The sequence below is a fragment of the Rhodococcus sp. FH8 genome, from assembly GCF_019266085.1.
Taxonomy (GTDB): Bacteria; Actinomycetota; Actinomycetes; order Mycobacteriales; family Mycobacteriaceae; genus Rhodococcus_F; species Rhodococcus_F qingshengii.
Genome location: NZ_LPNQ01000057.1, coordinates 685,418 through 1,141,837, shown reverse-complemented (window position 1 = coordinate 1,141,837; position 456,420 = coordinate 685,418). Strand labels below are relative to the sequence as shown.

Here is a 456,420-nt window from a genome sequence, read left to right as displayed (position 1 = left end):
CGTCGCTACGAACCGAGGCAGGGGTGAATTCGGTGGGTAGATCGGCGATGAAGGAGTCGAATGCGACGACCGACTCCGGTGTGTCGAGCGCGCCCTCGGTGTCCTGGACCATCACGATCGTACGCACGGAGGTTCCTGAAGCGGCCGCGAGCAGTACGTGCAGCTGCGAACTCTGAGTCACTGCAGCAACGGCGGACGTCTCCTCGATCTGCTTGCGCAGGCCGAGCTCTGGCTGCAGTGGGTTGACCAATGTGACTGTCGCCCCGGCCTGTAGGCATCCGTAGTAAGCCTGGAGGAACTCGACGCAGTTCCCGAGGTGCATCAACACCACGTCGCCGACGCCCACCCCGGCTTGCCGCAGTGCGCCGGCGAATTGCGCACTGCGCTGGCCGAGTTCGCGGAAGGTGCACGTACGCTCGCCGTCCACGACGGCGAGGCGGTCACCGTAGAGCGCCGCCATGCTGGGCGCCCAGTACGCCATGGTGGTATCCGGGTATTGCATGTTGTGCCGCAGTTGTGGATTGGCGATCACGCTGGTGCCCGTCACCGGGGAGCCATTCGGATAGCGCCGTCGAGTCTGATGGTCTCGCCGTTGAGGTAGCCGTTCTCGAGCATCGAGACGGCGAGCTGGCCGAACTCGTCCGGACGACCCAGTCGTGAGGGATTGGGAACAGAGGCTTCGAGGGCCGTGCGCACGTCTTCGCGTAGGCGCGCCAGCAGGGGAGTGTCCATGATGCCGGGAGCAATGGTGTTTACGCGGATTCCGCGGCTGGCGAGATCGCGGGCAGCGGTGACCGTCATACCGACGATGCCGGCTTTGGACGCTGTGTAGTTGATCTGACCGATCTGACCTTCGAATGCTGCGACCGACGCCGTCATGACGATGGCACCTCGCTCACCGTCCACGGCGTCGAGTTCCGCCATCCGCTCGGCGCCGAGACGGAGTGCGTTGAACGAACCGACAAGATTCAGCTTGACGACGAACTCGAAATCTTCGACCGATCCGGCTTTTCCGTCCTTGTCGAGAATGCGCATACGACGCCCGGCACCCGCGCAGTGGACGACGCCGCGGAGGCCGCCGCGCTCGTGCGCCGCGTCGAGTGCTTCGGCGAATTGTTCGCTGTCGGTGACGTCGGCCGGGGCGAATTGTGCGGCAGCACCGAGATCGGCCGCCACCTGCTTACCGTCGGACGAAGGCAGATCGATCAACGTGACCTGCGCTCCGGCGTCGAGCAGCCGTCGAGCGGTTGCCAGGCCGAGGCCTGAAGCGCCGCCGGTGATCGCGGTGGAAAGTCCCTCGAGTTTCATGGATCAATTCTTCTTTCCTGCTGGATGACGTGTCGGCCCGAAAGCGTTGTCGGGTCAGATCAATTCGAGAATGGTCGCATTGGCCATGCCGCCGGCCTCGCACATCGACTGGAGACCGTAGCGAATTCCGTTGTCGCGCATGTGATGTGCCAGGCGAGTCATCAAGATCGCACCTGATCCGCCGAGTGGGTGGCCGACCGCGATAGCGCCGCCGAGCGGATTCACACGATCGATGGCTGCGCCGGTTTCAGCCTGCCAGGCAAGCGGGACGGGGGCGAATGCCTCGTTGATCTCGAAGGCGCCGATGTCGTCGATGGACAATCCGGAGCGGTCCAATGCCTTTGCGGTGGCGGCAATCGGACCGGTGAGCATGATGACCGGGTCGTCGGCTGCGACCACTGCGGTGTGAATACGAACGAGCGGCTTCCACCCGCGTGCCCGGGCGTACTCGCTGGTCGTGACGAGTGTGGCGCCCGCCCCGTCGGAGATCTGAGAAGAGTTGCCGGCGTGGATGGCACCGTCGGTGTCGAAGGCCGGGGGCAACTTCGCGAGCGACTCCACACTTCCGCCTCGCCGAATGCCTTCGTCCTGGGACAAGCCCGCGATCGGAGTGATCTGCCCGGTGAATGCCCCTTCATCGGTGGCACGGGCCGCGAGTTCGTGTGAGCGGAGGGAGTATTCGTCCAGAGCTGTTCGTGTGAGTGCCCATTTCCGGGCCATCATCTCGGCGCCGGTCCCCTGGCTGAAACCGTCCACCCCGTAGCGTTCGAGTACCGAAGCCGGAAAATGCTCACCGTTCTTGCTGGCGGTACCCATCGGTACTCGTGACATCGATTCGACGCCTCCGGCTACGACCACGTCGTTCTGACCGGAGATGACGGTGGCCGCAGCAAAGGAAACTGCCTGCTGGCTCGATCCGCAGGCCCGGGTCAGTGTGACGCCGGGAACGCTGTCGGGCCAGCCGGCAGCGAGTGCCGCTGTGCGGGCGATGCTTCCGGCCTGCTCGCCGACCTGACTGACGCAACCCCAGATCACGTCGTCGACCGTCGCCGCGTCGAGTCCGGTCCGTTCAGCGAGCGCACGCAGTACACGGGCGGACAACTCGGCCGGATGGATCTCCGAGAGGGCGCGGCCGCGACGGCCGATCGGTGTACGTACTGCGTCGACGATGACGGCATCTCGCATGTATCTCTCCTGCTGTTCGTGCCCGGTTCTGCGACTGTGCGGTCGGGGCGTGTCTCGAGTCGATCACGAGCGGGTCGACCCGGCAATGTCTTTCGGTGAATGGCTTTGTTAGCGAATGGCTATACGTGGAGTACTCAGCCTCGGATGAGCTTGCGATCGCGCTCGGGATTGGCGAAGACGAGGACCAGAACCGCGGCGATCACTCCGATGACGCCGATTGCCTGGAAGGACTGGGCGTAACCGTCGGCCGGGGTTGCAGCGTTGTCCACGATGACTCCCGTTGCGTAAGGAGCAATCAGGCCACCGATCGACATGATGGCGAGGAAGAATCCCATCGTTCCGGCAGTCTGCTGCGGCGGGCACAGCTCCGAGATCGCAGCGTTGATGAGCGGGAAGGTGATTGCCGAGAACCCGTAGCCGATCGAGACCATGGCGACAGCGACGATGGGGGTGGAGATCTGTGGCAGGAACAGGAGAATCGATCCGCAGATCAGAACGCCGACACAGGGAACGATGACGCGAACCGTACGAGAGGTGAAGCCGCGGCCGATCAACTTGTCCGTGACGGAACCGGAGGTGATCATGAGGACGAGACCGACGATCGAGGGCAGCGCGAACATCGAACCGGCCTGCATCGCACTGTATCCGAGGCCGACCTCGAAGTACGACGGCAACCAGGTGAGAACGACGGTGGTCAGCGCGTAGATGGTCGCGATGAGGAAGCAGCAGCTGACGAAGGTGCGGGAGAGCAGGATCTTGCGCCACGGAACATTGGGCTCGGTGACCGCCTTCGTGGCTGTCCCGGCTGCCTCGGTTGCTTCTGTATCTGCAGTCTTGGTCGCCTTGACGGCCTTGCTCGTGTACGGGCCCTCGGACCAACCGGCCAGCCAGCAACCCATCCACACGAGACCGAGAACGGAGAGCGAGAGAACCGCTGCGCGCCAGCCGTAATGAACGGCGATGAAGGTCAGTACCGGCGCGAGGGCGATCTTTGCGACAGAGGCGGATCCGGCGAGCATTGCGCCGGGAAGGCCGCGCTTGGCCGGCGGGTGCCACGAGTACGCCGCGGTGTGCATCAGCGCCGAACTGGGGCCTTCGGCAAATCCGAGGAGCATGCGCGAGACGATCAACATCGCGAGGCTGGCGCCGAGAACGAGGGGGAGCATGACCACGGACCAGATTGCGGCCAGGATCAACAGCGCCCAACGCAGGGTCAGGTACTTGTTGAGCGGTCCGGCGAGGAATCCACCGATGCAGAACATCAGGAAGAAGAGCGAGCCGACCATGCCGATTTGCGAAGACTTCAGTCCGAGCTCACGAGCGAGGGGCTGAGCGATGATTCCGAGGACTGCCTTGTCCGCGTAGTTGACGATGTAGAGGAAAACGACGAGCCCGGTCATCGTCCACGCACGCTTGCGGGTACCGAAGACGGGAACTGCTGACGAATCTGGCGTTGCTGTTGCTTCGGGCTGGACGTCGTTACGCTGTGGCGCGATGGGGGTCACGTGGCGTCCCTTCGAGACTGGTGGGCGGATGCGATCGTGCTCGAAGCGCGGCCTCGAAGCGATCGATGGTGGTGTGTTTGCCGGCTGACTCATTCAACGTGTTCTGGATCACTTTGAGCAATGTCGCGTCGATGATCGGAACGATAGCGGTTGCCTATGTATCGCAGGTCAGGCCATATTGGTACGCCCTATCGGACGCATAGCCGATGAGTGTTGGATCGAATGCGGAACATTGAGGCAAGGTGAGATCAGGATCACCCTGTCCCCTTGACCGACTGGAGTTCATACATGCAGCGCACCGTGTTCAACGAGGATCACGAGGCATTCCGGGCAACCGTTCGCGATTTCATCGCGAAGGAAGTAACCCCGGTCCACGAGAAGTGGGAAGAGGACGGTCACCCGCCCCGTGACTTCTACCGACGACTCGGAGAGCTGGGCGTACTCGGAATTCAGGTGCCGGAGGAATACGGCGGAGGCGGCGAGAAGTCGCTCAAGTTCAACGTCGTCGTCGCCGAGGAAGTTGCTGCCGCCGGGGCGTCGTTCGGCTCGCAGTCGGTGCATACGAACCTGATCCTGCCCTACCTACTCGAGTACGCGAACGAAGAACAGAAGAGCCGCTGGTTGCCGGGCTTCGCTTCCGGAGATCTGATGTTCGCGATTGCGATGACCGAACCGGGAACAGGATCGGATCTGGCGAACATCGCGACCACGGCCAAGCTGTCGGAGGACGGTACGCACTACGTGGTCAATGGTTCCAAGACGTTCATCACCGGTGGAGTACTTGCCGACCGCGTCCTGGTGGTGTGCCGTACCGCGCCCAGCACAGCGGAGAACCGGCGCACGGGGTTGTCGATTCTGGTGATCGATACGTCGTCGCCCGGATACTCGGTGGGGCGCAAGATCAACAAGATCGGGCTCAAGACCTCCGACACTGCGGAGCTTTCGTTTGTCGACGTCAAGGTGCCCGTCGAGGACCGACTCGGAGAAGAGGGCGACGGCTTCAGCTATCTGACCCACAACCTGGCTCAGGAGCGGTTGACCATCGCGTTCGGAGCGGCCGCCACTGCCAGTGCAGCGCTTCGCTTTGCCATCGACTACGTCAAGGACCGCAAGGTGTTCGGCAAGCCGGTCGCGGCCTTCCAGAACACCAAATTCGTTCTGGCCGAATGCGCTACCGAGGTTGATGCCATTCAGCTGGTGTCCGACAACGCACTCGAATGTCATGACCGCGGCACTCTGACGATTCCCGACGCAGCGAAGGCGAAACTGTTCTGCACCGAGGCGGCAGGTCGAGTGATCGACAAGTGCCTCCAATTGCACGGCGGGTACGGCTACATCACCGAGTATCCCATCGCGCGTCTTTACGCAGACACGCGTGTCACACGAATCTACGGTGGCACAAGTGAAGTCATGAAGACCATCATCGCGAAGGATCTTGGTCTCTGACGCACTCTCGACATGTTGTCGGCCTCGGAACAAGTGTTCCGAGGCCGAAAACATCTTCCGGGTAGGTCAGTTCGCCGGAACCCCGACCACGCCGTCCGCGATCAGCGTCGAGGCGTGATCGGCGTTGGTTCCGAGGATGTCGGCGAGCACCGCGATCGAATCGCCGCCGACCTCGGAGGCGGGTCCGGTACCCAGGTGTGCGCCGTCGAACGAGGCAGGATTGGCGGCAGCCAGGTAGCTTCCGATTCGAGGTTGATCGAGTGCGGAGAACATCGGGTTGTTCTCCAGTTCGCCAGATTTCACCACTTCCTCGAAACTGCGGTACCTCTCGAACAGAACCGACGATGTGTCCAGCGCTGCAGCGATCTCGGCGCCGCTGTGTTCCCGGAACCAATGTGAGAACAGAGCAGTGAGTACCTCTCGATGACGGTAGCGATCCGCTTCGGTGGAGAAGTCGGCTCCGAGCGCAGCTTCGACAGCGTCGACAGCCGCCGTGGTGCCGGTGACCGACGCAAGGTCGCGGAAATGGCGGGTAGTGAGTGCAACGATCATGAACCGTTCGTTGTCGCTGGAGACGAAATCGATTCCGTACGTGCCGTAGACGGCGTTTCCGCCGGACTCGCGACTGCGACCGTTCACTTGTACCTCGGTGAGGTAACCGAGGGTTCCCGCGGTGGCCAATGCGACGTCTTCGAGTGGGAGCGTGATCCGAGATCCATGTCCGGTCGAGTCACGTTGGCGCACTGCGGCAGTGATCGACAGGGCGGCGTAGAGCCCGCATGCGACGTCCCAGGCGGGCAGTGCGTGGTTGACAACTCCGGCGTAGTCGGCGGGGCCGGTGATCTGTGGAAATCCCAAGGCGGCGTTGACCGTGTAGTCGACTCCGGGGCTGCCGTCGCGGCGTCCGAGGATCTCGAGGGTGATGACGTCGCTACGCAACTGGGCCAGGGAGTCGTGGCTCATCCACTTACGGCCGCCGGCGTTGGTGACCAGGATTCCGCCGCCAGGTCCCGGCGCCGTGACCAGTTGGCGTATCAGTTCTTGGCCGCGTTCGGCGCGCATGTCCACTGACAGTGACCGTTTGCCTTTGTTGAGTCCGGTCCAGTAGATGCTCTCGCCCTTGTCTGTGACGGGCCAGCGATTGTAATCGGAGGCACCTCCGATCGGGTCGATCCGGATCACCTCGGCGCCGAGTTGGGAGAGCGTCAGTCCGCACAGCGGCGCGGCGACAAAGCTCGAGACCTCGACGATGCGAAGCCCGGACAGCGGGCCTGGGCTCTGAGTCATGTGTGGTCCTCCGTGATAGAAAAGTGTGTGCTCATGCCATCAACACGGTGAAACGCCAGTCGAGAACCGGAGTTTGTGTTGCAGAAGCATTGTGGGAGAACACGAGCGAACGCAGTTGCACTGCGGTTCCGTGTTCGAGGGGCGACGAGTTTTCGACGTGCAGTTCGCTCGTGAGGGTATCGCCCTCGTGAACGGGTCCGGTGTGATCGCACGAGTGCCACCCGAGAACCGTCACCACGTTGGGCAGAGTGCGAGTCGCCTGGGCGAGTGCGATCCCGATGGTGTGGCCGCCGTAGACGAGGCGACCGTGGGCGCCGACGCGATCGTCGTGGTGCGTCGCTGCGATGTTCAAGCTCAGCCGGGCAAGTTCGGGTGCGCTGGAGACGACGTCGCCGCTGCTGTGGAAGACGGAGCCCACCAAATCGGAATCGAAGTGCCTGCCGGGTACCCGCTCTCGATACGTGTCGAGGTCCCAACCGTCAGGTGATACGTACGGAGCCGGTTCGGACGGACCGATCGCCCCGAGGTCGTCGGCGTGGCGAGTTCTCGCCTCGATCGGGTCGGGGCTCAGGGGGAGCATGGCGCAGCGGTAGAAGTCGAGGACCGTGTTGCCGTTCTGATCAGCAGACGTCATCCGTAGCGCGGCAAGTCCGGTGGCGCCGCGTCCCGGCTTGGCCGAGTTCTCGCGTAGACCGACAACCTCGGTGCGCGTGTACAGGGTGTCGCCGAGTACCGGGAAACGGTGGAATCGCAGTCCACGGTAGAAGAGGTTCGCCTTGACGTGGTGTGTGACCACGGTTGACTGACCGATGGCGATGTCGGTGACCAGTCCTGGATTCGCCACTGGTGCAACGGAACCCGTGACGCTCGACGACAAGTGTGCGTCGAGAGGCAAGCGCATGCGGTCACCGAGGATCGCCTGATGGGAGGCGGCGAGTCCACTGGTCAACGTCACCGCGGGGGCTTCGTCGAAGATCTGACCATGGGTGAGCTCGTCGAAGTACGGGCCTCCCACGTAGTGCTCGCTCATACGGTGACTCCTTCGGCTCGGGCAAGCGTACGACGCGCTGCCACGGCCACAGCTTCGTCGAGCATCTGGCCGTCGAGTTGGGCGGCACCCGAACCCAGGGTTTCGGCTTCTTCGAGTGCGGTCAGTACCCGTCGGGCGTCATTGACGGCGTCGTCCGAAGGAGTGAATGCGGTAGTGGCCGAGTCGATCTGCGCCGGGTGGATGACCCATTTGCCGTCGAACCCGAGAGCGCTGGTCCAGTGCGCGGCGCGGCGGAAAGCGTCGTCGTCGGTGATGCCGAGAAAGGGCCCGTCGATGGCTGCGACGCCGGCTGCGCGGCAGGCGATCAGGATTCTGTCCTGGACGGCAAGCCAGTGTTCAGGCAGTGCCGAGCGTGAACGGCCGAGCGCTGCACCGAGATCGGCGTATCCGATGATCGCGGCTTGGAGACGAGGAGTCGCGCGGGCGATGGAGTCGGCATTCTGGACGCCGAGCGGAGTTTCGATCAGGGCTTGCAGGGTGGTGTGGTGCCCACCGGCAGTGAAGAGGATGTGCTCGGCCTCGAGTAGTTCGTCGGCGGACTCGACCTTCGGGACGATCACGCTCGTCAGCGATTCTCCGAGGGCGCCGCAGGCGATCAGGTCGTCGCGGGCCCATGGTGTGGTCAGGCCGTTGATTCGGACCGAGATGGTGCGCGCCCTACCGAACTCGTGCACCAAGGTGCTCACGAGGGTTCGCGCCAGGTCCTTGTTCGCCGAAGTGACGGCATCTTCGAGGTCGAGAATCACCTCGTCTGCGTTCGAGAAGAGTGCTTTGCGTGCCTTGCGCTCGTCTGAACCCGGCGCGACCAGGGACGCGCGACGTCTGGTGGCGCGGTAGTGGTTCTCGTCCATAGTGTGTCGATTACCTCGATCTGGAAATCAAATGTACGGCCAGTTGTGAAGTGGATGAGCTGCCGTGAACGGCGTTGATGTGCACCGAACTGCCTCGATGCTGGCAGTTGCTGCGTATCGATGTCAAGGCGCGGTATTGACATTGCGCGAACAATATCGAAATATGGCCGTACAAACTTATTTCAAGTCGAGGCGGATTCATGCTCAAGCTCAACGACGAAGAGACATTCCTGATCGAAACCGTGCGCCGGTTCGTCGACCGAGAGGTCAAGCCCACGGTCCAGGAGGTGGAGCACGCGAACGAGTATCCCGAGAAGTGGATCGATCAGATGAAGCAGATCGGGATCTACGGGCTCGCGATTCCCGAGGAGTACGGCGGATCGCCGGTGTCCATGCCCTGTTATGCGCAGGTGACGCAGGAACTGTCACGCGGATGGATGTCCCTGGCGGGGGCGATGGGCGGTCACACGGTGGTCGCGAAACTCATCTCGCTGTTCGGTACCGAAGAGCAGAAGGTGAAGTACCTGCCGCGAATGGCAACCGGCGAGATCCGGGCAACGATGGCCCTCACCGAGCCCGGCGGAGGTTCCGATCTGCAGGCCATGACAACCAACGCCAAGAGCGACGGCACAGATCTGGTCGTCAACGGAGCCAAGACATGGATCACCAATGCCCGCCGATCCGGCGTGATCGCCTTGCTGTGCAAGACCGATACAAGCGCAAGCCCTCGTCATGCGGGCATCTCGATCGTTCTCGTCGAGCACGGCGAAGGGCTGACCGTCTCCCGCGACCTCCCGAAGCTCGGATACAAGGGCGTCGAGAGTTGTGAACTGTCCTTCGACAATTACCGCATCTCCGAGTCGGCCATTCTGGGCGGTACTCCCGGAAAGGGTTTCGGGCAGATGATGAAGGGGCTCGAGACCGGCCGTATCCAGGTGGCTTGCCGCGCACTGGGCGTCGCCACGGCCGCACTCGAGGATTCACTTGCCTACGCGCAGCAGCGCGAGAGCTTCGGCCAGCCGATCTGGAAGCACCAGTCGATCGGCAATTACCTCGCCGACATGGCAACGAAGCTGACGGCCGCACGGCAGCTGACGTGGCACGCGGCGCAGATGTACGACAGCGGCGAGCGGTGCGACATGGAGGCGGGCATGGCCAAGCTGTACGCCTCCGAGGTGGCGATGGAAATCGCTTTGTCCGCCGTCCGCATCCACGGCGGTTACGGCTACTCGACGGAGTACGACGTCGAGCGGTATTTCCGTGATGCACCACTGATGATCGTCGGGGAGGGAACCAACGAAATTCAGCGCAACGTGATCGTTTCGCAGCTGGTTGCCCGCGGCGGTCTGTGACGGACCGGTGAGCAAGTAGGATCATGTCGCTATGAGCGGTAAGGAAAGAGAGACGGAGCCGGCGTACCAACGCCTCTCTCGTGAGCTTCGTCAGCAGATCTCTGCCGGTACCTACCGCGACGGCATTCAACTGCCCACCGAATCCGAACTGGCGCAGCATCACGGCGTGAGTCGGCAGACGGTCCGCCGAGCCTTTCACGATCTGGTTGCCGAGGGCATCGTGTACCGAGTACCCGGGCGCGGAACGTTCGTGACCGAGAACAGCGGCCGCTATCTCCGTCATCTCGGATCCATCGAAGATCTCATGAACCTTTCGCGGGACACGACGATGGAAGTTGTGTCACCGCTGCACCGGCGCGTGGACATCGAGGCGGCCAGTCGGCTTCGGCTCGACACCGACGTCGTGTACACCGTGGTCTTCCGGCGGATACACGAGGGAGTTCCGTTTGTGCAGACGACGGCGCATCTGCCGGAGGCGATCGCGCGGCAGATCATCGACCTGCCCGCCATGGCGGCCGGTGCGGTGAGCGCCAATACGGTGATCGGCTTGCTGGAACCGCTGATCGACAGTCCGATTGTCGAAGCAGCACAATCGATCACGGTGTCCCCGGCCACGGCGGACGTTGCCAGGGACGTCGATTGCGAAATCGGCCACGCCATGTTGCGGGTGGACCGTTTGTACTCCAACGCGCAGGGCGTTGCCAACGAGTTGTCGGTGAGCTATTTCTTGCCGGAGCAGTACACGTATCGGGTCACGCTGCGCCGCGGCGCACATTGACGCTGCGCCGCGGCGCACATTAGCGCTGCACTTTTCTTTGCTGTTCAACACCTTTCAGGAGAGAACTATGCGAATTTTCAACGGAATCGACGAAGTAGAGACGGCTGTCGGTGAGCACTTGGGCTACAGCGCGTGGTTCCCGGTCACACAGGATCGGATCGACAAGTTCGCCGACGCCACCGAGGATCACCAGTGGATTCACGTGGATCCCGAGCGCGCAGCGCAGGGTCCGTACGGCGGCACCATCGCCCACGGCTATCTGACTATCTCGTTGTTGCCGGTGCTCGGCGCTCAGGTGATGCGTGTCGACGGAATCTCCATGACCGTGAACTACGGAAGCAACAAGGTGCGATTCCCCGAACCGGTCAAGGTCGGTTCTTCGGTGCGGGCAGGTGCGGAGATTCTTTCCTTCGAGCGCACCGCGAAGGGCGCGACGATAGTCGTGCGGTACACGATCGAAATCGAAGGAGCGGGTAAACCTGCGCTGGTAGCGGATACCGTGCGCCTGTTGGTCTCCTGAATCCTTTTCCATTCTTCCAGAACGAGATTCGAGGTCAGTTGTGAAACGAGCAGCATTGGTCGCGCCGGTCAGAACCGCGGTGGGCCGTTTCGGAGGGGCACTTCGTGACGTGCCTGCGGAAAGTCTGGCTGCCACCGTCGTCAAGGAGACCGTGCGTCGTAGCGGAATCGATCCGTCCCGCATCGACGACGTCGCGATGGGGCAGTCGTATGCCAATTCGGAGGCACCGTGCATCGGAAGGTGGGCGGCGCTCGAGGCCGGGTTGCCGATTTCGGTAGCCGGCTTCCAGACGGATCGCCGATGTGGAACGGGTCTGCAGGCCATCGTTTCCGCGGCCATGATGGTCCAGACGGGTGCGGCCGACGTGGTTCTCGCGGGTGGCGTCGAATCGATGAGCGGGATCGAGCACTACACCACCGGAGCGCGGTGGGGCACCAGATCCGGTGGGCTGCAACTGTTCGACCGCCTCGATCGTGGCCGCGAGCGCTCGCAACCCGAGTGGCGATTCGGTCGGATCAGCGGAATGATCGAAACGGCCGAGAACGTCGCGACACGCTGCGGGATCACGCGGGAAGAGTCGGACGCCTTCGCCGTCGACAGTCACCGAAAAGCAACACTGGCAAGAGAAGCCGGCCGATTCGATGCCGAAATCGTCGCCGTCGAACTGACGGATCGAAAAGGGAACGTCACACAGTTTCGTGCTGACGAGGGGATCCGTCCGGATACCTCACTCGAAACCCTGGCACGGCTGCGTGCGGTGACCGAGGGAGGCGTTGTGACCGCCGGTAACGCCAGCCAGCAGAACGACGCTGCGGCAGCGATGTTGGTTGTCGCCGAGGATCGTCTGGACGAGCTGGGGCTGGAACCCATCGGGTTCCTCGACAGTTGGGCCGCGGCCGGTTGTGAACCGGCGCTGATGGGCCTCGGGCCGGTTGCCGCCGTCTCGAAACTGTTTGCTCGCACCGGGGCAGGCTTTGCCGATTTCGATCTGGTCGAGCTGAACGAGGCGTTTGCGTGCCAGGTTCTCGGCGTCGTGAAGGAATGGGGATTCGAGGACCTCGATCGCCTGAACGTCAACGGTTCCGGCATCTCGCTCGGGCACCCCGTGGGAGCGACGGGTGCGCGTATGGCAACAACCGCGCTTCGCGAACTCGGCCGACGCGGCGGCGGAAAAGCGCTGTTGACCATGTGTATCGGCGGTGGCCAGGGTATGGCGGCCGTGGTGGAGTCTGCCTGACGAGGTTCGCTTCTGGGTACACTTGCGGCGGGGGATCGGAAGTTCTACGGAGGCAGTCGGTTGACGAATGCAGGCGCAGCAGACACCAGTGGCGCGCTGAGCGTCGAGGATGTTCGTCGCGCCAGGGCCGCACTCGAGGGTTTGGACGTCACCAGTTGGTCCGGTCGCTTCGAGCTTCTCTCCGACACCAATCGTCTGCGTCTGTTGCTCTGCCTTCATCACGCACCGGGTATCTGCGTCACGGATTTGTCCGTGGCGCTGGGGATGAGCGGCACAGCCGTCTCACATGCGCTGCGGCTACTGCGTAGCCAGGGGTGGGTGAGCGCGACCCGCGACGGCCGATCGATGCGATACCAACTGGCGGACGACACCGTTCACCAGCTGCTGCATTCGATCGGCGCCACACATTTTCACGACGAGACACCCACCCCCGGGCACACGCACAGCTGAGCGCTACTCAAGGAGTCGCGAAGAACTTCTCGACGGCCGGCGCAGCGTTCGGGTTTCCGTTGGTGATTCCTGCGCCGACTCCGGCAACCGTGCCGATGACTCCACCGACGATGCAGCCGGCGATGAAGTTCGGGAAGATCGACAGGCAGCCGATTCCGACGCCGAGGTTGGCTCCGATCAGGGTCGACTGCAGACCACCGTTGTTCCAGCCGATATTGACCTCGTTGGCCATCGTGTCGAACGCGGCCTGCTTCGGATCGTTACCGGGGAAGAGCATCAACGCCGCCTGGCTGTTCGACTCTGCGGTCGGTGTCAGTAGGGGTTGGGACGGATCGAAGCCCGCATTCGGGGGCGCTGCGACCGCGGTGCCGGCTCCGGCGCCGACTGCGGCGACGACGAGTACGGACATGGTGAGAGTTCGGGACAGTTTCATGGGGACGGCCAATCTGTCTGTGTGGAACCAGTCGTGAATGGTGGCGGTGCAGTTCGTTAACCAGAACTCCACCGTCTGGATCGATCGTGCGGACCTCCTCGGGCACAACGGGACCCGTCGTCTCCGCGCGACGGGCCGTGTTTGGTGGCTACCCGACTCCGAGTGCCCTGAAACCGCCTAGTCCCATTCGTTTTTCGACAACCGCGCACGCAATTCTTCGACCTCGGCAGTAAGCCGATCTACCTCGGCTTGCAGGGGTTGGCGTGCCAGAGCGAGGGATTCGTCCATGCGCTCCCTGTCGAAGCGTGGCGTGATGTTTCGACTGCAGTTCCAGTCGAACGCTTCGACGTCGATGACGATGGAACGCTGGGCTTTTGCCGTCATGGTGCCGCCGGGGACTTGCAAGAGCTGTTGCAGTAGTGCAGGGTCCTCGTCCGCTTCGATCACCTGCGCACGCCCGTAGATCTTCAATCTCGTTCGCGTCGGGTAATCGATGACGAACAGCGAGATGCGATTGTTCTCTTCCAGATTGCCGAGCGTCACGAATTGCTGATTGCCAGGGAGATCGGCGAATCCGATTCGATTCGGGCCCAACACATGCAGGAATCCGCGCGGGCCGCCGCGATGTTGGACGTACGGCCAACCGTCGGGCGTCACCGTGGACATGAAGAAGGAATCCACGGATTTCACGAATCCCTGCGCGCGGAAATCGAATTCCATCGGGCCCTCGTCGGGCTGATCGAGTTTCGAACCGTACACGGTGAAACTTCCGGTCGACCGCTGACGCTCCACCGCAGCGGGGGAGAAGGCGATGTGTGCGTATCGGGTCGACATTTTCCAACTCCTGATGCTCAGTGCCAACGGTGGTCGGCAACGGCAGTTCGCGGACCGAACTTGGGTTTGACGGCTTGCCCGCTGACCTGCAGAAGCCTCACGGCGCGGTATCGATGCGGTTGAAGGGGAGCGAGGTACTGCACCATCTGGGCGTCGTCGATCGGTTCACCCAGCAGTGACCACCCGACGACGGCAGCGAGGTGGTAGTCGCCGACCGAGAGTGCATCTGAATCGCCGAATGCACGCTGAGCCACTTCGGCGGCAGTCCAGATCCCGACGCCGGGTACCGCTCGCAACCGTTTGGTCGCCTCGGTTCTGGGGAACGTGGATGCCTGCTCGAGGCGGTCGGCGACGCGAGCGCACTGAACGATCGTCTTGGACCTCGCTGGATCGACGTTCGCGCGATGGAATTCCCATGACGGCATTCGACGCCATTGGTCCGCGGTGAGTGGAACTCGCATTCCGTCGGGCGCGGGGCCGGGTGGGCGCTCCCCGAACTTGGTCAGCAGGCGGCGCCACGCGGCAAATGCGTCGATGCCGTGGACTCGTTGCTCGAGGATCGCGGGAACGAGAGCCTCCATGACGCGGCCGGTGCGGCCGATGCGCAGATGAGGGAAGCGTCGATGAGCTTCGGCGAGCTTGGGATGTTCGGGGGCAAAATCTTCGGCTTCGTCGTCGAGACCGAGCAGCGCTTCGGCGCCGGTCAGGAATTCCGTGGCGCCGGGACCCCAGGCCTGTACCCGGACCGTATGGCGATCCGACTGCGTGATGCGGTAGGTCACAGGACCCGAAAGTTGGCGGGAAACTCGCCAGATCGCTCCGTCGGCTGACCGTCGATGTGCGGGGTCGCCGGGTCCGCGCTGATGCGGGCTGAGCGTCAGCGCGGCATCGAGTGGTCGCTGAGAAGTCACCGTGACTTCGTCGACCGGAGATAGCGGCGTCATCGAGGTCAGCGTATCGCCACCGTCCATCCTCCGTTAAGGCGTGTGTCGGTGGCGCAACGTATTGTCCGAGCCATGATCATCGTGAGCACCGACGGATCCTGTCTGCGAAACCCCGGTGGGGCTATCGGCTGGGCGTGGGTCAATCACGAGGGTCCGAGCATGTCCGGCGGAGAAGCGTCCGGCACCAACCAGATTGCAGAGTTGCGTGCTCTGTTCGAGGCCGTCGTCGCCCATCCCGGTGCTGATCCTCTACTCATCGAATCCGACTCGCAGTACGCCATCAAGTGCGCTTCCGAATGGTTGCCCAGTTGGAAGCGCAAGGGCTGGAAGACCGCGAGCGGCGGGGCGGTCAAGAACCTCGAACTGGTGCAGAGTATCGATCGAGCCATCACCGATCGTGTCGGACCGGTGCGCTTTCGCTGGGTGCGCGGGCACGTCGGCAACCACTACAACGAAATGGCAGACAAGCTGGCCGGCGAAGCCGCACGCGCCATCGTCTCGGGGGACATCGCATCGGTGCCGCTTGCTGCCCCGGTGAAGAAGGAACCGACCGACGTGAACTCCCCCTACAAGGAGAAGTCCACGACGGCCGAAGAACCAGCAGATTTGTTCACACTTTTCTGAGCGGTTCAGAACCCGTCGGCAACCTGAACCAGCGCCCGGCCGGTGTACTTGCCTTCGCGGACCTGATCGATCACCGAGACGACGTCGCGGACGGCAACGAGGTTCGTGATCTCCTTCAGATGACGTGGGGCCAAGTCGGAGCCCAGACGGGCCCACAGCGCGCGACGGGGTTCGATCGGCATCAATACCGAGTCCATGCCCAGCAGTGAGACTCCGCGGAGAATGAACGGCAGCACGGTCGTAGGCAGCGCGGCGCCACCGGTCAATCCGCTGGCAGCGACAACACCGCCGTAATTGATCGTGCTCAGAACGTGAGCGAGGGTCTTTCCACCGACGCAGTCGACGGCCGCCGCCCACTGAGATTTTCCGAGCGGGCGAGGCTTGGCGTCGGGATCCTCGGGAAGCCTGCCGATCACCGAAGACGCACCGAGTGACGTCAGAAGGTCTGCCGCGCCGGGCTTGCCGCTGGAGGCGATCACGTCGAAGCCCGCGCTTGCCAGAAGGTCGACGCTGACGGTGCCGACTCCGCCGCTCGCGCCCGTCACCAGGACGGGACCGTCGGCGGGCTTCACTCCGCTGGCCAGAATGGCTTGGACACTCATGGCCGCGGTGAATCCTGCCGTGCCGATCGCGGCAGCGTCGGCGGTGGAAATGCCGTCGAGCTTCACGACCCACTCGGCAGGCAAACGGGCGATCTCGGCGTAGCCGCCGTTGCGGGCGGTCCCGATCTCGTAGCCATGTGCGACGACCTTGTCTCCCGGGGCGAATGCGTCGGACTCGGAGGCGATGACCTCGCCGGCGACGTCGATGCCGGGGACGATCGGGTACTCGCGAACCACCCCGCCTTTCGGCGTGACCGCGAGCGCGTCCTTGTAGTTGACGCTCGAATACTCGACGCGAATGGTGACCTCACCTGCCGGGAGGAAGGATTCGTCGACGGTTTCGGGGGCGAAGTCGATGGTGCCGTCGCTGTCGCGGGCGACCCAGGCGTTGAAAGTAGTCATGGGTCGAACATAAAGGCCTTCGGCCCTGTGCGCCTTTTTGGTAGTGCGAACTACCGGAAAGGCACACAGGGGCGGAGCCCCTAGATCAAGCTGCCCTCATGCACCGCTCGATCGAACGCCGGTAGCGGGCCACCGGCGCGCAGGGTAGTTGCCAATGCAGGATCGGCGAGATGGAGACGGCCGATCGCGATCAGATCGAACTCTCCGCTGCCGATGCGCTCCTCGAGCTGTGGGATGTTGTCGACTACAGGTGCGACGCCTTCGATGCGGCTGTCCCGCAGCGACTTTCCGATACCGACGCTGCCGACGGCCATCGTGACGGCGCCGGTCAGCTTCTTCGCCCAACCCGCCAACGAGAGATCGCTGCCTTCGAAGGCCGGCACGTCGAAACGCCTGATGCTGGCGTCGAGAACGTCGACTCCGGCGTCGACCAGCGCGCCCAGGATGACGCCCAACTCTTCGGGGGTTTCGGCGATCTTCGCGGTGAAATCTTGCTGCTTGTGCTGTGAGAAACGGTAGATGATCGGCAGATCCGGTCCGATGGCCGCGCGGATCGCGGCGACGACGGCGGCCGGGAACCTGGTACGACGCTCCAGGTCGCCTCCCCACGCGTCGTCGCGCTGGTTGGTGCCCTCCCAGAAGAAGGAATCGAGGAGGTAGCCGTGACCGCCGTGGATCGCGATGCCGTCGAAGCCGAGTTCGACGGCGTGCTTCGCGCTACGGACGTACGCGTCGATGACGTCCTGGATGTCCTGCTCGGTCATCGCTTCGGTGCTGGCCTGTGCGCGTTCGACGTAGGCAGCGGAGTACGAGGTGACGCCGAGCGGGCCCCATTCGCCAGAGGGGCGCATCGGCTTGAGTGAGGGGTCCATCTGCGTCATCGCGCCCCACAAAGGTCCGACGTGCCAGAGCTGAGGCACGATCTTGCCGCCCGCAGCGTGCACGTCGTCGACTACCTTCCGCCATCCGGCCTGAGCAGCGGGAGTGTGGAGGTTGGGGACGTTGGCGTGGTCGACAGCAGTCTCGTGATCGATCGCGACGCCTTCGGTGACGATCAGTCCGGTGCCGCCCTCAGCTCGTCGGCGGTAGTAGTCGGCAACGTCGCGGCCGGGCACACCTTCGATGGAGTACGTGCGCGTCATCGGCGACATGACTATGCGGTTGGACAGTTCGAGCGAACGGATGCGGAGCGGTTGGAACAGCGGGTTGGTCACTTCGTCACAGCGCTTTCATGAATCGGAAGAATCCGGGGTCCTGGTCGACACGGAGTCGGGTGAGGGTTCGGTAGCTGATCAGCCACTTGCCGTCTTCTTTGCGGTATTTCTCGTGGTAGTGGCCGTAGCCGTGTAGGTGCAGTTCTTTCTCGCCGTCGTTCCACCACAGCATGTCCTCCATCGCCCAGATGCCGGTTGCGGTGGTGGGCGAGGTCAGCACGATTTCGGGAGTGTGTGCGTGGTGCGCCGTGGTGAGGGGGATGTCGCCGTCGAGCATGTTCCGAATTGCCGCGGTGAGTTTGTCGATGCCCACTACCTGGTTCGAGGTGTCGCCGGTCTTGGGTTGCTTGTCTGTCGGGAGTCCGCCCCACGTCTCGCTGACGACGTCTGCAGTGTGCAGGGTTGGGTAGACGTGCCACTGCTTGGTGTCCATGCAGCGTAGGCGCGCGGCGAACACACGCTTGATTTCCTCGATTGCGAGCAGTTCCTCGACGGCACTGATCGACCCCACTTCGGACTCGGCCTGAGACATTCAACCTCCAACGGTGATCGGCAAGATGGGTTCACATTCGGGTGCTCCGGGCGGGCCGTCAACGACCTGTCCCGGTGAGCGCGACGGCACTCGGTATGGTCGAGCGAACGAAAGGGGTGTCAGACGTGTGTACCGAAGAGGTCCCATCGACCGGACCGGAGGAGATCGCCGAGGTTCGGGCTTTTTGGCGCGAGTTGGGTGTTCCTGGCGTGATCGACGTCCACACCCATTTCATGCCGAAGAGCGTCATGGACAAGGTGTGGGGTTACTTCGATTCGGCGGGACCGATGATCGGTCGTCCTTGGCCCATCGCCTACCGACTTGCCGAGGAGGAGCGGGTACACCGTCTCCGCGAGTTCGGTGTCCGGGCTTTCACGTCGATGATCTACCCGCACAAGCACGCGATGGCCGAGTGGCTCAATCAGTGGGCCGTCGAATTTGCCGCGCAAACGCCCGATTGCCTGCACACGGCCACGTTCTATCCCGAGGAGTCGGCGGCGTCGTACGTCGGCAAGGCATTGGAGTCGGGCGCGCGAATCTTCAAGTCCCACATCCAGGTCGGAAACTACGATCCGAACGACCCTCTGCTCGACAAGGTCTGGGGGCAACTCGAGGACTCCGAGACGCCCATCGTGATCCACTGTGGTTCGGGACCGGCGCCGGGGGAGTACACGGGACCTGATCGCATTGCTTCGCTGCTCGCACGGTACCCGCGCCTGTCGTTGATCGTCGCCCACATGGGGATGCCCGAGTACAGCGAATTCCTCGATCTGGCAGAGGCTTACGGCAATGTCCGCCTGGATACGACCATGGCGTTCACCGACTTCACGGAAGAGCAGTGTGCCTTCCCGAAGGCGGACGTATCACGGCTCGTCGACATGCAGGACCGGATTCTGTTCGGTAGCGACTTCCCGAACATTCCGTACCCGTATCTCACAGCCTTGCAAGCGGTTACGCGCTTCGATCTCGGAGACGAATGGCTGCGAGCCGTCGTGCACGACAACGCTGCGAAACTCTTCTCGGTGAGCTGAGCCCACCGAGAAGTATTTCGCTCATCGCAATTTGATGCTGCCGCCGTCGGCCATCAACGTCTGTCCGGTCATGTACTTGGAATCCTCGCTCGCCAGGAACACCACGACGGGAGCGATGTCGGTTTCGGGATCACCGATGCGTCCGAGGGGCACCTTGGCAACCGATGCGGCTGCGCGCTCAGGGAAGGCTTCCTGCCACTTGACGACGCCTTCGGTGGCGGCGAACGGGCAGACCACGTTGACCCGAATGCCTTCCGGCGCCCACTCGTTGGCGACGACGCGCGTCAGGCCTCGCACAGCTTCCTTGGCCGCAGCGTAGGACGTCTGGGTGGGCATTCCGTCCAAACCTGAACCCGATGCGAAGTTGACGACCGAACCCTTGGTCTTCGCGAGTTCGTCGTGGCACGCCTGCATGAGGTGGACAACGGGGTAGAAACCGGTGTTGAAGGACAGGTCGAACATGTCCTGCGTGGTTTCGAGCAACGGAGCCTGACGGGACGCGTGAGCGTTGTTCACCAGGATGTCGAGCTTGCCGAAAGCCTCGAGCGCGGCGTCACGGATCTGCTCGGCCGAACCGGCGGCAGCAAGGTCGACGTTCAGGAACTTGCCGGAGCCGGCCAGTTCTTGTTCGAGGGCCTGGCCCTGCTCGTCGTTGATGTCGACGAACAGGACCTTCGCGCCTTCACGGGCGAAGACTCGGGTGATGGCACGACCGATTCCACCGGCGCCGCCGGTGACGATCGCTACCTTGCCGTTCAACCTCATGAAACGCTCCTCTTCGTAAGTGCTGCTCAAACTGTTGCGGTCTCGTCGACTGCAAGTGCAATCTTTTCGAGGCCGGCGATGCTGTAGGCGGCGTAGGTCTCGTACGGCCCACGGCCGGAGAAGTAAGACGAGAGCTGGCCACCGAGCTCTTCGACGGTGAACGCGGATCCGGCTGCGTCGAAACGGTTCTCGACCTTGGGTGCTTCCATCAACGCCACCATCTTGCCGTAGACGACGAAGACCTGTCCGTTGATCTCGTCGGAATCGGGGGATGCGAGGTAGCTGACCAGGGTCGCGACGCGCTCGGGTGCAAGCGGATCGAGGCCGACGACGCCGGTGTTGTTCTCGCCGAAGGCTTCTGCCGTCATGGCGGTGCGCGCGCGGGGGCAGATCGCGTTGGTGCGGACGCCGTAGCGGGAGAGACCTGCTGCGCTCGAGAGCGTCAGAGCGGTGATGCCGGCCTTGGCTGCCGAGTAGTTGGGCTGTCCGGCGCTGCCGAAGAGGAAGGCCTCGGAAGAGGTGTTGATGATGCGGCCGTAGACCGGTGCGTCGGCTGCCTTGCTGGCTGCGCGCCAGTGGACTGCGGCTGCGTGCGAGGTGGCGGCGTGGCCCTTGAGGTGCACACGGATGACGTCGTCCCAATCGGATTCGGTCAGGTTGAAGATCATCTTGTCGCGCAGGATGCCTGCATTGTTGACGAGGATGTCGAAGGATCCGAAGTTCTTGACAGCCTCTTCGATGATGCGCCCGCCGAGCGACCAGTCGGAGACGTCGCCGGTGATGGCGAGTGCCTGTCCACCTGCGGCCTTGATCTCGTCGACCACGTCGTTGGCCGCTGCACCCATGTCGTTGACGATGACGGCTGCACCGGCAGCCGCGAGTCCGAGTGCTTCGGCGCGACCCAGGCCGGCGCCGGCGCCGGTGACGGCGGCAACTTTGCCTTCCAAGCTCAGTGATTGCGTCATGTCGTGCTCCTTCGATCCGGGCGGTCGGGTACGTCTTGCAGAATTAGTATTCATTCTAATTTGAAGTCGAGAGTTCGGTAGTCGGTTCCGAAAAAATCATTCGAGCGAAATCAGAATTAGTTCTAGTTTTGAACAGAAGTTTGGCCGACTGAGGAGGAGTCTCACTCAGCGGGAGCGGTGATCTGGGTCACGAGCGCTGCATGCCACCTTGGGGCGACGCGGCGATCCCACCGCGTACGCGTTTGCGTCACCACCGATCCGCTCAGTTCTCGGCCGCATTCGTCGGCTCCAGGGTCGGATAGTTCCCACCGAAAACGCAGTACGGTCGGCCCCGAATTCACCGGGCCGGACATCAAGGAAGGCACCAGCAGTGTCACTGAATTTGGCAGATCTGTACGAGGGCATCTCGGATCTGATTCCGGACCGCACGGCGCTCGTGTGCGATGGTCGTCGTCGCACCTACGTCGAGCTGGACGAGGGCTCGAATCGCATCGCCCGCCACCTGGCGAGCGTCGGTGTCGGGCCCGGCGATCACGTTGCTCTGCACATGCGCAACAGCATCGAGTTCGTCGAGAGTTTGCTCGGCTGCCTCAAGATTCGTGCGGTCCCGATCAACGTCAACTATCGCTACGTCGACGCCGAACTGACCTATCTGTACAACGATTCGCAGTCGGTGGCACTGATCGTGGACGAGGAGTTCGTTTCCGTCGTGGAGACGGTTCTCCCGGCCGCGCCCGGCATCAAACACGTCGTTGTCGTCGGCAAGTCCGTGGTCCGCGATATCGAAGGTGTCGACGTCGTTGGATACGCCGACGCTGCCGCGGAGCAGCCCGCTACTCGTGACTTCGCGCCCCGCAGCAACGACGACCTCTTCGTCATCTACACCGGCGGCACGACGGGGATGCCCAAGGGTGTCATGTGGCGTCATGAAGACTTCTACTTCGCGGCGCTCACCGGCGGAAATCCGTTCGGTCCGCCGCACACGACCGCTGAGGCTCTGTTCGCCGCGGTGCCGAACGTTCCCGCGATGAACATGCTCAGTACCGCACCCCTGATGCACGGTGCGGCGTCGTACTCGCTGTTCACCGGATTCTTCATGGGCGCCAACGCAATTCTCATGGCGCGGTTCGACGCGAAGGCGACGCTGCAGCTCGCCGGAAGTGAGAAGGCCGTCTCCATCACCGTCGTCGGAGACGCGATGGCACGTCCGCTCGCAGACGAATTGGCAGCAAACGCAGCAGATTACGACCTCAGCACGGTCGGAATGGTCTCGTCCGGCGGAGCCTTGTTCTCGCTCTCACTGCGGGAGCAGCTCAAGTCGATGCTTCCGAACCTGGTGATCCGCGACGGATTCGGCTCCTCGGAGTCGGGCGTCGACGGCAATCTGGAGATCGGCGAAGACGGCCTGATGCGCATCGCCGCTCGCGACGAGACCCGCGTCGTGGACGAAAGGATGCGGCCGCTGGAGCCGGGATCGCCCGAGACCGGCTACATCGCTCGCAGCGGTCACGTGCCGGTCGGCTACTTCAATGATCCGGTCAAGACCGCGGCTACGTTCCCGGTGATCGACGGGGTGCGGATGTCGGTGCTCGGCGACGTCGGGCGCGTGGAAGCCGACGGCTCGATCGTCCTGCTGGGGCGTGGTTCTCAGTGCATCAACACCGGCGGGGAGAAGGTGTATCCGGAAGAGGTCGAGCAGGCGCTCAAGAGTCACCCGGCGGTGCTCGACGCTTTGGTCGCGGGAATTCCGGATGCGAAGTTCGGTGAGCGCGTCGCTGCGGTCATCACGACCCGCGAAGGCTTCGACGTCCCGGACGCTGCCGAGATCGGTGAGCATTGCGCGTCGCAGGTCGCTCGGTACAAAGTGCCGCGCACCGTCATGAACGTTCCGTCGATCAGGCGTTCTCCCAGCGGAAAGGCCGACTATCGCTGGGCCAAGGCCACTCTCGCCGAGCAAGTCTCCTAGTCCGGCCGGAGCCGTCCAGCGCGTTTGTGAGGGACGCGTTGGGTGGCTCCGGTGCTCTAGCCTGTCACCGTCAGAACCAGCAGAGCGACGTTGAGTGCAACGATCAAGCCCGCCGCAATCCACGCCGCGACGGTCGTGAGCGGGGCATTGCGAGCGTCGCCCATGAGTTCGGGGTCCGAGGTCATTCGCACCAGTGGGATGATCGCGAAGGGGATGCACAGGCTCAAGACCACTTGGCTGAGCACGAGCGCCAGCGTCGGGTCGACGCCGAGTCCGAGCACGATCAGCGCCGGGACGAGCGTGACGATCCGGCGTGTGATCACCGGAATCCGAATGGCCAGAAGACCATGCATGATCTCGGCGCCGGCCGCGCATCCCACGGAGGTCGACGCGAGTCCGGAGGCGAGGAGGCCGATCGCGAACACCACGGCTACGCCCGGGCCGAGCGAATTCTCGATCGCGGCATGCGCGCCGTCGATGGTGTCGGTGCCGGGTACTCCGCGCAGCGCCGAAGCGGCCAGAAGCAGCATGCCGATGTTCACGCCACCGGCGATGATCAACGCGACGACGACATCCCAACGGGTGACTTTGAGTAGTCGCTGCAACCGTGGGCCGGGTTTGATGTGGCCGTGGCGATCACGTGCCAATGCGGAGTGAAGGTAGATCGCGTGCGGCATGACCGTTGCTCCGAGCATGCTGGCGGCGAGCAGTACGGTCTCGGTTCCTTCGAAGCGGGGGACCAGTCCGGCGACGGCCTCGCTGCCGGAGACGTCGGTGAAGGCGAGCCCGGTCAGGAAGCCGATGGTGATGATGGCCAGCAATCCCATGACCACGAACTCGAAAGTGCGCTGTCCGCGCCGACTTTGGATCGTCAGGATGACCATCGACACGCATCCGGTGATCAGTCCGCCGAGGAAGAGCGGGATGTTGAAGAGCAGGTTGAGTGCGATGGCGCCGCCGATGACTTCGGCGACGTCGGTCGCGATCGCCATCATCTCGGCCTGGAGCCAGAAGGCGCGGCGGTTGTTCTTACGCAGGCGCTGACCCAGCATTTCGGGCAGGGATCTGCCGGAGACGAGACCGAGTTTCGCGGACAGATACTGCACGAGGACGGCCATCGCGTTGGCGAGTACGAGTACCCAGATGAGGAGGTAGCCGTACTTGGCGCCGGCGGTGAGGTTGGCGGCGACGTTGCCCGGATCGACGTACGCGATTGCCGCGACGAACGCCGGACCGAGCAGGGCGATGGATCTCCCCGTGGGTCGTCGGCGCGGAGTCGTCGGCTCTTGCGTACTGGTGCTCATCGGTCTCCTGGTCACACGTACTCGGACCTGTTGGTTCGAATAAGTGAACTATAGAGTTCGGGGAGCCGAACTTTCAACAGCTGTGCGCGGTTAGCGACCGCAGAGGGTCCCTAACCGCCCACAGGCCGGTTAGGCCGTCACGCCGGCAGCCAGGAGAGCGCGAGCCTCGGGTCGGCCGTCGAGGAGGGCGTTGGTACGCAGTTCGACCTTCCACTCGCCGTCCGTCTTGATCAGTTCCCAACGGTTTGCGGTGATGCGGAGGACCTTGAATCCCGTCGGGTTCTCGGGATCTTTGATGACCAACTGCGAATGGCAGGTCGCGACGGCCTTGTTGCCGTCGATGCGGATGTGGGCGGGTGTCATCATGTGGGCCGCGCCGTTCATGATCCAGTTCTGGTGTGAGGCGCTGTGAACCATCGCGCGCAGTTCGCCGCGGCCGTGCATCGCACCGGTATCGACGTCGTAGACGCCGTCCTCGAGCCACAGGTTCGCGACCTCGTCGGCTGATCCGCTGTCGACGGCAGGGCTGTATGTGGTCAGCAGTTCGGTGATCGCGAGCTTGTCCTCGAGCAATTCCACTCGGGCGAGCAGGGATTCGATCAGGGCGGTCGAGTCGGTCATCGGTACGTCCTTTGCATTGAATTGTCGGGGAATCAGGAAGTGGTGAAAGAAAAGCCCTCGGCGAGGGCGATTCGGTGAAGTTCTTCGAGTTGTTCGCAGTAGTGCTCGACGCTTCGAGCGCCGACCGAGCAGCTGGCGATGGTCGCCCCGGCGTCACGGACGCGAGTCAAGGCGCGAAGGGTGGATTCGCGATTGCCGAGAGGATCGAGCGGCGCACCGGCGGGAAGCACCACGTCGAATCCGTCGGGGAGCGTCGTGGCGTCGAGCATTTCCTTCAGTTCGGAGAATCGCAGCCCGAACGGCACCCACCCGTCGCCGTGTGTGGTGGCCCGGCGCAGCGATCTCTTGGTCCGGCCGCCGATCCACAGCGGCACCCGTTTCTGGACGGCGTGGGGTTCGACGACAAATCCGGAGTAGTCGTAGAACTCGCCGTGATACTCCGGAGTCGGCGTCGACAGTGATGCCCGAAGTGCGGCCAAGGCATCGTCAGCGCGCGCTCCTCGGTCGGCAAATGGAGCATTTATGAGATCGAATTCTTGTTTCAGAGTCCCCACCCCGAGGCCGAGTATCAGGCGTCCATTGCTGACGCGATCAAGCGTTCCGTAACGCTTGGCGATCTCGAGGGGGTGGTGGTAGCCCAACACCAGCACCTGGGTCGCCAGCAGGATTCTTGATGTACGCGCGGCGAGAAAACCAAGGGTGGCGAGCGGATCCCAGTAGGTTCCGCCGCGCTCGGCGGCAATCTCCTCGGGGACCGCCACGTGTTCACTGCAGGTCAGATGATGGAAACCGAGTCGATCCGCCGTGGCGGCCACTGTGGCGATCTCGCCGATGTCAGCACTTGCCTCCCACTCCGAGCGCGTGCTCGGGTGCTGAATCAGGACCGGTGTGACGATTCCCAGGTGCATCGGGCGTTTATAGCGTCCCCACTCGCCCGGTGGCAGGTGAATTACCGCTGATCGGGATCGAAAAGATCGATTCACTTTCCAGAAACTGTGACCTGGGTTATAGTCGGTAGAATCAATTCCAGTTTTCGGGAGGCGTCCATGACCATTGTTGACATGAACGACACACTGTCCACCGTCCAGACTGCCGGTGGGCAACCCAAGAAGGATCTGCCGCCGTCGATGGTCGAGCGGATGACACTGATTCTCGACGCCTTCGACGGCCGCGCCGCGCGGCTGACGCTGGAAGAGGTCGCGTGCCGTACTCAGTTGCCGCGCTCCACGGTCCACCGCATTCTCGATCAGCTGGTCAAGCTGGACTGGGTCGATCACGCATCGTTCGGCTACTGCCTCGGGCGTCGCGCGCTCGGCCTCGGTGGTGGCGACGGCGGCCACAGCCAGATCCGCGAAGCCGCTGCACCGCTTCTGCACGAACTGCACCTGCAGACCGGCATGGTCGTTCACCTATCGGTGCTCGACGGACGCGAGAGCGTCTATCTCGACAAGGTCGGCGGACGATTCGCCGCGGCGCTCCCGTCCCGCGTCGGCGGCAGAGTGCTCGCTCATTCGACGGCTGGTGGCAAGGCGATGCTGGCGTGGATCGACCCCGAGCGCGTCGACGCTCTGTTCGGGTCTTCTCTTCCCCGCTGTACCGAGAACACGATCACCGACGTCGCTGTGCTCCACCAGGAACTGAACCGCATCCGTCAGCGTCGGGGACTGGCCTTCGAACGCGGGGAGTCGGCGCGTGGAGTCGCTTGTGTGGCTTCGGCAATTCGCGGACACGAGGGTCCCGTCGGCAGCATCGCGTTGTGTGGTGACATGCGGACCGCTCAGCTCGAGCGAGTTGCTCCGCTGGTCGTCGACGCGGCTCGCGAGGTCTCACGGACGCTGTACCCCGAACTGGGTGCTCCTCGCCGCGGCCGCAAAACGCCTCCCGTTCCGACCAATACGTTCTCGGCGGAGACGATGGATCGCCTGCTGGCAGCGTCGTCCGACCACTGGATCTGACGTATTTTGATCGACTTGTCTCGCTGATCGGGACGAGTCATAGCAGCTCAGCGGTCCTGATGGCACCGTTCGGACCATGACGACTGAACTGAGCTACGAGGGAACTCTGAAGGAACTGCAGACCGATCTCGGTGTGCTCCGGTACCACGAAGCCGGCGACGGCCCGCCGCTCCTGCTGCTGCACGGATCGGGCCCCGGCGTCACCGGTTGGCGTAACTACCGCGGCGTTCTCGCGGACTTCGCGGAGCACTTCCACTGCTACGTTCTCGAGTTTCCCGGATTCGGCGTCAGCGATCCCGGCCCCGACCATCCGATGATGATGGCGCAGGCGTCGGTCGGGATGTTCCTCGACGGCCTCGGCCTCGGCCCGGTCCACATGATCGGTAACTCCATGGGCGGCATCGTCGCCACCAAGGTCGCGATCGACGAGCCGCACCGGGTGAGCAAGCTCGTCACCATCGGCGGCATGGGAAAGAACACCTTCTCGCCGGGGCCCGGTGAAGGCATCAAACTCCTCATGGAGTTCACCGACAACCCCACCCGCGAAGCCCTGGTCCGCTGGTTGCATTCGATGGTCTTCGACCGTGCCGTCGTCACCGAGCAGCTCATCGAAGAGCGTTGGGCCCTGGCCACCGAGCCGACGACGCTCGAGATCGCCCGTCGTATGTACAGCAGCAAGGCCATGGCCGCCATGGGCGCGGCTGCCGCTGCGTCGACCGCCGTGCCGTACTGGGCGCAGCTGAACAAGATCAAGGCGCCGACGCTGTTGACCTGGGGACGCGACGACCGCGTCAGCCCCGTGGACATGGCGATTCTGCCGATGCGCGACATCCCCAACGGCGAAGTTCACATCTTCCCCAACTGCGGACACTGGACGATGATCGAAGCTCGCGACGCCTGGGTCGCGTCCGTTCTGGCATTTCTGACGCGTCCAGAAGGCAAGTAAGGCCCGTGCGCCTTTTTGGTAGCCCCCACTACCAAAAAGGCGCACAGGGGTGCTCCCACTCACCGGGAAGCGTTTCTGCACTTCGGTGGGCTACCTGCCACCGTTTCACCAACAGATTTTCATTCTGCCCAGGCACTCGCCGGGTAGCGAAACCAGAAAGCCGGAAAAATCATGGGTCAGGTTCTGGACAACATCTCACAGTTCGCCGACGAGATCCGCGCTGACGGAGTCGAGGGCGACAAGCTGATGCGCTTGACGGACGGCAGCGCGAAGCGCTTGCGCGACTCCGGCGTCATCCGGATGTTCCAGCCGAAGGAGTTCGGTGGCCTCGAGGCGCATCCGCGTGAATTCGCCGAGACGGCAATGGCTATCGGCGCGATGGACGGTGCCACGGGCTGGGTCAGCGGCATCGTCGGTGTGCATCCGTGGGAGCTTGCGTTCTTCGACCGCAAGGCTCAGGAAGAGGTGTGGGGAACCGATCCCGATACGTGGATGGCGTCGCCGTATGCGCCGATGGGTGTGGCGAGGCCGGTCGAGGGTGGGTACATCCTCAACGGTCGCTGGTCGTTCTCCTCGGGTACCGATCATTGTGACTGGATCATGATCGGTGCGATGGTCGGTGACGAGTCCGGTAAGCCGTTGATGCCGCCGAAGCACCTGCACGTACTGCTGCCGCGCTCCGATTACGACATCGACCAGGACAGCTGGAATGTCGTGGGCCTGCGCGGAACCGGGTCGAAGGACCTGATCGTCAAGGACGCGTTCTTGCCGACGTACCGCACGATCGACGCCGGAAAGGTGTACGACGGGACGGCGTGGAAGGAAGCGGGTCGTACGGAGACGTTGTACAAGTTCCCGTTCTCGTGCATTTTCCCGTTGGGGATCACCTCGTCGTTGATCGGTATCGCCGAGGGTGCGTTGGCGTGCAACATGGCGGCGCAGCGTGAGCGGGTGACGGTCAGTGGTGTTCCGATCAAGGAAGATCCGTACGTGCTGTTCGCGATCGGTGAGGCGGCGGCCGAGATCGCTGCTTCTCGGGCTGCGATCTTGGAGACGGTGGATCGTTTCTGGGACATGACGGAGAAGGGGCAGGAAGTTTCGTTCGAGCTTCGTGCGATCGGTCGCCGTACGCAGACTGCTGCTGCGTGGCGGGCGGTGCGTGCGGTGGACGAGATCTTTGCTCGTTCCGGTGGTGGGGCTTTGCAGTTGAACACGCCGATGCAGCGGTTCTGGCGTGATGCTCATGCCGGTCTCGCGCACGCGATCCACGTACCTGGCTCCATTTTCCATGCGTCGACGCTCTCGCAGCTCGGCGGCGAACCGCAGGGTATCCACCGCTCGATGATCTAGTCCCACAAATACTTTCGAAGCAAGGACGGTTAGGCATGACTGAAATTCGGGGCCTGGGGTATCTCAGGATCCAAACGCAGGACGTGGCTCGCTGGCGCGAGCTCGTGGTCGACGGACTCGGCCTCGCGGTCGGTAGTGGCCCGGAAGCCGACGGCCTCTACTTGCGCCTGGACGAGCGTCGTGCGCGACTGATCGTCCTGCCCGGTGAGACGGACAAGGCTCTCGCAGTGGGCTGGGAAGTGCGAGATCAGTTCGCGCTCCAGCGTGTTCGTGAAGCAGTGGAGAAGGCCGGAGTCGAGGTCGAGGTTCTTTCCGAGGTCGACGCCAGCTACCGCGATGCCGAGCAGGTCATCGCATTCGACGATCCCAACGGTAACCGAGTCGAGGTCTTCTTCGGACCGGTACTCGACCACAGCCCGTTGGTCACCCCGCACGGCGGCCGTTTCGTCACCGGCGATCAGGGCCTCGGCCATGTGGTGCTTCCGGTTACGCGTTTCGACGAGGCATACACCTTCTACACCGAGGTGCTCGGATTCCTCCCGCGCGGTTCCATCCGTCTCGGCGGTATCGATGCGCCGCCGCCGGCTCGCCGCGTTCGCTTCATGGGTATCAACCAGCGCCACCACAGCCTGGCGTTGTGCCCGGCGCCGCCGGTTGACGAGCCCGGTCTCGTGCACCTGATGATGGAAGCCGAGACTCTCGACGCCGTCGGTCAGGCTCTCGATCGTGTTGCCAAGCTCGGCTTCTCGATCTCCTCGACGTTGGGTCGCCACACGAACGACAAGATGGTGTCGTTCTACGTGCGCGCACCGGGTGGATGGGATCTGGAGTTCGGTTGCGAAGGCATGCTTGTCGACGAAGCCTTCTACACCGCTGAGGAAATCACGGCCGACAGCTACTGGGGCCATGACTGGTCCGAGAGTGAACCGCTGGCCGCGTTCACTCCCAAGAGCTAGCTCTTACGCAACGAAAAAGCTCGGTCCCAATGCATATCGGGGCCGAGCTTTTTCGTGCGATAGATCAGGAAGCTGCTGCGGCCAAACCGGTTTCGAGGTCGGCGAGAATGTCGTCGATCCCTTCGATGCCGACCGCAAGGCGGACGAGCCCCGGGGTGACGCCCGAAGCGAGCTGCTCCTCGGGGGTGAGCTGCGAGTGCGTCGTCGACGCGGGGTGGATGACGAGTGAGCGAACGTCACCGATGTTGGCGACGTGGCTGTGCAACGTCAGAGCGTTGACGAACTTCTTGCCTGCGTCGACTCCACCGGCGAGCTCGAACGCGACGATGGCGCCGGTTCCCTTGGGAGCCAGCTGCTTTCCGCGCTCGTGCCAGGGCGAGGATTCCAGTCCGGCGTACGCGACCGACGTGACCTCGGCGCGGCCCTCGAGGAATTCCGCGACCTTCTGGGCGTTGGACACGTGGCGCTCGATGCGCAGGCTCAGTGTCTCGATACCCTGCGAGATGAGGAAGGCGTTGAACGGTGCGATGGCCGAGCCGAGGTCGCGCAGAAGCTGAACGCGTGCCTTGAGGGCGTAGGCGGGTGCACCGAGATCGGCAAAGGTGACGCCGTGGTAGCTGGGGTCGGGGGTCGTGAAGTTGGTGTGGCGTCCCTGGGTCCAGTCGAACGTGCCACCGTCGACGATGACGCCGGCGATCGCGGTGCCGTGTCCGCCAAGGTATTTGGTGGCGGAGTGGACGACGATGTCGGCGCCGTGCTTCAGCGGCTGAATGAGGTACGGAGTTGCGACCGTGTTGTCCACGATCAGCGGGATGCCGTGCTCATGGGCGACTGCGCTGATGCCGGGGATGTCGAACACGTCGTTCTTGGGGTTGGAGATGGTTTCGCCGTAGAACGCCTTGGTGTTCGGACGGATTGCCTCACGCCAGTGATCGAGGTTGTCCGGGTCCTCGACGAAGTCGACGGTGATACCGAGCTTGGGCAGCGTGTAGTGGAAGAGGTTGTACGTGCCGCCGTACAGGCGAGGGCTTGAGACGATGTGGTCCCCGGCCTCGGCGAGGTTGAGGATCGCGAAGGATTCGGCGGCCTGACCGGACGCAACCAGCAGAGCCGCGACTCCGCCTTCGAGGGCGGCGATGCGCTGCTCGACGGCGTCCTGCGTCGGGTTCATGATGCGGGTGTAGATGTTGCCCGGCTCGGCGAGGCCGAAGAGCGCCGCCGCATGGTCGGTGTTGTCGAAGACGTAGCTGGTGGTCTGGTAGATCGGAAGCGCCCGAGCGTTGGTAGCGCTGTCCGGGCCCTGTCCGGCGTGGACCTGCTTGGTTTCGAACGACCAATCGGCGGTCGGATCGGTATCGACGGGGGTGTTCTCGCTCATGAATTCATACTCCGTGGTGAAGGTGGGTTGGTGCGGGTCAGGCGGTTTCGACGACTGTATGCACTGGGACGGGATTGCGGGTGAGGTCGAGTACGGGGCAGTGGGCGTCGACCGTTTCCTGCAGTTCCAGGTAGCGCTCGCGGGTTTCGGGGCCGGTCAGGGTGACGACCACGCGGACCTCGGAGAATCCCGGACGGACGGCGTCGTCGAAGCCGAAGAATCCACGAACGTCGAGGTCACCTTCGGCTCTGGCCGAGATGTCGTCGAGAGCGATACCGAGTTTGTCCGCCCAGACGCGGTAGGTGACCACCTGGCAGGAGAGCAGGGAAGCAAGGTAGTACTCGACAGGATTGGCTGCGGTGTTCTCGCCGCCGAGGGCCGGCGGCTCGTCGACCTCGACGCTGTACTTACCGAGAGAAATGGTGCTGGCAACGGCGTCGTGCGCCTGGGCGGAAGCCTTGAATACGACGTGCGCTTTGCTGGCGTCTTTGTCGATGGCGTCGGCGTTGGCTGCTACGACGGAACTCAGGTGTGAGATGGAGGCGGTGGTCATGACAGAAATGTCCCCTGATCTGGGTGTACATACGAGTATCGACGTGAGCGCCGCTCACGTCGTAGGTCCGATCAGTAGATCGGACACCCGGATGTACAGACATGCGCAAAGTCGACATGGCGCCGCCGCGTCAGCAGCGTGCCCGTCTCGTATGCGCCGATTCCCGTCACAGGAGAGACTGTAACCGGTTCATACCCTTTCCGACCAGACGTATAGGAAATCTGTCTCGGATTGTGGTCTGTCATGCGGGCGGCAGTCCGCTCCACCGGGGTGTCCGACGATTGGCGAAAGCGTCGAGTCCTTCGGCGATGTCCGGAGAGCGCAACACTGCGTCCTTGGCGTCGTCGGTGACCTTCCATCCGTCGGCGTCGGCGTCGGCGTAGAGAGCCTCGATGGCCTTCAGACTCAGACTCACGGAGGTGGGGGAGGACTCGCAGATCTCCGCTGCCATCACCAGTGCCTCGTCGAGTGCCTTACCAGGGGCAGTGACTGCATTGACGACGCCGAGGTCCTTTGCCCGTTCGGGATCGAGTGTGCGGCCGGTGATCAAGAGTTCGCGGGCGACGTTGATCGGAAGCGCGCGAGGCGCCCGAAAGAGTGCTCCGGACGTCGCAACCAGACCGCGTTTGGTTTCGGGAAGGCCGAATTGCGCTGTGGCGGAAGCGACGATCAGATCGCAGGCCAGTGCGATTTCGAAACCGCCACCAAGCGCGTAGCCCTCGACTGCAGCGATCAGGGGCTTGTTCCGCCGGCGCCGGATGACGCCGTACTCTCCGCCGCGAGGCATGCGGAGGTCGGCCCGCTCTCGGATATCGGTTCCGGCGCAAAAGATGTTGGGGGTTCCGGTGATGATGCCGACCCACAGATCAGGGTCGTCGTCGAGAATATTCAGCGCGGCTTCGATTCCCTCGGCAGTCTCACGGTTGATCGCGTTACGGCGTTCTTCGCGTTCGATCCTGACGATGAGAACGCGGTCATGGCGTTCGGTGGAAACAGTCGACATAATTGGACTGTAGTCCACCTATCGGAGGCGGAGGTGCGTCACCTGACGGGACGGAAATTGGACACATTCCGGACTGTGGCGAAGACTGTGTTCTGAGGCGGAGAAGGGCAGGTCGACGTGATTTCCAAACGAGAACAGAACAAGCGCGATACCAACGACAGGTTGCTCTCGGCTGCTCGAATTCTGTTCTCGGCGCAGGGTTTCGCCAGCACGACCGTCGACGACATCGCCGAGCGAGCCGAGGTGTCGCGAGCCACCTTCTTCAATTACTTCCAGGGCAAGGACTCGGTTCTCGAGGCGCTGCACAGTGATCATCTCGATCAGCTTGCGGCACTGGTGGATCAGCTCATGGAATCGCCGATGCCGACTTCTGATCGGATCTCCCGGATTTTTCAGGACTTTGCGCAGCAAGCGATCATGCATCCGCGCTATCTGCGCATGGTGACTGCAGAACTCGAGCGCGACTTCGCCTCCTCCGGAGCGGGGGCGGCCCACGATCATCGGTTCCACGTGGAACTTCTCCGGATCGTCACTGCCGGTATCGAAGCCGGCGAAGTGAGATCGGACTACCCGCCGCTCTTTCTCGCACAGATGATCGGTGGTACGTACGGAGCGTTGGTCCGCTTCTGGCGGCAAGACGCCGATTACGACGTGGTCGGAGAATTCGATCGCGGAGCCAGGTACGTCGCGGAAGGCATCGCTGCTCGCTGATCAGGGAGTGGGCACTACCAGGGGCAGCATCTGCTGGACGCTCACCGAAAGATAGTTTGCGGCAGTCTGATCGCCGGACAGATGGCGCAGCAGGCTCTGCTGGAACAGGCCGTCGAAGATTGCGTACATCGCCGCCGAGGTGACCGATGCCTCTACGTCGAGAAGCTCGGCGTAGCGAGAAACAATGCGCCAGATCATGTTTTCGAGACTCTCGTCGATCGCGGCGACGTCGGCTCGGAACGACTCCTCGAACATCGACTGCGCGCGCAGGTCGTACCAGAGGCGGTGCATCGTGGGTTCTTCGATCATGGTCTCGGCGAGCAGTGCGCCGAAACCGGTTTTCAGTTCCTCCGGTGTCTTCGCGGTGGCGACGATGCCGTCGTAGCGGGTGACGCAGCGTGCCTTGTAGTGGCGCACGCAGTGGGTGATGAGATCGACCTTGTCGCTGAAGTAGTAGTGCAGGACGCCGTGGGAGAACTCCGAATTCTGGGCGATTTCGCGCAGGCTCGTGCGTGCGTAGCCCAATTCGGCCAGGGTTTGCAGTGCGGCCTCGGCGAGTTGATCACGTCGCTCGGAGAATTTGTCGACCTGGCGACGCGACACCTTGTCTGCGTTGGACCGCTTGGCGGAGTCGGACTGCTGGCCCGGTGAGCTAGGTGCAGCCTTTTTCCCTGCCTCACTAGGCTTCTCGACTGTCGTGGTCACGATGGCACGTCCTGTTCCCTGCGGTTTCCACAGCGGCACGATCACCGCGTCCGAATCAGTGTAACCCCTGGTCTTTGACGAGCGTGTAACAAAATCTTGACAGTCGTCAAGATTTCTCTTGACACTCGTCCAAAGTTGAATACTCTGTGACTCACACCACTTGGCAGCGTCGCTGTGAACGGTGGCATCGCGAGAGTCGTTTCAGTCATGGAGGCAGTCGAAAATGAGCGTGTTTGATCTCGAGGGACGAAAAGCACTGGTCACAGGTGGTGCCAAGGGGCTCGGAGCCGGAATGGCTGAGGCGTTGGCGAAGGCGGGGGCGTCAGTGATGATCGGCGACGTTCTCGAAGACGAGGGTCGTGCCACCGCAGAGGCTGTTGGTTCGGGCGGAGTCAAAACCGGCTTCGTAAAGCTGGACGTCACCGACGATGCCAACTGGGAAGGGGCAGTCGCCGCCACCGCGGAGACTCTCGGCGGCTTCGACATCCTCGTCAACAACGCAGGCATCGAGATTTCCTCGCTGGTGGTCGACCTCGATCCGAACGACATCCGCCGTATGTGTGAGGTCAACATCCTCGGAACAGCGCTCGGAACCAAACACGGACTGCGCAGCATGCGTCCGGGTGGCGTAGCCGGAACCGGCGGTTCCGTCATCAACATCTCTTCAGTGGCCGCAACCATTCCGTTTCCCGGGATCAGTGGATACTCCGCGACCAAGTCCGCGGTCGATCGCTTCACCAGAGTTGCCGCCGCCGAGTCGGGCAAGCTCGGCTACGGAGTCCGCGTCAACTGCATCTACCCGGGTCTTGTCGCCACGGAGATGGGTCTCGGACTCGCGGCGGACATGGAGAAGCTCGGTCTCTGGCCCAGCGCCGAAGCAGCAGTCGGAGACGTCATCGGCCTCACCCCGCTCGGCCGCCTCGGTGAAGTGAACGACATGGCTGACGCCGTTGTGTTCTTGTCCTCCGACGCCGCGCGATTCATCACCGGTATCGGCCTCCCCGTCGACGGTGGCATGGGCATGTAGCTCGCCCTTCATTCGTACGTACACCCTTCTCACGTCTTCGAAAGGTTCCACGAACATGTCCGAAAAGAAGCCCGTCATCGTCTACGGCGTCTCCGGGTACACCGGCCGTCTGGTGTGTGAATACCTGCGCGAGTTCAACATCCCGTTCATCGCAGCCGGCCGCGACGCCGCTCGCATCCAAGAGGTCCTCGACAAGATACCCGGTTTGGACACCGTCGATCACGAAGTCGTCGAGGTCGAGCACACGGTCGAGGCTCTCACCGAATTGTTCACCGGTGCACAGGTTGTCAGCAACATGGTCGGGCCGTTCATCAAGCTCGGCGGGACCGTCGTCGAGGCTGCGTTGAATGCCGGTTGCCACTACATGGACACAACCGGTGAGCAGGACTGGGTACTCGACGTCCAGGAGAAGTTCAGCGACAAGTACCAGGAGAAGGGCCTGCTCCTCTCGCCCGGTATCGCGCAGATGTACACCACCGGTGAGATCGCGGCCAATATCGCACTGGAAACGCCGGGCCTCGATACGCTCGACATCCTCGTGCTGTGGAAGGGATTTCCCACCTACGCGTCCACTCAGACGATCTTCACCATCCTCAAGGCAAACTGGTACTACCTCGAGCAGAACAAGTACGTGCAGTGGGCGCCCGGCCAGACTTTCGACGTCGTCGTTCCGGGCCAGCACGAAACTGCGCTTGCATTGCCGTGGGGCGGAACGTGCCACCCGGTGTGGTTCAAGAACGATCCGCGAGTTTCCAACGTCAAGGCTGCGGGCGGAGTGTTCGACCGCACCGTGATGGAAGGCGTTGTCGCGACGCAGAAGATCGTGGAGGAGCAGATCAAGACCCTGCCCGCCGACGAGCAGGAAGCCGCCTTGGCCGAGATCGCCGGATCGGTTCAGGCCGGTATGCCCCCTCGTGAGAATCCGCGCATCAACACCTCACTCGACTCCGTCTACGCGTCGGGCCCGCTGGGTCGCTCGCACGTCGTGATCCACGGAAACTGTAACTACAAGCAGACGGGCCTCCTGCACGCCTATGCAGCGCATTCTCTGCTCCAGCAGGCGCCGAAGCGGACCGGGCTTGCCTCGGCTTGCCAGGCGTTCGGCCATCGCGAACTGCTCGGCGCGCTACGTAGTTTCGGGCTGGCTCTGGAGCCGGAAGTAACCATCAACGCCTAACTCGTCGCCCTCGTCATCATGTTCACGGCTCCCGGCGTGTAGCGCGCCGGGAGCCCCGCCCTGGAGGCTCCCCATGCGTTTGACCGACTATCTCGACAAGGGAGCCTCTCTTGGTTCCACCGCACCGTGTTTGACGATGGGGGAGCGCACTCTCTCCTACGGCGAGGTGCAACAGTTCAGCCGACGCTTCGCAGCTTCGCTCGCGGCTTCGGGCATCGCGCCGGGCGAAAAGGTCGCGATTCTGTCCGGCAATGATCCGATCTCGTTCTCGTGCGTATTCGGAATAAGCCGGGCCGGCGGCGTCTGGTGCCCGATCAACCCTCGCAACGAAGCTGCGGAAAACCGAGACCTGTTGGATTTGTTCGATTGTCGCGCTCTGTTCTTCCAGAAGTCCTATGCGCCGCTAGTCGACCAGATCAAGGATGCGCTTCCCCAGTTGGTGACGCTCGTCTGCATCGACGGCGAATGGGACTCGGCACAGTCCCTCGAAAGCTGGCTCGGGGAAGAAGAACTCGACGCCGCGGCGCCCGACGACGTCACCATGCTGGTCGGCACCGGTGGTACAACTGGACGGCCAAAGGGAGTGATGTTGACCGGGCACAACATCGAGACGATGACCGCAATCACTTTGATGAGTTATCCGTTCGAGGGGCGCCCGGTGTATCTGGCGCTGGCACCGTTGACTCACGCCGCCGGTGTTCTGTGCTTCCCGATCATGGCCCTCGGCGGCGAAGTGGTGATCATGCCGAAGCCCGATCTCGGGTACTTCCTCGCGAACGTTCAGAAGCACAAGGTGACTCACACCTTCCTGCCGCCGACGCTCATCTACATGCTGCTCGAGCACGAGGCCCTGTCTGCCACGGATCTCAGCTCGCTGCAATGCTTCTGGTACGGAGCGGCGCCGATCTCCCCGACCAGACTCGCGGAGGCGATCGACAAGATCGGCCCGGTCATGGCTCAGCTGTTCGGGCAGAGTGAAGCCCCCATGATGATCTCGACGATGTCACCGAAGGAGCACTTCGGCTCGGACGGCACTGTCGCAACGTCACGACTTTCGTCGGCGGGTCGACCGTCGCCGCTGGTGACCGTCGGGATCATGGATGACAAAGGCGCGCTGCTCGGACGTGGCGAGCGTGGTGAGGTGGTGATTCGCAGTTCGTTGGTGATGGCGGGTTATTACAAGAACCCCGACGCAACCGCGGAAGCGTCAGCCCACGGCTGGCATCACACCGGCGATATCGGGTACCTGGACGACGACAATTTCCTGTTCATCGTCGACCGTGCGAAGGACATGATCATCACCGGCGGTTTCAACGTCTATTCGGTCGAGGTGGAGCAGGCGCTCATGGCGTATCCGGGGATTCAGGACTGCGGAGTGATCGGGTTGCCGGATGACAAGTGGGGCGAACGCGTTGTGGCAGTGGTGCAACCGCACCTCGGCGCCGACATCGACGGCGCCGAGGTGATGGCTTTCGTGAAGGCTCGCATCGGAAGTGTGAAGACTCCGAAGCAAGTCATCGTCTGGGACGATCTACCTCGCTCCAAGGTCGGCAAAGTTCTCAAGAACGAGATCAAGAGCGAGCTGACTGGCTGAATACCCTCGGGACGCCTATGTTTCACCGCACGGAGTGCCTGTCGAAACCGACAGGCACTCCGCTTTCTTGTCACCCCGGCTGGTCGATTGCTCACGAATCGAGTACCGATCATCGGGAATCGTGTCTGTGAAGTTCGAATCGCGACCCGCATCGTCTCTGTGTCAGCCATCACAATGATGTGTTCGAATGAGTACGAGGTGAATCATGCGTCACGAAAGAACAGTCACCGAGCAACTTCCCCTTCCGGCCAGGACCGTCCGGAAGGTCATGCTCCGCTTCATGCCGGTCATCGGATTGGCATACATCGTCCTGTATCTCGACCGATTGAACATCGGCGTTGCAGCATTGACGATGAACAAAGAACTCGGAATATCGGCCTCGATGTTCGGGTTTGCGGCCGGAATCTATTTCTGGAGTTACACGATCTGCGAACCCCCGAGCAACTACATCCTCACAAAGGTCGGTGCGCGGCGCTGGATCACACGAATCATGATCACGTGGGGCGTGGTCACCATCGGAACCGCGTTCGTTCAGGGTGCCAGCGGATTGGTGGCAGCACGATTCCTGTTGGGTATTGCCGAAGCCGGCTTTTCGCCCGGCATGCTGTTCTTCGTCTCGAAGTGGTTCCCGAATCGGGATCGAGGCAAAGCAATGGCGTGGATCGTGACCTTCATCTGTATCTCCGGCCTGGGTACTCCGATCACCACACACCTGATGGCTATCGACGGCTTTCTCGGGCTTTCCGGATGGCGATGGGTTTTCATTCTCACCGGCGTCCCCGCTGTGGTCATGGCGTTTGTGATCTACAAGGTTCTGCGGGACAAGCCTTCGGAGGCGGAGTTCCTCTCCGAGGAAGAACGCGGTTGGCTCACCGATACGCTCGAGTCCGAGGCGCAAGAGCGCGAAGCGGTCGTCGGTAAGCACAGCTTCCTCCAGGGACTCGTGCACCCACGAGTACTGGTGTTGATCTCCGTGTTCATTTGTTTCACCTTCAGCCTCAACGGTTTCCAGATTTGGATGCCGCAGATTTACGCGCAATTCGGGATGAGCACCAATCAGATCGGATGGGTTGCCGCACTACCTGCACTGATTGCGATCGGACCGATGATCTGGTGGACGCGCCATTCGGACCGCGCCGGAGAGCGCCCCGTGCACTTCGCCATCGCCGCATCGGTCGCAGCACTCGGATTTGCTATTGCTGCGCTGTTCTTCACCACACCGGTTGTCGCTATCTTCGGATTCTGCATCGCCGGGATCGGTCTCTACAGTTCGATGAGCATCTTCATCACCATGCCTTCGAGCTTCCTTACCGGCGCTGCCTTGGCGGCAGGTTTCGGTGTCATCAACGGAATGGGTAACCTCGGAGGCTATTTCGGTCCACAGGTCACCGGCTGGATCAAGGACGCGACCAACAGTTTCACACCGGCAATCGGGGTGTACTCCGCGGTGCTGGCGACGGCAGCATTGATCGTGCTGCTGCTCAAGGTGATCACCAGAAAGGCCGACAAGGCCAACGACCAACTGACACTGGATTACCGGGCGGAGCGCGACGCCGGAACCTTGGTTGCACCTGAACAGGCTTGAGCCGAGTCTCGGCCCCGGAAGATTCCCGATCAACGGGAATTCTTCATTCTTCAGGCGAGCATGCGCAGGACATCATCACTTATCAGGATCACAGTCGTCGACCGTGGTTTCGTCGGCAACGAACAAACGAGGACTTCGTGAGTAGATACTTCGGGCCTTTGCGCCAATTGGGTTTTGTGGTCAACGACATCGACAGCGCGCTGAAGCATTGGATCGACGTTGTCGGCGTTGGCCCCTTCTTCTTCGTGGAGGACCAACCGTTGAACGACTTCGTCTTCCGTGGCAAGTCGAGTGCGCCTCGATTCAGTGTGGCGCTCGCGCACAGCGGAAGCGCGCAGATCGAGCTGATTCAACAACACAACGATGAGCCGTCGGCATTTCGCGAGTTCGCCGATCGAGGGCTCGAAGGACTTCAACATGTTGCCTACTGGACAACGGATTTCGATCGATATGTGGAGGAATCCAAGAACCGAGGGCTCGTCGAATTGCAGAGTGGTAGATCCGGTAGTGGCGCACCGGACGAGCGATTCGTGTACTACGAGGACGGCCCGTATCCGGGAACAGTCATCGAAGTCTCGGAGGTCAGCGGAAGGAAGGGCGATCTGTTTCGCGCAGTCGAGGCTGCATCGAAGGAGTGGGACGGGTCGAATCCCATTCGCGACATGAGGAAGGTGCTGTAGTCGTGAGTAGGAAGGTAGCGATCGTCACTGGTGGCGCATCCGGGATCGGCCTGGCAACGTGCAAACGATTCGCCGACTTGGGTTGGCATGTCATCTCTGCCGACCTGTCGCATACATCCGGAGACACTGCGCCGGAACCAGATACACGGACGGTCGGCGTTCGAGTGGATGTCACCGATGAGGGAGACATCCGACGGCTTCGCGACGTCGCCGAAGAGCTGTTCGGTCGTGTCGACACGGTTGTGACCTCGGCGGGAACCGCGGACAACGCGCCGATCCGGCACACCACACCCGATCGATTCAGGCGAACCCTCGAGCTGAACCTCGTTTCCACGTTTGCGGTGGCCAGGGAGTTCGTGGATCTGCTCGCCGCAGATGGCGGCGGATCCGTGGTGACAATTGCCTCGGTTTCCGGCCTACGCGGCAGCGTAGACCGTGCTGCGTATTCCGCATCGAAAGGTGGCGTGGTCGCGTTGACCACACAACTCGCGATCGAGCTCGCCGGCGAGGGGATCCGAGTCAATTGTGTTGCACCGGGTTCGACGCGGACACCGCTTGCAAGTCGGGCCCAGAGCCCTGAAATGCAGAGCGCCATCTTGCAATCGATCCCGTTGAGCCGTTACGCGGAGCCGGCTGAGATTGCCGAAGTCGTGACCTTTGTCGCTGGTCCCGGCGCCGGTTTCGTGACGGGTCAGACGTGGACAGTCGACGGAGGTCAGTCGATGACAGCCGGTTGGAATCTTCCGAAGGAGCGACATGACTCTTGAGACAACGTCCAGTACAACGGAGAAACCGGTAATCATCGGAGTGCACGTCAACGAGAACACCATGCGCGCACCCAATCCCCACATTCCGTGGACGCCCAGCGAAATAGCCGACACTGCCCTCGCTTGTGAGGATGCGGGGGCGTCGTTGATGCATTTTCACGGTCGAGCCGTGGACGGCGGCGTGGATCACTCGGCGGCGACCTACGGAGAGATCGTCGAGCGGGTTCGGGCGGTATCGAATCTGCTGCTTGCGCCGTCGATGGCCAATGTTCCCGGCTACACGATAGACGAGCGGCTGTCGAATCTTGCCCCGAACCAAAGTGATCCGAAACGACGTTCGGACTTCTTGGTCGTCGACATGGGCTGTGCGGCGATGGACTTGATCGATGCGACGACAGGCTTGTTCGCAACCGATTCCAGGGTCTTCGTCAACGACACTCGAACACAGATCGAATTACTCTCGCGCGCTAGTGAATTGGGTCTGGTGCCGTATCAGACGTCATTCAACGTGAGTTGGACGCGCGCGATCTTCGCCCACGCAAGGGTGCGGAATCCGTCGTCACCATTGGTGATCGCTTTCATTCTCGGTGGTGACGAGTTTCCGGCTGCACATCCGGCGACAGCAGCAGGGCTACGTGCGCAACTGGACCTCCTGCCGGCTGATCTTCCAGTGGAGTGGATCGTCTCGGCCTACCGAGGCAATGTTCTTGCAGCAGCGGAGGAGTCGATCAAGCGCGGGGGCCATGTAGCAATCGGTGCCGGTGACTACCACTACGAAGAACTGGGATACCCCTCCACACCTGATCTGGTCGCCGAAGTTGTTTCGATCGCTCGGCGGTACGGGCGTGAACCCGCAACTCCTGATCAGGCACGTCGAATTCTAGGGGTGGATGTCCATGCGAGTAGTTGAAACCGAAGGTGCCGAACCTACTTTGGTTCATTCCTCTAACGGAACGAGAGTGTGGATCATGGATTCGATTGCGTTTGCTTCCTCGGCTCAGGCCGGTGATGTGATCGTGACCGGATCACACGGAGGGACGAGTGCTGGAGAGTACGCCGTCGGGTTCGGGGTTCGTGTTGTGGTGTGCAATGACGCCGGCATAGGGAAGAACAAGGCCGGAATCGCAGGTTTGGCTGCGATCGACGCCCAGAAGATCGTCGGCATTGCAGTCGGACACGAGAGTTCGCGTATTGGAGATGGCAACGACGTGTGGGAGTGCGGCATCGTGACGTATGCCAATCCGACTGCAGTCGCAGCGGGTGTGCGTGTGGGCAGCCGCGTTTCCGAAGAAGTGCTGGCACTGATAGAGAGGAGCGTCGACTGATGTTTCGGAACATTGTCGGTGTGGAGAACGGTAGACAGATTGTCGTCATGGACAGTATGTCGCAGATCGAACGGACGGACCGCGACCGCATCGTCGTTGCGGCATCCAACGGCGGTCAAGAGTCAGGGCGGATGGCGATTGCGACGGGCTGTGCGTTGGCGGTGCTGAACGATGCCGGAATCGGCAAGGACAACGCGGGGATCATCGGAATCGTCCGCATGGGAGATTCGGGACTTGCCGGCGTAGCGGTCAGTCACGACTCTGCCGAGATCAGCAATGGAATGGATATGTGGCACAACGGAACTGTTTCGTATGTCAACGAGCCTGCAGCGGAGGCTGGGATACGGGTCGGTGACAACGTTCGCACGTGTGTGAGTGCGTTTGCGGTTCGCTTCCCTGTCGGCCCAATGTCGGCGTCCGAGAGTTCGTCATGATCGGCCATGTGGTCAACCGGCCCGAGGATGTAGTCCGCGAAGCGCTCGAAGGACTTCAGATCCTGCACCCGGAAATGCTCTCCTACCACCGAGATCCGTTGTTTGTGACTCGCGCGGGTGTCGCCCGAGACAAAGTTGTGTTGGTCTCAGGTGGCGGGGCCGGGCATGAGCCGTTACACGCGGAGTTCGTCGGATCCGGCATGTTGGACGCCGCAGTTCCTGGGTCGGTCTTCGCCAGTCCCACAGCCTTTCAGATCCGCGCTGCGGTCAATGCTGTCGAGACCGGACGGGGTGCACTTCTCATCGTGAAGAACTACACCGGAGACAAACTGAATTTCTCGATCGCGGCCGAGTTACTCGGAACTGAGCGGCAAGTGGAGATCGTGATGGTCGACGACGACCTCGCGACGACGACTGCAGACGAGGGTGGACCTGGACGTCGTGGTACCGCTGCGGTAATTGCCGTGGAGAAGATTTGTGGGGCGGCCGCGGAACGGCACTGGGCGCTTTCCGAGATCGCTGACCTGGGGCGCCGGGTGGTGGCGGCGTCGGCGACGTTGGGTGCAGCTTTCCGCTCGTGCACGGCTCCCGGACAGGATCGTCCGTCCTTCGAACTGGCGCCGGGGGAGATGGAGTTCGGCATCGGAATCCATGGCGAGCGTGGACGTGAGACGCGTCCGACGGTTCCTGCCGCCGAACTCGTGGCGCAGTTGTCGGAGCCGATCCTCGATGCTGTCGGGGTTGAGCGCGGGGACGGTGTGATAGCGATAGTGAATGGGCTAGGGGCAACCCATGGACTCGAATTATCCATTGCCACTGCAGAATTAAAGTCTTTCCTCGAGGATGCCGGTATCGGTTTGGATCGTGTGATTGCAGGTTCTTTCGTCACTGCATTGGATATGCACGGGCTCTCTATCACCCTTCTTCGTTCGACCGAGGAGTTTCTGGATCTCTGGGATGCAACGGTACGCACTCCCGCACTCGCTTGGTAACTCGAATATGCACTACTGAAAAGAGTTTCATGATGACAATGTTGAGCGTCGGGGACACTCGGGCGTGGATCGATCGATTTGCCGATGCCGCCGAAGATCAATTCGATTCCCTCACAGATTTGGACCGGCTTGTCGGAGACGGCGATTTCGGAATGAATCTGCGGACGGGCCTGCGAAGTGCGGTGCAACGACTTCGTTCCGACCCGCCGACCAGTCCTGGTGAAGTGTTCGCCCGTACGTCGGATGCGTTTCTCGACATCGGTGGGACAAGCGGACCACTTCTCGGTCTGTGGTTCGGCCGGATCGGAGCAGTCTCTGGAGTTGAAGTGACCGCAACAGACTTGGCTTCTGCCTTGGGTACGGCGACAGCTGCGGTGCAGCGTCTCGGCAATGCCCAGGTGGGTCACAAGACCATGGTCGACGCCATGGTCCCCGCAACCAGCGCATTGACCGAGGCGGCAGTCAGCGGGGCAACCTTGTCCGCTGCCTTGAACTCTGCGGCCACGGCTGCGAGGCTCGGCGCCGAATCGACTCGCGCGATGCTCGCCCGCCGCGGACGCGCGACCTACGTGGGAGAACACGCCAGGGGCGTCGAGGACCCGGGGGCATCGGCGATTGCCATGTTCTTCGCCGCATCCAGCTACAGGAGCGTTCCGGCATGAGCGATCTGCGAGACAAGGTCATCGTCACAGTTGCCCCGACGGGTGGCTTCCTCACTGTTGCCGACAATCCGTTCATTCCGACTCAGCCTGAGCAGATTGCGGCGGATGTGGCACGCTGCCACAGCGCTGGAGCCAGCGTGGCAGCACTTCATGCTCGACGACCGGACGATCAAGCGACCTGTGATGCCGCAATCTATCGGCAGATGAATACGCTTGTCCGCCAAAGCTGCGACATCGTGATCAACAACTCGACCGGCGGCGGAGTCAACGGTGACATGGTGAGTGTTCGCAGTGACGGTGCGCGCATCGTGGACTGGGACGCGAGGCTCCAGGGCCTGCATGGCGGCGCAGACACATGCACGCTCGATGCCATCACGGCCTATGTGACCTCACCGGTCGGTGAGGTACTGATGGACACGCCGCCCAGTCGTGCCGCCGAACTGGCAGCGTCAATGCGCAAACTAGGAATCAAACCTGAGTGGGAGGCCTTCAGCCCGTCACATCTGCTCCAGGAGATACGTACGTTGACCGAAGGGCAGCCTGGCCCGCACCTCGTCAATCTTGTACTGGGACTTGATCGAACTTTTCAGAATGCGATGCCGTACTCCCCGCAGATCTTGCAGCAGATGGTGGAACACCTACCGGAGAAATCGGTCTTCTCCGTGAGCATCAGCGGGCCAGATCAACTGCGTGGTCTGACTCATGCACTCCTGCTCGGAGGGCACGTGCGTGTGGGAATCGAAGACTATCCGTTTCTCGCGAATGGAGAGCCGGCCGAGAACGTTCGTTTGGTGGAGAACATCATCGACATCGTCCAGCGACTCGGAATGCAGCCTGCAACACCTGGGGAGGCAAGGGCAATCCTTGGTTTGGAGGGTTCGGATGAGTAGAACACCGACGAGTAGAACACTTCGCTCGCAGGATTGGTTCGGAGGCAATGATCTCAATGCATTCATCCACCGCTCGTGGATGAAGAACCAGGGTATCCCTGATCGGATGTTCGACGGCCGACCGGTTATCGGTATCTGTAACACGTATTCCGAGCTCGCGCCGTGCAACGCTCATTTCAGAGATCTGGCCGAGCAGGTGCGACTGGGAGTCATCGAAGCAGGCGGATTTCCAGTTGAGTTTCCGGTGATGTCATTGGGTGAGACGATCATCCGCCCCACCACGATGCTCTATCGGAACCTCGTCAGCATGGATGTGGAGGAGTCGATTCGAGCCAATCCGATCGACGGCGTCGTACTGCTCTGCGGCTGCGACAAAACCACCCCGGCGCTGGTGATGGGCGCAGCCAGTTGTGACCTTCCCACCATTGTCGTATCCGGTGGGCCCATGTTGAACGGCCGCCATCAAGGTAAGACTGTCGGATCTGGAACCTCGGTGTTCGAGATGAGTGAAGCAGTGCGAGCCGGATGCATGAGTGAATGTGAGTTCAGAGCAGCGGAATCGGCTATGTCTCGATCGCCCGGTCACTGCAACACTATGGGCACCGCGTCGACGATGGCGTCGCTTGTCGAGACTTTGGGCCTCACGCTCCCCGGTAACGCTGCGATCCCGGCAGTGGATTCACGGCGACGTGTACTTGCACGCGACAGCGGCGTGAGAATCGTGGAGATGGTGGCCGAGAACCTGACGATGTCTTCGGTCGTCGACCGAAATTCATTCGAGAATGCGATCAAGGTGAACACGGCTATCGGTGGGTCGACCAACGCTGTGGTGCACTTGCTTGCCATCGCCGGAAGGCTGGAAATTCCCCTCGAGCTCAGCGATTTCGGGGAGCAGAGTCGTGACGTTCCCCTGCTGGTCAACCTCATGCCTTCGGGTACCTATTTGATGGAGGATTTCTTCTACGCAGGCGGACTGCCTGCGGTGATCGCCGAGCTCGGAGACATCCTCCATCTGGATGCCGCCACGGTTACCGGAAAGACTCTCGGTGAGAACAACTCCGGCGAAACAATTTGGGACGACGACGTAATTCGTAGCACGGCGGCACCGTTGCTGGAGCAAGCCGGCATAGCGGTATTGACCGGCAATCTCGCGCCGAACGGTGCAGTGATCAAGCCATCTGCGGCGTCGCCGGAGTTGCTCAGCCACGTGGGCCGTGCGGTCGTGTTTCACGGAATGGACGACTTCACGGCGCGCGTCGACTCGCCGGATCTCGACATCGAGGCCGACGACGTCATCGTCCTCACCGGCGCTGGACCGAAGGGGTTTCCGGGTATGCCAGAAGTAGGTAATCTGCCACTCCCTCGAAGGCTGCTCGAGCGGGGTGTACGAGACATGGTCAGGATCTCTGATGCGCGAATGAGCGGAACAGCCTTCGGCACAGTCGTTTTGCACGTTGCGCCCGAAGCGGATGCCGGTGGGCCTCTCGGCGCGGTCAGGGATGGTGATTTGATCGAGTTGGATGTTGCTCGTGGGGTCTTGCGTGTACTCGTCGACGACGACGAGCTGGCCAGGCGTCTCGAGGCGTTGCCGCCACGCGTACAAAAGAGTACGAGTGGGTATCAACGACTGTTCGTGGATCATGTGATGCAGGCCGACCGCGGAGTCGATTTCGATTTCCTGGTGGGCAGGCGTGGAACGGAGGTACACGGTGACAATCACTGAGCGTGTCGGCCGAGTCGTGGTCGTGACCGGTGCAGGGTCGGGACTCGGCCGCGCAATGGCCAGAGGTCTACTCGATGCAGGACACCACGTTGTATTGGCTGGTCGAAACAGCGTGAGCTTGGAAGCGACAGGTGGGGGTCACGAGCGCGCAGTGGTAATTCCCGCTGATGTGTCCTCGCCCGAATCGGTTCACCGGTTGTTCACATCCGTGACTGAGCGTTTCGGCAGACTCGATGTGCTTGTCAACAACGCAGGGACATTCGGGCCGTCGGGGAGTGTGGACGAGATCGATCCTGAAGCGTGGAACGCGACAGTCGCAGCCAATCTCACCGGCGTATTCCTTTGTGCGCGTGAAGCGATTCGTATCATGAAAACACAGGATCCGAGAGGAGGCCGGATCATCAACAACGGGTCGCTCTCCGCTCACACGCCCCGGCCCGACAGTGCCGCCTACACGGCGACCAAACACGGTGTGTCAGGTTTGACGAAGTCGATCTCTCTCGACGGCCGAGAGTTCGACATCTGTTGCAGTCAAATCGACATCGGCAATGCGGCAACTGACATGACAGCCGGAATCGGCCACTCGGCAAGACAAGCTGACGGCACCACCAGGCCCGAGCCGACATTCGATCCTCGTCATGTCGCGAACACCGTTGTGCAACTGATAGATCTACCACTCGACGTGAATGTCCCGACTCTGACGATCATGGCAAACCGGATGCCGTACGTCGGGCGCGGTTGACGGCATCAGCGTCGTTGTAGGACAGGGCGGACGACGGACTGGGCACTCGAGAGATCACGTGAGATGGCGATTGCCGTCGTCCGCACCGCCGCGTCGATACGGGTCAGATTTATTCGGCCTGCCATACCGGAAATGGAGATTGCGCCGAGGACGCCTTCGTCCGGGCCGAATATTGGTGCTGCGGCGCCGACGATTCGGGGAAATGCTTCCTGGCGGTCGAAGGCGACACCACGCTTGCGAACACGATCCAGTTCTCGGTGGAAGAGTTCGGGATCGGTGATGGTGTTCTCGGTGTGTGCTTCGAGGACAGTGGGCATCGTGAAATCCCCAGAGTTGGTGAACGCCAATACTGCTTTGCCGGAACAACTTGCGTGTGCAGGCCACCGACCACCAATTTGCTGCGGAAGGCGTGGTCCGTCGTCGCCACGGAAGACATCAAGGTAAACCACGTCGAAACCGTCCAATACAGCGAGTCCCACGTTGTGTCCCGTTGCTTCACGCAAGGCCGAAAGGTGGCGCCGCGCTGCTTCGCGGAGGTTTCGCTGCCGTGGAACAGATTCGCCGATCTCGAACAGGAGGAGACCCAAGCGGTAATTGGTTCCTTGCCGTTCGAGCAACCCGACTCGGACGAGATCGTCGACCATTCGATACACCGTTGTTTTGGCCATGCCTGTCCGTCGAACAAGCGCTGCTGCGCTGAGAACGCCTGAGCTGTCACGAAAAGTCTTCAGTATCTCGGTGGAACGACCAATTGCGGAAACCTCGCCATCGGCCCGATGAATGGGACTCACCGAACTATTCTGTCTGCCTGATGCGAGATTGTCGAGGGGCAATCGCGCATCAGATCACGCAGGTCTTCCGGTGATGGGATCGCCGGAAATCGTCACGACTCGCACACCACGTCTTCGGCCGGCAGTGAGCCGTCGAGCAGGTACGAGTTGACGGCGGCGTTCGCGCAAGTATTCGCGTAGCCCGGGAACACCGCATGAGTGCGGCCTGGAACTGTCACGAGCCGTGAGCCTTTCATCGCTTCATGCATGCCGAGGCCTTCGTCGTACGTCGTGCGGGTGTCACCGGTTGCCTGGATCTGCAATGCCGGAACGTTGTTGTCGATGTCGATCCGCGTAGTGGCCTCACTGCGCCAGAACGCGCACGGCATGATCGTGTTGTGTGTGCCGGCAAAGATCGGCTGATCATCACGGTGCTCCTCCAACTTGTTGCGGTACCACTGGGGATCGCTCGGCATCGATACGTCTCCGCAGACGATGGCGATTGTCCCGGCATAGTCAGGACCGGTTCCCAGTTCGGTCTGGAACCATGCCTGCATCAATCCCGTCAGCTGGGGATGGATGTTCTCGACGGTCTTGCCTGCGGCGAGATCGCGCAACTGAACCAATACCTGTGCGAATGCCTCGCTTTCCTTTTCGGTGTCGCCGGTTCCGTTGACGTACATCAGGAATGGAAGGATGTGATCGTCGACGGCATGGTCACCGATCTGTATCGGAGTGGTGGCCGCGTCCGAGATCAGCTTCTCGATGAGGGCGCGAACTTCGGCGGGCGTCGATCCGAGTGCATAGGTGGAGTTGTGTTCTGCTGCCCACTGCGAGAATCCGTCGATCGCTTTCTCGTTGGCCGGGCCCATGTCCTGGAACATCTCGTATCCGTATTTCTTCGGATCCGGTGCACTGTCGAGAACCACACGGTCGATCCTGTCCGGGAACATTTGAGCATAGGTTGCACCGAGGTATGTGCCGTACGACCACCCGAAGTACGACGCCTTCTCCTGGTCGAGGGCGCCACGAATCACGTCGAGGTCTCGGGCGATGTTTTGAGTATTGATGTGCGGCAGATAGTCCGGGTACTTGTCCCAGCATGTGTCAGCGGCCTCGCGTGCGAGCGCAACACTCTCGTTCCATCCCTCGTCCGTGGTGCCCGGCGACCGCATCCATGTCATCTGTTCGACGCCGCAGTCGATCGGTGTGCTCTTGCCGAGTCCTCGGGTATCCATGCCGATGACGTCGTATGCCGCTGCGACTTCCGGTGTCATGCCCGCATTCAGAATCTCGGGCAATCCCAGTCCTCGGCCACCCGGGCCGCCGGGGTTGGTGAGCAGGATCCCTCGTCGCTGTGCGGGGTCGGTGGACGCGACCCGCGAGATCGCCACTTCGATCGTTTTGCCGTCAGGGACGGAATAGTCCAAAGGTACTGTGACCATGGCGCATTCACTTGCGGTCGACGTTCCGGTATCTGTGGCGCATGGCCCCCACTCGAGATCCTGTTCGTAGAACGCGCTGAGATTCGATTGTGGATCTTCCTGCGGAGTAGCAGGATCCGAGCACGCCGCCAATGCAGGTACGGCGAGCGCGGCAGCGGCGATTGTGGTAGCCAGCCACCTTCGTGGTCGAGGCATGCGTGATCTGGGCATGGTGAATCCAGTCATTGTCGTGTCCTTGCGTTGAGCCCATTTTCGGGCAGTGTTGGTCACCCCACTTCGAATGTGGGGGTTGATCAGGGTTTTTCAGAGGCGGGATTGACGGGCGGCGAACTCCGCGGCCACACCCTTCGCGAATCTTTCCTGGGTGACGGTTCGTCGATCCGCTTGGTGTTCGCGCAGCACCGCTACCAGCCGGGTGGGGGAAGCGTCCTCCGGTGCAGCCTGTTCGGGTAGCACGCTCTCGGTGAAGTCGCAGAACTGAATGGCAAGGGCCGCAATCGTGTCCGCGTCAGCCGGTGCGTCGGCGAGGGCATACATGCGAGTTATCAATTCGATGGCCTGCTCGCGGTTCGGCTCGGCCAATACCCGGCGATGGGCGGACAGGAGTGAATCGCAGACCTCGGGATCGCCCCCGGAGACCGTGAGTGCGAGGATCAGAAGTTCACGCTCGTTGTCGATCCACGCTGTCGGCGCACCGGCAACGACGTACTGTGCGAGCACTTCCGAAAACGCGTCGGGTAGTTCAGGATCGGCATTGCGGCGTAGCGACTCGATGTGCGCACGCTGAACAGCGATCTGTTCGGCCTTCGTCGCCAATTCCTTGTCGAGGGCATCGAGTGCAGACCGAGTGTCGTGAGCGTCGCCGTCGAGTAGTTCGGCGATCTTGGCAACAGGAATCCCCAGATCGCGCAGGCGGCGGATGCGACTCAGTCGTGCCAGGTCCACCGCCCGGTACGTGCGGTAGCCGTTGGGTTGGCGTTGTGGTTCTTCGAGAAGGCCGTTCGAGTGGTAGTAGCGCACGGACCTGACGGTGGTGCCGGCCAATTTGGCCAGCTCGCCGATGGTCATCATCGCCCTGCCCTCCCGTGATCGAATCGGATTCCGTCTGTGAAAACCATTCTCCAACCTTGACGCGGCGTCAGGGTCAAGATTCGCGCCGGAGAACGTGACCGTTGACACTTTAAGGAGGCGGACTTAATCTGACTTTTGTCCTTTACGACATCGTCGATTTCGAGGAAGTGCCCTGATGGCTACCCTTTTTCCTGCGGCAACAATCTTTCCGATCCCCACCGACCCGCTTGCTGCGTACGGTCCACTCGTTGCTCGCCGGAATCCCGAGTCGGTAGTTCCGGCACCGTACGAACACTTTGCGGTCAAGGCGGTCGCGCCGACGATCGGAGCGGAAATCTCCGGTATTCGACTCGGCGGGGGCCTGTCTGATGCCGTGATTGCGGAACTCCGCCGAGCTCTCCTCGAATGGAAAGTCCTCTTCTTCCACGATCAGGACCTCGACCGAGCGGAACATCGAGCTTTTGCCGAGCGTTGGGGTGATCTCGAACAGCATCCGTTCTTCAAGTACACGCAGCCCGGGCAGACGGACGTCGATGTCACGACACTGGCGAAGGATGCGATGGTCGGCGGAGTCGAGAACAACTGGCACAACGACGTTACGTGGCACGAGTTTCCTTCGTTCGCAGCAGTTCTTCGTGCGGTCGAGGTGCCAGAGGTGGGTGGTGACACTTTGTGGGCCGATACTGCAGCTGCCTACGATCTGCTTCCTGAAGACATCAAGAAGCGTATCGACCCGCTTGTTGCAGAACACGATTGGATCAACTCGTTCGGCAGGTCGATGCCGGTGGATGCGGTCGAGATGTTGCGTCCGAAGTTCCCCGCTGTGCAGCATCCGGTGGTTCGGATCATTCCGGAAAGTGGCAGGCGGGTGTTGTTCGTCAACATGACCTTCACGCAACGGATCTTGGGTGTGTCAGAAGAAGAATCGAACGAACTTCTCACGATGCTGTATCGCCACGTCAATCGTCCGGAATTTCAGGTCCGTTTGAAGTGGGAGCCGAATACTGTTGCCTTCTGGGACAATCGGACCTGCCAGCACTACGCGGCCAGTGACTACTTCCCGGCTCGTCGTGTGATGGATCGAATCTCGATTGTCGGGGATCGACCGGTGGGCGTCGGGGGCTGATACGACGCTCAGTCCCTCGAGTGTCTACTACGGGTAGTAGTAACGCACCTCACATAGTTTTTCGACGCCATGTCGATATGATTTCGACAAGGCGTCGATAAAAGTCGGCGTGACTCGTATCGACGACTTTGGAGCTTCCCGAATGTTCCTCGCCCTGCGTGAACTGTGGTTTGCGCGAAATCGATTCCTCTTGATGGGTGCCGTGGTTGCCCTCATCTCGATCCTGATGGTGATTCTGTCCGGCCTCTCGTCCGGACTGGTAAATGACGGTGTCTCCGCTTTGCAGCGGACGCCGATTCAGGCGTTTGCCTTCGCGCCGGACACCAAAGCCGACTCGGCGTTTTCGCGCTCGGTCGTCACCGAGGAGCAGGCGCAGGCATGGCGTATGCAACCCGATGTCCAAGACGCCGAGCTCTTCGGCAACATGATCGTCAATGCAAAAACTCGCAGTGGCACGCCTGTCGATCTCACGCTCTTCGGCATCGAACCTGGCTCCTTCCTCGAGCCCGTCTCCGCCGACGGGAGGGGGCTGCATGCCGACACGGACATCATCGTCAGCTCTACCTTCCGTGACGACGGTGTTGCGATCGGTGACACCGTGATACTCGATCGACTCGGTACGGAGCTGACAGTTGTCGGATTCACCGAAGACAAGCGCACTTTCGGTCACGTCGACGTCGCCTACCTGCCCCTGCGTACTTGGCAGGAGGTTCACGCCGGTGCCAAGATCGGCGAAACCGCCAATGCCAGTGCCTATTCCGAAGCAAGTGTTGTTGCGATTCGGGGCGTTGGTGGCGCGTTGCCGGACCTCGTGTCGGGCGATGCGGCGGCGGGAACGTCCGCAAAGACGCTCGAGGAATCTTTCGACTCCTCACCAGGCTTCTCTGCGGAAATGATGACAATGTCGATGATCAAGGCGTTTCTGTACGCGATTTCGGCGCTGGTGGTCGGTGCATTCTTCAGTATCTGGACGGTTCAGCGCGGTCGTGAACTCGCAGTGTTGCGCGCGATGGGAGCCTCTACCGGCTTCCTGCTTCGTGACGGCATGGCGCAGGCACTGGTAGTGCTGCTTGGTTCCATCGGCCTCGGTGTGTTGCTGGGCTTGGGGCTCGGTTCGGGGCTCGAAGGCGGGGGGATGCCGTTCGCCCTCGAGTCCGGCCCCGTCGTCAACGGCGCAGTGCTCTTGGCGGTACTCGGGCTGGTCGGCGCAGCCGTTGCCATCGTCCGTGTTACCCGTGTCAACCCGCTCACCGCATTGGGAGAAAACCGATGACCACAGTCGAAAAGACCACAACCGGATTGGTATTGACCGCTGTCAGTCTTCGATTCGGTGACGGTGACTCCACCGTGCTCGCCCTCGACAACGTGAACCTGGAGGTCTCGTGCGGCGAACTTGTCGCGATCGTCGGACCGTCAGGCGCTGGAAAGTCGAGCTTGCTCGCTGTGGCCGGCGGACTCGGTCGGCCGTCGAGTGGAACGATTGTCATCGACGGCGTGGACGTGTCGGCGATGCCGGCCCGTGCTCTCGCCAAACTTCGACGAGACAAGGTCGGCTTCGTCTTTCAGTCCGGCAACCTGATTCCAGCGCTGACGGCGCGCGATCAGCTTCGGCTGATTCCCAAGCTCACGGGGCGGCCGGGTCGCGATCCCGAGGAGTTGCTCGACTCGGTCGGTATGAGTCACCGTGCAGATCGTCGACCCGGTCAACTCTCCGGCGGTGAACGCCAGCGCGTCGGTATCGCTCGGGCATTGATGAGCAATCCCTCGCTACTGCTCGTCGACGAGCCGACGGCTGCTCTCGACCGCAAACGCAGCCATGAGGTGGTCGAACTGCTCTCGCGCGAAACTCACGAGGCAGGCGTCGCTACGATCATGGTGACCCACGATCACGACGTGCTCGGGCACTGCGACCGCATCCTCGAAATGGTTGACGGTCGGTTGCGTCAGAGCGAGTAAGCCCGCGAGGCGACTGGAGGAGATTCGGTGCCGAGGATCGATGCGCCCACTGTGGTCGAGCATCGTGCTGCTCAGCGCCGTGCTCTCCTCGACGCTGCACACGCTCTTCTGTCCGAGGCCCCGGACCGGCCGCCGGGGCTCGGTGAGGTGGCAGCGAAGGCAGGGCTCGCCAGGTCGAGTGCCTACCACTACTTCCGGTCCCGGGAAGATCTCCTCAGTGCCGTCGTCGAAGACATGTTCCCGCGCTGGAACGACAAGATCGTCGAGGCGATGGCAGGCGCAGACGATCCGGTATGGGCGTACGTCGAGGCAAACCTCCAACTGGTTGCCGACGGGGAGCATGCGATAGTCGGAGCGCTGGCGACGCTGACCCCGCAAACGTTTCGAGATTCGCGGATCATGGAAATGCACGACAGTCTTGTGCTTCCGCTGGTCGAGGCCCTTCGCCTCCGTGGCGTGTCGGACCCGAAGCTCACCGCCAAGTTGATCAACTCGCTGGTGCATACGGGTACTGAACTGATCGAATCCGGTTGCAGCATGGACGAAGTCAGGTCCGCCGTGCGTGAGGTCCTCGCGTGACGGGCACCCTCAGGCCGTAATCAGATCCATCCGAAGGTACTCGGTGATGCGGAGCAGCCTCGGGGGTTGGGACACGTCTGAGGAAAGTGCTTGAAATGCTTCGTCTTTCGCGACGAGGCGTGGGGTGCCGAGTCTCACCTCCGTCTCGTCGACCGACAGTCGAGCGCTTCCCGCTTCCAGGACGTTCTGCACCCAGTCCGAGCCTGATCCGTACACCAGAATGAAGACGTAGCCACCCTCGACCGGATAGGCGTCGAGGGGCGTCCGGTAGGTCGTGCCGGATGTGCGTCCGACGTGAGTCAGTACCGGCCATTTACCGCTCGAAATTGCACGCGGGTTGAACACTCGTTTGTTGACATGTCCCCACCATCTAGGCATCGGCATTGTGATCTCCTCTCTCGATCGCCTTACGAGCGTAAGGCGGGCTTACACCTGTAAGGGTGACTTACGTATGTAAGGTTGTCAACGTATTCGTTCCGCCGAGGGGAGTCTGTGTGTCACGGCAACCGCGACAGTCGCTGAACAGGACTCGCGTAATCGAGGGTGCGATCCGCGTTGCCGACGCGGGTGGTGTCGAAGCCGTCACGATGCGACGGGTGGCCCAGGAGCTGGGCATCGAGGCGATGTCGCTCTACCACCACGTGCCCAACAAAGATGCGATTCTCGACGGCCTCGTCGATGCGGTCTTCGAGGCGATCGACCTGCCCGACAGTGAGTGTGCGGATTGGCGAGATGCAATCCGTGGACGCGCCTTTTCTGCTCGCACAGTCCTGTCGCAGCACCGTTGGGCTCTCGGTCTGCTGGATTCGCGACGCAGCCCTGGCTCGGCGACCCTGCGTCATCTCGACGCTGTGCTCGGAGTGCTCCGGAAGGCCGGGTTCACACTCCCGATGGCCGCCCACGGAGCCTCGCTGATCGACAGCTACATCGGCGGATATGTTCTCCAGGAGGCGAATCTGCCGATCAGCGGGCCCGTCGACGTCGAAGAAGTTGCGAGTGACATCCTCGAGCGCCTTCCGGCTGAAGAGTTGCCCTTCCTTCACGAGATGATCGTCGATCACGGTCTGAGTCCGGCTTACGACCACACGAGTGAGTTCGCCTACGGTCTCGATCTCATCCTCGATGCGCTCGAGGCGCGTCGCGCATCGGCGGCACCGGTCCTCGAATAGCGACGATTCGTGTCCAGTTGCTCACCCTTACTGAGGTGACGCAAGGTTGTGTGCACGCGGGTGAGCTGCAGTGTCCCTATTGACAGGTGGCTGTATATACAGGACTATACATTCATCAAAAGTGACACAAGGCACATTGCGTAGATGATGTGATGCACGCCCTCGGTGGCCGAGTCCTTCGATCGATGGAGTTCTGATGACTGAACGTCTTCCTGGAGAAGACCGGACGGAAGACGACAATGTCCTGCTCGACGGGAAAGGGTTGTCGGTTCACCGGGTGAACGAAATCGCGCGAGAGCCGGCCGTGATTCGACCTGCCGACGCGGCTCTCGAGCTCACACGGCGGTCATGGAAGACCGCGGTTCGGGTTTCCTCCCGTCAAGCGGTGTACGGGCGCACTACCGGGGTAGGCGGGAATCGCGAAACATCCGTCTCCGACGGTGTGCAGCAGGATCTGAGGCTTCTGAGAAGTCACGCAACGGGATCGGGCCCCAGGCTCCCTGACCGGTTGGTGCGCGCCGCGATCGTCATCCGCACCAACCAGATCCTCAACGGCGGCTCAGGTATGCATCCCGACATCATCGACGGTCTGGTTGCTGCTGTTGCTTCACAGAACCTGCCGACAGTGCACGCACGCGGTGCGATCGGAACGGGTGACCTGAGTGCGTTCTCCGAAATCGCCATGGGGCTGATCGGCGAGAGCCCGCTTCGCGACGGACGCACCGGAATCGATTGGACTCCGCACCACGGTGATGCACTTCCGTTCATTTCCACCAATGCGATGACGGTGGCGATCGCCGGCGACACCAGTATCGAAGTCGCGGGGTGGCTTCAGCACTGCTTGGTTGTCAGTGTTCTTTCCGTGCTTGCGTCGCGTAGTTCTGTCGAACCGTTTGCTGCACAAGTACAGTCGGCAAGAATGCACTTCGGTCAAGCGGAAGTCGCAGAGCGGGTTCGCGATCTGCTGGCACCACACGACATCACACCCGTGAGAGTTCAGGACTCGTTCGGGTTTCGCGCCCTACCGCAAATCTTGGGTGCCACCTGGCAAGCGGTGCATCGACTGCAGAACACGCTGAGTATCGAGATGAATTCGTCTTCGGAGAATCCGCTGGTGTCGGTCGAAGACGACATGGTGTTCCACAACGGAAATTTCCACGCAATGCCAATAGCCCTTGCAGTCGACGAGGCGAAGTTGGCGGTCGCCAGTGCTGCCCTGCTCTCGCAATGTCGGCTCGCCAACCTCTCCGACCCCGCAGTCACCGGCCTTCGTGCGTTCCTTGCAGACGGTCCCGACGGCAGCAGCGGAACCATGCTTCTCGAATACACGACTTCTGCTGCCATTGCCGAGATCCGCTCGTCGGCGGCACCGGGGTCGTTGGGCCACACGGTAATTTCGCGCGGCACCGAGGATCACGCAAGTTTCGCATCCCAAGCTGCAACTCAATTGGCGGACATTCTTGCCCAATCTCGATTGGTGCTGGCGTGTGAACTGATCTCGGCAGTTCGCGCACTCTCGCAACAACAGCGTGAGCTGGATCCGGCGACCGAGCTCGGCGCGTACCTCGCGCGTGCGCGTTTGGTGCTGGACACGAGGACCGAAGACCGGCCACTCAGTGCAGATCTGAGTGCCGCCGTGAACTTTCTTTCTCAACCGCTCGACCAGTAAGCAGGTGGACCGAATCACAAGTAGGTGTGTGCTCGAACGGAACTCGACCATTTCTCCTGGGTGCGTCCGGACTCAGGTCGACACGAAAGTAGTTCGTAGATGATCAAATTCGACAAGGTCACCAAGGCGTATCCAGACGGAACCATTGCCGTCGATGCTCTCGATCTGGAATGCCCGACGGGAAAGATCACCGCGTTGGTGGGTCCTTCCGGCTGCGGCAAGACGACCTCACTCCGCATGATCAACAGGCTGATCGAACCGACGTCAGGCACGATTTCGCTCGACGGCGAGTCCACGGCGGGAATGGATCCGGCCCTTCTGCGTCGACGCATCGGGTACGTGATCCAGCACGCGGGTCTCTTTCCCCATCGCACCATCGTCGACAACATAGCGACCATGCCTCGATTGCTCGGTGCGAGTAAAAAGGAATCTCGCACTCGCGCTATGGAATTGCTCGAAACGGTTGGTCTGACGACCAACTTCGCCGACCGCTATCCGTGGCAGCTCTCCGGAGGGCAGCAGCAACGAGTCGGTGTTGCGCGAGCATTGGCTGCGGATCCGTCATTCATGCTGATGGACGAACCGTTCAGCGCCGTTGATCCGGTTGTTCGCGGCCAGCTGCAAGACGAGTTTCTCCGTCTGCAGAAGGAAATCGGAAAAACGATCATCATCGTCACCCACGACATCGACGAAGCGCTGAAACTCGGGGATCAAGTGGTGGTTCTGCGTACCGGCGGCATTCTTGCGCAGGCGGCGACGCCCCTCGAATTGCTGACTCAACCTGCCGACGAATTTGTTGCCGACTTCGTCGGACGTGACCGTGGGTACCGATCGTTGGGGTTCACGACATTGGACGGCGACCTACCGACGGTGTCAGAACCCGTTGCGCATCTGGGCGATTCCGCTGCGGCGGCCCGCGCACTCACCGGCGATACGTGGCTGTTGGTAGTGGATCCCGCGAACAAGCCGCTCGGATGGGTGAGGCCGGACGCGCTCACGGATTGTATCCGCCCGGATGACTTGAATCTCAGTGGAACACTTGCTGATTCCACCGGGACGATGCGCGCTCTGCTGGATGCGGCGCTGTCAGCGCCGAGCAAGCGGGGCGTTGTCGTGGACGACGCCGGACGCCTGGTGGGAACCGTCACTGCGCATGCTGCAGTGGAAGCCATCGAGGCTGCCGATCTGGCTGACGCGGGGAGGGCGCTTCGATGAACTTCGAATGGCTCGGACGTCAGTCCGACCGGATCATGGACTTGGTGGGATGGCATGTTCTGCTGTCGTTGATTCCCTTGGTGATCGGCTTGGTGGTCGCGTTGCCGATCGGCTGGGTCGCCTATCGCAGTCGTCGGTTGCATCCCTACGTGGTGGGGACGGCCGGATTGCTCTACACGATCCCTTCGCTCGCGCTCTTCGTGCTCCTGCCTCCAATTCTGGGTACCAAGATTCTGGATCCGATGAACATCATCGTGGCGCTCACCGTGTACACCGTTGCTCTGCTCGTGCGGGTAGTGGCCGACGCGCTCGATTCGGTTCCGCCGGAGACGGTTCTGGCAGCGACGGCGATGGGTTACCGGCCGTATCAGACGCTGTTGAAAGTACAGTTGCCAGTAGGAGTTCCGGTGATCTGTGCAGGTTTGCGCGTCGCAGTCGTCTCGAACGTCAGTCTTGTCTCACTCGGCGCACTCCTGGGTATTCCGCAGATAGGTTCCTTGTTCACCCAGGGATTTCAGTTGCGTTTCTACACGCCCATCATCGCGGGTATCGCTCTGTGTCTGGTGCTGGCGTTGATCCTTGATCTCCTCATCATGTTGGCGAATCGGCTGTTGACGCCGTGGACCCGGAAAGTGACTACATCATGATCAGCTTCCTTCTCGACGGATCCCACTGGACCGGGCCGGACGGCATCCCCACCCTTCTCGTTCAGCATTTGATGTACACATTCGCCGCGCTGGCGGTGGCTGCGGTTATCGCGATCCCGCTCGGTCTCTACATCGGACATACGGGCCGTGGCTCCGTTGTTGTTGCTGGACTGGCCAACTCGCTACGAGCGCTGCCGACCATCGGTCTGCTGATCCTACTGGTTCTCATCATCGCGCCGTCATTCCCGAACAAACTCGCGTATCTGATCCCCAGCCTCATCGTCCTGGTGCTTCTCGCGATCCCTCCCATTCTCACCAACACGTACGCCGGAGTTCGAGCGGTCGATCAGGCTGCAGTCGACGCCGCGCGGGGGATGGGATTTCGGTCGATGCGGATCTTGACCGAGGTCGAGATTCCATGTGCCCTACCACTCATGTTGTCCGGCATCAGAAGTGCCGTGCTTCAGATCGTCTCCACTGCGACTGTCGCCGCTTACATTTCTTTGGGCGGACTCGGCCGGTTGTTGATCGACGGAAAAGCTCAGAGCGATTACGGCCAGATGGCGGCCGGAGCCGTACTGGTATCGCTGATTGCCCTGGTTTTCGATCTCGGAATCGGAGCACTGACTGCGCGGGTCGTTTCGCCTGGCCTGACCAGGCGCGATCGGAAGAAGAAGACCGAGAAGACCGCCGCCCCCTCACAGCGCACCGCTGTGCCTGAGCCCGCACCGATCTGAGGACGTTCGACATGAAGAAGGTATTGATCGCCGCGTTGGTCGGCGTGACAGCGGTTGCGTTGTCCAGCTGCGGAATCGGCAAGGACCCCTTGGCTACGGACGGCGGCGGTAGTGCTGAGGGCGCCATCGTGATCGGTTCCGCCGATTTTCCCGAGAGCCAACTGATTGCGACCATTTACGCCGAAGCGCTTCGTGCCAACGGTATCGACGTTACCGAGAAGTTGAACATCGGTAGCCGAGAACTCTATGTACCGGCACTGCGCGACGGTTCCATCGATCTGATCCCCGAGTATTCCGGCGCCTTGTTGCAATATCTGGACAGCAAGACAACGGCGACGGCTTCAGATGAAGTATCCGCTGAAATCGATGCGAAATTGCCCAAGGGTCTGGTGGCTCTCGAGCCCTCGCCCGCAGAGGACAAGGATGTACTTGCCGTCAAACAGGAGACGGCGGAAAAGTATTCGCTGGAGACCGTCGAGGATCTGGTGCAGCATGCCGACGAGTTGACTCTCGGCGGACCGCCGGAATGGAAGACGCGCGAAAACGGCGTCGCCGGCTTGAAGACCAAATACGGCCTGACATTCCGGGAGTTCCTGGCACTCGATGCAGGTGGACCCCTCACGCTCAATGCGCTTCTGAGCGGGCAGATACAGGTTGCCGATGTCTTCAGTACCGATCCTGCGATGCGCTCGGAGAACTTGGTTGCACTCGAGGATACGAAGCACCTCTTCCTCGCGGAGAACATCACACCGATCATCAACGAGTTGAAGGCTCGCGATGACGTCCGCTCAGTGCTCGCGGGGGTTTCGGCGGCGCTGACCACCGAAGATCTCATCGAGATGAACCAGCGCGTTGCCGATCTCGACGACATGAGTGACATCGCTCAGGACTGGTTGCAGGAGAACTCCCTGGTGCCATGATCGAAGGCCGGGGTGGCGTCCTTGTCGTCGGTCGAACAGACGATATCGATACGACCCCGCTCGGGGTAACGTCGCGAAGTCAGGCATGCCTCGACCTCGCGGCGAGCCGTTCCGACCAAGGATGCCGACATGCCGAGAAGCCGACCGCGCACACCCATTGGACGAGTTCGGAACGGCGCAGCCACTACAACCACGGTTGTAGTGGCCGGCGTGTGTCTGGCATCAGGCTGGAACGCCCATGCAGTTTCCGAGTTGCGCTGTAGTTCCGTTCACGACGCCTGGTGGCACCGGACGGGCAATTCTCACCAGCGAGGGCGTCACCGTCATCGAATCACCGCCGGGAACGCTGACCGACCGCGGCGTCGGTGACGGCTCACCGTGGCTCAAATCGAATCGGCCTACGGCAACGATCATTCGACACGGACGATTCAGACTGAGTCAGGCCAATCGATCTTCGTCACCACCGGTGATCCGGGGCAAATCGGCAATGGCGACCCCGGAGGGTTGATCGGCTTTTCGATTCACGACGGTACGGTCGGGCCTCCTGTGATCGGTGGTGTCCCCGGCTTCGAGTACTGCTCGGGCAATTCGTCGACTTCGACTTCGACTTCACGACTGCCGACGGCATCCACATCCGAGGGGTGCGGAACGATCACGTACCCCGAGACAGGCGTTGTCGCCGCCATCGGCAATCTGCAAGGCGGCATCACTTGTGAGGTGGCAGAGGACATAGTTTGGAGTGCTCGAACAGAACTCGTGGAATCAGTTTTCAGGCAGTCCCGTAGATCTGCTGGAGGCGCGCCGAGGCTAGCGCTGAACCGGCACGTGCTTCGTGACTATCCGGTGGATCAGACGAGCAGCCGTTCGGGCAGTGCGATTGTCGACGTCGAGGCTCGGGTTCAGTTCGGCGACATCGAGAACCGCGAGCTTTCCGCTGGACGTGACTCGGTCACATACGTATTGGATGGTTTCGAGGCTGACTCCGTAGGCCGCAGGTGCGCTGACGCCCGGCGCCACAGCTGCAGGCAGGACATCGAGGTCGATGGTCAGGTAGACCAGATCGACGTCGTCGAGGAAGTCTGCGAGGAACTGATCCACGACGCCTCGGCCGATCGCTCCGCATTCTTCGTCGAGCAGATAGCGAACACCGAGGCGGTGAGCCGTGTCGAACAGTGCCGTGGTGTTGCTCGGTTGGCTGATTCCGATCACGCTGTACTGATGCGAGGTGCCTGCCGCGGCTTCGTCCTCGGCGATCTGACGAAAGGGTGTGCCGGAGCTGGGTATCGGATCGCCCCGCAGGTCGAAGTGCGCATCCAAGTTGAGGATTCCGAGTTTGGCTCCAGCGGTTCGCAACTCGGAGCCCGCGACGCCGAGATACGTGCCGTAGGCGATTTCGTGTCCTCCCCCGAGAACCACGGGGAAGTGTCCCGAATCAAGCGCAGCGCTGACGGCGTTCCCGAGTGCGGCTTGACCGGCCTCGAGTTCTTCACCCGACACGGCAACGGTTCCGGCGTCCTGAATCTGCAGTGGTTCGGCCAGCGCCATGGAAGCCAACCCGGCTCGCAACGCGTCCGGGCCATCCGCGGCGCCGCGGCGGCCCTTGTTGCGGCGGACTCCTTCGTCGCTGGAGAATCCGATCAGAACACAGTCGCCGGGAGCTGTTTCGGCTGAATACGGTTGCACGGCATGATGCCACCGCAGATGCTCGGCAGTGGTGCCGTCGGAGCGCCCGGTCCACGGCTTGGGTTCGATGTCGACTGCGATCTGATGAGCCACGACGGCCTCCCGGTGAGTGTATTTCAGTAGCTTGTGGCGAGTGCGCCGTTTTTCCAGACCTCGCGCACCAGAGGGACGCCCGGGCGGTAGGCGAGGTGGAGGTACGACGGTGCATCGAGCGCGATGGCGTCGGCACGTGTTCCGAGAGAAAGGGTTCCGACGTCGGTGCGCTGCAGCGCCCGGGCGCCTCCTGCAGTGGCTGCCCAGACTGCCTCGGCGGGTGTCATGTGCATGTCTCGCACCGCAATTGCTATGCAGAACGGGAGGCTGGTGGTGTAGCAGGTGCCGGGATTGCAGTCGGCGCCGAGAGCTACGGTGACGCCGGCGTCCAGCAGTGCGCGGGCGTCGGGGTACTTGTTGCGGGTGGAGAAGTCGGCACCCGGCAACAGTGTTGCGACGGTGGAACTCTGAGCCAGGGCGTCGATGTCCTCGGCGGTGACGTAGGTGACGTGATCGACGGATGCGGCTCCCATCTCGACGGCGAGCTGAACTCCTGGCCCTTCGCCGAGTTGATTGCCGTGGACGCGGGGGATCAGTCCAGCGGCGACGCCTGCGCTCAGGACTGCATGTGCCTGTTCGCGGTTGAACGCGCCTCGCTCGCAGAAGACATCGATCCACTTCGCGTGTGGCGCACAGGCAGGGATCATCTCGTCGCACGCCATGGCGACGTAGTCATCGACGCGACCGGCATATTCGGGTGGTGGAACGTGGGCGGCCAGCAGTGTGACCTCGTCGGTGAACTGTCCGGCGATCAGTGCGCTGCGTAGTTCGCTCTCGGTGTTCTGCCCGTATCCGGTCTTGCATTCGACGGTTGTGCTGCCCGAGCGCAGGGATTCGTCGAGTAGGCGTCGAACATTGGCCTGCAATTGTTCGTCGGTGGCCGAGCGCGTCGCTTCGATGGTGTTGCGAATGCCGCCGGCGGCGTACTTCTCGCCCGCCATGCGAGCTGCGAATTCCTCGGCCCGCTCGCCACCGAACACCAGGTGCGAGTGACTCTCCACGAAACCGGGGAGCAGGGCCCGACCGCCGATATCCTGACCGATATCGGCAGCCGGGGCGTCGGCGGAATCACCGACCCAAGCAACAACGCCGTCGTCGAAAACGATTGCCGCGTCGTGTCGTACGCCGAGCTTGCCCTCACCCAGAGTCGGGTCATTGGTGACGAGGGTTCCGATGTTGGTCAGAACGGTGGTTCGAGAACCATTCGTGGTCAATGTAATTCCTAACTCAGGGTGAGGTGGTGGAGCTGTTTCAGTTCTCGGTCATCGGGATGCGGACGCCGCGGGTGGCTGCCGTGTCGATGGCGTGGTCGTATCCTGCATCCGCATGCCGGATGACGCCCATCCCGGGATCGTTGGTGAGAACTGCTTCGAGCTTCTTGGCTGCGAGTTCGGTGCCGTCGGCGATGCACACCTGTCCCGCGTGGATGGAGCGCCCCATCCCGACGCCGCCGCCTTGGTGGAGTGAAACCCACGAAGCGCCGGACGCGGTGTTGACCAGGGCGTTGAGCAGCGGCCAGTCGGCGATCGCGTCGGACCCGTCGATCATCGATTCGGTTTCGCGGTACGGCGAGGCGACCGATCCGGAGTCGAGGTGATCGCGGCCGATGGCGATCGGTGCGGAGAGCTCGCCCGAGGCCACCATCTCGTTGAACTTGAGGCCGGCGAGGTGGCGCTCACCGTATCCGAGCCAGCAGATGCGAGCCGGAAGGCCTTCGAAGGCAACCTTTTCGCCGGCCATGGTGATCCAGCGGCGCAGGTGCTCGTTCTCGGGGAAGAGTTCGAGGATGGCCTTGTCGGTGGCCTCGATGTCCTTGGGATCACCCGAGAGCGCCGCCCAGCGGAAGGGGCCGAGGCCTTCTTCGAAGAGCGGACGGATGTAGGCGGGAACGAATCCGGGGAAGTCGAATGCACGGTCGTAGCCGGCCTTGCGGGCCTCGTCGCGGATGGAGTTGCCGTAGTCGAATACCTCGGCGCCGGCGTCCATGAATCCGACCATGGCCTTGACGTGTGCGGCCATCGCGTTGCGGGAATCTTCGGTGAACTTCTGCGGATCCTTCTCCGACATGGTCTTCATGTCGCCGAAGTCAATGCCGATCGGCAGGTAGGCGAGGGGATCGTGCGCCGAGGTCTGGTCGGTCACGATGTCGATGGGGGCCTTCATCTCCAGCAGCGCCGGGAAGATCTCTGCCGCATTGCCTTCGAGGCCGATGGAGAGCGGCTTCTTGGCATCGCGTGCCGCGGTCGCCAGTTCGAGCGCGTGCTCGATGCTGTCTGCCTTGGTGTCGAGGTACTTGTGGGCGATACGACGGTCGATGCGGGTGATGTCGCAGTCGACGCAGATCGCGACGCCGTCGTTCATAGTGACGGCGAGAGGCTGAGCGCCGCCCATGCCGCCGAGACCCGCAGTGAGGGTGATCGTTCCGGCGAGTGAGCCGTTGTAGCGCTTCTTCGCGATGGCGCCGAAGGTCTCGTACGTACCCTGCAGGATTCCCTGGGTGCCGATGTAAATCCAGGAGCCTGCGGTCATCTGGCCGTACATGGTCAGGCCGAGGTCTTCGAGACGGCGGAACTCTTCCCAGTTCGCCCAGTCACCGACCAGGTTGGAGTTGGCGATCAGCACTCGCGGTGCCCACTCGTTGGTGCGGAAGACACCGACCGGCTTGCCGGACTGCACCAGCATGGTCTCGTCGTTCTTCAGCGTCTTCAGCGTGGCGACCATGGCGTCGAAGGCAGCCCAACTACGCGCTGCGCGACCGGTTCCGCCGTAGACGACGAGGCTGTCCGGGTGCTCGGCAACATCGGGGTCGAGGTTGTTCATGAGCATGCGCAGGGCACCCTCCTGCTGCCAACCGAGCGTCGTGAGCTCGGGGCCGCGGGGAGCACGGACGGGGCGCGGCTCGTGGCCGGGGGTGCTGATTTCCATTGTGTTCTCCTAGCTTGCTGAAGTTCGAAAGACGTTGGGGGATCAGACGCGAGAGTCGGTCATCGCGGTGTGATCGGGGTAGATCATCGACGAAGGGGGATTGCTCGTGCGCTTGGCGAGTGGGTAATAGATCAGCCCGGTGAACACGATGCCGACCAGCCACGAGATGTCGGCGCCGCCGAGCATGTCCGTGACGGGGCCGGTGTACATCTTCTGGGCGAGGAACGGGATCTGGGCGAGAACGCCGGCGGCGTAGCAAGCCAATGCGGTGAAGTTCCATGCTCCGTATCGACCGTTGACGTCGTACAGCGCCGGAATGTCGATGCGTTCCTTGGAGATCAGGTAGTAGTCGATCAGATTGATCGCACTCCACGGCGTGAACACCATCAGCAACACCAGGACGAAGTTCTTGAAGTTGTCCAGGAAGTCGGCGCTGGCGGCGATGGCGATCAAGACCGAGACCGCAGTGAAACCGAGGATGTAGAGGGTGCGCGCGGTGCTCGAGATTCGCGACTGTCCGTTGAAGGCGGTGACGGTGGTCAGGATCGACATGAATCCGCCGTAGGCGTTGAGCACGTTCACCGTCAGCTTGCCGACCAGGATGACGAAGTAGATCAGGAAGGCGATGGCAGCGGGTCCGGCCAGATCTCCCATGAAGCCGACCTGGTTACCCAGGAACGCGTCGCCGGCGCAGGCCGCGACGAGAGCGCCGAAGGTCATGGACCACTGCGATCCGATGACACTACCGAGGAACGTCGACCAGAACGTGGTGCTCTCGGAAGTGCTGCGCGGCAGGTAACGCGAGTAGTCGGCGACGTACGGGCCGAAGGTGAGCTGCCAACCGGCACCCAGCGAGATCGCGAGCAGGAAGGTGACTATGTCGAAGCCCTTGATGCCGACGTACGAGGCGACGTCGTACTCGAGGAACAGTCGAACGGCCAGGTAGGAGAATCCGACGATGCCCACGACGGTGGCGATCCTGCCGACGATGTGGATCAGCTTGTAGCCGGTGACCGCGACGAATGCGGTGAGGAGACCGAAGACGACGATGCCGACGGTGGGGCTGTCGATGTGCAGGATCTTGTTGACGGCCTGTCCGGCCAACACGGTGCCGGTGGCAGCGAAGCCGAGGTACATCAGGATGACGAGAACAAGCGGTACGACTGCTCCCTTGACGCCGAACTGGGCGCGACTCGAGATCATCTGGGGGAGACCCATACGCGGGCCCTGTGCGGAGTGAAGCGCCATGACAGCGCCACCGAAGATGTTGCCGATCAGAAGTCCGACGATCGCCCAGATGGCGTCCGCGCCGAATACGACGGCGAGAGCGCCGTCGACGATTGCAGTGATCTGCATGTTGGCGCCGAACCAGAGAGTGAACTGGCTGCGCGGGGTGCCGTGTCGTTCTGCATCCGGGACGACGTCGATAGTGCGTCGTTCCGGAGTGAGGATGACCTCGGCCGGTCCATCGTGAGTCATAGGCCTGTCTTTCTGCTGCGAGCCCGTCGAGCGACGGAATCGACGTCGGGGTATTGCCCACCTTCTTCGTGCTTGGTGCTTTGCGCCTTGTGCTTTGTGCGCTGGGTCACTGTCACTGCGGATAAATGTATATGCCTGTATATACAGGCGTCAATACCCGGGACCCGTTTTCGCGTAAATGCTGTGTAACACCGCGCGAGAAATCAGAAACCCTTACCCGGGTTGAGGATTCCGAGCGGGTCGAAGGCAGCCTTGATCGATCGGTGCAGTTGCATGCTGTCCTCGCCGAGCTCGAGAGAGAGCCAGCGACGCTTCAGAACGCCGACGCCGTGCTCTCCGGTCAGAGTTCCGCCGAGTTCGAGAGCACGCCGGAAGACCTCGTCCGCGGCGGTCCACACGGCTTCGGGGACCGAGCCGTCGGCAGTGCGGTCGAAGACGAAGGTCGGATGGACGTTGCCGTCACCAGCATGCGCGACAGTCATGATCTTGACCATGTACTCGGCGGCCGCTCGGTCGATACTCTCGAGCATGTCGGGCAGTTTCGACCGCGGGACCCCGACGTCTTCCACGAGACATTGCCCGAGTCGTTCGGAAGCCGGATAGGCGAGTCGGCGAATCTCGAGTAGCTGTGCGGCTTCTGCCGCGTCCTGCGAGACGGCGACAAAATCGGCGCCCGCCCTCTCGAAGTGTTTCTGCATCGCCGCGGCTGCTGCGTCGGCATCGACCCCGTCGGCCTGTGCGATCAGCATCGCGGCGGTGTTGTCTTCCAACCCGATTCGTTTCCAGTCGTCGACGGCGCGCAGCGTTGCTCGATCGATCAGCTCCAGCAGGCTCGGCCCGATTCCGTCGCGAACGACCGCGGCAACCGCGTCCGCTGCGGAGCGGAGAGAATCGAAACTGCCGACGACGGTGACCGGTGCTCTCTTGGGCTTGGGCTGCAACTTCAGCGTGGCACTCGTGACGACTCCGAGTGTTCCTTCCGAACCGACAAGAAGACTGGTCAAGTCGTATCCCGCAACACCTTTGACGGTCCTTCGGCCTGTCCGCACGATCCGACCGTCGGCGAGCACAACCTCGAGACCCAGGACTGAATCGCGGGTGACGCCGTACTTCACGCAACGCAGTCCACCGGCGTTGGTGGCGATGTTTCCGCCGATCGTGGAGATCTCGAAACTGCTCGGATCAGGGGCGTACATCAGCCCGTACTCGTCTGCTGCTCGGCTGATGTCAGCGTTGATCACCCCGGCTTCCACGACAGCGAGCTGATCGTCCGGATTGACCTCGAGAATCGAGCGCATGCGAGTGGTCGAGATGACCAGGCAGCCCTCGACGGCTACCCCGCCGCCCGCCAAACCGGTTCCCGCACCGCGGGTTACCACCGGGACACGGTGAGCAGTAGCCCATTTCAGAGCCTCGGAAATGTCGGCCGCAGTTTCGGCGAGCATGACGGCTACCGGATGGCCGGGTTCGGCGAGATGGGCCTCGTCACGGCGGTACGAGTCCATTACCGCAGGGTCGGTGATCAGGCGACTCGAACCGATCGACCGAGCAAGTTCGTGGACGGACATTCTTTTCTCCAGTCGGTCAAAGGTTGTGTGCGAGTGCATCCACAGCGGCGATCACGGCGTCTTCTGCTGCCCGCTCACCTACGGTCACCCGCACTCCCTCGCCGGGGAACATCCGGACCGAGACACCCTGCGCGACGCAGGCCGCTTCGAGTGCAGAAGCTCTCTTGCCGAGAGGGATCCACACGAAGTTGGCACCGCTCGGGACCGTCTCGACGCCGCGCAGAGCCAATTGCTCACGTAGGTGAGAACGACCCGCGGTCACCGTTTCGACTATCGAATCGGTGTGTGCCGGATCGGTCAGGGCCGCGCAGGCCGCGGCCTCGGCAACGGCGCTGAGCCCGAAGGGCGGTGCAGCGCTGCGAAGATCCGCTGCGATCGCCGAGTTGGTGACGGCATAGCCGGCACGAAGTCCGGCCAATCCGTAAGCCTTGGAGAAGGTTCGGAAGACGACGATGTTGGGAAAGGCTCGAAGCAGGTCGACGCCGTCGACGTCGCTGGTCGCGAACTCCCGGTAAGCCTCGTCCAGAAGGATGAGGACGTCGCTCGGGATCGAGCGGGCGAACGAGACGAACTCCGCGGTCGAGAACTCGCTTCCGGTCGGATTGTTGGGGTTGCAGACGAGTACTGCGCGGGTCTGCGGCGTCACGGCTGCCGCCATTGCACTCAGATCATGCCGATGTTCGGAATCGAGTGCGACGGGTACACCGCTCGCCCCGGCGATTCCGATCAGTATCGGGTACGCCTCGTAGCTGCGCCACGGGTAGACGACTTCGGTGCCAGGGCCCGTGTATGCGGTCAATACCTGCTGGAGCAGTGCCAACGACCCGGCGCCGACCAGTACCTGGTCGTCGCCCACGCCCAGACGGTCGCTCAACCGGGCTATCAGTGTGTCGCCGAACAGCGACGGATACAAGTGTGAGTGTGAGGCCGCGAGATTGACGGCCTCGAGAATGGCCGCCGAGGGTGCAACAGTCGACTCGTTGCTCGACGCCCGCCACCGAACCTGCTCGAGGCCGGCGGCTTTGGAGTATCGAGGAAGCGCTTCGATTTCGGGTCGGGGGCGAGGCCTCAGCGCACCGGGCGCGCTCATGCCAGGGCGCCGATCGCGTTCTCTGCAGCCGCAACAAGTGCACCCGATGCCGCCAAGTCCACCGCGGCCTCGATCTCGGGGGACAGGAAGCGATCGGTACCCGGCCCCTGCACCTTCTCGCGCAGGGTCCGAAGGACGGCTCCGGTGGCGGGGGAGGGCTCGAGTGGGGAGCGCAAATCGATTCCTCTTGCTGCAGTCAGTATCTCGATCGCGAGAACTCGGGTGAGACCGTCGATGGACCGGCGGAGCTTGCGTGCACCCGACCATCCCATGGAGACGTGATCTTCCTGCATGGCCGAGGAGGGAATCGAATCGACACTGGCCGGGCTCGCGAGTCGCTTGAGTTCGGACACGATGGCAGCTTGTGTGTACTGCGCGATCATCAGTCCGCTGTCGACACCGGGGTCGTCGGCGAGGAAGGGGGTCAGACCGTGATTGCGTGCTACGTCGAGGAAACGGTCGGTGCGGCGTTCGCTGATCCCCGCGACATCCGCGGTCACGATGGCGAGAAAGTCCAAGACGTAGGCCACGGGAGCTCCGTGGAAGTTACCGTTCGACCGAACCCTTCCGTCGAGAGTGACGACGGGATTGTCGACAGCACTGGCCAATTCGCGCCCGGCAACCAGTCGGGCGTGATCGACGGTGTCGCGTGCGCCGCCGGCAACCTGCGGTGCGCACCGCAGTGAGTACGCGTCCTGAACTCTGGTGCAGTCAGGGCCCGCATGGCTGGCGACGATCGGGGAGTCGGCAAGCAAGCGCACCATGTTCGAGGCGGCCGCGCCCTGTCCGGGGTGGGGGCGAAGCGCCTGAAGATCGGCGGCGAACACTTGATCGGTGCCGAGCAAGCCCTCGACGCTCATAGCGGCAGCGATGTCGGCCAACTTGAGCAGATGATCGAGATCGGTGATCGCAAGGGCCAGTTGACCGAGCATCCCGTCGGTACCGTTGATCAGTGCGAGGCCTTCCTTCTCGGCCAGAACCACCGGTTCGAGACCATGGGCAGCCAATGCCGTTGCCGCATCGGTGAGTTCACCGTCGGCGGTGCGGACGGAACCTTCACCGATGATTGCCATCGCCACATGCGCCAGTGGTGCCAGATCTCCCGAGCATCCGAGGCTGCCGTATTCGTGCACCACCGGGGTGATGCCTGCGGTGAGTAGGTCGGCGTACGCCTGTGCGACTACAGGGCGCACTCCGGTTCGCCCGGTGGCGAGCGTCGACAGACGCAGAAGCATCAAGGCCCGGATCACTTCGCGTTCGACTTCCGGTCCCGAACCTGCCGCATGTGAGCGGATCAGGCTGCGCTGCAACTGTGTCCGCAGATGCGCCGGAATGTGCCGGGTGGCAAGTGCGCCGAATCCGGTGGAAACTCCGTAGACCGGTGTGGGGTCTGCGGCCAGCGCTTCGATGCGTGCACGACTTTCGGCGATCGCGGCCAGTGATTCCGCGGTCAATGCAACGCCGTATCCGTTGCGCGCGACGTCGACGACGTCGGCGATGGTGACAGAGCCGATTCCGACCTCGATGGTTCGGGTGGCTGTCTGGGTGGCAGGGGTGGCGTTCATGGGACTCCAATGATGATGCGTGGCTATCTAACAAAGTCTTGTATACGAGACTCTAGTCTTGAATATGAGACGAAAACAAGGCCCACAGAGTGCGAAACGGAGAATTTTGTTACATGTCTGCGGTCGGGGTCTCCACCATTCGATCTCCGAGATCGGCGGAGAACTCGGCGCTGACGGTGCGCACTCGGTCGGCGATCAGGGCACTCTCCTCGGCCGATTTGGAGCCGGAGAGGAAGGTGACGCCGAGAGCTGCGACCGGACGACCGTCCCGTGTGATCACGGGGCTGGCGATGCAATTGATCCCGGATGTCGTCGCATTCTCTTCGACCGCGTACCCGCTATCACGTGCTGCGGCGAGCAGTTCTCGCAGTTCGGCGAGCGTCGACGGTCCCGTTCCGGTCCGCGTCGGCCAGGTGTATCCCTCGTAGAGCGCGCTGATCTGTTCCACGTCCAGACGGCTCAGAATCGCGCGCCCGACTGCGGTGAGATGCGCCGGAAGGCGAGTCCCGATTTCGGTCACCAATCGCACGCCCGGCTTCAGTGGTTCACGTTTGTCGAGGTAGATGACGTCAGACCCCTGTAGTACCGCGAGATGAGACGTCTCATCCGTCGACTGAGTGAGTGCCAGCATGAATCGTTGGCCCTCACGGTGAAGTGGGCCGGAGCGCATGTACGACGCACCGACTTCGAACGCCGAGACACCCAGGGTCCAGGCGCGTTGATCAGCCCAGTACGAGACGAACCGTCGATCCCGCATGACATTGAGGAGGTGATGCGTCGTACTCTTCGGCAGCTCGAGGGCGCTGGAGATTTCTGCCGTCGCCAGCGGCACACCCCGGCGGGCCAGGAGATCGAGCACGTCGAGCACGCGCTCAGCAGATTTCACGCGGCTCGTCGTCATGTGGGGTGTGTCCTTACGGGTAGGGCTGAGGTGGGAGCGGGGAACCACATTGTCTCGGATACGAGACTGAATCGCCAAGCGCTCGGGGTGGTCAGGGAGTCTGGCTACCGAGTTCCGCGGACAACCGGGCGCAGTGCTCCACCAAGACACGACCGTGGCTGGCGCAGACCTCGTCCGTCAGACGGAATGTCGGGCCCACGACGCTGAGCGCTCCGGCTATCTGACCGACCGCGTTGTAGATCGGCGCGGCAACTCCGGTCGAGTGATCCTCGATGGTGTCGTGCGCAATGGCGTACCCGCTCTCGCCTACCTTGCCGCTCAACGCTGCGCCGACGGCGGTGCCGTCCAGGGGAACGCTCTGGCCCACCCACCCCATGTGGCGGATCGCGTGCGTGCCCTCGATCTGATCGAGATACAGCGCAGTGTCTTTCGGTCCCTTCGTCGACAGGTAGGTCGACTCTCTCGTGGTTTCGGCGATGGCCTTCATCGCGGGCCGCGCTCTCGGCAACAGTTGATTGTCACCGAGTGCGCGAGCCCCGATCTGTAGTAGCCGCGGGCCGACGCGATAGACGTTGTCCTCGCCGCGGACGACGAACTCGGTTTGTTCGAGGCTTCTGATCAGGCGAAGCGCGGTACTGGTTGCCAGATCGGTTGCCTTGGCGGCGTCGCCGAGCGTCAACCCGCCGTGCTCGACGATCGCACCGAGAAGTTCGAACGTGCGATTCGCGCTGCGGGTCACGTCGCCGGGGGCCATGTCCTACTCCAAGTGCCGAGGGATGTCTGCGCTGAATCTATCGCGAGCCCGGCAGTACCTCACCGTGGTGCTCGTCCAGCAGGGGACTGCGGCGGACATCGGGGCGTCGGCTATCACCGAACACGACGGGTTGTCGTACGTAGGAGATTTTTCCTGCTACCGGGTGCTCGAACGATTCGACGACTCCGCGATACTCGGCCTGCGCGGAGGTGAGTGCCTGCTGGACGTCCCAGATTTCCGAGCCGGCGAGGCCCGCGTCGCCGAGAATATCGACCACGTCGGCGACGGTCTTTCCGGCAGCCCAGTTTTCGATCTCCTTGCGCAGTGCCGGTTCGTTCTCGGTCCGGGCGGTGTCGTCGGCAAATCGAGGATCTGCGATCAGGTCGACGCGATTCATCGTCTGCGCCAGCTTCTCGAAACCCGACTGGCTCGCAACCGCGAGGACGAAGAGTCCGTCGTCGGCCTTGTAGGTGTCGAACGGTGTTGACACCGGATGACGGTTGCCGACGCGTGGGGGCGTGAGCCCGGTGGATTGCAGTTGGCTGTGTGCTGTCGGCAGCATGGCGAGCATGCTGTCGAACATCGCGACGTCAAGGTGCTGCCCGAGTCCGCTCGCCCGTGCACTCAGCAGGGCGGTACTGATTCCCCAGGCGGCGAACAGCCCGGCGACCAGGTCTCCGAACGACTCACCCAACCGTGTCGGCCCGGATTCCTCCGAACCGGTGATGCTCATGATGCCCGAAAGAGCCTGGACTACAAGGTCGTAGGCGGCGGCTCCGGACATGGGCCCGTCCTGTCCGAAACCGGAGATGGACGCGTACACGATCCGCGGATTGCGAGCCCGCGCAGCCTCGTAGTCGATTCCCAGGCGCTTGGTGACGCCGGGGCGAAAGTTTTCGACGACGACGTCGGCGGTCTCGATGAGCGTCAGCAGCGCCTCACGGTCCTCGTCGTTCTTGAGGTTGAGTGCCACCGAACGCTTGCCACGATTGAGCACGTTGAAGTAGATGCTCTCGCCGTCGCGGAACGGGCCGAGGTGCCGAGAGTCTTCACCGTGTTCGGATTCGATCTTGACGACGTCCGCACCGGCGTCGGAAAGCAGTGCGGTGCAGTAGGGTCCGGCAAGGACGCGCGAGAGGTCGATGACCCGGATGCCGTCGAGTGGGGGAAGTGCAGTCATGTCCGCGCCTTTCAGAACTCGGTGGAACGCGGCGACGGAGCATTGCCGGCAATGGTGAGCAACTGGATCTGCGAGGTGCCCTCGAAGATGCGGAGAATGCGGCAATCGCGGTACAGGCGTTCGATTTCCGATTCGCGCATGAAACCTGCGCCACCGTGGATCTGTACGGTTTGATCGACGATCGAGAAGCAGGCTTCGGTGGCGACGTACTTCGAAATCGATGCGGCGCGGCGGATGTCCTGACCGGCGTCCTTGACGTCGGCGGCCCAGTCTGCGGTGACGCGTGATGCGACAAGTTGCGCGTCGCAGCCACCGAGGAGTAGCTGGATTGCCTGGAAGTCGAAGATCGGCGTGCCGAACTGCTTTCGCTCCGTTGCGTACTCGCGTCCCAGTTCCCAAGCGCGCAGAGCGATGCCGTTTGCCATTGCCGCTACGTCGATGCGTGCTCGGTTCAGGGCGGTCAAGGCAATGTTGCCGCCGCGACCTTCGGTGCCGATCACGGAGTCGAGCGGCAGAACGACGTCGTCGAGGTAGACGGTGTACGTCGGGGCCGAACGAATTCCCATCTTGTCCTGCGGCTCCGAGTAGCTGATTCCCGGAGTTCCCTTGGGGACGACGAAGGCGGTGATGCCTCGGAATCCTGCGCTCGGGTCCGTCTTGGCGAAGAGCACGACCAGGTCGGCTTCCTTGGCGTTGGAGATGTACGTCTTCGATCCGGAGAGATGCCAGCCGTCGTCCTCGCGTCGGGCGACGGTACGCATCGAGGCGATGTCGGAGCCGGCATCGGGTTCTGTGAGTGCAAAGCCGGCCAGTAGTTCGCCCGACGCGAGCTGGGGCAACCAGCGATGCTTCTGCTCTTCGGAGCCGCCGACGAGAATCGGCTCGAGGCCCAGGTAGTGGGCGGTGTAGATCGATGCCAGCGCGGCGTCGGTGCGTGCAACTTCTTCGATGGCGACCAGTTGGGTTCGTGTCGACAGACCCAGCCCGCCGAATTCCTCGGGCACGGAAATGCCCATGAGGTCCTGCTGCCCGAGGCGCTTGACCAGCTGCGCCGGGAACTCCTTGGACTCGTCGCGTGCGGCTGCTCCTGGGTGGATCTCGGCGTTGGCGAAGGCTCGGACAGTGCTGCGGAACTCTGCGAGATCGACGCTGTCGGTGTCGGGCGCGGTCTGGGTAGTCACGGGGGCTCCTTCGAGGCGGAATAGTTACGAATTTCATCTAATGAAATCTAATTGCCACTAGTTGGCATGGACTGACTATGACCGAGGGTGGCGAATTTGTCCAGGGGTGAAGTTGTTGTGTCGCGGCTCACGTTCTGCAATGATCAACTTGTCTAAGCCTGTATAGACAAGTTGATTGCGGATCGAACCCACTACAAGTCGGAAGCAGCGTGGCTTTCGACGGAAGGTGCTGACATGAGCCTCGTTTCAGTCGACACGACACCGGACTCCGAGAATGTGAGGAGGGTGTCCAGTACGTATTTCGAGGGCTTGTCGGCGGACCGATACGCTGCGCTCGCCGAAGACCGCAAGCTGGCGATTGTCGCCGCGCACATGGACCTTTCGCGTCGACGAGGACACAACTCGTCGATCTCGCGACTCGCGCCGGCCGGGGAGTTAGGGGATAGCCCCGCGATTCAATACGTCGGCGACGACATGCCGCAGCTCGTCGAAGCGGTCTTGGCGACACTTGCCCGTGCCCGCGTGGAACCTGAATTCGTGGTGCACCCCGTGCTTCGCACAGCCGTACAACCGGCGCACAGCACCGAAGACGCCCGGGCCGGGGAGCGCACCGAATCATGGATCCACATAGGACTACCCGCACACTGTTCGGACGCGCAGGCGCAGGTGATCGCGGACGACGTCGCCGGAATCCTCGACCGTATCGCGCGTGCCTTCCGCGATTCCGTGCCCCTGCGGGACCTCGTCGACGAGGCGCGCGAGCAACTGGACTCGAACGGCTACGCCGAAGAAGCTGACTTTCTCCGGTGGTGCAGCGCCGGAAACTTCAGTGTCATCGGTGGTGCGCGAACTGTCGACAGTGACGAGCCGTACGCCATCGGCGTGCTCCCCGATCCAACCGGCTCTTCGGATTCGAAAGCGGCGCCCCTCGCGATTGCAGTGGTGTACCTCCGGCAAGGGTTCGGTGGATCCGAATACGCCACCGAGATCGACGTGTCCGTCGGCGACCGTGCGTACCGATTCGTCGGGTTCTTCACCGCGACCGGTATCGTCGCCGACGTCAGGCGAACCCCGCTCGTGCGAGGACGCGTCGCAGACATCTTCGAGGCCTCAGGATCCACCGTCGATTCGTTTGTCGGACAATCGATGCTGGCAGTGATTCAGTCGATTCCGGTCACAGTGCTCCTGGCGGCCGAGCCGGCCCGAATCGCGGACGCGCTGGACGAACTCACTTCCGTGGACGGCCGCACATCGATCCATCTGTTCTTGCAACCGGTGGGAAGTTCCCCGGCGACAGGGCGAGATCAAGAGTTGTCGGCTTTGCTCTTCGTTCCGCGCGAGAAATTCAGTACGACGATCAGAACAATGGCCGAGTCGGTACTCGCCGACGCACTCGGTGCCCACAATATCGAGTTCTCCAGTCGAGTCTCGGAATCCCCCTTGGCCGTCGTACATTTCACGGCCACAGTCGGCGGCGACGCGAACTTCGCGTCGGCGCGACAAGCACGGGAGATTCGGGACCTCGTCGTCGACGCGTGCCTGACGTGGGACGAACGATTCGTTCTGGATGCTTCGCACTACGACGAGCGGCGCAGGCGTGCTCGGTTCGCCGAGCGCGTTCCGGTGGCATACAAGCAGGATTTCGACGCTGTCCGAGCCGCCGAGGACATGGCGGTGTTCGAGGGCCTCGCGCCCGGAGAAGTAAGTCCACGGTTGGCCCGATCTGTCGACGGACCGGGTACTCACCGTCTCGGGCTGTACGTCTCGGGTGATCCGCTCTCGCTGGGCGAGGTGCTGCCCGTATTGCAGAGCCTGGGCGTCGAAGTGGTCGACGAGCGCCCGTACGAGATCGCACCGGTGGGAACCGAACAGTCCAGGATCTACGAGTTCACGCTCGACTATCCGAGTGCTCCGGTCGAAGGCTTCGACAACTTTGCCGCGCGATTCGCGGCGACGTTTGCCGCGGTTCGAAACGGTGACGCCGAGCCGGACTCGTTCAACGAATTGGTCGCGATCGCGGGACTCGGCTGGAAACAGGTAGTGGTGCTGCGGGCATACGCGGAGTTCTTGCAGCAAGCGGGATTTCCTTACAGCACCGGTCGCGTCGCCGAGGTACTTGCCGATCATCCCGAGATCGCCGGCAGATTGTGCGAATTGTTCGAGAGCCGTTTCGATCCTGACGTCGTCGACGGAGATCGAGGTGCACGTGCAGCAGCGGACGTGGAAACGGCCGTGGCGCAGGTGCAAGGACTCGACGCCGATCGGATCCTGCGCGCGTTGTCCGAACTGGTCCGTAACACGTTGCGTACCAACTATTTCGTGTATCCCACTGAATCGCTCGGCGCGCTCTCGTTGAAGTTCGATTCGGAGAAGCTGTCCGTATTGCCTTTCCCTCGACCGAAGTTCGAGATATTCGTGTACTCACCCGATGTAGCAGGTGTGCACCTTCGTTTCGGTACGGTGGCTCGCGGCGGCTTGCGCTGGTCGGATCGGAAAGAGGACTTTCGCACCGAGGTACTGGGATTGGTGAAGGCGCAGGCAGTCAAGAACGCAGTCATCGTGCCTGTCGGAGCGAAGGGCGGATTTGTCGTCAAACGCCCACCGGTTCCAGGGCTGGGCGCAGACGCAGACCGAGAAGCTGCGTTGGCGGCCGGGATCGATTGCTACCGATCCTTCATTCGCGGACTACTCGATCTGACCGACAACGTCGACAAGCAGAGCGGGGCCGTTGTCGCGGCGCGGCGGGTCGTTCGCCACGACGGAGACGACACGTATCTTGTTGTCGCCGCGGACAAGGGAACTGCGAAGTTCTCCGACATCGCGAACGAGGTTGCCGCGGAGTACGGATTCTGGCTCGGCGACGCCTTCGCGTCCGGCGGGTCGGTCGGCTACGACCACAAAGCCATGGGTATCACGGCGAAGGGCGCCTGGGAAAGTGTCAAGCGGCACTTCCGTGAGCTCGGCGTCGATACCCAGCACGATGACTTCACCGCGGTGGGGATCGGAGACATGAGTGGCGACGTCTTCGGCAACGGTATGTTGTGCAGCAGACACATTCGCCTGATCGCGGCGTTCGATCATCGGCACGTGTTCGTCGATCCGAACCCGTCGCCTGAGCGCTCGTACGACGAGCGATCACGTCTCTTTGCGCTCCCACGATCCTCGTGGGCCGACTACGACCCGACCTTGATCAGTGCCGGCGGCGGAGTGTGGGAACGCTCGGCGAAGCGCGTTCCGATCAGTGACGAGATACGAGAGGCACTGGGCCTCGAGGACGACGTCACCGAACTGACTCCACCACAACTGGTTCGGGCGATTCTGCGGTCCCCGGCAGATCTGTTGTGGAACGGCGGCATCGGAACGTACGTCAAGGCCTCCGGTGAGTCCGACCTCGAAGTCGGCGACAAGAGCAACGACGCCGTTCGGGTGAACGGCAACGAAGTGCGTGCCCGAGTGATCGGTGAAGGAGGCAATCTCGGCCTCACCCAGGCCGGACGGATCGAATACGCACGCGGCGGTGGACGGATCAACACAGACGCCCTCGACAATTCGGCCGGAGTCGATTGTTCCGACCACGAGGTGAACATCAAGATCCTTCTCGACTCTCTGATCAGCTCAGGCGTCGTCACGGACTCACGTCGTGACGCACTACTCGAATCGCTGACCGACCAGGTCGCAAAACTCGTTCTCGCAGACAACCGTTCGCAGAACGAACTGATGGGTACCACGCGGGCGGATGCGGGGGCGATGATCGGTGTGCACGGCAGAGTGATTTCCAACCTCGAATCGCGCGGGATCGTCGACCGTGTCATCGAAGGGTTTCCGACCAAGAAGCAGTTCGCCGCGGCCGAGAAGTCGGGAACGGGGCTGACGTCGCCGGAACTCGCCACACTGATGGCCCACGTCAAGCTCGATCTGAAATCCACGCTGTTGGCGGGAAGCTCGATCGACAACCAGATCTACCGCCAGGTGCTGGCGAACTATTTTCCGGAGGGCGTTCGAGTTGCAGGGGGTGACGCCCTCGACCGGCACCCACTTCGTCGCGAGATCGTCGCGACAGTGCTGACGAACAACGTCATCGATCGAGGCGGCATCACCTATGCGTATCGGCTCGGTGAAGAAGTCGGCGCTGATCCGGAAGACGCAGTACGTGCCTTCACTGTGGTCTCCGAGGTGTTCGGACTGTGGGGGTTGTGGCACGACATCAGCGAAGCCTCGATCTCGACCGCAGTGTCCGACGAGTTGATCCTGCTCACCAGGCGACTGCTCGACCGGGCGTCACGGTGGATGCTGACACGTCGTCCGCAACCGCTGGCCGTCGGGGCCGAGATCAGCAGATTCGGTGATCGCATCGCGGAGGCGTCGGCAGAGCTCGATGGCTGGCTGGTAGGCGCAGATCAGCGGAACCTGGCTGCGCGAACGGTCCTCATCACGGACAAAGGCGCGCCGGAGAACCTGGTCAGGCGAGTGGAGATATTGCTCGATCAGTTCGGACTGCTCGACGTGGTGGAGATCGCGGACCTCGCCGATCGGACGATCTCGGAGACCGGCGAACTCTATTTCCGGCTCGGTGAGCATGTTGGGCTCGTCCCGATGCTCAATCGAGTGTCGGCGTTGAGCAAGGACGGAAAATGGAACGCGTTGGCGAGGTTGTCGTTGCGGGACGAGTTGTACTCGACGGTGCGGGCCCTGACCCTCGACGTCTTGGCCGACGCGGAAGCGGGTGACACGACAGCGGAAAAACTCTCGAGGTGGGAAGAAAGGAATGCGTCGAGAATCGAGAGGTCCACTCTCGCGCTCGCAGAGATCGAGGCATCCGGGCAACACGATCTTGCTGCGCTTTCGGTTGCGACGAGCCAATTGCGGCGCATGGTGGGTTAGGTCCGGCGCGGACGCTCTCGGATGGATCGGAAAGGTGCACGAGGCGGATAGACTTCGGAGGCCGAACGGGAGAACCGACTCGGTGGTTTTCGACGAACGGGTGGTGGCGATGGCGATTGCCGAAGTGGACGCAGAACTCGCCGTGCTGTTCAACGAGGCAGGCGGCGAGTCCGCCCCTGCCTACGAACGGGTCAAGAACCTCGTGGTCTCGCAGATCAACTCGGGTCGGTGGACCGAAGGCGATCAGCTGCCTTCGGAGAATCAACTGGTCAGTGCACTGGGGTTGTCACGAATGACGATCAATCGAGCGCTTCGCGAACTCACCAGCGACGGTCTGATCGTGCGGATGATGGGGGTCGGTACTTTTGTCGCCGCCACGAAGACCGCGTCCCCGCTGTTCGAAGTCAAGAACATCGCCGACGAGATTCAGCGCCGCGGCCACCGTCATCGAACCGAGGTCGTCTTCGTTCGTGAGGAAGAAACCGACCACGGGCAGACGTTCCTTCGTGAATCGGTGGGCAAACGGGTGTTCCATTCGCTGATGGTGCACTTCGAGGACGAAACTCCGATTCAGGTGGAAGACCGATTCGTGAATCCGAACGAGGCGCCAGACTATCTGCGCCAGGACTTCACCGCGATCACCCCCAACAACTACTTGAGTGACGTTGCGCCTCTGGTTCGCGGCGAGCATGTCGTGGAAGCGGTGTTGGGTAGCCCGGACGAATGCGAGCTGTTACGCATCGATCGCGGGGAACCGTGCCTGCTGATTCGCCGCCGCACGTGGTCGGCTAACGGATTGGTCAGCGCGGCGCGCTTGATCCATCCGGGTTCACGCAATCGCTTGGAAGGAACCTTCGAGCGCTGATCGTTTCGAATGGCGAATCCTGAACACTCGCTCGTCGGATTGCACCATTTTCGGGGTCGACTTCGGTGCAATCGACCAGGACGTGACTGCGAGCACACTGAGATCATGGGTGGACGGTTATTGCTTCCGCAACCTCACTTCCCGACGAGTGAGACCTGAGCGGATCCCAGCAACGCCGTCTACGCCGCTCGCTTCCATGATCGAAGGAGTTCGACCTGTGACCGACTTGCCCAAGGACCTACTTGTCGCCCCGAAGTGGCAGGAACGCCTCGACGAACTGGCAGCCAAGCATTCGGTACCGGGCGCGCAGGTCGGTGTGATCGCGCTGGGCGAAGACGGCGCGGCGGACATCCGTGTCATCACCACCGGAGTGACGAGCCTGAACACGCGCGTCGACGTCGACGCAGACACCCTGTTCCAGTACGGATCCGCGAGCAAGATCTGGACGACGACGCTGATCATGCAGCTCGTCGACGAGGGCAAGCTGACGCTGGACACCCTGGTGGTGGAGGTGCTTCCGGAGTTCACGATCGCGGATCCTTCCAACACGAAGGAAATCACGATCCGCCAGTTGCTCACGCACACAAGCGGTATCGACGGAGACCTGTTCAACGACACCGGTGACGGTGACGACTGCGTCGAGAAGTACGTCGACGAACTCGCGACCGCGATCAGCGTCACCGAGCCCGGCGGGCATCTGAGTTACAGCAACGCGGGTTTTGCCGTTGCCGGCCGCATCGTCGAGGTCCTTCGTGAGATGACGTGGGACGAGGCGTTGGTCGAATATCTCTGGAAGCCACTCGGATTGACGCACATCATCACCAAGGCCAAGGACGCGCCGCTGTTCCGCACGGCCGTCGGCCACGTGGCCAACCCGGATCGGACGCCGCCGGACAAGGTGATTCCGACCAAGCAGTGGCTGCTTCCGCGCGGTATCGGTCCGGCCGGGATCATCACCGGATCGGTCAGCTCGCTCCTGACCTTCGGTGCTGCACACATGCGTGACGGACTCGCATTGACGGGTGAACGCATTCTGTCCGAAGAATCCGCGCGCCTGATGCGCACTCCGCAATTCGACCTGACCGCGGTCTCGAGCGTCGATCAGGCCTGGGGCCTCGGCTGGATCCTGTCCGACTGGGGCGGCGTGACGTCCGCGCAGCACGGTGGTGCGACGATCGGCCAGATCACTCGTTTTCACACCTTCCCCGAGCTCGGTCTCGCCATGGCCGTGGTGACCAACTCGCGTGGCGGCGGCGCCCTGGCCCACGACATCGAGAAGGAGATCGCCCAGGAGCTCGATCTCGTTCTGCCGGAACCGAAGTCCGAGCCGAATGCGGAAGACATCGACCTGTCGCACATTCTCGGAACCTATGAATCGACAACCGTGCGAATCGAACTCACGCGCGGCGAGGACGGCGGATTCCAGGTGCAGAACTTCGCCAAGGTCGAGATCGACGGCGAGCCGCCGGCTCCGCCCACCAAGGTCGTGCCTCTGTCCGCCTCCCGGTTCTTGATCAGTAACGAGAGCGCTTCGGGTGAGATGGCTCATCTCACGATCGATGGCGAGCAATATCTCTACATGACAAGGCTTTTCAAGAAGATTTCCGACTAGTCGCGGCGAGATGATTCTCTCCGCTGAATGAAATCTCGGGCAGGTCGAAGGCGATGAGGGCCCTCGACCTGCCCGCACTACTTTTCGAGGAAAACTCATGATGAAACCTCTCGCTCCTTTTCCGGACGTGAATCACCCCGCGGCACTGGATGCTTACGGCCTTGCGCCGGTCATCGACGGTCACAACGATCTGGCCTGGACGGCTCGCGAAACTGCCGCATACTCGGTGGAGAATCTCGAGAAGGATTCCATCTTCCAAACCGACATCGACAAACTCGGTCGCGGCGGCGTCGGTGCGCAGTTCTGGTCGGTTTACACCCCGTGTGACCGGACGGAGCCAGAGGCGGTTCAGTACACACTCGAACAGATCGACTACGTGTACCGGATGATCGAGCGATATCCGGATACTTTCGAATTCGCGCGTACAGGTGACGACGTGCGTCGCATCTGGAGCGAGGGCAAGGTCGCGTCCTTGTTGGGCGCGGAGGGCGGTCACAGCATCGGCAGCTCGCTCGGTGTCCTGAGAATGATGGCGCGCCTTGGTCTTCGGTACATGACGCTGACGCACAACGACAACACCGGGTGGGCGGACTCCGCGACGGACACTCGAGTACACGGCGGGCTGACCGACTTCGGTCGCGAGATCGTGCGCGAAATGAATCGGCTCGGCGTACTCGTCGACCTGTCGCACGTCTCGGTGGAAACGATGAGAGATGCCATCGAGACGTCTTCGGCGCCGGTGATTTTCAGCCATTCGTCGTGCTCTCAGCTGTGCGGTCACCCCCGTAATGTTCCCGACGACGTCATGCGACTGCTCGCGGACAACGGCGGGGTCATCATGATCGCCTTTGTACCCATGTTCCTTTCTGCCGAGTACAACGAGTGGTTCAAAGGCGGGCGAGTCGGCCCACGACCGGCGATGACAGTGGACCATCTCGCCGACCACGTCGAGCATGCCCGAGACGTCGCGGGCATCGACCACATCGGTTTGGGCAGTGACTACGATGGGTTCGACGACTTTCCGGACGGTATGCAGGACGTATCCGGTTTCGCGGTGTTGATAGACCGTCTGGCGGAACGCGGTTGGTCCGCGGAGGACTTGGCAAAGCTGATGGGCAACAACGTGTTGCGTGTGCTCGACGAGACCAGTGCGGCCTCGATGTCGAGCCTTTCCTAGCCGTATCGACGCCCGAGAAGATGAGGATGAGAATGAAGAAGATTCGTACCGTTGCACTGAAGCTGGTTGCTTCGGTGTCCGTAGTTCTGGTTGTGCTGGTATCGATAGCGCTCGTATTCAATGTCGGCTCCAGCAAAGCGAGCGTTCCGGCCGGGGAGACGGGCAACCAGTTCGTGTCCGTCGACGGAAAGAACATGAGCTACTCGATCCGCGGCAACGGCGATCAGACCATAGTGCTGTTACCCGGGTTCGGAACGTCCGCACCGATTCTCGACTTCACACCGCTTGTCAACGAGCTCGCACCTGACTACCGCGTCGTCACGATCGAGCCCTTCGGTTACGGCTACAGTGATGGAACGGACAAGGACCGCACGACTGCGAACATCGTCGAAGAGATTCATACGGCAGTACAGTCGCTGGGAATTGACGAATACATCCTCATGGGGCACTCGATCACTGGTCTCTATGCGCTGGACTACACCGCGAAGTACCGTGACGAGGTCACCGCATTCGTGGGTATCGACAGCAGTGTTCCAGGGCAGCCGAACATGGATACCAAATTCCCGATCGACGCACTCCGAGTTGGAAGGCAATTGGGCTTGGCGGAATTGCTGTCCAAGGTCGTCGGTGGTGAAGCCTCGGACGAGTACCTCGATCCCGCCGCAAAGGACGAGATGCGACAGTTGACTGCGAAGAACAACTTCAGCGATACCTATCTCAACGAGATGGATCATCTTTCGAGTAACTTTGCTGAAGCAATCGGCAAGACGTTCCCAGCCGATCTTCCGATTCTGTTGTTCGCCGTGAACAATTCAGAAGTTCAGGGCTGGACAGAGCTGCACGAGGGGCAGGCAGCCTCCGTCGATCACGGAGAGGTGATCTTGCTGGACGGAGACCACTACCTGCACCACACCAGGTCGAAGGAAATCGCCGAGAACCTCGGAAGGTTCTTGGGTGAGCTGAACTGAATCCGGAAGGACGTTAAAGTTGGAGGCGGGGCCATCGAGTCGAGATGGTCCCGCTTCTTTCTTCTCCACTGATCGTTCGGAGGCATTGTGGCGCAGACCTGGTCACGCGAAGAACTAGTGAGCGAGCTGGACTCGGCGTATTCGAAACTCGAAGCGTTACTCGACGGCGTCGCCGAGGCCGATGCGTTCGACGCCGTTGCCGTCGATGCGTGGACGGTGCACGACGTACTCGCTGTGCGTGTCTGGTGGGCAGAGGCCGTCGCAGAGTGGATAGGTGCCGGGCTGCGAGACGAGGCTCCGCAGACGCCGGCGGCGGGTTACAAGTGGACGCAAACACCCGCACTGAACCAGTCGGTTGTCGACGCGAGCATCGACATTCCGGCTCAGGAGCTTCGTGACCGCTTGGGAGCTGCTGTTGCGATGTTGCGCAACTACATCGAGACCCTTGACGATGATCAACTGCTGTCGGTCGGGGTTTTCTCGTGGACCCGGACGTGGCCGGTCTCGAGGTGGATCGCCGTCAACACGATCACCCAATACGCGTCGTTGTCGAAAATGATTCGGCGAGTGCTGAAGTCGAACAATCAGCTCTGAAGTCGATGCATCCGCCATACGTCCGGTCCGTCGGGGAGCGAGGTCTGGCCGACGATCGTGAAACCGAACCGTTGGTACAGCGGTAGATTTCGTTCGGTCGACGTATCGAGCCAGCAATTCTGTTCGGTTCGATCCAGTTCCGCCAAAGCATGTTTCAGTAGCGCAGAACCCAATCCGGTTCCGCGTGAGCGCGGCGTCGTACCGATCGTTGCCAACGACCACGCGTTGTCGGGGACGGGAAGCGCAGACAGTTGTTCGTCAGCCTGAAGAACGCGCTCGAACCGATCTCCGTGCAGTTCGACGATCTTCTCGACGGTCGCTTCATCAGGCTCTGGAGCGTCCGGCGGCAGGACTGCGATGACGCCGTTGCCGGAATCGTCTATGTAGGAACGCCCGAACGGTAGTGCCAGGTGTTCGAGGTAGATCCGTTGCAGAGTCGCGACGCGTTCCACGTGGGAGTCTTCGGCGACGCACCAGTTCGTCCAGGGGTAGTCGGCAAACGCCTCGCCGAGAACCTCGGCGGCACGGTCGAGGTCGTCGATGGACAGCGGTCGAACAGAATTCTGCATAGTGCCACTTCAGCACAGTGAGGTCTTCCGTCGCCACTCGATTTCGGCGGTGTAGCAGGTGCGCGGGCCGTGGTCACGTACTTGTGAGTTCATTCAAGAAAGTTGGACGAGGCTGTCGATCCTGCGTTGACTGGTAGTGATCGGGCAATCGCGGAGCTGTCAACTCCGGGCACGTGAGATCCGGGTATGGCGATTCTCCGCGAAAGGAACAGATATGAACAGGCTCGAAGGCAAGAATGTAGTGATCACAGGCGCCGCCAGTGGAATCGGGCGTGCAGCAGCACAACTCATGGCGGCAGAGGGCGCCAAGGTGTTGGTCGCCGACCTCGATCCTGCGCGTGCAGAGGAATCGGCGGTGGCGATTCGCGAGACGGGTGGCAATGCAGTGGGTTTCGGTGTCGATGTCATGAACGAGGACTCTCTGGCAGCGATGATCGAAAAGGCGGTCACCGAATTCGGCGGCATCAACGTCCTGTGTAATCACGTGGGCGGTAGTAACCCGCGCAAGGATCTCGACCTGCTCCGGATGGACTTGGACGAGTGGGATCGCGTGATGTCGCTCAACGTCCGCAGCACTGTCGTCGCTTCACGACTTGCCATTCCGCACATGAACAGTGCCGGTGGAGGATCGATCGTCAACACGGCCTCGGTAGGTGGATTGATCGGGGATTCCCTGCAGTCTGCCTACGGATCCGCCAAAGCGGCAGTCATTCGTCTGACGCAGTACATCGCAGTCCAGTACGGAGCAAACGGTGTTCGGTGCAATGCCGTAGCGCCGGGCGCGATCATGACACCCGCTCTCGTGGACAACATCCCCGCTGATGTCATCGACGGCATGAAGCAGGCAAACGCCCTGCCTTACCTCGGCGAACCCGAAGACATCGCGCATGCCATGGTCTACCTGGCTTCGGACGAATCTCGCTACATGACGGGGCAGACCCTGGTGGTCGACGGCGGACTCACCAGCAAGAGTCCGCTCGCGACCGGCCGTTCGTCGATGTTGAGCTGAATCAGCTCCGCCAACCGCTGGGGCCGGCGCCCAGAACCTCGATGGATCCCTGACTGGCGTGTGAATGCTTGGTGCGGTGCGTCATTCGCCACTTTCCGTCGATCCGCGCCCATGAGTCGTGGTAGTCGCCGAGGGTGAAGAAGTTCAGGTGAGCCTTGCTCCCGGTGCCCACATGCATGTCGCTGACATAGGAGCGGCTGGTGGCGAGATCGCCGACCACCTCGACCAGCACGTTACCGATCAGATGTTGGGTGGGACCGCACTCGTCGAGGAACGAGCGGATGGACGCCACTACCTCGGCGGGTCCGCACAGAGTTCCGGTGCCCAATTCTGCCGTAGCGTCCGGCGTCATGATCCGGTGGAGTTCATCCCACTCTCGCGCATCCATGGCTCGGGCGAACTCGAAGATGGAGCGGGTGATCTCGCGTTCGTCGAGAAGAGTGGTGATGTCGATGCTCATGCTGTGCGCCTTTCTTAACGTCGGGGGGTTAATAAAGGCGCACAGCAGATGTCAGCGGTTGAGCAGCTTGCGCATCGCTTCGGCAGCGCCCTTGACCATCTTGTCTCGGGGGAAGCCACTGCGCTTCTTGGCGCCTTCGTAGTTTCCTGCAGCCACCCAGATCGGGCCGTCGGCAAGGTGTTCGAGACCTTCACGTGCAACATCTTCGGGCTCTGCGACGTTCATGCCCGGGATGTCGAAGTTCAGTCCCGCGCGAATCATAGCGGGTGTGCGAGTGACACCGAGAATGAACTCGACGACGTGAACGCCGTACGGCTGGAGTTCGAGCCACAGGCTTTCGGCGAAGATGCGCCCGAATGCCTTGGACGCCGCGTAGATGCTCTGGTGCTCGGAGCCCATGAATCCGGCCAGCGAACCGAGCAGCATGATGCCGCCGCGTCCGCGATCCTTCATCAATCCGCCGAAGTGGTGCGAGAGTTCGAGCTGCTTGTTGATGTTCAGCTCGATGACTCCGGCAAATCCCGTCAGATCTCCGGTGACGAACTCGTGGCCGTAGCTGTTGGCGCCGGCGTTGAAAATGAGGAGACCAACCTCGACGTCGTCGGTGACAGCCTTGATCTGATCGAGCGCGTCCGGAACGAGCAGATCCAATGCGAGAGTGCGTACTTCGACGCCGTTGGCGCGTGCCTTGGCCGCGGTCTCCTCGAGCGGGCCCGGCTTGCGGGCGATGAGAACGATGTTGATGCCGATCTTGCTGAGCTCGTCGGCGAACCCTGCGCCGACACCTTCTGAACCGCCGGCGATGACTGCCCACGGGCCGTAGTACTGAGGATCGATCATTACTACCTTCTTCGAAAGATGTTGGCTTGACTAGTGAAACGGAGCGGGTACGGGTTCGCTGTCGTCGACGATCGGCTGAGGCACCGGCTCGTCGTTGAGGATCTCGAGTTCGCCCGCTGTTGCAGCGTTCACGATGGACGCGATCAAGGCGCCGCACTGCTTGCGAGGGGCACCGGGTCGTCCCTCTCGCTGCCCGAATTCACGGTCGTCGGCGATTTCGAGGCACTGGGCGCGGGCCTGGTCACTCCACTGAACGGTGGTGTGTTCCCAACTGTTCTTCTGGACCAGGACCTGAGCCTTGCACTCAGCGCACTGAAGAGGCTGCATCTTCGTCTGCCTTCTTTGCAGCGAGGTTGTCTTCGACTTCCTTCTGCCAGGCTGCGACGGGTCGCGCGGTGTCGAGTTCGAATTCGAAGCGCTCGGTCATCTCGGGAGCGATGTCCGCGACATCGACGTAGAACTGTTCGTACCAGCGACGGAGCTGGTAGACCGGGCCGTCTTCTTCGCACAGGAGCGGGTTCTCGATGCGAGTCTTGTTCTTCCAGATCTCGACGTCCTGCTCGAAGCCCTTGGCGATGAACGTGCCGAAGTTCGCGGCCATCGCGTCGGCGGCTTCACCCTGGAAGCGATCCGACTTCTTGACGATGATGCCGTACTGGAGCACGAACTTGTCAGCGCTGACCGGGTAGTGGCAGTTGATGAGCACAGAGTCGACGTTGTAGTCCTCGTACTCGTAGGTCAGGTCGTCGACCATGAAGGAGGGGCCGAAGTACGTGGCAACCGAGTTGCTGCCGACCATCTTCGGGGTGCCTGCTGCGTGGGGACGCATGTCCGAGCGAGCGACGCCGCGCATGTACTGCGTTGCGGCGTGGCCTTCGAAGACGTTCTTGAAGTACGTCGGGAAGGAGTAGTGCACGTAGAAGAAGTGCGCCATGTCGACGATGTTGTCGACGATTTCGCGGCAGTTGGTGTCGACGGTCGTGGTGTACCAGACCCAGTCGCTCCACTCGTCGCTGAGCGCGCCTTCGATGCGGGGGATAGCCACGTCGTCGGTCGGCGGGTTGCCCTCGGGGTCGTGCCAGACGAAGAGCATGCCGTCCTGGTCGAGGGTTTGCCAGGCGCGCGTCTTGGCCAGCGGGGGGACGCGGCGTGCGTACGGAATCTTCTGGCACTTGCCGTTGCCGCCCCAGCGCCAATCGTGGAACGGACAGGCAATGGCGTCGCCCTTGATGGTGCCCTGGCTCAAGTCGCCACCCATGTGACGGCAGTACGCGTCGAGGATCTTGACGTTGCCTTCACTGTCGGCGAAGACGACCAGTTTGGTGCCGAACGCCTCGATGGAGTGCGGCTGGCCGTCCTTGAAGGACTCCGTGAGTCCAATGCAGTGCCATCCACGCGCAAAGCGTGTAGGCGCGGTTCCAGCTTGGATCTCGCGAACCTCGTCGTTGTCGGACTGAGTGATCGTCACGATGAGTCCCGTCCTTTCCAGGGGCAGTGTCGACGCCCGACGCTAGGGGAGCGTGAATTGCCTCTGGGGTCTCGTCTCACTGGCCGGGACCAGCGGCGAGCGCGAGGATCCGGCGGCTGATCCCGGCCTCCGGGACTTCCGATCACCGGAACGCGTGACCGACATATCGTGACGGGGCAGCCGTTATGTCTATCTGCCGATCCGCTCCCTCACGGTTCGGTGCGAGGAGTGTCTCCCATGGTCAACAAGGTTCTGAGTTCAGTCCGTGATCTGCTTCCGAAGATCGCGGCCCGCGCTCAGAAGGTCGACGATTCGCGCAAGATCTCCGAACGGACCATCCGGGAGCTGTCCGAAGCCGGCGTCTTCTCCATGCTGGCGCCGAAAAGATACGGAGGTGCCGAGAGCGACCCGGTTCAGTTCTACGAAGTGGTCAGGGCCATCTCGGCTGCCTGCGGCTCGACCGGTTGGGTCGCGTCGGTGGTGGGGGTGCACCCGTGGCATCTTGCACTTTTCGACGACCGAGCGCAGGCCGACGTGTGGGGAGAGGATCAGACGACGCTCATTTCGTCCGCCTATGCGCCGGTCGGTCGACTGACGGCGGTGGACGGAGGCTACGAGCTATCGGGCCAGTGGGGTTTCTCCTCCGGTTGCGACCACGCGAGTTGGGCGTTGCTGGGCGCGATGGTGGTCGGCATGGATGGTCGTCCCGTCGATTTCATGACGGTGTTGGTGCCGCGCACCGATTACGAAATCCGTGACGTGTGGGATGTCGTGGGTATGCGGGGCACCGCGAGCAACGAGATCGTGGTCGACAAGGCCTTCGTTCCCGAGCACCGATTGAAGCGCAACTACGAGACCGCACAACTGCGTGGTCCTGGCCAAGCGGTCAATCCTGGCCCGCTGTACAAACTTCCGTTCGGGAGCATCTTCACCTCGACGGTTGCCGCGCCGTGTGTGGGCATCGTCGCCGGTTGTTACGAGGGGTACCTGGACGTGATGCGTGAGCGCGTCCGTCTGAGTTTGGGTGGTGGACGGTTCAGCGAGGATCAGTTCGCTCAGGTCGCCGTCGCACGTGCGTCGTCGGAGATCGATGCTGCGATTCTGCAGATGGATCGCAATATCCGGGAGATGTACGAACTTGCTGTGGCCGGTCAGGAGCTCCCACTCTCGATGAGGCTGCGTGCGCGTCGTGATCAGGTTCGTGCGACGGAACGCTCGGTGGAAGCGATCGACATGCTTTTCAAGACGGCAGGCGGGAACTCCCTCTCTCGCGGAAACCCGATCGAGCGTGCGTGGCGTGACGTTCATGCGGGCAGCGTTCACGTTGCCAACGAACCCGAGCGCGCGTTGGCGCTCTACGGCCGGGCGGCGTTCGGACTGCCGGTGGAGGACAACCTGATCTGACGGGTTGGCGCGTCACCGGGTGGGGTATTTGCCTTTGGATGAGGGAAGTACCGGCTCTGACCATCGGCTCGATCGTCGACATGGCGGGTGTCGCGCGCGCGAAGGTGATGCCGGCCGGCCGAACCGGTGTCTTCGAGAACGCCGGTGCGGGAGTCTCACCGAGCTGGAACGTCTTCTGTAGCGACGATCGGATTGCCTTCACCGATTCCTTTTCCGTCGTGGGTGATCTCCGGTTGCGTATCGACCGCTCCGACCTCCGTGATCTCGGCGGGGGCGTGTCGTGGGCGCCGGCGACGTTGCACGAGCAAGACGGTGCGACGGCTGCCGTGTGTACTCGGTCCGCACTCACTGCCGTCGTGGCGCGGCTTGCCGCCGACGGACTGGAAGCTCGGGTGGGTCACGAGATCGAGTTCACTCTTTTCGGTGATGCGTGCAACGGAGCGTGGTCGGCGTACGGGTTAGGTGCAGTCCTGCGCCGCGAGGACTTCCTCAAGGACCTTCTGCGCAATGCCGAACGCGCACAACTTCATATCGAGCAAGTTCATGCAGAGTACGGACCGGAACAATTCGAGATCTCCGTCGCTCCGGCAACTCCTGTTCAGGCTGCCGACCTGGTGATACTGGCCCGGATCTTGATCAGCCGCACTGCCAGAGCCCATGGATTGGCGGCCTCGTTTTCACCGATACCTACGATCGGAGGTGCAGGGAACGGTGCACACCAGCACTTTTCGTTGAACTCAGGTGGGCGGCCCGTCTTCTCCGGTGGCGGGCAGGAGTACGGGATGACCGACAAAGGATCATCAGCTTTGGGTGGAATCCTCTCTCACCTCACGGAATTCACGGCCGTCTTTGCGTCCTCACCGCTCTCCGGGGTCAGGCTGCGACCGGACAATTGGTCGGGGGCCTACGTCTGTTGGGGGCTCGAGAACCGGGAAGCGGCACTGAGGTTCTGCGCAGAGTCACCGTCGAATCCACACGGCGCCAACGCCGAAGTGAAAATCGTCGATCCATCGGCCAACCCGTATCTGGCGACCGCTGCGATACTTGGCCTTTCGCATATCGGTATCGGCAATGCCTCGCCATTGCCGCCGGAAATTGTGGTGAACCCGTCGACTCTCACGGAGGCGGAACGTGATGAGCGCGGGGTGACCCGAGTCCCCACCGATCTGCGCGAGATAGTGCAGAAGTTCAACTCCTCCTCGGTGGCGAAGGAAATCTTCGGGGAGTCGATCATCGAAGCGATGGTGTCAGTGAAGGGAGTTGAGCGCGAGACTTTCTCCCAGATGGACGAGGCGACAACCGTCGAGCGGCTTCGATATACCTGGAGCTGAAAGGGTTGACGCGCAAGATGTCGAGTCCTATGTTTAAGCTATTCCTTAATTAAGGAGTTGCTTACATGGACGAGCGAAGTGGCCGACTCGATGCAGTGTTCAGCGCATTGGCCGACCCGACGAGGCGTGAAATGCTCTCTCGCCTCACTGATGGTTCGATGACCGTCGGTGAGTTGGCCGAGCCGTTCGAAATGAGTCGACCCGCCATCTCTCAGCATCTGAAGGTGCTCGAGCGAGCCGGTCTCATCGAACGAACCGCCACCGCGCAATGGCGCACGTGCACCCTTCGAGCAGAGGGTCTCGACGACGCCAGCGCCTGGGTCGACGAACACCGGCGAGGCTGGAACGAACGCTTCGACCTCCTCGACGAGCGTCTACGTGAGCTGAAACAACGTCGACCGAAGAAGGAGAAGGACAATGAGTGACCGGAATGCCGATGCCACTGCAGAATTCACCATCACCCGGATCTTCGACGCGCCGCGCGACCTTGTCTGGCAGGCGTGGACCGACCCCGACGAGGCGGCGCGCTGGTGGCATCCGAAGGGTGTCAGCAGTCCCCGTGAGCATGTCACGATCGATCCCAGAGTTGGCGGAACGTACCGCTACCTGATGATCAACGACGAGAACGGAGCCGAGTACCCCACCGGCGGAACCTATCTCGAGGTCGACGAGCCGAAGAGGCTGGTCTTCACCTGGGGAAATCCGAGTGATCCGGTGGATGCCGCACCTCGGATAACGGTCACGCTCGCAGAACGGGGTGACAAAACCGAGATGACCTTCCACCTGGTAGGAATTCCGGGATTCAAGGGTGACGGGAATGTGTACGACGGATGGGAATCCGCTTTCGACGTGTTGGACGAAGTTCGCGCCGGCGACTAGTCGGGAATCGGACACCGCGACAGCGGTGCCGGTGATTGAATGAGACTGATACTTCATTCATCACCGACTCAGGAGAGCCCGATGGCACCAGAAGTTGCGGTAGTTCTCGAGGGATACACCTACTTCGAATGCCCGCGCTGGCACGAGAACCGGATCTGGGTGTCGGACTTCTACACCTACCAGGTGATTTCGGCCCGCGAGGACGGGACCGACATACGCGTCGAGGCGGAGGTTCCAGGGCAGCCGTCCGGGCTGGGGTGGCTTCCGGACGGCAGATTACTGGTCGTCTCCATGCGGGACCAGAAGATTCTGCGGCGAGAATCCGATGGCGAGTTGGTGGTGCACGCAGACTTGTCCGGGTACGTCAGTGCCAACGTCAACGACATGCTGGTCGACGCACAGGGACGAGCGTACGTGGGCAACTTCGGGTTCGATCTGATGAACCTGGCCCCCGTCGAGACGGCAGATCTCCTCCGCGTCGACCCCGACGGATCGGTGCACGTCGTCGCGCGAGATCTCCACTTCCCCAACGGAATGGCTCTGACGTCGACCGGAGATCTGCTCGTGGACGAAACGCTGGGAAATCGAATCAGTGCGTTTGCCGTCCAGGCCGACGGCTCTCTGGGTGAACGCCGCGACTGGGCGTCGTTCGGGCCGGTGCCTGGTGGACCCGAGATGGAGACCACCCTCGCTCAGATCGTCGTTGCGGCGGACGGGTGTTGTATCGACGGAGACGATTCGATGTGGGTGGCCGATGCCCTCGGAAGCCGTGTTCTTCATGTGGGCGCCAGCGGGGAGATAGTCGACGAAATTGCCTTCGACAGCGGTGTCTTCGCTTGCGGACTCGGCGGTTCCGACGGTCGTACCCTGTTCGTTTGTGCCGCCCCGGATTTCAATGAACACGCTCGCAAGGTGGCTACCGAAGGAAAGCTGCTGTCGATTCGCCTGGAGCCTTTGATCTGATATGGAATTGGTGACCTCGCTACCTGCCGACACTCCGCTGCGGCAGGTAGCTCAGCACGTCCGACGCATCGAGAACCTTGGTTTCGACACGGTGCACATCTCCGAAACCATTCGTGATCCGTTTGCGGTGGCGGCCCTGGCCGTCGAGCACAGCAGTACTCTCACTGTCCGGACGTCGATGGTTGTCGCGTTTGCGCGCAGTCCCATGGTGACGGCTTTGGCTGCCTGGGATCTTGCGGGTTTCTCGGGTGGGCGATTTCAACTGGGGCTTGCGACGCAGGTGCGTGGGAACATCGTCGGGCGGTACTCGATGCCGTGGACGGATCCTGTTGCGCAACTGCGTGATTACGTCAGCGCTGTACGCGAGATCTTCCGAGTGTTTCAGGAGGGCGGTGAACTCGACCATGCGGGAACGCACTATACCTTCGACCGGCTGCAGCCCTACTTCAATCCGGGGCCGCTCGATGTTCCGGCTCCGGAGATCTGGACCGGGGGAGTGAACTCTCGCATGTGCTCACTGGCGGGAGCCGTCGCCGACGGTTTTGTTTCTCACCCCACCAGCTCCCATCCGAAGGTGCTCGCGGAGAGGATCATTCCATCGTTGACGGCAGGAGGAAGGAAGCCGCGACTGATTGCCGTTCCGAAGATGATCACCGGCAAAGATCCTGCCGCGATACTTGCTCAACGAGAAGCGGTGCGCAGTGAACTTGCCTTTCTCTACTCCACTCCGGCGTACCGAGTCGCGCTGGAGGTCCTCGGATTATCCGAGGTCGGGGAAGAACTGACAGTGATGGCGCGGGCAGGTGATTGGGCTCGACTACCTGACGTCCTCACCGACGATGTTCTCGACAGGCTGGTCACGCAATGCACCTACGCCGAACTCCCCGAGGTGCTGAGTTCGAAATACGCGAGTCTCTGCGACGGCATTGCACTGGCGGTGCCGGCGAATCCCGCCGACGACCGCGTCTTCGCAGCGATGTGTGAGGAGATTCGAGCCGCCGCAGCGTCTGCCCCGTGACGTCCAGTCGGCGCGAACTACACTCTCGACATGGGGCGCGTCTACGAAGGCATCGATGAAAAGCTCACCACGTGGTTGCAGGCTCAACCGCTGTTCGTCGTTGCCACCGCACCGTTGTCTGCTGACGGGTTGGTCAATTGCTCACCCAAAGGGGGAGTCGGATCGTTTGTGGTGCTGACATCCAACCGGGTGGCGTACCTCGACCTCACCGGCAGCGGTGTGGAAACCATCGCGCACGTGCGCGAGAACTCCCGAATAACACTGATGTTCATGGCGTTTGACGGACCACCGAAGATCGTACGACTGCACGGTCACGGACACGTTCTGCTTGCAGGGTCGGAACCGTTCAACGAGCTTGTCGGTAGGTTCCCTGAGCACCCGGGGCTGCGGTCGATCGTCGTGGTCGATCTGACGCGCATTTCGGATTCGTGCGGATACGCAGTACCGCTGATGGACTACCAATCCGATCGTGACGTGCTCGACCGCGTAGCGGAGAAGAGGGGGCCGGAGCGGCTCATCGCCTATCGCGCCGAGAAGAACGCGAAGAGTGTGGACGGGTTGCCCGGTATCGACCTGGAGTGATACAAAATCGCGTCGCCGTGCGAAAGAGTGTGGGGCAGGTGATTCTGACATTGCCTGCCCCACGTCCTCGTTGTGCTGGTTACTTCGCCATGTCCTGGGCTGCTCGGTACGAGAAGACCATGGCCGTGCCGAGCGGAACGCCAGGACCGGGGTAGAAGCGGCCGCTCAGTGACGCGCTCGTATTGCCGGCGGCGTACAGGCCGTCGATGGCGCTGCCGTCGGCACGCAGGACTCGACCGTTGACGTCGGTGACCAATCCGCCCTTGGTGCCGAGGTCACTGAGGACGATGCGGGCCGCGTAGAACGGACCGTTCTCGATCGCCGTCAGTGCCGCATTCGCGCCGCCGTTGGGTGGGCAGAAGAATGCGTCGTACGGGTCTTCGCCGCGATGGAACTCTTCGTCGACTCCCAGCTTTGCGGCATCGTTGAACTTTTCGACAGTGCTGCGCAATGCGTCGGCCGGCAGTCCGGTCTTGGCGGCGAGTTCTTCGAGAGTGTCGGCGGCGACCCAGGTTCCGGCCTTGAGGTGCTTGGCGGGCGCCGTGTTCGGGATGCAGATGGCAGGTAGTCCGCCACCCTCGCGCGAGTCGAAGATCATGAACGACGGCACTGCAGAACCGTTGTCGTCGTGCGCATCCATGGCCCGGCCGAACTGGTCGTACGGGAGAGACTCGTTGAGGTAACGCTCGCCCGCGTTGTCGACGACGAGTCCGCCGCGAACGCCGACCATGAATGCGGCGCTGCCGTCCGGCTGCTCGACGCCGGGGCAGAACCACGCCTGATCGAGCAAAGCGGTTGCGCCACCGACAGCAATTCCGGCGGAGATCGCGTCACCGGTGTTGGCGCCGAAGGGACCCATACTCCAGATCGCTTTGCCGGGGGTGCCGGCCTGCTCACGCATCTCGGCGTTGCCTTCGATGCCGCCCGCTGCCATCAGCACACCGCGGTTCGCCTTGATTCGCTGGGTTTCGCCGCCGGATTCGACCTCGGCGCCGACAACCCGACCGTCTTCCACGATCAGGGAGGTGAGGATGGATTCGGTACGAAGTTCTGCGTTACCGGTGCTCTGGACTGCGGCCAGCAGTCGGCCGATCAGTGCGCGCCCACCGATCATCGGGCCGGGAGCATGATCCTGACCGGTGCGGTCTTGGTCGAGTTCCGGACGCACCTTGCCGGCGAGGTCACCGATGTCGGCGGGATCGAGATCGAGAGGGTTGATGGAGCGTCCCGTGTCCATCCGGCCTTCGGCCTTGTAGTAGTCGGGGAACGCACGGAACTCGAATTCGATGTGCGGGTTCTGCTCGAGTAGTGCGACGACATCGGGAGCGGTCTCGACATAGGCATCCTGGCGCTCGGACTCGGCGTCGCCGAGCAATGCGCGCAGATAGGTGCGTGCGTTCTCCGTTGAGTCGGGGAGTCCCGCACGTTCCTGTACTTGGGTTCCCGGCAGCCAGATGGATGCGCCCGAGTACGCGGAAGTTCCGCCGAAGCGATCGGTTTTCTCGAGGACGATCGTCGTCAATCCTCGAGCTGCCGCGGTGTATGCGCCGGTCAGCGCGCCGCCGCCGGAGCCGACTACCAACACGTCGCACTCGGTGGTCCAGTCCTGCATCATTGCGTCCTAACTCCAAGAGGGTGGGGTGTCCACGGAATACCGCACGGGGAGAGAAGGCCATGCCAGGTCCCACTGAGCGGGCAATATGCCGAGATGGGTGGTCGAGATGAGAGAATTGGCGAGGTCGTTCGCGACCGGGACACAGAATCGATGATGGGGGCGACGTTGCCGAGAATTGCCGAGGTCAGGGACGCTGCAGAGCCCAGTTCGGACGAGCAGCGGGCGCGCCATGTGCGGATGCTGGAAGCGGCAGCCGAATTGGGGACCGAGAAGGAACTCTCACGGGTACAGATGCACGAGGTCGCCAAGCGGGCGGGCGTGGCCATCGGCACTCTTTATCGCTATTTCCCCTCGAAGACGCACCTCTTCGTCGCTGTGATGGTCGAGCAGATCGACCAGATCGGTGCCAGCTTTGTCAGGCATCAGGTTCAGTCGGACAATCCGCAGGATGCGGTGTACGAGGTATTGGTTCGCGCGACTCGCGGGTTACTGCGTCGGCCGGCCCTCTCGACTGCGATGCTGCAGTCGTCCAGTACCGCCAACGTCGCGACGGTGCCGGACGTGGGAAAGATCGATCGCGGCTTCCGGCAGATCATTCTCGATGCGGCCGGGATCGAGAACCCCACCGAGGAAGACAACACCGGGTTGCGTCTGCTGATGCAGCTGTGGTTCGGGGTCATCCAATCGTGCCTCAACGGTCGAATCTCCATCCCCGATGCGGAGTACGACATCCGCAAGGGATGCGACCTGCTTCTGGTGAATCTCTCACGGCACTGACGTGACTTCGCCCCTCTCTGGGGAGGGTTCGTCATGTTCGCAAAATTGAAATCAATTCTATTTTTGAATCCGCATCAGTTGAGAGTTGATGTCAATCCGGACATTGCCCTGACATCATTAATAGAATAAATTACAGAAAATTAGACGGTGAGCCAGCTCACCGACCGAAAACTCCACGAAGGAGCGAACATCATGGGTCATGCAGTCATCGTCGAGGCCGCTCGGACACCGATCGGCCGTCGTCGCGGCGCCCTGGCGGGACTGCACCCCGCCGAGATTCTGGGAGCAGCGCAGCTCGGCGTTCTCGAACGGGCAGGCGTCGCACCGGAAGACATCGGACAGATCATCGGCGGCTGTGTCACCCAGGCAGGTGAGCAGTCCAACAACGTCACGCGGCAGGCGTGGCTGCACGCCGGATTGCCGTACAGCACCGCGGCAACCACTATCGACTGCGCCTGTGGATCCGCCCAGCAGGCAGTGCATTTGATTTCAGGCCTGATTTCGTCTGGTCAGATCTCGGCCGGTATCGGCTGCGGCGTCGAGGCTATGAGCCGTGTGTTCCTGGGTCAGGCAAACGCACCCGGAACGGGAAACCCGTACCCGGACGACTGGACCATCGACATGGGTGACCAGTTCACCTCCGCGCAGCGAATTGCCGAGAAGCGTGGGATCACGCGCGCCGACGTCGACGCGTTCGGTCTGGAATCGCAGCGCCGCGCAGCTCAGGCTTGGGCTGAAGGACGCTTCGACCGCGAGATCGTGCCCGTCAAGGCTCCCGTGGTGGACAAGGAAGGCGTGCCTACCGGTGAGATCGCCACTGTCACTCGCGACGGGGGACTGCGTGAGACGACGGCAGAAGCGCTGGCTGGGCTCAAGCCGGTCATCGAAGGCCATATCCACACCGCCGGCAACTCGTCGCAGATCAGTGATGGCGCGGCTGCGGTACTGCTGATGAGCGAAGAGCGCGCACAGGAACTGGGATTGAAGCCCCGCGCGCGGATCGTCGCGTCCGGCATGGTCGGATCCGATCCCTTCTATCACCTGGACGGACCGATCGAGTCCACCCAGATGGTGCTCGACAAGGCCAAAATGACCTTGGACGACATCGATCTCGTCGAAATCAACGAAGCCTTTGCCTCGGTCGTGCTCTCCTGGGCGCAGGTTCACGGCGCAGACCTGTCCAAGGTCAACGTCAACGGTGGTGCGATCGCGCTCGGACATCCCGTCGGTTCCACGGGCGCTCGTCTGATCACCACTGCGCTGCACGAACTCGAGCGCTCGAACAAGTCGACGGCTCTGGTCACGATGTGCGCCGGTGGCGCTCTCTCGACCGCCACCATTATCGAACGCATCTGACCCGTACTGACACTGTCGAATTGACGAGGTAGACATGACTATTGGATTGAGTGAAGAAGATCGTGACCTCCGCGACTCCGTACGGGGCTGGGCGGCGCGTCACGCAACACCCACCGTCGTCCGTGAAGCCGTCGAGGCGAAGGTCGAAACTCGCCCCCAACTCTGGAACGGGCTTGCCGAGCAGGGGCTTCTCGGACTACACGTAGCCGAGGAATTCGGCGGCGCAGGATACGGATTGGTCGAACTCGCCATCGTCGTCGAGGAACTTGGACGCTCGATGGTTCCCGGACCGTTCCTGCCGACGGTAGTGGTCAGCGCTGTTCTCAGTGATGCCGGAGAAACGGACAGACTGCCGACGCTCGTGGATGGCAGCACGCTCGGAGCTGTTGCACTACAGCCGGGTTCGCTGAAGATCACCCGCGACGGCGACAACACCACCCTCAGCGGAACGTCCAGCCTTATTCTCGGCGGCCATGTCGCTGACCTGTTCCTCCTCGCGACGGACAGCGGATTCGTTCTGCTCGGACGTGACCGCCTCGAGGTCACGGACTTGGCCAGCTACGACGTCGTGCGTCGTAACTCCGAGGTCACCGTCGACGGTTTGGTGCTCACCGATTCCGAGATCCTCACCATCGATACCCAGCGTGTACTCGACATTGCCGCAACACTGTTCGCGGCCGAGGCATCAGGCTTGGCCGACTGGGCAGTCACGACGTCGGCCGACTACGCGAAGGTGCGTCAGCAGTTCGGTCGCCCGATCGGCCAGTTCCAGGGTGTCAAGCACAAGGCTGCACGTATGCTCGCGCTTGCCGAACAGGCACGCGTCTGCGCTTGGGACGCTGCGCGTGCGCTGACTCCCGCCAACGGCGTCGGTGCCGAGGAGGCTTCTCTCGCAGCAGCCGTCGCCGGAGCCACGGCCCTCGAGGCTGGCTTCTCCGTCACGCGTGACTGCATCCAGGTGCTCGGCGGAATCGGCTACACGTGGGAGCACGACGCGCACCTGTACCTGCGCCGCGCGCAGTCCCTGCGAATTCTGCTGGGTTCCACGGCATCCTGGCGTCGTCGCGTTGCCGAGCTGACCATTGCCGGAACCCGTCGCGTGCTCAGCGTCGAGCTGCCGCCCGAGGCCGAGGCGATCCGAGCCGACGTCCGAGCCGAGCTCGCTCCTGCACTCGAACTCGAAGGCGCCGCCCAGAAAACGTATCTCGCGGAAAAGGGCTACACCGCACCGCACTTCACGGCTCCGTGGGGCAAATCCGCCGATGCCGTCAGCCAGCTGGTCATCGCCGAAGAACTGCGCGCTGCGAAGATCAAGCCGCACGACATGATCATCGGCAACTGGGTCATCCCGACGCTCATCGCGCACGGCAACGAAGAGCAGCTCGCCAAGTTCGTCCCGCCGTCACTGCGCGGCGACATCGTCTGGTGTCAGCTCTTCTCCGAGCCCGGCGCAGGTTCCGACCTCGCCGCGCTGAGTACAAAGGCCACCAAGGTCGACGGTGGCTGGAAGTTGCAGGGCCAGAAGGTGTGGACGTCGATGGCACGCGACGCGCACTGGGGAATCTGCCTCGCGCGCACCGACGCCGACGCCCCCAAGCACAAGGGTCTGTCCTACTTCCTCATCGACATCAAGAACAGTGGCCTCGACATTCGTCCGCTGCGCGAGATCACCGGTGAAGCACTGTTCAACGAAGTCTTCTTCGACGACGTCTTCGTTCCCGACGAGTGCCTGGTCGGCGAGCCAGGCGACGGCTGGAAGCTCGCTCGCACCACGCTGGCCAACGAGCGTGTCTCGCTGTCCAACGACTCGTCGCTCGGATCGGGTGGCGAGGCTCTTCTGAGCCTGGTCGACGGACTGCCCGGTGGCATCGACGACGAGCAGCTGACCGTGCTCGGAAAGGTGCTGTGCGACGCGCAATCCGGTGGTCTGCTCGGTCTGCGCACCACGCTGCGCTCGCTCACCGGCGCGCAGCCGGGTGCCGAATCCTCGGTGGCGAAGCTGATCGGTGTCGAGCACATCCAGCAGGTCTGGGACGTGGCAATGGAGTGGGCCGGACCGAGTTCACTTCTGGGCGAACAGCATCGGATGTCTGCAACCCAGATGTTCTTGAACTCGCAGTGCATGTCCATCGCGGGTGGTACAACCAATGTTCAGCTCAACATCATCGGTGAGCGAATCCTGGGTCTGCCTCGCGACCCTGAACCGGGAAAGTGACCTGCACATGAGCAATCGCACCTTCGTCATCGGCGTCGGCATGACCAAGTTCGAGAAGATCGAGACCCGCGACTGGGAATACCCGGACATGGTGACCGAAGCCGTCTCGAATGCCCTTACCGATGCCGGGATCGGCTACGGCCAGATTCAGCGTGCTGCGGTCGGTTACGTGTTCAACGCGTCGACAGCAGGACAGCGAGCTCTCTACGAGACCGGTCTGACCGGCATTCCGATCTTCAACGTCAACAACAACTGCGCGACCGGCTCGACGGCGCTGATGATGGCGCGCGAGTGGGTCCAGGCCGGACAAGCCGAGTGCGCCTTGGCCGTCGGCTTCGAGAAGATGACCAAAACGGCGTTGACCGGTAACGGTGAGATGCCCAAGGTCACGACCTTGGACTCTCAGCTGAAGATCATGGTCGAGGATTACGGGTTCGCGCGATCGCCGATGACAGCTCAGCTGTTCGGTAACGCTGCCGTCGAGCACATGAAGAAGTACGGCACCACGGTCGAGCAGATCGCAGCGGTGGCGGTCAAGAATCACAAGCATTCGGTGAACAATCCGTACGCACAGTTCCGTGACGAGTACACCCTCGAACAGGTACTCGGCGACAAGATGATTCACGAGCCGCTGACACGCTCGCAGTGCTCGCCGACCTCGGACGGCGCCGGAGCCGCGATCGTCGTGAGCGAGAAGTTCGTGCGTGAGCACGGCCTCGAAGACCGGGCGATCGAAATCGTCGCACAGGCGTTGACCACTGACACCGAGGCAGCGTTCGCCGAGAAGTCGATGATCGACGTGGTCGGCGCGCCGATGACGGCAGCTGCGGCAGAGCAGGTCTTTGCGCAGGCCGGGATCACCATCGATGACGTCGACGTCATCGAACTGCACGACTGCTTCGCGATTAACGAGATCATCACCTACGAGGGCCTGGGGATGTGCGCGGTCGGAGAAGGCGGAAAGCTCGTCGAATCCGGCGCGACCACGTACGGCGGCCAGTGGGTCGTCAACCCGTCGGGTGGTTTGATCTCGAAGGGACACCCGCTGGGCGCGACGGGCTTGGCGCAGTGCGCCGAACTCACGTGGCAGCTCCGCGGGACCGCGGATGCGCGGCAGGTCGACGGCGCTCGTATTGGCTTGCAACACAACCTCGGACTGGGCGGCGCGTGCGTCGTGACGGTCTACCGAGCCGGAACTTTGGAGAACTGATGGCTATCGATCTCGAGGTGGCGTTGGCCGCCGAACCGACTGTGCGCGAGGCGTCGTGGACCGATCGCGACGTCATGCTCTACCAATTGGGACTCGGGGCAGGGGTGAATGCTCTCGATCCCGCCGAACTGACCTGGGTGTACGAAAAGGGGCTGAAGGTACTCCCGACGTTTGCAATGGTTGCAGGCCAGGGAGTTTCGGCGGGTGTACTGCCCGCACCGTCGATGAGTATGCCGGGAATCGACATCGATCTGCGAAAGATCCTGCACGGTGGGCAGTCGCTGGCACTTCACGCGCCCATCCCGTCGACGGGTGCTGCCCGTATTTCCTCTCGGGTCGCCGATGTCTGGGACAAGGGTAAGGCAGCTGTGATCGTTCTCGAGACGGCGGCCGAGGACCTGGACGGGAATCCGTTATGGACCACCGGAATGCAGATCTGGGCGCGCGGCGAAGGTGCATTCGGCGGCAACGCCGGACCCGAAGTTGTTGCCGGGGTGCCTGATCGAGCGCCCGACAAGGTACTGACGTCGAGCACGAGTCCCTCACAGGCGCTGGTGTACCGACTCAGTGGAGACATGAACCCGCTGCACGCTGATCCCTCCTTCGCGAAGATGGCGGGCTTCGATGCACCGATTCTGCACGGCCTCGCGTCGTACGGCATCGTCTGCAAGGCCGTGGTAGACGGGATTCTCGACGGAGATCCGACGCGGGTGAAGAACTACTCGGTGCGGTTTGCAGGTTCGCTCTTCCCCGGCGAATCCATCACCACCTCGGTATGGCAGGACGGCAACACACTGACGTTGGCGGCGACGTGCCCCGAACGCGAGAACTCCCCGGTTCTCACGCACGCAACAATGGAGATCAACTGATGGACCTCGGTTCGCACCCCACAGCAGCGACACATCCGGGCGGCACGATTCTGACGTCGCCGCCGCAGGACGCCCCGGTCGACCGGGCCACGGCAGCAGCGCGTCGCGTTGTCGACGCGATGCTGCGCACCGACCGCGGAAACGCCAATTTGGACCGGGTTGCGGAGGAGCTCAACAGCATTGCAGAGCATCTCGAACAGCACTCACCCGAGGTGGCCGAGCGGTTGATCGACATGTGGAACGGTGAGGGCGTGACTCGTCACGACCCCGTGACCGGCCCCGAGAACGCCATTGCGCCGCCGCTCGTTCTGGAAGGGCTCGCTGACGGGTCGGTGCAGGGAGTGGTCACGTTGACGCTGCCGTACCAGGGCCCTCCCGGCCATGTGCACGGCGGTGTTTCGGCGCTGCTGCTCGATCACGTTCTCGGCGTCGCGAACGCCTGGGGTGGAACTTCCGGCATGACAGCACAATTGAGCACTCGGTACCATCGCCCGACTCCGCTGTTCGAGCCACTCACGATCAGCGGCAAATTCCTGTCCAAGGACGGCCGCAAGATTCACACCGTCGGTGAGATCAAAACTGCGGACGGCGAATTGTGTGTATCGGTAGAGGGACTGTTCATCGACAAGACCGTGCCGCGCCCCAGGTAGGGGCTTCGCCCCCGTGCGCCTTTTTGGTAGTGGGAACTACCAAAAAGGCGCACAGGGGTTCTGACGAAGGAGGGCCCAGTGGGCAAGCTCGACGGACGTGTAGCAGTGGTCACCGGTGCCGGTATGGGCATCGGGCGCGGAGTGGCGGGCGCGTTCGCGCGTGAAGGCGCGTCGGTGTTGGTTGCCGAGATCGACGAGGCAGCGGGCCTCGAAACCACCCAGTGGTTGCGGGACGAATGGGGCGCGGAGGCGGAATTCGTCCGGACCGACGTCACTGACAAAGCTCAGGTTGTTGCCATGGTCGACAAGTCCGTCGAGCGGTTCGGACGCCTCGACATCCTGGTGAACAATGCTTGGCGGACTTTCGGTTTCGCTCGGCTCGAGAAGATGACCGACGAGCAGTTGCGCGGCGGTTTCGACATGGCAGTGATGGCGGCATTCTGGGCGATGCAGGCTGCCCTGCCGGAACTGGAGCGTCACGGCACGGGCCGCGTGATCAACATGTGCAGCCTCAACGGCGTGAATGCTCACATGTACTCGGTGCAGTACAACGCGGCGAAGGAAGCATTGCGAACCCTGACTCGCACTGCTGCCCGCGAGTGGGCTCCAAAGCAGGTGAACTGCAACGTCATCTGTCCCGGTGCGCAGAGTGCGGCGTACAAGCGTGTCGCCGAAGCCAATCCGGAGAACGTGGCAGTGATGGCCGCACAGAACCCGATGGGGCGGATCGGCGATCCCCTCGACGACATCGGCCCCGTTGCGGCCTTCTTGGCAAGTGACGACAGCCGTTACGTCACCGGCAACACCCTCTTCGTCGACGGTGGTGGGCACATCAACGGCGTGCAGTGGGCGCCGACCGTCGACTGATCGACGGCGACGCAGCCGGTGTATCCGGCGTCTATTTGGCCGTGAACCCGGCGTCGACCGGCAACGCGATACCTGTGACGTATCGAGCCTGATCCGAAACCAGCCAGGCTATCGCGTTGCTGACGTCGGCAGCTTCGATCAACTCGACGTTCAAGAGGTTGCCCACGTCGGCTCCGCTCGATGTCGGGGAGTCCGCAAACAGCTTCGCGACCGCGTCGTTGACGACCATCGGTGTATTCGCGCCAGTCGGGTGCACGGAGTTGACACGAATATTGTGGGGAGCAAGCCAGTGCGACCACGTGCGCCCAAGCCCCACGATGGCGTGTTTACTCGCGCAGTAGCCGTCGGATCCGCCGGTGCCGTCACCTCCACGACCGACAAGTCCCAGAGTTGATCCGGTCAGGACTATTGCGCCACCTGTACCTTGTTCGATCATCGCGGGCGCTGCGGCCTGGACGGTATTCCAGACGCCGAATAGGTTGACCTCCATCTGGTCGCGGAAGGCGCGAGCATCGTCGATATCCGGGGACATCATGCCGATACCGGCGTTGGCCAGGACGATGTCGACGCTGCCCAGCTCCGCAATTCCTTCGGATACCGCAGTTCGCAGTGCGGACAGATCGCGAACATCCACTTCTCGCGCGACGATACTTCGTCCCAGGTTCTCGACCGCTGCTGTTGTCTGCCGCAAATCGTCGGCGGTTCCCATCGGGTAGGCCACCGATTCGATCTGACGGCAGATGTCGAGCGCAATGATGTTCGCGCCCTCCTGCGCCAATCGCACGGCGTGGCTCCTGCCCTGACCTCGGGCGGCCCCGGTGATCAGTGCGGTTTTGCCTTCCAACTGTCCGGGCATGCGTGCTCCGTCCGTCGTGAATCATGATTACTCGGTCATGAGTACTGACCCGAGGGGACGGCGAAATTCGTCGCCGGCGACGTAGTCTGAGTTCAGTTACAGCGGGAACTCGCTTCGGAAGAGAAGAGGCTCGGGATGTCCGATTGGGTGAAGAAGGTCGAAGCTGAAGCCAAAGGGCTCCTCGCCGAGGCGGAAGAAGAGCTGACCGTCCTTGAAGGTGTCGACACCATAGATCCGCTTGCCGACGACGATCCGGCACCAGAAGACGGCACCAAGCCGACGTCAGACTGACCCTGCGACCCGTCGGCGCGCCTCGACACCGCTCGGTATCTCAGAACGGTGGCGGGTCGTCCCCGTAGTCGATGGGTTCTCGGCGGGCTCGCGGTGATTTCCGCCGCTTGTATTGAACGTGCTCCTCTGCTCGTTTCTGTATCCGTCGGCGCTGGCGATTGCGATCACTCTGGATACGGGCAGCTTTGTTCTCCGCCTGGGTCCGCCGATTTCGACCGCCCTGGGGCGGTGTCGGTTCGTGCGATCCAGCCATCAATCCTGCGGGTCGCGTTCGGTAACAATGCCCGGTCGGCGACGTCAGCGACATGGTCCGATCCACGTTCGACGTGAACCGCCACCGGTCGGAATGCTTGAGGCGATGATGGTTGCGGCAGAACGCACTCATATTCGACGCGACCGTTTTACCGCCGCATTCGGGGTCGCCGTGATGGAACGGTTCATTGTGGTCCAGATCGGAATTCCAGGCCGGGACATCACAATGCAGCCATTGGCAGCTGCCCGCGATGATCCGTAACCAGGTATCGAGAACGGCGCCCGGTCGGTAGACGCGCGCCGAAGCAGGCACCGGCTCTGCGACGTCATCAGCAGGTGCTCGGACGTTTCGAATTACGGCGTCACGGGCGATATCGCGAGCATGCTCAGCGCTGATCACCCCGTACCCGTCGAGGTGGGCGGGCTCGCCGCCACCGTGCAGAGTGGAATCAGTCATCACGACGTGAACCACGGGCCGACGAACGACAACACCACCGCTACGATCCTGCGGGCAATCAGCTCGGCCACAGTTGCACGGCAAGAATTGTGATCCGTTGGTCAACTCGAAGAGCGCGTCGGCTCGTCGCTGCTCGTACGTTCGAGAGTCGTTTCGGCATACCGACATTGCCAACTCGCGTAGTCGGCCGTCGAATGCCCGAGCCTGTTCTGCCGGAACGCTTCCCAAGATCTTTGCCATCCCGTCCTCGGCAGCGCTGACTCCGACGAACCGATCGGTGAGAGCACGGCGTCGGCGTTCTCGCATACCTTCCGGGTCCACCATCGCCACGATCCGATCGATCGCCGCTGTCAGTCGCCTTCCCGTCAAGCCCGTTCCGCCTGCTACTGGTGGGGCGAGAACCTGCGCGAGCAGTAGTCGTTCCACCTCGTCGATCAATTCGTCTTTCACGTTCGCGGAATCGATCAAACCAACTCGGTACAGATCCAACTCGCCACGGGCCATCGCCGCTCGAGTGCGATGCAGACGAGTCTTTAACGAGAACCCCAACCCGATCAGCTTGCCGGCAGCCGCGCGACCCATCGTCAGTGACGCACCGACTTCCGACTCCGCCAACTCGTGTGCGGTCGACGACCACGCACCACTGGCGACATGCTCCGAGCTTCGCCGCGAAAAGAACTCGGCAATCACAGCGAGCTTGCGTTCGACCAGCATCGCCTCGCATGCATGCAGATCGGTCATGAGATCAACCAGCGCACAATCAGTTTCGGTACCGGTCAGCTGTGCTGAGATACCGAAGAGCTCTGTTGTCGGGTTGAACATGCATCCATTCTATTCGAATGTGTGTTCGATGCGAACTGAATTCTCAAATCAGTCGGAATAGTCCGAATCGGCCGAAATGCTTATTGTGCTTGCGTTTTGGATCCTGTTCATTCGAAACTCGAACGTGATTGTCGTGCCACTGTGTAAGTATCGGCTTGTGGCAGACAACGCGGTGAAACTCAGTGAACAGTCGCTTGTGCTCTTCATGGACTATGGACAGTTTTACATATACGGCGACGATGACGGTTTCGGGAGGGAAACGGACCTGCTCGAACTCGCGATGGCTTCGCGCCCTGCGTACAGTGACGGCACAGTTGTGATTGTCCTGAGCCCGCACCAGAACAACTTCAACATGCACACAACGGTCGAAGTCTGGTCCTCCCGACCCACATCCGATCGCGAGAAATGGCAGCAGGTCAGTGAGTCGTTTCTGGCGGTTGGTCCGCAGGGGTCAATCAGCTTTGATTCACCTCCGGGTGGGGAGTTCATTGTCTGTGATGTACCCGAGGGGTCATATCTGGTCGAGATTGCCGGCCGCGGTTTTGTAAACTACGGCTGGCCCGGATCGACGGAACCCGGAGATGTTTGGCGGGTGCGTATGTGGCCTGCAGGTGGTGACGAGGTGCGGCCATCGCTGCAGTGGGACATGCCGGGATATGGCGTTCCTGTGGACGAACCGATACCTGAACCGATTCCTCGTCCACAACGGGACATCGAGTCGAAATGGATAACGATTTACGGCGAGAACGGCGAGCCGTCCAGGGTTGTGCAAATCAGTGACCTCCGCGCCGAAGCTGCTGAACGAGAGCGGCAGGAGTGGGGAGGAGATCCGATGCCTGAACTCGAACGATTCCAGTCCGGCAAAGATCTAGCTCGTATGGACCGACCACTTGTCGAAGCGGTCGTCCGCATGAACGTCGCGACTCTTCGTCGACTCGCGTTTTGGGCCGCTGTGCAGGCGTATGAGCATGCGGGATTAGCCGACAGGGATTGGGTTCGTCCGGCCCTCAACGCTATGCATGTGGGACAACAACTTCCGGAACCCTTCGGAAATCGCACAGCGGCATTCGAGCACCTACACGAGGAGGAATTCGGTGCGGGGACCGAGAATGTGGAGTTGGAAGTCAAGATCGAGATAGTGGACCATTCGCCGCAACCGGAGTCCAATCCGTTCGATCACGGGAATATTCATGTCCCGTCCTACGCTCTCAATGCGATTTTCGACGCGATCGAATCGGACCCGTTGACCGCAGCGGTCAATGCATTGGGAACGGCAGCAGTCACGTTCGGGAAGGATATCCGCATGTTGTTCGCGAGAGCGCGAGTTGAATTCGACCTCGAAGACTGAACTCCAAGTTATTCAAGGGACCTTCGTAGTGCGGTGAGCGGATCCGAGGCATCTCGACGCCCACGCGGACCAGGCCCTTCGGGGTTGACGAAGCGGCCCTCGTCCGAGCGAGTCCACTCGCGTACGGCCCATCTCTCCTTGATCGCCCAACGGCCGTCGCGCCGCTCCATGTGGTCGATGAACCGCGCACCACTGGTGAAGTTGATCATTCCGATGTCTTCGGGCCCGCCCCAGTGTGTGGACATCGAATACGCCTCGCTGATCGCGTGGTCGCCGTGCAGTTCGACCAGGTGGTTGCCGATGTGGTGCATCGTGCCGCCGATCGCGGAGAGTTTTGTTGTGGCCCAGGCGATGTACTCGTCGATGGTGCCGTCGAATCCGGTGTGATGGTCGATCGCGTCCGGGTGGTAGGCGCTGCGGACGAGATCGAAGTCGAGGCGATCGATGCCGCGGCAGTACGTCAGAACCACCTCACGAATTGCCTGCTTGTCGATGAGATCCTGCAGTGCCTGGTCCATGTCACGCCTCCTTGATGCTGGTCATCCAGTCGAGTAATTCCGGTAGTTCTTCGGCAGCGCAATCGAATACGGCAGGCCGAAGCACCACGGCAGACGCGCCGCGGTCGGACCAGTCCAGGACCTTGTCAGCGGTTGCCGAGCGGTCGACGGACCGATTGTCGCGCCGAACCGGCGCCGCAGACACTTGCACACGTGCGGTATCCGGCTCGCGGTCGTGGGCTTCGAACGTGTTGCGCAGCAATGTGACACTGTCGGTGAACGTTCCCAGGTCGGTCGGGTTCACGGTCCAACCGTCGGCGACGCGTGCGATGCGGTCGAAGTTCCGCCGGCTTGGTCCGAAACCGAAGAGCACCGGTATTCGGGGTTGGATCGGCAGCGGGAGGCTGTGGTAGTTCTCGAAAGCGAAGTCGCGTCCCTGGAAGGTGGCCGGTGCACTGGTCCACAGTTCGCGACACGCTGCGACAGCCTCCTCCATGCGCCCGAATCGCGCGTCGAAAGGCATGTTGGTAGCGGTGTATTCGGCTTCTTGCCAACCGACGCCGAAACCCATGACGGCTCGACCTTCGGACAATGAGTCGAGAGTTGCAACCTGTTTGGCAAGCAGGGCGGCTGGGCGAACAGTGGCGATCAGAACCGATACTCCGAGGCGAGCGCGTTCGGTCACTGGGGCGATGGAGGAAAGAAGTGAAATCGGTTCGTACCAAGGGTGATCCAACGGGAACAGGAAGTTGTGTTCGGCTACCCGCTGAGCGTGTGCTTCGGCATTGAACCCGAGATGATCGCCGGTGCAGATCAGATCGATCCCGGCACGGTCAGCACGCGCGGCGAAGTCCAGAACCGGGCGAATCTTGCCGTCGAACAGGGCCTCGAGGCCCAAGATGTTGACGCCGATTTCCACAGTCGTCGTTCCTCTACAGTGCCCGCTTGGCATGAGCGGACATGTCGCCCATGTTGTCCAGACAGAAGAGCCTCGATCTGAACTGCCAGGACCCGTCGATGCACTTGAAGCGATCGAAGTAGCGCCCCGACAAAATAGGTTGCAGGGCAAGATCTTCGGTACCTTGGATGACCGTGACGTACGAGAGTGCCGTCGCTGATTCACCGTCGACTGCGATTCGCGTGTTGGTCAGCAGATGTTTGGTTCGTGGAACCGGCGGATCACCGTACATTCGAATGAAGCCGCTGCAGGCTGCGAACACTGCGTCGGCGTCGGACGAAATGAGCGTGGTGGCAACCCCGTCCGGCCCGCACTGCCCGTAGTCGGACGAGGCGAACAATGCAGCGACTTCACGCAATCGGCCCTGATCGATCAGATGCGTGTACTCGCAGAGCAGGTCACGGATCGCCGACTCGGCGACGATCCGTGACAGCTCCGCGGTCATACGGTGATCTCGCGCCGAACCATCTTGCCGGTTGCATTGCGAGGCAGCAGATCGCTGGTGATGCGCCACTTCGACGGCACCTTGAAATAGGACAGTCGCTCGGCAGCGTAATCACGCAGCTCCGCCTCCGTTGTGGCGGCTCCGGGACGCAGGACAACCACGGCGGACACTTCCTGGCCGAGGTCGGGGTGCGGCATGCCGATGACAGCGCACTCGATCACGTCGGGGTGTTCGTCGAGCGTCTGCTCGATCTCGGTGGGGTAGACGTTCTCGCCGCCACGCAGGATCAGGTCGGAACGACGACCGGTGAGACGGAGACGCCCGTTCTCGATTACGCCGAAATCGCCGGTGCGGAGCCAGCGTCCGGGGGCAATTGCCGACTCGGTCGCCTCGTCGTTCTCCCAGTATCCGAGCATGACGAAGGGGCTGCGTACGCACACTTCACCTTCGATGCCGTCCGGCAGCCATTCGCCGAAGGGATCGCGAATCTCCATCGAGACGGTGATGATCGGACGCCCGAGAGTGCCTGGGAATTCTTCGAGTTCGGCGCCGACGGCGACCGCAATGGCGGTGCTGCATTCGGTGAGGCCGTAGCTGTCGACCAGAGCATTGCGTGCGAACGGCACCTGCTCCTTGAGGCGTTCTTTGAACGCGGGCGACGACGGCGCGGATGCCAGCGAGAATGCAGTCAGCGAAGAGACGTCGTACTTGGCGATGTTGCCGTGCTCGAGTAGCCGCGATGCCATCGTGGGGACAGCACCCCAGTTGGTGACGCGCTCGCGTTCGACCAACCCGAGCACCTTGTCGACGTCGAAGCCGCCCTCGGTCAGGATGACGGCACTGCCCGTCGCGAGACGGGGAACCACCAGATTGTGCAGGCTGGCGATGTGGAAGAGCGGGGAGGTGAGTAGATAACGCAGTGGGCTCGGCTTGGAAGCGTCGTACTCACGGCCGGTGAATGCGGCGCCGATCGCGTCGCTGTACTTGTGGTAGTCGACGACGGCCATCACGTTGCGGTGCGAATGGAGTGCGCCCTTGGGGCGGCCGCTGGTACCACTGGTGAACAGGATGACGGCGGGGTCGTCCTCGTCGATGTCGGTGCTCGGCACGTCGGAGCCTGCATACTCCGCGATGAGCGCGGGCAGATCCTCTTCCATGGTGAGGACCGTGATGTCTGCCGGCAGTTCGGGGAGGGCGGCGCCGCGCTTGGCGTCCACGACCAGAACCTTCGGACGTGAGAGCTCGATCCCGTGAGTGACCTCGCGCGGAACCCACCAACCGTTGAGACCGACTGCGATCGCGCCGAGCGCCTGCGTCGCGAAGAACGTCATGACCCATTCGGGAGTGTTGGCAGCGAGGATGCCCACACGGTCGCCCTTGCAGACTCCGTACTTGTCCCGCAGAGCAGTTGCCAGCGCGGCAACGGAATCGGCATGCTCGGTGAACGAGATTCGACGATCGCTGGTGACGAGATAGTCGCCGTCGCCCCAGGCGCGAGATGCCGAGATGAGTTCACCGATGGCGTGACCGCGGTTCTTCATCACAGGCATGACGGTGCCGAGAACCTCTTCTTCGACGATCTCGAATGGCCCACCTGGACCGGTGAGGCGTGAGACCGCCTGGTCCAGAAGCAACTGCGGATCTGCGGGGGCAGTCATGGAATGGCCTTTCGTATTGTGGCGCTTTTCACGTCACAAAATCTCACGAGAAAATCATATCTGTGGCGGCGGTTACCACTGAGCGAGACTGGGACGGTTCCGGCTCTGAGGCGTCGATACGTTCGAGTCGTATCGCAGTTGGAGTAATCGACATTCCGATATCGACTAGGACACAGGACACGATGACGAACACCGCCACCGAAGCATCTTCGAATGCAGCTCTTGCAGCTCCTCAGCGCGAGGACGTCGCGCAGATGCTGATCGACCGTCTCGGTGATCAGCACCTGGGTCTGCGGACGCGGACGCAGGACTGGAGCTGGGACGAGGTGGTGCGCGAGAGCGCAGCGCGCGGCTCGCTGGCGAAGTCGCTTCGCGCGCCCGGACCGTTTCACATCGGAGTTCTTCTCGAGAACGATCCGGAGTTCCTGTTCTGGCTCGGCGGCGCGGCCCTGACCGGGGCCACGATCGTCGGCATCAATCCGACCAGGCGTGGAGCTGAACTCGAGGCTGAGGTCCGGTACGTCGACTGCCAGCTGATCGTCACCGACAAAGCAGGCTACGAGAAGCTTGCCGGCCTGGACCTCGGGCTGACCGAAGATCGTTTCGTCCTGGTCGACGACGCGTCGTACCCGGACAGGATTGCAGCACATCACGTCGAGTCGCCTCAGATCGACCTCGGTGTCGACGCGTCGACGCTGTTCTTGCTTCTCTTCACCTCGGGCACCACCGGAATGTCCAAGGCAGTGCGGTGCAGCCAGGGGCGTCTGACGCGGTTGGCCTACGCGAACTGCGCCAAGTACGACATCGACCGCGACGACGTCTGCTACTGCTGCATGCCGCTCTTCCACGGCAACGCGTTGATGGCTCTGTGGGCGCCGGCCCTTTCGCAGGGAGCTACGGTCTGCCTCGTTCGTAAGTTCACGGCCTCGGGATTCATGCCGGACGTTCGGTTCTACGGCGCAACATATTTCACCTACGTCGGTAAGGCCTTGGGGTATCTCATGGCGACGCCGGAACTGCCCGACGACATCGAGAACACCCTCACCCACGGCTTCGGGACCGAGGCGTCGCCGGGGGACAAGGCAGAGTTCATCCGTCGTTTCGGTGCACAACTTTTCGAGGGATACGGTTCGAGTGAAGGTGCCGGTTCAGTAGTGCTCGATCCGAACCAACCTGCCGGAGCGCTGGGCCGTCCCGCGAGCGAGAACATCGTCATCGTCGATCCCGATACGCGCGAAGAGCGACCCCGCGCAATTCTCGACGAGCACGGTCACGTGCTGAACCCCGACGAATCCATCGGCGAGATGGTCGACAAGGCCGGATCGAAGAAGTTCGAGGGGTACTACAAGAACGAAGACGCGATCGCCGAGAAGATTCGCCACGGTTGGTACTGGACAGGCGATCTCGGCTACGTCGACGAGGCCGGCTTCATCTACTTCGCGGGACGCAAGGGCGACTGGATCCGGGTCGACGGTGAGAACACCTCGGCTTTGATGATCGAGCACATCCTGCGTCGGCACCCCAAGGTGATCGCCACGGGTGTCTTCGCGGTGCCGGATCCGCGTTCGGGTGATCAGGTCATGGCTGCGATCGAGGTCGCCGATCTCGCCGATTTCGATCCGGTCGAGTTCGCCGACTACCTTGCCGCGCAGGCGGATCTGGGTACCAAGGCAGCGCCACGATTTGTTCGCGTTTCGACCGACCTGCCCGTCACGGGCTCCAACAAGGTACTCAAACGTGAACTTCAAGCCGATCGCTGGCGGACCGACGAACCAGTGTTCCACTGGGTGGGCCGAGGCACTCCCGAATACACGTTGATGACCGAAGCTGACGTGGTGAACCTGGAGAAGGAGTTCGAGACGCACGGCCGCACGCGGTTCCTGTGAGTGGAGTTGCGCTGGTGACCGGCGCTTCCCGGGGGATCGGCCGAGAGTGCGCGCTTGCATTCGCGCGCGCCGGATTCGACGTTGCAATCACTGCTCGCACCGTTCGTGAAGGAGAGGGACGGGCAGCCCCGCGAACGAGGCAAGGCGAGCAAGTGATTCCGGTGCCCGGCAGCCTGGAGACGACGGTTGCCGAGATCGAGTCCTTCGGTGTGCGCGCATTGGCCGTTCCGATGAACCTGCTCGATCTGGCCTCCGTCCGCGGCGCCGGTGAACGGGTGCTGGCGGAGTGGGGACATGTCGACGTGTTGGTGAACAACGCCTACGCGCAGACGGTCGGAAACATGGACCGGGTGCTCGACATCGAGATCGACGACGCTCAGGCGATGGCGATCGGGAATTATCTGCACCAACTCGCTCTGGTCCAGGTGATACTCCCGTCGATGATCAAGAGCGGCAACGGCGTAGTGGTCAATCTGGCATCGGGCTCGGCGACCATGGATCCGCCTGCGCCTCCCGGCGAGGGTGGTTGGGGTCTGTCGTACGCCGCGTCGAAGGCGTCGTTCGGACGTATCGCCGGAGCGATCAACTCCGAGTACCGAGACGCCGGAATCAAAGCGTTCAACCTGAGTCCGGGATTTGTCATCACGGAATCAGGGAAAGCCCGTGGTGGCGCGGACGCAATCGTGGACGCCGGATTTGCGGCCACACCGGCATCCGTACCCGCTGCAGCGGCGGTGTGGCTTGCAACAGATCCCGATGCGGACCGGTACCTCGGTCGAGTCGTGGATGGTCCGAAATTGATGGCGACACTGGAGGAAACGGTATGAAGCTCGGCGTGGTCGTTCCGGTCGAACTGGGTCGAAGCGGAGACCCTGATTGGATTCTGCAATTCACCCGTGCGGCCGAGTCGCTGGGTTTCGACGAGATCTCGGCAGTGGAGCACTCGGTGGTCATCGCCGACACCGAGAGCGAGTACCCCTATTCTCCGACCGGAAAATCGCATCTTCCCGATGACTGCGACATCCCGGATCCGCTCGAACTGCTTTCGTTCGTGGCGGGTGCCACAACCACTTTGGGCTTGTCCACTGGAGTTCTGGTGCTGCCCAATCACAATCCGGTAGTGCTCGCCAAACGATTGGCGACGCTCGATCGCCTTTCCGGTGGGCGATTGCGCATCTGCCTCGGCCTGGGGTGGATGAAGGAAGAGATCGAGGCGTGCGGCGGTGACTTCGAGCGCCGCGGCAAGGTAGCCGATGAGGCCATCGCGGTGATGCGCTCACTCTGGGCGGGCAAGGAAGCGGTCGATTTCGACGGCGATTACTTCTCGTTCAAGGGTGCGTACAGCTGGCCGAAGCCGCACCGCGAATCCGGAGTTCCGCTCTACATCGGTGGACACAGTCTCGCTGCTGCTCGGCGAGCAGGCCGGTTGGGTGACGGTTTCCAGCCGCTGGGACTGGCCGGTGAAGATCTCGACAAGGCCGTAGCAGCGATGAAAGCTGCTGCGGTGAAGGCAGATCGAGATCCTGCCGACGTCTCGCTGGTACTCGGTGCGACACTGCTCAGGCTCGACGAAGCGAAACTCGAGTGGGCACGCGGGTTGGGAGCCGATCGAATCGTGCTGTCCGCCAGTCGTCGTGGCACGTCGCTGGAACTGATCATCGACGAAATGGCCGAATGCTCGAAGCGGCTGGGGCTGAGTAACTAGGAGTGCGGGCGTGACCGGCAGCCATCGGAGCGGCTGCCGGTCATTGCTGTCGGAACGTCGATCAGTTATTGCTTGGTCAGCAATTTGCTCCGGAGCTTTGCGATCGTGTCGGCGTCAAGTTTCAGCACGTCCTGCGAAAACTTCTCCCACCCACCGAACTGGTCGCGAATCTTGTCGAGTACTGGCTGAATCTGGCTGGGACGCTGCTCCATCAACGGTTTCAACAGATCGACATCGATTCCTTTCGAAGACAGAAACGTGTAGGTCTGTTCGTTCTTGGCTTTGTTGTAGGTGTTCGACAGGACGAAGTCGTCGACGATGGTCTTGTCAGGAACACCCAGAATGCCGAGAAGTAGAGCTGTCATCAGTCCAGTGCGGTCTTTGCCTGCCGTGCAGTGGTAAGCGACTGCGGACTCGGAATCGGCGATGGTCCGTAGGGCTTGGGAATACCCGGCCATTCCGTCAGGCTTGGACAGTTGGTCGACGGCGCCGGTGTCGCTGATCCGGACGGCTTCACCGCCCCCGAGCACCTGCTCCACGATTGCAGGGTCACCAGATTTCAGGGCACTCGTAATCGCTGTGGCAAGAGCCTGAGTGCCGGCATCCAGGACTGCCGTGTTGACCACTTTCACGTTCGCGGGAACCTTGTCTGCTCCGTCCTTTGCGATCTCGCTGTCACCTCGGAAATCGACAACGGTCCGGATGCCTGCGTTCTCGATCGTTTGTTGATCGTCAGCAGTCAGATCGCTCAAGCGGTCGCCACGAAAAACCAGGCCCCACTTGACTGATCGGCCGTCGGCTGTCTCGTATCCGCCGACATCACGCACGTTGGCTGCGCCCTGCAGCGTCACGTGGCGGGTTGACGCGATGGTGGAAGTGCCGTCCTCGTCTATGACCTCGAAGTACCAGCGTGACAGTGGGTCGAGGCCGTCGACCTCAGTGGAGAAGCCGTCGACCGTGCCAATTTCCTTTCCTTCTGCGGCTGGGTTTTTCGGGTCGGTGGCGGCGAATACACCCACCTTTTCCGAGCCGCCGTGTTCCCAGACCAGTGAGTAGTGTCCGGCGGACGCTGATGTCACGTCGAGGTCGGTCGGCGTTTTCGCCGACTCGGCCTTGCTGCATGCGCCGAGTACGAGCATGAGTCCTGCCGCCGACAGCGCAAGAACTCGAGTTTTGCAAGTAGCCATGGGTCCTCCGAATCCAATTGGAAATCGGAGGCTACGCACCAGTGATCACTGTGTCGTGACCGTGTTGTGCAGAGCGGGAAAACTGCAGGCTGGAGTGCTTGTCGCCGATGATGATCAGGGATGGGCCAGCCCGTTCAGGAGCATCGCGCCGACAAAGATGGCACTGCTTGCGCGGGCGCTGCAGGACGGGTTGATCGCAATCGACGAACTCTGATCGAAGCGCGAGCGATCGGGTGCGTCGATCCGGGAGTCAGTCGAGGGCGGTGGCGTCGGTTGTCGGCGTCTTGGTGCCGGGAGTCGCTTCGATGTCGAGAACGACCTGGCTGTCGGTGGCTTCTTCGGGGAAGACGTACCGACGCATGGCCCACCAGCGGAAGGCCGTCGCCAGCAGGGTCCCGATGATCGATCCGCTGATGAAGTCCGCGAAGTTTTCCATCAACACCGACACCTCGGGTTGACGCAGATGGAACACGTACCGGGAGGTCCAGAGTGGTACCTGGTTGATGGCCAAACCGATACCCGCGACGATGAAGAACAGAGCGGCCTCGTGATGGCGCTGTCGACCACCGCGCTGCGCAAACGACCATTCGCGGTTGAGGACGTAGGACAGAACCGTCGCGATCAGGACCGCAAGGATGTTGGCCGTCACCGGGTGCTGAGGCAGAACCGTCCACTTGATGCCGAAGAACAGCACCGTGGTGACGATGAAGGCGATGCCGCCGACCACCAGGAACTTGAGCATTTCTGCGTGCGGCAGGACGCGCACGAGAACCCGCTCAGGAAGCCTATTGACCATCTTTTCGACAAACGCCATTGTTCGAGGCTAACCCTGAATACGACCGAGGGCACAAATCGTCGATGCCCGTGTCGGCAAGATCATCAGAATCCGTACCCGAGAATTGCGGGCTTCTGCGCGTTGAAAGCGAAGTCGAAATTCAGGATCTCCTGCGGATCGGACGCGTGGAGTCGGTGCGCCGCCGCGAAGGTCTTGGCCTGGTGCTCGCCCAAGTACAAGCTGCTCAGGACATCAGAGGGCATCGTGATCGCAGGCACCGCGTCAGTGGCCGTACAGGTGGCCTTGCCGCCCTTGACCTGAAGTGCGAAGGTTCCGCCGGCCTTCAGGAACGGATCTTCGACCTTGATGACTGTGTCCAGGTCAGCAGCATATTCACGAGCCTCGAGAGCCGCGGGAACGTCCATGATGCGCAGCCACAGTCGATCGGAGCGCGTCGTCGTCCGGGCAAGGCGGTAGTCCGTGAGCATCAGCCGGAGTGGATCGGCAGGATGCTGGCGTGTCTCGATCCGGGTGACGAGGTCGAGGCCGCAGATCGTGCGCCACAGCGCCGCGTGCGCATCTTCGGTGATCGTCACGAACTCGTCGATCCGGGCGATGCTGTCGCGGCCCTCGCTCGTGTGCCGGTAAGCGATGTATCCGTCCGCGTGTGTCAGAAAGAACAGTCCGGAGGCGCCGTCACGATCCTCGGACGGGTCGGCGAACATATGGTCCCAGAGCGGTTGCGGACGGACCTGAGCGCCGGGTGTCTGCAGCCGCCAGCGGTCGTAGATCTCGGGAAGAAGCGTCGAGGCAGCGTTGATGTCGACGATGGACACGCCACCATTGTCGGGCACCTCGGGGCGGAATCGTGCGAAGCGGCGATCGAGGGTGATGCCTTCGCTGAAGGTGGCCGGGCCGTATCCGAAGCGGTTGTAGATGCCGGCCTCGCTGGCCGTCAGGGCCGCAAGTGGTGCTCCGGTCGACTCGATGTGGGCGTGAAGTGCAGTGAACATCGAGCGTAGGACACCACGTCGACGGTGAGTCGGGGCGACGGATACCCAGGTGATTCCGCGCGTGGGGAGTTGGCGTCCGCCGGGCACGGTGAATTCCATGTCGATTTCGATGGCCACGCCGACGGGTAGGTCACCGTCGACGGCGAGGATGATGTCCTCGGGCTTGTAGAGCGCCTTCGTCAGTTCGCTGACCGCGGGAGACGGGTGAAAACCGAACCCCACCGAGTCGAGTAGTTGGAGAGCCGGCCAGTCGCTCTCGGTAGCGGTGCGGATGGTGATCTTGTTTTCGGGGCTCACGTATATCGACTTTGGCATAGATTGCGTGAAGACGCACATGAATATCGGGGCTGACGTTTCCGCACCGGCTCCCAGGGGTACCGCCCGACGGACCAGTCCTGCGGCACGGAGAAAACCGATACGGAGAAACACTGTGGCGATCACCGACATCAAGGAATATGCCCATCTGACCGAGGAAGACGTCGAGGCACTCGGGCGCGAGCTGGATGCCATTCGGCTCGACATCGAGGAGAAGCGCGGCGCGCACGACGCTCGATACATCCAGCGGACGATCGCGTTTCAGCGCTCTCTGATGGTGGCCGGCCGCATCGTCTTGTTCGCCAGCAAGAAGAAGCCTGCCTGGATTCTGGGGACTGCGCTCCTGGGGGTCGGCAAGATCATCGAGAACATGGAACTCGGCCACAACATCATCCACGGCCAGTGGGACTGGATGAACGATCCCGAGATTCACTCGAGCAACTGGGAGTGGGACAACACCTGCCCGTCCTCGGGATGGAAGCACTCGCACAACTTCACCCATCACAAGTTCACCAACATCGTCGGACTGGACAACGACGTGGGCTACGGAATCATGCGCGTCACGCGCGATCAAAAGTGGCACGCCGACTACCTCTTTCAACCGATCACGAATTTTGTGCTCGCGACCCTCTTCGAGTGGGGAGTGGCACTGCATCACCTCGAAACGGACAAACTCCGCAAGGGTGAGGTGAAGTGGTCCGAGAAATCGGAGATGGCCAAGGACGTCGGTAAGAAGATCGCGCGTCAGGTGGCGAAGGATTACATCCTGTTCCCCGCCCTGACCGGCCCCGCGTGGAAGACCACGTTGACGGCGAACGTCGTTGCGAACCTCATCCGAAACTACTGGAGTTACGCCGTCATCTTCTGCGGGCACTTTCCCGACGGTGCCGAGAAGTTCACGCTCGAGGAATTCGAGAACGAATCGCGCGCTCAGTGGTACCTACGACAGATGCTGGGCTCTGCCAACTTTCATGCCGGTCCCGTCATGGCCTTCATGAGCGGCAACCTCTGCTACCAGATCGAGCATCACTGCTTCCCGGATCTGCCGAGCAATCGGTACTCGGAAATCGCGGTGCCGCTGCGGGACTTGTGTGACAAGTACGACCTCCCGTACACGACCGGGCCGCTGTGGAAGCAGTACGGATTGACTCTGCGCACCATCTGGAAGTTGTCGCTGCCCAACAGGTTTCTCTCGGCTTCCCAGGACGACGCTCCGGAGACGCACTCGGAGTTGAAGTTCCGCATCCGAGGCGGAATCAAGGAAGTGTTCGGCGTCGATCCGCAGACGGGTAAGCGGCGCGGACTGCGAACAGCGATCGCGATGGTCTCGAGCTGATCAGTTACCGCTTGTGCGCCATTGAACGAACCACGAGATCGCCGGTCGACTGGATTGCCTGCACCAGCACGATCAAGATCACGACTGCGACGAACAGCACCGGTGTGTTGAATCGTTGGTAGCCGTACTTGATTGCGAAGTCGCCGAGTCCACCGGCGCCGATGGCACCTGCCATGGCCGAGAAGCCGATCAGCATCACCGCCGTCAGGGTTGCTCCTGCTACCAATCCCGGAACGGATTCGGGCAGTAGCACCTTGGTGATGATGTCTTTGTCGGTGGCGCCCATGGACCGCGCTGCCTCGACGCGTCCGGAATCGACTTCACGCAAGGCGTTCTCGACGACGCGCGCAAAGAAGGGCACCGAACCGATGGTCAGCGGGACGATCGCTGCCGTGGCGCCGAGCGCTGTTCCGACGATCGCCCTCGTTGCCGGGATGAGGAGCACCAACAAGATGACGAACGGCAGCGAACGGCCGATGTTCACCACGGTGCCCAGAACCGAATTGAGGACGCGGTTGGGACGGATTCCGTCGGGCGCGCTCGCGTGCAACAGAACACCGAGAGCGATTCCGATGATCACGGTGAGCACGAACGAGACACCGACCATGTAGAGCGTGTCGAGTAGGGCTTCCCATGCTTCGCCCAGGGAATCCTGCCAGGACGTCTTGTTCATGAGAACGTCACCTTCACTCCGCGCTGCGAAAGATGTTCTTCGACAGACTTTCTTGTCTCTTCGTTGCTGACGAGTCCCGTGTGTGAGGCGAACTCCACGCGAAGGCGACCGACCTGATGGGATCCGATGTCCTCGATACCGCCGGAGATCACGGTGACGTCGACGTCGAGATCTCGTGAGAGTTGGGAAATCACGGGTGAGGTGGACAGTGAATCGACAAAGGTGAGGAGCGCCGGAATTCCGGTCGTGGACGTTCGTACCGTTCCGGTCGGCAGTAGCGCCTCTCCGAGGGGTGAGTCCGGGTCTGCGACCAGTTCGGTGAGCGTTCCCTCGTCGACGATGCGGCCCTGATCGATCAGCGCAGCGCGATGGCAGATCCGTCGAACCACGTTGAGCTCGTGGGTGATCAGAACAATGGTCACACCGAGTCGTCGATTGAGATCGGCGAGCAGGTCGAGGATCGAATCGGTTGTGTCCGAGTCGAGGGCGCTCGTGGCCTCGTCGCACAGGAGGACGTCGGGTGAAGCCGCCAAGGCTCTCGCGATGCCGACGCGTTGTTTCTGGCCGCCGGACAGTTGCGAGGGGAAGGCGTCACGTCGGTCTTCCAAGCCCACCAACTCGATCAGCTCGTCGACGCGGGCACGTCGATCTGCCCGCGAGTATCCCGCCACTTCGAGAGGGAAGGCGATGTTGGCGGCGACCGAACGGGAATGCAGCAGGTTGAAATGCTGGAACACGACACCGATCCGCTTGCGTGTGTCGCGCAGTTGCGCTGGGCTCAACGCGGTCAGATCGGTGTCGCCCAACAGAATCCGGCCACTGGTCGGGCGTTCGAGCAGGTTGAGGCAGCGCAGCAAAGTCGACTTGCCGGCGCCGCTCTTGCCGATGATGCCGAAGATTTCGCCGTCTTCGATTTTCAGGGATACAGAATCGAGTGCATGCAGAACTTGTGTGCCGCTGCGGTATTCCTTGGAGACCGATTCGATCGAGAAGACCATGACGGGTCTCGATCAGGTAGCGCTGGCCGGAATGACCGAGCCCTGATAGGTCTGCTCGATGAACGTCGCGACGTCGGCGGACGTCAATGCCTCGGCCAACTTCTGTACTCGCGCATCGTTTTCGAGCGAGGTGCGTACGGTCAGGACATTGGCGTACGGGTTGCCCTCGGCCTTCTCGAGCACCAGGGCGTCCTTGGCCGGGTTGAGGCCACCTTCGATTGCGTAGTTGCCGTTGATGATTGCGAGATCGACATTTCCGTCGTCGAGCGTGCGCGGCAACTGCGGGGGATCGACCTGGGTGAACGTGAGTCCCTTGGGGTTGTCGATGATGTTCTTCTCGCTGATCTGCGTGATGTCGGTGCCGGGGGCGCCCAACTGCTGATCGAGCTTGATCAAACCGGCCTGCTGCAGCAGGTACAGCCCACGGGCGAAGTTCGTCACGTTGTTGGACAAAGCGACCGTTGCGCCCTGGCGCAGGTCGGCCACGTTGGTGACCTTCTTGGAATATGCACCGAGCGGCTCGACGTGGACTTTCGCCACTGCGACCAGGTCGTCGACGCCCTTCTCCTTCGACCACGATTCCTGGTACGGCACGTGCTGGAAGAAGTTGGCGTCGGTGTCTCCGGCTTCGAGCACCTCGTTGGCGTCGAGATCGCCGGTGATCTCGCTGACCTCGATCTTGGTGTCACCGAGCAGGCCCTTTTCTTCGACGAACTTCAGGATCTCGGCGTGCGGAACCGAAGAAGCGACGATGCGAAGAGGTGCGTTCTCGTCGGAGGAGTTGTCGCTCGAGCACGCGGCTACGGTTCCGACTGCGACGGCGGCCACTGCGAAGGCAGCGAGGAATCTTCTGGTGCGCGAGCGTGACATGTGAATCTCCAAGACATAGCCGAACGCACGCCGAGATGGCGTGACAGTTGCTGAACGCTAGCCCGGTAAACCTCCCGTGAGGAGATACAGAATCACCGCGATTTTTTCATGTACCTATTGTCCGAGCAGGATGACCGGAACGTCCTCGGCAAAATCGACTACCAGTTCGCGACGCGAGAACAGCCAGGTGCCGTCGATCTTTTCGAAGCTGTCCTGGTAACGAATCTCGATCCGGTTGTCCCGGTGGCCCTCGCCCCGCGGATAGATGTGGTGGGCGGAGCAGTAGGCCTCACCGTGCGCAGTGGTGGGGCCGTCGAGGTCGAGGATCTGCTGCTCGACGATGTGCCGGGTCGAGTGCAGATGTGAGACGGCATCGACCACCGAACTGCTGACGACGGAATTCCCACGTATCTCCGTCGGCGCACCCGTTCCGTTCAGTGCCGGCGGCAAGACGAATGCCACGTCGTCAGTGAAGAGAGCCGCAAGTGCAGTGGTGTTTCGGCGGTCGACGGCCTGTGCGTACCTGGCGGCCAAGTCGGTGAGAGCGACGCGATCCGAGGAGTCCATGCGCATATCTCACCCTATGTGACGCCGCTCATGTTTCGGCTTCCCGCTCATCGAGACACTCACAGCGCCCACCTGGGCATCTGGTTAGCGTCCAGGCCAAGAGTTGCCAGCCATGAATGCCATAGGAGAAACAGCGATGGATCTGAGGGAATCGCCCGAGCAGCAGGAGCTCCGCAAGGAGTTGCGCGCGTACTTCGCGGCGCTGCTGCCGGAAGAGAAGCGTCGCGCGGCCGGCGAGCAAGGTGTGGGTGGCGAGTACTTCCGCGAGATCGTGAAGTTGCTGGGCAAGGACGGTTGGCTCGGTATCGGCTGGCCCAAGGAATTCGGTGGACAGGGACGCTCCATCGAAGAGCAGTTCGTGTTCTTCGACGAGGTTCAGCGCGCAGGTCTGCCGTTTCCCTTCGTGACGGTCAATACCGTCGGACCGACGTTGATGAAGTACGGCACCGAAGAACAGAAGGAACGTTTCCTGCCCGGCATCCTGGCCGGCGACATCGTCTTCGCAATCGGGTACACCGAGCCCGAGGCCGGCACCGACCTTGCGTCACTCAAGACTCGTGCGGTTCTCGACGGTGACGAGTGGATCGTCGACGGCAACAAGATCTTCACCAGTGGCGCCAACACTGCCGACTACGTGTGGCTGGCCTGCCGCACCGACGCGGATGCCCCCAAGCACAAGGGAATCTCGATCCTGATCGTCCCCACCGAGGATGCAGGCTTCGAGTGGTCACCGATCAACACCGTCGGCGGTTTGATGGTGACGTCCACGTACTACTCCGGCATTCGAGTTCCGTCGAAGGACGTTGTGGGCGAGGTCAACGGCGGCTGGCAGCTCATCACGGCTCAGCTCAACCACGAGCGAATCGGCCTGGCGGCCATCGGTGGTCGCACGTACGGTCTGTGGAACCTGGTCCTGGACTGGGCCAAGGAAAACGGCGCCATCGACATCCCGTGGGTGCAACAGGACTTCGCTCGCACACACGCCAAGCTCGAGGCCATGCGACTGCTGAATTGGAAGATGACGGCAGCCGTCGCACAGGACACGCTCTCCGGAGCCGACGCCGGTGCCACCAAGACGTACGGGACCGAGACTCACGTCGACGTCTACCGCACCCTGCTCGGAATTCTCGGCTCCGCCGGTCGCATCCGCCCCGAGTCTCCGGGCGCTCTGCTTGCCGGTCAGATCGAGCAGATCTCGCGTCAGGGTGTCGTGAACACCTTCGGCGGCGGCGTCAACGAAGTTCTGCGGGACATGGTCGGCACCATCGGCTTGGGACTCGTTCGCGAAAAGAGGGTCAAGTGAGCGACATTTCGGCGCAACTCGACGCTTTTGTAGGCCAGACGCTTGTTCCCACCACCTGGGGGCCAGACGAGGTCAACATCCCCATGATCCGGCATTGGGCCGAGACCATGGGCGATACCAACCCCGTCTACCTCGACGACGACGCTGCCCGCGCCACCGGTCGTGACGGCGTCGTCGCTCCCGCTCAGATGCTTCAGGTCTGGATCATGCGGACCTTTACCGACAAGATGGCGGGCAACGACCCGTCGCAGGTGTGGACCGATCTGATCGCCACCCTCGACGCAGCCGGCTACAGCTCTGTCGTGGCCACCGATTCCGATCAGGAGTTCTTCGCCGAACTGCGCCCAGGCGATCGCGTTAACTACACCGAGGTCATCGAGTCGATTTCGCCGGAGAAGAAGACCGGCCTCGGTGTCGGACACTTCGTCACGACGCTCAAGACCTACCGCAACGGTGACGATCAGGTTGTCGGCACCCAGCGGTGGCGGACGCTGCGGTTCAAACCTCAGGAATCTGCTGCGCCCGAAGCTCCTCGTGCACTGCGTCCGCGTCCGGCTCTCAACGCGGACAATGCTTTCTGGTTCGAAGCGGCCAAAGAGCACCGTCTGGTGATCCAGCGCTGCACGTCCTGCAAGACGTTGCGTCATCCCACCGGCCCGATGTGCGGCGAGTGCCAGTCACTCGAGTGGGACACGATCGACGCGTCGGGTCGTGGCACGGTGTACAGCTTCGTGGTCAATCACCACCCCAAGATCGACGCGTTCGACTACCCGCTCGTCGTTGCGGTAATCGAACTCGAAGAGGGAACCCGATTGATCGCCAACATGGTGGGTATCGCGCCCGAAGATGTCGTGGTCGACATGCCCGTGGAACTTGACTGGATCGACGCCGACCCGGATCTGACGCTTCCCGCGTTCCGGCCGGCCGTACGCGAGGAGCACTGATGGACTTCAATTTCAGCGAAGAGCAGGAAGCAATTCGCGCACTGGCCGACGAGGTCTTCACCAGCAAGGCAACGATCGAGCGCACCAAGGAGATCGAACTCTCCGCTGAGCGCGTCGACCGTGAACTGTGGCGTGAGCTCGCGAGCACCGGGTTGCTCGGTATCGCCCTGCCGGAGGAGTTCGGCGGCGGTGGCCTCGGCTTGTCCGAGCTGTACGCACTGCTCGAACAGCAGGGACGTCACGTTGCGGCCGTGCCGATCTGGGAAACGACCCTTGCAGCATTGGCTGTCAACGAATTCGGCTCTGATTCCCTTCGCGCCGAACTCCTTCCGGGAGTTGCCGACGGCAGTCGATTCCTGACCGTCGGTCTCGAAGAGTTCGGTCCGTACACGGGCGGCGACCCACTGACCACGGCTGAGCAGGACGCCGACGGCAACTGGACCGTGACGGGTGAGAAGGCAGTAGTGCCGATGACTCACGTCGCGAACCTTGCTCTCGTTTCGGCAACCGCTTCCACCGGTACGGCACTGCTGCTGGTCGACCTGAGTGCCGAGGGAGTGACGCTCGAACAGACGCAGTCCACCAACTGGGAGATCTGTGCCAACGTCACCTTTGCCGGTGCCCCCGCGCAGCTGATCGGTGCGGCTGACGGCACCACGGTTCCGTGGCTGATCGACCGCGTTCAGCTGGCATTGGCCGCAATCCAATGGGGCGTCGGGTCGGGTGCAGTCGCGCAGGCCGTCACGTACCTGAACGGCCGCAAGCAGTTCGGCCGTCCGCTGGCGACCTTCCAGGCCGTCAATCATCAACTCGCTGACTGCTACATCGATCTCGAAGCGATGCGCGTGACACTGTGGCAGGCCGCCTGGCGCATCTCCGAGGGACTGGATCTCGGCACCTCGGTACTGGTCGCCAAGTGGTGGGCTACCGACGGCGGACAGCGCGTCGTGCATCGCACCACGCATGTTCACGGCGGCATGGGCGTCGACACCGACTACCCGGTTCACCGTCACCTGTTGTGGGGCAAGCAGATTGCTGCCACCCTCGGTGGTTCCAGCTCCGATCTAGCGCGTCTGGGTGCGCAGCTCGCATCCGGTGTGGAGGTGCTCGCATGACCGTTCTTGCCGGTCGTAGCTACGCAGACGTCGTTGTCGGCGAGGCATTGCCCGAGTTGGCGATCCCGCTGACCCGCACGTTGATCGTCGCCACGGCAATCGCCACTCGCGATTTTCAGGACGTGCACCACGATCCGAGCCTGGCCCAGGAGCGTGGCTCGAAGGATGTCTTCATGAACATCCTCACGAGCAACGGTCTTGTCGGTCGATACGTCACGGACTGGGCCGGATCTGCATCGACCCTGCGCCGCATCGCCATTCGTCTCGGGGCGCCCAACTACCCGGGTGACACCATGACGATGACCGGTGAGGTCGTGTCCAAGGAAGACGGAGTGGTCGTGGTCAAGGTGCAGGGTGCAAACAGCCTCGGCAACCATGCATCCGGCACCGTCGCAGTCGCTTTCAAGGAAGAGGAGAGGCCCTGATGGCGATCAGCCCACTCTCGGGAGCCGCCGCCATCGTCGGCATCGGATCCACCGAGTTCTCCAAGAACTCCGGCCGCACCGAACTGCAGTTGGCGTGTGAGGCCATCGTCGCGGCACTCGCTGACGCCGGTATCGATCCGTCCGAGGTCGACGGTCTGTCCACCTACACGTCGGAGACGAACGGCGAAGCGATCGTGGCTCGCAACTGTGGTCTCGGCGAGCTGAAGTTCTTCTCGCGCATTCACTACGGCGGCGGCGCTGCGTGTGCCACCGTGCAGCAGGCAGCCATGGCAGTTGCGACGGGTGTTGCCGACGTCGTGGTCTGCTACCGCGCCTTCAACGAGCGCTCCGGTGTGCGCTACGGCCTGGGCCAACACGATCGACCGATGGACAGCACGGCTGACCGCGCCGCGTATGCGTGGATGACTCCTCAGGGATTGTCGACTCCCGCTCAGTGGGTCGCCATGTTCGCCCGCCGCTACATGCACCAGTACGGTGCGACGAGTGAGGACTTCGGACGAGTTGCAGTGGTGGCGCGCAAGCATGCCGCCAACAACCCGGCTGCTTGGTTCTACGAGCGTCCGATCACGCTCGAGGACCATCAGAACTCGCGCTGGATCGCCGAGCCGCTGCACCTGCTCGACTGCTGCCAGGAAACCGACGGCGGCCAGGCATTGGTCATCGTCTCTGCCGAGCGCGCAAAGGATCTGGCCAACAAGCCCGTCGTCATCAAGGGCGCCGCTCAGGGCAGTAGCAAGGATCAGCACATGATGACCAGCTACTACCGGCCCGACATCTCCGGTATCCCGGAGATGGGCCTGGTTGCTCGTCAGCTGTACGGCCAGAGCGGCCTGACACCGGACGACATCAACGCCGCGATCCTGTACGACCACTTCACTCCGTTGGTGCTTCCCCAGCTCGAAGAACTGGGCTTCTGCAAGCCAGGCGAAGCAAAGGACTTCATCCGCGAAGGCAACCTCGAGATCGGTGGACGCCTGCCGTCCAACACTCACGGTGGTCAGGTCGGCGAGGCGTACCTGCACGGTGTCAACGGAATTGCCGAAGGTGTGCGACTGGTGCGAGGCACGTCGACCAACCAGCCCGAGGGCGTCGAAAACGTATTGGTCACAGCCGGAACAGCAGTACCCACCAGCGGTCTCGTTCTCGGCGCTGTTTGAGAGAGGAAAAGACAGTGACAACAACTTCGGAAGCTGCGAAGACCGCCGGCGATTGGCGTGGAGCCGATCTCGGGACCCGCACCGTGTCGTACACCGAGCGCGACGCGATCCTGTACGCACTTGCCGTGGGCGCCAAGGCGACCGAGCTGGACCTCGTCTTCGAGGATCAGCTTCGGGTACTGCCGACCTTTGCTCTGACGCTGGCGCAGTGGGCTCCCGACGCTCTGGGTTCGGCGGGCGCCTTCGACACCTCGACGGCACTGCACGGCTCGCAAGAGCTGAAAGTGCTTGCTCCGCTTCCGCGTAGCGGTGACGTGACCTTGAAGGCTTCGGTCGGCGAGGTGTGGGACAAGGGCGCAGCGGCCGTGTTCGAAGTGAAGGTGGAGTGCGAATACTTCGTCGCGACCTGGTCACTTTTTGCCCCCGGTGCCGGTGGATTCGGCGGAGAACGTGGACCCTCACGTCCGGCGGAGCCGACCGGCGAGCCTTCGTTGACCGGTGTGCTGACCACAGCGGAGAACCAGACGGCGATGTACCGGCTCCTGGGCGACAAGCACCACATCCACATCGATCCCCAGGCTGCGGCGCCGATCAACCAGCCGCGTCCGATCATGCACGGCCTGTGCACGTTGGCCGCCAGCACACTCGAGCTTGCTCGGGTCGCCGGAGTGCATCCGGCTGATCTTGTCAGTCTCGAAGGTCGATTCGCTGCGGCGATCCATCCGGGTGAGGCGCCGTCCATCGTTGCGTGGGGAACTCCCGACGACCTGGCCTTCCAGGTCACCAAGGGTGATCAGGTAGCGATTTCCGGTGCACGAGTGAGCTTCTCCGCTCGCTAGTCCCTCCAGACTCAACTGCGGGGTGCTTGACCCCTCGTCGCGCCCCGCAGTTGTTCACACGAAGAAGCAGCCCCCGAGCGAATCCGCTCAGGGGCTGCTTCGTATTTGTTTCAATCCTGGTGGGTCGCCATGTAGCGAGCCGGGTACTCACCGCCGCCGTGAACGGCGATGTCGGCGCCGTTCACGTACGAGGAGAGCGGGCTCGCCAGGAACAGGCAGGAGTTGGCGATATCGGCCGGCACGGCCATGCGCTCCATCGGAATGGTCCTGGTGACCGCAACGCCGCCGTCGGCGCCGTAGACCTCGGCGGCAGCCTCGGTACGGATCAGGCCGGTGGTGATGTGGTTGATCCGGACCTTCGGCGCCCATTCGAGGGCCAATGCCTTGGTCAGAACGAGGAGGCCTGCCTTGGCTGCGCTGTACGCCGCGGTTCCGGGCTGCGGGTCGATCGCCGAGACACTGCCGATGTTGATGATGGCACCGCCGTCGTCCTGAGTCTGCATCACTGCATTTGCGGCCTGGGCAACGTTGAAGGGTGCCAACAGGTTCAGGGCCACGATCTTCTCGACGAAGCGGGGTGACACCGTCGCAGCATCGGCATCGGGGGAGCCGCCGGCGTTGTTGACCAGGACGTCCAGACGGCCGAAGCGCTCGACGGCATCCTGGACGAGGGCTGCGGCGTCGGCGGGATCGCGGACGTCAGTGGCGCGAAAGGCTGCGCTACGGCCGTCGGCGGTGGGTAGGTTTTCGGGCTCGTTACGGCCACAGACCAGCACGTTCGCACCCGCGGCGAGGAAGGTTTCGGCGATGACGTAGCCGATGCCTTTGGTGCCGCCGGTGACGATCACCGAGCGTCCGCTGAAATCGACGGGGTTGGGCAGTGTCACGGTGGAGCCTTCCTGGTGCGGTGCCGAGCTGAATTGCCGCCCAATGTGATTGACGCGACGTGGTCGCACACCTTAGGGTCAAGCAAGTGCTTGGTTGTTTTGTAGGTCGAGTGTAGACGACAAACGGCGGCAGTCACCAGAATCGACCGGTCCCTCCCGCAAAGGGACCTCTGCGTCGACGGACATTGGAGTAGTCACATGGGCAAGCTCGAAGGCAAAGTTGCACTCATCACGGGTGCGGGTCAGGGAATCGGGCAGGGGATTGCCCTGGCCTTGGCCAAAGAGGGCGCCGTGATCGCCGTTGCCGGCCGCACCGAATCCAAGTTGCACACCACGTGCGGACTACTGGCTGACATCGGTGCGCGCGGTGAGGCGGTGGTCTGCGACGTCAGCAAGAAGGACGACATCACCGACGCCGTGGACCGTACCGTCGAACTGTTCGGCGGAATCGACATCCTGGTCAACAACGCCAACGACTGCAAGCCCGGCCCACTCTCGAGCGTGCTCGACGAAGACTTCGAGCGTTCCTTCGCGACGGGGCCGCTCGCCACCCTGCGCATGATGCAGGCGTCGTACCCCCACATGAACAGTCGTGGCGGTGGCGTCATCATCAACATGGTCACCTCGGCGGCGGTGCGCTGGGATGCCAGTAACTACGGCGCTTACGGTTCCATCAAAGAAGGCATGCGCTCGTTGACCCGCGCTGCGGCCTGTGAATGGGGCAAGGACAACATTCGCGTTCTCAATGTTGCCCCGCACGCCAAGACTCCCGCGTTGCAGTGGTGGATGGACAAGAATCCCGAAGAGGCAGCGGCATTTGTCGCAGGTATTCCGCTGGGACGCGTCGGAGACCCCGAGACCGACATCGGTCGTGCCGTCGTCTTCCTCGTCAGCGAAGACGCCGGGTACCTCACGGGTGCCACGATCCCGCTCGACGGCGGCCAGTCGCGCTGGGGCTGACCGCCATCGACCCGATCAGGTCATCACGGCGCCGCCGTCGACGGCAATCGTCTGGCCGGTGACGTTGCGAGCCTTGTCACTGAGTAAGAAGGCGACCATCTCGGCGATGTCTCCGGGCGTCTGAGCTCGACCCATCGGAACCATCTGTGCGACAAAAGAATCGAAGACGTCAGCATCGGAAACATCTGTGAGCGAGGGATCGCGTCGACGCAGTTCCTTGATGGTTCGAAGCCACATGTCGGTGAGGATCAGGCCGGGCATGACCGTATTCGAGCGAAGTCCTCGAGTCGCACCGATCCGGGCGACGCTGTGACTCATCTCGATCACGGCGGCCTTCGACGGTCCGTAGTGCGCGAGCATGTCACCGCCCAAGCGGGCACCGATCGACGCGATGTTGACGATCGCTGCCGGACCCTCGGTTCTGCTCACGAATTCGCGGCACATCAGGAAGCTGCCCTTGGTGTTCACCGCAAAGGTGTTGTCCCACTGGTCTTCGGTGATCTCGAGGAACGGAGTGAAGACGCCGATTCCGGCGCCGTTGACGAGTGCAGTCGGGCTTCCGGCCGATGCAGCCACGTCGAAGGCGTTCTTGACGTCACCTTCACGTCGAACATCGCATCGTGCCGTGTGGACTGCTACGCCAAGGCTTTCCAGGCGTGCTGCGGTGTCGGCGAGTGCGGCCTCTTCGATGTCGAGGAGAAGCAGGGTGCCGAAGTCCTCCGCAAGGCGCTCGGCAATAGCGGCGCCCAACCCGGCAGCTGCGCCGGTGACAATGGCTACGGGCGCGCTCACGGCAGGTGCGTTTCGAGCAGTGGGGCAAGCAGTTCGGCTGCGCGCGCCGCCGTGATGACTTCGCTCGGGTCCACCTTGGTCACGACTTTCGAAGCAGAATCTTCGTAGACATGCTCACCGATGAGTCGCCCCTGCTCGTCGTACGGCCAGACAAATGCCAAGGTCCGACGCACGAGATACCAACCGTCGGGGTCGATGTCCGACGACTGTTCGGGGGCTGCGGGGGTGGATCCACCCGATTCGTGCACCGCGCCGAACACCCCGTCTCCCAGAATCGATCCTGGGACGAATTGACTGAAGAGAGTCTCACCCGAGAATCCGCTGTCGGAGACCGCGAAGTCGGACTGTCCGGTCCACATGACAAGGGTGTCCGTCTCGGCGAGTGACTGGTAGAAGTTGGTGACGGCGTCCATGCCGTCCAGAACAATCGACTGCCCGTCTTCGAACAACCGGTAGACGGGTTCTTCGACGGTCATGTCGGGCGAGAGGATTTCCTTGTAACGACCGGAGACCTCGAGCAATGCGTGGCGCCGGTAGTTTCGGAGGATCTTCTGGTGCCGCGGATTGTCGATGGTTTCCAATTGCTTTTCGACGCCATCCATCATGTGGACGAATTCGTGCTCGTACTTGCTCATCACATCTCCTGGTTTCGCGGATTCGGCGGGCTGTCCGGATCTGCGACAACTGTGACCTGACGTGGCATTCGCTGTACATGTAGAACTTCGTTCGACAATTGCCGGTTTGCTTAACTCCGCTGTTCAGATACCGTGATGGTCATCACTTTGCTGGCGAACGGCGGCCTAAGACAACCGAATGGACGGTAATGAAAAAGGCGAGAAGAGGTGAAGATCTGAATCTGCGGTTGGTGTCCTCGTTGCTCGTCGTCGTGGCGGAAGGGCACTTCGGACGAGCGGCAGACCGGTTGTTCGTCACGGCGCCTGCTCTCAGTCAGCAGATTCGTCGACTCGAGGAGCAGGTGGGAACCGAGTTGATCGATCGCAGTTCGCACCCGGTGGTGCTCACCGCCGCGGGTGAGGTGTTCGTCGCGGATGCACGGCCCGCTCTCGAGTTCGCCGTCCGCGCGATGAACGGGCTCGACGCACTCGAGCGTCGGCGGGCCAGGCGGTTGCGGATCGGATTCATCAACGGGGCGGCCGGAAGTTTGGGACGTGCGGTGATCGATTCGTTGCATGCGGAGGTGGAGCTGGTCCAATTGGACTGGTCCCAACAGGTTTCCGCGGTGGCGAGCGCGACCGTCGACGCGGCCTTCGTGCGACCGCCACTGCCGGTGCTCGACGGTGTGGTGCTCGAACGGATAGGCGTCGAACCGCGGGTGTTGGCTCTGCCTCGAGGGCACCGACTGGCGGGTCGCGCGAGCATCGAGATTTCTGAAATAGATGGGACTGTGCAGGTTTCGAGTGACGGCGCACCACCCGAATGGGTGAAATGGTGGTCGGTGGACCCGCGCCCGAGTGGTGTACCCGTCCGGTACGGTCCCTCTGTCCGCACGATGGACGAAGCGCTCGAGGTTGTCGCCAACGGTCGGGCGGTGGTGATAACGGCAGCAACCATTGCCGAGTACTACACCCGCTCGGATATCAGTTTCGTGCGCATTTCCGACATCGAGCAGTGTTCGATCGATCTGTGTACCCGCGAGGGCGACAGCAGTCCGGCAGTGATCGAGCTACGCAAAGCTGTTTCAGCCCTCGGTACCGCCAGGTGATTGCCGTGTCCTGATGTGATGCGCATGTACTCGGATGAAATACGCATTCTTGCCGTCTTCGTTTTAGTCGGATAGACTAAAACCATGAAAACGATCAGCACGGCACTTGAAATCGTCGAGGCAGCACGAGTTTCGGCCGATGTGTTCGGGGGAGGCTCCAGCGATCTCGACACCCGTCGCGCTGCGAAGCGTCGTTTTCATCGGCTCGCCTCCGCCATTCATCCGGACCGGGCGAAGCCCGAAGATCGGGTGCGATACTCGGCCGCAACATCTCGGTTGAACGAGCTATACCGCAGTTGGACAGCGGAGTTCGAGCCGGCAGATTCTCGGCCCGTTTATGTCGGCGAGCGGGGCGAGTACACGTTGGGTGGACTGGTAGCGCGCGGCTCGGTCGCTAACCTGTACCGGTCCGATGCCGGTGTCGTACTGAAGATTCCGCGAGACCCTCGGGCGAACTCGATGATCGAGGCCGAACGGAATGTGTTGACGGACATCGAGAATTCGTGCGAAGCCGGTTGGGCAGTCTCGTACTTCCCGCGATTGATCGATCAAATCACCCATGTGGGCAGCGGCACGAGACGTCAGATCGATGTGTTGGACGATCTGACCGAAGGTTTTGTGAGTCTCGCCGACGTCCGTGAGGCGTATCCAGGTGGCCTCGATCCACGGGACTGGGCGTGGATGCACCGACGGCTACTTCGGGCTCTGGCAGCAGCGCATGCGACTGGTTGGGTGCACACGGCGATTACCGCGGAGAACGTGCTGATCGAGCCTGATCGGCACGGGGTGGTGCTGGTCGGCTGGTCCTTTGCCACCCGTACGGGCAGCCGCCCGGTGGCGACGATCGGTTCCGATCGTGATTCGTACCCACCGGAACTCGGCGAAGGAGCGTCTCCGGCCTGGGACGTCTACATGGCTCATCATTTGATGCTCCGAATGCTGGGCGAGCAGACCCACGAACGGATGAAGGTGTTTGCCGACGGCTGCATGCAGGACAACCCGAGATTGCGTCCCGACGCGGTCGACCTACTGGGTGAGTTCGACGAACTCCTCGATCTTCTCTATGGCCAGCGGACATTTCGTCCGTTCGCCGTTCCATCCACGAAAGGACAGTGATTGTCATGGGCTACGGATACTGGGACGACAACACCTATTTGGCGGGCAAGACTTTTCGTGCCGCACGCGGTGTCGACGATTTCGGTTACACCGATTCGCTTCGGTCGCGTCCGCGAAGCAGTTGGAAAGCGGACCCGACCCTCGACCCCTTCGGCGTCGACAAGCGTGAATGCCGAGACTCGGCCGGGCACCCCGATTCTCTCCCGATAGCAGTGCTTTTCGATGTCACCGGCTCGATGGGCGCTGTTCCTCGAATCATGCAGGACAAGCTCGGAAAGCTGCACGGGCTGCTGCAACGCAAGGGATACGCGGATGATCCGCAGATTCTGTTCGGTGGTATCGGCGACGCCGATTCCGATCAGGTGCCACTACAAGTCGGCCAGTTCGAGTCGGGTAACGCGATTGACGAGCAGCTTCGGACCATCTTCCTCGAGGGCAACGGTGGTGGACAGAAGTCGGAAAGCTATGAATTGGCAGCATATTTCATGGCGCGCCACACCAGTACGGATGCCTGGGAGAAGCGTGGAAGGAAAGGCTACCTCTTCATCATCGGCGACGAGCTGAACAAGCCGCGACTCTCGGCTCGTCACATCCGTTCGGTGATCGGCGACAAGGTACGTCAGGACGTATCGGTCCCGTCGATCTACCGTGAACTCGAAGAAAGATGGAATGTCTACTTCGTTCTGCCAGATCAGTCGTCGTACTTCAACGATCCGGAAATCGCGGATCACTGGAAGAAGTTGCTCGGTGAACGCTTCGTCAAACTCGACGACCCCGCTGCGGTGTGCGAACTGATCGCGCTGACGGTCGGAATCGGCGAGGACCGCATCGACCTGCGTGACGGACTGGCGGATCTCCGCGACATCGGTTCAAGAGCTGAAGCCGAGACCGTCGGCAAGGCTCTCGCTCTAATTCCAGGGCGCAGCACCGCGACGGTGGCCGGGTTGCCCCACGATCTCGGAACCGATACGGACGATGTTGATTTCGCATAGAAGGAGAGCATGATGGAGCCGTTCGAAGACCGAGATATCGTCGTCGTAGACCTCGGGTTCGGAGATGCGGGGAAGGGAGCAACCGTCGATTGGCTTTGCTCCGACCAAGCCGATTTGGGTGTGGCCGCAGTGGTCCGGTTCAACGGTGGGGCACAGGCAGCGCACAACGTGACGGTCGGCGAGCGCCACCACACGTTTTCGCAGTTCGGTTCGGGAACGCTGTCCGGCGTCCCGACGTTTCTCTCGAGATTCGTGTTGGTCGAGCCCATCGCCCTCGCCCGGGAGGCGCGTGCTCTGGAAGCGCTCGGAGTTCGAAATCCGTTCGATCTGATACGGATCGACGCGCGCGCATTGTTGACGACGCCGATTCACGTGGCCGCCAACAGGGCCCGTGAGGATGCTCGCGGCGGTAACCGACACGGCTCGTGTGGCAAGGGGATCGGTGAGACCGCGGCGTATGCGCTCGAAGTTGCGAATGCGCCTACGGTGGGAGACTGCCGGCGACCTGATTCCTTGCGTCGTAAGTTGTCGGCGTTGGCCACATTCTACGGACCGTTGATCGCGGAGAGTCGCCACGGTTTTCCGCCGATCGACGACATGGTCGACATGTACGCGGAATTCGGTGCCGTCGTGGACATCGCCGACCCGGATGCGCTGGGCGCGTTGGGTGCCCGTGGTCGTCTGGTATTCGAGGGGGCACAAGGTGTCCTTCTCGACGAGTGGCGGGGGTTTCACCCACACACCACGTGGTCGACGGTCGAGCCGTCCAACGCGCGAGCGATGATCGACGAGTTGGGCCGGGACAGTTACGTACTCGGCGTCACCCGCACGTACATGACACGACACGGAGCTGGGCCCTTCCCGACGGAGGATCCGGAGCTGGCGAAGGTGTTGCCCGAGCTGCACAACGGGACGGGTGAGTATCAAGGCGGATTCCGGACGGGCCACCTCGACGAGTTGTTGTTGCACTACGCAATCGAGGTGAGCGGTGGCGTCGACGGTTTGGCGCTTACTCATCTCGACGCGATGGATCGCGCGCGGGCTGCAGGCGTCCCGATCCACGGGGTGCACGCGTACGAAGGATTGCCGTTCGTTCCCGTCGGAGAGTGGAAGGATCTCGATCACCAGCAGGCGCTGACAGATTCCCTGAAAGCCGTAGGGGTCGTGCCGAAGGAACTTCCGGCCGACCCGGAGGATTTCGCCCGGTATCTGAGCGAGGAAATGGGTGCGCCGGTAGTGCTGACCGCGAACGGTGCCGACCGGGTCGATCGTCAGATGCGATGCCCAGTGCCTGCATGATGGACGGTGTGGACCAGTCACTTGTCTCGATCGATGTCATCGCGCTCCGGTTCGGCAATCCGGAACCCGGGATGTTGCGATTTGCCGTCACTCCGCGGCAAGCGGAGCCGTACACCGGGCAGTTGGCGCTGCCCGGTGTACTGCTGGGCGCCGGTGAGCGGTTGCAGGACGCCGCCAGGCGAGCCGTGACCACCAAGCTCGGAATTCCCGACGAGAAGATCCTCGTCAGCGGTCAATTGACCGTGTTCGACGAACCCAATCGCGACCCCCGCGGTCCGACGCTCTCGGTGACCATGTGGGCAGTGATCTCGTCGGACGAGGTGCCGGGTTCGGCCGAATGGGTGAGCTGGGACAACCCGGGGGACCTTGCGTTCGACCACAATCGGATAGTCGCCGATACCCGCCCGATCCTTGCTGACACCCTGTTGTGGCGAGATCAGGCATTCACGCGGGCACTACTGGGTCCGTCGTTTCCGGCGTCGTACGCGCTGGCCGTGGCGGAGGAGCTTTCCGGTGTGCGTCCGGACCCGGGCAATTTGAACCGGACGCTCAAAGCGTTGCCAGGGCTGGAACGTACGGACGAACGAGTCCGGGTCAGTGCCACCGGGCGACCCGCGGTGGTCTGGGCGTGGACCGAAAACAGCTGACCTACCTCAGAAGTTGCCCCGCGCGGCCTGCTCACGCTCGATCGCTTCGAACAGGGCTTTGAAGTTTCCCAGTCCGAATCCCAGTGAGCCGTGGCGTTCGATGATCTCGAAGAACACGGTGGGACGATCTCCGATCGGCTTGGTGAAGATCTGAAGAAGATAGCCGTCCTCGTCACGGTCGACGAGGATGCCTCGCTTCTGCAATTCCTCGATCGGAACTCGAACCTCTCCGATACGCGCGCGCAGTTCTGGATCCTCGTAATACGAAGCCGGAGTGGAGAGAAACTCGATTCCTTCGTCGGCCAGAGCGTCGACTGCTCCGAGGATGTCGTTGGTCGCAAGTGCGAGATGCTGAGCGCCGGGACCTTGGTAGAACTCGAGGTACTCGTCGATCTGTGACCGCTTCTTCGCGATGGCAGGTTCGTTGAGTGGGAACTTGACTCGGTGATTGCCGCTCGAGACGACCTTGCTCATCAGCGCGGAGTAGTCGGTGGCTATGTCGCCGCCCACGAACTCGGCCATGTTGGTGAATCCCATGACGCGGTTGTAGAAGTCGACCCACTGGTCCATCTTGCCGAGTTCGACATTGCCGACGACGTGGTCGAGGGCCTGGAAGATTCGCTTGGGCGCGCCGTCACGCTTGCGGTACGACGACGTCCGTTCGACGTATCCGGGAAGGTAAGGGCCGGTGTAGCGGGAACGGTCGACGAGGGTGTGCCGAGTCTCGCCGTACGTCGCGATGCTGGCCAGGCGAACGGTGCCGTGCTCGTCGGTGACGTCGTGCGGTTCGCTCAACACTGTCGCACCTTGGGTGATGGCGTGTGCGATGCACTTGTCCACGTCGGGGACGCTGAGCGCGATGTCGCGGATACCGTCGCCGTGACGGCTGTGATGTTCGATCAGCGGACTTGCCGGATCCACAGCACCTTTGACGACAAACCGCACGGCCCCGCTTTTGAGTACAAACGCGTGGTGGTCGCGGTTTCCCGTCGACGGGCCTGAATAGGCCACCAATTCCATGCCGAACGCAGACTGGAAGAAATGTGAAGTCTGCGTGGCATTTCCGACGATCCATTCGAGGCCGTCCCAACCGCTCACGGGGAAGGGATCGTGATCGCTGTCGTACTCGACCAAGCCGACCAACTGGCGCAATTGCTCCAGATCCAGGCCGGCCAACTGTTCGTCGTCGGTGAGAGTCTGTTCGACGGTCATGATGAGTCCCCTCTGAGTGCGATGTAGACAGCGCGGTGCTCGAGTTATGTTCGGCACTGCCAGTACAAACAGATAAGTCCTTCAGAGGTTGGGTAGTCAACGGAGGTAGTTGAAAGTAGACACAGCGCCGGAATGCGAAGATGGTGGCACTGTTTTGTAGGCAATTTGCATAGTTGAACGACGAGTGGAGCAGACGTGAATCTCGACGCAGTGGATCTGGCTCTGTTGGACGCGATGAACAAGCACCCGAGAGCCGGTGCGTTGGAGCTTTCGCGTCAGGTCAAGGTTGCGCGGGCGACAGTGCAGGCGAGATTGAAAAGGATGGAAGATGCGGGCGTCATCGCCGGATACGCGCCGCACGTCAATTTGGCTGCAGCGGGTTTCGGAGTACAAGCATTCGTGACTTTGCAGATCGCCCAGGGGGCGCTCGACACCGTCACCGCGGAACTCGAGGCAATCCCCGGTGTGCTCGAAGCCTTTGCCACCACCGGCTCCGGCGACGTGCTGTGCCGGATTGCCGCTGCGTCGCACGAGGATTTGCAAGCGACGCTGCTCGAACTGAATCGGTCGGGGATAGCCACCCGGTCGACCAGCGTCATGGTTCTCTCGGTTGTGGTGCCGCTCCGGTCGATGCCCCTTCTACAGACTCTGCAGTCGGAGCAGACGACCAAGGCCCCGGCGTACCGACGAGGCGGTCAGTCTCGCTGACGACCCGGAGCCCAGAATCCCAGAACGATCGCGGATACCCACATGATCGCAGCGAGCGTGAGTGCTCCTTGATCCATGCCTTTGATGAAGGCTTCACGGGCGAATTCGGCCAACTGGGCACCCTGCGGCCCGGCTGCTTCGGCGACGTGGAGAGCTGCGGCCAGAGAACCGGATACCGGCTCCTTGGCCGGTTCGGGTAGCAAGTCGACCGCGGGCTGGACGTGATTTCCGTAGCCGGCGGCGAGGATACTTCCCGCCAGTGCAACGCCGATGGCGGAGCCGATCTCACGGGTTGCGTCGTTGACTGCTGAGGCAACCCCCTGTTTGGAGTCCGGTGCGTTGGAGACGATGGCAGCAGTGGCGGGGGTTGTCGACAAACCCAATCCAATGGCGGCCACTACCAAGGGAACACAGACTTCGGCATAGGTCGAACTGGCATCCAAGCGCGTCAGGAGTGCAATTCCGGTTCCGAGGAAGGCGACTCCGGTTGCGGTGAGGGCGCGTAGACCGATACGCGGAATCAGCAGGGGAGCAACCACGGACAGGGCCATTACCGGCACGGCGATCGGCATAAGGGCTAGCGCAGATTGCAGAGGGGAGTAGTCGAGCACCAGTTGCAGATACTGCACGATCAGAAAGAACAGGCCGAAGGTCGCCAGAAATTGCAGGGTCAGCGACGCCGCGCCGCTGCCGAATGCACGATTGGCAAACAGTCTGACGTCCAGAAGTGGGTGGCGAGTGCGTAATTCGACCCAGCTGAAGATTGCTGTCATGGCGATTCCGCCGATTAGCAATGCGAGAACCGCCGGATCGAGCCAGCCACGGGCGGGCGCCTCGATCATCCCGAGGACGAACAGGCCAATCGAGCCGGCGATCAGCGCTGTACCAGGTAGATCGAGTGGAGTTGCCTCCGTGTCCTTCGACGTCACGATCGTGAACGACACCACGAGGATGAGAACTGAGACGACGGCCAGGCTGACGAAAATCGAATGCCACGACCATTTTTCGAGGAGTAGCCCGGAGACGACGAGTCCGGCGATTGCACCGGACCCTGCGACGCCGGACCAGACTCCGACGGCGCGGGCACGCTGCGCCGGCGGGAAACCTGCAGTGAGTAGAGACAGCGTCGCCGGCATGACAAACGCGGCGCCGACGCCGGAGATCACGCGGGAGACGATGATCCACGACGGTTCGTCCGCGAAGACCGGAATCGACGAGCCGGCAGCAAAAACGAGTAGTCCGAACATGAGCAGTTCTCGTCGACCGTATCGATCGCCGAGTGCGCCCGCCGGCAACAAGAGACAAGCCAGCGTGAGCGTGTACCCGTCCACGATCCACGTGAGCTGGCTCTGTGTTGCACCGGTATCGCGGGCCAAGTCGGGAAGGGCCGTGTTGAGAGCGGCCATCGCTGCGACGACCAGCGCGACGGCGCAGCACGCGACCGTCAGCATCCAGATCTGTCGGATGGTCCACGTGGACTGTTCGAGCGTCGTATCGCTACTCACGAAACCTCCCGATAGAAACAAGACCATCAGTATCGTTACAAGAACAGCAGTTCCACAACCCCCAAGTGGGTATAACTGAAGTTGTGACGGTGGGAATCGACAAGCAGGGAATCGAACAGCAGGGAAACGACGAGGACCCGCGCAAACAGCGTTCCAGGTCCAGGTTGCTCGACGCAGCGACCACGCTGCTGGCAGAAGGCGGCGTCGACGCCGTGACGATCGATGCCGTCACCAAGTTGGCCAACGTCGCGCGTGCGACGCTGTATCGCCATTTCGACAGTGGCACGGAGTTACTCGCCGCGGCATTTGCACGTCTACTGCCGCCGGTGCCGGAGATGTCCGGTGAAGGCGATCTCCGCGCGCAGTTGCTCGAGTTGTTGACCAGTCAGGCCAAAGCCATCGAAAGCGCACCGATCCAGGTGACGGCGATGTGCTGGCTCGGCTTGGGGCCGGAACTGAAGGGTTATTCGAGCGTCGATGCCCTGTCCACGGACAAGCCCGAATTGCGATCGCTGCGCCAGACGGTCTTCGAGCAGTACCGACACGCGTTCGATCGGATCCTGCGCTCGCCGGACGCGATCGACGCGTTGGGGGAGTACGACTACGACGTCGCACTTGCTCAGTTGGTCGGACCTTTGGTGCTCACCAAGCTGGCCACGCTGACGCCTCTCGGGGAGGCTGCGTGTGAGCAGATCGTGGACGACTTTCTGGCTGCACGCGGAGTTTCGAGCTGACGCTCACGGCTCCAGGTTGCGTCGAAGGACGTACTGTTCGAGCCTGTCGATTCCGCGCACTCGTCGCGGACGTAGGTGCCGCAGTTTGAAATTGGCGTCCGAGCCGAGTTGGGTGGCCAACTCGGAGTCGATCAGCACGGTGCCGGGACGAGCAGAGCTGGTGAGACGCGCGGCCTTGTTGACCACCGAACCGTAGAGATCTCCGAAGCGAACCAACGTCGGCCCCATGGCCAGACCCACCCGAAGCTGCGGATCGTCGTGATCGGCGAGGACCGCCTGCTGGATCTGCAAAGCGATCTCGGCGGCATGGTGGGGACTTTCAGCGGCGAACATGACCTCGTCACCGACGGTCTTGACCACCCAGCCGTAGTTGCGACCGATGATTTCGGTGGACGCGGACTCGAACCGCTCGAGCAGATCGTTGAGTTCGGCGGAGTCGAGGCCGCGGGTCAGCGAGGTGTACCCGACGATGTCGGCGAAACCCACGACCAGAACACGACTCGCTACTTCTTCGCCCGGGTTTCCGACGTTGCGGCCCGTCGACGACGCGACGTGGCGCTTCCAGACGTACGTCTGCAGAGATTCGACAGCGGGAATGATCTCGGCGCCGAGGCGCAGAACGATCTTCCGGATCGCTTCGGGCTCGTGATCTGCCGAGTCGGCGAGCTGGTCGATGATGTGTGTGCTGATCAGCGAGACCTGCCACTCAGCCAACCTCGACATCGACTGCCCCAGTGAACGGGCGGCAGCCACCTCACTGCTCTGCGAGATGACTCCTCGATTGACCATGTCGATGATCGTCTTGAGGGCGTTGGCGTCTTGCTGGGTGAACATGACGGCGTCGGGATCCTCGTCGACGGCAAAGCCCATCGCGACCCACAAACGATCGGCACGCTCGCGTGTCACACCGGCGAATTCCGCGATCTGCGATTGCGTGAAGCAGCGCGGTCCGCCGAGGAGGGACTCCTCGATGTCGGCTTGAATCCGGCTGAGCAGATGAGCATCGACGTCGACCGGATCAGCAGTGTGAGGTTCAGCAGCGTGAGATTCAGCAGGGGCGGGTTCGGTGACCTCGTCGATCCACTCTGACTCCGAACTGCTCACCGTGCTCCTTCTTGCCGCAACGAATTTCTGTCCACCATCTTCCACGCGGTGCCCCGAGAACAGTACTGAATTGGCCGAACCGTCTACGGATCCTCGGGCTCAGGCGGGCGGTGAGAGTCAACACGTCGGTGGCTTGTGCAAGAGTTGCCCCGAGAAAAGCACTGTCGATACCGAAATGCACGAGATACTTCTGAAAGGACCTGCGCATGCCACCCCGTAGACGTTCCGGCGCTGCCGCATCAACGCCGGATCACCTCACTGCGGACAATCTGGCAGCGCTCGCCACGGCTGTCGCCGAAGGCAAGCGCGCCACCGTCTATCTGCGCGAGGCGACTCCCAGCTTGGGGATCGAAGCCGGTACCTCGGCGAAAGTCGTGTCGGTGGACGGCAACACCGTGATGATCCGCCCCAAAGGCGTCAACGACGAATTGCCTTTCGAGGCAGAGGAATTGCGCATCAACCGCGTCTCCGCGGCACCGGCCAAACCGGCGCCACGGCCCAAACCAGTTGTGGAGTCCGAGCCCCTGATGGAGCCACTCGTAGAGCCTGTTCGACCGAAGCCGCGTGCGCAGCCTGCACCCGCTCCGGTACCGACTACCACTGCTGCCCCTGCCGCGACACCTCGTCCGGCCGTCAAGCGTGCGAAGAAACTGCCGGCCGGCATCAGCGTCACGATCCATGCGGGCGCGGACAACGACTGGAGCGTGACGGTCACACAGGGCGCGAAGCGTCCGGGCAAAGCAGTTCCGGTCGCACCCGATGCGGTCGAGCGAGCTGTCCGCGAGTTGGGTGAGCCCACCGCAATCGAGGCTGTCGAGTCCATCATCGTCGCTGCACGGGACATGGCTGCAGCGCGAGTCGACGAGTTGAGCCGTCAGCTCGAGGAGGCACGCAAGATGCTCGAGGCGCTCGGAGCTACCGACTAGAAACGCTGCGTAGGTCCGCACTTTCCGGGGTATGCGTTTTTTGCAGCGGGGAGATTACCGGCGGAGAGATTGTGATGTTGCAGCGAATTGTTTCGGCTCTGGCAGCGTTGGTCTTGGCACTCGGACTCGGGTTCATCGTCAGCAGCAACGCTGTTGCTGCACCCACGCCCATGGGTGGTGGTTCGGGCATCATCATCGACAATCAGCTGGTCTGTACGTTGACCACTATCGGTCACGACAACGGCGGCAGACTCGTGGGTATCACCGCAGGTCACTGCGGTGGTCCTGGATCGTTCGTGATCCCGGAAAGCAACGAGGACGCAGGCGTGGTCGGCACGTTCGTCGAGTCGAACCCGGACCTGGACTACGGGGTCATCCAGTTCGATCCGGGCAAGGTCACACCAGTTCGAACGGTGGGCGCGGCAACCATCACCTCGATCGGCGCTCCGGCCAGCTTCCCGGCTACAGCCTGCAAGGAAGGCCGTACGACGGGCACGACCTGCGGCGTCGTCTGGGGAGACCTGAGCGCCGACGCATCCACCTGGACTCAGATCTGCGTCGACCACGGTGATTCGGGAGCCCCGGTCACGGTCGGGACGACGCTGGTCGCGATGGTCAACGCCTACCTCTGGGTGCCGTGCCTGGGGCCGGAACTCGGCACCAACATGACCTCCATCGTGGACACGATCAATGCCCACGGAGGTGTCGGCGCCGGGTACCGGCCGATCTAGCGGCGGGCTGGGATCAGCCGCACACTGCTCCACCCGAGGCTGATCCCACGAGCTTGGAGTACTTGGCCAATACACCACGTGTGTAGCGAGGCGGCAACGGCTCCCAGCCCTTCTTGCGGGCTTCCAATTCGGAGTCGTCGACCAACAATTCGAGTTGTCCGGTACCCACGTCGAGCCGGATCTGATCGCCGTCGCGAACGAACGCGATGGGACCGCCGTCGACGGCCTCGGGCGCAACGTGTCCGACACACAGGCCGGTGGTGCCGCCCGAGAATCGTCCGTCCGTCAGCAGCAGGACGTCCTTGCCGAGACCCGCGCCCTTGATCGCGCCCGTGATGGCCAGCATCTCGCGCATGCCGGGACCACCCTTCGGGCCTTCGTAGCGGATGACGACAACGTCACCGCCGGTGATGGTGCCGTCCTCGAGAGCATCCATCGCGGCGCGCTCGCGTTCGAAAACCCGTGCAGTGCCGACGAATACATCAGACTCGAATCCTGCCGACTTGACCACCGCGCCGCCGGGCGCGAGTGACCCCTTCAAGATCGTGATGCCTCCGGTGGGGTGAATGGGCTTGTTCATCGCCCGCAGGACCTTGCCGTCCGGATCGGGCGGGGTGATGTGCGCGAGATTCTCCGCCACGGTCTTACCGGTGACGGTCAGGCAATCTCCGTGCATGAGTCCCGCGTCGAGCAATGCCTTCATGATCACGGGGACGCCGCCGATACGGTCGACGTCCGTCATGACGTGCTTTCCGAAAGGCTTGACGTCGGCGAGGTGCGGGACCTTCGCACCGACGCGAGCGAAGTCGTCGAGCGTCAGCGGGACGTACGCTTCGTGCGCGATCGCGAGGAGATGGAGCACCGCATTGGTGGATCCGCCGAATGCCATGACTACTGCGATGGCGTTCTCGAACGCTTCCTTGGTGAGGATGTCCCTTGCGGTGATACCTCGACGCAAAAGTTCGACCACGGCTTTGCCGCTCTCGCGGGCGAAGCCGTCGCGGCGACGATCCGGTGCGGGCGGTGAAGCGCTGCCGGGCAGCGACATTCCCATGGCCTCGGCGGCGCTGGCCATCGTGTTTGCCGTGTACATGCCGCCGCACGCGCCTTCGCCCGGGCAGATCGCCCGTTCGATGGTGTCGACGTCGGCGCGGCTCATCAGCCCACGCGAGCAGGCGCCAACCGCCTCGAACGCGTCGATGACGGTGACTTCCCGCTCACTGCCGTCGGAAAGTTTGGCGACGCCGGGGAGGGTGGAGCCGGCGTAGAGGAACACGCTGGCGAGGTCGAGGCGGGCCGCCGCCATCATCATGCCGGGCAACGACTTGTCGCAGCCGGCGAGAAGGACCGATCCGTCGAGACGCTCGGCCTGCATGACGGTCTCGACGCTGTCCGCGATCACTTCACGGGAGACGAGGGAGAAGTGCATGCCCTCGTGCCCCATCGAAATGCCGTCGGAGACGGAGATAGTGCCGAATTCGAGAGGGAACCCGCCGGCTTCCCGTACGCCCTCCTTGACGGCCTTGGCCAGGCGATCGAGGGACAGGTTGCATGGCGTGATTTCGTTCCAGGACGAGGCGACGCCGATCTGCGACTTGACCCAGTCGTCGTCGCCCATTCCTACTGCACGCAACATGCCGCGCGCTGCGGTCTTTTCGAGTCCGTCGGTGACGTCACGACTTCTGGGCTTGATGTCGGGTTCGGTCATTTTCCAAGCATAGGCGTCAGCGGGGTGTGTTTCCGGCAGACGAGCGACTCGACTTGCCGACAAACGCCGTCCGTCGTGAATAGACTCGTCGCATCGCAGTTGGGGCTGAGTGTGCAGGTGATTGACGTACAGGGGGATTCACGTGGAGTCGGAACTGACTTCGGCTTTCGGATTTGCAGTTCTGGCCGCCTTCTTGACCGGTAGTGGTGTCTTCCTGGTCGTTCTGACGGTTCTGCACGAGATTGCCCGGTGGAAGGGCCGCTTCGTATCGGTGTGGGTGACTTTCTTTGCCGCTCTGCTGATACTGCCCATCCTGTTCGGCGCGTTGATCGCAGGCTATTCCGCGTTCTCCGAGGTCGACGGGTCCGAGGCTCTGCTTCCGCCGGCGTTCTGGATCCTGATCGCGGCCGGGGGTGCACTCGGCGGTTACATCGGAGTCAAGGTCGGTGTGGTTCGAGGCTCGGCCCTCGATTACCGGTTGTAATCGGGATCGACTCGATCAAACTTCCAGAGAAGCGCAGGCGAAGCCTGGGTGAACATCCCGAAGCTCTCTTGAACGCCCGTTCAGGTGCGGGTTCACTCCTAGCGTGCACACGAATGCCTTCGATCGAATATCCAGACGTGGCCTGCTGCAGGGATCGGCGGCCCTCGCCGGCGCAGTAGGTCTCGGTGTCGCTTCGGCGAGCCACGCCGGTGCCGAGGTTCCGGGTGGCAGCCCGGGCTTCGCGCACGGCGTGGCATCCGGTGACCCGTTGCCGGATGCGGTGATCATCTGGACCCGCATCACCCCGACGGCAGACGCGACGCCCGGTTCCGGCGTCGGGCCGGCGGTGACTCTCAACTGGCAGGTCGCGACCGATGAGGGGTTCGCGAGCGTCGTTGCGTCCGGAAGTGTTGCTGCTTCGGCGGATTCCGATCACACCGCGAAGGTCGACGTCACCGGACTCGATTCGTCGACGACGTACTGGTACCGATTCACTGCGGGTTCGGCTGTTTCTCCGGTGGGCCGCACCCGTACGGCTCCGTCGAACTCGGCAGATCTCGATCGTCTCCGCTTCGGCGTGGTGTCCTGCTCCAATTGGGAGGCGGGGTATTTCGGTGCCTATCGTCACCTCGCATTCCGCGAAGACCTCGACGCGATCATCCACCTCGGTGACTACATCTACGAGTACGGGCAGGGGGAGTACGGCGCGAGAAACGGATCCGTTCGCCTTCACGAGCCGGCCCACGAGATCATTTCGCTGGCCGACTACCGAATTCGGCACGCGCAGTACAAGACAGACCCGGATCTGGCAGCTCTGCACCTGAAGCTCCCGTTCATCACCACGTGGGACGATCACGAATCGGCCGACAACGCGTACCGGGACGGCGCCGAAAACCACACTCCCGGTGTCGAAGGTGACTGGGCAGATCGAAAGGCCAACTCGGCCAAGGCATATTTCGAGTGGATGCCTGTCCGCCCGTCGGGTAGTGGTTCGAGCGTTCAGCTGTATCGTCGGTTCCGCTTCGGGAATCTGGCCGAGATCTCGATGCTCGATCTGCGTACTTACCGCGACGAGCAACCGACCATGAAGCAGGTCGACGATCCGTCGCGCACCATTACCGGACGCGCACAGATGGATTGGTTGACCAACGGAATCGTCACCTCCCCGACGCAGTGGAAGGTCGTCGGCAATCCGGTCATGATCACGCCCTGCGTGTTCCCGCCGCTGGAACCGGCGACCACCGCGGCGTTGACCGAACTGGTGGGTGTGCCGCAGGCCGGTGTCCCGTACAACACGGATCAGTGGGACGGGTACACCGCCGACCGCACCAGGCTTTTCGACGCGATCACCTCGAACGGTGTGGACAACACCGTCTTCATCACCGGTGACATCCACACGTCATGGGCCTGCGACCTACCGACCAACGCCGCCAACTATCCGGGTGGGCCGACCGTCGGCGCCGAGTTCGTCGTCCCGTCGGTGACGTCGCCCAATATCGACGACATGCTGAAAGTGCCACCGCGCACGGTAACCGTTGCGGCAGAAGAAGCATTCAAGGCCGTGAACCGCCACGTGCGGTACGTCGAACTGGATTCGCACGGCTACGGCGTATTCGAAATTGCCCGCGAAGGTACTCAGATGGACTGGTACTACGTCGACGATCTCACCAATCCGCAGAGCAATGCGCACTACGCCGTGAGCTACCGTCTGCCGGCAGGCGCGGGCAGTAGAGTCTCACCCACCTCGGCCGCCCTCGATCAGTCCTCGTACCGACCAGGAGTCGACCAGTGAGTATCGAAGTTTCGCGTCGTAGCGTTCTGATCGGTGGAAGTGTTGTCGCCGGAACGGCATTGCTCGGAACGCCCGCGCGCGCGAGCGTTCCCACCAACGCCGGAATCCCAGACCTGGACGTGCATGTCATAGTCGTCGACGGCATGCGGCCGGACGAGCTGCGATCGGAGCTCACCCCGACGCTCACCGGGCTTGCGGCCGGCGGTATCCACTACCCGGACGCCAGTGCCATCACGATCGCAGAGACGCTGCCGAACCACACGGCGATGATGACGGGAGTGCTGCCGGCGCGTTCGGGTGTACCCGCCAACTCCGTCTACGATCCGTCCATCGACAAGAAGCGGGACCTCGATCGGCCTTCCGACCTGCAGGCATCGACGGTTCTGGATCGGGTACGCACCGAACTCGGATTGACCACTGCGAGTGTGCTGTCGAAGCGCTACCTTCACGGGCTGTTCGGTGACCGCGCCTCACTGGTGTGGGATCCGCAGCCGCTCGTTCCCGGTACCGAGCATGCGCCGGACAACTTCACGATCGACGCCTTGATCCGTATCGTCGGCGGGAACTCGCCGCGGCTGTCATTCACCAACCTCGGTGACGTCGATCGGGTCGGGCACCTGGATCTGTCCGGTCCGTCCATCCGGATCGCTCGCACGGCTGCACTTCAGAACACCGACAACCAGGTTCGCCGCTTCGTCGACTTCCTTCATGACACGGGTCGCTGGAATCGGAGCATTCTGATCGTGTTGGCCGACCACTCGATGGACTGGTCGGAGCCCGCGCGGCTCATCGGCTTGGATCGACCGCTGAACGCGGACCCGTTGCTGGCAGGCAAGATTCGAATCGCCCAGAACGGTGGCGCAGACCTGATCTACTTCGTCGGACCCGATGGCGAACGGGCGGAAGCCGTCAGCCGGATTCAGCAGATCGTGGATGGTGTGGACGGCGTCGAATCCAGCCACCTCCCCGCCGAATTCGATCTCGGCACCAATGCCGGTGACGTCGTTGCGTTTTGCGCTCAGGGCTGGCGGTTCAGTGATCCGACTCCACTGTCCAACCCGATTCCCGGCAACCACGGCCACTTCGTGACACTGCCCATTCCGTTCTTCCTCAGCGGCGGACATCCCGCTCTGGACGGTGGACGGAAGATCGACACGCAGGCTCGCACGATCGACGTCGCGCCGACGGTTGCGGCTCTGCTCGGCCTCGGTGCACCTGCCGGCGGCTGGGACGGCGTCGCTCGCACGACGGGTGTGTCGCTGAACGTCTAACGAGGATCGCGACCGGTCAGGGCAATCAGCTTGTCCTGCAACGACGCATCGTCAGGAAGATCGACGGGAGCGGAGAACAGACCGCTCTCGGCGAGCATGTCGCGCTGCCCGTCGAGGTCGGACCAGACGGCCTCGACGAGGTCTGGATCGAGCCGCTCGTCTGCTCCGACCGCTCGCGCAAGGTCCCAGGTGTGGATCGTGACGTCCGAGGTCTGCTGGCGCAGATAGGGTTCCACCTTCACCGTGCCGTACGAGAGGTGAACGTGGGCACTGAGGTCCGTCGATTTCCACGCTTTGATTGCGGCATCGGAGTACTTCTGCCATTCGGTCCACAGGTCGTCCCCGACGGGAACGATGTCCGGTGTCGCCTCGCCGACCGTCAGTCCGGCCAGGAGCGGCGGTACCCACTGCTGCTCCTCGATGACGTGGCGGACGAGGTGTTCGACGTGCCAGTCGGAGTCGGGCGTGGGTGCGTTCCAGTCCTCGACCGCAGCGAGTCGTGAACCGAATTCGCGGTGGGCGGTGAGTACGAGTTCGAGCCAATCGAATGCCATCACTCGAGGGTAACCCGATCAGCGTGACGTTAATCGGTGCGTGAGGCTTCGATTCGGTGAAGACTGTCGGGGTTGTCGCTCAGTCGAATCGAGGAGTTTTCATGACCGTCCCCACCGTCACTCTGGCCGAAGGTCTCACTGTCAGCGCCCAGGGATACGGCGCGATGTCCGTCGCCCCGGTCTACGGCCCGGTGGATCCGGCCGAGGCGCTCGCCACGCTGCACCATGCGGTGGACATCGGGATCACATTCATCGACACCGCGAACGTGTACGGCGAGGGCTCGAGTGAGCGTGCGGTGGGAGAGCTTCTCAAAGACCGCCGGGACGAAGTGCAGTTGGCGACCAAGTTCGGTCTGGTCGGCAACATCGCCAACGGTCAGCGCGGGATCAACGGAGACCCGGCTTACGTGCCGCGGGCACTCGACGAGTCTCTGGGACGACTCGGCGTCGATCATGTCGACCTCTACTACTTGCACCGGGTCGACCCGAACGTGCCGATCGAAGACACCGTCGGCGCGATCGCGGAGCAGGTGAAGGCGGGCAAGGTCCGCAACATCGGACTGTCCGAGGCGACCGGTGACGAACTGCGTCGTGCGTACGGGGTACATCCGATCGTGGCGATCCAGTCGGAATGGAGCATCTGGAGCCGTGACGTCGAGAACAAGGTAGTACCCACCGCGGCGGAACTCGGAGTCGGGTTCGTGCCCTTTTCACCTGTGGGCCGAGGCTTCTTGGCGGGATCGTTCGATGCGGCGACGCTCGGTGACAACGACCTACGCCGACGCTTCCCCCGCTTCTCGGACTCCGCACTTCCCGCCAATCAGAAGGTTCTCGACGTGGTCCGCGCCGTCGGTGAGGAGCTCGGCGCGACGCCTGCACAGGTTTCCCTGGCATGGCTCGATGCCAAGGGCCGCCAGTACGGGTTGCCTTCCGTTTCGATTCCCGGCACTCGGTTCGCTGCACGAGTCACCGAAAACGCCGGAGCGTTGGACATCGTTTTGAGCGAAGACCAGATCGCTCGCCTCGACTCCCTCGCCGCGATCACCGAAGGCTTCCGTTCGGCCGATCTGAATTGGGTGTCTCAGGGCCGCGAATAATCATGTCCTGAGCCTTGCGAAAGACAGGAGTAACATACAGACCCGATGAAAAAAGTGTGGTTGGTCTGGGGTGTCGGTGTTTTTGCCTACGTGATCGCCGTGCTTCACCGCACTTCGTTCGGCGTCTCGGGTCTGTCTGCTGCTGATCGGTTCTCGATCTCGCCCAGCGTTCTGTCGAGCTTCGTCGTGCTGCAGATCGTCGTGTACGCCGGCATGCAGATTCCGGCGGGAGTCCTCCTCGACCGCTACGGTTCGCGGATCATGATCGCAGTCGGTGCGTTCATCATGATGTCCGCGCAGTTGGCTCTCGCCTTCACCGAATCGCTGCCCGTCGCGATCGGTGCACGTATTGCCGTCGGTGCCGGGGATGCACTCACCTTCATCTCGGTGTTGCGGTTGGTACCGCAGTGGTTCCCGCCCCGGCAGGTGCCGTTGGTCTCGCAGTTCACGGGCATCCTCGGTCAGCTGGGCCAGGTGATGTCTGCGCTTCCGTTCATGTTGCTGTTGTCCGGACCGGGCTGGACTTTTGCCTACGGCAGCGCTGCCGCTGTCGGACTGTTGGCGTTTGCGCTGGCGTTGAGTGTCATCCGCGACGCGCCTCCCGGTGCCGACGTGGTCGCCGTGCCGGCCGGCGCCAAGGAGATCGGGCGACAGATCAAGACGGTGTGGATGCGGCCCGGCACCCGACTCGGGTTCTTCAGCCACATGGGGACTCAGTTCTCGATCACGACGTTCGCGCTGCTGTGGGGTGTGCCGTACCTGAAATCGGCTCAAGGCCTCGACTCCACGACGGTCGGCTCGCTGCTGACGCTGTCAGTCATCTCGGCAATCGTGGCCGGCCCGATCCTCGGTATTCTCACCGGTCGCTATCCCATGCGTCGATCGTGGTTGGTTCTCACCATCATGGTGGCCAGCGCGCTCATGTGGACGATCGTGCTTTCACGAAGCGAACCGTCTCCGCTCTGGTTGTTGACGATCCTGGTGGTCGTCATCTCGGTGGGTGGGCCGGGTTCGGTGATCGGCTTCGACTACGCGCGTACGTCCAACCCGAGTTCGGCGATGGGCACCGCGCAAGGCATGGTCAACATCGGGGGATTCCTCGCTTCCCTCATCGTGATTCAAGTGATGGGCGTCATCCTCGGACACATGGGCGGGTACACGTTCGACGGATTCCGTGTCGCCTGGATGGTGCAATATCCGGTTTGGATTCTCGGTATCGTCGGTGTGCTCGTCACCCGAGGCAAAGCCCGGCGAGCCCTCGCAGCAGAAGGCGTACACGTACGGCCGATTCGCGAAGTCATTCGTCGCAACAAATAACTCGATCGCATCGGGTAATTCATCCCCTGCGGGTGAGGTTCCCAAGCGTCCGAGCCACCAGGCTTGATGGATGAACGACGCAATGAACATCGGACCGGTCGAGCTCGTGGTGCTGGCATTCCCAGGTTCAACTGTGGATCCTGAAGCTGTCGCCGCGCTGCAGAACGTGGTGGAACGAGGTTTTGTCACTCTGCTCGACCTCGTGTACATCGCCAAGGACGCGGACGGACAGGTGTCGCAGATCGATGTCGACGAAGATCTCACCGACATCGGCCTGGCGATTCTGTCCATCGAAGCCAAGGCATTGATCAGTGACGAGGACCTGGACGTGGTCCGTGAGTCACTCGAACCAGGAACGTCCGCCGCAGTCATCGTCTACGAGCAGACGTGGGCGCGTGAGCTCGCGTCGACGGTTCGCGGTGGCGGCGGCGACGTAGTCCTTCACGTTCAGATACCGCGCGAGGTAGTCGTCGCAGCGGTCGAAGCAGCATTTCAGTAGCGACAATTACCCAAGGAGTTCGGCATGGTTTTTCGAGGTGGACGCAGAGGGCGGCCGGGGTTGCTCGGCACGGTGGCGCGCACGGCGGTAGTGGCTGGAACCGCAAAGGCGACGTCCAACGCCATGGATCGACGGAGTCAACGAAAGGCCAGCGAGCAGCAGCAGGAATATCAGCAGGAGTACCAGCAGCAACAGCCGCCGCCGCAGCAGCAGGTCGCCCCCGTGCAGTCCGTTCCCCCTTCAGGCGCGGACGATCTGGTCTCCAAGCTGCAGGAGTTGGGACAGCTTCATCAGTCCGGCGTGTTGACCGATGCCGAGTTCGCGGCGGCAAAGGCGCAGTTGCTGAGCTAGCCCTGCTGTTCTCTTCAATTGCGGCAATGCGCATTGCCGCAATTCGGCGTGAAAGGCTGACTTATGATCGACCCACGTGCGGCATCGGCCGCAATCGAAGCCGCGAACGCCCGAGTCGCCGAGACTCTACCGTTCTCCGACGACGCCGACTTCACCGAGGCGAAGCGGGGTTTCGTCGCCGCGCTCGATCCGGGGCTGGTTGCCGATTCGGACGGGAAAGTCTTGTGGAACAACGATTCCTACGCCTTCCTTGACGAGGACTGCCCGCCAACGGTCAATCCGAGCTTGTGGCGTCAGTCGAAGTTGGTCGCCAAGCAGGGACTCTTTGCGGTGACGGATTCGATCTATCAGATTCGCGGACTTGATCTGTCGAACATGACGTTGATCGAGGGAGATACCGGAATCATCGTCATCGATCCACTGATCTCCCGGGAAACCGCTGCTGCCGGGCTCGCGTTGTACCGGGAACACCGTGGTGATCGACCAGTAGTCGCGGTGATCTACACGCATTCGCACATCGACCACTTCGGCGGGGTCAAAGGTGTGACCACCGACGACGACGTCGCCGCCGGGCGATGCGTGATCGTCGCACCCACCGGGCTCGTGGAGCACGCGGTCGAGGAAAACGTCTATGCGGGAACGGCAATGGCTCGACGTGCGGCCTACATGTACGGAGCGGCCTTACCCCGAGGTCCCCGAGGTAGCGTCGGAGCCGGGTTGGGGCAGACCACCTCAACCGGCACACCGACGCTCATTTCGCCGACGGTGTCGATCTCGAAGACAGGTCACACGGAGACGATCGACGGCGTTCGGATCGAATTCCAGATGACGCCCGGAACCGAGGCCCCGTCCGAGATGAACTTCTACTTCCCGGATTTGCGCGCACTGTGTATGGCGGAGAACGCAACTCATACTCTCCACAACCTGCTCACGCTTCGCGGTGCCCTGGTACGAGATCCTCACGTCTGGTCTGCGTACCTGACGGAATCGATCAATCGTTACGCCTCACGATCCGACGTTCTATTTGCGTCCCACCACTGGCCGACGTGGGGGACCGAACGGCTCACCGAGTTCCTGTCATTGCAGCGCGACCTCTACGGGTACCTTCACGATCAGACACTTCGTCGAATCAATCAGGGGTGGACCGGTCTCGAGATCGCCGAATCGATCGAGCTGCCAACTGCATTGGCGCAAGCGTGGCACACGCACGGGTACTACGGTTCCGTCAGTCACAACGTCAAAGCCATCTACCAGCGATACATGGGTTGGTTCGACGGTAACCCTGCGCATCTGTGGGAGCATCCACCCGTCGAATCGGCCAAGCGTCACGTGGAGTTCATGGGCGGATCAGCAGAATTGTTACGGAAAGCTCGGGAATCGTACGAGCGCGGCGACTTTCGCTGGGTTGCGCAGGTGGTGAACTACGTGGTCTTCGCTGAACCGGACAACGTCGAGGCCAAGAATCTGCAGGCCGATACCTTCGAGCAACTCGGGTACGGCGCCGAGAACGGCACCTGGCGGAACTTCTACCTCACCGGTGCATACGAACTGCGCAACGGCTCAGTGGGGACGCCCACGGTTGCCGCGGCGCCCGACATCACCGCAGCGCTGTCGGTAAGTCAAGTCTTCGATGCAGTATCGCTGCGCGTGGATGGAGTGCGCGCAGCGGGCTCGCACATCGTCGTCGATTGGAACATCACTGACGAAAACATCGTTCACCGAACGGAACTCAGCAACGGAGTTCTGATCCATTTCGACGTGGAAGGTGAGTCTGCAGATGCTGGGTCTGTGGATGCGATGTTCAGTTTGAGTCGGCGCGACTTACTCGGTGTGCTGCTCGGTGGTGTGGACTTGGGTGCCGAGATTGCGAATGGAACCATCTCGGTTTCCGGCGACCCGGCGAAGCTCGCAGAACTTGCCGGATACCTCGACGAGCCGGATCCGAACTTTGCGATAGTCACTCCGACCTAGCGCTGTATCAGTCGTGAACGAGCCTGTACTTCAACAGGTCTCGAGTCGCGCACCTTTTTGAAGTTGTCCGTTTTGTCTATGGTTCTCGAAAGTATGTTCGATTAAACTTTCGGCATGGATAGTCGGGGAGCGTGGCAGCTGGATGGTGAGGACCTCAAGAGTGAGGTTCTGGATCTGGTGCGTGTCCGGCACGAGTTGCAGTCGCGGTTGGTGTTGTTGATCGTGGAGATGTTTTCCCGTGAGGTTCTCGGTGGGAAGGGTTTTCGGGCGATCGCGCTGTGGTTGCATGGTTCGACGAATTTGGAGATCGGTGAGTGCAGTCTGCTGGTCGGGTTGGCGCGGTTGTTGATGCTCGAACCTGTTGTGGCGGATGCGTTTCATCGTGGTGACGTGGATGCGTTGAAAGCCCGTCAGGTGGCGTCGTTTTGTCAGCATCCACCCAAGAACATGACGCCGGCGGATGTGGACAAGGCCCGCGGGATCCTGCTTGGCCTGGCGTCGCAGAACATCGCTGATTGTGATGCGGTGCGGGCGGCGATCCGGCGGATCGAGAAGCAGTACGGAAAACGCGAGGACGGCGTTCCGGTGGGTGAGGATTCGGAGCGTAACGAGTTCTACGCCTCGAAAGGCTTGTACGGGCGGGTCACTGTGAAGGGTGATCTGGATGCTGTGAACGGGGCACGTCTGATCACGTTGTTGTCGAGTCTGTCTGCGCCGACGCCGGAGAAGGACGGCGTGAAGGACACGCGTACTCCGGCATTACGGCGTGCGGATGGGTTTTGTGAGTTGTTGCGCCGGTACGAGCGGGCGGGGTTGGGTCCGATCGAGGGCGGAGTGAAACCACACATGACGGTCACCGCCAGCGCAAAAGACATGACCGACCTCAAGGCGTTGAAAGACCTCCTGCCGTCCACCGAGGAACTGGGTTTCGCGTGGACGGATTGGGTGGGCCCCATCAGTATCGATACCGCGCGGATGTTGGCGTGCGACTGCACCGTGACGCGGATTTTGTTGGACGAGAATGGTGTTCCGCTCGACTGCGGCAAGGAAGCGAGAACGGCGACGGTTCCGCAGCGGCGGGCGTTGGCGGTTCGTGATGGTGGTTGCGCGTTTCCGGGGTGCGGGACACCGTCGGGGTGGTGCGATGCCCATCATATTGTTCACTGGAACGATGGTGGCCCAACGGATCTCGACAACCTGATCTTGTTGTGCGGCCATCACCACCGGACACTGCACCACACCGAATGGCGGGTGGAGATCGGCCCGGATCGGAAAACGGTGTTCTATCCACCGATGTCGATCGATCCGTATCAACAGCCGATCGGCGGGAACAGCCCACCCACAGCGGCGTGAACCGCGACAACTGAAGACGTGAGCACCGGGGCACAACCATGCCCCGGTGCTTGCTCAATCCAGTATCTACTCAAGACAGCGTGATGTCGGCAATCAGGCCGTGGTGATCGGATCCCTCGATCTCGATCCGTTCCAAGGATGTCGCCACGGCGCCTTTCGTGATGATGTGGTCGATACCGACCACCGCCGGATACCGCTTGTCGGTCGGATAGGTCGGGATCAGGCCGGAACCCAATTGGTCGGCGGCGCTGGTATATCCGTTCGTGAGAAGATTCCGGAACTGTTTGTTCGAGTACGACGCGTTGAAGTCGCCGCTCACTATCACGTTGTCCCGCCCGGCGACTTTGTCCATGTAAGACCCAAGCCTTCGCTGCTCGTCCGCCCACACCGAAGGCGGTGAGATGTACGCCGGTGCCGGATGCACGGCGAACAATGTGACTGGCTGCGCCAAGCCGACATTCAGTTCTGCGGACAGCGTTTCGGGTGAGAATCCGTCGAGGCTACGCGGATTGGAGAGTGGAAAGCGACTGTAGATTCCTGCCCCGCCACCACCGTCGGTGTACGGGACGAGGAATCGGTGGCTCAGAACCTCGTCAAGCCCGGCGGCTTTGAGCGCGTCGGCTTCCTGGTACGTCAACTCCTGGACCGTCACCACGTCGACCTCGCGTTCGCGGACCATCGCCACAAGCGACTCCGGATCCGCTGCACCGACCATCAAGTTGGCCTGCATGATTCGAATCGATGGACCGTTCGCAGACGTCGACTCCCCAGTTCCGCCGATGTACAGCGGGCTCACAGACCATCCGAACAACCCAAGGACGAGGATCGAGGCGGCGCACACGATCCACTGACGCCCGATACCCGAGACGACGGCACCGATCAGCGGAGCAATCATCAACAAGGGCGCCACTGACGCCAGAACGATCACGATGTTGTGATCGACGTCCAACTGAGTTGCGATCAAGGCAACCAAACCAGTCACGATGCCGGCCACACCGGCCACGGCCGAAAGGCGGCGAAGAACCAGTCGACGAGGGGTCACGGCATCGGGTTGCATGACGTCCATGGAAGCAGAAGAGCGTCATAGCTCCGGGAAACTGCAGGTGGAGTCGGTGCGCCCTATTGTTGCGGATACGGAAGGTGGCTGCTGCTGTTCTCACTGACGGAGATCGAGCGGCCGAGTTGGGGGAAGGCGCGTTGAGAGCACGCTGGCCTGTCACAGACTTTGCACCCCGCGCCGATCGGCACGATGGTCGCGGGGTCGTCCGTCTGAATTCCGTGTGAGTAGACCATGCGATCGGCGTAGCCGATGTCGCAACCGAGTCCGACGGCGAAGTTGCGCTCGGGTGCGAGGTACCCGAGTCCGCCGCTGTGGGTAGTGCGCGCCACCCAGAGGTATGTCCGGCCGTCGGGCATCTTCGCGACCTGAGTGAGGATGCGACCTGGGCTCGCGAATGCCTCGTGGATGACCCACAGCGGGCAGCTGCCTCCGACTCTGGAGAAGTGAAAGGCGGTAGCAGACTGACGCTTCGAGATGTTTCCGGCGCGATCGGTTCGGACGAAGAAGAAAGGGATGCCGCGTTGGCCGTGTCGTTGGAGAGTGGACAACCGGTGGCAGACTGTCTCGAAGCCGACCTCGAACTTGAGGCTGAGCAGGTCGATGTCGTACCGCAAGGCCTCAGCGGATTGCAGGAATTGGGTGTACGGGAGTAGCAGTGCGCCGGCAAAGTAGTGTGCGAGTCCGACGCGAGCCAGCGCTGCGGACTCGGCGCTCAATGATTCATCCTCGGCGACAAGGGAATCGATCACGTCGGCCTGCGTGAAGAAGGCCAACTGCATTGCGATCTGGAACGCGCGTTGTCCTGCCGACAGACGACGGGCGAGTGTGAGGACCGACTTGTTCGGATCGTAGTAACGCTTGGGGCCGAGCTTGTCGGGTTCGTCGGTACGGATCGTCACGGTGACGCCGTGCTGATCGCGAAGTAGTCGTGCCAGTTGCAAATCCACTGCGCCCACGGACAATCCGTTGTCCAGAAACATCTGCTCGGCAGCGTCGTCCAGAACGGCGATGTGATTCTTTCGGTCGTAGAAGAAGTCCCGAACTTCCTCGTAGGGCATCGGTACGAGTGACACATCGGACGCTGGTTCGCCGGACAACTGCGTCGAGAACTGGTCCAACTGCTCTGTCGCGGCGTGAAGGCGGCGGTGCAACATCACGAGGGTGCGTCCGACCGCCGGCATGCGGGCCACCAATTCGTCCACCTCGGCCAGAGATACGTCTCCAGATTCCGAAGTTTCGGCCAAGGCGTGATGAACGTCCGCAACCAGGCGTGCGTCGGAATCGGAGGCGAAGAATTGCACGTCGAGATCGAACTCGGCGTTGAGCTTGAGAAGGACGGGCACCGTCAGCGGTCGTTGATCGTTCTCCAGTTGATTGACATAGCTGGGGGAGAGTTCGAGTGCCTTCGCCAGTGCGGACTGTGACAGGTTTCGTTCCTCCCGCAGCCGTCGCAGCCGCGCTCCCGCGTACATCTTCTTCATCGAATCTCCTCGGTGCCGATCGCGTTCACCCTACCGAGAAGCTATTCGCAACATTCGCAACATTGCAGCATTGTCATTGCACAAATAGGCAATTGCGAGGGCCTATCCCGAGGTGAATGAGCTGCGTAGCGTGCAAATAGATACCGAAGAACGTGAGAAGAGGACCGATGAAGACGCATCTCGTACGCACTCACCGCTCTGCCGAAGAGTTCCCCAAGGAAGACCACCTCGCGTGGAAGATCGCGGAAGTTGCGACGGATTCCGTCGACGTCACCGACGCCACATCCGACATGATCGTCAACCGGATCATCGACAACGCGGCAGTTGCCGCAGCTTCCCTGGTGCGCCGTCCCGTGGTGAATGCGCGGGCGCAAGCACAGTCGCATCCGTATACGCCGGGCTCCACCGTGTTCGGTATCCCCGGTACGTTCTCGCCTGAATGGGCCGCCTGGGCCAACGGTGTCGCGGTTCGTGAACTCGATTTCCACGACACGTTCCTCGCCGCCGAGTACTCGCACCCCGGAGACAACATCCCGCCGATCCTCGCCGTCGCTCAGCACACCAGCCGTGACGGTCGAGACCTGATTCGTGGTCTGGCGACCGGCTACGAGATCCAGATCGACCTGGTTCGGGCTATCTGCCTGCACGAGCACAAGATCGACCACGTCGCACACCTCGGCCCCTCGGCTGCGGCAGGTATCGGAACTTTGCTGGGCCTGGGCACCGAGACGGTCTACCAGGCAATCGGCCAGGCGCTGCACCTCACGACGGCGACACGTCAGTCCCGCAAGGGCGAGATATCCAGTTGGAAGGCGTACGCGCCTGCGCTGGCAGGCAAGGTTGCCGTAGAGGCGGTCGACCGCGCGATGCGCGGTGAGGGCGCACCGTCACCGATCTGGGAAGGCGAAGACGGCGTCATCGCCTGGCTACTCGGTGGCCCGGACAAGGAGTACCACGTTCCGCTGCCCGGTTCGGGTGAGGCGAAGCGCGCCATCCTCGACTCGTACACCAAAGAACACTCCGCGGAGTACCAGAGCCAGGCGCCGATCGACCTCGCTCGCCGAATGCGTTCTCGTGTCGGTGATCTCGACCAGATCGCCTCGATCGTCCTGCATACCAGCCACCACACCCACGTCGTCATCGGCACCGGTTCCGGCGATCCGCAGAAGTTCGACCCGACCGCCTCGCGTGAAACCCTCGACCACTCGGTGATGTACATCTTTGCCGTTGCGCTACAGGACGGTACGTGGCACCACGAACATTCCTACGCGTCCGAGCGTGCACAGCGCGCGGACACGATCGAGCTGTGGAACAAGATCTCCACGCGCGAAGATCCCGAATGGACACGCCGTTACCACTCGACGGATCCGGACGAGAAGGCTTTCGGTGCTCGCGCCGAGATCACCTTGAAGAGCGGCGAAGTCATCGTCGACGAGCTTGCGGTGGCCGATGCGCACCCGCTCGGCGCACGTCCGTTCGCTCGCGATCAGTACGTCGCGAAATTCCGCACCCTCGCCGAGGGCGTCATCGAGCCGAGCGAACAGGACCGCTTCCTCGATGCGGCTCAGCGCACCGCCGAATTGAAGGCAGGCGAACTCGATCAGCTGACCTTCACCGTTTCCGAAGACGTTCTCGCTCGGGCTCCCAAGGTCGCCAAGGGACTTTTCTGATGTCGGGCCTCATCGCAGCAGCGACGTCTGCAGCCGACAAGCGGATTGCCTTCCGGGCGGGGCTGACGTCCGGAAAGATTCAACGACTCCCGGGTGCAATCAATCCGCTGACAGCCAGACTGATTCAGGAAATCGGGTTCGAGGGTGTCTACGTTTCAGGTGGTGCGTACTCCGCCGGATTGGCGCTTCCCGACATCGGACTGACCACCTTGACCGAGGTCGCCGGCCACAGCAAGCAGATCGCGCGCGTCACGGACCTCCCGACGCTCGTCGACGCCGACACCGGTTTCGGTGAACCTATGAGCGCGGCCCGCACGGTCACGATCTTCGAGGACGACGGAATAGCCGGTCTGCACCTCGAGGATCAGATCAACCCCAAACGCTGCGGGCACCTCGACGGCAAAGCAATTGTGCCCACCGAAGACATGGTTCGCCGTGTTCGTGCTGCAGTGTCGGCGCGTCGTGACCCGAACTTCGTCATCTGCGCGCGCACCGATGCTGCCGGAATCGACGGTATCGACGCGGCGATCGAGCGAGCAAAGGCCTATGTGGATGCCGGTGCCGATCTGATCTTCACCGAAGCTCTTGCCACCGAGGCCGACTTCGAGAAGTTCCGCGCAGCGGTCGACACTCCGCTCCTCGCCAACATGACCGAGTTCGGGAAGTCGAATCTCATTTCGGCGAAGACGTTGGAAGAGATCGGTTTCAACGCCGTCATCTACCCCGTGACCACCCTTCGGCTGGCGATGTTCGCTATCGAAAAGGGTCTGCGCGAGATTTTTGCGGAGGGCACGCAAGAAGGACTGCTCGGCGAAATGCAGCATCGCAGCAGGTTGTACGAGATTCTCGAGTACGAGCGCTACAACGAATTCGACAGTGGCATTTTCAATTTCAGCTTGGAGGGGAGTAGGACATGACCGAACAGATTCCGACGATCTACAAGGGCTTGGCCGGAGTTGTCGTCGATACGACGGCTATCTCCAAGGTAGTGCCCGAGACGAATTCGTTGACGTATCGCGGTTACGCAGTGCAGGACCTTGCCGCGAACTGCAGCTTCGAAGAAGTTGCGCACCTGCTCTGGTACGGCGAACTGCCGACTCCCGAGCAGCTCGAATTACTCTGCCTGCGTGAGCGTGCGGCCCGTCGTGCCGACCGCTCACTGCTCTCACTCCTGACCAAGATGCCGGACAACTGCCACCCGATGGACGTGGTCCGGACGGCGATCAGCTACCTCGGCGCCGAGGATCCGGCGGAGGACGACAACTCGGAGAAGGCCAATCTGGCCAAGGCGCTGCGGATGACGGCTGTGCTGCCGACCATCGTCGCAGCCGATTTCCGCCGCCGGCGCGGTCAGGATCCCATCGCGCCGCAGTCGGACCTGGGTTTCGCCGAAAACTTCTTGAACATGTGTTTCGGTGCTGTTCCGGAGTCGGCGATCGTGAAGGCCTTCGAGGTCTCGCTGATCCTGTACGCGGAGCACTCCTTCAACGCCTCGACGTTCGCCGCTCGTGTTGTGACGTCCACACTTTCGGACATCTACAGCGCAGTGACCGCTGCTATCGGCACGCTCAAGGGCCCGTTGCACGGCGGTGCAAACGAAGCTGTCATGCACGACATGCTCGAGATCGACGACCCCGACCGCGCCGAAGCCTGGATGTCGGAGAAGTTGGCTGCCAAGGAGAAGGTCATGGGCTTCGGGCACCGCGTCTACAAGAACGGTGATTCGCGTGTTCCGACCATGAAGCAGGCCCTCCTCGACGTCGCGGCAGCGACCGACGGCGAGAAGTGGGTGCAGATGTACGAGATCCTCGAGAAGACCATGGTCAGTGCCACCGGAATCAAGCCGAATCTCGATTTCCCCACGGGCCCTGCATATTTCCTCATGGGCTTCGACGTCGAGATGTTCACGCCGATCTTCGTGATGAGCCGCATCACCGGATGGACGGCGCACATCATCGAGCAGGGGCAGTCGAATGCACTGATCAGGCCGCTGAGCCAGTATTCGGGCGTGCCACAGCGCACAGTCGTGGCATGACACTTTTTGCTGTCGTGGCATGACACCCCTTTGATACTGCGTCGGCGAGGTTCGGTTCTGGCATCACCGTCTCCTGGCCTCGTCGACGCTTCTCCGTTCGCACTATCTGCAACTTTGCATCGAGAATTCGCAAAGATATTCAAGTGCAATGTGTTTCGACTTTTCTCTACCGGAAATAACGTGAGTGTCATGACTGAAACGCACGAAGAAATCTTGATCATCCGTCGTGGCGAGACCCTCGACGTCGTGTTCAACCGGCCGGAAAAGCGCAACGCATTGACCCCGCAGATGTACGACGCCATTGCCGGAGCCTGCCGGCGCGCCGACTCCGACCGCGAGATTCGGTTACTCACTCTCCGAGGTGCTGGGGGAGAGGCGTTCTCGGCGGGCTCCGACATTGGCCACTTTCAAACCTTCTCGAGCTTTCAGGACGGGCTCGACTACGAAAGCCGGTTCGTCGGCGTACTGACCGAACTCGAGAAAGTGAGGGTTCCCACCCTCGCGGTCATCGACGGTGTGTGCGCGGGAGCAGGGCTGTTGCTGTCGGCAGCGTGCGATGTGCGGATCGCGACGCAGGGGTCACGCTTCTGCCTACCGATCGCGCGCACACTCGGAAACTCGTTGTCGATCCATTCCGTGGCGTTGCTGGCGGACAGGATCGGCAGTTCGCGTCTGATGTCGTTGATCGCTCGGGCTGGGGTGATGTCGAGTGGCGAGGCTCTGCGGAGCGGCTTCCTCAGCGACTGTGCAACAGAGTCCGAGTTCGCGACCCTGACTGCCCAGGTATCTCGCGATCTACTTGCCGCCGCCCCGATGACCGTCTGGACTATTCGGGAGTCCCTGCGACGCATCAGAACCCGAGTGATTGCCGACAACGATGATCTGATGAGCATGATCTACAGCAGTGACGACTTCAAAGCCGGCGTCGACGGTTTCCTTCGCGGGGAACGACCGGTGTGGGCCGGCGTGTAGTTCGGCGGTAGAACCACAGGCTTGCGTTGGAGCGCGCTCTAACCCCTAGCGTTGCCGACCATGACAACAAAGACCTGGATCATCACTGGAGTTTCTCAGGGTTTCGGCCGTGAACTCGCACTGTCTGCACTTCGATCGGGGGACGCGGTAGTCGCTGCAGTTCGTCGTCCCGAGTCCGTTGCAGATATTGCGTCGGCGAATCCGGATCGGTTCTCGGCGGTGACGTTCGACGTCAGAGATACCGCAGCGGCTCCGGGCGTCGTCGAATATGCGCTCGAGCGTTTTGGTCGCATCGACGTGCTGGTCAACAATGCCGGTCGTGGGATGGTCGGCGCGGCGGAGATGGTGGACGATTCGACCTTGCGGGATCTCATGGAACTGCACCTGATCGGACCCGCCGCGTTGGTGCGCGCCGTCCTCCCGTCGATGCGAGTGCAGGGCAGCGGGACGATCGTGCAGATGAGCAGTCAAGGCGGCCGTATGTCGTTTCCCGGCGTCGGGGCGTACTCGGCGTCGAAGTTCGCTCTCGAAGGTTGGTCGGAGGCTCTCGCCGGTGAGGTCGCGCAGTTCGGCGTTCGGGTGATGATCGTCGAGCCCAGCCGATTCCGTACAGCATTCAACACGCCTGGCGTTCTGAGCTTCGCCGAATCATCATCGGAATACCGTGATTTGCTGGATCCCGTTCTGCGGGACATGGCGGCCGCAGACGGTGTTCAGGAGGGTGATCCGGAGAAAGCAGCAGAGATCATCACCTCGCTTGTGCACAGCGAGAATGTGCCACTTCGTCTGCCACTCGGAAAGGAAGCCGTGGAGCGTGTCTCCGCGTCGTATCGGAAGAATCTCGCCGAGGTATGCGTCTGGGCCGACCTGGCTCGCAGTGCAGACTTCGCGGATGCTGCCGGCCCTGTCCGCCCGTTCTAGGCTGAGAGTCATGGCTACGGAAGACTTGATGCGTAAGGCACTCGAGGCACTTGGGGAAGTGGACGGGCCAATGTCGATCGAGGTGATTCACCGACTCGTCGATGCAGGGGACGTTCAGGAGCCGATGTCGATCGCCGAAGTCTCGGACCTGCTGGATGTCTCGGCACATACGCTGCGCTACTACGAGAAGATCGGTCTGGTCGAGGTCGATCGTGACTCGAGCGGACATCGTGTGTACGGTCCGGAATCTGTTCGCAGGCTGGTGTTTCTGACCCGCATGCGTATTTCAGGTATGGCGATTCGCGACCTGCAGCACTACGTCGAACTGGTCGACGCCGGTGAAGGGACAGTTCCGGAGAGGCTCGACATGCTGCTCGAGCACCGGGACACCGTTCGTCGGCAGATCAAGGAGCTCACGTTGTCTTTGGCTGCGACGGAGTACAAGATTGCGACGTACGGCGGGCGGACCGGAGAGCAGGAGTAACCCCGATTACTTGCCCGGCATTCGATTCAGCCCGCTTTCCATGGATACTGCCAGTCGCTCGAGTGCGGCAAGGACCTTCCCCCGGTCCCGGCCGAGTTGGGTGAACAATTCACCGTGAGCGGCGAGTTCGCGAGGAAAGACGTCGTCGACGACAGCGTTTCCCTGGACCGTCATCGTGATCAGTGCAGATCGCCTGTCTTCGGGATTGCTTGTGCGGGAGACGAATCCTCGCTTCTCGAGTCGCGCGAGTGCCTTGCTGACCCCGGCCCGAGACATACCGAGGCGTTCGGCGAGACGAATCGCGGTGACCGGTTCCTCGGCGTATCGAAGTGGCACAAGCAGTTCCACTTCCGACACGGTGAGATCCGCGGTTTGGTATACCGGTTCGACTGCTAGTTCGAGAAGCGCCGTAATCCGTTTGAGTTGCGCGACTACTTCCATGGGCGAGGTGTCGAGGTCGGGATTGTTTTCGGCCCAGAGGTTGCAGGTACGGGAGCGGAGTGTTGGTTCGTTCACGATTCCTCAACTTTGTTAACCGGTAAACAAATTTGCTAGATTGCCAGAATAGCCCACCGTCTCGGGTGGGACGATCTGCGGACTGGGGGAGCACATGAGGTTCGACGTGGTGATTGTCGGTGGCGGTGCGGCGGGGTTGAGTGCCGCGCTTGTTCTGGCTCGTGCTCGGCGGCGAGTGATGATCGTCGATGCAGGTAACCCGCGCAATGGTGTCTCCGAGCACCTGCACGGGTACCTGACGCGGGATGGTGAGAGTCCTACGCAATTACTTGCGGCCGGCCGCAAGGAGGTTCTCGAGTACGGCAGCGAAATGACGACTGGCACCGCAATCCGAATCGACCGCACGGACGACGGTGGGTTTCTTGTGCAAACCGACGCGACTGCGTCGCTGGAGGCACGGACTGTTCTGGTTGCTACTGGGTTACGTGACGAGCTGCCGAACATCGCTGGGCTGCAAGATCGCTGGGGCGTCGACGTTCTGCATTGTCCCTACTGTCACGGGTACGAGGTTCGAGATTCCCCGATCGGTGTGCTCGGTGGTGGCAATAGGCCGTTCACCATTCATCAGGCGTCGTTGGTGCGTCAATGGTCGGAGGATGTCGTCTTCTTTCCCAACCGTATCGAGCTGACGGGAGCCGAACGGGAGCGGCTGATTGCCAGGGGGATTCGCATTGTCGAAGGCGATGTGGCTGGCGTGTCGGTTGGCGATGGTAGATTGGACGGCGTCGAACTTGCCTCCGGTCAGGTAATTCCGCGAAGCGTAGTGTTTGTCGGCCCACGGTTTGTTCCGCGAGGCGATCTGTTGACTGACCTGGGGTGTGAAGCCGACGAAAATGGTTGGGTGGTAACTGATCCTGCAGGCAGCACAAGTGTGCCTGGAGCCTGGGCCGCGGGGAATGTGTCGGATTCTCCGGCGCAGTTGATCACCGCCGCCGCTGCCGGATCAAAGGCTGCGATTGCACTGAATCACTATCTGCTCGAGCAGGATATCGTGCGAGCGGTTGCGATCGCAGCCGAACTTCAGCCGAGTGAAACCGGAAGCAACCCTCGCGGGGTCTCTTGAGCGATCTGGTTCAGCGCAGACTCCAACGTCGGAAATTGATACTGGAAGCCGCTGTCCGCGAGCACCCCTGGTGAAACCCAGCGACTCTTCGTTACCAGTTCAGCCTCGGTGCGGATGATTCGTGCGCCGAACTCGAGCATCCAGCCCGGCGTCGGAAACCCATATTGTCGGCCAAGTTTCGCTCGTACCATCCGCATCATGTCGGTGTTGGTTACCGGATACGGGGATGCGATATTGACCGGGCCTGAGATCTCCGGATTCTCGTAGACGTGGATGATCGCGCGAATGACGTCGGCGATGTGAATCCAGCTGAACATCTGTCGGCCGTCGCCCATTCGTCCGCCGAAGCCCATTCGGGCGAGGTTGACGAACGGATTGATCGCCCCACCGCCGGCTCCGAGGACGATCGACATCCGAAGTGCCACTTTGCGAACAGGCGTTGGGGCTGAGAACAATTCGTGTTCCCACGCTCGCGCGACCGCTACGGAGAATCCCTTACCCAGCTCTCCGTTCTTCTCGTCCATCGGTCGATCTCGTGCGTCTCGGTAGATCGTGCCGGTACTGGCATTCGCCCAGAGTGAGGGTGGCTGCGGCGTGCGGGTCAGCGCACGACCCAACAGTGCAGTCGTTTCCACTCGGGAGGAGAAGATGTCGTCGGCATTGCGCTTGTTGTAGCGGCAGCTCACGGAGCGGCCGGCGAGGTTGACGAGCAGATCCGTGCCGCTGAGTACATCGGCGACGCCGTGCTCGTCGGACCACGTGGCATCGCTCGTTCCTCCCCGGCCGATCGTCCGAACGTCGACCCCGTTGGATTCGAGCGTTCGAAGAAGGTGTTGGCCTACGTAACCCGACGCACCACAGACAACAACGGTCTTCATGGTTTTGTGTTCCCCTCTGCAGAAGCGACTTTTGTCATCAGGGCGGCGACATCGCCGACCAGACCTCGTGCCACTGGCAGCCGGGCGAGGGTGAGCGCTTTCGCGATGATCGGTACCAGGCCGTCGACGAGGGATCGGGTACGAGTTTGCCCCGGAGACGCGTCGGTGACCCAGTGCAGCGTCACGCCCAGATAGCTGAGCCACAAGAGCGTGGGGAGCTGGGTCTCCAATGACGCCGGCGTCTTCTGCTTCGACGCCGCCAGTGCTTCACGCATCAGATCGACGGCCATCGATCTCGCATCGGTCGACTCGGCCGAGAACGGGCTGGACTGTGATGTGGTGGGCAGGGCAACGTGCAGAAACGTGCTGCCGAAGCCGTGATAGGGCCCCATGACATCGAGTCCGGTGTGCAGAACAATCCTGAGATTTTCTGTCAGTGACCCACCTTCGCGAAGGAGTGGAAGCGCCCGCGCGCGGTGATCGCGTTGGATGACGAGATACAGCTCGTGAACCAGTTCGTCTTTACTGGCGAAGTAGTAGTAGGCGTTCCCGAGCGAGACCTCTGCCTCATTTGCGATCTTGCGCATGGTCGTCGCTGCGAAGCCTTCGTCGCGGAAGAGCCGCAATGCTGTTTCCACCAGCTTTTCCCTGGTCTCGATCCCGCGACTACTCATCGACACTCCTTCTTTGAACATGTTCAAGTGCAGCGTACGCCCCAAAGTTGAACACGTTCAAGACTTGATCTGTTGCGAGCGAGATAATAAGCGCGCATACTAAATCCATGATTGAGATTGTGAGCGGTTCGCCAGGTGGTCGGCGATGAACGCATGGTTGGGAGTTGTGTCCGCCGAACATGTGCGTCGCGCAGTGGATCTCGGTATCGCACAGATCGGGCACGGAAAGAGAGCCGGATTGGCACGGATGAAAGCAGGTGACGTGCTGGTCTACTATTCGCCGGTCGAGTCCATTGGTGATCGAGATCCGTTGCGCGAGTTCACAGCTCTCGGTGTGATCGAAGAGGGTGAGATCTGGCAGGCGGACGAGGGGTGCTTCAAGCCGTTTCGGCGTCGAGTGCGATACGAGCAGTTCACGCCCGTTCCACTCGGCGATGTGCGGAGTCGATTGGCGCTGACCTCGGCACCGAATTGGGGGTATCAACTCCGGCGTGGCTTGATTCCGTTGGATGACAACGACGTCGAGGTTCTGCGTTCGACGACGAGCTGACACACTGGCGCTGTGGCGAAGAAACTGGAAACCGACTTCGAGGACGCGGACGAGAGTCCCGGTCTGATGTTGTGGCGTGTCACCAATGCTTGGCAAGCCTCGATTCGCGCGGCGCTGCGACCTTTCGACCTGACCCACGTGCAGTTCGTTCTGCTCGCAGCACTGACCTGGCTGGATGCAGAGACGCCGATAACTCAACGCGGTCTTGCCGAGTACGCGCGCACCGACGCGATGATGACGTCACAGGTGATTCGGACCCTCGAATCCAAGGGGTTTGTCGAACGACGTCCACATCCGACCGATGCTCGTGCTCGCTCGCTTGCCGTCACGCCGGTGGGTGCGGCCTTGGCCGGCAGGGCGAACCGCGCGGTGGAATCTTCGGACCGGGAATTCTTCGCCGCTCTGGGGGATCGTCAGGCGGCCTTCGTCGCGATGCTCGGCGCGCTTGATCGACGGTAACAACCCTCAGTTTCGAGGAGGTTGCTCTGTAGTTCTCTGCAGCAGTGCGTATTTGGCTTCCAGTCCGTCCAGTAGGGATTCCAGCGCGAGTTCGAAACTGGCACCGTCGATTTCCGCAGCACGCTCACGCAACAGATGTGCTCGCGTGAGGTGCGGGTAACGCTCGGCGTAGATCGCAGGATCGTCCACGAATCCGCCGGAGAACGTCGCCGTCGCAGCACCCATGACCACGTACTTGACGGAAGCGCCGATCAGTGTTGCCGTGCGCTGTGGCCATCCGGCGCGCACCAGTCCGCCATGGATGGCGTTCGCGCGATCGAGGGCGATGGGCCTGACGCTCGGACCGTAGGCCAAGTAGGGAACGATATTGGGATGCTTGCCCAGGGCGGCGTGGTAGGACCGCGCCCACGTGCGTAGCGCGCCGCGCCAATCGTCGGAGTCGAAGCCGCTCACGTCGACGGACTCCATGATGACGTTCGCGACGTCGTCGAGTAACTCGTCCTTGTTGGCGTAATGGCTGTACAGCGACGGTGCCTGTACGCCGAGAACAGTGGCGAGTTTGCGCATCGAGAAGTCGGTCAAACCGTGCTCGTCCACCAGTTTCAGGGCGGTGTCCCTGATGATCGGCTTACTCAGTAGTGGAACCCGCGGTCGCGCCATCGCCCAGAACCCTTTCGTCTGAAAGTACTGGACAACCTTACACTGTGAGTTTATTATCCAATTAACCTAACAGTGTTCGGGAACGTGGAGGATCAGATGACACGGGTGTTCGAGAACAAGTCCGATCTCCTGGGGGCGGTCGGTGAAACGCTGGGCTCGAGCGAGTGGGTCGAGGTCACCCGCGAGATGGTCCATCAATTTGCCGACGCGACCGGTGACCATCAGTGGATTCACGTCGACGACGAAAGGGCAAAGCGTGAATCACCTTTCGGCGGTCCGATTGCCCACGGGTATCTGACTCTCTCGCTCCTGCCGCTTCTGTCGAAGTCCGTGTACCGCATCGATGGGGCGAAGATGGTCGTCAACTACGGGTCCGACAAGGTTCGATTCCCGAGTCCGGTGCCGGTCGGAGCCAAGGTTCGAAACACTGCAGTGCTCTCCGCGATTGAAGAGTTGCCGAACGGTTCACTACAGAGTCAGATCACCAACACCGTCGAGATCGAAGGCGTGGGCAAACCTGCCGTCGTTGCGCAGACCGTCGCGCGAATCTTGTTCTGAAATCCTGCAAGAAGAAAGCAGACTCCACATGAATCTCGAACTGACCACTGAGGAAGTTGCGTTCCGCGAGGAGATGCGAAAGTTCTTCACCACCGAATTCTCGCCCGAACTTCGAGCACGTGCAGCCGGATTCGGAAAGCTGACTCGTGAGGACATCGTTGCGGGTCAACAGATTCTGAACGCACACGGGTTGGCGGTTCCACACTGGCCGGTCGAATGGGGTGGCAAGGACTGGACTCCGGTTCAGCGCCACATCTATTCCGAGGAAATGCAGTTGGCGTCGGTACCCAACCCGTTGCCGTTCAACGTGAGCATGGTTGGGCCCGTTATCGCTGCCTTCGGTTCGCAGGAGCAGAAGGAGAAATTTCTCCCCGCTACGGCCAACGCCGATATCTGGTGGTGCCAGGGTTTTTCGGAACCAGAAGCCGGTTCGGATCTCGCTTCACTCAAGACGGCCGCTGTCCGTGACGGCGCGGATTACATCGTCAACGGTCAGAAGACGTGGACTACTCTCGCTCAGCACGCCGAGTGGATCTTCTGTCTGGTTCGCACAGATGCTAGTGCCCAGAAGCGGCAGGCCGGAATTTCGTTCTTGCTCATCGATCTGGCAACTCCCGGCATCACGGTTCGCCCCATCAAACTGATCGACGGCAGCGTCGAGGTCAACGAGGTGTTCTTCGACAACGTCCGCGTACCTGCGGAGAATCTTGTCGGCGAGGAGAACAAGGGCTGGGACTACGCCAAGTTCCTGCTCGGCAACGAACGCACGGGGGTCACACGGGTCGGGTTCTCCAAAACCCTTGTCGCCACGGCAAAAGAGAAGGCGCGGGAGGTCCGCGTCGGAAAAGGCACACTCCTCGAGGATCCGTTGTTCGCGGCTCGGTTGGCTGAGTTGGAAAACGAACTGCTTGCACTGGATCTGACTCAACTGCGAGTTGTGGCGAGTTCGGCAGACGGAAAGCCGAATCCGGCATCGTCGCTGCTCAAGCTCCGTGGCTCCGAATTGCAGCAGGCGGCAACGGAATTGCTGATGGATGTTGCGGGTCCGGACTCGTTGCCGGTGAACACGGCCGAGATCGACTCGCCGGAGTGGGCGCAGCAGGCGGCGCCGCGCTACCTGAACTACCGGAAGGTTTCCATCTACAGCGGATCAAGTGAGGTGCAGCGCTCCATCATTGCCTCCTCGATCCTCGGATTGTGAGCATCTGACATGAATTTCGAACTCGACGACGAGCAGACGATGCTTCGCGACACGACGCGTGAATTGCTCAACCGCAGCTACGACGCGGAGAAGCGCAACGCCACCTCGGCTACTGACGAGGGATGGAATGCCGCGGTGTGGAAGCAGTTCGCGGAGCTCGGGCTGCTCGGCCTGCCGTTCGCGGAGGCTGACGGCGGAATGGGCGCTGGACCGGTCGAGACCATGGTCGTGATGACCGAACTGGGCCGTGCGCTTGCACCCGAGCCGTACTTGGGTGGTGTTCTGATCCCCGGCGGTTTGATCGCGGCTGTCGGTTCGGCAGATCAGCGGGCGCGGCTCCTGCCGGCGCTCAGCGACGGGACCACTCTGTCGGCCTTCGCGCATACGGAACCCGGCACGCGCTGGCCGGTCGCCACTGTCACGACCAATGCATCGCAGGAGGGATCGGGGTGGACGATCACCGGCGTCAAGAACCCGGTTCTGCAGGGCGACAGCGCGCACGTCGTGATCGTCAGCGCCACACTTCCAGGCGGCGGCCCCGGGCTCTTCCTGGTGGATGCGGAGGGCCCAGGTGTCACACGGAGCACGTACGCCACCCACGACGGCCGTCGCGGTGCGCAGTTCACGTTCACCGATGCCGCGGCCGAACCACTTGGTGAGGGCGGCGATGTCACGGCCGCGATCGTCGAAGCAGAGGTTCGGGCGCAGGCAGCTCTGTGCGCCGAGGCGATCGGGATCATGACCGAAGCTCTGCGACTGACGACGGAATACCTGAAGCAGCGCAAGCAGTTCGGTGTTCCGCTCGCGAAGTTCCAGACGCTGACTCATCGTGCGGCCGACATGTACGTGGCGCTCGAACTGGCGAGCAGCATGAGTCTGTACGCCACCATGGCCATCGCCGACGGAGTGATCGATCCGACCATCGCGTCGCGAGCGAAGCTGTCTGTCGGTCGCGCCGCGCATCAGATCGGTCAGGAAGCAATTCAGATGCACGGTGGTATCGGTATGACAGCCGAGTATCCGGTCGGGCACTATGTCTCGCGGCTGGTGGCCATCGAACACACTTTGGGCGCATCTGACGATCACCTCAGGGTGCTGGCCGCCGGCGTCTCGAACTATTCGATGGTGAACGTCACCGAGTAGATCGGTGGTGAAGATAACGGGAGGTCACGCGCAGGTCGCGTGGCCTCCCTTGTCTGTGCGGGGGCCGACCCGCGGTATTCGCGGTCAAGTAAAATTCCTGTGATCAGTCCGAGAAGAGAAAGGGATCGAAGTGACCGCGCATACCGAGCAGCTCGAGTTCCAAGCAGAAACACGTCAGCTGCTGGATCTGATGGTTCATTCAATCTATACGAGCAAGGACAGCTTCCTTCGTGAGTTGATCTCCAACGCTTCGGACGCGCTGGACAAGCTCCGCCTCGAGTCGTACCAGGACAAAGACCTCAACGTCGACGTCTCCGATCTGCACATCGAGATCGACATCGACAAAGCGGCGCGCACCCTCACGATCCGCGACAACGGCATCGGCATGTCGCGTGACGAGGTCGTCGACCTGATCGGCACGCTCGCCAAGTCCGGCACCGCCGAGGTACGTCGTAAGCTCAAGGAAGCCAAGGATGCAGCGGCATCGGAAGAACTGATCGGTCAGTTCGGCATCGGTTTCTACTCCACGTTCATGGTCGCGGACAAGGTCACGCTGCTGACCCGCCGTGCCGGTGAAGATCACGCGACGCGCTGGGAATCGACCGGCGAAGGCACGTACACGCTCGAGCATGTGAACGAGGCGCCGCAGGGTAGCTCCGTGACCCTGCACCTGATGCCCGAGGATTCCGAGAACGGCCTGCACGACTACACGTCGGAATGGAAGATCAAGGAACTGGTCAAGAAGTACTCCGACTTCATCGCGTGGCCCATCCGCATGGATGTCGCTCGTACGTCGACGCCGGCCGAGGGCGAGGAGCCCGAGGTCACCATCGAGACCGAGACGATCAACTCGATGAAGGCGCTGTGGACTCGCTCCAAGGACGAGGTGTCCGAGGAGGAGTACAAGGAGTTCTACAAGCACGTCAGCCACGCCTGGGACGAGCCTCTCGAGGTCATCCCGATGAAGGCCGAAGGTACTTTCGAATACCAAGCGCTGCTGTTCATTCCGTCGACGGCACCGTTCGATCTGTTCATGCGTGAGCGCAAGGCCGGCATCCACCTCTACGTCAAGCGCGTCTTCATCATGGACGACTGCGAAGAGTTGGTGCCCGATTACCTGCGCTTCGTCAAGGGCGTGGTCGACGCACAAGACCTCTCGCTCAACGTCTCTCGTGAAATTCTGCAGCAGGACCGGCAGATCGCTGCCATCCGTCGTCGTCTGACCAAGAAGGTCCTCTCGACCATCAAGGACATGAAGGCGAACGAGCCCGAGAAGTACTCGACCTTCTGGACCGAGTTCGGACGCGCGCTCAAGGAAGGCCTGATGGCCGATGCCGACAACCGCAAGACGCTGCTCGACATCTCGTCCTTCGCCTCGACCAACAGCGAAGAGGGCGTGACCACTCTCGCCGAGTACGTGGAGCGTATGAAGGACGGTCAGGAACAGATCTACTTCATGACCGGCGAATCTCGTCACCTCATCGAAAGCTCCCCGCACATGGAGGCTTTCAAGGCCAAGGGCCTCGAGGTTCTCGTACTCACCGACCCCGTGGACGAGATGTGGGTCGACGCAGTCTCGGACTTCGACGGCAAGACCTTCCAGTCGATCGCCAAGGGCGAGGTCGACTTGGACACCGAGGACGAGAAGAAGGCGGCCGAAGCCGAGCGCGAAGAGAAGGAAAAGGAATTCGGCGCGCTGCTGACGTGGCTGACCGAAACCCTGTCCGACGACATCAAGGAAACGCGTCTCTCGACGCGACTGACCACGTCGGCTGCCTGCATCGTCGGCGACGCGTTCAGCATGTCTCCGACGCTCGAGAAGATGTACAAGGCTTCGGGTCAGCCTGTTCCACACAGCAAGCGCATTCTCGAGCTCAACCCGGAGCATCCGCTTGTCTCGGGTCTGCGGGAGGCGCAGGCCGCCAATGACAATGCAGAGAACCTGACGGAGACGGCTCAGTTGCTCTACGGCATGGCGTTGCTTGCCGAGGGCGGTGAACTGAGCGATCCGGCGCACTTCACGCGCCTGCTGGCCGATCGTTTGGCTCGCACAGTCTGATCTCGTCTAGCTCGCTCGAACTCCCGGCACTCACCTTCATCGGTGGGTGCCGGGAGTTTTTTCTTGATCGTTTTCTAATGAGGACCGTTTCTGTCCGCAATAACTTCTAACGTAGTTCTCACAGGGCACGAACCCACGAGCGAAGGAAAACATCATGAACGCACCGATCACCACCGTCACCGGCGAGCGCGCGGATCTCCTCCAGAGCCTGCGTCGGCATCGTGAATTCCTTCTCTTCACCGTCAAGGACCTCACCGACGAGCAGGCCGCTTCGAGGCCGACCGTGAGTGAACTGTGCCTCGGCGGATTGATCAAGCATGTGGGTCAGGCGGAAAAGGGATGGGTCGACTTCATTCTGGAAGGGCCGGCCGGACTTGGTGGGGACTTCGACCCGACCCAGTGGTCGGAAGAGATGCAACAGGAACGGGCGAACGAATTCGCCATGGTCGAGGGTGAAACCTTGGCAGGCATCGTTTCCGAGTACGAGGGGATCGCGGCCAGGACCGACGAGTTGGTGGCCTCGCTGGACAGCCTCGACATCTCGCATCCACTGCCGTCGGCGCCGTGGTTCGAAGCGGGAGCTCGCTGGTCAGCGCGGCGCGCATTGCTGCACATCATCGCCGAGACGGCCCAGCATGCGGGCCACGCGGACATGCTTCGCGAAGCCATCGACGGTTCCAAGACGATGGGTTGATGGATGGATTGATCCACCGGGATGTTTACACATCACACAAATATGTAACACTAGTGTCTATGAGCACCGAAAAGTCTGCCTTGCAACCGCCGATGCAGTGGGACGCCTGGGGCGATCCGGCCAAGAAGCGTGAACTGTCGGACGCAGTCACATCATTGTTGACCGGATTTCTCGGTGTCTCCGCACCGACTCGATCGCGTCTCGCCATCGAAGACGTCCAGGTGGCTCCGTCCGCTATGGCCCAGTCGCATGTCGAAGCGCTGTCCGGGCTGGTCGGGGCCGAGTACGTCAGTACCAAGGATTCCGATCGAATCCTTCGGGCCGGTGGCAAGAGCACCCCGGATCTGCTTCGCCGTCGTAGCGTCGAGCCGCAGGACGCACCGGACGCAGTCGTCACTCCAGGGACAGACGCAGAGGTCGAGCAGGTTCTCCGATACTGCTCTGCCAACCGGATCGCAGTGGTCCCGTTCGGTGGTGGCACCAGCGTCGTCGGCGGGCTCGATCCCATTCGTGACGGGTTCGACGCAGTTCTTTCTCTCGATCTGCGCAGGTTCGATCAGCTTGTCGGGTTGGACGAGGAATCGGGCATTGCGACGTTCGGCGGCGGAACTACCGGCCCACGGGCCGAGGAGCTTCTGCGTGAGCACGGTTTCTCGGTCGGGCACTTCCCGCAGAGCTTCCTGTTCGCCACTCTGGGCGGGTTTGCCGCCACCCGGTCTTCGGGGCAGGCGTCGGCTGGATACGGACGCTTCGAGGACATGGTCCAGGGCCTCACTGTTGTCACTCCGAGTGGTGTGATCGAGACCGGGCGTGCGCCGGCATCTGCCGCAGGCCCCGATCTGGGTGAGCTCTTTGTCGGCTCCGAGGGCACCTTCGGCGTCATCACGCACGTGCGTGTGCGGGTTCACCGTCTGCCCGAGACCACCGTGCGCGAAGGGTGGAGCTTCCCCGACTTCGCCACCGGCGCAGCCGCATTGCGTGAGCTGGTCCAGGAAGGATCGGCTCCGACAGTATTGCGGTTGTCCGACGAGGCCGAGAGTGGCGTGAATCTGGCGACCACCGACAAGATCGGCGAGAACGCCTTCACCGGTGGTTGCCTCGGCATCACTACCTACGAGGGCACCGCTTCGCACACCGCTGAACGGATGGCGGAGGCCCGCGTAATTCTCACCGCTCACGGCGGCACGTCGCTCGGTGAGGAGCCCGGAAACAGCTGGGAACACGGGCGATTCGATGCGCCGTATCTGCGTGACGCTCTGCTCGACGTCGGCGCACTGTGCGAAACCCTCGAGACGGCAACCACCTGGGGTAACCTCGCGAACCTGCGCTCCTCGGTCACCGAGGCGCTGACCAAGGCTCTCGTCGAGCAGGGGACTCAGCCGCTCGTGATGTGCCACATTTCGCACACCTACAAGACCGGTGCTTCGCTGTACTTCACCGTCGTCAGCGCGCAGACCGAGGATCCGATCGCTCAGTGGCACAAGGCGAAAACTGCCGCTGGCGATGCGATCATCGCCGCCGGTGGCACGATCACCCATCACCACGCTGTCGGCGCCGATCACCGCCCATGGATGAAGGACGAGATCGGTGAATTGGGCGCGAACATCCTTCGCGCAGTGAAGAATGCAGTGGACCCTGCCGGCATTCTCAATCCTGGAAAGCTGATTCCGTGACCGAAACCCGCAGTCAGATCGAGAAGGTTACCGTCCTGATCAATCCGATGGCGGGACATGGTCACGCGCCTGCGGCAGGACGCAAAGGTGTTGCGCGACTGCGCGCTCGGGGAGTTGCCGTCACCGAGATCATCGGAACCGACGCCGACGACGCCAAGAAATTGGCCCGTCGTGCGATCGAGGAGGGTACCGACGCGCTGGTGGTGGTCGGCGGCGACGGTGCCATCAGCATCGGACTGCAGGCTGCCGCGTTGACGGATACGCCCATTGGGCTCATCCCGGCGGGCACCGGCAACGATCACGCCCGTGAGTTCGGTATTCCCACAGGCGATCCCGAGGCAGCAGCCGATGTCATCGCAGACGGTGTCGTGCAGCAGTCAGATCTGGCGAAGATCACGCTGGCCGACGGTTCCGTCGTCTGGTCGGGAACCATCATCGCCAGCGGCTTCGACTCGCTGGTCAGTGAGCGGGCCAATCGGATGTCCTGGCCCAAGGGGCCGATGCGCTACAACCTGGCGATGCTCGCCGAGTTGGCGAAGATGAAGCCGCTGCCGTACCGGATCGAACTCGACGACGAGGTCATCACGGTGGACGCGACGCTGGTCGCTGTTGGCAACGGGCGCTCGTACGGTGGCGGCATGCTCATCACGCCAGGAGCGTCGAAGTCGGACGGGTTGCTGGATCTGACCGTCGTCGGGCACGGTTCAAGGTTGCGTCTGGTGCGCCTGTTTCCGCGGGTGTACAAGGGAACTCACGTCTCGCTCGACGCCGTGCAAACGTACCGATCCAAGAAGGTCCGGCTGGTCTCCGAAGGCATCATCGCTTACGCGGACGGTGATCGGGTGGGACCGTTGCCCATCACGATCGAGGCAGTTCCCACGGCGCTCAACATCTTGACGCACACTCGGATCTGAGTCGGTTCTGCCGGGCACTAGGTAGCGGTGGTGTCAGACTTCTCGGATGAACGAATCGACGAAGTCGGCGCACCGCCGCACTGCGTGGACGTCGGAGAAATGGCAGCTAGCCACCGACATCCCGTTGACCGCTGCGGCCTGCCTTTTCTTGGTGGCGTACGCGTACCAAGTGCTGGCGCAACCGACGGGCCTTCCACATCGTCTGACCGAATGGACGATGTGGGCTGCGTGGGTCGTTTTTGCCGTCGACTACGCAGTTCGCCTGTGGTTGGCACCTGCCCGCGGTCGCTGGTTCGTCAGGCATCTCTTGGACTTGGCGATGGTGGTGTTGCCCATGCTGCGTCCGCTGCGCCTACTTCGGTTGGTCACACTGCTTGCGATAGTTCACCGCTCGAGCGGGCAAAGCTTGCGTGGACGGGTGGTTATTTACGCCACTGGTGCCACGGCCTTGCTGATCGGTGTCGCGGCGCTGGCCATGCTCGATGCCGAGCGTCACGCGCAGGGCGCTGCCATCACGTCGTACGGAACGGCATTGTGGTGGGCGATGGAGACGGTCACGACCGTCGGTTACGGAGACATGGCGCCCGTTACCACGACCGGGCGCATGATCGCCGGAGCATTGATGATCGGCGGAATTGCGTTGCTGGGCATCGTGACTGCCACACTCGCTTCCTGGTTGGTCGAGCGCGTGGCGGAACAGGACGAGGCATCCCAGGCCGCGACGCGTAAGCAGGTGGCGGACCTGTCCGAGGAAGTCCGAGCCTTGGCCACCCGCACGCACCGAGTCGATCTCGCGTCCGTCGATACCGATTCGCTGCGTCGCGAACTGGCGTCGAGGGGAGTCGTGGCGCAGCATGCACCTTCGGACAATTGACCCGCAGTACAGCAAACAATAGAACGATGGTCTGATAATCTTGCGTGATGGTGGCGACCCACGGATTTCAGCGCGCGCGCAGGCCTGAGCAGATCGAAGCGCGTCGGTGCGCGATTCTCGATGCGGCCCGCGCGATGCTCGGGTCCAGGCCCGTCGCCGACATCAGCCTGCGTGAGCTCAGTGAGAGCGTCGGACTGGCGAAGTCCAACGTGCTTCGCTACTTCGACAGTCGCGAGGCCATCTTTCTCGAAGTGCTCGACGAGAACTGGGTAGCGTGGCTGGACGGGTTGTCCGAGTCGTTGACTCCGACCAGTGACGACTCACCGTTTGCCGCTGAAATTCATGTGGCATCCGCGGTTGCGGAATCGCTTGTCTCACAGCGGTTGCTGTGCGAGTTGATGAGCGTCATGGCCGGTGTCCTCGAAAGAAACATCTCCGTCGACTTCGCCCGTGACTTCAAGAGGCGGGCGACGGTCAACTCGGGAAGGTTTGCGTCGCTGGTTCATTCGCAACTGCCCCATCTCTCGGAGGGCGACGTCGCTCAATTCGCCAAGGTGACCCTGGTGATTGTTGCAGGCTTGTGGCCGACTGCCGAGCCTGCCGAATCCATGGTCGTCGTACTGAACGAGATGCAGGCGCCCCCTGCTGCCGACATGTTCGCAACCGGCCTACGTGAAGGTCTGATCAATCAGCTCGTCGGGCTGTCGGCGCGAGCGGCAACCCGAACGAGCTGAGCCCGTTCAGGCGCTGTGCAGCGTCAGGACGGTGATCTCGCTCGGTGCGAACACGCGGAATGGTGGACCCCAGAACCCGGTTCCGCGGCTTGTGTACAACTGCGTGCGGTCGCCGTGACGGGTGAGCCCGTGCACCGACGGTTGATCGAGTTTGACCAGAAGGTTGAACGGCCAGATCTGTCCGCCGTGGGTATGACCGGCGAGCTGCAGATCCACTCCCGCGGAAGCGGACTGAGTTACCTGCTTCGGTTGATGGGCGAGCATCAGGATCGGCAAATCGGGGTCGGTGCCGGCAAGGGCCATATCGAAGTTCGCGCCGTGACCGTCGAGCTTCGATCCCAGAGCGGTGGCGTCGTCGACTCCGGCGATGACCAGGTTGTCGCCGCCCTTGGTGACGACGAGGTGCCGGTTGTGCAGGGCATCCCAGCCGATCGAGGTCATGTAGTCGAGCCACTCCTGAGCCTCGTGGAAGTACTCGTGATTCCCGGTGACGTAGACACGAGCGAGTCTGGCTTCCACCGACGCGAGTGGGGTGGCTTGGCCGAGGCGCTGCTCCACTGTTCCGTCGGCAATGTCACCGACGTGGGCCACGATGTCGGCGTCGAGATCGTTGACTGCCGCGATCACGCGCTCGGACCACTTCTCGCGATTGATCGGCCCGAAGTGAGTGTCGGTGATCGCGACTACCCGAAGTTTGTCCATCCCCGCACCAAGGCGGGGGATGGTGACGTCGACCTGCTTGATCCGTGGCAGTCTCATGGCTTCCCGATAGCCCCAGATCAGCAGAACGGCCGAGGTGATCAGTGCCGCAACGGCGACGATCCTCGATCGAAGCGGGTCATCCACGCCGCCGACGAGCAGTCCGAGCCTCAGGACTTCACCGAGCAGGGTCCACACGAACACGACCCAGATGATTCCGAGGAGGGCGTCGCCGACCAGGCGAACTGGATCGCGGTCAGTGTGTCCGTGGCTGAGCATCATGGTGGCAGGCAGGGTGATCAGGAGGGCGGCAAATAGAACGGTGCCGAAAACTGCCACCGCTGTCGGCCAGTCCGGCCGGACGAACAAGCTCCACCACGGGTACACGAACAACAGAGCCGAGATCGACGCGACAATCGCGGATATGGCAACGATCCGCAACGGTCTGCGGCGCGGAACTCGAGCGACGTCGGTCGCCTGGGGTGTAGTCACCCCGTCCAGAGTAAAGGTCCACTGGTCTATTAACAAGGGGACGGTGGTCCGCTATCGGAATGTCGGTGTTCTCGGATAGGTTTCCGAACGTTGAAACTCGGCCAGTGATCAGGTGGGTGGCGCATGGAGAAGTACGACGTCAAGAAAGGCATACAAGGATCTCTATTCCCCCGGGCGCCGCGATTTTGCCCTCGTGACCGTCCCGCGCTTCGGCTACTTCGCCGTCGACGGTCACGGTGATCCCAACACTGCCACCGAGTACTCCGAGGCGCTCGAAGCGCTGTATTCGGTGTCCTACGCGACCAAATTCGCGAGCAAGAAGGAACTGGATCGCGACTTCGTCGTGGGCCCGCTGGAAGGGTTGTGGCGGGCAGATGACCCCGAGGTGTTCGTGACGCGGGACAAGTCGTCGTGGGATTGGACGATGATGATCTCGCAACCGGAGTGGATCACGGAGACCGAACTGTCTGCGTCGATTGACGCAGTCCGGGCCAAGGCAGTGCGGGCCAAGAAGGAGATTGCCGCTCTCGACAAGGTCAGGTTTCTCGAGTTGGAGGACGGTCTGTCCGTCCAGATTCTTCACGTCGGCTCGTACGACGACGAAGCTCCTACCCTGGACCGGCTGCACAACACGTTCATCCCGTCGAACGGCCTGAGCTTCAACGGCGATCATCACGAGATCTATCTCAGCGACGCTCGCCGTACACCGCCCGAGAAACTGAAGACGGTTCTGCGTCAGCCTGTTTCGAGGTAGCAATCAGGGCTCGAGGCCGCGCAACTTCTCGAGGTCGCGTCGCTCGCGTTTGGTCGGTCTGCCGGCGCCACGATCACGTCGCGGAATGGACGCGATCAGTTCGGGCGGTGGTGGGGGCGGCGAATTGTCCTGCAGGCAATCGGCGGCCAGCACCGCGCTGACTCGTTTCGTGATCGGCTTGACCACGACGACAATGCGTTCGATGCCGGATACACGCACCCGCACCTCGTCGCCGGCTTTCACCTGCTGAGCCGCCTTTGCCGACGTTCCATTGACCCGAACGTGTCCCGATCGGCAGGCCGTCGCCGCCTGCGAGCGTGTCTTGAACAGCCGAACCGCCCACGTCCAGCTGTCCACGCGGACACTGATCGCGTCGGAGGGGAGTTGGGCTGGCACGCACTCCAGCCTACCGACGAGTGCTCACAGACCCTGCGCGCGGATGCCCGAGTAGGCGCGCGGCGCATACCGCAGTCGTAGCGGCAGCAGATGCCAGAACCGATCTGTCAATGTCAGGAAGCGGGCGAACCAGAAGTACATCCGTTCGTCGCGCGGCGTCCATTCCCATTCAAGGGTCTTGCGTGCCTTCTCCGGCATCAGTGCCTTGCCGATCCAGTTCGCCACGGCCATCGTGGGGCGAGAGCTAAGACGCCACAGCCACGTCGGAACCTTCGGAGCCGGTGCGATGTCGTGCTCGGCGATGCGCGTCGACCATTTTGTGGTGTGGGTGTTGATCAGGTGGTTGTCGAGCATGTCTTCCCAATACGTGCGGAAGCTGACGTAGTCGTCGAAAGCCGGTCGATCGGTGAGTCCGTAACAGCGCCACCAAGTTACGGCCTCACGGACAAGTTGGTCCTTCTGCTCCGCCGTGAACTTCTTGTACGCGAATCGCTCGTTGAAATCGAGTATCACCTCGAAGAACGTGACGTGTGTCCACCAGAAAGTGTCAGGAGCGAGGGCGTGGTAGCGCCCGCCGGTTTCGTCGATTCCTTTGAGATCGGTGTGGAAGTTGCGAACGAGCGTGCCTGTGCCCTCTTCGGTCCGGTCGTACACGACGCCGTAGATGGGCGGCAGTGAGCGGAACAGGCGGTCGAGCGGGTTGTCGAAAAAATTCGAATGGTCCTGCAGCGCTCCACTTACCGCGGGATGCATGTTCTGCAGCGTGCCTGCGCGTCCGAGATACAGCAGACCGCGAACGTCGCCGAAGTGTGTCCACGTCAGGGAACCGGGGCCGATCGGATCTGCTCGCAGGGCCCGGGGCGCTGGCAGTTCCCGGGGCTTCGGCCGACGAGTACCTGTGTCCGCATCGCTGCTCATCTGGTTGACCCTCCGCCTGCGTTCATGTGACAACGGTTGTTGTCAAATGATGACTTTTGCTGCGCCGCGCGAATTTGTCAATGGATTCGGCTAGATCTGCCCGAAAACAACTCCGGCCCCTCACCTGCAACAGGTGAGGGGCCGGAAGAGTGAAGCGGTCAGACTCAGGCGTATTCGTAGAAGCCGCGACCGGTCTTCTTGCCGAGGCGACCGGCGTCGACCATGCGGCGAAGCAGCGCCGGCGGAGCGTAGTGCGGTTCTGCGAATTCCGCGTACAGGGACTCTGCCGCTGCGAGGGCAATGTCGAGACCGACGGTGTCGAGCAGCGTCAGCGGGCCCATCGGGTAGCCGCAGCCGCCCTTCATGGCCTCGTCGATGTCTTCTGCTGTGGCGTAGCCGGATTCGAGCATCCGGACAGCCTGGCACAGGTACGGGATGAGCAGAGCGTTGACGATGAAGCCCGAACGGTCGCCCGCGCGAACCGTCTTCTTGCGCAAGGTGTTCTTGGCGTAGTCGGTGACGGCGAGAACGGTCTCTTCGGACGTCGTCAGGCTGACCACGATCTCCACGAGCGGCATGACCGGCACGGGGTTGAAGAAGTGAACGCCGACAACCTGGCCGGGGCGCGAGGTGGCCTTGGCGATCTTGATGACGGGGATCGACGAGGTGTTGGTCGCCAGAATGCCTGCAGGCTTGACGATCTTGTCGAGCTTGCCGAAGATCTCGTACTTGAGAGCTTCGATCTCGGGAGCAGCTTCGATCACCAGATCGCGATCGGCGAACTCTTCCATGTCCAAGGTGACGCGGACGCGTGCGATCGCGGCGTCGGCTTCTTCCTGGGTGATCTTGCCCTTGGCGACGCCGCGGTTGATCGACTTGGCGATCCGTTCGCGAGCAGCGGCGGCAAATTCTTCTTTGGTTTCGAGCACCAGTACCGAGCTACCGGCTTTTGCACAAACTTCGGCAATGCCGGCACCCATGGTGCCGCCGCCGATTACGCCTACGAGTTCCACAATTCTCCTCAAAATTAGGGGCAAGCCCCTGTGCGCCGTTCCGGTAGTCAGAACTACCAGAAAGGCGCACAGGGGCGCGAAGTGCCTTACTTCAACAGCGCACGCGACATCACGACGCGCTGAATCTGGTTGGTGCCTTCGTAGATCTGCGTGATCTTGGCGTCGCGCATCATGCGCTCGACCGGGAAGTCGGTGGTGTAGCCGGCGCCACCGAACAGCTGCACGGCGTCGGTGGTGACCTCCATGGCAACGTCCGAAGCGAAGCACTTCGCCGCAGCGGAGATGAAGCCGAGGTTCTTCTCGCCGCGCTCGGCGCGTGCTGCGGAGGTGTAAACCATCAGACGTGCGGCTTCGACCTTCATCGCCATGTCCGCGAGCATGAACTGAACAGCCTGGAAGTCGCTGATGGACTTGCCGAACTGCTTGCGATCCTTGGTGTATGCCAGAGCCGCGTCGAGTGCGCCCTGGGCCAGGCCGACAGCCTGAGCACCGATGGTGGGACGCGTGTGGTCGAGGGTCTCGAGTGCCGTCTTGAAGCCGGTGCCCGGTTCGCCGATGATGCGGTCGCCGGGGATGCGGCAGTTCTCGAAGTACAGCTCAGCGGTGGGGGAGCCCTTGATGCCGAGCTTCTTTTCCTTCGGTCCGACGACAAAGCCCTCGTCGTCCTTGTGGACCATGAAGGAGGAGATGCCGTTTGCGCCCTTGTCGGGATCGGTGACAGCCATGACGGTGTACCAGGTGGACTTGCCGCCGTTGGTGATCCAGCACTTGGAGCCGTTGAGGATCCAGTCGTCGCCGTCAGCCTTTGCGCGGGTACGCATCGAAGCGGCGTCGGATCCGGCTTCACGCTCGGACAGTGCGTACGACGCCATTCCGCCGTTGACGAGGTCTGGGAGCACCTTGGACTTGAGCTCTTCGGAACCCTTGAGGATCAGGCCCATGGTGCCGAGCTTGTTCACAGCGGGGATCAGCGAGGAGGAGCCACAGACGCGGGCGACTTCCTCGATGACGATGCAGGTGGCGACGGAATCGGCGCCCTGGCCGTCGTAAGCCTCGGGAACGTGGATGGCGTTGAAGCCCGACGCGTTGAGAGCGGTGAGCGCTTCCTCGGGGAAACGTGCGTTCTCGTCGACGTCCTTGGCGTACGGCGCGATTTCCTTCTCGGAGAGTCCGCGGATAGCAGCCCGCAGTTCGTCGTGCTCTTCGTTCAGTGCGAAGAGATTGAAATCCGGGTTTCCTGCCATGGGAACGCTCCTTGGTGAAGGTGGCTTGAAGGCGGTCGGTGCGGCTCCGGCGTTACCAGCGAGATTCGCGGACAGACCGGTGCCCATGACCCCAGTCAAACACGGCACTGAGTGCCAGGTCAAGGGATGGGTGTGTGAAGTTTCGGTGCACGAGCAGTGTCAGCCGAGTTGTTCGTGGATTTTTCTGCTGATCTCATCAGCGGACGTGCCCGGGGGAAAGGCTACTACCAGCACGGACTTCGATTCTGGCGTGCTGGTCTTGGACCCGGGTGCCACGCCGTACGTCCGCCGAACGTCGAGCAATGCCTGACTTAGTGCGTCAGCTGTGGCGTCCTCGTCGCCTTTGATCATGCTTCGCAAGAGGTAGTTGTGGCACGCGGTGACAGCTGCGGCAAAACCGACAACCTCGAGGACAGGTTCGCGGGGCACAGCGCTGCGCAGGTAGTCGACGAAGAGGCGCTCGTAGCGGAATCCGGTGACGAGTTCGCGGTCGCGAAGAGCCGGAACATGCTGTACGACGCGGTATCGCCGCATCGACAGGTCTCGGTTCCTGCGGAAGAAATCGAAGACCAGTCCCGCGGCCTCGCACACGGACGCCCAGGGGTCGGCGGAATCGGACGCGAGGAACTCTGCGACGTGTTCGAGGAGGGACTCGTGATCGGCGAAGATCACGTCTTCCTTGGAGCGGAACTGCCGGAAGAACGTCCGACGCGACACGCCGGCGGCAGCGGCGATCTGCTCGACGGTGGTGGCTTCGTACCCGTTCTCCGAGAACAACCGGATCGCTTGAGACGCGACGTGTACCCGAAACTGTGCGGGGTCAGTTCCGGGTACATCGGAGCGCTCGGTCATGGATGCAAGTATCCAGGTTTCGTCGGCGTCAGTTGTCGGCGCGTAGCTGGAACTTGAGAACCTTGCCGGTGGGGGTGCGAGGAAGGTCGAGCGGGAAGACGATGTCGCGGGGAACCTTGTACCCGGCCAGCAAAGTGCGGGTGTGCTCGACGATGTCTTCGGCGGATGCCTGTAATCCCTTGCCCAGCACCACGAATGCCTTCGGGCGCTCGCCCCACTTCTCGTCCGGAACGCCGACGACTGCCACGTCGATCACCGCGGGGTGACTCATGATCGCCTGCTCGACCTCGACGGTGGAGATGTTCTCGCCGCCGGAGATGATGATGTCCTTCGCGCGGTCCTTGAGCTGGATGTATCCGTCGGGATGCATGACGCCGAGGTCGCCGGAATGGAACCAACCACCGGCAAATGCTTCGGCTGTCGCGGCCTCGTCGCGGTAGTACCCGAGCATCACGTTGTTGCCGCGGAGCACGATCTCACCCATGGTCTGGCCGTCGGCGGGGACGTCGTTCATCTCGGCATCGACAACGCGAGCATTTTCGGCCTGCACCATGCCGACTCCCTGACGCGAGAGAAGTGCGGCGCGCTCGGACTGCGGCTTGTCGTCCCAGGCTTCCTGGTATTCGCAGATCGTGTAGGGGCCGTACACCTCGGTGAGGCCGTAGACGTGAACCACGGTGACACCGATGTCTTCGAGTTTTCCGATGATCGTCGGTGACGGGGGAGCGCCGGCGGTGGTGATGCGCAAGGCGTCGACCTTGTGGGCCTGGTCTGCGTCGGCGATGGTGGAGCAGACGGTAGGAGCGCCGCACAGATGTGTCACGCCCAGATTGTCGATGGCGTCCCAGATCGCATCGGCGCGGACCGCGCGCAGGCAGATATGTGTGCCCGCGGCCTGAGTGACGGCCCACGGCGTGCACCACCCGTTGCAGTGGAACATCGGCAGTGTCCACAGATACTTCGTCGCTCCGTCGAAGCCGTTGTGGAATGTCTCGCCGAGCGAGTTCAGGTACGCCCCGCGGTGGGAGTACATGACGCCCTTGGGTTTTCCGGTGGTACCCGAGGTGTAGTTGATGGCGATGCACTGCTGCTCGTCGTCGACGCCCCAGTGCAGTGGCTGATCGGAGAGAGCTTCGCCTTCGGCAATCAGATCGGCGTACTGCCCGGTGACGATTCCGGTGGGAACGTCCGGATAGGGGACGGTGGAGTCCGGGATCTCGACGATCTCACGCAGGCTCCCCACGTTTGCCTTGGACGAGGTGACCGAACCGACGAATTCGGAGTCCACGAACAGGATCGTGGTTCCCGAGTGATCGAGAATGTATTCGAGTTCGGGACCGGCGAGGCGTGAGTTCAGGGCGATCAGGACCCCGCCGGCGAGGGGGACGGCAAAATGCGCGAACAGCATCTCGGGTACGTTCGGCGCCAGGTATGCAACGCGGTCACCGGGCTGAATGCGTTCACGCAGGACGCGGGCCAGAGCCGCGACCTCGTCACCGAACTCTCGGTACGAGTAGGTCCGGTCGCCGTGAACGACGGCGGTGCGCTCGGGGAACACCGCGGCGCTGCGCTCGAGAAAGCGCAGCGGACTGAGCGGGGTGTTGTTGGCTGCAACAGCTGTCGGGACAGACACGGTTCCTCCGAAGGCGACGTGGCACGGTTGGTGTCACGATAAGTGTGATCGGCACTACAAATGGCCTGGATGCACGCTATTGCCCAGCCAAAGGTGCCGCTACCCTCTGAATTGGGTACGTGGAGGTGAGAGTGAGCAGGGTACTGAGACCGAGCGACGACGACGCGTTGCGCGCCGAACTGCGTCGGCTGCACCCCAAAACCGAGTTGCCGGTTCTGTTCGGCGGCTGCGTCAGCGACCGGTCGCTGACCATCACCGGTCACGTCGGCACGCGCAGCAACATCCTGCGAAACCTCCGGATCGACGCCGAATGCGGACTCGGCGGTCGGGCGATCGCAGAACAACGACCGGGCGCGGTCCAGGACTACGCGAACTCGTCGCACATCACTCACGACTACGACTATGAAGTGGGTACCGAAGCGATTGAATCCTTGATGGCAGTCCCCATCGTCGTACGCGGGGTTACTCGCGGAGCGATCTACGGAGGACTGCGTGCCAACCTGCCGATCGGCGACGTGATCGCAGAGACGATGATGCGATCGTCGTACGCGTTGGCCCGAGAATTCGAGATTCGCGACGAAGTGGATCGTCGGGTGGCGATGCTCGATACCGCTGCGGTGGAACATGGTTCGAACCGCGATGCCCAGATATCCGAAGGGTTGACCGAGAGCGTCCTGGCGCTCGGCGAGATCGCGGCGAACCTCGAGGACATGGCTCTCAGCGCGCAGGTCCTCGCGGTCGAGGCAAAGTTGCGGGCGTTGGCGTCGCCGAAACCTTCCGCGAACACTCCAGTCGCGAACACCGTTGTCCTGTCGCCACGCGAGCGGGAGGTGATGGGGTACGTCGCTCTCGGACTGCGCAATGCCGAGATCGCCGAGAGGTTGTCCCTGAGCGTCGAAACGATCAAGACGTACATGAGGAATCTGATGGGAAAACTCGACGTCCGCAGTCGTCACGAAGCGGTCGTGGAAGCGCGGCGGCAAGGTTTGATTCTGTGAGGGCTTGATTCTCTGATCGGTCCCGCCAAGCGGAATTTCGGAACTGCGTCGCCACTCCGGTTGATATGACGGACCTCACTATCGGCAGAGTTCGACACGAGTGATGAGGGCATCGATGCAGGATTTGTTCGACAACAACGACATGACCGGCCTGGCCGAAGCGATCAAGAGCGGCGACGTCTCCGCCAAGGAAGTCCTCGAGTTCAGTCTGGACAGGCTCGACGAGCGCAACCCGGCAGTCAACGCGGTGATCAGTGAGCGCCGAGAGGAAGCGCGCAACGAGGTATCAGGCGGCCTGCCGGATGGTCCACTGCAGGGCGTCCCGTTCGTGATCAAAGACCTCGGCATGGACGTCGCAGGATTGCCGAGCACCAATGGATCTCGATTGTTCGCCGACGCTGTGGCAGAAAAAGATTCGACGCTCGTCGAGCGCTACCGCCAGGCTGGTCTGGTTGTCATCGGCAAGACGAACACCCCGGAGTTCGGCAAGAACGCGAGTACCGAACCTGCGCTGTTCGGACCCACCCGTAACCCTTACGCCCTTGATCGTTCGCCCGGCGGATCTTCGGGTGGCACGGCTGTAGCTGTTGCCGTCGGGATCGTGCCAGGCGGGCATGCCAGCGACGGTGGTGGATCGATCCGTATTCCCGCATCGGCCTGCGGCCTGGTAGGCCTCAAGCCGAGCCGAGGACGTACTCCGACGGCACCGGCGCGCACGCTCTTCTCGTCGCCGATGAGTGTTCATCACGCGCTCACCCGAAGTGTCCGCGACACTGCGCTGCTTCTCGATCTGTCCGCCGGGCCGACAGTGGGCGATCCTTACGTGATCCTGGCGCCGAAGCGGCCGTACATCGAGGAAGTGGGTGCCGATCCCGGACGGTTGCGGATCGGTCTGAGTAACGCTCTTCCTGACGGCACACCGGTGGACCCGGAGTGCTCGGCCGTCGCGACCGGTGTTGCCGGCCTGCTCGAAGAACTCGGTCACGATGTCACCGAGAGTGCCCCGAACTTTCCGCTCGATGCGCTCACTGCCGGGCTTTCGGTGTTGATGGGCATTCCGATGACGATCGAGGTCGACGAACGACTCGACGCCCTGAACCGCGCGATCCGCGACGACGACCTCGAGCCGATGGCGCGGATGATCTACGACCGCGCGAAGTCCGAAAGTGCGACGAACGTTGTCAAGGCATTGCAGGAACTCGAGCGGGCCGCCCAGGTGATCGGTGCGTTCTTCGTCGATCACGACCTGTTGCTGACTCCGACGATGGCTCGGCCGGCAGCTCCGCTCGGTCTGCTCGATACGGCGAATCCTATGTCGATCTGGGAGCATTCGGCCGGGTACAGCGGCTTGACCAGTCCGTTCAACAGTTCAGGTCAGCCGGCGATTTCCTTGCCGATGGGTCATGACTCGGCCGGCGTTCCGATCGGCGTGCAGTTGGTCGGCGCGTTCGGCCGTGAAGATCTGCTGATTCAGGTTGCGTCGCAGCTCGAAACAGCCCGTCCGTGGTCCATTGCGCCGGTGTGGCCGCCGGTCCCGGCGTAGCGCGCGGTCGTCCGAGCCGGGGAGGACGTCAGGCGATGATGCGAATCGGCCACTGGCCGTTCACATCTGCCACGTCCCTCCCTTGGCTGAGAAGGTACTCGGCGAAATCGCGTTGCCGCTCTGCGTGCCAATCGGCTTGATCGACCATGAGATCGAGCCCCAGGATGTCGGGGAACCGCACGGCCAACTCGCGGGCCAACGCTGCCGCAGCTTTGGCATCGGCCTCGGCTTCGTGCGCCGACTCCAATGAAATTCCGTAGTGCTCGCACACGGCCGCAAGCGTTCGCTTGCCCTTGCGGAACGTATCCATCGCCCGATCGATCACGTACGGATCGATCACCAACCCCGGAACGAATGCAGGCTTGCCGATGCGCAGACCCTCGGCATGCATGACCGTCAGATCATAGGAGGCATTGAACGCCACGACGGCGTGATCGCGCGCCCAGGAATTGTGCAGAGCCTCGCGAATCTCTTCGTAGCCCTCGGAATAATCCTGGCCGTGTTGCGCCGCGAACTCGGTGCTGATGCCGTGAACAGCCGAGGCGCCGGCGGGGATGTCGACGCCGGGATCGAGTAGCCACGTGCGTGTTTCGACACTCGAACCGTCGATCACCGCGACGCAGGCACTGACGATACGAGCGGTCGACGGATCCCGCCCCGTGGTCTCGAGGTCGAACGCGCAGATCGGGCGATCGGACCAGCTACTCATCGGGGGCCTTTCGGTGCAGAACGTCATGTCCGAATCACTATGCACCCCCCTACCGACACAAACGACGAACAGCCACCTCCGGGGTGAAGGTGGAGGTGGCTGCTGCGTGACTGTGTGACGGACCTACAGAATCTCGGTTCCGACCGTGAAGCGATCCATGACGTCTTCGCGCGGAGTCACACCGAAGCCCGGTCCCTGCGGCACGGCGATGTGGCCGTCCTCGATGACAAAAGGTTCGGTGATGTCTTCCTTGTAGAAGCGATCGGACGCCGAGATGTCGCCGGGCAGCGTGAATCCGTCCAGCGCCGCGAGGGCTGCGTTGGCGGCGCGGCCGATTCCGGTCTCGAGCATTCCGCCGCACCACACCGCAATACCGTGTGCCGAGGCGAGATCGTGGATGCGCTTGGCTTCCAGATATCCACCGACACGGCTCGGCTTGATGTTGATGACCGAAGCGGCACCGAGCGTGATGGCATCCGCCGCATCCTTGGCCGACTCGACCGACTCGTCGAGGCAGATCGGAGTCGAAAGGGACTGGGCGAGCTTGGCGTGCTGCACCAAATCGTCCTCGGCCAGCGGCTGTTCGATGAGGAGCAGTGCGAATTCGTCCAGGCGACGGAGCAACTGCGCGTCGACGAGGGTGTACGCGGCGTTCGCGTCGACCTGCAGAGGAACGTCGTAGCCGAACTCCTTGCGCACCGCAGCCACGGGAGCGATGTCCCAGCCCGGCTTGATCTTCAGCTTGATTCGCACGTAACCCTGCGACAGATAGTTGCCGACGGTCTCGAGCAGCTGAGGGATGCTGTCCTGGATGCCGATGGACACTCCCGAGGGAACTCGCGTGCGAGTGGCACCGAGGTACCGAGCGAAAGACTGTCCGCGAGCGCGCAATTCAGCATCGAGAATTGCCATTTCGATAGCTGACTTGGACATCTGGTGACCCACGATGTGGTGAAGTACGCTGCCGACCGTCTCGGCGGTGAGCGGTTGATCCGACTGCGACTTACGTAGCGTCGGAACAAGATACTCGCGAAGCATCGCCCGCGCACCAGCGGTGTATTCGGAGTTGTAGTACGGATCGCTGAGCGAGCCGCACTCGCCCCAGCCGACGGTCTCCACCGGACCGTTGGGGCCGTCGGTGGTGCCGCTCACTTTCAGGACGAGGGTGTTGCGCTCGAGCTGGGTGCTGAATGACGTGGTGAAGGGGGAGACGAGAGGGATGCGCAGTTCGCGCAATTCGACGGACTCAATGTGCATGGACTTGCTCTTCTCCGGTTGTCTCGCAGATTTTCGTGAACATGTAATAGCCGCTGGGGTCGAAGCCGGTCGATTGCCATTCCTTCGAGGCGATCAGTGGTTCGAGGTACTCGCGAAGCGCGTGTCGCCAGGCAAAGGCAGAGGCGCGGTCGACTGTTCTCAGATGCTCGATGTCTCTGGGTATTCCGACTGCGATATCGACGCAGTCGGGTGGGATCGGGAGCATTCGAGGCGTACCGTCTTCGGTGGGTTGAAGCACCTTGAATGTATCATTCACGGCCACAGTAGAACTCGGAGATCCATCGACGTCGAGGTCCCAACTGACGAGCATACGATCGCTGGCGTCGCCTGCGTTGATTCCGTCTGCCATCGACCCGTAGAAATCCGGGTTGTATTCGGCCGGTTCGGCTCCGAGACGCTGAATGTTGAAATAGGCATTTCGTGCGACCAGTGGATCGAAGGTCCACCGGATCGTCCTGACGCCGCGCTCGATGCACCAGTCTCGCTGATGATGCTTGAGGGCGCGGCCGATTCCCTTGCCTGCGTGTCCCGGTAGTACTCCGGCGATGTGTGAGTGCAGAACCTCGCCGAGAGGCTCGACGAAGAATCCGACGCAACCACCGATCATTTCGCCTTCGGAAAAGGCTCCCACCACGTAGTGACCACCGTGGTGAAGCGCAACCAACATCGCCGTGCCGAAATGAGCCGGTCCGGGACTGGTAGCCCAGATCTCGTCGAAAACGGCGGATAGATCGGCTATTTCGCGGGTATCGACCAGTTCTCGAAACTCAACCGCTTTGCTTTTCGACACGAGGGCCCCCTTCAGACGTGATCGAACGAATAAGGCCCGCAACCAACGCCGTTCTCGGAGCGATTGCGGACACGAGCGCATGCTCGGTCTCGGCGTGTGCACCGCCGCCGACGCCACCGAGGCCGTCGAGGGTGGGGATGCCGATGCCGGCAGTGAAGTTTCCGTCCGAGGCTCCGCCGACGGCGAGGCCGACGGGAGGAGTCAGATCATGCTCGAGCGCAACGCGTTCCGCCAACGCCAGCAACGGTGCGGACATCGTCGCTTCGAGAGGGGGACGGTTGACGCCACCCGAGACCGTGACTACGGCTGCGGGGTGGATTGCCTGCAGGGCTCGGATATTCGCATCGACGCGCTCCTGCTCGGCAGCGCTGGTCGCGCGCACGTCCACGTCGACGAAGGCTTCTGCCGGAACGGTGTTGGTTGTGGTTCCGGCTGAAATGACAGTCGGGGTGACGGTGGTTGCCTGCGCCGGCGAGGACAAGTCGTTGATCGCGATCACGAGACGAGCCAGTTCTACTGCAGCGTTGATGCCTTTTTCCGGCTCCAGCCCGGCGTGGGCGGCGCGACCGGCAACATGGATCCGATACAGCGACACTCCCTTGCGGACAGTCTTCAGTTCGCCACCGTCACCGCCGGCCTCGAGAACCAGTACCGCGCCTGCCGCAAGTTCCTCGATGAGGGACCGCGACGTGGGTGAACCGATTTCTTCGTCACCGGTCACGAGGAGTGTGATTCCGTCGAGTGCATCGTCGCCGTGCAGCTCCCGGACGATAGCGAGGGCGTGGATTGCCTGAACGACACCAAGTTTCATGTCGAGTCCGCCCGGACCTCGGAGCGCTCCGTCGGTGACGGCTGCGGGCAGGCGTGTCAGGGTGCCGATCGGCCACACGGTGTCATGATGACCGAGCAGCATCAGCCGCGTCGGTGAGCTGCCGAAACGGGTCACCAGATGGGTACGGCCTTCCGTCACTATCGACTCCGGTGTCACGCTGAGTCGTTCGTGGACAAGGTCTGACGTCCACTTCGCGCTGCGGGCAACAGCTTCGAGATCGTGTGACGGCGACTCGACTTCGATGAGCGCGATGGCGTCCTCGAGGATCTGAGGAAGTTGGCGCTCGGCCAGATCGCGGAGAATGGTCATCGGTTGTTCACTCGCGGATACGCGCGGCTTCCGACGTGTAGCAATTGTGTACTCCCGTTGTCGGAGAAAGTGATCCGGATCCAACCTGCTGATTGAGGGAGTCGGGTCCCGAACACTCCAGGGTGAACTTCGATCAGGCTGAGAGAGACGGACTCTGCGCTTTCGGCGGTGACCGAAGGGTCGATGTGATCGGTGCGGCGGGCGGTCAGGGAACCGCCGGTCCTTTCCAAGACGAAATCGGCTGCGGCATCGCGGTACAGGCCGCACAGCGCATCGAGTTCTTCAGGTGAGGACGTGACGCGGGTGTGGGGGTCACCAGGCGAGAATGCCGGTGTCACACTGACGCCGCCTATGGAACCGATTACTTCAGCCAGAAGATCGCCGGAGAGAGCGTCCATTGCTCCACCGTTGGCCATCAGGACCACGGCTAGACCGCACGACGGCACCACTCGCAAGAACGACTGCTGGCCGAGAGTTCCGCCATTGTGGCCATGAGCCAGTACACCGCCCCAATTGTGCAGCAACCACGTGGTTCCCATGATGTCCGCTGACGACACGTCACCGATCTGGCGGCGCTCCTCGAGCATCGCCAGATGAGTGGAACGCCGAAGGAGAACCGGGTCCTCGCGCATCGAGTCCTGAGCGAACAGGAGTAGATCTTCGGCCGTGCTGTTGATGAGGCCGGCGGGGCCCATCGAGCGGGGGATGAGGAACTGTGGTGTCTGCTCGAGGTCGTCGGCACCGCCGACGTGCCCGACTGCAGCGCGGTGCAGTGCCGTCTCCTCAGGCAGGGTCGTGGTTTTGGTCAGGCCGAGCGGTTCGATGATCCGCTCGCGCAGAACCGCGTCCCAACTCTTACCTCGGAGAACCTCGATGATTCGTCCGGCGATCACGAAGCCGGTGTTGCAGTACGACCAATCGGTGCCGGGGGCGAAGAGCTGCACCGTTGATTTCAGTGATGCGACGTATCGCTCGACGCAGTCGTCGCCGCGCCCGCCGTCGATGAAAACGTCACCGTCGATGCCACTGGTGTGAGTCAACAGGTGGCGAGTCGTGACCGTTTCGGTGGCTACCGCGTCGGCAACTGCGAAGTCCGGCAGGATGTTCCGGACAGGTGAGTCGAGATCCAGCAATCCTTCTTCGACGAGCTGCATGATCAGGGTGGCCGTCCAGACCTTGCTGATCGAACCCATCTGGAACAGCGTGTCGGGCGTAGCCGCGACGCCGGTGCGGGTACTGACGACACCGGACGTGATCACGGTGCGGTCGAATCCGCTGCGGGTTGTGGTCAGAATTCCCAGCGAGGCGCCGGGTACCCCGTACTTCGCACTCAGGGTGTCGAGTCGGTACTGCCAGTAGTCGGGATCGACCGTGGTCAGTGCGGGCTTGGGGGAGAGGTGCCGTTCGATCCAGTCGACGAGACGAGTGCTGTACTCCAGTCGGTGGGACGGCCGACCCGTCAACACGAAGGCATGTGACGCGTCCGGGAAAACCACCAACTCGGTCGGGGTGCCGGCCAAACGCAGTCCACCGAACCACTGTTCGGCCTGGTTGACCGGGCAACGGACGTCGCTGCCGCCGTGAAGGATCAGCGTCGGTGTCGTCACCTGGGAGACTCGCCCCAGCGGCGAAAGTTCCCGTACCCGAGATGACTGCGGGTCGAATTCGACCGTCTGCAGCAAGATGCCCTCGTCCGAGGGGCCGGCTGTGTTCGCGATGTCGCAAACGAGACCACCGGCGACTGCGACGGCAAACCGATCGGTGACGGACGTCAGGGCGCACGTCATGAATCCGCCGTAGCTGTAGCCCGTGAGTACCAGTTGCTTCGGATCGGCCATCCCCTCGGCGACAAGGGTTTCGACCGGTTCGAGCAGGTCGGCACGATCCGCCTCACCCCAGCCGTCCCGCACACCGTCGAAGAAGTCGTTTCCGTAGCCGTCACTTCCGCGCGGATTGATCATCAAGACCGTGAATCCCAGCGCGACCAGTTCCGCGTGGTATGCGTGCATCACGGTCGGCGTTCCGGTCCAGGCATTGTGTGGTCCGCCGTGGACGTCCAGAACCAGCGGACCGGCGCCCGTGACGTTCGGGTCGCGCAGGATCCAACCCTGAACACGGGTGCCGTCGCTGATGTCGAACCAACGCTTGGAGGCGACTGGAAACGCGACGGAAGTTGTCAGTTCCGTGTTCAATTCGGTGACGGTTTCGACTGCACGAGTCTCGAGGTCGATGACGGCGACCTCGCCGAAGGATGTAGCCGTTGCCAGCGCGACGACGGCTCGCCCGGACGTCAGGGCAAGGCCTGAGACCACTGTCCGCTCGCCGGTGAGAAGTGGTGAGACGGAGCCTGATCCGAAATCGACCTTGTGCAGTTCGGTGGAGCCGTGGTTGCGGATGCAGAAGACGATGTCGCCGTCGGCGGTGAAACTCGGTGCGCCACCGGGATAACCGGTCCCGCCCGGCATGACGTTTCGGTCGAGTCCGGACGTCAGGCTGCGGTCTTCCACTCGCTGGTCGCGGTGCAGGACAAGAAGTTCGTTGTTGTGAATGATCGGTGTGTGCCAACCGACGGCTACGACCGCGTCGCCGGCAGGTGTCCATGCAAGTGGTCCTGCGATGCCGCGTGCGTGCCCCAACATCCGCGGAGCGGAGGCGAGATCAGTCAGCGATACGGTCCAAGCGGAACTCGCCCGCGTCAGATCGGCGTCGCCGTCCATCGCCGCGGTGAAAGCCAGTTCGGTGCCGTCGGGACTGTACGCGGGATGCGAAGCGTCCCAATCGCCGTCCGTCAGCTGCCGTAGTGAGCCGGCGGCCAGATCGAACTCGAACAGGTGCGCCCGAACGCTGCCCCGGACACCGGATCCGTCGACCTTGTAGTTGAGGCGCTTCGCCACCAAGAGGCATGACGATCCGGCGCCCGTGCGGTCGACGGGGGCGCTGAAGGCGATCCGAGCGCCGTCGGGAGAGAACACCGGTGCCCCCACGCCGAGCGGGAGCTGCGCCGTGGTGGTCAGCTGTGTTGCCGGGCCCCCGGTGGCGTCGACCTTCCACAGTTGTGGTGTGCCCGAGGAATCTGGCCGAACGAAGACCAACAGCGTCGAAACGGGATGCCAGGTCGGCGAGGTGTCGGCAGGTCCCGCGGTGAGCTGTAGTTGCGGGGAAGCCAACCAGATCGAGTGCTCGTTGGTATCCGCAGCCGGATTCGATTCGGTACGTACGTATGCAATGCGTCCCGACGCCGATACGGCGATGCTGGTCGGTGTAACCACGGACGCGTAATCCTGGATTCTCGCCGAACGACGTTCTTCGGCACGGGCTACGGCAGCGGGGGAGTCGAGAGTGGTCGGCGTTGTCATTGGAACATCGGCTCCCCGAATGTCGGGATCGCGGACAACAGCTTTGCCGTGTACGGCTCCTTCGGCGAATCGATCACGTCGAGAACCGGCCCGTGCTCGACGATCTCGCCGCCGAGCATGACTGCGACGTGGTCACAGACGTAGCGGATCACCGCCAGGTTGTGACTGACGAACAGAACCGTCAGACCAAGCTGCTTCTGCAGATCCACCAACAGATTCAGAACCGCGCCCTGCACGGACACGTCCAGAGCGGAGGTGATTTCGTCGGCAAGCAGAACTGCTGGTGCGGCTGCCAAAGCCCGCGCGAGGGCAACGCGTTGGCGCTGACCACCCGACAACGACGATGGGTATTCGTGCGCCTTCTCCACCGGCAGTTGGACGGTGGTGAGGAGTCGAGCGACCTCGACAGCGCGGTCGCCGCGGCTGCGCCGAGCTTTGTCACGACGCTCGGTGGACCGCAGCGCCTCGGCGAGTGACTGGCCGATGGTCATTCGCGGGTCGAGGCACGAGTACGGATCTTGGAAGACCATCTGGATCCGGTGGCGCAGACGAGCCGTCGCGCCGCGGGCGTGAGCGACGTCCACACCGTCGAGAAGGATCTGGCCGGAACTGGGCTCGGCCAGGCCGACAGTTGCTCGCGCCAGTGTCGACTTTCCGGAACCCGATTCACCGACGAGACCGACCACCGATCCGGAGGGGATGTCGAGATTGATGTTCTTGACGGCGTGGAATTTTTTCGAACCGCTACCGAGGTGGACGTTGACGTCACGGAATTCGAGTCTGCTCATCGGATCTCCTCTGCAACAGCCAACAGTTCTTCCAACTCGATGTCGGCGGTGCTCTCCTCGGCGTCGAGGCTCTCCACCTGCCAGGCTTCGTCGACGGTGGCAAGCGGCTTGTCGCGATCGGTGCTCATGGTGGGGACCGCGGCGATCAGCGCGCGGGTGTACGGATGCTTTGCACGGCCGGCAATCAGATCGTCGACTGCGATGTCTTCGACGATTTCGCCGGCAAACATGACGAGGACACGGGTGCACATGCCGGTGATGACGGCCATGTCGTGCGAGATGAGAAGGATTGCGGCGCCGGTTTCTTCGCGAACCTCGTGGAGCAGCCCGAGGACCTCACGCTGAACGGTCACGTCGAGCGCAGTGGTGGGTTCGTCCGCGATGATCAGAGCGGGCTTACCCATCAGACCCATGGCGATCATCGCGCGCTGACGCATACCGCCGGAGAACTCGTGGGGGTACTGCTTCGCACGCCTGGGCGCGTCGGGGATCTTGACGGCGTTCAGTCGCTCGACTGCCGCCTTCTTCGCGTCGGCCTTGCTCATACCTTCGTGGAGCCAACCGATCTCGGCGACCTGGTATCCGACCTTGAGAGACGGATTCATGGACGACATCGGATCCTGGAACACCATCGCCATACGTGTGCCGAGTTGGCGGGCAACCTTGCGCGAAGCCGCGTCGTCCGGCCGCTTGCCGTCCTTCATCAGCACGGTGCCGTCGAACTCGATGAGCCCGGCGTCGACCACGGTGGGGTGGTCGGTCAGCTGCGCGATTGCCATGCAACTCAGTGACTTTCCGGACCCGGATTCACCGACGATGCCCACGGTTTCGCCGCGGTGAACTGTAAAACTGATGTTGTCGACGGGGCGACGCCAGTCGTCACCCGCGGGGACTGCGACGGACATGTTGCGGACGGTCAGTACCGCGTCTTCGTCGGTGGGCGCCGAATCGGCCTGGGCAGTTTTCCGGTTGATCGGCTTCCACTTCGGCAGGCGACTGCTGATCGGGCTGCGAACTCCCGCGCCGCGAGCAATGGCCTCGCCGAGCAGCGTGAAGGTCAAGCCGGCGAGCACGACGGCGATGCCGGGGGCGAGTGCGGTGGCCGGGTTGACGAAGATCTTCGACAGACCTTCGTTGAGCATCCGGCCCCAGTCGAATGCAGGCGGCTGAATGCCCAAGCCGAGGAACGAGAGTCCGGCGAAGACCACGAGGCCGCTGCCGACAGCGATGCTGGCATTGACGATGAGTGGTTCACGGATATTGGGGAGAATGTGGCGGAACAGCAGCCCCGGCTTGGTAACCCCGAGGATGCGTGCTGCGTCGATGAAGTCGCGTCCGTTGACCGACGAAGCCAGTGCGTACGTCAACCTCGCGAACGGCGAGGCCAGGGCGAGACCGATGGCGATCACCGCGCTGCCAGCACCCTGTCCGAGAACGACCAACAGGAAGATCGCGAGGAGCAGTCCGGGGAATGCGATGGCGAAGTTGAGGAATGCCACGACCATTCGTCCGACCCAGCGGGGAGCGAGCGTCGGGAGCGTACCGAGTATCAGGCCAATTGTGACACCGAGTGCGACGGCTCCGAGAGCCATGAGCACCGACAGTCTCGCGGCGGTCATCGTGCGGGCGAAGACGTCACGCCCGCCGGCGTCGGTGCCGAAGATGTGCTCGGAACTCGGTCCCTGAGACAGTGCCTTCGGGTTGGCTGCGACAGCGGCGTCACCCCAGATCATCGGTCCGAAGATGACGAGGGCGATGAGAGCGGTCAGGAAGGTGAGGGCCAGGATTCCCAATGGGGTGCGGAACGTTCCGACGATCCAGTGTCGTCGCGGGGGCGTCTTGGGGGCCGCAGTGGGGGCCGTAGGTGAGGTGCTCAACTCAGTTCTCCCGAATTGTGGATCGTGGGTCGATGAGAGCGAGCACCACGTCGACGATGAAATTGATGAGAAGGACGATGGCGCCGTAGATCACGACCAGTGTCTGGGCGAGCGGGTAGTCCTTCTCGGTGATGGACTTGACCAGCGCCATGCCCATGCCGGGCCAGGCGAAGATGCTCTCGATGAGCACGGTGCCGGCAATCAGACCACCCAGGAGGAGTCCGGCGAGCGTCAGCGTCGACGTCATGAGGTTGGGCATTGCATGACGGAAGTAGATTCGTGCCACGGGCATTCGCTTGGCGCGCGCCGTACGGATGTAGTCCATGTCCAACACGCCGAGCGCCTCTGCACGGACGATGCGCGACATCGAGGCGATGGCACCGATCGACATGGCCGCGACCGGGAGGATGTAGCTTTCCGGTCCACCTCGGCCGGCGACGGGCAGAACAGGGAACGTGACGGCAAAGAGGTAGACCAGCGCCGTACCGAACATGAACTCGGGGATCACGGCGATGGTGCCCGACGTTGCGGTGTAACCGATCTCGACTCCGCGTCGTCGACCGTTGCGGGTCAGTGCAGCGAAGATGAGGCCGATCGGAATGCCCACTAGCAGCACCGTGACGACTGTGAGTACAGCCAGTTCGAGTGTTGCCGGTAGGCGGGACGCGATCACCTCGAAGACCGGAGTCCTCAAGGTGATCGAGTCACCGGGATTCCCGCTCAGCAACCCGCCGACGAATCGGAAGTACTGCTGCCACAAGGGAAGGTCGTAACCGAGCTGAGACCTCGTTGTCTCGACCAGTTCGACCGGTGCGTTCATTCCCAGAGCCAACCGAACCGGGTCTCCCGGAATCAGTTGGAGCATCAGGAACGCCGCAGTCACCAGCGCCCAGAGTGAAATCACGAAGGTGCCGAAACGACGCAGAAGATATGCGGGCCAGCTGTCGGACTCGAGCCACTTTGCTCGAGCCTGAGGCGCCGCTTCTGGTTTCGCGGCTTCAATAGTTTGACTCATGGGCTGTCTTTCCGGAGGGCGGGATGCTGGGGCGGGAAGATATTTCAGAGTGGGCGGACGGCCTACTGGTAGAGACGCAGCGCAGAACCGTTGAGCGACTTGCCGAATGAGAGTCCGGCCTTGTTGAAGTACACGTTCATGACGGAGTCTGCGAAGGGCACGGCCGCGATCGTCTTGGTGAGCTCCGACTCGGCGTCGGCCCAGGCGTCACAAGCGTCGCTACCGGTCAGACCGGAAGCCTTGGTGGCTGCTGCTTCGTAGGCGGGGTTGCTGACCGATCCGAAGTTCTTGCCTGCTGCGGGAACCGGCCCGGCAAAGTACGCAGTGAAGGTGCTGGGCAGCGAGGAGTTGACCTGGACCCAGGCGATGTCCCAGGCAGAGTTGTCCTTGCCGCTCAGAATGACGTCGATGATCTTGTTCGAGTCGCCCCCGGTCACCTCGACGTTTGCGCCGAGTTCGGACCACGCCGACTGAGCAAGTTCGGCCGCCGCGTTGCGCGGATCGTCGGTGCCGTCGTACACGAGGCGGAGATTGAGCGGCTTGCCATCCTTGCTTCGCTTGCCGTCAGCGCCGGCGGTCCAACCAGCGCCGTCCAGTGTTGCCTTGGCGGCAGTGAGGTCGAAGTCCGGAATGTTGCCTGCGACAGAGTCGTAAACGCAGGCGCGCGGTTCGACGGCGACGAGGCTGGTTGCCCGGACCCCGTGTCCGGCGGTGATGACCTGAGTGAGGTCGTCGAGATCGACCGCTTGGATCAGGGCCTTGCGCACTGCGGGATCGCTGGTGGGATTACTCGCGATCTGGTTGAAGTACATCTGGCCTGCCGGCAGAGGCCGACCGACGGAGTCCAGATTGGCTGCCGCGACGCGGTCCTTGTCCGGACCGGCGATCGGAGCTGCGTTGAGTTCACCCGAGAGCAGCTGATTTGCGGCGGTGCTCACGTTCGGCGACATGGCGGCGACGACCGTCTTGGGGACGCCCGGGGTGTCGGAGGTCGTGCCGTCGGGGCCCCAGTTGTAGCCCTCGCGACGCTGGAACGTGTAGTGGTCGTTGGCGGCAACTTCGGTGACTTCGAACATGCCGGTGCCGAGCGACTTCTTGTTCGACGCTGTCGGATCTTTCAATCCGGCCTCGCACAGGATCGGCAGGCGACCGACGTTGAGAAGAAGGAACGGGCTCGGCGCCGGAGTGGTCACCGTGACACTGCGCGTTGCCGGATCGGCAGTCGCAGTGGCGCCGGTCGGCACGGAGGACCCGCGCAACTGAGAACCGTTGTCCGGGTTGGCCACGAAGTTGATGTTGTCCGCGACGGTCTGCGGTGTCAGCGTCGATCCGTCGGTACAGGTCACCCCGTCACGGATGGTGAAGGACGCCGAGGTCGGGGTCTCCTCCCACTTCTCCGCCAACCACGGTCCGACTTCACTGGTATCGGGATCCTGGTAGATCAGGTAGTCGTACGCCAAACGCGACAACTCGGCGGTCGCCGAGGCGGCCGACATGATCGGGTTGAGTGCACCCGGATCGGCCTGCAGGGCGAAACGGAAGGTCCCGTCGGTGGCCGGTTCACCGCCACTGGCGCCCGAGGACGTGCCTCCCGAGCCACAAGCAGACAACACAAGCGTGAGCCCTGCGGCTGCCGCAAGTGTTGGATAGAAGCGGTGTTTCATGGTGCCTCCGTGATGGAGCAGGGGCCCGAGCGAAAAACGTGAGGGCGCGGTTGAGTGTTGACTGCTAAATCTTGGCGCATGACGTGACGCGCATCTCTGTCGATCCTCACGAAAATCGGGTCGATTTTCGTCCGCTCCCACGAAAACCGTCAGGATCAGTGAATACCTGTCCGTATACCGACAGCGACCGGCGAAACACGACGATTTCCCCGGTCGCTACCGGCGGTCTACTGGTACAGGCGCAGGGCCGAACCGATGAAATTGCGGCCGAATGCAAGACCCGCATTGTTGAAGTAGAGAGTCGTGATCTTGTCGGCAAAAGGTACCGCCGAGTTTGCTTTGATGATCTCGGACTCAGCGTCTGCCCAAGCGGCACAAGCGTCCTCGCCCGTCAGCCCGGAAGCCTTGGTGACGGCTGCGTCGTAGGCCGGGTTGGAGATCGACGCAAAGTTCATTCCCGCAGCGGGCACCGGACCGGAGAGGAAGGGGACCAGCATGCTGGGCAGCGCGACGTTGATCGGCTCCCACGCGACATCCCACGCCGTGTTGTCCTTGCCGCTGAGTGCGACATCGAGAATCTTGTTCGAGTCTCCACTGGTGAGTTCAACGGTGGCGCCCAGGTCGTTCCACGCGTTGACTGCGACGTCGGCGGCAGCATCGGTCGCGTCGCCGAACGTCTCGTAGACCATCCGAATTCGGAGCGGTGTGCCGTCCTTGCTGCGTTTACCGTCCGCGCCGACCTTCCAGCCCGCAGACTCGAGAGTTGCTGCGGCCGCACTGGTATCGAAGTCCGGTAGGTTTCCGGCGACAGAGTCGTAGATGCAGGCCCGCGGTTCGATGGACACCATCGTGGTCGATCGGGTTCCGCGGCCGGCGGTGAAGATCTCGGCGAGGTCGTCGAGATTGAGAGCCTGGACCAGCGCCTTGCGTACGGCAGGATCGCTCGTCGGATTGCCGGGACTGTGGTTGAAGAACATCTCGCCCGCTGGAGCAGGCTGCTTGACGGTATCCAAGTTCGCGGCGTTCATGCGGTCCTGATCGGGGCCGGAGACGGCAGCGGCATTCAGATCACCGGACAACACCTGGTTGGCCGCTGTGCTGTTGTTCGTGATGATGGATGCGACGACATTCTTGGGTACACCGGCAGTGTCGGAGGTAGTGCCGTCCGGTCCCCAGTTGTATCCGTCGCGCCGAACGTAGGAGTAATGATCGTTGGCGACTGCCTCGGTCATCTGGAACATGCCCGACCCGAAGGTCGTCTTGTTTGCCGCCGTCGGATCCTTCAACCCGGCCTCGCACATGATCGGTATTCGCGCGAGGTTGAGAAGCAGGAACGGAGAGGGTTCCGGAGTTGTGACCGTTACGGTCCGGGTCGCCGGGTCGGCGGTGGCAGTTGCAGTTGCCGGTGCGTACACCCCGCGGAGAGCGGATTTGTTTGCTGCGTTGGTGATGAAATTGACGTTGTCGGCGACGGTCTGGGCAGTCAGAGCGGATCCGTCGTTACAGGTGACGCCGTCTCGAATGGTGAAGGACGCGGAAGTGGTTGTCTCTTCCCATTTCTCGGCGAGCCACGGCTTGGTTACGCCGGTATCGGGATCCGGATGGAGCAGATAGTCGTAGCTCAGACGCGCGAGTTGGTGCGCCGGCGAAGCGGCGGTCATCAGCGGATTCAGAGCGCCGGGGTCGGCCACGAGAGCCAATTTGAAGGTGCCGTCCGTGACGGGTTCACCCCCACCCGAACCCGATGAGCCACCCGTTGAGCACGCGGTCAGGGCAAGAACGGTGCCAGTTGCCGCAGCCAGTAGTGCGTAGGACCGTTGTTTCATGGTGCCTCCGGAAGGTGTGGTCCCGCCCGAGTGACGCGAGGTCTGTCGGGGCAGGAGCAAAAGACGATTGCTTGAATCTTCACCCAACAAAAGAACGAGAACATCGTCCGGATTTACGAATGTTTCGTGAGACTTGGTAGATCGCTACAACATTGTCGGATGGAAGAGACGAAGCTGGAGCATCAGGCTGAATCGAGTTTCCGGATCATCGAGATCGATGCCGGCAATCCCGGCAAGCTTCTTGAGGCGGTACCGGAACGTGTTGACGTGGATGTGAACCAAGGACGCAGCAGCCGGAATGTCGCCGAACGTGTCGAGCCAGGCGCGGAGCGTGTCGACAAGGTTGATGTCGTGACTGCGGTCGTACTCACGCAGTACCGCGAGCGGACCCGATGCGGTCTCGTTCTCGTCCGCCAGGGCGTCGGAGAGGCGCAGAAGTAGGGAATTGATCTGCACGTCGTCGGCGCGCGCGACGGTCCGGCCCGAAGAATTCCACGTCGACCTCAGAACGCGAAGCGCTCGGTCGGCTTCGTCGCGTGACTTCTCCAGCGTCATCACGTCGGCCACTGTCGCACCGATTCCGATGACCACCGACTTTTCCGAACGGGAACGGTCTGCAAACTCCGACGCGATCCGACGCACGTAGTCGTCGTCGGTCTGATGCCGGGTGTGTGGGATGACGGCGTAGACGGTGCCGCCGATCGCTGCCGCCACCGACAGCGGAAATACTTGGTCGAGATAGGTATTGAGTGTCAGGGCCAGTTGATCGACATCGGCTTCGGCCTCCAACGATGCACCGGCGCCGCTACGGAAGCCGGCCGCAAGTACGTTTGCCTTCGAGCGGCCGTAGCCCAGTCGCTCGGCCGCTTCCTTGGCTGAAGTGCCGCCACTCAGTAACGTGATCACCTCGCCCAACCTCAGCCGTCGTGCGGAATCGGCTGCCAGCTTGGCGCGAAGTAAACTCATCGCGGCCACGCCCGCCGCCTCGACGAGCGTTTTGACCTGCAATTCGTCCGGCTCCTCGTCCAAGATCACCCAGATCGAACCGAGGATCTGCGATGCCGCATGTATTCGCATGCCGACGCGGGGCCTGATGCCCGGCCCGATACCCGGTAGAAATACCGGCAGGGTAGAGCCGTAGATCTTGTTGAAATACCCCATTGACCTGAGCCGATCGGAATAGTGCTGCGGCACTTGATGTCCGAGGACACTCTGCTTACGTGCCTCGTCGCCGAAGGCTTGATCCGCCGAGAACGCGAGGATCCGGCTCGACTGATTCTCGATGGTGACCGGGCCGTTCAATACCTGAGCGATCGAGTTGGCAAGATCGAACAGGTCGGCGTCGGCGGCCGACGTGCGGTCCCCGTTGTTGCCGGATTCGAGGATCTCGTTGATCAACGACGCGCTTTGCAGCCAGCTTGCATCCTTGACCATTCCGAGGAGTGCGACGTCGGTGTCGGCCACCGCCTTCTCGACGAGGCCGTCGAAGTCCAGGGGCTCTTTGACGATCAGCGCTACCGCACCTGCCGAGCCGTATTCTCTTACCGCCGTTGCGATATCGGCCGAACCTGCGAGACCTGCGCCGAGTACGACGGCGCCCGCACTGTCCTGGGTAGCTTCGGACCCTTCGTGCAGGGTCACGCGGCTGACAGTGCGGGCGCCGTCGACGGTGTCGCCACCGCTGAGGAACGTCATTCCCAGTCTGTCGACGATGTCGACGATCGATACTCCCGTAGGTGTGGTCACCACCACACCTTAGGGGGAGCGGGGTCGATCAGTTGTCTGGTTGCTCTGCTCATTTGCTGGGCTGCTCCGCCACGGCCTTCTCGACGAACCGGCGGGTCTGATCGAACGCCGCGGGCACCTGGACGGAATCGGTCATGTCACTGATCTCGGACCACCGTTCGGCGACGACCTCGGGGGAGAGTGCGCTTTCGGGGATGTAGACGCCCTGCGACTCCTCCATGCGAGCGATCGCGAAGACGCCGGCGCCGGCGCTGAGGATGGTCTTCGTCGGTGCGTCATCGGAGACCATGAAGAGTGCGCCGGGTGAAATCGATTCGGGTGCAAGCAGAGCGAGAGTCTTCTCGTCGAGGAGGTCTTCGGTCATGCGGGTCGCGGCGGTCGGGGCCAGCGAGTTGACGCGGATGCCCTTGCGTTCGCCCTCGATGGCGAGAACGTTCATCAGGCCGACGACGCCGGACTTCGCGGCGCCGTAGTTCGCCTGGCCGAAGTTGCCGTAAATTCCCGATGCCGACGTAGTCATGAGGATGCGTCCGTAGTTCTGTTCGACCATGTGCGGCCAGACTGCCTTGGAACAGATGACGGAACCCATCAGATGCACGTCGATGACTTTGCGGAAGTCGTCGAGCTCGGCCTTGATGAACGACTTGTCGCGCAGGATTCCGGCGTTGTTGATCAGGATGTCCACGCGGCCCCACTTGTCCACGGCCGTCGCGACCATGGCGGCAACGGCGTCGACGTCGGTGATGTCGCAGTGGTCCGCGATGGCCTCGCCGCCCAGCTCGACGATTTCCGCCACTACTTTGGCTGCTGCGGTATCAGCGCCGCCACTGCCGTTGACCGAGCCACCCATGTCGTTGACGACGACGCGTGCGCCGCGTGCGGCGAGGGCCAATGCGTGTGAACGGCCGAGTCCGCCGCCTGCGCCCGTGATGATCGCTACCTTGCCGGAAAAATCCAACGACATTGGAAAACCTCTCTGATCTGGGATACTACTCAGTATTACTATGCGATGGCGTGGAAACAGTCAAGGGCCGGCAGGCAGTGTGAATGGGAGTGGAAGTCGAATGAGTAGTGATCTTCCGGACGTGCGATCCGCGATCATCACCAGCGCCGCCGACGCCTTTGCCGAAGACGGTTACGCGGCCACGACTGTAGATTTACTGGCCGATCGAATCGGCGCCACCAAAGGTCTTGTCTACTACCACTTTCGTTCCAAGTTCGACATCTACCTGGCAATATACGAGCGCGGGATGAGCCTGCTCCGCGCTGAGGTCGAGTCTCGGATGGGCGGGGCAGAAAGCGGCCTCGCGCGTCTCGAAGCGATGTCGCACGCCCACCTGGTCAATCTCATGACACATCTCGGGTACCACCACACAATCCACCAAGGCGTCCGGGGCCAGATGAACTCCGCGCTCAAACCGAGACAACAGCAAGTCCTCGTGGAACTGAATTCGCTGCGACTCGATTACGAGAATCTGTTCGTCGACGTGATGACCGAAGGTGTCGCGGATGGTTCCATTCGTGCGGGCTCACCTCGAATGGCGGCAAAAGTCCTCCTCAGCAGTCTCAACGGCATCGACCTCTGGTACCGAAGGCGTGAAGGGCAGACGTTGGCGGAGACGGAGTCGTTGGCGGACCAGATCGTCGAACTGTTGATCGGCGGATTGCGCGCTGCGAACTGACTGAAAGCTGCATTCGTCGAGCGGGTTTTCTCCGACCGGTTCGTGCTGTCCTGCGGCTTGTCGTTCGGTTTGTCGTGCTCTGACAGTCGGGGTAGCATGTTGGCGTCGTGCGCGGACTTGCGTAGGAATTCAGGGAAGAGGAGGTGTGGCTGTAATGCGTGGCCAACCTCCGAGTACCAACTGAAGCTGTAGCCGCCCGGGTTGATCCGGTATTTTGCTGCAGCTTCATCGTGTGTTCATCGGCTTCGGCTTTGCTGTGAAGCAAGCGTCGTCGTTCACTCTTCCCTCGAAAGCTGTTCAGCATGCGCGAATTTCGTCGTTCACGTTCGGTACTGCCACGTCGTTCCGCGGGGCTCGGTGACTCACATCCCGGACACTCGCGTGCCGCACGCACCGTCGTCAAGGCTGCCCCGCCCGAGGCGGTGGCGCCCGTCGAATCGACCGTCGTCAACAGCGGCGTGTACCGCGACGGCGAGCGGATAGCGTCACCGTCCACGCTGGCGGAAGCACTGTCATGCCTTCCGGATTCGCAGTCGATGGCGTGGATCGGCATGTACCGGCCCGACGACGCCCAGTTGTATGCCGCTGCACAACATTTCGACCTCCACGAACTGGCGGTCGAGGATGCGATCGTCGCGCACCAGCGCCCCAAGCTCGAGCGCTACGGCAAGACACTGTTCGTGGTCCTGCGTGCTGCGCGGTACCGCGACGAGACCGAGCGGGTCGAATTCGGCGAGTTGCACATCTTCTGTGGTCCGAACTTCATTCTGACCGTCCGTCACAGTGAATCGCCGGATCTGTCGGCGGTGCGGACTCGCATGGAGAACGATCCTGACCTGTTGCGGTTGGGTACCGAGGCCGTTCTCTATGCCATTCTCGACGCAGTCGTCGACGGGTACGCCCCGGTGGTGGCCGGCCTGCAGAACGACATCGACGAGATCGAAACCGAAGTGTTCAGTGGCGATCCCGGAGTTTCGCGTCGCATCTACGAACTGACCCGTGAGGTGATCGAATTCCAGCGGGCGACGCGTCCGCTGCTGGGAATGCTGCGTGGGTTGTCGGCAGGGTTCGACAAGTACCACACGGACGAGGAACTCCAGCGATACCTGCGCGACGTCACCGACCATGCGACGACTGTGGTGGAGCGGGCCGACGGCTTTCGTCAGTTGCTCGGAAACATCCTCACGGTGAACGCAACTCTGGTGTCGCAGAACCAGAACGAGGAGATGCGCAATCTGACGCAGGCGAGCTACGCGCAGAACGAGGAGATCAAGAAGGTCTCGGCGTGGGCGGCAATTCTCTTCGCGCCGACGCTCATCGGAACCGTGTACGGGATGAACTTCGACGACATGCCGGAACTGCACTGGCACTTGGGCTATCCGTTTGCGCTCTCGATGATGTTCCTGACCTGTGGAAGTCTCTACACGATCTTCAAGCGTCGGGGCTGGCTGTAGAAAGTGCCGGCTGTAGAAAGCGCTGTGCGCCTTGCCAACCGAGATCGGTTGGCAAGGCGCACAGGTGTTTTTCGGGAGGGCGCTCGAATCAGAGCGTTGCGACGCAGACCGTGAACTTACGTTCCGGGTGCTCGAATCCCGAGTCTGCCCCCGAACCGCATTCGTCGATCGACGTTGAGTTCTGCAGAATTTCGACGACCTCGACGACGTTGGTGCCGCTGGTATCCGAGCATTCGATGCGGGCGGGCTCGTCCATTCCGCTGCCGAGATCCATGCATCCGCCGACTACCCAGTCGACGTCGAGACAGACAGCGCCCTGCTCGTCACCCGCGAGGGTCTCGTAGTAGTACGAGTCGACGTCGGAGGCACACAGATCAGAGGTGGGAACCTTGGCGACCACCTTGTAGTTGGAATCCTTGCTACCGCAGTCCGCGTTGTCGATTTCTGCGGCCGTCGTGGTGCCTCCGAGCTTGACGCAATCACCGATCGACACGTCGATGTCGACGTCGCCGCCGTCGTCCGAGCCTTCCTGGCCGGTGATCTTCGAGGTGGTCGGGGCCGCGGAGGTAGTGGTCGAATCGGCAACCGAGGAAGATGATTCCGCAATGGCTTTCGGCTCGATGTCGGAACCGCAACCGACGGTGAAGGCGGCGATTGCAGAAGTTGCGATCACCGCAGTGCAAAGTCGCCGGACGATTCCGGACATAAGGACCCCTTTGTTGATTCTTGGATAATTCTGTTGGTTCGTGGATTGTTCGGGACCTATTCCAATACATCGGTAGTCGAATTGCCAACCGGACTGTCAGTATGGGTAGGTGGAGCTACCCCTGATGCCGCCGCTTGCCCCGATGCTCGCGAAGGCTGCGGCCACTGTGCCGCCTCAGCCCGAGTCCGGTGACCCGACGTGGTCGTACGAGCCGAAATGGGACGGATTTCGAGCAATCATCTTTCGTGACGGTGACGAAGTGGTGCTCGGATCGCGAGGAGGAAAGGACCTGGCGCGGTACTTTCCCGAAGCGGTGGAAGCCGTCAAGTCTGAATTGCCCGAAAAATGTGTGGTGGACGGAGAACTGGTGGTTCCCCGTGAGATCGACGGTGTGACGCGCCTGAGTTGGGAAGCGCTCTCCGAGCGGATTCACCCCGCCGCGAGCCGCGTCGCATTGTTGTCGGAAGAGACGCCCGCGCAATTTGTCGGGTTCGATTTACTGGCGCTCGGGGATCGCGACGTCTCGATCGAGGACTTCGGGGTTCGACGTGCGTTGCTCCTCGATTGCGTCGGTGGCGGGCCGAGTTGCCACGTCACGGCAGCGACGGCCGACAGCGCCGAAGCAATGGCCTGGTTCGAAACCTTCGAAGGCGCGGGTCTCGACGGGGTTGTCGCCAAGAAGCTGGCGGGACCGTACCTGCCGAACAAGCGCGAGATGATCAAGGTGAAACACGCCAGGACCGCGGATGTCGTACTGCTGGGCTACCGTCCCCACAAGAGTCAGCCAGGTATCGGTTCGATGCTTCTTGGTCTGTACGACGGTTCCGAATTGAAGATGGTCGGTGGCGCTTCTGCTTTCACCGCGGCGCGGCGGATCGAGTTGTTGGCCGAACTCGAACCTTTGCGCCTCGGGGACGACGTTGTAGCCGAGGGAGAGGCCAGCCGGTGGAGATCGGCCGCAGACCGCTCCTGGATTCCGCTTCGTCCTGAGAGAGTGCTCGAAGTGGCGTACGACCAGATGGAAGGGGAACGCTTTCGGCACGCTGCACGATTCCTGCGCTGGCGTCCGGACAGGGTGCCCGACGAATGCACATTCGATCAGTTGGAGGTTCCGGTGCGATACGACTTCGCGGATGTTCTTGCAGGCGGTAAGTGATGGCGAGCCCGGCAGAGGAACTGGACGTCGACGGGATCGCGGTCCGATTGTCGAGCCCGGACAAGATCTACTATCCGCAGTTGGGTGAGGACGGCGGAACCAAACGGCATCTTGTCGAGTACTACCGAACGGTGGCGCTGCAGGGTGCAGCGTTGCGGGCGCTCCAAGATCGGCCCACGCATCTTCAGCGATTCCCCGACGGCATCGAGGGCGAAGAGGTTTACCAGAAGCGGCTGCCGGCAAAACGGCCCGAGCACGTCGAATCCTGCGAGGTCACGTTCCCGTCGGGTCGCAAGGCCGACGTCCTTCGAGTGCGAAGTGCTGCGAACATCGTGTGGGCCGCCAATCTCGGGACTGTCGTGTTTCATCCCTGGGCCGTGCGGTGCCCGGACACCGACCACCCGGACGAACTGCGCATCGATCTCGATCCGCAACCGGGGACCGGGTTCGACGAGGCCGTTGCCATCGCGGACGAGGTCCTTCGCCCTCTGCTCGCCGAGTTGGGATTGGAAGGATTTCCCAAGACGTCCGGTGGCCGAGGCCTTCACGTCTACATCCCGCTCGAGGCGCGCTGGGATTTCGTCGAGGTCCGTCACGCGGGTATCGCCCTTGCTCGTGAAGTCGAGCGTCGTAGTGCCGATCGCGCCACAACCGCGTGGTGGAAGGAAGAGCGGGGTGAACGGATCTTCATCGACTTCAATCAGAATGCCCGTGACCGGACGATCGCGGCGGCGTATTCCGCTCGTAAGACGCCGATCGCAACTGTGTCGACGCCGGTGACCTGGGACGAACTGCGCGACGTGCATCCAGACGACTGCACCATCGCCACGGTTCCCGGCTTGCTCGCCGATCGTGGTGATCCGATGGAAGCCATGCACGACAAGGCCTTTGCCCTCGATGTTCTGTTGGAGATGTGGGAGAAGGATCTGGCGGCAGGACTGGGCGATCTGCCGTACCCGCCGAACTATCCCAAAATGCCCGGTGAACCCAAACGTGTTCAACCGAGCAAGGACCGCGATCGGAAGAACAAAGACGGGTAGCGTCAGAGGCGGACATATCGGGTAATTCGATCAGACGTCGAATGTACGGTCACGTCGAATGCACTGTGGGGGTTGGATATGGATCGCCGGAAAATGCGAGCAGCAAGCTTAGCGGCGGGCGGTGTGATTCTTGCCGCCTTCGGATTGTCACTCGGTAGCGGAACAGCGTCGGCCGCGACGTTGGATTGTTCGGCGCGCGGGCAAGATCAGACGATCGTCGACGGGTCATCCGCATGCCGAGCGGTGGCAGATCCCTCCAGTTACGCGATTTCACACGTCGAGGGCGACGGTGTCGGCGTCGCGGATTCTCGAGACGGTGGCAGGTCGGCAGGCGTCGGACTCTTCGGCGGCGTTGCTGCGGCGGAGTCGCGCGGTGGGTTACTTGCCGCCGTTGCGTACGGCCCGGGTTCGCTCGCACTCGGTCGCACCGACTCCTCACCCTTTGCCGTGGTGCTCAGCGGACCTGGCGGCAGAGCGGCAGTGGGTGACGCGGACGTCGGGGCGATCTGCTCAGGTGGTCCCACCCTTGTTTTCAATATCGCCACAGGTCAGGGATGTTTCAGCGACGGCACTTCGACGTGGGTCACCCCGTGAGGGCACCCCGGCCCTGAGCCTCTTGCGTGACAGTGGTCACAATGGTGTCAAGCTCCTGCCACCGATCGGGTGACCGGGCAACTTGATCAGCGGGGATCGGAGGACGCGATGACTCCCAGTGCACGACGGGGTTCACTCGCCCGGGTGGAGGTGCCTTCGCGCACCGAGCTGTACGTGGACCGGCGATTCCTTCCCTTGGCCGACCGCTTCTTCGCGATGTATCGCCAACCGCAACAAGGCGGCGGCGCGCTGGTCGTGTACCTGGGCGGCGAGAAAGTGCTCGACATCTGGGCCGGCAATGCCGATCGTGATCGGCGCTGGGACCACGACACGGTGTCGCTGTCGTTCTCGACCGGCAAAGGCGTCGCCAGCACCGTCGTTCACCGACTCGCCGAACGTGGGTTGATCGACTACGACGCCCCGGTTGCTCGGTACTGGCCTGAATTCGCGGCGGCCGGCAAGGACAAGATCACCGTCCGCGAACTGATGTCACATCGCGCGGGCCTTCACCGAGTTCGCGGCTTGATGCCGCATCCTCTCGACCTGATGGACTACGACGCGGTCGTTGCCGCCCTGGCTGCCGAGAAACCGGATCCGCGTCGGCTTCGAGGCCCCGGCTATCACGCTGTGACCTACGGCTGGTTGGTAGCCGAACTTGTGGCCAGGGTGTCCGGTCAGCCGTTCATCGACGTCGTACAAGCGGAGATAGCGAAGCCCCTCGGAGTCGACGAATTCTGGTACCGCGTACCCGAAACCGAACGTCCACGGATCGCGAAGCTGTTCCCACATATCAACCCTGCCGGCTTGAACTGGGCCTTCGCGTCGACCGTGCTCTCACACGTCGGTCCGACTCGCGGACTCGCCGAGGCCGCGATGCCGGACGGTTTCGACGTCATGGTGCGCAACCCGGCTGTCCACGACGCTGTCATGCCGGGCTGGAACGGAGTGTTCAGCGCGCGTGCTCTCGCGAAGATGTACGGCGCCATCGCGAACGGCGGCGTGATCGACGGGAAGCGGTTCCTGAAGGAGTCGACCATCGACCAGATGTCGACCATCCAGACTCGCGATCGGGATTACGTGCTGGCGGTGCGGCCCAACTGGACTCTCGGTTACCACCCGCCGATCATTGCCGCGCGGCGGCAGCCGCGGAATGCGATAGGCCACTACGGAGTCGGCGGTTCAGGCGCGTATGCGGACCTGTCCAGCGGACTCTCGCTCGGTTTCACCACCAACAGGTTGGGTAGTGCTGTGACAGCTCTCGGTGATCTTCGCCTTGCGAGGCTCGGCGCCGAGGCGCAGGAGTTGGTTCGTCGAATCTGACACGAAGGGAATGCCATGAGCAGCAACGTGTACCGGGTGACCGAGATCGTCGGCTCGTCCACCGAGAGCAGTGACGCGGCAATTCGCACCGCCATCGCCCGGGCGAACGAGACGGTGCGCAACCTCGAATGGTTCGAGGTGGTGGAAACTCGCGGTCACATCGAGAACGGCGCCGTGGCGCATTTCCAGGTCACGTTGAAGGTCGGCTTCCGGCTCGACGGCGACGAATCTTGAGTCGTCGTTCATGAGTGTTGATCTCAGGGCGGCCGTCGGGTTCATGGCGGGACATGCCAGAACTCTCGATCGGCATCGACTGAATTTGATTCTCGGGCAGGGTGACCGGACCGCGGCATTGGCGGCTGTGGACAGTTATCGCAACCCGGACGGTGGGTACGGCTGGGGACTCGAACCGGATCTTCGCTCGGCATCGAGCCAACCTGGCGGCGCGCTGCACGCCTTCGAAGCCTTTGCCGACATCGGAACGCCGACGCCCAGAGCCGTCGAACTGTGCGACTGGTTGCAGACCAATTCGCTGGCAGACGGCGGTTTGCCGTTCGCCTTCCCGATCGCCGACCCGGCCGGTTGTGCGCCCTTCTGGGTGGATGCGGATCCGTTGGCGCCGTCGTTGCAGATCACCAGCATCGTGTGTGCTGCAGCGGCTCGCGTTGCCGAATTCGACGAGGCCGTCGCCGAACATCCGTGGTTCGCCTCTGCCGTTCGATATTGCCTCGACGCGATCGACGGGGCGGATTCTCTGCATGCCCTCGAGCTGGCCTTTGCCTTGCAGTTTCTCGACGCGGTTCACCGGAACAGTCCCGAAGCGTCGTCGTTGGTGAGCACTCTTGGTTCGCGTATCCCGGCTGACGGCTTGGTTCACGTGGACGGGGGAGCCGAGGGCGAATTCATGCGGCCCCTCGATTTCTCACCGCTTCCCGGCGGCCCGACCCGCGCGTTGTTCGACGCATCAGTGATCGAGTCCGAACTGTCTGCGCTCGCTGCGCGACAACATGGCGACGGCGGTTGGGCGGTGGATTTCGACAGCTATTCACCCGCCGCGGCGTTGGAATGGCGAGGTCACGCCACCGTGCAGGCGGTGTGGCTGCTGAAGCGCAATGGGGTGATCTGAAAACGATTCTCGCGCCAAATTGGAACACGTTATAGTCTGGGAACCAGTTCGAGCTTCGTGTTTCAGGGATAGGGGAATGTCATGGCGTATGTGATCACGCAGCCGTGCTGCAACGACGCCTCGTGTGTTGACGTGTGTCCGGTCAATTGCATTCACCCGACACCGGACGAAGCTCCGTTCGCGACCACCGAAATGCTCTACATCGATCCCGACACCTGCATCGATTGTGGTGCGTGTGTGGACGAATGCCCGGTCGAGGCGATCTTCCCGGACAACGAACTCGACGAGGACGACGCGCCGTACCTGCAGATGAACGCGTCGTACTTCGAGAAGCATCCGATGGGCCCGGATTGGCCCGAGCCGATCACGATGGCCAAGATCGATCCCGAACTGGGAACGCTGAAAGTGGCGATCGTCGGCTCCGGCCCGGCCGCCTGCTACGCGGCGATGGAACTGACCGGCAAGCCTCGCGTCGAGGTCGACATGTTCGATCGACTTCCCACTCCATACGGTTTGGTGCGCGCCGGCGTGGCGCCAGACCATCCCGGAACCAAGGGGGTCACCGATCAGTTCCGCGCCGTCGTCGCGAAGAAGACTGTGCGCTGCCACTTCAACGTCGAGGTGGGCACCCACATCTCGCATTCGGAACTCTTGGACCATCACCACGCAGTGATCTACGCGGTGGGCGCTGCCGGGGACCGCAAGCTCGAGATCCCGGGCGAGCATCTGCCGGGAAGTCACGCCGCCACCGAGTTCGTCGCCTGGTACAACGGCCACCCGGGATATGCCGATCGGACTTTCGATCTGTCCGGCGAGCGAGCGGTGATCGTCGGAAACGGCAACGTCGCACTCGACGTCGCACGCATCCTGGTGACCGACCCTGACCAGCTTGCGAAGACGGACCTCGCCGAGCACGCATTGGAAGCGCTGCGGAACAGCAAGATTCGTGAGGTGGTCATTCTCGGGCGTCGTGGGCCGGCGCAGGCCGCGTACACCAATCCCGAACTGTTGGCGCTCGGACAGATGGCGAACGTGGACGTAGTCGTCGACCCGATCGAAGCCGAACTCGACGAGGCCAGTCAGGCGTTCGTGGAAAGCGATGCCGCCGAGCCGTCCGTCCTGCTCAAGGTCAAGCAGGCGCAGGAATTTGCTTCGCGTACCGCAGATCCTTCTCGCAAGCGGATCGTTCTCCGGTTCCTCACCTCTCCCGTCGAGATCCTCGGCGACGGTGCAGTCTCGCAGGTGCGGATGGTGAAAAACGAATTGGTGGCAACGCCGACCGGTCAGCTCTCCGCCCGGCCTACCGAGACCGAGGAGACGATCGACACTTCACTGGTGCTTCGGTCGGTCGGATACCGCGGCACACCGATGGCCGACTTGCCCTTCGACGACGCTCGCGGCGTGATCCCCAACGAGAACGGCAGAGTAATCGACACCGAGACCGGAACGCCGATCCCGGGTGTCTACGTCGCGGGTTGGATCAAGCGCGGACCGACGGGCGTGATCGGCACCAACAAGTACTGCTCCGCCGAGACCGTGTCGATGATCTTCGACGACTTCGCTGGTGGGCGCCTCGCCACCCCGACCGAGGATGCCGACAAGTTGCAGGTTTTGTTGGCAGACCGGTCGCCGGATCAGGTGGACTATCAAGGTTGGCAGCGTATCGACAAGGCAGAACGCGCATCCGGTGCCGCAACCGGACGACCGCGAACCAAACTCATCTCGATCGAATCCATGTTGGCCGCTGCCCGCAGCGACGGATAGCAACGTTTGGGCGAACATCCGAATTGCTCGATTGCCGCTTTTGTGTGTTAATGACTATGGAAATGTGCGGTTTGCTCTCTTCGGCGTGCTCGGGTGTGTAGGTGTGCGCCCGGCGGGCGCGTCCGAATGGTGCATCGGCATCGGTGCCAGGCGGGTATCGATGCCGGCCGCGCAAAATCCACGTGAGTACGTGGTCATTCGAGCGAAGGTAGTGACATGGGCAGCAAACAGGGTCGTCGGACGTCACGGGTTGCCGTGGCAATCGTCGGAGCGGTGGCTGCCGGCCTGGCTCTCGCCGGACCTTCCGCGGCCGTTCCTCTCTTCCCCGGTGGACCCGACATTCCGTTGCCCGTCATTCCCGGCGTTCCGTACCTCGATCCGGCGATTCCGGTTCCGGGCATCCCGGGTACACCGATTCAGGCTCCCATCGGCGTCCCCAACTTCTCCGCGCCGTCGCTCAATCCGTCCGCGGGTGAGACAGTCGGCATCGCGCAGCCGATCATCATTCGTTTCAACGAGGCAGTCGGCGACCGTGCTACGGCCGAGCGCGCGATTCGCGTGACCACCGATCCTCCGGTCGAGGGCAGCTTCTACTGGATCAACGACAGCCAGGTCCGTTGGAAGCCGGCACAGTTCTGGCCGGCGAACATCTCCGTGACCGTCGACGCCGGTGATTCGCACTCCACGTTCAACATCGGTGACGCACTCGTCACCGTCGCGGACGACAACACCAAGCAGGTCACCGTCACCCGCAACGGTGAGGTCGTGCGCACCATGCCGACGTCGTTCGGCAAGCCGGGTCACGAAACACCGAACGGCACGTACATCGTCGGCGAGCAGTTGCGCGACATGTACATGGATTCGTCCACGTACGGCGTCCCGATCGATTCTCCCGAGGGTTACCGCACCTACGTCGAGTACGCGACACGAATTTCCTACAGTGGCATCTTCGTCCATGCCGCTCCGTGGTCGGTTGCGCAACAAGGTTTCACCAACGTCAGCCACGGCTGCCTCAATGTCAGCACCGAGGACGCCAAGTGGTTCTTCGAGAACGCAGGCAAGGGTGACCCGGTGATCGTGCAGAACACCGCAGGTGGAGTCCTCAGCGGCGCCGACGGATTGGGCGACTGGAACCGCTAGACATCGACGAGGAAGGCCCTGCGCGAGAAGTATTCGCGCAGGGCCTTTTTCGTGTCGCGTTCAGCTCGAGTGTCTTGTACGTTCACCATTCATTCGTTGCGGGCGGTCAGACTGCCTCAGTGAGATCGAGTCCGGAAAGAACGCTGCCCACATCAGGCAAGCCAGGTCTGTGGGGCAGACCATGGCGTGATTACGCGCTCTTCGCGCTCTTGGTCGGCCCCAATCTCGCGTTGCTGATCTTGTTCACCTATCGCCCGCTGGTGGACAACATCCGACTTTCGTTCTTCGACTGGAACATTGCGGACCCGAAGGCGACGTTCATCGGGCTGAGCAACTACCGCGAGTGGTTCGGACGAAGCGACACCTGGCAGATCGTCACCAACACAGTGATATTCACGTTGGTTACAGTGGTGGGTTCGATGGTCATCGGTTTGGCGTTGGCCATGCTGCTCGATCGCAAGCTCGTCGGGCGAAACCTGGTTCGGTCGGCCATCTTCGCGCCGTTCGTGATCTCCGGTGCAGCGATCGGTGTCGCGTTTCAGTTCGTCTTCGACCCCAACTTCGGCCTGATCCAGGATCTCCTGCACCGTGTCGGACTCCAATCGCCCGACTTCTATCAGGATCCCCACTGGGCGCTGTTCATGGTGACGGTGACATACATGTGGAAGAACCTCGGGTACACGTTTGTCATCTATCTCGCTGCACTGCAAGGAGTTCGGCAGGAGCTGAACGAAGCTGCCGAAATCGACGGCGCCAAGCCGTGGACCAAGTTCCGCCGGGTTCTCCTACCTCAGTTGCGCCCGACGACGTTCTTCCTCTCCATCACCGTCATGCTCAACTCGCTCCAGGTCTTCGACATCATCAACGTCATGACCCGTGGTGGCCCGCTGGGTACGGGGACGACGACGATGGTCTACCAGGTGTACAACGAGACGTTCCGAAACTTCCGGGCGGGCTACGGTGCGACGGTTGCCACCATCATGTTCCTGATCCTGCTGATCATCACCGTCTACCAGGTTCGTGCCATGGATCGGGGAGAAGAGAAATGACAGCGGTAGAGGAAAAGAAAAGCGCTGCTCCGACTTCCGTCGTTAGGCCCGGCCCGGACCGCAAGAACGTGGACCGGCGTGAGGTCGGCGTGAAGATCCTCGGCTATGCGGCAATGGTGATCGCGTTGGTCATCATCGTCCTGCCGCTCTACTGGATCGTGATGACCTCGTTCAAGGAGCGTCCGGAGATCTACACGCAACCGGCAACGTGGTGGCCGTCGTCGCTGCATCCCGAAAACTATTCCGAAGCAACGACATCGGTTCCGTTCTGGATGTTTCTGCGGAACTCGATAGTGATCACGACGATTCTGTCGGCGGCGAAGTTCGTTCTGGGGACTCTCAGCGCCTATGGGTTGGTGTTCCTGCGCTTCCCGGGGAAGAACTTCGTCTTTCTCGGAATCATCGCAGCATTGATGGTTCCGAACCAGATCACCGTGATCTCGAACTACGCGCTCGTGGCAGAGTGGGGCTGGCGTAACACGTTCCAGGGCATCATAGTTCCGCTTGCGGGTGTAGCCTTCGGTACGTTCCTCATGCGCAACCACTTCCTCTCGATCCCTTCGGAGATCGTCGAGGCGGCGCGGATGGACGGAGCCGGCCACTGGCGGTTGCTCTGGCGCGTGGTGCTCCCCGTTTCCGGACCCACGATGGTGGCGTTCGGCATCATCACGGTGGTCAACGAATGGAACGAGTACCTGTGGCCGTTCCTCATGTCCGACGATTCCTCGGTAGCGCCGCTGCCGATCGGATTGACCCAACTGCAGAACAACGACGGACTTACCAACTGGGGTCCGGTCATGGCAGGAACGGTGCTGACGATGCTACCGATCCTGGTGATTTTCCTTCTGCTGCAACGACACATGATCAAGGGCCTCACCTCCGGTGCGGTCAAGGGCTGACAGCTTTCCCGTCACATTTCTTTCTCGAGGAGCAGTAATGGCAAACATGAACAGGCGCGGATTCTTGAGCCTCGGCGGTGCAATCGCCGCCGGCGCCGCACTGACCGCGTGCGCGGGATCCGGCGGGTCGAGCGCTGATGCTGCGGGAACATCCGGTGCGTCGGGTGATTCCAACACCATCACCTTCTGGTCGAACCACCCGGGTAAGTCCACCGACGTGGAGAAGGAACTGATCAACCGCTTCCAGACCAAGTACCCGGACCTGAAGGTCAACTTGGTGGACGGCGGCAAGAACTACGAAGAGGTGGCACAGAAGTTCAACGCTGCCCTCTCCGGTGGAGATGTGCCCGATGTGGTTGTGCTGTCCGATGTCTGGTGGTTCAACTATGCACTGGCCGGGGCAATCGAGCCGCTTGACGGACTCTTCTCCGAGGTGGGGGTCGACTCGGCCGACTACGTCGATTCACTGCTCGCCGACTACCTGTTCCAGGGCAAGCACTATGCGCTTCCCTACGCGCGGTCGACGCCGTTGTTCTACTACAACAAGGCGGTCTGGTCGCAGGCAGGTCTTCCCGACCGTGGGCCGGCGACATGGCAGGAGTTCGACGAGTGGGGACCCGAGCTGCAGAAGGTCGTGGGCAACGGCAAGTTGGCACACGGGTGGGGCAACGCGAAGGATTACCTCGGCTGGACCTACGAAGGCCCAATCTGGACGTTCGGCGGCTCGTACTCCGACCAGTGGAATCTGCAGCTCGACAACGAGAAGACCATTGCCGCAGGGCAGTTCCTCTCCAGCATGATTCACGACAAGAAGTACGCCGCGGTCTCCACTGACATCGCGAACGAATTCGGTACCGGCATTCTGGCGTCGACCATCGCGTCGACGGGCGATCTGTCCGGCATCAAGAAGACTGCCAACTTCGACTTCGGCACCGCTTTCCTCCCGGCAGTGGACGGAACTCCCGGTTGCCCCACCGGCGGTGCCGGGCTTGCCATCCCGTCCAAGATCTCCGATCAGCGTAAGAAGAACGCGCTCAAGTTCATCGACTTCATCACCAATGGTGAGAACACGGCGTACTTCTCGCAGAACGTCGGCTACATGCCGGTCCGCAAGTCGGCAACCTCGGAGCCGAGCATGAAGGCGTTCCTCGACGCGAACCCCAACTCCCGTACCGCTGTGGATCAGCTCTCGCGTACGCGCTCGCAGGACTACGCACGCGTGTTCGTCCCGGGTGGGGATCAGATCATCGGCACCGGACTCGAGCAGATCGCTCTCCAGAAGGCCGACGTCGCATCGACATTCGCCGGCGTTGCCACGCAGTTGCAGCAGATCATCGACCGGCAGATCACCCCCAAGCTGCCGAAGTAGTAGGAGAGAACACTCATGGCCAACGTGCAATTCGCGGGAGTCACGCACCGCTACGAAGGAACCGATCGACCGGCAGTCGACCGTCTCGACCTCGACATCGCCGATGGTGAGTTCCTGGTACTCGTAGGACCTTCCGGTTGCGGTAAGTCCACCAGCCTGCGAATGCTCGCCGGTCTCGAGTCCGCGTCGGACGGCCGGATCGAGATCGGCGGCACGGACGTCACGCACCTCGCTCCGCGAGCACGTGACGTCGCCATGGTGTTTCAGAGTTACGCGCTGTACCCGAACATGACCGTCGAGCAGAACATGGGCTTCGCGCTCCAGAATGCCGGAGTGGGAAAGACGGAGCGCCGGGAGCGGGTACTCGAGGCCGCGCGGATGCTCGAGCTCGAACCGCTGCTCGGGCGTAAACCGGCAAAGCTGTCCGGTGGACAACGTCAGCGAGTTGCCATGGGTAGAGCCATCGTTCGCCATCCCAAGGTGTTCTGCATGGATGAGCCGCTCAGCAATCTGGATGCCAAACTACGCGTCAGCACACGGTCGCAGATCGCCGCCCTACAGCGTCGACTCGGCACCACGACGGTCTACGTCACCCACGATCAGGTCGAGGCGATGACGATGGGGGACCGCGTGGCGGTGATGCTGGACGGTCGCTTGCAGCAGGTCGCGAAGCCGCGCGAACTCTACGACAACCCCGTCAACACCTTTGTGGCCGCCTTCATCGGATCGCCCGGCATGAACCTGATCGAAGCGCCGGTCGAGGGTACCGTCGCAGTGCTCGGTGACCTGCGGATTCCGCTGCCCACCGGGGCGTCCGAGCGGGAGCGGGTCGTCGTGGGAGTGCGCCCGGAGTCGTGGGATCTGGTGGGAGCGTGGCGAAAGGGCTCGCTGGCCGTGGATGCCGATCTGCTCGAAGAGTTGGGAGCCGAATCGTTCGTCTATGCAAAGGGTGCCCCGGATTCGCAGTGGCAGAGCCGATCCGGTCGAATCGTCATTCGCGTCGACCGGAAGATGTCGGTGGCACCGGGGGAGTCGCTTCATCTGCTGCCCAAGGCCGGCGAGGTGTACTTCTTTTCCGCGGAGACCGGAGTACGTCTGTAGCGATACTGTGTGCGGCATGACCGTCGCACGTTCGCTCTTGCTGTTCGTACTTGCCGCGCTGCTCGAAATCGGGGGCGCGTGGTTGGTGTGGCAGGGAATTCGCGAACACAAGGGATGGATCTGGGTGGGGCTCGGCGTCATCTCGCTCGGCCTCTACGGTCTGGTCGCCACCATGCAACCCGATGCGAACTTCGGGCGCATCCTCGCCGCGTACGGCGGGATCTTCGTCGCAGGTTCACTGCTGTGGGCGGTGGTGATGGACGGATTCCGTCCGGATCGTTTCGACATCGCCGGTGCGCTGATCTGTCTGGTCGGCGTCGGGGTGATCATGTACGCCCGGTAGGCCTTCGGCCCCGTGCGCGCTCAGGGAGTCCAGGGGGTCCTCGAGCGCGCACAGGGGCTTGCCCCTGCTACCAGATCTTCACACGCTTCTCCGGCTCCAAATACAGTGCGTCACCGGGCTTGACGTCGAACTCCTCGTGGAACGTGTCGAGGTTGCGGACGACGCCGTTGCACCGGAACTCCGGCGGCGAGTGCGGGTCGACGGCCAGACGGCGAAGCGCTTCGGCCTCACGGGCCTTCGTGCGCCATACCTGCGCCCACCCGAAGAACACGCGCTGCAAGCCGGTGAGTCCGTCGATGACCGGAGGTTCGGTACCTTCGGTCGCGATCTTGTACGCCGCGATCGCGATCGACAGCCCGCCGAGGTCGCCGATGTTCTCGCCGATCGTGAACTCGCCGTTGACGTGGTGGCCCGGCAGTTCCTTGGGCTCGAACTCGTTGTACTGCTCGATGAGAGCCTTTGTGCGCTTGCCGAATTCGCTGCGGTCCTCGTCGGTCCACCAGTCGACCATGTTGCCGTCGCCGTCGTACTTGGCGCCCTGATCGTCGAACCCGTGACCGATCTCGTGGCCGATGACGGCGCCGATGCCGCCGTAGTTGGCAGCGTCGTCGGCTGCCGCGTCGAAGAACGGCGGCTGGAGAATGGCTGCGGGGAAGACGATTTCGTTCATGCCCGGGTTGTAGTAGGCGTTGACGGTCTGCGGCGTCATGAACCACTCGTCACGGTCGACGGGGCCGCCCAGCTTGGCCAGGTCACGGTCGTACTCGGCGGCGTATCCGCGACGGTAGTTGCCCACCAGGTCGGTTGCCGAGATCTCGAGTCCGGCGTAGTCGCGCCACTTGTCGGGGTAACCGATCTTCGGGGTGAACTTCTCGAGCTTGGCCAATGCAGCCTCACGAGTCTGCGGGCTCATCCACTCGAGGTCGGAGATGTTGCGGCGGTACGCCTCCTGCAGGTTTGCGACCAGTTCCAGCATGCGGGTCTTCGCCTCTGCGGGGAAGTGTCGATCGACGTAGAGCTTGCCGACGGCCTCGCCGAGCAGATCCTGGACCAGGCTTACCCCGCGCTTCCAGCGCTCACGGTTCTCTTCGGTTCCCGAGAGCGTGGTGCCGTAGAAAGCGAAGGTCTCGTCGACCAGCGCCGAATGCAGGTAAGGAGAGCGGGCATGAAGCACCTTCCACGCCGCCCATGCCTTCCAATCGTCCAGTGACTCCGACGCCCAGAGTGCGGTGAAGGTGTGCAGGAATTCGGGCTGGCGAACCACGATCTCGGCGAACTTCTCCGAATCGGCGCCGAGACCGGACAGCCATGCCGCCCAGTCCAAACCGGGGTTCTGTTCGGTCAGTTCCTCGAAGCCCACCAGGTTGTAACTCAGATCTGCGTCACGACGCTTGACGACGTCCCAATGCCCGGCCGCGATCTTCTTCTCGAGCTCGAACACACGCTGGGCGTCGTAGCCGACGCCGGCGAGGGTGAACATCTTGTCGATGTGCGCGACGTACTTCTCGCGGATCTCCGCGTAGTTGTCCTCGCGGTAGTACGACTCGTCGGGGAGACTGATTCCCGACTGGCTGAAGTGAATCAGGTATCGCTCGGAGTTCTTGGCGTCGGTGTCGACGTAGTGAGAGATGGCGCCACCGACGCCGACGCGCTGGTGGCGTCCGATGACGGTGGCGAGAGAGGAACGGTCCGGTGCGTCGGCGACGGCGTCGAGCTCGTCGTCGATGGGGTTCAGACCAGCGGCTTCCACGGAATCGGCGTCCATGAAGCTCGAGTACAGGTCACCGATGCGCTGAGCATCGGTACCGGCAGCGGAGTTGGACTCCGCGGCTTCGGTGATGATGGTCTGTACGTCTTCTTCGGCCTTGTCGTAGAGCGTGCGGAACGCCCCGTCGACGGCGCGGTCTGCCGGAATCTCGTATTCGGCGAGCCATTTTCCGTTGACGTGGACGAACAGATCGTCCTGCGCCCGTGTGTCGCCGTCGAGGTGGGTGAGGTCGATGCCTGAGCGATGAGCCGTGGTCATTTCTCCATCCTTACACGATCATGACGAACTGCTCGGTGTGTGCGCGATCGCTCCACGCCGAGTTCATCTCTTGTGCTGGGCAACGTCGGTATGGCATGGCACGATCGAATACGTGACCAGCAGACCTGCCGCAGATCCGCACCTGCAGGACCTCGCGCGACTACGACGTGTGCGAGACCGTATCGACCGGGAGTACGCGCGGCCTCTGGACGTGGAGGCGCTCGCGCGGGGAGTGAACATGTCTGCGGGGCATCTCAGTCGCCAATTCCGTCAGGCATACGGAGAACCGCCGTACGCCTACCTGATGACCAGGCGAATCGAGCGAGCGATGGCGTTACTGCGGCGCGGAGACCTCAGTGTCACGGACGTCTGCTTCGAGGTCGGTTGCAGCTCGCTCGGCACTTTCAGCAGCAAGTTCACCGAATTGGTGGGGGTTCCGCCCAGTGTCTATCGGCGCGAGGCCGAGCAGTCGACGGCAGGAATGCCGTCCTGCGTGTCCAAACAAGTCACCAGACCGGTCAGGAATCGAGAAGCGCAGACCCCACAACCGCAATTAACGTGATCGCCATGGACATCACCATTCACTCGAGTTTCCTTCCGCAGGACGACCCTGAAGCCGCCCTGAACTTCTATCGCGACACGCTCGGCTTCGAGGTTCGCAACGACGTCGGTTACGACGGGATGCGTTGGATCACGGTGGGGCCGCCCGGCCAGCCCGGCACCTCCATCGTGCTGCATCCGCCGGCCGTCGATCCCGGAATCACCGACGAGGAGCGCCGCACCATCATCGAGATGATGGCCAAGGGCACCTACGGCGGACTTCTCCTGGCCACCAAAGATCTGGACGACACGTTCGAGCGGCTTCAGGCCGGCGACATCGACGTCGTCCAGGAACCGACCGAGCAGCCGTACGGCGTTCGCGATTGCGCCGTCCGGGACCCAGCGGGAAACCTGATCCGTATTCAAGAACTGCGCTGAGCCCGTCAACTGCGCTGAGCCCGTCAACTGCGCTGAGACCGTCGGCGATCGACTGACAGATGGAGACACGATGACTGCCTTGCACACCGCAGACAGCCACGATTTGATCCGCGTGCAAGGCGCGCGGGTGAACAACCTCGAAGACATCAGTGTCGAGATCCCGAAGCGGAGGCTGACGGTATTCACCGGCGTCTCCGGTTCGGGGAAGAGTTCGCTGGTGTTCAGTACGATCGCCGCGGAATCGCAGCGGATGATCAACGAGACCTACAGCGCTTTCGTTCAAGGATTCATGCCGACGCTCGCGCGGCCGGACGTCGATGTTCTCGACGGCCTGACCACCGCGATCATCGTCGATCAGCAGCGGATGGGAGTCGACCCGCGCTCGACCGTCGGAACCGCCACCGACGCCAACGCGATGCTCCGCATTCTGTTCAGCCGTCTCGGAAAGCCTCACATCGGTTCGCCTCAGGCGTTTTCGTTCAACGTGGCCTCGATCTCCGGAGCAGGCGCGGTCACGATGGAACGCGGCGGACGTCAGACGAAAGAGCGTCGCAGCTTCAAGATCACCGGCGGCATGTGTCCGCGGTGTGAGGGACGAGGGGCGGTCAACGATTTCGATCTGACCGCGTTGTACGACGACACCAAGTCGCTCAACGAGAGTGCGATCACGGTGCCCGGTTACAGCATGGAGGGTTGGTACGGCCGGATCTATCGCGGCTGTGGTTTCTTCGATCCCGACAAGCCGATCAAGAAGTACACCAAGAAGGAACTGAACGATCTGCTCTACAAAGAGCCGACCAAGATCAAGGTCGAAGGCATCAACCTGACGTACACGGGTCTGATTCCGCAGATTCAGAAGTCGTTCCTGGCCAAGGACGTCGACGCGATGCAGCCCCACATCCGGGCGTTCGTCGAGCGGGCGATCACGTTCACCACCTGCCCCGAATGCGACGGGACGCGACTGAGCGAGGGGGCGCGGTCGTCGAAGATCAAGGGCGTCAACATCGCCGACGCCTGCTCGATGCAGATCAGCGATCTCGCGGAATGGGTCAGCGGACTGAAGGAACCGTCGGTCGCGCCGTTGCTCACGACGCTCGGTGAAACGCTCGACTCGTTCGTGGAGATCGGACTCGGCTACCTCAGTCTCGATCGGCCGTCGGGAACCCTCTCGGGCGGTGAAGCTCAGCGCACCAAGATGATTCGTCACCTGGGTTCCTCGCTCACCGACATCACGTATGTTTTCGACGAGCCCACCACCGGCCTGCATCCGCACGACATCGCGAGGATGAACGACCTACTGCTGCGCCTGCGCGACAAGGGCAACACCGTGCTCGTGGTCGAGCACAAGCCGGAGACGATCGTGATCGCCGATCACATCGTCGACCTCGGTCCGGGTGCGGGTAGCGCCGGCGGAAACGTCTGCTTCGAGGGCACCGTCGAGGGCCTTCGTGCCAGCGACACCGTCACCGGCCGTCACTTCGACGACCGGGCCGCAATCAAAGAGACCGTGCGGGAGTCCACCGGAGCAATCGAGATTCGTGGAGCGAACGCACACAACCTGCAGGACGTCGACGTCGACGTACCGCTCGGCGTCCTGGTCGTGGTCACCGGTGTCGCCGGGTCGGGCAAGAGTTCGCTGATCCACGGCTCACTCGCGAAACGCGAAGACGTGGTGTCGGTCGATCAGAGCGCGATCCGCGGCTCGCGTCGGAGCAACCCGGCGACGTACACGGGGCTGCTCGACCCGATCCGCAAGGCATTCGCGAAGGCCAACGGCGTGAAGCCGGCGCTGTTCAGTGCCAACTCCGAGGGCGCCTGCCCGACGTGCAACGGCAACGGCGTCATCTACAGCGACCTGGCGATGATGGCCGGCGTTGCCACTCTCTGCGAGGAGTGCGAGGGCAAGCGCTTCCAAGCCGAGGTACTCGAATACAAATTCGGTGGCAAGGACATCAACGAGGTTCTCACGATGTCGGTGGCCGAGGCCGAGGAGTTCTTCGGCGAGGGTGAGGCCAAGACCCTCGCTGCGCACAAGATCCTCGTCCGACTGGTCGACGTGGGGCTCGGATACCTCACGATCGGCCAGCCGTTGACGACGCTGTCGGGCGGTGAGCGTCAGCGCATCAAGCTGGCAACCCACCTGGGTGAGAAGGGCGGCGTGTACGTCCTCGACGAGCCGACCACCGGACTGCACCTGGCCGACGTCGAGCAGTTGCTCGGCCTGCTCGATCGACTCGTCGATTCCGGTAAGTCCGTTATCGTCATCGAGCACCACCAGGCCGTGATGGCGCACGCCGACTGGATCATCGACCTCGGCCCTGGAGCCGGTCACGACGGCGGTCGGATCGTCTTCGAAGGCACTCCCGAGGAGCTCGTCGCCGACGGCTCCACACTCACCGGAAAGCACCTCGCGGCATACGTCGGCAGCTGACCGGGCTCCTACCTCAGGCGTCGATACCCAGGTTGATGACGGCGAGGTAGGACCCGTCCGATTGCTTTTCGACGGTCATGAGGCCGGTGTCGTCGTAGATGCCGTCACTGGCGTTGTTCGTGTTGTTCTCACGACCGGTGTGCTCGCTGTACGGGGACTGCGAGTACACCTCGTCGAGAAGGGTCTCGTCGAAGAAGGTCTGCGACGTGAGGACCGTCTTCTTGTCGATGTGAACCTTGACGTGGATGTGGGTGGTGCGGCCCATGTACCAGCCGGGGAAGATCGTGGTGAACTGTGCGATGCCGTTTGCATCGGTGGTCTGCGCCCCGCGCAGGTAGGTGCCGTCGTCGGTGGTGGTGGCTTCGGTGTCGCCGACGCTGTACGAACCGTCGGAGGTCTCACCGGACCCTCCCATGCCGCCGCCCATTCCGCCGGGGGCGCCTGACGGTGGTTCGCCCATTCCGCCTCCGGGTGCACCTGACGGAGGTTCACCCATCCCGCCGGCCGGGGGAGTTCCGCCGCCACCGCCGCCGCCGTTGGCGCTCAGCGAACCGGATTCGAAGCCGGAGTACACGCCGCCGGCGTCGCAGTGCCAGATCTCGACGACGGCGTTACTGACCGCGCCGATGCTGCCGTCGACGTTGCACTGGCTGTTGTCCTGCACGCGCATCGCAACCTGCAGCGTGGTGCCCGGACGGTCCTCGCGGATGTCGCCGCGAATGGAGTCGACGTCGAACCAGTAGGGACCCTGCGTCTCTTCCTTGCTCATGACACACTGCGGTGCTTTGGCCAGAAGTGCGGTGACAGCGTCGCCGGACGTGGCCGCGGCGGATGTGCCGGAAGTGGTTGTCGTCGACGCAGCCGCAGCCGAAGTCGTCGTGGCGGTGCCACTGTTGCCGGAGCACGCTGCGATGAGCCCGCCGAGACTGATGGTTCCGCCGAGGGCGAGAGCCCGCCGACGGCTCACGCGCAGCCTGCTCGCTTCGATGTCTTTGTTCACGCCGCTGTACCTCCATTGTGTGGGCTGTTGTCTCAATGGTGGACGGGCGACCTGGTGCGGAACTGGTTATCCGCTGTGAACTTGCTGGGAGAGCATCTGAATGCTCGAAGTGGCCCGCACATAGACCTGTCCGCCGGCGTCGACGATGCGAGTTTCGATCAGCGCGAGCCTGCGCCCGGCACGAATCACGGAGGCCTCGGCGCGCAAGACCGGCCCGCCGATGTCGGGTGAGCGCAGGAAGTCGATCTTGTGGTCGAGGACGCGATAGTCCTGGTCGACGCGGGTCAGGGTCTGGGCAGACAGGCCAGTGATGGCGTCGACTGCCGAGATGAGGACACCGCCCTGAACGGCGCCCAACGGGTTGGCCATCCAGGCCACGGGTGCGAACTCACCGACGACGGAACCCGGGGTCACGTCGACGACAGCAAGATCGAGGAGACCGGCGAGTGGACCGCGTTCGAGTTTGCCGTCGCGGATTCCTTCGACGACGTCGGACCCGGACAACCCGCTCAGGTTGCTTGTCTTCTCCGGCGTCGGGACGGGCAGCGGCTCGCCCTCTACGTAGTCGTCGATTCCCACGACGGGGGGACGCGAGACCACCATGGCGCGACCGGCCATCACTGCCAGAAGGGTGCCGTTCTCGTCGCGAAGTTGCCCGGATGCGAGTCCGACGCCGTCGTCGAGATGCACGAGTGTTCCGGTGGCACCGACGTCCGCGATGTCGGGGATGTCGGCGCCCGCACTGACCGTGACCTGCGCGAGCACGGACTGATGGCCCGAGGTCAGTCCCGAGTACACCGCGCCACCCATGGCACCGTCGATCATGACTCCGATGGAACCGAGCACGGTCTTGCCACGGTGATCGTGGAATCGCTCGCCGACGGCCTGCGCGAAGGCCAGGTCCCCGGGCTCGACCGAAACGGCGCGCACACCCATCAATGTGTTGAGTGGGTCAAGCTTCTTGACGGGCGCGGCGGAGTTGTCGATGCTCATCTGTCGAGTATCTCCAGCGCGCCGAGTCCTGCCGAGACCGGGTCTCAACCACCGATACGTGAATGCATCTCCCAGACGAGGACTTCGGCCCCGGCGTCGGAGGTCAGCTGCTGGCCACCCGAATCGCTCAACCGGACAGCATCGCCTTCGTACAGTGTGCCGACGCCCTCCATCTCGGCAGTGCCCTGCGCGACGAAGACGTGCAGGAACCGTGCGCCCGGAAGATTCACGGAGGTGCCCGGCAGAATGCGTGCGACATGCATGGCGGCGTTCTTGTTGTTGATGCGAATCGCCGAATGATCCTTGTAGCGCTCCATCCCGGAGGCAACCGGGATCAGACCGCCGCGCAGCAGTTCGTCGTCGATCTCGAGCTGTTCGTAACCGGGGGTCAGTCCACCTTCGTCCGGTACCACCCACATCTGAATGAAATGCACGGGGTCGGAATGCTGTTCGCCGCCGATACGCCACGAATCGTTCTTCTCACTGTGCATGATTCCGGTACCGGCGCTCATGCGCTGGGCGAGTCCCGGATAGATGACGCCGGTGTGGCCGATGGAATCCTGGTGCACGAGCGAACCGCGAAGCACCCAGGTCACGATTTCCATGTCCTTGTGCGGATGGGTGTCGAAACCGGTTCCCGCCAGTACGGTGTCGTCGTTGTTGACGAGCAGCAATCCGTGATGAGTGTTGTCCGGATCGTAGTGCTGTCCGAACGAGAACGAATGTTTCGAATCCAGCCAGGAGACGCGGGATTTCAAGCGATCGCCGGAGCGGTGCACATCGATGTGCGGTGTCGTCCGTGGGGCCTGTGCTCGACCAGATGCCATGGCTCCTCCTTCTGTACCACCGGGATCCACCACAATCGGGATCCGCCACTACCGGCATCCACCCTACGACGAACCTGCTGTGTAGTCCGAACATTGGGCGTACTCGGTGGTGTCGTCAGTTCGTCGACGCGTGCATCTCCCACACGAGTATCTCCGCATCGCCGATTCCCTCGACTCGTTGACCGCCAGTATCCTTGAGTCGCAACGAATCTCCCGGACCGAGCAATCCGACTCCCTCGACGTCCACAGTGCCACCGGCGATGAAGCCGTGCACGTACGGCGCATCCGGGAGAGATACCGACCCACCGGTCTCGAGGCGAGCAACATGCAGTGCCGCATGTTTGTTGTGCAAGCTGATCGCGCTGTGGTCGCGATGCGCGGGCATCCCCGACGCCAGGGTGATCAGGCCACCGCCGTCGAGTTCGGAGTTGATGTCGAGTTCCTGATAGCTCGGAGTCACTCCGGATTCGTCCGGGGGTATCCACATCTGGACGAGGTGAACGGGCTCGGTGACACGTGAGCCGTCGGCCCGGAAGCGATCGTTGCGCTCGGAGTGCAGGATTCCGGTACCGGCGCTCATTCTCTGCGCGAGTCCGCGATGGATGACTCCGGAGTGCCCAGCGGAATCCTGGTGAACCAGAGATCCGCTGAGCACCCACGTCACGATCTCGGTGTCGCGGTGCTGATGAGTGTCGAAACCGTAGTCGGCTTCGATGATGTCGTCGTTGTTCACCAACAGAAGTCCGTGCGCGTACGCGGCGTGATCGAAGTTTCCGGCGAAGGGGAAACTGTGACGCGCCGTGAGCCAGCCGTAGTTGAGATGCGCACGTTCGTCAGCTCGCTGGACGACTACCGACGACATGTCAGCTCAGCGTCTCGTGTGCCGCCGGGATGGATCCCAGGCGTCCGGCCTGGAAGTCCTCGAAGGCCTGCATGACCTCGGACTTGGTGTTCATGACGAACGGCCCGGCCATCGCGATGGGCTCACGAATCGGTTTGCCGCCGAGGATGAATACCTCGAGAGATTCGGTCCGTGAATCCTGGCGATCGGAAGCGGCGACGGTGATGGAGTCACCGCGTCCGAAGACAGCTGTCTGTCCGACACGAATGGGCCGACGCTCGGCCCCGACCGTGCCTTCGCCGGCGAGGACGTAGACGATCGCGTTGAACTCGGGGTTCCACGGAAGCGTCAGGCTCGCACCCGGGGCCACAGTCGTGTGGGAGAGCGCGATGGGTGTGTACGTCGATCCGGGTCCGGCGTGGCCGGCGATGTCTCCGGCGATGACGCGTACCAAGGCTCCGCCGTCCGGCGAGGAAAGCAGGGCCACCTTGTTACCGGTGATGTCCTGGTACCGCGGAGATGCCATCTTGTTGTCGCGAGGCAGGTTGACCCACAGTTGGACGCCGTGGAAAAGGCCGCCGCTGAGGACGAGGTGCTCCGGCGGAGTTTCGATGTGGAGGATGCCGCCACCCGCGGTCATCCACTGGGTGTCGCCGCCGCCGATAATGCCACCGCCACCGTTGGAGTCCTGGTGCTCCATGATGCCGTCGATCATGTAGGTCACGGTTTCGAAGCCGCGGTGCGGGTGCCACGGTGTGCCCTTGGGTTCTCCGGGTGCGTAGTTGACCTCGCCCATCTGGTCCATGTGGATGAAGGGATCGAGGGCGGAGAGGTCGATGCCGGCGAAGGCGCGGTGAACGGGAAAGCCTTCACCTTCGTATCCGACCGGTGCGGTGGTGATGCTCTTGACGGGGCGGTCGACTGCTGACTCTGCCGGCTCGTCGAGACGGGGCAGGGCCAAGATGTTCTCGACTGTCACAGCAGGCATGTCGTACTCCTTGTATCCGTGAAGCTGATGTCAGGTAGTTGATTGTTCAACTATCTCATTCGGAGTCAACAAAGTCGAGCCCCGGGTATTCCCGGGGCTCGACTGGTGTTCGGATCAGCGCAACATGCTGCCGAGGGTTTTTGCCGCTGCCATGACCTCGGCGCCCAGCGCTGCTTGGTCCTCGGAGTCGAAGACGGAAATTCCGAGGCTGGAGATGGCGTCGCGGCGTCGGCCGGGGATCACCGCCGAGATTCCCAGGACGGACGGGATGACCTCGCCGACGGTCACTGCGTAGCCGCGTGCGCGTGCCGCCGTCACTTCCTCTCGTTCCCCGTTCGTCGGCGGGAGTGAGGCAAGGATGGAAAGCCCGGCGGAGCCGCGGTCGATCGGATCGACCTGCCCTGGATGAAACGCGACGTGAACCTTGGCGCTGCGCGGTTCGACCACCATCAGCGCGCGCACTTCGGTATCGCTCTCGCGGACCACCAGGTGCGCTGTCGCCTCGGTGGCCTCGGCAAGTTCTTGAAGTATCGGGCGAGCGAGAGTGCGCAAATCCTGTTCCACCGGTTCGGCGAGGGTGACCAGGCCGGCGCCGAGAGTGACGCGCTTGAAGGAGTCCTTGCGGCACAGGTGATGAGCCTCGAGCGTGCGGATCAACCGATGTGCGACAGTCCGGTGGACTCCCACTCCGTCGGCAATGTCCGTGACTGACAAACCGTGCGGATAGGACGTCAGGAGTTCCAAGATCTCGAGTCCATGGTGCAGCGTTTTCGACATGCTCGAGTCCACTTGAACTGCACTTTTGCGCGGTCGGTGTTCCTCGCTCAGCTCTGACATCAAATCCCTTTCTTGACGTTTGTGAGGTATGCCACTTACGCTTTGAACATATCGCACAGTGTGTGCGATTATCGCACACTTTACGGAGCTGCACAACCTTCGGGTGGATGCAGCACAGCGTGTTCGGAGAGAACCTTCATGAGCAACTACAGCGTCGTGGCAACGGAGGATGTTGCCGCAATCCACCAGCTGTACGGCCACCAGAGTCATTGCATAGACTCTGGGCGCCAGCAGGATTGGGCGCAGACATTCACCGATGGCGGTGAGTTTCATTCCCCCAGTTATCCGGAACCTGTGGTCGGTTTCGACGACCTTGCGGCTTTTGCTGCTCGCTTCTTCGCTGCGGCGGAAGCTGCCGACGAGGTGCATCGCCACGTTCTGACCAATCTCGTCGTCGAGGCGGTGGACGAGAGTGCTCTCACAGTGCACGGGTACCTGCAGATCGTTGCCACCGCTCGCGGCGGAGACTCGCGACTGGTGCGGATGACAACTGTCACAGATCACGTGGTTCGGGTCGGTGAGGGGTGGAAGATCGCCCGCCGCACCGTCTCCCGCGACGACGCGCCCCGAGCGTCCGAACAAGCTTGAAGTACCGAAATGTTTCTTGCACAACAATATTCAGTAGGAGAAGTACATCATGACCGAAAGCTCTGACCAGACGAACCCGGGCCGTACCGTTGTGACGCAGATGTCGGCGGTGTACCCGGAGTTGGCAGGCAAGGTGGCAGTGGTGACCGGCGCGGCTCAGGGTATGGGTGCGACGTTCGCCGAAGGACTGGCAACGCGCGGCGTACATGTCGTCGGCGCCGACATCAACGAAGAGCAGATGCTCGCCACGGCCGCACGAATCAACACGGACCTCGAATCGAATGCACTGGCGGACAAGCCGGGTCGCGTCGTCGGAGCTCGGGTCGACGTCACCAAGCCCGACGAGCATGAATTGCTTGCACAGTTGGCGTTGAAGGAGTTCGGCCGGGTCGATTTCTGGATCAACAATGCGGGTATCTTCCCGTTTGCGCTGGCCGAGGAGATCACCCCGGAGCAGATCGGCGCAACGCTGAGTGTCAATGTCGAAGGAGTGCTCTACGGTGCGCAGGCGGCGGCACGTCACCTCGGTCCCGGCGGCGCCATCGTCAACATGTCTTCGGTGTCTGCGCTGCGTGTGCGGAAGGGGAGAGGCGCATACTGCACGTCGAAAGCTGCCGTTGCGCACCTCACGGAGTCTCTCGCAGTGGAGTTCGGCGACAAGGGTATTCGGGTCAACTCCATTGCACCCGGCTACATCGACACGGCGATGACGAAGTGGGTTCAGGAAGATCCGATCGCGCTCGCGAAGGCGCTCGACGCGGTACCGCTGCATCGTCTGGGCTCGCCCGAAGAGGTCTTCGGCCCGCTGCTGTTCCTGCTCTCGGACAGCGCGCGCTACGTCACCGGGCACAGCATTGCGGTGGACGGTGGTTCGCGGCATGTCTGAGTCCACGACATATCCCGGCGTCGTTCTCGTTACCGGCGGTGCTGCCGGGATGGGAGCGCATCACGCGCACACTCTCGCCGCGCGCGGTTCGCATGTCTGCATTGCCGATGTTTCGGATTCATCCGGCGTGGTCGACGACATCGTCGCCGCAGGCGGATCGGCATCCGCTCATCTTCTCGACGTCACCGATGCCGATGCCTGGGGCCGGGTTGTCGACGAAATTCGCACCACCCGTGGGGAACTCGGCGGACTGGTCAACAATGCCGGTATCTCGCGTCGGCTCGAATTCATGGACACCCCGAACGACATCTGGGAGCTGACCATGAAGATCAACCTCTTCGGCCCGTTCTACGGTATGAAGGCGGTGGCGCCGCTGATGCGCGAGAGTGGTGGCGGATCGATCGTCAACATCTCGTCCATCGCCGGTCAGATCGGATACTTCTCTCCGGCTTACTCGTCGAGCAAGTGGGGTCTGACCGGTCTGTCGAAGTCGGCCGCAGGCAACTTCGCGCAGTGGGGGATTCGCGTCAACTCGGTGCACCCGGGACTGGTCGGTACGGCGCTGCTCGGCGGCGCGAACGACTTCGTCGCCGCGTCACTGAAGTCGGTTCCCTTCGGACGCATGGGAACTCTCGACGAGATCACCGAAGCAGTGCTGTTCCTGCTCTCGAACAGTTCCACCTACACCACCGGTACGGAACTCACTGTCGACGGCGGGTTGGTGTCGAACGGTCTTTACCACCGCATCATCGCGGAGACTGGAGAACTTTCATGACCGAACACTGGGACGTCGTTGTCATCGGTGGCGGCGGAGCAGGTCTCGCCGCTGCGGTGTCGGCAGCTGAAGAAGGCGCATCCGTTCTGCTGTTCGAATCCGAAACCGAACTCGGTGGATCCACCGCGCTGTCGGCCGGTATCTTCACGGCCGCCGGAACGAGCGTGCAGGCCGGCCTCGGCGTCGACGACTCGGCAGAGAAGTTCTTCCAGCACTACATGGACCTCAACCAGTGGATGCTCTCACCCGGATTGATTCGTGCATTCTGCGAAAACGCCGGTCCGACACTGGAATGGCTCATCGGACTCGGCGTCGAGATTCCCGCGACGATCTCAGGTAACGCTCACCAGCCGGGACTCGCCCAAGCCGGCGTCGAGGACGTCTGGCGCGGCCACGTGCCCAAGGATCAGGGATACGGACTGATTCAGGTGCTGGACAAGGCTCGTCGTAAGCACGGGATCGAGGTCATCTTCGGAACACGGGTGCAGAAGCTGATCGAGGAAGACGGTCGGGTTGTCGGCGTTGTCGCCGACGACATCGAGGTGCCTGCGGGCGCCGTCGTTGTTGCTTCCGGTGGATTCGCGCAAGATCCAGGTTTGGTGGAACGCCACTTCCCGGACGCGAACAAGGCCGGAGAGGCCTTGTTCGTCGTCGCAGCCGAGGGGAGCCGCGGAGACCATCTTCGTTTTGCCGAAGACCTCGGTGCTTCCCTGGCGGGCGACGGCTGGGGTCTGATGCTGCCCACCGTCTACTTCCAGCGATTCCACCACTGGCAGGCCGGCTTTCCGCCGAAGTCGCGGATCTACGTCAACCAGGACGGCCGTCGTTTCATGGACGAGGACAGCTCGTACGCGGTCTCGACCGGCATCATCGACCATCAGGGTGGATACGGTTGGATGATCTTCGACGAGAACGCTCGCGTGAATCTGGCTCCAGGATATGCGGATTGGAATCCCGAACGCATCGAGGAAGAAGTTGCCGCCGGTGGCACGATTCGTGCGGACACGATCGAAGACCTCGCAGTGGCTACGGGTGTTCCGGTTGCGACGTTGGCGCAAACCCTGCGTCGATGGAACGACCAACTGCCCAGCGGTCACGACGACGACTTCCTCCGCCATCGCACGTTGCGGAACAAGGGTGCCGTCGGCAATCCGGATCCTATTGCGACAGCTCCGTTCTATGCCGCGAAAATCCTTCCGGCAGAGCTCGTCTGTACGCATGCGGGAATGGAGATCAACACCGATGCGGCCGTGCTCGGCAGCACCGGAGTACCTATCGAGGGTCTGTACGCCGCAGGTGAGGCCGGCGCCGGAATCCTCGGACTGAGATACGTGGGCGGCGGCAATGCGGTTGCCAACGCTTTGACCATGGGCCGCGTAGCGGGACGTAATGCGGCGAATTACACCAGGACCAGCGCTGAGAGCGCACCGGTCCATTCCATCGCGCACTCCTGACGTCCGACGTCTGCGCGGCACCGAATCCAGTCAGTATCCAATCCAGGCAGGGAACAACATGTCAGAGAATGAGACCATGGCGAGAGCCGAATCCACCGAGGGCAGCAGCGTGGCAACCGAACGACAGTCGACGACGAAGGTAATTCGCGCGGCCATCGTCGGTACCGTCGTCGAGTACTACGACTTCGGTATCTACGGATACATGGCCACGACGATCGCCGCGCTGTTCTTCGTTTCCCATGACCCGAACGCAGCACTGCTCGGTACCTTTGCAGCATTCGCCGTGGCCTTCTTCCTACGCGTGCCCGGCGGCATCTTCTTCGGCCACATCGGCGACAAGTACGGCCGCAAGAACGCGCTGTCCTGGACCATCCTCCTGATGGTTCTCGCGACAGCCGGAATGGGCCTGCTGCCGACTTACGCCACGTTGGGTGTGTGGGCGACGTCCATCCTGGTTCTGGCTCGTTGCCTGCAGGGCTTCGCGGCCGGCGGTGAACTCGGCGGCGCCAACGCGTTCGTCTCCGAGTCCGCTCCCAAACGGTGGCGTGCGACGCAGACCTCGATGGTCAATACCGGCACCTACCTGGGTTCGCTGGCAGCTTCGCTCATGGCCCTCGGCCTGACGTCGGTGTTCTCGCAAGAGCAGATCCTCGAATGGGCTTGGCGTATCCCGTTCCTGCTCAGCCTGCTGATCGGTGGCATCGGTATCTGGATCCGCAGCCAGATGGAAGACACTCCTCAGTTCGAAGAACTGCAGGACAAGGGTGAGACCAAGAAGCTTCCCATCCGTGAGTTGCTCAGCACCTCCGGTGGCAGCGTCGTCAAGATCATCCTGCTGGGCGCACTCATCACCGGCGGTTACTACATCGCCTCGGTGTATGCCGCGACGTACCTGCAGACCACCGGCGGTCATTCGTCGCGCGTTGCTTTCCTTTCCACCTCTCTTGCACTGGTTCTCGGCGTCATCACGTTGCCGATCTCGGGATACATGGCAGACAAGTACGGGCGTCGGCCGGTGCTGTTCGCCGGTAGTGCCGCCGCAGTGGTTCTCGGAATCCCGATGTTCATGATGATGGCCGGTTCTGGCATCTGGCAGGCGGTTGTCGGTCAGTCAGTGCTCTTCATCTGCGTTTCCGTTGTCAACGGTGCTTCGTACGTGACCTATGTCGAAATGCTGAAAGCATCTGTGCGGTACAGCGGTCTGGCATTGGGTAACAACGTCACCAACATGTTCCTCGGTGGCACCGCGCCTTTCATCGCCACCTATCTCATCAGCTTGACCGGCAACTCTCTCGCTCCGGCTGGATACTTCGTCTTCTGTGCGGTGATCACCCTCGTCACGGTCTTCTTCATCAAGGAGACCAAGGGTGTTGAACTGCAGGTTGATTGATCATCGGGTAGAACAGGAGCCTGACCGTGTCCCTCGCTGACAAGCAAGAAATCACCGAAGTTCTGTATCGCTACGCTCGGGCCGTCGATCGGAAGGATTTCGACAGCGTGGCCCTCTGCTACTTCGACGACGCGATAGACAACCACGGCGGTTACATCGGAACCGTCGACGGGCTGATCGAAGACATGAAGCTCAGACACAAGACGATCGACTCGTCGATTCACTGCATTTCCAACATACTGATCGACGTCAACGGCGATGTCGCTCAGTGCGAGTCGTACTGTTTGTGCTTTCTGCGGCAAGAGCGTTCCGGTACGGATACGGTGCAGACGCTTGCGACGATCAAATGCCGTTACGTCGATAGGTTCGAAAGGCGCCACGGTGAATGGCGAATCGCCGATCGGATTGTCGTGTTCGACGAATCCCGTGAAGACGTGATCGAGAACATCCTGTCCACGGACTGGGTGACGCAACGTCGATCCTTCGACGATCCGGTGTACACCAGGACGCCTTGACCAGTAGTGCAGACGAAGGCCTTCACACACATCGTGTGTGAAGGCCTTTCGCCTGTTCACTTCTCGTGTCAGCCCAATGCGCCCGGTGCGGCGACCTCGGTCAAACGGCCGTCCGAGAGCCTGAGCCAGCGTTCGACCTTGACCTCGGCCAGGAATCTCTCGTCGTGGCTGACCACCACGAACGCCCCCTGATATGCATTCAGGGCACTTTCGAGTTGAGCAACGCTCACCAAGTCGAGGTTGTTGGTCGGCTCGTCGAGAAGAAGCAGCTGCGGGGCCGGATCGGCGAAGAGAACGCACGCCAATGTAGCCCGCAGTCGTTCACCGCCCGAGAGTGCAGCGACGGGAAGATGAGCACCCGCACCCCGAAAGAGGAAGCGCGCCAGGATGTTCATGCGTTCCGGTGCCGGTAGGCCTGGAGCAGACAAGGCAAAGTTCTCTGCGACGGTGCGTGCGGGGTCGAGTAGGTCGAGCCTCTGCGACAGGTATGCCACTCGACCGTCGGCTCGCGTGATCTCACCGGAAGTCGGCGCCACATCCCCGTTGACGATGCGTAGCAACGTCGACTTTCCGACGCCGTTCGGCCCGGTCAACGCGATACGCTCCGGTCCTCGAATGGCCAGGTCGATTCCGGAGTCGGCGAAGATCGCATGATCACCGAACGCGAATTGCATTCGCTCACCGAGGAACACCGTCCGGCCGGCGGGTACATGTGTGCCAGGCAATTCGAGTGAAATCGTCTGGTCGTCTCGAAGAGCGCGGCCCGCTTTGTCGAGTCGGTCCTTAGCCGCGTCGACCCGGGCGAGGTGCGTCTCGTTGGCCTTGCCTGCCGACTCCTGAGCATTGCGCTTCATGGTCCCCGCAAAGATCTTGGGCAAGCCCGCGTTCCCGAGATTGCGGGCAGCGTTACTTGCGCGTCGCGAAGCACGTTCTCGGGCCTGCTGCAGTTCGCGCTTCTCGCGCTTGACCTCTTGCTCGGCGTTGCGGATGTTCTTCTCCGCCACTTCGCGAGCCGAGCGTGCCGCGGCTTCGTAGTCGGTGAAATTGCCACCGTAGAAGCTGATCTCGCCGCTGTGAAGTTCGGCGATGCGGTCCATGCGGTCGAGTAGTCCTCGATCGTGACTGACCACCAACAGACAACCACTCCAGTCGTCGAGAACGTCGTAAAGCCTGCGGCGCGCGTCCAGGTCGAGGTTGTTGGTGGGTTCGTCGAGGAGAAGGACATCGGGGCGTCGCAGGAGTTGCGCCGCCAGTCCGAGCGAGACGACCTGCCCGCCGCTCAGAGTGTCGAGGCGACGATCGAACGTCATGTCGGCCAAACCGAGTCGACCGAGTTGGGCTCGCGTTCGTTCCTCGATATCCCAGTCGGACCCGATTGTCGTGAAGTGTTCTTCTCGTGTGTCCCCGGATTCGACTGCGTCCAACGCAGCGAGCGTCGGGGCGATGCCCAAGACCTCGGCAATGGTCAGATCGCCCGTCAGTGGCAGGTCCTGCGGAAGGTATCCGAGAACGCCGTCGACGGACACACTGCCGGCGCGCGGCCGCAACTGGCCGGCGATCAATCTGAGCAGAGTGCTTTTCCCGACGCCGTTCTGGGCCACCAGCCCGGTTCGGCCGCCGGGCACGGTGAATGACAATTCGTCGAAGACCGGAGTGTCGTCCGGCCAGGCAAAAGACAGATTCGAGCAAACGATGTAGGTATCGGACATGAATAGCCCTCAGGTGTTGTGCGGGCGCGGCAACGCTGCTCCGCGAAGAGTCGGGTAAGTGAACGACAACATGGCCACGACGGCAGCGCTCCGAGGCGTCTGCCGGTGGCCGTCATGCCCGGTTTTATCCGGAGATGTCGAGTTCACCAACCATGTCTGATCCTTTTTGGTCTGTGTTGTTTCATCCGACGATAACAGGAGCCGGTATCTACATACGAGCAATACCGGCGCAGAGAAGTTCGACCAGTCGTCGATACACCCGATCCGGGTCGGTGCCGGCCGGTTGTCCCTCTACCGATTCGAGGATGCAGAAGCCGTGCAGCGCACTGCGAAGAGACCACGCCGCCTGCTCCGAATCATCCGGGCTCAGACCGTATCCCGCGATCACCTTGTTGATGACGTCGACCACCTCGCCGACGGCGGAGACCAGATCGGGATGCGGAGCAGTGGGGTAGCGGTCGGTGATGGCGTAGAGCCCGGGGTGTACTCGGACGAACGCACGCCATGCGTCCGCGAGCGCCATGACGGCGTCGTCGCGCGAGAGACCGACCGCGGCGGCACGCAGTTGTTCGGCGAGAAGGCTGCGTGCGAGGAGGCTGAGTTGATGGTGGACGTCGTCGACCCCGTCGACGTGTTTGTACAGCGCTGACTGCCGGACGTCGAGGGTCTCGGCGAGTTGACTCAGTACCAGAGCGTCGGCGCCTTTGCTGTCGACGAGATCGGCTGCGGCAGCGATCACGCGTTCACGGGTAACCGGAGTTCTCATGCACGCATCTTCCCTGTATGACAGGCTTCGCGTCGGTGATACATTATCACCATGAGTGATGAAGTATCGCCACGCGAGCCGTCCGGCGATCAACTACGCCGTCGTGACCTGCGCGTAGTCGTCACCGGTGCATGCATCCTCGGGTTGACCTCGGTGCTCTACGAACTCTCAGGAGTGTCTCCGTCGACGGGTGCATTCTTTCGGTGTCTCTATGCGCTCATCCCTCTCGGCATGCTCGTGCTCGTTCAGCGTCGTCGGTCACCCCGGCCTTCGGTCTCGGCGCCCTGGATCGTGAAGTCTCTACTTGCCGGCGCGTTCCTCGGAATCGATCTGGTGCTCTGGCACGAGTCGATTCATTCGATCGGGGCAGGTCTTTCGACTGTGATCCTGAATTTGCAGGTGCTGTTCGTCGCAATCCTCGGCTACGTTGTCCTGCGCCAACGGATCGGCCGGGAACTGGTCGCCAGCCTTCCGTTGCTCTTTGTCGGAGTTGCTCTGGTAGCCGGGACGAGCACAACGCTCACCGGGTCGAATCCTGCTGTCGGAGTGTCGTTTGCCGTGATCGCCGCAGGCGCGTACGCGGTCTACATCTTCCTCATGGGTCTGGCTACTCGGGCGGCGGGCAGAACGGCGTTGCCGATGTTCGTCTCGACGGGAGCCACTGCCCTCACGGCAGGTGCATACGGCCTCGTGAGTGGAACTTTGGATCTGACCCCTTCGCTCGTAGCTCAAGGCTGGCTTGTGCTGCTCGCGTTGGTATCTCAGGTGATCGGGTGGCTGCTGGTAGCCAGCGCCAGTCAGCGTCTGCCTGCAAGTGCAGTCGCCGCCAGCCTCGTGTTGCAATCGGCGTCAGCACTGTTGTTCGGCGCAGTGCTGCTTGCACAGACCCCAACTCTTGTCCAACTTGCGGGTGCCGGAATGATTTTGGCCGGAGTGGTTGTGGCGACGCGGATACCCGCGAAGAAATCCTCGACGACTGTTGTCGGAAAACGAATGGAGACAAGCGTATGACCACGGCGGCTGACCACATCTACATCAACGGCGACATCAGGGCCATGGACGGTGCGGTCGGCGATAACGCCACCGCTGTGGCAGTCAAGGACGGCAGATTTGTCGCCCTCGGAACTGACGCCGAGATCTCGGCGCTGACCGATTCCGAAACCTCCGTTGTCGATCTCGCCGGAGCGGTGGTTGTGCCGGGGTTCATCGAGACGCACCTTCATCCGATGATGTGGGGTTTGATGCTCAGTGGGGTCGACGCAACGACGAATACGTGCCCGACCATCGAGAAGTTGATCACGGCGTTGGCCGCGCGGGCCGCGATCACACCACTTGGCGAGCCCATCGAAGCGTGGGGCTTCGACGACAGCCTCGTGGCGGAAGATCGAGGCCTGACCGCGGTTGATCTGGACAAGGCTTCCACCGATCATCCGATTCTGGTGCGGCACTTGTCTGCTCACGGAATCTATGTCAACTCGGTCGCACTGGAGAAGGCCGGGATCGATGCCACCACGGTCGATCCGGAGGGTGGTGTCATCGTTCGAGACAGCGACGGTGTACCCACCGGTGAACTGTGCGAGGTTCCGGCAATGTCTCTGGTGCACGGACTTGTTCCGGATATGAACCCGGATGCGTCCAAGATCGCGATGCTGCGGGCGCAGGAAGTCATGGCGTCGGTGGGCGTGACGAGTTTCCACGACATGTACGTCACGGCCGAGATGTACGAGGCGTACCGGCAACTCGACGCCGATGGTGACTTGAGGCTGCGTGCGCGCCTCTATCTCGGCCACGGGGTTCACGATCAGTTGGGTGAACTCGCCGATCCGACCGAGCGAGTTCGTGTGGGCGGCGTCAAACTCATTTCGGACGGGTCGATTCAGTTGCACACCGCTGCGCTGACCGCGCCGTACCACGATCTGGGCGGATGCCACTGCGGCGGAATGGCAATCCCGGCAGGTGCGCTCGGGGCACTCGTCGAGGAACATCACGCTGTCGGCCGACACGTTGCGATTCATACCAACGGTGATCAGGCCATCGATTTTGCATTGGACGCAATTGCAGCGGCACGGACGGCGCACCCGGACATCGAAGTTTCGCATCGACTCGAGCACGTTCAGACGTTGCGGGAAGATCAGATCGCGCGGATGGTCGAACTCGGGGTGGTGGCGTCGATCTTCGTGAACCACGTCTACTACTGGGGTGACCGGCACCGCGATCGTTTTCTCGGACCGGGTCGCGGCGAGCGGATCAGCCCCGTGGCGTCGGTCGTGGCGGCGGGGCTTGCCTACGCGCTGCATTGCGACTGCCCTGTCACTCCAGTGAACCCGCTCTTCACGATGAACACCGCCGTACATCGTGTGACGCGAGAAGGTCACGTTCTGGGTGCGGAGCAACGGGTTTCCGCGTCCGAGGCGCTGGCCGGCTACACAAGCGCAGCCGCTCGTCTCACCGGTGAGTCATCGGACAAAGGTCGGATAGCGGTGGGACTTTTGGCGGATTTTGTTGTGCTCGACGGAGATCCGCTGCGCAGCGATTCGACAGACTTGAATGAACTGTCGGTCCTGCGCACGGTTGTCGGAGGTGAGACCGTCTTCGGGGCGTAGATGCTCGTCGTTTTACCTTGGGATTGGGTGCCGGTAGTCAACTCCTTACCGGCTTCGCAACTGTAGATGCACGTGGGCCGGGGAGCGAATTTGCTTCCTGGCCCACAGCTTTGGATGCAGCACGGGCAGTCGCGATTCGATGGTCGGACAAAGTTATTGGTGGAGTGCTGGTTTCGGAACGCGCGAGAGTTTGTCCTGGCCGGACGATCCGGCGGGGCGCAGCGATCGATGGCGCCCGTGTCCGTGGCGCTAGTGGACGAAATGCGGGGGTCTCGAAACGGCTCGATCTTTCTGTTTGCTCGAGGGTCGCTGTTCTCGGCGAGTTCGTTCGTGGATTCCCGGACATACCAAGAGCATCTAGAACTTGTTCTTGTTTGGATAGGAACGAATCGCCCGTTCGATCGCAGAACGCTTTTTGGTAAATAGTTGCGATGCGCAGCTAACTATTTCTAACGGTACTGGTCAGGGTGCAGAATTAGCCCTTGAGGGATGTTGAAATTCCTTCTGAACGTTTGACCAGTAAAACCGCCACAAAAGCTGATACGTGTGATAAAAATTGATCCGAAGCGGAGCGGTTGCTATGTATGAGCGAGGGCATGCACAGCGTCACGGTTCGGCTCGCAAGCTTTCTGCAACATGTTTGGCACCGATGGCGGATGTACCTCGTTCCGCCATCTCTTCACCCAATGCCCGGCAACGGGACAGACGAAATGAGTCTTCACATGCCTCGATTTTTCCCGGTCGGGGACGGACGAGAATCCCGTCTCCCCCGGCGCGCCACTGCTGTGTTGGCGGCTCTGCCGGCTGCACTGCTCCTCGCGACCTCGGGTGCGCTGCTTGCACCTGGTAGCGCCGCGGCCGCCCCGGGCGACGACATCACTGACCAGTGCCTGGAGATGTCCCAGAACGGTGGACCCTGGGTGAAGCCGGCGGCCTTCGATCCCAGTGGAACCGACTACATCCCGATCCCCGGTGACGAGGGCACGCAGTTGGCCTTCAACGTTCGTAATGTCTGCGACCTTCCTGCCACGCTCACTCTTTTCAGTGAGAGCTGGTCCGTCTCGGGCGGCGGCACTGCGACAGTGCGGGGCAAGCTCGACGGCCAGGTCGGCCAGCAGTTCGTGATCGGGCCGAATGCGAATTCGTCGACGCGGATCGAGCTGGTGAAAACGCCTCTCGCACAGAACGCCAACGTGATGGCTGGTTTCATGATTGGCATCCCTGCCGGCGAAGTTTTGCAGGGATACGAGATCAACCCCGGCTGGGGTCTCGTCCTGGTGGAGGGCGAGCCCGTCGTTGTTGCTCCCAGTGCGCCGACCGGTTTGACTCTGGGTTCGGCCGAAGTAGAGGCGGGCACACCCGTCAAGGTCTCCGGCAAGGCAGAGCCGAACAGTACCGTCACCGTGACCGGAGGCGGCGCCACCTGCACCGCCACCGCGGATACGAGTGGGAACTTCAGCTGCAACCTGACGATCACCACGCCCGGCAGTCATCCGATCACCGCCACGGCGACAAATGCGGGTGGGACCAGCCCCGCCTCCACGGCGGTCACGGTCAAGGTCACGGCGAAAACCACCGATCCAGGTGGCAGCAGCAGCGGTTCGCTCGGAAGTAGCACCGGTTCGCTCGGAAGTCTCGACCTGTTCGGCAGCCTCGGCGGATAACCACTCCGGCCCAACCGGCCACTTAGACCTCGCGATGCACGGGGCGATCTCGACCATCTCCGCGCATCGCCAACCTTCTCGGTCACCGAATTCAATTCGGCGGCTTCATTTCCCATGCCCCTTCCTGGGGCTGTTTCACCGGAGTGCACATCCGCACGGCCCGGGCTCAACCAAGCGCGTCGGATGTCCCGCCGCGAACTGCACAGGAGGAATACCAGATGAACAAGACCACAAAGGGTGCGATCGCCGCAGGTGCGGCTGCTGTTCTGCTCGCAGGTGGTGCCGGAACCATGGCTGCGTGGAACGCGTCGACCGGCGCTGGCGGAAGCCAGACCGTCAATGCCGGCTCGATGACGATCAGCGAAGCGGCCGGCTCCGGCGTATGGAAGCTCGGCGCGAACACGTTCAACCCGGCCAGCGACAAAATTGTCCCCGGTGACGTACTCACCTACACCGCCACGTACAACTACACCCTCGTCGGCACAAACCTGAAGGCGACGCTGACACCTACCGTCGGCGGAATCTCCGGGGCTCTCGCGAGCAAGCTGGAGGTCGCGACTGCCGGTGGTCAGAACGCGAGCGTCTCCGCGGGCACTGGCACGCGCGATATCACCACGACGATCACGTTCAAGCCGGACACCACCAACACGGACGGCGCTGGCCAGGCAGCCACGCTGTCGGGAGCCTCGGTCACCCTCGAGCAGACGCTCACCCCGTAGTTAATCCGTAACCAGAAGAAGGTCACGTGAAGACCCAATACAAATGGGCGATCGCAGCGTCGTCGGTTCTGCTCATCGGGTTCGTCTCGGTGCAGCAGACCGGCGCGCTGTGGCGCGATACCGCAGAATCGACCGGCGGCACTATCCAGGCAGGCATGCTCGATATCTCTGCCGGCGGAGAAGGGGTCAAGCAGTTCAACCTCGATGGGTTCAAGTTGGACAACAAGGGCCCGGGCGACAGCATTCAGATGCCACTGCCGGTGATCAACTCCGGCAACGTGCAGATGAACTACGTGCTTTCCGATGTTGTACTCAACGGCGCGACCCCACCGCCGCTGAGCCTGCGCGTGGCCAAGGTAGCCAACGAGGCGGCCTGCACCGCCACTGGCGACGTGGGCACTGAGCTCTACAACGGTGCCATGGACGGCGCGGCCTTTTCCGAACAGCTGGTTCCGGCCGGGCAGATGCAGGTGTTGTGCCTGCGGGCCACGCTGGGCCAGGGCGCGGCAGCGAGCCAGCAGTCCAACGCGACGTTCACTTTCGACGCAAGCTCAGTGAGCCAGTCATGACCGTCACCGCGAGAAGCCGGCGTGCAGGCGAACGTGCCGAGTATCGACCCCGGCACAGCGCACACGTGGAAACATCTGAGCGGCAACATGATCCCGAACAAGGCGGAGACGACAAGACCACCCTATGGTGGTGGACTCGCACCATCGTCTCGTGGGTACTGCTGCTGCTGATGGTCGGCATTCTCGCGGTGATGGTCGTTATCCCTCGACTCACCGGCTCCACCGCGTACACGGTTCTCACCGGTTCGATGGAACCGACCATGCCCCCTGGCACGCTCATCGTGGTCAAGCCGACCCCCAACGAGGATCTGACCACCGGGGACGTGATCACGTTCCAGCCCGTCTCCGGCGATCCAGCGGTGGTCACCCACCGCATCGAAGGCATCTATTACACGGGGGAAGGGGAGCGTCGCATCCACACTCGCGGCGACAACAACCCCGTCGCCGACTCGTGGTCGCTGGTGCCCGAGCAGATCCGTGGTCGGGTCATCTACTCGGTGCCGTATCTGGGCCGGGTGAACTCGGTGATCAACGGGCAATCGCGTTCGATTCTCACCACAGGCGTAGCTGCGGGCCTGGCTGTATATGCCGTGTGGATGGTCGTCAGTGGCATCCGCGACAAGCGGGGCAAGGCCGGTGACGACGAAAGTGGCACAGACCCGACTCTTTCCGGCCCTGAACTCGGCGCGCCGGTATTGCCCGCCGATCCATCGGCACCAACCTCCGAATCGAAATAGGACAGCAGAATGTCTACAGAACAGAAATCGGGCGGCGACGCGCGTCTCGGGGCGCGGATGCGAAGCCGTCTGGGCGAGACCGGTTGGATACGGACCCGGGCCGTGCTCTCACTGGGCATGGTCCTGGGCCTCGGAGCGGTCGGCACGATGGCGGCGTGGTCCGACAGCGCTACTGCGACCACCGGCATGTTCAGCACTTCGTCGGTCCAGCTGAAAGTCGACAACCAGCGGCCCGCACACCAATTCACCGAACTCAAGCGCAACAGCATGCTGCCAGGCCAGAGTGAGGCTGGGGCATTGACGGTTCAGAACACCGGAACTGCCAACTTCCAGTGGGCGGTATCGGCAACGGCCACGGGTTCGTCCGCGCTGATCGGGAAGCTCAAGGTTTCCCTACATCAGACCGGCGCCAACGACGGCAGTACCTGTTCAGGACCGATCATCGGGACGCAGCAAGCGTTCTCCGGGAACCCGACACTCGTCTCTGGCCGATCACTCGCTGCCGGTGTTTCGGAGCAGGTGTGCATCAAGGTGACCGTCGATTCGACCGCGGGTCAGACGGAGCAGTTCAAGATCGCCGATCTGGGCTTCAACTTCACCGCAACGGGGCAGTGATCATCGCGATGGACAGCACCGATGAGGAGGTGAGCGTGGGACGCAGTCGTGGCAAGGAAATTGCCTTGAATGTGGCTGCGGTCGCCGGGCTCATCTGCATAATCGCCACTCTCGCGTCCCTGATATTCGGGATCAAACCACTGGTGTTTCGCTCGGGTTCGATGGAACCTGCAATTTCCACCGGTGCGCTGGCGCTGGCGAAGACCGTGCCTGCAACTGAATTGGCTGTCGGCGACGTGATCAGCGTCGACAACGACCAAGGCGTGCGCATCACCCACCGCGTGGTCGAACTCGAATCGGCAGGAGCGGACACCGTGCTCGCCACGCTCAAGGGCGATGCCAACAATGTGGCTGATCGACTGCCCTACACCATCACCGAGGCCGACCGAGTGTTCATCAGCGTCGGCGGGCTCGGCTATGTCGTTGCTTGGCTTTCCAGCCCGCTCGCAACCTTCCTTGGCGGCGGATTGGTAGGCGCGGTGCTGGTCATCGCATTTGGACGAACTAAAGACCGGCGTCTGGAGAATGCCCGCGCCGCCACTACAAATGACGCCCGCGTCGATGCTGACGAAACCTGCGGGGAGCTTCAGGAGGCTCATAATGATTGAAATGCGACGGGCTAGCACCCGCATGAAGTCGCTGCGGTCGTTGATCGCTGTCGGCGGCGCTGCTGCAATGGCTTTCGGTCTGGCTCAGGCCACTGGGACGTTGGCAAATCCAACTGACGTGGTCAATTCGACTGGCGCACAGGTGGCGACGGGCAACTTCTATCCGACGCCGTTGACCTCGACTGTGAACTGCTCGACGTCGGGAGGAGCAGACCTATTGGGACGTAGAGCAAACCTGAGCTGGCCCGCGGTTCCAGGTGTCACGGGGTACAAGGTGGTTTTCGTGAGGAAATCCGATCCGAGCTACATCGTTCGAACGGATAATCTGTCGGCGAGCCAAACGTCCATCAGTGGAATTACCCATGGCAGTCGCAATGTGATGTGGGCGCGGGTGTACACCGTGAACGGGCCGGCAATCTCATCTGGTTTCATGTCGTCTGTCGAGATAACCCATAAGGACCTCGTAAGTAACAGGACCGAATGCGAGGGTAATCGTGGTCCGCAATTGGCTAACCAGGCCTGGGAAAATACCAACACCTGGAATCCGGCGACACCGGCACCCAACGGGGCGAACCCTCTGAGCAGGATGCAGGCCGAAGCGATGGTGCCGAACGAGCCTGATGCGTTGGAGACGACCACCACCCAAGCTCCGTCCACGAGCGAGACCGCCAATCCGACAACGTCTACCGAGCCGACCAGCACCACCGAGGCCACGACCACGACGGCACCGAGCACGACAACTCCGGCACCGACCACCCCGGAAACCACGTCGCCGGAGACCACTCCCTCGGCTGATCCGAAGCCGGTTCTGACGGACACAGTCGAGAGTGGCGGCCTCACCGGCGGCTGGACTGCGGGTGGTAACAGGGTTGCAGTGGTCGACGCCGACGGCAACGAACTCGCAAGTGGCCGTGTGGAATCGGGTTCCACTCTGCATTGGTACAACGGCCAGTTGTGGATTGTCGGGGCAACCGAGGTCTACCGCATCATGGAGTCACCGCAGGACGGCACATGGAAGTTCTACAAGGACAGCGGGCAGAACATGCCTGACTTCGGGTAGCGGCCAATCACTCGACGTCTGGACTGTGCCCCCGAGTTTCCGGACCCGGGGGCACAGTCGTAGCTGCGCATGTTCCGACGGTGTCGGGCAATCAGGTAACCGGCTGGTCGCCCGCTGGAGAGGTTTCGGCCGCCCGTGAACTGGATAACCAACTGCAGACGGCAACGACGTGTAGAGATGCCTGAAGCGTTCGCAGTGGATTGGCACTTATTCGGGGCTCGAGTTATCTTACTGCAAAGTAAGTGTTTGGTGTCGGCGTCGATTGGGGCTATGCCGACCTGAGTACAGGGATCGATATGCGGATGAACCTGGGGGCAGGTGTTCGGCGACGTCGTTGGGCGCGCGACGTATTGGCAGCCGCGACGGCATGTGCGCTGGCGATGTCCGCGTTGCTCTCGGTACAGATTTCAGCGTCGGCGTCCGAGCTGGGCGAGTACGTGAATTTGCCTTTGGTGAATCGGAATGCCGAACACGGTCCGGGCGGTGTCCATCCCGCGTTGCCGACTGATCTCGGCACCTTGCAAGCCCTTGTGGAAGAAGCCCGCGCCAGTGGTCGCAGTCCGGAATCCTATGCGGCCTTGCTGTTTCAGTATCGATTGGTCGCTGCCACGGAAGCCGCCGGAATCGATCTCTCATCGTGGAATCCGCGCGCCGGAGTGTCGGCTAATCGCACGAACCTGGTGAAGTCGTACCGCTACTACGAGGATCTGCAACTCGGTCACCCGGAATTGCAGTGGGCGGGCATGGGCGGACAGGTTGGTGCGGACTTCGGCGGGGGACTGATCGACTTCGAACTGATGGCGGGCATGTACTCGTTTCCGAATCTGCAATATGTTGCCAATTCGATAGTTTCTCAGGTCACGGATCAGGTTGGCGTGCAAGCGCTGAACCAATTGCCGGCAGGGCTGCGCGCGCTCGCCGCGGTGGGCAGGAACGTCACGGCGGACGACTTGGATTATGTGCTGGGGATGATCCTGGTGATGCAGAAGAACATCTTCTCGGATCTGATGCCGATGCATCAGGCATACGTGGATGAAGGACTTCCCGCGCTGGAGGAAATGCAGAGTGCCGGATTGTTCGGTCAGGATGTCATGGACGCCTGGCGTGATGTAGCCTCCGGCGATTCGAATCGGATTGCACGTGGGAACGTAGCACTGCTCCAACGCGAGCAAGGGATGATCATCCGCGACCAGTGGGATACCGTGCGCGCCTACAAAGGTGATGTGGGAGAGGCGATCACTTACGCATCGACTGTCGCCGGCTCGCCCTCGGTCGCCGGCGTCGTACCGCCTCGCTCGTTTCGGTCTCTCGAGTTCGCGACAACACTGGCGGACGGACGCACCGCGACAGTGACACTGCCCTTACCGGATTGGAACTGGTCGGTGTACGAGGAACGGTGGGACTACATCACCTCACAGCTCTTGCCGAAGTACCGAGCGATGGCCGAAGAAGATTGGCCACGGCTCGTAGCCACATTAAGTGTTCCCTACGAAATTCAATTGGAGAGTCACCGCCCGATGGTGACCCTCCCACAAACGCTCGAATCGGCCCTCTCCAGTTTGAAAGTGACAGTTCAGTGATGTCGGGTGCCAGATTTCGAAGGTTTGCCCCGCTGGTAGCGCTGACCGTTGCGCTGGTTCTGCCTGCGACTGCTGAAGCCGAGGCCCCAGGCAGTGGTGTTCCAGACGATGCGCAAGCTCCGGTATCCCAGGAGTTTCGGACCGATACTCCCACTCTGGGAGAGATTTTCAACGGGTTCACGGTCGGTGCGCTCAGGTCGGGGGAGTTCGCATCGGAAGAGGAGATCTTCACTGCGCTCACCGCCGATGATCCGTTTTACGACGAGCCGGTGTTGACCGGCGTCGAGCGTCCCGGTGACCTCCTGAAGTCGAAGAAGGTGGATGTACTGTTCACGGGATACAAACCGGGACAGCTCGACGCCTACAAGATCATGTACGTCACAACTGGAATCGACGGTTCGACGCCGGTGGTGAGCACCGGGATCATGATGATCCCGATCGACGGAACACCGGCATCGGAGAAGAAAGTCATCAGCTACCAGGAGGCCAACGACAGCGTCGGCGGCTACTGTCATCCGAGTTCGCACTGGACGGGCGGTGATCCGCTGGACGGCGCCTCCTGGTCGGCCTTGGGTCCGCTGGCGCTGATGTTCGGAAAAGGTTATGCCGTAGTAATTTCCGACGTCGGGAACAACGGAGACCGTGATCCCCACGGGGTCTTCGCGGGTAAGTTCGCCGGGCACGCCCAGTTGGATGCAGTGCGCGCAGCATTTCAGGTGCAGGATTCCGAGCTGAATCCGGATGCGGAGATTGCGTTGTTCGGAATCGCTGGTGGTGGAGTCGGTTCGGCATTCGCCGCCGAATCCGCGCAGTCCTACGCACCGGAACTCGACATCGTCTCGACAGTCCTCGAGGGAATGGTGATCAAGCCCCGAACATTCATGGAGACAACAGATTCCTCGGTCGGGGCCGGCTTCGGATTGGCGACGCTCCTCGGCCTCGAGCCCTGGTACCCCGAGATGAAGTTGAACGACAAGCTCAATCCGGTGGGCCGAGCGATTGCCGACGTGTACCGGGATGAGTGTCAGATGCCGGCGTACTTCACGCTTCCGTTCGTACCGCTGGCGAGCCTTTTCGAGCCGGGGATCGATCCGATCACAGAACCCAGTTTCCAGCGCGCGTACGACGACAACGTACTGGGCCACGGTGCTCCGGCGTCGAAGGTATTGATAACTTCGTGCGCAAAGGACGACTCCCCGATGTCACTTGTACCGGCAGCTGATGCGCGAGAACTGGCGGACACGTACAGGAGTGGAGGGACCGACGTGAGCTACCAGCCCACCGACTGCAGTATGGACCGCGCATTCACGAATCCATACGGTTGGGGAACTGATCTGTTCGGAATGCAGACGATCGACTGGATAGCCCACAATTTCGACAACTGAGTGAAACTATCCGGTGACAGCGAGACGCAAACTCTGATGGCGGCGTACGAACATGCTGGGGACCCAACGGGGTGGGGATTCGGAATCGATTGTGAAGTGCGCACTGTTTTCGAGAAGGACTGCGATCGCGATCTTTGCTTCCAGACGAGCCAGCGCGGCCCCGACACAGAAATGTGCTCCTTTGCCGAAGGCGAAATGTGCTCGGGGATTGACTCTGTCGAGGTTCATCACCTGTGGTTCGACGAACGACTCGGGGTCGCGGTTCGCCGAACCCCACAGCAGTATGAGATGACTGCCGGCGGGCAGTGTCATGCCACCGAGTGTCGTGTCCGCGTTGACATGTCGGTGATGTCCGCGAAAGGGTGACTCGAGCCTGAGCGTTTCTTCCAGGAACGCGCCCACGAGTAGAGGGTCCTCGCGCAGCTGCGTCTGAATCTCAGGGCGCTCGGCGAGCAACCGTGCAGAGTTGGCGATCAGTCCGGCGGTCGATTCGCCACCCGCACCGACGAGTTGCACCAACATCAGCACGGCCACGTCTTCGCTGAGTTCGCCTGCGTCACAGCAACGGACGAGGTCTCCGAGTAGATCATCCACCGGGTGAGCCCGTGCGTCACGAAACTTGCTGTAGAGGTACCCGGTGAGTTCGGCCGCCGAGGTGACGACGCCTGTCAAACGCTCCGACGTCACGATGCCGCTGAGAAGTTCGGTGCTGTCGTACGACCACGCCAGCAATTGGGGGACGTCGTGTGCCGGCAGGCCGATCAGCGTGGCAACCATCTGCAGCGGCAGCGTGTCCGCTACCGACGTGACCCATTCGATCCGTCGACCGTCGAAGCCGTTGTCCCACAACTGCTGCGTGTACTCGGTCATCACCGGCTCGAGTGCTCGTATACGTTTGGCGACCAGTGTCGGCAAGACAAGTTTGCGCTGGTGTTGATGGTCGGGCTCGTCGGCAGTCGCGAGAACGTGAACAGCTTGGCCGCCGCCGTTCATGTCGAATGTCATTGCCGAACCGTCCGGTGTACGAACCAGCACGCCGGTGAGGTTGTTGGAGAAGTCGTCGGTACGGGAAACGGCTTCGGTGACCAATTCCCACGTGGACACCAGATAGAAGTCGGTATCAGGAATGCGGTACACGGGGTGCTCGCGCCGGAGTGCGTCGTATAGCGGGTACGGGTCGTCGATGTTCGACGGCAGGAAAGGGTTGATGTCGAGCGTCGATGGTGTCACGAAGGGAAGATTTCACGGCCGTCGAGGAGAAGTCAACAGGTGGAAAATGCCTCTGAACTGGCATTTTGAGAAAATCTCACGCACTTCAACCCCTCGTACTTCTTCCAGGTCAGAGGCTCGCGGCCTTCCGTAGCCTTGAGATTTCTGATTGAATCTGTGTCAGAGTGAGACGAGGTGACGGAGAGTGACCGGTGCAAACGAGCGCCGCGCCGCCGACTGGTTGGCCGGCGGTAACCGCCGTGAACTCGCAACCGAGCGCATCTTCGCGGCTGCGGCAGAGCTGATTCGAGAACAGGGATTCGATCGGTTCAACGCCGACGACGTCGCTGCCCGCGCAGGCTGTTCGAGGGCAACGCTCTACCGCTACGTAGGTGGCAAGTCCGCGATCCGCGAGGGGTTGTTGTCACGAGGCGCGGCATCCGTGGCGAGCCAGGTCGCGACTGCCGTCGAATCACTGCACGGCGACGAGCGCATCGTGGAGTCGATCCTCGTCGCCGTCGACGCGATCAGATCCGACGCTGCCATGAGCCACGGCCTTGCGGCAGCGCGGGCCAACGGAATCGACGAGTATCTCGTGTCCTCGCCGTTGCTCCCGCGTACTGCACTGGAACTTGCAGGATTGGATCCTGAAGGTCAAGAGTCGCAGTGGGTGGTTCGGATCGTGTTGATGCTGTTGGCGTGGCCTCTTGCAGACAGGGCCGCCGAACGAGGGATGGTCGAGTCGTTCATCTACTCCTGAGCGGGATTCCGTGTTCGTGAACGGTGCATCGGATCGTCGCTGCTGTAGACGGTTCGGTTCATTGCTTCATTCCTCGGCTCGGTACTCTGAGCGTGTCCGCTGCCGCGAAGGAGAGAGTCACGATGGTCGTACGCAGGCCCCGCGACCGTAAGCAGCAGATTCTTGCGGCTGCAGGTGAGCTTTTCCGTGAGCACGGTTATCACAACGTGTCTGTCGCTCAGGTGGCTGCTGCAGTTGGAATCACGGCACCTGCGCTCTATCGGCACTTCAAGAACAAGCCGGATCTCCTCTACGCCGCGGTCAACGCAGGCATCGAATCGCTCTACGATCGGGTCGCAGGTGCCGAGGATCTGAAAACACTGATCACCGAACTTGCGGCATCGGTGTCCAAACGTCGGGGTCTGTCGCTCCTGTGGCAGCGAGAGGCACGCTATCTGCCTGACGAGCAACGTGAGGAAATGCGTTCGACCCTCAAGAGTGCAGCTTCGCGCGATGCAGCGCTGATCCGAATTGAGCGTCCCGACCTCGACGAGGAAGACAGCTATCTGCTCGCCTGGGCTGTCATCGCAGTCTTCAACAGTGTGTCTTCGCATCGAGTGTCCTTGCCGAGGCGTCAGATGGAACTGCTGCTTGTCGAGTTGGCAGACCGCGCTGCATACGCGGAACTGGGTCGCTCAGAAGTGAAAGTCGTGGCGGCAACGGGTCACCTGCCCGTTGTGATACCCAGACGTGAACTCTTGTTGACCGAAGCAATTCGGCTGTTCGACGAGCGTGGATATCAAGCAGTCAATACCGAGGACATCGGTGAGGCTGCAGGAACGACAGGCCCGAATGTGTACAACCACTTCGATGCCAAGATCGACCTGCTGATCTCCGCGGTCTCGAGGGGCGGCGAGCGTCGCCGGCTCGGCGTTGCACAGGCTCTCGGCGCCGCAACCGGCCCGGAGGACGCGCTGTCCGGATTGCTTGCCGCACATATCGATTTCGCGATCAACGAGCGTCATTTGATCGGGTTGTTGATCAGCGAACTCGACCAATTACCGGACAGGTTCCGCCGCACGTGTGAACAGAATCAACGTGAGTACGTCGCGCTATGGGTCAAGATGCTCGAAGAAGTCCGTCCGGGCCTCGAGTCCGCCACCGCCAGGATCACCGTCAATGCCACTTTGACAGTTGTGGAGAACGCCGTCCGAATCGGCCGGCTTCGCCGTCGCGACGACCTGTCGGACAGACTCTTCGAGATCGGCTGCGCCCTGCTGCTGGGCGCATGAAAAATTCGGGTAAGCGCCACGGGCGGCGGATCGACTCACGAAACTGATCGGAGACGTCATGCGTTTCGACGCAACAGAACTGACGATCGAGGAGCTTGCTCTTCAGGCTGAAGTGCGGGAGTACCTCGACAAGCGACTCACCCCCGGTACCTACTCGCTCGGACTCGGGATGGCCGGGGCGGTGGATCCGGTGTTCTCGCGAGATCTGGGTCGACGTGGGTGGCTCGGCATGTCGCTGCCGAAGGAATACGGCGGGGGCGGACGGTCAGCAGTGGATCGATTGGTCGTCGTCGAAGAACTTCTCGCGCGGGGAGCGCCGGTCGGCTATCACTGGATCGGAGACAGACAGTCGGGTCCGAGCATCGCCGCCAACGGCACGGAAGAACAGAAGCGGTACTTCCTTCCCGGTATCGCGAGCGGTGAGTTCTCGTTCTCGATCGGGATGAGTGAGCCCGACTCGGGTTCGGACCTGGCATCGGTGCGCACTCGCGCCGAACGTGTCGATGGTGGCTGGAAAGTCAACGGCACCAAGATCTGGACCACCGGCGCCTTCCATGCCACACACATACTCGCCCTGCTTCGAACCTCGGCAGACAAGCACAACGGTCTCACTCAGCTGATCGTCGATCGCGACAGCGAGGGTCTGACCGTCTCACCCATTCCGTTCATCGACGGTAGTGAGGACTTCTGCGAGGTGTCGTTCCAGGATGTTTTCGTGCCGGATTCGCGTCGCCTCGGAGACGTCGGAGCGGGCTGGGGACAAAACACCGGTGAACTCGCACTCGAGCGAGGTGGCGTCGACCGTTGGATGTCGCTGATGCCGGTCCTCGAGAACTTCGCGGCCAACCAAGCAGCGCAATGCGGTCCAGCTGCCCTCGCCGATCTGGGCTCGATTACCGCACGCTGCTGGGCTTTTCGCGGGATGTCGCTGTCCATCGCACGGATGGTCGACGCCGGTCGCTCGCCGGTCACGGAGGCCGCGCTGATCAAGGAGATGGCAACACGCTTCGAACAGGACTGTGTTGCGACCGTCGCGCGGCACCTCGGCCGGGCTCCGGACCTTGCATCCGACGATCCGTACGAGTCGCTGCTCGCCCGGGCCGTGCTGGTGGCGCCGTCGTGGTCGATTCGCGGCGGTACCAACGAAATTCTCCGCACCGTGATCATGAAAGGGTTGGACCGATGAATTCGGGGTCACAGATCAACGCGTACACATTCGACGCCGACCTCGAATCGATGGTCGAGCAATTTTTCGCCGAGAAGTCCGGCACCGAGGTGGTAGCGCAGGCGGAGATCGGCGGTCTGCCCGCCGGATTATGGAGCGCGGCAGTCGAACTAGGGTTACCTCTGGTCGGTCTTCCCGAATCGGTTGGTGGTTCCGGTGGCTCGCTCCTCGACGCCGTGACTGTCCAGCGCGCGGCGGCGAGGCACGCTGCGCCGCTGCCGCTCGCCGAGACGTACCTCGCGGGCAGGCTGGCAACAGCGGGCGGGTTACCCGTGCCCTCCGGAATCGCAACGGTCGCCCCGGGTTCGCCGCGCGACGATGTGCGCCGGACCAACGACGGTGTTCTCTCGGGAACCTTTCACGACGTGCCGTGGGGTAGCGCTGCATCAGTGCTGGCAGCAGTTCTCGGTGATCGCGTCGTACTCCTTGACATCTCCGACGCCGAGATCGGTGGCGGGACGGATCTTGCGGGGCAACCGCGTGAGAGCCTGACGTTCTCCGAAGCGCGGACCATTGACGGCGACAACCCGGTCGATGCCCGGATTCTCAGCAAGCTCGGCGCGTTCTTGCGCTCGGTGCAGATGTCGGGAGCGATGGAGTCGGCGTCGACGTTGACCCGGCGCTATGTGTCCGACCGGGTGCAATTCGGTAGGCCCGTCGCGCAGTTTCAAGCAGTCCAGCAGCATATCGTGACGCTTGCTCAGATGGCTTCGATGTCCACGCTGGCCGTCGATCGCACTGCACATGCACTCATCAGAGGCGACGCCGACTTCGAAGTGAGCGCAACCAAATTGGTGGTTTCGCAGAATGCGCTCGTGAGCGTCCGCGCCGCCCACCAGGCACACGGTGCAATCGGCATGACCCGCGAATACCGATTGCAAGAACTGACGCGTCGACTGCACGCCTGGCGATCGGAGTTCGGCGACGAAATCGCGAGTGCGACGCAACTAGGAGAGGCCGTAGCGGCGTCGCCGTCACTGCACCGCTTGATCACCGACCCAGAACCGACATTGAAGCTGTAATCCTGACCGTCGTAAAGGATTACGTTGCGTTGCAACGAAGATCGCGCTTCAGCACCTTGCCTGCTGCCGACAGCGGCAATGCATCGACGAATTGGAAAGTGCGCGGAGATTTGTATCCGGCTATCAGCGTTTTCACGTGAGCGCGCAGTTCGTCGGCGTCGGCGTCGAAACCATGCCGAAGGACGACCACGGCATGGACACGCTCGCCCCACTGGGCATCGGGCAGACCGATCACGGAACAGGCCGCGACGGATTCGTGTTGTTCCAGAGCGTTTTCGACCTCGGTGGAGTAGACGTTCTCGCCACCGGTGACGATCATGTCCTTGATGCGATCGACGATGAACAGGTAACCGCGGGCGTCGAGGTACCCCGCGTCGCCGGTATGCATCCACCCGCTGCGGAGCACTTCAGCGGTCTCCTTCGGTTTGTTCCAGTATCCGAGCATGACGTGGCTGCCGAACGTGACGATTTCGCCCACCTCGCCGGGTGGGAGTTCCGAGCCGGCCGGGTCGACGATTTTCACCTCGCAATGAGGGAGTGCGCGACCAGCGCTGCGGAGGAGGTCACCACCTTCGAGGTGATCGGCTGGACTCAGCATGCTGATGTGCGCGGTTTCAGTCATCCCGTAGCCCTGAGCGAAGGAACTGTTGGGGAACATTTGCATGACCTGTCCGAGAAGCGTCGGAGATATGGGCGAGGCGCCGTATCTCAGGATCCTGACGCTGGACAGATCGTAGGTGGTTGCGTCTTCGCCCGTTTCGTTTTTGTGGGCGACCAACATCTGGAGCATTGTCGGCACCAGACCCACGGTTGTCGGGCGATAGCGGTCCACGGCCTCGAGGAACGTCCGTGGGCTGAAGTTCGGTACGAAGACCTGAGTTCCACCCATCAGCGACTGAGCCAACCATCCGACGATCCCGGCAATGTGAAACAGAGGGTTCACCGCGAGGTTCGTTCCGTTGCTGATTGCCACGCCGCCTGCCGCGAGAGTGCCCAGCGCCGAGGTCATCAGCGCTTGATGGCTGATCATCACGCCCTTCGGCACTCCGGTGGTCCCGCCGGTGTAGAGGAGTAGTGCAAGCGTGTCGCCGCCGACGCGCAGATCGTCGACCGGAATCGCCTCCGCGATCACCTGTTCGTAGTCGAGCATTCCGTCCGGAACTCGGTCGTTGCCGCAGTAGACGACAGTGGTCAGGCCTGGACACGCCTCGCGAAGGGTAGATCCGACGGAAGCAAAATTCTCGTCCACGAGTAATACCGTCGACCCTGAATCTTCCAGGGCGTATGTGATTTCCGCCGTGCTCCAGCGAGAATTGACCGGACTGGCCACTGCTCCGAACCACCAGCAGGCCAGGAGCGCCTCGTGGTAGTAGTCGGAGTTCGATGCCAAGATCGCGACTCTGTCACCGGTGCGCAGGCCTAACGTCTGCAGCCCGCCCGCGAGCCTCTTGATCCGGTCGACCGATTCGCGAGACGTGCGCACTCGGCCATCGGAGATCGTCATCACCGCTTCGGGCGACGCTCGTAGGGATCGGTGAACGAATTGAGTCAGCTGCATGCGATTCCTCCTGCGAGTGTGCGGCGAGTGCTCTGACTCGGATCAGTTCCGGCACTGATGCTATTGGCCTGACAATTGCCCTCACTCACCGCCTGAAATCATGCCTCACTCCGGTGCAATCTAGACGATTGTCCAGTTAACTCTGACGATTCCATCCTGCCGTGGGGTGATTTCTGCGAGAGTGTCGAACATGCGAGCAATCCTGGTAGCCGGTATGAGTGCGTTCGTGGCGGTCGTCTCGGCGCCCTCTGCCGGCGCCGAAACGACTACGAACCAAGTGCGCTCGTTTTCCGAGACCACGTCAGTCGGGGTCCACAATTCCTACGAGAAGGCGACGTTTTCGTACTTCGCCGACGCTTTGGATTCCGGGGCGTCGTTGCTCGAGCTGGACTTGTGGACCAACGGAGGCGGTCCGGACTGGCGTGTGTCGCACATGAATCCGGTGGCGAGCGACAGCAACTGCGTCGGCGCTCAGGACGCATCCGGGTTGCGAAGCGGTCTACGAGATCAGGGATTCCGTGGATGCCTGGCAGATATGCGGGCGTGGCACGAGGCCAATCCCGAGCATCCGCCGGTGATGATCAAGTTGGAAATCAAGGACGGGTTCACTGCCGGGTACGGACGTGGGCCCGCGGATCTCGACGCCCTGATTCTCGGGACTCTCGGAGACGCGGTTTTCACGCCGGCCGATCTGATGGGGGAGTCCTACTCCACCCCGGATGCCGCCGTCACCGAGCGTGGATGGCCGAGCAATTCCGAAATGACCGGGAAATTTCTGTTCGAGCTGATACCGGGAACGATCGAGGAGGGAAACCCTCTCGATACGGAGTGGACGGACCGGCAGTATGCGACGCACCTGCGAGATCTGTCCTCCGCCGGGCTCGTCGAACTCGGCGCCGCCTTTCCCGCTGTTCACCGTGCATCACCGGGAGACCCACGTCTCGACCGCTATACCGACCCGGGGATCCGTCCGTGGTTCGTGATCTTCGACGGTGATGCTCTCGACTACACCGCCGGAGTCGTGGATCCGAGTTGGTACCACGATCGCGGCTACCTGCTCGTCATGACCGACGCGCACAAGGTCGCTCCGCAGATCGACGGAACCCATGCCACCGAAACCGAGGCGAGCGAGCGTCTCGACCTGTTGGCCGGGCAGCACGCAAGTTACATCACCGCGGACTGGTCGAGGTTGCCGAACGTAGTGTCCACCGTGGTGCCGCGTCGGTGATTTTCGAATGGCCGGATCGTGAAGAGCGAGATCTGACGGGCGGCAATTCTCAGGAACAGGGTGCAGGATGGGTTCATGCGCACTGTCACGTGGAATCCCGAAGTCTACGGCCGCTATTCGGGTGAGCGGTCACGCCCGTTCGTGGACCTGGTGTCACGGGTGGCCACCGAAGACCCGACGCGGGTAGCCGACCTCGGCTGCGGATCAGGCACCCTGACCGCGATGCTCGGGGAAAGATGGCCGGACGCCTCGGTATCCGGATTCGACTCGTCTCCCGAAATGGTCGCGCAGGCCCCTACAGACCTACCGGGAAACGTCACCGTCGAGTTGGGGGACATCATGTCCTTCGACGCCACCGGTTACGACGTGGTCGTCAGTAACGCTGCATTGCAGTGGGTTCCGAGCCATCGCGAGCTGATCGACCAGTGGGCGGACACCCTGGAATCCGGATCGTGGCTGGCGTGGCAGGTGCCGGGTAACTTCGATGCTCCGTCCCATGCGCTCATGCGAGATCTCGCGGAATCAGCGGAATGGAGTGAGCGACTGGGTGGCGTCCTACGCGGCCCGGAAGGCGTCGACAGTCCAGTTCAGTACGCGCAGCGTCTCCAAGAACACGGATTCGACGTCGACGCCTGGGAGACGACGTACGTACACGTGCTGGCAGGTGCCGACCCGGTGCTCGGATGGGTACGGGGGACGGGGTTACGACCCGTGCTCGACGTTCTCGGCGAAGCTGACGCTCCGGAGTTCGAGCGTCAGTATTCCGATCTGCTGAGGGAGGCCTACCCCGCAACAGCCGCCGGAACGCTCTTTCCGTTCCGGCGGGTGTTCTGCGTCGGACGCAAACGGTAACTACTCGGCTGGGTTGCGGTCAGCCGATCACTGCGCCGTGACAAAGCCTTCCGAGACCAGCCAGTCGCGGGCCACGTCCGCCGGCTCCTTGCCGTCGACGTCGACCTGCCGGTTGAGCTCGGTCATCACCTCGTTGGTCAGTCGCTCCGAGATCGGTGCCATGACTTCTGCTACCTGCGGATGTGCTTCCGCGAAGTCCTTTTTCATCACCAGTGCCGGATTGTATTTCGGGAAGAACTGGAGATCGTCGTCGAGCAGAACGAGATCAAGTGCGATGATGCGACCGTCGGTGGTGAACACCTCGCCGAACTTGCACTGATCGCCATCGGCTGTCGCCTGGTAGATGATGCCGGTCTGCAGGATCTGGCGTTGGGCACGAGAGGCGTCGAAACCGTATTTCGCTGCCAGGCCGGGATATCCGTCCTGGCGGACGTTGAACTCGGTCTCGACGCACGTCACCGCAGCTCCGGGATCGGATTCGACCAACTTCGCGTAGTCGGAAACGGTCTTGACACCGGTCTTCTCAGCGGTCTCCTTGCTCATCGCCAATGCATACGTATTGTTCATCGGCGCCGGATCGGTCCACACCATGTCGTTCGCAGCAAGGTCCGCATCGCGGACGGCCTCGAACTGCGCCTGCGAATCGGGAAGCGGTGTCTCGTTGCCGAGGTAGTTGATCCAGCCGGTTCCGGTGTATTCGTACGCAAGATCGATCTGGCCGTTCAACTGTGCGTCACGGGTGCTGTTCGAGCCCTGGATGTTCGTGAGATCTCGAACATCCGCGCCCGCAGCGGCCATCGCGAATTCGATGACGTACCCGAGCACGATCTGCTCGGTGAAGTCCTTGGAGCCGACGGTCATCTTCACACCCTCGAGCTCCGGAACCGGCTCGATGCTGCCGGGGCCGACGGCCAGGGGCAGTGCGCCACCGGACTCGAGACCACACGAAGCGACAAGTGTGAGGCCGATCGTGGCAACCGCGAGTTTCCAGCCCCACGTTCTGGTGATCGAAGTCTTGGTCATCGCAATCCCTTGGGCCCGAGATAAGTTTCGGCGAGCGCGCCGAGCCAGTCGATCAGCAAGGCCAGCGACACCGCCAGTACGGCACCGACAACGAGGGTGACGTTGTCGCGGAGCTTGTATCCGGTGTCGATCAGAATGCCGAGTCCGCCGGCACTGACCAGGAAGCACAGCGTCGCGGTACCGACGGCCAGAACGAGCGAAGTACGCAGTCCTGCAAGGATGTACGGGACGGCCATCGGGAACTCGAGTTGACGTAGGACCGTGAGCGAAGACATTCCCTGCCCGCGCCCCGCATCGATCAAGGTCTTGTCCACTTGCTGGTAGCCGAGGATGGTGTTGCGCAGCACCGGAAGCAACGAATAGAACGCGATGGGAAACACGCCGATCCAGAAGCCGGTCGTTCTTGTCGCGAGATAGAACAGCACGAGCAGGCCGATGGCAGGCGCTGCGGCTCCGATGTTGGCTATTCCCACGAAGAACGGTGCCAGGCGGGTGAATTTCGGCCTGGTCAGCAGGGTTCCGAGTGGAACCGCGATGGCGACGACGATGATGACCACGGCGGCGGTGATCAGTACGTGCTGCCAGGTCAGAGTGACGATGTTGTCGAGGTTGATGCTCGCCTTCTGCGTCGCGTTGAGATCTCGGCTGAATGCCCAGATCAACACGCCCGCAACCAGGATCAGGACGATGACCGGCTGCACATACAGTCGCATCCGTTCCGCACGGCGCGTGGCGGCGTTCTCGGCCGCACCCAGATCGGGGGCGTCCGGTTCCATCTCAGGCGCGGAGACGCGCTCCTCTGTCGTGGCAGTCATGTTCAACCCTCGACGTTCTCGGTGTCTGGCTCTTCGTCGTGGTCGTGCGCATGCTCCTCGCGCATTTCGGAAAGATGGCTGACCAGTGTGTCGATGGTGATGAGACCGACGTACTCGCCACGCCGTCCGGTGACCACGGTGGACGCATTGCTCTCTGCGAGAAGAGCTTCCAAAGCATCCTGCAGGGTGGACTGGATGGACACGGCTTCGCCGATCTCGTTACCGACACCTCGAAGAGTCGACGCATGGGCGAGGTGGCCGGGCGAGACCCAGCGAAGCGGCCGTCCGCGCTGATCGAGAATCAGGGCCCACTTCCACTTACGCGCTGCGAGTGCGGTTCTCAAATCATCGACCGAATCGGTTTCGCGGGCGGTGAGGCACTGCTTGAGTTTGATCTGGCGCACGCGTGTCAGGGTCAGCTGCTTGAGCGAGGCGTCCGCCCCGACGAATCCGGCGACCATGTCGTTTGCGGGGTTGGCGAGAATCGCTTCCGGAGTGTCGTACTGCATGATGCTGGACTGATTGCCCAGCACGGCAATACGGTCACCGAGTTTGACTGCCTCGTTGAAATCGTGCGTGACGAAGACGATGGTCTTACCCAACTCCGACTGCAGACGCATCAGTTCGTCCTGGAGCAGGCCGCGGGTGATCGGATCGACGGCACCGAAAGGTTCGTCCATCAACAGCACCGGAGGATCGGCAGCCAGCGCCCGCGCCACGCCCACACGCTGTTGCTGCCCACCGGACAATTGGCGAGGGTAGCGGTCGCGATAGGTATCGGGATCGAGGCCTACGAGGTCGAGCATCTCGTCGGTGCGCGCTGCGATACGTTTCTTGTCCCAACCGATCAGACCCGGGACAGTCGCGACGTTCTTCGCAATCGTGAAGTGCGGGAACAAGCCTGCCTGCTGGATCGAGTACCCGATGCCACGGCGGAGCTTGTCCGGGTCGATCGACAGCGCGTCCTTGCCGTCGATGGTGATCTTGCCGGAGGTAGGTTCGATCAGGCGGTTGATCATGCGCATCGTCGTCGTCTTGCCGCAACCCGAAGGTCCGACGAAGACCACGATTTCACCGGCCGGAACAGTCAGCGAAACATTGTCCACCGCTGCAGCTTTCTGGCCCGGGTACCGCTTGGTGACGGACTCCAGGACGATCTCGACCCCGGATACCTTCTGATCTGTGGATACGTCAGACGGAATGGTTTCAGTCATTGCAGCCCCTTCGAAGTAGTGAGACGACCGATGACGACGTAGATTCCGTCGAGAATCAGAGCGAGAATGACGATCAGTACGGTGCCGACCAGCGCTTGCGGAACAGCATTCGGGCTACCGACACGCGAGAGTCCGGAGAAGATCAGGTTTCCCAGACCAGGACCTTTGGCGTACGCCGCGATGGCGAGGATGCCCATGAGCATCTGTGTACTGACCCGCATGCCGGTGAGGATCGACGGCCACGCGATCGGTAGCTCGATTCGACTCAGTACGTGCATGCGATTCATTCCGACACCGCGGGCTGCGTCCGTGATCGCCGGGTTGACTGCATCCAGACCGATGATCGTGTTCCGAATGATCGGGAGCAGGGCATACAAGATCAACGCGGTGATCGTGGGAGCGACGCCGAGACCGAGAATCGGAATGAGCAGTCCGAGGAGGGCGAATGAAGGAACCGTCAGGATCGTGCTGGCCAACGCCGTAGCGATGGAGGATCCCGCCGGGCTCCGGTAGACGAGAATGCCGATGATCACGGCGGCGATCGTCGCGATGATCACGGACTGGATAACTGCTGAAACATGAAGGTACGAGTCGGTCAACAACTGTTGTCGTCGTGCAACGACAAAATCCCATAGCGCGCCCATATTTCCGAACCCACTTTCTTCGGACTTCTGCTCGCTCGAACGTCTTCCCTCGACACCGACCGGCGCACAAGGGCTTTCCCCACAGCCTCCGTAGGCCGAGGGGTTTCCCTCGACTGTCGTCCAAAAACTGAGATACTGCAACTAATTCCGATTGCAGCGTGTCGGATGTTGTTCTGGACGTGAGATTTTGCGAGACGCGGGTATGTACCCACTGCGAGCAGAGTTGAAACGCGCTGGAGATGGCAAAGCGGGAGAGTTCCGCAGAACTCTCCCGCATTGCTTGATTTGTCCGAATTGGCCTCAGGCCCAGCTGAGCACATCCTCATCGGAGAGGCGCGGCAGACGATCGAACCAGGGGTTCTCACCGGGATGGCCGATGTTCACCACGAGGATCGTCTTGAAACGTCCGTCTGCGAAGAATTCGCCGTCGATGCCGTCGGCGTCGAACCCGGCCATCGGGCCGGCGACCAGACCCTGTGCGCGAATCGCGAGGATCACATAGCCGGCCTGAAGTGCGGCATTGAACCGACTCGTCGAACTGGCGGCAGCCTCGTCGGATTCGAAGTAGTCCTTCATCTCCGGGCGAATGGGGAACAGGTTGGGGATGTGCTTGTAGAACTCGGTGTCCACCGCCAGAACGGCAACTGCAGGAGCGGCCTCGGTCTTGGCTTTGTTGCCGTCTGCCATGTGCTCGACGAGGCGTGCTTTGCCTTCCTCGGTACGGACGAACAGCACACGTAGCGGATTGGTGTTGGCCGCGGTCGGTGCCCACTTCGCGAGCTCCCAGATCGCAGTCAGTTCGTCGTCGGTCACAGGTTCGTTCGAGAAGGAGTTGGCGGTGCGAGCCGCAGTGAAGAGGAGTTCGCGGCCGGCTTCGTCGAGTTGCTGGGCGGTGAATGGCGTGGCTGCGTCGAGAGACATCGGGGGTTTCCGTTCCGTGGTAGCTCGACCGAGCATCACCCGGTAAAGCTAGTTGCTAGTAAAAAAATAGTGCCTACGGATACGTTAGCACTGTGGCTAGGATGGTGGGGTGGCAAGCAAGAGCGAAGCGGGACACGAGCCCCGCGCATGTGACGGGGCTCTGGCCCGCGCGTTCGGCTTCCTGGGCAAACGGTGGAACGGCGTCATTCTCGGCACGCTGCTGAACGGGCCGGCGGGATTCTCCGAACTCAAGCGCGCGGTGGGCGGGATCAGTGATTCGGTGCTCTCGGAACGCCTGACGGAGTTGGCAGGGGCAGGCCTGGTGACGAGGAGCGTCGATGCAGGTCCGCCCATCGCCGTGGAGTACGAACTCACAGCGTCGGGGCAGGCGCTGCTCCCCGCTCTCAGTGAACTGACAACGTGGGCCGCCGAAAATCTGCCACCCGAGAGTTGCTCGAACTGAGCGCTCGCTAGGACGCCGGCGCCGCGACCGCGTGGGTCGCGCTTCTGTGGGACGAAATCTCGTAGGAAGCGACGAAACATCTACGCAACGTAGATGCAACGTAGCCAAAACTAGTGTTCTGGATCACACAGTGTTCGTGTGGTCGAGAGGCCTTTGGTCACGAATCTGTGGGCAGAACGGGTCCTGGTTCGCTACCGGTGGTGGATGAGGACAAGGTTCCGCGGGTTGAGCACACAGCTCGCGGAACCGCCCCACCACACGCCCCGACGAGGGCACCGGCCGACAGGAGTTCAGGTGTCCGTAGTTGCGGAAGTCTCGGCGATCGATTTCGCGGAGACCGAATTCGATTGGGCGCAGCGATCGACGCTGATTCGTGAAGTCGACCCACTCGTTCCGGGGCCACCATCCTTGGCGATGTGTCTGAGCGAGCCGACGCGCGGACTGGTCGACATCGCTTCACTGCTTCTCGCGGCTCCTTGGTTGCTTCGATCGCCGCGTGGGGACGGGCATCCGGTCCTCGTTCTCCCCGGATTGCTGACTTCGGACGTTTCGACTCTCGCCTTGAGGACATACCTCAGCTTTCTCGGATACCGGGTTCACGGTTGGAATCTGGGTCTGAACACCGGTCCGACGGCGACGGTGGTCGACGGACTGCCTGCCGCATTGGCCGAGGTAGCAGATCGATACGAGCAGAAGGTGTCGGTAATTGGCTGGAGTCTGGGCGGTATCTACGCTCGAAAGCTGGCGAGGGACCTGCCGGATTCGGTGCGTCAGGTAGTGACACTGGGAAGTCCTTTCGGTCTCACCAGTCTGGAGCAGACGAGAGTCGGATCTCTCTACGCTCGTTTGTCCGGCAATCACGCGATACTGCCTCCGGTCGACGGCATCGAATCCGAACAGGGATCGCCTATTTCCGTTCCCGCCACGTCGGTCTACTCCAGGCACGACGGTATCGTTCCATGGCAAGCGTGCTGTGAAACCTCGGCAGGCCTGTCGGAAAGCATTGCGGTGCAAGGCAGTCACATGGGGTTGACCCACAACCCGTCGGCGTTGTGGACCGTTGCCGATCGTCTGGCGCAGGACGTCGACAACTGGCAACCTTTTGCGGCTCCGAAACGGCTTCGACGCATGTTTCCCTGCTGAGGTGCGAGGCTGAGGTCCGAGGCCGGGGTGTGGGGGAGAACCCTGAGTCCGACGCGGGGACGGACTCGTACCTGAGGACACACCGCGTCGGAAAAGATGGGTCCATGGCCTGATGCGCACAGGTGGATCGGCAGCGGATAGTGGAGGTCGACGCGGATGAACCGCGAGTTCCGTTGAAAGGAAACAACACATGTCCTCCCCGATGAATACCCGCAAGCTCACCCGCGCCCGCTCGGGAGCAATGTTCGGTGGGGTGTGCGCCGGAATCGCTCGGTACTTCGGTTGGAAGTCGTCGACTGTCCGCTTGCTGTTCGTACTCTCGTGCCTGCTGCCCGGCCCGCAGTTTCTGATCTACATCGTGATGTGGATTTTCATTCCTCGTGAGCAGATCTGACCGAACCGCTCAACGGCGGCGGTCTTTCAGGCATTGCTTGGCCTCGTGCAATTCCTCCGAACTCAGTGGAGGAAGGGGCAGTGCGTCACGGTGCAAGCCCTCCGTGCGTAGGCCGTCGAGCATTACCGAGAGGTATCGACGCCACACGGTCGGGTTGACGGGCTGAGCAAATTCGGTGACTGCGCCCACCATGAAGATGAGGCCGAACAGGTCCGTCGGTACGGCGTCGGTGCGCAGCATCCCGGCCTCCTGGGCCCGGTAGAAGATCCTCTCGACCGACGGCTCGATGATGGATCGTTGGCATGCGACTTGCTCGCATCCCTCGTCGGTTCCGTTCAGGACGTCTTTGAGTCCGCGGTTGACCGACATACGGCTGCAGGCGAATTCGGCAAAGGTGACAAGTCCGTCCCACGGATCCGGATTGGCAAGTGACGCGTCCGCGGCCGCTGCCATGTCGGCGAAGTTCTGCTGGAAGACTCCGTCGATCAATTCTTCCTTGCTGGCGAACCGCCGATAGACCGTTCCGACGCCGACCCCCGCGCGCCGGGCGACGTCGTCGAGTGTGACGTCGATCCCTTCTTCGGCGAACAATTCACGTGCGGCGTCGATGATCAACTGCCGATTACGTGCAGCATCGGCGCGAAGGGGGCGCTCCATTGCGGTACTCATGTCCCCACTCTACCCGCCAAGTGGAGACAGCCTCTCCGTTTTCGTGTAGCGTTTTTGCTAACCGGAGAAGCCATCTCCGCATAGGTTGGGCGAGGGACTATGTCAGACATTGCTGAACGGACTGAATTCGAGCAGTCCTCAGCGCCTTCAGGGGACAACCACGCAAAGCGGTGGCTGGTTCTCGCGGTTCTGGGAATTGCGCAGCTGATGGTGGTCTTGGATGCCACCATCGTCAACATCGCGCTGCCTGCTGCGCAGCGCTCACTGGAGTTCGGTGATTCGGACCGCCAGTGGATCATCACGGCATACGCATTGGCGTTCGGCAGTTTGCTGCTACTCGGCGGTCGATTGAGCGACTTGTTCGGGCGCAGGCGAACTTTCATCGTCGGCCTGATCGGCTTCGCAGTCGCTTCCGCCATCGGTGGCGCAGCCGTCAACTTCGAAATGCTTGTTGCCGCTCGTGCCGGCCAAGGCGTATTCGGTGCGCTCCTTGCCCCGGCAGCCCTGTCGCTGCTGTCCGTGACATTCACGGATCCAGGTGAGCGTGCCAAGGCGTTCGGTATCTTCGGTGCCGTTGCCGGCGGTGGTGGCGCCATCGGACTGCTGCTCGGCGGCGCACTCACCGAGTGGGTCGACTGGCGCTGGTGCCTCTTCGTGAATCTCTTCTTCGCGGCGATCGCTCTGGTCGGAGCAGTCCTGTTGCTCGCGCCGCACACCAGTGACTCGCGACCCAAGCTCGACATCCCCGGAACGATCCTGGTGTCGATCAGCTTGTTCAGCATCGTCTTCGGATTCTCGAAGGCCGAGTCGGACGGGTGGAGTGCAACTCCCACTATCTCGTGGCTCGTTGCCGGCGTCGTGTTCATGGCGGCGTTCATCTACTGGCAGACCAAGTCCGAGCACCCACTTCTTCCGCTGCGGGTGGTCCTCGACCGAATCCGGGCTGGCTCGTACCTGGCGATCTTCCTTTCCGGCGCAGGCATGTTCGCAGTCTTCCTGTTCCTGACGTACTACATGCAGCTGATCCTCGGGTACAGCCCGATCATGACCGGCCTCGCATTCATGCCGATGGTGTTCGGAATCGTGACAGCGGCAACGCTTTCGACAGCGGTTTTGCTGCCGCGCGTCGGTCCGCGAGTGCTGATCGTGAGCGGAATGGTCATCGCGGCGATCGGAATGACGCTGCTGGCCCAGATTTCCGTGGACAGCACCTATGCAGTACACATTCTGCCGGGGCTCGTCGTCACCGGACTCGGCATGGGCAGCATTTTCGCCCCGTCGATGCAGGGAGCAACTTCAGGCGTGCATCACGAAGATGCCGGCGTCGCATCTGCCACGGTCAACACGATGCAGCAGGTGGGCGGCTCGATCGGAACTGCACTGCTCAGCACGATTGCCGCCTCGGCTTCTACCAACTATCTGGTGGGCCGCGAGATGAATCCGCTGACTCAGGCGCAGGCCGCCGTCGAGAGTTACACCACGACGTTCTATTGGGCCGCAGGCATATTCGCGGTCGGTGCGGTCTTGACCGGACTGGTTCTTCGGAGTGGACTGCTTCCGGATTCGCCGGAAGGTGAACCGGTAATCGCCCACTGACAGCAAATTTCGGGGTCGACGCCGCAATGGCGTCGACCCCGAAATCGACTCAGCAGTTCTTCCCGGGCGTTGCCTGAAACCGATGAAGGACGTGATCGAGTTGCTCGGAGGACAGCGCCGGCACGGGCAGTTCCCGATGGTCGGTGCGGGACGCGCAGAGTCCGTCGATCATGAACCCGAGTGCGCGGCGGTAAGCCTGAGGGGCCTCGTCGCCACCGAACTTCTGGGCCATCTTGACGACCTGCATGAGAAGTGGAATGTCGTTGACTTCGAAGTCGCTGCGCAGGGTGCCCTGTTCCTTGGCGCGATTGACAAGTACCGCAGTGTGTCGAGCGATCCCGGCGCGCGCGCGAGCGAAGGTGTCGGACGTGAAGCGTCCGTCCATCAGGAGATCGCCGAATCCGCGGTTGTCTGCCATGCGCAGAGAGATCACGTCGAGAAAGTAGACAAGACCTTCCCAGGCGTCGGGCATCTCTCGGGCGGTGGCGGCGATCGTTTCGATCTCGGAACACCGCGTGTCGAACAGTGCCTGGATCAGTTCGTCCTTGCTGGCGAAGCGGCGATAGACGGTGCCGACGCCGACGCCGGCGTGCTTCGCGACGTCTGCCAGCGTGGCGTCGAGTCCTTGGGCAGCGAACACCTCGCGAGCGGAGTTGAGGATGCGCTCGAGGTTGGCCTTGGCGTCGGACCGAAGGCGCGGCTGTGAGCAGTCGGCCGAGGTCCCCGCATGAGAAGCGTCGGGGTGTGTTGTCGGCATCCTCACAGTCTACGGCACTAAGCGGAATGATCGATTCCGTTAGTGCTATATTACTAAGCGGAACGTGTGGTTCCGATTGTCCGTATGAGAGAAGCCGATATGAGCACGTCTGACATCTGGGTCGGGAGCAATCCGATCTCGATGGTGGGTACGCGGAGTGCAGGTTTCGCGGCAACGAGGCTTCGCGCTCTTGCCGGCGACGGCGCCTTTGCTCAGCTCGTTCGTTTTGCCCTCGTCGGCGGAGCCAGCAACATCTTGTACTTTGCCGCTTTTCTGGCGCTGCGCGGTGACGGAGCGCTGGTCGCCAACGCAGTTGGTGCAGTCTTGAGCACCATTCTGGCCAACGAACTGCATCGCCGGCTCACCTTCCATGCCGCGGATCGCGTCAACTGGTTCACCGCGCAGTGGGAAGGCGGTGGACTCGCACTGGTCGGGTTGATCGCCAGTTCTGCCGCCATCAGTGCGCTCGGCTTCCTTCTCCCGGGCGCCGACGGGCTTCTTCAAGCCGGGCTTGTGATCGCCGTGAGCGGAATTGTCGGTGGCCTGCGATTCGTCGCCCTTCGCGGTTGGGTGTTCTGAGCGGTTCTCGAATTCGGATCGGACTCGGCTCGTAGGGAACACTGAGACCCATGAGCCTTTCGATAGCCGACTCCGGCATCCGTCTGGCTGTGCTCTGCATCGTCATGGCACTTGTCGCCACGCTCGTCTACCGATTCACCTATCTCGGTAGCGTTCGGGTGGTCCCCGGTGCCCTCGCTCGTGGCGCTCTTCAGTTGGCTGCGATTTCGTTGATCCTTGCCGCCGCCTTGGCTCACATCTGGTCGGCGCTCCTCGTGCTCGTCGGCATGTTCGTTGCAGCGTCTTTCACCGCGGCACGACGCTCGAACGCGGGGACGTCCGGAGTTTGGCTGACCATCGCGTTGGCGTCGGGAATCGGTGTGGTTCTGCCACTGATGCTGCTGTCCGGAGTGGTTCCGCTGCAAGGCGTCGCTCTGGTGCCGATCGGCGGCATTGTTCTGGGTGGCGCGATGACTGCAACATCGATGGCAGCCAAACGCGGACTCGACGCCGTCGACGACCGGTACGGGGAAGTGGAAGCAGCACTGAGCCTTGGATTTTCCCAACGCGATGCGCGGTGGGAGGTAGCCCGCACCGCTGCCTCCGATGCTCTGCTGCCTGGAGTCGACCAGACACGCACCGTCGGCCTCGTGACATTGCCCGGAGCCTTTGTCGGTGTGTTGCTCGCGACGGGATCGGCCGTTCAGGCCGGTGCTGTGCAAATTCTTGTATTGGCAGGGTTGTTGTTGGCACAAACCTGCTCGGTGGCCGTGGCGTTGGAACTCGTCGCCCGCGGTTTCGTCTTTCGAGGCCAAGCTGTCAGGCCTGCGCGAGTTCGTTGATCTTGTCGCTGCGAAGGACGCGGCCGGGAAGATCGGGGGTGTTTGCCGCGAGGGTGATCATTGCCCTGCCGATGTTTTCACTGGTGATCACGCTGCTGGGCCACACCCTGCGTAAGAGTGGGTGGAGAGGCACGGAGATTTGATACGACCGTGTCGATTCGTGAATCGTCCATGTATTCGACCAGCACTCGGTTGCCGACCATCACAACGGAACGGACTGGAGATCATCCGGCCGGAATGGCCAACTGAACGCTTGACCTGCAATTATGAGTCCATTTTGATCCGACTCGCGACTAAAGTCCCTACAAACCGGCTGGACGGTTGGCTGAAAATAGTTTTATGGACGAAGGAGTTGATGAAATACACGTTCTCGGATCGGAGTCCGCCGGTCGAATGGTAGAGGCGTCGGCGATCATCGTTCTCGGTGCGCTCTGTGCAGTAGTCGCAGGTTCGGGTGTGTTCTTTGTCGTCGGATCGATTGGTGGCTTCGCCCGATTGCTCTACCTGGTTGTTCGTGGTCCGCTCAACTCTTGCTCGGTACCGGCGTCGACTGTCGAGCTGGCGCCTTCGAGAACGTCATGTGGTCGTTGATGCTCCCGAACGTCGAGTGAAGACGATCAAGGATGTAGTTCTGACGCATGTTCCACGGTGACTTCGATCCCTGCTTCGGGAACTGTTCCACAGCACGCATGACGTACCCCGACGCCAGGTCCAGGATCGGCCGCTGGTCCATCTCTTCGCTCGCGTGCGGCACGCACTTCGAATAGCCGCGCTTGTCCATCTCCGTCAGCAGTCGGCAGACGTACATCGACGTGAGATCTGCTCGCAGAGTCCACGAGGCGTTGGTGTAGCCGACGCACATCGCGAAGTTCGGTACGTCGCTGATCATCATGCCCTTGTAGACGTAACGATCACCGAGGGTGACGGGTTCGCCGTCCACTTCGATCGACATCCCGCCGCACGCTTCCATCTTCAATCCTGTTGCAGTGACGATGATGTCAGCTTCGAGTTCGCGACCTGACGCGAGACGAATTCCGGTCTCGGTGAAAGTGTCGATGCGATCGGTCTCGATCGAGGCCTTGCCGGATCGGAGGGCTTTGAACAAATCGCCGTCCGGTACGACGCACAAGCGTTGATCCCAGGGATCGTAGGTGGGTGTGAAGTGAGGATCGAGTGGGATCTCTTCCGGGAGTTGGCGACTGATCGCGAGGTTCAGCAACCGCTTTGCACGCGCTGGACTGCGCCGGCACAGTTGATAGAAACTCAGGTTCACTACGATGCTCTTCCATCGAGCGATGCTGTGCGCGAGTTGATTCGGCAATACTGCGCGGATGGTGTCCGATACCTTGTCGCTGGACGGCAGAGCCAGAATGTATGTCGGTGATCGCTGGAGCATCGTGACGTGGCTTGCGTCCCGTGACATCGTGGGGACCAATGTGACTGCGGTGGCGCCGCTTCCGATCACAACGACCTTCTTGTCGGAGTAATCGAGTTCTTCGGGCCAGAACTGCGGGTGCACAACCTCGCCGGCAAACGATTCACGTCCGGGGAAGTCGGGGGTGTATCCGCCCTCGTAGCTGTAGTAACCGCTGCAGAGATAGAGGAAATTGCAGGTCAATGTTTCGTCTTCGTCGCCGGTCGTGACCGTGACTGACCACGTCGAGTCCGCCGACGACCATGATGCGGCCGTCACCTTCCGGTTGTACCGAATCTTCTTGTCGATCCCGTTCTCTCGCGCGGTGTCGCGCACGTACCGGAGGATCGAATCACCGTCGGCGATTGCTTTGGCATCTGTCCACGGCCGAAACGGGTAGCCGAGCGTGAACATGTCGGAATCCGATCGGATGCCAGGGTATTTGAAGAGGTCCCAGGTTCCGCCACTGTTCGCACGGGCCTCGAGGATTGCGTACGACTTGCCGGGAAGCTCGGTCTGGAGTCGATACGCAGCACCGATGCCGGACAAGCCGGCGCCGACGATCAGGACATCGAGGTGTTCGGTGCTCATCAGTTCGGACTCCGTATCGATCGTGTGGGGCCACCGGGTACACTAAGTGCTCGATCTCCACACTACTGAACGATGCTCAGTAAGGCGAGGATGACCATGTGATCGTCGGCGGTCGGATAGCCGCACACAGTGGTTTACCTGCGGCGTCGGTGAGGCCGAGGTCTCCGTGGAGCATGCCGGAAGCGTCGGCCTCCTCGGCGATGTGCTCGGGGATCGCGTCGAGCATCAGCTTTGCGCGCCGAAACATCTCGAACGTCTGGTCATCGGATACCGTCACCCAGGACAGGTAGATGAAGCGTCCGCGAGGTGGACCCTGGATGTATGGACCGAGTAAGTCCCAGGCACCGGACTTTCGCTCCAGACTCGCTGTCAGTTCCCATCGCACTGTCTCGGTATCTCCCGGTACGAGGTCGAGGATTTCGTGTGGCTTGCCTCGGCGCTGAACGCCGACGTGGATGTTGCTGCGCTCTTCGAAGGTTGCGGTTTCGGAACACTCACGTCCGGGCAGGCTGTGACCGGTGATGATGATCTGCATATCGACATCATGCTCTGCATAGGTCGGGAGGGGTTGGCGTGGTGAGTCGTTCGGGTAGAACCTTTGTTGCGGCCGTGGTGGCGAGCATTCTGTTGTCGGGTCTCGGGTGGGGGTCAGGTGTTGCAGTGGCGACGGCGGACGAACCGGAAGTCGCGGGCGCGCTGGAGTCCTATGGCGAACTCTCGGCCGCAGTGTTTCCGGTCGGCGCCGGTGAGACGCAGCGGGTCGTCTATCGAACTCTGCGTACCGCTGACAGATGGGGAGAGTCGTCAGGGTCCGTGTTTCTGCCGGAAGGCGCCCCACCGGCGGGCGGTTGGCCCGTCATCTCCTATGCCCACGGAACTTTGGGCAGTGCGGATCAGTGTGCACCCTCGTCGACCGGATTCGGTCCGGGCGAGATCGAACCGATCGAACGCTGGTTGGAGCAGGGGTACGCGGTGGTCGCTACCGACTACTCGGGAGTTGGTACCGACGGGGTGCTGGCCTATCTCGACGGACATGCCGCCGGGGCGAATGCCGTCGACATCGTGCGGGCCGCGCACGAGTTGTACGGCAATGTGCTGAGTCCGCGGTGGATGGTCGCGGGTTTGTCCGAAGGTGGTCATGCGGCGTACTTCGCGGGACACGATGCCACCACTCGTGCACCGGAATTGGATTTCCGTGGCTCGGTTGTCGTCGCAGGCCCCACACACATGGAAGGGCTGTTTCCGTTGGGCGGCCCGCTGTTTCCCGACATCGGTATCACCGGGCTGGTGGGATATGCGCTGTACGTCCTGGCCGGGATCGACGATCAACGACCCGAAGAGAACATTCGCGAGGTTCTCTCGCCGCAGGGGATCGAGTGGATGGAAAAGGCTCGGACACTGTGCGCCGGAGATCTCGGCCGACACATTCGAGCCGAACGAATCCAGTTGAGCTCGTTGTTTTCTCGGTCGGTATGGACGCCGCGCATGTACGACCTGTTCCGCGAGATGATGCAGGTGCCGGTCGACGGCTACGACCGTCCACTGCGCGTGGTGCAGAGCGTGTCGGACACAACGGTTCCTGTCGCCCTTACCTGGGCGCAACTGGTCGACATGCGTTCGCGGGGAACGCAGTTCGAGTATCAAGAACTCGCCGGAATCAGCCACGGTCAAACGACGGTCGCTTCGATGGACCAGACCATGGAGTTCGTCGATCGATTGATGAGGTGATGTTCGGCGGTGTTGTTGTTGTTTCAGTGTGGTTGTTCAGCGCATACGTCGCGGCCCGTAATCGTGGCCACCGTTGGCGAACCACACGATTGCCGCAATCGCGTACAGGATGCAGACCAGGAGAAGTAGCCCGCCTGCGATCCACAGCGAGATCTGACCGAGTCGTTTCACTCGATCGGACGCGTACCGCGACCCGGCCACATCGCCTTCAGCCCACAGCGGATACACGTTGAAGGCGTGCGTGAAAGCGGAGAAGGAAAGCGGCCAGAAGAACAGCAGCGAGACCACTGCCCAGCCCGCATTGACGGGTGGTCGAATCGGGTGCTGAGGAACGGATTGCTGGACAGTGGGTTGATCCGGGGTGGTCATGGGGGGCTCCTGACATGAGGTGGCCATTTCGACGCTACTGCGATGGAGCTGAAGAATCACTGAGTGTGCGCGATCAGCCGTAATGCCAGTCGCGATCCATCCTTCGGAAGTACGGAAAGAGTGTGGCCTCCTCGAAATCGAGGTGCGACTGCATATGATCCGCCAATTCGGAGATTGCGGCGTGTGCCCGATTGACCGTGGAGGATTCGGTGCTCAGCGCGAGCGACGCACGCTTGGCTTCCGACACGATCTCCCCGACAAGCTTGTGTTCTGCCTGCAGTCGTTCGACCGCAGGGGCCAACTCGGGAAAGTTCCTGGTCATTACCGGGAACATTCGTTGATCTTCGATGGTGTGGTGCAGAGTCAGCGTGTTGCAGTAGAAGTCGCAGTTGACCCGTAGTTGCCAGACGAAATCCGCGATCGTCAGATTGTCGATCATCTCGGGTATCCGAGTCAGATCGGCGGTTTCGTCCGAAAACAGTTGCAGGGCATTCTCGAGTACCTCGATATCGGCTCGCAGAGGTTCGTGAACCTGACGTAGCTGTTCGATCATCCTCAGACCGGCAACTGTTGCCGTGTTGTGCGAATGAGGGGTGTTCACGTCAGCGCAACTCGATCCCGCTCCGCGAGCATCCTCGCTACCGGCAGGACGTCCTTTGCTGCCATCTCGATACGCTCGAATACCTCGGGGTTGAGGATAGTCGTTCCGTCGAAATCACCTGAGCTGAGATAGATCCCGACCGGAGCGGTCAGCGCTTGGAAGAAAGCGAACAGTGGACGCAGGGCATGGTCCAACACGAGAGCGTGGCGGTCGCTGCCACCTGTCGCAGCAAGAATCACCGGAGTGTTGGCAAGCGCGTACTGGTCCACGAGATCGAAGAAATGCTTGAACATTCCCGTGTACGAGCCTCGGAACACCGGTGACGCCGCGATGACGATATCGGCGGACTCGACTGCTGCCAGCGCTTCGGCGGTCACTGAGTCGACGTGATCGCGATCCAGAGCAGATGCAAGACCTGGAATCAGATCCACGATCTCGAAAACTCGTGTGTCGATCTGCTCGAAGTCTCCCAAGGTTTCGACGATCAGGTCGACGAGGGCACGAGTCTTGGAGGGTTTTTGAAGGTTGCCGACAACGGCAACAATTTTGAGCGGTGTGCTCATCGAAACTCCTATTTTTGGGACGACTTCAGTGATTCGATTTCCTTACGCACAACGGGGGCTACTTCGGTGCCGAGGATCTCGATCGCACGCAGCATGTCCTTCTGTGGCACGTTGCCGAACCCCATCTGGATCATGATGCGGTCATGATGGAACAGTTCGTACTGCGCCATCGTCTTGTCGATGATTTCCTGCGGGCCGCCGAGGAAGAACGCACCCGCGGTGGTTGCCTGCGCCTCGTATGCCCTGCGCGGCATGGGAACTCCGTTTCCCCGCTGATGATGATTCTGCATCCACCCGGCCTGGAAGTACGGGTACGACGTGTCGAGTGCTGTTTGCTTCGAGGTATCGACAAATCCTGGCGAAGCAATCGAGACAGCGAGCTTCTTCGGATCGTGTCCGAACTCCGCTGCAGCCCTGCGGTACAGATCGACGAACGGCTCGAACTGTTGGTAGCTTCCACCGATGATGGCCAGTGAGAGGGGCAGGCCCAGTTTCGCGGCACGGACGACAGAGGCCGGAGTACCTCCGACTGCGATCCACACCGGAATCTGACGGTCCGGGCGGGGCGTCACGTCACCGTCGATCAGTGGTGCGCGAAGTTGTCCTTCCCAGTTGATCGGGTTCTCGTCGCGCAGTTTCAGTAGTAGATCGAGCTTTTCGGCGAAGAGTTCGTTGTACTGGGACAGGTCGTACCCGAAAAGCGGAAATGACTCCGTGTACGAACCTCGGCCGGCAATGATCTCGGCACGGCCTTCGGAAAGCAGGTCGACTGTCGCGAACTGTTGGAACACACGGACGGGATCGTCGGAACTGAGTACGGTTACGGCGCTGGACAGCTTGATGTTGTCGGTAGCCTGAGCCATTGCCGCGAGCACAACTGCCGGGGCTGAGACTGCGAAGTCGGTGCGATGGTGCTCGCCGACGCCGAAGACATCGAGTCCAACCTGATCGGCAACGGTTGCCTGCTCCACCAAATGGCGAAGGTGGACACCGGGATTCATCATCGCGCCGGTAGTGGGATCTGGGGTGAGTTCACCGAAATGGTAGACGCCCAATTCGAAAGCCATGTTGTTTCTCGCTATCTGTTCGTGGGGGTGATGGAGAGTTGTTCTACGTGCGCATCGCATGCGCCGCCTTGATTCGTGTGATGTGTGGCAAGTCGGGAGAAGAAGCGTTCGAGTACCGGAAGCTCCTCGGTTTCAATGAGATCGGAGAAGTATTCGGCGATCCCTCGCGTGTGTATGGCGGACGCTTTTCGAAGCGTCTTCTTGCCCGCAGGCGTCATCGATACCGTCACGACGCGTCGATCGTTGTCCGGTCTAACACGCTCCACTAATCCGGCCTCGACCAATCGATCGACGACGCGCGTCACGCCACTGGTGGTGACCAGGACCAGTTCGGCCAGATCGCCCATTCGGATCGTGTTTCCCGGAACTTCGTGCAGTCGGAGCAGAACGTCGTACTGGCCAAGGGTGAGTCCGGTGGTGGTTCGAAGGTCCGCCTCCATCTTGCCGAGGATGACGCTGTGGGAGACGACGAGGTCGCGCCACACACGACCACGTACGTGTTCATCAGTTGTCATCGGTGACGCCCTCCATTTATTTGCGACCGCAAGTATTGCTTACTCAAATAATACGCGTGCGACGGTCGAACTATTCCCTGCTCTCATTTGCGCTGGTAGCAAGGGGTTGACTCGAACGTATGTTCGAGTATTGTTTGGGGAGGGGATCGGGGGATTCAATGAGTGTCTTGTTGTCGGATGTGGTGTCGGGTTCTGCGGTGGGGTTGCGCGGACGCCTGTGGCGGTTGACTGCTGCTGAGTTGCGTGAGGCTGCTGTCGAGGCGAGTGTGGAGATTCTGCGCCTCGAAGCTGTGCGTGTGGCGGTGGTGGACGAGTTGTCGTTGCGCCCGGATGATCAGGTGATTGCCAGTCGCGGGGTGGGGTCCTGGTTGGCGGCTAACACGATGTTGCAGGTTCGGGACGGGAAGAAGATCGCCGCGTTGGGTGCGGCTTTGCGGCCGTTTCCGGCGGTGGCGGCAGGCTTCGATGGCGGGGATTGCTCGTTCGATCATGCTGTGTTGATCGTGGCGTTCTGTGAGTCACCGCCGAAGGGGATGCCGGAGGAGGCGCTCCCGAAGTGCATCGATTTGTTGTTGGCTGCTGCGTCGGGTGTGGAGGCGACGACGACGAAGGTGCGGAACGTGATCGCGACGTTGGAGCGGTTGTTCGAGTCGGATGAGATCCCGCCCGCCGAGGATGTCGATCTCAATGAGTTGCGGATCGCGTCGACGTTGAACGGTCGGGTGGTGGTGCGTGGTGATTTCGATGCCCTCACCGGCGAAATGTTGTTGTCGGCGTTGTCGAATTTGACGATGCCGACCCCGGCACCGGATGGAACCCCGGATTCTCGGTCGGCAGCGAAACGAACTGCCGACGGGTTCACCGAACTGATCCGCCGGTATCTCGACTGCGCCAAAACAGGCACAGACGGTGGCCAACGCCCGCACGTGAACGTTCACATCAATGCTCGGGATCTGGCGGAGCATCGGGACTGCGCCGCAGCACCCTCCACTGCTGATGACGGAATGGCTGTGTCGGATCTTGATGTCGGGCACATGCCCTGGCTCGGACCGCTGTCGGTGTCGCAGACCAGGCTTCTCGGGTGTGATTGTTTCCTCTCGACCGTTCTGCTCGACGATCACGGCGCGCCCTTGGATGCGCAACCAGGAAAACGATTGGTCACCGCCGAACAGCGAGTGGCGTTGATCGCCCGGGACAAAGGCTGCGCCTTCCCCGGCTGCACGTGCGTACCCGCCTGGACCGATGCGCATCACATTAAGCACTGGGCCAACGGTGGCCCGACGGTGATGAACAACCTGGTCCTGCTGTGCCGTTCACATCATCGGTTGATGCACCGAAAATCCGGGTTCGTCGGGAAATGGGCGATTCGGATCGGTGTCGACAACAAACCGTGGTTCATTCCGCCGCCCTCGATCGACCCGCAGCAGCACCCGCGACCGGCGAACACCACCTTCAAAACCTGAGGTAGTACTCCTCGGGCACAACAGAACACGGCCGAGCACCGCATTGAAGGAGACCTCGATGCGGTGCCAACAGGCCGTGGGGGAGGCTAATCAGCGCTTCGAACGCTTGTGGCGGTACATCTCCGCATCGGCCGTATCCCAAGTCTCGGAAAGGCTTTGGGTCATGGAAAAGTCGGCTCGACCGATCGAACAATAGACGTCGGCATTCCGGAACGCCTTCTCCAAACACTCGAGCAGGTAGTCGACGGCGCGCGGCTGTGTATCGGGCAGAGCGATTCCGAACTCGTCTCCGCCCAACCGTGAAACCACCGCACCAGGGTGCGCGCACGCTGCCAAGATCTTGCCGGCCCTTTGAACGTATTCGTCGCCCGCGGCGTGGCCGAGTTCGTCGTTGATGGTCTTCATGTCGTCCAGATCGACGATGATGATAGCTCCCGGATCGGCGAATTGGCGGTACCGAGTTTGCTCGGCCTCGAGGATGCGATTCCACCCGCGCCGATTGAGAAGACCTGTCAACGGGTCGGTCTCGGCATCGAGTTGCGCAGTTTCGGCCAGTCGGACTGACTGCGCGCGCTGATAGTCGACATCGAGAATGGTTCCGAGAAGTCGGCACAGGAGATTGAGGAGGGCTAGGTTGTCCTCGAGCGCGGAGTCGCCCGCACTCGGGTCGGCGCCACACAGAGTGCCGAAGAGACTGCCGTCGTTGTGGAGGATTGGGATGCTGACGTATGCGCCAATGCCTTCCCATCTGCCATCACGGGACAGTGCGCGCACGAGCGCGCGATTCGATGAGACTGGCGGCGCATTTCCGAGTACCACCTCGCTGCACATGGTGTTTGGCCAAGCCCGGGTCTCGCCGACTTCGATGTGAAGTGGGTTGGGTGAGACGGTGAGAAAGATTTGATTGGACCCGTCGAACCGCGTGATCGACCACAGTGCCAGCGGAAGATATTCGTCGAGGTAGGACACGACCGAGCGACTTGCGTCGTCGAAATTCGTCAGAGGTGGCAAGAGTGGCAACATCGGGATGGTGCGCGTCTGGCCGTGCGGCATTTTGACCTCCTGATCGACCCTAGGATTCTGTCGATGTTCAGGCTCTTGTCCCGCGTGCGACAAATCTTCCACGAACAGTCTGCCTCGAGAATCCTAGCGATTGCTGAAAGTGTGCTGTGATTCTTCCGACCGCGGGGCCGTTGATTCTTTGGTGGCCAGCTAATCTTCCGGTATGGAGCTGGCGCGTGGAGCGAACACAGTCATTGAGGGAACTTCGCTGAAGGTGGCGGTGAACGGTAGCGCCCCGGGCACGGTAGACCTGATGGTGTTCCAGCTCGACGAACGGAACGAAGTACGGGACGACGCAGATTTTGTCTTCTTCAATCAGCCGGTCTCACCCGAAGGCGCGGTGCGCTTGGAGTCCGGCGGCGTCATCGAAATCGACATTGCGAGGTTGCCCGCTGACATCCATCAGCTGAGTGTTGCCGTGGCACTTGATGCGGCGGCAAACGGAACCCTGTCTGCTGTCGGGAGCCTTGGTGTCGTGGTGGAGCAGGTTGGTTCCACCGCCATCGTGGCTCAGGCTTTGGGGTTGACGAGTGAGAGGGCAGCGGTTCTCGTCGAGATCTATCGCCGCGGCGCGGGCTGGAAGCTGCGAAACGTGTCAGCTGGCTGGGACAGCGGATTGGCGGACCTGGTAACAGCATTCGGAGTGTCGGTCGACGAGGAACCGCAGGCTCGACCCGCCGGCTCTGCTGAAACGACAGACGGCATTCGGACCGTGCCCGACGAAGCCAAACTCTCCATGGTGAAGCGGGAGAAGCTGGACCTCCGAAAGCGCGAAGTGGCCAAGGTCCTGCTGACGAAGGGTGGCAACGGAATTCGGGCACGGGTGGTCCTGGTGATCGACAAAACCGGAAGTATGGCCAAGCAGTACCGCACCAGAGTGGTGCATCGTGTTGTCGAACGCATGATTCCCGTTGCGATCCAACTCGATGACGACGGCAAGCTGGAGCCGTACTTGTATGCAGTCAGCTTCGTCAAACTCCCCGAGATCTCTGTCCATGACGCGGAAGAGTGGTCGGATACCTACCTGCACTTGCGCGGCTCGCACGGCGGATTCAACTATGACAAGATCGGCGCCGCAAATCGTGAAGTGCCGATCATGACTGAGATTCTTTCCGGCCTGACACGTGGTTCGGCGCCGACGCTCGTCCTGTTCTTCACCGACGGTGGCTTCAGCGAGCGCAAGGAAATCACGAAATTGATGCGCGAAGCGTCTGGGCTCCCGGCCTTTTGGCAGTTCGTCGGAATCGGCAAGGCCAACTACGGAGTGCTGGAGAAGCTCGACGACCTCGACGGCAGGGTGGTCGACAATGCCGGATTCTTCGCGCTGGACGACATCGACACCGTCGACGACGCCCAGTTGTACACCCGTTTGCTGAGTGAATTCCCGGATTGGCACAAGGCAGCTGTAGCCGCGGGCATCACAACGCCGTGATTTAGCTGGTCGAAACCAACTGCGGTGCATTCTCTTTCAAGAATTCGTCGATGTGCGCCCAGGTGGAGTCTCTCGCGGTGGGGCCGGCAACGAGCCCGAGGTGACTTCCCGGCGCCTTCTCGAACCGGACCGACGGCGCGCCGGTGAGGACCGACGTGATTGCTTCCACCGAAGCGATGGGTGCAATCACGTCAGTGGTGCCGCCGATCGCGAGAACGGGAACGCTCAGAGCTGACAGTTTGATCTCGCGTCCGGCAAGCGTGACGGCGTCGTTGTAGAGATTGTTGCCGAGCATGAGTTGTTCGCAGATCTGCTGAAAAGCCTTGCCAGGGTATCCAGGCATGGCTGCCATGAACTTGTCTATCGATTCCATGCGAGCCAGTGTCTCGGTGTTGTGGAGGTTGCGCATGATGAACCATGGCTTGAGAACTTCGCGCTGCAACGCCGTCACCTTGTAACTCGCCTGAACGAGTGGAGCAGGTAGTCCGCCGACAAGATTGGTCGCGGACGTGAGTGGGGTGTCGCCCGTGTATTTGCCGATCAGCCTCAAGGGGCTGATAGCGGGAATCTTCGTGTAATCGATTGGCGTTCCGATTGCCGTGATCGATGCGATCGGCAGGTCGGAGTGAGCGGAGCCCGTGAGCAGAGACATGGTCCCGCCGAGGCTCCACCCGATCAGCGAAACCGGTGCGCCGTCATGTAGGTCCGAGATCGTACGGATCGCTTCCGGGATGATGTCGTCGACCCAGGCCTCGAAACCCATCCCGCGGTCGGAGTACCGCATGGTCCCGTAGTCGAGGAGGTAGGGCGTGTTCGCCCCATCCAGTAGGTGCGCGGCGAGGCTTTGGCCCGCACGAAGGTCGTAACAGTCGGCTGAAACCGCGAGGGGCGGTACGAGGAGAACCGGATTACCTCTTGGCCTCCACAATGCGCCGAAGCGATACAGATCGCGGTGTGGACCTTCGCTGATCAGTACGGACGGGGTGCGTTCGGTCTTCTCGACACCGTCGCCGAACGAGAGTCCCCATGCATTGCGTGCTGCGGTGTCCAGCGTCGGACGCCACGTCGCGATCAAACCACTGATATCGAGCACTGGTTCCCCTCGGAGTCGAATCGGCGGACGGCCGAGTCAGCCGCGCTCGGTGTATGTTACCTGCCTTCACATACATCGATCTCGGGGGTGTAAAAACCCAGCTCGGCAACGGAGCCACCGTGCCGAGCTGGGCTGATCGGGGTGATATGGCAGTGATCGGGTGGGGACGATCAGGCGGGGACGATCAAGCCGGTCGAGGCTGTGGCCGTCGCGTATCGCTGTGCAACGTCTTCCCAGTTGATGACGTTCCAGTAGGCCTTCACGTAGTCGGCCTTGACGTTCTTGTACTGCAGGTAGAAAGCGTGCTCCCACATGTCGAGCATGAGCAACGGAACGATACCGATGCTGATGTTGCCTTGCTGGTCGGTGAGCTGCTCGATGACCAGGCGCTGCCCGACCGTGTCGTAGGCCAGTACCGCCCAGCCGGACCCCTGCAAAGTGGTTGCTACAGCGGAGAAGTGGTTGACGAATGCGTCGAAGGTGCCGAAGTGCTCGTCGATTGCGGCTGCCAACTCGCCCTCTGGCCGCTCACCGCCGTTGGGGGAGAGGTTCTTCCAGAAGATGGAGTGATTGGTGTGGCCGCCGAGGTGGAAGGCGAGGTTCTTGCTGAGCAGCGGCGCCTTCGCGGTGATCGTGCCGTCTTCGCGCGCAGCAGCCAACTGCTCGATTGCGCTGTTGGCGCCCGCCACGTACGTGGCGTGGTGCTTGCTGTGGTGCAGTTCCATGATCTCGCCGGAGATGTGCGGTTCGAGAGCGGCGTAGTCGTAATCCAGTTCGGGGAGAACGTATTCAGTCATGTGACATGCCTTCCTTTGAGGAAATGTTGTGAGTCGAGAGATTTCGATAGGTTCGATTGTGATAGACGAGCGGCGCTGACATGTGCTGCGGATCGATGACGTCGACGACGCGTGCAGTGACGATCACTGCGGCGCCACATGTAGTGGCATTCAAGGGAACCGCACGCAGGGCGTGGCCTGTCCCATGCAGGAACGGTTCACCCGTCGAGAGAAACGACCAGGGCATATCGTCTCCGAAGCGCACAGCGCCGCGGGTTGCGAACGTGGAAGCCAGTCGTTCGTTCGCCGAATTTGCCAGGTGAACAACAAAACTGCGGGCGGAAGCGATGACGCTCGCAGAGCCTCGCAACGACTGCAGTGAAAACGCCAGAACTGCAGGATCGGCGCTGATCGAGATCACCGACGATGACGTGATGCCGGCCGGGCCGTCATCGCCCGTTGCGGTGATGATCGAGACGCCGGCGGGATGGTTCCGGAACGCCTCGACGAAGGAGTTTCGGATGGACGGCTCCGCATCAACAGAGTCGTCCGAAACAGATTGGGTGCCAACCAGTTTTGTGGTCACTCCTCGCCCCTCTTCTGTCTCGGGTTTTGCTGCCGTTGCACTGTCTTGTGCAATACCGACGTTAAAACCTCGAGTGCAGTTGAGGTCAAGATGCTGTGGCGGACCTCACCGTCCGAGCTTGGCTGCCAGACGTTCCATGTATCCGACAACCTCGTCGGGGCTCTTGTCCGGAGTGCCGAACATTGCTTCGGTGACACCGATGTTTTCCCAGTGGGCGAGCTTCTCCGAATCGGGTTTGCCTGCCAGGACGGTTATTTCAGGCTCGCCGACTCTACCTGCCTCGGCCCAGATCTTTCGGAGCAGTTCCACGTTTCCGTCGATCTCCTGCTCGATGGGTGTAGTGATCCACCCGTCGGCAGACTTTGCGATCCACTTGAAAGTCTTCTCGTTGCCGCCGCCGCCCAAGAGGATGGGAGGACGGGGCTTCTGAACTGGTTTGGGCCACGCCCAGCTGGGTCCGTACTTCACGAATTGGCCGTCGTACGAAGCTTCTTCCTTCGACCACAGTTCACCCATGGCTTCGAGATACTCCCGGAGTGCGGTCCGGCGTTTGTTGGGCGGTACGCCGTGGTCGGCGAGTTCCTCTGCATTCCAGCCGAATCCGACGCCGAAGACCACGCGTCCGCCGGAAAGATGGTCCAGCGATGCGATGGTTTTCGCGAGAGTGATCGGATCGTGTTCGAGGGGGAGAGCCACGGAGGTGCCCAATCGGATGGTATTCGTGACCGACGCGGCGGTGCCGAGGGCAACCCAGGGGTCGAGTGTGCGCATGTAACGGTCGTCGGGCAATTCGGCCGACTGGGTTCCGGGGTGATCGGAATCCCTCGAGACGGGGATGTGAGTGTGCTCCGGAACGTAAAAGGCGTCGAATCCATTCGCCTCCGCAGCCTTTGCTGCATCGGCAGGGCGGATGCCGCGATCACTGGTGAACAGGCTGAGTCCGTAGCGCACTGGTTCTCCTTCGATGGTCCGTCGAAAAACTGTAACCTGTTGCATCTTCGTTCGGATAGGTTTCCAGCCCAGTAAATCGATTGCCGACGTGACCTGGGACGTGGTGAACTCGGGCGGACTTGTTGTGGGTCGAGAAGTGGATGCAGTAGAGGTGGATGCAGTAGTGATGGATGCAGCGGAGATGAATCGGTTGTCGTGGAATGCGGCGACCGTCGCTCACAACAGTCACAAAGGAGACCAGGCACAGTTCTTTCGCAACGGCGGGTCGACCTTGTATCCGGAAGAACTGGCGCTGCTCGGCGAGATCGACGGCTCCTCGATTCTTCATCTGCAGTGCAATTCCGGTCAGGATTCGTTGAGTTTGGCCGCTCTCGGTGCCGCGGTGACCGGCGTCGACATCGCGGATTCCGCGATCGACTTCGCCCGAACCTTGTCCGCGGAATCCGGAATTGCCGCCGATTTCGAGCGTGCCGATGTATCTGCGTGGCTCCGCGCTGCTGCCGCTGGCCAGAGAAAGTTCGACCGAGTCTTTTCTTCGTACGGAACGGTGATCTGGTTACCCGATCTCGACGAGTGGGCCGAGGGGATTGCCGGTGTTCTCGCGCCGAACGGTCGATTCGTTCTGGTGGAGTTTCATCCGTTTGCCATGTGTTTCGACGAGAGGTGGTCGCTGACATACCCGTACGGAGGCGGGACTCCCGTGACCGAACCCCGTGGCGTGGGCGACTACGTGGCAGATTCGGCCGATCTCGTCTTGCCAGGCGCTGAGGGAAAAGGAGTCGAGAACTTTGAAAATCCTTTCCCCTCATGTGAATTCAACTGGTCCATTTCCGAGGTGCTAGGAACTTTGCGGCGCGCCGGATTGACGCTCGAGTCTTTCGACGAGTACCCGTACGCCAACGGTTGGCAAGGATTCGAGGAGATGGCTGAACTCGGCGGCAAGCGTTGGGGAGTCCCGGCCGGACGACCCGAGATCCCGCTCATGTATTCGCTGTCGGTTCGCTTGGCCGACTGACGCCTATTTCCCCCGCATTTGCGGGTAATTGCAGACACAGGTAGTAATTACCCCCATGCCCTCGACGCCACTGACACGACGCATCGCCGTCGACCTGTGCCGTCTTGGTGCCAACTGCTGTTGCTGTTGATTCCTTCCGACTCTCCTGAGTGAGAATGGCGCCGCTCTGTGCGCCTTCGCCCCTGCATATGCGCCCGTTGCTGCATGTGTGCCGGAATTTTCCGTACGTCGAGGAAGAACAGCGATGTCGACTCCTGTCGAAGCAATAGAACCAACATCAGTCACGGAACCGAACCGTGAGCCGCGTCGGCCGTGGACTTCGAGTGCGACCACTGTCGGACTGCCGGTGCTTTCCGTGATCGCATTCTTGGCCCTGTGGCAGGTCGCTGCCGCGAGCGGCACCTGGAGTGAGACCTTCGTGCCGTTCCCGAGCACGGTCTGGCATGCCTTCGTCAACACGATGACCACGCACGACGGAGTGCGCGGCTACCAGGGCTACCTGCTCTGGGAGCACCTCTACATGACGCTGCGACGGGTGCTGGTCGGTGTGATCATCGGCGTCGGATTGGGCGTGATCCTCGGTTTGGCCATGGGATCGGTGACATGGCTGCGGAGCCTGCTCGAACCGTGGTTGACGTTCCTGCGCGCACTGCCGCCCCTGGCGTATTTCTTCCTGCTGGTGATCTGGCTGGGAATCGACGAGGCGCCGAAGATTACATTGCTGGCGCTCGCTGCTCTTCCGCCGGCAGCGGTGGCCACCACAGCTGCTGTGGTCGCGGCGCCGGTCGGACTTGTCGAAGCGGCCAGGGCCCTGGGAGCCTCACGGGCGCAAGTGATCCGGGACGTCGTCGTCCCGTCGGCCTTACCGGAAACTTTCACGGGCATTCGGCTGTCGGTAGGTATGGCGTACTCGTCGGTGGTCGCGGCCGAACTGTTCAACGGCATCCCCGGAATTGGCGGAATGGTCAAGGATGCAAGCAATTACAACAACACACCGGTCGTGCTGGTGGGGATCTTTGCCATCGGATTCTCCGGCCTGATCATCGACGGACTGCTGCGGGCTGCAGAGCGCCGCGCCGTTCCCTGGAGGGGAAAAGTATGACTGACAATCAGAAACACGCCAGCAGCAATCTGAAGCGCAGCAGTAATTCGACGCCCAATGAAGGAAGGGCTGCCCGGACGGCGTTCACGGTGCTGATCGGCGTCCTTGCCCTTGTTCTCGGTGCGTGCTCGGTGGATCATTCGGGCCAGGATTCGTCCAAGGAAACGATCCGTATCGCTTACCAGTCGTTCCCGAGCGGCGACTTGATAGTCAAGAACAATCGCTGGCTCGAAGACGCACTGCCCGAGTACAACGTGAAGTGGACGAAGTTCGATTCGGGAGCCGACATCAACACCGCCTTCATCGCCGGTGAAATCGATTTCGGCGCAATCGGTTCGAGTCCGGTTGCTCGTGGCCTCTCGGCACCGCTGAACATTCCGTATCAGGTCGCGTTTGTTCTGGACGTGGCCGGCGACAACGAAGCCCTGGTGGCGCGCAACGCAACCGGAATCAAGACCGTCGCAGATCTGCGCGGCAAGAAAGTGGCCACGGCATTCGCCTCGACCGCGCACTACAGTCTGCTGGCAGCGCTGAACCAGGCCGGACTCAGTGCCGACGACGTCCAATTGGTGGATCTCCAGCCGCAAGCATCCCTCGCAGCCTGGCAGCGCGGTGACATCGATGCCGTCTACACCTGGCTGCCCACGCTCGACGAACTCCGTAAGGACGGAACACAGTTGATCGCCAGCCGTGAGCTCGCGACAGCAGGAAAGCCGACACTCGATCTTGGTGTGGTGTCGACTGCGTTTGCCAAGGATCACCCCGAGATCGTCGACACCTGGCGCCAGGTTCAGGCCCGCGCGCTCACGACGATCGCCACTGATCCGAACGCGGCAGCGGAAGCTGTTGCCGCACAATTAGGCGCCTCGAAGGACGACGCGGCAGCGCAGTTGAAACAGGGTGTGTTCCTCACTCCGGAGCAGATCTCCTCGCCGGAATGGTTGGGCACCGAGGGCGCTCCCGGGAATCTGGCAGTGAACCTGCAGAGTGCAGCGCAATTCCTGGCCGAGCAGAAGCAGATCGACAGTGTGCCTGATCTGGCGGTCTTTCAGAATGCTCTCTATGTGAAGGGGCTTCCCGATGTCCTTGACCAGTAGCGTGACCGCACAGCAGGCCTCGGGAGGATTCGCTGCCGACCGCCCGGGCGCGATCCGAATCGACACCGTCTCGCACAGGTACGGCCACGGTCGAGAGTCCGTCACGGCACTCGGGCCCGTATCGATCGACGTCACACCTGGTGAGTTTCTGGTTCTCGTCGGAGCGTCGGGTTGCGGCAAGAGCACATTGCTGCGGCTGATCGCGGGTTTCGAAAATCCTTCCAGTGGAACGGTTCAGGTCTCCGGATCCGACCCGATTCCCGGGTCGAGTGCGGGAGTGGTGTTTCAGCAGCCACGGCTCTTTCCGTGGAAATCGGTGGGCGGCAACATCGATCTGGCACTCAAATACGCCGGCGTTGCGAAGAGCGAACGCGGGCAAAGGCGTGACGAGCTTCTCGACCGCGTCGGTCTGGTCGGCACTGCGGACCGGCGTATCTGGGAAATCTCCGGCGGGCAGCAGCAGCGGGTGGCAATTGCTCGTGCCTTGGCGGCCGAAACGTCGTTGCTCCTGTTGGACGAACCCTTTGCCGCGCTGGACGCCCTCACTCGCGAGCGTCTGCAGGAGGACCTGCGCAGTGTCAGTGCCGAATCGGGGCGAACAAGTGTCTTCGTCACTCACAGTGCCGACGAGGCGGCCTTTCTCGGCTCCCGCGTCGTAGTTCTGACAAGCCGACCGGGCAAGGTCGCGCTCGACCTGAAAATCGATCTGCCACGAACCGGCGTCGATCCCGACGATCTCCGAGGCTCACCCGAATACGCGGCATTCCGAGCCGAAGTCGGCCATGCGGTCAAGGTTGCAGCTGCAGCGTAGGTACCCTGCGCGTCGACTACCAGGTGGCTGCGTCGATAATGGGAAGGAGAACGTGCAGGACACGACGAACAAGGAGTGGTCATGGCAACTGAGGTGGAGTCCGGTGACCTCGTGCAGGCAGCCGGCCATGCGGGTCCGTGGACGGTAGTCGAAGTTCGCCAGGGGATGGCGCTGCTCGAACACAGTGACGGGCACAGGTTGTCGCGTCGAACGACGACGTTGACCGTCGTCCGCAAGGGCTCGGGCAAGAAGGCAACGGCCGTCGAAGACGGGAACGACGAAAACGGATCGCCAACTCTGTTCGACTGAAACCGCAGCTCGACTGAAACCGCAGCTCGACTGATCTTCCGTCAGTTCGAGACGGCGTCAGCTGGAGAAAATGTCGTCTACGCGTTTGTCGAAGTATTCGGCGATTCGGAACGCCAGTGACAGACGCGGGTCGAAGTGTCCCTTCTCGATCGAGATGACGGTCTGGCGTGTGATGCCGAGCGCGTCGGCGCACGCTTGCTGTGACAATCCGGCTGCCGTACGAAGTTCTTGAAGGTTGTTGCGCATCAGATCTCGTCAGATCTCGAATGTGGGGTGCGGTCCCTCGACACTGCCCAGTACCGGATTCCGAAGTCGGCCAGACCGAGGGCTGTAAACATTACGAGCGGCAGTTCGGGAGCGCCGAAGACATTGTGCGCGATCAGCGCGATCCCCATGGCAGTGATCAAGTCGGTGAACGCGCCGAAGCCGGCCTTGCGACTCCATTCTGTTTCGACGGTGTCCTCGGGGTAGGCGGGGGCCTTGTCGTTCTCCGATGGAAAAAGGGCCCACGCCGACCCGATACAAGCCGGTGCCATGACGATTGCGAAGACGATGAAGGCCAACGTCTTCCGATCATCGGCGGTCAATGCTGCAAAAAAGCTGAAGGCTAGCGTTGCTGCGACGCCGATACCGATGATCAGGCTCCACCGTGCCGTGGTGCTCATGAAGCCTCCCAGGTGTAAGAGTTCTTTGACATGCCTGAGCGTAGGTCTACGTGCGCTGGATGTCAAAGAACTCTTACATCGCGCTGAGGGTCAAGCGACCCCGAAAGGCGCTGCGTATGAAAACTTCCCCGTCTGATCGGGGCGGTGCGTGGTGAGGGTCCTGATCTGAAAGTGCTCGCCCCACTCGGCTTCCGGAGACTCGATCCCGGCGTCCGTGCTGGTGACGAACCCGAACTGCGGGTAGTACTCGGTGCTGCCCAGGAGGGCGAGCAGTGGCACGTCCAGAGCGTCGGACGCACCGATCACCGCGTGCATCAGCGCCGAACCGACGCCGCTGCGTTGGTTGTCCGGTGTGACTGCCAACGGGCCGAGGCCAACCGCCTCAACGGGACCGACCCATCCGCGTGTTCCGATCACGAAACCAACGATCTCATCACCGGCGACGGCGACAAGGGACAACTTCGGTAAGTAGTCGTTCGAGGCGAAGAGCTGACGTGTCAGTTCGATCTCGTAGGGAGACTCGCCGGGCGGCGCTTGGTCGGCAAACGCCGCCCCGAGCAGTGAATAGATTGCGTCACGGTCGGAAGAAGTTTCGCGGCGGATGTACATGGCCACGAAACTACCCGCTTCATCTCCGATCGTGCTCCTCGTTTTCGGCCTGACGTGCCACTCGCTTTTCGTAGTCCGCACGCCCGTTCGGATCTACCGATGTCAGCGCGCGGCGATCGTCGATCACCCGGCGTCCGATGTTTATCATCCATTCGGGTACTACAGCGTCGATGAGGTCCCAGCCCGCAAGGTAACGCGGAACAGTAGTTTCGGCTCGCCGGTGCGCGACCGTGTCGACGACAGCTTTGGCCACGACCTCGGGTTCAACCGTCGGCATGCCCTTTCCGAGTGGCACACCGGAGGAGAGCCCGGTGCGCACCGCGCTGGGCAGGATGGCGCTGACGCTGACGCCGGAATCTGCGAATTCGACACGAGCAGAGGCGGAAAGGCCCACCGCACCGAACTTGCTTGCGTTGTACACGGCCATTCCTGGCACCGGTAGCTTGCCTGCCATGGATGCGATGTTGACGACGTGGCCGCGTCGCCGATCCACCATGCCGGGCAGCACGGTGCGCATCCCGTGAATCGGGCCCCAGACATTGACGTCGAGGGTTACTCGACTGGTGGCGTCGGACTCGTCGAGGAAGCTGCCGAGCGGCATCACGCCCGCATTGTTGACCAGAATGTCGATGTGACCGAATTCGCCGATCACTGTGGAGACGAACACATCCCAGGATTCGCGTGAGGTGACGTCCAGAGCGTACCCGCGGGCCCGTGCGCCGATGGATGCGGCGGTGTCGACGGCCGTCTCCTCGTCGAGGTCGCCGACGCAGACGAGTGCGCCGCGAGCTGCGAACAACTCCGCTGTGGCCCGGCCGATTCCGCGGCCACCTCCGGAGATGACGACGACTGCTCCGTCGAGATCGATCGGCGGGTAGGTGGTGCCGAAAAGGCTCATGTGGTGTACTCCGGTTCGGGGGTGGTGGTGGGCTCAGCGGCGGTGTCGTCTGACGCAGGGTTGTCGGACAGCGTGTGGTTGTAGGCGTATGGATCGAAGGCCCGTAGCCGTCGACGCATGGCTCCTGACGACCACGGCCAGTTGAAGCTGTTGCGGCCGTTGACGTCGAAGAAATAGCTTTCGCAACCACCGGCGTTGTAGACCGTTGTACCCAATGCCTCCTGAACTTGAGAGTTGAAGGCTGCCTGTACTTCCGGGCGCACGTCGATGGTTTTCCAGCCGTGCCGACGAGCGTGGCCGATCGCCTGTGCCACATAGTTCAGTTGGGCTTCCAGAATCATGAAGGCCGACGTGTGTCCGGTGCCGAGGCTCGGGCCCAGCAGAATGAACGCGTTGGGGAATCCGCTGACGGCGGAACCGAAGTACGCCCGCGGGCTTCCCTGCCAATGATCGTCGAGTGATCGACCTTCTCCGTCGAATACCTTTGATGCAATGGGCATGTCGAGGATGTGGAAGCCCGTTCCGAAGATGATGGCGTCCACTTCCGATTCCACTCCGTCGGCTCCGATCACGGTGTTGCCGTGGATCTCTTCGACTGCGTTGGCATGGACGGTCACGTTGGGTCTGCCGAGGGCCGGGTAGTACGAGTTCGACATGAGTAGTCGCTTGCAACCGAGGGTGTAGTCGGGAGTCAGCGCCTTGCGTAGCTTCGGATCGCGCACCTGCAAGCGCAATTGGGCCGACCCGAGTTTCTGCACGATACGCAGGATCCACGGATTGCGGAACCCCAATCCAAGCGCTTCCATGATTCCGTATTCGATTCTGCGTAGAGCCTTGTGCGCTCCCGGTACGAATCGCATGACGGACCTTTCGATCCGCGGTACGTAGTGATCGGGCTTGGGAAGGACCCATTGAGCGGTGCGTTGGTAAAGGTGAAGGGCGGACACGTCGGAGACGATGCGCGGCACGAATTGGACTGCGGAAGCGCCGGTACCTACGACGGCGACGCGCTTTCCGGTCAAGTCGTAGTCGTGATTCCACTGCGAGGAATGAAACACCTCGCCCTCGAACGTTTCCAGGCCGGGAATCGTGGGCGTCAAGGGTTCGTTCCACGGGCCGGCGGCGGCTATCACGAAACGAGCAGTGAGTTCACCGCTGGAAGTTGTGATCTTCCAGAGTGATTGCGATGCGTCCCACTGTGCGGAGAGCATTTCGACCCCGAAGCGAACGTGCTTGTCGACGCCGTGGCGGACGGCCGTGTCCTCGATGTACTCGCGGATCTCCGGCTGCTCCGCGAACAGTCGGGTCCAATCCGGATTGGCGGCAAAGGAATACGAGTACAGGCCGGACGGAACGTCGCAGGCACAACCGGGATAGGTGTTGGCGCGCCAGGTGCCGCCGAGGGAGTCAGCTTTCTCGAGCAGGACAAAATTGTCGATCCCGAGGCGCTGCAGGTGAATTGCGGCACCGATCCCGGAGATCCCGCCACCGATGATCACGACCTCGAAGTGGTCAGTTCTGTTGTTCACTGAGTCTGCGCTTTCACTGGTGGGACGGGGTGGAGTGGAACGGGCGCGCATCGAGTTCGCGTTTCACGCTCGCACGTGTTGTACGTAGTGATGATTCGAACGTGGCGAGCCGCCGTCGGCCGTCCATGAAGTTGGCGCCCATGACGGCGAGATCGTCGTCGGTGGCGTCTATGCGCAAGACCCTGGTTCCCGCAGCGCGGACCAGTTCGATTTCCCGGTCGAGGCCCTTGGACATGGAGTTCCGCAGGGCGCCGCGTTCGATGCGGGCAGCACCGCGCGCCGGCTTCAGTGTTCGAGATGCCATGGGCGCCAGTACAACCAGCTCGTCGAGTTCGAGGGGGAGCAGGAGGTCTACCGATGCCGTGGATGCCGCGCCGCCGTCGATGTACCTGACGCCGTCGATGGTGACAGGTGGGAACCAGCCGGGAATCGCCCAAGACGCTCGAAGCGCTTCACCGACTGTCGCTTTCGGAGCCCCCTGTGCCCCGAACGCGACCCGTCGCCCGGTTCTGTAGTCCATGGATACCATGTACGCGCACGGATGTGGGAGCCACGAATCGCCAGGGGCAAGAGATTCGGCGAGCGTGGTGAGCCAGGACGGGTCGCCGCCACCACGCGGTGCGATACCGCTCATCCGGCTCAGAACGGGAAGATCTCGACGCGTCACCAGTCGTGGATTGCCGATCCCCAAACTCGGTAGTGGCGGGATTTTTCCGGGTGCCGATGCTGTGTGGGCGAGGAGTTCGGGACGTGCGGCGGGTTCTCCGAGTTGCATGGCTACCAGCTCGTCGACGCCGACTCCGCTGCCGAGCATTGTCACGAACTCGGCTCCGGCGGACGTGCCGATGATGGCGGTGGCTTCGCGGGGATCCCAGTCGAGGGCGTCCCGAACCGAGGCGAGGGCAGCAACGGTCCAGGCGAAGCCGAGGGTGCCGCCGCATCCGATTGCCAAGCCGCGTCTAGGCGCGCTGTGTCGTCCGGGCCCGGGCGCGGTGGTGCCGGTCACTTCTGAAGTCATATTTCGGAGACTATCAGTATCTGAATAACGTGGGTACCCCAAATTTGGGTTTCGGGAGTGCGCCTGCGGTGCGCTTCCGGTATTCGGCTACCGTTGGAATCTCGATACTCAGAACCGCGAGGAGGTTCCGATGGCGCGATTGACCAGGCAGGAAGCGCAGGCGATGACCCGCGAGACCTTGTTGGCGACGGCCGTCGAACATTTTCTCGATCGCGGGTACGCCGCCGCGTCGCTCGATCAGATCGCCGAGGATGCCGGCTATTCCAAAGGTGCGGTGTACTCGAACTTCAAGAACAAGGACGAGTTGTGCGCCGAAGTGCTCGGCCGAATCAGGTTGACCAAGGTCGGCGAGATCACCTCGCAGCTCGGAGCCAATTCAACGCTCGACGACGCGGTGGCCGAGTTCGCGCGATGGGCCGAGCGAACCATCGGGGACAAGAGATGGACGTTGCTCGAAGTCGAGTTCTCGGTGCGATCGCGGCACAGCGAAGAGATCCGCGAAAAGATCGCGACGGGTGCCGATCAGGTGCGCGGACTGATTGCCGGAGTGGTGCAACATCTTGCCGAGTCCAACGGCGTGACGCCGGCACTGGACCCGAACGCCGCGGCACTGCGCATACTCAGCGTCGGAATCGGTTTGGGGCTACAGCGTGCGATCAGCCCTGAGCTGCCGGTTGATCCGCTGGTGGATACGTTGCGGGAGATTTTGCTGGGTGGGTGAGTAGAACGCGGAGCATTCCGCCGATCTCGGCGACGGCGGTGCGCGAACCGACGCTCGGTCCCAGAACGTTGACGAAGCCGTGGATGAACCCGCGATAGCGTCGATCGGTCACGTGAACACCGTTGTCGCGCAATCGAGCTGCGTAGGCTTCGCCTTCGTCCCGGAGTGGATCGAATCCCGCCGTGATCACGATGGCCGGCGGCAGTCCGGTCGCGTCGGGGGCGCGTAGCGGCGACACCATCGGATCGAGTCGATCGGCATTGCTGCCGAGGAAGCTGGACTCGTAGAAGTTCATGTTGGCCTCGGTCAGGAAGAAACCTTCACCGAACGTCGTTCGCGAGGGGGCCTTCTCGTGAAAGTCGGTCGCGGGGTAGATCAACAGCTGCGCCGCCGGTGGGGTCTTGCCGTCGTCGCGGGCACGCAGCGCGACCGTTGCGGAAAGATGCCCGCCCGCGCTGTCGCCCCCGACAGCGATGCGCGTCGGGTCTGCGCAGAACTCGTCGGCGCGGTCGACGATATCGAGGTAGGCGGCGTAGGCATCGTGTACCGGTGTGGGGAAAGCGAATTCGGGTGAGAGCCGGTAGTCGACCGAGATGACCCGTGCGCCGGAGGTTTCGGCCAACAGGCGGCACGGGGCATCGTGGGATTCGATGCTGCCCTGTACCCACCCGCCGCCGTGGAAGTAGACGAGCAGAGCGCCGGTGTCGGCTGTCGGGACGTAGAGCCGGGCGCGAAGCGGGCCGTCGGCACCCGAAACGGAGATCTCCTCGGTGTGGACGGGCGTGGGCCTGCCGCCCATCATGATCGCGGTTCGGGTGAGATTGGCGCGAGCAGCGGCGAGTGACTGGGGATCGGTTGAATGCGAGGGGAGTGGCCGCGTCTTCGCGAGCGTGAGCAGAAGGTGTGCGTCGGCGTCGAGCGTGTTGCCCTCGATGACGACGGGTGGTCCGGTGATTCGACGTTTCACCGCGCTGGGCAGTGCGAATGCGGCTGCCACCAAGGATGCTTCGGCGCGATCTCGAATGCTGCGGCTGCTGGCCTGCTTCACGGATTCCGACACGTGGCGCAGACTACCAAGCATGACTACTGCGGCACTGTCGATCACGCAGATCGAGAACACACATCTGGTTCGGTGCGGTCACGCCAATTGGGTCCTGGTCGAAGAGGGGTCCGATCTGACCTTGATCGACGGCGGATATCCGGCCAACGGCACCGACGTCGAACGCTCGATCGAACAGATCGGTCACCAGCTCGGGGATGTTCGGGCAATTCTCGTCACTCACGCGCACATCGATCACATCGGTGGGATCGCGGACATCGTGACTCGGCTCGAGGTTCCGGTCCTGATGGATCCGTTGGAAGTGCCGCATGCGAAGAGGGAGTATCTGCAACAGTTGTCGCCGGCCGGAGTTCCGTTGCTGTTGTGGCGGCGAGGTGCTCCGAAATGGCTTCGCGACGTGATCGGAGTCGGCGCGTTGAAAGGTGCGGAACTGCCTCGGGCACAGTCCTTTGCGTCCGGTGGTGCGCTGGACGTTCCCGGTCGGATCGTGCCGATTCCCACTCATGGGCATACCGACGGCCACAGCGCTTACCTTGTTCCCGACGCAGGAGTGATCGCGTCGGGTGACGCTCTGGTGACCGGACATGGGACGTCGACCGTCGCCGGACCGCAATTTCTGGTGTGCCCCTTCAATCATGACCGTGAAGCGACGGACCAGGCGTTGGACAATATCGCCGCTGTACCTGCCGGCGTGCTGTTTCCCGGACACGGTCCGGTTTACGAGGGCAGCATGACTGCCGCGGTCGAACAGGCCCGAGCGGGCCGGACGAGGATGCGTCCATGACTACTGTCGAAACGGTCGACGAAGGTGCGGTGCACGGTTTCCTTCATCGACCTGCATCTGTGTCCTTCGCGTCGCCCGTCGCCACGCTTGCACTGACTCACGGCGCGGGAAGTAACTGCGACACCGTGCTGTTGCGTGCTGTTGCCGACGGCTTTGCTGCGGCAGGAGTGCAAGTTCTGCGCTTCGATCTCGCGTTTCGGGTGCGTCGAGCTTCGGGCCCTCCGCATCCGTCGCGTGCTGCAGAGGATCGCGCGGGCATTGCCGAGGTGATTGCTGCTGTTCGCAAGGACTACTCGGTGCCCGGACCCGTTCTGCTCGGCGGACATTCGTACGGCGGTCGGCAGGCGTCGATGCTTGCGGCGGAGAACCCGGGACTTGTCGACGGCCTGGTCCTTCTCTCCTATCCACTGCATCCACCGAAGAAGCCCGAGAAGCTCAGAACCGAACACCTGCCCGACCTGAACACACCGACCGTTGTCGTCCACGGATCGAAGGACGAGTTCGCGACAACGGAGGAGATGCGGGCAGCACTCGCCTTGATTCCCGCCGCGACGCGTCTGGTGGAGTTCGAAGGAGCTCGACACGACTTGTCCGTGGTGAAATTTCCGGTGGTGGAGGAGACAGTCGCGGCCGCATCGGCGGTGTTTGCGTTCTGAACGCCGAGCGGGCGGTTGCCCGTGTCGGTGGTTCCTGGTGAGATCGAACCATGAGTGCCCAGCCGTATCAGCCCAGTGCCCTGTCCGACGTCACGGTGAGCGTCGACGGTGACGACACAGTCGTCAGCTTTCCTCGGGTGCTGCCGTATTCCGTCGAGAAGGTGTGGGAGGCGATCACCGACCCGGAGATGTTGGCGCAATGGACGCCGTACACCGCCGATCGGAACCTGAGCCGTACCGGTGATGCGGTGATCACCATGCTCACCGAGGACGGCGCCCCCGAAATGTCGCTGCCGGTCACCGTTCACGTCGTGGAGACCACTCGGCGGCTCGAACACGAGTGGGGCCCGGACGAATTGGTGTGGGACCTGACCCCGATCGAAGGCGGTACCCGCGTCGTGCTGACGCAGAGGTCGCGCGCCGAGGGGATGGCGTCGGCGCTCGCTGCGGGGTGGCATCTGTGCTTCGACGTACTCGATGCCCTTCTGGCAGGCGAGCCCTTCGGGCCGATCGTGGGTGAACGGGCGCGCGAGTACGGCTGGGACGCACTCAACTCCGGTTACGCGCGACAGTTGGGCATCGACGAATCTCAGGTCTGGTAGCTGCTCAGAGTTTGTGACTGGCAGGCTTTCTGGTGGAGGCTCGCGCGATCAGTTCGACGGGAAGCTTCACGGATTCGACGTTCTTGCCGGAGATCAGTGCGAGTAGGTGCTCGAGCCCGGTCGCACCGATCTTTCGGGCGGGGGACCTGACCGTCGTCAGGGGCACCGGGAGTTGGGAGACAACCGGAATGTCGTTGTAGCCGACCAACGCAAGATCGTCGGGAATGCTCAACCCGAGATCACGGGCCACACCGAGTACGCCGATCGCGATGGTGTCGCTCACCGTGAAAACGGCGTCAGGGCGCGTGTTCCCGCTGAGCAGTGTGGCCGCCGCATCGACACCCCCTTGAACTTCGAACTCGGACGCCACTATTCGGTTCGGCGGCAGTTCCAGACCGGCTTCGGCCAGGGCATCGCGGAAACCCGCGACGCGTTCCCTCGACGTGCTGGCGTGATCCGGCCCCGCGATCACTCCGAGATCGCGATAGCCGCAGTCCAGTAGATGCTTCCCCGCGAGGTAGCCGCCGAGGCGGTCGTCGCCGCTGACAAAGGGAAGGCTTCGGTTGACGGATGACGTCGCCGAGTCGATGTGCCGGTTCAGCAGCAGGATCGGCAGTGAGCGCAGGGGGAGCGAGTCGACGAAATCGGTACCCGGCAGGTGGATGCTGCTCAGCATGAGACCGTCGACCTGTCGGCTCACCAGGAACTCGACCGCTTTGCGTTGCGCTTCCAGATCGTCGGGCGGGCTGGAGAGCAAGACGGAGTACCCGGCTGCGGTGGCGGCTTCCTCGATGCCTTGGAACATGGTGGCCACTACAACGTCTGTCAGTCTCGGCATCACGACGCCGATGGTGGTGGTCTTGCGGGTACGCAGGCTGGCTGCCCACAGGTTCGGTTGGTAACCGAGTTCCTCGGCAACCTGACGAACCCGGAGTGCAGAGTCGGACCAGCCGTCGGCGGGCTCGGGCTGACGGAGGACCCGCGACGCCGTCGAGATGTGGACCCCGGCCTGGTCGGCGATTTCGCGCAGCGTCGGCGGACGGCCGTTGCTGCGGTTCGACGGATCGGGCGTCATCTGCGTCGTGGCTCCTGGTGTGCGTCGGTTCTGAGTTGGTTCGGTGTCGGTCGGCTGTTCGGGGATTGACGGGTGCGCAACCGGGCTCTACTCTAGGCGATGCAAACGATTGCGCAATCGTTCTCGCAAAGGATTGCGCCCGAGAACACTGGAGGCCCCGTGACCACGCCGCAGTCCCTGTCCGAGCTTTTTGCCATCGACACCCTGCTGGACGCCGAGGAGATCGCGATCCGCGACACGGTCCGCAAGATGGTCGACGATCGCATTCGCCCGCACGTAGGTGAATGGTTCGAAGCGGCAGCACTGCCGGCTCGTGAGCTGGCCAAGGAACTGGGCGCGCTCGGCGTACTGGGCATGCACCTCGAGGGCTACGGCTGTGCCGGGATGAGCGCCACGGCGTACGGGTTGGCCTGCCAGGAACTCGAAGCTGTCGATTCGGGCATTCGCAGCCTCGTCTCGGTCCAGGGCTCGCTCGCCATGTTCGCGATCCACCACAACGGAAGTGAAGAGCAGAAGGAAGAATGGCTCCCGCGAATGGCGGCGGGTGAAGCCATCGGCTGCTTCGGTCTCACGGAACCCGATTTCGGATCCAACCCCGGCGGTATGCGAACCAACGCCAAGCGCGACGGCGACGACTGGATCCTCAACGGCACCAAGATGTGGATCACCAACGGCTCCATCGCGGACGTCGCCGTGGTCTGGGCTCGAACCGACGACGGCGTGCGCGGATTTGTCGTTCCCACCGACACTCCGGGATTCTCCGCCCCCGAGATCAAGAACAAGATGTCGCTCCGGGCGTCGGTCACCTCGGAACTGGTGCTCGAGGACGTGCGTCTGCCTGCCTCGGCGATGCTGCCCAAGGCTCGCGGACTGTCCGGCCCGCTCGGCTGCCTCAACGAGGCACGCTTCGGCATCATCTTCGGGGCAATGGGTGCAGCACGTGACTGCCTCGAGACTGCGATCTCATATGCACGTGATCGCAAGGTCTTCGACAAGTCGCTCGCCGCGTATCAGATCACCCAGGCCAAGATCGCCGACATGGCAGTCGAATTGGGCAAGGGGCAGTTGCTCGCCATCCACCTCGGGCGCCTCAAGGACGCCGGGACGGTTCGCCCCGAGCAGGTCAGCACCGGCAAGCTCAACAATGTCCGCGAGGCCATCAAGATCGCCCGTGAATGCCGAACCATTCTGGGCGCCAACGGCATCACGCTCGAGTACCCCGTGATCCGGCACGCCAACAACCTCGAATCCGTTCTCACCTACGAGGGCACGTCCGAGGTTCACCAGCTCGTGATCGGCCGCGCTCTCACCGGTGAAGAAGCTTTCCGGTGACGGCAGACGCTGTCGGAGCGCTCGACGGGTTGGTGATCGCTGATTTCGGCCGCGTCCTCGCCGGTCCGTACGCCACGATGATTCTCGCCGACCTGGGTGCCGAGGTCGTCAAGATCGAGCGGCCGGGTGTCGGGGACGACACTCGCAGCTGGGGCCCACCGTGGGTGGGGGACGAGTCGAGCTACTTTCTGTCGGTGAACCGTAACAAGAAGTCGGTCACTCTGGACCTGCGCGAGCGCGAGGATCTGGAGAGTGCACGCGAGCTGGTTCGCAATGCGGACGTCGTGGTGCAGAACTTCCTGCCGGGAACGATGGACCGTCTGGGGCTGGGCTACGACGCTGTCCGAGAAATGAATCCGCGTGCGGTCTACTGCTCGATCAGCGGCTTCGGTGGCAACAACTCTCTGCCGGGATACGACCTGTTGATTCAGGCGGTCGGCGGATTGATGAGTATCACCGGACCCGATCCCAAGACTCCCACCAAGGTCGGTGTCGCGGTGGTCGACGTCATCACCGGCCTGCATGCCAGCGTGGGAATCCTTGCAGCGCTGCGCCATCGCGATCGCACAGGCGAAGGGCAGCACGTCGAGGTCAATCTGTTGTCCTCGTTGCTGTCCGCACTGGCCAACCAGTCGTCCGGCTACGTGGCCGCGGGCGTGGTGCCGCAGGCAATGGGCAACCGGCATCCGAGCATCGCACCATACGAGGTATTCGACACCGCGGACCGTCCGCTGGTCCTCGCGGTCGGCAATGATCGGCAATTCAGTTCGTTGACAGAGGTTCTCGGAGTTTCCGAACTTGCCGCTGATGCGCGTTTCGCGTCCAACAGCGACAGGGTTGCGCATCGAGAAGAACTGTTCGACGCCGTCACTGCTGCATTGGCCAAGGGCTCTGCGGACTCGTGGTTCGAGGCACTGACCGAGCGAGGTGTTCCGTGTGGGCCTCTCAACGACATCGCCGACGCGATAGCGCTGGCGGAACGGCTGAATCTCGATCCGGTGGTGTCCATCGACGACCCGCGTCGCGATGCACCGACTCGGCAGGTAGCCAATCCGATTCGGATGAGCGGCACGCCGGCAACCTATCGGTCGGCCCCGCCGCGGTTGGGGGAGGACAGCGTTCCCACTCCGTCCGGAGTCAGTTGACCCAAGCGAATCGGCCACCGGAATACCGGTGGCCGATCTGCGTGTGTGGCCGACTCAGCTGACCTTCAAGACCAGCTTTCCGGTGTTCGCTCCGGCGAAGAGAAGATTGAGGCTGTCGCCGAACGCGTCGATACCGCCGTCGACGACGTGCTCGCGAGCAGTCAATTCGCCACTCTTGATCCACTTTCCGATCTGCTCTTGTGCTTCTGCGTAGCGATCGAGGTAGTCGAAGACCACGAAGCCGGCCATCGTGGCGCGGTTGACGAGAAGTGACAGGTAGTGAGCAGGGCCTGGCTGAGGTTCGGTGGCGTTGTAGCCCGCGATGGCGCCGCAGATGACCACCCGAGCTCCGAGGCGCAGACGGGAGAGAGCGGCGTCGAGAATTTCTCCGCCGACGTTGTCGAAGTACACGTCGATACCGTCGGGAGCGTTGGACTTGAGCGCCTTGTATACGGATTCGTTCTTGTAGTCGATGGCGACATCGAAGCCGAGGTCCTCGGTGAGCCACGCGCACTTCTCCGGACCGCCGGCGATGCCGATGACCTTGCATCCGTGAAGCTTTGCGATCTGGCCGACCAGACTGCCGACCGCACCCGCGGCACCGGACACGACGACGGTGTCACCGTCTTTCAGCTTTCCGACGTCGAGTAATCCGAAATACGCAGTGACGCCGGGGAAACCGAGAGCGCCGAGCCAGGTCGGCAGGGGAGCGATCGATTCGTCGACCCGAGTGACGTCTGTACCGTCGGAAACGCCGTACTCGGAAGCGCCGAAGGATCCGGCCACGATGTCCCCGACCTGGTAATCGGGGTGCTGTGATTCGGTGATGCGTCCGACGCCGTGGGCGCGCATGACGGAACCGAGCTTGACCGGCGGAACGTACGACTTGACGTCGTTGAGCCAACCGCGCATCGCGGGGTCGAGGGAGAGGTATTCGACCTTGACGACAAACTCGCCCGGTCCGGCGGACGGGATCTCGGCATCGACGTATTCCCAGGTGGAAGCGTCGGGAAGTCCTGTCGGGCGGGCGGCGAGGCGTACTTGGCGGTTGGTCATCTCTCCCCTTCGGCGAAACGAATTGAACTTGAGGCCGGATTCAATATAGGTGATGGATCACGAACTGGGAAGAGTTGGATGAACCGATTGACGACTATGTATGTTCGATCGATGAGCAATGTGGTCGAAGACGCGCCTGGTTGGTTCACTCGGGCGTTGGCAGCGCCGGTCGAGACGGGGTCGGTGGAGGTCGAGGGTGCCTCGGTGCACTTTCGGGCTTGGGGGCCGGCGGGGCCGGGAATCGTGCTGATTCACGGCGGCGCAGCCCACAGTCGCTGGTGGGATCACATTGCGCCGCAGTTCGCCGAGGGGCGCCGCGTCGTCGCTCTCGACTTGACGGGCCACGGCGACAGTGACACTCGCGACGCCTACGCGATGTCCCAGTGGGCTCGCGAGGTGCTGGCGGCGGCCGAGGCAGGGGGAATCGACGGCAAGCCGATTCTGGTGGGGCACAGTATGGGTGGGATTGTTTCTTTCGTGGCCTCGCATCTGCATGGCGAACTGTTGGACGGGGTTGTCATCATCGATTCTCCGCTCAAGGCGCGTACGCCCGAAGAGGAGGCGGCTCGACGCCAGAATGCGTTCGGCCCCAAGAAGGTTTATCCCACCAGGGAAGACGCGATGGGCCGTTTCCGCTTCGTTCCGCCGCAGGATTCGGGTCTGCCTGCGGTGCGTGACCATGTGGCGGCCACGTCGATGGAGGAAGTCGAGGGCGGTTGGTCGTGGAAGTTCGATCCGAATTTCTTTCTCCGAGTAGGCGCCGAAGATGTTCTCGACAGCGAACCACGTTGCCGCGTAGCCTATTTCCGAGCTGAGAACGGCATCGTGTCCGATCGACTCATGGAGCACATGCGCGGATTGTTCGGACCGGAGGCCATCGTGGCGGAGATTCCCGAAGCCGGACATCACGTCATGATCGATCAGCCGTTGCAACTCGTGACCGGGGTGCGAACTGTGTTGAGTGCGTGGTCCGTCGCAAGTCAAGTGCCGGTAAATCAAGCGGCAGGTAACGTCGAGGGAAGGGTAGAAGCATGAGCACGGAATTGACGCTCGAACCGAAAGTCGAAGCTGCACTGAAGTTGTGGCACACCATGATCGAAACCGGCGATCTGTCGGCGCTACCGACGATCGTCGCGCCCGACGCGCAGTTCCGATCGCCCACGGGATTCAAGCCGTACCAGTCCGCGGATGCCGTTGTGCTCATTCTCAATACGGTGATCCAGGTGTTCGAGAACTTCGAGTACCACCGTCAGTTCGCCGGAGCCAACGGTCGGCAGGTCGTGCTCGAATTCAGTGCGAACATCGGCGATAAAAGTCTCAAGGGAATCGACATGGTCGAATTCGACGAGGACGGCAAGATCGTCGATTTCGAGGTCATGGTGCGTCCGGCCAGCGGGCTCGCGGCTTTGGCTGCCGAAATGGGTAAGAGGCTCGGGCAGACGCTACCGACCTACAAAGCCTGAACTGAGTCCGGCCAAGGCTCAGTTCGTACTGAATCCGCCGTTGGAGTGAAGGAGTTGTCCCGTAATCCAGCCTCCGGCGTCGGACATCAGAAACCGAACGAGGTTTGCAGTGTCGCCGGGAGTACCCAGCCGGCCGGCAGGAGTCTGGAGGGTTTGTGGCCTGTCTGATCGCGGGTGTCATCCATCCTGTGTCGATAGGTCCTGGGTTGACGACGTTGGCTCGTATGCCGCGTGATCCAAGTTCGACTGCGGCGGCGATGACGATGCGGTCGAGAGCGCCCTTGCTGGCCCCGTACGGAAGATTGTGGGCCGCATGGTCGCTGGTGAGTGCGATGATCCGCCCGGCCACCTGACTGACGTCGCGCTGTTCCGGAAGCCGTTCAGCGAACGCTTTGATCAGCAGCCAGGAGGCGCGAGCGTTGACGGCGAAATGTCGTTCCCAGCTCTCGACGGTGGTGTCGAGGATCGAGCTGTCGACGCTTTCGCAATGTGAGAGCACCAGCCCACGGAGGTCGTTCCGCGCTGCGGCAGCGTCAACGAGCTGATCGGCCACGTCGGGCGAGGCCAGATCTCCTGGAACCAGGTCGACACGGCTTCCGAGTGCGCGACACTTCTCGGCAATGTCTTGCGGATCGTGCGCTCCGCGCCCGAACCCGACGCGTTCGTCGTAAGGCTCCCAGTAGCCGATAGCCAGATCCCAACCATCCTCGGCAAGGCCCAATGCGAGGCTCGCTCCGATCGACTTGCTCCGACCGACACCGGTGATCAATACGGTCCCGCGCTTGTCAGACACTGCTCGCCTCCAGCGATGTCCTGCAATTCAAATGGGGTGAGGTCACTTCAGATGGAAGCATCACTGTAGCGGGCGAGCTGTCGCCTGTATCGAGCGAGCTGTCGCCGTGCCTCGACCTGACCAGTGTCTTGACACGGCGCTGGTCACAGCGTTTGACTGAGATGCAAGCTCGAGTTGATTCGCCGGACTGTGTCCCGGGAGGTTGACCTATGCGCGGCAAGGGAATTGCAGGCAAGGCTTTCTCAAACGAGGGCTGTAGACGTGGAGCACGGTCTCATCGCGGGACGGTGTCGGTTCTGGCTTTGGTTGGGGTGTGCGTACTTTCGTTTGCCACCACTCAGATGGCCGGCGCGCAACCCGTTGCAGACACAGTCGATACCGGGTTCGTGATCCCTTTTGCCGGGGCACCGGTCTACGAGAGCGTCGCGCCCACGCAGATGACTACTCCGGATCAACTCAACCAGCCACTCGGTCAGCAGACTGCGGAAAAGATTGCCGCGCAGATCGGACTCGAACCAGCCGACGCTTTGACCGAGGAGCAGTATCGCGATCTCATCTCCGGCGGAGGGGTCGGCGGAAATCGCGAGGACGCCGCGGTGATCGACGAATGCGCCCGGATTCTCACCAATACGAACGGGCGGCCCCTCTATTCCGGCACGACGCCGTCGGTTCTGGCCAGTTACGGGTTGTACGTGAATCCAGACGGATTGCTGGAGAGTCCGGCCAACGCGGATGCGCCGACGCGACAGGTGAATACGCTGATCGCCCCTGGCGGTTTCGTGGGCACCTGGTTGCGCAACAACGGTGCGACGCACACTCTGATTGCGCTCTATCAGTCGGCATACACGGTGCAGGCAGTCTACGGATTTGCAGCGCAACAGATTTCGGGAGCAGCGCAGCTGGTGACCAACACCAAAGGCAATGTGAGTTCGGAAGTCGGCATGTCGATGGCGCCGCCGCTCTGGATAGTGAACTTCGCACTGCTCTACATCTTGAAGCCGTCACTGGCGGCGGCCATGCCTGCGAACTGGGCTCCCATTCCGCCGGCCGTTGCCGACGCCGTGAAGGCGAGTCCCACCGGTCAAGTCGCTTTCAGTGACTACGCGTCCTATTTCGAGTGATCGGTCTGCCGGACAGCGCTGACGAACTTCTCGATCAACGCGTGGTCCTTGACGCCGCGGGAGGATTCGACGCCGCTGGAGACGTCGACGCCCCAGGCTCCGGTGGCATCGAGTGCGTCGCGAACGTTGTCCGGGGACAGTCCGCCCGCCAGGATCCACTTGCCTTGCGGGCGCGATTGCTGTTGGGCCCAGTTCCACGGCACCCCTGATCCGGCGTCTGCGCCGTCGATCAGGAGTTCGTCCTCGCCGAGGTCGAGATTGTAACCGTCGCGGACGTTGCTGGAGACGACCGCGCGGATGACGGTGAGGCCGGCATCGTGCAGCCGCTGCACTTGCTCGGCGTCGACAAGATCGTGAACCTGTACGGTGCGAAGCCCGGTGATCTTCGCGATCTCGAGGATCTGATCGATCGGGTTGCCGAGAAAGACTCCGATTGCACGGATGTGATCGGGAACTCGCGCGAGCAGAGCGACTGCGAGTGTGGGGTCGACTTTGCGGACGCTCTCGGCGAAGACGAAACCGATGGCGTCGACGCCCAGGCCCACCGTGAGGTCGACCGTGTCAACGTCGCGTAGGCCACAGACCTTGATGAATGTCACCTGATACAGAGTACTAGCGTCGTCGTCTAGCCTCGTGCGTGCGACATTTCTACGCGCGAGAGGCTTGACGTGGACTGGCTCTACCGAATCAGTTTGATCTCGGGACCGCTGCCGGTGATCCTGACTGTCCTTGGGGTCCTGGGTGGTGTGTGGCTGCTCGGTTCGAACGTGCGCTGGTACTACCGCAGAGCGGTGCCGATCGCGGGGCTGATTGCGCTGGTGATCATGATCGCCGTGTGGATCACCGTCGAAAAGGTGATCGTGCCGTTCCCCGATCCCATCGAGATGTCGATCTACGTGTGGATCGGTCTCGGTATCTACGCGCTGCTACTTCTCGGGCCGCGAATCAAGGCGGGCGGAACCGTCGCGAAAGCGCTCCTGTCCGTGATCGCGACGGTTCTGGTCGTCATCACTGCCGCGACGCAGATCAATCTGGTTTTCGCCGCGTATCCGACTGTGGGAATTGCGTTCGGACACGACGATTTCGACCGCATCTCACTCAGTGAAGTTCCCGGTCCGACCGATCCTGTTGTCACCGGCGATCCCACCGACACTGTGTGGAAAGCGCCGGAGGGCATGCCGATTCGCGGACGGGTCACGACTTTGCCTGTCCCCGGGACGATTTCAGGATTCTCCGCGCGCGACGCGCAGGTGTATCTGCCGCCGTCGTACTTCACCAATCCGCGTCCGCTTCTTCCCGTGCTCGTGCTCATGGCAGGTCAGCCTGGCAAGCCCGAGGACTGGCTCCAGGGCGGAAAGCTGACCGCGACAATGGATGCCTTTGCACGAGATCACGAGGGGTTGGCTCCAGTCGTCGTGATAGCCGATGGAACAGGGTCGCAGATGGCCAATCCGCTGTGCACCGACTCGTCACAGGGCAAGGTCGGCACGTATCTGGCAAAGGACTTGCCCGCTGCGGTGGCGAATGCGTTCCAGATCGACACGAATCCGCGAGCGTGGGCAATCGGCGGGCTCTCCTACGGTGGCACCTGCTCACTGCAGATGGCGACCAATTACCCCGAGGTGTACCCGACATTCCTCGATCTGTCCGGTCAATTGGAGCCTTCGCTCGGTGACCGACAGCGAACCGTCGACGAGATATTCGGCGGCGACGAAGCGGCGTTCGTGAAGGTGAATCCGATGGACCTGCTGGCGACTCGGAAGTTCCCGAACTCGGGCGGAGTGTTCGTCGTCGGAACAGATGACAATGAGTTCAAGCCCGGTCAGCAAAAGGTGTACGAAGCGGCCAAAGCGGCCGGAATGGACGCCAGGTATCTCGAGCTTCCCGGTGGTCACAGCTTTTCGGTGTGGTCGGCCGGCGTCGAGCAGGAGCTGACGTGGATCTCGCAGCGAATGGGACTGATCAGCTGAATCCTGTTCCGGTTTTGGAACGTGTTCTATATTCGGTGTGTGGCTGTCGTTCGGCAGTCTCTCGATCGTTCACCGACTGGAGTTCAGGCACATGTACGAGTGGTCCGACACCGACCTGATGTTCCGCGACGCCTTGCGGGGCTTTATCGACAAAGAGGTGCGACCTCACGTCGACGAGCTCGAAAGTGGTGCGCTGCCGCCGTTCGACATCATTCGCAAGCTGTACTCGACCTTCGGTCTGGCCGACATGGCACGCGAAGGCCTCGAGAAGTCGCTGGCACGCGAGCGCGGCGAAGCGCCCTCCGGTGACGGTGAGAAGTCGAGCGCCTTCAGCGGCGCCGGCAGCATGGGCGTCGTGCTCAACAGCGAATTGGCCGGAGTCAGCCTCGGCCTGGTCGCATCGTTGGGTGTCAGCCTCGGATTGGCCGCCGGAACTATCCGCAGCCGCGGCACACTCGCGCAGAAGGAACGCTGGCTCCCCGGCCTGGTGACATTCGAGACCGTCGGCGCCTGGGCGATCACCGAACCGGACTCCGGCTCGGATGCCTTCGGCGGCATGAAGTCCTACGTACGCCGCGACGGCGACGACTACATTCTCAACGGCAACAAGACCTTCATCACCAACGGTCCGTACGCCGACGTGATGATCGTGTACGCAAAGCTCGACGAGGGCGATGCGTCGGTTGATCGTCGCGATCGCAAGGTGCTCGCCTTCATCCTCGACAAGGGCATGGAGGGTCTCACACAGAGCCCGCCGTTCAAGAAGATGGGCATGAACTCCTCACCCACAGGTGAGCTGTTCTTCGACAACGTCCGCATCACCAAGGACCGTCTGCTCGGCGAGACCGAGGACAGCGGAAAGTCGGACGGCAAATCCAGCGCCAAGGAGAGCTTTGCCGCCGAACGCATCGGCATCGCGTCCCTGTCTCTCGGCATCATCAACGAATGCCACCGTCTGAGTATCGAATACGCGAAGTCCCGCAAACTGTGGGGACGCGAGATCGGGCAGTTCCAGCTCATCCAGCTCAAGCTCGCCGAGATGGAGGTCGCTCGAATCAACGTGCAGAACATGGTCTTCAATGCGATCGAGCGCACCGCAGCCGGAGACAAAGTGAGCCTGGCGGAGGCGTCGGCGATGAAGCTGTACTCCTCGCGCGCAGCGACCGAGGTCGCGATGGAAGCCGTGCAGCTGTTCGGTGGAAACGGCTACATGGCCGAGTACCGAGTCGAGCAGTTGGCGCGTGATGCCAAGTCGCTCATGATCTATGCGGGCAGCAACGAAATTCAGGTCACCCATATCGCCAAGGGTCTCTTGGGCTGATACCGGTACGTTTTCGCTTGTCGGTCGATCGCAGCAGGAACCAGATAGTCTTGCTGCGGTCGGCGACACCGCGCCGACGGATCGGAGTAAGCAGTGAACGCGTTAGATCCCATTGCGTCAGATTTCACTGCGCCGGATCCCACCAATGTTCATCCGATGGCCGGGCAACCGCGAGTGGTGTTGCTGAGGCCGTTGATCGACAACCCGTTGATCGAGGTAGGGGAGTACACCTACTACGACGATCCGGAGTTCGCCGAAGAGTTCGAGACTCGAAACGTGTTGCATCACTACGGTCCCGACAAACTGGTGATCGGAAAGTTCTGCGCCCTGGCCACCGGTGTCACCTTCATCATGAACGGCGCGAACCATCGTATGAACGGTGTCTCCACCTACCCGTTTCCGATCATGGGCGGTGATTGGGCCAGGCACATGGATTTGGTGCAGGATTTGCCGTCGCGCGGTGACACCGTCGTGGGGAACGACGTGTGGTTCGGCGGGAACGTGACAGTCATGCCCGGTGTCCGGATCGGTCACGGGGCGATCGTGTCCACTGGCGCCGTCGTAACGCGCGACGTCCCGGACTACGCAATTGTCGGCGGCAACCCGGCAACGGAGATCAAGCGCCGCTTCAGTGCCGAAGACATCGAGAAGTTGGTGCGAATTGCATGGTGGGACTGGCCGATCGAGAAGATCACCCGCCACGTCCGGGTGATCTCGGACGGGAGTGTCGCGGAACTCGAAGCGGTCGAGTGATCTCCGCGCCCGCTAGTTCGTTCGTGTGAGCGAGTAGTTCCGGACATAAAGCAGGGCGGCCGCGAGAAGGCCGACGGCAAGACCTGTTGCGGTGAAGGTGATCAGGTTCGGCTCGAGGTCGAAGTGGATGATGGCCGATTCGGGGTAGGGCTTCTGCGGGTCACGAGGTTCGGGAAGGACCACCGAATAGAAGGTGGGCGGCCAGATTCGTCCGACAACGGCGACCGCGACTCCGTAGGCTGTGCCGAAAGCTGAAAGTGCAAGCGGAAGAGCAAATTTTCTACCGCGTGTGTCACGGGCCAGCCGCCATCCCGTCGCGTTCAGTATCGCCGAGACGGCAACGGCGACAGCGGTTCCGACTGTCAGAAACCACGCAGTTGCGGGGAACCAATGTGGTGCGTCAGAGTAGCTGTAGCCGTCGATCACCCACATGTATCCGGTCTTGCCGTCCTCCATCGGCGGCGGTGGTGGGGGTTGGATTCCGACATGTTCTGTTCGCGTGGATGGTGTGGCAAATCGCCAGGCGAGCACTCCGAGGATGCTCAGGAGCAAGCCGGTCGCGATGAAAACTGCGAAGAGTAGTTCTGCAACACGGTCGCGCAGCGTTGTGAGTCGCATTCGACGATCGTCTCATCTCAGCCCGAGATCGAGAGTCTTTGTCGGTGGCTTCCATTAGCGTGTGCGCATGACTCTCACACTCGGCATGATCACCTTCGACAGTCTCGATCCCGGTCCGCTCGCAACGTGGTGGGCAGCGCAGTTGGGCGGAAACATCGTCGAGGAAAACGACGGTTGGTTCTACATCGTCTCGGTCCCTGACAGCGCCACCAACTTCGCATTCCAGAAGGTCCCGGACCCCACCGCCGGCAAGAATCGCATCCATCTCGATTTGGGGAGTCCGGATCTCGACGCCGAGGTGGCGCGGCTCGTCGAGGCCGGAGCTACCGAGCACCACCGCGAGAACATGGACGGTTTCCGCTGGGTGACGCTCCTCGATCCTGATGGGAATCAGTTCTGCGTATCCGGTCCTCACGCCTGAGCTAACCGATTCTGTGCCCACCTGATTCGTGGCCACTGATATCCCGGACACCTGTTCGGGCATGATGAGGGGCATGACTTCTCAGACTTCTCGGACGTCTCAGGCCGGGGCGGCTTCTCCGACCGGGGCCGACGCAGACGGCTTGTGCAGCTTCGTCGATTCGTCACCGTCGCCGTTCCATGTGTGCGCGACGGTGGCGACCGAGCTGACGGCCGGCGGGTTCGTCGAAGTCCACGAAACGCAGTCGTGGCCAGCCGAGCCCGGACGGTACTTCCTCGTGCGAGGCGGTTCGCTGATCGCCTGGAGCACCGAGGGTGTGGGAAGTACCGCTCCGTTCCGGATTGTCGGAGGTCATACCGACAGCCCGAACCTGCGGGTCAAACAGCATCCCGACCTCACTTCGGCCGGGTGGCAGATGGTAGGCCTTGAACCGTACGGTGGTGCGTGGCTGAACTCGTGGCTCGACCGCGATCTCGGTATCTCCGGACGATTGAGTGTCCGGGTGGGAAACACTGTGGAGCAGAAGCTGGTTCGCATCGACGACCCGATTCTTCGTGTTCCGCAGCTGGCTATCCACCTGTCCGAAGATCGCAAGGGCGTGACGCTGGATCCGCAGCGGCACGTCAACGGAATCTGGGGAGTGGGTTCGAAGCCCAAGTCTTTCATTGGTTTTGTCGCCGAGCGTGCGGGTGTGGCCGCGTCGTCGGTTCTCGGCTGGGAGTTGATGACACACGACCTCGCGCCCAGCGCAGTGGTGGGGGTGGACAAGGAATTGGTCAGCGCCCCTCGGCTCGACAATCAGGGCACGTGTTATGCAGGGACACAAGCACTTCTGGCCGCAGTCGAGTCGCCGGGTCAGCAGGTCCCGGTGCTCGCACTCTTCGATCATGAAGAGGTCGGCAGCATGTCCGATCGCGGAGCTTTCTCGGACCTGCTGAACACCGTGCTCGAGCGGGTCGTGTTGGGACGCGGTGGTGGCCGCGAAGAATTCCTGCAGGCGATGGCCGGCTCGGTATGCGCGTCGGGCGACATGGCACACGCGACGCACCCCAATTACCCGGACCGCCACGAGCCCGCTCATCGGATCGAGATCAACGGTGGGCCGGTACTCAAGGTGAACCAGAATCTGCGCTACGCCACCGATGCGGCCGGTGCCGGCGAATTCGCGCTCGCGTGCGATCAGGCGGGAGTGCCGATGCAGCGCTACGTCCACCGCGCCGATTTGCCGTGCGGCTCCACCATCGGACCGATCACGGCATCACGCACCGGACTGTCCACCGTCGACGTCGGCGCGCCTCAGCTCGCGATGCACTCTGCCCGCGAGCTGATGGGCGCGGCAGATGTCCGCATGTATGCCGACGCGCTCGGAGCGTTCCTCACGCCGCGTAGTTAGAGGGCGCGTAGTCAAAGTGCAGGGAGCCCAGTGGGCGTAGAGGGCGCAGTCGGTAGATCCTCGAAGAAGTCGGCGCTCGGTGTGAAGAACATCGAGCCCGTCACGGCCGTCGAGAAATCGAGCAGACGGTCGTAATTGCCGCGAGGGTTGCCGAGAAACATGTTCTCGAGCATCCGTTCGGTGATCGCCGGCGTGCGGCAGTAGCCGATGAAAAAGGTGCCGATCTCGTCGTCACCGAGGCGCCCGTACGGCATGTTGGCACGCAGGATCTCGAGAGCCTTGCCGTTCTCGTCCTTGATTGCGTTGAGGGCTACGTGCGAGTTGGCCGGCTTCACTTCGGACGTCATCTCGATGTCCTCGAGCTTGCTGCGTCCGATCACACGTTCCTGCTCGTCGACGGTGATTGCTTCCCAGTCCCGCATCTTGTGGACGTAGCGCTGGATATGGACGTAGCTTCCTCCGGTGAACGCAGGATCTTCGTCTCCGACAGTCACGGCGGCGACGGCGTCGCGGCCCACCGGATTTTCGGTGCCGTCGACGAAGCCGATGAGGTCTCGGTTCTCGAAGTACTGGAAGCCGTGAACCTCGTCGACCACCGTGGCTGCGCCGTGCAGTCGCTTCGTGATCTGCCGAGCCACCTCGAAACACGCATCCATGCTCATCGCGCGGATGTGGAAGAGCAGATCGCCGGGAGTCGACGGCGCCCAGTGAACGTCGCCCTGCAAAGCGGTGAACGGGTGCAGTAGCGCGGGGCGCGGACCGGCGAACAGTCGATCCCAAACCGACGAACCGATGCTTGTCACCACATCCAAACCTGATCCGGGGACGCGCAGCCCCACGGCGCGCTGTAGGCCGGCGACGTCGGCGAGTAGTTCTCGTGTGGTGTTCTCGCCACCCGGATTCACGGTCGCGACCAGGAAAATCGCAGCCGGAGTGAGGGGAGTGGTCACCGACTGGGACTGTGCTGTGAGGTCGGACTGACGAACATCCTGGGGCATGCGAGACCTTTCGAGGGAGAGAGTGGACCGGCCCTGACTTTAGGAAAACCGACCGGATCACCCAACCGGGGCGGGTGTGACCGGCGATACTTCGCAGGCCCGGAGGTGTTGCGGGTGCTGCCGTCTGCGGAAGTCGTCGGCCCACACCGATAGACTGTCCCCCGGCACGTTCTTTCGTTGGGCACATTCGTGGTGTCCCGCTCCGCGCCGGCTTGCCTCTTGACTCCCGTAGGGAAGGGACCACTCTCCAGTGTCTGCTCACCAGGTCGATACCGTCACGCACGCATCGGCTGATCCCGATGCCGCTCAGCCGTTCAAGGAGCTCGGTCTCAAGGACGACGAATACGCACGCATCAAGGAGATCCTGGGCCGCCGTCCCACGGACGCCGAACTGGCGATGTACTCGGTGATGTGGAGCGAGCACTGCTCGTACAAGTCCTCCAAGGTCCACCTCGGATACTTCGGCAAGACCACCACCGACGAGATGCGCGCCAACATGCTGGCCGGTATCGGTGAGAACGCCGGCGTCGTCGACATCGGTGACGGCTGGGCAGTCACGTTCAAGGTCGAGAGCCACAACCACCCGTCGTACGTCGAGCCCTACCAGGGTGCGGCGACCGGTGTCGGCGGCATCGTCCGCGACATCATGGCCATGGGTGCTCGTCCGATCGCCGTCATGGATCAGCTTCGGTTCGGTGCTGCTGACGCCCCTGATACCCGTCGCGTCGTCGACGGTGTCGTGCGCGGTGTCGGTGGATACGGAAACTCCCTCGGCCTGCCGAACATCGGCGGCGAGACGGTGTTCGACGAGTCCTATGCAGGTAACCCGCTGGTCAACGCCCTCGCTGCCGGCGTCATGCGCGTCGAGGATCTGCATCTGGCCTTCGCTTCGGGCGCGGGCAACAAGATCATTCTGTTCGGTGCTCGCACCGGTCTCGACGGAATCGGCGGCGTCTCGGTCCTCGCGTCGGCGACGTTCGACGACGAGGGTGGAGACACCGGCGGACGTAAGAAGCTGCCCGCGGTTCAGGTCGGCGACCCGTTCACCGAGAAGGTGCTCATCGAGTGCTGTCTCGACCTTTACAAGGCCGGCCTCGTCGTCGGCATCCAGGACCTCGGCGGCGCCGGGCTGTCCTGCGCCACATCCGAGCTGGCCGCGGCCGGCGACGGCGGCATGCACATCAACCTCGAGAAGGTTCCGATGCGCGCCACCGGAATGACCCCGGCCGAGGTGCTCTCGAGCGAATCGCAGGAGCGCATGTGCGCCGTGGTCACGCCCGAGAACGTCGATGCGTTCATGGAGGTCTGCAAGAAGTGGGACGTCCTGGCCACCGACATCGGCGAGGTCACCGACGGTGAGCACCTCACCATCTCCTGGCACGGCGAGACCGTCGTCGACGTTCCCCCGCGCACCGTCGCGCACGAGGGTCCGGTTTACCACCGCCCCGTCGAGCGTCCGGCAACGCAGGATGCCTTGATCGCGAATACGACTGCCGGACTGAAGCGTCCCGAAACCGACGCCGAGCTCGAAGCGACCCTGCTGAAGATGATCGCCTCGCCTGCCCTGTGCAGCCGCAAGTGGATCACCGAGCAGTACGACCGCTACGTCCGCGGAAACACCGTCCTGGCCGAGAACGCCGACGGCGGTGTCATCCGCATCGACGAGAAGACCGGACGCGGGATCGCACTGTCCACCGACGCTTCGGGCCGCTACACCGCGCTCGACCCGTACACCGGTGCGCAGCTCGCGTTGGCCGAGGCTTTCCGCAACGTGGCAGTCACGGGCGCAACGCCCAAGGCCGTCTCCAACTGCCTGAACTTCGGTTCTCCCGAGGACCCGGGTGTCATGTGGCAGTTCCAGCAGGCCGTTCGCGGCCTTGCCGACGGCTGCGCCACCCTCGGAATCCCCGTCACCGGCGGCAACGTCAGCTTCTACAACCAGACCGGATCCACGGCAATCCTGCCGACGCCGGTGGTTGCCGTCCTCGGTGTGATCGACGACGTTCACCGCCGCATCCCGACGGGCCTCGGACTCGAGCCGGGCGAGACGCTGATCCTGCTCGGCGACACCCACGACGAGTTCGACGGCTCCATCTGGTCGCAGGTCGAGCACGGTCACCTCGGTGGCGTGCCGCCGAAGGTCGACCTCGCCCGTGAGCAACTGCTCGCCGACATTCTGCTCGCCTCTTCGCGTGACGGTCTCGTCACCGCGGCCCACGACCTCTCCGAGGGTGGACTGGCCCAGGCTGTCGTCGAAGCCGCGCTGGCCGGCGAAACCGGTTGCCGCATCCTGATTCCCGAGGGCGCCGATCCGTTCGTGACCTTGTTCTCGGAATCGTCGGGACGTGTCCTCGTTGCAGTTCCGCGTACCGAGGAGACTCGCTTCACCGGTATGTGCACCGCCCGCGGCTTGCCGTGGACGCGTATCGGGGTCGTCGACGAGGGCAGCGACTCCGTCGAGGTCCAGGGACACTTCTCCGTCACGATGGCCAAGCTCCGTGAGGCCTTCGAGGGAACGCTGCCCGCACTGTTCGGGTGATAGATGGTCGATTCCGGAGAACTGACTTCTTCTGACAGCCAGCCGCAGGAACACCACCTGCGGCTGGCTGTTCCCGCACCCCTCGAGAAGCTCGACAACCGCTTCACCGAGTGGGCGTGGGGGCTCCTCAAACTCGACTTCACCGGCATCGCGTTTGCCGCGTTCTTCTTCTGCTGGTCGTTGACCCCTTCGCTGTTGCCGCGTGATTGGCTTTTCCAAGGTCTGATCGGCGGAATCAACTCGGCCATCGGCTACGGCGTCGGTACTGCGATCGGTTGGGCTGTCGAGCGATACCTGCTCAGCGGTCGACGGTGGTGGCCACTGCCCGAGCCGGTGCCTTCCGCGATCAAGGTCTTCGTTCCGGTCGCGTCCATCGTCGCGGCGATCATCATGCTGGTCTACGCGGCCGGGTGGCAACGTGAAATCGCGGCACTGACCGATGCCGAAGGCACGACCACTTCCGGCTACATCCGAACCCTCGGACTGAGCCTGCTCGTCGGTGGCCTGCTCATCTCGATCTGGCGGGTCCTCCACGATCTGGTGAAACTGATTGCCCGACAGCTGATGCGGCGGTTCCACTGGTCACGGTCGGTGGCCAATGGCGTCGGTGTCCTTGTTGTCACCGTCCTGTTCTTCATGCTGGTCGACGGCGTCCTGGTCCGCGGAATCTATGCAGCGACCAACTCGATCTTCAGTCTGCAGAACTCGACCACTCGCGACGGCGTCGTCGAACCGCAGGATCCGATGAAATCGGGTAGCCCCGAATCAGCCGCTCCCTGGGACACATTGGGATTCGAGGGACGAAACTTCGTCTCGCGCGGACTCGACGCGCAGGAACTCGAAGCGGCAACCGGTAAGCCTGCGATGGATCCGATTCGCGTATATGCCGGACTTGAAAGCGCCGAAGATCCCGAAGAGCGTATGGATCTGGTCATCAAGGAGCTGGAGCGAACCGGCGCCTTCCAACGCAAGGTCCTCGTGGTCATTCCGACGACGGGTACGGGGTGGGTCAATCCCACTGCGGCACAGGCAATCGAACTTGTGCATGACGGCGACACTGCTCTTGTCGCCAGCCAGTACTCGTACCTGCCGAGTTGGATCTCGTTCCTCGCCGACCAGGAGAAGGCGCAAGCTGCCGGACGCCTGTTGATCGAGCGGGTACACGAAAGATGGCTCCAGGAACCGGAAGCCACCAGGCCGAAGTTCATGGTCTACGGCGAGAGCCTCGGCGTCATGGCCGGCGCCGGAGCCTTCGACACACTGCAGGCGGCGCGCGATACCGCCGACGGAATTCTGTGGGTTGGCCCACCGAACGCGACGCAGTTGTGGCGTTCGATCGAGAAGAGGCGCGATCCAGGCACCCCCGAAGTAGCGCCCGTATACGCGGACGGCCTGGCCGGCGTGCGGTTCGCGGATCGCTCCGAAGACATTCCGACCGACGGGATGACGTGGCCGGAGCCGCGAGTTCTGTTTGTCCAGCACCCTTCCGATCCGGTGGTGTGGTGGTCGCCCGACCTCATGTTCAATCGTCCCGAGTGGCTCAAGGAAGTACCGGGATTCGACCGCTCACCGTCGATGAAGTGGTTCCCGGTCGTGACGTTCTGGCAGGTGTCGGCCGACCTCGGCAACGCCGCGGGAGTTCCGGACGGCCATGGTCACAATTACGGAACCTCCGTTCTGGACGCCTGGATCAGCGTTGCCCAGCCCGAGGGATGGACGGCCGCAGAAACCGAGCGGGTGCGATCGGCTTTGGTTGTCGCCGTGAAATCAGAGGGCCCCGAGAAGTGAGGGGAGTCGCCTCGATCGCGCTCTCCGCTACCGCGATCACCTGGAGCAACGTCGTGCTTCCGGCATTCGGTCTTTCGCCTCGTGCCCGCGCCGTGGTCAACACCGCGGCCGGTCTGTCGGCGATCGGAGTCCTACTCGCACGTGGTTACACCCGCGAGGAACTCGGCTTGGCGCACACCGGCATTCGTGGTGGTGCTCAGTTCGGCGGAGCCGCGGCGGGGGCGGTCCTCACCGGCTACAGCGTCGCTTTGGCCGTTCCGTCCTTGCGCGCGACTCTCGCTGCCGACGAGCGAGCAGACGGCCGCGAAGACTTCCTCGAATGGATCATCCTGCACATCCCGTTCGGGACGGTGCTCTCCGAGGAACTGTTGTTCCGTAGCGCGATGTCGGCCGTCTGGAGCCGCGAACTGAACAGGCCGACCGCGCAGGCTGTTCACGCACTGACCTTCGGGCTGTGGCACGTCGCCCCCGCCCGCGGTGCCGGCGACAACGTTCCCGCAGCCGTGGCGTTCACCGGCGCTTCGGCATTGCTGTTCGAGTGGCTGCACCGCCGTGGCGGCAGCGTACTTGCCCCCGCCCTGCTGCACCTGGCCACGAATGCCGGTGGCGCACTTGCCGTTCGTATCGCTACTCGCAGACATGGAGTGAACTGATGCCGCCCCGCCGCGCCGTCGACCCCGCCGAATTTCGTGCCGCCGTCCTGGCCGTCGGCCCGTGGCTTCGAGATCCGGAACTGCCGAAGCCTTCTCGCAGTGAACTCGGTGCGGCAGTGAAGATGAGTGCGCGCACTCTCGAACAGATCGCCCCCGGATCGAGCGTCGAGGTGCGGGTCCCACCGTTTGTTGCGGTGCAATGCATCGAAGGTCCGCGTCACACGCGCGGAACCCCGCCCAACGTCGTCGAGACGGACGCTCGGACGTGGTTGCAGATGGTCACCGGACTGCTCGAGTTCTCCGAGGCCTCAGGTGACGGAAGAGTCGACGCCTCAGGTAGCCGCGCTCCCGAAATTGCGCACTGGCTCCCACTGCTGCGGTTGACCTAGCAACAGAGGGGTTGGCGCAGCAACAGAGTGGTTGACGCAGTAACAGTGAGAGACCATCCGGTTCGCTTCGGCGTGATCTGAGAGCCAAGGCAGCCCTCAGGGGAAGTGAGTCCCAAAATGGCCGTAGACTGTGGATGCCCCCCAACCCCTGCCCACAAAGGGAGCGCCCGGTGACTCGTGCCGATCTGTCGGTCAACAGTCCAAATCTCCTCGCTTCGAACCCGTCCGACGAGGACGAGAACGAGCCCCGCGAAGAATGCGGTGTATTCGGCGTCTGGGCGCCGGGAGAGGATGTGGCGAAGCTCACTTATTACGGCCTGTACGCACTTCAGCACCGTGGTCAAGAAGCTGCCGGCATTGCGGTAGCCGACGGCTCCCAGGTGCTGGTGTTCAAGGATCTCGGCCTGGTCAGTCAGGTATTCGACGAGCAGACCCTCGCAGCGATGCCAGGTCACGTCGCCGTCGGACATTGCCGTTACTCCACTACCGGTTCCACGACGTGGGAGAACGCGCAGCCCATCTTCCGTACGACCACTGCCGGAACCGGCATCGCGCTCGGCCACAACGGCAACCTGGTCAACACCGCTGAACTCGCGAGCCGCACCCGTGCAGCCGGCCTGGTCAACGACAAGCGCCCCAATGCCGCGACTTCCGACTCCGACCTCATCGGTGGTCTCCTGGCACACGCTGCCGGCGACAGCACCATCGAACAGGCCGCGATGGAATTGCTTCCCACGTTGGAGGGCGCGTTCTGCCTCACCTTCATGGACGAGCACACGCTGTACGCAGCGCGCGATCCGCACGGCATCCGCCCGCTCTGCCTCGGTCGACTCGACCGCGGTTGGGTCGTCGCCAGCGAGACGGCAGCCCTCGACATCGTCGGTGCGTCGTTCGTTCGCGACATCGAACCCGGTGAGCTACTCGCGATCGACGCCGACGGCGTCCGCTCCTCGCGTTTCGCGAATCCGACGCCCAAGGGCTGTGTCTTCGAGTACGTCTACCTTGCCCGTCCCGACAGCGTCATCGGTGGCCGTTCGGTCCACTCGACCCGCGTCGAGATCGGCCGTCTGCTCGCCAGCGAGCATCCCGCCGAAGGTGACTTGGTCATCCCCGTTCCCGAGTCCGGCACCCCCGCAGCCGTCGGATACGCACAGGGCTCAGGCATCCCCTACGGCCAGGGTCTGATGAAGAACGCCTACGTGGGCCGTACCTTCATCCAGCCGTCGCAGACGATCCGTCAGCTCGGTATCAGGCTCAAGCTCAACCCGCTCAAGGAAGTCATCCGCGGCAAGCGCCTTGTGGTGGTGGACGATTCGATCGTCCGCGGTAACACTCAGCGTGCGCTCATCCGGATGCTCCGCGAAGCCGGCGCCCTTGAAATTCACGTCCGTATCGCCTCGCCGCCGGTCAAGTGGCCCTGCTTCTACGGCATCGACTTCGCCTCACCGGCCGAATTGATTGCCAACGGCGCAGGCGGACAGGATGCGACGTTCGAGGAAATGCTCGACGGTGTGCGTCGTTCCATCGGAGCGGACACGCTCGGATACATCTCCACCGAAGGCATGATCGCCGCCACCGAGCAGCCGGCCAGCCGTCTGTGCGCCGCGTGCTTCGACGGGACCTACCCGATCGCGCTTCCCAAGGAAACCTCGATCGGCAAGAACGTCCTCGAGGGGATGCTCGAGAGCACCGCAGGTTCGACGGCCACTCGCGACAACGACAACGCGAGCGCGCTCAGCCGCCCCTGAACATCAGAATCGTTGAAATTCGACAGCCGAGAATCTGCCGTCCACAGCATGTGGGCGGCAGATTTTCTGTTCACGACTTTCTGTTCCACGACACGGCATACGTCGTGAGCATCTGGCATAGTGCCCTCCGTGGCGCAACTGAGAATGGATGGGCACCGGGTCCTGGTCGCAGACCTGGTGGGGGACACCATCAAAGCGATCAACGGCTCGATGGTGGCGTACGAGGGTGCGATCACCTTCAAGAACGCCGGAATGGGCGGTGGTGGCGGGCTGCGTGCCGCGCTGAAACAGAAGGCGGCAGGTGAATCACTGTCCCTGATGGAAGTCAGTGGTCAAGGCACCGTCTATTTCGCGGTCGATGCCCAGGACATCACGATCATCGAGCTCAACAACGACGCTCTGCACGTGGAAGCGTCACAGTTGCTCGCATTGGTCGGACAACTGCGAACCGACGTGAAATTTGCCGGCCTCCGCGGCGCAGGTTCCGGACAGGGCTTGTTCACGACGGTCGTCAGCGGCACCGGTCTGGTGGCCGTGCTGTCGAAGGGCGGACCGATCATCGCGCTCGAAGTCAGCCCGCAGTATCCGCTGGTTGCCGATCCCGACGCATTCGTCGCGCACCGTGGCCAGCTGAACCAGAGCTTCGTCACCGACGTCACCTGGCGCTCCGCGATCGGCGGTGGCAGCGGTGAAGCGTTCTCGCTGCGATTCGACGGATCCGGAGTCGTCTACATCCAGCCCGAGGAGCGCTGAACCATGCCGTTGGAATTGGTGAACAGCAAGGTCGTCAAGTCGACCCTCGCGCCGGGCCAGAACGTGCTCGCCCGCACCGGGTCGATGCTCTACTACACCGGTGACGTCCGCTTCATCCCGCACAGCATGGGCGGTGGGCCCGGCGCCATGCCGAACATGGGCGGGATCGCCGGGATGGCCGGCCGCATGATGTCCGGCGAACACGCACGCATGATGGCGGCCGAGGGAAACGGTGAGGTCTTCTACGGGCACGCCGGCTTGTACGTCGAGGTCATCCACCTCGACGGGTCGTCAATGCTCACCGTCGAAGCCGACCGACTCCTCGCACACGACGGCTACCTCCAGAGTTCGATAGTCGCTCTCACGTCGCAGGGCGGTGTGCGCGGAGCGGTACGCGGCGCCATGACCGGTCAAGGGCTGTTCACGACGCAGTTGCACGGACAGGGAAGCGTCGCGGTCCTCTCGCACGGGGGCGCGATTCCGTTGCAGGTCGGTCCGAACAATCCTCAGGTCGTCGTCGACCCGCAGGCATACGTGTGCCACATCGGTCAGATCAACGTCGACATCTCCGCGAACGTCGGCTGGCGCGAGGCCGTCGGCAAGGGCTCGGGGGAGTCCATCCAGCTGAAGATGACCGGCGCCGGCACCGTTTGGGTCCAGGCGTCCGAGCAGAAGTTCTGAGAGGGCACAGAGCATGGGTATCGAAATTCACAATCCGGCAACTCTGCCCGCCAACGACAACGTCCCGGGCAACGACTACGCCTTCTGCGTCGAGATGGCCGGACAACCGTGGTTCACGTCCAAGGGTGCGATGATCGCGTACTACGGAAACATCAACTTCGAGCCGCTCGGGCGCACGAGCATGACGGCGATCGTCGCGGCCAGGTTTTCTTCACCGCTCTACGCGGACGACTGGGTGCTCGCTCAGGGACAGGGCAAGTTGATCCTCGGGGACCGCGGATTCAACATCAATTCCTACGACCTCGACGACGGCAACCTCACGATTCGCGCGGCCAATCTCCTCGCCTTCGAGACCAGCCTGGACCTCAAACAGTCCATCGTCCCAGGCTTTTTGACGCTACTGGGGACAGGCAAGTTCCTGGCGTCGTCCAATGGCCCGGTCATGTTCGCGGAGCCGCCGCTCCGCATCGACCCGCAGGCGTTGGTGGGTTGGGCCGACTGCCCGTCGCCGTCCCACCACTTCGATGCCGACTGGATGCAGAGCTTCCTGGGCGCGGTTCGCGGAAGCATGTTCGGCGCGAACACCGGCGAAGAACGCCAGTTCGATTTCACCGGAGCCGGGACGGTACTGATCCAGTCGAGCGAGAAGGTCGTCCACGACGGACACCTCCTCAAACACATCGAATCCGAGACGGTCGCACTCGGGCAGAACAGTCTGCGCGCACTGCACGCCTCGATCGGTGCGCGGCTGCAGAACTGACGTCTCGGGGTACGCGAGGTCTCACCGAGGGGGCCGGTCCGGTAGCGTATGGGCGTAATCGTCGGTATTTGTGTGCGCGCTCTGGGTCTCGAGTCGAACGATCCATCTCGCGTCACGAGGATTGCAAACACTTCACATTGCAAGACCACTTACCTGTGCACGAGCAATACGTGCTCGCGAGAAATACAAGGCTGGAGTAGTAACCCGATGACCGAGGACAGTCACCGCACCGCAGGCGCCTCCTACGCGGCAGCAGGAGTCGATATCGCCGCAGGCGACCGGGCGGTGGAACTCTTCGCCCCTCTGGCCAAGAAGGCCAGCCGCCCCGAGGTCATGGGTGGCCTCGGTGGTTTCGCCGGCTTGTTCTCCCTCAAGGGTGACTACAAGGAGCCGTTGCTCGCCGCATCGACCGACGGCGTCGGAACCAAGCTCGCTGTCGCGCAGGCGATGGACAAGCACGACACGGTCGGACTCGACCTCGTCGCCATGGTTGTCGACGACCTCGTCGTCTGTGGCGCCGAGCCGCTGTTCCTCCAGGACTACATCGCCGTCGGCCGGGTCATCCCCGAGCGCGTCGCGGAATTGGTCAGCGGCATCGCCGAGGGCTGCATCCAGGCCGGTTGCGCTCTCCTCGGTGGCGAGACCGCCGAGCACCCCGGCATCATGGCTGACGGTGACTACGACCTCTCCGCCACCGGCGTCGGTGTCGTGGAGGCCGAGAAGCTGCTCGGACCGGATCGCGTTCGCCCCGGCGACGTCGTCATCGCGATGGGTTCTTCGGGACTGCACTCCAACGGTTACTCACTGGCCCGCAAGGTCCTGCTCGAGATCGACCGCATGAACCTGAGCGCACACGTCGACGAGTTCGGCCGCACGCTCGGTGAGGAACTGCTCGAGCCCACCAAGATCTACGCCAAGGACTGCCTGGCACTCGCTGCCGAGACCGACGTGCGCACGTTCTGCCACGTCACCGGTGGCGGCCTCGCCAACAACCTCGCGCGCGTCATGCCCAAGGGCTTGGTCGCCGAACTCGATCGCGGAACCTGGAGCCCCGCTCCGGTCTTCGCCATGATCGCGCAGCGCGGACGCGTCGAGCGCGCCGAGATGGAGCAGACGTTCAACATGGGCGTCGGCATGGTCGCCGTCGTCGCACCCGAGGACGTCGACCGTGCACTTGCCGTCCTCACCGCACGCCACATCGACTGCTGGACGCTCGGTAGCGTCAAGAAGGCGTCGGACGCCGCTGCAGAGCGTGCGTTCCTGGCCGGAGACCACCCGCGCTTCTAGACCGCAACGCCAGCTGCCCCATCGGAGAGATCCGGTGGGGCAGTTTTGTGTGTCCGTACAAGTAGGCGCGAGGCGGAAAATCGAACGCAAAAATGAGGAAGAGCGATCAGCTCTTCCTCATTTCACAGTCTGCGCGGTGGCAGTGCGCGGTCAACGCCGCCAGTCGTCGTAGTCGTCCTCTCGCGCATGCCCTTCCCTATCGGAAGTCTGGTCCGATCGGACACTGCTCCGATGCGAGTTGGTCGATCCACCTGCGAGCTCTCTTTGCAGGCTGTCGAAATCCGTGGTCGGTACGCTGTATTTCAATTCGCGTGCAACCTTGGTCTGCTTTGCCTTAGCCCGGCCGCGGCCCATGGCTGACCCCCTCGCGCTTTCGCGGGGCGGCCTGGGGAATTTGGCGGCCCCGTTTGAGTGTGTAAGTTTCCTGACACACACTCTAGCGTGGAAAAGTCGCTTCCGCTTCCACGAAGGCCTCACCGCCGTGTCTGATTGCTCTCACTATGGCCGCGAGCTGCCAGGATGCTGAAAGAACTCGTCAGAACTTTGTGAGAACTGCTCAGAAGTTTCCGGGAATTGCGCGAATCGTCCCCACTCGGGCGTCGCCGCCGAAGACCGGAGCGGATGCGAGAGCCGCCAACTCCTCAGTCCACTCGGTGTTCATCCGCTTGAGCAGAGCTGCCGCCAAGGGCAGGAGCGCCCGCTCGTGACCGTCGTCGATCTTGAGGGCGAAAGCGGAACCGTCGGGAAGCGCTCCGGCGTAGATGCCGTCGTATCCGGTCTTGGAGAACAGACCCGGCACGGCGGACATCAGGCGCTGATCGTTGCGGCCGGTGCCCGAGACGAGGAAGGGGTTCTCGCGGACCGCGTCGGCCACAGCTCGTTCGGGTGAGTCGGGCTCAGCTGAGGGCAGGCGTCCGAATGCCCGCGCCAGGTTCGTGAGCGAGAGCGGCACGATCGGGAGGCCGCAACCGTCGATGCCGAGTTCCTGCTCTTCCTCGCCGCTGAGATCGAAGATCGTCTCCTGGATCGCGAGCTGCAGGGGATGAGTCGGCTCCATGTACGTCTCGAGCGGCCAGTCGTTCACGACGCACGTGGCGAGCATCGCGGAGTGCTTGCCCGAGCAGGTCATGTAGATCGGGCTGGGAAGCTCGCCCGCTGCGATCAGTTCGGCTCGGGCCAGTTCGTTGCCCGGCAGATCGGAGGGGCACTGCAACTGGTCGACACCGAGTTGGTAGCGAGCGAGAAGCGCTGCGACCAGTTCGATGTGATCGGCCTCGCCCGCATGTGAGGACGACGCGACGGCCAGCTCTTCCGGACTGGTGGGTGCAAAGCCGTTACGAAGCGCAGCGACGGCTTGCAGCGGCTTGTTCGCCGAGCGGGGGTAGATAGGTGTGTGAATTTCCCCGAGTCCGACGACGACGTCGCCGTCGGCGCCGAGAATGACGGCCGATCCGCGATGCACGCATTCGCGGAATCCGGAGCGGACCACCTCCACTAATTCGATACTCACGAGTGCACCTGCGCTTCTGCTTGTTCGATGAACCTCTGGACGCGCGCGGTGACGTTCGGTGCAAGGTCGGTGTGTTCTGCGAGCAGCCGTCGAAGCCGCTCAGGGTCCGTTCCGGCGAAGACCTCTCGAACAGTCACTCCGTGATCCGGTACGTGGACTCGGGTGACCGAATCGCCCGCGGCGATCGTGCCGGTCCGGTTGACGCGAAGGTAGGCGCCGACGTCGGTCCGCTCGGTGAATCTTTTGACCCAGCCCTTTTCCGCGGCCCAGATGCCGAAGGTGCCGCACGGGACGCGGGGAGCAGTCACCTCGAGTTCGAGAACGTCCGACGCCTCGGCTCCGGTGATGTGCCAACGCTCGCCGATCACGGCGTCCGTGACGAGCATCCCGCTGATGTGAAGATTCTCGCCGAACCATCCGGGGCCGAGAGGTCGGCCCAATTCGTCCGACCAACGCTGCGCTTCGTCGCGCTGATACGCGTAGACAGCTTGGAAGGCACCGCCGTGGAACTCGGTGTCGCAGACGTAGTCGCCACCCAGACCGAGTCGTCCTACCGCGACGCGGCCGTCGACGGGACGCTTGTCGATCGCGGTACGGGGGACTCGCCTGACGCCACTGTCACGTTCGGTGTGGACGACGCAGACCGCGTCGACCATGCCCGTCACTTTCCGCGCAATCGGTTGACAGCCTCACGTCCGGCCTGGGGTGCGTCGTCCGCCACGATCGAATCCGGATCGATGGACGCAGCGCTGGGGCCGGCCATCAGTTCGGTGTCGACCGGGATGTTGCGCTTGATCAGAGCGAGTGCGATGGGGCCGAGTTCGTGATGATTGACGACGGTCCCGACGCGTCCGACGGCCCGTCCGCCCGCCGTGATCGGGTCACCCGGTTCCGGGACGGCTTCGGCGCTGCCGTCGAGGTGCAACATGACGAGATGGCGCGGGGGCTTGCCGAGATTGTGAACCCGGGCGACGGTTTCCTGACCGCGGTAGCACCCCTTGTCGAGGTGGACGGCGCCGTGCTCGGCCGGCCCACCGATCCAGTGGACCTCGTGCGGGATGGTCCGTTCGTCGGTGTCCAGTCCGAGGCGAGGCCTCGTCGCTTCGACGCGCAGTGCCTCGAAGGCCCAACTGCCGGCGGGCTTGGCGCCGGCATCGGTCAGCCTGGTCCACCACGCTGCCAGTTGCTCACGTGGGACGAGAAGGTCGAAAGAGTTCTCGGTAGGCCACGGCATGCGGCGGACAAATCCGCCGTCGGCCAAGGCGTGAGCGTCGTAGGCCTCGGTGGGTGTCTGAACCTCGAGTGCGGCGAGGACAGTTGACGCTTCGGGTCCGATCAGGCTCAGGACCGCGAGTTCGTTGCCGTCTCGAGGTTCGGCCTTGGACCAGAACACCATCTTCTTCAAGAAGGAGAGAAGGTCGGGTCCGCGGTTCGCCTCGGTGTCGATCCAGGTGACACCTGCCAGGTCCGTCTGCACGAAGTGGTGCTCGACGCGTCCGTTGACGTCCAGGCTCAAGTTCTCGGCACTCTTGCCGTCGGGGAGCGCGGCGATGTGCTGGCTCGAAATCGTGTGCAGCCACGTGAGGCGTTCGTCGCCGGGAATGGCGATCACGAATCTGTGACTGCGGTCGACCACCACTGCTGCGCGCTGCGCGGTTCGCTGTTCGCCGAGAGGATCGCCGTAGTGCCACGCGACACCGATGTCGGCCGAACCGTCCGGTGCGGTGACCGCGCCGGGGGAAGTCAGAAGTGGGCTGTTGGGCACAAGAGCGTTGTCGACCACGAGACCAGTCTAGGAGTGTGGGCGGGATCGCGGTTACAGGGCGGCCCCGGCGGCTTGGCGGATCGTTAGGGTTGATGGCATGCCTGATCGCGTATTGGTGACTCTCGACCATGAGGTGCTCGATGCTGACGCACCGTTTCTGCACGCCGACGACCTGGCGGTGGTGCGCGGCGACGGAGTCTTCGAGACGCTGTTGGTACGCGACGGCCGCGCCCGGGTGGTCGAGGGACACCTGAGTCGACTGGTTCTGAGCGCGCGGGCACTCGGTCTGCCCGCTCCCGTTCTCGATGATTGGCGTCTGGCGATCGAGATGGCTGCCGAGGAGTGGGGGACCGAGAAGGAAGGCGCTCTTCGTCTTGTTCTGACCCGCGGCCGTGAGAGCGGTGACAAGCCGACAGCCTTCGTGATGGTCGGTCCGGTGGCCGATCGGGTCAGACAGGTCCGCGAATCGGGGTTGTCGGTGATGACTCTCGAGCGAGGTTTCTCTGTCGATCTCTCTGCCCGGGCACCCTGGCAGCTACTGGGCGCGAAGACGTTGTCGTACGCAACCAACATGGCAGCGCTTCGATATGCGGCGAATTTGGGTGCTGACGATGTGATCTTCGTCAGTTCCGAGGGCAATGTGTTGGAGGGGCCACGCTCGACGGTGGTGATCGTTCGGGACAGGACTTTGATCACACCGCCTCCCGCACAGGGCATTTTGATGGGCACTACGCAGCGCGCCCTGTTCGACGTTGCCGGCAGTGCTCGCTTCGATTGCCGATACGAAACCCTCCGACCTGCGGATTTGATTGCGGCCGACGGAGTGTGGATGGTTTCGAGCGTCACGCTGGCCGCACGCGTCCATACACTCGACGGGCTCACATTGCCAGAGCCGAAGGTCTCCGGGGAATTCGCGGAATTGGTTGAACGTGCAATTGATTCGGATTCAGCAGGGCGATAGGCGAATAGGAATCGCGACAGGTCTCTACTACATTTGGTAGTAGCAAAGTCCTGCGGTCCAAACCGGACAGCAGTACCGTGTCCGCAGGGGCCGAGCGACTGCCCGCGTCTCGAACCCCGAAGCCTGTCCCAGGGCCCTACTCTCGGAGTAGCCAATGGATACTTTGGACGTCTCCAGGTGGCAGTTCGGTATCACTACCGTCTACCACTTCATCCTTGTTCCGCTGACCATCGGACTTGCGCCGATGATCGCGATCATGCAGACGATGTGGGTGGTCACCAAAAAGGACCACTGGTATCGGCTCACCAAGTTCTTCGGCAAGCTTTTCCTCATCAACTTCGCACTCGGTGTAGCCACCGGCATCGTGCAGGAGTTCCAGTTCGGCATGAACTGGAGCGAGTACTCGCGATTCGTCGGTGACGTCTTCGGAGCTCCGCTCGCATTGGAAGGCCTCGTCGCCTTCTTCATGGAGTCCGTCTTCATCGGACTCTGGATCTTCGGTTGGGGCAGGCTGCCCAAACTTGTACACCTGGCGTGCATTTGGCTCGTGGCGATCGGCGTCAACGCGTCGGCATTCTTCATCATCGCGGCCAACTCGTTCATGCAGCATCCGGTCGGTGCGACGTACAACCCTGAAACGGGTCGTGCCGAGCTCACCAGTATCTGGGAGCTGTTGACCAACAACACCGCTCTTGCTGCCTTCCCGCACGCGGTTGCCGGCGCCTTCCTGACGGCGGCGACGTTCGTCGCCGGCATCAGTGGTTGGTGGATGGTGCGGAACATGCGCCGCGCCAAGCAGGCTGAGGCCGCCGAAGCCGAGCGCCTCGAAGCCGACGCACGGACGATGTACCGCCCGGCAACACGATTCGCGTTGCTCGTCATGATCGTGGCCGGAATCGGCATCATCTATACCGGTGACGTCCAAGGCAAGCTCATGTTCCAGCAGCAACCCATGAAGATGGCGTCGGCGGAATCGCTGTGCGACACCGAGATGGATCCGGACTTCTCGATCCTCACTATCGGCACTCACAACAACTGTGACAGCGTGACGCACGTTCTGAAGGTGCCGTTCGTTCTTCCATGGTTGGCCGAGGGCAAGTTCACCGGCGTCGAACTGCAAGGCGTGAACCAACTGCAGGAGCAGGCGGAGCAGGACTTCGGACCGGGTAACTACCGACCGAATCTCTTTGTCACGTACTGGTCTTTCCGCGCCATGATCGGCCTCGCCGCCGGTTCGGCAGCACTGGCTCTCGCGGGACTGTGGGTCACTCGTAAGGGGCGGGTCCCGGACCAGAAGTGGTTCGGAATACTCAGCCTGGTCGCGATCCCCACTCCGTTCATGGCGAACAGCGCCGGTTGGATCTTCACCGAGATGGGCCGTCAGCCCTGGGTGGTGCATCCCAACCCGACCGGCGTCGACATGATCAGACTGACTGTCGACCAAGGTGTTTCGGACCACGCGTCGGCTACCGTCTGGGCTTCGCTGATCACCTTCACCCTGCTGTACGGAGCGCTGGGAGTCGTCTGGTTCAAGCTGATCGTGCGGTACGCGAAGGAAGGCCCGTTGGAGCACGACATGCATCCGCCGGGCGATACAGATCATGATGAGCCGGAAGATCCGGACAAGCCCAAACAACTGTCGTTCGCGTACTAGGAGGCGATCATGGGACTTCAAGAAGTATGGTTCGTGCTCGTCGCAGTACTGTTCATCGGTTACTTCGTCCTCGAAGGGTTCGACTTCGGTGTCGGAATGCTCATGCCGATCGTCGGCAGAGGCAGTGACCTCCCGGCCGATACGCGTCGACGGGTAGCGCTCAACACGATCGGCCCGGTGTGGGACGGCAACGAAGTGTGGCTGATCACCGCCGGTGGCGCGATGTTCGCGGCATTCCCGGAGTGGTACGCGACGTTGTTCTCCGGGTTCTATCTACCGCTGCTGATCATCCTGGTGGCCTTGATCGTTCGTATCTGTGCCATCGAATGGCGAAGCAAGATCGACGACGACAAATGGCGTCAGCGTTGCGACTGGGGCATCATCTTCGGCTCCTGGGTCCCGGCAGTTCTCTGGGGCGTGGCTTTCGCGAACATCGTTCGGGGCGTGGCGATCAACGCAGACAAGCAGGTCGAGTCGGGATTCTTCGATCTGCTCAATCCGTACGCGCTGCTCGGCGGTCTGACCACCGCGCTGGTGTTCGCTCTCCACGGTGCAGTGTTCCTGGCACTCAAGAGTGCCGACGAGGTTCGTGAAGATGCCGTGAAAATTGCTGCACGACTGGCAATTCCAGCTATTCCTGTTGCCGGCGGATTCGTTCTGTGGACGCAACTCGCCTACGGCAAGGGATGGACGTGGATTCTGGTAGCTGCCGCTGCTGCGGCACTGATCGGCGTCGTCTTCCTGACGCGGGCCGAGCGCGAAGGCTGGGCCTTCGTTCTCACCTGTGTGGCCGTCATCGCCACCGTCGTGCTGCTGTTCGCCTCGCTGTTCCCGAACGTCATGCCGTCGACGCTGGATCCGGCGTACAGCCTGACCATCGAGAACGCGTCGTCGAGTCCGTACACGCTCAAGGTGATGACGTGGGCCGCGGCATTCATGACGCCGGTGGTGATCATCTACCAGGGCTGGACGTACTGGGTGTTCCGACAGCGCATCTCCTCCAAGCAGATTCCGGCGTCGATCGGTCTGCGATTCAAGGAGAAGACGTGGTAGTCACGAACCCTGAATCACGACACATTCGAAACACGAAAGAACTGACGGTCGAATTCACGTGACAATCGAAGTAGGCGACGCTCCCACCACTCGGGAGCGTCGCCGGGGGCCGATCGACCCGCGGCTGTGGCGACATTCCGCTTCTGCGCGCGGCTATCTGATCCTGACTGTTGCTCTGTCGATGGTGAACGTCGTGATGGTCATCGTCGCGGCGCTCATGATCGGCCGGGTGCTGGCCGGAGTGATCACCACTCGAACTGTGGATGTTTCCTCGTGGACAACCGAATTGGTTGTTCTCGCCGCAGCTGTGGCGGTCCGAGTTCTGGGGACCTGGCTGCAGACCAGGTATGCGCACCGGGCGTCGACTCGCGTCGTTGCCGAGATCAAGAACGGCGTGCTGACGTCGGCGACGGCGATGAGTCCTCGCGATCTGGATCCGCGGCGTGACGAGATCGCGACCGTGGTCACCCGAGGTGTCGACGGCCTTGGTCCGTACCTGACGGGATACCTTCCGGCCCTGGTCTTGTCGGTGACGCTGACACCCATCACCCTGATAGTCATTGCGGTGCAGGACATGACGTCTGCTGTCATCATCTTCGTGACGCTGCCGCTGATCCCCATCTTCATGATTCTGATCGGCCTGCTGACAAAGGGTAAGTCGGAGAAGACGCTGGCAGCGATGACCACGTTGTCTTCGCAACTGCTCGATCTCCTTGCCGGTTTGCCGACGCTACGAGCGCTCGGTCGTCAGCAAGGTCCTGCCGAGCGCGTCCGTGAACTCGGTGACGCCCATCGGCGAACGACGATGTCTGCCCTCCGCGTTGCGTTCCTGTCCTCGATGGTGCTGGAACTGCTCGCAACGCTCTGCGTCGCGTTGGTGGCCGTGAGTATCGGCTTGCGACTGGTGTACGGCGACATGTCACTCGAGCCGGGGATAGTCGCGTTGATCCTCGCCCCCGAGGTGTACCTGCCACTTCGGATGGTGGGAACCCAGTTCCACGCCGCCGAGGACGGAATGGCGGCAGCCGACAAGGCATTCGAGGTTATCGAGGCGGATTCTGCCGCGCCGGAGGGTGGTAGCACGACGGTGGTCGCTCGAGGCGCCGACATCGTCTTCGACGGCCTCGGTGTGGCCTCTCGTGGGGGAGTCGCGCCGTCTCGACTTTCCGCCGTGGCGTCCCCAGGGGCGATCACTGTGCTCACCGGTCCCAACGGCTGCGGCAAGTCGACGGCAGTGCACGCGCTGCTCGGGTTGATCGAACCGAGCAGTGGGCGTGTGACGGTCGCCGGCGTCGATGTCCGAGACCTGGACGAGCACGCGTGGTGGAGTCAGTTGGCCTGGCTTCCCCAGCATCCGGTCCTCCTACCCGGCACCGTTCGTGAAAATCTCGATCTCACCGGGGTCGTCGATGCGCAAGCACTGACCCGCGCCGCTGTTGCGACGGGATTCGACGCGGTACTGGCCGAGCTGCCTGCGGGCGTCGAGACCGTGATCGGCGTCGGCGGTGCTGGTCTGTCGTTGGGGCAGCGGCAGCGCCTAGCACTGACACGCGTGCTTGCCTCGGACCGCGCAGTTCTTGTCCTGGACGAACCCACCGCTCACCTCGACTCCGATTCGGAAGGCACAGTGTTGGCTTCTCTGAGAGCACGGGCGGAGCGCGGCGACACCGTGGTCGTGATCGGCCACCGTCCGAGTGTGCTCGCCGCGGCTGACCGGATTGTCGAGGTACACGCTCATGAGACGTGATACTCACGATCCGCTCCTGCGTGCTCTGCGGCTACTGGAACTTCGGCCACGACGCGTACTGACGGCGGTAGCGGCGGGTGTGGCAACACTCGGTAGCGCACTCGCCTTGGCCGCGCTGTCCGCATGGTTGATCACGCGTGCTTGGGAGATGCCTCCCGTTCTCGATCTCAGTGTTGCGGTAGTTGCCGTACGCGCATTGGGAATCTCACGTGGTGTCTTCCGCTATCTCGAACGATTGACGACGCACGACGTCGCGTTGCGCGGAACCACCGCGGCGCGATCGAGGATCTACCAGCAGTTGGCCGCAGGAGATCCCGCGGCAGCAGCCGGACTACGACGCGGTGACCTGCTCTCACGTACGGGCGCCGACGTGGATGCACTGGGCGACGTCGTCGTCAAAGCACTGATCCCGATTGCGGTCTCGATTGTCCTCGCGTTTGCTGCGGTGGGAATCCTGTTGTTCATCTCGGTTCCGGCCGCGCTCATTCTGGCCGTTGCGCTGGCGGTGTCCGGGATCGCGGCACCCTGGCTGTCGGCTCGTGCTGCTCGACTCGCCGAGGCCGACAGTTCTGCTGCCGCAGCGCGATTCAGTGAGTCCGCGGTGACCGCCCTCGACCATTCCGCCGAGCTCCGGGTATCGGGTCGCTTGGATCAGGCGGTGAGCGAGGCTGTGTCCGCCGAGAACGATGTGGTCGACGCAACCGATCGCGCGGCGGTCCCGAGTGCCTTTGCCGCCGCTGCCACGCCCCTGGCAATCGGAGTGAGCGTCCTCGGTGCCCTGCTGATCGGAATTACGCTGTACGGAACCACCGAGATGTCACCGATGTCCATGGGAATCCTTGTACTGCTTCCGCTGTCGGCTTTCGAGGGAACCGCGATACTGCCCAGCGCGGCGGTGGCATTGACCAAGGCGCGGCTGGCGTCGGCACGCATCATGGCGGTACTCGATCGAGCCGACGCCGAACACGTTGAAGGAAATCGTGCGTGGCCGGAGGACGGGGTCCTGAGTGTGCACGCGTTGCGGGCGGGTTGGCCCGGGGGAAAGGTGACCGAACCGCTGTCGGTGGACCTTCCTCGCGGTGCTCGTGTTGCCGTCGTCGGCGAGAGTGGATCGGGAAAGACCACTGCGCTGATGACGATGGCGGGACTGCTGCCGCCCGTCGCGGGAACAGTTCGTGTTGACTCGGTGGACGTTTCGGATATCGATCCGGCCGAGCTGCGTCGGCACGTGGGGTACTTCGCCGAGGACGCACACCTCTTCGAGACGTCGGTACTCGAGAACCTGCGCGTCGCACGCGGTGACCTCACCGCCGAGGACGCGGAGAAGGCACTTGCCGCAGTTGGTCTCGGCGACTGGCTGTCGGAACTGCCGGACGGGCTCGACACCTACCTGGTCGGCGGCATGCGAGCGGTTTCGGGCGGTGAGCGTCGTCGGTTGCTGTTGGCACGCGCGATCGTCTCGCCCGCGGAGGTACTGCTGCTCGACGAGCCGACCGAGCACATGGACGCGGAGGCCGGCGCTCAGTTGCTCCGCGAGTTGCTCAGTCGCGACGCAACGCTGGTCGATTCTTCGCGAACCGTTGTTGTCGTCACCCACCAACTTCCGGACGGCACACCAGCTGACCAGGTGATATGCGTCGGAAAAGTTTCTGTGGAAAATACGTTGCCGTCATCGTGAAGTGGGCGTACTTTCTCCTGTACACAAGGAAGGAGGTGGTCTGAAATTGAAGTACAGACGGACGCGTGAGGTGGCTGCCAGCTAGCCGCAATCGCTGATGGAATTCACTTACCGCGTGAGCGGCCGGCGAATCCCAGGCAGCCACCCGACCCCCGAGCCCCCGATCAGTCCGACCGGGATCCGCGCGAAAGCGTGGGTGTGGCTCGGGGGTCGCTTCGTGCCGTGCGCCTTTATCAACCCCCGGCGGTTAATAAAGGCGCACAGCGTGGACAAGGATTAGGCCCCCACCATCCACCGCGCTCGAGGATCGCTCTGACCTCGGCTGCAGTTCGGCACGAGGCCCCCTCCACCTCCTCCCAACCGAAGACCAGTGTGGCGTTGCCTGACAGTTCGGATGCGTTTCCTCGCCGACGATCCCGCAGCGCAGTCGCCCGAGAAGAGTGGAAGGCAAATCCGTCGAGTCGAACGATCAGTGCGACACCGCAATTGCGGTAGTCGACGTCCTCGTAGAAAGTTCTCCCATCGACGAGGACCGGCGATTGCCGTCGTGCTTCCGGCAAACCGTGTGCTCGCTCGACCTCGATTGCGTAGCGATGCTCGAGTACCGACTGGACACCGCGATCCAACAGGTCCAATGTCGAGGACAGCGCTTTGACATATCGCCTCGGCCGGCGGCATTCCATTCGGGTGCGCAATTCCATCCGTGACACTTTGCACGCCGTGGCCGAGCGAACCAGAGAACGAGCGGCGTCGCGAGCCGACGGCTCTGCAACCGCCAGGTCAATTGCGGTGTCGGCCAGCGAAGTACGAGCAGGCTGAGTGGCAACGCCGATGTGGGCCTGAGCGCGTGAACGATGAACGATCACTCCGGGATGGGCAGTGGACCACCCCAACGGAACGGGGCGCGCCGGGGAGCGTTCGGGTCTGACCGTCGGCCTCTGACAGCGTGAGGATCTGCCGTATCGGACTGTGATGTGGACCGGCAGTTCGGACTCGATGTGCGTGAGTCCCCACTCTTCAGCTGCCGTCCGGTGACTCAGGTAGGTCTCTCCGCCGCCGAACAGAAGGGCGGCCTCGAGAATCATTGCTCGGTTGAGCGGGCCGTTGGTGCTGGATTGAACGCCGTGGAGGACGGAAGTCCATTGACCCGATTCGACCAGATGTTGGATGCGCCGCGGTGAATAGCCGAAAGGGCGTAGTTGTTTATTGGTCGCGAGTCCGTGTTGGAAGTCGAAGAGTCTTCGGAGATCAGGATCGATGTAGTCGCAGCTCATGCGAATACCGTCAGATCGCGGACCGACAAGAATCGGTCGAAGATGCCGCTCCGAAGCCCGCCTGTGGAATTTGTCGGTGCCTGTGGATGAATCTGCTGTGCGCCTTTATTAACCGCCGGGGGTTAATAAAGGCGCACAGCAGAACTAGCCGATGTAGCGCGTCAGGCGGGCCGAGAGACGCGGTTCCAGGCCACCGTCAGACATGATCCGCTCTTCGACGTACGCAAGGTCGCCGCCTTCGACGATGCCGTACAGACGCTTCGCGCCGCCGTACAGTGCACCGGACTGGCTGCGGATCACCACGTCGGTGGCAAGTTCCCACGACGCCTGGGTGAGTGCGCGCCCGTAGTACATTTCGACGACACCGGAGCTGTGGCTGAGCAGGAGTTCGACCACTTCCTGGTTGACGCTGCCCGGGATGCCGTCGCCGCCCATGCGCCAGTAACCGCTCTCGCGCAGATCGGGGCTCACGTACTTGCCCTCGGCGTCGAGGCGCCAGGACCGGGACTCCCAATTGAGGTACGGGCCGCCGTCGTGCGAGATGACGATCTGCTGACCGAAGGCGTAGTCGCCGTTCTCGTCGTGTCCTTCACCTTCGCCGCGCCAGACACCGACGAGGGGGAGAAGCGCGAGGAGTTCGGGATTGATGTCCGGGCCGAGGCGCAGGTTTGCGGTGTCCTCCGGCAACGGAAGGTCCGGCAGGGTCGGAATGTTGAGCGACGCCGTCGACTTGGAGCGCTCGACGGCGATGGCGACAGCTTCGTCCCCGCTGCCGCGCCTCACGGCACCTGCAGCGGCGGAATCGTCAGCGGTCGCGTCGGACCCTGAATCCGGAGCCTGACTCACGACTCGTCGGTGACCAAGCGGTACACGACGTACACGGAGAACCAAGCGATCATGACGGATGCGAGTGCGAGGAGTACCTCGAAGAAAATGACCACGGGTACATCTTAGACCGCGGCGACCGACCGGAAAAATCGGGAGCCGGAATGCAGAAGGCCCCGCACCGGAGGGGTGCGGGGCCGCCTGACAAAGCAGGAATTACTTGCTGACGGTCACGTCCACGTTGTGCACGCCCGAGCCCTCGGGAGCGACGGTGGAGGTGCCGTTGCCCGAGCTGGACAGTGCACGCACGGTCCACTCGCCCGGAGCGGCGAAGAAGCGGAAATCGCCGGTTCCCGATGCCACGACCTCGGCCGTGAACTCTCCGGAGCCGTCGAGCAGACGCACGAATGCGCCGCCGATGGGCTGGCCGTCAGCTGCGAGAACGCGGCCGGTGATGACCGTTTCCTTCTCGACGTCGACGCCGGCAGGCAGGGTCTGGCCCTGGGTAGGTGCTCCACACATGATCAGGCTCCCAATTCGATCGGTGCGCCGACGAGTGAGCCGTATTCGACCCAGCTGCCGTCGTAGTTCTTGACGTTGTTCTTGCCGAGGATCTCCTGCAGGACGAACCAGGTGTGGCTCGAACGCTCGCCGATGCGGCAGTAGGCGATCGTTTCCTTGGTGTCGTCGAAGCCCTTTTCCGCGTACAGCTTGGCGAGGTCGTCGTCCGACTTGAAGGTGCCGTCCTCGTTGGCGGTGGTGCTCCACGGGATGTTGATGGCTCCGGGGACGTGGCCACGCTGCTGCGCCTGCTCCTGCGGAAGGTGGGCGGGAGCGAGGATCTTGCCGGAGAACTCGTCAGGGCTACGAACGTCGACGAGGTTCTTGCTGCCGATGGCGTCGATGACCTCGTCGCGGAAAGCGCGGATCGAGAAGTCGGGGGTCTCTGCCTTGTACTGCGTGGCTTCGCGGTTGACTGCGTCCTTGGAGAGCGGGCGTCCGTCGAGTTCCCACTTCTTGCGGCCGCCGTCGATCAGCTTGATGTCCTGGTGGCCGTACAGCTTGAAGTACCAGTAAGCGTAAGCGGCGAACCAGTTGTTGTTGCCACCGTAGAGAACGACGGTGTCGTCGTTCGCAATGCCTTTGGCGGAGAGCAGATCCGAGAACTGCTCCTGGTTCAGGAAGTCGCGTCGGACGCCGTCCTGGAGGTCCTTGCGCCAGTCGAGCTTGACTGCACCCTCGATGTGGCCGCCGTCGTATGCGCTGGTGTCCTCGTCCACCTCGACAAAAACGGTCTTGGGGGTGTTGAGGTTCTGCTCAGCCCAGTCAGCGGAGACTAGGACGTCGGAGCGAGCCATGGTGTTCCTTTCGATGTGGTCTTGCATCGGTCGTTTTCTAGCAGGGGTTCAGCAGGGTTGTGGGGCAAGCGTTTTCACGCGGTGGTAGCGCGGCCGGTATTTCGCAGCCTTGCGACGAGTGGATAGATCTGGCAGCCGAGGCAGATGCCGAACGCGGCGTTGAGCAGGGCCGCGAACAAGGCGAAGCCGGTGGCAACGGTGCCGACGATCGTCGACCCGGCCAGGAAACCGACCGTGCCGGCGAGTGCGAAGACGAAGCCGACGAACTGCGCGAAGCGCAGCGGCGCTACGGGTTCGCGTTCGCTGACCGGCGAGAGTCGCGGGGCGACGAGCTTGCCGAAGATCTGGCCGTACGGGCTGCGCTTGGGGCCGAATACCGCTCCGACCGCGAAGACTATGGCCTGCAGTGCGAGAACGACGGTGGCGGCGGGCAGTGAGAAGGTCGAGAGGATGAGCGTGAGTACGAGAACGCCGGTGGTGACCCACGCGGCGAATCGAGGTCCGCGGACGTCGACCTGCTCGAGCTGGGGTGTGGTTGTGGACATCGGGAGTGCTCCTGCGCTGGATTGCATGATGCTGTGCCTGGACCGAAAAAACGGGACGTCAAAGTCCCACTCGGTGGATTGATCACGTGAGCGAAAGCTCGAAGGTCAGAGAGATCTGACGGATGTGGTGATCAGCAACAGGTACAGCAACAGCCCCCGAGGCGGCACAGGTCTACTGCGCGGCGTCGGGTGAGCATCAGCTCGTGGCGGGTTTGCACGTCGGCGAGTTTACCCCGAATTCTCGGATTTTGGCTCGTGGGGTCCGGATAGTGGTACGAGTGCAGCTTTCAGATCGGCTGCGGATGGCACTCCGGACACCCGGAACTGTTCCTCCAGGCCACCGTCGAGGATGTAGGTGGTGGGCAGCGAGAGGACACTCATCTCGCGTGCCAGAGCCGGTTCCTTGTCGATGTCGAGCTCGATCTCCACCGGCGGACGGGGAGCGTCGGCCATCGAGATCACGACCTGACCGACGACGCGGCGTACTGCCGCGCACGGTCCGCACCAGTCGGCAGAGAAATGCAGTACGACGGGTCCGCCGTTCGGCGAAGAGACTCCAGCGGCGTGGAGCAGTTCGAGGCGACTGTCCGCCGCGCCGGTCGCGGCCGGCGTGGTGACTCGGACCTTTCCGTTGCGCGACTTGAGAAAGAGCCCGACCGCGACGACGGCGACCAGCGCGACCAGCAGAATTGTGATCCCGGTCATCGGTTCTGCAGCTCTGCGAGATCGATCGTCGTGTTTTCGGCGCTGCCTTCGATCACGATTCTTCCGCCTTCCGCGTAGACCAGGCTCGGCTGAATTCCGTAGGGAAGTGCCTGCGGATCGATCGTGTAGCTGAACAGTCCGAGGACGACGGGTTCGAGTGCTGCGGGGATCGAGAAATCGGCTTTGCCCTCCGGACCGAAATACAGATTGCTGGCGACGATCTTGACCTGCCCACCTTCCAGAACCAGGTTGGCCTGCACGCTCACTGCAGTCTCGACCGGGCCGACGGCAACCGTTCCCGTCAGCACGACGGCGCCCGCGGTGCTCGCTCCGGTTCCGCCGCTGCCCCCGGTGCCATCCGACTTGTTGGCCGGCGGCGAAGATACCTGCAGGTCAGGGATATTGAGCAGCTTTCCGAGGTCGGTGGCGTTGATTCCCATCCGGCCGTCGAGTTTGTCGACGGGGAGTTGGGTGACATTGCCGTTCACGATGTCGGAGAAGGGAACGGTGACCCCGCGCAGATCGGCCTCGACGGTCACTTCGCCCACCACGTCGCTCTGGACGCCGGTAGCTCTGACGTAGACGTCCTTGTATTTCCCGCCGAGTGCCTGGGTGAGGAAGGGGAACCCGTTGAAGGTGACCTCCGGATCCGACTCGAGTGATGCGCCGGTTCGGAGCTCGCGGGAAACCCGGTACTCGGCGTACGCGGCCGCGCCGAAATCGGCCACCAGTCCGAGGCCGAGGAGAAAGACGATGCCGATGATCAGTTTGCGCACCGCACCATTGTGACGGACTCCGGTCGGGGTTCGATGCGACGGCCCCGGTACCAGGCACGCTAATGTAGGGACCGACCAAAAGCGTCGAACTACTCGAGCGTTGCCCTCACGGGTTGCGCGGGCTACTAGATAGGAGGCCGTGTGGAACTGCTCCTCCTCACCTCCGACCCCAACCCGGAAGCTGTACTACCGGCGTTGGCGTTGCTGGCGCACTCGGTTCGGCCTGCCCCCACAGAGGTTTCCTCGCTACTCGAGGCAAGTTCCGCGGACGTGGCATTGGTGGATGCGCGCACCGATCTGGCTGCCGCACGCGGGTTGTGTCGATTGCTCGGAAGCACAGGATCCGCAGTACCTGTGGTCGCCGTCCTCACCGAAGGCGGACTCGTTGCCGTCAACGCCGACTGGGGGTTGGACGACATCCTGCTTCCCGGTACCGGTCCGGCTGAGGTGGACGCCCGATTGCGGTTGTTGGTCGCCCGCAGCGGCGGTGTGGCCAGTCCGGAAGCGTCGGGAAAGATCACGCTGGGCGAACTGGTTATCGACGAGGGGACGTACACGGCACGACTGCGTGGACGGCCCCTTGATTTGACTTACAAGGAATTCGAGCTGCTCAAGTACCTCGCGCAGCACGCCGGACGGGTATTCACCCGGGCGCAGCTGCTGCAGGAAGTGTGGGGTTACGACTTCTTCGGTGGCACCAGGACGGTTGACGTCCACGTGCGTCGTCTGCGGGCGAAACTCGGCACCGAATACGAGTCCTTGATCGGTACAGTCCGAAATGTCGGATATAAGGCAGTGCGTCCGACCAGGGCCAAGGGTGGCGCAGCTGCTCCCGTTCAGTTCGAGGACGACGAGGACGTCGACTACGACGCGGCCGACGGATCGGTGGTCTGACGTGGGTTGGACAGATTCACTGCCGGCTGGATTCGCCGAGCAGGTTTCCGCGCTTCTCGATCGCGCAACCGAGTTCGACGGCAAGGCCCCCGTGTCGGAACAGGGGCGCCATGCCGTTGCCGGGCGCGGCGCCGCGCGACACTTCCTCGAACTCGACGGCGATGCGGTCGTCGGTTATGCGCAGCTGCAAGCCGGTTCGGACGAGCATCCCGACATGGCCGAGTTGGTGGTCGACCCGCAGGCGCGGCGCCGCGGCATCGGAACCAGGCTTGCCGCAGCGGTATTCGACGAGGGCCGGCCGGGCACGCGTGTCTGGGCGCACGGAAACGTCGACGCCGCAGTCGAATTCGCCAAGAGCCTCGATCTGGTCAGCGTTCGTGAACTCCTGCAGCTGCGTCGACCACTCGATGCTCCGCAGCTTCCGGAAATCGTTGTGCCCGAAGGTGTGACGATTCGGACGTATCGTGGGCCCGAAGACGATTCCGAGATCCTTCGCGTCAACAATGCGGCCTTCTCCTGGCATCCCGAGCAGGGTGGCTGGACCCAGGCGGAGATCGACGAGAGAACGGCCGAAGGTTGGTTCGACCCTGCTGGTCTGTTCATGGCGTTCGCGGACACCGATCCCGATACTCTTCTCGGCTTTCACTGGACCAAGGTGCACGCACCCGAAGGTGACGATCCGGAGCTGGGGGAGGTGTACGTCGTGGGGATCGATCCCGCGGCGCAGGGACGAGGTCTCGGCCGAGTGCTGACTCTCGCGGGCATGCATTACCTGCGTGATCGCGGCCTCGGAACCGTCCTTCTGTACGTCGAAGGCGACAACACGGCCGCCCTCCACACGTACGAACGACTCGGCTTCGATCGGTTCCACGTGGACATGGCTTACGCCCGCGCGCTCTGACGTCACAGTCGGACACGCAGAAATGTCCAGTCTGTTCATTCTCCGTTAACCATGTGTGGTCCAGCCGGACACCGCGCCCGCCTACTTTTCTCTGTGGGCAGCGCCGTGTTGCCTGATGCAGATTTCAATCATTCTGCGTCTCATGTCGCCGCCCGATCGTGGGCGTGGCGGTAGCGATTTCCGGAGGATCTTGGTGAATCTCAAGCGCAGTGGTGCCCTGCTCGGTGTAGTGGCCGTGGGCGCCATGACCTTGGCCGCATGTGGCAGCGACAACAACTCGTCGTCGACGGGTGTGGACGCGTCCGCATCGAACGCAACGTGCGAAGGCAAGAGCAACCTCTCTGCCGCTGGTTCCTCGGCACAGAAGAACGCCATGGACCAGTTCGTCGCCACTTACATCTCCGTGTGCCAGGAAAAGGGCAAGACGGTCAACGTCGCGTACAACCCCAGCGGTTCGGGCGACGGTCGTACACAGTTCATCGCCGGCCAGATCGACTTCGCCGGCTCCGACTCGGCCATCAAGGACGAGCAGGCCGACAAGGCCAAGGAGCGTTGCGTCGGCGGCGAAGCCTGGAACCTTCCCCTCGTCTTCGGCCCGATCGCAGTTGCATACAACCTCGACGGCGTCGACAAGCTCGTTCTCAACGCAGAGGTTCTCGCGAAGATCTTCAACGGCGGCATCACCAAGTGGAACGATCCGGCAATCGCCGCGCTCAACTCCGGTGCATCGCTTCCCGACGAGAAGATCACCACCGTGATCCGCTCCGATTCCTCGGGTACCACTGACAACTTCCAGAAGTACCTCGACGCGGCATCGAACGGTGCTTGGACGTCGGGCGCAGGGTCCGACTTCACCGGTGGCGTCGGTGAGGGCGCCAAGGGTTCGGCGGGCGTTGCACAGGCAGTTGCCACGGCACCGGGTTCGATCACCTACGTCGAGAAGTCGTTCGCCGATCAGAACAAGCTCTCGGTTGCCGAAATCAACACCGGCTCCGAGGCAGTCGCACTGACCAACGACACGGCCGCGAAGTCGATCGCAGGCGCGAAGTTCAAGTCCGACGCAACCGGCGACCTGACGCTCGACCTCGCGTCGATCTTCAAGACCAACGAAGCCGGCGCCTACCCGCTGGTTCTCGCCACGTACTCGATCGTCTGCTCCAAGGGCTACGACGCGGACACCTCCGCAGCAGTGAAGTCGTTCCTGACGAGCGCGGCCAACGAGGGTCAGGCCAACCTGGCCGAGCAGGGTTACGTCCCGCTGCCGTCCAACGTCCAGGATCGCCTCAACGCGTCCATCACGGCAATCAGCTGACCTAGAGACTCGTGCGGACAAGCTCATGGATCTACATTCAGACGTGAAGGAAGTGAGCGCGCATGAGTGACGCGCCCATCACCTCGACATCTCGTTCTCCCGGCCCCGCAACCAGCGGGGCCGGGGTGGGCGGTCCGAACGGCACCACGGAGGACACGATTACTTCCACCAAGGCTCCAGAAACCGAGCATCCTCCGAAGGGTGACGGTCCGGGTAGCGGCAACAGCAAGACGGTGACCCGTCCGGGTGACCGCATCTTCAGCTCGCTCGCATCCGGTTCGGCAATCTTCATCACGGTTGTCATCGCGGCGATCGGCGCGTTCCTGATCTGGCGTGCTGTTCCTGCTTTGAGCCGGAACCAGGTCAACTTCCTGACCAGCCGTGAATGGGTCACGCAGAACATCAACGCGATGGCGTTCGGTGTCCTCGATCTTTTCCAGGTCACGGTGTTGGTCTCGCTGTTCGCACTGGTGCTCGCGATGCCGATCGCACTGGGCATTGCGATCTTCCTGACTTCGTACTCACCCAAGTGGCTCACGCGGCCACTGTCGTACACGATCGACCTTCTGGCAGCTGTGCCGTCCATCGTCTACGGCCTGTGGGGACTTCTCGTCTTTGCTCCGGCGATCACCCCGGTCGCGGTGTGGCTCAACGACACTCTCGGCTGGTTCCCGCTCTTTGCCGACGGCAGCGGATCGATCACCGGTGGCGGCACCATCTTCACCGCAGGCATCGTCCTCGCCGTGATGATCCTTCCGGTCATCACCGCAGTGACCCGCGAGGTGTTCATCCAGACCCCGCGATCACAGATCGAAGCCGCACTCGCCCTCGGCGCCACGCGCTGGGAAGTTGTGCGCACCACGGTCATCCCGTTCGGTAAGTCCGGCTACATCAGCGGCTCGATGCTCGGTCTCGGACGCGCACTCGGTGAGACGATGGCGCTCTACCTGATCCTGCGCACCACCTCTCAGGCCTTCGGCTGGTCGCTGTTCGACGGCGGCTCGACTATCGCCTCCAAGATCGCCCTCGGCTACGCGGAGTTCAACAACGACATCCAGGCAGGCGCGTACATCGCGGCCGGACTGGTGCTGTTCGTACTGACCTTCGTCGTCAACGCGGCTGCCCGCGCAGTGATCGCCGGAAAGAAGGACTGACCCATGACCTCCACTCTGGACCGGCCGGTCAAGGCCCCCACTTTCCAAGGCGTCGGCGCTCGTCGTCGTGCCAAGGACGTCATCGCGACCATCCTGGTGAGCCTGGCAGTCGTCATCGCGCTCATCCCGTTGGTCTGGGTGCTCTTCACGGTCATCGCCAAGGGCCTGCCCGCTCTGACGTCGCCTACCTGGTTCACCAACTCGCTGAGCGGATTGACGGCGTCGGCCGACGGCGGCGGTATCTATCACGCATTGATCGGCACCCTGCTGCAAGGCATCGTGTGCGCGGTCTTCTCCATCCCGCTCGGTATCTTCGTCGCGATCTACCTGGTGGAGTACGCCGACCGGAAGTCGAAGCTGGGCAAGCTGACCACGTTCATGGTCGACATCCTCAGCGGTGTTCCGTCGATCGTGGCCGCGCTGTTCATCTACGCCCTGTGGATCGCGACCTTCGGCTTCCCCAAGTCCGCGTTTGCGGTGTCACTGGCTCTGGTCCTTCTGATGGTCCCGGTCGTCATCCGCTCCACCGAGGAAATGCTGCGCATCGTCCCGATGGATCTGCGGGAGGCGTCGTACGCGCTCGGTGTGCCGAAGTGGAAGACCATCTCGAAAATCGTTCTGCCGACGGCACTTCCCGGCATCATCACCGGCGTCATGCTGGCCCTGGCCCGCGTGCTCGGTGAGACCGCACCGCTGCTGATCCTCGTCGGCTACGCACCGTTCATCAACTTCGACCTGTTCAACGGCGAAATGGGCACACTGCCTTCCGTCATGGTCGCCGAGATGAACAACCCCACCGACGCCGGCACCAACCGCATCTGGGGCGCAGCACTGACCCTGATCCTGCTGATCGCGATCCTCAACATCGTCGCGAAGCTGATCGGTCACTTCTCACAGGTCAGAAGTAAGTGATGCGGCCTCGGAACATGTTCGTACTCAACAGCGTCAACAACTCAGTAGGGAGCCGGTAATGGCCAAGCGTCTGGATCTCAAGGACGTCAACATCTACTACGGCAAGTTCCACGCCGTCGCCGATGTGGGCCTGTCCGTCCCGCCCCGGAGCGTCACCGCCTTCATCGGCCCGTCCGGTTGCGGCAAGTCCACCGTTCTCCGTTCACTCAATCGCATGCACGAAGTGATTCCCGGTGCGCGCGTCGAGGGTTCGGTGCTGCTCGACGGCGAGGACATCTACGGCTCGAACGTCGATCCGGTCGGTGTTCGCAAGACCATCGGCATGGTGTTCCAGCGACCCAACCCCTTCCCGACCATGTCCATCAAGGACAACGTCGTCGCGGGCTTGAAGTTGCAGGGCGAGCGCAGCAAGAAGAAGCTCGACGAGGTGGCCGAGCGTTCGCTGCGCGGTGCCAACCTGTGGAACGAGGTCAAGGATCGCCTCGACAAGCCCGGTGGCGGCCTCTCAGGCGGTCAGCAGCAGCGTCTGTGCATCGCGCGTGCCATCGCGGTCTCGCCCGACGTCCTGCTCATGGACGAGCCGTGCTCCGCGCTCGACCCGATCTCGACTCTCGCGATCGAAGACCTGATCACCGAGCTGAAGAAGGACTTCACGATCGTCATCGTCACGCACAACATGCAGCAGGCTGCGCGTGTGAGTGACCAGACGGCATTCTTCAACCTCGAGGCAACCGGCAAGCCCGGTCAGCTCGTCGAGATCGACGACACCGAGAAGATCTTCTCGAACCCGACGCAGAAGGCCACCGAGGACTACATCTCCGGCCGCTTCGGATAGGTCCCGGGATCAACCCTGCACGATCATGTTTCACCCCCGTTTCCAACAGGAGACGGGGGTGAAACTTTTTGGTTGTGGTGATAGTTCCCACTCCGGTGCGCAGAGCTGAGCGTCGTTGGGCGCCCGAATAATTCGATGAGCAGCGCAAGTGCGCCGAGTGGGCGCTGAAGTAGCCGACGACGTGAATCTCGTGGATACTGACGACGCTTCGGACAATGCTAATCTCGGCCCGACAGCACGCTGTCGATCGATGTCGTTTCACAACCGGAAGGGCTTGTCAGTGCACCTCACCCCTTCAGATACCGAAAAGCTGCTCCTGAGCGTCGCGGGCATGGTCGCCCGTGACCGCCGCGAGCGCGGGGTACTGCTGAACTACCCCGAAGCGATGGCACTGATCTCGTGCTGGATTCTCGAGCGCGCGCGTGACGGAATGACGGTTGCGGAACTGATGAACGCCGGTCGGCAAGTGCTCACCCGCGACGACGTGATGGAAGGGGTACCCGAGATGATTGCAAACGTCCAGGTGGAGGCCACTTTCCCGGACGGTCGCAAACTGGTCACCGTGACGGAGCCCATTCGATGATTCCCGGCGAAGTACGTGTGTCCACAGAACCGCTCGAGTTCGGCACGGACGCGGAGAAGATCACGATGGTCGTCGTCAACGACGGCGATCGCCCCATTCAGATCGGTTCACATCTCCACCTTCCCGCGGCCAACCCGGCGTTGACCTTCGATCGCGAAGCGGCAGACGGCTTCCGGCTCGACATCCCCTCGGGAACGTCGGTTCGGTTCGAACCCGGGGTCAGCAGAACGGTGACACTGATCGCGCTCGGCGGACTCAAAAGGGTTCCGGGCCTGCAGATCGTGCCGGACGAAGACCTACCGACACATGCGCGCGAGCCCAAGACCGTCATGCCCTTCGGCACGCCCGGCGTCGAGGTCGAAGAACCTTTGCGAGCGTCCTCGGTGAACGTGCGTGTGAGTGATGTTCCAGTCGAGGCGGATTCACCGGACGACGCCGCGACGACAGTTGAGAGGACAGCCGAATGAGCAGGATCGATCGACGCGGCTACGCCTCCCTGTACGGCCCGACCGCAGGCGACCAGATCCGTTTGGCCGACACAGATCTGTGGATCGAGATCGAGCACGACTACACCGCGACCGGCGACGAGATGGTCTTCGGCGGCGGTAAGAGCATCCGCGAGTCGATGGGCCAGGGCCTGACCACTCGCGACCAGGGCGCTCTCGACGTCGTCATCACCAACACGGTGATTCTCGATCACTGGGGAATCGTCCGGGCAGACGTCGGAATTCGCGACGGACGCATCGTTGCGATCGGCAAGTCCGGTAACCCCGACATCATGGATGGCGTGCACCCCAAGTTGCTCATCGGGCCGAGCACCGACGTGATCGCCGGTGAGGGAAAGATCCTCACCGCGGGTGCGATCGACACTCACGTGCACTTCCTCAGTGAAATCGAGATGATGGAGGCGCTCGCGACCGGTACGACGACGGTGGCGGGCGGCGGAACGGGCCCCACCGAGGGAAGCAAGGCAACCACCGTCACACCCGGCGCCTGGTCCTTGACGATGATGCACCGCGCCCTCGACCACATCCCGCTCAACGTTCTTCTCCTCGGCAAGGGCAGCACCGTCAGCCATGAGGCCATGCGTCAGGAAGCTCTCGCCGGCGCAGGCGGATTCAAGGTCCACGAGGACTGGGGTTCCACTCCGGCTGCGATCGACGCAGCTCTGCGCGCAGCCGACGAGTTCGGCCTCCAGGTAGCGCTGCACGCCGACAGCCTCAACGAAACCGGTTACGTACAGCACACTTTGGATGCGATCGCCGGACGCGGGATCCACGTGTTCCATGCGGAAGGCGCCGGCGGTGGGCACGCACCGGACATCATCGTGACGGCAGGTGAGCCGAACGTTCTTCCGGCATCGACCAATCCGACGTTGCCGCATACCGTCAACACGGTTGCCGAGCACCTCGACATGCTCATCGTGTGTCATGCGCTCAATCCCCGGGTTCCGGAGGATCTTGCCTTTGCCGAGTCCCGGATCCGGCCGACAACGATTGCAGCAGAAGACTTTCTGCACGACATCGGAGCCATCTCGATCACCTCGTCCGACGCCCAAGCGATGGGCCGTATCGGTGAGGTGACCCTGCGGACATGGCAGGTGGCTCACGTCATGAAGGCCCAGTACGGCAAGCTGGGCACCAGCATGCCGGCCGACAACGAGCGTGCGCGGCGTTACGTCGCCAAGTACACGATCTGCCCCGCGGTGGCGCACGGTATCGATCACGAGATCGGCTCGGTCGAGGCAGGGAAGATGGCGGACCTGGTGCTGTGGGATCCCGCGTTCTTCGGAGTCCGTCCTTCTGCCGTGATCAAGGGCGGGGCGATAGTTGCTGCGCCGCTTGGTGATCCGAATGCTGCTATCCCGACCCCGCAGCCGGTGTTCGTTCGCCCGGCCATCGCGGCGACTCCGGGATCGGCCCCGCACCTGTCCACGACGTTCGTCTCTCCGATGGCCATCGAGGACGGTCTGGCCGACCGTCTCGGTCTCACGCGCACCCTTACCGGTGTTCGTCCGACGAGGCACCTCACCAAGGCAGACATGCCGAACAACACGGCGCTGCCGTCCATCGACGTCGATCCGGAGACGTTTGCCATCAAGGTCAACGGCGACCTGATCGCGCCCAACCCCGTTGACGTAGTGCCGATGGCTCAGCGCTACATGCTGTTCTGAAACCATGTCGATCGAGACGGCGTCTGCCGAGATAGCATCGATGCTCTTGGCAGACGGGCGTCTGCCTACCGGCGGTCACGCGCACTCGTCGGGGTTGGAACCGGCACTGGCGGGCGGACTCCTGCAGAGTCAGGTCCCTGACTTCATTCGCGGTCGACTCGAAACAGTCGGACTTGTCGAGGCCGCTTCAACGGTGGTCACGCGCCGCTGGGCCGTAAGTGAGGGTAGTGCAGGCGAACTCGAGGACATCTCGAGGGAACTGCTCGCTCGGACTCCCAGCGCACCGCTGCGTGAGGCGTCGATTCAGCTCGGCCGTGGGCTGGCGAGACTGGCGTCGCGATTGTGGCCGCAGCACCCCGCGGTGCAGATGCTCATGGCGCTGCCTGGGCATCCGATGCGTCCGCTCGCGTTGGGCGTCTTCACGGCGGTCTCCGGGATGGACGACCTACAGGCAGCCAGATCTTGTTTGTACGACGACGCCCAAACGGTGGCGTCGGCGGCATTGAAGCTACTGCCGGTGGATCCGGCAGAACCGGTCGAATGGTTGCTCCGAGCAGCCCCGACCATCGAAACCGTCGCCGCGGCTGCCGTAGCCGTCGAGGGCGTCGCAGATATACCCGCAACAACAGGGCCGTTGGTCGAACAATGGTCACTCGAACACCACGCTCGATCCAGGAGGATTTTCCGTGCTTGACAACCTGAACAACACCACCACTGCTGCAAGAGGTTTGAGGCTCGGCGTTGCCGGCCCCGTCGGCACCGGCAAAAGCACCCTCATCGCCACCATCTGCCGCGAACTCGCGTCGGAGTACGAGATCGCGGTGGTCACCAACGACATCTACACCGACGAGGACGCGCGACTGTTGCGCGCGGCCAACGTACTTCCGATCGAGCGCATCGTCGCAGTCGAGACCGGTGCGTGCCCGCACACGGCTATTCGTGACGACGTCACGCCGAACCTCATTGCGGTCGAAGACCTCGAGCGTCAGTTCCATCCCCTCGACATGGTGATCGTGGAAAGCGGCGGTGACAATCTGACCGCCACGTTCAGCCCGGCACTGGTCGACGCCCAGATCTTCTGCATCGACGTCGCGGGCGGCGGAGACGTCGCACGTAAGGGTGGTCCCGGCATCGAGCGGGCAGATCTGTTGGTGGTCAACAAGATCGACCTGGCCCCGTACGTCGACGTCGACGCGGTCCAGATGGTGGCCGATGCCACGGCCGCGCGAGACGGACTTCCCGTTCTCGCGCTCAGCCAGAAGGATCACGCGACGATCGACCAACTCAGTGCGTGGCTTCGCCAGGTCATCGCAGCTCACCGTGCGGGTAGTCACACCCCGCAGGATCCGGGGCCGATGGCGCCGCACTTCCATGCCGATGAAGAAGACCACGGACACGGTCACGGGCACAGCCACTCTCACGCTCACTGATGCGCACCGGAGCTACGCGGGTCGTCGTCGAGAGAGTGGGTGACACCGCTGTTGCGCGAGAGCTGATCTCAGGCGACTTCCTGGCCCCGCGGTTCGTCGACGCTCGCGGGCTCACCGTGCGAATTGCCTTGGTAGGCCACAGTGCAACGCTGCTGGCCGGCGACGACCTGCGTATCGAATTCGTAGTCGCTCCGGGTACGTGCCTCGAGGTGATCGAGCCGTCGGGGACCGTCGCGTACAACGCGCGTGGCGGCCGGGCGTCGTGGTCGGCTTCGGCGAGCGTCGGCGCCGGTGCGGCGCTGATCTGGCGCGCGGCACCGTTTGTCGTCGCGGGCGGCGCGGATGTGACCAGGCGCGTGGATATTTCACTGGAATCCGATGCGGTTGCGCTGCTCGACGAGATGATCGTGTTCGGCCGGACCGGCGAAACCGGCGGTGCCCTTCGCTCGGATCAGCGCATTACCGTCGACGGTGACGCGCTGCTCGTGGAAACTCTCGACCTGCGTAGCGTGCCGGGCCGTTCGCTGCCGGGAATTCTCGGTGGCCATCGCGTGCTCGGTACGACCATGCTGTTGGGGATCAAGACTTCCGACGACGTCGAAGGGCACGTGACGCCGCTGGCGGGAGCAGGGATGCTGGCACGGGCCGTGGCCGATCACGCACACGAGGCGAGCGCAGCGTTGGATCCGATCTGGTCGCGGTGGCGTGGGCGGGTTTCGCAGAAGTACAGCGACTGATTCGCCCGACCGTCACACTTCGGGAGGCTGCGTCGTCCAGTATGTGACCAGGCCGAAGAGAGCCGGGCGCACGGGTTTGACGGAGGCATCATGCGAATTGTTGTTCTGGGCGGAACCGGCCAGATGGGAGAGCTGGTCGTCGAGCAGGCGAAAATCGGGGGCCATGACGTCGTCGCCGCCGCTCGATCGACGGGAGTAGACATCTCCACGGGTGCGGGGTTGGACGAAGCATTTGTCGGTGCCGACGTGGTCGTCGACGTGAGTGATCACGTCACCAACAGTGCCAAGAAGGCAATCGAGTTCTTCGAGACGGCAGCGAAGAACATCGCCGCGGCCGAAGCCAGAGCAGGCGTTAAGCATCACGTGCTGCTCTCGATCGTGAACTGCGACGATCCGCGATTGAAGTCCTTCGGTTACTACCAGGGGAAGGCTGCGCAGGAACGCGCGGTGGAAGCGTCGAGTATTCCTTTCACGATCCTGCGATCCACTCAGTGGTTCGAGTTCGGCGAGAAGACGATCGCGCTGTTCGGACTGGGGCCGATCGCGATGGTTCCTCGGATGCGGTCACAACCGGTGGCAGCGAAGACCGTTGCCGAGGCGCTCGTGACCTGCGCTCAGAACGGTCCGACCGGGAGGGCTCCGGACCTGGCCGGGCCCGAGGTCCTCGAGATCCCGGCCATGACGCGCGAGATCTTGAAATACCGTGGCCGACGTAAGTGGCTGATCCCGATCTCGATGCCGGGAGCGGGTAAGGCGATGAAGGGTGGGGCGTTGCTGCCCGCGCCGGGATCCACAACTGCAGGACCCACGTTGGAAACCTGGTTGCACGAGAACTGAATAGGAAAGGCGGCCGCGCAAGTGCGCGGCCGCCTTTTACTCACGTGGACGGTTGGGTTCAGAGATCCGGGTACGAGGTGAGGTTGTCGACCTTCTCGGTGGTTTCGGGCTCTTCGGGCAGCTTGCCGGTCACCAGGAAGATGACACGTCGGCCGACCTCGACGGCGTGGTCGGCGAATCGCTCGTAGAAGCGGCCGAGCAGCGTGACGTCGACTGCGGCGGCAACGCCGTGCTTCCACTCACGGTCCATGAGGACGGTGAAGAGGTGGCGGTGGAGGTCGTCCATCGCTTCGTCTTCTTCGCGCAGACGGGCAGCGCGCTCGGGGTCGCGGGTCTCGAGGACGACCTTGGCGGCCGCACCGATGGAGACAGCGATGCGTCCCATCTCGGCGAAGTAGCCGTTGACCTCTTCAGGAAGCACGTGGTTGGGATGTCGGCGGCGCGCGATCTTGGCGACGTGCAGGGCGAGTGCGCCCATGCGGTCGATGTCGGCGACGATCTGGATTCCGCTGACCACCGAGCGCAGATCTCCGGCAACGGGAGCCTGCAAGGCGAGCAACGCAAACGCGCGCTCCTCGCAGATGGTGCTGAGTTCGGTGATCTTGTCGTGTTCGCCGATTACTTGTTCTGCCAGGGACAGGTCTGCCTGGAGCAGGGACTGGGTGGCGCGCTCCATAGCGGCACCTGCCAGTCCTGCCATCTCGCCGAGCGTGTCTGCAAGCTCGGTCATCTGTTCGTTGTAAGCCACGCGCATGAGGTCAGAGCCTACGTGCCGTGAAAGACCAAGTCACAAGCACCAGGTGAACGCAAGGTGAATGAACGCGTGTCAGTCGCAGGTGGTGTCGCCGGCGTTGACGCTGGCGATGTCGGCGGGCAGAGCCGTCGAGGTGCTGGTGTCGACCGACGTCGGATTTGCCGCCAGGATGGTTCCCGGGTCCGCGGGGGCGACGACGGTGCCGGCGAAATTGCTTCCGACGACGACCTCGATCATGTCTCCCATGCTCGGAGCGAGAACCAGAACCGCGCCGGGAATCGACGACGCGACGGTCACCGCTTCAGCCTCGTAACCTGCGGCGTAGCGCACGACGGTGGTCGACGCTTGGGCATTCGCCAGGCCGGTGGCTGCGCTGAAGTTACCGACTGTGGAGATCTGGAAACCGTAGGCCGCGAGGCTGTCGGCGATTGTCGCGGCCTGCCCGGCGATTCCCGAGGCGTTGGAGACGTCGACCGAGATGTTGTAGGCGCTCATTGCCTCGACGGAAGTGGCGGCCGGCGGCGTGCTGGACGTAGGAGCGGTTGTCGTGGAACTGGTCGACGACGGTGTGGTGTCCTCGCGCTCTTCACCCGGAAGCGGATCGTCGTCGATGATCGCCTGGAAGAGGGACTTGATCTCGTCCGTGCGAGGAATCTCGTTGCCCCAGTCGTTGGTGCCGTCCGTGGGGACCGTCAAGAACGTGACCGCGCCTGCGTCGACGTTCTGGAGCGAGCGACCGAGGGTGACCAGTGACTTGGTGTCGATGTTTTCGACGAACGTGTCGCTGGTGAAGGCGTTGATGAATCCGTTGAGCTTGCTCGGATTCAGGAGGACCTGGTTGGACAGGGCCGAGCGGAGCAGCGCCGACAGGAACTTCTGCTGGCGGGTGATGCGCCCGTAGTCGCCGTTGCCCTCGGCTTCGACGTGGCGAGCACGCACGTAGTTGAGGGCGGTACGGCCGTCGAGCATCTGCGTGCCGCCGGAGGCGAGGACGGTTCCGAGGATGCCGTCTTCGATCGGTCCGGGGGAGCAGACGTTCACACCGCCGACGGTGTCGACCATGCGCTCGAAACCGGCGAAGTCCATTCCGACGAAGTGCCCGATTTTCAGGCCGGACATCTTCTGGATGACCTTGACCAGGCATTTGGGGCCACCGAGTGCGTATGTCGCATTGAGTTTGTCGCCGCTCGCTGCCGGGAAGGTTTCGCTGGTGTACTTGCCGGCGTCGTTGTCCCATCCCTGACAGATCGGACGTTCGACGTCGAGGTCACGCGGGAAGGAGACGGCGACGACGCGGCTTCGGTCCGCGGGAATGTTCACCAGCATGACCGTGTCGGCTCGGGCGCCTTCGGCGTCTTCGACGGTTCCGGCGCCGATCTCACCGCTCGCACCGGCGCGGGTATCGGTGCCGATGATCAGGTACGTCTCGTCGCCGAGTTGACCACCGGCGTCGATGATGTCGTCGGACTCGGTGTCGAGTGCCGCAATCTGATCGAATCCGCCTTCGACCGAGCGCAGATAGCCCCACACGACGCCGGTCAATGCGAGAGACATGACGGCCAGGAACGCTACTGCCGATCGGCCGATCACTTTTGCGCGATGGCGGCGGCGAATCTTGCTTTGCGCCAGACGAGTGGCGCCGGTGTCACCGACTACCCGCGGCACTGCGGAGGTGACGGGATGTTCTTCGGTGATCCAGTCCGCAGCGGCGGGCGGAACGGTCGGACGGGCGGGAATCGGCCGGGCGGGGGGCGGCGACGACGCTGCTGAAGATTGAGTCTTGGGTGGTACGGATTTGTTCGGCGCCGGCTTGGGCGGCGTAGCCGGGGCTGGTGGCGGCTTCTTGTCGCCTACCCGACGGACCAACTCGGCGACCGAAACAGAGTCGTCGGTCGGAGGCGAGTCCCGTCGCCCGGTACGTCCACTGCTGCGACGCTCCGGGGGACTGGGTGGTTGCGGTGTTGGTCGCTGGGGTGTGGCAGGGCGCTGGGGCGTTGCCGGTTGGTCCGGTCGGGCGTTGCGGAAGCGCTTGTCTGCGAGCGGACGTTCCCAGGGGGCGCGGCTCTCGGGCGGAGGTGGGCCCGAATCGTGATCATCACCCACCGATGCAACCTGTCCCGTCGTCGACTGTCAGTAACTCGTCATTCAGATGCCGGCGTCAACCGGTTGTCGACGAAGCTGGAGCCATATTACTGGTGAATCCTGAGTGCTTCACTCAGAAAGTGATGTGAGTAATCCGACGGCGTGTTTTCGCTAGCCACCAGAGTGCATCATGTCAGCTCCCACCGGCACAAGGTCGTCTTCGGGATCGTCGAGCCAACCTTCCGGGAGTGCTACCTGACCGGGTGAGCCTTGGCGTCCGCGCGGGCCTTCGGCGTCCTTGGGGAACGGGACGTCGTGGTCGAGCTGTCCGAGCAGATCGTCCAGTTCGGACAACGTGCTGACCAGAGCCATCGAGACCCGCAGATCCGATCCGACCGGGAACCCACGCATGTACCAGGAGACGTGCTTGCGAAGTTCGCGCAGACCCTTCATTTCACCGTGATGTGCGGCGAGCAGTTGGGCGTGACGGGCGATGATCTTGGTGACTTCGCCGAGCGTCGGCGGCGTGGCGATCTGTTGTCCGTTGAGAGCTGCGCTGAGTTCCGCGAACAGCCATGGCCGTCCGAGGCAGCCGCGTCCGACGACGACGCCGTCGCAGCCGGTCTCGTTCATCATGCGGGCAGCATCCGAGGCGTCGAAGATGTCGCCGTTGCCGAGGATCGGCACGTCGGTGACGTGTTCCTTGAGGCGCGTGATCTCGTTCCAGTCAGCAGTGCCGGAGTAGCGCTGCGACGCGGTACGTGCGTGAAGTGCGACGGCAGCGGCGCCTTCAGCTGCGGCGATCCGGCCGGCGTCGAGGTGCGTGTGATGTTCGGGGTCGATGCCGACGCGCATCTTGACGGTGACCGGAATGTCGGTGCCTTCGGTGGCGCGCACGGCTGCCGCGACGATCTGACCGAACAGTCGACGCTTGTACGGTAGCGCCGATCCACCGCCCTTGCGGGTCACCTTGGGTACCGGGCAGCCGAAGTTCATGTCGATGTGATCGGCCATGTTCTCGTCGACGATCATCTTGGCCGCGGCGTAAGTCGTATCCGGGTCGACGGTGTACAGCTGCAGCGACCTGGGCGTTTCGGTCGGACCGAACGTGGTCATGTGCATCGTGGCGGGTTGGCGTTCGACGAGCGCGCGGGCGGTGACCATCTCGCAGACGTAGAGCCCGGACGTGCTGCCTGCACGTTCGAGTTCGAGTTCACGGCACAGCGTGCGGAAGGCGACGTTGGTGACGCCCGCCATGGGTGCGAGGACCACGGGGCTGTGCAGCTCGAGTGAACCGATACGAAGGGATGACATGTCTACCTCTGAACAAATACTTGTGACAATTGGAAGTGCCCGGTACCGAATCCGGTACCGGGCACAGAATAGCTGGTGAAACTAAGAAGCCTGCTGTTCGCGCTTGGCGGCTTCGCGTGCGAGCATGCGATCGCGCTGTTCCTCGAACTTCGTCGCGTTGGCGGCGAGTGTCTCGAGGAAGGCCGCCAACTCTTCGCGCGTGTTCTCGCCTTCGGCGCTGAAATCGTTGCGCTCGAAGATGTTCCACTTACGCAGGACAGGCCAGACGACCTCGTCGAGGTGCTGGCGAAGGTCGTAGATGCCGTGCTTGGCCATGAGGGCGCCGTTGCGGCGGAAGTTCGGCATGCCGGCACCGGGCATCTGGAAGTTCTGGACGATGTTCGCCACAGCCTTGAGCGCCTGATCGGGAGCAAGATCGAGCGCGGCGGCGCAGATGTTGCGGTAGAAAATCATGTGCAGGTTCTCGTCGGCGGCGATGCGCTGAAGCATCTTGTCGGCAATCGGCTCGTCGCAGGCCTTGCCGGTGTTGCGGTGGCTGACGCGCGTCGCGAGTTCCTGGAAGGTCACGTAGGCGACCGAGTGCAGCAGGCCGGCGTCGCCCTCGTCGATGGGTGCGCTGTAACCGTTTGTCATGTGTTCCATGCGGAAGCGCTCGAGCTCGACGGGGTCGACTGCGCGCGTGACGACGAGGTAGTCACGCATCACGATGCCGTGGCGGTTCTCCTCGGCGGTCCACCGGCCGACCCACGTTCCCCAGGCACCGTCCTGCGAAAAGTTCTCGGCGATCTCACGGTGGTACGACGGCAGGTTGTCCTCGGTGAGCAGGTTGGTGATCATCGCGGCGCGAGCTACCTCGCCGAGTTGTGACTGTTCGAGACTCCAGTCTTCGCCGCCCATGGCTGCGAAGTTACGGCCCTCGTCCCACGGAACGTAGTCGTGTGGATGCCATTCCTTGGCCATGGAGATGTGGCGGTTGACGTTCTCCTCGGCAACCGGCTGCAGCTCTTGTAGCAGCTCCAGCTGCGTCAGAATCCTCGTCATTTCTTGCCTCCATGTTGAGTGAATGCGCGACTTCGCCCCAGCCTACGGCACCGTAGGTTTGAAAAGAATGGCATGAAAATTGCTCCCCTCGAGGGATGTTACCGATCCGTAGTTATCCGGGGGCACTTTCACTACCAAGTCGTTCTTTCGACGTAGTCGCGGAACGTCCGGGCGGGATCGGACAGCTTGCGACTCTTCGACCAGATCAGCCCTATTTTTCGCTGTGCTCCTTCGATCGGTACATAGACGACTCCTTCGGCCCAGATCGGTGGATCCTGAACCGGCATGACCGAGACACCGAAGGACGCGGAGACCAGTCCGCCGACCGTTGCCAGCTCGCTGCTCTCGAAGACGAAATTCGGAGTGAATCCTGCGGCCGCGCACAGTTCATCGAGAATTCTTCGCATCCCGAAGTTCGGATGCATACCGATGAACGGTTCGTCGGCCGCGTCCGCAAGCTCGACCGAATGCAACTTCGCAAAGCGATGATCAGCCGGAACAGCCAATGCCAGTGACTGCTGGGCGATCTGCATCCACGCCACCTGCGGATCGCGCGGCTGAGGCGAGACGACGGCCAGGTCGGACGTGCCGGCGGCGATTCTGTCGACCAGGAACTGCGCGCTGTCCTGATGCAGTTCGAATCGCACTCCGGGATACTCGACGCGGTATCCGCGCAGCATGTGCGGCACCAACCAGGTGCCGAACGAGTGGAGGAAGTCGAGTCGGACCGTGCCGCTCTCGGGGCTCGCCAGCGACTGGATTTCGGTCTGCGCGGCGTCGAGGGCACGCAGTGCGATGCGAGCATGTCGATAGAGGATCTCGCCGTACCGGTTCAGTTCGAGTCGGCGTCCCTGACGGTCGAAGAGTGTCACGCCGATCTGTCGTTCGAGGCGAGCGAGTTTGCGCGAAAGGGTCGGCTGCGACAGGTGAGTCAGATCCGCGGTAGCGGTCACCTGTTGGGTTTCGGCGAGCACGACAAACCATTCGAGGTCTTCGGTCAGCATCACGAACCCAATCTATATACCTCCAGAGCATATAGAACACCAAGTTTATGCATTTTCTTTTGCCGAGTCTGGGCGGGAGGATTCTTGCCGGAGGTAAGTGATGCCTGGAGGTACGTGGTGACTGTCGAGAATGTGATCGAATCCGAAGTGATGCCGCTTCGCCGCGGAACATCGGGATATCGAACCGTGACCGTTGCGTTGTTCGCGGCCGGGCTGTCGACGTTCATCTCGATGTACGCGGCACAGGCGTTGCTGCCTGCGTTCGCCGAAGACTTCCACGTCTCGCCTGCGGTGTCTGCGCTGTCCGTCTCGGCGACGACGGGCATGTTGGCGTTGGCAATCATTCCGGCCAGTGCGCTCTCCGAGCGCTTCGGTCGCACGCGGGTGATGATCGCGTCGGCGTCGGCGTCCTGTGTGATCGGTTTACTTCTGCCGCTGAGTCCGACGATCGAGGTTCTGCTGGTCGGACGCGCAGCACAAGGATTGGCTCTGGCCGGTGTCCCGGCGGTGGCGATGGCCTATCTGGCCGAGGAGGTCGATCGGAAGGACCTCGGTGCAGCGATGGGAAGGTACGTCGCCGGCACGACGATCGGTGGGCTGATCGGACGGCTCGTGCCGTCGGCCGTCGTCGATTTCAGTACGTGGCGTTGGGCGCTGTTGACTGCGTCCGCGCTGTCGGCATTGTTCGCGCTCAACATGATCCGGCGGCTTCCCGCGTCGAAGTTCTTTCGCCCGCAACCGATATCGGCGCGCACGATCGCGTCGAATCTACGACGCCACCTTGCGAACCCGTCGCTGCGAACACTCTTCGCTTTGGGATTCATCCTGATGGGCGGCTTCGTGTCGATTTACAACTTCCTCGGGTTTCGGCTCACGGCAGCACCTTTCGGCCTTCCTGAAGCGCTTGTGGGCCTGGTGTTCCTTTTCTACCTTGCCGGAACTTTCACCTCGGCGGTAGCCGGCGGGGCCTCTGACCGACTGGGTAGGCGCAGCGTGCTGCTCGGGTCGGTTGTCGTCATCGGTATCGGCCTGGCACTGACCGTTCCGGACAACCTGGCGTTGACGCTCGTGGGGATGCTGCTCTTCACCGGAGGATTCTTCGCCGCACATTCGGTGGCCAGCGGTTGGGTGGGGCTGATCGCTACCGATCACCGGGCCGAGGCGTCGGCGTTGTATCTGTTTGCCTACTACGCGGGTTCGTCCGTGGCGGGCGCCCTCGCGGGTCTTGCATACGCGGGTGGCGGTTGGGGTGGGGTCAGTGCTTTTGTGGGCGCGCTGCTGTTGGTTGCGTTTGCCTTGTCACTGAGGATGTTTCGATCTTCGACGGTTGACTGAACCGAGCACTGCGGCGATCCCGAACGGGATCGCCGCAGCGCGAATCTGTCGAGCGTATTACTTCTTGCCGCCGCCGAGGAGGCCGCCGAGCAGGTCTCCGAGGCCGCCGCCCCCGGATCCGCCCAAGATTCCGCCGAGTGCTCCGCCGATGCCGCCGCCGGAATTGCCGCCGCCGCCGAGAATTCCGCCGAGGAGATCCCCGAGTCCGCCGCCACCGGAGGCCTGGGTCTGCGCGCCGGCTCCGCCACCGGTGAACTGCTTGGCGAGGTAGGCCAGGACGATGGGAGCGAGGATCGGCAGCAACTGCTTCACCAGATCGTTTCCACCGCCGCCACCGACACCGCCGAGTGCGCTGGCGACCTGATCGGTGTTGCCGCCGAAGATGTTCGAGACGATCTTCTGACCGTCAGCGGTGTCGACTTTGCTGATGTCGACGCCGTCGTCGAGAAGGCTGGTGTCGGCGTGAGACTGCAACGCGCTTTCCAGCGAGGCTGCGCCGGCGGGATCCTGCGCGTTGGCGCCGAGGCCACCGACGAGGGTCGGAAGTGCAGTCTTGACCGCCGATTCGGCAGTTGCCTGGTCGACGCCGAGTTGCTGCGCGATCTGGTCGATGGGGATCTGGGATAGAAGGTCGTCAAGCGATGCCATTGATGCCCTACCTCTTCTGGGGTACTACTCGTCAGTACCCGGCTGTTGCAGACACTAGTGAATGTCGGCGTCGACGGTAACCCTCCGGTTGCCGAGCGGTCAGGCTCGGGTCTTCTCGCGGGGGACCAGGCACGCTAGGAGAGCGAGAATCAGTCCGCCGGCCGTCAAGATGAATCCTGTCTGATTTGTCAGGATCGTGGAGTAGTTTTCCCTGATGACATTGTCGAACTGATCGTTCACGCGGTAGTAGAACGTGCCAAGAGTCCCCAATCCCACGATAATTCCGATCCACGCTGCGATACGAGAACCGAACAAAGCGGCGATCAGAATCAATACGGCGGCGGCGAGCAGAAGTATCGCCATCGACCGGTAGAAGGTCACGGACTGATCGCCGAGTTGCTCGATTGCCCACCCTGCCGGAAAGCCGTCCCGCAGGTCCTCGAGGCGAACGTTGTCGGGTTTGACCCCGGCAAGCACGTACATGAACGAGCCGACGGCAACGGCGATTCCACAAATGAGCAGAACGAGATGAACTAACGTGCGCATGCCAGTCTCCCTGTGTTCGGAGTTCGGTGACGCGGTCGTCGCCGAGCCTAGCTGTGTCGCGGGTGTCAAGCTCGGTATCGAGCGTGCAGAATCGTCTCCATGCCCGACAACATGCGTCGACTCGAAGAGATCTCGCTGTCGCTGCCGGAAGCGGAGCGCGTCGACATCGAAGCGTGGGACGGCCACCCGACGTTCCGGGTCCGCGGCAAGAACTTCGTGTTCTGCAACCTCGAAGCCACCTCCCTGACCGTCAAGCTGAGCAAGGAGGAAGCCGAAGCGGTGGTGGCCACCGAACCAGGCGCAAGTGCTGCGGGCTACGGACTCGGTCGACACGGGTGGGTTGCACTCGACATCGGCACCGACGTTTCCGAGGAGAAATGGTCGCGACTGGAGGAGTGGATCTACACCTCGTTCACCCTCGTTGCGCCGAAGCGGCTTGCCCGGATCGTTCTCGATGCGGATGAGGAACGCCCGTAACGGATAGATTCGTCAGTACAGACGCCGACTAGACGAGGAATTGTCATGACGACACCGGAAACTTCACCGGCCACCGCAAAACCGGGCATGCCGCCGTGGGCGAAGAAGGCCATCGGGATCGCAGTGATGGCGGTGGTCCTGGTCATCGCTTACTTCATCCTTGCCGCCTTCCTTCCGCGTTGGTGGGCGCAGCGCATTGCGTCGTTGGCGAACGGCAGTTTCAGCGCCGGAATCGCGTGGGGGCTGCTGTTCGGTCTCGTGTGCACCCTGGTCCCGCTCATCTTCTTCCGGGCGGTCTGGCAGGTGCGCAAGCGCAAGCATGCTCGAATCATGCAGATCACGGCTCTCGCGTTGGGTGTGATCTTCGCGCTGCCGAATCTGCTCTCTCTGACAGTTGTTCTCGGCAACAACAACGCTGCGCATGCGGGCGAGCGGATCCTCGACGTCGACGGCCCCGGATTCCGCGGAGCATCCGTTGTCGGTGCCGTCCTGGGCGTTGCGTTGTTCCTTGGACTTGTCGCGCTCGGCTACATGTACAAGAAGCGTGGCAAGGATCTCGACAAGATGCGCGGTGAGCTCAAGCAGCACGAGCCGCAGAGCAAGGGCGAGGCACCGGCTCCGGAAATCTGAGTCAGCTCTTCGACCGAGTACTCAGGCCGACACCGACTCCGACGGTTCCCGCCGCCACCAGTCCGGCGAGCGGGACAGCCCAGTGTCCGGCAAATGTGCAGGCGAGAACCAGGATTGCGCTCACTGGTAGAACAGCCTGCTCGATCCTGTCGCGCTTGAAATGTCGTGAGTGCATGAGCCACACGAAGATCAGGAACATCGCGGCGGGGATCGTGACCGCGGCAGATGCTGCGAACGTCGAAATGTGCGCCTCGCCAACTGCTTCCTCGACGGCTACTTCGATGCCGGCGCCGATGGCCGCAGCGGATCCGAATACGAAGTAGTGCCCGTATCCCCACAACAGGACGGCGCGATTGCCCTGGTCTGCGAGGTACTCGTGGATCGGGACGGCGAAGTAGATCCACAACGCGGAGAACACGATCAGAACTCCGCCGACAGCAATCGGAATCAGTAGGTCGGCGGCGTCGAAATCCCGGATGCCGGATTGGACCGCGATGGTGGCGGCAGCAATGGTTTCGCCGAGCATGATGATGGTGAAGAGGCCGTAGCGTTCGGCGATGTGATGCGGGTGCCACGGCGTCTGGTGGTTGCGTTCGGCGATCGCCGGCACCGCGAGTTCGGCGATCATGAGAACGAAGAAGCCGGGTATCCACGCCGACGCCGGCATCAGGAGCAGCACGATCCAGCCGGCCTGGACGATCACGAGCCCGGCGGCATATTGCAGAGCAGTCGTTCGCGCTGCACCGGATTCACCGCTGGCGGCTCGAAGCCATTGGCAGGTGAGCGCAATTCGCATGATGAGGTAGCCGACGATGGCCGTCGTACGGTCGGTTCCGTCGAATGCGTCGGGGATTCCGGCGGCGAAGACGAGCACGCCACAAATCTGTACGAAGGTCGCGACCCGGTAGGGGACGTCGTCCGTGTCGTAGGCAGACGCGAACCAGGTGAAGTTCACCCACGCCCACCACAGCGCGAAGAAGACGAACATATAGCCGGCGATGCCGTCGGCGTAGTGGCCCTCGGCGACAGCATGCACCAGTTGAACTCCGGCCTGTGCGGCTGCAACCACGAAACACAGGTCGAAGAACAGTTCGAGTGGCGTCGATGCTCGATGGTCCTCGTCGCGGCTGCGTGCGCGCATCCGGATGATCGGCATTACGGCCCGGCCGTGGCCCGCGCCTGTACTGGTGTGTTCTGTCATCGTCCCCACCTTGCTCCGACGTCTAGTGCAGGAGCGCAGTCTAGGGCGAATTCCGTCGGGTCGACGAATGAGACATTTCGCCCCTCACCACACGAGAACGGGTTTGATGACGCGCCCCGACGCTTGATCTTCGACGGCTTTGTTGATGTCGGCGAATGCGTAGCGCGTCACCAAGCGGTCGATCGGAAACCGGCCACCAGTGAAGAGTTCGACGAGTTCGGGGATGAACGTCGAGACTTCCGACTCTCCTTCGATGCATCCTCGAATTGTCTTTCCGCTCAGCATGATGTCGGCCATGTTCACCTCGACCGTGGATGCTCCGAGTCCGACTACCGCCAGTGTTCCCCGTGCTCGAAGTGATGTGACGGCTTGATTGATCACGGAGCCGATTCCGGTGGTGTCGAGGGAATGCGTCGAACCTCCGTCGGTGGCGGCGTGGACCGCGTCGATCACATCTTCATTCGAGGGATCGACAGTGACGGCGCCGAATTCCTCGGCGAGTGCGCGCCGCTGCGCAACGGGGTCCACGGCGACCAGGGTGGAAACGCCGGCAGCCCTCGCCGCCAGCAGCGCTGCGAGTCCGACGCTGCCTGCCCCGAAAACGACAAACGTCGAGTCGGGCTCGGGGCGAAGCAGATTCAGTACCGCGCCGGCGCCGGTTTGAAACCCGCAGCCGAGCGGAGCTGCGACGGTCAGGTCCACCGCAGGATCGACGACGACGGTGTTGTCGGCAGAGGCGATGACGTATTCCGCGAAGCTGGACTGGCCGAAGAAGGCGGACCGTAGCGGGGTTCCGTCTCGCCGGATCGGCGTCGAGCCGTCGGTGCGTGCGCCAGAGCTGTTGAGCCCGTGTGAGCTTTCGCAGTACGCCCGATGGCCGCTGAGACACTGCCTGCACACACCGCAACTGCGGTAGCTCAGCAACACGTGATCACCGGGCGCAATGCTGTCGATCGACGAGCCGACGGCCTCGACCACCCCCGCCCCTTCGTGCCCGAACACGCAGGGGCCGAGTCTTTCCGGTAGCGCCGACTTCGTGAACAGATCTGTGTGGCACAGGCCGGTCGCGACGATGCGAACCAGGATCTCGTCTGCGCGGGGGTCGTCGATCTCGACGGTGTCGAGCGTGAAGGGGGAGTGCGGGCCGTGTGAGAGCGCCGCTGTCATCTGCATGGAGGATCTCGAATTCTGTTCGGCGCGAATCACGCTCGCTCGAGCAGGAAGTAGTAGTGCTGCCCGCCGTCGAGGACCAACGCCGACTTTCCGTTCATGATGCCCATGAGCGTCGAATCGTCGACTTTCTTGAAGTGGTCGAAAATCGGCGCGCCGTCGTAGACCATGGTCGCGGTCACTTCACCACGAAACTCGATGTTCCACAGACTTGCCTCGCCATTGCCGCTCTTGACGTCGGAATAGAGATTTCCGTCTTCGTCTCGGCAGATCAACGGCTTGGCATCCTCGACGGAATTGAAAGTCTTGCCGTACCAGCGGCTCGCGGACAGCTTTTCGTGCAGACGATGACCGGTGGCGAAGTCGTCACCTTTCCACTCACCGAGGATTTCTTCAGCGGCGACGGTTTCCAGCGCGGCCCACACTTCGTCGAGTTCTGCTGGTGATACACCATTTTCCGCTGCACGGAGCCGGGCGAAAGCAGTTCGGGCTTCGTTGAGATTCATGTCTCTCCTCGAGTCGACGGTAAGTGGCACGACTTGTTCGCGAACCAAATTGTTCGTCAACTCTGCACGCTACGCCGAACCGGATGGTTCGGCAACGGCCGATTCGTTCTAGGCTGTGAACATGCGCTCAGCAGGGGAAGCTACGAGGGACCGCATTCTGGCGGCCGCAAAGGACGAATTTGCCACGTACGGGCTGGCCGGCGCGCGGATCAATCGGATCGCCGCGCAAGCGCGTGCCAGCAAAGACCGTCTCTATGCGTACTTCGCAAGCAAGGAAGAGTTGTTCGCTGCCGTGACCGAACAGTGGACGTCCGAAACAACAGCGGAGACAGCACTTCGAGGTGACGACTTGCCGGGCTATGCAGGTCGCCTCTTCGACAACTACGTTGCCCATCCCGAGAACGCCCGATTGCAGCAATGGGCGGATCTCGAAGCGCCGGACGTCATGAGTGAGGACGACATACGAAGCAAGACCTTCCGGCCTAAAGTTGCGGAGATCCGCAAGGGGCAGCTCGAGGGACACATCGACCCCGCGTGGAATCCCACGGAGTTGATCCTGCTGATCACGGATATCGCCCGGATGCTCGCGCTCAAGTCGTCTCGTTCCATCCCTCGACGTCGGGAGGCGGCAGTCGAGGCGGTTCGGCGTTTGATTGTGGCGTAGCGAGTCCAAACGCGAACGTCCACGCCCGTCGCTGTGTGGTTGCCCGGATTTACGGATTTCTCAGTAATGGTGCGTACGTTGGGCGTCGGCTCGTTGACGCCCTCGGGATGTTGACGTGCCGCCAAAACTTTTGTCGTCGACTGTTCAGATGCTGGTGAGCAAAAGGATCGCGGCCGGCCACCCTGACTGAATATCGTCGACGCCGAGCGTGTTCCTTCGGTGCGCGCACCTGTTCAGCATCTGGAGTGGACCCGTGTCGAAGTGGCCGTGCATATGAAGATCTCGAAGAAGGTAGCGCTGGTCGTTGTGGCTGCTTGCGCCGTGACGTTGGGATCGGCGCAAGTCGGAACCGCCCGCGCGGATGCGCCGGTCAAGGTCAGCGTGGCCGGTCATGTGGTGAGCGCCGGGCACTTCGAGCAGGTGCGGCGCCCCAACCGGTGTGTGAAGGCCGGGACGGGGAAGTCGAAACCGAGCGAGCAGAAGTCCACGAATCGCAGTGGGCGTCGAGGCAGCGGGGGATGCTTCTGACAGTGATTGCGAAGTTCCGCAATCAGCCGTCGCAAATCTGTAACACGTTCTAATCTTGCGGTATGGACGTGACTTACGAAGGGACCAAACGCGAAGTCGCTACCGACAGGGGGACTTTGCGCTATCACGAGGCGGGCGATGGTCCGCCGTTGATCCTGTTGCACGGCTCCGGGATCGGCGTGAGTGGATGGCGGAATTACCGGGGGAACCTCGAGGTGTTCGCAAAGCACTTCCACTGCTACCTCCTGGAGTTCCCGGGGTTCGGCGTGAGCGATGCCGTCGACGGTCATCCAGTTCTCACGGCAACCTCGGCGGTGGTTCGATTCATGGATGCGCTGGGAATCGAATCCGCTGCGATGATCGGCAATTCGATGGGCGGAGTTGTCGGGGTCAACGTCGCGATGAGGTTCCCTGACCGCGTCCGCAGATTGGTCACCATCGGAGGCGTGGGCCCGAACATCTTCAGTCAGAACCCGAGCGAAGGTACGCGTCTCCTCCAGGAATTCGCCGACGCTCCCAGCCGTGAGAAGTTGGTTCGCTGGCTCGAGTGCATGGTTTACGACAGATCCGTGATCACCGAGGAGCGGATCGAGGAACGATGGCAAACGGCCAACGATCCGGCCTCGCACCAGGCATTGACCGCGATGTACGGATCCAAAGCCTTTGCCGCTCAGCAGCAGATGATGTCCAACTCGGATGTGCCGCCGTACTGGTCGATGATGCACAAGGTGCAATGCCCGACCTTGCTGACATGGGGGCTCGATGATCGGCAGTGTCCACCGGACATGCCGATGATTCCGATGCGACTGATTCCGAACGCCGAACTGCATGTATTTCCGAACTGCGGGCACTGGGTGATGATCGAAGCCAAGGAGGCATTCGAGCGCGTGACCCTCGAGTTCCTGCTTCGATGACCTGCTGTTGCATTCATGTGGCACGAATCGATGTGGCACGAATGCACAAGACCCGGCGCCTCTGAATGAGGCGCCGGGTCTGTGTTTGTGCCCCCAGTAGGACTCGAACCTACGACCTGCGGATTAAAAGTCCGTAGCTCTACCAACTGAGCTATAGGGGCGCGGCGCAGAGTCTAACGGGACCGCAGAGTCCGTGAAAACACCACCCCCACCAGAAGGGCGATTCCGATGACGGCGATGGTCCCGCCCGTGCGATGCAGACCCGCGTCGTCGATGGTTCCGCGCATGGTCAGCTCGATGACGACGGCCGCAAGGTTGGCGCCGATGTACTGGATTGTTCGGTACAGACCGATCGCAGTTCCGACGTCGGCGGAGGTGGTCACCGAGTTGATCAGGTTCTGGTTTCCCATGTTGTTGAAGCCGTTGGGGATGCCCAGGATCGCCGCTATCAGCAGGAGTGCCACTAGGGGAGTCGAACTCGATTCGACAAAGGCAATCAGAATCCCGCCGACAGCCAACGCGGCGGTGCCGATCAGGAGGGTGATCCGTGCGCCGAATTTCCCGTACACCCTGGACGCGGACATGGTCGCGAAGATCCCGACCGCAGCGACAGGCAGCATGAAGAGTCCGGCGCTGATCGGTGACATTCCGCGGGCTACCTGCAGCCACTGGGGGAGCCCGAAGAAGATGCAGTAGAACGCCGTGTACGTCAGAAGCGTCCGGCCGAGAGTCATGCTCAGTGCGCGGTTTCGAGCGACGGCGCGGACGTCGATGAACGCCGAGGCCGTTCGACGTTCCCACCAGACGAACAGGAACGCGAAGAGGGCCGTCGATGACACGAGGTACCACTTCGCGTGCTCGGCGAGAGAGAGGAGAAAAAGCATCGTCGATGTCGTCAGAGCCAGAAACAGGGTGATACCGAGTGGGTCGAGAGACTTGAACAACGCAGCGGCGCCGGCCCGGTCGGGCAGGGCGGAGTCGCTCGGGGCGGCGAAGAAGACCCATACGGCAGTGACGACGACAAGTGGGAGGTTCACCCACATGATCGATTGCCAACCGAGTGCGCCGACCAACAACCCGCCGAGAGTGGGCCCCAGCGCGACGACCGATTGAGCGCAAATGGTGAGTGTTGCTATAGCTGAACGGGTTTGAGTCCGGTGGCGGTCAGCGTATTCGCGGATGACGGTCATCGCGTTCGGATACTGTGTCGCCGTGCCGATTCCGAGCAGGACTCGTGCGGCGATCAGCCAGCCCAGCGACGGGGCGAGCGAGCCGAGGATCGATCCGGCAGCGATCAGGCCCAATCCGGCGAGGTAGACGCGTTTGGCGCCGAGGATCGATCCGAGTCGACCAGCCGCCGGCGCCGTGACCGCAGTCGCGATGTAGAGGGCCGAGATGACCCACGCTGTGCCTGAACTGGAACCGAAGTATGTGGCGATCGGGACGATTGCCACGGCAATCATCGACGAGTTCAGCGCTTGAAGAACGGTTCCGGAGCCGAGAGCAAGACTCAGTTTCAGTGGAACGGGAGCTTGGGGGGTCGGCGTTTCGACGACGGTGGTCACGAGTTCATCAGTGACTCCTCTGATATCGATGTCGATGCTGGGGACTCGCCCTGGCCTAGTCTGCGCAGGATTCGGCCGGCGATCAGAAGCAAGTCACGCTCGGCGTCGGTGCACTCGGCTTCGATGACCTCAGCCAGCCACTCTGTTCGTTTCGTTCGGTCTTCGTGAAGGGTCGATGTGCCGAGTTCGGTCATCGTGACCAAGACCGCGCGGCCGTCCGATGGATCCGCCCTTCGCGTCACCATGCCCTGTTCTTCGAGCGCGGCCACGGTCTTTGCGATTGATTGCGGTGTGACGCGCTCGAATTTTGCCAACTCTTTGGCGGTCGACGGACCTTGTCGGTCGAGGTGGCCGAGGGCCTGGATCTGGCTCGGCGTGAGCTTGTGGTCGTTGCGTTTGGTGCGTAGACGTCGGACGAAGGCACCCAGATCGTCCCAAAGTACGTCGATCTCGTCTCGAACCTTGCTGCGACCCTCTCCATCGTTCATTTAGACAGTCTAACTGTGTTGTTTCGATGCTGCCAGTACGGTTTCGACGGAAAAGGGGGAATAAACAATTGCACTAGTTGTTTAAAACCTTGGGACTGCTGTCCATCGGTCGGCGAAGCAGTTCCGTCTGCGAGGTCGAATTATCAGAATCTCGGGCACGAAAAAGCTCGGATGCGCACCCCCTGCGGCGCACCCGAGCGGCCAAAACCATACCACTTGGTGTCTTTTGGGCATAAAGTCGGTTCTTGTCCCCTGAACAGCCGATTGCGTCTAGTACTTTTGGCGGGTATGGCTCTAGTCCTTACGTAGGGTGTGTTGGAGGGGATATTGTGAAGTTTCGGGGGATGACAGGCGCCGATCACGGCGGCTCTGCGTACCAACTCTGCGAGAGGCACAACACCGTAAATGGCACGTCAACAAGAGCGTGCGCGGCGTACCCGCGCCGCCCTGGTCGAAGCGGCTGCAGTCGAATTCGCCAAGCGCGGCTATGCAGCTGCGTCGGTGAACACGATCCTCGAGGGCTCCCGCGCCACCAAAGGCGCCATGTATTTCCATTTCCAGTCCAAGGAAGAGTTGGCGCGAGCGGTTCTGACCTCGGCTATCGAAACCTTCACTGGAATTACTGATCGTTGGGCCAAGAGAACAGACCTCGATCCATTCGTCGCTTTGCACGGTCTCGTGCTCGACATTGCCGAGGTCTTCCGTGCCGAGGTAATCGTGCAGGCGGAATTCCGGCTGATCATCGAGCCCGAGTTCTACAAGGATGTGCAGTCCGGTGGTGGGCAGGTCTGGGGAAAGACCGCCTATGAGTTGGCATTGCGTGCCAAGGACGACGGTTTGCTCCGAGAGGACGCCGACCCGGACAAATTCACGCGTGTACTGGCAGCGAGCCTTGCCGGTCAGCGGTACATGGCAGACCTGATTGCCTCCAGTGGAGATCTGGGCGAGTGGTTCGAGGAGTCTCTCGAAGTAGTCCTCGAAGCCATGGCTACGCCGCAGTGGTTGGAGACGTTCCATCGTGACGGGTGGCCCCAAGTCGAGTTCCCTGACACTGAATAGTGCACTTTTCTGCCCGTGAACAGGCGATTTGTGATTTCCGAATGCCGTGCCATAAGCTATCCAAGCTCCCAACGGAACGCCGTTGGGGTACTAGTTCGGAGAGATCCGGCGGGCCCCCTTCGTCTAGCGGCCTAGGACGCCGCCCTTTCAAGGCGGTAGCGCGGGTTCGAATCCCGTAGGGGGTACGTTTTGCGAAAGCGAAACGATGCAGTATGGTTTGACCCGCACGACACGCTTTGAGATGCACAAATGCCAGGCCAGGACAGTGGTTTGGGAGCGGCTCGAAGATGTAGTACGGTTTCACAGCAAGGAAAAAGCAAGGCCCTGTAGCGCAGTTGGTTAGCGCGCCGCCCTGTCACGGCGGAGGTCGCGGGTTCGAGTCCCGTCAGGGTCGCAAAGCTTTGTTCTCAATCAATCGGTTGAGAACAAAGCAATGCGATAGGCATTCGGTTCGGGTGCCGTCCGGCCAGGTAGCTCAGTTGGTACGAGCGTCCGCCTGAAAAGCGGAAGGTCGCCGGTTCGATCCCGGCCCTGGCCACCATAATTCTTATCGACAAGCTCCAATCTCATGTTCTTCGAACATAAGGTTGGAGCTTTTTCGTGTTCGGATGTCAGTCGCCGTCAACCACTCGGCCCGATCATCTCAGTTATGCGCATCCTTTGTCTCCGTGAATGTTTCCGGTCACCGGGAACGTGCTGGGCGTCACTCCACAGAGGACATCACTATTAGCCGATTGCGGCCGATCCGTGGCTGCGTCTACTGAAAGTGAGGTGGAATCTCCGTGTCGCACTCGAGATCTTGGCGCATCGGGAAAGTCAGCCGGGTCGCCGTCGCATTGTTCGGCACCGGGGTTCTGTTGGTGGGCTGCGCGAGCAACGGTGACGACAGCGGGACCGATACGACGACCGCGTCGGCGGACGTCGTGACCGGCATGGTCAACGAGCAGCCCGATCCGGGAACTGCGGTGGCCGGCGGGACCATGACGTACGGCGTACAGGTGCTCGTTCCCTCACTCGACCCGACGAAGACGGCCGCGCGCGGCGGTTCCGGCGGTGAGGCCTTCGCTGCTGTGTACGACGTCCTGATGAGTTACGACACTGCGAGCGGCGAGTTCGAGCCCAAGTTGGCTCAATCGCTCGAGACAGCTGACGACGGAGCCACCTGGACGCTGAAACTTCGCGACGGTGTGAAGTTCAGTGACGGCACCACCCTCGACGCCAACGCCGTGATCGCGAGCATCGATCGGTACAACGCGGGCAAGGGCAATGGCGCCGAACTGTGGCTGGCTTCGGTGGAATCGGCGCAGGCAAGCGGTCCGACGACAGTGGAATTCAAGCTGAAGACGCCGTGGATGCGTTTTCCGTCGATGCTCGCTCTCGGGCACGGGATGATCGTCGCCCCGAGTTCGCAGCAGGGCGACAAGTTCACCGCCGTCGGAGCCGGACCCTTCACCGAAGATGTCTTCACACCGAGCGTCGAGCGAATCTTCAAGGCCAACCCGTCCTACTACGGCGGCGCCCCCAAGCTGGACAAGTTGCGGATGGTTGCGCTCAACGGTCCGCAGGCCAATCTCGAATCATTGAACAGCGGTCAGCTCGATGTCGCCTACATTCGCGGCCTCACGTCGGCGATCAATTCCGCCAAGTCCGCTGGCTACCCCGGCTACATCGACGTGCTCAATGCCGGTAGTGCCGAGATTATCAACAACCGTGAGGGCCGACCGGGCTCGGATGTTCGCGTCCGTCAGGCTATCGGCTACGCGCTCGACACCACGTTGATCGATCAGCGAGTGGAAAACGGTGAGGGACTGCCGGGCTCGGAGTTGTTCGGTCCGACGTCTCAATGGCATGTAGACACACCGGGTATTGCCTACGACCCCGAAAAGTCGAAGGAACTTCTGAATCAGGCAAAGGCAGACGGGTACGACGGCAGCCTCGACTACGTCGTTCTCAGTGAGCCGAAGGACCACGCGATCGGCCTCGCCGTGCAGTCACTGTTGCAGGCCGTCGGGTTCGAGGTGAACTTGATCTTGGCCAACAACGCCGGCGACATCGTGCAGAACGTCTACGTCAAGCACGATTTCGACCTCGCGCACGCGGGCATCGGAATGTACGAGTCGATTCTCGATCTCGGATTGTTCTCCACGACCAACAGCACCTCGATGGCGAATACTGCTGGATATGCGAACCCGGCGATGGATCAGCTGATCGCAGATCTACAACAGGCCAAGGACAATTCGTCGACCCTGGCGATCATCGGCAAAATTCAGACGCTGTGGAACGAGACGGTTCCATCGGCGCCGATCGGCGGGCTGACGTCGTTCTGGGCTTGGCAGAAGAATGTTCACGGTGTCGTTCCCACTGCCACGGGAATCATGCTGTTCGATCAGGCATGGATGGGCGCGAAGTAGCGTTCCAGCGCACACCGAGAGCCCCGTCCGACGCGAGTCGGGCGGGGCTCTTTCGTGTCTACGTCGGCTAGCGTTGCGCAACCCTTTCGATCAGGATGATTGTATTGAAATATGTTGTAGGTCAATGTGATTCGACAAGCGTGATTTGACTTGCCCAGCGTGGCCCGCATAGATTGCATCCACCATCCAGAGTGGCTGAGAGACCTGGCTCGATGATGCCGCAGCAACCCGCTACCTAACCGCAGTGTGGGTGCTACCGCCAGGACCGATGGAGGACACATGACTGTATTTGCCGTGGGTATCGAACTGGACGGCGAGGGCACTCACCCCGCTGCCTGGCGCCGAAGCTCACACCGCCCGGACCAGCTGCTCACGGGCAAAGCCGTGCGCGATCGCGTCGCGGCTGCCGAGAATGCCGGCTTCACGTTCGCGACGTTCGACGATTCCATCCTCCCCCCGAGTGGTGACGTCGTCGGCCGCATCGATGCCGTCTTGAGGGCGTCGTACGTGGCGGCGACAACCAGCACGATCGGGCTGGTCCCCGTCGTCGGGACCACGTACGCCGAACCGTTTCATACGTCCTCGCAATTGGCGACGTTGAACTACTCCTCGCGTGGGCGTGGCGGCTGGCTTGCTGTTCCGGTCGAAGACGATGCCGCGGCGAGGGCGTGGGGGAGGGCTCCGGTAACAACGGAGTCGGCGCGTCAGCAAGAGCAGCGGGATTCGGTCACCGTTGTGACCGATCTCTGGGACTCGTGGGAGGACGACGCCGTCGTTCGTGACTATCTCAGTGGGCGTTTCCTCGAACGTGATCGTCTGCATTACGTCAATTTCGAGGGCGACACGTTCTCGGTGAAGGGGCCGGCAATCGTTCCGCGGCCGCCTCAAGGCCAGTTGGTGGTGTTCGGCCGCTACGGCGAAATCGATCCACGCCAGCCGGATGTTGTTCTCGTTTCCGGTGATTCGGTGGAGACCATTGCACAGTCGGCTGCCAAGGCGCGCGATGAGGGCGCGTCATTGGTGGTCGCCGAGGTCGATGTGGCATTCGATACGCCGAATCTGTCTGCGGCGCAGCGGAGGACCGAGCTGAACTCGTACGGGAATGCCGTCGTCACCGGCCGACTGCTCCTGGCTGCAGATCCGGGGGAAGCGGCCGTGGTTCTGAAGGAATTGGCCGGACACCTCGACGGTGTTCATTTCCATGCTCTCGTGATCGACGAGGACCTTCCGGTGCTGGCCAAATTCGTGCTTCCGACGCTGTCCAAGGCCGGGTTGACGCGACGCCCGGTTCCGGGATCGACCCTGAGGGGCAACCTCGGTCTGCAGCGGCCCTCAAATCGATTCGCCCACTCCTCCTGACTTGACTTCGCGCTAAGGATATTTCGGCCATGACTGCATCACGCTCCGCCGTACCTCGACCCGACGCTCACGTTCACCTCGGTGTCTTCTTCCAGGGGGTCAACCACACCACCATCTGGTCCGATTCCGCGAGCGGATCCCAGATCGACTTCGAGACGTTTCGGCGGTTGGTACTCACCGCCGAGCGAGGTCTGTTCGACGCCTTCTTCCTCGGTGAAGGCCTGCGGCTTCGTGAACAGAACGGCAAGATTCTCGATCTGGATATCGCCGGCCGCCCCGACGCCATTGCGCAGTTGGCCGCCCTCGCCGGTATCACCGACAAGATCGGGTTGGTCGCGACACAGAACACCACGTACAACGAACCGGCCGACCTTGCGCGTCGACTCTCCGGCCTCGACCTACTTTCCGACGGACGGGCCGGCTGGAATGCGGTGACCACCGACAACGCGTGGACGGGAGAGAACTTCCGTCGCGGTGGTTTCCTCGACCACTCCCTGCGCTACGAGCGTGCCGGGCAGTTCATCGAAACCGCGCGGGCACTGTGGGATTCGTGGGCCGACGACGCGATCTCGGATTCTCGCACGTCCGAGAACTGGTCTACTCCGGGCGCCGTCGGCGACGTGCGCAGGCAAACTTCACAGTTCGACATCTCCGTGACGCCGACGCTTCCCCGAAGCCGCCAGGGGCATCCGGTCATCTTCCAAGCGGGTGATTCCCCGAGTGGACGCGATTTCGCGGCGACCCATGCCGACGTCATCTTCTCGCGACACGGGACTCATTTCGACGGCGCGCTCGACTTCGCCGACGACATTCGGGCTCGGTTGCGTAAAGCCGGGCGACCGGAGGACGACGTCAAGATCTTGCCCAGCACGCAGATCGTGTTGGCGGAGAACGAGTCCGAAGTCGAGGAGAAGGCAAGGTGGGTCCTCGAAGGCCAGTTCACCGGTCAGACTGCCCTCTCTCTCGTCGGACTGGTGTGGGGTAAGGACCTTTCCGATCGAGACCCCGACGGTCCACTCCCCGAGGAAGATCCGGTTGCCCGCCCGGTTTCGGAGACGCGCGGTTCCGCGCGGGACGGCAACGACCCCATTGCGATCGCACGTGAATGGCGTGCTCTTGCCGAGGCAAAGAATCTGTCCCTACGTCAGGTCGCCATCGAGACCTCGCAGCGTTCGGGTTTTGCGGGCACTCCGGGGCAGGTCGCAGATCAGTTGGTCCATTGGGTGCGCAACGGAGCTTCGGACGGCTTCAACATCTCGCCGTACCTGGTGCCGACCGGGCTCGACGAGATCGTCGACTGGTTGATCCCGGAACTGCAGGAGCGTGGGGCGTACCGCACCGAGTACTCCACGTCGACGCTGCGAGAGCACTTGGGGTTGCGACCGCCGCTCACGCGTCGGGCCACGTCTGAAGCTGCGGGGTAACGGGTCCTGTCCCACACAGTCACAGCGACGGCCGAATCCACCAAGCTCGGTTCGGCCGTCCGCTGGGAAATCGTCGTCTGCGTAGCTGCGGGTTTCACCACCCTTCTCGATTCGGCGGTGCTCGGAATCGGGGTTCCGTCGATCCGGGCGTCGCTGGGCGCGTCGACCTCGGAGGTGCAGTGGATCCTTGCGAGCTATTCGCTGACTTTCGGCTTGGCCCTGGTGCCGGCGGGCCGACTCGGTGACGTCGTCGGGCGTCGACGCTTGTTCTTGGCGGGCCTGAGCATTTTCGCGGTGATGGGAATCCTCGGAGCGTGTGCGTCGGATCCGTCGATGATCGTGTTGGCCCGGCTGGGGCAAGGGATCGGCGCAGGCACCATCAGTTCGCAGGTGCTCGGCATCATCACCGACCGGGTGTCCGGAAAGGCTCGGGCGAAGGCGTTGGGCGCGTACAGCACCGCGGGTGGTCTGGCCGGCGTTTCCGGACCGATCCTCGGTGGCGTACTGCTGAAGTATTCCGACGCCGACTTCGGATGGCGGTTGCTTCTCGTTCTCAACGTGCCGTTTGCTCTGATCACACTGATTCTGGCGTTTCGCTTTCTGCGCCGTGATCGAACCACCCGATCGGGCGCGTCGATCGATCCGGTTGGGCTGTGTCTGCTGGCGACTACGACCGGGCTCCTGTTGTGGCCCATCGTGACCCGGACCAGTGTTACTGTCGCCGCGGCTTTCCTGATCGGTGCGTTCGGCGTTGCCGTTGCCTTCTGGTTCTGGGAACGTCGGTACGCCGAGCGCGGCGGGACGCCGGTACTGCTTCCGTCGTTGATCGCCTCGAGGGGCTTCCGGTTGGGTACAACGGTTGCACTCTTCTGGTTCGGATCCATCCTCGCCGTCAACGCGGTGCTCAGCCTCTATCTGATCGAGGGTTTGGGCTTCGCCCCGCTGAGTGCGGCGTTGATCATGACCGGTAGCTCACTCGCGATGGCATTGACGTCGGCTTTCGGATGGCGGCTGGTTGCCAGGTTCGGCCGAAGTGCGGTGGTTTTTGCCATCGTCGGCGAGATCCTTGTCATCCTCGGCTACATCGCAGCGGTCAATCTGATTCCTCGGGAACATCTGATCCCGGTGCTGGTGGTCCTGGCGGTGTTGTCGGGAGTTGCCAGCGGTTTGGTCGACGCGCCCAATCGGGTGCTGACTCTCGAATATGCACCGCCGGGCGCGAACGGTGTTGCGGCGGGTTTCCTTCAACTGTCTCAGCGCCTGTCAGCGACCATCTCGCTGGCCGCGGTATCGGGATTGTATCTCGGTGTGCTCGGATCGTCGCCCGACGGATACGGACGTGCGTTCGGGATCGCGCTTGCCGTCTGCGTGGTCATGTTGACGCTCTCGTTGGCGGGAGCGGTGGCAGACCGACGCCGGCGAAGGACGTGACCTGGTATTTCGTGGGTCTACATGGACCTCGGGAGGCCGAGCCCGTGTGACTCATGGGACTTGTGTTACCCATGGGTTAGGAGTCGTGGGACGATACTTGTGTGGTGACCGGTCGCAGTGAAGACAAGCCCAACGGTCGCGGGAGTGGAGAGCCAGTTAACTCACCCCGTGGAGCGTCGGACAAACGTGACCGCACATCGACACCCTTCCGCGCTCGAACGGCGATGTGGACGAATCGGCCACTGTTCGATTTCCATATGATCGTCGGTCTGGTCGTGCTGATCGTCGCGTTCGGACTGCTGATGGTGCTGTCGTCTTCGGGCGTCGAATCCTATGTTCTGTCCGGGACGTCCTACGCCCGCTTCTGGCCGCAGTGCATGTTCGCAGCGATCGGTTTGGTGATGTTCGTGGCGGTCGTGCGGTTGCCGACCGAAACGATGCGTAGAGCGTCCCCGTGGCTGCTGATCCTGTGTCTTGTTCTGCTTGTCCTGGTGCTGATTCCAGGTATCGGCTCGGAACAAATGGGTGCTCGCAGCTGGTTTGTGATCGCGGGCATTTCCTTCCAGCCGTCGGAGCTGGCCAAACTTGCTCTGGCGATCTGGTCCGCAGCGACGGTTGCGTCGTTCATGAAGGCGCGGATGGACGTCAACCGCGCGCTGCCGGTGATCGGCGGTACGACGCTGCTGGTTCTGGTTCTGGTGGTGTTGGAGAAGGACCTCGGAACCACCATCACCATCGGCATCATCTTCATGTCGGTGCTGTGGTTCGGGCTGTTCCGGATGAAGACGTTCATCAGCCTCACGCTCGGTTCCGCAGTCGCATTTCTCGTGCTCGGGCTTACTGCTGGTTACCGCTCGGATCGCATCAAGGCTTTCCTCAATCCTGATCTCGACCCGCAGGGTTTGAACTTCCAGAGCACTCAGGCCAAGTACGCACTGGCGAACGGAGGCATCTTCGGGCGCGGTCTAGGACAGTCCGACGCCAAATGGAGCTATCTCCCGCAGGCGCACAACGACTTCATTTTTGCCGTGATCGGTGAAGAGTTGGGTCTGGTCGGCGCGCTGATCGTCGTCGCTCTCTTTGCCGCGGTTCTGATCGTCGGGCTGCGGATCGCGAAACGGTCCACTGATCCGTTCCTCAAAGTCATGACAGCGACGGCAACGACGTTGATCGTCGTGCAGGCGTTCATCAACATCGCCTACGTCGTCGGCCTGATTCCGGTGACCGGTCTGCAACTACCGCTCATCTCGGCGGGCGGAACGTCGATGATCACCACCCTGCTGATGTTCGGGCTCATCGCGCACGCAGCCTTCCGTGAGCCCGAGGCTGTCGCCTCGGCCGAGAGCAGCGGTCGCGGCTGGATTCCTCTGGTCTTCGGCAAGCCTCGGTTCGGCATTGCCAAGAAGCCACAGACCGATCGACGGAGGCCGCCAGCTCGCCGCGCCCAGCCTGCTCCAACTGGGCAACGCCGACCGGAACGACGGGCACCACAACCCGACAGACGCCGGGCTCCAGCTCCGGGCCGACGCGCACCCTCTCGCGACTGGTCGGAAGATCCACGTAGACGCGGCCGATCCGATCGGCCGCGGCGCGCTTCCTGATCTGGGCCAGTTCCACTGGCGGGCAGTTCGGAAGCGGGCAGTCATGCACCCGACAATTGCGTTGGGCGGCTACATTGGGAGTCGGCAAAACGACGTCTAAAAAGGGTTGTGGACATGGCAGGTGGCGACAAGGCAGACCAGTCGGTGGTCGAACGTAGCTCGGTGACCGGACGTCGTACGACGCCGTCGCAGCGAGCGCGTTTTCGCCGGATTGTCGACGCCGCAATGGAATCCGCCTCCGAAGGCGGCTACGACGCGGTGCAGATGCGATCGGTGGCCGATCGCGCCGGCGTCGCGATCGGCACTGTTTACCGGTATTTCCCGTCCAAGAACCACATGCTTGTCGTCGCATTGTTGTGGATGTTCGAGGGTTTGCGTGACAGATTCCAAGACTTTGTAATCCCGGGCGAGACTCCGTCGGACCGGATTCTGTTTGTGCTGCGCAAGAATACGGAGGTCCTCGAGACCGATCACCTCCGTTACGAAGCGTTGGTTCGGGCGTACATGTTCGCGGACGCGTCGGCGACTCCGGAACTCAACGCGCTCGGTGGGGTCGTGACCGAGATGTTCGCGAAGGCGATCGGTGTCGAGGAAGTCTCGCAGCAGCAGTTGGACGCGGTGAAGGTGATCGACGACGTCTGGATGTCGAGTCTCGTCTCGTGGGTTGCGGGCCGGATGACGACGGACGAGGTGATGGCGCACCTGGAACTTGCCGTGCGACTGGTCTTTCGCAAGTTGGGCGGATAGCGCTCAGACGGTGTAGCCACCGTCGACGTTGAGCTTCTGACCGCTGATGAATCCGGCCGCGTCGCTTGCGAGGAAACATACTGCTTCGGCGATGTCGGCAGCTGATCCGAAGCGCTTCAACGGGATTCGGCTCATCGTCACGTCGAGCGCGCCTTGGTCGAGTTCGGCGGAGCTGATCAGGCGCTCCGCCATTCCGTCCGTCAACATGCCTGGTCCGACAGCGTTGAACCGGACGCCGTAGCGTCCTTCCTCTGCGGCGAATCCGCGAACAAGTTGTTCGACAGCCCCTTTGGTGCCTGCGGAGAGTCCGTCGCGCACGGGAAAACGATCCGTTGCCGCGGTTGTCACCGCCACCACCGAACCCGAGGATGCACGCAGCGCAGGCAGGGCGGTGTGGACGAGGGTGAAGAACGCCGCGGCCTCCTGGTTGAGTTGTTCGGTGAAGAACGCCGGCGTCACACGTGAGAGGTGCGTCATCGGGACGTGCGGTCCCGCAGCGTGGACGAGGGTCGTCAATGCGCCCAGATCACTGACCGCATCGTTGACGGCGGCGCTGATCGACAACTCGTCGGTCAAGTCGAGCGAGTACGAGTGGGCGCGCACACCATGCGCTCGAATCTGCTCGCTCAGTTGCTCGGCAGCGCCCTTGTTGTTTCGGTAGGTGAAGGCGACGTCGTGTCCGCGTTCGGCGAGGGTCAGGGCGATCGCCGACCCGATTCCACCGGTTCCGCCGCTGACAAAAGCGGTGCGTACTGCGCTCACAATGCCTCCAGGTGTCTGCCGATTCCAAACCTAACAAATGCTTGGTTGGGGTGCCAATCGGAATATATCAGTGCGCGAAGGACAGGCTCAGATTGCTATCGCAACCGGACTGATCGTCCTAATCTGTTGCCATGTCCGGAGACAGTGTGCAGTTGACCGACGGGGTGCCCGGTGGGGAATCGGAACCTCACGCACCGAGTTTGAACAATCGCCTGAACTGGCTGCGTGCAGGTGTTCTGGGTGCAAACGACGGAATCGTCTCGACCGCAGGCCTCGTGGTCGGTGTTGCTGCAGCCACAACCGAGCGCTCAGCAATCTTCACAGCGGGTTTTGCTGGTCTGGTTGCCGGCGCTGTGTCCATGGCGCTGGGTGAGTACGTCTCGGTCAGCGCTCAGCGAGACACCGAACGCGCACTCCTGCAGAAGGAGAAGAAGGAACTCCTCGAGACCCCGGAGGCTGAACTTCAGGAACTGACCGAGATCTACGAGAACAAGGGATTGAGTCCGGAGACGGCCCGCCGCGTCGCCGAAGAATTGACCGAGCACGATGCTTTCGCGGCACACGTCGAAGTCGAATTGGGTATCGACCCGGATGATCTCACCAATCCATGGCATGCGGCGATTTCGTCGGCAATCTCGTTCACGATCGGCGCGGCGATCCCGTTGGTCGCAATCCTGTTGCCGCCGACGGGTATCCGCGTCCCCATCGCCTTCTTCGCAGTGCTGATCGCACTTGCACTGACCGGGACGATCAGCGCGACGCTCGGCGGAGCCCGCAAGACCAGAGCGGTGCTACGCGTGGTGATCGGCGGCGCGCTGGCCATGGCCGTGACGTACGGAGTAGGTCAGCTGGTGGGCACGGGTCTCGCCTGACCCCTGCTGTGCGCCTTTATTAACCGCGGGGGGTTAATAAAGGCGCACAGCAATTCAGGCGCGACAGATCATGACCGGCCCTGGCGCATGGTGCAGCAGATTCTGGCTGGTGGAGCCCATCACGGCGCCCGCCATCGCACTGCGGCCGTGACTTCCGACAACTATCAACTGTGCGTCGTCGGCGTATTTGAGCATGACGGGAGCAGCGGCACCGGGTTCACTGATGCGGGTGACCGGCACGTCCGGGTACTGGTCGGCCATACCGGCTAGATTTTCCGCCAGTAGCGCCGATTCCTCCTGCTCGACAGCCTCCCAGTCGATCAGGATTCCCGCTCCGCCTTCGCGGAAGGTGGACGAGCCCTGCCAGGTGTGGACCGCGATGAGCGGCGCGTCGAACTGATCGGCATAACGAAACGCGTACTCGACGGCCTTCTTGCTCAACGCGCTTCCGTCCACTCCGACGATGACGGGACGCTGATCCGGACCGGGATTCTCCGCCGAACCACGCCACACGGTGACCGGACAGGTTGCATGATTGGCCACCTTCAGTGCGGTCGATCCGAGCAGCCGTGAGCGCAGTGCGCCCGATCCGGTCGACCCCATCACGATCAGGCGTGCGGTACCCGAGGATTCGAGGATATGCGTCGACGCCGGCCCTGGCGCGATCTCGGATTCGATGGTCAGTTCGGGGAATTCGGCCGAAATCACCGTGGCGGCGGCATCGACGATCGCTTCGCCGTCTTCGCGGATCTGACTGAGGAACTGTGACTGCAACATCACTGCAGCGGGACTGTAGATCGGGCCCTCTTGCGGCAGGGCGTGCGCCAGAATCAGTCGTGAGTTCACCGCGTTCGCGACGGAGGCCGCCCACCGGGCCGCCGCCGTCGAGGCCTCGGATCCGTCGATACCGGCGACGACATCCTGGTGTCCTGCAAGTGTGTTCATGTCTACTCCCTCTGAAATGATCGAGATCGGTCGACTGGTTACAGCGACGTCACCAGAGTGACGATGCTGACTTCACGGCTTCCTTCCACGTCTTGCGTAGCAGGGTCGATTGCCCGTCGGCTATTTCCAGTTCTCGTCGGTAGGCCATGCCCAATCCGAAACTGGTGAGCGAGGTATGCTCCTGCTCGGCTGCCATTGCAAGTAGATGATGTTGGGCGACAACGGAATCCTGGTGCTCGCCGAGAACATCCTGGAAGTGGCTGAAATGCTTCAGTGCACGCTTCGCTCGGCTCTTCGACACGGGTTCCATGACCTCGATCGCGTACTTCATCCGCTTGGCTCCCTTGCGGGCGCGGTGCATTCGCTCGTCACGCTCGGTGCGGCTATCGGCATCGAAGACGTGATCGACCCGCTTACCGACCTTGTGTGCCAGGTGCCGCAGGGTATGGGCCAACTCTCGTGCCGATGCCTTCTTTCCGACGCGGTGGGTGGCGGTGTCGAATTCGAGGTCGCCGACGTACTCGTCGAGGCGATCGAGCAGCGTGGTGTATCGCTCGGAATCGAGCGCCTCGAGGGCTGTTTCCTGGGCGGTTTCACCACGTGCAGAGAAGAACTCGTCGATTCGAGCTCGCACAGCTTCTCGCTCGGGCATCTCGTCGATTTCGCCGAGGCGTTCCACAAGACGCTCCCACTGGACCTCGACGTCGCGGGCGTCACCGAACTTTCCACCGATCCACCGCAGATCCGTGATGAGATCGTCGGTCTTGGGGGAGTGGCCGGCGTACGACTGCAGAGCGCTGCGGATGCGACGTGCCGCAACCCGGAAGTCGTGAACGGCTTCGTCGTCGGCCCGACGCGTGCCGAGATCCGCGGCGACCAGTGCGCGCAATTGTTCGATGAGGTAATTACGCAACAAGATCCGCGGATTCGACGCCTTGCCCGAGGTGACCTCGTGACCGGCGTACGGTGTGACCGACGTGCCCAGTGCTCGTTTGAGTTTGGACGGACTCGCAGAGCGCTCCAGCCCGGCGTCCAGTAGAACCGACTCGATTGCATCGGCCAGCTCTTGCCCGCCTGCGCCTTGTTCGACCTCGACTTCCTGCCACGTGGACTCTCCGGAACCGTCTGCCTTGCAGGCGATGACGGTGTCGGAGACCACTTCGGCAAGCAGCACACCGTTTTCGCCGTTGAGCCTGGTGCGCTCCCGATCGGTGATGATCAGGGCGACCGGCACCAGATCGTGACCGCGAATGATCGCCCGGATCAGACTCGACAGCGGCGAGGGCACATCGGTGCTCTCGTCCGGGGGAAGTTGGATTTCGGTTCGAGCGTCCTGGCCTGCGGGAAGTTTCATGTGCCACCCCGCGTCGTCGCCACCCTCACGCTTGCGCAGCGTGATCTTCTCGGCCAGCAACCGGTAGTCCGCGGTGTCGAAGTAGGTGGCAGAGAGCTGTATCGAGTCGTGGACCGGTTCGCCGACAACACCGGGAAGTCCGCCCAAGGCGGGAACTTCCTGCTCGGCCGGCGCCTCGTACTTGCGCTCGATCTCCCGTACGGCTTCGGGTACGACGGCGGTCTTGCTCATCTGGTCTCCTCTTGCGGTGCGGTCTGCGCTTCCATCCTCCCGGTATCGGAGGCGCAGTGGAAGGGTCCGGGGTCCCTACGGCGAGTCGCCACTGCCTGATTCGTCCGGCCAGGACAGGGTCCGCCGACTTTCGAACCGTTGCAGCCGGCCGGTCGTGGGATCCTCGAACTCGAGAACCTTCGACAGCAGGCGCAGCGGGTTCGAATAATCCTCTGCGGCAACGTCGTAGAAGTCGGGATAGAAGTTGTCGCCGTGGATCGGTAGCCCGAGCGAGGTCATGTGCAGGCGAAGTTGATGGGTCTTGCCGGTATGGGGAATCAACCGGTACCGCGCGAAGCCGTCTCGCGTTTCGATCAGTTCGATCCGCGACTCGCTGTTGGGTTCGCCCTCGATCTCCGCGGCCTTGAGCACGCCGCGTTCTTTCACGATGCGACTGCGCACGACCACGGGAGTGCTCACCTGCGCGTCGTAACGCGCGATGGCCTCGTATTCCTTGGCGACGCGGCGCTCGGCGAACATGGTCTGATAGCCGCGCCGGGCCGACTGATGCACGGTGAACAGCAGCAGTCCCGCCGTGACGCGGTCGAGGCGATGCGCTGGACTCAACTCCGGCAAATCGAGATCTCGACGCAACCGCACCAAGGCCGATTCGGCGATGTATCGCCCGCGGGGCGTGCTCGCGAGAAAGTGCGGCTTGTCCACGACCAGGATGTTTTCGTCCCGATAAAGGATGTCGATCTCGAACGGCACCCGCGTTTCGACGGGAGGGTCGCGGTACAGGTAGACGAACCGCCGGGGAGCAAAAGCGCTCGTCTCGGTGATTCCGACACCCTTCTCGTCGACGACCTCCCCGGCTGCGACCTTCTCCCGCAATCGGACGGCGTCCTGGGGGAACCGTTCGAGCAGGTAGTCGAGCGTCGTCGTCCACATGCCGTCGTCTGGCTGACGGATGCGACTGGGGTTCAGGCCGTCGCGGACGGGAAGCGGTGATCGTGACACATCTTCAAAGCTAGCCGTCCGGTCGGCATTCAGACCTATTGACGACATATGGGACGGAAGTTACTATCCGGTAAGTTCGTGACACCGGTCACTGCCGTGGGGGCAGGGCTGGGTCATCACAACAGGAAATTGGGGTTTTCGTGAGGACACGACTTCTACGTCGAAGGTCGACAACGATTGCGGTGGGGCTGTGCGTCGTGGGATTGACGGTGCCGAGCGCCGTCGCTTCTGCGGATCCGACGGGAGGGTCGGACGGGCAGGCCTGGCTCGCGGCAACGGAGGCGACGCCGCAGTATCCGGGGGTCTCCATCGAGTGGGACGTGCCCATCACGATGAGTGACGGCACAGTTCTGCAAGCGAATGTGTACCGACCGGCGGATGCATCCGGGCGGGCCGTGGAATCGAAGACGCCTTCGGTCCTCAACATCACGCCGTACACGAAACTGCTGGACACACTGGTGGATTCAGCTCTGTCGATCCCGCAGGTCGGTGAGACGCTGATGGACGTTGCGAACTCGCTCGACCTCGCGGCGCCGTTCGACGGCGTGTCGGAGTTGACGGGCGTCATCGCCGGCGGAGGCGCCAGGGTTCTCGGCGTCAACCGTGATCTGGTCCAGAACGGATACACGCAGGTAGTGGTCGACGCACGTGGAACCGGCTTCTCCCAAGGTAATTGGGACGTGCTCGGTAAGCGCGAGCAACAGGATTCGGTCGAGGTCATCGACTGGATGAGCAAGCAGGGGTGGTCCGACGGGAAAGTAGGGATGGCGGGCATCTCGTACTCCGCGATCAACTCGGTGCAGGCGGCGAGCAACAATCCATCTGCACTGAAGGCGATCTTCCCGGTCGAACCTGGCAACGATCTGCTGCGCGACATCGTCGGAACCGGTGGCGGCCTCGGAGTCGGGTTCATGCCGTTGTGGTTGACCGCGGTCAACGGGCTCAAACTCATCCCGAACGTTCAGGACATCCTGCAAGGAAACTTCGATCCCCTGTGGTTGGCGAGCCGCCTCGAGGATCCCGGTACGCTGATTCCCGAACTGGTGCAAGCGATGACGGCTCAGAGAATCGAGGACGTGTCACCGTCGACTCTGCAAGTCGCGCAAGACGGGCAGTTCTATCAGGACCGAGCCGCTGACGTCGGCAACATCGCCGTTCCGACGATGGTCTACGGCGGTTGGCACGACATCTTCGCCAACAGTGAGCCGCGGATCTACAACGGAATCGATCTGCCGCCCGGGCAGAAGCAGTTGATCATGGGGAACGGCTATCACGTCACTCCCGGTGGAGGATTCGGCAAGGACGGTGCGCCGCCGCGCCTCGACGTGCTCGAACGTGCGTGGTTCGACAAGTGGCTCAAGGGCATCGACAACGGAATCGATCGTTACGGTCCGGTGACGATGTTCCAGCAAGGCGGCGGATGGATCACGGACGATCAGTTCCCGCGAGCCGGTGCGAGCTACGAACGTATGTATCTGAACTCTGCGCCCAGCGGTACTGCCGCCCACGCAGCGCACGACGGTTCGCTGACGAATGACCCGCCCAGTGCCGCAGCGCGATTGACAGTCGCACCAGGACTGCGAGGCTTCTGCTCCGGTGACGGAACTCAGGGAACTGCCGGGATCTCCGTGGTGCTCGGTGCGACGTGTTCCAAGGATTCCCGATTCCAGGAAGCGGAGGGCCTGACGTTCACCGGTGAGGCAGTGACGGAGCCGACCTCACTCTCGGGCCCGATCAACGTCCACCTCGAGACCGTCCTGGACGCGACGGACGGATTCTGGGCAGCGACGGTCAACGACGTAGCACCGGACGGAACATCGACACCGATCACGAACGGCGCTCTGACTGCGTCGCTGCGGGCAGTCGACGATTCGAAGAGCACTCGCTCGGCCAACGGTGACTACAGTGAACCGCACCACTATCTGACGATCGACACGCGTCAGCCGGTGGTTCCCGGTGAGGTCACCACCGTCGACATCAACATGCTCCCGACGGACGCAGTGCTGCAACCGGGGCACCGGCTCCGCGTCGACGTCTACGCTGCCAGCGTGCCGCGATACCTGGCGCTCGGCCCGATGCTCGCCGACAGCCAACTCAAACCGCAGCACATCGAGTTGGCTGCAGACCGGCCGAGCTTCGTCAACGTTCCGTTCGTCGGGGGCCGCTGACTCGGATTGGATCGGCGGCGTGAGAACCTGCGGGCTCGCGGACGTTCTGAGAAGATCGTCCGATGACAGAATCCCGACTCTCCGCCGCCGTCCACGATCGTCTGGACGGACTTCTGGATCCGGTGGACGAGCGGCTCGCGGCGCAGTACCCGGGAAACCGTGACGAGATCCAACCCGTGCACACGATTTACGTCAGTGCCGCGGATGCAACCGTCGACACCCCTCGACTCTGGGGTGAGCAGGCGATCGCGCTTCTCGATTCCCATGCTCATGTGTTCGCCGATCTCGACACGGAGAATGCGCTCGCTGATGTGCGAGTTCAACTCGGCCGCAAGCCGGTCCAAGACTTTCGGATCGATTTCGAGGACGGGTACGGACGCCGCAGCGACGAAGAAGAAGACGATGCAGCGACGTCGGCCGGACAGACGCTTGCCGCGCTCAGCGCTGATCCTGCCGGGCCGAACTGGAGCGGAATCAGGTTCAAGGGGTTGCCGGCCGGTGAGCGTCGGCGCTCGATCAGGACGCTCGAGCTTGTGCTCGACGCGGCCGGCAGAGTGCCGGACGGATTTGTCTTCACCGTTCCCAAACTGCGCGCGGTGGAGCAGGTCACGGCGACGGTGTTGCTCTGCGAAGAGCTGGAGAAGGCGCACGGACTCGAGCTCGGTTCGCTTCGGTTCGAGTTGCAGATCGAGAGCCCGCAGGCGGTCATCGCGGCCGACGGAACGGTGGCAGTTGCTCAGGCCATCCATCGCGGTGCCGGTCGTCTGACCGGTTTGCATTACGGCACTTACGATTACAGTGCAGCTTGCGGAATTGCATCGCGTCATCAGTCGCTCGAACATCCGGTGGCAGACCACGCAAAGGCTGTCATGTTGGCTGCTGCCGCGCAGACCGGCGTCTGGGTGTGCGACGGGTCGACTCAGGTCGCGCCTATCGGGAGCGCCACGGCGATCCGCGACGCGATCACTCGGCACCATCGCCTCGTCACGCGGTCCCTGGAACGCGGTTACTACCAGGGGTGGGACATGCACCCTGGGCATCTGGTCACCCGCTGGCTCGCCACGTTCGGCTTCTATCGCAACGCGCTCGGCGCCGCTGCCCCGCGCATCCAGTCGTACTTGGGGCGCCAAGGTGGCGACGTGATGGACGAACCTGCAACCGCCCAGGCGCTCGCAGCGGTGGTACTGCGCGGGCTCGACGCGGGGGCTTATCCGGAATCCGAAGTTCTCCGGCTCGCCCCGAGCGCCGACACCAACGCACTCCGTCACCTCGTAGGACGCACCACACCGATCACAGGAGAACACTGACCGATGAGCACCACCGAATTCACCTTGCTGCCCGATCTCGCACTGCGCACCCTCGGCGGAGCCGTCATCTGGGCGAACGACGAGGCGTTTGCCGAGCGTGAGGCCCTGATCCGCCCAGGCAAGGCCGGGTACCAGCCGGCGACGTTCGGTCACAAGGGGCAGGTGTACGACGGTTGGGAGACGCGTCGCCGCCGGGTGGCAGGCCATGACGAGGCGATCGTTCGACTCGGTGTTCCCGGAGTGGTGCGAGGCGTCGTGGTCGACACCGCGTGGTTCAAGGGCAATTACCCGCCCGAGATCTCGGTGGAAGCAATCTCGGTCGACGGGTATCCGGATCCCGCCGACCTGGCCGGATCCGGCGAGTGGACAACCATCGTCGAGCGCTCGACCGTGCACGGTGACTCGGAGAATCCGTTCTCGGTGGCGTCGGAGGAGCGGTGGACGCACGTCAAGCTGACCATTTACCCGGACGGCGGCGTGGCGAGATTCCGTGTTCACGGCGAAGCGCGGCCGGACCCGCGTTTCCTCGATGCCGGGCCGTTGGACCTCGCAGCACTCGAAAACGGTGGCCGCGTGACCGATTGCTCCAACATGTTTTACAGCTCACCGCAGAACATCCTGTTTCCCGGACGCGCTGCTTCGATGGGTGACGGGTGGGAGACCGCCAGGCGCCGCGACAACGGAAACGACTGGGTGCAAGTACAACTCGCGGGTGAAGGCGTGCTGAGTTTCGTCGAGATCGACACCTCGTACTTCCTCGGAAACAGTCCAGGTGAGGGCGCTCTGACCGGGCGGACGTCGGAGGGGGAGTGGATCGAACTGTTGCCGCGCACGACGCTGCGTCCGGATACGCGCCATCGCTTTCCGATCGATTCCGAAGTCCAGGTCACCGATGTTCGTCTGGACATCTTCCCGGACGGTGGCCTGGCGCGGCTGAGAGTCTTCGGCGTACTCACCGACGCTGCTCGCGCTGTGATCTCCGGGCGCTGACGGTAAAGTTGTTGGCATGAGCGACTATCCGCGCGACGACTATCCCCGGGACATGGTGGGGTACGGCCCTCATCCGCCGCATCCGCACTGGCCCGGCGACGCGCGGATAGCGGTTCAGTTCGTGCTCAACTACGAAGAGGGAGCCGAGAACAACGTCCTGGACGGGGACGCGGCTTCGGAAACATTTCTGTCGGAAATGACTCCGGCAGAGGCATTTCCGAATCGACACATGAGCATGGAATCGCTGTACGAGTACGGCTCACGGGCCGGGTTGTGGCGTGTACTGCGAACCTTCGAGCGGCGAAACCTGCCTCTCACGGTCTTTGCGGTGGCGCGGGCGATGCAGCGTAACCCCGAAGCAGTCAGTGCTTTTCAGGAGTTGGGCCACGAGATCGCGTGCCACGGATTACGTTGGAAGTCTTACCAATCCGTGGACATCGAGCGCGAACGCGCTGACATGGCCGAGGCGGTGCAGATTCTGCGAGATCTGACGGGTTCGGCGCCTCTCGGTTGGTACACCGGGCGCGATTCACCGAACACCCGCGAATTGGTCGTCGAGCACGGCGGCTTCGTCTACGACTCCGATTCATACGCCGACGATCTGCCGTACTGGGTCGACGTTCCGCGTGGCGCAGAATCGGTGAAGCACCTGGTCGTTCCGTACACCCTTGACACCAACGACATGCGTTTCGCCTCTCCCGCAGGATTTCCCAGCGGTGATCAGTTCTTTGCGCACCTACGCGATGCCTTCGACGTGCTGTATGCGGAGGGGACGGCCGGATCGCCCAAGATGCTCTCGATCGGGTTGCACTGCCGCATAGTCGGCCGCCCTGCCCGTGCGGCCGCTCTCGAGCGATTTCTGGACCACGTGCAGTCACACGAGAAGGTCTGGATCGCGCGGCGCATCGACATCGCCGAGCACTGGAAGACCGCGCACCCCGTTTAGATCACGGTCGGTCGACAAAAGACTTCATTCGAGCAGTCCGGGTACTGGTTCGACTGCCGCGTATTCCGCCATCGAATTCTAGGCCATTGACAACTGGCACGGTTGTGGATGACTCTTTGGAGATGGAGAAACACACAGCAGTCGAAGCGTCTTCGAGGTGAGCCGACCGGTGCCGACCAAGAAACCGACCAAGAACCGCGGATCGAAGTTGTCCCACAATGCCCGCGCAGTGGTGACCGGCGCCGGCAGCGGAATCGGCCGTGCCTTTTCGTTGGAGTTGGCGCGCAGAGGCGGTGAGGTGATCTGCGCGGATATCTCGCTGGAACGGGCCAAGGACACAGTGGCACTCATCGATGAGATCGGTGGTACCGCGCACGCCGTCAAATGCGATGTGTCAATTCGTGAGCAGGTTCAGGACCTGGCGTTGTTCGCGGAACTCGAACTTGCGGGTCCGCTTTCGTTGGTGATCAACAATGCCGGGGTGGGTATCGGTGGAAAACCGGTGGGCGAGATCGGTTTCGACGATTGGGAGTGGGCACTCGGGATCAATCTGTGGGGTGTCGTGCACGGCTGTGAGATATTTGCTCCACAACTGCGTGCGAGCGGCGCCGGGGGATTCATCAACGTGGCCTCGGCTGCTGGGTTTGCGGCTGCGCCGCTGATGGCGCCCTACAACGTCGGTAAAGCCGCCGTGATGTCGCTCTCGGAGACCTTGTCCGCTGAACTTGCCGGTACGGGAGTGCGGGTGACGGTGCTGTGTCCGACCTTCGTCAAGACAAATGTTGCTCTCGACGGCCGAATCACCGCGGAAGCAACACAATTGGCGCAAGCGTTGATGCGGCGAACCGGCTTTTCGCCGGAGCGCATCGCCGTCACCACTCTCGACGCCTACGACAAGGGTCGACTCTACGTGGTGCCGCAGTTCGATGCGAAGGTGATCTGGCGACTCAAACGGTATCTACCCGTTGCATACACCTGGGGCTGTGGAGTTCTCAATCGCTTTGCACCGAAACAGAAGTCGGGTTCATCTGGAACTTCGGCGGCGCCGGAGACGAACTCGCCGAGCACGAAAGGAGCGTGACATGTCCTTCGATTTCGACGGCATGCTGCACAAGATCAAGGACCGCCAATGGGCTCTGGTGGACATCGACTGGGATGCTCCGGGCGCCGAGACGATCAGTCCAGAGCTTCATGCGAAGCTGAAACCGTTCATGTCGGACCTGATGTGGATCGAGAACGTCGGTGCCCGTGGCTTCGCTGCGATGGCTCTCAAGGCGCCGACTGAAACTCTCCGAGACATCTATCGGCATTTCCACGCCGAGGAACAGAAGCACGCCAACGCCGAACTCGCGCTGATGCGTCGTTGGGGAATGCTGGACGGCGACGAGATGCCCGAGCCCAACATCAACGTCAAGCTCGTCATCGACTGGCTGGACAAGCATTCCGACGGTTTGTCGCTCTCGATTCTCGGGACCGTCATACCGATGCTCGAGGTGGCGCTCGACGGAGCCCTGGTCAAGTTCATCATGGACGAGATCGAGGATCCGGTCTGTCAGGCTGTGTTCAAGAAGATCAATGCAGACGAGTCCAGGCATCTGGCGGTCGATTTTGCGGTGATCGAGATGCTCGGGCACTCGACGACGCGCAAGCTCGTTGTCGAAACCGTCGGCGCCTGGATGAATCCGGCGTTGATCATCGGGACACTTCGCTACATCCCGCTGCTGAACAAGATGCGCGACAACATCGTCGACATGGGAGTGAACGAGGAACGGCTCTACACCGCGATGAAGCGATTCAGGAACGTAGGCGAACGGAGTCCGGCCGCGCTCCGCGTCCCGATGTATCGGGTGGTGAAGTGGCACGGCAACATGGTCATCAATCGCAACCATCCCTACCATCTGCTTGCCGATCGGATGGTCAAGGTCACTGGCCGACTTTCCGGCAGCAGGCTCAATTCCGAGCCGACCTGGGCCAAGGAACTTACGTACGAGCCACTCGCATGAGTACTGCCGAGCCACTGTCAGTGGCGATCATCGGTGGAGGTTTCGCAGGAATCGGAGCGACGATTCGGTTGAAGCAGAACGGTATCGAGGACTTCGTCGTTCTCGAACGCGGCACGGAGGTCGGCGGGACGTGGCGCGACAACACGTATCCGGGAGCTGCGTGCGACATTCCGTCCCGTCTGTACTCGTACAGTTTCGCCCCGAACCCGGACTGGTCGCACACCTACTCGGCCAGCGCGGAGATCCTCGGCTACATCCGAACGATGGTGAAAGAGTTCGGCCTCGAGCCGAAGATTCGGTTTCGGTGCAACGTCACGGGCGTCGAATGGGACGAGCAGACAGGTGTCTGGGCGATCGCGCTCGAGGGCCGTGAAGCGGTCATTGCCCGGACCGTCGTCATGGCGTCCGGTCCGCTGGCGAACGTCAGCTTTCCCGCTGTTCCGGGTTTGGAGAGCTACGAAGGACACAAGATTCACAGTGCTCGCTGGGACCATGACTACGACTTCACCGACAAGCGGGTCGCAGTGATCGGAACCGGAGCCAGTGGCGTCCAGATCGTCCCGGAACTCGTGAAAACTGCACGATCAGTGAAGGTTTTCCAACGAACACCGGGATGGGCATTGCCGAGAGCAAACCTACGCACCCGATCTCGCACGAAGGATCTGTACCGTCGTCATCCGGTCGTCCAGACTCTGGCGCGTCGGGCTTGGTACTGGGGACACGAATCGGTAGCTCTCGGGGTGGTGTGGGAATCCCCGTTGACGAGGGTGGTGGAAACAGTCGGGCGTCTTCATCTGCGCATGCAGGTGAAGGACCCGTGGTTGCGGCGACAACTCACTCCCGACTTTCGGGCAGGGTGCAAGCGGTTGCTGATGACCAGCGAGTATTACCCGGCTCTCCAGCAAGACAATTGCACACTCGTGACCTGGCCGATCGCGAGATTGGCGCCACATGGCATTCGCACGGTCGAAGGGATCGAGCATCAATTCGACTGCATCGTCTTCGCCACCGGCTTCGACGTTTGCAAGACCGGAACACCGGTCCCGATCATCGGCCGGGACGGACGTGTGCTCGCTCAGGAGTGGAAATCCGGGGCGCGTGCGTACAAGAGCATTGCGGTATCCGGTTATCCCAACCTGTATTTCACCTTCGGACCCAACTCGGGTCCGGGGCACAGCTCCGCCCTTGTGTACATGGAAGCGCAACTCGACTATCTCGCCCAAGCGATCAAGATCGTTCTCGAGCGCGACCTCAAGGCACTCGATGTTCGTCAAGATGTCGAAGATGCGTACAACGTCGAGTTGCAGCGTCGGCTGTCGAAGACCACGTGGAACTCGGGATGTTCGAGTTGGTATCTCACCGACGAAGGATTCAATGCCACTATGTTTCCCGGTTTCGCGACCCAGTACGTGAACCAATTGAAATCGGTGGATCTTCGGGACTACACGAGCACGGTGCGCGAGAAAGACACCGCGCAGACCTGATCCCGGGTTCTGATCGGCCTGGTGTTGCCACTAAGTTGGAATCGTGACGACCGACGCGGCAGAGGAGACGAGGCGGTGACCGAGTACCGCATCGACGATCTAGCGCGCGCTGCGGGCACCACCTCGCGGAATGTACGGGCATATCAGGAACGTGGATTGCTTCCTCCGCCGGAGAAGCGTGGGCGGGTAGGCATCTACGGCGACGCGCACCTCGAACGCCTCAAGCTGATCGACACGCTTCTTCAACGAGGTTTCACCACTGCGCATATCGACGACTTCATCACCGGGTGGGAAAGCGGGAAAGACCTGACAGAGGTGCTGGGTCTGCAGCACGCGGTCACCGAACCATGGTCCCGCAGCGACACCGTGAGTATCGAGATGGCCGTCGTACGCGAGTTTCTCGGGGGAGATGCAGATGGTCAACTGCATCGTCTCGTAGATCTCGGACTGGTACAGATCGAAGGAGAGAACTGCGTTTTCACCGATCCTGCTTTGCTCAGCGGATTTTCGAGTCTCCTCGACTACGGTTTCACTCTCGATCAACTGGTCGATGTGCACGAAAAGCTTCACAACGCTGTGGACGGGATCGCCAAAGACCTGATTCAGGCGGCAAAGGATCGCATCGTCGATCAGCACGGGGTCGGTTGGCTCCCGGAGGGCGACGAGGTTGCCGGAACAGCCGAGATGCTCCAGACGATGCGTGAACTCGGTGTGGCGTCGGTACATTCGGCACTGGCCCGGGCACTCGACGCGAACCTTCAGCGTGAACTCGGCGACTATCTTGCCGCTGCGATCGGCTCGCGGAGCGACGCCGACGAGTCCGACTAGCAGCATCGATCACGTTCGGGATGTGCGGCCCGTCGCGGTGCGCTCAGCTCTTGCGTGCCTCGATCAGGAATCGACTCGAGTGCGCGACAAAAGATCCGTCGCGACGGATCTGCTGATCGAGTTCGCGGAGCCGGTCCCGATACTGCGCGACGGTGAATCCCGGAACCATCCAGATCACCTTGCGTAAGAAGTAGACAACGGCGCCGATGTCGAAGAATTCCATGCGCAGACGCTCGAAACGCAGGTCGACGACGGTGAGCCCGGCCTCAATCGCGTCGGCAGTTTCGTCCTCGTGGTGCCGTCCGCGACGAGCCTGCGGCTGAGGACCGAGAAAGTACTCGACCAGTTCGAACACGCTGGCGTGACCCACATGTTGAGCGAAGTACGTTCCTCCCGGTTCGAGTACCCGCGCGATTTCGGTCCACCACACCGTCGCTGGGTGTCGGCTGGTCACCAGGTCGAAAGCCGAATCGGCGAACGGTAGCGGCGGCTCGTCCGGATCGGCGACCACCACCACACCTCGAGGACGCAGAAGGGCGGTGGCCTTGGCGATGTTCGGTGGCCAGGATTCGGTTGCTGCCATCACCGGCGGGAGTGACGGTGCAGCGGCGAGGACTTCGCCGCCGCCGGTCTGGATGTCCAATGCGGCGCCGGCGCGGCCGAGACGTTCACCCATCAGCCTCTGGTACCCCCACGACGGACGCTGCTCCGTGGCGCGTCCGTCGAGCCACGAGAAATCCCACCCGTCGACGGAGGCGGATTCCGCTTCGGCGACAAGTTCGTCGAAACCTCGTGACATGCTCTGTGACTCGCCTTCAGGCGTTCCTTCCGACATCACATCATCATCGTCGCGGAGGGTCGACGGTGCCAGTTGTTTACGGCTACTTCGGGGTGGCGCCGAGCATCGGTGCGAGTTGAGTGGCAATCGGGTTCAGGTTGAGCTTGTCCGGGTCCACCTTGGGCTTGCCGTCCCACGGTTGCGAGGTGTTCGGGTCGGCGAACGCGATGCGGTTGGCGCTACGAACCCCCGTTTCGCTGCCCTGAGGTGCCTGGCAGTTGGCGGCAGTGTTCAACGGGAAGTTCTGCGTCGTGTCGTCGAAGTTCGGGTCCTTGCGCTTCATCTCGTCGAGGATCGCCATGGTCCCTTCGTAACCGACGGTGCACGAGAGCGGGTTGTTGGTCTCGAGTACCAAGCCCAGATGTACTGTGCCGTCTCCCGGTGCAACGGTGGGCGCCGCCCCGGCGAGCGCAGGCAGGAAGAGCAGGAATGGCTGCAGCGAGGGCAGTGTCGGTGCGGCTGCCGCTGCAACGGCGGAGAGGTTGGAGAGGTTGGTCGTGAGCGCGGGGCCGGCTTCGGTGACGAGAGAGCCGACTTGTTCGCTGGCCGGTATGCCGTTGTCGATCACGCGTCGGATGTCGGGGTCGCTGGTGCGCAATTGCGCCGTCAGTGCGTCGAGGTCGGTGCTGAACTGCTTGATCGCCGACGATTGATCGGACTGGGTCGTGAGCACCGTCTGGCTGTCGCGGATCAGTCCGAGGGTCTGGGGAAGGGTGTCGAGGCCCGACTGGGAGATCCCCGACAGCGAGTCGGCAAGTACCTGCAGATCTTCGCCCTTGCCGTTGAATGCCGCGCCGAGTTCTTTCGCGACGGTGTGGAGTGCGTCGACCGGAACGGAGTGCACCAGACCGTTGGCGCTGGTCAAGACATTCTCGATCGGGATCGGCGTGGTTGTGTCGCCCACGGCGATCACCGAGCCGTCTTCGAGGAACGGGCCCTGGTCGGTATCGGGCTGAAGGTCGACGTACTGCTCGCCGATGGCTGAGCGATTGGCCACCACGGCCCGCGCGGATGCGGGAATCTGCGGAGCACTGCTGTCGATCAACAGGTCGACTTCGATTCCGTCGGACGTGAGCGACATGTCACCGACGCGTCCGACGGGTACACCGCGATAGGTCACTTCGGCGTTGGTGAAGATGCCACCGGACGTCGCCAGTTCGGTTTTGACCGTGTATTGGCCGAATCCCAGAAGATTTTCCAGCCGTACGTATTTCGCTCCGACATAGATCAAGCCCAGGAGTGCAACCACGACGAGGGCGACCAGCTGCCATTTGGCGAGCTTCGACATCACCATGAGGTGACGACCCTGAACTGATGCGGTGTGTTCATGGTTCGACTCCCGAATGACAAGCCGGGTACGGCTGGTGTTGAGCGAATTGTGTTCACCCACGGACGTTCTGAGGTGAACCGGAAACTTCCGGCAATTCGTTGTTGGCGATAACTATAAACAAGTCGTCACAGATAGAAAGTCGGCGCTGAGATTTCCGCAGGTCGTCGAAACGTAAGTGTCGCAGCTCACTTCGAATGCGTCGATGTGATGCAGACGGCTTTCGGTCCGGATCGGGCTTGACTTCGCCAAACATATCCACAAAAGTAGATGCGTTCCGGTTGTCGTGCAGAGGGGTGTGGTCCATGGATGCTTTGGCGATCTTCAAGGCGCTGTCCAACCCGACTCGCCTGCAGATCATGGAGTGGCTCGCGCATCCGGCGAAGTATTTCGACGAGGACTCGTATACGCAGCAGGATCTCGGGTTTCACATCGGAGTCTGTGTCGGTGACATCCAGGCGCGATCGGGACTTGCCCAGTCGGTGATCTCGGGGTACCTGCAGGGCATGAAAGACGTGGGTCTGCTCGAGTCCGAGCGTATCGGGAAGTGGACGTATTACCGACGAAACGAATCCGTGATCGGCGAGTTCAGGGAATTCGTTCGCGACAAGCTGTAGCGGCCGAATTGCCCTCGTCGGCTGGGTTGTTCAACCAAATATATCTACATATCTAGATATGTAACTTTCTTGTGTGACGAAGTAGTGAGGAGTGTGTCGTGAAGTCGAAATTGTTGATACCGGTTCTGGCGTTGGGTGTATTCGGAATCATCACTACGGAGATGGGCATTATCGGGGTTCTGCCTCAGATCAGCGAAAAGTTCGGTATCACCGCGTCGACTGCCGGATGGTTGGTCGGTGTGTTTGCACTCGTCGTGGCGGTGACCGGTCCGTTCACAACGCTGATCACCTCGGGAATCAACAGGAGAACCGTTCTGTTGGTGGCGATTGCAGTCTTTGCGGTCTCCAATGTGGTGTATGCGACCACATCGAGTTTCGAGGTGATGTTTGCATTTCGGATCATCCCCGCCGTGGTTCATCCGGTCTTCTTCGCTGTCGCGCTTGCAAGTGCGGTTCGTCTGGTATCGCCGGAACAGGCGACCGCCGCGGTGACCAAGGTATTTGCAGGCGTCACAGTCGGATTCGCGTTCGGCGTGCCCTTGACGTCCTATTTGGCCGAGAACTTTTCGGTGTCGACAGCATTCGTGTTCGGCGCCGTGGTCAACGTTCTCGCGTTTCTCGGGATTGTCGTACTTCTGCCCTCGGCTCCTGTGACACAACGCCTGTCGTACGGTGCACAGGTCGGGATACTTCGCCGGCCGCGCGTGTGGTTGACCATTCTTTCCGTCACCTTCGTCTTCGCAGCCATGTTCTCGGTGTACGGATACTTTGCCGAATACCTCGGCGAAGTGACCGGCATGAGCGGATCGTGGATCAGCGCGATGCTCTTGGCTTTCGGTGTCGTGATGATCTTCGGCAACTTCGTCTTCGGGGCTCTGCTCGCCAAGGGGGTGGTGCGCACGGTTGTGGCATTTCCCTTGCTGTACATCGTCGTCTACGTGATGCTCTATCTGGCGGGCCCGTACTTCGGCGCGATGGTTGTAGCCGTGTTGGTTTGGGGTGTAGTGCATTCCGGTGGACTGGTGGTTTCGCAGAGCTGGATGGGGCGAGACGCAGTCGACGCGCCTGAATTCGGCAACAGCCTTTTCATCTCGTTCTCCAACCTGGGGATCACGCTCGGCACTGCGGTCGGTGGACTGTTTCTCGCGCATTTCGAAACCCGCCAATTAGTCTGGGCTGGAGTATTGTTCGCGATCCTGGCGCTGCTGGTGACAGGTGTTCGACTCTCGCTCAGGCACGCTCACAGCGAGAACGGTGTCAGTGTACCGGTGTAGTTCTTGGGAAGTGGCCGTGCGAACTCGCCGCGCGAACTGGTCGACAGTCCGAGGGTGACCAACGACTGAACCATCGTGACCCCAGCGGCAACGCCGTCGACTACCGGGACACCCAGTTCGTCGGACAAGTCCTGGCACAGGTCCGCCATGCCGGCGCAACCCAGCACGAGGACGTCCGAGTCGTCTTGCTCCAATGCGTCGAAACAGGCTTCCAAGATCACCTTTCGCGCGTCGGGATCACGATCGAGTTCCAGAACCGGAATCTCGCAGGAGTGGATACCCCGGCACCGAGCCTGCATGCCGTACCGGTCCACCAGATCGGCTGCGCGGCCGCGGGTTCGACCGAGAGTGGTCACGATGCTGAATCCGCGACCCAGGAAACTTGCGTAGTTCATGGCCGCTTCGGCAACAGCTACGACGGGGCCCTTGGCCAACTCTCGGGCTGCATCAAGACCTGGGTCACCGAAGCAAGCGATGACGTAGCCGTCGACTTCGTTCTTTTCTCCGGCGGCGATCTCGGTCAGGATTCCGGGGACGCTGAGAGCTTCGTCGTAGTGGCTTTCGATCGACGCGGGACCCATGGCAGGGCTGACAGCCTCGACGAATGTGCCCGAGCCTGCGACGGTCCGGGCACATTCCTCGATCTTGGCGGTCATCGCCCACGTGGTGTTGGGGTTGATCACCTTGATTCTCATGACGATCAGTCGACCGTCACAGTGTCGGGAGAGGAAGCATTCCGGACAGCTGAGGAAGAGCGCGCGGCGAGTAGGTAATAGACGGTGAATCCGAGCCCACAACCGATGAACCAGCTGTACTGCGCTGCGGTGTACATCCCGGTGAGGTCCTTGCCCAGGACCGGGACCATCGCGACGACGGCTCCCACCACGGTGGCGATCACTGCAGCAGGGTTGTATCCCTTGCTGTACCAGTAGGTTCCGGTCGGCGACATGCTGAACAGTTCGTCGACGATGACCTTCTGCTTGCGCACGAGGTAGTAGTCGGCAATCAGAATTCCGAACAGCGGACCGATGAAGGCTCCGAGGGTTTCGAGTGTGTAGTGAATGACGTCCGGATTGTTGTACAAGTTCCACGGCGTGATGAGGATCGAGCCGATCGCTGCGATCATTCCGCCGGCGCGCCAGCTGATCTTCTGCGGACTCACGTTGGAGAAGTCGAAGGCCGGGGAAATGAAGTTGGCCACGATGTTGATGCCGATCGTGGCGATGGTGAAGGTGAGTGCGCCGAGAACGATGGCGAAGGTGCTGTCGATTCGTGCAACGGTCGCAACGGGATCGGTGATCAGTTCGCCGTACACCGGCAGCGTCAACGATGCAGTGACGACGACCAACACCGAGAATACGAGGAAGTTCAACGGCAAACCGAGGAAGTTGCCCTTCTTGACGGCAGTGAACGACTTTCCGTAGCGGGAGAAGTCGCCGAAGTTGAGCATCGGTCCGGAGAAGTACGAGACAACCAGAGCGATCGCACCGAGCATGACCGGCACGGCGTCGAAACCCGAGTACTTGACGTCGCCGAGCGTGAGATCGATGGCGCTCCAGCCTGCCTTGTAGATCAGGTAGCCGCACAGCATGAACATCACGACATACACAGCCGGCCCGCAGAAGTCGATGAAGCGGCGGATCGATTCCATGCCTCGCCAGAAGACACAGGCCTGAAGTACCCACAGGAGCATGAAACTTCCCCAGCCCAGTGCGGAGAGTCCGGCGAATCCGTAGTCTTCGACGACGGCATAGGGCGCGAGTGACGGAAAGAGTTTGATCAGTACGACATCGAGGGCTGCTGAAGCGAGGAAGGTTTGAATTCCATACCAAGCCACGGCAATCAGGCCACGAATGATTGCCGGGATGTTCGCGCCGAGGACGCCGAACACGCTGCGGCAGATCACCGGATACGGCACGCCGGTAACTTGGCTGGGCTTGGCGACGAGATTGCAGAAGAAGTAGACGATCGTGATACCGACCAGCAGGGCGACGAGTACTTGCCAGCTGGCCAATCCCAGTGCGAAAAGACTACCGGCAGTGACATATCCGCCGACGCTGTGTACGTCGGACATCCAGAAGGCGAAGATGTTGTACGACGACCAGGTCTGCTTGCGAAGCGGCGCCAAGTCCTCGTTGGTCAAACGAGGGTCGTAGCCCGGCTTGATCAGGCCGCTTCCGACAGGGTGACCCGCGGCTTCGACAAGGTCACCCGATCCGGTTTCCTTTGGGGGAGTGGGGGTAGTGGTCGTTCGGGACGGAAGAATGTCGGTCATGACAGCTCCTGTGCATCAGTGCAGGAAATCAGCGGACGGTGCCACGAGCTCTCAGCGTCAGTGATGAAAACTGTGTTGAGAGAAAGGTATCGATGCTGTGTTGCACGACTATTGCGTGATCGGTATATCTTTTTCGGCCAATAGACCGGTGTCTGTCGGTAGAGTCGCGATCACGGTATCGAGTCGGCGATGATGGATTTCGGAAGCGCTCAGAAGTGCGGATGCGTCCCGACGCAGGAATGCGTCCAGCATCGCGGTGTGATCCGAGTGCAGAACCCGGCGATCGACGCCGGCAACATGGACCATCGGCTGTACTGGTTCGGTGATGTTCCAGGCAGCTTCGAACATGTGCAGCAGTCGAAGCATCTGAGACGGTCGGGTCAGTGCGAGATGAAAGTTTCGGCTCTCGCAGTGATAGGACTGAGAGTCGTCGTAGCGCAATGCGATCTCCAAACGGGAGTTCACCTCGACGGCGTGTTCGTGATCCTCTTCGGTTGCCTGCTCGACGGCGACGGCCAATGCAGCTGATTCGAGAGTTTCGCGGACGATGTACATCTCTCGCAGTTCTGCCGGCGTCAGCTGAGCAACGGTGTAGCCGAATTGATGTCGATGGTCGACCAAGGACTCTCCGACCAGTGTTTTCAGTGATTCCCGCACAGGTATTCGACTGACACCGAACACATCAGCCACGTCGCCGAGAGGAATCGGGGTACCCGGAGGCGCCGAACCCGACAGAATCACTCGCCGCAGTTCGTCGAGGATCGTTTGTTGTGGACTTCCGGGAGCATCGATTACCAGTTGCGTCAGCAGTACCGATCTACGGCGCGGCGGCATGTCGCTCTCCCTTCGTCTGTCTGCCAGAGTAGGAATACGTTGTTTCGTCTGCGTGACACCGGTGTGGCCGTCGTGCATCTCGCACTCGGGGGAGAACAAGTGGGCTCCGATCACATGCTCGCGTGAGTGCTGCTCGGGAGGCCGATCGTGGGGGTAGCGTTGTTGTGTAGTGGTATGGCAGAAAGCGAGTCGGTCGATGGCATCCGCTGTGCGCTCAGAAGCCGACCAGCGAGTTGTCGGCAACCTGCCCTTGGAGCTGACGAGTTTCGTCGGTCGTCGGCGTGAGTTGGCCGACGCCAGGAGATTGTTCGAGACGTCCCGTTTGTTGACACTCACCGGGATCGGTGGCGTGGGCAAGACACGGCTCGCGATCCGACTTGCGGGCGCGTTGCAAAGGGTGTTTCGAGACGGTGCCTGGTTGGTGGAACTGGGGGAGCAGACAGATTCGGATCTCCTCGAAGATCATGTCGCCGTGACCCTTGGTGTCCGGTCGGTCTCGTCGGCGGACCCGCTGCAGGCATTGATCGACTACTGCGCCGATCGGAGTCTGCTGTTGGTGCTCGACAACTGTGAACATCTGGTCGATGCCGTCGCTGTGTTCGTAGGCGCGATCCTACGGCGATGTGCCGGCGTCAAGATCCTGGCGACGAGCCGCGAATCGCTGGGCCTGGGCGGTGAGGTGACGATGCGCGTTCCCTCACTCACCACACCGCAGCAACAGCCGCCCGAATTCGAGGGAATTGCCCAGTACGAATCGGTGTCGTTGTTCACCGAGCGTGCGGCTTCCGTCGTACCTGGTTTCACCCTCACCGAGGAGAACAAGCGCGCCGTTGCGCATATCTGTCACGACTTGGATGGACTCCCACTTCCGATCGAACTGGCGGCAGCTCGCCTGCGTGGTATGTCTGCTGAGCAGATCATGAACAGGCTCTCGGATCGATACCGACTTCTTACAACGGGTGGACGCGACGTTCCGAGTCGTCAACAGACGCTGCGATTGTCGATCGATTGGAGTTACGACCTCTGCTCGCCAACCGAACAGCAGTTGTGGGGGAGGTTGTCGGTGTTCTCGGGTGGGTTCGATCTCGATGCCGCTGAGGGCGTGTGTGGGCAGGACATGAATTCGACCGAAGTGCTCGATCTCGTCACCGCGTTGGTCGAGAAGTCCATCCTGATTCGTGAGGAAACCGACGGGGATGTTCGGTACCACCTCCTCGACCTACTCCGGGAGTACGGACATGAAAAGTTGGAGTCCGCCGGTGAGTATTCCGCTCTGCGTCGAAGCCATCGTGATTGGTTCGAGGCACTGGTCGTTCATGCGGAAGCCGAGTGGATCAGTGGCCGGCAAGCTGCCTGGATCGCAAGGCTCGGTCGTGAACAGCGCAACGTCAACGATGCGTTGGAGTACTCGATTTCCACTGCCGGAGAGGCGCGATCTGCAACGCGAATGGTCGGTGCGTTGTACAGATTCTGGCTTGCAGGTGGATTACTTGTGCAGGCGCGTTACTGGACGGATCGAGCCTTGAATGCAGAGGATCGAGAGCTGGATCCGTTCCGAGTGGATGTCTTGGCCATCGACGCCGTGAATCACGCGATGCAGGGGGAACTCGAACGGGCAGAAGAGTTGGTCGACGAGAGTTGGCGCCTGGCAAACGACTTGGCGGATGTGCGCTCGCGCGGCTTGGCGACGTGGGGAGACGGATACGTCGATACCTTCAGAGGTAACTTCGATACCGCTACAGCCAAGCTGGAATCCGCGTTGACGCTGTTTCGACTCGACAAGAATCTGCTGCATGTTGTGATCGGCCTGGACACCTTGGGAGTCGCGTACTTCCTGTCCGGCGCTCTTGATCGCTCTGTGGAGTGCAACGAAGAGATTCTCGCGATCACCGTGCCCGCCGACGAGATGATGTTCCAGGCATTTGCGCTGGGAACTCTCGGGCTCGTGAGCTGGCTCCGAGGTGAATTGGATGCCGCAAGTGACTATTTGACTCGAAGTCTGAGAATTCTCGATGCCCCGATGAACTCGGCGTGGTGTATCGAGCCGTTGGCGTGGATTGCTGCAGCGCAACGTGATTGGAAGCATGCAGCGGTTCTGCTCGGCGCGGCAGCCATGTATTGGCAGAAGGTCGGGGGACGGCTGGCGGGCCTGCCGGGTTTGTCAGCTCATCACGACACTGCTGCAGAGACTGCTCGCAAAGCCATGGGTGACGATGCTTTCGACAAGTCGTTTCGCAGCGGGTTTGCGATGTCCGAGGGTGAAGCTGTCGCATATGCGCTCGACAAGCGCTCCAGTGTCACGACTGCGTCGTCGGCTGAAGGGCCTCACCTCACTCCTCGTGAGCAGCAAGTTGCGGAACTGGTTGCCCAAGGGTTGACCAATCGCGCGATTGCGGAGCACTTGGTAATCTCGCTGCGCACCGCTCAGGGACACGTGGAACACGTACTGACAAAACTGGGATTCAGTTCCAGAGCGCAGATCGCAGCGTGGTACGTCTCGACCGCGCAGGAGCGTGACTCGCGTGAGGTCAATGGCTCAGCAGGCCGGAGTTGACGTCCGATAGCAGTTCACCACGGTCGTCGCCGCACAAGCAGAACACCGGGTAGCGCTTACCTTCTTCACGCCCCTGAAACGACACTCGTAGCGGTCCAGGCGCATCCGCGCGAGGGGATTCGGTGAGGAAAGTGTACAGCCACGGCCCCTCGTCCAATTCCACGATGGCGAGAACGGTCGAGGGGTCGCCGTGAACCGTTCGCCAGGACACGACAGTGCCGTCTCCGCAACACCGCGTCACGTCCAACCGCGCCCCACGGCACCTGGCGCAGACCGCGCTCGCGGGCGAGAGGATGACATCACATTCCGCGCAATGGGGGAGTGTCAATCGTTCGGCTCGCGACGAGCGATTCGAATATCGCCGCGATACACGCTGTTTCATCGAGCTTGCGGGATTCATGTCAGTAACGTCGGGCGAGGTAGTACGGCATCGAGTCCACGGGTGCGCGTTCGACCGACTCCCCGGACGTCGGGGCATGAACGATCTCACCGCCTCCGGTGTAGATCCCCACATGCTCCCCGCCGTAGTACAGGACCACGTCACCCGGCTGTAGATCGTCCCGGGAAACTGGAGTGCCGCCAACCGCCTGGTCGTCGCTGGTTCGCGGAATCGAAACGCCCGCTTGTGCATAGGCCCATTGAACGAGACCGGAGCAGTCGAACGAGTCCGGCCCGGTCGCGCCCCAGACGTACGGAGCGCCGATCTTGGACTCTGCGGCTGCCAATACGCGGCCTGTATCCGAGGAAGCGAAAGCTGACACCTTCGCCGGATTCGTGTCGACGGAAACTGCGGCGATGTTCCAGTCCCGAAGCACGGGGGCCTGAGCGTTCGCGGTGTCGATACTCACGGCAAGGGTTGTCAGGGAAAGAACGCCGACGACAAGCGCTCTTCCGAGTGCATGCTTCCTCGTGCGGGGGTCGGTGAATCGGTGGTGCGACATTTCTCGTGTTGCCTTTGCGTCGATGCGTCCCGAAGCAGGTGTCCAGCTGGGTGTGATCGGGCTTCGGCTTGCGACACTCAGCCTGGTTGCGCCTCGACGTGTTCGCATCGGTCAGTTGGACGGGGTGCATACCTGTTTCGAGCGGCATTGTGGGTGCAAGGCCTGTTGATCGATCGCGAGAACTTCGACGGACTTTCGTGATCCGAATCAAGGAGGGCACGGCGGCCGGCCTCACCCCGGCTCCGGTCAGGCGATTCGCAGCGGGAGCGCCGAACGCTCAACAGTGGCACGGTCGGATGGACCACGATCCTGCGCACAAATGGCTGCGCGAACAAGTACGTGAGGCAAGCGTCTGGCTGGATTCGGCGGACGTTCTGTACTCTCGCAGTCATGCAACAGCGGAGCACAGGAACGGTGACACGGTCACTGTTGCTGCTTCTGCTGCCGTTCATCGCTCTTCTCGCAGTGCCTCCGCTTGGTTCCTCGGGTAGCGCCGCGGTGCTGGGAACTGCGATTGCCGTCTTCGTGGTCGCTGCGCTCGCAACTTCCTCGAAGTACGAACTTCTGCAACTGTGCGCGGTTTCGACCACTGGCCCGTCTGATGACGAACGCTGCCTGCGTGGTGCTTTCCGCAGGCAGAGCAGCCCGGACGCGCCCGGTCGTCCGCAACCTCGAGCTCCGGGAATCGGTCTGTAGATCGGCAGTCGGCGGGTGTGAACTCGTCGTAGGTCGGTCAGACGTCTTGCGTCCACGACCATTCCCGCGCTCTCATCTCTCTGAGCGTGCCTTTCGGTGAGGTTCATTCGTCATGCTCGATTTTGTCTACTACCCCGTGTCCGGAATCCTCTGGTTCTGGCACAAGGTCTTCTCACTGGTCTCCGGATCACCCGACAACGGCGTCGTGTGGGCGTTGTCGGTCGTATTTCTCGTCTTCACGCTCAAAGCCCTGCTGTTCAAACCCTTCGTCAAGCAGGTCCGCACTCAACTGGTGATGCAGAAGCTGCAACCTCAGATCAAGGCGTTGCAGAAGAAGTATTCGGGTGACCGGCAGAAACTCACTGTAGAGATGGCCAAGCTGCAGAAAGAACATAATTACAGTCCGTTGCTCGGCTGTCTGCCGATGCTGGTTCAGGCACCGGTGTTCATTGGTCTCTATCACGTCCTGCGATCGTTCAATCGGACCGGAGCGGCATCGCACGTCCCGTTTCTGAGCCCGACCGAACCGATGTCGGTGGCGGACAACGCGAACACGGCCAACTACTTCTTCAGTGCCTCGGACGTGCAGTCTTTTCTCGACGCCAAACTGTTCGGCGCACCGTTGTCCGCCATGATTTCGAGCCCGGCAGCACAACTGGAAGCATTCGGCGACGTAAGCCGTATCTCCATCATTCTGGTAGCGGTACCGCTGATGATATTCGCCGCCGTCGCTACACATTTCACATCGCGGGCATCCATCGCGCGCCAAGTGGACACCGGAACCGTCAACCCTCAAACAGCGATCATGAACAAGCTCGCATTGTGGGTGTTTCCGGTGGGGGTGATCGCTTTCGGTGCGTTCGCGCCCGTGGCGATCCTGCTGTATTTCGTGAGTAACAACTGCTGGACGCTGGGACAACAGCATTTTGTGTACGGACGCATCGCTGCGGAGCAGAAGGAAGCCGAATCGTCGCCGACTCCCGGAATGACCGCGCCCCCGTCGCCCAGAGTGGCTGCACCGCCGCTGCCGGGCGCCAAGCCCATCCGCGCCAAGCGCAGGCGATGACGGAAGGCGACCCCTCCCTACCGGCGAGTAAGGCACGTACGCTGGAAAGCATGACCAAATGGACCGCAGAAGACGTAGTCGATCAGACCGGCCGCACATTTGTCGTCACGGGGGCGAACAGCGGACTGGGTGAGGTAGTCGCACGAGCGCTGGGCAAAGCCGGGGCCGACGTCGTCCTCGCCTGTCGTGACACTACGAAGGCCGACGCCGTAGCCGCCGAGATCGGGCCCAACGCGGTTGTCCGCAAATTGGACCTCTCGGATCTGTCGTCGGTACGAGCCTTCGCCGACGCAACGGAGAAGGTCGACGTCCTGGTGAACAACGCCGGCGTGATGGCGGTTCCGTTCCGCCGGACGGTCGACGGATTCGAAATGCAGATCGGCACAAACCATCTCGGACACTTCGCATTGACCGGATTGCTGAAGGACAAGCTCACCGATCGTGTCGTGACGATGTCCAGTGCCCTGCATCAGCTCGGAACTGTCGATCTGGACGATCTCAATTTCGAGCGTCGGAAGTACAACCGATGGTTGGCCTACGGGCAGTCCAAGCTTGCCAATCTGTTGTTCACGTACGAACTTCAACGCAGGTTCGCGGCGTCGGGATCTTCGCTCAAAGCGCTCGCTTCGCATCCGGGATACGCGTCGACGAACCTGCAGGGGCACACCGAGTCGATCCAGGACAAGCTGATGGGAATCGGCAATTCGATCTTCGCGCAGTCCGCGGAGATGGGCGCCCTTCCCGAACTGTGGGCGGCAACCGCGCCGGATGCCTTTGGCGGCAGTTACATCGGACCGGACGGTCCGTTCGAGCAGCGAGGGTATCCGAAGGTCGTGGGGTCGAACAAGAAATCACACGATACGAATACAGCCTCGGGTTTGTGGACACTGTCGGAGAAGTTGACCGGAGTCTCGTTCGGGATTTGATTCAGATATGAAGGTGGCCGCGAACTTCGAGAAGTTCGCGGCCACCTTCATATCCGTTCGAGCTAGATGTTGTTCGGGTTACAGCGTGACAACCATCTTGCCGGTGTTCGCGCCGCGCATCAGGTCGATGAACGCTTGCGGTGCATTCTCCAGGCCTTCGACGATGGTCTCGTCCCACTGAATCTTGTTGTCGGCGAGCCACCCTGCCATGTGGGTGCGGAATTCGCCACCGAGGTGACGGTAGCCGCCCACGAGGAATCCGCGCAGTGTGAGCTGCTTGCCGATCACCAGTGCCAGGTTGTGGGGAGCGGTGGGCTTCTCGGTGGTGTTGTACTGAGCGATGGCTCCGCACAGGGCAATCCGGCCACCCTGGTTCATGGCATCGATGGCGGCTTCGAGATGCTCGCCACCGACGTTGTCGAAGTACACGTCGATGCCGTCAGGGGCGGCAGCGGCGAGTAGTTCGGTGATCGGGCCGTCGTGATAGTCGAATGCCGCATCGAATCCGAGTTCGAGAAGTCGGGCAACCTTCGCCGGTGAACCGGCGCTACCGATTACTCGCTTCGCTCCGAGCAACTTGGCGATCTGACCGACGAGCGATCCGACGGCACCTGCTGCGCCGGAGACGAATACGGTATCGCCTTCCTTGAACTCCGCAACCGCGGTGAGGCCGGCATACGCGGTGAGGCCAGTCATGCCGAGGGCACCCAGGTAGGCCGTCGCCGGCGCGATGGACGTGTCGGCCGGAGTCACTGCGGATCCGTCGAGGATGGCGTATTCACGCCATCCGAGGCCGTGGACGACAACGTCGCCCACGGCGCGATCAGCCGACTTGGATTCGACGACCTCGCCGACGGCACCACCGTCGAGCGGCGCACCGACCTGGAACGGCGGAAGGTAGGACTTCACGTCGTTCATTCGGCCGCGCATGTACGGGTCGACGGAGATGGCGATGTTGCGGACCAGGATCTGGCCGTCTTCGAGTTCGGGGAGTTCTACTTCGGCGGTGGCGAAGTTCTCCGACGTGGGCCAACCGTTCGGGCGTGAAGCGAGACGGATTTCCCGGCTGACAGTGGTAGTGCTCATTCGTCGTCCTTACTTACTTCGAGGGTGACCTCGATGTTGCCGCGAGTTGCATTGGAGTACGGGCACACCTGGTGTGCCTTCTCCGTCAGCTCGACGGCCTGATCATGGGGTAGATGGGGGAGTGAAACCTCCAGCGTCACAGCGAGTCCGAAGCCTCCTGCACCGTTGGGGCCGATGCCGACCCGCGCGCCGACTGCGGAATCAGCCACGTTGGCCTTCTCGGCACGGGCGACCATCTGCAGAGCGGAGTGGAAGCATGCTGCGTATCCGGCGGCAAAGAGCTGCTCGGGGTTGGTGCCTTCGCCGCTGCCACCCATTTCCTTGGGAATGGCGAGGCCGAGATCGAGGCGTCCGTCCGAGGTGCGAGCGTGACCGTTGCGGCCTTCGCCGGTGGCAAGTGCTTCTGCGGTGTAGACGATGTTCATGACTTCTTCTTTCCGTCGGAGTGGGCATTGGATGCTTGGAGCGACTCGCCGAGACGAGTGAGAACGTCTCGAAGTTCGGTGAGTTCGTCGGTGCTCAGACCAGTGGCACCTGCGAGTTTGGCTGGGATGTCCTCGGCCTTGCTGCGCAGGGTGGAACCCGCCTCGGTCAGGTGAATCTCGACGCGACGCTCGTCGGTGGTGAGGCGTCGGCGCTCGATGAATCCCAGACCCTCGAGCCTCTTGAGCAGCGGCGACAGAGTTCCGGTATCGAGATCGAGTGCCTCACAGATCTCACGCACCCCGCGGCCGTCTCGTTCCCAGAGTGTCAACAGGACGAGGTACTGGGGATACGTGATTCCCAGGTCGTCGAGCATTGCCCGGTACGCGGCCGTAGTGGCCCGCGACGCCGAATAGAGGGCGAAGCAGACCTGGCGTTCGAGAGCGAGTGGGTTGGTCACGAGAACAACTGTAGCGCACAGTTAAGTTGTGCACAACAAAGCAGTGTCAAATAGATCTACGGATAGGCGGCCGTTTCGTCTACGGCGTCGACAGGATCTCGGAGACATGCGAGAGGAAGGTGTGCACTGTCCGGGTAGCGGGCGCAGGAAACCTGGTCCGCACTGCCAATCCGTCGTGAGTTCGTGAGAACCAGAACTGAACGTCGTCGGCGTTCGAGACGCGACTGAGTTGCTGCGGATTGATCGGCGCAGGCTGTGATTCGCTGGACTTTGATTTACGGGGGCGAGATCCACCGGGCATGGTTCGGTAGTCGGCGTAGGACACCGAGAAGATGTCTCTGCGAGTGGGCGAAACCTCGGGCCCCAAGCTCCGCAAAACCTGCCTCGACGAGACGGACGACAGTGAAAGTGACTCGTGGAAAGCGAGATTGACTGCCCGGGCAGTGCTGTGAAGATTGTCCATGCTCGTCACGGTGATGGGCGCATTGGCTACCAGCCATCCGAAGGTGTGGTTGTGTCGCGGTTCCCGACGCGTGTGAACAGGGAACAGTAGGTGCGTGTCCCTCTTGCCGGTCAATTGTGTTGTGGCCAAACCGATCGACGCAAGAATTGCACCGAACGAGGAGTGTCGATGATCGGCGCAGTTCTGGTCGAACAGCTCTGCTTCGTCGGCGTCGAGGAGCATTCGGGTGTCTGTGCCCTGGGGCGACATCGCCCCGGCGGGCAGTCCCAGATCTACGGGAAAATGGGGAGTGTCACCCCCGCATGCTCGGAGGAAGGACCGCCAACCCGCAATCCGGTGGTCGCCGGGCTCTGGATCCGCGGTTGCCGATTCCCGGAAGCAGTAGTTGAGGAAACTCCCGGGCTCCGGAAGGAGATCAGACGCGATCGGATCACGGTCCGCCCGCGTGTATTCGCGATACAGAGTGCTGATCTCGGTAATTGCGATGCTCATGGACCAGCCGTCGCAGATGGCATGGTCGAACCCGCAGACCACTGTCGACTGGTCCTCGCGGGTGATGGCACCGAGAAAGTACGCGGGAAACGCGAAAGGATTGCACCATCGATCCAAGCGCTCGCCCAAGAGTTCTCGCACCTGCTCCGGTGTTCGCGCGTCAGCCACTGTTTCCTCACGCAGGCGCAGATCGCCGACGTCGGCGACGTCGACGAACAGTGCCGAGGATTCACCCGATTCTTCGGCCTGGGAGAACGAGCACGACAGGGCGTCGTGACGGGACGTCCATTCCTCGAAGCTGGCCTTGAGTGCGTCCGTGTCGATGGGGCCGGGAACGTCGAAAGTGGCAGCGAGCCAAGTCGTATCGCCGCGGCTGCCGGCAAGATGCAGCTGCTGATTGGAGGTCGGGGGAACCGGATACGTCGTTCCGGTGGAGATTTCGCTCGGCGTCCACTGCAGAATGCGGCCCGGCCGTGCCTCGAACCTGTCGAGAAACGTGATGTGCATCAGGCGGTCTCCACTTCCTGACGTGCATCCGCCTGACGCACGACACGGTAGTCGCCGGTATCAGCGACCGTTCTCAGGACGTTGCGAAGGTGTCGTAGGTACCGATTCACCGATGTGTGCGCCTGCTCGGTGTCCGGAAAACTGACCATCACGTACGTACGGTCTTCCTTCCGGTTGATCCACATCGACAGATCACCCGTCGTTCCTGGCCCACCCAGTGCCCGCGCCTCGAGTTCGTCATGGTGCTCGGCACCTGGAATCAGGCGCATGTCGATGTACGACACCATCGGCGGGACCGAGGTTCCACCGATGTCGGATCCGGTCAACTTCGACACCTGGGCGATCACCGAGTGAATGGACACGTCCGCGAGTCCCTTCACCGCAGCGCGAGCAGCGTGGGCAAGGGGGAGTGCATCGGTAAAGTTCGTGACACCGCTCAGCGTGAACGAGACCGGGACGAGATTGATGAACCAGCCTTGGGAATAGAGGTATCTCGGATCGGAGCGAGTGCCGACTGCGTTGAGCGCGAAGTAGTTCGCTCGATCCGCAACTTCGATCTCGGTGAGGGCGAGGGCTGCGAAGATCCCCGTGGAGAAGCCGACGCCATTGGACTTGCACAGCGCTGCGAACGCGGCTGACTCGTCGCTGTCGAGAACGTCGATGTGTGTGCGGGTCGACCGGGTCTGTTCGCCCCGCGCGACGCCGAGGTCGAGAGGGAACGTCGGGAGTTGGCCGGCGTTGGCGGCGAGAATCGAAATCCACTGCTGCACAGGCGCTGCGGCCAGGTCGAGGTTCCCCGCGGATGTCCGTTCCTCGCCGCTGTACTCGACGTAGCTGCCGGGAGAGGGAAGTTGAGCGTCGATGCCGGCGCTTTCGGCGATGTACAGCGCGCGAAGTTCTTCGACGCCCAGCATCAACGACAGGCCGTCGGTGTGCGAGTGATCGACGCCGTAGTAGACGGTGAAGCCGGCGCCGTGCTCGACGACGCCACTGATGAACGAGGGCCATTGCAATGGGCTGGTATCGCCGGCGAAACTTCGGCTCACATGCTCGCGAACCGCATCTGTCGTGTTCAGAGAACCGACGCTGTGCGGCGTGAGTTCGATCGTCGACGCATCCACCACGTGACGGTCGATGACCCCGCTACCGTCGGGATCTTCGGATGATCTCACCTCGAACCAACTGTGCAGTGTGTTGTGCCGCAGGACAAACGCCTGGACCGCCCGACGCAGTGCCTCCCGATCGAGATCACCGGGCAGAGTGAACGTGAATCCGATCCACGGTGACCAGTCGACGCCTTGTGCGCGCTTGTGATCGGCGGTACGAATGTGTCCTTCCTGTAGGAACGAGAGCGGTTGGTCGCTCCGCGGAGCCCCGGATGCCGCCGCCAGGGATTGTTCAGTAGGCCTGAACTCGGTGAGCGTCCCGGCTTTCGGTGCCCAGAGATCGATGGGTGTCATTTCCATGAGAGTTCTCCTCGATCGGTACAGCGGTGTTGGTCGGAGGTGCGAAAGTGTCGGTCGAGAAGGCAAAGTCCTCCATTTCGCGGCGTAGGAGTCCCGCGAACTGATGGATGTGGCGGCTCGTGCGCGCGTTGCCCGGGTGGCGTATGGCCAGATTGAGCCCTTCGGGAGTCCGCGTGAGCCAGATGTAGACGTCGGTTCCCGAATGATCTCGACTACGAAGGCCCCTGGTCTGCCAGCTCGTCCATTGCTCGGCACCAGGAACGTGACGAACGTCCATGTACGAGAGCACGAACGGCAGGTGCTGCGGGGAGTCGATCAGCTCGCACACTTTCGAATACGGCAGTGCCGCGGTGGGGCGGACGCGCCGTATCTCCGTGCCGGCAACCTTGGCCAGATCGCTCACGGTTGCGGCGGGGGCTATCGGAATCCTCACCGGCACAACACCGATGAACCATCCCAGCGACGCGGCCCATCGAAGCTCCGAACGGGTGTGTTGCGGCACGACGACGCGGAATTCGTCTGCACCGGTGAGATCGCCGGTCACCTTGGCCGCGCACGCGAGTATCGCGGCCAGGAATCCTTGGTTGCTGCGCTTGCTCGCTTCTGCCAGGCGTTCGGCTCCCCGGGCGCTCAGAAGCCAGGCAGACAGGCTCTGCTGAGGGACTCGGCGTCCGGTGACCGGTTCGGGTAGCGCTGGAAAGTACGGAGCCTCGCCCTGCGCGTAGAACTCGCGCCACGTCTGCACTGCCGGGTGAGAGCGGTCCGCGTGTCCCACGAGATCTCGTTCCTTGGTGCCGAAGTCGATGTAGCTTCCGGTCTCCGGCGGCGAGGGAGGGCTTCCCTCGCTCAACGATCGGTAGATCGTCTGCAGTTCGTGCGCGGTCAACGCCACCGAATATCCGTCCAGCAGAGCATGATCAGCGGCAAAAACCACGGTGAAGTGGTTGGGGCCTTCGATCGTCGCGAACTGATACGCAGGCCAGACAAGTGGATCGGTCGATCGGTCGAGCAGTTGCTGCAGATGCGTGAAGACAGACATCGAGGACGCAAGGTGTCCGACCTCGGCGCCCAGAATCCGGACGTCTCCAGACGCCGCGGTGCGTCGGACTATCGTTTCGCCCTCCACGGCGACGTGTGTTCGGAGCACTTCGTGGCGATCGATCCAGTGATCGAGAGCGGCCGCCCAGGTCCTTCGGTCGAGTCGGTCGTGGATGCGAAACGAGGTACCCAGCCACGACGGAGTGCACACGTCGGTCTGATGGTGCACCTGCCGTTTCGCCTGCTCGGCATGTTTCAAGTGTGCCTCGTGTATGTAGCTGGCGGGACGCTGGTCGACAGGCCACAGCTCGGGCGGATTCACCGCGGCGGGAGTCCACTCGGTGACGGTCCCTGGAGGTAGGGGATAGTCGGCAAGTTCCGTGAATTCCATTGGGAAACCTGATCTCTCGAGATGGCGAAAGGTGGGGATCGTGAACGGGGCGGATGTTTGTAACCGAGAGTGACAGATGATTAGTCAAGGCAAGTAGAACGCGGCCCGAGGCTCCGCGCAACTGCTTCGGTGCGGGATGTGACGAGGAACATTCCGCTCGTTATTTCGGACAATTCGAATACTGGACATCCGGTTTACGGCCCTGGTCACCTGTCAGTTGATCGATCAATCACTCTGTGGTGAAACAAATTTCAACAGACCGTTGTGAATTCCGTCGGCGACGAAGCATGTGCGCATGCGAACGTCGGAATATGTTTATGTGTAGCAAGTTTCGTATGGATTCGGCTGTATCTCTTTTAATTGCAACAGGGTTCGTGTACTTCCGTCGTGTCGTTTCGGCGCGCGGATTGTTCACCGAGTATTGACATGCTCGGCATCTGCCGGTCGTATGCAGACGGTATTTGTAAGCGATGACTGATCCGATGGAATACGACCTGGTTGTGATCGGCTCCGGCCCGGGTGGGCAGAAGGCTGCCATCGCGGCGGCCAAGCTGGGTAAACGGGTAGCGATGGTCGAGAAAGGCAACATGCTCGGGGGAGTGTGCGTCAACACCGGCACCATTCCGTCGAAGACATTGCGTGAGGCGGTTCTCTACCTCACCGGGATGAACCAACGCGAACTGTACGGCGCGAGTTACCGCGTCAAGGAGAACATCACTCCGGCCGACCTGCTGGCGCGAACCCAGCATGTCATCACCAAAGAAATCGAAGTCGTTCGATCTCAGCTCCTGCGCAACCGCGTCGAATTGTTGGTAGGGGTCGGCTCGTTCGTCGACGAGCACACCATCCTCGTCGAGGACTCCTCGCGCGGAGACAAGATGACGATCACGGCGAAGTTCGTCGTGATCGCGACCGGAACGTTGCCTGCTCGCCCGGCGGGGGTGTCCTTCGACAGTCACCGGGTGCTCGACTCCGACGGAATCCTCGATCTGACCTCCATCCCGACCACCATGGTCGTCGTGGGCGCGGGAGTGATCGGTATCGAGTACGCATCGATGTTCGCGGCGCTCGGCACCAAGGTCACCGTCGTCGAGAAGAGGACGTCGATGCTGGACTTCTGCGACCCCGAGGTCATCGAATCGCTTCGATTCCATCTACGCGATCTGGCGGTCACTTTCCGATTCGGTGAAGAAGTGACGGCCGTCGACGTCGGAGCGAACGGAACGCTTACGACGCTGCGCAGCGGCAAGCAGATTCCAGCCGAGACCGTGATGTACTCGGCTGGACGGCAAGGCCTCACGGCGCCACTCGCGCTGGAGAACGCCGGGCTCGAAGCCGACGAACGTGGCCGTATCTACGTCGACGACAATTTCCGCACCAAGGTCGAACACATCTACGCCGTCGGTGATGTCATCGGATTCCCGGCGTTGGCGGCGACGTCGATGGATCAAGGTCGACTCGCGGCCTATCATGCCTTCGACGAACCAGGCGCGAAGCTGATGGATCTGCAGCCGATCGGCATCTACTCGATTCCCGAGGTGTCGTACGTGGGCGCCACCGAGGTCGATTTGACCAAGGAATCGGTGCCGTACGAGGTCGGGGTTTCCCGATACCGCGAACTCGCACGCGGGCAGATCGCAGGCGACACCTACGGGATGCTCAAGATCTTGGTGTCGACGGATGACCTGAAACTGCTCGGTGTTCATATCTTCGGCTCGGGTGCAACGGATCTCGTGCATATCGGCCAAGCGGTGATGGGGTGCGGCGGGACCGTCGAATACCTTGTCGACGCCGTCTTCAACTATCCGACACTGTCCGAGGCGTACAAGGTGGCGGCGCTCGACGTCATGAACAAGATCAGGGCTCTCAAGCAATTCCACTAGGGGTCGGGGTGTCCCCAGGTACCGGTCAGGGGCGGTCGGTGTACTTCTCGGGTAGCACTTGTTCGAATACCTGAGGGTGATGTCAGGCCTGGGGAAATAGGGCAGGGTCTATCTCCATGACCATTGCCCAGGAACTTCGTGTGGAATTTCGATGCTGATCGGACTGATTGCCGCGATCGTGGCATGCGTCGGGTACGGCGTTGCATCCGTGCTGCAAGCCTACGGCGCGCGCAAGTCGGCAGCTGCCGCCGAGCAGCGTGGCGAGGCCGGACACGTGACGGCGTCGGGTGGCCCGACCTTGCGTTCGACGTTCGCGGCCGCGCTGACGGCGTCGTTCATCCTGGGCACCGTGCTCGATGCGGTCGGATTCGCCGGAAGTGCCATCTCCGCGCGGCTCATTCCACTGTTCTTGTCGCAGACAGTGGTCAGTGCCAATCTCGTCATCACGGCAGTGCTGGGGACCGTGGTCCTCGGCATCCAGTTGCATCGGCGCGACTGGTTCGCGATCGCTGCGGTGATCGGATCGCTCCTGCTGCTCGGATTGTCGTCAGGTCACGCGGGCGGTGGGAGTTCCAACGACGTCGTCCACTGGGGTGTCCTCGTGGGCTCGGCGTTGATCTTGCTGATCGGCATCGGTTTGATCCGATGGTTGGGCTCACGCGCAGCAGTTGTCGCCGGGTTGATCTCGGGTGTGCTGTTCGGCTGTCTGGCCATTGCCGTACGCGTGGTCTACGGAATCGATCCGTTCGAAATCGGTACGATGCTCCGCGATCCGGCCGGCTGGGCGATCCTCGTCTCGGGCCTGGGCGGTTTCTATCTGCACACGGTGGCGCTGCAACTGGGATCCGTCAACGGAGCGACAGCGGCTCTGGTTGTCGGCGAGACGGTGGTTCCGGGAATCGTCGGCGTCGTGGTGCTCGGCGACGCGTCGAGACGGGGCCTGGAATGGCTTGCCGTGGTCGGCTTCGTCGGGGCAATCGCGGGCGCCGTCGCCGTGGCCGTCTTCGGCGCGGCGAGCCACGAGGAGAAACCGGTCGAAGAAGTGACCGTCTGATCCGGTAGACGAAAGTGTCCTCGAAGACACGACGGCGAACACGACTACAGACGTGTTAGAAAGGCAGTTCAGGCCGATCTCGGAGGGGTAGTCATGCAAGGGGCAGCAGCGAAGCACGAGGCCGAAGCCATCGCCGGAAACAAGGCAAATTGGGACGATCGCGCCGATGTGCATGTGCGCTCCGAAATGTATGACGTCGGCGGGTTTCTCGCCAACAGAGCGACCATTTCCACAGTTGTGCAGAACGACTTGTCGATTCTGGCCCCGCATCTGCCACAGTCAGGAGTGCAAGGTCACTCGCTCCTGCATTTGCAGTGCCACATCGGGATCGACACGATCTCCTGGGCGCGTCTTGGTGCGATCGACGTGCACGGGCTTGATCTGTCACCCAACTCTCTGCACCACGCTGCTCGTATCGCAAAGGCAGACAACCGCGAGATCACCTGGGTGGAAGGTGATGCGCGATTCGCCTCGACGCTGATCGACCGACGTTTCGACGCGATCGTCACCAGTGCCGGAACAATCGTCTGGTTGCCGGAACTCACCGCTTGGGCTCAGTCGATCCACGACCTCCTCGAGCCTGGTGGGGTGTTTCAGATCCGGGACGATCATCCGATCCTCGGCGCAATGGCGTTCGAGCCGTGGATGATCACCGACGACTACCTCTCCGGAGGCGGCTTGCGATCGTACGAAGACTCGGCGACTTACACCGGGACCTCCGATGGGCAGATAGCGCACACTGCCAACCACGAATGGCGCCACGACCTAGGCGAGGTCATTGGTTCATTGCTGGATGCGGGTCTTCATATCGAATCAGTTTCGGAACTTCCCTATATGGACTGGCCGGCCTTTCCCGAACTCGTTCCATGCGCCAACGGATGGACTCTGCCGAGCCACTCTCCGCGGATACCGTTGAACTTCGCCATCGTCGCCAGGCGAAATCAGCGAAGTGAGTGAGCAGAGCCGATCCCTTGGAAGACTTCGAATTATTCCTCGAGCGGCGTGGCCGTATTTCGTGCATGATCGTCGGATGGCTTTGTCCCGGTTGTTGCCTGTCAGCTCGCCCTTATCGCAAGTCGGCGCGTCTGGTGTGGTGCGTCCAGGAATCGAGTTAATCGTAGTTCTTTCGAGCTAATACTTCTGGTGGATAGTGCTTTTCGCTCGAACTCTGCTCGGCGTTGTTGCAACCGTTCGGCGAAGTTGCAGTATCAGGTTCGAATGAACCTGCGTCGCTGTTCGATCGGTCAATTGGTAACGGAAACCGCGTTCTCGCAGATAGTTCCAGTGCGCCCCAACGTCCCGCATACGTTGTGCGGTCACGGGCAGCGGGACGAAGAACGGAGGAAAGTGATGAGCAGCTTGGATATTCAACGCTGGTCGAACGACTTCACCGCGCTGACCAAGGTCATATCGGAAGGCATCGAGCAGTTTGTTCTCCGGTTCATTTCCAGCTGAAGTGATCTGAGCTCGCTGCCTGTCATGGAATTATTGATCTCCACCGCGGTTCGGAGGACGAATCGTGATGAAGCAGAGGTTCTTACGGGGTTTCGGAGGCCTGGGCGGAGGCGAGCAGGTAGGAGAACACGTACGTAACTGCGGCGATGACCGCCAGTACGATCAAGGAGGTCGGGAATCCTCCGGCATCTCGCACCGGGTCACCAGTAGCGACGACAGCCGCCATGGACACTCCGATTACCAGCAATGTCACCGCCAAGGCAGAGCACGCAGCGAACCGATGCTTCCAGCAGCAGACTGTGCGCGCCGGCCATGTGTGGCTTGTTCTCAGGGCGCAGCGCCCACCTGCAACAGCGCTCGAGCCGACAATCAGCCCTGCCAGCGCTCCGATGAAGGCGGGTATGAACAGTCCTACCCAGGACCAGGCTCCATCGCCGACTATCGGGATCATCACGGCGACACCTGTGACCGCACCTGTGAGCGCAGCCAGACTCAGTTCCTTGTCGACCCAGCTCATGGATCAACTAGAACACAGGCACGCTCCCGAGGCTGTGGAGTATCTCGGATTCAGGGGCTGAAGAACTCGAGTCGGCGGTGCAGGCGTGCGATCGACGGGTCCCCGATCGTGCGTCTGCCGTGGGTTCGGGCTTGGCTCGGGGTCATCCCGTAGAAGTCCTTGAACGATCGCGCCAACTGGGATTTCGAGGTGAAGCCGCATCGCAGGGCCAACGCTTCGATCGTTTCGTTCGGCATCTCGGTTCTGGTCAATTCGCGGTAGACGAGTTCGAGACGCTTCCGCCGAATGACAAGAGCTATTCCGCCGTCGGATGCGAATGCGCGATAGAGCTGTGCCCGGGAGACGGACAATGCTGCGCACATGCTCGTCGGGCCGAGCCAGGTCTCCGAGAGATGCTCGGCGATGTAGGCGTACGCACGATCGCGGAGAGAGTGATCGGGCCGCGGCGACAGATCAGGTTCGGCGATACCCAAACTGACACGAAGGAGGGAAGCGACGACGTCCTCGTAGCCGGCCGCAGCATCGGGATCGAGATGCGGTAGCGCGAGTACGACCGATTGCATGCACTGAGCGAGCACGACGGCAGGAACTCCGCGCAGTACCGTCCCGTGTAGAGAACGACCCTTCGACTCGGCCTCGACGAGGGAACGCGGTGCGAGGAGCGTGATGGTGCGCCCTGTCGATTCTGCCTCCGCGTCGGCGGTCCAGGTACGCCCGAGGTCGAAGAATGTGACATCGCCTTGACGTGCGACGAAATCGACTCCGTCGGCGTTGCCGCTCAACTGCCCGTCGAGGACGACCTGGACCATGTATTCATCGTCGAGTCCGCTCTCGGCGATCAGCCGATTGTTTCGGGTGTACTTCTGTGCATTGAAGGTAGTTTGACCGATCAACGAGGTTCCGATGGAAAGCGCTGTGATCGAGCCTTCGAGAGATGTGTCAGGGTCAATTCGGTCGGTGACGAAGAACGGACGTGTGGCACTGCGCCAGAAGTCGTCGGCGTCCGCAGGATCGACCGATCGGGTCGACACGCGGATGCGGGCGGAATTCATCGACACGCGGATGCGGGCGGAATTCATCGACACGCGGGCATGATATGTCAGATCCCGCAGGTCGCAGTCACTCTCCCGCAAATAGACGCCAATAGTGACCGAGCCCACATAATGAGACAAATCGGGCGTATTTGTGAGACGGCCAGTGCTCGCGTGTCGCGGCGAAGCTGTCTATGTTGTTCGTTATGGGTGGACAGGTTGGGAGTTCGATGCTCGAACGAAATCTCGAGTTCGGCGGGGATCGACTGCTCGTTTGTCGGCCATCATGACGTCCACTTCGAATCGATCGCAGCTATCTCGAGCAAAGCGAAATCCTCGAGGAAGGGGCACGCTGCAAAGGCGGCTTGCCGGGCGTGGAGCCACGGCGATTCGTCCCCGCCTCCTCGGATTGATGGAACGCTCGGCGGGATTGACTGTCATCGATTCGCCACTTGGGTTCGGCAAGACGGAACTCGCCGCGTTGTGGCTCACGACTCTCGGGCAGGTGCCGAGCAGACCGGTAGTCTGGGTGCCGGCGCCATCGCATCGGATGACCCCCCTCGAGTACTGGAACACCGCGCTCGCAGTAATTCAGGATTCGCTGGAATCACTCGAGGCCCCGCCACGAATGCGCGAGGATCCAGTGGGCGCGATCGAATCACTCCTCGACTCGTCGCCCGCACCATTCGTGTTGGTGTTCAACCGCATCGACCTGGTTGAGGGTGACGAGGTGGGACGCCGAATCGTGGATCTGATCGTGCGGCTTCCCGGATTGAAAGTAATCGTCACGCTGCAGGATCGGTCTGCGACGGACTTGCTCGAAGACGTCCGCGTGGACGAGTACCTGTGCGCGAACGACCTCAGATACACGCTCGACGAGTCCACCGTTCTGTTCGCGGAGGCAGGGATTCACCTTCCCTCGGGCATCGTCCATTCGATCTGTGAACGCGTCGCCGGCGTTCCCGTGCTGATGAAGGTTGCTCTGAGTGCGGTTGCGGGGCTGAGTGAACCGAGCCGTGGACGCGAACGCGTTCAGCAGCGAGTGGACCAGGCGATCCACGCGTACGTCAGTCGGACCGCTCCTCGGTCGGGCAAGTCGCTCGAGTTGTTCGACTTCGCGACTACGATCGCCGCTGCCCGCACGGTGACACCAGAGATCGCTCGTGTCTTGTCCGACGATCTTGACGTGGAGGGCAAACTGGACTTGCTCGAGTCTTTCGGTCTGATCTTCCGGAATGGTTTCGAGGGAGAACCGTCCTGGTACTTCGCGCCGTCAGTTCGACTGGCATTCATACAGATACGGGCCGAACAAGGGGATGGATTCGAAGATCCCTTCCAGGTACTCGTCGATCACGCTCTCGGGACTTCGGATATAGCCGGTGCCGTTCACTACGCCTTGGACGGACGCAAGTGGACCAGGGTGCTCGACATACTCGAGCGCCACTGGGCTGATCTTCTGGTCGATCACACCGGATTGGTCCGGACTGCGTTGCAATCCATACCCGGTGACGTACTCAGTTCGAACCCTTCGATTCTGGTGGGTCGTGACCTGCTCGAATCACGTCTGCGGCCGCAGTTGATCAACGGCGATTCATTACCGACGGAACCGGCGGAATTGCGTGCGATAGGTGGTAGTCCGCATGCGCACAGCTTGTTGAACGTCGGAACTGTCCAATCGGTGGTGCTGAGAACATCCGGTAAGTACCAACGCTCTACCGAGATCACGCGCAAATTGGCGCACGTCGTGTACGGACTCGGCGACGAGTCGTTGGGCGCGTTGGGGTCTCAACTGCCCGCCCTGCGGCTGATCTGGGGGGTCTCGCATCAATTGACCGGTGACCTCGGTGATGCCGCGGTGGAATTGCGACTCGCCTATCAAGGTGCGGTGCAACATGGTCCGGAGTTCGTCCTGCGTCACGCCGCAGGCAATGCCGCGCTCAACTCCGCGCTGATCGGGGACGTCGCGCACGCGACGGACTGGCTGCACCTGGAAAGCACACACCCGGACGTTTCGGGATGGTTGGGACCGCCCTCGCACATGGGGGGAGCGATCGCGCGGGCACTGGTGGCGTGCGACAGCGTGGACCTGCACGCCGGAGCTGCCGCGATGGACGCACTCGCCGAGGTCACACCGCCGGGCGACCTGTGGGCGTTCGCGGCCTACACTTACACCAGATTTGCACTGCTGCAATCGGACCCGTTCTGGGGGCTGATTTCCCTCCAGCGCGCAGTGGCAACGCACGGGCACGTGAATCCGTGTGAACGATCGCTCGGTGACGCGCTTCTCACCGCGGCACGTATCGATCTTCTGTTGGCGTCCGGGGAGGGTACCAAGGCGCTGGAAGAATCAGTCGCTGCGCCACATACGTTTGCAGTTGTCACGGTCTCCGTGGCGCGGGCGCATCTCCTGACCGGGTCGCCGTCCCAGGCATTGGAATTGTGCCGCGAAATCGACTGGAGCGGGCAGTATCTCACGAGGTTTCGGCTCGAATCCCTGCTGATCGAATGCGCTGCTCTGTGTGAACTGGGCAGGATCCCCGCTGCCGCGAGTACATGGGAGGAAGCTCGCGGACTGCTCGAAACCTCCGGTGTCCTGTCGGCCCTGGCGACGATACCGCGTGATCTGATCAGGCAACTCGAAGATCGGGCCGAGGGCTCGAGCAGTGCCGTCGCGACCTTTCTCGAATCCGAAGCGGCGCAGATGTATCCGGCGGCCATCGTTCGGGTCCAATTGACGAAACGGGAGATGGACGTTCTCGTGGAACTGGGTCTCGGCATTCCGATCGGTGAGATCGCGCGGCGGTTGTTCGTATCCAACAACACGCTGAAGAGTCACCTCCGAGCCTTGTATCGCAAACTCGGTGCGCATTCCCGGGAAGAGGCTGTCGCGGCAGCGCACCGACACAACCTCCTCGGCAGTGGGCAGGACTGATCGGCGTCAGTGCAGATTGCGCTCGGCGTAGACCTTCATCGCGTCACGGACCAGCGAAGCGGTGCCTTCTCCGTACTTGTCGTAGTTTGCAGTGAAGCGGGGATCGTCGACGTACATCTGGCCGAGCCCGGTGAAGGCGTCGGCGCTGGGAGTCCTTCCCTGCCAACCGATCTTTATCCACTCGAACTGTCTTCGGGTAATCGTCTGGACGTCGTCGCTTTCCGCGGACAGCCCCGCTGTCAGTGCTTTTCCGAATGCCGCTGCGATGTCGGCTTGAGCTTGCAGATGAGCTTTACGGTCCTGCTCCGACATCGACCGCCACCAGTTGTCGCCGCTGGTGTAGGCGTCCTTGCCCCAACGCTCGATGACCTCGTCCTTGTATCGGGTGTGGTCGAACCCGTCGAAAACATCTTCCGGCATGAGTGATTCACCATTCTTCGTCTTGTTCAAGGTCCTGTTGACCGATTCGATCTGTCTCGAGATCCGCGTGCGCTCTTGCTCGAGGAGTTCGAGGTGCGTACGCAGTGCGGCGGCCGTATCGCGTTCGCCGGTGAGGACTTCGGCGATGGCCGGCAATCCGAGTCCGAGTTCCCGAAGTAGAAGGATGCGTTGCAGTCGCACCAGGGCGTCTTCGTCGTAGAAGCGGTAGCCGTTGGCGCCGATGCGACTCGGTTCCAGGAGTCCCAAATCGCCGTAGTGACGCAGCGTTCTGCTGGTGGTACCTGCGGATTTGGCGAGTTCTTGGATGGACCATTCGCTCACGTGGAGTTCCTACTCTCGGATCGGTTGTGCTCATTCAGCATGCAAGTTGACGTTGCGTCAATGTCAAGAAAGTTCTCGGTGTGCATTGTCGGGAACGTTTTATGTCCGTTTCGCCGTATCGCCACGAACGGGTCTCCAACTGATTGATTCGATGACCTAGGTCACGTGATTTGGCTCACAAATTGTCAATTTGAATAGTTGAACAAGCCTCTGTTGACGCTTTCACATACCTCGACCACGATCATCTGAACAGATCGAGTTACGCGGTTGTTGAAAATGCACGGTAGTTGAAATGCACTGCAGACGGAACGGTGGTCCACGATGACTGAACTGGTGTCGGGCGTAGCCCAAGCCAAGCCCTATGACCTCGATGATCGGTACCGGTCGGGATCGGGACCGGTGTTGCTGACCGGTGTTCAGGCAATTGCACGCGGCTTCGTCGAGCAGCACGTTCGCGACATTCGGGCAGGTAAGCGTATTGCCACCTTCGTCTCCGGTTACCAGGGCAGCCCCCTCGGCGGCGTCGACAAGATGCTTCACGGCATGCCCAAGGTTCTCGCCGAGCACGACATCACCTTCATCCCTGGCTTCAACGAGGAGCTCGCCGCCACGGCGGTATGGGGAAGCCAGACGGATCTCCCCGCCGGAACCGCGACCCACGACGGCGTGACCGGCGTCTGGTACGGCAAGGGCCCCGGCGTCGACCGCGCTACCGACACCATTCGCCACGCCAACATGTACGGCGTGAACCCCAAGGGCGGCGTCGTCCTCCTGGTGGGCGACGACCCCGCGTCGAAGTCCTCCACGGTTCCGGCCGTCAGCGAGCGCTCGCTTGCCGCGATGGGCGTGCCGGTTCTCTTCCCACGCAATGCCGAAGAGATCATCACGATGGGTATGCACGCCGTTGCTCTCTCGCGTGTCTCCGGTTGCGTCGTAGCGCTGAAGATCGTCGCCGACGTCGCAGACGGTGCCTGGACGATCGACGGCAGCATCGCGGACTTCGACATCGTGGTTCCGGAAGTGCAGTTCGAGGGCAAGCCCTTCGTCTACAAGCAGCGTCAGATGGCCGCGCCGCCGGACAGTGTCATCGCCGAGGCCGATCTGTACGGCCCGCGATGGGATCTTGTGCACGCGTACGGAACTGCCAACAACCTCGATGTGATCGAGGTCAACCCCTCCGGTGCGAAGATCGGTATAGCCGCCACCGGTACAACTTTCGACTCCGTCCGTCAAGCTTTGGCAGACCTCGGCGTCGATGATGCCGCACTGCACCGCGCCGGGATCCGTCTCCTTCGCATCGGAATGTGCTACCCCGTCGTGGGCGAGAAGATAAAGGAGTTCGCCGAAGGCCTCGAGCAGATCGTCGTGGTCGAGGACAAGACCGCGTTCATCGAAGCTCAGATCCGGGAAGTCCTGTACGGCACCGACGATGCTCCTCGCATCATCGGCAAGCGTGACGGCCAGGGCCGTCTGCTCATGCCTGCCAGTGGTGAACTGACCGCAGGCCGGTTGCTCGCCCCGTTGCGCCGCGTACTGAAGCCGCACGTCGAGCTCAAGCGCACCCTCCCGGCCCCGCTGTCGCTCAACGTGCTCTCCGCCAAGCGAACCGCGTACTTCTGCAGCGGGTGCCCCCACAACCGTTCCACCGCTATTCCCGAGGGTTCCATCGGCGGCGGCGGAATCGGTTGCCACACACTCGTCACCATGTCCGGCCGTGAGGACAGCGCTGTCACCGGCCTGACGCAAATGGGCGGCGAGGGCAGCCAGTGGATCGGGCAGGCACCGTTCACCGACGTGCCTCACCTGTTCCAGAACATCGGCGACGGCACCTTCTTCCACTCCGGTCAGTTGGCTGTCCAGGCGTGCATCGCCGCAGGCGTGAACATCACCTACAAGTTGCTCTACAACGAAGTAGTGGCGATGACCGGTGCACAGGACGCGGAAGGTGCCCTCTCCGTTGCTCAGCTCAGCCACAAGCTGACCACCGAGGGCGTCAAGCAGATCATCATCTGCGCCGACGAGCCTTCGCGTCACAACAAGCGCGCTCTGGCCAAGGGCACCAAGCTCTGGCACCGCGATCGCCTCGACGAGGCCCAGAAGGAGCTTCGCGAGATCAAGGGCGTCACAGTGTTGATCTACGACCAGCACTGTGCGGCCGACGCTCGTCGCCAGCGCAAGCGTGGCACGCTGCCCACTCGCAACACTCGCGTCGTCATCAACGAGGCAGTGTGCGAAGGCTGCGGTGACTGCGGTGTGAAGTCGAACTGCCTCTCGGTCCAGCCCGTGGACACCGAGTACGGCCGCAAGACGAAGATCGACCAGACGTCCTGCAACACCGATTACACCTGCATGGACGGCGATTGCCCGTCGTTCGTGACCGTCGAATTGGTACCGGGCAAGAAGGCTCCCAAGGCCGCACGTCCCGTCCCGCCCGTCGTCGCAGACCCCGATTTCGGACCGCTCACCAGCACGCAGAACGTTTTCCTCGCGGGCATCGGCGGCACCGGCATCGTGACCGTCAACCAGGTGCTCGCAACGGCTGCACTGCGCGCCGGCCTCGAGGTGGAGAGCCTTGACCAGATCGGACTGAGCCAGAAGGCCGGACCGGTTGTCTCGCACCTGCGTTTCAGCTCCAGCGCGCTCGAGCCGTCCAACCGCCTCACTCCGGGCAGCGCGGATTGCATCGTCGCCTTCGACCTGCTGACCGCGACGGACAACAAGAACCTCGACTACGGCAACGCCGAGAAGACGGTCTCCATCGCCTCGACGTCTCAGACGCCGACCGGAGACATGGTCTACGACAAGGCTGTTCGCTACCCCGAGGAGACGTCACTCCTCGCCCGTCTCGACAAGGTGTCGCGCACCCTGCGTTCGTTCGACGCACTCGCCGCGGCACAGGAGTTGTTCGGTAACACCGCAGCTGCCAACTTCCTGCTGATCGGTGCTGCCTACCAGAGCGGTGGACTTCGTCTGCCGGCCGAGGCCATCGAAGAAGCGATCGGCATCAACGGCGTTGCCGTGGACGCGAACATCGCGGCATTCCGTTGGGGTCGTGCAGCAATTGCCGACACCGCAGCGTTCTCGGCCGTCACCACGCCGGCCAAGTCCGTCCGCGAACCCGTTGTCGCACCGGCTCACATGTTCGCCGGAACCACCTTCACCGGTGAAACCCTGCGACTGGTGGAACTGCGTGCGGCGCAGCTCATCGAGTTCCAGTCCGTCAAGATCGCCCAGCGTTACATCGATCAGGTTCAGGCAGTCTGGACCGCCGAACGTGCCGCAACCGAGCGGACCGATTTCAGCGAGGCTGTTGCCCGCGGCCTGTTCAAGTTCACCGCGTACAAGGACGAGTACGAAGTTGCTCGTATGCTGGTCGACCCCGCATTCATCGAGGACGTCAAGTCTCAGGTGCCGGCCGGGGAGAACCTGACCTACAAGCTCCACCCGCCGATCCTTCGAGTGATGGGCCGCAAGAAGAAGATCGGTCTCGGACCCAAGTCGCATGTTGCACTGAAGGTTCTGGCCAAGGGTAAGAAGCTTCGCGGTACCAAGCTCGACCCCTTCGGCTACATGCACGTCCGCAAGGTCGAGCGTGAACTGCTCGCCGAGTACGAGGCCATGATCGCTGACCTCTCTCGTACGCTCGCAACCGACGGATACGATCGCGCCGTCGAGATCGCGGCACTGCCGGACGTGGTTCGCGGTTACGAAGACATCAAGCTCGGCAACATCGAGCTGTACAAGACTCGCCTGCGCGAACTCGGTGTCGGTGAGTAGGAGCGCCGGCGAGTAGATCGAACAAGACTGTGCCCCAGTGACCGTCGTCGCTGGGGCACAGTTGCATTCAGGTCCTACTCGGACCCAGGCAGGTTCAGGAGGGCGGGAACTGGCCGTCGGCAACCACGGCGCTGCCGTTCCACGTGAAGTTCACTATGTTCGGTCCGCCTTGGGGACAGCAGAATGCATCGTCGTCCAGCAGCCAACGGTATTGGACGGATACCGAATCCTTGTTGCTGTCGATGACGTGTGTGTACGAGTACGGCTTACTGGTAGCCGTGCCCAGGTATGTTCCGTCGTGGAAGAACAGGACGTGTGACTGGTAAGTCGCATCGCCGACGCCGTCGCCGTCCACCGAAACCCAGAGCAGGTCAGGACAATTCCCGATCTGTTCTTCGCTCGCGGATCTCGGTATCCAATTGCCCCCGTTGATGTCGGTGCCCAGCGTGCCGATGGCGTCGGTGACGAGCGAGGAGCCGACGTCGAGACAGGGACCCGAAGCGGGGATTGCTGTCGTAGTCGCCGTCGTGGATACATTTGTGCGGGTGTTCGATTGTGGCGGGGGAGAGCTCGCTACCGTCGTCTCGGTTTCGTTTGCCGTCGATGTCGCCGACGCCGTTGAACTGGCTGCCGTGGAACTCGCCGCCGCTTCAGGTGTTCCTTCGGTCGACCCACAACCGGCGACCGTCAGGGCAGTGGCCGTCACCAGTGCAGCGGCTGCGACGGCGGCCGAAATCGGAGCTTTCCTGCGCATGCGTCCTCCAGAGTGTATGGGTTCACGTGTTCAAGTCCCTCCTTCGTTCTGTCGCCGGGCCGCATGCGTGCGTTATCGAACAACCGGTAACGATCAGCTATCGGACTCGGTGTTCCGTGCTTCGGTGCTCTTGGCCCCGGCCGCGTCGTATCGCACGGATCCAGCAACGACGGTCATCGCAATCTCTGTGGTCAGGAGAGAATCGACCCCTTCGGTGAACGGATCTTGTTTCAGTACGACAAAATCGGCTGCTTTACCCCGAACCAGCTGGCCGGTCACATCTTCCCACCGGCACGAGTAGGCAGCGTCGCGAGTTGCGTGAGCCAGCGCGTCCGCGAGGGGGAGTGCGTACTTCGGCAGGTTGGGTGCCAGTGACGGATCGATTGCGGATCGACGGGTGGTGGCGATGAACATGTTCGGCAGCGGCGGGTGGGGAGCGGTCGGAGCGTCCGAACCCAACGCCAGAACCGCTCCGGCCTCGGTGAATTCGGGCCAGGGGTACGCGCGATTGACCCGGTAGTCGCCGAGCATCGCCTGCCAGTTCTCCTGGATTGCAGGGTCAGCGTGAACCGGTTGCATCGAGGCGATGATTCCCAGGCGGGCAAGCCTTTCGACGTTGTCCCGGGTGATGGACTCCAAGTGTTCCATTCGGTGCCTGCGGGGAATGTCTCCGTTGGCGGCGATCGCGTACTCGAGTGCCGTCAATCCGATCTCCGACGCCTCGTCGCCGATCGCGTGCATCGCGATCTGCAGGCCTGCGGCGTCAGCGGCTGTCACGACGGGGATCAAGGACTCGAGATCCCAGATGGGCTCGGCGTTGGTGCCGTCCGAGTACGGCTCTTTCATTGCGGCAGTGCAGCTGTCGATCACACCGTCGATGATGATCTTGATTCCGGCGATACGGAGCCACGGACCTTGGACGCGCTCGTGGAGTTCGATCACGTCGTGAACTTGTCCGACGTTGTCGGCCTCGTTGTCCTCGCGGGTCATCAGCCAGTGAGCCGCGACACGCAGCGGCAGTGTTCCGTCTCCTGCGTCCAATGCTCTTTCCAGCGAGGCTAATTCGTCCGCGCCGAGTGCCATGTCGACCGCACCGGTCACGCCGTCCTCGAGATAGTGGCGGAAGGCGAGAGCGAGGGCGGCGTCCCGGTCTTCGTCGGATGCGAGCTCCGCCAGTTTCGGCCAGACGTAGAGCATCATGGCGGTCTCGTACAGCATTCCGGTGGCTTCTCCGGTGTCCGGATCCCGGCCGATACGACCGCCGATCGGATCGGGAGTGTCCGCGTCGATGCCGAGTTCTCGCAGTGCTGCAGTGTTCACCCAGACCGAATGTAAGTCGTTGGCGTCGAGGTACACCGGGCGATCGGGTACGACGGCGTCGATCATCTCTCGCGTCGGGTGCCCTCCATCCAGCGCGGAGAACAACCAACTGCGACCCAGCAGTCGTGGTGCGTCCGGGTTCGATTCCGCGAATTGCTTGATGCTGGACTGAATGTCGGCGAGATCGGCGGCATCACGCAGATCCAACTTCTGCAGCGCGAATCCCATCATCACCAAATGCGTATGGGCGTCGACGAAACCGGGTAGCACGACGGCACCTTCGAGATCGATCACCTCGGCGTCTGGAGCCAGGATATCGGCATAGACGGTTTCGCCCACGAATCTGAGCTTGTGGTCCTCGACGACTATCGACTCGGCCCATCCGTCGTCGGCAGCCGTGAAGATCTTTCCGTTGCGGTAGTGAGTGATGCTGTCATTCATGACTTCTACGTGATCCTTACGCGATGACGGTAGTAGTGATGGCGGCGCTGTGGTGACGATACGCACCTTCGGTATGTGCAGAGAGTCGGGAAACCAAGGCGAACGGGACCAGTAGAACGAAGCTGATCCCCGAGATGATGACTCCGAAGGTCGGATACCCGAGGCCGGCCGTCACCGAAGTTCCGAACAGCGGCGCGAACGCGGAGCCGATGAGGTAGGTGCCCAGTAGTGGCGCCGACCATCGGCCGGCCGCGTCGAGCGCGGCCGAGATGGCAACCAGGACGATGAACGTGGCCGCGTAGATCGTGTTCCAAGCGATGACCACTACCAGGTAGATCGTGGGATCGGTGGTGAGGCCGGCAGACAGCTTCAGAATTGCCCCGAGTATCAGTAGCACGGAGATCGATACTGTCCGACTGACCCGAGAACCCAACGCGGTCAAGGTAACAGCCGCGAGCACACCACCCGCCGTTGATGCGCTCAGTGCGAGACTCATTTGTTGATCCGAGAGCCCGGCGTGCTCGGAACCCATGATGCCGAGTACTGCCCACAACGAGTCCTCGCTGATCGCCCAGACTGCAAGCATCGCGAGAAATGCGGTTCCGGCAAAAGTGAGACGTTTCGCGCTGACCCCGGCGGGGAGAGCTGTGGTCGTATTGGCGGACTTCGCCATCTCCGGCGACTCTTTCACCGGGGACGACGGCAACCAGGTGACCGTTGCTGCGGTAGCCAGTGCCAGGACTGCGACGATGCCGAATGCGTTGGTCATGTGTGTGCCGAGGATGGGTATGAGAGCGAGGACGGCTGTGACGACGACACGGTTCACGAGGCCGCTGATGCTTGACGCCCGGTCCGGGTTCGTGAGCGCGGCCAGTGCCGCTCCGCCAACGGATGCGGATCCACCAGCGCCGATACCGCCGACGATGATCGCGGCGCATGCGATCGTCGTGGACGGTGCGATGGCCGCAACGCCGAATGCGGCTGCCATCGCGATCAGGCTGACGCGGCCGAGGAGATGGCGATGCCGGCCCGAGGCGATTCGGGTGGTGGCGAGGCAGGTGACGGCGCAGACCAGCAGCGATGCGGTCAGAACGGCACCGGCAGCGGATTCGGTGACACCGAGGTCCTCGACCATTGCCACGATCATCAGGGGGATGAGGTTCGCGGTAATGAACCCCATGACGCCGATACTGAAGACGGCAATACCGCGGTTGGCGGTGAGTGGAACCCGGTCGGACTGCGTATTCGTCGAAGCGTTGATCGGCACTAGGGCAACCCCATGTCCTGAAGGGGGTGGCTGAACCGACCCCTGGTGTCGTGATGCGAGTCACTTAATGAATGTGATTCGTTAAGTATGGGGATGAGCTCCGCCACGGTCAAGAGATCTAACGAATTTGATTCGTTAATTGTATGTTTCCGGATACCTGCTTCCGGAAAGTGGCGTCGCCGGTCTGTTTCCTGTTGTGAGGCTTATGCTTCCGCAATGGCTGAGATTGCGGAACGCACCCGCTACTTCGAGCGCTACGTCACTTTCATCGACGCGATTGTCGCCATTGCGATCACGCTGCTCGTACTGCCGCTGGTCGAACTCACCAGTGACCACCACGGCACCACGTCGGAACTCCTGCGCGATCACGCTGCGCAGTTCTATTCGTTCGCCCTGAGCTTTCTGGTGATCTTCCGTCTCTGGTGGTCGCAGCATCGGCTGCTTCGTTTTGTGGTCGACGGAGACAAGGTGGTTGTGCGCGGGCTGGGGTTGTGGGTGATGACCATCGTGTTCTTGCCATTTCCGACTGCGCTCGTTGCAGCGCCGTCGCAGGATCTCGGAACCAGGGCTCTCTACATCGGGACAATGGCAGCCAGTGCTGCGTGCCTGGCGGTGGTCGCGTGGGGTCTGGTTCGCAACCCCTCGTTGAGCGAAGAGAATGCGAAGCCGCATTTCACCGCTGAAATCGTCACTTTCCTGATCATGGTGGTGGCGCTGCTCGTCAGTGTGCTCGTTCCGGTGACGTCGTACTTCCCGCTGCTTCTTCTCCTGCTGTCGACGCCGATCGAGAAGCTGTGGAACCGAGTGGCGGCGAAATGGAGTCGTGGTGAAGGTGACATGAGCTAGTCGGCGCGAGCGGTCATCGCGGATTTCTTGGCTTTGTTTCCGCAGATGTTCATCGAGCACCAGCGTCGGTTGTTGCCGCGACTGGTGTCGACGTAGAGGCCGGTGCACCCGTCGCCCTGGCAGGCTTTGACGCGGTCGTGGTCGGGTCCACCGAGCACCGCGATCGCGTCGGCAGCCACTATCGACAAAGCGTCGCGGATCGGATTGTCTCCGGCTGATTTCCAGAGGGCCCGGCCACTCTCGAGGACGAGGTGGGCATCACCGAGCTCGGATGCGGTGTTGACGATCCCGACATCGGCGCGTGAGACGCGGCGGTCCTCGCATACGGCGGTTCCGATGCGATGAATGGCCTCACGTAAATCCTGCGCGCCGCGGAGGTCGTCTTCTGTCGCGGTTGCGGGGGCGTCCATCAGATCGTTGGCGCGTAACCATAATTCGAGTCGCTGCGGGCTCGTGAGTCGTTCGAACCTCGAGCCGTTCCGATTGGTGAGGGTGGCGGTGAAGCGGAAGGCGAGCGTGTCGTTGTCGAGTCGAAACACGTCCCGAGCGGATTGATCAGCTCCTGCTTCGTTCACTTTCATCCTCCTTCGTGGCGAACCATCTCAACCGGTTCGACAGCAACTGTACCCGTGTGAGAGTCTTGAACCGTCTTAGATGGTTCAGCACCTTCGAGAGGGAAATCCATGACTTCTGTTTCCGTGGTCGGCTTGGGCGCGATGGGCCGTCCCATCGCTCGAAATCTACTGGGCGCAGGCTTCGACGTGACGGTGTGGAATCGCAGCCCTGAAGCGGTAGCCGAACTGGTCGAGGAAGGGGCGATCGGCGCGAAAACCGTTGCCGAGGCGTTCCAGTCCGGTGTTGTGCTGTCGATGTTGGCAGATGATTCGGCCGTGTCTTCGGCCATTCTGGATCCCGCCGTCCTCGCATCCGTTCCGAGTGGAACCGTCCACGTCAACATGGCCACCGTCAGCGTCGACCTTGCCAAGCGCGCCGCCGCACTGCACGCCGAGTACGGCATCGGGTACATCGCGGCGCCGGTGTTCGGACGCGTTTCTGTTGCTCAGGCTGGCCAGTTGAACATCATCGCCGCCGGCGACAGTTCCCTCCTCGAGCGAGTGCAACCCTTCCTCGACGTCATCGGTGCTCGCACGTGGCCACAAGGTGAGCGTCCGGAGCAGGCCAACATCGTCAAGATCATCGGCAATTACCTCATCCTCGCCGCGATTCAATCCTTGGGCGAGGCAATCACATTGGGGGAGAGGTCAGGTGTGGACGGAAGCCAACTCGTAGAACTGCTGACCTCGACGATCTTCCCGGGGCCGGTCTACTCCAGCTACGGAAACCTCGTCGCGACGCGTCAGTACGAGCCTGCAGGATTCACCACAGCTCTGGGCCTCAAGGATTTGAGGCTTGCGCTCGACGCCGCCGACAGCGTCGATCTGGATTTGCCGTTCGGTGGCGTACTTCGAGGCGTGCTCGCTCAGGCTCTGGCGAACGGTCAGGGCGAGATGGACTGGGCGTCTATTGCAGAACTGGTCCGTTCCGGCCAGTCGGGTGAAGGCAGTCCCGAAACACCGACGAGGTGAGCTCGAACTCGGACGGGACGGCGACTTCGGCACTGGCGGAGACCGATTCCGTCCGGACACTACCGCTGGCCGGGTTGTCGGCACTCGCAATGGCAGGCTTCATAGCGATCACAACCGAAACCATGCCGGCCGGACTACTGGTGCAGATCGGGTCAGGGTTGTCCGTATCAGTCTCCGGCGCAGGGCAATTGGTTACCGCGTAGGCATTGGGTTCCGTCGTCGGGGCGGTACCACTGATCGCATTGACCCGAGGATTGCGACGGCGTGCTGTCCTGGTGTCGGCGATTCTGGGGTTCGGTGTCTTCAATCTGGTGACAGCGCTTTCGTCGAATCTTGTTCTCACCTTGGGTGTTCGGTTTCTGGCCGGTATGGCGGCAGGTGTGGTGTGGGGGTTGCTTGCCGGGTACGCACGCAGGATGTCGCCCCCTCACCTGCAGGGGCGGGCCGTTGCGGTTGCCTCCGTCGGACAGCCGATCGCGTTGGCAATCGGCGTTCCGATGGGGGCGTGGCTCGGGACCCTGGCCGATTGGCGCGTCGTCTTCGCCGTGATGTCGGTTGCTGCGCTACTTCTGGTCGCGTGGATACTCACGGTGATGCCGGACTTTCCCGGGCAACAAGCGGATCGGCAGCTGCCGGTGCGGAAAGTCCTGGTCCTGCCTGGCGTACGACCGATTCTGTTTGTCGCGTTCTTGTGGATCCTCGCGCACAACATCGTGTACACGTATCTGGCGGCGTTTCTGGATCGCATCGGTTTCGGCGATCGGTTGGGAATCGTCTTGTTCGTGTTCGGACTTTTCGCCTTCGTGGGCATCGGTGTGGTCGGGGTGTTTGTCGACCGGGCCCTTCGAAGTCTCACCGTGCTGAGCTTGGTGGTCTTTGCCGCAGCTTTGACGGCGTTGGGCGTCGGCGGTGACAGCTTCGCAGTGATCGCACTCAGCGTTGCGGCATGGGGCGTGGCATTTGGAGGCGCTCCCACTCTCCTTCAGACTGCGCTCGCGGATACGACGGGCGACGCTGTGGACACTGCGCAATCGGTTTTCGTGACGATCTTCAATGCGGCGATCGCAGCGGGCGGCGTCGTGGGCGGGCTGATCTTGGCGGACAGGGGTGCGGGAGCGTTGCCGTTGGTTTCGCTGGTGCTGATCGTCGTCGGTGTTCTTGTGGCCAGTATCCGACAATTCGGACATAGCTTGTGATTCACTTCACGCATGCGAAAGTCATTGCTGGTGGTTGCGCTCGTTGCTACGTGGTTTGTCGCCGGAGCGATGCCCGCGGGGGCTGCGGATGCGAATTGGTCCGGTGATTACTCGCTCAAGCGTTTCGCCGCGACCAAGACGGGCACAAGTCTGGCCGCCAGCCAGTGGGAGCCGGATTTCTCCGATACATACACGTTCGAGACGGACTGCTCGAGCGGAGTCTGTATCGCCACAGTGGTCGGCGGTCCGGCTCCCGCCAATCCGACGTTGCCGCAGCCTGCGCGATACACCTGGGACGGAACCAGTTGGGTGCACCCCTATGACTGGGAGTGGGATTGCTACCAGGGGGAAGGCGTGCCCAAGGTGTGGGCACCGGCGCACTCCGAGGCGTATTACACACCTCAGCCCGATGGCAGTCTGAAAGGTTCGTGGCGTACCGACATCGCGAGTGGTCCCTGCGGGGGATCGGTGATCATGCACGTCGAGGCGTACCCGGTCGGTCGATCTACCGGATCCTTCGGTAGTTGAGAACGATCTGTGGCCCGAAGGTGTTGAAACAAATCTGAGCCCGCGGGAATTGATCGAGCCCCATGCACGTTAATTGAGTCAGTAACGCTCAACTTTCTGCAAGGAGGCTTCGGAATGCCAGCATTCTTCGGGCCCGAGGGTCCCGGTCGCATCGATATTTCCCGGCTCATGAGCAGGGCCACCCAGCAACTCATGGCTGACGCTGCACGTGTAGCGGCTGCTCGCGGTGATTCGGATCTCGATGCACTGCACGTTCTCCGCGTCATGGCGGAGCAGGATCCGGTCCGCACGCTCATGCAGCGCGCCGGAGCCGACCCGAAATCCGTGGTCGACGCCGTCGACCTGCGGCTGCCACAAGGCCGTGAGCAGGGGGGCTACTCTGCTCCTGCGCTCAGCAGTGCCGTGAAAACCGCTCTACTCGAGGCTCATCAACTGGCCCGAGCCCTGGGATCGACGTACATCGACCCCGAACATCTCTTCATCGCATTGGCCGGTGACCCCGATCATGTTCCGGGTCGTCTGCTCGCTTCGGCCGGCATCACGCCGGAGAAGCTGCAGGCAGCGGTTCAGAACCCTGCAGCCGGTCCAGTCGAAGAAGAGTCCACCACACCGACGCTCGACAAGTACGGCGTCGATCTCACCGATCGCGCCCGCAACGGCGGCGTCGATCCCGTGATCGGCCGCGCCGACGAGATCGAACAGACCATCGAGATCCTCTCCCGCCGCACCAAGAACAACCCGGTCCTGGTGGGTGAGGCCGGCGTCGGCAAGACTGCCATCGTCGAAGGACTGGCCCAGCGCATCGTCGACGGGGATGTCCCGGAATCGTTGGTGGGCAAGAAGATCGTCCAGCTCGAACTCTCGAGCATGGTCTCGGGTACCCGTTACCGCGGAGACTTCGAGGAACGGCTGACCAAGGTGATCGACGAGATCACCGCACACAAGGACGAGCTGATCGTCTTCATCGACGAGATGCACACCATCGCCGGTGCCGGAGGCGGCGCCGAAGGTGCGATGGATGCCGGAAACATCCTCAAGCCCAAGCTCGCTCGCGGTGAACTGCACATCGTCGGCGCCACCACGCTCGACGAATACCGCAAGAACATCGAGAAGGATCCCGCGCTCGAGCGGCGCTTCCAGCCCGTACAGGTCGGAGAGCCGTCGATCGAGGACGCAATCGCGATCTTGAGCGGACTGCGCAGTCGGTACGAGGATCACCACAAGGTGCACTACACCGACGAGGCGATCACCGCTGCGGTGGAGCTGTCGGCACGTTACATCGGCGACAGGTTCTTGCCGGACAAGGCAATCGACCTGATCGACCAGGCCGGCGCCAGGCTTCGCTTGAAGACGGCCACGGTAGACACCGCTGCGCTGCAGCAGCGTCTCGAGCAGCTCGAGAGCGACAAGGAGAAAGCCGTCGCCGACGAGTTGTACGAGAAGGCGTCGACCCTGCGTGACGAGATCAACGGCGTCGCAAAGCGTCTCGAGAAGGCAGGATCCTCGGTTCCTTCCGAGGAAACGCCGGACGTGACCGCTGAACAAATCGCCGAAGTTGTCGCTCGCGCAACGGGTATTCCGGCAAGCCAGATGACTCAGGCAGAGAAAGATCGCCTGCGCCGTCTGGAAGAGGAACTGCACGGTCGTGTCATCGGGCAAGATGACGCCGTTCGCGCAATCGCGCGTGCCGTGCGTCGTAGCCGTACCGGTATGAGCGATCCGGATCGTCCCGTCGGTAGCTTCCTGTTCCTCGGACCCACTGGCGTCGGCAAGACGGAGCTCGCAAAAGCTCTGGCTGCCACACTCTTCGGAGATGAGAACAAGATGCTGCGCTTCGACATGAGTGAGTTCGGTGAGAGGCACACGGTCAGCCGATTGGTCGGTGCTCCTCCCGGATACGTCGGCTACGGCGAGGCCGGACAGCTCACGGAACAGGTGCGTCGTAACCCGTACTCGGTGATCCTGCTCGACGAGATCGAAAAGGCACACCCGGACGTGTTCAACACCTTGCTCCAGGTGCTCGACGACGGGCGTCTGACCGACGGTCAGGGTCGGACGGTGGACTTCAAGAACACCGTCGTGATCATGACCAGCAATCTCGGCTCGGACATCATCTCGAGCAAGTCCGGTGGACTCGGCTTCACCACGGGTGATGCAGAGTCGGCGGAGAAGCCACTGCGCGACCGCGTGATGGCCAGGTTGCGCGAATCGATGCGGCCGGAGTTCCTCAACCGTATCGACGAGATCGTGATCTTCCGCAAGCTCGACACCGAGCAACTGCACCGGATTACTGATCTGCTGCTCGACGACAGCCGGAAGCGGCTGCAGTCCAAGGGCATCGAGATCGAGTTCACTGCCGACGCGGTGGACTGGATCGCCGAGCACGGGCATCAGCCCGAGTTCGGGGCTCGCCCGTTGCGTCGTTCGATTCAGCGTGTGGTCGACGACAAGATCGCCGACATGCTGCTCGACGATCTCCTCGAAGAGGGCGGCAGTATCACCGTCGCGGTTGACGAGGGTGAGTTGGTGTTCAGCTAGGGGCACAGCCCCCTGTGAGCGGTTAGGGAGTCCCAGGACTCCCTAACCGCTCACACGCGCGTAGCGCCCAAAATCTCCGCCGCCAGGGCGTCGTTGTGCCGGAAAAACCCCGCATTGGTACGGGGACGAGGGAAAGCCGCCGACCAGTTGTGGCCTGCAACCCACGGCCCGGCCGCGAAGCGGCGAGGATGAGCTGTGTTGTTCTGGTCGAGAATTCGTGAAGTACCGTCGACGGCGAGCTTCGCCGAACTGTCCACGGTCGCACGAAGTTCGACTGCCTCACCCCGACCGTGAAGCGTCCGCAGGAGCGAGTCACCGCTCGCGCTGATGGAAGCAACCGGCAAGCGTGCTTCGACGAGGGTGTTCGCGGCCACGATGTCGGTGTGCGACGCACTGCGCGCGACAAAGATCCCAGCCCCCGTTGCCGGGTCGATCTCGGTGGAGAACACCGAATCCGGCCCGAGGAACTGGACGATGCCCGCCTCGTTGAGGGCGACCAACTGTTCCAAACGCTCGGGCGGCGGACCACTGGCGATGAAGCTGAAGAACGAATGAAGCCAACCCTCGACGTCCTTGGCGACGGATTCGGCCGGGATTCTGCCGCGCCGCAACAATTCTCCGACGGTCATGTACGTCGACAGCAGCGCTGAGAAGACAGCCGCGTCGGCGCTGAAATACGGGTCCGACCTCCGCGCGACATCTGCCGAGATGTATTCGGTGATCCGGGACTGGACCTCGGCAAGCCCGTCGTAGCGCTCACCGCCGAGTGGGCGGTTCAGCCGCTCGAGATCGATACGGTCTTCCGGCTTCGGGACTGCGTTCTCGACCAGTTCCTGCAATCGAGGCGATCCCCAAGCCAGCGAGGCGAATTCGGCGTCGAACTCCTCCCAGGTGCCCACTGTCCGATCCGGATGAGATGCGAACAGCTCGTAATAGTGGGCGCCTGCCAGTTCTTTCGACGCCAAGGGCCAGATGTCGTTTCGGAAATCCAACGGTCCGTCGCCGGGAACGAGATCAGCGGTGAAGAACCGCGGTAGCGGTGGCCGCGCGTCAGCGATCGAGTACGAAATCTTGGAGTGATACGGCACTCCGCGACGAGATCCGGCATACAACAGGGGTTCCCGACCCGAGGGAGCGTAAGTGAGGATGCCGTCTTCACCGCGTTCGAAGATGCCGCCACGGCTCTCGGCGAGGAGAACCATCCAGTCGATGAAAGCCAGCCCGAGTCCGGCGATCAGAACCGGTTCGCCTTCGGGAATGACATCGGCGTCGAGGTCGGCAGTGTAGCCCGGACCCACATACGTCAACCCGTGATCGGACGCGAAGCTGGTCAGCGCGGTTTCACGTGGGGCAGGCAACGCATCGGGGTGCCCTTGTGCGAGAAGGACGGTCGTCGCGTCGATGACAGCTCCGTCGTCCAGATGAACCGTCTGTGTCTCGCCGACGTTCACGATGTCGACCACGGATCGTCGATGAACTCGAACGTCGACGTGCGCTGGCGCGGAGTCGACTGCAGTCTCGAACACCCAGTTCAGGTATCGGCTCTGCAGTGACCTCGATGCAAACGACGACGGGGTGATCGTCGGAACTTCTGCTGCGATTTCTGGGAATTCGGCAAGCTCAGCCGAGCGCTCGGCGACCCATTCCGCGAGGGTCGGACCCGGCAGCACCGGGCCGATCACGGCGGTGGTCTCGTCGGTGAACATCGTGACGTCCGCTGTTGTCGAATTCATCCACAGAAGCGGCGCCTGGCTGCCTCGCCAAATACGGCCGGCGCCTGCCGGATACGGGTCGACAACGTGAATGTCGATCGGTGTGGGATCGGCGTTCACCGATTCGTGAGCGAGGATCCGCTCGAGTATGCCGGTCCCGCGGGGTCCACCACCCACGATCACGATGACAGCTGCTGTCCCCACTGAGGTACGGGGTCGATCGCCTGGCACGAGTCCTCCATCGGACCTGGCAGAAAGCACCCGCACCTCAGCAGAGGGGGTTGCTGCGACGTCACGGAGCCAGGACTCTCGATCGCTCTGGATGGTTAGTCCAGCTTATCTTCGGAGAATCGTGAGGCAAGGAATTCCGGACATCAGATCAGCGTGAATCAAACAGTTGTCAATCACTATCTTTCGGTTTGCGTTGCAGGCAGGATCCGAGCGTGAACATCCCCGAAGCCGATTCGTGATCCGCCGGCGCCGGGAGCGGTGGCTGAGATGGCGATGGTGTCGCCGTCTTCGAGAAAGGTACGGGTCTCGGAGCCCACAGCTACGGGTTCCTTGCCGCCCCACGTCAGCTCGATGAAGGCGCCGCGCTGATCTTTGTCCGGTCCGGAAATGGTTCCGGACGCGAAGAGATCGCCGGTGCTCGCTGCTGCGCCGTTGATGGTGGTGTGCGCGAGCATCTGCGCAGGCGACCAGTACATCTGGGCGTAGGGCGGCCGGGAGACGACGTGACCGTTCCATTCGACGGCCAGGTCGATGTCCAGCCCCCACTTCTCTTCACCACGCAGATAGGAAAGCGGTTCGGGATCCTGCACCGGAGTGTCGATTCGGGCTGCTTCGAGAGCGAGCAAGGGTACGACCCACGGTGAGATGGAGGTCGCGAAACTCTTCCCCAGGTTCGGACCGAGGGGCACGTACTCCCACGCCTGGATGTCTCGGGCAGACCAGTCGTTCACGACCACGGCGCCGAAGACGTACTCGGCAAATTCGTCCGGGGTGATGGAATCGCCCATCTTCGAGGGAGTTCCGACGATGAACCCCATCTCGGCTTCGATGTCGAGGCGCCGGGACGGTCCGAAGTCCGGGCTTTCCTGATCGGGTGCCTTCCGCTGTCCGCAGGGACGAACGATGTCGGTGCCGGAGACGACGATGGTGCTCGAGCGCCCGTGGTATCCGACGGGAAGATGCTTCCAGTTCGGCATCAAGGGGGCTGCGTCCGGGCGGAACAACCGCCCGAGGTTGGTTGCGTGATTCTCCGAGGCGTAGAAGTCGACGTAATCGGCCACTGCGATCGGCAAATGCATTGTCACCGAATCAACGGAAAACACTGCATTCGAGTCTATTTCGCTAGTCACGAGCTCCGTGATCCGGTTTCGCACCGATACCCACTGATCTCGTCCCTGAGCCATGAACGCGTTCAGAGTCGGTTCGGAGAAGACGGAATCACCTAGTGTCGCTGCGAGATCGACCACCGATTCGGCGACGCGCACACCGACACGCGGTAACCCTCCCGCGGGGGAGAAGACCCCGTACGGCAGATTGTCGAGACCGAACAGTGAGTCGGCGGGAATGTCGATGGTCGTGACAGTCATACGAGAGTTCCTTCGGTTTTGTCGGAGCGGACGATCAACCCGAGGCCTTCCAGCTCGGTCAGAGGGTCCGAGATGCTGCAGGTACCGAACGAGAGGAATCGGCGACGCACCTCGCCGGCCTCGTCCTCGGTGAGGTCGGCCAGGGCTTGCGCGATCGATTTTCCATCGCGCTGAGACAGTGCAGCAACAATTTCCGAACGATCGGCGCCCCGCCTCGCCGCGTCGACGGCCACCATGATGTTGAGGAAGCCGTGTTGCTCGAAGCCTGTTTCCGGATCGGTGTTGCGCACGCCGTGGTGCAGTCCCGCAGTCGCCTTGAACGGGATATTGGCTCGGACAACGGATATCACCGCATCGGCGAGCTCTTCCTCGTTCGGGTACGCCTCGGCGACAATCCCGCCGGTGCGAAACTTTGCGGAATGCCCGGCAGTTTCGAGAGCTGCCAGATAGCCCGCGCGCCGATCACCTCGAGGCACCTCGACAAAAATGTCGACGTCGGGATGAGCGGCATGGACACGAGCGATTTCCTCGAAGGCCGCATCGGCGTCCAACCCGTCTGGAATTCCCACCTCGACGGCGGCGACGTGAACACCAGGGATGGCTCGCGCGTTCGAGAGTGCGGCCGCCGTATCGGATGGGCCGGCCGGCACGGTCAGACTCAGCGTCACCGGGCTGTCCGCTGAAACGTACGCAGCCAGTTCGCTCAGTCGAGGCGCGGGAAAAACGAAAGGCCCGACCAGTGCGTCGTAGTCCGCCTGCAGGTAGGCGGCGTGGGCCGGAATTGCTTCGGCGAGAGAAGCATTGCCGGGTGGGAAAAGTGCTGCGTCGTCGCACAGGCCGCGCAGGAGTGGGGAGATGATCGTCATTGCCTAGGCCCCCGCCCTGCCCAACTCCAGGCGTACGCTTCGTCCTCGCAGGCAAGGGCTCCCTCACCCAATTCGAGGGGCCGGAACGTATCGACCATGACGGCCAGCTCGTCGAAGAACTCGGCGCCGATGCTCCGCTCGTAGGCGCCGGGTTGTGGGCCGTGGGCGTGGCCGCCGGGATGAATAGATATCGAACCCTGTCCGATGCCGGAACCCTTGCGTGCCTCGTAGTCACCGCCGCAGTAGAACATGATCTCGTCCGAGTCGACGTTCGAGTGGTAGTACGGCACCGGGATCGACAGGGGGTGGTAGTCGACCTTGCGCGGAACGAAGTTGCAGATCACGAAGTTGTTTCCCTCGAACGCCTGGTGGGCCGGCGGCGGTTGGTGAACACGGCCCGTGATCGGCTCGTAGTCGGAGATGTTGAAGGTGTACGGGTACAGGCAGCCGTCCCAGCCGACGACATCGAAAGGGTGCGTGGGATAAACTATTCGGGTGCCGACGATGCCCGCCGACGTTCGGTGCTTGACCAGTACCTCGACGTCGGTTCCTTCGGCGATCATGGGCGCGATCGGTCCGTGCAGGTCTCGTTCACAGAACGGTGCGTTCTCGAGCAGCTGGCCGAAGCGGGAAAGATAGCGCTTGGGCGGGACGATGTGACTGTTCGCCTCGATGGCGTAGGCACGAAGTGGCTTGTCACCCTTGGGGATCCATCGATGCGTTGTGGACATCGGGATCAGGACGTAGTCACCTTCACTGGCCTCGAGTGCACCGAAGACGGTCTCGACGGTCGCCTCGCCAGATTCGATGTAGACCATCTCGTCGCCGATTGCGTTGCGATACAGGGGAGATGGCGCTGCCGCAACGACGTAGGACAATCGCACGTCGGCATTTCCGAGGATGAGACGACGGCCGGTTACCACGTCGGTCTCGTTCCAGGTGCTTTCGGGAAACAGCGTGTGGAGTTTCAGATGGCGCGGTTTGAGGGGATGGTTGGGGGTTGTGCTCTGATCGCGCAGTTCCCAGACCGTTGCGTCGACGATGGCCGACGGGATCTCGCGGTGGTACAGCAACGAAGAATCCGAGGAGAAACCTTCCTCTCCCATCAGCTCTTCGTAGTAGAGGTTGCCGGACTCGTCACGGTGTTGGGTGTGACGCTTCGGTGGGATGTTGCCGAGTTGTCGATAGAACGCCATGACGGGGCTCCTTCTGTGCTGTTCTGCCTGGCTCACCTCCACCAGATAGTAAATACATTAACTAAAATGATGTGATGAGCGCAACCCTCCAAGGGGTTCGGGTCTATGTCAGTTACGTCCGCGTACGTCGAACTGGCTGCGGTTGGTGATCAGTTTGTCCAGGAGCATGACAAGAATTCGCTGTTCGGCCTCGCTCAGGACGCTTACCCAGGCGTGTTCGCGTTCGTTCTGCTCGCGAAAGGCTTCGACCATGGCTTCTCGGCCCTTGGCGGTCAGGTACAGCTGGACGGAACGGCCGTCGTTCTCGGTGGGCCGACGATCGATCAATCCGTCTGCCAGCAGCGACTTGGACAGATTGGAGACCGCTGCCCTACTCATGCCGGTGAGCTCGGCGGCAGCCTTCGGCTCGATCGGACCGGCCAGCCAGGTGACGAACAACAGCCTGAAGGAGGACCATGACCAGCCGCGAGGGCGGTGGATCGACGACTCGAGATCGTAGGTGACCACGTTGGAAGCCCGATTGAGTGTCAGTAGTACCTCGGTGGCCAGCTGGTCGCGAAAGCCGTGTTCGGTGGCCAGTCGCTTGTTGGCCAGTTCGATGAACGACCAGAAGTTCAGCACGCCGACGGTTGGCTGGTCATCGGTTGTCCGGTCAGTCATGGACTAACCCTAGCGCGATCTGCAGTTGATTAATCCGTGTATTAGATCTCGGGGTTACGATGAAACTTCGCAACCCGGCACTGCGGTCAGGATTCTGAACTATCGTGACGCGCGTGACTGCGCGCAGCGACGAGTTTCCCTTGGACGTCGACCTCATGTCGGTGGGGCAACTCGAGCGGAGAGGACGACTGACCACGGCGGTGGTCGAGATGCTGGCCGAGATGCCGTCGGATCGAATCCAGATGAAAGACGTCTCGGAGCGTTCAGGCGTCGCACTCGGAACGCTGTATCGCTACTTTCCGACCAAACAGCAACTTCTGGCTGCGGCGATGACGGCGTGGAGCGGTCTCGAATCGGTCCGTCGTCCTGAGAAGTTGCGGGCAGACGGTGGTGAGAACAACGCGTACGAGCGGGTTCTGGCACTTCATCGTCGCGAGATGAAGGCATTCGAGCGTAGGCCCTACTTCGCTCGGTTGGAGATCGAACTCCATTCGTCCTCGGATCAGTTCGTGATCGAGTCGTTGGATCTGCGCGCAGCGGCACATCGGAGAATGCTGTTCGAGTTGATGGACGGCGTCCCGGCCGAGACGGCGAGGGTTGCGGCCGTGGCAATAGGCGGCACGATGTTGACGGCCCTTGCGCTGTGGACCAGTGGCCGGATCGGATTCGCAGAGGCCCAGCGGAACGTCGAAGACGTCATCGGACTGGTAATTCGCTGAACGGTTGCAACCTAGAATTCAGTTCTTGTTTCTGCTGTCATGAATGCGAATTATCGCTTCGGCTTTGTGAAAACGAAGACGCAGGACGAGACCTTACCTAGAATTCACTTACAAATATGTCGGGTGTCCGATCCAGGGATCGACGTATCCGTGAACTGTGAAAGTGAGTCGCAATGAAGCGCTCGTACCGAGTCCGCGCTCGAATCTGGATGGTTGTCCTGGCGTCGGCGACGCTGGTGGTGACGGGGTGCGCCGGTAGCAGCCAAGGTACGACCACGGATGCATCGGACGTGACGGTCGGAGTTGTCGGTGACCAGAACAACGGGGGAGAGCCGCGATCGGGTGGCACCGTGTCGTTTGCCACCTACAACGGGATCAGCAGTCTCGATCCGGCTGACCGTCAGGACGGCGGCGCTACCGGTGGTAGCGAAATGGCAGCCATCTACGACCTTCTCATGCGCTTCGATACGGCGGCGGGCGAATACGTCCCCCACTTGGCGCAGTCCTTGTCGGCCAACGGCGACAACACGGTGTGGACACTGAAATTGCGCGACGGCGTCACCTTCAGCGACGGCACTCCGATGGACAGTGCGGCAGTCCTGTGGAGCATCGATCACTATCTGCAGAAGAAGGGAACTCACGCGCTGGTGTGGAAGACCGCTGTGCGCGAGACGAATTCACCGGATCCGAGAACGGTCGTCTTTACATTGGCGCAGCCGTGGGACGAGTTCCCGATCATGTTCACCACCGGTCCCGGCATGATCGTCGCGCCCTCGTCGATGGCTACCGGCACGTTCACCCCGATCGGGGCAGGCCCGTTCACCGTCGAGAAGTTCGCCTCCCAGGACGAATTGGTGCTCGCTGCCCGTCCGACGTACTGGGACGGGGCGCCGTACCTCGAGAAGTTGCGCTTTCCCGCAATCGTCAACGAGAAGAGCAAACTGGAAGGATTGCACACCGACGGAATCCAGGTTGCCTATCTGAAGTCTCCCGACTTCATTCACGAGGCTTTCGAAGCCGGTGATCCCGGATTTGTGTACTCGGCCAGCATGGCCGGAGTTCTGGCAATCAATCAGCGCGACGATCGGGCAGCGAAGGACGAGCGCGTGCGTAAGGCGATTGTCGCTGCGGTGGACCCGAATACGTTCAACGAGCGAGTTCAGGGCGGCTTCGGCGAACCCGGCACCGACATGTTCGCGTCGTGGTCGCAGTGGCACGGATCGGTGGCCGGGAACGGCTTCGACCCCGAGGCGGCCAAGAAGTATCTCGCCGAGGCGAAGGCGGACGGTTACGACGGAAAACTGACGTACGTCGGGATGAACGATCCGGCGACGCAGCGCAGCGCACTGACGTTTCAGTCGCTCTTGCAGGCAGTGGGTTTCACGGTCGACATCACCTACGCAACCAGCATCAACGATCTGATTTCCATGCTGTACGCAAAGCATGACTACGACGTGTCCTACTTCGCGTTCAACGTGCTGGAAGAGTCACCGTTCGTGCGTATGTACGGCAACCTGTTCAGCGAATCGCCGTCGAACATCCTCGGTTACAAGAACGCTCGGATGGACGAGTTGCTCGGCAAGCTGCAAACGGCGTCGGGCGAGGATGAGCGGCGAGCCGTCATCGACGATATTCAGACCGTGGTCAACGAGACGGCGCCGATGGCCGTGGTCAACTCCGGCAAGGTCTTCATCCCGTGGCGCGAGAACGTCCACGGAGTGACCCCGAGTGCGGACGGGATTCTGCTCTTCGGCAACACGTGGTTGAGCTGACCCCCGTGCGCCTTTTTGGTAGTGCCCACTACCAAAAAGGCGCACAGGGGCTTTGCCCCTATAGCTCCGCTCGTACCAACTTCGCGGCTTCGACGAGGTTACGCAGTGACGCCTCGACCTCGACGGAACCGCGGGTCTTCAAACCGCAGTCCGGGTTGACCCACAACCGCTCGACAGGAACAGCTTTGAGTGCCTCACGCAGGGATTCGGCAATCTCGTCGACGCTCGGCACCCGCGGCGAGTGGATGTCGTAGACACCCGGGCCGACGCCGAGGTCGAACCCGACCGAACTGAGATCGTCGAGGACCTCCATGTGTGAGCGCGCCGCCTCGATGGACGTGACGTCCGCGTCGAGGCCGGCGATGGCGCCGATCACCGCTCCGAACTCGGAGTAGCACAGGTGCGTGTGGATCGCGGTGGAATCCGCGACGCCCGAGGTAGCCAACCGGAAGGCGCCGACCGACCAGTCCAGGTAGGCACGCTGATCCTCGGCGCGCAGTGGGAGTAGTTCTCGTAGAGCCGGTTCGTCAACCTGGATGATTCCGATTCCGGCGGCCTGCAGGTCGACGGTCTCGTCTCGAATGGCCAGTGCGACTTGATTTGCCGAGTCGACGAGGGGTTGGTCGTCGCGGACGAACGACCAGGCCAGAATGGTGACGGGTCCGGTGAGCATGCCCTTGACCGGCTTGTCGGTCAGGGACTGCGCGTACGTGATCCAGTCGACGGTCATCTGTTTCGGGCGGGAGACGTCGCCGTACAGAATCGGCGGACGCACGCAGCGGGTGCCGTACGACTGGACCCAACCGTTGGCGGTGGCGAAGAATCCGTCCAACTGCTCCGCGAAGTACTGGACCATGTCGTTGCGTTCCGGCTCACCGTGAACAAGAACGTCCAGGTCCAGCTTTTCCTGGAGCGCAACAACTTCGGAAATTTCGGCGCGCATACGGTTGACGTACTCGGCTTCGTCGATCTCGCCCTTGCGCAGTGCTGCGCGAGCGATGCGGATCTTCGAGGTTTGCGGGTACGAACCGATTGTCGTCGTGGGCAGCGGCGGCAGAGAAAGCAGTTCGTCCTGGGCAGCGCGACGTTCGGCGGCGGGCGCGCGACCGGTCGCCGAGTTCAGCACGGCGGCCAGGCGTCCCCGAACACTCGCATCATTGAGTCTGCGATCGTCCTTGCGGGTCGACGCGGCCGCTCGTGCCAGAGCGAACTCGTCTTCCACCGACTCCCGGCCCTGTGTGAGAGCGGTTGCGAGAGTTACTACTTCCTTGACCTTCTCGGTGCCGAACGCGAGCCACGAGCGCAGGGCCTTGTCGACATCGGCTTCTGCGTCGAGAGTGTACGGAACGTGCAGCAGGGAGCACGATGTGGAGACGGCAAGATTATCCACGCTGCCCAACAGAGCACCCAACGTGCTCAGTGCCGAATCCAGATCCGACCGCCAGATGTTTCGTCCGTCGACCACGCCGGCGACGACCAGTTTGCGGGCGAGTTCGGGGACGGAGCCGATCGAATCCTGACCGGCCACCAGGTCGACGGCAAATCCTTCGACGCCGGTGGACGCAAGCGCGGGCAGCGCCTCACGCAGCGAACCGAAGTACGACGCCAACAGGATCGACGGCCGCTCGGACAGCGCTGAAAGCTGTTCGTACGCAGCGCGTGCCGCTTCGATTTCCTCGTCGGTGCGATCGCCCACGAGGGCCGGTTCGTCGAGCTGAACCCAGCTCGCACCGGCCTTCGCGAGCCGACCGAGTAGATCCGCGTAGAGGGGGAGTAGTTCTTCGAGTCGCGAGAGCAGCGGCTCGTCGGTGCCGACAGCCTTCGAGAGCAGCAGGAAGGTGACCGGTCCGATGACGACCGGGCGGGCTGCAATGCCGTCGGAAAGTGCTTCTGCCAGTTCGGACAAGACCTTGGACGGGTCGAGTGCGAACGTGGTGGACGGCGAGATCTCCGGCACCAGGTAGTGGTAGTTGGTGTCGAACCACTTCGTCATTTCGAGCGGCGCGATGGTGTCCGTCCCACGGGCAGCGGCAAAGTAGCGGTCCAACGGATCGGCGACCGACGCGACGCGGTCGGGCAGCGCGCCGAGAAGAACTGCGGTGTCGAGCATCTGGTCGTAGAAGGAGAAGGTATTGACCGGGACGGAGTCGAGGCCCAGGTCACGGAGGTCGGCCAAGCCCTGCCGACGGAGGTCACGGGCGACAGCCTGCAGGGCGTCGGCGTCGATGCGCCCTGCCCAGTAGCTTTCGGTTGCCCGCTTGAGTTCTCGATGAGGACCGATGCGCGGTGAGCCCAGCACGGTCGAAGTGAATGTTGTTGTCACGGAGTTTCTCCAGATTGCCAATGCACTGATGGCCACTGCCGGCAGACGGGTACACCTCACGAGACCCCGAGTTTCAGCGGGCAGCACTGCCCGCACCGCACACGAGGTCCGATGGAGATCTACACGCCCATTCCACGAGGCGGTGGACCGTCGGGCACGGCGTGCCCGACACAGTCGGCAGGTCTTCGGACTCGCGGGCACTCGATCGAGTTGGATCGAACCTACTGGCCGTCGCTTCCCAGGCGGATGCCCAGTGCACATGAACGGCGGTCGTTCCTGCTTACCGCTGCGGGACAGTCCCGGATTTTCACCGGGTTCCCTCTCACCCCGACAGCTTGCGCTGACGGAGCTTCGACGCCGGGACCGGTCTTCGGGGCTCCTCATGACCGTGCCGGGCGAACCAGCTGCATCGACCAGCATAAGGCCAACCCTCCCTGAGCAGTCAAGGAGAGTCGGCGAAGGGCGCTATGCGCGTGACATGTAGGAATTCGAGTCCGGTGGTACGCGCGGAAGATTTTCGGAGGAACGTAGATTCTCCGCCATTTCGACAAGCAGATCCTGTGAAGACGGTGAGAGGTCGACGACACGGGAGGTGAGGTTCCGCAGGCGCACGTTGTGCAGCTGTTCGAGGAGGGAGAGGTCTGCCTCGCCACCTGAGATCGCGGGCGGAGTGTGATCGGACGGGGCGTAGAAGTAGTCCGGATGGACCTTGAAGAAGTGGGCGAGGGCGGCAACCACTTCGGGTGACGGATTGGTTCGGACGCCGGTGCGCAGTTGCGACAGGTACGGCGTCGAGATGCGGCAGCCGAACTCGGTCATGCCGCGAACGACCATCGCGTTGGTGACGTGAAAGTCGGCAGTCTCGAACAGCGAGTTCAAGCGATCGTTGAACTGGTTCGACATGAGACGTCCCTTCCCCCGCTACGCACAGGCTCCGTCGGTTCAATTAACTGCATCATAGCCAGGTATCGAACGATTAGCTGTTTCGGATTCTCGCGAAGCGGTCGTTTGCAGGGAAAATCCCTAGGGTAGAAGGTCCCTACTTTGAGTGATCTGGACAAATCGCCATCACGAATCGAACGGCGAACTATTTGCCGGGGAAGGCGATTCCAGACGCGCGGATCAGAGCCAGCCGTTCGACTCGGCGATTCTGACGGCTTCCGCGCGCGTCGACGCACCCGTCTTACCCATCGCGGATGACAGATGATTTCGAACTGTCCCTGCGGACAAGAAGAGCGCCCCTGCGATGGCTGCCACGGGTGCGCCGTCGTGAGCGGCGCGCAGTACTTGGGTCTCACGCTCCGTCAGGGGCGACTCGCCGCTGACGAGGCTGTCGGCCGCAAGGGTGGGATCGACGACGCGCAGTCCGGCGTGGACACGCCTGACCGCGTCGGCAAGCTGCCTGGCGGGGGTGTCCTTGACGACGAACCCGCCGGCCCCGGCGTGCAGGGCTTTACGAAGAAATCCGGGACGGCCGAACGTGGTGACGATCAGAACCCGGGTGTCGGGTGCTGCCTCGCGGAGGGCCGCCGTCGCGGCGATTCCGTCCATGCCGGGCATCTCGACGTCCAGAAGCGCGACGTCCGGGCGGTGTTCGAGAACGGCGGACACCACCTCGTCGCCGCGACCGACCTCGGCCACCACGGACAGGTCGGATTCCAGATCGAGCAGCGCGGCCAAAGCTCCTCGCACGAGCGCCTGATCGTCCGCCAAGAGCAGCCGTATGGTTGCTCGATCGCCCTGGCTGTTCACTCTGTCTCCTGTTCGACTACCTGAAGTGCAAACCCCTGCGGCTGGGGATGAGTGATGATCACTCGTGCGCCCGACGCTCCGGCGCGCTCGCGCAATCCGATCAGACCGTTTCCGGAAGACGTCGACTCGGCCCCTCGTCCGTCGTCGACGACCGACGCACTATTTTCGTCGACCGTGATCCGGCAGTGGGTCGCACCGCTGTGTCGAACGACGTTGGTGACGCCCTCACGGATCGTCCATGCAAAGAGTTCCCGAAGACGCGTGGGAACCATGTCGGTGCTGCTCGGCACGTCGTCTTCGATACCAGCCGCACGCAATGCCTCTCGCGCTCGGGCTATCTCGACGGGAAGAGAAATCCCACGAAATCCTTCGACGGCCGAGCGCACGTCCGCCAGCGCGTCTCGAGAGAGCCTTTCGAGGTCGTCGAGTTCGTTGCGCGCACGTTCGATATCGACATCGAGTAGGCGATTGGCCAGTTCGGCTTTGATCGTGATGACGGTCAGCGAGTGCCCGAGGATGTCGTGCAGATCCCGCGCCATCCTCGTTCGCTCCTCCATGATTGCCCGCTGCTCCTGCTCTTCGCGTTCGTGGAGTATGGCGAAGTTGCGGCTGATCAGGGACATGATTCCCCAGGTCGCGAACGCGGCCGCGCAGACTCCGAGTGAGAGTCCGGAGTAGTTCCCCCATCCGGACGAGAGGCTGACTATCTCCACGGAGGCCGCGAACACCAAGGCGAGAATGCCGCCGGCGACGGTCGGCAACAGTGTCACCGCTGTCACCGCGAGGTACGGTGCTGCTGCCAAACCTGTCGGCCCGACGCTCACGATCATCACGGCGGCCAACGCGGTCAAGGCGGCCAAAGCCAGTGCAGCTTCGCGAATCGTCGGCCGAGTCATTGTCATTCGACGCCGCTGCTGCGTTGTGGCGAACGTGTAGAGATAGAGCGCACTGAAGGCGACCGTCGCGAGAATCCCTGTCCAGCCGCGCAGTTCGTCGCGCAGATTCCATCCCTCGATCAGCGGCCCGCCGAGAAATACCATCCAGACCGCCGCGAAGAGAACGCCGAAACGATTCCGCCGCGGGAGCGCGACGGAATCTTCTCGGTCAGTCGTTTGCGACAACTACACACGCTCCGTATCTCGTTGGAACCGCCAGATCGCTCCGCCGGCGAAGATGGCGAACCACACCAGGATATTGACGATCCAGGTCCAGTGAATGCTATTGCCCGTCAACGGTGCGTGGGCGAGGGCGTTGATGCCGAACATCGGGGTGAACTGTGCGATGGTCGCCCATACGGAACCGTCGGTGAGTGGTACGAAGAGTCCGCCGCCGAATGCGAGCAGAGCCAGTCCCGGTCCGAGCAACTGCATGACGTTCTCACTGGGGAGTAGGTACCCCATGAACAGGCCGAAGGCCGCGAAGATCGACGATCCCAGCCAGGCGATCAATGCCGTTGTGAACCAGAGTGATCCGTCCATCTGCGCCGAGGTGAACGCGCCGACGACGTAGACCACGAGAATCGAGACGAGACCGAGCAGCATCGC

General features: G+C 62.1%; 442 protein-coding genes, 4 tRNA genes, 2 pseudogenes and 2 riboswitches (2 of these 450 only partly in view). Of the genes and pseudogenes, 254 read left to right on the top strand and 194 right to left on the bottom strand.

The window, feature by feature from the left end:
* The 4 genes from ATN38_RS08155 to ATN38_RS08140 all read right to left on the bottom strand — a co-directional run.
* Window positions 1-502, bottom strand: partial view of a class I adenylate-forming enzyme family protein gene (locus ATN38_RS08155; RefSeq protein WP_176742040.1) — the beginning only. The gene continues 1,154 nt to the left of window position 1, outside the view; only the first 502 of its 1,656 coding nucleotides appear in the window; the start codon lies at window positions 500-502; its stop codon lies beyond the left edge, outside the window.
* A 41-nt stretch (window positions 503-543) separates the two neighbouring features.
* Window positions 544-1,308, bottom strand: coding sequence for an SDR family NAD(P)-dependent oxidoreductase (locus tag ATN38_RS08150; protein WP_003939944.1), 765 nt, complete (start codon window positions 1,306-1,308; stop codon window positions 544-546).
* A 54-nt stretch (window positions 1,309-1,362) separates the two neighbouring features.
* Window positions 1,363-2,493, bottom strand: a complete 1,131-nt coding sequence (locus ATN38_RS08145; protein WP_047272111.1) for a thiolase family protein — start codon at window positions 2,491-2,493, stop codon at window positions 1,363-1,365.
* Window positions 2,494-2,627: 134 nt separating this feature from the next.
* Window positions 2,628-4,091, bottom strand: coding sequence for an MFS transporter (locus ATN38_RS08140; protein ID WP_174519483.1), 1,464 nt, complete (start codon window positions 4,089-4,091; stop codon window positions 2,628-2,630).
* Window positions 4,092-4,286: 195 nt separating this feature from the next.
* Between ATN38_RS08140 and ATN38_RS08135 the strand changes: the two genes are divergently transcribed.
* Window positions 4,287-5,444 (top strand): acyl-CoA dehydrogenase family protein, encoded by a 1,158-nt coding sequence (locus ATN38_RS08135; RefSeq protein ID WP_003940617.1) that lies wholly within the window; start codon window positions 4,287-4,289, stop codon window positions 5,442-5,444.
* A gap of 66 nt (window positions 5,445-5,510) precedes the next feature.
* Here the strand turns inward: ATN38_RS08135 and ATN38_RS08130 are convergent, their stop codons facing one another.
* Genes ATN38_RS08130 through ATN38_RS08120 form a run of 3 tightly spaced genes read right to left on the bottom strand, consistent with a single transcriptional unit; the run spans window position 5,511 to window position 8,633 of the window.
* Window positions 5,511-6,731 (bottom strand): CoA transferase, encoded by a 1,221-nt coding sequence (locus ATN38_RS08130; RefSeq protein ID WP_054188392.1) that lies wholly within the window; start codon window positions 6,729-6,731, stop codon window positions 5,511-5,513.
* Between the two features lie 31 nt (window positions 6,732-6,762).
* Entirely contained in the window at window positions 6,763-7,761 is a 999-nt protein-coding gene (locus ATN38_RS08125) for a MaoC family dehydratase (RefSeq protein WP_218747789.1), read from the bottom strand.
* Entirely contained in the window at window positions 7,758-8,633 is an 876-nt protein-coding gene (locus ATN38_RS08120) for a CoA ester lyase (protein ID WP_030537187.1), read from the bottom strand. The genes ATN38_RS08125 and ATN38_RS08120 overlap by 4 nt, the downstream gene beginning before the upstream one ends.
* Window positions 8,634-8,833: 200 nt before the next feature.
* Here ATN38_RS08120 and ATN38_RS08115 point away from each other — a divergent pair, with 200 nt between their 5' ends.
* From ATN38_RS08115 to ATN38_RS08095, 5 genes are all read left to right on the top strand, one after another.
* Window positions 8,834-9,985 carry an acyl-CoA dehydrogenase family protein gene (locus tag ATN38_RS08115; RefSeq protein WP_064074257.1) on the top strand — a complete coding sequence of 384 codons (1,152 nt, stop codon included), beginning with the start codon at window positions 8,834-8,836 and terminating at the stop codon, window positions 9,983-9,985.
* Between the two features lie 31 nt (window positions 9,986-10,016).
* A complete protein-coding gene (locus tag ATN38_RS08110) occupies window positions 10,017-10,763 on the top strand; it encodes a GntR family transcriptional regulator (protein WP_042448526.1) in 747 nt (248 codons plus the stop codon).
* 67 nt (window positions 10,764-10,830) lie between these two features.
* Entirely contained in the window at window positions 10,831-11,283 is a 453-nt protein-coding gene (locus ATN38_RS08105; RefSeq protein WP_064074258.1) for a MaoC family dehydratase, read from the top strand.
* Window positions 11,284-11,323: 40 nt separating this feature from the next.
* Window positions 11,324-12,520, top strand: coding sequence for an acetyl-CoA C-acetyltransferase (locus tag ATN38_RS08100; RefSeq protein ID WP_218747788.1), 1,197 nt, complete (start codon window positions 11,324-11,326; stop codon window positions 12,518-12,520).
* A 60-nt stretch (window positions 12,521-12,580) separates the two neighbouring features.
* Window positions 12,581-12,970, top strand: coding sequence for a metalloregulator ArsR/SmtB family transcription factor (locus ATN38_RS08095; protein WP_003940184.1), 390 nt, complete (start codon window positions 12,581-12,583; stop codon window positions 12,968-12,970).
* 7 nt (window positions 12,971-12,977) lie between these two features.
* Here the strand turns inward: ATN38_RS08095 and ATN38_RS08090 are convergent, their stop codons facing one another.
* From ATN38_RS08090 to ATN38_RS08080, 3 genes are all read right to left on the bottom strand, one after another.
* The gene (locus tag ATN38_RS08090; protein ID WP_003940625.1) at window positions 12,978-13,475 is read right to left on the bottom strand and encodes a hypothetical protein; all 498 of its coding nucleotides are present in this window, start codon (window positions 13,473-13,475) and stop codon (window positions 12,978-12,980) included.
* 105 nt (window positions 13,476-13,580) lie between these two features.
* Entirely contained in the window at window positions 13,581-14,237 is a 657-nt protein-coding gene (locus ATN38_RS08085; RefSeq protein ID WP_218747787.1) for a pyridoxamine 5'-phosphate oxidase family protein, read from the bottom strand.
* 17 nt (window positions 14,238-14,254) lie between these two features.
* Complete coding sequence (locus tag ATN38_RS08080) at window positions 14,255-15,208, bottom strand: DNA-3-methyladenine glycosylase (RefSeq protein WP_193594923.1); 954 nt, start codon at window positions 15,206-15,208, stop codon at window positions 14,255-14,257.
* A 45-nt stretch (window positions 15,209-15,253) separates the two neighbouring features.
* Here ATN38_RS08080 and ATN38_RS08075 point away from each other — a divergent pair, with 45 nt between their 5' ends.
* Window positions 15,254-15,805, top strand: coding sequence for a ribonuclease H (locus ATN38_RS08075; RefSeq protein WP_218747786.1), 552 nt, complete (start codon window positions 15,254-15,256; stop codon window positions 15,803-15,805).
* Between the two features lie 5 nt (window positions 15,806-15,810).
* Here the strand turns inward: ATN38_RS08075 and ATN38_RS08070 are convergent, their stop codons facing one another.
* From ATN38_RS08070 to ATN38_RS08060, 3 genes are all read right to left on the bottom strand, one after another.
* Window positions 15,811-16,809 (bottom strand): acryloyl-CoA reductase, encoded by a 999-nt coding sequence (locus ATN38_RS08070; protein ID WP_218747785.1) that lies wholly within the window; start codon window positions 16,807-16,809, stop codon window positions 15,811-15,813.
* An 80-nt stretch (window positions 16,810-16,889) separates the two neighbouring features.
* Window positions 16,890-18,023: a 12-oxophytodienoate reductase gene (locus ATN38_RS08065; RefSeq protein WP_003940612.1), complete on the bottom strand. Its 1,134-nt coding sequence runs from the start codon at window positions 18,021-18,023 to the stop codon at window positions 16,890-16,892.
* 4 nt (window positions 18,024-18,027) lie between these two features.
* The gene (locus tag ATN38_RS08060) at window positions 18,028-18,555 is read right to left on the bottom strand and encodes a nuclear transport factor 2 family protein (RefSeq protein ID WP_003939692.1); all 528 of its coding nucleotides are present in this window, start codon (window positions 18,553-18,555) and stop codon (window positions 18,028-18,030) included.
* 125 nt (window positions 18,556-18,680) lie between these two features.
* Between ATN38_RS08060 and ATN38_RS08055 the strand changes: the two genes are divergently transcribed.
* Window positions 18,681-19,586, top strand: coding sequence for an amidohydrolase family protein (locus tag ATN38_RS08055; RefSeq protein WP_003940342.1), 906 nt, complete (start codon window positions 18,681-18,683; stop codon window positions 19,584-19,586).
* A 21-nt stretch (window positions 19,587-19,607) separates the two neighbouring features.
* Here the strand turns inward: ATN38_RS08055 and ATN38_RS08050 are convergent, their stop codons facing one another.
* Together ATN38_RS08050 and ATN38_RS08045 are read right to left on the bottom strand one after the other, a co-directional pair.
* On the bottom strand, window positions 19,608-20,351 hold the full coding sequence (locus ATN38_RS08050) for an SDR family NAD(P)-dependent oxidoreductase (protein ID WP_019745385.1): 744 nt from the start codon (window positions 20,349-20,351) through the stop codon (window positions 19,608-19,610).
* Between the two features lie 26 nt (window positions 20,352-20,377).
* On the bottom strand, window positions 20,378-21,316 hold the full coding sequence (locus tag ATN38_RS08045) for a 3-oxoacyl-ACP reductase (RefSeq protein ID WP_007729451.1): 939 nt from the start codon (window positions 21,314-21,316) through the stop codon (window positions 20,378-20,380).
* A gap of 370 nt (window positions 21,317-21,686) precedes the next feature.
* Here ATN38_RS08045 and ATN38_RS08040 point away from each other — a divergent pair, with 370 nt between their 5' ends.
* Window positions 21,687-23,282, top strand: a complete 1,596-nt coding sequence (locus tag ATN38_RS08040) for an acyl-CoA synthetase (RefSeq protein ID WP_007729448.1) — start codon at window positions 21,687-21,689, stop codon at window positions 23,280-23,282.
* A 56-nt stretch (window positions 23,283-23,338) separates the two neighbouring features.
* On the opposite strand, the gene ATN38_RS08035 is transcribed toward ATN38_RS08040, so the two are convergent.
* The 3 genes from ATN38_RS08035 to ATN38_RS08025 form a co-directional block, all read right to left on the bottom strand.
* Complete coding sequence (locus ATN38_RS08035; protein WP_007729446.1) at window positions 23,339-24,586, bottom strand: Nramp family divalent metal transporter; 1,248 nt, start codon at window positions 24,584-24,586, stop codon at window positions 23,339-23,341.
* Between the two features lie 129 nt (window positions 24,587-24,715).
* Window positions 24,716-25,207 (bottom strand): nuclear transport factor 2 family protein, encoded by a 492-nt coding sequence (locus tag ATN38_RS08030; protein ID WP_003939809.1) that lies wholly within the window; start codon window positions 25,205-25,207, stop codon window positions 24,716-24,718.
* Window positions 25,208-25,239: 32 nt separating this feature from the next.
* Window positions 25,240-26,115: a TIGR03619 family F420-dependent LLM class oxidoreductase gene (locus ATN38_RS08025; protein ID WP_003940045.1), complete on the bottom strand. Its 876-nt coding sequence runs from the start codon at window positions 26,113-26,115 to the stop codon at window positions 25,240-25,242.
* Between the two features lie 138 nt (window positions 26,116-26,253).
* Here ATN38_RS08025 and ATN38_RS08020 point away from each other — a divergent pair, with 138 nt between their 5' ends.
* The 4 genes from ATN38_RS08020 (at window position 26,254) to bphC (ending at window position 30,414) form a co-directional block, all read left to right on the top strand.
* Window positions 26,254-27,162: an IclR family transcriptional regulator gene (locus ATN38_RS08020; protein WP_003940451.1), complete on the top strand. Its 909-nt coding sequence runs from the start codon at window positions 26,254-26,256 to the stop codon at window positions 27,160-27,162.
* A 76-nt stretch (window positions 27,163-27,238) separates the two neighbouring features.
* Complete coding sequence (locus ATN38_RS08015; protein WP_019745379.1) at window positions 27,239-28,108, top strand: alpha/beta fold hydrolase; 870 nt, start codon at window positions 27,239-27,241, stop codon at window positions 28,106-28,108.
* A gap of 171 nt (window positions 28,109-28,279) precedes the next feature.
* On the top strand, window positions 28,280-29,458 hold the full coding sequence (locus ATN38_RS08010) for an acyl-CoA dehydrogenase family protein (protein WP_003940250.1): 1,179 nt from the start codon (window positions 28,280-28,282) through the stop codon (window positions 29,456-29,458).
* A 35-nt stretch (window positions 29,459-29,493) separates the two neighbouring features.
* Complete coding sequence (bphC, locus tag ATN38_RS08005) at window positions 29,494-30,414, top strand: biphenyl-2,3-diol 1,2-dioxygenase (protein ID WP_218747783.1); 921 nt, start codon at window positions 29,494-29,496, stop codon at window positions 30,412-30,414.
* 64 nt (window positions 30,415-30,478) lie between these two features.
* On the opposite strand, the gene ATN38_RS08000 is transcribed toward bphC, so the two are convergent.
* The 3 genes from ATN38_RS08000 to ATN38_RS07990 all read right to left on the bottom strand — a co-directional run bounded on the left by ATN38_RS08000 (window position 30,479) and on the right by ATN38_RS07990 (window position 33,348).
* Window positions 30,479-31,792, bottom strand: a complete 1,314-nt coding sequence (locus tag ATN38_RS08000; RefSeq protein WP_003939848.1) for a bifunctional o-acetylhomoserine/o-acetylserine sulfhydrylase — start codon at window positions 31,790-31,792, stop codon at window positions 30,479-30,481.
* A 37-nt stretch (window positions 31,793-31,829) separates the two neighbouring features.
* On the bottom strand, window positions 31,830-32,345 hold the full coding sequence (locus ATN38_RS07995; RefSeq protein ID WP_007732784.1) for an OsmC family protein: 516 nt from the start codon (window positions 32,343-32,345) through the stop codon (window positions 31,830-31,832).
* A gap of 241 nt (window positions 32,346-32,586) precedes the next feature.
* The gene (locus ATN38_RS07990; RefSeq protein ID WP_064443711.1) at window positions 32,587-33,348 is read right to left on the bottom strand and encodes an enoyl-CoA hydratase-related protein; all 762 of its coding nucleotides are present in this window, start codon (window positions 33,346-33,348) and stop codon (window positions 32,587-32,589) included.
* A gap of 117 nt (window positions 33,349-33,465) precedes the next feature.
* Between ATN38_RS07990 and ATN38_RS07985 the strand changes: the two genes are divergently transcribed.
* Entirely contained in the window at window positions 33,466-34,059 is a 594-nt protein-coding gene (locus ATN38_RS07985; protein WP_003940428.1) for a TetR/AcrR family transcriptional regulator, read from the top strand.
* Here ATN38_RS07985 and ATN38_RS07980 read toward each other — a convergent pair whose 3' ends face one another.
* Window positions 34,060-34,662, bottom strand: a complete 603-nt coding sequence (locus tag ATN38_RS07980; RefSeq protein WP_030536953.1) for a TetR/AcrR family transcriptional regulator — start codon at window positions 34,660-34,662, stop codon at window positions 34,060-34,062. It abuts the gene before it with no gap.
* A gap of 325 nt (window positions 34,663-34,987) precedes the next feature.
* On the opposite strand from ATN38_RS07980, the gene ATN38_RS07975 reads away from it, so the two are divergent.
* From ATN38_RS07975 to ATN38_RS07910, 14 genes are all read left to right on the top strand, one after another.
* Window positions 34,988-35,791 (top strand): SDR family NAD(P)-dependent oxidoreductase, encoded by an 804-nt coding sequence (locus tag ATN38_RS07975; protein ID WP_054826837.1) that lies wholly within the window; start codon window positions 34,988-34,990, stop codon window positions 35,789-35,791.
* Window positions 35,792-35,846: 55 nt separating this feature from the next.
* Complete coding sequence (locus ATN38_RS07970; RefSeq protein WP_003940189.1) at window positions 35,847-36,968, top strand: DUF5938 domain-containing protein; 1,122 nt, start codon at window positions 35,847-35,849, stop codon at window positions 36,966-36,968.
* A 73-nt stretch (window positions 36,969-37,041) separates the two neighbouring features.
* The gene (locus ATN38_RS07965; RefSeq protein ID WP_050656845.1) at window positions 37,042-38,562 is read left to right on the top strand and encodes an AMP-binding protein; all 1,521 of its coding nucleotides are present in this window, start codon (window positions 37,042-37,044) and stop codon (window positions 38,560-38,562) included.
* Window positions 38,563-38,767: 205 nt separating this feature from the next.
* Window positions 38,768-40,147, top strand: a complete 1,380-nt coding sequence (locus tag ATN38_RS07960) for an MFS transporter (RefSeq protein WP_007732774.1) — start codon at window positions 38,768-38,770, stop codon at window positions 40,145-40,147.
* A gap of 137 nt (window positions 40,148-40,284) precedes the next feature.
* Complete coding sequence (locus tag ATN38_RS07955; protein WP_042448493.1) at window positions 40,285-40,827, top strand: VOC family protein; 543 nt, start codon at window positions 40,285-40,287, stop codon at window positions 40,825-40,827.
* Window positions 40,828-40,829: 2 nt separating this feature from the next.
* Complete coding sequence (locus ATN38_RS07950; RefSeq protein WP_007732770.1) at window positions 40,830-41,594, top strand: SDR family NAD(P)-dependent oxidoreductase; 765 nt, start codon at window positions 40,830-40,832, stop codon at window positions 41,592-41,594.
* Window positions 41,584-42,504, top strand: a complete 921-nt coding sequence (locus ATN38_RS07945) for a 3-keto-5-aminohexanoate cleavage protein (protein ID WP_218747782.1) — start codon at window positions 41,584-41,586, stop codon at window positions 42,502-42,504. The genes ATN38_RS07950 and ATN38_RS07945 overlap by 11 nt, the downstream gene beginning before the upstream one ends.
* A 58-nt stretch (window positions 42,505-42,562) precedes the next feature.
* Window positions 42,563-42,919 carry a hypothetical protein gene (locus ATN38_RS07940; RefSeq protein ID WP_007732768.1) on the top strand — a complete coding sequence of 119 codons (357 nt, stop codon included), beginning with the start codon at window positions 42,563-42,565 and terminating at the stop codon, window positions 42,917-42,919.
* Window positions 42,919-43,353, top strand: a complete 435-nt coding sequence (locus ATN38_RS07935; RefSeq protein WP_007732767.1) for a hypothetical protein — start codon at window positions 42,919-42,921, stop codon at window positions 43,351-43,353. Before ATN38_RS07940 ends, ATN38_RS07935 begins: the two co-directional genes overlap by 1 nt.
* On the top strand, window positions 43,350-44,345 hold the full coding sequence (locus ATN38_RS07930) for a dihydroxyacetone kinase subunit DhaK (RefSeq protein WP_042448479.1): 996 nt from the start codon (window positions 43,350-43,352) through the stop codon (window positions 44,343-44,345). The genes ATN38_RS07935 and ATN38_RS07930 overlap by 4 nt, the downstream gene beginning before the upstream one ends.
* A gap of 32 nt (window positions 44,346-44,377) precedes the next feature.
* Window positions 44,378-45,007: a dihydroxyacetone kinase subunit DhaL gene (gene dhaL / locus ATN38_RS07925; protein ID WP_007732765.1), complete on the top strand. Its 630-nt coding sequence runs from the start codon at window positions 44,378-44,380 to the stop codon at window positions 45,005-45,007.
* On the top strand, window positions 45,004-45,897 hold the full coding sequence (locus ATN38_RS07920) for a 3-keto-5-aminohexanoate cleavage protein (RefSeq protein WP_007732764.1): 894 nt from the start codon (window positions 45,004-45,006) through the stop codon (window positions 45,895-45,897). The genes dhaL and ATN38_RS07920 overlap by 4 nt, the downstream gene beginning before the upstream one ends.
* Window positions 45,890-47,620: an IlvD/Edd family dehydratase gene (locus tag ATN38_RS07915; protein WP_042448473.1), complete on the top strand. Its 1,731-nt coding sequence runs from the start codon at window positions 45,890-45,892 to the stop codon at window positions 47,618-47,620. The genes ATN38_RS07920 and ATN38_RS07915 overlap by 8 nt, the downstream gene beginning before the upstream one ends.
* On the top strand, window positions 47,607-48,362 hold the full coding sequence (locus ATN38_RS07910; RefSeq protein WP_007732761.1) for an SDR family oxidoreductase: 756 nt from the start codon (window positions 47,607-47,609) through the stop codon (window positions 48,360-48,362). Before ATN38_RS07915 ends, ATN38_RS07910 begins: the two co-directional genes overlap by 14 nt.
* A 5-nt stretch (window positions 48,363-48,367) precedes the next feature.
* On the opposite strand, the gene ATN38_RS07905 is transcribed toward ATN38_RS07910, so the two are convergent.
* The 3 genes from ATN38_RS07905 to ATN38_RS07895 all read right to left on the bottom strand — a co-directional run bounded on the left by ATN38_RS07905 (window position 48,368) and on the right by ATN38_RS07895 (window position 51,648).
* On the bottom strand, window positions 48,368-49,153 hold the full coding sequence (locus ATN38_RS07905; RefSeq protein WP_007732760.1) for an IclR family transcriptional regulator: 786 nt from the start codon (window positions 49,151-49,153) through the stop codon (window positions 48,368-48,370).
* Window positions 49,154-49,245: 92 nt separating this feature from the next.
* Window positions 49,246-50,802 carry an alpha/beta hydrolase gene (locus ATN38_RS07900; protein WP_218747781.1) on the bottom strand — a complete coding sequence of 519 codons (1,557 nt, stop codon included), beginning with the start codon at window positions 50,800-50,802 and terminating at the stop codon, window positions 49,246-49,248.
* Between the two features lie 78 nt (window positions 50,803-50,880).
* The gene (locus tag ATN38_RS07895; RefSeq protein WP_218747780.1) at window positions 50,881-51,648 is read right to left on the bottom strand and encodes a MerR family transcriptional regulator; all 768 of its coding nucleotides are present in this window, start codon (window positions 51,646-51,648) and stop codon (window positions 50,881-50,883) included.
* A 175-nt stretch (window positions 51,649-51,823) separates the two neighbouring features.
* On the opposite strand from ATN38_RS07895, the gene ATN38_RS07890 reads away from it, so the two are divergent.
* From ATN38_RS07890 to ATN38_RS07875, 4 genes are all read left to right on the top strand, one after another.
* Complete coding sequence (locus tag ATN38_RS07890) at window positions 51,824-52,774, top strand: TauD/TfdA family dioxygenase (RefSeq protein ID WP_099697509.1); 951 nt, start codon at window positions 51,824-51,826, stop codon at window positions 52,772-52,774.
* A 142-nt stretch (window positions 52,775-52,916) separates the two neighbouring features.
* The gene (locus ATN38_RS07885; protein WP_003940527.1) at window positions 52,917-54,047 is read left to right on the top strand and encodes an ABC transporter permease; all 1,131 of its coding nucleotides are present in this window, start codon (window positions 52,917-52,919) and stop codon (window positions 54,045-54,047) included.
* Complete coding sequence (locus ATN38_RS07880; protein ID WP_003939803.1) at window positions 54,044-54,730, top strand: ABC transporter ATP-binding protein; 687 nt, start codon at window positions 54,044-54,046, stop codon at window positions 54,728-54,730. The genes ATN38_RS07885 and ATN38_RS07880 overlap by 4 nt, the downstream gene beginning before the upstream one ends.
* Window positions 54,731-54,757: 27 nt before the next feature.
* Entirely contained in the window at window positions 54,758-55,309 is a 552-nt protein-coding gene (locus ATN38_RS07875; RefSeq protein WP_007732757.1) for a TetR/AcrR family transcriptional regulator, read from the top strand.
* Between the two features lie 9 nt (window positions 55,310-55,318).
* On the opposite strand, the gene ATN38_RS07870 is transcribed toward ATN38_RS07875, so the two are convergent.
* Window positions 55,319-55,693, bottom strand: a complete 375-nt coding sequence (locus ATN38_RS07870) for a nitroreductase family deazaflavin-dependent oxidoreductase (RefSeq protein ID WP_054187474.1) — start codon at window positions 55,691-55,693, stop codon at window positions 55,319-55,321.
* Between the two features lie 110 nt (window positions 55,694-55,803).
* On the opposite strand from ATN38_RS07870, the gene ATN38_RS07865 reads away from it, so the two are divergent.
* The 7 genes from ATN38_RS07865 (at window position 55,804) to ATN38_RS07835 (ending at window position 62,174) form a co-directional block, all read left to right on the top strand.
* Window positions 55,804-56,478: a TetR/AcrR family transcriptional regulator gene (locus ATN38_RS07865; protein ID WP_058037649.1), complete on the top strand. Its 675-nt coding sequence runs from the start codon at window positions 55,804-55,806 to the stop codon at window positions 56,476-56,478.
* Between the two features lie 196 nt (window positions 56,479-56,674).
* Complete coding sequence (locus ATN38_RS07860; RefSeq protein WP_218747779.1) at window positions 56,675-58,147, top strand: aromatic amino acid ammonia-lyase; 1,473 nt, start codon at window positions 56,675-56,677, stop codon at window positions 58,145-58,147.
* Window positions 58,148-58,246: 99 nt separating this feature from the next.
* Window positions 58,247-59,362 carry an ABC transporter ATP-binding protein gene (locus ATN38_RS07855; protein ID WP_003940114.1) on the top strand — a complete coding sequence of 372 codons (1,116 nt, stop codon included), beginning with the start codon at window positions 58,247-58,249 and terminating at the stop codon, window positions 59,360-59,362.
* The gene (locus ATN38_RS07850) at window positions 59,359-60,009 is read left to right on the top strand and encodes an ABC transporter permease (protein WP_218747778.1); all 651 of its coding nucleotides are present in this window, start codon (window positions 59,359-59,361) and stop codon (window positions 60,007-60,009) included. Before ATN38_RS07855 ends, ATN38_RS07850 begins: the two co-directional genes overlap by 4 nt.
* The gene (locus ATN38_RS07845; RefSeq protein ID WP_030536962.1) at window positions 60,006-60,746 is read left to right on the top strand and encodes an ABC transporter permease; all 741 of its coding nucleotides are present in this window, start codon (window positions 60,006-60,008) and stop codon (window positions 60,744-60,746) included. Before ATN38_RS07850 ends, ATN38_RS07845 begins: the two co-directional genes overlap by 4 nt.
* 11 nt (window positions 60,747-60,757) lie before the next feature.
* Window positions 60,758-61,666, top strand: a complete 909-nt coding sequence (locus ATN38_RS07840) for an ABC transporter substrate-binding protein (RefSeq protein ID WP_030536963.1) — start codon at window positions 60,758-60,760, stop codon at window positions 61,664-61,666.
* Window positions 61,667-61,904: 238 nt separating this feature from the next.
* Complete coding sequence (locus ATN38_RS07835; RefSeq protein WP_054826833.1) at window positions 61,905-62,174, top strand: hypothetical protein; 270 nt, start codon at window positions 61,905-61,907, stop codon at window positions 62,172-62,174.
* 13 nt (window positions 62,175-62,187) lie between these two features.
* On the opposite strand, the gene ATN38_RS07830 is transcribed toward ATN38_RS07835, so the two are convergent.
* From ATN38_RS07830 to ATN38_RS07775, 12 genes are all read right to left on the bottom strand, one after another.
* A complete protein-coding gene (locus tag ATN38_RS07830; protein WP_156778929.1) occupies window positions 62,188-62,352 on the bottom strand; it encodes a hypothetical protein in 165 nt (54 codons plus the stop codon).
* 121 nt (window positions 62,353-62,473) lie between these two features.
* Complete coding sequence (gene hutG / locus ATN38_RS07825; RefSeq protein ID WP_042926100.1) at window positions 62,474-63,442, bottom strand: formimidoylglutamase; 969 nt, start codon at window positions 63,440-63,442, stop codon at window positions 62,474-62,476.
* Between the two features lie 23 nt (window positions 63,443-63,465).
* On the bottom strand, window positions 63,466-64,656 hold the full coding sequence (gene hutI, locus ATN38_RS07820; RefSeq protein ID WP_054187472.1) for an imidazolonepropionase: 1,191 nt from the start codon (window positions 64,654-64,656) through the stop codon (window positions 63,466-63,468).
* Between the two features lie 37 nt (window positions 64,657-64,693).
* Window positions 64,694-66,367 (bottom strand): urocanate hydratase, encoded by a 1,674-nt coding sequence (gene hutU, locus ATN38_RS07815; RefSeq protein ID WP_007732742.1) that lies wholly within the window; start codon window positions 66,365-66,367, stop codon window positions 64,694-64,696.
* 42 nt (window positions 66,368-66,409) lie between these two features.
* Window positions 66,410-67,846, bottom strand: coding sequence for a cytosine permease (locus tag ATN38_RS07810; protein ID WP_003940251.1), 1,437 nt, complete (start codon window positions 67,844-67,846; stop codon window positions 66,410-66,412).
* Window positions 67,847-68,049: 203 nt separating this feature from the next.
* Window positions 68,050-69,414 (bottom strand): FAD-binding oxidoreductase, encoded by a 1,365-nt coding sequence (locus ATN38_RS07805; protein ID WP_064443721.1) that lies wholly within the window; start codon window positions 69,412-69,414, stop codon window positions 68,050-68,052.
* Window positions 69,415-69,430: 16 nt separating this feature from the next.
* On the bottom strand, window positions 69,431-70,504 hold the full coding sequence (locus ATN38_RS07800) for a histidinol-phosphate transaminase (protein WP_065351423.1): 1,074 nt from the start codon (window positions 70,502-70,504) through the stop codon (window positions 69,431-69,433).
* Window positions 70,501-72,069 (bottom strand): histidine ammonia-lyase, encoded by a 1,569-nt coding sequence (gene hutH, locus ATN38_RS07795; RefSeq protein ID WP_065351422.1) that lies wholly within the window; start codon window positions 72,067-72,069, stop codon window positions 70,501-70,503. Before hutH ends, ATN38_RS07800 begins: the two co-directional genes overlap by 4 nt.
* Before the next feature lie 109 nt (window positions 72,070-72,178).
* Window positions 72,179-72,970: an IclR family transcriptional regulator gene (locus tag ATN38_RS07790; RefSeq protein ID WP_065351421.1), complete on the bottom strand. Its 792-nt coding sequence runs from the start codon at window positions 72,968-72,970 to the stop codon at window positions 72,179-72,181.
* Window positions 72,971-73,061: 91 nt separating this feature from the next.
* Entirely contained in the window at window positions 73,062-73,724 is a 663-nt protein-coding gene (locus tag ATN38_RS07785) for an IclR family transcriptional regulator (protein ID WP_003939923.1), read from the bottom strand.
* A 37-nt stretch (window positions 73,725-73,761) separates the two neighbouring features.
* Window positions 73,762-74,904, bottom strand: a complete 1,143-nt coding sequence (locus tag ATN38_RS07780) for a CaiB/BaiF CoA-transferase family protein (protein WP_047270694.1) — start codon at window positions 74,902-74,904, stop codon at window positions 73,762-73,764.
* 11 nt (window positions 74,905-74,915) lie between these two features.
* Window positions 74,916-76,085, bottom strand: a complete 1,170-nt coding sequence (locus tag ATN38_RS07775) for an acyl-CoA dehydrogenase family protein (RefSeq protein WP_007732726.1) — start codon at window positions 76,083-76,085, stop codon at window positions 74,916-74,918.
* A gap of 234 nt (window positions 76,086-76,319) precedes the next feature.
* On the opposite strand from ATN38_RS07775, the gene ATN38_RS07770 reads away from it, so the two are divergent.
* The 6 genes from ATN38_RS07770 (at window position 76,320) to ATN38_RS07745 (ending at window position 86,182) form a co-directional block, all read left to right on the top strand.
* Window positions 76,320-80,966, top strand: coding sequence for an NAD-glutamate dehydrogenase domain-containing protein (locus ATN38_RS07770; RefSeq protein ID WP_230691707.1), 4,647 nt, complete (start codon window positions 76,320-76,322; stop codon window positions 80,964-80,966).
* A gap of 109 nt (window positions 80,967-81,075) precedes the next feature.
* Window positions 81,076-81,831, top strand: coding sequence for a histidine utilization repressor (gene hutC / locus ATN38_RS07765; RefSeq protein ID WP_024487384.1), 756 nt, complete (start codon window positions 81,076-81,078; stop codon window positions 81,829-81,831).
* Window positions 81,832-82,048: 217 nt separating this feature from the next.
* Window positions 82,049-83,443 (top strand): serine hydrolase domain-containing protein, encoded by a 1,395-nt coding sequence (locus tag ATN38_RS07760; protein WP_308255930.1) that lies wholly within the window; start codon window positions 82,049-82,051, stop codon window positions 83,441-83,443.
* Between the two features lie 97 nt (window positions 83,444-83,540).
* Window positions 83,541-84,620 (top strand): dipeptidase, encoded by a 1,080-nt coding sequence (locus ATN38_RS07755; protein WP_007732718.1) that lies wholly within the window; start codon window positions 83,541-83,543, stop codon window positions 84,618-84,620.
* A 32-nt stretch (window positions 84,621-84,652) separates the two neighbouring features.
* Window positions 84,653-85,588, top strand: coding sequence for an alpha/beta fold hydrolase (locus ATN38_RS07750; protein WP_007732711.1), 936 nt, complete (start codon window positions 84,653-84,655; stop codon window positions 85,586-85,588).
* 87 nt (window positions 85,589-85,675) lie between these two features.
* Entirely contained in the window at window positions 85,676-86,182 is a 507-nt protein-coding gene (locus ATN38_RS07745) for a ClbS/DfsB family four-helix bundle protein (RefSeq protein ID WP_007732702.1), read from the top strand.
* Here the strand turns inward: ATN38_RS07745 and ATN38_RS07740 are convergent.
* A complete protein-coding gene (locus tag ATN38_RS07740) occupies window positions 86,173-86,751 on the bottom strand; it encodes a GNAT family N-acetyltransferase (RefSeq protein WP_065351419.1) in 579 nt (192 codons plus the stop codon). The two genes, ATN38_RS07745 and ATN38_RS07740, sit on opposite strands and share 10 nt — an antisense overlap.
* A gap of 214 nt (window positions 86,752-86,965) precedes the next feature.
* On the opposite strand from ATN38_RS07740, the gene ATN38_RS07735 reads away from it, so the two are divergent.
* Window positions 86,966-87,760: an SDR family NAD(P)-dependent oxidoreductase gene (locus tag ATN38_RS07735; protein ID WP_047270700.1), complete on the top strand. Its 795-nt coding sequence runs from the start codon at window positions 86,966-86,968 to the stop codon at window positions 87,758-87,760.
* A gap of 1 nt (window position 87,761) precedes the next feature.
* Here ATN38_RS07735 and ATN38_RS07730 read toward each other — a convergent pair whose 3' ends face one another.
* The 4 genes from ATN38_RS07730 to ATN38_RS07715 are packed head-to-tail and all read right to left on the bottom strand — an operon-like array spanning window position 87,762 to window position 90,528.
* The gene (locus ATN38_RS07730) at window positions 87,762-88,220 is read right to left on the bottom strand and encodes a nuclear transport factor 2 family protein (RefSeq protein ID WP_047270701.1); all 459 of its coding nucleotides are present in this window, start codon (window positions 88,218-88,220) and stop codon (window positions 87,762-87,764) included.
* 51 nt (window positions 88,221-88,271) lie between these two features.
* Entirely contained in the window at window positions 88,272-89,060 is a 789-nt protein-coding gene (locus ATN38_RS07725; RefSeq protein ID WP_218747776.1) for an SDR family oxidoreductase, read from the bottom strand.
* A 30-nt stretch (window positions 89,061-89,090) separates the two neighbouring features.
* Window positions 89,091-89,387 carry a hypothetical protein gene (locus tag ATN38_RS07720; RefSeq protein ID WP_065351418.1) on the bottom strand — a complete coding sequence of 99 codons (297 nt, stop codon included), beginning with the start codon at window positions 89,385-89,387 and terminating at the stop codon, window positions 89,091-89,093.
* Window positions 89,365-90,528 carry a Rieske 2Fe-2S domain-containing protein gene (locus tag ATN38_RS07715; protein ID WP_003940257.1) on the bottom strand — a complete coding sequence of 388 codons (1,164 nt, stop codon included), beginning with the start codon at window positions 90,526-90,528 and terminating at the stop codon, window positions 89,365-89,367. Before ATN38_RS07715 ends, ATN38_RS07720 begins: the two co-directional genes overlap by 23 nt.
* 237 nt (window positions 90,529-90,765) lie before the next feature.
* Between ATN38_RS07715 and hsaA the strand changes: the two genes are divergently transcribed.
* The 7 genes from hsaA to ATN38_RS07680 all read left to right on the top strand — a co-directional run bounded on the left by hsaA (window position 90,766) and on the right by ATN38_RS07680 (window position 96,705).
* Window positions 90,766-91,932, top strand: a complete 1,167-nt coding sequence (hsaA, locus tag ATN38_RS07710; protein WP_042448427.1) for a 3-hydroxy-9,10-secoandrosta-1,3,5(10)-triene-9,17-dione monooxygenase oxygenase subunit — start codon at window positions 90,766-90,768, stop codon at window positions 91,930-91,932.
* Window positions 91,933-91,970: 38 nt separating this feature from the next.
* Complete coding sequence (locus ATN38_RS07705; protein ID WP_047270706.1) at window positions 91,971-93,263, top strand: glutamine synthetase family protein; 1,293 nt, start codon at window positions 91,971-91,973, stop codon at window positions 93,261-93,263.
* Window positions 93,264-93,328: 65 nt separating this feature from the next.
* A complete protein-coding gene (locus tag ATN38_RS07700) occupies window positions 93,329-93,688 on the top strand; it encodes a helix-turn-helix transcriptional regulator (protein ID WP_003940373.1) in 360 nt (119 codons plus the stop codon).
* Entirely contained in the window at window positions 93,681-94,142 is a 462-nt protein-coding gene (locus tag ATN38_RS07695) for an SRPBCC domain-containing protein (RefSeq protein ID WP_030536982.1), read from the top strand. Before ATN38_RS07700 ends, ATN38_RS07695 begins: the two co-directional genes overlap by 8 nt.
* 81 nt (window positions 94,143-94,223) lie before the next feature.
* Window positions 94,224-95,105, top strand: coding sequence for an SMP-30/gluconolactonase/LRE family protein (locus tag ATN38_RS07690; RefSeq protein WP_047270709.1), 882 nt, complete (start codon window positions 94,224-94,226; stop codon window positions 95,103-95,105).
* Window position 95,106: 1 nt separating this feature from the next.
* A complete protein-coding gene (locus ATN38_RS07685; protein ID WP_042924836.1) occupies window positions 95,107-96,123 on the top strand; it encodes a TIGR03617 family F420-dependent LLM class oxidoreductase in 1,017 nt (338 codons plus the stop codon).
* 30 nt (window positions 96,124-96,153) lie between these two features.
* Complete coding sequence (locus tag ATN38_RS07680) at window positions 96,154-96,705, top strand: pyridoxamine 5'-phosphate oxidase family protein (protein WP_007732686.1); 552 nt, start codon at window positions 96,154-96,156, stop codon at window positions 96,703-96,705.
* A gap of 79 nt (window positions 96,706-96,784) precedes the next feature.
* Here the strand turns inward: ATN38_RS07680 and ATN38_RS07675 are convergent, their stop codons facing one another.
* A complete protein-coding gene (locus ATN38_RS07675; protein ID WP_047270766.1) occupies window positions 96,785-98,317 on the bottom strand; it encodes an FAD-dependent oxidoreductase in 1,533 nt (510 codons plus the stop codon).
* A 153-nt stretch (window positions 98,318-98,470) separates the two neighbouring features.
* On the opposite strand from ATN38_RS07675, the gene ATN38_RS07670 reads away from it, so the two are divergent.
* The 7 genes from ATN38_RS07670 to ATN38_RS07640 all read left to right on the top strand — a co-directional run bounded on the left by ATN38_RS07670 (window position 98,471) and on the right by ATN38_RS07640 (window position 106,264).
* Entirely contained in the window at window positions 98,471-99,097 is a 627-nt protein-coding gene (locus tag ATN38_RS07670) for a TetR family transcriptional regulator (RefSeq protein WP_030536987.1), read from the top strand.
* 192 nt (window positions 99,098-99,289) lie between these two features.
* Window positions 99,290-100,453 (top strand): steroid 3-ketoacyl-CoA thiolase, encoded by a 1,164-nt coding sequence (locus ATN38_RS07665; RefSeq protein ID WP_007732681.1) that lies wholly within the window; start codon window positions 99,290-99,292, stop codon window positions 100,451-100,453.
* Between the two features lie 34 nt (window positions 100,454-100,487).
* Window positions 100,488-102,668 carry an acyl-CoA dehydrogenase gene (locus ATN38_RS07660; protein WP_007732680.1) on the top strand — a complete coding sequence of 727 codons (2,181 nt, stop codon included), beginning with the start codon at window positions 100,488-100,490 and terminating at the stop codon, window positions 102,666-102,668.
* A gap of 7 nt (window positions 102,669-102,675) precedes the next feature.
* Complete coding sequence (locus ATN38_RS07655) at window positions 102,676-103,878, top strand: lipid-transfer protein (RefSeq protein WP_125052002.1); 1,203 nt, start codon at window positions 102,676-102,678, stop codon at window positions 103,876-103,878.
* The gene (locus ATN38_RS07650; protein ID WP_125052000.1) at window positions 103,878-104,747 is read left to right on the top strand and encodes a MaoC/PaaZ C-terminal domain-containing protein; all 870 of its coding nucleotides are present in this window, start codon (window positions 103,878-103,880) and stop codon (window positions 104,745-104,747) included. Before ATN38_RS07655 ends, ATN38_RS07650 begins: the two co-directional genes overlap by 1 nt.
* A complete protein-coding gene (locus ATN38_RS07645; RefSeq protein ID WP_003940283.1) occupies window positions 104,747-105,397 on the top strand; it encodes a PaaI family thioesterase in 651 nt (216 codons plus the stop codon). The genes ATN38_RS07650 and ATN38_RS07645 overlap by 1 nt, the downstream gene beginning before the upstream one ends.
* Before the next feature lie 78 nt (window positions 105,398-105,475).
* The gene (locus ATN38_RS07640; protein WP_007732675.1) at window positions 105,476-106,264 is read left to right on the top strand and encodes an SDR family NAD(P)-dependent oxidoreductase; all 789 of its coding nucleotides are present in this window, start codon (window positions 105,476-105,478) and stop codon (window positions 106,262-106,264) included.
* 31 nt (window positions 106,265-106,295) lie between these two features.
* On the opposite strand, the gene ATN38_RS07635 is transcribed toward ATN38_RS07640, so the two are convergent.
* Window positions 106,296-107,120 carry a mycofactocin-coupled SDR family oxidoreductase gene (locus ATN38_RS07635; protein WP_003940537.1) on the bottom strand — a complete coding sequence of 275 codons (825 nt, stop codon included), beginning with the start codon at window positions 107,118-107,120 and terminating at the stop codon, window positions 106,296-106,298.
* Between the two features lie 135 nt (window positions 107,121-107,255).
* Here ATN38_RS07635 and ATN38_RS07630 point away from each other — a divergent pair, with 135 nt between their 5' ends.
* Window positions 107,256-107,411, top strand: coding sequence for a hypothetical protein (locus tag ATN38_RS07630; protein WP_003940615.1), 156 nt, complete (start codon window positions 107,256-107,258; stop codon window positions 107,409-107,411).
* Between the two features lie 40 nt (window positions 107,412-107,451).
* Here the strand turns inward: ATN38_RS07630 and ATN38_RS07625 are convergent, their stop codons facing one another.
* Window positions 107,452-108,942, bottom strand: coding sequence for a DUF222 domain-containing protein (locus ATN38_RS07625; protein WP_125051998.1), 1,491 nt, complete (start codon window positions 108,940-108,942; stop codon window positions 107,452-107,454).
* Between the two features lie 832 nt (window positions 108,943-109,774).
* Between ATN38_RS07625 and ATN38_RS32650 the strand changes: the two genes are divergently transcribed.
* Window positions 109,775-110,290: a hypothetical protein gene (locus tag ATN38_RS32650; RefSeq protein WP_230691710.1), complete on the top strand. Its 516-nt coding sequence runs from the start codon at window positions 109,775-109,777 to the stop codon at window positions 110,288-110,290.
* A gap of 8 nt (window positions 110,291-110,298) precedes the next feature.
* Here ATN38_RS32650 and ATN38_RS07615 read toward each other — a convergent pair whose 3' ends face one another.
* The 4 genes from ATN38_RS07615 to ATN38_RS07600 are packed head-to-tail and all read right to left on the bottom strand — an operon-like array spanning window position 110,299 to window position 113,848.
* A complete protein-coding gene (locus ATN38_RS07615; protein ID WP_042924821.1) occupies window positions 110,299-110,808 on the bottom strand; it encodes a nuclear transport factor 2 family protein in 510 nt (169 codons plus the stop codon).
* Window position 110,809: 1 nt separating this feature from the next.
* Window positions 110,810-111,706 (bottom strand): TIGR03619 family F420-dependent LLM class oxidoreductase, encoded by an 897-nt coding sequence (locus ATN38_RS07610; RefSeq protein ID WP_218747775.1) that lies wholly within the window; start codon window positions 111,704-111,706, stop codon window positions 110,810-110,812.
* Window positions 111,707-111,719: 13 nt separating this feature from the next.
* Complete coding sequence (locus ATN38_RS07605; RefSeq protein WP_136470827.1) at window positions 111,720-112,190, bottom strand: nuclear transport factor 2 family protein; 471 nt, start codon at window positions 112,188-112,190, stop codon at window positions 111,720-111,722.
* Entirely contained in the window at window positions 112,187-113,848 is a 1,662-nt protein-coding gene (locus ATN38_RS07600; RefSeq protein WP_218747774.1) for a class I adenylate-forming enzyme family protein, read from the bottom strand. The genes ATN38_RS07605 and ATN38_RS07600 overlap by 4 nt, the downstream gene beginning before the upstream one ends.
* A gap of 254 nt (window positions 113,849-114,102) precedes the next feature.
* On the opposite strand from ATN38_RS07600, the gene ATN38_RS07595 reads away from it, so the two are divergent.
* The 3 genes from ATN38_RS07595 to ATN38_RS07585 are packed head-to-tail and all read left to right on the top strand — an operon-like array spanning window position 114,103 to window position 117,439.
* Entirely contained in the window at window positions 114,103-115,734 is a 1,632-nt protein-coding gene (locus tag ATN38_RS07595; RefSeq protein ID WP_037128859.1) for an AMP-binding protein, read from the top strand.
* Window positions 115,731-116,561 (top strand): SDR family NAD(P)-dependent oxidoreductase, encoded by an 831-nt coding sequence (locus ATN38_RS07590; protein WP_042924818.1) that lies wholly within the window; start codon window positions 115,731-115,733, stop codon window positions 116,559-116,561. Before ATN38_RS07595 ends, ATN38_RS07590 begins: the two co-directional genes overlap by 4 nt.
* Entirely contained in the window at window positions 116,558-117,439 is an 882-nt protein-coding gene (locus ATN38_RS07585; RefSeq protein WP_047270720.1) for an LLM class F420-dependent oxidoreductase, read from the top strand. Before ATN38_RS07590 ends, ATN38_RS07585 begins: the two co-directional genes overlap by 4 nt.
* 65 nt (window positions 117,440-117,504) lie before the next feature.
* Here ATN38_RS07585 and ATN38_RS07580 read toward each other — a convergent pair whose 3' ends face one another.
* On the bottom strand, window positions 117,505-118,626 hold the full coding sequence (locus tag ATN38_RS07580; protein ID WP_080961196.1) for a tyrosine-protein phosphatase: 1,122 nt from the start codon (window positions 118,624-118,626) through the stop codon (window positions 117,505-117,507).
* 55 nt (window positions 118,627-118,681) lie between these two features.
* On the opposite strand from ATN38_RS07580, the gene ATN38_RS32645 reads away from it, so the two are divergent.
* Window positions 118,682-118,840, top strand: coding sequence for a hypothetical protein (locus ATN38_RS32645; RefSeq protein ID WP_223304510.1), 159 nt, complete (start codon window positions 118,682-118,684; stop codon window positions 118,838-118,840).
* Window positions 118,841-118,876: 36 nt separating this feature from the next.
* Here the strand turns inward: ATN38_RS32645 and ATN38_RS07570 are convergent, their stop codons facing one another.
* Window positions 118,877-119,440 carry a GtrA family protein gene (locus ATN38_RS07570; RefSeq protein ID WP_003939753.1) on the bottom strand — a complete coding sequence of 188 codons (564 nt, stop codon included), beginning with the start codon at window positions 119,438-119,440 and terminating at the stop codon, window positions 118,877-118,879.
* Window positions 119,441-119,505: 65 nt separating this feature from the next.
* Window positions 119,506-120,711, bottom strand: a complete 1,206-nt coding sequence (locus ATN38_RS07565) for an enhanced intracellular survival protein Eis (RefSeq protein ID WP_047270769.1) — start codon at window positions 120,709-120,711, stop codon at window positions 119,506-119,508.
* Between the two features lie 133 nt (window positions 120,712-120,844).
* Between ATN38_RS07565 and ATN38_RS07560 the strand changes: the two genes are divergently transcribed.
* Window positions 120,845-122,065 carry a fatty acid desaturase gene (locus ATN38_RS07560; protein WP_007732653.1) on the top strand — a complete coding sequence of 407 codons (1,221 nt, stop codon included), beginning with the start codon at window positions 120,845-120,847 and terminating at the stop codon, window positions 122,063-122,065.
* 4 nt (window positions 122,066-122,069) lie between these two features.
* Here ATN38_RS07560 and ATN38_RS07555 read toward each other — a convergent pair whose 3' ends face one another.
* The 4 genes from ATN38_RS07555 to ATN38_RS07540 form a co-directional block, all read right to left on the bottom strand.
* Complete coding sequence (locus ATN38_RS07555) at window positions 122,070-122,738, bottom strand: methionine ABC transporter permease (protein WP_007732650.1); 669 nt, start codon at window positions 122,736-122,738, stop codon at window positions 122,070-122,072.
* Entirely contained in the window at window positions 122,735-123,736 is a 1,002-nt protein-coding gene (locus tag ATN38_RS07550) for a methionine ABC transporter ATP-binding protein (protein ID WP_007732648.1), read from the bottom strand. The genes ATN38_RS07555 and ATN38_RS07550 overlap by 4 nt, the downstream gene beginning before the upstream one ends.
* Window positions 123,737-123,748: 12 nt before the next feature.
* On the bottom strand, window positions 123,749-124,606 hold the full coding sequence (locus ATN38_RS07545; protein WP_003940478.1) for a MetQ/NlpA family ABC transporter substrate-binding protein: 858 nt from the start codon (window positions 124,604-124,606) through the stop codon (window positions 123,749-123,751).
* A 114-nt stretch (window positions 124,607-124,720) separates the two neighbouring features.
* Window positions 124,721-125,179 carry a nuclear transport factor 2 family protein gene (locus tag ATN38_RS07540; protein ID WP_030537000.1) on the bottom strand — a complete coding sequence of 153 codons (459 nt, stop codon included), beginning with the start codon at window positions 125,177-125,179 and terminating at the stop codon, window positions 124,721-124,723.
* A gap of 130 nt (window positions 125,180-125,309) precedes the next feature.
* On the opposite strand from ATN38_RS07540, the gene ATN38_RS07535 reads away from it, so the two are divergent.
* From ATN38_RS07535 to ATN38_RS07510, 6 genes are read left to right on the top strand one after another with little or no spacing between them, the layout of a single operon-like run.
* Window positions 125,310-126,476, top strand: coding sequence for an acyl-CoA dehydrogenase family protein (locus tag ATN38_RS07535; protein WP_003940442.1), 1,167 nt, complete (start codon window positions 125,310-125,312; stop codon window positions 126,474-126,476).
* Complete coding sequence (locus ATN38_RS07530) at window positions 126,473-127,420, top strand: bifunctional MaoC family dehydratase N-terminal/OB-fold nucleic acid binding domain-containing protein (protein ID WP_064687713.1); 948 nt, start codon at window positions 126,473-126,475, stop codon at window positions 127,418-127,420. Before ATN38_RS07535 ends, ATN38_RS07530 begins: the two co-directional genes overlap by 4 nt.
* Window positions 127,420-128,535 carry an acyl-CoA dehydrogenase family protein gene (locus ATN38_RS07525; RefSeq protein WP_125051992.1) on the top strand — a complete coding sequence of 372 codons (1,116 nt, stop codon included), beginning with the start codon at window positions 127,420-127,422 and terminating at the stop codon, window positions 128,533-128,535. Before ATN38_RS07530 ends, ATN38_RS07525 begins: the two co-directional genes overlap by 1 nt.
* Window positions 128,532-128,960: a MaoC family dehydratase gene (locus tag ATN38_RS07520; RefSeq protein ID WP_003940399.1), complete on the top strand. Its 429-nt coding sequence runs from the start codon at window positions 128,532-128,534 to the stop codon at window positions 128,958-128,960. The genes ATN38_RS07525 and ATN38_RS07520 overlap by 4 nt, the downstream gene beginning before the upstream one ends.
* A complete protein-coding gene (locus ATN38_RS07515; RefSeq protein ID WP_003940050.1) occupies window positions 128,960-130,138 on the top strand; it encodes a lipid-transfer protein in 1,179 nt (392 codons plus the stop codon). The genes ATN38_RS07520 and ATN38_RS07515 overlap by 1 nt, the downstream gene beginning before the upstream one ends.
* Window positions 130,139-130,152: 14 nt before the next feature.
* Window positions 130,153-130,977 carry a MaoC/PaaZ C-terminal domain-containing protein gene (locus ATN38_RS07510; protein ID WP_218747773.1) on the top strand — a complete coding sequence of 275 codons (825 nt, stop codon included), beginning with the start codon at window positions 130,153-130,155 and terminating at the stop codon, window positions 130,975-130,977.
* Window positions 130,978-131,087: 110 nt separating this feature from the next.
* Here ATN38_RS07510 and ATN38_RS07505 read toward each other — a convergent pair whose 3' ends face one another.
* Complete coding sequence (locus tag ATN38_RS07505; RefSeq protein ID WP_054187449.1) at window positions 131,088-131,864, bottom strand: SDR family oxidoreductase; 777 nt, start codon at window positions 131,862-131,864, stop codon at window positions 131,088-131,090.
* Between the two features lie 198 nt (window positions 131,865-132,062).
* Here ATN38_RS07505 and ATN38_RS07500 point away from each other — a divergent pair, with 198 nt between their 5' ends.
* A complete protein-coding gene (locus tag ATN38_RS07500) occupies window positions 132,063-132,824 on the top strand; it encodes an SDR family NAD(P)-dependent oxidoreductase (RefSeq protein WP_058226566.1) in 762 nt (253 codons plus the stop codon).
* A 15-nt stretch (window positions 132,825-132,839) separates the two neighbouring features.
* Here the strand turns inward: ATN38_RS07500 and ATN38_RS07495 are convergent, their stop codons facing one another.
* Window positions 132,840-133,616, bottom strand: a complete 777-nt coding sequence (locus ATN38_RS07495) for an SDR family NAD(P)-dependent oxidoreductase (protein ID WP_007732641.1) — start codon at window positions 133,614-133,616, stop codon at window positions 132,840-132,842.
* Window positions 133,613-134,251 carry a hypothetical protein gene (locus ATN38_RS07490; protein ID WP_007732640.1) on the bottom strand — a complete coding sequence of 213 codons (639 nt, stop codon included), beginning with the start codon at window positions 134,249-134,251 and terminating at the stop codon, window positions 133,613-133,615. The genes ATN38_RS07495 and ATN38_RS07490 overlap by 4 nt, the downstream gene beginning before the upstream one ends.
* Before the next feature lie 188 nt (window positions 134,252-134,439).
* Here ATN38_RS07490 and ATN38_RS07485 point away from each other — a divergent pair, with 188 nt between their 5' ends.
* From ATN38_RS07485 to ATN38_RS07465, 5 genes are all read left to right on the top strand, one after another.
* Window positions 134,440-135,339, top strand: a complete 900-nt coding sequence (locus ATN38_RS07485) for a LysR family transcriptional regulator (RefSeq protein ID WP_064074303.1) — start codon at window positions 134,440-134,442, stop codon at window positions 135,337-135,339.
* An 84-nt stretch (window positions 135,340-135,423) separates the two neighbouring features.
* A complete protein-coding gene (locus ATN38_RS07480; RefSeq protein ID WP_211920890.1) occupies window positions 135,424-136,455 on the top strand; it encodes a hypothetical protein in 1,032 nt (343 codons plus the stop codon).
* A gap of 5 nt (window positions 136,456-136,460) precedes the next feature.
* Complete coding sequence (locus ATN38_RS07475; RefSeq protein WP_218747771.1) at window positions 136,461-137,447, top strand: hypothetical protein; 987 nt, start codon at window positions 136,461-136,463, stop codon at window positions 137,445-137,447.
* 9 nt (window positions 137,448-137,456) lie between these two features.
* Window positions 137,457-138,746: an adenylosuccinate synthetase gene (locus ATN38_RS07470; RefSeq protein WP_047270739.1), complete on the top strand. Its 1,290-nt coding sequence runs from the start codon at window positions 137,457-137,459 to the stop codon at window positions 138,744-138,746.
* Window positions 138,743-139,393 carry an NUDIX domain-containing protein gene (locus tag ATN38_RS07465; RefSeq protein WP_020909123.1) on the top strand — a complete coding sequence of 217 codons (651 nt, stop codon included), beginning with the start codon at window positions 138,743-138,745 and terminating at the stop codon, window positions 139,391-139,393. Before ATN38_RS07470 ends, ATN38_RS07465 begins: the two co-directional genes overlap by 4 nt.
* Window positions 139,394-139,399: 6 nt before the next feature.
* Here the strand turns inward: ATN38_RS07465 and hppD are convergent, their stop codons facing one another.
* Window positions 139,400-140,605, bottom strand: coding sequence for a 4-hydroxyphenylpyruvate dioxygenase (gene hppD, locus ATN38_RS07460; RefSeq protein WP_047270743.1), 1,206 nt, complete (start codon window positions 140,603-140,605; stop codon window positions 139,400-139,402).
* Between the two features lie 195 nt (window positions 140,606-140,800).
* Between hppD and ATN38_RS07455 the strand changes: the two genes are divergently transcribed.
* Complete coding sequence (locus ATN38_RS07455) at window positions 140,801-141,313, top strand: Lrp/AsnC family transcriptional regulator (RefSeq protein ID WP_051649709.1); 513 nt, start codon at window positions 140,801-140,803, stop codon at window positions 141,311-141,313.
* Here the strand turns inward: ATN38_RS07455 and ATN38_RS07450 are convergent.
* Window positions 141,301-142,845: an MFS transporter gene (locus tag ATN38_RS07450; RefSeq protein ID WP_218747770.1), complete on the bottom strand. Its 1,545-nt coding sequence runs from the start codon at window positions 142,843-142,845 to the stop codon at window positions 141,301-141,303. The genes ATN38_RS07455 and ATN38_RS07450 overlap by 13 nt on opposite strands.
* A gap of 56 nt (window positions 142,846-142,901) precedes the next feature.
* Here ATN38_RS07450 and ATN38_RS07445 point away from each other — a divergent pair, with 56 nt between their 5' ends.
* Complete coding sequence (locus tag ATN38_RS07445; RefSeq protein ID WP_030537009.1) at window positions 142,902-143,552, top strand: TetR/AcrR family transcriptional regulator; 651 nt, start codon at window positions 142,902-142,904, stop codon at window positions 143,550-143,552.
* Between the two features lie 3 nt (window positions 143,553-143,555).
* Here ATN38_RS07445 and ATN38_RS07440 read toward each other — a convergent pair whose 3' ends face one another.
* Window positions 143,556-144,701, bottom strand: a complete 1,146-nt coding sequence (locus ATN38_RS07440; RefSeq protein WP_082931257.1) for an adenylate/guanylate cyclase domain-containing protein — start codon at window positions 144,699-144,701, stop codon at window positions 143,556-143,558.
* A 161-nt stretch (window positions 144,702-144,862) separates the two neighbouring features.
* Between ATN38_RS07440 and ATN38_RS07435 the strand changes: the two genes are divergently transcribed.
* Window positions 144,863-145,582 carry a DUF6319 family protein gene (locus ATN38_RS07435; RefSeq protein ID WP_003940205.1) on the top strand — a complete coding sequence of 240 codons (720 nt, stop codon included), beginning with the start codon at window positions 144,863-144,865 and terminating at the stop codon, window positions 145,580-145,582.
* A 74-nt stretch (window positions 145,583-145,656) separates the two neighbouring features.
* Entirely contained in the window at window positions 145,657-146,313 is a 657-nt protein-coding gene (locus tag ATN38_RS07430; RefSeq protein ID WP_007732621.1) for a S1 family peptidase, read from the top strand.
* A gap of 13 nt (window positions 146,314-146,326) precedes the next feature.
* Here the strand turns inward: ATN38_RS07430 and ilvD are convergent, their stop codons facing one another.
* Window positions 146,327-148,021 carry a dihydroxy-acid dehydratase gene (gene ilvD / locus ATN38_RS07425; protein WP_003940201.1) on the bottom strand — a complete coding sequence of 565 codons (1,695 nt, stop codon included), beginning with the start codon at window positions 148,019-148,021 and terminating at the stop codon, window positions 146,327-146,329.
* Window positions 148,022-148,163: 142 nt separating this feature from the next.
* Here ilvD and ATN38_RS07420 point away from each other — a divergent pair, with 142 nt between their 5' ends.
* The 3 genes from ATN38_RS07420 to ATN38_RS07410 all read left to right on the top strand — a co-directional run bounded on the left by ATN38_RS07420 (window position 148,164) and on the right by ATN38_RS07410 (window position 151,568).
* On the top strand, window positions 148,164-148,505 hold the full coding sequence (locus tag ATN38_RS07420) for a hypothetical protein (RefSeq protein ID WP_003940142.1): 342 nt from the start codon (window positions 148,164-148,166) through the stop codon (window positions 148,503-148,505).
* 103 nt (window positions 148,506-148,608) lie between these two features.
* Window positions 148,609-150,297 carry an alkaline phosphatase gene (locus ATN38_RS07415; RefSeq protein ID WP_218747769.1) on the top strand — a complete coding sequence of 563 codons (1,689 nt, stop codon included), beginning with the start codon at window positions 148,609-148,611 and terminating at the stop codon, window positions 150,295-150,297.
* The gene (locus tag ATN38_RS07410; RefSeq protein ID WP_064114152.1) at window positions 150,294-151,568 is read left to right on the top strand and encodes an alkaline phosphatase family protein; all 1,275 of its coding nucleotides are present in this window, start codon (window positions 150,294-150,296) and stop codon (window positions 151,566-151,568) included. The genes ATN38_RS07415 and ATN38_RS07410 overlap by 4 nt, the downstream gene beginning before the upstream one ends.
* On the opposite strand, the gene ATN38_RS07405 is transcribed toward ATN38_RS07410, so the two are convergent.
* Complete coding sequence (locus tag ATN38_RS07405; RefSeq protein ID WP_020970773.1) at window positions 151,565-152,122, bottom strand: TIGR03086 family metal-binding protein; 558 nt, start codon at window positions 152,120-152,122, stop codon at window positions 151,565-151,567. The genes ATN38_RS07410 and ATN38_RS07405 overlap by 4 nt on opposite strands.
* A 101-nt stretch (window positions 152,123-152,223) precedes the next feature.
* On the opposite strand from ATN38_RS07405, the gene ATN38_RS07400 reads away from it, so the two are divergent.
* The 6 genes from ATN38_RS07400 (at window position 152,224) to ATN38_RS07375 (ending at window position 158,710) form a co-directional block, all read left to right on the top strand.
* Window positions 152,224-153,219: an aldo/keto reductase gene (locus ATN38_RS07400; RefSeq protein ID WP_218747768.1), complete on the top strand. Its 996-nt coding sequence runs from the start codon at window positions 152,224-152,226 to the stop codon at window positions 153,217-153,219.
* Between the two features lie 45 nt (window positions 153,220-153,264).
* Complete coding sequence (locus ATN38_RS07395) at window positions 153,265-154,536, top strand: nitrate/nitrite transporter (protein WP_007732605.1); 1,272 nt, start codon at window positions 153,265-153,267, stop codon at window positions 154,534-154,536.
* Between the two features lie 70 nt (window positions 154,537-154,606).
* Complete coding sequence (locus ATN38_RS07390) at window positions 154,607-155,035, top strand: DUF6325 family protein (protein WP_007732604.1); 429 nt, start codon at window positions 154,607-154,609, stop codon at window positions 155,033-155,035.
* A gap of 24 nt (window positions 155,036-155,059) precedes the next feature.
* On the top strand, window positions 155,060-155,386 hold the full coding sequence (locus ATN38_RS07385) for an SHOCT domain-containing protein (protein ID WP_003939954.1): 327 nt from the start codon (window positions 155,060-155,062) through the stop codon (window positions 155,384-155,386).
* A gap of 63 nt (window positions 155,387-155,449) precedes the next feature.
* Window positions 155,450-157,357, top strand: coding sequence for an alkyl/aryl-sulfatase (locus ATN38_RS07380; RefSeq protein WP_218747767.1), 1,908 nt, complete (start codon window positions 155,450-155,452; stop codon window positions 157,355-157,357).
* Window positions 157,358-157,471: 114 nt separating this feature from the next.
* Window positions 157,472-158,710 (top strand): HNH endonuclease signature motif containing protein, encoded by a 1,239-nt coding sequence (locus ATN38_RS07375; RefSeq protein ID WP_218747766.1) that lies wholly within the window; start codon window positions 157,472-157,474, stop codon window positions 158,708-158,710.
* Between the two features lie 70 nt (window positions 158,711-158,780).
* Here ATN38_RS07375 and ATN38_RS07370 read toward each other — a convergent pair whose 3' ends face one another.
* Entirely contained in the window at window positions 158,781-159,776 is a 996-nt protein-coding gene (locus ATN38_RS07370; protein ID WP_218747765.1) for an endonuclease/exonuclease/phosphatase family protein, read from the bottom strand.
* Between the two features lie 53 nt (window positions 159,777-159,829).
* The gene (locus ATN38_RS07365) at window positions 159,830-161,251 is read right to left on the bottom strand and encodes a short-chain fatty acyl-CoA regulator family protein (RefSeq protein WP_003939891.1); all 1,422 of its coding nucleotides are present in this window, start codon (window positions 161,249-161,251) and stop codon (window positions 159,830-159,832) included.
* A 167-nt stretch (window positions 161,252-161,418) separates the two neighbouring features.
* Between ATN38_RS07365 and prpD the strand changes: the two genes are divergently transcribed.
* The 6 genes from prpD (at window position 161,419) to ATN38_RS07335 (ending at window position 167,333) form a co-directional block, all read left to right on the top strand.
* Complete coding sequence (gene prpD, locus ATN38_RS07360) at window positions 161,419-162,921, top strand: 2-methylcitrate dehydratase PrpD (RefSeq protein ID WP_007732586.1); 1,503 nt, start codon at window positions 161,419-161,421, stop codon at window positions 162,919-162,921.
* Window positions 162,921-163,838 (top strand): methylisocitrate lyase, encoded by a 918-nt coding sequence (gene prpB, locus ATN38_RS07355; RefSeq protein ID WP_042448311.1) that lies wholly within the window; start codon window positions 162,921-162,923, stop codon window positions 163,836-163,838. Before prpD ends, prpB begins: the two co-directional genes overlap by 1 nt.
* Entirely contained in the window at window positions 163,835-164,956 is a 1,122-nt protein-coding gene (locus ATN38_RS07350; protein WP_047269777.1) for a bifunctional 2-methylcitrate synthase/citrate synthase, read from the top strand. The genes prpB and ATN38_RS07350 overlap by 4 nt, the downstream gene beginning before the upstream one ends.
* Window positions 164,957-165,145: 189 nt before the next feature.
* On the top strand, window positions 165,146-165,928 hold the full coding sequence (locus ATN38_RS07345; RefSeq protein ID WP_081558419.1) for an enoyl-CoA hydratase: 783 nt from the start codon (window positions 165,146-165,148) through the stop codon (window positions 165,926-165,928).
* 60 nt (window positions 165,929-165,988) lie between these two features.
* Window positions 165,989-166,849: an SDR family NAD(P)-dependent oxidoreductase gene (locus tag ATN38_RS07340; protein WP_042925046.1), complete on the top strand. Its 861-nt coding sequence runs from the start codon at window positions 165,989-165,991 to the stop codon at window positions 166,847-166,849.
* A 10-nt stretch (window positions 166,850-166,859) separates the two neighbouring features.
* Window positions 166,860-167,333, top strand: coding sequence for a MerR family transcriptional regulator (locus ATN38_RS07335; protein WP_030538051.1), 474 nt, complete (start codon window positions 166,860-166,862; stop codon window positions 167,331-167,333).
* A 6-nt stretch (window positions 167,334-167,339) separates the two neighbouring features.
* Here the strand turns inward: ATN38_RS07335 and ATN38_RS07330 are convergent, their stop codons facing one another.
* On the bottom strand, window positions 167,340-167,849 hold the full coding sequence (locus ATN38_RS07330; RefSeq protein WP_058037691.1) for a MarR family winged helix-turn-helix transcriptional regulator: 510 nt from the start codon (window positions 167,847-167,849) through the stop codon (window positions 167,340-167,342).
* A gap of 94 nt (window positions 167,850-167,943) precedes the next feature.
* On the opposite strand from ATN38_RS07330, the gene ATN38_RS07325 reads away from it, so the two are divergent.
* Window positions 167,944-168,912: an NAD(P)/FAD-dependent oxidoreductase gene (locus tag ATN38_RS07325; RefSeq protein WP_116057880.1), complete on the top strand. Its 969-nt coding sequence runs from the start codon at window positions 167,944-167,946 to the stop codon at window positions 168,910-168,912.
* Here the strand turns inward: ATN38_RS07325 and ATN38_RS07320 are convergent.
* Together ATN38_RS07320 and ATN38_RS07315 are read right to left on the bottom strand one after the other, a co-directional pair.
* Entirely contained in the window at window positions 168,870-169,790 is a 921-nt protein-coding gene (locus tag ATN38_RS07320) for a TIGR01777 family oxidoreductase (RefSeq protein ID WP_050656413.1), read from the bottom strand. The genes ATN38_RS07325 and ATN38_RS07320 overlap by 43 nt on opposite strands.
* Window positions 169,787-170,464, bottom strand: coding sequence for a TetR family transcriptional regulator (locus ATN38_RS07315; RefSeq protein WP_116058275.1), 678 nt, complete (start codon window positions 170,462-170,464; stop codon window positions 169,787-169,789). The genes ATN38_RS07320 and ATN38_RS07315 overlap by 4 nt, the downstream gene beginning before the upstream one ends.
* 145 nt (window positions 170,465-170,609) lie before the next feature.
* Here ATN38_RS07315 and ATN38_RS07310 point away from each other — a divergent pair, with 145 nt between their 5' ends.
* Together ATN38_RS07310 and ATN38_RS07305 are read left to right on the top strand one after the other, a co-directional pair.
* The gene (locus ATN38_RS07310) at window positions 170,610-171,014 is read left to right on the top strand and encodes an EVE domain-containing protein (protein WP_050656414.1); all 405 of its coding nucleotides are present in this window, start codon (window positions 170,610-170,612) and stop codon (window positions 171,012-171,014) included.
* A 12-nt stretch (window positions 171,015-171,026) separates the two neighbouring features.
* Window positions 171,027-171,473: a MarR family winged helix-turn-helix transcriptional regulator gene (locus tag ATN38_RS07305; protein ID WP_003940281.1), complete on the top strand. Its 447-nt coding sequence runs from the start codon at window positions 171,027-171,029 to the stop codon at window positions 171,471-171,473.
* A gap of 6 nt (window positions 171,474-171,479) precedes the next feature.
* On the opposite strand, the gene ATN38_RS07300 is transcribed toward ATN38_RS07305, so the two are convergent.
* A complete protein-coding gene (locus tag ATN38_RS07300; RefSeq protein ID WP_007731342.1) occupies window positions 171,480-172,133 on the bottom strand; it encodes a TetR/AcrR family transcriptional regulator in 654 nt (217 codons plus the stop codon).
* A gap of 96 nt (window positions 172,134-172,229) precedes the next feature.
* On the opposite strand from ATN38_RS07300, the gene ATN38_RS07295 reads away from it, so the two are divergent.
* The 9 genes from ATN38_RS07295 to ATN38_RS07255 all read left to right on the top strand — a co-directional run bounded on the left by ATN38_RS07295 (window position 172,230) and on the right by ATN38_RS07255 (window position 181,983).
* A complete protein-coding gene (locus ATN38_RS07295; RefSeq protein ID WP_007731344.1) occupies window positions 172,230-172,691 on the top strand; it encodes a MaoC family dehydratase in 462 nt (153 codons plus the stop codon).
* Between the two features lie 28 nt (window positions 172,692-172,719).
* Window positions 172,720-173,892, top strand: a complete 1,173-nt coding sequence (locus ATN38_RS07290) for an acyl-CoA dehydrogenase family protein (protein WP_042452771.1) — start codon at window positions 172,720-172,722, stop codon at window positions 173,890-173,892.
* A gap of 9 nt (window positions 173,893-173,901) precedes the next feature.
* On the top strand, window positions 173,902-175,035 hold the full coding sequence (locus ATN38_RS07285; protein WP_218747764.1) for an acyl-CoA dehydrogenase family protein: 1,134 nt from the start codon (window positions 173,902-173,904) through the stop codon (window positions 175,033-175,035).
* Window positions 175,036-175,165: 130 nt separating this feature from the next.
* On the top strand, window positions 175,166-177,094 hold the full coding sequence (gene htpG, locus ATN38_RS07280; protein WP_218747763.1) for a molecular chaperone HtpG: 1,929 nt from the start codon (window positions 175,166-175,168) through the stop codon (window positions 177,092-177,094).
* Between the two features lie 154 nt (window positions 177,095-177,248).
* Complete coding sequence (locus ATN38_RS07275) at window positions 177,249-177,788, top strand: DinB family protein (protein ID WP_030535159.1); 540 nt, start codon at window positions 177,249-177,251, stop codon at window positions 177,786-177,788.
* A 92-nt stretch (window positions 177,789-177,880) separates the two neighbouring features.
* Complete coding sequence (locus ATN38_RS07270; protein ID WP_218748014.1) at window positions 177,881-179,461, top strand: FAD-binding oxidoreductase; 1,581 nt, start codon at window positions 177,881-177,883, stop codon at window positions 179,459-179,461.
* Window positions 179,458-180,375, top strand: a complete 918-nt coding sequence (locus tag ATN38_RS07265) for a diacylglycerol kinase (RefSeq protein ID WP_007731349.1) — start codon at window positions 179,458-179,460, stop codon at window positions 180,373-180,375. Before ATN38_RS07270 ends, ATN38_RS07265 begins: the two co-directional genes overlap by 4 nt.
* A gap of 46 nt (window positions 180,376-180,421) precedes the next feature.
* Window positions 180,422-181,249, top strand: coding sequence for a potassium channel family protein (locus tag ATN38_RS07260; RefSeq protein ID WP_007731350.1), 828 nt, complete (start codon window positions 180,422-180,424; stop codon window positions 181,247-181,249).
* 47 nt (window positions 181,250-181,296) lie between these two features.
* Window positions 181,297-181,983 carry a TetR/AcrR family transcriptional regulator gene (locus ATN38_RS07255; protein ID WP_073512528.1) on the top strand — a complete coding sequence of 229 codons (687 nt, stop codon included), beginning with the start codon at window positions 181,297-181,299 and terminating at the stop codon, window positions 181,981-181,983.
* 6 nt (window positions 181,984-181,989) lie between these two features.
* On the opposite strand, the gene ATN38_RS07250 is transcribed toward ATN38_RS07255, so the two are convergent.
* Window positions 181,990-183,174 carry a metallophosphoesterase gene (locus ATN38_RS07250; protein WP_218747762.1) on the bottom strand — a complete coding sequence of 395 codons (1,185 nt, stop codon included), beginning with the start codon at window positions 183,172-183,174 and terminating at the stop codon, window positions 181,990-181,992.
* Window positions 183,175-183,297: 123 nt separating this feature from the next.
* Between ATN38_RS07250 and ATN38_RS07245 the strand changes: the two are divergent.
* Window positions 183,298-183,928: pseudogene (locus ATN38_RS07245) on the top strand (GyrI-like domain-containing protein).
* A gap of 3 nt (window positions 183,929-183,931) precedes the next feature.
* Here the strand turns inward: ATN38_RS07245 and ATN38_RS07240 are convergent.
* From ATN38_RS07240 to ATN38_RS07215, 6 genes are all read right to left on the bottom strand, one after another.
* Complete coding sequence (locus ATN38_RS07240) at window positions 183,932-184,324, bottom strand: RNA-binding S4 domain-containing protein (protein ID WP_029256216.1); 393 nt, start codon at window positions 184,322-184,324, stop codon at window positions 183,932-183,934.
* 24 nt (window positions 184,325-184,348) lie between these two features.
* Window positions 184,349-185,242, bottom strand: coding sequence for an oxygenase MpaB family protein (locus tag ATN38_RS07235; RefSeq protein ID WP_065351385.1), 894 nt, complete (start codon window positions 185,240-185,242; stop codon window positions 184,349-184,351).
* 164 nt (window positions 185,243-185,406) lie between these two features.
* Window positions 185,407-186,255 carry a 3-hydroxybutyryl-CoA dehydrogenase gene (locus ATN38_RS07230; RefSeq protein ID WP_003940434.1) on the bottom strand — a complete coding sequence of 283 codons (849 nt, stop codon included), beginning with the start codon at window positions 186,253-186,255 and terminating at the stop codon, window positions 185,407-185,409.
* 86 nt (window positions 186,256-186,341) lie between these two features.
* On the bottom strand, window positions 186,342-187,499 hold the full coding sequence (locus ATN38_RS07225; protein WP_003939784.1) for an acyl-CoA dehydrogenase: 1,158 nt from the start codon (window positions 187,497-187,499) through the stop codon (window positions 186,342-186,344).
* Between the two features lie 159 nt (window positions 187,500-187,658).
* The gene (locus ATN38_RS07220; protein ID WP_003939674.1) at window positions 187,659-188,351 is read right to left on the bottom strand and encodes a TetR family transcriptional regulator; all 693 of its coding nucleotides are present in this window, start codon (window positions 188,349-188,351) and stop codon (window positions 187,659-187,661) included.
* A 28-nt stretch (window positions 188,352-188,379) separates the two neighbouring features.
* Window positions 188,380-189,984, bottom strand: a complete 1,605-nt coding sequence (locus ATN38_RS07215) for an acyl--CoA ligase family protein (protein ID WP_030535166.1) — start codon at window positions 189,982-189,984, stop codon at window positions 188,380-188,382.
* 131 nt (window positions 189,985-190,115) lie between these two features.
* On the opposite strand from ATN38_RS07215, the gene ATN38_RS07210 reads away from it, so the two are divergent.
* Complete coding sequence (locus ATN38_RS07210) at window positions 190,116-190,982, top strand: response regulator transcription factor (RefSeq protein WP_030535167.1); 867 nt, start codon at window positions 190,116-190,118, stop codon at window positions 190,980-190,982.
* A gap of 115 nt (window positions 190,983-191,097) precedes the next feature.
* Window positions 191,098-192,525: an amidase gene (locus ATN38_RS07205; RefSeq protein WP_003940167.1), complete on the top strand. Its 1,428-nt coding sequence runs from the start codon at window positions 191,098-191,100 to the stop codon at window positions 192,523-192,525.
* A 28-nt stretch (window positions 192,526-192,553) separates the two neighbouring features.
* On the opposite strand, the gene ATN38_RS07200 is transcribed toward ATN38_RS07205, so the two are convergent.
* From ATN38_RS07200 to ATN38_RS07145, 12 genes are all read right to left on the bottom strand, one after another.
* Window positions 192,554-193,234 carry a 3'-5' exonuclease gene (locus tag ATN38_RS07200; protein WP_003940028.1) on the bottom strand — a complete coding sequence of 227 codons (681 nt, stop codon included), beginning with the start codon at window positions 193,232-193,234 and terminating at the stop codon, window positions 192,554-192,556.
* Window positions 193,235-193,357: 123 nt separating this feature from the next.
* Entirely contained in the window at window positions 193,358-194,491 is a 1,134-nt protein-coding gene (menC, locus tag ATN38_RS07195; protein WP_007731359.1) for an o-succinylbenzoate synthase, read from the bottom strand.
* Window positions 194,481-195,302 carry a GNAT family N-acetyltransferase gene (locus ATN38_RS07190; RefSeq protein WP_007731362.1) on the bottom strand — a complete coding sequence of 274 codons (822 nt, stop codon included), beginning with the start codon at window positions 195,300-195,302 and terminating at the stop codon, window positions 194,481-194,483. Before ATN38_RS07190 ends, menC begins: the two co-directional genes overlap by 11 nt.
* Window positions 195,280-196,443: a M20/M25/M40 family metallo-hydrolase gene (locus ATN38_RS07185; RefSeq protein ID WP_007731364.1), complete on the bottom strand. Its 1,164-nt coding sequence runs from the start codon at window positions 196,441-196,443 to the stop codon at window positions 195,280-195,282. Before ATN38_RS07185 ends, ATN38_RS07190 begins: the two co-directional genes overlap by 23 nt.
* Window positions 196,440-199,799, bottom strand: coding sequence for an alpha/beta fold hydrolase (locus tag ATN38_RS07180; RefSeq protein WP_218747760.1), 3,360 nt, complete (start codon window positions 199,797-199,799; stop codon window positions 196,440-196,442). The genes ATN38_RS07185 and ATN38_RS07180 overlap by 4 nt, the downstream gene beginning before the upstream one ends.
* On the bottom strand, window positions 199,796-200,587 hold the full coding sequence (locus ATN38_RS07175; protein WP_065351382.1) for an ABC transporter ATP-binding protein: 792 nt from the start codon (window positions 200,585-200,587) through the stop codon (window positions 199,796-199,798). Before ATN38_RS07175 ends, ATN38_RS07180 begins: the two co-directional genes overlap by 4 nt.
* On the bottom strand, window positions 200,584-202,464 hold the full coding sequence (locus ATN38_RS07170) for a dipeptide/oligopeptide/nickel ABC transporter permease/ATP-binding protein (RefSeq protein ID WP_225320135.1): 1,881 nt from the start codon (window positions 202,462-202,464) through the stop codon (window positions 200,584-200,586). Before ATN38_RS07170 ends, ATN38_RS07175 begins: the two co-directional genes overlap by 4 nt.
* A 1-nt stretch (window position 202,465) precedes the next feature.
* The gene (locus tag ATN38_RS07165) at window positions 202,466-203,479 is read right to left on the bottom strand and encodes an ABC transporter permease (protein ID WP_003940249.1); all 1,014 of its coding nucleotides are present in this window, start codon (window positions 203,477-203,479) and stop codon (window positions 202,466-202,468) included.
* Window positions 203,480-203,541: 62 nt separating this feature from the next.
* A complete protein-coding gene (locus tag ATN38_RS07160; RefSeq protein WP_003940335.1) occupies window positions 203,542-205,143 on the bottom strand; it encodes an ABC transporter substrate-binding protein in 1,602 nt (533 codons plus the stop codon).
* Window positions 205,144-205,370: 227 nt separating this feature from the next.
* On the bottom strand, window positions 205,371-206,969 hold the full coding sequence (locus ATN38_RS07155; RefSeq protein WP_007731371.1) for an ABC transporter substrate-binding protein: 1,599 nt from the start codon (window positions 206,967-206,969) through the stop codon (window positions 205,371-205,373).
* Between the two features lie 144 nt (window positions 206,970-207,113).
* Window positions 207,114-208,715: a CdaR family transcriptional regulator gene (locus ATN38_RS07150; RefSeq protein WP_218747758.1), complete on the bottom strand. Its 1,602-nt coding sequence runs from the start codon at window positions 208,713-208,715 to the stop codon at window positions 207,114-207,116.
* A gap of 49 nt (window positions 208,716-208,764) precedes the next feature.
* Window positions 208,765-209,679, bottom strand: a complete 915-nt coding sequence (locus ATN38_RS07145) for an SDR family NAD(P)-dependent oxidoreductase (protein WP_218747756.1) — start codon at window positions 209,677-209,679, stop codon at window positions 208,765-208,767.
* A gap of 100 nt (window positions 209,680-209,779) precedes the next feature.
* Between ATN38_RS07145 and ATN38_RS07140 the strand changes: the two genes are divergently transcribed.
* Both ATN38_RS07140 and ATN38_RS07135 read left to right on the top strand, forming a co-directional pair.
* Window positions 209,780-210,397 carry a TetR/AcrR family transcriptional regulator gene (locus ATN38_RS07140; RefSeq protein WP_007731377.1) on the top strand — a complete coding sequence of 206 codons (618 nt, stop codon included), beginning with the start codon at window positions 209,780-209,782 and terminating at the stop codon, window positions 210,395-210,397.
* A gap of 302 nt (window positions 210,398-210,699) precedes the next feature.
* Window positions 210,700-211,851, top strand: coding sequence for a magnesium and cobalt transport protein CorA (locus tag ATN38_RS07135; RefSeq protein WP_007731382.1), 1,152 nt, complete (start codon window positions 210,700-210,702; stop codon window positions 211,849-211,851).
* Window positions 211,852-211,939: 88 nt separating this feature from the next.
* Here ATN38_RS07135 and ATN38_RS07130 read toward each other — a convergent pair whose 3' ends face one another.
* On the bottom strand, window positions 211,940-212,557 hold the full coding sequence (locus ATN38_RS07130) for a hypothetical protein (RefSeq protein WP_007731384.1): 618 nt from the start codon (window positions 212,555-212,557) through the stop codon (window positions 211,940-211,942).
* A gap of 109 nt (window positions 212,558-212,666) precedes the next feature.
* Here ATN38_RS07130 and ATN38_RS07125 point away from each other — a divergent pair, with 109 nt between their 5' ends.
* From ATN38_RS07125 to ATN38_RS07065, 13 genes are all read left to right on the top strand, one after another.
* Window positions 212,667-213,713, top strand: coding sequence for an ATP-dependent DNA ligase (locus ATN38_RS07125; RefSeq protein ID WP_218747755.1), 1,047 nt, complete (start codon window positions 212,667-212,669; stop codon window positions 213,711-213,713).
* A complete protein-coding gene (gene ligD, locus ATN38_RS07120) occupies window positions 213,713-214,753 on the top strand; it encodes a non-homologous end-joining DNA ligase (protein ID WP_218747754.1) in 1,041 nt (346 codons plus the stop codon). The genes ATN38_RS07125 and ligD overlap by 1 nt, the downstream gene beginning before the upstream one ends.
* A gap of 78 nt (window positions 214,754-214,831) precedes the next feature.
* Complete coding sequence (locus ATN38_RS07115; RefSeq protein ID WP_037128623.1) at window positions 214,832-215,347, top strand: DUF6764 family protein; 516 nt, start codon at window positions 214,832-214,834, stop codon at window positions 215,345-215,347.
* A 108-nt stretch (window positions 215,348-215,455) separates the two neighbouring features.
* Window positions 215,456-216,667 carry a serine hydrolase domain-containing protein gene (locus ATN38_RS07110; protein ID WP_003940004.1) on the top strand — a complete coding sequence of 404 codons (1,212 nt, stop codon included), beginning with the start codon at window positions 215,456-215,458 and terminating at the stop codon, window positions 216,665-216,667.
* Between the two features lie 15 nt (window positions 216,668-216,682).
* Window positions 216,683-216,901, top strand: coding sequence for a dodecin (locus ATN38_RS07105; RefSeq protein WP_003939815.1), 219 nt, complete (start codon window positions 216,683-216,685; stop codon window positions 216,899-216,901).
* A 10-nt stretch (window positions 216,902-216,911) separates the two neighbouring features.
* Window positions 216,912-217,793, top strand: coding sequence for a hypothetical protein (locus tag ATN38_RS07100; protein WP_165638902.1), 882 nt, complete (start codon window positions 216,912-216,914; stop codon window positions 217,791-217,793).
* A gap of 81 nt (window positions 217,794-217,874) precedes the next feature.
* The gene (locus ATN38_RS07095; RefSeq protein ID WP_218747753.1) at window positions 217,875-219,557 is read left to right on the top strand and encodes an FAD-dependent oxidoreductase; all 1,683 of its coding nucleotides are present in this window, start codon (window positions 217,875-217,877) and stop codon (window positions 219,555-219,557) included.
* 216 nt (window positions 219,558-219,773) lie between these two features.
* Complete coding sequence (locus ATN38_RS07090) at window positions 219,774-220,697, top strand: Ig-like domain-containing protein (protein ID WP_166502624.1); 924 nt, start codon at window positions 219,774-219,776, stop codon at window positions 220,695-220,697.
* Between the two features lie 74 nt (window positions 220,698-220,771).
* The gene (locus ATN38_RS07085; RefSeq protein ID WP_172827032.1) at window positions 220,772-221,746 is read left to right on the top strand and encodes a carbohydrate ABC transporter permease; all 975 of its coding nucleotides are present in this window, start codon (window positions 220,772-220,774) and stop codon (window positions 221,744-221,746) included.
* On the top strand, window positions 221,743-222,645 hold the full coding sequence (locus tag ATN38_RS07080) for a carbohydrate ABC transporter permease (protein WP_003939837.1): 903 nt from the start codon (window positions 221,743-221,745) through the stop codon (window positions 222,643-222,645). The genes ATN38_RS07085 and ATN38_RS07080 overlap by 4 nt, the downstream gene beginning before the upstream one ends.
* A gap of 37 nt (window positions 222,646-222,682) precedes the next feature.
* A complete protein-coding gene (locus ATN38_RS07075) occupies window positions 222,683-224,014 on the top strand; it encodes an ABC transporter substrate-binding protein (protein ID WP_003940485.1) in 1,332 nt (443 codons plus the stop codon).
* Between the two features lie 15 nt (window positions 224,015-224,029).
* Window positions 224,030-225,115 carry an ABC transporter ATP-binding protein gene (locus tag ATN38_RS07070; protein WP_007731405.1) on the top strand — a complete coding sequence of 362 codons (1,086 nt, stop codon included), beginning with the start codon at window positions 224,030-224,032 and terminating at the stop codon, window positions 225,113-225,115.
* Between the two features lie 16 nt (window positions 225,116-225,131).
* The gene (locus tag ATN38_RS07065) at window positions 225,132-225,458 is read left to right on the top strand and encodes a YnfA family protein (protein ID WP_003940244.1); all 327 of its coding nucleotides are present in this window, start codon (window positions 225,132-225,134) and stop codon (window positions 225,456-225,458) included.
* Window positions 225,459-225,525: 67 nt separating this feature from the next.
* On the opposite strand, the gene ATN38_RS07060 is transcribed toward ATN38_RS07065, so the two are convergent.
* Complete coding sequence (locus tag ATN38_RS07060; protein WP_218747752.1) at window positions 225,526-227,484, bottom strand: M13 family metallopeptidase; 1,959 nt, start codon at window positions 227,482-227,484, stop codon at window positions 225,526-225,528.
* A 112-nt stretch (window positions 227,485-227,596) separates the two neighbouring features.
* Between ATN38_RS07060 and ATN38_RS07055 the strand changes: the two genes are divergently transcribed.
* From ATN38_RS07055 to ATN38_RS07045, 3 genes are all read left to right on the top strand, one after another.
* Window positions 227,597-228,046 (top strand): helix-turn-helix transcriptional regulator, encoded by a 450-nt coding sequence (locus ATN38_RS07055; protein WP_218747751.1) that lies wholly within the window; start codon window positions 227,597-227,599, stop codon window positions 228,044-228,046.
* 5 nt (window positions 228,047-228,051) lie between these two features.
* Window positions 228,052-228,462 carry a VOC family protein gene (locus ATN38_RS07050; RefSeq protein ID WP_003940539.1) on the top strand — a complete coding sequence of 137 codons (411 nt, stop codon included), beginning with the start codon at window positions 228,052-228,054 and terminating at the stop codon, window positions 228,460-228,462.
* 70 nt (window positions 228,463-228,532) lie between these two features.
* Window positions 228,533-230,893, top strand: a complete 2,361-nt coding sequence (locus ATN38_RS07045; RefSeq protein WP_003940275.1) for an excinuclease ABC subunit UvrA — start codon at window positions 228,533-228,535, stop codon at window positions 230,891-230,893.
* A gap of 13 nt (window positions 230,894-230,906) precedes the next feature.
* Here the strand turns inward: ATN38_RS07045 and ATN38_RS07040 are convergent, their stop codons facing one another.
* The 6 genes from ATN38_RS07040 to ATN38_RS07015 all read right to left on the bottom strand — a co-directional run bounded on the left by ATN38_RS07040 (window position 230,907) and on the right by ATN38_RS07015 (window position 236,379).
* Window positions 230,907-231,893: a protocatechuate dioxygenase gene (locus ATN38_RS07040; protein ID WP_042452745.1), complete on the bottom strand. Its 987-nt coding sequence runs from the start codon at window positions 231,891-231,893 to the stop codon at window positions 230,907-230,909.
* Between the two features lie 66 nt (window positions 231,894-231,959).
* Window positions 231,960-232,886, bottom strand: a complete 927-nt coding sequence (locus ATN38_RS07035) for a PaaI family thioesterase (protein WP_064443751.1) — start codon at window positions 232,884-232,886, stop codon at window positions 231,960-231,962.
* A gap of 44 nt (window positions 232,887-232,930) precedes the next feature.
* Entirely contained in the window at window positions 232,931-233,713 is a 783-nt protein-coding gene (locus ATN38_RS07030) for a pirin-like bicupin family protein (RefSeq protein ID WP_003940511.1), read from the bottom strand.
* A 115-nt stretch (window positions 233,714-233,828) separates the two neighbouring features.
* Entirely contained in the window at window positions 233,829-234,575 is a 747-nt protein-coding gene (locus tag ATN38_RS07025) for a pirin family protein (RefSeq protein WP_003939960.1), read from the bottom strand.
* 1 nt (window position 234,576) lies between these two features.
* Entirely contained in the window at window positions 234,577-235,542 is a 966-nt protein-coding gene (locus tag ATN38_RS07020; RefSeq protein ID WP_007731415.1) for a pirin family protein, read from the bottom strand.
* A gap of 114 nt (window positions 235,543-235,656) precedes the next feature.
* A complete protein-coding gene (locus ATN38_RS07015; RefSeq protein ID WP_058037709.1) occupies window positions 235,657-236,379 on the bottom strand; it encodes an IclR family transcriptional regulator in 723 nt (240 codons plus the stop codon).
* A 138-nt stretch (window positions 236,380-236,517) separates the two neighbouring features.
* Here ATN38_RS07015 and ATN38_RS07010 point away from each other — a divergent pair, with 138 nt between their 5' ends.
* The 6 genes from ATN38_RS07010 to ATN38_RS06985 all read left to right on the top strand — a co-directional run bounded on the left by ATN38_RS07010 (window position 236,518) and on the right by ATN38_RS06985 (window position 241,987).
* Entirely contained in the window at window positions 236,518-236,967 is a 450-nt protein-coding gene (locus ATN38_RS07010; RefSeq protein WP_054781475.1) for a nuclear transport factor 2 family protein, read from the top strand.
* A 49-nt stretch (window positions 236,968-237,016) separates the two neighbouring features.
* On the top strand, window positions 237,017-237,853 hold the full coding sequence (locus ATN38_RS07005; RefSeq protein WP_075834328.1) for an SDR family NAD(P)-dependent oxidoreductase: 837 nt from the start codon (window positions 237,017-237,019) through the stop codon (window positions 237,851-237,853).
* Window positions 237,846-238,628: an SDR family NAD(P)-dependent oxidoreductase gene (locus ATN38_RS07000; RefSeq protein WP_218747750.1), complete on the top strand. Its 783-nt coding sequence runs from the start codon at window positions 237,846-237,848 to the stop codon at window positions 238,626-238,628. The genes ATN38_RS07005 and ATN38_RS07000 overlap by 8 nt, the downstream gene beginning before the upstream one ends.
* Window positions 238,625-240,082, top strand: a complete 1,458-nt coding sequence (locus ATN38_RS06995) for an FAD-dependent oxidoreductase (RefSeq protein ID WP_050654819.1) — start codon at window positions 238,625-238,627, stop codon at window positions 240,080-240,082. The genes ATN38_RS07000 and ATN38_RS06995 overlap by 4 nt, the downstream gene beginning before the upstream one ends.
* A gap of 76 nt (window positions 240,083-240,158) precedes the next feature.
* Window positions 240,159-241,472: an MFS transporter gene (locus tag ATN38_RS06990; protein ID WP_007731424.1), complete on the top strand. Its 1,314-nt coding sequence runs from the start codon at window positions 240,159-240,161 to the stop codon at window positions 241,470-241,472.
* Window positions 241,473-241,498: 26 nt separating this feature from the next.
* Window positions 241,499-241,987, top strand: coding sequence for a nuclear transport factor 2 family protein (locus ATN38_RS06985; protein ID WP_030535188.1), 489 nt, complete (start codon window positions 241,499-241,501; stop codon window positions 241,985-241,987).
* Window positions 241,988-242,055: 68 nt separating this feature from the next.
* On the opposite strand, the gene ATN38_RS06980 is transcribed toward ATN38_RS06985, so the two are convergent.
* Window positions 242,056-243,696 (bottom strand): ABC-F family ATP-binding cassette domain-containing protein, encoded by a 1,641-nt coding sequence (locus ATN38_RS06980; protein WP_058037711.1) that lies wholly within the window; start codon window positions 243,694-243,696, stop codon window positions 242,056-242,058.
* A 208-nt stretch (window positions 243,697-243,904) separates the two neighbouring features.
* On the bottom strand, window positions 243,905-244,462 hold the full coding sequence (locus tag ATN38_RS06975; RefSeq protein ID WP_021332048.1) for a TetR/AcrR family transcriptional regulator: 558 nt from the start codon (window positions 244,460-244,462) through the stop codon (window positions 243,905-243,907).
* Window positions 244,463-244,513: 51 nt separating this feature from the next.
* Here ATN38_RS06975 and ATN38_RS06970 point away from each other — a divergent pair, with 51 nt between their 5' ends.
* From ATN38_RS06970 to ATN38_RS06920, 11 genes are all read left to right on the top strand, one after another.
* Complete coding sequence (locus tag ATN38_RS06970; protein WP_030535190.1) at window positions 244,514-245,473, top strand: DMT family transporter; 960 nt, start codon at window positions 244,514-244,516, stop codon at window positions 245,471-245,473.
* The gene (locus ATN38_RS06965; protein WP_064443755.1) at window positions 245,470-247,065 is read left to right on the top strand and encodes an amidohydrolase; all 1,596 of its coding nucleotides are present in this window, start codon (window positions 245,470-245,472) and stop codon (window positions 247,063-247,065) included. The genes ATN38_RS06970 and ATN38_RS06965 overlap by 4 nt, the downstream gene beginning before the upstream one ends.
* A 722-nt stretch (window positions 247,066-247,787) precedes the next feature.
* A complete protein-coding gene (locus ATN38_RS06960; protein ID WP_082893093.1) occupies window positions 247,788-248,729 on the top strand; it encodes an Ig-like domain-containing protein in 942 nt (313 codons plus the stop codon).
* 218 nt (window positions 248,730-248,947) lie between these two features.
* Window positions 248,948-249,448, top strand: a complete 501-nt coding sequence (locus tag ATN38_RS06955; protein WP_003939763.1) for an alternate-type signal peptide domain-containing protein — start codon at window positions 248,948-248,950, stop codon at window positions 249,446-249,448.
* Window positions 249,449-249,474: 26 nt separating this feature from the next.
* Window positions 249,475-250,017, top strand: coding sequence for a hypothetical protein (locus ATN38_RS06950; RefSeq protein WP_019745195.1), 543 nt, complete (start codon window positions 249,475-249,477; stop codon window positions 250,015-250,017).
* A 65-nt stretch (window positions 250,018-250,082) separates the two neighbouring features.
* Window positions 250,083-250,754, top strand: a complete 672-nt coding sequence (locus ATN38_RS06945) for a signal peptidase I (RefSeq protein WP_223304718.1) — start codon at window positions 250,083-250,085, stop codon at window positions 250,752-250,754.
* Window positions 250,755-250,763: 9 nt separating this feature from the next.
* Window positions 250,764-251,369 carry a SipW-dependent-type signal peptide-containing protein gene (locus tag ATN38_RS06940; RefSeq protein ID WP_021332053.1) on the top strand — a complete coding sequence of 202 codons (606 nt, stop codon included), beginning with the start codon at window positions 250,764-250,766 and terminating at the stop codon, window positions 251,367-251,369.
* The gene (locus ATN38_RS06935) at window positions 251,366-251,977 is read left to right on the top strand and encodes a signal peptidase I (RefSeq protein ID WP_080726729.1); all 612 of its coding nucleotides are present in this window, start codon (window positions 251,366-251,368) and stop codon (window positions 251,975-251,977) included. The genes ATN38_RS06940 and ATN38_RS06935 overlap by 4 nt, the downstream gene beginning before the upstream one ends.
* Window position 251,978: 1 nt before the next feature.
* Window positions 251,979-253,037: a hypothetical protein gene (locus ATN38_RS06930; protein ID WP_228401300.1), complete on the top strand. Its 1,059-nt coding sequence runs from the start codon at window positions 251,979-251,981 to the stop codon at window positions 253,035-253,037.
* A gap of 296 nt (window positions 253,038-253,333) precedes the next feature.
* Complete coding sequence (locus ATN38_RS06925) at window positions 253,334-254,617, top strand: hypothetical protein (protein WP_218747749.1); 1,284 nt, start codon at window positions 253,334-253,336, stop codon at window positions 254,615-254,617.
* A complete protein-coding gene (locus ATN38_RS06920) occupies window positions 254,617-256,002 on the top strand; it encodes a lipase family protein (RefSeq protein ID WP_007731446.1) in 1,386 nt (461 codons plus the stop codon). The genes ATN38_RS06925 and ATN38_RS06920 overlap by 1 nt, the downstream gene beginning before the upstream one ends.
* Before the next feature lie 6 nt (window positions 256,003-256,008).
* Here the strand turns inward: ATN38_RS06920 and ATN38_RS06915 are convergent, their stop codons facing one another.
* On the bottom strand, window positions 256,009-257,232 hold the full coding sequence (locus ATN38_RS06915; RefSeq protein ID WP_218747748.1) for a cytochrome P450: 1,224 nt from the start codon (window positions 257,230-257,232) through the stop codon (window positions 256,009-256,011).
* Window positions 257,233-257,416: 184 nt separating this feature from the next.
* Here ATN38_RS06915 and ATN38_RS06910 point away from each other — a divergent pair, with 184 nt between their 5' ends.
* The 4 genes from ATN38_RS06910 to ATN38_RS06895 all read left to right on the top strand — a co-directional run bounded on the left by ATN38_RS06910 (window position 257,417) and on the right by ATN38_RS06895 (window position 261,489).
* Window positions 257,417-257,971, top strand: a complete 555-nt coding sequence (locus ATN38_RS06910; RefSeq protein WP_007731448.1) for a TetR/AcrR family transcriptional regulator — start codon at window positions 257,417-257,419, stop codon at window positions 257,969-257,971.
* A gap of 122 nt (window positions 257,972-258,093) precedes the next feature.
* On the top strand, window positions 258,094-259,242 hold the full coding sequence (locus tag ATN38_RS06905) for a TetR/AcrR family transcriptional regulator (protein ID WP_218747747.1): 1,149 nt from the start codon (window positions 258,094-258,096) through the stop codon (window positions 259,240-259,242).
* Window positions 259,243-259,300: 58 nt separating this feature from the next.
* Complete coding sequence (locus tag ATN38_RS06900) at window positions 259,301-260,428, top strand: acyl-CoA dehydrogenase family protein (RefSeq protein ID WP_042922335.1); 1,128 nt, start codon at window positions 259,301-259,303, stop codon at window positions 260,426-260,428.
* Window positions 260,425-261,489, top strand: a complete 1,065-nt coding sequence (locus ATN38_RS06895) for an acyl-CoA dehydrogenase family protein (protein WP_064113487.1) — start codon at window positions 260,425-260,427, stop codon at window positions 261,487-261,489. The genes ATN38_RS06900 and ATN38_RS06895 overlap by 4 nt, the downstream gene beginning before the upstream one ends.
* A gap of 19 nt (window positions 261,490-261,508) precedes the next feature.
* Here ATN38_RS06895 and ATN38_RS06890 read toward each other — a convergent pair whose 3' ends face one another.
* A complete protein-coding gene (locus ATN38_RS06890) occupies window positions 261,509-263,047 on the bottom strand; it encodes a long-chain fatty acid--CoA ligase (RefSeq protein ID WP_064113488.1) in 1,539 nt (512 codons plus the stop codon).
* 190 nt (window positions 263,048-263,237) lie between these two features.
* Here ATN38_RS06890 and ATN38_RS06885 point away from each other — a divergent pair, with 190 nt between their 5' ends.
* Window positions 263,238-264,275 (top strand): phosphatidylinositol-specific phospholipase C domain-containing protein, encoded by a 1,038-nt coding sequence (locus ATN38_RS06885; protein WP_211920844.1) that lies wholly within the window; start codon window positions 263,238-263,240, stop codon window positions 264,273-264,275.
* Between the two features lie 75 nt (window positions 264,276-264,350).
* Window positions 264,351-265,127 carry a trans-aconitate 2-methyltransferase gene (locus ATN38_RS06880; RefSeq protein ID WP_030535206.1) on the top strand — a complete coding sequence of 259 codons (777 nt, stop codon included), beginning with the start codon at window positions 264,351-264,353 and terminating at the stop codon, window positions 265,125-265,127.
* 27 nt (window positions 265,128-265,154) lie between these two features.
* Here the strand turns inward: ATN38_RS06880 and ATN38_RS06875 are convergent, their stop codons facing one another.
* From ATN38_RS06875 to ATN38_RS06855, 5 genes are all read right to left on the bottom strand, one after another.
* Entirely contained in the window at window positions 265,155-266,150 is a 996-nt protein-coding gene (locus tag ATN38_RS06875; RefSeq protein WP_003939988.1) for a glycine betaine ABC transporter substrate-binding protein, read from the bottom strand.
* Window positions 266,147-266,965 (bottom strand): ABC transporter permease, encoded by an 819-nt coding sequence (locus ATN38_RS06870; RefSeq protein ID WP_003939758.1) that lies wholly within the window; start codon window positions 266,963-266,965, stop codon window positions 266,147-266,149. Before ATN38_RS06870 ends, ATN38_RS06875 begins: the two co-directional genes overlap by 4 nt.
* 2 nt (window positions 266,966-266,967) lie before the next feature.
* Window positions 266,968-268,179 carry an ATP-binding cassette domain-containing protein gene (locus ATN38_RS06865; RefSeq protein ID WP_007731456.1) on the bottom strand — a complete coding sequence of 404 codons (1,212 nt, stop codon included), beginning with the start codon at window positions 268,177-268,179 and terminating at the stop codon, window positions 266,968-266,970.
* Complete coding sequence (locus ATN38_RS06860) at window positions 268,176-268,823, bottom strand: ABC transporter permease (protein ID WP_054187726.1); 648 nt, start codon at window positions 268,821-268,823, stop codon at window positions 268,176-268,178. Before ATN38_RS06860 ends, ATN38_RS06865 begins: the two co-directional genes overlap by 4 nt.
* A 300-nt stretch (window positions 268,824-269,123) precedes the next feature.
* Window positions 269,124-269,744 (bottom strand): malonic semialdehyde reductase, encoded by a 621-nt coding sequence (locus tag ATN38_RS06855; protein WP_063315823.1) that lies wholly within the window; start codon window positions 269,742-269,744, stop codon window positions 269,124-269,126.
* A 109-nt stretch (window positions 269,745-269,853) separates the two neighbouring features.
* Here ATN38_RS06855 and ATN38_RS06850 point away from each other — a divergent pair, with 109 nt between their 5' ends.
* The 3 genes from ATN38_RS06850 to ATN38_RS06840 all read left to right on the top strand — a co-directional run bounded on the left by ATN38_RS06850 (window position 269,854) and on the right by ATN38_RS06840 (window position 271,744).
* Window positions 269,854-270,207 (top strand): helix-turn-helix domain-containing protein, encoded by a 354-nt coding sequence (locus ATN38_RS06850; RefSeq protein ID WP_007731459.1) that lies wholly within the window; start codon window positions 269,854-269,856, stop codon window positions 270,205-270,207.
* 294 nt (window positions 270,208-270,501) lie between these two features.
* Window positions 270,502-271,350 (top strand): alpha/beta fold hydrolase, encoded by an 849-nt coding sequence (locus ATN38_RS06845; protein WP_020970664.1) that lies wholly within the window; start codon window positions 270,502-270,504, stop codon window positions 271,348-271,350.
* A 190-nt stretch (window positions 271,351-271,540) separates the two neighbouring features.
* Window positions 271,541-271,744, top strand: a complete 204-nt coding sequence (locus ATN38_RS06840; protein WP_218747745.1) for a PspC domain-containing protein — start codon at window positions 271,541-271,543, stop codon at window positions 271,742-271,744.
* Window positions 271,745-271,753: 9 nt separating this feature from the next.
* On the opposite strand, the gene ATN38_RS06835 is transcribed toward ATN38_RS06840, so the two are convergent.
* On the bottom strand, window positions 271,754-272,413 hold the full coding sequence (locus tag ATN38_RS06835) for a TetR/AcrR family transcriptional regulator (protein ID WP_080712681.1): 660 nt from the start codon (window positions 272,411-272,413) through the stop codon (window positions 271,754-271,756).
* Between the two features lie 99 nt (window positions 272,414-272,512).
* Here ATN38_RS06835 and ATN38_RS06830 point away from each other — a divergent pair, with 99 nt between their 5' ends.
* The gene (locus tag ATN38_RS06830) at window positions 272,513-274,009 is read left to right on the top strand and encodes an MFS transporter (RefSeq protein WP_003940566.1); all 1,497 of its coding nucleotides are present in this window, start codon (window positions 272,513-272,515) and stop codon (window positions 274,007-274,009) included.
* A 49-nt stretch (window positions 274,010-274,058) separates the two neighbouring features.
* On the opposite strand, the gene ATN38_RS06825 is transcribed toward ATN38_RS06830, so the two are convergent.
* Entirely contained in the window at window positions 274,059-274,766 is a 708-nt protein-coding gene (locus ATN38_RS06825) for a TetR/AcrR family transcriptional regulator (RefSeq protein WP_007731468.1), read from the bottom strand.
* Between the two features lie 141 nt (window positions 274,767-274,907).
* Here ATN38_RS06825 and ATN38_RS06820 point away from each other — a divergent pair, with 141 nt between their 5' ends.
* Window positions 274,908-275,345: a GtrA family protein gene (locus ATN38_RS06820; RefSeq protein ID WP_020908979.1), complete on the top strand. Its 438-nt coding sequence runs from the start codon at window positions 274,908-274,910 to the stop codon at window positions 275,343-275,345.
* A 50-nt stretch (window positions 275,346-275,395) separates the two neighbouring features.
* Window positions 275,396-276,166 carry an ABC transporter permease gene (locus ATN38_RS06815; RefSeq protein ID WP_042452705.1) on the top strand — a complete coding sequence of 257 codons (771 nt, stop codon included), beginning with the start codon at window positions 275,396-275,398 and terminating at the stop codon, window positions 276,164-276,166.
* Window positions 276,167-276,689: 523 nt separating this feature from the next.
* On the opposite strand, the gene ATN38_RS06805 is transcribed toward ATN38_RS06815, so the two are convergent.
* Both ATN38_RS06805 and ATN38_RS06800 read right to left on the bottom strand, forming a co-directional pair.
* Window positions 276,690-278,171 (bottom strand): NAD(P)/FAD-dependent oxidoreductase, encoded by a 1,482-nt coding sequence (locus ATN38_RS06805; RefSeq protein WP_042452703.1) that lies wholly within the window; start codon window positions 278,169-278,171, stop codon window positions 276,690-276,692.
* Window positions 278,172-278,247: 76 nt separating this feature from the next.
* On the bottom strand, window positions 278,248-278,706 hold the full coding sequence (locus ATN38_RS06800) for a DUF5990 family protein (RefSeq protein WP_042452701.1): 459 nt from the start codon (window positions 278,704-278,706) through the stop codon (window positions 278,248-278,250).
* A 38-nt stretch (window positions 278,707-278,744) separates the two neighbouring features.
* Here ATN38_RS06800 and ATN38_RS06795 point away from each other — a divergent pair, with 38 nt between their 5' ends.
* Window positions 278,745-279,899, top strand: a complete 1,155-nt coding sequence (locus ATN38_RS06795; RefSeq protein ID WP_042452699.1) for a lipase family protein — start codon at window positions 278,745-278,747, stop codon at window positions 279,897-279,899.
* Window positions 279,900-279,935: 36 nt separating this feature from the next.
* On the opposite strand, the gene ATN38_RS06790 is transcribed toward ATN38_RS06795, so the two are convergent.
* The 5 genes from ATN38_RS06790 to ATN38_RS06770 all read right to left on the bottom strand — a co-directional run bounded on the left by ATN38_RS06790 (window position 279,936) and on the right by ATN38_RS06770 (window position 283,014).
* On the bottom strand, window positions 279,936-280,268 hold the full coding sequence (locus ATN38_RS06790; protein WP_054827127.1) for a CD225/dispanin family protein: 333 nt from the start codon (window positions 280,266-280,268) through the stop codon (window positions 279,936-279,938).
* Window positions 280,269-280,341: 73 nt separating this feature from the next.
* Window positions 280,342-280,869: a hemerythrin domain-containing protein gene (locus tag ATN38_RS06785; protein ID WP_030535215.1), complete on the bottom strand. Its 528-nt coding sequence runs from the start codon at window positions 280,867-280,869 to the stop codon at window positions 280,342-280,344.
* Window positions 280,866-281,432 carry an FMN reductase gene (msuE, locus tag ATN38_RS06780; protein ID WP_019745144.1) on the bottom strand — a complete coding sequence of 189 codons (567 nt, stop codon included), beginning with the start codon at window positions 281,430-281,432 and terminating at the stop codon, window positions 280,866-280,868. Before msuE ends, ATN38_RS06785 begins: the two co-directional genes overlap by 4 nt.
* Window positions 281,433-281,440: 8 nt before the next feature.
* Window positions 281,441-282,499, bottom strand: coding sequence for an LLM class flavin-dependent oxidoreductase (locus ATN38_RS06775; protein ID WP_021332078.1), 1,059 nt, complete (start codon window positions 282,497-282,499; stop codon window positions 281,441-281,443).
* Window positions 282,500-282,510: 11 nt separating this feature from the next.
* The gene (locus ATN38_RS06770; RefSeq protein WP_042452691.1) at window positions 282,511-283,014 is read right to left on the bottom strand and encodes a MarR family winged helix-turn-helix transcriptional regulator; all 504 of its coding nucleotides are present in this window, start codon (window positions 283,012-283,014) and stop codon (window positions 282,511-282,513) included.
* A 158-nt stretch (window positions 283,015-283,172) separates the two neighbouring features.
* Between ATN38_RS06770 and ATN38_RS06765 the strand changes: the two genes are divergently transcribed.
* Entirely contained in the window at window positions 283,173-284,477 is a 1,305-nt protein-coding gene (locus ATN38_RS06765) for an HNH endonuclease signature motif containing protein (protein WP_218747743.1), read from the top strand.
* Window positions 284,478-284,567: 90 nt separating this feature from the next.
* Here ATN38_RS06765 and ATN38_RS06760 read toward each other — a convergent pair whose 3' ends face one another.
* Entirely contained in the window at window positions 284,568-285,530 is a 963-nt protein-coding gene (locus tag ATN38_RS06760) for a sensor domain-containing diguanylate cyclase (RefSeq protein ID WP_042451456.1), read from the bottom strand.
* Window positions 285,531-285,702: 172 nt separating this feature from the next.
* Here ATN38_RS06760 and ATN38_RS06755 point away from each other — a divergent pair, with 172 nt between their 5' ends.
* Window positions 285,703-286,971 (top strand): VWA domain-containing protein, encoded by a 1,269-nt coding sequence (locus ATN38_RS06755; protein ID WP_042451454.1) that lies wholly within the window; start codon window positions 285,703-285,705, stop codon window positions 286,969-286,971.
* A 1-nt stretch (window position 286,972) separates the two neighbouring features.
* On the opposite strand, the gene ATN38_RS06750 is transcribed toward ATN38_RS06755, so the two are convergent.
* From ATN38_RS06750 to ATN38_RS06735, 4 genes are all read right to left on the bottom strand, one after another.
* Window positions 286,973-288,064, bottom strand: coding sequence for an alpha/beta fold hydrolase (locus ATN38_RS06750; protein WP_007733778.1), 1,092 nt, complete (start codon window positions 288,062-288,064; stop codon window positions 286,973-286,975).
* A 170-nt stretch (window positions 288,065-288,234) separates the two neighbouring features.
* Window positions 288,235-288,861, bottom strand: coding sequence for a superoxide dismutase (locus tag ATN38_RS06745; RefSeq protein WP_003940303.1), 627 nt, complete (start codon window positions 288,859-288,861; stop codon window positions 288,235-288,237).
* Entirely contained in the window at window positions 288,854-289,426 is a 573-nt protein-coding gene (locus tag ATN38_RS06740; protein ID WP_042451450.1) for a flavin reductase family protein, read from the bottom strand. The genes ATN38_RS06745 and ATN38_RS06740 overlap by 8 nt, the downstream gene beginning before the upstream one ends.
* A gap of 105 nt (window positions 289,427-289,531) precedes the next feature.
* Complete coding sequence (locus ATN38_RS06735) at window positions 289,532-290,377, bottom strand: LLM class F420-dependent oxidoreductase (protein ID WP_042451448.1); 846 nt, start codon at window positions 290,375-290,377, stop codon at window positions 289,532-289,534.
* Between the two features lie 88 nt (window positions 290,378-290,465).
* On the opposite strand from ATN38_RS06735, the gene ATN38_RS06730 reads away from it, so the two are divergent.
* The 5 genes from ATN38_RS06730 (at window position 290,466) to ATN38_RS06710 (ending at window position 294,711) form a co-directional block, all read left to right on the top strand.
* On the top strand, window positions 290,466-291,392 hold the full coding sequence (locus ATN38_RS06730) for a bifunctional 2-polyprenyl-6-hydroxyphenol methylase/3-demethylubiquinol 3-O-methyltransferase UbiG (RefSeq protein WP_042451446.1): 927 nt from the start codon (window positions 290,466-290,468) through the stop codon (window positions 291,390-291,392).
* Window positions 291,393-291,636: 244 nt separating this feature from the next.
* Window positions 291,637-292,494 carry an ABC transporter permease gene (locus ATN38_RS06725; protein WP_003939782.1) on the top strand — a complete coding sequence of 286 codons (858 nt, stop codon included), beginning with the start codon at window positions 291,637-291,639 and terminating at the stop codon, window positions 292,492-292,494.
* Complete coding sequence (locus ATN38_RS06720) at window positions 292,491-293,591, top strand: aliphatic sulfonate ABC transporter substrate-binding protein (protein WP_042451442.1); 1,101 nt, start codon at window positions 292,491-292,493, stop codon at window positions 293,589-293,591. The genes ATN38_RS06725 and ATN38_RS06720 overlap by 4 nt, the downstream gene beginning before the upstream one ends.
* A complete protein-coding gene (locus ATN38_RS06715) occupies window positions 293,575-294,402 on the top strand; it encodes an ABC transporter ATP-binding protein (protein ID WP_003940591.1) in 828 nt (275 codons plus the stop codon). The genes ATN38_RS06720 and ATN38_RS06715 overlap by 17 nt, the downstream gene beginning before the upstream one ends.
* Window positions 294,403-294,483: 81 nt before the next feature.
* Complete coding sequence (locus ATN38_RS06710) at window positions 294,484-294,711, top strand: hypothetical protein (protein ID WP_007733785.1); 228 nt, start codon at window positions 294,484-294,486, stop codon at window positions 294,709-294,711.
* Between the two features lie 57 nt (window positions 294,712-294,768).
* Here the strand turns inward: ATN38_RS06710 and ATN38_RS06705 are convergent, their stop codons facing one another.
* The 6 genes from ATN38_RS06705 to ATN38_RS06680 form a co-directional block, all read right to left on the bottom strand.
* Window positions 294,769-294,957, bottom strand: coding sequence for a helix-turn-helix transcriptional regulator (locus ATN38_RS06705; RefSeq protein ID WP_003940277.1), 189 nt, complete (start codon window positions 294,955-294,957; stop codon window positions 294,769-294,771).
* Window positions 294,957-295,376, bottom strand: coding sequence for a hypothetical protein (locus ATN38_RS06700; RefSeq protein WP_030535224.1), 420 nt, complete (start codon window positions 295,374-295,376; stop codon window positions 294,957-294,959). The genes ATN38_RS06705 and ATN38_RS06700 overlap by 1 nt, the downstream gene beginning before the upstream one ends.
* Window positions 295,377-295,466: 90 nt before the next feature.
* Entirely contained in the window at window positions 295,467-295,985 is a 519-nt protein-coding gene (locus ATN38_RS06695) for a GNAT family N-acetyltransferase (RefSeq protein WP_003940356.1), read from the bottom strand.
* A 19-nt stretch (window positions 295,986-296,004) separates the two neighbouring features.
* Window positions 296,005-296,883, bottom strand: a complete 879-nt coding sequence (locus ATN38_RS06690; RefSeq protein ID WP_007733788.1) for an SDR family oxidoreductase — start codon at window positions 296,881-296,883, stop codon at window positions 296,005-296,007.
* Window positions 296,880-298,412 (bottom strand): NAD(P)/FAD-dependent oxidoreductase, encoded by a 1,533-nt coding sequence (locus ATN38_RS06685; RefSeq protein WP_218747741.1) that lies wholly within the window; start codon window positions 298,410-298,412, stop codon window positions 296,880-296,882. Before ATN38_RS06685 ends, ATN38_RS06690 begins: the two co-directional genes overlap by 4 nt.
* A 13-nt stretch (window positions 298,413-298,425) precedes the next feature.
* On the bottom strand, window positions 298,426-299,430 hold the full coding sequence (locus ATN38_RS06680; protein WP_054831204.1) for a patatin-like phospholipase family protein: 1,005 nt from the start codon (window positions 299,428-299,430) through the stop codon (window positions 298,426-298,428).
* Between the two features lie 130 nt (window positions 299,431-299,560).
* Between ATN38_RS06680 and ATN38_RS06675 the strand changes: the two genes are divergently transcribed.
* Window positions 299,561-300,151 carry a TetR/AcrR family transcriptional regulator gene (locus tag ATN38_RS06675; protein WP_030535226.1) on the top strand — a complete coding sequence of 197 codons (591 nt, stop codon included), beginning with the start codon at window positions 299,561-299,563 and terminating at the stop codon, window positions 300,149-300,151.
* Here the strand turns inward: ATN38_RS06675 and ATN38_RS06670 are convergent.
* Window positions 300,087-301,211 carry an alpha/beta hydrolase gene (locus tag ATN38_RS06670; protein WP_228232235.1) on the bottom strand — a complete coding sequence of 375 codons (1,125 nt, stop codon included), beginning with the start codon at window positions 301,209-301,211 and terminating at the stop codon, window positions 300,087-300,089. The two genes, ATN38_RS06675 and ATN38_RS06670, sit on opposite strands and share 65 nt — an antisense overlap.
* Window positions 301,212-301,230: 19 nt before the next feature.
* Here ATN38_RS06670 and ATN38_RS06665 point away from each other — a divergent pair, with 19 nt between their 5' ends.
* The 3 genes from ATN38_RS06665 to ATN38_RS06655 are packed head-to-tail and all read left to right on the top strand — an operon-like array spanning window position 301,231 to window position 303,253.
* On the top strand, window positions 301,231-301,995 hold the full coding sequence (locus ATN38_RS06665; RefSeq protein ID WP_030535228.1) for an MBL fold metallo-hydrolase: 765 nt from the start codon (window positions 301,231-301,233) through the stop codon (window positions 301,993-301,995).
* Window positions 301,992-302,651, top strand: a complete 660-nt coding sequence (locus ATN38_RS06660; protein WP_003939749.1) for an alpha/beta fold hydrolase — start codon at window positions 301,992-301,994, stop codon at window positions 302,649-302,651. The genes ATN38_RS06665 and ATN38_RS06660 overlap by 4 nt, the downstream gene beginning before the upstream one ends.
* A gap of 50 nt (window positions 302,652-302,701) precedes the next feature.
* Window positions 302,702-303,253: an SRPBCC family protein gene (locus tag ATN38_RS06655; protein ID WP_003940599.1), complete on the top strand. Its 552-nt coding sequence runs from the start codon at window positions 302,702-302,704 to the stop codon at window positions 303,251-303,253.
* Window positions 303,254-303,257: 4 nt separating this feature from the next.
* Here the strand turns inward: ATN38_RS06655 and ATN38_RS06650 are convergent, their stop codons facing one another.
* Window positions 303,258-304,328, bottom strand: a complete 1,071-nt coding sequence (locus ATN38_RS06650; protein WP_064073436.1) for a LacI family DNA-binding transcriptional regulator — start codon at window positions 304,326-304,328, stop codon at window positions 303,258-303,260.
* A 159-nt stretch (window positions 304,329-304,487) separates the two neighbouring features.
* On the opposite strand from ATN38_RS06650, the gene ATN38_RS06645 reads away from it, so the two are divergent.
* Window positions 304,488-305,660, top strand: coding sequence for an acyl-CoA dehydrogenase family protein (locus ATN38_RS06645; RefSeq protein WP_003939770.1), 1,173 nt, complete (start codon window positions 304,488-304,490; stop codon window positions 305,658-305,660).
* Window positions 305,657-306,805, top strand: a complete 1,149-nt coding sequence (locus tag ATN38_RS06640) for a CaiB/BaiF CoA-transferase family protein (protein ID WP_003939934.1) — start codon at window positions 305,657-305,659, stop codon at window positions 306,803-306,805. Before ATN38_RS06645 ends, ATN38_RS06640 begins: the two co-directional genes overlap by 4 nt.
* A 54-nt stretch (window positions 306,806-306,859) precedes the next feature.
* On the opposite strand, the gene ATN38_RS06635 is transcribed toward ATN38_RS06640, so the two are convergent.
* On the bottom strand, window positions 306,860-307,861 hold the full coding sequence (locus ATN38_RS06635; protein ID WP_003939765.1) for an NADP-dependent oxidoreductase: 1,002 nt from the start codon (window positions 307,859-307,861) through the stop codon (window positions 306,860-306,862).
* A gap of 111 nt (window positions 307,862-307,972) precedes the next feature.
* Between ATN38_RS06635 and ATN38_RS06630 the strand changes: the two genes are divergently transcribed.
* Both ATN38_RS06630 and ATN38_RS06625 read left to right on the top strand, forming a co-directional pair.
* Window positions 307,973-308,896: an alpha/beta fold hydrolase gene (locus ATN38_RS06630; RefSeq protein WP_039973369.1), complete on the top strand. Its 924-nt coding sequence runs from the start codon at window positions 307,973-307,975 to the stop codon at window positions 308,894-308,896.
* Window positions 308,893-309,324 (top strand): nuclear transport factor 2 family protein, encoded by a 432-nt coding sequence (locus ATN38_RS06625; protein ID WP_003940510.1) that lies wholly within the window; start codon window positions 308,893-308,895, stop codon window positions 309,322-309,324. Before ATN38_RS06630 ends, ATN38_RS06625 begins: the two co-directional genes overlap by 4 nt.
* A gap of 18 nt (window positions 309,325-309,342) precedes the next feature.
* Here the strand turns inward: ATN38_RS06625 and ATN38_RS32640 are convergent, their stop codons facing one another.
* Window positions 309,343-309,414, bottom strand: coding sequence for a hypothetical protein (locus tag ATN38_RS32640; protein WP_256931682.1), 72 nt, complete (start codon window positions 309,412-309,414; stop codon window positions 309,343-309,345).
* 130 nt (window positions 309,415-309,544) lie between these two features.
* A pseudogene (locus ATN38_RS32635) lies at window positions 309,545-310,117 on the bottom strand (SDR family NAD(P)-dependent oxidoreductase); the annotation flags it as partial.
* Window positions 310,118-310,326: 209 nt separating this feature from the next.
* Here ATN38_RS32635 and ATN38_RS06615 point away from each other — a divergent pair.
* Window positions 310,327-311,238 (top strand): hypothetical protein, encoded by a 912-nt coding sequence (locus ATN38_RS06615; protein ID WP_218747739.1) that lies wholly within the window; start codon window positions 310,327-310,329, stop codon window positions 311,236-311,238.
* On the opposite strand, the gene ATN38_RS06610 is transcribed toward ATN38_RS06615, so the two are convergent.
* Entirely contained in the window at window positions 311,226-311,837 is a 612-nt protein-coding gene (locus tag ATN38_RS06610) for a phosphoribosylanthranilate isomerase (RefSeq protein ID WP_030535233.1), read from the bottom strand. The genes ATN38_RS06615 and ATN38_RS06610 overlap by 13 nt on opposite strands.
* A 69-nt stretch (window positions 311,838-311,906) precedes the next feature.
* Here ATN38_RS06610 and ATN38_RS06605 point away from each other — a divergent pair, with 69 nt between their 5' ends.
* From ATN38_RS06605 to ATN38_RS06595, 3 genes are all read left to right on the top strand, one after another.
* Entirely contained in the window at window positions 311,907-313,208 is a 1,302-nt protein-coding gene (locus ATN38_RS06605; RefSeq protein WP_030535234.1) for an esterase family protein, read from the top strand.
* Between the two features lie 91 nt (window positions 313,209-313,299).
* Window positions 313,300-314,529: an acyl-CoA dehydrogenase family protein gene (locus ATN38_RS06600; RefSeq protein WP_037128824.1), complete on the top strand. Its 1,230-nt coding sequence runs from the start codon at window positions 313,300-313,302 to the stop codon at window positions 314,527-314,529.
* Between the two features lie 156 nt (window positions 314,530-314,685).
* Entirely contained in the window at window positions 314,686-315,282 is a 597-nt protein-coding gene (locus ATN38_RS06595; protein WP_042451521.1) for a CatB-related O-acetyltransferase, read from the top strand.
* Window positions 315,283-315,294: 12 nt separating this feature from the next.
* Here the strand turns inward: ATN38_RS06595 and ATN38_RS06590 are convergent, their stop codons facing one another.
* The gene (locus tag ATN38_RS06590; protein ID WP_042451419.1) at window positions 315,295-315,900 is read right to left on the bottom strand and encodes a hypothetical protein; all 606 of its coding nucleotides are present in this window, start codon (window positions 315,898-315,900) and stop codon (window positions 315,295-315,297) included.
* A gap of 67 nt (window positions 315,901-315,967) precedes the next feature.
* On the opposite strand from ATN38_RS06590, the gene ATN38_RS06585 reads away from it, so the two are divergent.
* Complete coding sequence (locus ATN38_RS06585; protein ID WP_003939907.1) at window positions 315,968-316,321, top strand: VOC family protein; 354 nt, start codon at window positions 315,968-315,970, stop codon at window positions 316,319-316,321.
* 73 nt (window positions 316,322-316,394) lie between these two features.
* Window positions 316,395-317,714, top strand: a complete 1,320-nt coding sequence (locus ATN38_RS06580) for a M18 family aminopeptidase (RefSeq protein WP_042451417.1) — start codon at window positions 316,395-316,397, stop codon at window positions 317,712-317,714.
* A gap of 11 nt (window positions 317,715-317,725) precedes the next feature.
* Here ATN38_RS06580 and ATN38_RS06575 read toward each other — a convergent pair whose 3' ends face one another.
* A complete protein-coding gene (locus ATN38_RS06575) occupies window positions 317,726-318,712 on the bottom strand; it encodes a Dyp-type peroxidase (RefSeq protein WP_054781588.1) in 987 nt (328 codons plus the stop codon).
* A 250-nt stretch (window positions 318,713-318,962) separates the two neighbouring features.
* On the opposite strand from ATN38_RS06575, the gene purL reads away from it, so the two are divergent.
* The 9 genes from purL to purM all read left to right on the top strand — a co-directional run bounded on the left by purL (window position 318,963) and on the right by purM (window position 329,310).
* The gene (gene purL / locus ATN38_RS06570; protein WP_003940379.1) at window positions 318,963-321,251 is read left to right on the top strand and encodes a phosphoribosylformylglycinamidine synthase subunit PurL; all 2,289 of its coding nucleotides are present in this window, start codon (window positions 318,963-318,965) and stop codon (window positions 321,249-321,251) included.
* A gap of 3 nt (window positions 321,252-321,254) precedes the next feature.
* Complete coding sequence (locus tag ATN38_RS06565) at window positions 321,255-323,039, top strand: alpha/beta-hydrolase family protein (RefSeq protein WP_003940273.1); 1,785 nt, start codon at window positions 321,255-321,257, stop codon at window positions 323,037-323,039.
* On the top strand, window positions 323,036-323,692 hold the full coding sequence (locus ATN38_RS06560; protein ID WP_042451413.1) for a CPBP family intramembrane glutamic endopeptidase: 657 nt from the start codon (window positions 323,036-323,038) through the stop codon (window positions 323,690-323,692). Before ATN38_RS06565 ends, ATN38_RS06560 begins: the two co-directional genes overlap by 4 nt.
* Window positions 323,692-324,081 (top strand): sterol carrier family protein, encoded by a 390-nt coding sequence (locus ATN38_RS06555; RefSeq protein ID WP_007733822.1) that lies wholly within the window; start codon window positions 323,692-323,694, stop codon window positions 324,079-324,081. Before ATN38_RS06560 ends, ATN38_RS06555 begins: the two co-directional genes overlap by 1 nt.
* 170 nt (window positions 324,082-324,251) lie before the next feature.
* On the top strand, window positions 324,252-325,829 hold the full coding sequence (purF, locus tag ATN38_RS06550; protein WP_003940541.1) for an amidophosphoribosyltransferase: 1,578 nt from the start codon (window positions 324,252-324,254) through the stop codon (window positions 325,827-325,829).
* Window positions 325,830-325,973: 144 nt separating this feature from the next.
* On the top strand, window positions 325,974-326,582 hold the full coding sequence (locus tag ATN38_RS06545; RefSeq protein ID WP_003940441.1) for an AIM24 family protein: 609 nt from the start codon (window positions 325,974-325,976) through the stop codon (window positions 326,580-326,582).
* Between the two features lie 3 nt (window positions 326,583-326,585).
* Window positions 326,586-327,263 carry an AIM24 family protein gene (locus tag ATN38_RS06540; RefSeq protein ID WP_003939918.1) on the top strand — a complete coding sequence of 226 codons (678 nt, stop codon included), beginning with the start codon at window positions 326,586-326,588 and terminating at the stop codon, window positions 327,261-327,263.
* A gap of 13 nt (window positions 327,264-327,276) precedes the next feature.
* On the top strand, window positions 327,277-328,023 hold the full coding sequence (locus tag ATN38_RS06535) for an AIM24 family protein (RefSeq protein ID WP_003939813.1): 747 nt from the start codon (window positions 327,277-327,279) through the stop codon (window positions 328,021-328,023).
* Window positions 328,024-328,230: 207 nt separating this feature from the next.
* The gene (gene purM, locus ATN38_RS06530) at window positions 328,231-329,310 is read left to right on the top strand and encodes a phosphoribosylformylglycinamidine cyclo-ligase (RefSeq protein ID WP_003940225.1); all 1,080 of its coding nucleotides are present in this window, start codon (window positions 328,231-328,233) and stop codon (window positions 329,308-329,310) included.
* A 150-nt stretch (window positions 329,311-329,460) separates the two neighbouring features.
* Here purM and ATN38_RS06525 read toward each other — a convergent pair whose 3' ends face one another.
* From ATN38_RS06525 to ATN38_RS06510, 4 genes are all read right to left on the bottom strand, one after another.
* Window positions 329,461-329,664 carry a DUF3073 domain-containing protein gene (locus ATN38_RS06525; RefSeq protein WP_003940337.1) on the bottom strand — a complete coding sequence of 68 codons (204 nt, stop codon included), beginning with the start codon at window positions 329,662-329,664 and terminating at the stop codon, window positions 329,461-329,463.
* A gap of 202 nt (window positions 329,665-329,866) precedes the next feature.
* Entirely contained in the window at window positions 329,867-330,820 is a 954-nt protein-coding gene (locus ATN38_RS06520; protein WP_042451410.1) for an asparaginase, read from the bottom strand.
* A complete protein-coding gene (locus tag ATN38_RS06515) occupies window positions 330,817-331,485 on the bottom strand; it encodes an MOSC domain-containing protein (RefSeq protein ID WP_042451408.1) in 669 nt (222 codons plus the stop codon). Before ATN38_RS06515 ends, ATN38_RS06520 begins: the two co-directional genes overlap by 4 nt.
* The gene (locus ATN38_RS06510; RefSeq protein ID WP_007733828.1) at window positions 331,482-332,603 is read right to left on the bottom strand and encodes a folate-binding protein YgfZ; all 1,122 of its coding nucleotides are present in this window, start codon (window positions 332,601-332,603) and stop codon (window positions 331,482-331,484) included. Before ATN38_RS06510 ends, ATN38_RS06515 begins: the two co-directional genes overlap by 4 nt.
* A 79-nt stretch (window positions 332,604-332,682) precedes the next feature.
* On the opposite strand from ATN38_RS06510, the gene ATN38_RS06505 reads away from it, so the two are divergent.
* From ATN38_RS06505 to cydC, 5 genes are all read left to right on the top strand, one after another.
* The gene (locus ATN38_RS06505; protein WP_007733829.1) at window positions 332,683-333,546 is read left to right on the top strand and encodes an aminodeoxychorismate lyase; all 864 of its coding nucleotides are present in this window, start codon (window positions 332,683-332,685) and stop codon (window positions 333,544-333,546) included.
* Window positions 333,547-333,700: 154 nt separating this feature from the next.
* On the top strand, window positions 333,701-335,200 hold the full coding sequence (locus tag ATN38_RS06500; protein WP_007733830.1) for a cytochrome ubiquinol oxidase subunit I: 1,500 nt from the start codon (window positions 333,701-333,703) through the stop codon (window positions 335,198-335,200).
* Window positions 335,201-335,209: 9 nt separating this feature from the next.
* Window positions 335,210-336,253 (top strand): cytochrome d ubiquinol oxidase subunit II, encoded by a 1,044-nt coding sequence (gene cydB / locus ATN38_RS06495; RefSeq protein ID WP_003939727.1) that lies wholly within the window; start codon window positions 335,210-335,212, stop codon window positions 336,251-336,253.
* A 58-nt stretch (window positions 336,254-336,311) separates the two neighbouring features.
* A complete protein-coding gene (cydD, locus tag ATN38_RS06490; RefSeq protein WP_218747737.1) occupies window positions 336,312-338,000 on the top strand; it encodes a thiol reductant ABC exporter subunit CydD in 1,689 nt (562 codons plus the stop codon).
* Window positions 337,990-339,678: a thiol reductant ABC exporter subunit CydC gene (cydC, locus tag ATN38_RS06485; protein WP_218747735.1), complete on the top strand. Its 1,689-nt coding sequence runs from the start codon at window positions 337,990-337,992 to the stop codon at window positions 339,676-339,678. The genes cydD and cydC overlap by 11 nt, the downstream gene beginning before the upstream one ends.
* Window positions 339,679-339,911: 233 nt before the next feature.
* On the opposite strand, the gene ATN38_RS06480 is transcribed toward cydC, so the two are convergent.
* The 8 genes from ATN38_RS06480 to ATN38_RS06450 form a co-directional block, all read right to left on the bottom strand.
* Window positions 339,912-340,952, bottom strand: a complete 1,041-nt coding sequence (locus ATN38_RS06480) for a type IV toxin-antitoxin system AbiEi family antitoxin domain-containing protein (protein ID WP_218747733.1) — start codon at window positions 340,950-340,952, stop codon at window positions 339,912-339,914.
* Window positions 340,953-341,096: 144 nt separating this feature from the next.
* Window positions 341,097-341,735: an FABP family protein gene (locus tag ATN38_RS06475; RefSeq protein WP_039973378.1), complete on the bottom strand. Its 639-nt coding sequence runs from the start codon at window positions 341,733-341,735 to the stop codon at window positions 341,097-341,099.
* Window positions 341,736-341,993: 258 nt separating this feature from the next.
* Complete coding sequence (locus ATN38_RS06470; RefSeq protein ID WP_003939797.1) at window positions 341,994-342,299, bottom strand: DUF1416 domain-containing protein; 306 nt, start codon at window positions 342,297-342,299, stop codon at window positions 341,994-341,996.
* 2 nt (window positions 342,300-342,301) lie between these two features.
* Window positions 342,302-343,135, bottom strand: a complete 834-nt coding sequence (locus tag ATN38_RS06465; RefSeq protein WP_003939859.1) for a sulfurtransferase — start codon at window positions 343,133-343,135, stop codon at window positions 342,302-342,304.
* A gap of 74 nt (window positions 343,136-343,209) precedes the next feature.
* Window positions 343,210-343,680 (bottom strand): DUF4395 domain-containing protein, encoded by a 471-nt coding sequence (locus ATN38_RS06460; protein WP_218747731.1) that lies wholly within the window; start codon window positions 343,678-343,680, stop codon window positions 343,210-343,212.
* Between the two features lie 131 nt (window positions 343,681-343,811).
* Entirely contained in the window at window positions 343,812-343,898 is an 87-nt protein-coding gene (locus ATN38_RS33360) for a putative leader peptide (RefSeq protein ID WP_350318872.1), read from the bottom strand.
* A gap of 10 nt (window positions 343,899-343,908) precedes the next feature.
* Window positions 343,909-344,385 carry a co-chaperone YbbN gene (locus tag ATN38_RS06455; RefSeq protein ID WP_218747729.1) on the bottom strand — a complete coding sequence of 159 codons (477 nt, stop codon included), beginning with the start codon at window positions 344,383-344,385 and terminating at the stop codon, window positions 343,909-343,911.
* Complete coding sequence (locus ATN38_RS06450; protein ID WP_003939847.1) at window positions 344,382-345,161, bottom strand: LmeA family phospholipid-binding protein; 780 nt, start codon at window positions 345,159-345,161, stop codon at window positions 344,382-344,384. Before ATN38_RS06450 ends, ATN38_RS06455 begins: the two co-directional genes overlap by 4 nt.
* Before the next feature lie 141 nt (window positions 345,162-345,302).
* On the opposite strand from ATN38_RS06450, the gene ATN38_RS06445 reads away from it, so the two are divergent.
* The 13 genes from ATN38_RS06445 to ATN38_RS06385 all read left to right on the top strand — a co-directional run bounded on the left by ATN38_RS06445 (window position 345,303) and on the right by ATN38_RS06385 (window position 356,929).
* The gene (locus ATN38_RS06445; RefSeq protein WP_003939728.1) at window positions 345,303-346,055 is read left to right on the top strand and encodes a response regulator transcription factor; all 753 of its coding nucleotides are present in this window, start codon (window positions 345,303-345,305) and stop codon (window positions 346,053-346,055) included.
* Window position 346,056: 1 nt separating this feature from the next.
* Window positions 346,057-346,956 carry a mycothiol synthase gene (mshD, locus tag ATN38_RS06440; RefSeq protein WP_042922278.1) on the top strand — a complete coding sequence of 300 codons (900 nt, stop codon included), beginning with the start codon at window positions 346,057-346,059 and terminating at the stop codon, window positions 346,954-346,956.
* 193 nt (window positions 346,957-347,149) lie between these two features.
* Window positions 347,150-348,268: a phosphate ABC transporter substrate-binding protein PstS gene (pstS, locus tag ATN38_RS06435; RefSeq protein ID WP_003940482.1), complete on the top strand. Its 1,119-nt coding sequence runs from the start codon at window positions 347,150-347,152 to the stop codon at window positions 348,266-348,268.
* A 62-nt stretch (window positions 348,269-348,330) separates the two neighbouring features.
* Window positions 348,331-349,422, top strand: a complete 1,092-nt coding sequence (pstC, locus tag ATN38_RS06430) for a phosphate ABC transporter permease subunit PstC (RefSeq protein ID WP_007733846.1) — start codon at window positions 348,331-348,333, stop codon at window positions 349,420-349,422.
* 3 nt (window positions 349,423-349,425) lie between these two features.
* A complete protein-coding gene (gene pstA, locus ATN38_RS06425; protein ID WP_003940100.1) occupies window positions 349,426-350,334 on the top strand; it encodes a phosphate ABC transporter permease PstA in 909 nt (302 codons plus the stop codon).
* 58 nt (window positions 350,335-350,392) lie between these two features.
* Window positions 350,393-351,169, top strand: coding sequence for a phosphate ABC transporter ATP-binding protein PstB (pstB, locus tag ATN38_RS06420; protein WP_003939968.1), 777 nt, complete (start codon window positions 350,393-350,395; stop codon window positions 351,167-351,169).
* A gap of 280 nt (window positions 351,170-351,449) precedes the next feature.
* A complete protein-coding gene (gene ureA, locus ATN38_RS06415; RefSeq protein ID WP_003939800.1) occupies window positions 351,450-351,752 on the top strand; it encodes an urease subunit gamma in 303 nt (100 codons plus the stop codon).
* Window positions 351,749-352,219: an urease subunit beta gene (gene ureB, locus ATN38_RS33070; protein WP_007733849.1), complete on the top strand. Its 471-nt coding sequence runs from the start codon at window positions 351,749-351,751 to the stop codon at window positions 352,217-352,219. Before ureA ends, ureB begins: the two co-directional genes overlap by 4 nt.
* Complete coding sequence (locus ATN38_RS06405) at window positions 352,216-353,925, top strand: urease subunit alpha (RefSeq protein ID WP_030535249.1); 1,710 nt, start codon at window positions 352,216-352,218, stop codon at window positions 353,923-353,925. Before ureB ends, ATN38_RS06405 begins: the two co-directional genes overlap by 4 nt.
* A 4-nt stretch (window positions 353,926-353,929) precedes the next feature.
* Window positions 353,930-354,619 carry an urease accessory protein UreF gene (locus tag ATN38_RS06400; protein WP_007733855.1) on the top strand — a complete coding sequence of 230 codons (690 nt, stop codon included), beginning with the start codon at window positions 353,930-353,932 and terminating at the stop codon, window positions 354,617-354,619.
* Window positions 354,612-355,355, top strand: coding sequence for an urease accessory protein UreG (gene ureG, locus ATN38_RS06395; RefSeq protein WP_020908922.1), 744 nt, complete (start codon window positions 354,612-354,614; stop codon window positions 355,353-355,355). The genes ATN38_RS06400 and ureG overlap by 8 nt, the downstream gene beginning before the upstream one ends.
* The gene (locus ATN38_RS06390) at window positions 355,355-356,092 is read left to right on the top strand and encodes an urease accessory protein UreD (protein WP_047271073.1); all 738 of its coding nucleotides are present in this window, start codon (window positions 355,355-355,357) and stop codon (window positions 356,090-356,092) included. Before ureG ends, ATN38_RS06390 begins: the two co-directional genes overlap by 1 nt.
* Window positions 356,093-356,182: 90 nt before the next feature.
* Window positions 356,183-356,929: an SDR family oxidoreductase gene (locus tag ATN38_RS06385; protein ID WP_218747728.1), complete on the top strand. Its 747-nt coding sequence runs from the start codon at window positions 356,183-356,185 to the stop codon at window positions 356,927-356,929.
* Window positions 356,930-356,987: 58 nt separating this feature from the next.
* On the opposite strand, the gene phoU is transcribed toward ATN38_RS06385, so the two are convergent.
* From phoU to ATN38_RS06360, 5 genes are all read right to left on the bottom strand, one after another.
* Window positions 356,988-357,683, bottom strand: a complete 696-nt coding sequence (gene phoU / locus ATN38_RS06380) for a phosphate signaling complex protein PhoU (RefSeq protein ID WP_003940130.1) — start codon at window positions 357,681-357,683, stop codon at window positions 356,988-356,990.
* Window positions 357,684-357,755: 72 nt separating this feature from the next.
* On the bottom strand, window positions 357,756-359,786 hold the full coding sequence (locus ATN38_RS06375; protein WP_042451384.1) for an LCP family protein: 2,031 nt from the start codon (window positions 359,784-359,786) through the stop codon (window positions 357,756-357,758).
* Between the two features lie 150 nt (window positions 359,787-359,936).
* A complete protein-coding gene (dusB, locus tag ATN38_RS06370) occupies window positions 359,937-361,079 on the bottom strand; it encodes a tRNA dihydrouridine synthase DusB (RefSeq protein WP_003939756.1) in 1,143 nt (380 codons plus the stop codon).
* Window positions 361,080-361,160: 81 nt separating this feature from the next.
* Window positions 361,161-362,120, bottom strand: coding sequence for an acyl-ACP desaturase (locus tag ATN38_RS06365; protein ID WP_003940492.1), 960 nt, complete (start codon window positions 362,118-362,120; stop codon window positions 361,161-361,163).
* 131 nt (window positions 362,121-362,251) lie between these two features.
* Complete coding sequence (locus ATN38_RS06360) at window positions 362,252-363,127, bottom strand: LysR family transcriptional regulator (RefSeq protein WP_080726688.1); 876 nt, start codon at window positions 363,125-363,127, stop codon at window positions 362,252-362,254.
* A 147-nt stretch (window positions 363,128-363,274) separates the two neighbouring features.
* Between ATN38_RS06360 and ATN38_RS06355 the strand changes: the two genes are divergently transcribed.
* Window positions 363,275-364,459, top strand: coding sequence for an MFS transporter (locus tag ATN38_RS06355; protein WP_218748013.1), 1,185 nt, complete (start codon window positions 363,275-363,277; stop codon window positions 364,457-364,459).
* A 57-nt stretch (window positions 364,460-364,516) separates the two neighbouring features.
* Here ATN38_RS06355 and ATN38_RS06350 read toward each other — a convergent pair whose 3' ends face one another.
* Both ATN38_RS06350 and ATN38_RS06345 read right to left on the bottom strand, forming a co-directional pair.
* Window positions 364,517-365,107, bottom strand: a complete 591-nt coding sequence (locus tag ATN38_RS06350) for a DUF937 domain-containing protein (RefSeq protein WP_003940105.1) — start codon at window positions 365,105-365,107, stop codon at window positions 364,517-364,519.
* 99 nt (window positions 365,108-365,206) lie between these two features.
* A complete protein-coding gene (locus tag ATN38_RS06345) occupies window positions 365,207-365,653 on the bottom strand; it encodes a hypothetical protein (RefSeq protein WP_003939955.1) in 447 nt (148 codons plus the stop codon).
* A gap of 99 nt (window positions 365,654-365,752) precedes the next feature.
* Here ATN38_RS06345 and ATN38_RS06340 point away from each other — a divergent pair, with 99 nt between their 5' ends.
* On the top strand, window positions 365,753-366,130 hold the full coding sequence (locus ATN38_RS06340) for an MmcQ/YjbR family DNA-binding protein (RefSeq protein ID WP_003939952.1): 378 nt from the start codon (window positions 365,753-365,755) through the stop codon (window positions 366,128-366,130).
* Between the two features lie 45 nt (window positions 366,131-366,175).
* Window positions 366,176-366,760 (top strand): hypothetical protein, encoded by a 585-nt coding sequence (locus ATN38_RS06335; protein ID WP_003940111.1) that lies wholly within the window; start codon window positions 366,176-366,178, stop codon window positions 366,758-366,760.
* Window position 366,761: 1 nt separating this feature from the next.
* On the opposite strand, the gene ATN38_RS06330 is transcribed toward ATN38_RS06335, so the two are convergent.
* From ATN38_RS06330 to ATN38_RS06320, 3 genes are all read right to left on the bottom strand, one after another.
* Window positions 366,762-367,961 (bottom strand): low temperature requirement protein A, encoded by a 1,200-nt coding sequence (locus tag ATN38_RS06330; protein ID WP_075834255.1) that lies wholly within the window; start codon window positions 367,959-367,961, stop codon window positions 366,762-366,764.
* An 84-nt stretch (window positions 367,962-368,045) separates the two neighbouring features.
* Window positions 368,046-369,134 (bottom strand): NAD(P)-dependent alcohol dehydrogenase, encoded by a 1,089-nt coding sequence (locus ATN38_RS06325; RefSeq protein WP_003940364.1) that lies wholly within the window; start codon window positions 369,132-369,134, stop codon window positions 368,046-368,048.
* A 29-nt stretch (window positions 369,135-369,163) separates the two neighbouring features.
* Window positions 369,164-369,637: a DUF4334 domain-containing protein gene (locus ATN38_RS06320; protein WP_003940331.1), complete on the bottom strand. Its 474-nt coding sequence runs from the start codon at window positions 369,635-369,637 to the stop codon at window positions 369,164-369,166.
* A gap of 121 nt (window positions 369,638-369,758) precedes the next feature.
* On the opposite strand from ATN38_RS06320, the gene ATN38_RS06315 reads away from it, so the two are divergent.
* The 3 genes from ATN38_RS06315 (at window position 369,759) to ATN38_RS06305 (ending at window position 371,743) form a co-directional block, all read left to right on the top strand.
* A complete protein-coding gene (locus ATN38_RS06315) occupies window positions 369,759-370,301 on the top strand; it encodes a TetR/AcrR family transcriptional regulator (RefSeq protein ID WP_030535258.1) in 543 nt (180 codons plus the stop codon).
* 219 nt (window positions 370,302-370,520) lie between these two features.
* Complete coding sequence (locus ATN38_RS06310) at window positions 370,521-370,829, top strand: hypothetical protein (protein WP_143173070.1); 309 nt, start codon at window positions 370,521-370,523, stop codon at window positions 370,827-370,829.
* A gap of 62 nt (window positions 370,830-370,891) precedes the next feature.
* Window positions 370,892-371,743, top strand: coding sequence for an alpha/beta fold hydrolase (locus ATN38_RS06305; RefSeq protein WP_030535259.1), 852 nt, complete (start codon window positions 370,892-370,894; stop codon window positions 371,741-371,743).
* 88 nt (window positions 371,744-371,831) lie between these two features.
* Here the strand turns inward: ATN38_RS06305 and ATN38_RS06300 are convergent.
* The 3 genes from ATN38_RS06300 to ATN38_RS06290 form a co-directional block, all read right to left on the bottom strand.
* A tRNA-Lys gene (locus ATN38_RS06300) sits at window positions 371,832-371,904 on the bottom strand.
* A 12-nt stretch (window positions 371,905-371,916) separates the two neighbouring features.
* Window positions 371,917-373,308 (bottom strand): MFS transporter, encoded by a 1,392-nt coding sequence (locus ATN38_RS06295; RefSeq protein WP_218747727.1) that lies wholly within the window; start codon window positions 373,306-373,308, stop codon window positions 371,917-371,919.
* Window positions 373,305-373,796, bottom strand: coding sequence for a MarR family winged helix-turn-helix transcriptional regulator (locus ATN38_RS06290; RefSeq protein ID WP_218747726.1), 492 nt, complete (start codon window positions 373,794-373,796; stop codon window positions 373,305-373,307). Before ATN38_RS06290 ends, ATN38_RS06295 begins: the two co-directional genes overlap by 4 nt.
* Before the next feature lie 405 nt (window positions 373,797-374,201).
* Between ATN38_RS06290 and ATN38_RS06285 the strand changes: the two genes are divergently transcribed.
* The 10 genes from ATN38_RS06285 to ATN38_RS06240 all read left to right on the top strand — a co-directional run bounded on the left by ATN38_RS06285 (window position 374,202) and on the right by ATN38_RS06240 (window position 383,828).
* On the top strand, window positions 374,202-374,855 hold the full coding sequence (locus ATN38_RS06285) for a TetR/AcrR family transcriptional regulator (protein ID WP_003940323.1): 654 nt from the start codon (window positions 374,202-374,204) through the stop codon (window positions 374,853-374,855).
* Between the two features lie 112 nt (window positions 374,856-374,967).
* Window positions 374,968-375,040 (top strand) — tRNA-Glu (locus ATN38_RS06280).
* A gap of 135 nt (window positions 375,041-375,175) precedes the next feature.
* Window positions 375,176-375,249, top strand: a tRNA-Asp gene (locus tag ATN38_RS06275).
* Between the two features lie 70 nt (window positions 375,250-375,319).
* Window positions 375,320-375,396, top strand: a tRNA-Phe gene (locus ATN38_RS06270).
* Between the two features lie 241 nt (window positions 375,397-375,637).
* Window positions 375,638-377,266: an ABC transporter substrate-binding protein gene (locus tag ATN38_RS06265; RefSeq protein WP_142006241.1), complete on the top strand. Its 1,629-nt coding sequence runs from the start codon at window positions 375,638-375,640 to the stop codon at window positions 377,264-377,266.
* 179 nt (window positions 377,267-377,445) lie between these two features.
* Window positions 377,446-377,541: riboswitch (SAM riboswitch) on the top strand.
* A gap of 4 nt (window positions 377,542-377,545) precedes the next feature.
* The gene (locus ATN38_RS06260) at window positions 377,546-378,625 is read left to right on the top strand and encodes an LLM class flavin-dependent oxidoreductase (RefSeq protein WP_218747725.1); all 1,080 of its coding nucleotides are present in this window, start codon (window positions 377,546-377,548) and stop codon (window positions 378,623-378,625) included.
* Window positions 378,626-378,654: 29 nt separating this feature from the next.
* Window positions 378,655-380,049, top strand: a complete 1,395-nt coding sequence (locus tag ATN38_RS06255; RefSeq protein WP_007733887.1) for an NtaA/DmoA family FMN-dependent monooxygenase — start codon at window positions 378,655-378,657, stop codon at window positions 380,047-380,049.
* Window positions 380,050-380,118: 69 nt separating this feature from the next.
* Window positions 380,119-381,480, top strand: coding sequence for an MFS transporter (locus ATN38_RS06250; RefSeq protein WP_218748012.1), 1,362 nt, complete (start codon window positions 380,119-380,121; stop codon window positions 381,478-381,480).
* A gap of 257 nt (window positions 381,481-381,737) precedes the next feature.
* Window positions 381,738-383,081: a putative lipid II flippase FtsW gene (gene ftsW, locus ATN38_RS06245; RefSeq protein ID WP_223304427.1), complete on the top strand. Its 1,344-nt coding sequence runs from the start codon at window positions 381,738-381,740 to the stop codon at window positions 383,079-383,081.
* 114 nt (window positions 383,082-383,195) lie between these two features.
* Window positions 383,196-383,828 carry a TetR family transcriptional regulator gene (locus ATN38_RS06240; RefSeq protein WP_007733896.1) on the top strand — a complete coding sequence of 211 codons (633 nt, stop codon included), beginning with the start codon at window positions 383,196-383,198 and terminating at the stop codon, window positions 383,826-383,828.
* 3 nt (window positions 383,829-383,831) lie between these two features.
* On the opposite strand, the gene ATN38_RS06235 is transcribed toward ATN38_RS06240, so the two are convergent.
* A complete protein-coding gene (locus tag ATN38_RS06235) occupies window positions 383,832-384,590 on the bottom strand; it encodes an SDR family NAD(P)-dependent oxidoreductase (RefSeq protein WP_042451355.1) in 759 nt (252 codons plus the stop codon).
* Window positions 384,591-384,721: 131 nt separating this feature from the next.
* On the opposite strand from ATN38_RS06235, the gene ATN38_RS06230 reads away from it, so the two are divergent.
* Window positions 384,722-385,462, top strand: a complete 741-nt coding sequence (locus tag ATN38_RS06230) for a VIT family protein (protein ID WP_064443809.1) — start codon at window positions 384,722-384,724, stop codon at window positions 385,460-385,462.
* Between the two features lie 54 nt (window positions 385,463-385,516).
* Here ATN38_RS06230 and ATN38_RS06225 read toward each other — a convergent pair whose 3' ends face one another.
* The 3 genes from ATN38_RS06225 to ATN38_RS06215 form a co-directional block, all read right to left on the bottom strand.
* Window positions 385,517-386,407, bottom strand: a complete 891-nt coding sequence (locus tag ATN38_RS06225) for a universal stress protein (protein ID WP_047271050.1) — start codon at window positions 386,405-386,407, stop codon at window positions 385,517-385,519.
* 49 nt (window positions 386,408-386,456) lie between these two features.
* Window positions 386,457-387,992 carry a CYTH and CHAD domain-containing protein gene (locus ATN38_RS06220; RefSeq protein ID WP_030535267.1) on the bottom strand — a complete coding sequence of 512 codons (1,536 nt, stop codon included), beginning with the start codon at window positions 387,990-387,992 and terminating at the stop codon, window positions 386,457-386,459.
* 75 nt (window positions 387,993-388,067) lie between these two features.
* The gene (locus tag ATN38_RS06215; protein ID WP_051649588.1) at window positions 388,068-389,039 is read right to left on the bottom strand and encodes a pseudouridine synthase; all 972 of its coding nucleotides are present in this window, start codon (window positions 389,037-389,039) and stop codon (window positions 388,068-388,070) included.
* Window positions 389,040-389,131: 92 nt separating this feature from the next.
* On the opposite strand from ATN38_RS06215, the gene ATN38_RS06210 reads away from it, so the two are divergent.
* From ATN38_RS06210 to ATN38_RS06175, 8 genes are all read left to right on the top strand, one after another.
* Window positions 389,132-391,159 carry a CocE/NonD family hydrolase gene (locus ATN38_RS06210; protein WP_054188923.1) on the top strand — a complete coding sequence of 676 codons (2,028 nt, stop codon included), beginning with the start codon at window positions 389,132-389,134 and terminating at the stop codon, window positions 391,157-391,159.
* A gap of 62 nt (window positions 391,160-391,221) precedes the next feature.
* Window positions 391,222-392,466: an aldolase/citrate lyase family protein gene (locus tag ATN38_RS06205; RefSeq protein WP_030535270.1), complete on the top strand. Its 1,245-nt coding sequence runs from the start codon at window positions 391,222-391,224 to the stop codon at window positions 392,464-392,466.
* Window positions 392,467-392,469: 3 nt separating this feature from the next.
* Complete coding sequence (gene alc / locus ATN38_RS06200) at window positions 392,470-393,456, top strand: allantoicase (protein ID WP_030535271.1); 987 nt, start codon at window positions 392,470-392,472, stop codon at window positions 393,454-393,456.
* Window positions 393,457-393,472: 16 nt separating this feature from the next.
* A complete protein-coding gene (gene puuE, locus ATN38_RS06195) occupies window positions 393,473-394,402 on the top strand; it encodes an allantoinase PuuE (protein ID WP_003940421.1) in 930 nt (309 codons plus the stop codon).
* 169 nt (window positions 394,403-394,571) lie between these two features.
* Window positions 394,572-395,483 carry an SDR family NAD(P)-dependent oxidoreductase gene (locus ATN38_RS06190; protein WP_050654767.1) on the top strand — a complete coding sequence of 304 codons (912 nt, stop codon included), beginning with the start codon at window positions 394,572-394,574 and terminating at the stop codon, window positions 395,481-395,483.
* Window position 395,484: 1 nt separating this feature from the next.
* Complete coding sequence (locus tag ATN38_RS06185; protein WP_003939862.1) at window positions 395,485-396,405, top strand: hypothetical protein; 921 nt, start codon at window positions 395,485-395,487, stop codon at window positions 396,403-396,405.
* Entirely contained in the window at window positions 396,402-397,889 is a 1,488-nt protein-coding gene (locus ATN38_RS06180; protein WP_218747724.1) for an NAD(P)/FAD-dependent oxidoreductase, read from the top strand. The genes ATN38_RS06185 and ATN38_RS06180 overlap by 4 nt, the downstream gene beginning before the upstream one ends.
* Window positions 397,890-397,964: 75 nt before the next feature.
* Window positions 397,965-398,717 (top strand): MerR family transcriptional regulator, encoded by a 753-nt coding sequence (locus tag ATN38_RS06175; protein ID WP_007733922.1) that lies wholly within the window; start codon window positions 397,965-397,967, stop codon window positions 398,715-398,717.
* A 43-nt stretch (window positions 398,718-398,760) separates the two neighbouring features.
* Here the strand turns inward: ATN38_RS06175 and ATN38_RS06170 are convergent, their stop codons facing one another.
* Both ATN38_RS06170 and ATN38_RS06165 read right to left on the bottom strand, forming a co-directional pair.
* Window positions 398,761-399,516, bottom strand: a complete 756-nt coding sequence (locus tag ATN38_RS06170; RefSeq protein WP_030535277.1) for a class I SAM-dependent methyltransferase — start codon at window positions 399,514-399,516, stop codon at window positions 398,761-398,763.
* Between the two features lie 82 nt (window positions 399,517-399,598).
* A complete protein-coding gene (locus tag ATN38_RS06165) occupies window positions 399,599-400,849 on the bottom strand; it encodes an MlaD family protein (RefSeq protein ID WP_256931580.1) in 1,251 nt (416 codons plus the stop codon).
* 338 nt (window positions 400,850-401,187) lie between these two features.
* Between ATN38_RS06165 and ATN38_RS06160 the strand changes: the two genes are divergently transcribed.
* Window positions 401,188-401,499, top strand: coding sequence for a helix-turn-helix transcriptional regulator (locus ATN38_RS06160; protein WP_075834233.1), 312 nt, complete (start codon window positions 401,188-401,190; stop codon window positions 401,497-401,499).
* Between the two features lie 98 nt (window positions 401,500-401,597).
* Entirely contained in the window at window positions 401,598-402,773 is a 1,176-nt protein-coding gene (locus tag ATN38_RS06155; RefSeq protein ID WP_003939751.1) for an MFS transporter, read from the top strand.
* Here ATN38_RS06155 and ATN38_RS06150 read toward each other — a convergent pair.
* From ATN38_RS06150 to ATN38_RS06140, 3 genes are all read right to left on the bottom strand, one after another.
* Window positions 402,740-403,468, bottom strand: coding sequence for an aspartate/glutamate racemase family protein (locus tag ATN38_RS06150; protein ID WP_007733934.1), 729 nt, complete (start codon window positions 403,466-403,468; stop codon window positions 402,740-402,742). The genes ATN38_RS06155 and ATN38_RS06150 overlap by 34 nt on opposite strands.
* A 5-nt stretch (window positions 403,469-403,473) precedes the next feature.
* Window positions 403,474-405,048, bottom strand: coding sequence for an NCS1 family nucleobase:cation symporter-1 (locus ATN38_RS06145; RefSeq protein ID WP_058037776.1), 1,575 nt, complete (start codon window positions 405,046-405,048; stop codon window positions 403,474-403,476).
* A gap of 108 nt (window positions 405,049-405,156) precedes the next feature.
* The gene (locus ATN38_RS06140) at window positions 405,157-405,882 is read right to left on the bottom strand and encodes a GntR family transcriptional regulator (RefSeq protein ID WP_042451513.1); all 726 of its coding nucleotides are present in this window, start codon (window positions 405,880-405,882) and stop codon (window positions 405,157-405,159) included.
* A gap of 196 nt (window positions 405,883-406,078) precedes the next feature.
* Between ATN38_RS06140 and ATN38_RS06135 the strand changes: the two genes are divergently transcribed.
* Window positions 406,079-408,436 (top strand): LuxR C-terminal-related transcriptional regulator, encoded by a 2,358-nt coding sequence (locus ATN38_RS06135; RefSeq protein ID WP_058226164.1) that lies wholly within the window; start codon window positions 406,079-406,081, stop codon window positions 408,434-408,436.
* Here the strand turns inward: ATN38_RS06135 and ATN38_RS06130 are convergent.
* Window positions 408,411-408,647, bottom strand: coding sequence for a hypothetical protein (locus ATN38_RS06130; RefSeq protein WP_007733940.1), 237 nt, complete (start codon window positions 408,645-408,647; stop codon window positions 408,411-408,413). The two genes, ATN38_RS06135 and ATN38_RS06130, sit on opposite strands and share 26 nt — an antisense overlap.
* Before the next feature lie 190 nt (window positions 408,648-408,837).
* The gene (locus ATN38_RS06125; protein WP_256931579.1) at window positions 408,838-409,485 is read right to left on the bottom strand and encodes a C40 family peptidase; all 648 of its coding nucleotides are present in this window, start codon (window positions 409,483-409,485) and stop codon (window positions 408,838-408,840) included.
* A gap of 282 nt (window positions 409,486-409,767) precedes the next feature.
* Between ATN38_RS06125 and ATN38_RS06120 the strand changes: the two genes are divergently transcribed.
* From ATN38_RS06120 to ATN38_RS06110, 3 genes are all read left to right on the top strand, one after another.
* The gene (locus ATN38_RS06120; RefSeq protein WP_065455270.1) at window positions 409,768-410,073 is read left to right on the top strand and encodes a DUF6412 domain-containing protein; all 306 of its coding nucleotides are present in this window, start codon (window positions 409,768-409,770) and stop codon (window positions 410,071-410,073) included.
* Window positions 410,074-410,185: 112 nt separating this feature from the next.
* Window positions 410,186-411,139, top strand: a complete 954-nt coding sequence (gene yidC, locus ATN38_RS06115; protein ID WP_003939695.1) for a membrane protein insertase YidC — start codon at window positions 410,186-410,188, stop codon at window positions 411,137-411,139.
* A gap of 50 nt (window positions 411,140-411,189) precedes the next feature.
* Window positions 411,190-412,065 carry an oxidoreductase gene (locus ATN38_RS06110; RefSeq protein WP_007733943.1) on the top strand — a complete coding sequence of 292 codons (876 nt, stop codon included), beginning with the start codon at window positions 411,190-411,192 and terminating at the stop codon, window positions 412,063-412,065.
* Window positions 412,066-412,143: 78 nt separating this feature from the next.
* Here ATN38_RS06110 and ATN38_RS06105 read toward each other — a convergent pair whose 3' ends face one another.
* The 6 genes from ATN38_RS06105 to ATN38_RS06080 all read right to left on the bottom strand — a co-directional run bounded on the left by ATN38_RS06105 (window position 412,144) and on the right by ATN38_RS06080 (window position 418,391).
* Window positions 412,144-413,151 carry an NADP-dependent oxidoreductase gene (locus ATN38_RS06105; protein ID WP_019745038.1) on the bottom strand — a complete coding sequence of 336 codons (1,008 nt, stop codon included), beginning with the start codon at window positions 413,149-413,151 and terminating at the stop codon, window positions 412,144-412,146.
* A complete protein-coding gene (locus ATN38_RS06100; protein WP_003939720.1) occupies window positions 413,148-413,576 on the bottom strand; it encodes an organic hydroperoxide resistance protein in 429 nt (142 codons plus the stop codon). Before ATN38_RS06100 ends, ATN38_RS06105 begins: the two co-directional genes overlap by 4 nt.
* On the bottom strand, window positions 413,573-414,034 hold the full coding sequence (locus ATN38_RS06095) for a MarR family winged helix-turn-helix transcriptional regulator (RefSeq protein WP_042451335.1): 462 nt from the start codon (window positions 414,032-414,034) through the stop codon (window positions 413,573-413,575). Before ATN38_RS06095 ends, ATN38_RS06100 begins: the two co-directional genes overlap by 4 nt.
* Window positions 414,035-414,113: 79 nt before the next feature.
* Entirely contained in the window at window positions 414,114-415,496 is a 1,383-nt protein-coding gene (locus ATN38_RS06090) for a condensation domain-containing protein (RefSeq protein ID WP_050654765.1), read from the bottom strand.
* The gene (locus ATN38_RS06085) at window positions 415,496-416,962 is read right to left on the bottom strand and encodes a condensation domain-containing protein (protein ID WP_218747723.1); all 1,467 of its coding nucleotides are present in this window, start codon (window positions 416,960-416,962) and stop codon (window positions 415,496-415,498) included. Before ATN38_RS06085 ends, ATN38_RS06090 begins: the two co-directional genes overlap by 1 nt.
* Complete coding sequence (locus tag ATN38_RS06080) at window positions 416,895-418,391, bottom strand: condensation domain-containing protein (protein ID WP_218747722.1); 1,497 nt, start codon at window positions 418,389-418,391, stop codon at window positions 416,895-416,897. The genes ATN38_RS06085 and ATN38_RS06080 overlap by 68 nt, the downstream gene beginning before the upstream one ends.
* A gap of 470 nt (window positions 418,392-418,861) precedes the next feature.
* Here ATN38_RS06080 and sthA point away from each other — a divergent pair, with 470 nt between their 5' ends.
* The 4 genes from sthA (at window position 418,862) to ATN38_RS06060 (ending at window position 422,783) form a co-directional block, all read left to right on the top strand.
* Window positions 418,862-420,274 (top strand): Si-specific NAD(P)(+) transhydrogenase, encoded by a 1,413-nt coding sequence (gene sthA / locus ATN38_RS06075; protein WP_003940125.1) that lies wholly within the window; start codon window positions 418,862-418,864, stop codon window positions 420,272-420,274.
* Between the two features lie 151 nt (window positions 420,275-420,425).
* The gene (locus ATN38_RS06070) at window positions 420,426-421,328 is read left to right on the top strand and encodes a hypothetical protein (protein ID WP_218747721.1); all 903 of its coding nucleotides are present in this window, start codon (window positions 420,426-420,428) and stop codon (window positions 421,326-421,328) included.
* Window positions 421,329-421,421: 93 nt separating this feature from the next.
* Window positions 421,422-422,285, top strand: coding sequence for a bifunctional 2-polyprenyl-6-hydroxyphenol methylase/3-demethylubiquinol 3-O-methyltransferase UbiG (locus ATN38_RS06065; protein ID WP_218747719.1), 864 nt, complete (start codon window positions 421,422-421,424; stop codon window positions 422,283-422,285).
* A 261-nt stretch (window positions 422,286-422,546) separates the two neighbouring features.
* Entirely contained in the window at window positions 422,547-422,783 is a 237-nt protein-coding gene (locus ATN38_RS06060; protein WP_058037782.1) for a hypothetical protein, read from the top strand.
* A gap of 82 nt (window positions 422,784-422,865) precedes the next feature.
* On the opposite strand, the gene ATN38_RS06055 is transcribed toward ATN38_RS06060, so the two are convergent.
* Together ATN38_RS06055 and ATN38_RS06050 are read right to left on the bottom strand one after the other, a co-directional pair.
* Window positions 422,866-423,300, bottom strand: a complete 435-nt coding sequence (locus ATN38_RS06055; RefSeq protein ID WP_218747717.1) for a hypothetical protein — start codon at window positions 423,298-423,300, stop codon at window positions 422,866-422,868.
* Between the two features lie 50 nt (window positions 423,301-423,350).
* The gene (locus ATN38_RS06050; protein WP_256931679.1) at window positions 423,351-424,379 is read right to left on the bottom strand and encodes a helix-turn-helix domain-containing protein; all 1,029 of its coding nucleotides are present in this window, start codon (window positions 424,377-424,379) and stop codon (window positions 423,351-423,353) included.
* A 364-nt stretch (window positions 424,380-424,743) separates the two neighbouring features.
* Between ATN38_RS06050 and ATN38_RS06045 the strand changes: the two genes are divergently transcribed.
* Window positions 424,744-427,263, top strand: a complete 2,520-nt coding sequence (locus tag ATN38_RS06045; protein WP_054827152.1) for a LuxR C-terminal-related transcriptional regulator — start codon at window positions 424,744-424,746, stop codon at window positions 427,261-427,263.
* A gap of 6 nt (window positions 427,264-427,269) precedes the next feature.
* Here ATN38_RS06045 and ATN38_RS06040 read toward each other — a convergent pair whose 3' ends face one another.
* Complete coding sequence (locus ATN38_RS06040) at window positions 427,270-428,025, bottom strand: MerR family transcriptional regulator (protein WP_030535291.1); 756 nt, start codon at window positions 428,023-428,025, stop codon at window positions 427,270-427,272.
* A 321-nt stretch (window positions 428,026-428,346) separates the two neighbouring features.
* Between ATN38_RS06040 and ATN38_RS06035 the strand changes: the two genes are divergently transcribed.
* Window positions 428,347-431,802, top strand: coding sequence for an indolepyruvate ferredoxin oxidoreductase family protein (locus ATN38_RS06035; protein WP_042921773.1), 3,456 nt, complete (start codon window positions 428,347-428,349; stop codon window positions 431,800-431,802).
* A gap of 94 nt (window positions 431,803-431,896) precedes the next feature.
* On the opposite strand, the gene ATN38_RS06030 is transcribed toward ATN38_RS06035, so the two are convergent.
* The 3 genes from ATN38_RS06030 to ATN38_RS06020 all read right to left on the bottom strand — a co-directional run bounded on the left by ATN38_RS06030 (window position 431,897) and on the right by ATN38_RS06020 (window position 435,584).
* Window positions 431,897-432,556 carry an LppP/LprE family lipoprotein gene (locus ATN38_RS06030; RefSeq protein ID WP_218747716.1) on the bottom strand — a complete coding sequence of 220 codons (660 nt, stop codon included), beginning with the start codon at window positions 432,554-432,556 and terminating at the stop codon, window positions 431,897-431,899.
* A 93-nt stretch (window positions 432,557-432,649) separates the two neighbouring features.
* Window positions 432,650-434,317 (bottom strand): amidohydrolase, encoded by a 1,668-nt coding sequence (locus ATN38_RS06025; protein ID WP_054188912.1) that lies wholly within the window; start codon window positions 434,315-434,317, stop codon window positions 432,650-432,652.
* Window positions 434,318-434,333: 16 nt separating this feature from the next.
* On the bottom strand, window positions 434,334-435,584 hold the full coding sequence (locus tag ATN38_RS06020) for an MFS transporter (protein WP_047271024.1): 1,251 nt from the start codon (window positions 435,582-435,584) through the stop codon (window positions 434,334-434,336).
* Window positions 435,585-435,800: 216 nt separating this feature from the next.
* Here ATN38_RS06020 and ATN38_RS06015 point away from each other — a divergent pair, with 216 nt between their 5' ends.
* On the top strand, window positions 435,801-436,430 hold the full coding sequence (locus ATN38_RS06015) for a TMEM175 family protein (protein ID WP_054188911.1): 630 nt from the start codon (window positions 435,801-435,803) through the stop codon (window positions 436,428-436,430).
* On the opposite strand, the gene ATN38_RS06010 is transcribed toward ATN38_RS06015, so the two are convergent.
* Entirely contained in the window at window positions 436,427-437,011 is a 585-nt protein-coding gene (locus ATN38_RS06010; RefSeq protein WP_185744471.1) for an ABATE domain-containing protein, read from the bottom strand. The two genes, ATN38_RS06015 and ATN38_RS06010, sit on opposite strands and share 4 nt — an antisense overlap.
* A 102-nt stretch (window positions 437,012-437,113) precedes the next feature.
* On the opposite strand from ATN38_RS06010, the gene ATN38_RS06005 reads away from it, so the two are divergent.
* From ATN38_RS06005 to ATN38_RS05990, 5 genes are all read left to right on the top strand, one after another.
* Entirely contained in the window at window positions 437,114-438,016 is a 903-nt protein-coding gene (locus tag ATN38_RS06005) for an NAD(P)-dependent oxidoreductase (protein WP_003939725.1), read from the top strand.
* Window positions 438,013-438,219, top strand: a complete 207-nt coding sequence (locus ATN38_RS32625) for a hypothetical protein (protein WP_232319122.1) — start codon at window positions 438,013-438,015, stop codon at window positions 438,217-438,219. Before ATN38_RS06005 ends, ATN38_RS32625 begins: the two co-directional genes overlap by 4 nt.
* A gap of 3 nt (window positions 438,220-438,222) precedes the next feature.
* On the top strand, window positions 438,223-439,212 hold the full coding sequence (locus ATN38_RS06000; protein WP_256931578.1) for an MFS transporter: 990 nt from the start codon (window positions 438,223-438,225) through the stop codon (window positions 439,210-439,212).
* 12 nt (window positions 439,213-439,224) lie between these two features.
* Window positions 439,225-439,740, top strand: a complete 516-nt coding sequence (locus ATN38_RS05995; protein WP_054188910.1) for a hypothetical protein — start codon at window positions 439,225-439,227, stop codon at window positions 439,738-439,740.
* Between the two features lie 114 nt (window positions 439,741-439,854).
* Entirely contained in the window at window positions 439,855-442,278 is a 2,424-nt protein-coding gene (locus ATN38_RS05990; protein ID WP_054188909.1) for an ATP-dependent Clp protease ATP-binding subunit, read from the top strand.
* Window positions 442,279-442,328: 50 nt separating this feature from the next.
* On the opposite strand, the gene ATN38_RS05985 is transcribed toward ATN38_RS05990, so the two are convergent.
* The 5 genes from ATN38_RS05985 to ATN38_RS05965 form a co-directional block, all read right to left on the bottom strand.
* Window positions 442,329-444,221, bottom strand: coding sequence for an FAD/NAD(P)-binding protein (locus ATN38_RS05985; RefSeq protein WP_308255885.1), 1,893 nt, complete (start codon window positions 444,219-444,221; stop codon window positions 442,329-442,331).
* A 176-nt stretch (window positions 444,222-444,397) separates the two neighbouring features.
* Window positions 444,398-445,588: a fumarylacetoacetase gene (fahA, locus tag ATN38_RS05980; RefSeq protein WP_193594999.1), complete on the bottom strand. Its 1,191-nt coding sequence runs from the start codon at window positions 445,586-445,588 to the stop codon at window positions 444,398-444,400.
* Window positions 445,585-446,454: a hypothetical protein gene (locus tag ATN38_RS05975; RefSeq protein WP_050654754.1), complete on the bottom strand. Its 870-nt coding sequence runs from the start codon at window positions 446,452-446,454 to the stop codon at window positions 445,585-445,587. The genes fahA and ATN38_RS05975 overlap by 4 nt, the downstream gene beginning before the upstream one ends.
* Window positions 446,451-447,650: a homogentisate 1,2-dioxygenase gene (locus ATN38_RS05970; RefSeq protein WP_050654753.1), complete on the bottom strand. Its 1,200-nt coding sequence runs from the start codon at window positions 447,648-447,650 to the stop codon at window positions 446,451-446,453. The genes ATN38_RS05975 and ATN38_RS05970 overlap by 4 nt, the downstream gene beginning before the upstream one ends.
* A gap of 108 nt (window positions 447,651-447,758) precedes the next feature.
* Window positions 447,759-448,310 carry a MarR family winged helix-turn-helix transcriptional regulator gene (locus tag ATN38_RS05965; RefSeq protein WP_007733603.1) on the bottom strand — a complete coding sequence of 184 codons (552 nt, stop codon included), beginning with the start codon at window positions 448,308-448,310 and terminating at the stop codon, window positions 447,759-447,761.
* Between the two features lie 104 nt (window positions 448,311-448,414).
* Between ATN38_RS05965 and ATN38_RS05960 the strand changes: the two genes are divergently transcribed.
* Both ATN38_RS05960 and ATN38_RS05955 read left to right on the top strand, forming a co-directional pair.
* Window positions 448,415-449,029, top strand: a complete 615-nt coding sequence (locus ATN38_RS05960; protein ID WP_003939912.1) for a TetR/AcrR family transcriptional regulator — start codon at window positions 448,415-448,417, stop codon at window positions 449,027-449,029.
* A 173-nt stretch (window positions 449,030-449,202) separates the two neighbouring features.
* Window positions 449,203-450,801 (top strand): ABC transporter substrate-binding protein, encoded by a 1,599-nt coding sequence (locus ATN38_RS05955; RefSeq protein WP_050654752.1) that lies wholly within the window; start codon window positions 449,203-449,205, stop codon window positions 450,799-450,801.
* Between the two features lie 58 nt (window positions 450,802-450,859).
* Here the strand turns inward: ATN38_RS05955 and metE are convergent, their stop codons facing one another.
* The 5 genes from metE to ATN38_RS05930 form a co-directional block, all read right to left on the bottom strand.
* Complete coding sequence (metE, locus tag ATN38_RS05950; RefSeq protein WP_039973353.1) at window positions 450,860-453,124, bottom strand: 5-methyltetrahydropteroyltriglutamate--homocysteine S-methyltransferase; 2,265 nt, start codon at window positions 453,122-453,124, stop codon at window positions 450,860-450,862.
* Between the two features lie 158 nt (window positions 453,125-453,282).
* Window positions 453,283-453,484: riboswitch (cobalamin riboswitch) on the bottom strand.
* 105 nt (window positions 453,485-453,589) lie between these two features.
* Window positions 453,590-454,027, bottom strand: a complete 438-nt coding sequence (locus ATN38_RS05945; protein ID WP_003940179.1) for a helix-turn-helix domain-containing protein — start codon at window positions 454,025-454,027, stop codon at window positions 453,590-453,592.
* Window positions 454,028-454,246: 219 nt separating this feature from the next.
* On the bottom strand, window positions 454,247-454,876 hold the full coding sequence (locus ATN38_RS05940) for a response regulator transcription factor (protein WP_003940330.1): 630 nt from the start codon (window positions 454,874-454,876) through the stop codon (window positions 454,247-454,249).
* Window positions 454,873-455,997, bottom strand: a complete 1,125-nt coding sequence (locus tag ATN38_RS05935) for a sensor histidine kinase (RefSeq protein ID WP_042451298.1) — start codon at window positions 455,995-455,997, stop codon at window positions 454,873-454,875. Before ATN38_RS05935 ends, ATN38_RS05940 begins: the two co-directional genes overlap by 4 nt.
* On the bottom strand, window positions 455,998-456,420 hold the 3' portion of the coding sequence (locus ATN38_RS05930; RefSeq protein WP_007733595.1) for an ABC transporter permease. 372 nt of this gene lie beyond the right edge of the window; the window shows 423 of its 795 coding nt (coding positions 373-795); the start codon falls outside the window, past its right edge; the stop codon is at window positions 455,998-456,000.

Excerpts from the sequence above, each read along its gene's own strand:
- ATN38_RS08060 (WP_003939692.1), bottom strand. The coding sequence starts at position 18,555 with ATGTCTCAGGCCGAGTCCGAAGTGGGGTCGATCAGTGCCGTCGAGGAA.
- ATN38_RS06385 (WP_218747728.1), top strand. The coding sequence starts at position 356,183 with ATGCGAATTGTTGTTCTGGGCGGAACCGGCCAGATGGGAGAGCTGGTC.
- ATN38_RS07970 (WP_003940189.1), top strand. The coding sequence starts at position 35,847 with ATGTCCGAAAAGAAGCCCGTCATCGTCTACGGCGTCTCCGGGTACACC.
- ATN38_RS07365 (WP_003939891.1), bottom strand. The coding sequence starts at position 161,251 with ATGAAGAAGATGTACGCGGGAGCGCGGCTGCGACGGCTGCGGGAGGAA.
- ATN38_RS07930 (WP_042448479.1), top strand. The coding sequence starts at position 43,350 with ATGATCGGCCATGTGGTCAACCGGCCCGAGGATGTAGTCCGCGAAGCG.
- ATN38_RS06325 (WP_003940364.1), bottom strand. The coding sequence starts at position 369,134 with ATGCAGATGACAGCGGCGCTCTCACACGGCCCGCACTCCCCCTTCACG.
- ATN38_RS06085 (WP_218747723.1), bottom strand. The coding sequence starts at position 416,962 with ATGGAAATGACACCCATCGATCTCTGGGCACCGAAAGCCGGGACGCTC.
- ATN38_RS06820 (WP_020908979.1), top strand. The coding sequence starts at position 274,908 with ATGGTGGGTACGCGGAGTGCAGGTTTCGCGGCAACGAGGCTTCGCGCT.
- ATN38_RS07480 (WP_211920890.1), top strand. The coding sequence starts at position 135,424 with ATGAAAACGATCAGCACGGCACTTGAAATCGTCGAGGCAGCACGAGTT.
- ATN38_RS07625 (WP_125051998.1), bottom strand. The coding sequence starts at position 108,942 with ATGTTCAACCCGACAACAGAGCTCTTCGGTATCTCAGCACAGCTGACC.
- ATN38_RS06700 (WP_030535224.1), bottom strand. The coding sequence starts at position 295,376 with ATGAGCACCACGGCACGGTGGAGCCTGATCATCGGTATCGGCGTCGCA.
- ATN38_RS07525 (WP_125051992.1), top strand. The coding sequence starts at position 127,420 with ATGGACTTCAATTTCAGCGAAGAGCAGGAAGCAATTCGCGCACTGGCC.
- ATN38_RS06065 (WP_218747719.1), top strand. The coding sequence starts at position 421,422 with ATGCAAGGGGCAGCAGCGAAGCACGAGGCCGAAGCCATCGCCGGAAAC.
- ATN38_RS06355 (WP_218748013.1), top strand. The coding sequence starts at position 363,275 with ATGCCGCTTCGCCGCGGAACATCGGGATATCGAACCGTGACCGTTGCG.
- ATN38_RS06540 (WP_003939918.1), top strand. The coding sequence starts at position 326,586 with ATGCCGTTGGAATTGGTGAACAGCAAGGTCGTCAAGTCGACCCTCGCG.
- ATN38_RS06165 (WP_256931580.1), bottom strand. The coding sequence starts at position 400,849 with ATGGTGATGTCGAAGCTCGCCAAATGGCAGCTGGTCGCCCTCGTCGTG.
- ATN38_RS07860 (WP_218747779.1), top strand. The coding sequence starts at position 56,675 with ATGACTGAACGTCTTCCTGGAGAAGACCGGACGGAAGACGACAATGTC.
- ATN38_RS06070 (WP_218747721.1), top strand. The coding sequence starts at position 420,426 with ATGCTGATCGGACTGATTGCCGCGATCGTGGCATGCGTCGGGTACGGC.
- ATN38_RS06585 (WP_003939907.1), top strand. The coding sequence starts at position 315,968 with ATGACTCTCACACTCGGCATGATCACCTTCGACAGTCTCGATCCCGGT.
- ATN38_RS07010 (WP_054781475.1), top strand. The coding sequence starts at position 236,518 with ATGAGCAACTACAGCGTCGTGGCAACGGAGGATGTTGCCGCAATCCAC.
- ATN38_RS07755 (WP_007732718.1), top strand. The coding sequence starts at position 83,541 with ATGATGAAACCTCTCGCTCCTTTTCCGGACGTGAATCACCCCGCGGCA.
- ATN38_RS07705 (WP_047270706.1), top strand. The coding sequence starts at position 91,971 with ATGAGGGAAGTACCGGCTCTGACCATCGGCTCGATCGTCGACATGGCG.
- ATN38_RS07035 (WP_064443751.1), bottom strand. The coding sequence starts at position 232,886 with ATGAGCATCGACAACTCCGCCGCGCCCGTCAAGAAGCTTGACCCACTC.
- dhaL (WP_007732765.1), top strand. The coding sequence starts at position 44,378 with ATGACAATGTTGAGCGTCGGGGACACTCGGGCGTGGATCGATCGATTT.
- ATN38_RS07845 (WP_030536962.1), top strand. The coding sequence starts at position 60,006 with ATGATCAGCTTCCTTCTCGACGGATCCCACTGGACCGGGCCGGACGGC.
- ATN38_RS06690 (WP_007733788.1), bottom strand. The coding sequence starts at position 296,883 with ATGAGCCTTTTCGGCACCACCTACCCGCCGATCGATCTCGACGGAGCA.
- ATN38_RS06775 (WP_021332078.1), bottom strand. The coding sequence starts at position 282,499 with ATGGCTTTCGAATTGGGCGTCTACCATTTCGGTGAACTCACCCCAGAT.
- ATN38_RS07660 (WP_007732680.1), top strand. The coding sequence starts at position 100,488 with ATGACTATTGGATTGAGTGAAGAAGATCGTGACCTCCGCGACTCCGTA.
- ATN38_RS07880 (WP_003939803.1), top strand. The coding sequence starts at position 54,044 with ATGACCACAGTCGAAAAGACCACAACCGGATTGGTATTGACCGCTGTC.
- ATN38_RS05995 (WP_054188910.1), top strand. The coding sequence starts at position 439,225 with ATGCGAAAGTCATTGCTGGTGGTTGCGCTCGTTGCTACGTGGTTTGTC.
- ATN38_RS07135 (WP_007731382.1), top strand. The coding sequence starts at position 210,700 with ATGCGCGAATTTCGTCGTTCACGTTCGGTACTGCCACGTCGTTCCGCG.
- ligD (WP_218747754.1), top strand. The coding sequence starts at position 213,713 with ATGGCGAGCCCGGCAGAGGAACTGGACGTCGACGGGATCGCGGTCCGA.
- ATN38_RS07585 (WP_047270720.1), top strand. The coding sequence starts at position 116,558 with ATGAAGCTCGGCGTGGTCGTTCCGGTCGAACTGGGTCGAAGCGGAGAC.
- ATN38_RS07275 (WP_030535159.1), top strand. The coding sequence starts at position 177,249 with ATGAACGCACCGATCACCACCGTCACCGGCGAGCGCGCGGATCTCCTC.
- ATN38_RS06630 (WP_039973369.1), top strand. The coding sequence starts at position 307,973 with ATGAGCAATGTGGTCGAAGACGCGCCTGGTTGGTTCACTCGGGCGTTG.
- ATN38_RS07160 (WP_003940335.1), bottom strand. The coding sequence starts at position 205,143 with ATGAAACACCGCTTCTATCCAACACTTGCGGCAGCCGCAGGGCTCACG.
- ATN38_RS07400 (WP_218747768.1), top strand. The coding sequence starts at position 152,224 with ATGACCGTCCCCACCGTCACTCTGGCCGAAGGTCTCACTGTCAGCGCC.
- ATN38_RS07060 (WP_218747752.1), bottom strand. The coding sequence starts at position 227,484 with ATGACCACGGCTCATCGCTCAGGCATCGACCTCACCCACCTCGACGGC.
- ATN38_RS07320 (WP_050656413.1), bottom strand. The coding sequence starts at position 169,790 with ATGAAGACCGTTGTTGTCTGTGGTGCGTCGGGTTACGTAGGCCAACAC.
- ATN38_RS06140 (WP_042451513.1), bottom strand. The coding sequence starts at position 405,882 with ATGCCGCCGCGCCGTAGATCGGTACTGCTGACGCAACTGGTAATCGAT.
- ATN38_RS06100 (WP_003939720.1), bottom strand. The coding sequence starts at position 413,576 with ATGAACATCGTCTACACCGCAGAAGCACTTGCCACCGGCGAAGGCCGC.
- ATN38_RS07075 (WP_003940485.1), top strand. The coding sequence starts at position 222,683 with ATGGCAAACATGAACAGGCGCGGATTCTTGAGCCTCGGCGGTGCAATC.
- ATN38_RS07800 (WP_065351423.1), bottom strand. The coding sequence starts at position 70,504 with ATGAGCGCGCCCGGTGCGCTGAGGCCTCGCCCCCGACCCGAAATCGAA.
- ATN38_RS07465 (WP_020909123.1), top strand. The coding sequence starts at position 138,743 with ATGATGGACGGTGTGGACCAGTCACTTGTCTCGATCGATGTCATCGCG.
- ATN38_RS07470 (WP_047270739.1), top strand. The coding sequence starts at position 137,457 with ATGATGGAGCCGTTCGAAGACCGAGATATCGTCGTCGTAGACCTCGGG.
- ATN38_RS07840 (WP_030536963.1), top strand. The coding sequence starts at position 60,758 with ATGAAGAAGGTATTGATCGCCGCGTTGGTCGGCGTGACAGCGGTTGCG.
- ATN38_RS07485 (WP_064074303.1), top strand. The coding sequence starts at position 134,440 with ATGAAAAAGGCGAGAAGAGGTGAAGATCTGAATCTGCGGTTGGTGTCC.
- ATN38_RS06090 (WP_050654765.1), bottom strand. The coding sequence starts at position 415,496 with ATGCACATCACGTTTCTCGACAGGTTCGAGGCACGGCCGGGCCGCATT.
- ATN38_RS06460 (WP_218747731.1), bottom strand. The coding sequence starts at position 343,680 with ATGTCCACAACCACACCCCAGCTCGAGCAGGTCGACGTCCGCGGACCT.
- ATN38_RS06125 (WP_256931579.1), bottom strand. The coding sequence starts at position 409,485 with ATGCGAACACGTCGAGGCGCAACCAGGCTGAGTGTCGCAAGCCGAAGC.
- ATN38_RS06465 (WP_003939859.1), bottom strand. The coding sequence starts at position 343,135 with ATGGCTCGCTCCGACGTCCTAGTCTCCGCTGACTGGGCTGAGCAGAAC.
- ATN38_RS07725 (WP_218747776.1), bottom strand. The coding sequence starts at position 89,060 with ATGATCGATCCTCAGTACTACGGCCCGTGGGCAGTCATCGCCGGCGGT.
- ATN38_RS07385 (WP_003939954.1), top strand. The coding sequence starts at position 155,060 with ATGGTTTTTCGAGGTGGACGCAGAGGGCGGCCGGGGTTGCTCGGCACG.
- ATN38_RS08025 (WP_003940045.1), bottom strand. The coding sequence starts at position 26,115 with ATGCACCTGGGAATCGTCACACCGGTCCTGATTCAGCACCCGAGCACG.
- pstC (WP_007733846.1), top strand. The coding sequence starts at position 348,331 with ATGAGTGACGCGCCCATCACCTCGACATCTCGTTCTCCCGGCCCCGCA.
- ATN38_RS05945 (WP_003940179.1), bottom strand. The coding sequence starts at position 454,027 with ATGTCGAACCAGTTCAACGATCGCTTGAACTCGCTGTTCGAGACTGCC.
- ATN38_RS07810 (WP_003940251.1), bottom strand. The coding sequence starts at position 67,846 with ATGACTCACGATGGACCGGCCGAGGTCATCCTCACTCCGGAACGACGC.
- ATN38_RS06220 (WP_030535267.1), bottom strand. The coding sequence starts at position 387,992 with ATGAGCAAGACCGCCGTCGTACCCGAAGCCGTACGGGAGATCGAGCGC.
- ATN38_RS06050 (WP_256931679.1), bottom strand. The coding sequence starts at position 424,379 with ATGAATTCCGCCCGCATCCGCGTGTCGATGAATTCCGCCCGCATCCGC.
- ATN38_RS08130 (WP_054188392.1), bottom strand. The coding sequence starts at position 6,731 with ATGACTCAGAGCCCAGGCCCGCTGTCCGGGCTTCGCATCGTCGAGGTC.
- cydC (WP_218747735.1), top strand. The coding sequence starts at position 337,990 with ATGAGACGTGATACTCACGATCCGCTCCTGCGTGCTCTGCGGCTACTG.
- ATN38_RS07940 (WP_007732768.1), top strand. The coding sequence starts at position 42,563 with ATGGATTCGATTGCGTTTGCTTCCTCGGCTCAGGCCGGTGATGTGATC.
- ATN38_RS06055 (WP_218747717.1), bottom strand. The coding sequence starts at position 423,300 with ATGAGCTGGGTCGACAAGGAACTGAGTCTGGCTGCGCTCACAGGTGCG.
- ATN38_RS07540 (WP_030537000.1), bottom strand. The coding sequence starts at position 125,179 with ATGCGCATGGACTCCTCGGATCGCGTCGCTCTCACCGACTTGGCCGCC.
- ATN38_RS07615 (WP_042924821.1), bottom strand. The coding sequence starts at position 110,808 with ATGGACCAGGCACTGCAGGATCTCATCGACAAGCAGGCAATTCGTGAG.
- ATN38_RS06980 (WP_058037711.1), bottom strand. The coding sequence starts at position 243,696 with ATGTCCGATACCTACATCGTTTGCTCGAATCTGTCTTTTGCCTGGCCG.
- ATN38_RS08150 (WP_003939944.1), bottom strand. The coding sequence starts at position 1,308 with ATGAAACTCGAGGGACTTTCCACCGCGATCACCGGCGGCGCTTCAGGC.
- ATN38_RS06905 (WP_218747747.1), top strand. The coding sequence starts at position 258,094 with ATGGTCGTACGCAGGCCCCGCGACCGTAAGCAGCAGATTCTTGCGGCT.
- ATN38_RS07915 (WP_042448473.1), top strand. The coding sequence starts at position 45,890 with ATGAGTAGAACACCGACGAGTAGAACACTTCGCTCGCAGGATTGGTTC.
- ATN38_RS07165 (WP_003940249.1), bottom strand. The coding sequence starts at position 203,479 with ATGAGTCAAACTATTGAAGCCGCGAAACCAGAAGCGGCGCCTCAGGCT.
- ATN38_RS06800 (WP_042452701.1), bottom strand. The coding sequence starts at position 278,706 with ATGCAGATCATCATCACCGGTCACAGCCTGCCCGGACGTGAGTGTTCC.
- ATN38_RS06575 (WP_054781588.1), bottom strand. The coding sequence starts at position 318,712 with ATGCCCCAGGATGTTCGTCAGTCCGACCTCACAGCACAGTCCCAGTCG.
- pstB (WP_003939968.1), top strand. The coding sequence starts at position 350,393 with ATGGCCAAGCGTCTGGATCTCAAGGACGTCAACATCTACTACGGCAAG.
- ATN38_RS07325 (WP_116057880.1), top strand. The coding sequence starts at position 167,944 with ATGAGGTTCGACGTGGTGATTGTCGGTGGCGGTGCGGCGGGGTTGAGT.
- ATN38_RS06390 (WP_047271073.1), top strand. The coding sequence starts at position 355,355 with ATGCGCACCGGAGCTACGCGGGTCGTCGTCGAGAGAGTGGGTGACACC.
- ATN38_RS06805 (WP_042452703.1), bottom strand. The coding sequence starts at position 278,171 with ATGAGCACCGAACACCTCGATGTCCTGATCGTCGGCGCCGGCTTGTCC.
- ATN38_RS05955 (WP_050654752.1), top strand. The coding sequence starts at position 449,203 with ATGAAGCGCTCGTACCGAGTCCGCGCTCGAATCTGGATGGTTGTCCTG.
- ATN38_RS06455 (WP_218747729.1), bottom strand. The coding sequence starts at position 344,385 with ATGACCGGGATCACAATTCTGCTGGTCGCGCTGGTCGCCGTCGTCGCG.
- ATN38_RS07350 (WP_047269777.1), top strand. The coding sequence starts at position 163,835 with ATGACCGAACAGATTCCGACGATCTACAAGGGCTTGGCCGGAGTTGTC.
- ATN38_RS07255 (WP_073512528.1), top strand. The coding sequence starts at position 181,297 with ATGGTGGCGACCCACGGATTTCAGCGCGCGCGCAGGCCTGAGCAGATC.
- ATN38_RS07095 (WP_218747753.1), top strand. The coding sequence starts at position 217,875 with ATGGCGTATGTGATCACGCAGCCGTGCTGCAACGACGCCTCGTGTGTT.
- ATN38_RS06890 (WP_064113488.1), bottom strand. The coding sequence starts at position 263,047 with ATGCAGCTGACTCAATTCGTTCACCGATCCCTACGAGCGTCGCCCGAA.
- ATN38_RS07835 (WP_054826833.1), top strand. The coding sequence starts at position 61,905 with ATGCAGTTTCCGAGTTGCGCTGTAGTTCCGTTCACGACGCCTGGTGGC.
- ATN38_RS06545 (WP_003940441.1), top strand. The coding sequence starts at position 325,974 with ATGGATGGGCACCGGGTCCTGGTCGCAGACCTGGTGGGGGACACCATC.
- ATN38_RS07920 (WP_007732764.1), top strand. The coding sequence starts at position 45,004 with ATGAGCGATCTGCGAGACAAGGTCATCGTCACAGTTGCCCCGACGGGT.
- ATN38_RS06215 (WP_051649588.1), bottom strand. The coding sequence starts at position 389,039 with ATGTCGTCAATAGGTCTGAATGCCGACCGGACGGCTAGCTTTGAAGAT.
- ATN38_RS06535 (WP_003939813.1), top strand. The coding sequence starts at position 327,277 with ATGGGTATCGAAATTCACAATCCGGCAACTCTGCCCGCCAACGACAAC.
- puuE (WP_003940421.1), top strand. The coding sequence starts at position 393,473 with ATGAGCGACTATCCGCGCGACGACTATCCCCGGGACATGGTGGGGTAC.
- ATN38_RS07345 (WP_081558419.1), top strand. The coding sequence starts at position 165,146 with ATGACTGAAACGCACGAAGAAATCTTGATCATCCGTCGTGGCGAGACC.
- ATN38_RS07395 (WP_007732605.1), top strand. The coding sequence starts at position 153,265 with ATGAAAAAAGTGTGGTTGGTCTGGGGTGTCGGTGTTTTTGCCTACGTG.
- ATN38_RS08120 (WP_030537187.1), bottom strand. The coding sequence starts at position 8,633 with ATGGACGAGAACCACTACCGCGCCACCAGACGTCGCGCGTCCCTGGTC.
- ATN38_RS07145 (WP_218747756.1), bottom strand. The coding sequence starts at position 209,679 with ATGTCGTTGGATTTTTCCGGCAAGGTAGCGATCATCACGGGCGCAGGC.
- ATN38_RS06870 (WP_003939758.1), bottom strand. The coding sequence starts at position 266,965 with ATGACTGCCACGACAGAGGAGCGCGTCTCCGCGCCTGAGATGGAACCG.
- ATN38_RS08105 (WP_064074258.1), top strand. The coding sequence starts at position 10,831 with ATGCGAATTTTCAACGGAATCGACGAAGTAGAGACGGCTGTCGGTGAG.
- ATN38_RS07090 (WP_166502624.1), top strand. The coding sequence starts at position 219,774 with ATGGGCAGCAAACAGGGTCGTCGGACGTCACGGGTTGCCGTGGCAATC.
- ATN38_RS07155 (WP_007731371.1), bottom strand. The coding sequence starts at position 206,969 with ATGAAACAACGGTCCTACGCACTACTGGCTGCGGCAACTGGCACCGTT.
- ATN38_RS06145 (WP_058037776.1), bottom strand. The coding sequence starts at position 405,048 with ATGACCGACATTCTTCCGTCCCGAACGACCACTACCCCCACTCCCCCA.
- ATN38_RS06695 (WP_003940356.1), bottom strand. The coding sequence starts at position 295,985 with ATGTACATCCGCCGCGAAACTTCTTCCGACCGTGACGCAATCTATTCA.
- ATN38_RS06120 (WP_065455270.1), top strand. The coding sequence starts at position 409,768 with ATGCAACAGCGGAGCACAGGAACGGTGACACGGTCACTGTTGCTGCTT.
- ATN38_RS06955 (WP_003939763.1), top strand. The coding sequence starts at position 248,948 with ATGAACAAGACCACAAAGGGTGCGATCGCCGCAGGTGCGGCTGCTGTT.
- ilvD (WP_003940201.1), bottom strand. The coding sequence starts at position 148,021 with ATGACCGAACCCGACATCAAGCCCAGAAGTCGTGACGTCACCGACGGA.
- ATN38_RS06760 (WP_042451456.1), bottom strand. The coding sequence starts at position 285,530 with ATGCCGCACGGCCAGACGCGCACCATCCCGATGTTGCCACTCTTGCCA.
- ATN38_RS07430 (WP_007732621.1), top strand. The coding sequence starts at position 145,657 with ATGTTGCAGCGAATTGTTTCGGCTCTGGCAGCGTTGGTCTTGGCACTC.
- ATN38_RS06240 (WP_007733896.1), top strand. The coding sequence starts at position 383,196 with ATGGCAGGTGGCGACAAGGCAGACCAGTCGGTGGTCGAACGTAGCTCG.
- ATN38_RS07315 (WP_116058275.1), bottom strand. The coding sequence starts at position 170,464 with ATGAGTAGTCGCGGGATCGAGACCAGGGAAAAGCTGGTGGAAACAGCA.
- ATN38_RS07140 (WP_007731377.1), top strand. The coding sequence starts at position 209,780 with ATGAGTAGTGATCTTCCGGACGTGCGATCCGCGATCATCACCAGCGCC.
- ATN38_RS07290 (WP_042452771.1), top strand. The coding sequence starts at position 172,720 with ATGAATCTCGAACTGACCACTGAGGAAGTTGCGTTCCGCGAGGAGATG.
- prpB (WP_042448311.1), top strand. The coding sequence starts at position 162,921 with ATGTCGGGCCTCATCGCAGCAGCGACGTCTGCAGCCGACAAGCGGATT.
- ATN38_RS07945 (WP_218747782.1), top strand. The coding sequence starts at position 41,584 with ATGACTCTTGAGACAACGTCCAGTACAACGGAGAAACCGGTAATCATC.
- ATN38_RS07785 (WP_003939923.1), bottom strand. The coding sequence starts at position 73,724 with ATGGCCCCCGGCGACGTGACCCGCAGCGCGAATCGCACGTTCGAACTT.
- ATN38_RS06925 (WP_218747749.1), top strand. The coding sequence starts at position 253,334 with ATGCGGATGAACCTGGGGGCAGGTGTTCGGCGACGTCGTTGGGCGCGC.
- ATN38_RS06045 (WP_054827152.1), top strand. The coding sequence starts at position 424,744 with ATGGAACGCTCGGCGGGATTGACTGTCATCGATTCGCCACTTGGGTTC.
- ATN38_RS07310 (WP_050656414.1), top strand. The coding sequence starts at position 170,610 with ATGAACGCATGGTTGGGAGTTGTGTCCGCCGAACATGTGCGTCGCGCA.
- ATN38_RS06525 (WP_003940337.1), bottom strand. The coding sequence starts at position 329,664 with ATGGGCCGCGGCCGGGCTAAGGCAAAGCAGACCAAGGTTGCACGCGAA.
- ATN38_RS06600 (WP_037128824.1), top strand. The coding sequence starts at position 313,300 with ATGTACGAGTGGTCCGACACCGACCTGATGTTCCGCGACGCCTTGCGG.
- ATN38_RS07105 (WP_003939815.1), top strand. The coding sequence starts at position 216,683 with ATGAGCAGCAACGTGTACCGGGTGACCGAGATCGTCGGCTCGTCCACC.
- ATN38_RS07175 (WP_065351382.1), bottom strand. The coding sequence starts at position 200,587 with ATGAGCAGACTCGAATTCCGTGACGTCAACGTCCACCTCGGTAGCGGT.
- ATN38_RS06875 (WP_003939988.1), bottom strand. The coding sequence starts at position 266,150 with ATGACCAAGACTTCGATCACCAGAACGTGGGGCTGGAAACTCGCGGTT.
- ATN38_RS07690 (WP_047270709.1), top strand. The coding sequence starts at position 94,224 with ATGGCACCAGAAGTTGCGGTAGTTCTCGAGGGATACACCTACTTCGAA.
- ATN38_RS07850 (WP_218747778.1), top strand. The coding sequence starts at position 59,359 with ATGAACTTCGAATGGCTCGGACGTCAGTCCGACCGGATCATGGACTTG.
- ATN38_RS07935 (WP_007732767.1), top strand. The coding sequence starts at position 42,919 with ATGTTTCGGAACATTGTCGGTGTGGAGAACGGTAGACAGATTGTCGTC.
- ATN38_RS06400 (WP_007733855.1), top strand. The coding sequence starts at position 353,930 with ATGTCGATCGAGACGGCGTCTGCCGAGATAGCATCGATGCTCTTGGCA.
- ATN38_RS08140 (WP_174519483.1), bottom strand. The coding sequence starts at position 4,091 with ATGAGTCAGCCGGCAAACACACCACCATCGATCGCTTCGAGGCCGCGC.
- ATN38_RS06675 (WP_030535226.1), top strand. The coding sequence starts at position 299,561 with ATGGCGCGATTGACCAGGCAGGAAGCGCAGGCGATGACCCGCGAGACC.
- ATN38_RS06615 (WP_218747739.1), top strand. The coding sequence starts at position 310,327 with ATGCGCGGCAAGGGAATTGCAGGCAAGGCTTTCTCAAACGAGGGCTGT.
- ATN38_RS08110 (WP_042448526.1), top strand. The coding sequence starts at position 10,017 with ATGAGCGGTAAGGAAAGAGAGACGGAGCCGGCGTACCAACGCCTCTCT.
- ATN38_RS07380 (WP_218747767.1), top strand. The coding sequence starts at position 155,450 with ATGATCGACCCACGTGCGGCATCGGCCGCAATCGAAGCCGCGAACGCC.
- ATN38_RS08075 (WP_218747786.1), top strand. The coding sequence starts at position 15,254 with ATGATCATCGTGAGCACCGACGGATCCTGTCTGCGAAACCCCGGTGGG.
- ATN38_RS07535 (WP_003940442.1), top strand. The coding sequence starts at position 125,310 with ATGGATCTGAGGGAATCGCCCGAGCAGCAGGAGCTCCGCAAGGAGTTG.
- ATN38_RS06940 (WP_021332053.1), top strand. The coding sequence starts at position 250,764 with ATGTCTACAGAACAGAAATCGGGCGGCGACGCGCGTCTCGGGGCGCGG.
- ATN38_RS06625 (WP_003940510.1), top strand. The coding sequence starts at position 308,893 with ATGAGCACGGAATTGACGCTCGAACCGAAAGTCGAAGCTGCACTGAAG.
- alc (WP_030535271.1), top strand. The coding sequence starts at position 392,470 with ATGAGCACCACCGAATTCACCTTGCTGCCCGATCTCGCACTGCGCACC.
- hutH (WP_065351422.1), bottom strand. The coding sequence starts at position 72,069 with ATGAACGCCACCCCTGCCACCCAGACAGCCACCCGAACCATCGAGGTC.
- ATN38_RS07680 (WP_007732686.1), top strand. The coding sequence starts at position 96,154 with ATGGGGCGCGTCTACGAAGGCATCGATGAAAAGCTCACCACGTGGTTG.
- ATN38_RS06995 (WP_050654819.1), top strand. The coding sequence starts at position 238,625 with ATGACCGAACACTGGGACGTCGTTGTCATCGGTGGCGGCGGAGCAGGT.
- ATN38_RS07110 (WP_003940004.1), top strand. The coding sequence starts at position 215,456 with ATGACTCCCAGTGCACGACGGGGTTCACTCGCCCGGGTGGAGGTGCCT.
- ATN38_RS08010 (WP_003940250.1), top strand. The coding sequence starts at position 28,280 with ATGGGTCAGGTTCTGGACAACATCTCACAGTTCGCCGACGAGATCCGC.
- ATN38_RS06725 (WP_003939782.1), top strand. The coding sequence starts at position 291,637 with ATGTCGACTCCTGTCGAAGCAATAGAACCAACATCAGTCACGGAACCG.
- ATN38_RS07580 (WP_080961196.1), bottom strand. The coding sequence starts at position 118,626 with ATGGCTACTTGCAAAACTCGAGTTCTTGCGCTGTCGGCGGCAGGACTC.
- ATN38_RS07545 (WP_003940478.1), bottom strand. The coding sequence starts at position 124,606 with ATGTCACGCTCGCGCACCAGAAGATTCCTCGCTGCCTTCGCAGTGGCC.
- prpD (WP_007732586.1), top strand. The coding sequence starts at position 161,419 with ATGAAGACGCATCTCGTACGCACTCACCGCTCTGCCGAAGAGTTCCCC.
- ATN38_RS07225 (WP_003939784.1), bottom strand. The coding sequence starts at position 187,499 with ATGGCAGGAAACCCGGATTTCAATCTCTTCGCACTGAACGAAGAGCAC.
- ATN38_RS07665 (WP_007732681.1), top strand. The coding sequence starts at position 99,290 with ATGGGTCATGCAGTCATCGTCGAGGCCGCTCGGACACCGATCGGCCGT.
- sthA (WP_003940125.1), top strand. The coding sequence starts at position 418,862 with ATGACTGATCCGATGGAATACGACCTGGTTGTGATCGGCTCCGGCCCG.
- ATN38_RS06885 (WP_211920844.1), top strand. The coding sequence starts at position 263,238 with ATGCGAGCAATCCTGGTAGCCGGTATGAGTGCGTTCGTGGCGGTCGTC.
- ATN38_RS07020 (WP_007731415.1), bottom strand. The coding sequence starts at position 235,542 with ATGCCTGCTGTGACAGTCGAGAACATCTTGGCCCTGCCCCGTCTCGAC.
- ATN38_RS06920 (WP_007731446.1), top strand. The coding sequence starts at position 254,617 with ATGTCGGGTGCCAGATTTCGAAGGTTTGCCCCGCTGGTAGCGCTGACC.
- bphC (WP_218747783.1), top strand. The coding sequence starts at position 29,494 with ATGACTGAAATTCGGGGCCTGGGGTATCTCAGGATCCAAACGCAGGAC.
- dusB (WP_003939756.1), bottom strand. The coding sequence starts at position 361,079 with ATGTCATCCCTTCGTATCGGTTCACTCGAGCTGCACAGCCCCGTGGTC.
- ATN38_RS06900 (WP_042922335.1), top strand. The coding sequence starts at position 259,301 with ATGCGTTTCGACGCAACAGAACTGACGATCGAGGAGCTTGCTCTTCAG.
- ATN38_RS07995 (WP_007732784.1), bottom strand. The coding sequence starts at position 32,345 with ATGACCACCGCCTCCATCTCACACCTGAGTTCCGTCGTAGCAGCCAAC.
- ATN38_RS08020 (WP_003940451.1), top strand. The coding sequence starts at position 26,254 with ATGACCATTGTTGACATGAACGACACACTGTCCACCGTCCAGACTGCC.
- ATN38_RS08070 (WP_218747785.1), bottom strand. The coding sequence starts at position 16,809 with ATGACTACTTTCAACGCCTGGGTCGCCCGCGACAGCGACGGCACCATC.
- ATN38_RS06895 (WP_064113487.1), top strand. The coding sequence starts at position 260,425 with ATGAATTCGGGGTCACAGATCAACGCGTACACATTCGACGCCGACCTC.
- ATN38_RS07855 (WP_003940114.1), top strand. The coding sequence starts at position 58,247 with ATGATCAAATTCGACAAGGTCACCAAGGCGTATCCAGACGGAACCATT.
- menC (WP_007731359.1), bottom strand. The coding sequence starts at position 194,491 with ATGCACATTGAGTCCGTCGAATTGCGCGAACTGCGCATCCCTCTCGTC.
- ATN38_RS07685 (WP_042924836.1), top strand. The coding sequence starts at position 95,107 with ATGGAATTGGTGACCTCGCTACCTGCCGACACTCCGCTGCGGCAGGTA.
- ATN38_RS06580 (WP_042451417.1), top strand. The coding sequence starts at position 316,395 with ATGACTTCTCAGACTTCTCGGACGTCTCAGGCCGGGGCGGCTTCTCCG.
- ATN38_RS05990 (WP_054188909.1), top strand. The coding sequence starts at position 439,855 with ATGCCAGCATTCTTCGGGCCCGAGGGTCCCGGTCGCATCGATATTTCC.
- ATN38_RS06365 (WP_003940492.1), bottom strand. The coding sequence starts at position 362,120 with ATGACGAGGATTCTGACGCAGCTGGAGCTGCTACAAGAGCTGCAGCCG.
- hsaA (WP_042448427.1), top strand. The coding sequence starts at position 90,766 with ATGGTCAACAAGGTTCTGAGTTCAGTCCGTGATCTGCTTCCGAAGATC.
- ATN38_RS06565 (WP_003940273.1), top strand. The coding sequence starts at position 321,255 with ATGGTCGATTCCGGAGAACTGACTTCTTCTGACAGCCAGCCGCAGGAA.
- ATN38_RS07750 (WP_007732711.1), top strand. The coding sequence starts at position 84,653 with ATGAAGAAGATTCGTACCGTTGCACTGAAGCTGGTTGCTTCGGTGTCC.
- ATN38_RS07595 (WP_037128859.1), top strand. The coding sequence starts at position 114,103 with ATGCTGATCGACCGTCTCGGTGATCAGCACCTGGGTCTGCGGACGCGG.
- ATN38_RS08125 (WP_218747789.1), bottom strand. The coding sequence starts at position 7,761 with ATGAGCGAGCACTACGTGGGAGGCCCGTACTTCGACGAGCTCACCCAT.
- pstA (WP_003940100.1), top strand. The coding sequence starts at position 349,426 with ATGACCTCCACTCTGGACCGGCCGGTCAAGGCCCCCACTTTCCAAGGC.
- ATN38_RS06765 (WP_218747743.1), top strand. The coding sequence starts at position 283,173 with ATGAGTGTCTTGTTGTCGGATGTGGTGTCGGGTTCTGCGGTGGGGTTG.
- ATN38_RS06305 (WP_030535259.1), top strand. The coding sequence starts at position 370,892 with ATGGACGTGACTTACGAAGGGACCAAACGCGAAGTCGCTACCGACAGG.
- ATN38_RS07555 (WP_007732650.1), bottom strand. The coding sequence starts at position 122,738 with ATGAACAAGACGTCCTGGCAGGATTCCCTGGGCGAAGCATGGGAAGCC.
- ATN38_RS07695 (WP_030536982.1), top strand. The coding sequence starts at position 93,681 with ATGAGTGACCGGAATGCCGATGCCACTGCAGAATTCACCATCACCCGG.
- ATN38_RS06320 (WP_003940331.1), bottom strand. The coding sequence starts at position 369,637 with ATGAATCTCAACGAAGCCCGAACTGCTTTCGCCCGGCTCCGTGCAGCG.
- ATN38_RS07780 (WP_047270694.1), bottom strand. The coding sequence starts at position 74,904 with ATGACTGCACTTCCCCCACTCGACGGCATCCGGGTCATCGACCTCTCG.
- ATN38_RS07960 (WP_007732774.1), top strand. The coding sequence starts at position 38,768 with ATGCGTCACGAAAGAACAGTCACCGAGCAACTTCCCCTTCCGGCCAGG.
- ATN38_RS06035 (WP_042921773.1), top strand. The coding sequence starts at position 428,347 with ATGACTGAACTGGTGTCGGGCGTAGCCCAAGCCAAGCCCTATGACCTC.
- ATN38_RS07740 (WP_065351419.1), bottom strand. The coding sequence starts at position 86,751 with ATGCAGAATTCTGTTCGACCGCTGTCCATCGACGACCTCGACCGTGCC.
- ATN38_RS07520 (WP_003940399.1), top strand. The coding sequence starts at position 128,532 with ATGACCGTTCTTGCCGGTCGTAGCTACGCAGACGTCGTTGTCGGCGAG.
- ATN38_RS06105 (WP_019745038.1), bottom strand. The coding sequence starts at position 413,151 with ATGAGCACTACCACTGTCAGCCGGGAAATCCGTCTCGCTTCACGCCCG.
- ATN38_RS06865 (WP_007731456.1), bottom strand. The coding sequence starts at position 268,179 with ATGACTGAAACCATTCCGTCTGACGTATCCACAGATCAGAAGGTATCC.
- ATN38_RS06015 (WP_054188911.1), top strand. The coding sequence starts at position 435,801 with ATGGCTGAGATTGCGGAACGCACCCGCTACTTCGAGCGCTACGTCACT.
- ATN38_RS06180 (WP_218747724.1), top strand. The coding sequence starts at position 396,402 with ATGAGTACTGCCGAGCCACTGTCAGTGGCGATCATCGGTGGAGGTTTC.
- ATN38_RS06860 (WP_054187726.1), bottom strand. The coding sequence starts at position 268,823 with ATGGGCGCGCTATGGGATTTTGTCGTTGCACGACGACAACAGTTGTTG.
- ATN38_RS07700 (WP_003940373.1), top strand. The coding sequence starts at position 93,329 with ATGGACGAGCGAAGTGGCCGACTCGATGCAGTGTTCAGCGCATTGGCC.
- ATN38_RS06635 (WP_003939765.1), bottom strand. The coding sequence starts at position 307,861 with ATGACCAACCGCCAAGTACGCCTCGCCGCCCGCCCGACAGGACTTCCC.
- ATN38_RS06970 (WP_030535190.1), top strand. The coding sequence starts at position 244,514 with ATGAGTGATGAAGTATCGCCACGCGAGCCGTCCGGCGATCAACTACGC.
- ATN38_RS07220 (WP_003939674.1), bottom strand. The coding sequence starts at position 188,351 with ATGACCGAGCGCTCCGATGTACCCGGAACTGACCCCGCACAGTTTCGG.
- ATN38_RS06030 (WP_218747716.1), bottom strand. The coding sequence starts at position 432,556 with ATGCGCAGGAAAGCTCCGATTTCGGCCGCCGTCGCAGCCGCTGCACTG.
- ATN38_RS07645 (WP_003940283.1), top strand. The coding sequence starts at position 104,747 with ATGGACCTCGGTTCGCACCCCACAGCAGCGACACATCCGGGCGGCACG.
- ATN38_RS06335 (WP_003940111.1), top strand. The coding sequence starts at position 366,176 with ATGACGACACCGGAAACTTCACCGGCCACCGCAAAACCGGGCATGCCG.
- ATN38_RS06345 (WP_003939955.1), bottom strand. The coding sequence starts at position 365,653 with ATGCGCACGTTAGTTCATCTCGTTCTGCTCATTTGTGGAATCGCCGTT.
- ATN38_RS07885 (WP_003940527.1), top strand. The coding sequence starts at position 52,917 with ATGTTCCTCGCCCTGCGTGAACTGTGGTTTGCGCGAAATCGATTCCTC.
- ATN38_RS07300 (WP_007731342.1), bottom strand. The coding sequence starts at position 172,133 with ATGGCGCGACCGCGGGTTCCACTACTGAGTAAGCCGATCATCAGGGAC.
- ATN38_RS07900 (WP_218747781.1), bottom strand. The coding sequence starts at position 50,802 with ATGACTGGATTCACCATGCCCAGATCACGCATGCCTCGACCACGAAGG.
- ATN38_RS08085 (WP_218747787.1), bottom strand. The coding sequence starts at position 14,237 with ATGTCGACCCGATACGCACACATCGCCTTCTCCCCCGCTGCGGTGGAG.
- ATN38_RS32650 (WP_230691710.1), top strand. The coding sequence starts at position 109,775 with ATGCCTGAACTCGAACGATTCCAGTCCGGCAAAGATCTAGCTCGTATG.
- ATN38_RS06745 (WP_003940303.1), bottom strand. The coding sequence starts at position 288,861 with ATGACTGAATACGTTCTCCCCGAACTGGATTACGACTACGCCGCTCTC.
- ATN38_RS07730 (WP_047270701.1), bottom strand. The coding sequence starts at position 88,220 with ATGAGCATCGACATCACCACTCTTCTCGACGAACGCGAGATCACCCGC.
- ATN38_RS07185 (WP_007731364.1), bottom strand. The coding sequence starts at position 196,443 with ATGACCATTCTCCGCGATCTGGCCGAGCGCCAACTTCCTCAGATCCTC.
- hutC (WP_024487384.1), top strand. The coding sequence starts at position 81,076 with ATGGCGATTGCCGAAGTGGACGCAGAACTCGCCGTGCTGTTCAACGAG.
- ATN38_RS07550 (WP_007732648.1), bottom strand. The coding sequence starts at position 123,736 with ATGGTCTTCTCGATCGAATCGGTCTCCAAGGAATACCGCAGCGGCACA.
- ATN38_RS07260 (WP_007731350.1), top strand. The coding sequence starts at position 180,422 with ATGAACGAATCGACGAAGTCGGCGCACCGCCGCACTGCGTGGACGTCG.
- ATN38_RS07335 (WP_030538051.1), top strand. The coding sequence starts at position 166,860 with ATGGCTACGGAAGACTTGATGCGTAAGGCACTCGAGGCACTTGGGGAA.
- ATN38_RS06840 (WP_218747745.1), top strand. The coding sequence starts at position 271,541 with ATGTCCTCCCCGATGAATACCCGCAAGCTCACCCGCGCCCGCTCGGGA.
- ATN38_RS06720 (WP_042451442.1), top strand. The coding sequence starts at position 292,491 with ATGACTGACAATCAGAAACACGCCAGCAGCAATCTGAAGCGCAGCAGT.
- ATN38_RS07115 (WP_037128623.1), top strand. The coding sequence starts at position 214,832 with ATGGATCGCCGGAAAATGCGAGCAGCAAGCTTAGCGGCGGGCGGTGTG.
- ATN38_RS07570 (WP_003939753.1), bottom strand. The coding sequence starts at position 119,440 with ATGGCGTTTGTCGAAAAGATGGTCAATAGGCTTCCTGAGCGGGTTCTC.
- fahA (WP_193594999.1), bottom strand. The coding sequence starts at position 445,588 with ATGACTGTCACGACCATCGACATTCCCGCCGACTCACTGTTCGGTCTC.
- ATN38_RS06405 (WP_030535249.1), top strand. The coding sequence starts at position 352,216 with ATGAGCAGGATCGATCGACGCGGCTACGCCTCCCTGTACGGCCCGACC.
- ATN38_RS08135 (WP_003940617.1), top strand. The coding sequence starts at position 4,287 with ATGCAGCGCACCGTGTTCAACGAGGATCACGAGGCATTCCGGGCAACC.
- hutU (WP_007732742.1), bottom strand. The coding sequence starts at position 66,367 with ATGGAAATCAGCACCCCCGGCCACGAGCCGCGCCCCGTCCGTGCTCCC.
- ATN38_RS06835 (WP_080712681.1), bottom strand. The coding sequence starts at position 272,413 with ATGAGTACCGCAATGGAGCGCCCCCTTCGCGCCGATGCTGCACGTAAT.
- ATN38_RS07655 (WP_125052002.1), top strand. The coding sequence starts at position 102,676 with ATGAGCAATCGCACCTTCGTCATCGGCGTCGGCATGACCAAGTTCGAG.
- ATN38_RS06655 (WP_003940599.1), top strand. The coding sequence starts at position 302,702 with ATGAGTGCCCAGCCGTATCAGCCCAGTGCCCTGTCCGACGTCACGGTG.
- ureB (WP_007733849.1), top strand. The coding sequence starts at position 351,749 with ATGATTCCCGGCGAAGTACGTGTGTCCACAGAACCGCTCGAGTTCGGC.
- ATN38_RS06665 (WP_030535228.1), top strand. The coding sequence starts at position 301,231 with ATGACTACTGCGGCACTGTCGATCACGCAGATCGAGAACACACATCTG.
- ATN38_RS05970 (WP_050654753.1), bottom strand. The coding sequence starts at position 447,650 with ATGGCGTTCTATCGACAACTCGGCAACATCCCACCGAAGCGTCACACC.
- ATN38_RS07030 (WP_003940511.1), bottom strand. The coding sequence starts at position 233,713 with ATGGCATCTGGTCGAGCACAGGCCCCACGGACGACACCGCACATCGAT.
- ATN38_RS06590 (WP_042451419.1), bottom strand. The coding sequence starts at position 315,900 with ATGCGACTCACAACGCTGCGCGACCGTGTTGCAGAACTACTCTTCGCA.
- ATN38_RS06205 (WP_030535270.1), top strand. The coding sequence starts at position 391,222 with ATGACAGAATCCCGACTCTCCGCCGCCGTCCACGATCGTCTGGACGGA.
- ATN38_RS06110 (WP_007733943.1), top strand. The coding sequence starts at position 411,190 with ATGACCAAATGGACCGCAGAAGACGTAGTCGATCAGACCGGCCGCACA.
- ATN38_RS08050 (WP_019745385.1), bottom strand. The coding sequence starts at position 20,351 with ATGAGGTTGAACGGCAAGGTAGCGATCGTCACCGGCGGCGCCGGTGGA.
- ATN38_RS06830 (WP_003940566.1), top strand. The coding sequence starts at position 272,513 with ATGTCAGACATTGCTGAACGGACTGAATTCGAGCAGTCCTCAGCGCCT.
- ATN38_RS08000 (WP_003939848.1), bottom strand. The coding sequence starts at position 31,792 with ATGAGCGAGAACACCCCCGTCGATACCGATCCGACCGCCGATTGGTCG.
- hppD (WP_047270743.1), bottom strand. The coding sequence starts at position 140,605 with ATGACCGTCGAACAGACTCTCACCGACGACGAACAGTTGGCCGGCCTG.
- ATN38_RS07080 (WP_003939837.1), top strand. The coding sequence starts at position 221,743 with ATGACAGCGGTAGAGGAAAAGAAAAGCGCTGCTCCGACTTCCGTCGTT.
- ATN38_RS06880 (WP_030535206.1), top strand. The coding sequence starts at position 264,351 with ATGCGCACTGTCACGTGGAATCCCGAAGTCTACGGCCGCTATTCGGGT.
- ATN38_RS07235 (WP_065351385.1), bottom strand. The coding sequence starts at position 185,242 with ATGAGCAGCGATGCGGACACAGGTACTCGTCGGCCGAAGCCCCGGGAA.
- ATN38_RS07005 (WP_075834328.1), top strand. The coding sequence starts at position 237,017 with ATGACCGAAAGCTCTGACCAGACGAACCCGGGCCGTACCGTTGTGACG.
- ATN38_RS06060 (WP_058037782.1), top strand. The coding sequence starts at position 422,547 with ATGAACCTGCGTCGCTGTTCGATCGGTCAATTGGTAACGGAAACCGCG.
- ATN38_RS07475 (WP_218747771.1), top strand. The coding sequence starts at position 136,461 with ATGGGCTACGGATACTGGGACGACAACACCTATTTGGCGGGCAAGACT.
- ATN38_RS07340 (WP_042925046.1), top strand. The coding sequence starts at position 165,989 with ATGACAACAAAGACCTGGATCATCACTGGAGTTTCTCAGGGTTTCGGC.
- ftsW (WP_223304427.1), top strand. The coding sequence starts at position 381,738 with ATGATCGTCGGTCTGGTCGTGCTGATCGTCGCGTTCGGACTGCTGATG.
- ATN38_RS07295 (WP_007731344.1), top strand. The coding sequence starts at position 172,230 with ATGACACGGGTGTTCGAGAACAAGTCCGATCTCCTGGGGGCGGTCGGT.
- ATN38_RS08045 (WP_007729451.1), bottom strand. The coding sequence starts at position 21,316 with ATGACGCAATCACTGAGCTTGGAAGGCAAAGTTGCCGCCGTCACCGGC.
- ATN38_RS06135 (WP_058226164.1), top strand. The coding sequence starts at position 406,079 with ATGGCATCCGCTGTGCGCTCAGAAGCCGACCAGCGAGTTGTCGGCAAC.
- ATN38_RS07675 (WP_047270766.1), bottom strand. The coding sequence starts at position 98,317 with ATGCAGGACTGGACCACCGAGTGCGACGTGTTGGTAGTCGGCTCCGGC.
- ATN38_RS07285 (WP_218747764.1), top strand. The coding sequence starts at position 173,902 with ATGAATTTCGAACTCGACGACGAGCAGACGATGCTTCGCGACACGACG.
- ATN38_RS06975 (WP_021332048.1), bottom strand. The coding sequence starts at position 244,462 with ATGAGAACTCCGGTTACCCGTGAACGCGTGATCGCTGCCGCAGCCGAT.
- ATN38_RS07870 (WP_054187474.1), bottom strand. The coding sequence starts at position 55,693 with ATGCCGATGCCTAGATGGTGGGGACATGTCAACAAACGAGTGTTCAAC.
- ATN38_RS06815 (WP_042452705.1), top strand. The coding sequence starts at position 275,396 with ATGAGCCTTTCGATAGCCGACTCCGGCATCCGTCTGGCTGTGCTCTGC.
- ATN38_RS06680 (WP_054831204.1), bottom strand. The coding sequence starts at position 299,430 with ATGACTTCAGAAGTGACCGGCACCACCGCGCCCGGGCCCGGACGACAC.
- ATN38_RS07050 (WP_003940539.1), top strand. The coding sequence starts at position 228,052 with ATGGACATCACCATTCACTCGAGTTTCCTTCCGCAGGACGACCCTGAA.
- ATN38_RS06710 (WP_007733785.1), top strand. The coding sequence starts at position 294,484 with ATGGCAACTGAGGTGGAGTCCGGTGACCTCGTGCAGGCAGCCGGCCAT.
- ATN38_RS07500 (WP_058226566.1), top strand. The coding sequence starts at position 132,063 with ATGGGCAAGCTCGAAGGCAAAGTTGCACTCATCACGGGTGCGGGTCAG.
- ATN38_RS07205 (WP_003940167.1), top strand. The coding sequence starts at position 191,098 with ATGCAGGATTTGTTCGACAACAACGACATGACCGGCCTGGCCGAAGCG.
- ATN38_RS06170 (WP_030535277.1), bottom strand. The coding sequence starts at position 399,516 with ATGTCACGAGGTTTCGACGAACTTGTCGCCGAAGCGGAATCCGCCTCC.
- ATN38_RS06315 (WP_030535258.1), top strand. The coding sequence starts at position 369,759 with ATGCGCTCAGCAGGGGAAGCTACGAGGGACCGCATTCTGGCGGCCGCA.
- ATN38_RS07630 (WP_003940615.1), top strand. The coding sequence starts at position 107,256 with ATGTCCGATTGGGTGAAGAAGGTCGAAGCTGAAGCCAAAGGGCTCCTC.
- ATN38_RS06350 (WP_003940105.1), bottom strand. The coding sequence starts at position 365,107 with ATGGCATCGCTTGACGACCTTCTATCCCAGATCCCCATCGACCAGATC.
- ATN38_RS06715 (WP_003940591.1), top strand. The coding sequence starts at position 293,575 with ATGTCCTTGACCAGTAGCGTGACCGCACAGCAGGCCTCGGGAGGATTC.
- ATN38_RS06505 (WP_007733829.1), top strand. The coding sequence starts at position 332,683 with ATGCCTGATCGCGTATTGGTGACTCTCGACCATGAGGTGCTCGATGCT.
- ATN38_RS06010 (WP_185744471.1), bottom strand. The coding sequence starts at position 437,011 with ATGAAAGTGAACGAAGCAGGAGCTGATCAATCCGCTCGGGACGTGTTT.
- ATN38_RS06005 (WP_003939725.1), top strand. The coding sequence starts at position 437,114 with ATGACTTCTGTTTCCGTGGTCGGCTTGGGCGCGATGGGCCGTCCCATC.
- ATN38_RS07025 (WP_003939960.1), bottom strand. The coding sequence starts at position 234,575 with ATGTCGTCGGTAGTCGTCCAGCGAGCTGACGAACGTGCGCATCTCAAC.
- ATN38_RS07790 (WP_065351421.1), bottom strand. The coding sequence starts at position 72,970 with ATGACGACGAGCCGCGTGAAATCTGCTGAGCGCGTGCTCGACGTGCTC.
- ATN38_RS06650 (WP_064073436.1), bottom strand. The coding sequence starts at position 304,328 with ATGACGCCCGATCCGTCGAACCGCAGCAACGGCCGTCCGCCGACGCTG.
- ATN38_RS07390 (WP_007732604.1), top strand. The coding sequence starts at position 154,607 with ATGAACGACGCAATGAACATCGGACCGGTCGAGCTCGTGGTGCTGGCA.
- ATN38_RS07515 (WP_003940050.1), top strand. The coding sequence starts at position 128,960 with ATGGCGATCAGCCCACTCTCGGGAGCCGCCGCCATCGTCGGCATCGGA.
- ATN38_RS07965 (WP_050656845.1), top strand. The coding sequence starts at position 37,042 with ATGCGTTTGACCGACTATCTCGACAAGGGAGCCTCTCTTGGTTCCACC.
- ATN38_RS06790 (WP_054827127.1), bottom strand. The coding sequence starts at position 280,268 with ATGACCACCCCGGATCAACCCACTGTCCAGCAATCCGTTCCTCAGCAC.
- ATN38_RS06855 (WP_063315823.1), bottom strand. The coding sequence starts at position 269,744 with ATGTCTCTCGACGCAGCCACGCCATTCACCGCCCAGCAACTCGACGAA.
- ATN38_RS07015 (WP_058037709.1), bottom strand. The coding sequence starts at position 236,379 with ATGTCAGAGCTGAGCGAGGAACACCGACCGCGCAAAAGTGCAGTTCAA.
- cydB (WP_003939727.1), top strand. The coding sequence starts at position 335,210 with ATGGGACTTCAAGAAGTATGGTTCGTGCTCGTCGCAGTACTGTTCATC.
- ATN38_RS08080 (WP_193594923.1), bottom strand. The coding sequence starts at position 15,208 with ATGGACGGTGGCGATACGCTGACCTCGATGACGCCGCTATCTCCGGTC.
- ATN38_RS06340 (WP_003939952.1), top strand. The coding sequence starts at position 365,753 with ATGCCCGACAACATGCGTCGACTCGAAGAGATCTCGCTGTCGCTGCCG.
- ATN38_RS06080 (WP_218747722.1), bottom strand. The coding sequence starts at position 418,391 with ATGGAATTCACGGAACTTGCCGACTATCCCCTACCTCCAGGGACCGTC.
- ATN38_RS07975 (WP_054826837.1), top strand. The coding sequence starts at position 34,988 with ATGAGCGTGTTTGATCTCGAGGGACGAAAAGCACTGGTCACAGGTGGT.
- ATN38_RS06230 (WP_064443809.1), top strand. The coding sequence starts at position 384,722 with ATGTCCGGAGACAGTGTGCAGTTGACCGACGGGGTGCCCGGTGGGGAA.
- ATN38_RS07100 (WP_165638902.1), top strand. The coding sequence starts at position 216,912 with ATGAGTGTTGATCTCAGGGCGGCCGTCGGGTTCATGGCGGGACATGCC.
- phoU (WP_003940130.1), bottom strand. The coding sequence starts at position 357,683 with ATGCGCGTGGCTTACAACGAACAGATGACCGAGCTTGCAGACACGCTC.
- ATN38_RS07270 (WP_218748014.1), top strand. The coding sequence starts at position 177,881 with ATGCAGTGGGACGCCTGGGGCGATCCGGCCAAGAAGCGTGAACTGTCG.
- ATN38_RS06185 (WP_003939862.1), top strand. The coding sequence starts at position 395,485 with ATGTCCTTCGATTTCGACGGCATGCTGCACAAGATCAAGGACCGCCAA.
- ATN38_RS07130 (WP_007731384.1), bottom strand. The coding sequence starts at position 212,557 with ATGTCCGGAATCGTCCGGCGACTTTGCACTGCGGTGATCGCAACTTCT.
- ATN38_RS06160 (WP_075834233.1), top strand. The coding sequence starts at position 401,188 with ATGGATGCTTTGGCGATCTTCAAGGCGCTGTCCAACCCGACTCGCCTG.
- ATN38_RS08115 (WP_064074257.1), top strand. The coding sequence starts at position 8,834 with ATGCTCAAGCTCAACGACGAAGAGACATTCCTGATCGAAACCGTGCGC.
- ATN38_RS06965 (WP_064443755.1), top strand. The coding sequence starts at position 245,470 with ATGACCACGGCGGCTGACCACATCTACATCAACGGCGACATCAGGGCC.
- ATN38_RS06960 (WP_082893093.1), top strand. The coding sequence starts at position 247,788 with ATGCCTCGATTTTTCCCGGTCGGGGACGGACGAGAATCCCGTCTCCCC.
- ATN38_RS06500 (WP_007733830.1), top strand. The coding sequence starts at position 333,701 with ATGGATACTTTGGACGTCTCCAGGTGGCAGTTCGGTATCACTACCGTC.
- ATN38_RS07435 (WP_003940205.1), top strand. The coding sequence starts at position 144,863 with ATGCCACCCCGTAGACGTTCCGGCGCTGCCGCATCAACGCCGGATCAC.
- ATN38_RS06480 (WP_218747733.1), bottom strand. The coding sequence starts at position 340,952 with ATGAGCTGCGACTACATCGATCCTGATCTCCGAAGACTCTTCGACTTC.
- ATN38_RS06260 (WP_218747725.1), top strand. The coding sequence starts at position 377,546 with ATGACTGTATTTGCCGTGGGTATCGAACTGGACGGCGAGGGCACTCAC.
- ATN38_RS07370 (WP_218747765.1), bottom strand. The coding sequence starts at position 159,776 with ATGGACGTCATGCAACCCGATGCCGTGACCCCTCGTCGACTGGTTCTT.
- yidC (WP_003939695.1), top strand. The coding sequence starts at position 410,186 with ATGCTCGATTTTGTCTACTACCCCGTGTCCGGAATCCTCTGGTTCTGG.
- ATN38_RS06285 (WP_003940323.1), top strand. The coding sequence starts at position 374,202 with ATGGCACGTCAACAAGAGCGTGCGCGGCGTACCCGCGCCGCCCTGGTC.
- ATN38_RS08035 (WP_007729446.1), bottom strand. The coding sequence starts at position 24,586 with ATGAGCACCAGTACGCAAGAGCCGACGACTCCGCGCCGACGACCCACG.
- ATN38_RS07635 (WP_003940537.1), bottom strand. The coding sequence starts at position 107,120 with ATGCCCGGACAGTTGGAAGGCAAAACCGCACTGATCACCGGGGCCGCC.
- ATN38_RS05965 (WP_007733603.1), bottom strand. The coding sequence starts at position 448,310 with ATGACTGACCGGACAACCGATGACCAGCCAACCGTCGGCGTGCTGAAC.
- ATN38_RS07450 (WP_218747770.1), bottom strand. The coding sequence starts at position 142,845 with ATGGTCTTGTTTCTATCGGGAGGTTTCGTGAGTAGCGATACGACGCTC.
- ATN38_RS07605 (WP_136470827.1), bottom strand. The coding sequence starts at position 112,190 with ATGACCGCGGAGCTGTCACGGATCGTCGCCGAGTCGGCGATCCGTGAC.
- ATN38_RS06770 (WP_042452691.1), bottom strand. The coding sequence starts at position 283,014 with ATGACAACTGATGAACACGTACGTGGTCGTGTGTGGCGCGACCTCGTC.
- ATN38_RS07830 (WP_156778929.1), bottom strand. The coding sequence starts at position 62,352 with ATGGCGGCGACAACGCCTGTCTCGGGGTACGTGATCGTTCCGCACCCC.
- ATN38_RS07650 (WP_125052000.1), top strand. The coding sequence starts at position 103,878 with ATGGCTATCGATCTCGAGGTGGCGTTGGCCGCCGAACCGACTGTGCGC.
- ATN38_RS06930 (WP_228401300.1), top strand. The coding sequence starts at position 251,979 with ATGCGACGGGCTAGCACCCGCATGAAGTCGCTGCGGTCGTTGATCGCT.
- ATN38_RS07735 (WP_047270700.1), top strand. The coding sequence starts at position 86,966 with ATGAACAGGCTCGAAGGCAAGAATGTAGTGATCACAGGCGCCGCCAGT.
- ATN38_RS06025 (WP_054188912.1), bottom strand. The coding sequence starts at position 434,317 with ATGAATGACAGCATCACTCACTACCGCAACGGAAAGATCTTCACGGCT.
- ATN38_RS06705 (WP_003940277.1), bottom strand. The coding sequence starts at position 294,957 with ATGCGCAACAACCTTCAAGAACTTCGTACGGCAGCCGGATTGTCACAG.
- ATN38_RS06555 (WP_007733822.1), top strand. The coding sequence starts at position 323,692 with ATGCCGCCCCGCCGCGCCGTCGACCCCGCCGAATTTCGTGCCGCCGTC.
- ATN38_RS07045 (WP_003940275.1), top strand. The coding sequence starts at position 228,533 with ATGACTGCCTTGCACACCGCAGACAGCCACGATTTGATCCGCGTGCAA.
- ATN38_RS07065 (WP_003940244.1), top strand. The coding sequence starts at position 225,132 with ATGACCGTCGCACGTTCGCTCTTGCTGTTCGTACTTGCCGCGCTGCTC.
- ATN38_RS07000 (WP_218747750.1), top strand. The coding sequence starts at position 237,846 with ATGTCTGAGTCCACGACATATCCCGGCGTCGTTCTCGTTACCGGCGGT.
- ATN38_RS06290 (WP_218747726.1), bottom strand. The coding sequence starts at position 373,796 with ATGAACGATGGAGAGGGTCGCAGCAAGGTTCGAGACGAGATCGACGTA.
- ATN38_RS07890 (WP_099697509.1), top strand. The coding sequence starts at position 51,824 with ATGGCTACCCTTTTTCCTGCGGCAACAATCTTTCCGATCCCCACCGAC.
- ATN38_RS06255 (WP_007733887.1), top strand. The coding sequence starts at position 378,655 with ATGACTGCATCACGCTCCGCCGTACCTCGACCCGACGCTCACGTTCAC.
- ATN38_RS06470 (WP_003939797.1), bottom strand. The coding sequence starts at position 342,299 with ATGTGTGGAGCACCTACCCAGGGCCAGACCCTGCCTGCCGGCGTCGAC.
- ATN38_RS07670 (WP_030536987.1), top strand. The coding sequence starts at position 98,471 with ATGATGGGGGCGACGTTGCCGAGAATTGCCGAGGTCAGGGACGCTGCA.
- ATN38_RS07720 (WP_065351418.1), bottom strand. The coding sequence starts at position 89,387 with ATGCAGCCTCTTCAGTGCGCTGAGTGCAAGGCTCAGGTCCTGGTCCAG.
- ATN38_RS06825 (WP_007731468.1), bottom strand. The coding sequence starts at position 274,766 with ATGCCGACAACACACCCCGACGCTTCTCATGCGGGGACCTCGGCCGAC.
- ATN38_RS06660 (WP_003939749.1), top strand. The coding sequence starts at position 301,992 with ATGACTACTGTCGAAACGGTCGACGAAGGTGCGGTGCACGGTTTCCTT.
- purM (WP_003940225.1), top strand. The coding sequence starts at position 328,231 with ATGACCGAGGACAGTCACCGCACCGCAGGCGCCTCCTACGCGGCAGCA.
- ATN38_RS07375 (WP_218747766.1), top strand. The coding sequence starts at position 157,472 with ATGGATAGTCGGGGAGCGTGGCAGCTGGATGGTGAGGACCTCAAGAGT.
- ATN38_RS06330 (WP_075834255.1), bottom strand. The coding sequence starts at position 367,961 with ATGACAGAACACACCAGTACAGGCGCGGGCCACGGCCGGGCCGTAATG.
- ATN38_RS07070 (WP_007731405.1), top strand. The coding sequence starts at position 224,030 with ATGGCCAACGTGCAATTCGCGGGAGTCACGCACCGCTACGAAGGAACC.
- ATN38_RS07770 (WP_230691707.1), top strand. The coding sequence starts at position 76,320 with ATGAGCCTCGTTTCAGTCGACACGACACCGGACTCCGAGAATGTGAGG.
- ATN38_RS07180 (WP_218747760.1), bottom strand. The coding sequence starts at position 199,799 with ATGACAACGCCGACCACTCTCGACTCCCCCGCTGCCGTAGCCCGTGCC.
- ATN38_RS06595 (WP_042451521.1), top strand. The coding sequence starts at position 314,686 with ATGGCCGGGCAACCGCGAGTGGTGTTGCTGAGGCCGTTGATCGACAAC.
- ATN38_RS08145 (WP_047272111.1), bottom strand. The coding sequence starts at position 2,493 with ATGCGAGATGCCGTCATCGTCGACGCAGTACGTACACCGATCGGCCGT.
- ATN38_RS07200 (WP_003940028.1), bottom strand. The coding sequence starts at position 193,234 with ATGAGTAGCTGGTCCGATCGCCCGATCTGCGCGTTCGACCTCGAGACC.
- ATN38_RS05975 (WP_050654754.1), bottom strand. The coding sequence starts at position 446,454 with ATGACGATCATCTCCCCACTCCTGCGCGGCCTGTGCGACGACGCAGCA.
- ATN38_RS06755 (WP_042451454.1), top strand. The coding sequence starts at position 285,703 with ATGGAGCTGGCGCGTGGAGCGAACACAGTCATTGAGGGAACTTCGCTG.
- ATN38_RS08015 (WP_019745379.1), top strand. The coding sequence starts at position 27,239 with ATGACGACTGAACTGAGCTACGAGGGAACTCTGAAGGAACTGCAGACC.
- ATN38_RS07990 (WP_064443711.1), bottom strand. The coding sequence starts at position 33,348 with ATGTCGACTGTTTCCACCGAACGCCATGACCGCGTTCTCATCGTCAGG.
- ATN38_RS07405 (WP_020970773.1), bottom strand. The coding sequence starts at position 152,122 with ATGGCATTCGATTGGCTCGAACTCGTACTCACCGCCCACCGCGAATTC.
- ATN38_RS08030 (WP_003939809.1), bottom strand. The coding sequence starts at position 25,207 with ATGACCGACTCGACCGCCCTGATCGAATCCCTGCTCGCCCGAGTGGAA.
- ATN38_RS07490 (WP_007732640.1), bottom strand. The coding sequence starts at position 134,251 with ATGAGCAAGTACGAGCACGAATTCGTCCACATGATGGATGGCGTCGAA.
- ATN38_RS07805 (WP_064443721.1), bottom strand. The coding sequence starts at position 69,414 with ATGTCCGTCCACGAACTTGCTCGGTCGATCGGTTCGAGTCGCCTGATC.
- ATN38_RS06150 (WP_007733934.1), bottom strand. The coding sequence starts at position 403,468 with ATGAGAATCAAGGTGATCAACCCCAACACCACGTGGGCGATGACCGCC.
- ATN38_RS06225 (WP_047271050.1), bottom strand. The coding sequence starts at position 386,407 with ATGAACACACTTGCAGGACACCAGGATGTCGTCGCCGGTATCGACGGA.
- ATN38_RS07600 (WP_218747774.1), bottom strand. The coding sequence starts at position 113,848 with ATGACTGCCCCCGCAGATCCGCAGTTGCTTCTGGACCAGGCGGTCTCA.
- ATN38_RS07895 (WP_218747780.1), bottom strand. The coding sequence starts at position 51,648 with ATGATGACCATCGGCGAGCTGGCCAAATTGGCCGGCACCACCGTCAGG.
- msuE (WP_019745144.1), bottom strand. The coding sequence starts at position 281,432 with ATGAGCACACCGCTCAAAATTGTTGCCGTTGTCGGCAACCTTCAAAAA.
- ATN38_RS06990 (WP_007731424.1), top strand. The coding sequence starts at position 240,159 with ATGGCGAGAGCCGAATCCACCGAGGGCAGCAGCGTGGCAACCGAACGA.